At 41.5% G+C, this 461373-nt stretch carries 394 protein-coding genes, 8 pseudogenes, 1 CRISPR repeat array and 1 riboswitch (2 of these 404 cut by a window edge); of the genes and pseudogenes, 38 read left to right on the plus strand and 364 right to left on the minus strand.

Going from position 1 to position 461373, the window contains the following annotated elements; translation table 11 throughout:
* From ACDD58_RS16825 to ACDD58_RS16835, 3 genes are all read right to left on the minus strand, one after another.
* Positions 1 to 735, minus strand: partial view of an HAD-IA family hydrolase gene (locus tag ACDD58_RS16825; protein ID WP_370778478.1) — the start only. The gene continues 3183 nt to the left of window position 1, outside the view; 735 of the gene's 3918 nt are visible here — the first part of the coding sequence; its start codon is at positions 733 to 735; its stop codon lies off the left edge, out of view.
* Between the two features lie 260 nt (positions 736 to 995).
* Positions 996 to 1631: a GDSL-type esterase/lipase family protein gene (locus tag ACDD58_RS16830; RefSeq protein ID WP_370778479.1), complete on the minus strand. Its 636-nt coding sequence runs from the start codon at positions 1629 to 1631 to the stop codon at positions 996 to 998.
* Between the two features lies 1 nt (position 1632).
* A complete protein-coding gene (locus tag ACDD58_RS16835) occupies positions 1633 to 2502 on the minus strand; it encodes a LysR family transcriptional regulator (RefSeq protein WP_370778480.1) in 870 nt (289 codons plus the stop codon).
* A 137-nt stretch (positions 2503 to 2639) separates the two neighbouring features.
* On the opposite strand from ACDD58_RS16835, the gene ACDD58_RS16840 reads away from it, so the two are divergent.
* Positions 2640 to 4004, plus strand: a complete 1365-nt coding sequence (locus ACDD58_RS16840; protein ID WP_118597548.1) for an MATE family efflux transporter — start codon at positions 2640 to 2642, stop codon at positions 4002 to 4004.
* Here ACDD58_RS16840 and ACDD58_RS16845 read toward each other — a convergent pair.
* Genes ACDD58_RS16845 through ACDD58_RS16855 form a run of 3 tightly spaced genes read right to left on the minus strand, consistent with a single transcriptional unit; the run spans position 3964 to position 8563 of the window.
* A complete protein-coding gene (locus ACDD58_RS16845) occupies positions 3964 to 5952 on the minus strand; it encodes a RecQ family ATP-dependent DNA helicase (protein ID WP_370778481.1) in 1989 nt (662 codons plus the stop codon). The genes ACDD58_RS16840 and ACDD58_RS16845 overlap by 41 nt on opposite strands.
* A 16-nt stretch (positions 5953 to 5968) precedes the next feature.
* Positions 5969 to 7351 carry a sodium-dependent transporter gene (locus ACDD58_RS16850; protein ID WP_370778482.1) on the minus strand — a complete coding sequence of 461 codons (1383 nt, stop codon included), beginning with the start codon at positions 7349 to 7351 and terminating at the stop codon, positions 5969 to 5971.
* Between the two features lie 57 nt (positions 7352 to 7408).
* Positions 7409 to 8563, minus strand: coding sequence for a sugar MFS transporter (locus ACDD58_RS16855; protein WP_199536177.1), 1155 nt, complete (start codon positions 8561 to 8563; stop codon positions 7409 to 7411).
* A gap of 180 nt (positions 8564 to 8743) precedes the next feature.
* Between ACDD58_RS16855 and ACDD58_RS16860 the strand changes: the two genes are divergently transcribed.
* Positions 8744 to 10345: a diguanylate cyclase domain-containing protein gene (locus ACDD58_RS16860; protein ID WP_370778483.1), complete on the plus strand. Its 1602-nt coding sequence runs from the start codon at positions 8744 to 8746 to the stop codon at positions 10343 to 10345.
* Here ACDD58_RS16860 and ACDD58_RS16865 read toward each other — a convergent pair.
* The 4 genes from ACDD58_RS16865 to ACDD58_RS16880 form a co-directional block, all read right to left on the minus strand.
* Positions 10342 to 11253: a hypothetical protein gene (locus ACDD58_RS16865; RefSeq protein WP_370778484.1), complete on the minus strand. Its 912-nt coding sequence runs from the start codon at positions 11251 to 11253 to the stop codon at positions 10342 to 10344. The genes ACDD58_RS16860 and ACDD58_RS16865 overlap by 4 nt on opposite strands.
* A 133-nt stretch (positions 11254 to 11386) precedes the next feature.
* Positions 11387 to 11998, minus strand: a complete 612-nt coding sequence (locus tag ACDD58_RS16870) for an ABC-2 transporter permease (protein WP_015520234.1) — start codon at positions 11996 to 11998, stop codon at positions 11387 to 11389.
* Positions 11995 to 12861, minus strand: coding sequence for an ABC transporter ATP-binding protein (locus tag ACDD58_RS16875; RefSeq protein ID WP_173885109.1), 867 nt, complete (start codon positions 12859 to 12861; stop codon positions 11995 to 11997). Before ACDD58_RS16875 ends, ACDD58_RS16870 begins: the two co-directional genes overlap by 4 nt.
* Positions 12862 to 12863: 2 nt before the next feature.
* Positions 12864 to 13241: a GntR family transcriptional regulator gene (locus tag ACDD58_RS16880; protein ID WP_015520232.1), complete on the minus strand. Its 378-nt coding sequence runs from the start codon at positions 13239 to 13241 to the stop codon at positions 12864 to 12866.
* Positions 13242 to 13418: 177 nt separating this feature from the next.
* Between ACDD58_RS16880 and ACDD58_RS16885 the strand changes: the two genes are divergently transcribed.
* On the plus strand, positions 13419 to 13583 hold the full coding sequence (locus ACDD58_RS16885; RefSeq protein WP_015520231.1) for a TIM-barrel domain-containing protein: 165 nt from the start codon (positions 13419 to 13421) through the stop codon (positions 13581 to 13583).
* Between the two features lie 55 nt (positions 13584 to 13638).
* Here ACDD58_RS16885 and ACDD58_RS16890 read toward each other — a convergent pair whose 3' ends face one another.
* The 13 genes and pseudogenes from ACDD58_RS16890 to ACDD58_RS16950 form a co-directional block, all read right to left on the minus strand.
* A complete protein-coding gene (locus ACDD58_RS16890) occupies positions 13639 to 15669 on the minus strand; it encodes an ABC-F family ATP-binding cassette domain-containing protein (protein ID WP_370778485.1) in 2031 nt (676 codons plus the stop codon).
* Positions 15670 to 15829: 160 nt separating this feature from the next.
* Positions 15830 to 16951: a glycerate kinase gene (locus ACDD58_RS16895; protein ID WP_370778486.1), complete on the minus strand. Its 1122-nt coding sequence runs from the start codon at positions 16949 to 16951 to the stop codon at positions 15830 to 15832.
* A 71-nt stretch (positions 16952 to 17022) separates the two neighbouring features.
* The gene (locus ACDD58_RS16900) at positions 17023 to 17961 is read right to left on the minus strand and encodes a TrmH family RNA methyltransferase (RefSeq protein ID WP_370778487.1); all 939 of its coding nucleotides are present in this window, start codon (positions 17959 to 17961) and stop codon (positions 17023 to 17025) included.
* Positions 17962 to 18047: 86 nt separating this feature from the next.
* Complete coding sequence (locus ACDD58_RS16905) at positions 18048 to 18461, minus strand: GNAT family N-acetyltransferase (RefSeq protein ID WP_370778488.1); 414 nt, start codon at positions 18459 to 18461, stop codon at positions 18048 to 18050.
* A gap of 14 nt (positions 18462 to 18475) precedes the next feature.
* Positions 18476 to 19234 carry an ATP-binding cassette domain-containing protein gene (locus tag ACDD58_RS16910; RefSeq protein ID WP_370778489.1) on the minus strand — a complete coding sequence of 253 codons (759 nt, stop codon included), beginning with the start codon at positions 19232 to 19234 and terminating at the stop codon, positions 18476 to 18478.
* Positions 19224 to 19388 carry an ATP-binding cassette domain-containing protein gene (locus ACDD58_RS16915; RefSeq protein WP_117919480.1) on the minus strand — a complete coding sequence of 55 codons (165 nt, stop codon included), beginning with the start codon at positions 19386 to 19388 and terminating at the stop codon, positions 19224 to 19226. Before ACDD58_RS16915 ends, ACDD58_RS16910 begins: the two co-directional genes overlap by 11 nt.
* Positions 19389 to 19918: 530 nt before the next feature.
* On the minus strand, positions 19919 to 22720 hold the full coding sequence (locus tag ACDD58_RS16920) for an ABC transporter permease (RefSeq protein ID WP_370778490.1): 2802 nt from the start codon (positions 22718 to 22720) through the stop codon (positions 19919 to 19921).
* Between the two features lie 62 nt (positions 22721 to 22782).
* Positions 22783 to 23499 (minus strand): ABC transporter ATP-binding protein, encoded by a 717-nt coding sequence (locus ACDD58_RS16925; protein WP_006857030.1) that lies wholly within the window; start codon positions 23497 to 23499, stop codon positions 22783 to 22785.
* A gap of 203 nt (positions 23500 to 23702) precedes the next feature.
* Positions 23703 to 24449 (minus strand): annotated as a pseudogene (locus ACDD58_RS16930) (hypothetical protein).
* A gap of 13 nt (positions 24450 to 24462) precedes the next feature.
* The gene (locus ACDD58_RS16935; RefSeq protein ID WP_370778491.1) at positions 24463 to 24888 is read right to left on the minus strand and encodes a transglycosylase; all 426 of its coding nucleotides are present in this window, start codon (positions 24886 to 24888) and stop codon (positions 24463 to 24465) included.
* A gap of 32 nt (positions 24889 to 24920) precedes the next feature.
* Positions 24921 to 25430 (minus strand): DNA-deoxyinosine glycosylase, encoded by a 510-nt coding sequence (locus ACDD58_RS16940; protein WP_186899126.1) that lies wholly within the window; start codon positions 25428 to 25430, stop codon positions 24921 to 24923.
* A 15-nt stretch (positions 25431 to 25445) separates the two neighbouring features.
* Positions 25446 to 26420 carry a sugar ABC transporter substrate-binding protein gene (locus ACDD58_RS16945; protein WP_186899125.1) on the minus strand — a complete coding sequence of 325 codons (975 nt, stop codon included), beginning with the start codon at positions 26418 to 26420 and terminating at the stop codon, positions 25446 to 25448.
* A 15-nt stretch (positions 26421 to 26435) separates the two neighbouring features.
* The gene (locus tag ACDD58_RS16950; RefSeq protein ID WP_370778492.1) at positions 26436 to 28418 is read right to left on the minus strand and encodes a methyl-accepting chemotaxis protein; all 1983 of its coding nucleotides are present in this window, start codon (positions 28416 to 28418) and stop codon (positions 26436 to 26438) included.
* A gap of 266 nt (positions 28419 to 28684) precedes the next feature.
* On the opposite strand from ACDD58_RS16950, the gene asnA reads away from it, so the two are divergent.
* The gene (asnA, locus tag ACDD58_RS16955; protein WP_117922609.1) at positions 28685 to 29695 is read left to right on the plus strand and encodes an aspartate--ammonia ligase; all 1011 of its coding nucleotides are present in this window, start codon (positions 28685 to 28687) and stop codon (positions 29693 to 29695) included.
* A gap of 1156 nt (positions 29696 to 30851) precedes the next feature.
* On the opposite strand, the gene ACDD58_RS16960 is transcribed toward asnA, so the two are convergent.
* The 17 genes and pseudogenes from ACDD58_RS16960 to ACDD58_RS17040 all read right to left on the minus strand — a co-directional run bounded on the left by ACDD58_RS16960 (position 30852) and on the right by ACDD58_RS17040 (position 47370).
* The gene (locus ACDD58_RS16960) at positions 30852 to 31115 is read right to left on the minus strand and encodes a hypothetical protein (RefSeq protein ID WP_330418458.1); all 264 of its coding nucleotides are present in this window, start codon (positions 31113 to 31115) and stop codon (positions 30852 to 30854) included.
* Between the two features lie 47 nt (positions 31116 to 31162).
* Entirely contained in the window at positions 31163 to 31549 is a 387-nt protein-coding gene (locus ACDD58_RS16965; protein WP_370778493.1) for a hypothetical protein, read from the minus strand.
* A gap of 29 nt (positions 31550 to 31578) precedes the next feature.
* Positions 31579 to 32457: an N-carbamoylputrescine amidase gene (gene aguB / locus ACDD58_RS16970; protein ID WP_117922614.1), complete on the minus strand. Its 879-nt coding sequence runs from the start codon at positions 32455 to 32457 to the stop codon at positions 31579 to 31581.
* Positions 32458 to 32753: 296 nt separating this feature from the next.
* Positions 32754 to 32963: a hypothetical protein gene (locus ACDD58_RS16975; protein ID WP_370778494.1), complete on the minus strand. Its 210-nt coding sequence runs from the start codon at positions 32961 to 32963 to the stop codon at positions 32754 to 32756.
* 999 nt (positions 32964 to 33962) lie between these two features.
* Positions 33963 to 35297: an agmatine deiminase family protein gene (locus ACDD58_RS16980; RefSeq protein ID WP_370778496.1), complete on the minus strand. Its 1335-nt coding sequence runs from the start codon at positions 35295 to 35297 to the stop codon at positions 33963 to 33965.
* A complete protein-coding gene (nspC, locus tag ACDD58_RS16985; RefSeq protein ID WP_370778764.1) occupies positions 35269 to 36402 on the minus strand; it encodes a carboxynorspermidine decarboxylase in 1134 nt (377 codons plus the stop codon). Before nspC ends, ACDD58_RS16980 begins: the two co-directional genes overlap by 29 nt.
* 82 nt (positions 36403 to 36484) lie before the next feature.
* On the minus strand, positions 36485 to 37744 hold the full coding sequence (locus ACDD58_RS16990; protein ID WP_370778497.1) for a saccharopine dehydrogenase family protein: 1260 nt from the start codon (positions 37742 to 37744) through the stop codon (positions 36485 to 36487).
* Positions 37745 to 37878: 134 nt separating this feature from the next.
* Complete coding sequence (gene speE, locus ACDD58_RS16995; RefSeq protein ID WP_117919687.1) at positions 37879 to 38742, minus strand: polyamine aminopropyltransferase; 864 nt, start codon at positions 38740 to 38742, stop codon at positions 37879 to 37881.
* Between the two features lie 29 nt (positions 38743 to 38771).
* Positions 38772 to 40238 (minus strand): aminotransferase class I/II-fold pyridoxal phosphate-dependent enzyme, encoded by a 1467-nt coding sequence (locus tag ACDD58_RS17000; RefSeq protein ID WP_370778499.1) that lies wholly within the window; start codon positions 40236 to 40238, stop codon positions 38772 to 38774.
* A gap of 677 nt (positions 40239 to 40915) precedes the next feature.
* Positions 40916 to 41194 (minus strand): hypothetical protein, encoded by a 279-nt coding sequence (locus ACDD58_RS17005; protein ID WP_370778500.1) that lies wholly within the window; start codon positions 41192 to 41194, stop codon positions 40916 to 40918.
* 63 nt (positions 41195 to 41257) lie between these two features.
* A complete protein-coding gene (locus tag ACDD58_RS17010; protein ID WP_370778777.1) occupies positions 41258 to 41422 on the minus strand; it encodes a hypothetical protein in 165 nt (54 codons plus the stop codon).
* 37 nt (positions 41423 to 41459) lie between these two features.
* Positions 41460 to 41507 (minus strand): annotated as a pseudogene (locus ACDD58_RS17015) (hypothetical protein); the annotation flags it as partial.
* 100 nt (positions 41508 to 41607) lie between these two features.
* Positions 41608 to 42435 (minus strand): deoxyribonuclease IV, encoded by an 828-nt coding sequence (locus ACDD58_RS17020; RefSeq protein WP_241070709.1) that lies wholly within the window; start codon positions 42433 to 42435, stop codon positions 41608 to 41610.
* A gap of 83 nt (positions 42436 to 42518) precedes the next feature.
* A complete protein-coding gene (locus ACDD58_RS17025; protein WP_370778501.1) occupies positions 42519 to 44483 on the minus strand; it encodes a fructose-1,6-bisphosphatase in 1965 nt (654 codons plus the stop codon).
* Positions 44484 to 44579: 96 nt separating this feature from the next.
* The gene (gene dapB / locus ACDD58_RS17030) at positions 44580 to 45347 is read right to left on the minus strand and encodes a 4-hydroxy-tetrahydrodipicolinate reductase (protein ID WP_370778766.1); all 768 of its coding nucleotides are present in this window, start codon (positions 45345 to 45347) and stop codon (positions 44580 to 44582) included.
* A gap of 102 nt (positions 45348 to 45449) precedes the next feature.
* Positions 45450 to 46340, minus strand: a complete 891-nt coding sequence (dapA, locus tag ACDD58_RS17035) for a 4-hydroxy-tetrahydrodipicolinate synthase (RefSeq protein WP_370778502.1) — start codon at positions 46338 to 46340, stop codon at positions 45450 to 45452.
* Positions 46341 to 46505: 165 nt separating this feature from the next.
* Positions 46506 to 46693, minus strand: a riboswitch (Lysine riboswitch).
* 41 nt (positions 46694 to 46734) lie between these two features.
* Positions 46735 to 47370: a single-stranded DNA-binding protein gene (locus ACDD58_RS17040; protein ID WP_117919679.1), complete on the minus strand. Its 636-nt coding sequence runs from the start codon at positions 47368 to 47370 to the stop codon at positions 46735 to 46737.
* A 279-nt stretch (positions 47371 to 47649) separates the two neighbouring features.
* On the opposite strand from ACDD58_RS17040, the gene typA reads away from it, so the two are divergent.
* Positions 47650 to 49488: a translational GTPase TypA gene (typA, locus tag ACDD58_RS17045; RefSeq protein ID WP_117919706.1), complete on the plus strand. Its 1839-nt coding sequence runs from the start codon at positions 47650 to 47652 to the stop codon at positions 49486 to 49488.
* A gap of 48 nt (positions 49489 to 49536) precedes the next feature.
* On the opposite strand, the gene ACDD58_RS17050 is transcribed toward typA, so the two are convergent.
* The 32 genes from ACDD58_RS17050 to aroA form a co-directional block, all read right to left on the minus strand.
* Complete coding sequence (locus ACDD58_RS17050) at positions 49537 to 51213, minus strand: ABC transporter substrate binding protein (protein ID WP_370778503.1); 1677 nt, start codon at positions 51211 to 51213, stop codon at positions 49537 to 49539.
* 161 nt (positions 51214 to 51374) lie between these two features.
* On the minus strand, positions 51375 to 52457 hold the full coding sequence (locus ACDD58_RS17055) for a M23 family metallopeptidase (RefSeq protein ID WP_370778504.1): 1083 nt from the start codon (positions 52455 to 52457) through the stop codon (positions 51375 to 51377).
* Positions 52458 to 52577: 120 nt separating this feature from the next.
* On the minus strand, positions 52578 to 52994 hold the full coding sequence (locus tag ACDD58_RS17060; protein WP_117919673.1) for a Fur family transcriptional regulator: 417 nt from the start codon (positions 52992 to 52994) through the stop codon (positions 52578 to 52580).
* 85 nt (positions 52995 to 53079) lie between these two features.
* Positions 53080 to 53934: a putative manganese transporter gene (locus ACDD58_RS17065; RefSeq protein ID WP_241070710.1), complete on the minus strand. Its 855-nt coding sequence runs from the start codon at positions 53932 to 53934 to the stop codon at positions 53080 to 53082.
* Between the two features lie 132 nt (positions 53935 to 54066).
* Positions 54067 to 55398 carry an MATE family efflux transporter gene (locus tag ACDD58_RS17070; protein ID WP_370778505.1) on the minus strand — a complete coding sequence of 444 codons (1332 nt, stop codon included), beginning with the start codon at positions 55396 to 55398 and terminating at the stop codon, positions 54067 to 54069.
* A gap of 22 nt (positions 55399 to 55420) precedes the next feature.
* A complete protein-coding gene (gene dnaJ / locus ACDD58_RS17075) occupies positions 55421 to 56599 on the minus strand; it encodes a molecular chaperone DnaJ (RefSeq protein WP_118591350.1) in 1179 nt (392 codons plus the stop codon).
* Between the two features lie 82 nt (positions 56600 to 56681).
* Positions 56682 to 58565, minus strand: a complete 1884-nt coding sequence (dnaK, locus tag ACDD58_RS17080; RefSeq protein WP_117919667.1) for a molecular chaperone DnaK — start codon at positions 58563 to 58565, stop codon at positions 56682 to 56684.
* Between the two features lie 35 nt (positions 58566 to 58600).
* A complete protein-coding gene (gene grpE / locus ACDD58_RS17085; RefSeq protein WP_117919665.1) occupies positions 58601 to 59236 on the minus strand; it encodes a nucleotide exchange factor GrpE in 636 nt (211 codons plus the stop codon).
* A 15-nt stretch (positions 59237 to 59251) separates the two neighbouring features.
* Positions 59252 to 60352, minus strand: a complete 1101-nt coding sequence (hrcA, locus tag ACDD58_RS17090) for a heat-inducible transcriptional repressor HrcA (RefSeq protein WP_117919663.1) — start codon at positions 60350 to 60352, stop codon at positions 59252 to 59254.
* Positions 60353 to 60490: 138 nt separating this feature from the next.
* On the minus strand, positions 60491 to 61537 hold the full coding sequence (locus tag ACDD58_RS17095) for an acyltransferase family protein (protein ID WP_370778506.1): 1047 nt from the start codon (positions 61535 to 61537) through the stop codon (positions 60491 to 60493).
* A gap of 24 nt (positions 61538 to 61561) precedes the next feature.
* Positions 61562 to 64297: a YfhO family protein gene (locus tag ACDD58_RS17100; RefSeq protein WP_370778507.1), complete on the minus strand. Its 2736-nt coding sequence runs from the start codon at positions 64295 to 64297 to the stop codon at positions 61562 to 61564.
* A gap of 72 nt (positions 64298 to 64369) precedes the next feature.
* Positions 64370 to 65767: a glycine--tRNA ligase gene (locus tag ACDD58_RS17105; RefSeq protein ID WP_006857002.1), complete on the minus strand. Its 1398-nt coding sequence runs from the start codon at positions 65765 to 65767 to the stop codon at positions 64370 to 64372.
* Positions 65768 to 65820: 53 nt separating this feature from the next.
* Positions 65821 to 66558 (minus strand): hypothetical protein, encoded by a 738-nt coding sequence (locus ACDD58_RS17110; RefSeq protein WP_118209167.1) that lies wholly within the window; start codon positions 66556 to 66558, stop codon positions 65821 to 65823.
* 66 nt (positions 66559 to 66624) lie between these two features.
* Positions 66625 to 67389 (minus strand): DNA repair protein RecO, encoded by a 765-nt coding sequence (recO, locus tag ACDD58_RS17115; RefSeq protein ID WP_370778509.1) that lies wholly within the window; start codon positions 67387 to 67389, stop codon positions 66625 to 66627.
* Positions 67328 to 67507, minus strand: coding sequence for a hypothetical protein (locus ACDD58_RS17120; RefSeq protein ID WP_147345377.1), 180 nt, complete (start codon positions 67505 to 67507; stop codon positions 67328 to 67330). The genes recO and ACDD58_RS17120 overlap by 62 nt, the downstream gene beginning before the upstream one ends.
* A gap of 84 nt (positions 67508 to 67591) precedes the next feature.
* Positions 67592 to 68500 (minus strand): GTPase Era, encoded by a 909-nt coding sequence (era, locus tag ACDD58_RS17125; RefSeq protein WP_006856999.1) that lies wholly within the window; start codon positions 68498 to 68500, stop codon positions 67592 to 67594.
* Positions 68501 to 68518: 18 nt separating this feature from the next.
* Positions 68519 to 71449, minus strand: coding sequence for an insulinase family protein (locus tag ACDD58_RS17130; RefSeq protein WP_370778510.1), 2931 nt, complete (start codon positions 71447 to 71449; stop codon positions 68519 to 68521).
* Between the two features lie 253 nt (positions 71450 to 71702).
* Entirely contained in the window at positions 71703 to 71906 is a 204-nt protein-coding gene (locus ACDD58_RS17135; protein ID WP_006856998.1) for a cold-shock protein, read from the minus strand.
* A 181-nt stretch (positions 71907 to 72087) separates the two neighbouring features.
* Positions 72088 to 73002 carry a mechanosensitive ion channel family protein gene (locus ACDD58_RS17140; RefSeq protein ID WP_370778511.1) on the minus strand — a complete coding sequence of 305 codons (915 nt, stop codon included), beginning with the start codon at positions 73000 to 73002 and terminating at the stop codon, positions 72088 to 72090.
* A gap of 156 nt (positions 73003 to 73158) precedes the next feature.
* Entirely contained in the window at positions 73159 to 74409 is a 1251-nt protein-coding gene (locus tag ACDD58_RS17145; RefSeq protein WP_117919649.1) for a DUF1015 domain-containing protein, read from the minus strand.
* 132 nt (positions 74410 to 74541) lie between these two features.
* Positions 74542 to 75705: a phosphoglycerate dehydrogenase gene (locus ACDD58_RS17150; RefSeq protein WP_370778512.1), complete on the minus strand. Its 1164-nt coding sequence runs from the start codon at positions 75703 to 75705 to the stop codon at positions 74542 to 74544.
* On the minus strand, positions 75705 to 76787 hold the full coding sequence (gene serC, locus ACDD58_RS17155) for a 3-phosphoserine/phosphohydroxythreonine transaminase (RefSeq protein ID WP_006856993.1): 1083 nt from the start codon (positions 76785 to 76787) through the stop codon (positions 75705 to 75707). The genes ACDD58_RS17150 and serC overlap by 1 nt, the downstream gene beginning before the upstream one ends.
* Positions 76788 to 76807: 20 nt before the next feature.
* Positions 76808 to 78496, minus strand: coding sequence for a biosynthetic-type acetolactate synthase large subunit (gene ilvB, locus ACDD58_RS17160; RefSeq protein WP_370778513.1), 1689 nt, complete (start codon positions 78494 to 78496; stop codon positions 76808 to 76810).
* A 108-nt stretch (positions 78497 to 78604) separates the two neighbouring features.
* Entirely contained in the window at positions 78605 to 80281 is a 1677-nt protein-coding gene (gene ilvD, locus ACDD58_RS17165) for a dihydroxy-acid dehydratase (protein ID WP_015520186.1), read from the minus strand.
* 79 nt (positions 80282 to 80360) lie between these two features.
* Positions 80361 to 81461 (minus strand): 3-isopropylmalate dehydrogenase, encoded by a 1101-nt coding sequence (gene leuB, locus ACDD58_RS17170; RefSeq protein WP_117919643.1) that lies wholly within the window; start codon positions 81459 to 81461, stop codon positions 80361 to 80363.
* Positions 81462 to 81778: 317 nt separating this feature from the next.
* A complete protein-coding gene (locus ACDD58_RS17175; protein WP_117919641.1) occupies positions 81779 to 83455 on the minus strand; it encodes an ABC transporter ATP-binding protein in 1677 nt (558 codons plus the stop codon).
* Positions 83448 to 84512 carry a radical SAM protein gene (locus ACDD58_RS17180; RefSeq protein WP_370778514.1) on the minus strand — a complete coding sequence of 355 codons (1065 nt, stop codon included), beginning with the start codon at positions 84510 to 84512 and terminating at the stop codon, positions 83448 to 83450. Before ACDD58_RS17180 ends, ACDD58_RS17175 begins: the two co-directional genes overlap by 8 nt.
* Before the next feature lie 343 nt (positions 84513 to 84855).
* Positions 84856 to 85791, minus strand: a complete 936-nt coding sequence (locus tag ACDD58_RS17185) for a helix-turn-helix domain-containing protein (RefSeq protein WP_370778515.1) — start codon at positions 85789 to 85791, stop codon at positions 84856 to 84858.
* 13 nt (positions 85792 to 85804) lie between these two features.
* The gene (locus ACDD58_RS17190) at positions 85805 to 86713 is read right to left on the minus strand and encodes a hypothetical protein (RefSeq protein ID WP_370778516.1); all 909 of its coding nucleotides are present in this window, start codon (positions 86711 to 86713) and stop codon (positions 85805 to 85807) included.
* Between the two features lie 124 nt (positions 86714 to 86837).
* Positions 86838 to 87161, minus strand: a complete 324-nt coding sequence (gene yajC / locus ACDD58_RS17195) for a preprotein translocase subunit YajC (protein WP_015520178.1) — start codon at positions 87159 to 87161, stop codon at positions 86838 to 86840.
* A 100-nt stretch (positions 87162 to 87261) separates the two neighbouring features.
* A complete protein-coding gene (tgt, locus tag ACDD58_RS17200; RefSeq protein ID WP_118597471.1) occupies positions 87262 to 88416 on the minus strand; it encodes a tRNA guanosine(34) transglycosylase Tgt in 1155 nt (384 codons plus the stop codon).
* Between the two features lie 137 nt (positions 88417 to 88553).
* Positions 88554 to 89882, minus strand: coding sequence for a 3-phosphoshikimate 1-carboxyvinyltransferase (gene aroA, locus ACDD58_RS17205; protein WP_370778518.1), 1329 nt, complete (start codon positions 89880 to 89882; stop codon positions 88554 to 88556).
* Between the two features lie 142 nt (positions 89883 to 90024).
* On the opposite strand from aroA, the gene aroC reads away from it, so the two are divergent.
* Positions 90025 to 91128 carry a chorismate synthase gene (aroC, locus tag ACDD58_RS17210; protein ID WP_006856981.1) on the plus strand — a complete coding sequence of 368 codons (1104 nt, stop codon included), beginning with the start codon at positions 90025 to 90027 and terminating at the stop codon, positions 91126 to 91128.
* A gap of 409 nt (positions 91129 to 91537) precedes the next feature.
* On the opposite strand, the gene ACDD58_RS17215 is transcribed toward aroC, so the two are convergent.
* The 3 genes from ACDD58_RS17215 to hisA are packed head-to-tail and all read right to left on the minus strand — an operon-like array spanning position 91538 to position 94224.
* Complete coding sequence (locus tag ACDD58_RS17215; RefSeq protein ID WP_006856980.1) at positions 91538 to 92083, minus strand: ANTAR domain-containing response regulator; 546 nt, start codon at positions 92081 to 92083, stop codon at positions 91538 to 91540.
* Positions 92084 to 92106: 23 nt separating this feature from the next.
* The gene (glnA, locus tag ACDD58_RS17220) at positions 92107 to 93438 is read right to left on the minus strand and encodes a type I glutamate--ammonia ligase (protein ID WP_015560053.1); all 1332 of its coding nucleotides are present in this window, start codon (positions 93436 to 93438) and stop codon (positions 92107 to 92109) included.
* A gap of 6 nt (positions 93439 to 93444) precedes the next feature.
* Entirely contained in the window at positions 93445 to 94224 is a 780-nt protein-coding gene (gene hisA / locus ACDD58_RS17225; protein ID WP_015520172.1) for a phosphoribosylformimino-5-aminoimidazole carboxamide ribotide isomerase, read from the minus strand.
* Positions 94225 to 94549: 325 nt separating this feature from the next.
* Here hisA and guaB point away from each other — a divergent pair, with 325 nt between their 5' ends.
* Positions 94550 to 96004: an IMP dehydrogenase gene (gene guaB / locus ACDD58_RS17230; RefSeq protein WP_118412650.1), complete on the plus strand. Its 1455-nt coding sequence runs from the start codon at positions 94550 to 94552 to the stop codon at positions 96002 to 96004.
* Between the two features lie 97 nt (positions 96005 to 96101).
* Positions 96102 to 97382, plus strand: a complete 1281-nt coding sequence (locus ACDD58_RS17235) for an HlyC/CorC family transporter (protein WP_055193035.1) — start codon at positions 96102 to 96104, stop codon at positions 97380 to 97382.
* Positions 97383 to 97464: 82 nt separating this feature from the next.
* On the opposite strand, the gene ACDD58_RS17240 is transcribed toward ACDD58_RS17235, so the two are convergent.
* The 9 genes from ACDD58_RS17240 to ACDD58_RS17280 all read right to left on the minus strand — a co-directional run bounded on the left by ACDD58_RS17240 (position 97465) and on the right by ACDD58_RS17280 (position 107702).
* A complete protein-coding gene (locus tag ACDD58_RS17240) occupies positions 97465 to 97857 on the minus strand; it encodes a hypothetical protein (RefSeq protein WP_055193034.1) in 393 nt (130 codons plus the stop codon).
* A 67-nt stretch (positions 97858 to 97924) separates the two neighbouring features.
* On the minus strand, positions 97925 to 100321 hold the full coding sequence (locus ACDD58_RS17245; protein ID WP_370778519.1) for an FN3 associated domain-containing protein: 2397 nt from the start codon (positions 100319 to 100321) through the stop codon (positions 97925 to 97927).
* 185 nt (positions 100322 to 100506) lie between these two features.
* A complete protein-coding gene (locus tag ACDD58_RS17250) occupies positions 100507 to 101331 on the minus strand; it encodes a polysaccharide deacetylase family protein (RefSeq protein WP_055193032.1) in 825 nt (274 codons plus the stop codon).
* 352 nt (positions 101332 to 101683) lie between these two features.
* A complete protein-coding gene (locus ACDD58_RS17255) occupies positions 101684 to 101968 on the minus strand; it encodes a hypothetical protein (protein ID WP_117919614.1) in 285 nt (94 codons plus the stop codon).
* Positions 101969 to 102157: 189 nt separating this feature from the next.
* On the minus strand, positions 102158 to 103486 hold the full coding sequence (locus ACDD58_RS17260; RefSeq protein ID WP_117919612.1) for an ABC transporter permease: 1329 nt from the start codon (positions 103484 to 103486) through the stop codon (positions 102158 to 102160).
* Positions 103486 to 104163, minus strand: a complete 678-nt coding sequence (locus ACDD58_RS17265) for an ABC transporter ATP-binding protein (RefSeq protein WP_006857048.1) — start codon at positions 104161 to 104163, stop codon at positions 103486 to 103488. The genes ACDD58_RS17260 and ACDD58_RS17265 overlap by 1 nt, the downstream gene beginning before the upstream one ends.
* Positions 104164 to 104183: 20 nt before the next feature.
* Positions 104184 to 105602, minus strand: a complete 1419-nt coding sequence (locus ACDD58_RS17270; RefSeq protein ID WP_015560046.1) for an efflux RND transporter periplasmic adaptor subunit — start codon at positions 105600 to 105602, stop codon at positions 104184 to 104186.
* A gap of 210 nt (positions 105603 to 105812) precedes the next feature.
* Positions 105813 to 106676, minus strand: a complete 864-nt coding sequence (gene nudC, locus ACDD58_RS17275; RefSeq protein ID WP_117919610.1) for an NAD(+) diphosphatase — start codon at positions 106674 to 106676, stop codon at positions 105813 to 105815.
* A 144-nt stretch (positions 106677 to 106820) separates the two neighbouring features.
* Positions 106821 to 107702, minus strand: coding sequence for a rhomboid family intramembrane serine protease (locus tag ACDD58_RS17280; RefSeq protein ID WP_117919608.1), 882 nt, complete (start codon positions 107700 to 107702; stop codon positions 106821 to 106823).
* Between the two features lie 255 nt (positions 107703 to 107957).
* Between ACDD58_RS17280 and ACDD58_RS17285 the strand changes: the two genes are divergently transcribed.
* Positions 107958 to 112214, plus strand: coding sequence for a 2-hydroxyacyl-CoA dehydratase (locus ACDD58_RS17285; protein ID WP_186899109.1), 4257 nt, complete (start codon positions 107958 to 107960; stop codon positions 112212 to 112214).
* A 79-nt stretch (positions 112215 to 112293) separates the two neighbouring features.
* Here ACDD58_RS17285 and ACDD58_RS17290 read toward each other — a convergent pair whose 3' ends face one another.
* The 8 genes from ACDD58_RS17290 to ACDD58_RS17325 all read right to left on the minus strand — a co-directional run bounded on the left by ACDD58_RS17290 (position 112294) and on the right by ACDD58_RS17325 (position 117637).
* Positions 112294 to 112881 carry a hypothetical protein gene (locus ACDD58_RS17290; protein WP_117919700.1) on the minus strand — a complete coding sequence of 196 codons (588 nt, stop codon included), beginning with the start codon at positions 112879 to 112881 and terminating at the stop codon, positions 112294 to 112296.
* Between the two features lie 30 nt (positions 112882 to 112911).
* Positions 112912 to 113367: a hypothetical protein gene (locus tag ACDD58_RS17295; RefSeq protein ID WP_117919604.1), complete on the minus strand. Its 456-nt coding sequence runs from the start codon at positions 113365 to 113367 to the stop codon at positions 112912 to 112914.
* 11 nt (positions 113368 to 113378) lie between these two features.
* Positions 113379 to 113528 (minus strand): hypothetical protein, encoded by a 150-nt coding sequence (locus ACDD58_RS17300; RefSeq protein ID WP_186899108.1) that lies wholly within the window; start codon positions 113526 to 113528, stop codon positions 113379 to 113381.
* Positions 113529 to 113667: 139 nt separating this feature from the next.
* The gene (locus tag ACDD58_RS17305; protein WP_117919602.1) at positions 113668 to 114003 is read right to left on the minus strand and encodes a hypothetical protein; all 336 of its coding nucleotides are present in this window, start codon (positions 114001 to 114003) and stop codon (positions 113668 to 113670) included.
* Positions 114000 to 115610, minus strand: a complete 1611-nt coding sequence (locus tag ACDD58_RS17310) for a hypothetical protein (protein ID WP_241070713.1) — start codon at positions 115608 to 115610, stop codon at positions 114000 to 114002. Before ACDD58_RS17310 ends, ACDD58_RS17305 begins: the two co-directional genes overlap by 4 nt.
* Positions 115543 to 116607, minus strand: coding sequence for an ATPase, T2SS/T4P/T4SS family (locus ACDD58_RS17315; RefSeq protein WP_186899107.1), 1065 nt, complete (start codon positions 116605 to 116607; stop codon positions 115543 to 115545). The genes ACDD58_RS17310 and ACDD58_RS17315 overlap by 68 nt, the downstream gene beginning before the upstream one ends.
* A gap of 140 nt (positions 116608 to 116747) precedes the next feature.
* Positions 116748 to 117446, minus strand: coding sequence for a hypothetical protein (locus tag ACDD58_RS17320; protein ID WP_241070714.1), 699 nt, complete (start codon positions 117444 to 117446; stop codon positions 116748 to 116750).
* A complete protein-coding gene (locus ACDD58_RS17325) occupies positions 117437 to 117637 on the minus strand; it encodes a hypothetical protein (RefSeq protein WP_147345376.1) in 201 nt (66 codons plus the stop codon). The genes ACDD58_RS17320 and ACDD58_RS17325 overlap by 10 nt, the downstream gene beginning before the upstream one ends.
* A 234-nt stretch (positions 117638 to 117871) precedes the next feature.
* Here ACDD58_RS17325 and ACDD58_RS17330 point away from each other — a divergent pair, with 234 nt between their 5' ends.
* On the plus strand, positions 117872 to 118744 hold the full coding sequence (locus ACDD58_RS17330; protein ID WP_186899105.1) for a DegV family protein: 873 nt from the start codon (positions 117872 to 117874) through the stop codon (positions 118742 to 118744).
* A gap of 249 nt (positions 118745 to 118993) precedes the next feature.
* Here the strand turns inward: ACDD58_RS17330 and ACDD58_RS17335 are convergent, their stop codons facing one another.
* The 4 genes from ACDD58_RS17335 to ACDD58_RS17350 form a co-directional block, all read right to left on the minus strand.
* Positions 118994 to 119392 carry a PAS domain-containing protein gene (locus ACDD58_RS17335; protein WP_117919593.1) on the minus strand — a complete coding sequence of 133 codons (399 nt, stop codon included), beginning with the start codon at positions 119390 to 119392 and terminating at the stop codon, positions 118994 to 118996.
* 1 nt (position 119393) lies between these two features.
* Positions 119394 to 120125, minus strand: a complete 732-nt coding sequence (locus ACDD58_RS17340; RefSeq protein ID WP_186899104.1) for a hypothetical protein — start codon at positions 120123 to 120125, stop codon at positions 119394 to 119396.
* A 67-nt stretch (positions 120126 to 120192) separates the two neighbouring features.
* Complete coding sequence (locus tag ACDD58_RS17345) at positions 120193 to 120354, minus strand: hypothetical protein (RefSeq protein WP_241070715.1); 162 nt, start codon at positions 120352 to 120354, stop codon at positions 120193 to 120195.
* Positions 120355 to 120572: 218 nt separating this feature from the next.
* Positions 120573 to 121178, minus strand: a complete 606-nt coding sequence (locus ACDD58_RS17350) for a flavodoxin family protein (protein WP_370778768.1) — start codon at positions 121176 to 121178, stop codon at positions 120573 to 120575.
* 211 nt (positions 121179 to 121389) lie between these two features.
* Here ACDD58_RS17350 and ACDD58_RS17355 point away from each other — a divergent pair, with 211 nt between their 5' ends.
* The 4 genes from ACDD58_RS17355 (at position 121390) to ACDD58_RS17370 (ending at position 124726) form a co-directional block, all read left to right on the plus strand.
* Positions 121390 to 122535 carry an NADP-dependent malic enzyme gene (locus tag ACDD58_RS17355; RefSeq protein WP_118209194.1) on the plus strand — a complete coding sequence of 382 codons (1146 nt, stop codon included), beginning with the start codon at positions 121390 to 121392 and terminating at the stop codon, positions 122533 to 122535.
* On the plus strand, positions 122532 to 123452 hold the full coding sequence (locus ACDD58_RS17360) for a TIGR01212 family radical SAM protein (protein ID WP_370778520.1): 921 nt from the start codon (positions 122532 to 122534) through the stop codon (positions 123450 to 123452). The genes ACDD58_RS17355 and ACDD58_RS17360 overlap by 4 nt, the downstream gene beginning before the upstream one ends.
* A 27-nt stretch (positions 123453 to 123479) precedes the next feature.
* The gene (locus ACDD58_RS17365) at positions 123480 to 123995 is read left to right on the plus strand and encodes a DUF4364 family protein (protein WP_117919588.1); all 516 of its coding nucleotides are present in this window, start codon (positions 123480 to 123482) and stop codon (positions 123993 to 123995) included.
* Positions 123996 to 124105: 110 nt separating this feature from the next.
* Positions 124106 to 124726, plus strand: coding sequence for a flavin reductase family protein (locus ACDD58_RS17370; RefSeq protein WP_117919586.1), 621 nt, complete (start codon positions 124106 to 124108; stop codon positions 124724 to 124726).
* A gap of 65 nt (positions 124727 to 124791) precedes the next feature.
* On the opposite strand, the gene ACDD58_RS17375 is transcribed toward ACDD58_RS17370, so the two are convergent.
* The 42 genes and pseudogenes from ACDD58_RS17375 to ACDD58_RS17580 all read right to left on the minus strand — a co-directional run bounded on the left by ACDD58_RS17375 (position 124792) and on the right by ACDD58_RS17580 (position 173637).
* Entirely contained in the window at positions 124792 to 126492 is a 1701-nt protein-coding gene (locus ACDD58_RS17375) for a M3 family oligoendopeptidase (protein WP_370778521.1), read from the minus strand.
* A gap of 63 nt (positions 126493 to 126555) precedes the next feature.
* Entirely contained in the window at positions 126556 to 127737 is a 1182-nt protein-coding gene (locus ACDD58_RS17380; RefSeq protein WP_370778522.1) for a hypothetical protein, read from the minus strand.
* A gap of 101 nt (positions 127738 to 127838) precedes the next feature.
* On the minus strand, positions 127839 to 128900 hold the full coding sequence (locus ACDD58_RS17385; RefSeq protein WP_006856930.1) for an ABC transporter substrate-binding protein: 1062 nt from the start codon (positions 128898 to 128900) through the stop codon (positions 127839 to 127841).
* A 71-nt stretch (positions 128901 to 128971) separates the two neighbouring features.
* Positions 128972 to 129988, minus strand: a complete 1017-nt coding sequence (locus tag ACDD58_RS17390) for an ABC transporter permease (protein ID WP_006856929.1) — start codon at positions 129986 to 129988, stop codon at positions 128972 to 128974.
* A complete protein-coding gene (locus tag ACDD58_RS17395) occupies positions 129988 to 131052 on the minus strand; it encodes an ABC transporter permease (RefSeq protein WP_015521339.1) in 1065 nt (354 codons plus the stop codon). Before ACDD58_RS17395 ends, ACDD58_RS17390 begins: the two co-directional genes overlap by 1 nt.
* Positions 131045 to 132565: a sugar ABC transporter ATP-binding protein gene (locus ACDD58_RS17400; protein ID WP_015559982.1), complete on the minus strand. Its 1521-nt coding sequence runs from the start codon at positions 132563 to 132565 to the stop codon at positions 131045 to 131047. Before ACDD58_RS17400 ends, ACDD58_RS17395 begins: the two co-directional genes overlap by 8 nt.
* A 71-nt stretch (positions 132566 to 132636) precedes the next feature.
* Positions 132637 to 133773, minus strand: a complete 1137-nt coding sequence (locus ACDD58_RS17405; RefSeq protein ID WP_015521336.1) for an ABC transporter substrate-binding protein — start codon at positions 133771 to 133773, stop codon at positions 132637 to 132639.
* A 185-nt stretch (positions 133774 to 133958) separates the two neighbouring features.
* A complete protein-coding gene (locus ACDD58_RS17410; protein WP_006859060.1) occupies positions 133959 to 135416 on the minus strand; it encodes a sensor histidine kinase in 1458 nt (485 codons plus the stop codon).
* Positions 135413 to 137065, minus strand: a complete 1653-nt coding sequence (locus ACDD58_RS17415) for a response regulator (RefSeq protein ID WP_370778523.1) — start codon at positions 137063 to 137065, stop codon at positions 135413 to 135415. The genes ACDD58_RS17410 and ACDD58_RS17415 overlap by 4 nt, the downstream gene beginning before the upstream one ends.
* Positions 137066 to 137249: 184 nt before the next feature.
* Positions 137250 to 138743 (minus strand): glutamate synthase subunit beta, encoded by a 1494-nt coding sequence (locus ACDD58_RS17420; RefSeq protein ID WP_006859062.1) that lies wholly within the window; start codon positions 138741 to 138743, stop codon positions 137250 to 137252.
* A 59-nt stretch (positions 138744 to 138802) separates the two neighbouring features.
* Complete coding sequence (gene gltB, locus ACDD58_RS17425; protein WP_370778524.1) at positions 138803 to 143377, minus strand: glutamate synthase large subunit; 4575 nt, start codon at positions 143375 to 143377, stop codon at positions 138803 to 138805.
* Positions 143378 to 143732: 355 nt separating this feature from the next.
* Positions 143733 to 143936, minus strand: coding sequence for a DUF6198 family protein (locus tag ACDD58_RS17430; protein WP_370778525.1), 204 nt, complete (start codon positions 143934 to 143936; stop codon positions 143733 to 143735).
* Complete coding sequence (locus tag ACDD58_RS17435; protein ID WP_370778526.1) at positions 143908 to 144189, minus strand: hypothetical protein; 282 nt, start codon at positions 144187 to 144189, stop codon at positions 143908 to 143910. The genes ACDD58_RS17430 and ACDD58_RS17435 overlap by 29 nt, the downstream gene beginning before the upstream one ends.
* A 62-nt stretch (positions 144190 to 144251) precedes the next feature.
* Entirely contained in the window at positions 144252 to 145244 is a 993-nt protein-coding gene (locus ACDD58_RS17440; protein WP_370778527.1) for a hypothetical protein, read from the minus strand.
* Positions 145241 to 145669 carry a GNAT family N-acetyltransferase gene (locus ACDD58_RS17445; protein WP_006859066.1) on the minus strand — a complete coding sequence of 143 codons (429 nt, stop codon included), beginning with the start codon at positions 145667 to 145669 and terminating at the stop codon, positions 145241 to 145243. Before ACDD58_RS17445 ends, ACDD58_RS17440 begins: the two co-directional genes overlap by 4 nt.
* A gap of 196 nt (positions 145670 to 145865) precedes the next feature.
* Positions 145866 to 146666 carry a CPBP family intramembrane glutamic endopeptidase gene (locus ACDD58_RS17450; RefSeq protein WP_006859067.1) on the minus strand — a complete coding sequence of 267 codons (801 nt, stop codon included), beginning with the start codon at positions 146664 to 146666 and terminating at the stop codon, positions 145866 to 145868.
* A complete protein-coding gene (locus tag ACDD58_RS17455) occupies positions 146663 to 148912 on the minus strand; it encodes a DNA topoisomerase (ATP-hydrolyzing) subunit A (RefSeq protein WP_370778528.1) in 2250 nt (749 codons plus the stop codon). Before ACDD58_RS17455 ends, ACDD58_RS17450 begins: the two co-directional genes overlap by 4 nt.
* A 107-nt stretch (positions 148913 to 149019) precedes the next feature.
* Complete coding sequence (locus ACDD58_RS17460; protein ID WP_006859068.1) at positions 149020 to 150942, minus strand: type IIA DNA topoisomerase subunit B; 1923 nt, start codon at positions 150940 to 150942, stop codon at positions 149020 to 149022.
* Positions 150943 to 150990: 48 nt separating this feature from the next.
* A complete protein-coding gene (locus ACDD58_RS17465; RefSeq protein ID WP_370778529.1) occupies positions 150991 to 152085 on the minus strand; it encodes a PucR family transcriptional regulator in 1095 nt (364 codons plus the stop codon).
* A gap of 144 nt (positions 152086 to 152229) precedes the next feature.
* Entirely contained in the window at positions 152230 to 153342 is a 1113-nt protein-coding gene (locus ACDD58_RS17470) for an ABC transporter ATP-binding protein (protein ID WP_015521323.1), read from the minus strand.
* Between the two features lie 246 nt (positions 153343 to 153588).
* Positions 153589 to 154293, minus strand: coding sequence for an SDR family oxidoreductase (locus ACDD58_RS17475; RefSeq protein WP_370778530.1), 705 nt, complete (start codon positions 154291 to 154293; stop codon positions 153589 to 153591).
* A 12-nt stretch (positions 154294 to 154305) separates the two neighbouring features.
* Entirely contained in the window at positions 154306 to 155340 is a 1035-nt protein-coding gene (locus ACDD58_RS17480; protein WP_370778531.1) for a radical SAM protein, read from the minus strand.
* Complete coding sequence (locus ACDD58_RS17485; protein ID WP_370778532.1) at positions 155312 to 156238, minus strand: hypothetical protein; 927 nt, start codon at positions 156236 to 156238, stop codon at positions 155312 to 155314. Before ACDD58_RS17485 ends, ACDD58_RS17480 begins: the two co-directional genes overlap by 29 nt.
* Before the next feature lie 3 nt (positions 156239 to 156241).
* Positions 156242 to 156682 (minus strand): dUTP diphosphatase, encoded by a 441-nt coding sequence (locus ACDD58_RS17490; RefSeq protein ID WP_117919546.1) that lies wholly within the window; start codon positions 156680 to 156682, stop codon positions 156242 to 156244.
* Between the two features lie 12 nt (positions 156683 to 156694).
* Positions 156695 to 157708, minus strand: coding sequence for an NAD(P)H-dependent glycerol-3-phosphate dehydrogenase (locus tag ACDD58_RS17495; protein ID WP_117919544.1), 1014 nt, complete (start codon positions 157706 to 157708; stop codon positions 156695 to 156697).
* Positions 157709 to 157719: 11 nt separating this feature from the next.
* Positions 157720 to 158364: a glycerol-3-phosphate 1-O-acyltransferase PlsY gene (plsY, locus tag ACDD58_RS17500; RefSeq protein WP_117919542.1), complete on the minus strand. Its 645-nt coding sequence runs from the start codon at positions 158362 to 158364 to the stop codon at positions 157720 to 157722.
* Positions 158364 to 159689 (minus strand): ribosome biogenesis GTPase Der, encoded by a 1326-nt coding sequence (der, locus tag ACDD58_RS17505; protein ID WP_186899090.1) that lies wholly within the window; start codon positions 159687 to 159689, stop codon positions 158364 to 158366. The genes plsY and der overlap by 1 nt, the downstream gene beginning before the upstream one ends.
* A gap of 145 nt (positions 159690 to 159834) precedes the next feature.
* The gene (locus ACDD58_RS17510; protein ID WP_370778533.1) at positions 159835 to 161766 is read right to left on the minus strand and encodes an ABC transporter permease; all 1932 of its coding nucleotides are present in this window, start codon (positions 161764 to 161766) and stop codon (positions 159835 to 159837) included.
* The gene (locus tag ACDD58_RS17515) at positions 161741 to 162640 is read right to left on the minus strand and encodes an ABC transporter ATP-binding protein (protein WP_117919537.1); all 900 of its coding nucleotides are present in this window, start codon (positions 162638 to 162640) and stop codon (positions 161741 to 161743) included. The genes ACDD58_RS17510 and ACDD58_RS17515 overlap by 26 nt, the downstream gene beginning before the upstream one ends.
* On the minus strand, positions 162637 to 163011 hold the full coding sequence (locus tag ACDD58_RS17520) for a GntR family transcriptional regulator (protein ID WP_370778534.1): 375 nt from the start codon (positions 163009 to 163011) through the stop codon (positions 162637 to 162639). The genes ACDD58_RS17515 and ACDD58_RS17520 overlap by 4 nt, the downstream gene beginning before the upstream one ends.
* 178 nt (positions 163012 to 163189) lie before the next feature.
* On the minus strand, positions 163190 to 164227 hold the full coding sequence (locus tag ACDD58_RS17525; protein WP_186899088.1) for a M42 family metallopeptidase: 1038 nt from the start codon (positions 164225 to 164227) through the stop codon (positions 163190 to 163192).
* Between the two features lie 89 nt (positions 164228 to 164316).
* The gene (gene pgeF / locus ACDD58_RS17530; RefSeq protein WP_370778535.1) at positions 164317 to 165189 is read right to left on the minus strand and encodes a peptidoglycan editing factor PgeF; all 873 of its coding nucleotides are present in this window, start codon (positions 165187 to 165189) and stop codon (positions 164317 to 164319) included.
* A gap of 18 nt (positions 165190 to 165207) precedes the next feature.
* Positions 165208 to 165564, minus strand: a pseudogene (locus ACDD58_RS17535) (YraN family protein); the annotation flags it as partial.
* Between the two features lie 76 nt (positions 165565 to 165640).
* Positions 165641 to 165955: an EscU/YscU/HrcU family type III secretion system export apparatus switch protein gene (locus tag ACDD58_RS17540; RefSeq protein WP_117919529.1), complete on the minus strand. Its 315-nt coding sequence runs from the start codon at positions 165953 to 165955 to the stop codon at positions 165641 to 165643.
* 22 nt (positions 165956 to 165977) lie between these two features.
* Complete coding sequence (locus tag ACDD58_RS17545; RefSeq protein WP_370778536.1) at positions 165978 to 167957, minus strand: flagellar hook-length control protein FliK; 1980 nt, start codon at positions 167955 to 167957, stop codon at positions 165978 to 165980.
* A gap of 60 nt (positions 167958 to 168017) precedes the next feature.
* Positions 168018 to 168782, minus strand: a complete 765-nt coding sequence (locus tag ACDD58_RS17550) for a ribonuclease HII (protein WP_370778537.1) — start codon at positions 168780 to 168782, stop codon at positions 168018 to 168020.
* A gap of 69 nt (positions 168783 to 168851) precedes the next feature.
* Positions 168852 to 169391, minus strand: coding sequence for a signal peptidase I (gene lepB / locus ACDD58_RS17555; RefSeq protein ID WP_118209213.1), 540 nt, complete (start codon positions 169389 to 169391; stop codon positions 168852 to 168854).
* Complete coding sequence (gene ylqF / locus ACDD58_RS17560) at positions 169388 to 170251, minus strand: ribosome biogenesis GTPase YlqF (protein WP_117919523.1); 864 nt, start codon at positions 170249 to 170251, stop codon at positions 169388 to 169390. The genes lepB (ACDD58_RS17555) and ylqF overlap by 4 nt, the downstream gene beginning before the upstream one ends.
* A gap of 42 nt (positions 170252 to 170293) precedes the next feature.
* Positions 170294 to 170878, minus strand: coding sequence for a signal peptidase I (lepB, locus tag ACDD58_RS17565; protein WP_117919521.1), 585 nt, complete (start codon positions 170876 to 170878; stop codon positions 170294 to 170296).
* A gap of 277 nt (positions 170879 to 171155) precedes the next feature.
* Entirely contained in the window at positions 171156 to 172241 is a 1086-nt protein-coding gene (trpS, locus tag ACDD58_RS17570; protein ID WP_118209215.1) for a tryptophan--tRNA ligase, read from the minus strand.
* A gap of 94 nt (positions 172242 to 172335) precedes the next feature.
* Positions 172336 to 172707 carry a response regulator gene (locus tag ACDD58_RS17575; RefSeq protein WP_370778538.1) on the minus strand — a complete coding sequence of 124 codons (372 nt, stop codon included), beginning with the start codon at positions 172705 to 172707 and terminating at the stop codon, positions 172336 to 172338.
* A gap of 99 nt (positions 172708 to 172806) precedes the next feature.
* Positions 172807 to 173637 (minus strand): DUF6033 family protein, encoded by an 831-nt coding sequence (locus tag ACDD58_RS17580; RefSeq protein WP_186899083.1) that lies wholly within the window; start codon positions 173635 to 173637, stop codon positions 172807 to 172809.
* A gap of 192 nt (positions 173638 to 173829) precedes the next feature.
* On the opposite strand from ACDD58_RS17580, the gene ACDD58_RS17585 reads away from it, so the two are divergent.
* Positions 173830 to 175158: a threonine/serine exporter ThrE family protein gene (locus tag ACDD58_RS17585; RefSeq protein WP_370778539.1), complete on the plus strand. Its 1329-nt coding sequence runs from the start codon at positions 173830 to 173832 to the stop codon at positions 175156 to 175158.
* 1144 nt (positions 175159 to 176302) lie between these two features.
* Here the strand turns inward: ACDD58_RS17585 and ACDD58_RS17590 are convergent.
* From ACDD58_RS17590 to ACDD58_RS17600, 3 genes are read right to left on the minus strand one after another with little or no spacing between them, the layout of a single operon-like run.
* A complete protein-coding gene (locus ACDD58_RS17590) occupies positions 176303 to 177595 on the minus strand; it encodes an adenylosuccinate synthase (protein WP_370778540.1) in 1293 nt (430 codons plus the stop codon).
* 17 nt (positions 177596 to 177612) lie between these two features.
* Positions 177613 to 178368, minus strand: coding sequence for a DUF4866 domain-containing protein (locus ACDD58_RS17595; RefSeq protein WP_199536212.1), 756 nt, complete (start codon positions 178366 to 178368; stop codon positions 177613 to 177615).
* Between the two features lie 14 nt (positions 178369 to 178382).
* The gene (locus ACDD58_RS17600) at positions 178383 to 179027 is read right to left on the minus strand and encodes a YoaK family protein (RefSeq protein WP_006859108.1); all 645 of its coding nucleotides are present in this window, start codon (positions 179025 to 179027) and stop codon (positions 178383 to 178385) included.
* A 191-nt stretch (positions 179028 to 179218) separates the two neighbouring features.
* On the opposite strand from ACDD58_RS17600, the gene ACDD58_RS17605 reads away from it, so the two are divergent.
* Positions 179219 to 180100, plus strand: coding sequence for a LysR family transcriptional regulator (locus ACDD58_RS17605; RefSeq protein ID WP_370778541.1), 882 nt, complete (start codon positions 179219 to 179221; stop codon positions 180098 to 180100).
* A gap of 40 nt (positions 180101 to 180140) precedes the next feature.
* Here ACDD58_RS17605 and ACDD58_RS17610 read toward each other — a convergent pair whose 3' ends face one another.
* From ACDD58_RS17610 to mtaB, 16 genes are all read right to left on the minus strand, one after another.
* Positions 180141 to 181121: an ABC transporter permease gene (locus ACDD58_RS17610; protein WP_117921221.1), complete on the minus strand. Its 981-nt coding sequence runs from the start codon at positions 181119 to 181121 to the stop codon at positions 180141 to 180143.
* The gene (locus tag ACDD58_RS17615; protein WP_117921222.1) at positions 181122 to 182222 is read right to left on the minus strand and encodes an ABC transporter permease; all 1101 of its coding nucleotides are present in this window, start codon (positions 182220 to 182222) and stop codon (positions 181122 to 181124) included.
* Positions 182215 to 183753: an ABC transporter ATP-binding protein gene (locus tag ACDD58_RS17620; protein WP_117921223.1), complete on the minus strand. Its 1539-nt coding sequence runs from the start codon at positions 183751 to 183753 to the stop codon at positions 182215 to 182217. Before ACDD58_RS17620 ends, ACDD58_RS17615 begins: the two co-directional genes overlap by 8 nt.
* 170 nt (positions 183754 to 183923) lie before the next feature.
* Entirely contained in the window at positions 183924 to 185204 is a 1281-nt protein-coding gene (locus ACDD58_RS17625) for a BMP family ABC transporter substrate-binding protein (protein ID WP_117921224.1), read from the minus strand.
* A 178-nt stretch (positions 185205 to 185382) separates the two neighbouring features.
* Positions 185383 to 186489 carry a sporulation integral membrane protein YtvI gene (gene ytvI, locus ACDD58_RS17630; RefSeq protein ID WP_117921225.1) on the minus strand — a complete coding sequence of 369 codons (1107 nt, stop codon included), beginning with the start codon at positions 186487 to 186489 and terminating at the stop codon, positions 185383 to 185385.
* Positions 186490 to 186572: 83 nt separating this feature from the next.
* Positions 186573 to 187235, minus strand: coding sequence for a hypothetical protein (locus ACDD58_RS17635; RefSeq protein ID WP_117921226.1), 663 nt, complete (start codon positions 187233 to 187235; stop codon positions 186573 to 186575).
* A gap of 191 nt (positions 187236 to 187426) precedes the next feature.
* Positions 187427 to 188479 carry a beta-propeller fold lactonase family protein gene (locus ACDD58_RS17640; protein WP_117921227.1) on the minus strand — a complete coding sequence of 351 codons (1053 nt, stop codon included), beginning with the start codon at positions 188477 to 188479 and terminating at the stop codon, positions 187427 to 187429.
* Between the two features lie 64 nt (positions 188480 to 188543).
* The gene (locus ACDD58_RS17645) at positions 188544 to 189779 is read right to left on the minus strand and encodes a U32 family peptidase (protein WP_117921228.1); all 1236 of its coding nucleotides are present in this window, start codon (positions 189777 to 189779) and stop codon (positions 188544 to 188546) included.
* Positions 189780 to 189818: 39 nt separating this feature from the next.
* Positions 189819 to 190463: an O-methyltransferase gene (locus ACDD58_RS17650; RefSeq protein WP_117921229.1), complete on the minus strand. Its 645-nt coding sequence runs from the start codon at positions 190461 to 190463 to the stop codon at positions 189819 to 189821.
* The gene (locus ACDD58_RS17655; RefSeq protein WP_117921230.1) at positions 190460 to 190981 is read right to left on the minus strand and encodes an endolytic transglycosylase MltG; all 522 of its coding nucleotides are present in this window, start codon (positions 190979 to 190981) and stop codon (positions 190460 to 190462) included. Before ACDD58_RS17655 ends, ACDD58_RS17650 begins: the two co-directional genes overlap by 4 nt.
* A gap of 15 nt (positions 190982 to 190996) precedes the next feature.
* Complete coding sequence (locus ACDD58_RS17660; protein WP_117921231.1) at positions 190997 to 191338, minus strand: YlbF family regulator; 342 nt, start codon at positions 191336 to 191338, stop codon at positions 190997 to 190999.
* Positions 191339 to 191354: 16 nt separating this feature from the next.
* On the minus strand, positions 191355 to 193109 hold the full coding sequence (locus ACDD58_RS17665; RefSeq protein ID WP_117921232.1) for a ribonuclease J: 1755 nt from the start codon (positions 193107 to 193109) through the stop codon (positions 191355 to 191357).
* Positions 193096 to 193362: a DUF1292 domain-containing protein gene (locus tag ACDD58_RS17670; RefSeq protein WP_186899381.1), complete on the minus strand. Its 267-nt coding sequence runs from the start codon at positions 193360 to 193362 to the stop codon at positions 193096 to 193098. Before ACDD58_RS17670 ends, ACDD58_RS17665 begins: the two co-directional genes overlap by 14 nt.
* A 64-nt stretch (positions 193363 to 193426) precedes the next feature.
* Entirely contained in the window at positions 193427 to 193861 is a 435-nt protein-coding gene (gene ruvX / locus ACDD58_RS17675) for a Holliday junction resolvase RuvX (protein ID WP_117921233.1), read from the minus strand.
* Positions 193862 to 193868: 7 nt separating this feature from the next.
* Positions 193869 to 194132, minus strand: a complete 264-nt coding sequence (locus ACDD58_RS17680) for an IreB family regulatory phosphoprotein (protein ID WP_117921278.1) — start codon at positions 194130 to 194132, stop codon at positions 193869 to 193871.
* A 64-nt stretch (positions 194133 to 194196) separates the two neighbouring features.
* Positions 194197 to 195504, minus strand: a complete 1308-nt coding sequence (mtaB, locus tag ACDD58_RS17685; protein WP_370778542.1) for a tRNA (N(6)-L-threonylcarbamoyladenosine(37)-C(2))-methylthiotransferase MtaB — start codon at positions 195502 to 195504, stop codon at positions 194197 to 194199.
* A gap of 99 nt (positions 195505 to 195603) precedes the next feature.
* Between mtaB and ACDD58_RS17690 the strand changes: the two genes are divergently transcribed.
* Positions 195604 to 195834, plus strand: coding sequence for an HPr family phosphocarrier protein (locus tag ACDD58_RS17690; protein WP_006857923.1), 231 nt, complete (start codon positions 195604 to 195606; stop codon positions 195832 to 195834).
* 181 nt (positions 195835 to 196015) lie between these two features.
* Here ACDD58_RS17690 and thiI read toward each other — a convergent pair whose 3' ends face one another.
* From thiI to prmA, 4 genes are all read right to left on the minus strand, one after another.
* A complete protein-coding gene (thiI, locus tag ACDD58_RS17695) occupies positions 196016 to 197197 on the minus strand; it encodes a tRNA uracil 4-sulfurtransferase ThiI (protein WP_117921235.1) in 1182 nt (393 codons plus the stop codon).
* Positions 197198 to 197285: 88 nt separating this feature from the next.
* On the minus strand, positions 197286 to 198440 hold the full coding sequence (locus ACDD58_RS17700) for a cysteine desulfurase family protein (protein WP_370778543.1): 1155 nt from the start codon (positions 198438 to 198440) through the stop codon (positions 197286 to 197288).
* A 167-nt stretch (positions 198441 to 198607) separates the two neighbouring features.
* Positions 198608 to 199363 (minus strand): 16S rRNA (uracil(1498)-N(3))-methyltransferase, encoded by a 756-nt coding sequence (locus ACDD58_RS17705; protein WP_118210312.1) that lies wholly within the window; start codon positions 199361 to 199363, stop codon positions 198608 to 198610.
* Between the two features lie 19 nt (positions 199364 to 199382).
* Entirely contained in the window at positions 199383 to 200366 is a 984-nt protein-coding gene (gene prmA / locus ACDD58_RS17710; RefSeq protein WP_117921238.1) for a 50S ribosomal protein L11 methyltransferase, read from the minus strand.
* A gap of 157 nt (positions 200367 to 200523) precedes the next feature.
* Here prmA and ACDD58_RS17715 point away from each other — a divergent pair, with 157 nt between their 5' ends.
* Complete coding sequence (locus ACDD58_RS17715; protein WP_186899385.1) at positions 200524 to 200703, plus strand: hypothetical protein; 180 nt, start codon at positions 200524 to 200526, stop codon at positions 200701 to 200703.
* A 53-nt stretch (positions 200704 to 200756) separates the two neighbouring features.
* Here ACDD58_RS17715 and ACDD58_RS17720 read toward each other — a convergent pair whose 3' ends face one another.
* The 3 genes from ACDD58_RS17720 to ACDD58_RS17730 form a co-directional block, all read right to left on the minus strand.
* A complete protein-coding gene (locus ACDD58_RS17720; RefSeq protein WP_370778544.1) occupies positions 200757 to 201497 on the minus strand; it encodes an amino acid ABC transporter ATP-binding protein in 741 nt (246 codons plus the stop codon).
* Positions 201487 to 203028 (minus strand): ABC transporter substrate-binding protein/permease, encoded by a 1542-nt coding sequence (locus tag ACDD58_RS17725; protein WP_118210309.1) that lies wholly within the window; start codon positions 203026 to 203028, stop codon positions 201487 to 201489. Before ACDD58_RS17725 ends, ACDD58_RS17720 begins: the two co-directional genes overlap by 11 nt.
* A 102-nt stretch (positions 203029 to 203130) precedes the next feature.
* Positions 203131 to 203898: a 5'-methylthioadenosine/S-adenosylhomocysteine nucleosidase gene (locus tag ACDD58_RS17730; RefSeq protein WP_370778545.1), complete on the minus strand. Its 768-nt coding sequence runs from the start codon at positions 203896 to 203898 to the stop codon at positions 203131 to 203133.
* Between the two features lie 156 nt (positions 203899 to 204054).
* On the opposite strand from ACDD58_RS17730, the gene ACDD58_RS17735 reads away from it, so the two are divergent.
* Positions 204055 to 204534, plus strand: a complete 480-nt coding sequence (locus ACDD58_RS17735; protein WP_117921243.1) for an S-ribosylhomocysteine lyase — start codon at positions 204055 to 204057, stop codon at positions 204532 to 204534.
* Between the two features lie 103 nt (positions 204535 to 204637).
* On the opposite strand, the gene ACDD58_RS17740 is transcribed toward ACDD58_RS17735, so the two are convergent.
* The 32 genes and pseudogenes from ACDD58_RS17740 to ACDD58_RS17895 all read right to left on the minus strand — a co-directional run bounded on the left by ACDD58_RS17740 (position 204638) and on the right by ACDD58_RS17895 (position 252466).
* Positions 204638 to 205480, minus strand: a complete 843-nt coding sequence (locus tag ACDD58_RS17740) for an alpha/beta hydrolase fold domain-containing protein (protein WP_370778546.1) — start codon at positions 205478 to 205480, stop codon at positions 204638 to 204640.
* Positions 205481 to 205517: 37 nt separating this feature from the next.
* The gene (gene thrH, locus ACDD58_RS17745) at positions 205518 to 206123 is read right to left on the minus strand and encodes a bifunctional phosphoserine phosphatase/homoserine phosphotransferase ThrH (protein ID WP_118210307.1); all 606 of its coding nucleotides are present in this window, start codon (positions 206121 to 206123) and stop codon (positions 205518 to 205520) included.
* Positions 206124 to 206331: 208 nt separating this feature from the next.
* Complete coding sequence (locus ACDD58_RS17750; RefSeq protein WP_370778547.1) at positions 206332 to 206865, minus strand: molecular chaperone DnaJ; 534 nt, start codon at positions 206863 to 206865, stop codon at positions 206332 to 206334.
* 146 nt (positions 206866 to 207011) lie between these two features.
* Positions 207012 to 208226, minus strand: coding sequence for an LL-diaminopimelate aminotransferase (locus ACDD58_RS17755; RefSeq protein WP_117921247.1), 1215 nt, complete (start codon positions 208224 to 208226; stop codon positions 207012 to 207014).
* A 125-nt stretch (positions 208227 to 208351) separates the two neighbouring features.
* The gene (locus ACDD58_RS17760; protein WP_370778548.1) at positions 208352 to 209833 is read right to left on the minus strand and encodes a response regulator; all 1482 of its coding nucleotides are present in this window, start codon (positions 209831 to 209833) and stop codon (positions 208352 to 208354) included.
* Positions 209830 to 211647 carry a sensor histidine kinase gene (locus tag ACDD58_RS17765; RefSeq protein WP_370778549.1) on the minus strand — a complete coding sequence of 606 codons (1818 nt, stop codon included), beginning with the start codon at positions 211645 to 211647 and terminating at the stop codon, positions 209830 to 209832. Before ACDD58_RS17765 ends, ACDD58_RS17760 begins: the two co-directional genes overlap by 4 nt.
* 18 nt (positions 211648 to 211665) lie before the next feature.
* A complete protein-coding gene (locus tag ACDD58_RS17770; RefSeq protein WP_370778550.1) occupies positions 211666 to 213321 on the minus strand; it encodes an extracellular solute-binding protein in 1656 nt (551 codons plus the stop codon).
* 200 nt (positions 213322 to 213521) lie between these two features.
* Entirely contained in the window at positions 213522 to 214355 is an 834-nt protein-coding gene (locus ACDD58_RS17775) for a carbohydrate ABC transporter permease (RefSeq protein WP_370778551.1), read from the minus strand.
* Between the two features lie 2 nt (positions 214356 to 214357).
* Positions 214358 to 215293, minus strand: coding sequence for a carbohydrate ABC transporter permease (locus ACDD58_RS17780; protein ID WP_117921280.1), 936 nt, complete (start codon positions 215291 to 215293; stop codon positions 214358 to 214360).
* Positions 215294 to 215417: 124 nt separating this feature from the next.
* On the minus strand, positions 215418 to 216845 hold the full coding sequence (locus ACDD58_RS17785; RefSeq protein WP_370778553.1) for an extracellular solute-binding protein: 1428 nt from the start codon (positions 216843 to 216845) through the stop codon (positions 215418 to 215420).
* Positions 216846 to 216976: 131 nt separating this feature from the next.
* Entirely contained in the window at positions 216977 to 217276 is a 300-nt protein-coding gene (locus ACDD58_RS17790) for a glycoside hydrolase family 30 beta sandwich domain-containing protein (protein ID WP_370778555.1), read from the minus strand.
* Positions 217230 to 220367: a hypothetical protein gene (locus ACDD58_RS17795; RefSeq protein WP_370778556.1), complete on the minus strand. Its 3138-nt coding sequence runs from the start codon at positions 220365 to 220367 to the stop codon at positions 217230 to 217232. The genes ACDD58_RS17790 and ACDD58_RS17795 overlap by 47 nt, the downstream gene beginning before the upstream one ends.
* Before the next feature lie 13 nt (positions 220368 to 220380).
* Entirely contained in the window at positions 220381 to 223179 is a 2799-nt protein-coding gene (locus ACDD58_RS17800; protein WP_370778557.1) for a GH36-type glycosyl hydrolase domain-containing protein, read from the minus strand.
* Positions 223180 to 223395: 216 nt separating this feature from the next.
* Positions 223396 to 223638: a hypothetical protein gene (locus ACDD58_RS17805; RefSeq protein ID WP_370778558.1), complete on the minus strand. Its 243-nt coding sequence runs from the start codon at positions 223636 to 223638 to the stop codon at positions 223396 to 223398.
* A gap of 132 nt (positions 223639 to 223770) precedes the next feature.
* On the minus strand, positions 223771 to 224358 hold the full coding sequence (locus tag ACDD58_RS17810; RefSeq protein ID WP_117921255.1) for an AAA family ATPase: 588 nt from the start codon (positions 224356 to 224358) through the stop codon (positions 223771 to 223773).
* Positions 224359 to 224371: 13 nt separating this feature from the next.
* Complete coding sequence (locus tag ACDD58_RS17815; RefSeq protein ID WP_370778559.1) at positions 224372 to 225739, minus strand: MATE family efflux transporter; 1368 nt, start codon at positions 225737 to 225739, stop codon at positions 224372 to 224374.
* A gap of 244 nt (positions 225740 to 225983) precedes the next feature.
* Positions 225984 to 226496 carry a flavodoxin gene (locus ACDD58_RS17820; RefSeq protein WP_118210298.1) on the minus strand — a complete coding sequence of 171 codons (513 nt, stop codon included), beginning with the start codon at positions 226494 to 226496 and terminating at the stop codon, positions 225984 to 225986.
* Positions 226497 to 226557: 61 nt separating this feature from the next.
* Positions 226558 to 226722, minus strand: a pseudogene (locus tag ACDD58_RS17825) (arsenate reductase ArsC); the annotation flags it as partial.
* Between the two features lie 193 nt (positions 226723 to 226915).
* Positions 226916 to 228478 carry a UDP-glucose--hexose-1-phosphate uridylyltransferase gene (gene galT, locus ACDD58_RS17830; protein WP_370778561.1) on the minus strand — a complete coding sequence of 521 codons (1563 nt, stop codon included), beginning with the start codon at positions 228476 to 228478 and terminating at the stop codon, positions 226916 to 226918.
* 104 nt (positions 228479 to 228582) lie between these two features.
* Positions 228583 to 229752 carry a galactokinase gene (locus ACDD58_RS17835; protein WP_370778562.1) on the minus strand — a complete coding sequence of 390 codons (1170 nt, stop codon included), beginning with the start codon at positions 229750 to 229752 and terminating at the stop codon, positions 228583 to 228585.
* 247 nt (positions 229753 to 229999) lie between these two features.
* Complete coding sequence (locus tag ACDD58_RS17840) at positions 230000 to 231160, minus strand: arabinogalactan endo-beta-1,4-galactanase (protein ID WP_370778563.1); 1161 nt, start codon at positions 231158 to 231160, stop codon at positions 230000 to 230002.
* A gap of 94 nt (positions 231161 to 231254) precedes the next feature.
* The gene (locus ACDD58_RS17845) at positions 231255 to 234344 is read right to left on the minus strand and encodes a glycoside hydrolase family 2 TIM barrel-domain containing protein (protein WP_370778564.1); all 3090 of its coding nucleotides are present in this window, start codon (positions 234342 to 234344) and stop codon (positions 231255 to 231257) included.
* Between the two features lie 102 nt (positions 234345 to 234446).
* On the minus strand, positions 234447 to 235385 hold the full coding sequence (locus tag ACDD58_RS17850; protein WP_370778565.1) for a helix-turn-helix domain-containing protein: 939 nt from the start codon (positions 235383 to 235385) through the stop codon (positions 234447 to 234449).
* A gap of 72 nt (positions 235386 to 235457) precedes the next feature.
* Entirely contained in the window at positions 235458 to 235676 is a 219-nt protein-coding gene (locus ACDD58_RS17855) for a hypothetical protein (protein WP_006858267.1), read from the minus strand.
* The gene (locus ACDD58_RS17860; protein ID WP_186899402.1) at positions 235649 to 237499 is read right to left on the minus strand and encodes a hypothetical protein; all 1851 of its coding nucleotides are present in this window, start codon (positions 237497 to 237499) and stop codon (positions 235649 to 235651) included. The genes ACDD58_RS17855 and ACDD58_RS17860 overlap by 28 nt, the downstream gene beginning before the upstream one ends.
* A 163-nt stretch (positions 237500 to 237662) precedes the next feature.
* Positions 237663 to 238508: a sugar ABC transporter permease gene (locus tag ACDD58_RS17865; protein ID WP_370778566.1), complete on the minus strand. Its 846-nt coding sequence runs from the start codon at positions 238506 to 238508 to the stop codon at positions 237663 to 237665.
* The gene (locus tag ACDD58_RS17870) at positions 238508 to 239926 is read right to left on the minus strand and encodes a carbohydrate ABC transporter permease (RefSeq protein WP_370778568.1); all 1419 of its coding nucleotides are present in this window, start codon (positions 239924 to 239926) and stop codon (positions 238508 to 238510) included. The genes ACDD58_RS17865 and ACDD58_RS17870 overlap by 1 nt, the downstream gene beginning before the upstream one ends.
* A 127-nt stretch (positions 239927 to 240053) precedes the next feature.
* Entirely contained in the window at positions 240054 to 241400 is a 1347-nt protein-coding gene (locus ACDD58_RS17875; RefSeq protein WP_370778569.1) for an extracellular solute-binding protein, read from the minus strand.
* 270 nt (positions 241401 to 241670) lie between these two features.
* Complete coding sequence (locus ACDD58_RS17880; RefSeq protein ID WP_370778570.1) at positions 241671 to 241832, minus strand: hypothetical protein; 162 nt, start codon at positions 241830 to 241832, stop codon at positions 241671 to 241673.
* Between the two features lie 46 nt (positions 241833 to 241878).
* Positions 241879 to 242892, minus strand: coding sequence for a LacI family DNA-binding transcriptional regulator (locus ACDD58_RS17885; RefSeq protein WP_370778571.1), 1014 nt, complete (start codon positions 242890 to 242892; stop codon positions 241879 to 241881).
* A 106-nt stretch (positions 242893 to 242998) separates the two neighbouring features.
* Positions 242999 to 245134, minus strand: coding sequence for a glycoside hydrolase family 3 C-terminal domain-containing protein (locus ACDD58_RS17890; protein ID WP_370778573.1), 2136 nt, complete (start codon positions 245132 to 245134; stop codon positions 242999 to 243001).
* A 201-nt stretch (positions 245135 to 245335) separates the two neighbouring features.
* Positions 245336 to 252466: an Ig-like domain-containing protein gene (locus ACDD58_RS17895; protein WP_370778574.1), complete on the minus strand. Its 7131-nt coding sequence runs from the start codon at positions 252464 to 252466 to the stop codon at positions 245336 to 245338.
* A 476-nt stretch (positions 252467 to 252942) separates the two neighbouring features.
* Here ACDD58_RS17895 and ACDD58_RS17900 point away from each other — a divergent pair, with 476 nt between their 5' ends.
* On the plus strand, positions 252943 to 255009 hold the full coding sequence (locus ACDD58_RS17900) for a beta-galactosidase (RefSeq protein WP_370778575.1): 2067 nt from the start codon (positions 252943 to 252945) through the stop codon (positions 255007 to 255009).
* Positions 255010 to 255078: 69 nt separating this feature from the next.
* Here the strand turns inward: ACDD58_RS17900 and ACDD58_RS17905 are convergent, their stop codons facing one another.
* The 8 genes and pseudogenes from ACDD58_RS17905 to ACDD58_RS17940 form a co-directional block, all read right to left on the minus strand.
* Positions 255079 to 255492 (minus strand): hypothetical protein, encoded by a 414-nt coding sequence (locus tag ACDD58_RS17905; RefSeq protein WP_243102977.1) that lies wholly within the window; start codon positions 255490 to 255492, stop codon positions 255079 to 255081.
* Positions 255493 to 255601: 109 nt separating this feature from the next.
* The gene (locus tag ACDD58_RS17910; RefSeq protein ID WP_117921274.1) at positions 255602 to 256372 is read right to left on the minus strand and encodes an inositol monophosphatase; all 771 of its coding nucleotides are present in this window, start codon (positions 256370 to 256372) and stop codon (positions 255602 to 255604) included.
* A 46-nt stretch (positions 256373 to 256418) separates the two neighbouring features.
* Positions 256419 to 257513, minus strand: coding sequence for an Rpn family recombination-promoting nuclease/putative transposase (locus ACDD58_RS17915; RefSeq protein ID WP_118210288.1), 1095 nt, complete (start codon positions 257511 to 257513; stop codon positions 256419 to 256421).
* A 360-nt stretch (positions 257514 to 257873) separates the two neighbouring features.
* The gene (locus ACDD58_RS17920) at positions 257874 to 258563 is read right to left on the minus strand and encodes a DNA alkylation repair protein (protein WP_118210287.1); all 690 of its coding nucleotides are present in this window, start codon (positions 258561 to 258563) and stop codon (positions 257874 to 257876) included.
* A 1107-nt stretch (positions 258564 to 259670) separates the two neighbouring features.
* Positions 259671 to 260363 carry an ABC transporter ATP-binding protein gene (locus ACDD58_RS17925; protein WP_118209396.1) on the minus strand — a complete coding sequence of 231 codons (693 nt, stop codon included), beginning with the start codon at positions 260361 to 260363 and terminating at the stop codon, positions 259671 to 259673.
* Positions 260364 to 260437: 74 nt separating this feature from the next.
* Entirely contained in the window at positions 260438 to 260905 is a 468-nt protein-coding gene (locus tag ACDD58_RS17930) for a hypothetical protein (RefSeq protein WP_243102873.1), read from the minus strand.
* A 256-nt stretch (positions 260906 to 261161) separates the two neighbouring features.
* Positions 261162 to 262613, minus strand: coding sequence for an ABC transporter permease (locus ACDD58_RS17935; protein ID WP_370778576.1), 1452 nt, complete (start codon positions 262611 to 262613; stop codon positions 261162 to 261164).
* Positions 262610 to 263347, minus strand: a pseudogene (locus ACDD58_RS17940) (efflux RND transporter periplasmic adaptor subunit); the annotation flags it as partial. The gene ACDD58_RS17935 and the pseudogene ACDD58_RS17940, both read right to left, overlap by 4 nt.
* Positions 263348 to 263539: 192 nt before the next feature.
* On the opposite strand from ACDD58_RS17940, the gene ACDD58_RS17945 reads away from it, so the two are divergent.
* On the plus strand, positions 263540 to 264865 hold the full coding sequence (locus ACDD58_RS17945; RefSeq protein ID WP_241070783.1) for an IS1380 family transposase: 1326 nt from the start codon (positions 263540 to 263542) through the stop codon (positions 264863 to 264865).
* 131 nt (positions 264866 to 264996) lie between these two features.
* Here the strand turns inward: ACDD58_RS17945 and ACDD58_RS17950 are convergent, their stop codons facing one another.
* The 4 genes from ACDD58_RS17950 to ACDD58_RS17965 form a co-directional block, all read right to left on the minus strand.
* Complete coding sequence (locus tag ACDD58_RS17950; RefSeq protein WP_370778577.1) at positions 264997 to 265716, minus strand: biotin/lipoyl-binding protein; 720 nt, start codon at positions 265714 to 265716, stop codon at positions 264997 to 264999.
* Positions 265713 to 267272 carry an HlyD family efflux transporter periplasmic adaptor subunit gene (locus ACDD58_RS17955; RefSeq protein ID WP_370778578.1) on the minus strand — a complete coding sequence of 520 codons (1560 nt, stop codon included), beginning with the start codon at positions 267270 to 267272 and terminating at the stop codon, positions 265713 to 265715. The genes ACDD58_RS17950 and ACDD58_RS17955 overlap by 4 nt, the downstream gene beginning before the upstream one ends.
* Before the next feature lie 240 nt (positions 267273 to 267512).
* Positions 267513 to 268157, minus strand: a complete 645-nt coding sequence (pcp, locus tag ACDD58_RS17960; RefSeq protein ID WP_186899413.1) for a pyroglutamyl-peptidase I — start codon at positions 268155 to 268157, stop codon at positions 267513 to 267515.
* A 22-nt stretch (positions 268158 to 268179) separates the two neighbouring features.
* Positions 268180 to 268626 carry a subtilin biosynthesis sensor protein SpaK gene (locus ACDD58_RS17965; protein ID WP_117922368.1) on the minus strand — a complete coding sequence of 149 codons (447 nt, stop codon included), beginning with the start codon at positions 268624 to 268626 and terminating at the stop codon, positions 268180 to 268182.
* 274 nt (positions 268627 to 268900) lie between these two features.
* On the opposite strand from ACDD58_RS17965, the gene ACDD58_RS17970 reads away from it, so the two are divergent.
* Positions 268901 to 269701: an HAD-IIB family hydrolase gene (locus ACDD58_RS17970; protein WP_370778579.1), complete on the plus strand. Its 801-nt coding sequence runs from the start codon at positions 268901 to 268903 to the stop codon at positions 269699 to 269701.
* Positions 269702 to 269713: 12 nt separating this feature from the next.
* Here ACDD58_RS17970 and hcp read toward each other — a convergent pair whose 3' ends face one another.
* The 11 genes from hcp to ACDD58_RS18025 all read right to left on the minus strand — a co-directional run bounded on the left by hcp (position 269714) and on the right by ACDD58_RS18025 (position 282408).
* Positions 269714 to 271390, minus strand: a complete 1677-nt coding sequence (gene hcp, locus ACDD58_RS17975; RefSeq protein WP_117922366.1) for a hydroxylamine reductase — start codon at positions 271388 to 271390, stop codon at positions 269714 to 269716.
* Positions 271391 to 271409: 19 nt separating this feature from the next.
* Complete coding sequence (locus tag ACDD58_RS17980; protein ID WP_117922365.1) at positions 271410 to 271598, minus strand: hypothetical protein; 189 nt, start codon at positions 271596 to 271598, stop codon at positions 271410 to 271412.
* Between the two features lie 110 nt (positions 271599 to 271708).
* A complete protein-coding gene (locus ACDD58_RS17985; RefSeq protein ID WP_370778580.1) occupies positions 271709 to 272767 on the minus strand; it encodes an iron-containing alcohol dehydrogenase family protein in 1059 nt (352 codons plus the stop codon).
* Positions 272768 to 272822: 55 nt separating this feature from the next.
* The gene (locus ACDD58_RS17990) at positions 272823 to 276740 is read right to left on the minus strand and encodes a response regulator (RefSeq protein ID WP_370778582.1); all 3918 of its coding nucleotides are present in this window, start codon (positions 276738 to 276740) and stop codon (positions 272823 to 272825) included.
* Between the two features lie 20 nt (positions 276741 to 276760).
* Complete coding sequence (locus ACDD58_RS17995; protein ID WP_370778584.1) at positions 276761 to 278224, minus strand: extracellular solute-binding protein; 1464 nt, start codon at positions 278222 to 278224, stop codon at positions 276761 to 276763.
* A 56-nt stretch (positions 278225 to 278280) separates the two neighbouring features.
* The gene (locus tag ACDD58_RS18000; RefSeq protein WP_370778586.1) at positions 278281 to 278580 is read right to left on the minus strand and encodes a hypothetical protein; all 300 of its coding nucleotides are present in this window, start codon (positions 278578 to 278580) and stop codon (positions 278281 to 278283) included.
* A 501-nt stretch (positions 278581 to 279081) separates the two neighbouring features.
* Positions 279082 to 279579: a SpoVA/SpoVAEb family sporulation membrane protein gene (locus ACDD58_RS18005; protein ID WP_117922360.1), complete on the minus strand. Its 498-nt coding sequence runs from the start codon at positions 279577 to 279579 to the stop codon at positions 279082 to 279084.
* Positions 279580 to 279708: 129 nt separating this feature from the next.
* A complete protein-coding gene (locus tag ACDD58_RS18010; RefSeq protein WP_370778587.1) occupies positions 279709 to 280044 on the minus strand; it encodes a DUF3837 domain-containing protein in 336 nt (111 codons plus the stop codon).
* Positions 280045 to 281160: 1116 nt separating this feature from the next.
* The gene (locus tag ACDD58_RS18015) at positions 281161 to 281607 is read right to left on the minus strand and encodes a stage V sporulation protein AB (RefSeq protein WP_370778588.1); all 447 of its coding nucleotides are present in this window, start codon (positions 281605 to 281607) and stop codon (positions 281161 to 281163) included.
* Positions 281597 to 282250 carry a stage V sporulation protein AA gene (locus ACDD58_RS18020; protein WP_370778589.1) on the minus strand — a complete coding sequence of 218 codons (654 nt, stop codon included), beginning with the start codon at positions 282248 to 282250 and terminating at the stop codon, positions 281597 to 281599. The genes ACDD58_RS18015 and ACDD58_RS18020 overlap by 11 nt, the downstream gene beginning before the upstream one ends.
* Complete coding sequence (locus tag ACDD58_RS18025) at positions 282241 to 282408, minus strand: membrane-spanning protein (RefSeq protein ID WP_117921989.1); 168 nt, start codon at positions 282406 to 282408, stop codon at positions 282241 to 282243. Before ACDD58_RS18025 ends, ACDD58_RS18020 begins: the two co-directional genes overlap by 10 nt.
* A 1040-nt stretch (positions 282409 to 283448) precedes the next feature.
* Between ACDD58_RS18025 and ACDD58_RS18030 the strand changes: the two genes are divergently transcribed.
* The 3 genes from ACDD58_RS18030 (at position 283449) to ACDD58_RS18040 (ending at position 286509) form a co-directional block, all read left to right on the plus strand.
* The gene (locus tag ACDD58_RS18030) at positions 283449 to 284222 is read left to right on the plus strand and encodes a threonine/serine exporter ThrE family protein (RefSeq protein WP_117921988.1); all 774 of its coding nucleotides are present in this window, start codon (positions 283449 to 283451) and stop codon (positions 284220 to 284222) included.
* A 5-nt stretch (positions 284223 to 284227) separates the two neighbouring features.
* Positions 284228 to 284677: a threonine/serine exporter family protein gene (locus ACDD58_RS18035; RefSeq protein WP_186899452.1), complete on the plus strand. Its 450-nt coding sequence runs from the start codon at positions 284228 to 284230 to the stop codon at positions 284675 to 284677.
* A gap of 188 nt (positions 284678 to 284865) precedes the next feature.
* Positions 284866 to 286509 (plus strand): diguanylate cyclase, encoded by a 1644-nt coding sequence (locus ACDD58_RS18040; RefSeq protein ID WP_370778590.1) that lies wholly within the window; start codon positions 284866 to 284868, stop codon positions 286507 to 286509.
* 41 nt (positions 286510 to 286550) lie between these two features.
* Here the strand turns inward: ACDD58_RS18040 and ACDD58_RS18045 are convergent, their stop codons facing one another.
* The 33 genes and pseudogenes from ACDD58_RS18045 to ACDD58_RS18205 form a co-directional block, all read right to left on the minus strand.
* Positions 286551 to 288455 (minus strand): ABC-F family ATP-binding cassette domain-containing protein, encoded by a 1905-nt coding sequence (locus tag ACDD58_RS18045; protein WP_370778591.1) that lies wholly within the window; start codon positions 288453 to 288455, stop codon positions 286551 to 286553.
* 49 nt (positions 288456 to 288504) lie between these two features.
* The gene (locus ACDD58_RS18050; RefSeq protein WP_117921985.1) at positions 288505 to 289983 is read right to left on the minus strand and encodes a DUF1846 domain-containing protein; all 1479 of its coding nucleotides are present in this window, start codon (positions 289981 to 289983) and stop codon (positions 288505 to 288507) included.
* A 222-nt stretch (positions 289984 to 290205) separates the two neighbouring features.
* Positions 290206 to 292041 (minus strand): InlB B-repeat-containing protein, encoded by a 1836-nt coding sequence (locus ACDD58_RS18055; protein ID WP_370778592.1) that lies wholly within the window; start codon positions 292039 to 292041, stop codon positions 290206 to 290208.
* A gap of 20 nt (positions 292042 to 292061) precedes the next feature.
* The gene (locus ACDD58_RS18060) at positions 292062 to 292583 is read right to left on the minus strand and encodes a LemA family protein (RefSeq protein ID WP_015521477.1); all 522 of its coding nucleotides are present in this window, start codon (positions 292581 to 292583) and stop codon (positions 292062 to 292064) included.
* A 12-nt stretch (positions 292584 to 292595) separates the two neighbouring features.
* Positions 292596 to 293207: an isomerase gene (locus ACDD58_RS18065; protein WP_243006896.1), complete on the minus strand. Its 612-nt coding sequence runs from the start codon at positions 293205 to 293207 to the stop codon at positions 292596 to 292598.
* Positions 293208 to 293386: 179 nt separating this feature from the next.
* Entirely contained in the window at positions 293387 to 294646 is a 1260-nt protein-coding gene (locus ACDD58_RS18070) for a sensor histidine kinase (RefSeq protein ID WP_370778594.1), read from the minus strand.
* Positions 294643 to 295404, minus strand: a complete 762-nt coding sequence (locus ACDD58_RS18075) for a LytR/AlgR family response regulator transcription factor (RefSeq protein WP_370778595.1) — start codon at positions 295402 to 295404, stop codon at positions 294643 to 294645. Before ACDD58_RS18075 ends, ACDD58_RS18070 begins: the two co-directional genes overlap by 4 nt.
* Entirely contained in the window at positions 295391 to 297331 is a 1941-nt protein-coding gene (locus tag ACDD58_RS18080) for an EAL domain-containing protein (RefSeq protein WP_370778596.1), read from the minus strand. The genes ACDD58_RS18075 and ACDD58_RS18080 overlap by 14 nt, the downstream gene beginning before the upstream one ends.
* Positions 297321 to 297980, minus strand: coding sequence for a GTP pyrophosphokinase family protein (locus tag ACDD58_RS18085; protein ID WP_117921982.1), 660 nt, complete (start codon positions 297978 to 297980; stop codon positions 297321 to 297323). Before ACDD58_RS18085 ends, ACDD58_RS18080 begins: the two co-directional genes overlap by 11 nt.
* Positions 297981 to 298104: 124 nt before the next feature.
* Positions 298105 to 299166 carry a PTS transporter subunit IIC gene (locus ACDD58_RS18090; RefSeq protein ID WP_118209458.1) on the minus strand — a complete coding sequence of 354 codons (1062 nt, stop codon included), beginning with the start codon at positions 299164 to 299166 and terminating at the stop codon, positions 298105 to 298107.
* A gap of 145 nt (positions 299167 to 299311) precedes the next feature.
* Positions 299312 to 300010 (minus strand): HEPN domain-containing protein, encoded by a 699-nt coding sequence (locus ACDD58_RS18095; RefSeq protein ID WP_242655460.1) that lies wholly within the window; start codon positions 300008 to 300010, stop codon positions 299312 to 299314.
* A 2-nt stretch (positions 300011 to 300012) separates the two neighbouring features.
* Positions 300013 to 301251 carry an ATP/GTP-binding protein gene (locus ACDD58_RS18100; protein ID WP_118209459.1) on the minus strand — a complete coding sequence of 413 codons (1239 nt, stop codon included), beginning with the start codon at positions 301249 to 301251 and terminating at the stop codon, positions 300013 to 300015.
* Between the two features lie 105 nt (positions 301252 to 301356).
* Positions 301357 to 302700 carry a CRISPR-associated protein Csm6 gene (locus tag ACDD58_RS18105; protein WP_370778597.1) on the minus strand — a complete coding sequence of 448 codons (1344 nt, stop codon included), beginning with the start codon at positions 302698 to 302700 and terminating at the stop codon, positions 301357 to 301359.
* Positions 302701 to 303036: 336 nt separating this feature from the next.
* Positions 303037 to 303237, minus strand: a complete 201-nt coding sequence (locus tag ACDD58_RS18110) for a hypothetical protein (protein ID WP_370778598.1) — start codon at positions 303235 to 303237, stop codon at positions 303037 to 303039.
* 151 nt (positions 303238 to 303388) lie between these two features.
* Complete coding sequence (cas2, locus tag ACDD58_RS18115; protein WP_243102882.1) at positions 303389 to 303709, minus strand: CRISPR-associated endonuclease Cas2; 321 nt, start codon at positions 303707 to 303709, stop codon at positions 303389 to 303391.
* A gap of 30 nt (positions 303710 to 303739) precedes the next feature.
* The gene (gene cas1, locus ACDD58_RS18120) at positions 303740 to 304744 is read right to left on the minus strand and encodes a CRISPR-associated endonuclease Cas1 (protein WP_118209463.1); all 1005 of its coding nucleotides are present in this window, start codon (positions 304742 to 304744) and stop codon (positions 303740 to 303742) included.
* Positions 304745 to 304830: 86 nt separating this feature from the next.
* A CRISPR array of direct repeats spans positions 304831 to 305227; the repeat unit is 36 nt; unit sequence GTTCTCGTCCCCTCCACGGGGTTCTTATATTTCAAT.
* Between the two features lie 8 nt (positions 305228 to 305235).
* Entirely contained in the window at positions 305236 to 305379 is a 144-nt protein-coding gene (locus tag ACDD58_RS18125; protein ID WP_006855563.1) for a hypothetical protein, read from the minus strand.
* Positions 305366 to 306487, minus strand: coding sequence for a type III-A CRISPR-associated RAMP protein Csm5 (csm5, locus tag ACDD58_RS18130; protein ID WP_118209464.1), 1122 nt, complete (start codon positions 306485 to 306487; stop codon positions 305366 to 305368). The genes ACDD58_RS18125 and csm5 overlap by 14 nt, the downstream gene beginning before the upstream one ends.
* Positions 306484 to 307398 carry a type III-A CRISPR-associated RAMP protein Csm4 gene (gene csm4 / locus ACDD58_RS18135; protein ID WP_243102883.1) on the minus strand — a complete coding sequence of 305 codons (915 nt, stop codon included), beginning with the start codon at positions 307396 to 307398 and terminating at the stop codon, positions 306484 to 306486. The genes csm5 and csm4 overlap by 4 nt, the downstream gene beginning before the upstream one ends.
* A gap of 55 nt (positions 307399 to 307453) precedes the next feature.
* Entirely contained in the window at positions 307454 to 308116 is a 663-nt protein-coding gene (csm3, locus tag ACDD58_RS18140) for a type III-A CRISPR-associated RAMP protein Csm3 (RefSeq protein ID WP_118209466.1), read from the minus strand.
* A gap of 15 nt (positions 308117 to 308131) precedes the next feature.
* Positions 308132 to 308524, minus strand: coding sequence for a type III-A CRISPR-associated protein Csm2 (csm2, locus tag ACDD58_RS18145; RefSeq protein WP_006855567.1), 393 nt, complete (start codon positions 308522 to 308524; stop codon positions 308132 to 308134).
* The gene (gene cas10 / locus ACDD58_RS18150; RefSeq protein ID WP_118209467.1) at positions 308525 to 310834 is read right to left on the minus strand and encodes a type III-A CRISPR-associated protein Cas10/Csm1; all 2310 of its coding nucleotides are present in this window, start codon (positions 310832 to 310834) and stop codon (positions 308525 to 308527) included. It abuts the gene before it with no gap.
* On the minus strand, positions 310831 to 311577 hold the full coding sequence (gene cas6, locus ACDD58_RS18155; RefSeq protein WP_118209468.1) for a CRISPR-associated endoribonuclease Cas6: 747 nt from the start codon (positions 311575 to 311577) through the stop codon (positions 310831 to 310833). The genes cas10 and cas6 overlap by 4 nt, the downstream gene beginning before the upstream one ends.
* A 175-nt stretch (positions 311578 to 311752) precedes the next feature.
* Complete coding sequence (gene fic / locus ACDD58_RS18160; protein WP_370778599.1) at positions 311753 to 312358, minus strand: protein adenylyltransferase Fic; 606 nt, start codon at positions 312356 to 312358, stop codon at positions 311753 to 311755.
* Between the two features lie 33 nt (positions 312359 to 312391).
* Positions 312392 to 312655 (minus strand): hypothetical protein, encoded by a 264-nt coding sequence (locus ACDD58_RS18165; protein WP_006855571.1) that lies wholly within the window; start codon positions 312653 to 312655, stop codon positions 312392 to 312394.
* A 30-nt stretch (positions 312656 to 312685) separates the two neighbouring features.
* Positions 312686 to 313531: a TrmH family RNA methyltransferase gene (locus tag ACDD58_RS18170; RefSeq protein WP_370778600.1), complete on the minus strand. Its 846-nt coding sequence runs from the start codon at positions 313529 to 313531 to the stop codon at positions 312686 to 312688.
* A 156-nt stretch (positions 313532 to 313687) separates the two neighbouring features.
* Positions 313688 to 314662, minus strand: a complete 975-nt coding sequence (pfkA, locus tag ACDD58_RS18175) for a 6-phosphofructokinase (RefSeq protein WP_117921978.1) — start codon at positions 314660 to 314662, stop codon at positions 313688 to 313690.
* Between the two features lie 62 nt (positions 314663 to 314724).
* Complete coding sequence (locus ACDD58_RS18180; RefSeq protein ID WP_370778601.1) at positions 314725 to 318195, minus strand: DNA polymerase III subunit alpha; 3471 nt, start codon at positions 318193 to 318195, stop codon at positions 314725 to 314727.
* Positions 318196 to 318455: 260 nt separating this feature from the next.
* Positions 318456 to 320447, minus strand: coding sequence for a type I pullulanase (gene pulA / locus ACDD58_RS18185; RefSeq protein ID WP_370778602.1), 1992 nt, complete (start codon positions 320445 to 320447; stop codon positions 318456 to 318458).
* 119 nt (positions 320448 to 320566) lie between these two features.
* A complete protein-coding gene (locus ACDD58_RS18190) occupies positions 320567 to 322240 on the minus strand; it encodes an alpha-glucosidase (RefSeq protein ID WP_370778603.1) in 1674 nt (557 codons plus the stop codon).
* An 11-nt stretch (positions 322241 to 322251) separates the two neighbouring features.
* The gene (locus tag ACDD58_RS18195; protein ID WP_370778604.1) at positions 322252 to 324675 is read right to left on the minus strand and encodes a TIM-barrel domain-containing protein; all 2424 of its coding nucleotides are present in this window, start codon (positions 324673 to 324675) and stop codon (positions 322252 to 322254) included.
* A 216-nt stretch (positions 324676 to 324891) separates the two neighbouring features.
* Positions 324892 to 325932 carry a LacI family DNA-binding transcriptional regulator gene (locus tag ACDD58_RS18200; protein ID WP_370778605.1) on the minus strand — a complete coding sequence of 347 codons (1041 nt, stop codon included), beginning with the start codon at positions 325930 to 325932 and terminating at the stop codon, positions 324892 to 324894.
* Positions 325933 to 326057: 125 nt separating this feature from the next.
* Positions 326058 to 326530: pseudogene (locus ACDD58_RS18205) on the minus strand (HAD-IA family hydrolase).
* 350 nt (positions 326531 to 326880) lie between these two features.
* Here ACDD58_RS18205 and ACDD58_RS18210 point away from each other — a divergent pair.
* Complete coding sequence (locus ACDD58_RS18210; RefSeq protein WP_370778606.1) at positions 326881 to 327732, plus strand: patatin family protein; 852 nt, start codon at positions 326881 to 326883, stop codon at positions 327730 to 327732.
* A 32-nt stretch (positions 327733 to 327764) separates the two neighbouring features.
* On the plus strand, positions 327765 to 329087 hold the full coding sequence (locus ACDD58_RS18215) for an MATE family efflux transporter (protein WP_370778607.1): 1323 nt from the start codon (positions 327765 to 327767) through the stop codon (positions 329085 to 329087).
* A 116-nt stretch (positions 329088 to 329203) separates the two neighbouring features.
* Here ACDD58_RS18215 and clpB read toward each other — a convergent pair whose 3' ends face one another.
* The 3 genes from clpB to ACDD58_RS18230 form a co-directional block, all read right to left on the minus strand.
* A complete protein-coding gene (clpB, locus tag ACDD58_RS18220) occupies positions 329204 to 331786 on the minus strand; it encodes an ATP-dependent chaperone ClpB (RefSeq protein WP_022112541.1) in 2583 nt (860 codons plus the stop codon).
* Positions 331787 to 332029: 243 nt separating this feature from the next.
* On the minus strand, positions 332030 to 333220 hold the full coding sequence (locus tag ACDD58_RS18225; protein ID WP_370778608.1) for a BMP family ABC transporter substrate-binding protein: 1191 nt from the start codon (positions 333218 to 333220) through the stop codon (positions 332030 to 332032).
* A 1-nt stretch (position 333221) separates the two neighbouring features.
* A complete protein-coding gene (locus ACDD58_RS18230) occupies positions 333222 to 336770 on the minus strand; it encodes an HD domain-containing phosphohydrolase (protein ID WP_370778609.1) in 3549 nt (1182 codons plus the stop codon).
* 274 nt (positions 336771 to 337044) lie between these two features.
* On the opposite strand from ACDD58_RS18230, the gene ACDD58_RS18235 reads away from it, so the two are divergent.
* Both ACDD58_RS18235 and ACDD58_RS18240 read left to right on the plus strand, forming a co-directional pair.
* On the plus strand, positions 337045 to 337692 hold the full coding sequence (locus tag ACDD58_RS18235) for a cyclodeaminase/cyclohydrolase family protein (RefSeq protein ID WP_055195428.1): 648 nt from the start codon (positions 337045 to 337047) through the stop codon (positions 337690 to 337692).
* Between the two features lie 80 nt (positions 337693 to 337772).
* Positions 337773 to 338636: a bifunctional 5,10-methylenetetrahydrofolate dehydrogenase/5,10-methenyltetrahydrofolate cyclohydrolase gene (locus ACDD58_RS18240; protein ID WP_370778610.1), complete on the plus strand. Its 864-nt coding sequence runs from the start codon at positions 337773 to 337775 to the stop codon at positions 338634 to 338636.
* Between the two features lie 256 nt (positions 338637 to 338892).
* Here the strand turns inward: ACDD58_RS18240 and ACDD58_RS18245 are convergent, their stop codons facing one another.
* The 19 genes from ACDD58_RS18245 to ACDD58_RS18335 all read right to left on the minus strand — a co-directional run bounded on the left by ACDD58_RS18245 (position 338893) and on the right by ACDD58_RS18335 (position 365362).
* Positions 338893 to 339831 (minus strand): family 43 glycosylhydrolase, encoded by a 939-nt coding sequence (locus ACDD58_RS18245; RefSeq protein ID WP_370778611.1) that lies wholly within the window; start codon positions 339829 to 339831, stop codon positions 338893 to 338895.
* 53 nt (positions 339832 to 339884) lie between these two features.
* Positions 339885 to 341066 (minus strand): sialidase family protein, encoded by a 1182-nt coding sequence (locus tag ACDD58_RS18250; RefSeq protein WP_370778612.1) that lies wholly within the window; start codon positions 341064 to 341066, stop codon positions 339885 to 339887.
* A 4-nt stretch (positions 341067 to 341070) separates the two neighbouring features.
* Positions 341071 to 341913, minus strand: coding sequence for a carbohydrate ABC transporter permease (locus ACDD58_RS18255; RefSeq protein WP_370778613.1), 843 nt, complete (start codon positions 341911 to 341913; stop codon positions 341071 to 341073).
* A 19-nt stretch (positions 341914 to 341932) separates the two neighbouring features.
* On the minus strand, positions 341933 to 342847 hold the full coding sequence (locus ACDD58_RS18260; protein ID WP_370778614.1) for a carbohydrate ABC transporter permease: 915 nt from the start codon (positions 342845 to 342847) through the stop codon (positions 341933 to 341935).
* Positions 342848 to 342931: 84 nt separating this feature from the next.
* Positions 342932 to 344272, minus strand: coding sequence for an extracellular solute-binding protein (locus tag ACDD58_RS18265; RefSeq protein WP_370778615.1), 1341 nt, complete (start codon positions 344270 to 344272; stop codon positions 342932 to 342934).
* A 161-nt stretch (positions 344273 to 344433) separates the two neighbouring features.
* Positions 344434 to 345423: a LacI family DNA-binding transcriptional regulator gene (locus ACDD58_RS18270; RefSeq protein ID WP_370778616.1), complete on the minus strand. Its 990-nt coding sequence runs from the start codon at positions 345421 to 345423 to the stop codon at positions 344434 to 344436.
* A gap of 629 nt (positions 345424 to 346052) precedes the next feature.
* Complete coding sequence (locus ACDD58_RS18275) at positions 346053 to 348359, minus strand: GH1 family beta-glucosidase (protein WP_370778617.1); 2307 nt, start codon at positions 348357 to 348359, stop codon at positions 346053 to 346055.
* 24 nt (positions 348360 to 348383) lie between these two features.
* Entirely contained in the window at positions 348384 to 349502 is a 1119-nt protein-coding gene (locus ACDD58_RS18280) for an SGNH/GDSL hydrolase family protein (RefSeq protein WP_370778618.1), read from the minus strand.
* Between the two features lie 146 nt (positions 349503 to 349648).
* The gene (locus ACDD58_RS18285) at positions 349649 to 350698 is read right to left on the minus strand and encodes an electron transporter RnfD (protein ID WP_370778620.1); all 1050 of its coding nucleotides are present in this window, start codon (positions 350696 to 350698) and stop codon (positions 349649 to 349651) included.
* A 200-nt stretch (positions 350699 to 350898) separates the two neighbouring features.
* On the minus strand, positions 350899 to 351921 hold the full coding sequence (locus tag ACDD58_RS18290; RefSeq protein WP_370778621.1) for a glycosylase: 1023 nt from the start codon (positions 351919 to 351921) through the stop codon (positions 350899 to 350901).
* Positions 351922 to 352003: 82 nt separating this feature from the next.
* Positions 352004 to 353182: a glycosidase gene (locus tag ACDD58_RS18295; RefSeq protein WP_370778622.1), complete on the minus strand. Its 1179-nt coding sequence runs from the start codon at positions 353180 to 353182 to the stop codon at positions 352004 to 352006.
* A 43-nt stretch (positions 353183 to 353225) separates the two neighbouring features.
* Positions 353226 to 354455: an AGE family epimerase/isomerase gene (locus ACDD58_RS18300; protein ID WP_370778623.1), complete on the minus strand. Its 1230-nt coding sequence runs from the start codon at positions 354453 to 354455 to the stop codon at positions 353226 to 353228.
* A gap of 21 nt (positions 354456 to 354476) precedes the next feature.
* Complete coding sequence (locus ACDD58_RS18305) at positions 354477 to 355352, minus strand: carbohydrate ABC transporter permease (protein WP_015520959.1); 876 nt, start codon at positions 355350 to 355352, stop codon at positions 354477 to 354479.
* Between the two features lie 4 nt (positions 355353 to 355356).
* Positions 355357 to 356382, minus strand: a complete 1026-nt coding sequence (locus ACDD58_RS18310) for a carbohydrate ABC transporter permease (protein WP_015520958.1) — start codon at positions 356380 to 356382, stop codon at positions 355357 to 355359.
* Between the two features lie 50 nt (positions 356383 to 356432).
* The gene (locus tag ACDD58_RS18315; protein ID WP_186899441.1) at positions 356433 to 357896 is read right to left on the minus strand and encodes an ABC transporter substrate-binding protein; all 1464 of its coding nucleotides are present in this window, start codon (positions 357894 to 357896) and stop codon (positions 356433 to 356435) included.
* 1425 nt (positions 357897 to 359321) lie between these two features.
* Positions 359322 to 360347 (minus strand): LacI family DNA-binding transcriptional regulator, encoded by a 1026-nt coding sequence (locus ACDD58_RS18320; protein WP_117922597.1) that lies wholly within the window; start codon positions 360345 to 360347, stop codon positions 359322 to 359324.
* Positions 360348 to 360389: 42 nt separating this feature from the next.
* Positions 360390 to 362579, minus strand: a complete 2190-nt coding sequence (locus ACDD58_RS18325) for an alpha-galactosidase (RefSeq protein WP_370778624.1) — start codon at positions 362577 to 362579, stop codon at positions 360390 to 360392.
* Positions 362580 to 362595: 16 nt separating this feature from the next.
* Positions 362596 to 364314, minus strand: a complete 1719-nt coding sequence (locus ACDD58_RS18330) for a phospho-sugar mutase (protein ID WP_370778625.1) — start codon at positions 364312 to 364314, stop codon at positions 362596 to 362598.
* Positions 364315 to 364423: 109 nt separating this feature from the next.
* Positions 364424 to 365362: a 1,4-beta-xylanase gene (locus ACDD58_RS18335; protein WP_370778626.1), complete on the minus strand. Its 939-nt coding sequence runs from the start codon at positions 365360 to 365362 to the stop codon at positions 364424 to 364426.
* Between the two features lie 189 nt (positions 365363 to 365551).
* Between ACDD58_RS18335 and ACDD58_RS18340 the strand changes: the two genes are divergently transcribed.
* Positions 365552 to 366448 carry an AraC family transcriptional regulator gene (locus ACDD58_RS18340; RefSeq protein WP_370778627.1) on the plus strand — a complete coding sequence of 299 codons (897 nt, stop codon included), beginning with the start codon at positions 365552 to 365554 and terminating at the stop codon, positions 366446 to 366448.
* On the opposite strand, the gene ACDD58_RS18345 is transcribed toward ACDD58_RS18340, so the two are convergent.
* The 12 genes from ACDD58_RS18345 to ACDD58_RS18400 all read right to left on the minus strand — a co-directional run bounded on the left by ACDD58_RS18345 (position 366442) and on the right by ACDD58_RS18400 (position 380028).
* Positions 366442 to 367560, minus strand: a complete 1119-nt coding sequence (locus tag ACDD58_RS18345) for a CPBP family intramembrane glutamic endopeptidase (protein ID WP_370778628.1) — start codon at positions 367558 to 367560, stop codon at positions 366442 to 366444. The genes ACDD58_RS18340 and ACDD58_RS18345 overlap by 7 nt on opposite strands.
* A 63-nt stretch (positions 367561 to 367623) precedes the next feature.
* Positions 367624 to 368868, minus strand: coding sequence for a CapA family protein (locus ACDD58_RS18350; RefSeq protein WP_370778629.1), 1245 nt, complete (start codon positions 368866 to 368868; stop codon positions 367624 to 367626).
* Positions 368869 to 369014: 146 nt separating this feature from the next.
* Positions 369015 to 370073 (minus strand): hypothetical protein, encoded by a 1059-nt coding sequence (locus ACDD58_RS18355; protein WP_370778630.1) that lies wholly within the window; start codon positions 370071 to 370073, stop codon positions 369015 to 369017.
* Positions 370070 to 370747 carry a DUF1700 domain-containing protein gene (locus ACDD58_RS18360; protein ID WP_186899448.1) on the minus strand — a complete coding sequence of 226 codons (678 nt, stop codon included), beginning with the start codon at positions 370745 to 370747 and terminating at the stop codon, positions 370070 to 370072. Before ACDD58_RS18360 ends, ACDD58_RS18355 begins: the two co-directional genes overlap by 4 nt.
* Before the next feature lie 5 nt (positions 370748 to 370752).
* Positions 370753 to 371073 (minus strand): PadR family transcriptional regulator, encoded by a 321-nt coding sequence (locus ACDD58_RS18365; RefSeq protein WP_117922606.1) that lies wholly within the window; start codon positions 371071 to 371073, stop codon positions 370753 to 370755.
* Between the two features lie 1266 nt (positions 371074 to 372339).
* The gene (gene ade, locus ACDD58_RS18370; protein ID WP_370778631.1) at positions 372340 to 374028 is read right to left on the minus strand and encodes an adenine deaminase; all 1689 of its coding nucleotides are present in this window, start codon (positions 374026 to 374028) and stop codon (positions 372340 to 372342) included.
* Between the two features lie 33 nt (positions 374029 to 374061).
* Positions 374062 to 375246: a DUF1002 domain-containing protein gene (locus ACDD58_RS18375; RefSeq protein WP_370778632.1), complete on the minus strand. Its 1185-nt coding sequence runs from the start codon at positions 375244 to 375246 to the stop codon at positions 374062 to 374064.
* A 42-nt stretch (positions 375247 to 375288) separates the two neighbouring features.
* Positions 375289 to 376227 carry an alpha/beta fold hydrolase gene (locus ACDD58_RS18380; protein ID WP_117922032.1) on the minus strand — a complete coding sequence of 313 codons (939 nt, stop codon included), beginning with the start codon at positions 376225 to 376227 and terminating at the stop codon, positions 375289 to 375291.
* A gap of 23 nt (positions 376228 to 376250) precedes the next feature.
* On the minus strand, positions 376251 to 377171 hold the full coding sequence (locus tag ACDD58_RS18385) for a methyl-accepting chemotaxis protein (RefSeq protein WP_118210497.1): 921 nt from the start codon (positions 377169 to 377171) through the stop codon (positions 376251 to 376253).
* A gap of 13 nt (positions 377172 to 377184) precedes the next feature.
* Complete coding sequence (recJ, locus tag ACDD58_RS18390) at positions 377185 to 378942, minus strand: single-stranded-DNA-specific exonuclease RecJ (protein WP_370778633.1); 1758 nt, start codon at positions 378940 to 378942, stop codon at positions 377185 to 377187.
* A gap of 16 nt (positions 378943 to 378958) precedes the next feature.
* The gene (gene truA, locus ACDD58_RS18395; protein WP_370778634.1) at positions 378959 to 379720 is read right to left on the minus strand and encodes a tRNA pseudouridine(38-40) synthase TruA; all 762 of its coding nucleotides are present in this window, start codon (positions 379718 to 379720) and stop codon (positions 378959 to 378961) included.
* 89 nt (positions 379721 to 379809) lie between these two features.
* Positions 379810 to 380028, minus strand: coding sequence for a hypothetical protein (locus ACDD58_RS18400; RefSeq protein WP_117922028.1), 219 nt, complete (start codon positions 380026 to 380028; stop codon positions 379810 to 379812).
* A gap of 177 nt (positions 380029 to 380205) precedes the next feature.
* On the opposite strand from ACDD58_RS18400, the gene ACDD58_RS18405 reads away from it, so the two are divergent.
* The gene (locus ACDD58_RS18405; RefSeq protein WP_117922027.1) at positions 380206 to 381465 is read left to right on the plus strand and encodes a peptidoglycan-binding protein; all 1260 of its coding nucleotides are present in this window, start codon (positions 380206 to 380208) and stop codon (positions 381463 to 381465) included.
* 122 nt (positions 381466 to 381587) lie between these two features.
* Here ACDD58_RS18405 and glmS read toward each other — a convergent pair whose 3' ends face one another.
* From glmS to ACDD58_RS18495, 18 genes are all read right to left on the minus strand, one after another.
* On the minus strand, positions 381588 to 383408 hold the full coding sequence (gene glmS / locus ACDD58_RS18410) for a glutamine--fructose-6-phosphate transaminase (isomerizing) (protein WP_370778635.1): 1821 nt from the start codon (positions 383406 to 383408) through the stop codon (positions 381588 to 381590).
* Between the two features lie 426 nt (positions 383409 to 383834).
* Positions 383835 to 384476: a DUF6553 family protein gene (locus ACDD58_RS18415; protein WP_118210492.1), complete on the minus strand. Its 642-nt coding sequence runs from the start codon at positions 384474 to 384476 to the stop codon at positions 383835 to 383837.
* On the minus strand, positions 384477 to 385532 hold the full coding sequence (locus tag ACDD58_RS18420) for a galactose ABC transporter substrate-binding protein (protein WP_330418434.1): 1056 nt from the start codon (positions 385530 to 385532) through the stop codon (positions 384477 to 384479).
* Between the two features lie 68 nt (positions 385533 to 385600).
* Positions 385601 to 386581: a substrate-binding domain-containing protein gene (locus tag ACDD58_RS18425; protein ID WP_370778636.1), complete on the minus strand. Its 981-nt coding sequence runs from the start codon at positions 386579 to 386581 to the stop codon at positions 385601 to 385603.
* Positions 386578 to 388419 carry a sensor histidine kinase gene (locus ACDD58_RS18430; RefSeq protein WP_370778771.1) on the minus strand — a complete coding sequence of 614 codons (1842 nt, stop codon included), beginning with the start codon at positions 388417 to 388419 and terminating at the stop codon, positions 386578 to 386580. Before ACDD58_RS18430 ends, ACDD58_RS18425 begins: the two co-directional genes overlap by 4 nt.
* Positions 388416 to 390017 (minus strand): response regulator, encoded by a 1602-nt coding sequence (locus tag ACDD58_RS18435; RefSeq protein WP_117922021.1) that lies wholly within the window; start codon positions 390015 to 390017, stop codon positions 388416 to 388418. Before ACDD58_RS18435 ends, ACDD58_RS18430 begins: the two co-directional genes overlap by 4 nt.
* A gap of 15 nt (positions 390018 to 390032) precedes the next feature.
* Positions 390033 to 390344, minus strand: coding sequence for a hypothetical protein (locus ACDD58_RS18440; protein ID WP_117922020.1), 312 nt, complete (start codon positions 390342 to 390344; stop codon positions 390033 to 390035).
* A gap of 103 nt (positions 390345 to 390447) precedes the next feature.
* Entirely contained in the window at positions 390448 to 391437 is a 990-nt protein-coding gene (locus tag ACDD58_RS18445; RefSeq protein WP_117922019.1) for a beta-methylgalactoside transporter, read from the minus strand.
* A gap of 20 nt (positions 391438 to 391457) precedes the next feature.
* Positions 391458 to 392966 (minus strand): sugar ABC transporter ATP-binding protein, encoded by a 1509-nt coding sequence (locus tag ACDD58_RS18450; protein ID WP_117922018.1) that lies wholly within the window; start codon positions 392964 to 392966, stop codon positions 391458 to 391460.
* Positions 392967 to 393190: 224 nt separating this feature from the next.
* Positions 393191 to 394345 carry a galactose ABC transporter substrate-binding protein gene (locus tag ACDD58_RS18455; protein WP_117922017.1) on the minus strand — a complete coding sequence of 385 codons (1155 nt, stop codon included), beginning with the start codon at positions 394343 to 394345 and terminating at the stop codon, positions 393191 to 393193.
* Between the two features lie 325 nt (positions 394346 to 394670).
* The gene (locus tag ACDD58_RS18460) at positions 394671 to 395075 is read right to left on the minus strand and encodes a C-GCAxxG-C-C family protein (protein WP_118210489.1); all 405 of its coding nucleotides are present in this window, start codon (positions 395073 to 395075) and stop codon (positions 394671 to 394673) included.
* Between the two features lie 18 nt (positions 395076 to 395093).
* On the minus strand, positions 395094 to 396371 hold the full coding sequence (gene purD / locus ACDD58_RS18465; RefSeq protein WP_370778637.1) for a phosphoribosylamine--glycine ligase: 1278 nt from the start codon (positions 396369 to 396371) through the stop codon (positions 395094 to 395096).
* Between the two features lie 94 nt (positions 396372 to 396465).
* A complete protein-coding gene (gene purN, locus ACDD58_RS18470) occupies positions 396466 to 397092 on the minus strand; it encodes a phosphoribosylglycinamide formyltransferase (protein ID WP_117922014.1) in 627 nt (208 codons plus the stop codon).
* Positions 397086 to 398111 carry a phosphoribosylformylglycinamidine cyclo-ligase gene (gene purM, locus ACDD58_RS18475; protein ID WP_117922013.1) on the minus strand — a complete coding sequence of 342 codons (1026 nt, stop codon included), beginning with the start codon at positions 398109 to 398111 and terminating at the stop codon, positions 397086 to 397088. The genes purN and purM overlap by 7 nt, the downstream gene beginning before the upstream one ends.
* Positions 398112 to 398222: 111 nt before the next feature.
* The gene (gene purE / locus ACDD58_RS18480; protein ID WP_006855648.1) at positions 398223 to 398723 is read right to left on the minus strand and encodes a 5-(carboxyamino)imidazole ribonucleotide mutase; all 501 of its coding nucleotides are present in this window, start codon (positions 398721 to 398723) and stop codon (positions 398223 to 398225) included.
* Between the two features lie 178 nt (positions 398724 to 398901).
* Positions 398902 to 400935: an aminopeptidase gene (locus tag ACDD58_RS18485; protein ID WP_370778638.1), complete on the minus strand. Its 2034-nt coding sequence runs from the start codon at positions 400933 to 400935 to the stop codon at positions 398902 to 398904.
* A gap of 29 nt (positions 400936 to 400964) precedes the next feature.
* A complete protein-coding gene (locus tag ACDD58_RS18490) occupies positions 400965 to 401552 on the minus strand; it encodes an HD domain-containing protein (protein ID WP_117922011.1) in 588 nt (195 codons plus the stop codon).
* A gap of 93 nt (positions 401553 to 401645) precedes the next feature.
* Positions 401646 to 401972, minus strand: a complete 327-nt coding sequence (locus ACDD58_RS18495) for a DUF6142 family protein (RefSeq protein WP_241070731.1) — start codon at positions 401970 to 401972, stop codon at positions 401646 to 401648.
* A gap of 243 nt (positions 401973 to 402215) precedes the next feature.
* Between ACDD58_RS18495 and ACDD58_RS18500 the strand changes: the two genes are divergently transcribed.
* Positions 402216 to 403028: a polysaccharide deacetylase family protein gene (locus ACDD58_RS18500; protein WP_117922009.1), complete on the plus strand. Its 813-nt coding sequence runs from the start codon at positions 402216 to 402218 to the stop codon at positions 403026 to 403028.
* On the opposite strand, the gene ACDD58_RS18505 is transcribed toward ACDD58_RS18500, so the two are convergent.
* From ACDD58_RS18505 to ACDD58_RS18530, 6 genes are all read right to left on the minus strand, one after another.
* Positions 403025 to 403528 carry a VanZ family protein gene (locus ACDD58_RS18505; protein ID WP_117922008.1) on the minus strand — a complete coding sequence of 168 codons (504 nt, stop codon included), beginning with the start codon at positions 403526 to 403528 and terminating at the stop codon, positions 403025 to 403027. The genes ACDD58_RS18500 and ACDD58_RS18505 overlap by 4 nt on opposite strands.
* Positions 403506 to 404186 carry an orotate phosphoribosyltransferase gene (gene pyrE, locus ACDD58_RS18510; RefSeq protein WP_015559808.1) on the minus strand — a complete coding sequence of 227 codons (681 nt, stop codon included), beginning with the start codon at positions 404184 to 404186 and terminating at the stop codon, positions 403506 to 403508. The genes ACDD58_RS18505 and pyrE overlap by 23 nt, the downstream gene beginning before the upstream one ends.
* A 204-nt stretch (positions 404187 to 404390) precedes the next feature.
* Entirely contained in the window at positions 404391 to 405230 is an 840-nt protein-coding gene (locus tag ACDD58_RS18515; protein ID WP_173886288.1) for a hypothetical protein, read from the minus strand.
* A gap of 3 nt (positions 405231 to 405233) precedes the next feature.
* A complete protein-coding gene (locus ACDD58_RS18520) occupies positions 405234 to 405803 on the minus strand; it encodes an RNA polymerase sigma factor (protein WP_022111972.1) in 570 nt (189 codons plus the stop codon).
* Positions 405804 to 405851: 48 nt separating this feature from the next.
* Entirely contained in the window at positions 405852 to 407156 is a 1305-nt protein-coding gene (locus ACDD58_RS18525) for a serpin family protein (RefSeq protein ID WP_370778639.1), read from the minus strand.
* 355 nt (positions 407157 to 407511) lie between these two features.
* Positions 407512 to 407949 carry a hypothetical protein gene (locus ACDD58_RS18530; protein WP_022111970.1) on the minus strand — a complete coding sequence of 146 codons (438 nt, stop codon included), beginning with the start codon at positions 407947 to 407949 and terminating at the stop codon, positions 407512 to 407514.
* 226 nt (positions 407950 to 408175) lie between these two features.
* On the opposite strand from ACDD58_RS18530, the gene ACDD58_RS18535 reads away from it, so the two are divergent.
* Positions 408176 to 408532: a helix-turn-helix domain-containing protein gene (locus ACDD58_RS18535; protein WP_370778640.1), complete on the plus strand. Its 357-nt coding sequence runs from the start codon at positions 408176 to 408178 to the stop codon at positions 408530 to 408532.
* A gap of 3 nt (positions 408533 to 408535) precedes the next feature.
* Here ACDD58_RS18535 and ACDD58_RS18540 read toward each other — a convergent pair whose 3' ends face one another.
* From ACDD58_RS18540 to ACDD58_RS18595, 12 genes are all read right to left on the minus strand, one after another.
* Positions 408536 to 410716, minus strand: a complete 2181-nt coding sequence (locus ACDD58_RS18540; RefSeq protein WP_370778641.1) for an SEC-C metal-binding domain-containing protein — start codon at positions 410714 to 410716, stop codon at positions 408536 to 408538.
* Between the two features lie 160 nt (positions 410717 to 410876).
* Positions 410877 to 411419: a polysaccharide deacetylase family protein gene (locus tag ACDD58_RS18545; protein ID WP_243006900.1), complete on the minus strand. Its 543-nt coding sequence runs from the start codon at positions 411417 to 411419 to the stop codon at positions 410877 to 410879.
* Between the two features lie 243 nt (positions 411420 to 411662).
* Entirely contained in the window at positions 411663 to 411887 is a 225-nt protein-coding gene (locus ACDD58_RS18550) for a hypothetical protein (RefSeq protein ID WP_370778642.1), read from the minus strand.
* Positions 411888 to 411913: 26 nt separating this feature from the next.
* Entirely contained in the window at positions 411914 to 412075 is a 162-nt protein-coding gene (locus ACDD58_RS18555) for a hypothetical protein (RefSeq protein WP_158570882.1), read from the minus strand.
* Between the two features lie 137 nt (positions 412076 to 412212).
* On the minus strand, positions 412213 to 413835 hold the full coding sequence (locus ACDD58_RS18560) for a recombinase family protein (protein ID WP_370778643.1): 1623 nt from the start codon (positions 413833 to 413835) through the stop codon (positions 412213 to 412215).
* Positions 413832 to 415565 carry a recombinase family protein gene (locus ACDD58_RS18565; protein ID WP_370778644.1) on the minus strand — a complete coding sequence of 578 codons (1734 nt, stop codon included), beginning with the start codon at positions 415563 to 415565 and terminating at the stop codon, positions 413832 to 413834. Before ACDD58_RS18565 ends, ACDD58_RS18560 begins: the two co-directional genes overlap by 4 nt.
* Positions 415565 to 417226 (minus strand): recombinase family protein, encoded by a 1662-nt coding sequence (locus ACDD58_RS18570; protein WP_370778645.1) that lies wholly within the window; start codon positions 417224 to 417226, stop codon positions 415565 to 415567. The genes ACDD58_RS18565 and ACDD58_RS18570 overlap by 1 nt, the downstream gene beginning before the upstream one ends.
* Positions 417227 to 417360: 134 nt before the next feature.
* Positions 417361 to 417606: a DUF6870 family protein gene (locus tag ACDD58_RS18575; RefSeq protein WP_117921999.1), complete on the minus strand. Its 246-nt coding sequence runs from the start codon at positions 417604 to 417606 to the stop codon at positions 417361 to 417363.
* A gap of 68 nt (positions 417607 to 417674) precedes the next feature.
* A complete protein-coding gene (locus tag ACDD58_RS18580; RefSeq protein ID WP_370778646.1) occupies positions 417675 to 417812 on the minus strand; it encodes a hypothetical protein in 138 nt (45 codons plus the stop codon).
* A complete protein-coding gene (locus ACDD58_RS18585) occupies positions 417809 to 418381 on the minus strand; it encodes a helicase C-terminal domain-containing protein (protein WP_370778647.1) in 573 nt (190 codons plus the stop codon). The genes ACDD58_RS18580 and ACDD58_RS18585 overlap by 4 nt, the downstream gene beginning before the upstream one ends.
* 69 nt (positions 418382 to 418450) lie before the next feature.
* A complete protein-coding gene (locus ACDD58_RS18590; protein ID WP_370778648.1) occupies positions 418451 to 419113 on the minus strand; it encodes a hypothetical protein in 663 nt (220 codons plus the stop codon).
* Positions 419086 to 419724: a hypothetical protein gene (locus tag ACDD58_RS18595; RefSeq protein ID WP_370778649.1), complete on the minus strand. Its 639-nt coding sequence runs from the start codon at positions 419722 to 419724 to the stop codon at positions 419086 to 419088. The genes ACDD58_RS18590 and ACDD58_RS18595 overlap by 28 nt, the downstream gene beginning before the upstream one ends.
* Before the next feature lie 590 nt (positions 419725 to 420314).
* Between ACDD58_RS18595 and ACDD58_RS18600 the strand changes: the two genes are divergently transcribed.
* Positions 420315 to 421676, plus strand: a complete 1362-nt coding sequence (locus ACDD58_RS18600) for an aspartate aminotransferase family protein (RefSeq protein WP_370778650.1) — start codon at positions 420315 to 420317, stop codon at positions 421674 to 421676.
* 42 nt (positions 421677 to 421718) lie between these two features.
* On the opposite strand, the gene ACDD58_RS18605 is transcribed toward ACDD58_RS18600, so the two are convergent.
* From ACDD58_RS18605 to ACDD58_RS18725, 25 genes are all read right to left on the minus strand, one after another.
* Positions 421719 to 424280 (minus strand): hypothetical protein, encoded by a 2562-nt coding sequence (locus ACDD58_RS18605; RefSeq protein WP_370778651.1) that lies wholly within the window; start codon positions 424278 to 424280, stop codon positions 421719 to 421721.
* A gap of 150 nt (positions 424281 to 424430) precedes the next feature.
* Complete coding sequence (locus ACDD58_RS18610; RefSeq protein WP_241070783.1) at positions 424431 to 425756, minus strand: IS1380 family transposase; 1326 nt, start codon at positions 425754 to 425756, stop codon at positions 424431 to 424433.
* A gap of 101 nt (positions 425757 to 425857) precedes the next feature.
* The gene (locus tag ACDD58_RS18615) at positions 425858 to 426847 is read right to left on the minus strand and encodes an SIR2 family protein (protein WP_370778652.1); all 990 of its coding nucleotides are present in this window, start codon (positions 426845 to 426847) and stop codon (positions 425858 to 425860) included.
* 113 nt (positions 426848 to 426960) lie between these two features.
* Positions 426961 to 427899 carry a tyrosine-type recombinase/integrase gene (locus ACDD58_RS18620; protein ID WP_370778653.1) on the minus strand — a complete coding sequence of 313 codons (939 nt, stop codon included), beginning with the start codon at positions 427897 to 427899 and terminating at the stop codon, positions 426961 to 426963.
* Between the two features lie 251 nt (positions 427900 to 428150).
* Positions 428151 to 428279 carry a hypothetical protein gene (locus ACDD58_RS18625; protein ID WP_370778654.1) on the minus strand — a complete coding sequence of 43 codons (129 nt, stop codon included), beginning with the start codon at positions 428277 to 428279 and terminating at the stop codon, positions 428151 to 428153.
* Complete coding sequence (locus ACDD58_RS18630) at positions 428280 to 428558, minus strand: hypothetical protein (RefSeq protein WP_241070739.1); 279 nt, start codon at positions 428556 to 428558, stop codon at positions 428280 to 428282.
* 466 nt (positions 428559 to 429024) lie between these two features.
* Entirely contained in the window at positions 429025 to 430314 is a 1290-nt protein-coding gene (locus ACDD58_RS18635; protein WP_370778655.1) for a GHKL domain-containing protein, read from the minus strand.
* A gap of 239 nt (positions 430315 to 430553) precedes the next feature.
* Positions 430554 to 431042 (minus strand): LytR/AlgR family response regulator transcription factor, encoded by a 489-nt coding sequence (locus ACDD58_RS18640; RefSeq protein ID WP_370778656.1) that lies wholly within the window; start codon positions 431040 to 431042, stop codon positions 430554 to 430556.
* A 63-nt stretch (positions 431043 to 431105) separates the two neighbouring features.
* Positions 431106 to 431408 carry a helix-turn-helix transcriptional regulator gene (locus tag ACDD58_RS18645; protein ID WP_242655597.1) on the minus strand — a complete coding sequence of 101 codons (303 nt, stop codon included), beginning with the start codon at positions 431406 to 431408 and terminating at the stop codon, positions 431106 to 431108.
* 209 nt (positions 431409 to 431617) lie between these two features.
* Positions 431618 to 431986: a resolvase gene (locus ACDD58_RS18650; RefSeq protein ID WP_118592110.1), complete on the minus strand. Its 369-nt coding sequence runs from the start codon at positions 431984 to 431986 to the stop codon at positions 431618 to 431620.
* 16 nt (positions 431987 to 432002) lie between these two features.
* Entirely contained in the window at positions 432003 to 434279 is a 2277-nt protein-coding gene (locus ACDD58_RS18655; RefSeq protein WP_370778657.1) for a hypothetical protein, read from the minus strand.
* 62 nt (positions 434280 to 434341) lie between these two features.
* A complete protein-coding gene (locus tag ACDD58_RS18660; RefSeq protein WP_006859444.1) occupies positions 434342 to 434674 on the minus strand; it encodes a DUF2185 domain-containing protein in 333 nt (110 codons plus the stop codon).
* Positions 434667 to 435176, minus strand: a complete 510-nt coding sequence (locus ACDD58_RS18665) for an ankyrin repeat domain-containing protein (RefSeq protein ID WP_006859443.1) — start codon at positions 435174 to 435176, stop codon at positions 434667 to 434669. Before ACDD58_RS18665 ends, ACDD58_RS18660 begins: the two co-directional genes overlap by 8 nt.
* Before the next feature lie 50 nt (positions 435177 to 435226).
* The gene (locus ACDD58_RS18670; protein ID WP_370778658.1) at positions 435227 to 435778 is read right to left on the minus strand and encodes a hypothetical protein; all 552 of its coding nucleotides are present in this window, start codon (positions 435776 to 435778) and stop codon (positions 435227 to 435229) included.
* Positions 435779 to 435790: 12 nt separating this feature from the next.
* On the minus strand, positions 435791 to 435961 hold the full coding sequence (locus ACDD58_RS18675) for a GH-E family nuclease (protein ID WP_370778659.1): 171 nt from the start codon (positions 435959 to 435961) through the stop codon (positions 435791 to 435793).
* 104 nt (positions 435962 to 436065) lie between these two features.
* On the minus strand, positions 436066 to 436641 hold the full coding sequence (locus ACDD58_RS18680) for a hypothetical protein (RefSeq protein ID WP_370778660.1): 576 nt from the start codon (positions 436639 to 436641) through the stop codon (positions 436066 to 436068).
* Positions 436628 to 436972, minus strand: coding sequence for a DUF6572 domain-containing protein (locus ACDD58_RS18685; RefSeq protein WP_370778662.1), 345 nt, complete (start codon positions 436970 to 436972; stop codon positions 436628 to 436630). Before ACDD58_RS18685 ends, ACDD58_RS18680 begins: the two co-directional genes overlap by 14 nt.
* 606 nt (positions 436973 to 437578) lie before the next feature.
* On the minus strand, positions 437579 to 438286 hold the full coding sequence (locus ACDD58_RS18690) for a PoNi-like cognate immunity protein (RefSeq protein WP_118093319.1): 708 nt from the start codon (positions 438284 to 438286) through the stop codon (positions 437579 to 437581).
* Between the two features lie 11 nt (positions 438287 to 438297).
* Positions 438298 to 438666 carry a hypothetical protein gene (locus tag ACDD58_RS18695; RefSeq protein WP_370778663.1) on the minus strand — a complete coding sequence of 123 codons (369 nt, stop codon included), beginning with the start codon at positions 438664 to 438666 and terminating at the stop codon, positions 438298 to 438300.
* Between the two features lie 74 nt (positions 438667 to 438740).
* Positions 438741 to 439754: an RHS repeat domain-containing protein gene (locus ACDD58_RS18700; protein WP_370778664.1), complete on the minus strand. Its 1014-nt coding sequence runs from the start codon at positions 439752 to 439754 to the stop codon at positions 438741 to 438743.
* 282 nt (positions 439755 to 440036) lie between these two features.
* A complete protein-coding gene (locus ACDD58_RS18705) occupies positions 440037 to 440294 on the minus strand; it encodes a hypothetical protein (RefSeq protein ID WP_118599588.1) in 258 nt (85 codons plus the stop codon).
* Positions 440285 to 440755 (minus strand): hypothetical protein, encoded by a 471-nt coding sequence (locus tag ACDD58_RS18710; RefSeq protein ID WP_370778666.1) that lies wholly within the window; start codon positions 440753 to 440755, stop codon positions 440285 to 440287. Before ACDD58_RS18710 ends, ACDD58_RS18705 begins: the two co-directional genes overlap by 10 nt.
* Positions 440756 to 441181: 426 nt before the next feature.
* Complete coding sequence (locus tag ACDD58_RS18715) at positions 441182 to 442375, minus strand: transposase (RefSeq protein ID WP_370778667.1); 1194 nt, start codon at positions 442373 to 442375, stop codon at positions 441182 to 441184.
* Positions 442376 to 442481: 106 nt separating this feature from the next.
* Positions 442482 to 443147: an RHS repeat-associated core domain-containing protein gene (locus ACDD58_RS18720; RefSeq protein WP_370778669.1), complete on the minus strand. Its 666-nt coding sequence runs from the start codon at positions 443145 to 443147 to the stop codon at positions 442482 to 442484.
* A gap of 68 nt (positions 443148 to 443215) precedes the next feature.
* A complete protein-coding gene (locus ACDD58_RS18725) occupies positions 443216 to 443524 on the minus strand; it encodes a hypothetical protein (protein WP_173886466.1) in 309 nt (102 codons plus the stop codon).
* Positions 443525 to 443801: 277 nt separating this feature from the next.
* On the opposite strand from ACDD58_RS18725, the gene ACDD58_RS18730 reads away from it, so the two are divergent.
* A complete protein-coding gene (locus tag ACDD58_RS18730) occupies positions 443802 to 444971 on the plus strand; it encodes an IS110 family transposase (RefSeq protein WP_370778670.1) in 1170 nt (389 codons plus the stop codon).
* 101 nt (positions 444972 to 445072) lie between these two features.
* Here the strand turns inward: ACDD58_RS18730 and ACDD58_RS18735 are convergent, their stop codons facing one another.
* From ACDD58_RS18735 to ACDD58_RS18760, 6 genes are all read right to left on the minus strand, one after another.
* Entirely contained in the window at positions 445073 to 447244 is a 2172-nt protein-coding gene (locus ACDD58_RS18735) for a hypothetical protein (RefSeq protein WP_370778671.1), read from the minus strand.
* 170 nt (positions 447245 to 447414) lie between these two features.
* On the minus strand, positions 447415 to 447981 hold the full coding sequence (locus ACDD58_RS18740; RefSeq protein WP_015560331.1) for an imm11 family protein: 567 nt from the start codon (positions 447979 to 447981) through the stop codon (positions 447415 to 447417).
* A 10-nt stretch (positions 447982 to 447991) separates the two neighbouring features.
* Positions 447992 to 449782 carry an AHH domain-containing protein gene (locus tag ACDD58_RS18745; protein ID WP_370778672.1) on the minus strand — a complete coding sequence of 597 codons (1791 nt, stop codon included), beginning with the start codon at positions 449780 to 449782 and terminating at the stop codon, positions 447992 to 447994.
* A gap of 38 nt (positions 449783 to 449820) precedes the next feature.
* Positions 449821 to 450078, minus strand: coding sequence for a hypothetical protein (locus ACDD58_RS18750; protein ID WP_147350184.1), 258 nt, complete (start codon positions 450076 to 450078; stop codon positions 449821 to 449823).
* A gap of 122 nt (positions 450079 to 450200) precedes the next feature.
* The gene (locus ACDD58_RS18755) at positions 450201 to 450692 is read right to left on the minus strand and encodes a hypothetical protein (protein WP_370778674.1); all 492 of its coding nucleotides are present in this window, start codon (positions 450690 to 450692) and stop codon (positions 450201 to 450203) included.
* Entirely contained in the window at positions 450656 to 450808 is a 153-nt protein-coding gene (locus ACDD58_RS18760) for a hypothetical protein (RefSeq protein WP_208913558.1), read from the minus strand. Before ACDD58_RS18760 ends, ACDD58_RS18755 begins: the two co-directional genes overlap by 37 nt.
* A 128-nt stretch (positions 450809 to 450936) precedes the next feature.
* Between ACDD58_RS18760 and ACDD58_RS18765 the strand changes: the two are divergent.
* A pseudogene (locus tag ACDD58_RS18765) lies at positions 450937 to 451158 on the plus strand (transposase); the annotation flags it as partial.
* Positions 451159 to 451224: 66 nt separating this feature from the next.
* On the opposite strand, the gene ACDD58_RS18770 reads toward ACDD58_RS18765, so the two are convergent.
* On the minus strand, positions 451225 to 451497 hold the full coding sequence (locus tag ACDD58_RS18770; protein WP_370778676.1) for a hypothetical protein: 273 nt from the start codon (positions 451495 to 451497) through the stop codon (positions 451225 to 451227).
* Here ACDD58_RS18770 and ACDD58_RS18775 point away from each other — a divergent pair.
* Positions 451497 to 451739, plus strand: a complete 243-nt coding sequence (locus ACDD58_RS18775; RefSeq protein WP_370778677.1) for a hypothetical protein — start codon at positions 451497 to 451499, stop codon at positions 451737 to 451739. The genes ACDD58_RS18770 and ACDD58_RS18775 overlap by 1 nt on opposite strands.
* An 89-nt stretch (positions 451740 to 451828) precedes the next feature.
* On the opposite strand, the gene ACDD58_RS18780 is transcribed toward ACDD58_RS18775, so the two are convergent.
* The 9 genes from ACDD58_RS18780 to ACDD58_RS18820 all read right to left on the minus strand — a co-directional run bounded on the left by ACDD58_RS18780 (position 451829) and on the right by ACDD58_RS18820 (position 459889).
* Positions 451829 to 452404, minus strand: a complete 576-nt coding sequence (locus tag ACDD58_RS18780) for a hypothetical protein (protein WP_118091994.1) — start codon at positions 452402 to 452404, stop codon at positions 451829 to 451831.
* A gap of 18 nt (positions 452405 to 452422) precedes the next feature.
* Positions 452423 to 452986 (minus strand): RHS repeat-associated core domain-containing protein, encoded by a 564-nt coding sequence (locus ACDD58_RS18785; RefSeq protein ID WP_243094382.1) that lies wholly within the window; start codon positions 452984 to 452986, stop codon positions 452423 to 452425.
* A 119-nt stretch (positions 452987 to 453105) separates the two neighbouring features.
* Positions 453106 to 453735 carry a hypothetical protein gene (locus tag ACDD58_RS18790; RefSeq protein WP_006859662.1) on the minus strand — a complete coding sequence of 210 codons (630 nt, stop codon included), beginning with the start codon at positions 453733 to 453735 and terminating at the stop codon, positions 453106 to 453108.
* Between the two features lie 998 nt (positions 453736 to 454733).
* The gene (locus ACDD58_RS18795; protein WP_015520303.1) at positions 454734 to 455039 is read right to left on the minus strand and encodes a hypothetical protein; all 306 of its coding nucleotides are present in this window, start codon (positions 455037 to 455039) and stop codon (positions 454734 to 454736) included.
* Between the two features lie 229 nt (positions 455040 to 455268).
* Complete coding sequence (locus ACDD58_RS18800) at positions 455269 to 457311, minus strand: RHS repeat domain-containing protein (protein ID WP_370778678.1); 2043 nt, start codon at positions 457309 to 457311, stop codon at positions 455269 to 455271.
* Between the two features lie 37 nt (positions 457312 to 457348).
* A complete protein-coding gene (locus ACDD58_RS18805) occupies positions 457349 to 458209 on the minus strand; it encodes a hypothetical protein (protein ID WP_015520302.1) in 861 nt (286 codons plus the stop codon).
* Between the two features lie 315 nt (positions 458210 to 458524).
* The gene (locus ACDD58_RS18810; protein WP_370778679.1) at positions 458525 to 459073 is read right to left on the minus strand and encodes a hypothetical protein; all 549 of its coding nucleotides are present in this window, start codon (positions 459071 to 459073) and stop codon (positions 458525 to 458527) included.
* Positions 459064 to 459240 carry an AHH domain-containing protein gene (locus tag ACDD58_RS18815; RefSeq protein WP_117922698.1) on the minus strand — a complete coding sequence of 59 codons (177 nt, stop codon included), beginning with the start codon at positions 459238 to 459240 and terminating at the stop codon, positions 459064 to 459066. The genes ACDD58_RS18810 and ACDD58_RS18815 overlap by 10 nt, the downstream gene beginning before the upstream one ends.
* 40 nt (positions 459241 to 459280) lie before the next feature.
* A complete protein-coding gene (locus ACDD58_RS18820; protein WP_007885004.1) occupies positions 459281 to 459889 on the minus strand; it encodes a DUF1963 domain-containing protein in 609 nt (202 codons plus the stop codon).
* Between the two features lie 128 nt (positions 459890 to 460017).
* On the opposite strand from ACDD58_RS18820, the pseudogene ACDD58_RS18825 reads away from it, so the two are divergent.
* Positions 460018 to 460239, plus strand: a pseudogene (locus ACDD58_RS18825) (transposase); the annotation flags it as partial.
* 544 nt (positions 460240 to 460783) lie between these two features.
* On the opposite strand, the gene ACDD58_RS18830 reads toward ACDD58_RS18825, so the two are convergent.
* Positions 460784 to 461373 carry the 3' portion of a hypothetical protein gene (locus ACDD58_RS18830; RefSeq protein ID WP_015520298.1) on the minus strand. It continues 25 nt past the right edge of the window, so the window shows 590 of its 615 coding nt (coding positions 26-615); its start codon lies off the right edge, out of view — the gene reads right to left on this strand; the stop codon is at positions 460784 to 460786.

Raw genomic sequence — 461373 nt, forward strand, 5'->3', positions numbered from 1 at the left:
ATCTAAATTATCCTGCGCGATCTCTATGATTTTACTGAGCTGATGCTCCTCGTCTTCCTTTGTCAGACCGGGGAATTTCTCAAACAGCTTTATGATCTCATCTAACGAATCCACCCTCGCTGCCAGTTTCCCACGCAGTGTCTCATCCGGTTCGGTCTGATCCGGTACCATCACAACATTACAGCCTGCACCATAAGCACTGCATACACCGTTTGGGGAATCCTCAACCGCCATACATTCATTCGGCAAAAGTGCAAGCTGTCTGCATGCATACTGATAGATATCCGGTGAAGGCTTTCCATGTTCCACCATCGTTGCACAGATGATCTGATCAAAATAACCGTAAAGACCAAGCTGCTTTAAATACTGTTCCGTACGCACCTGATCTGTCGCCGTCGCGATTGCACGGCGAATACCCTGTGCCTTTAAATAATCAAGAAGTTCGATTGCACCTTTTTTGATCTCAATTCCATTTTTTTTCAGACACTCTCCCATGATCTGCTTGCGATAATTTCGTATCGCCGTATAATCCAGATCCGGATCATGAAACATTTCTTTTAAATGCTGTGGTGCATACGGCTGCCCAAGCGACCGCATGGTAAGTGCCTGTTCATCCGTCATTTCATACCCAAAATGCGCCAGTGCCTTTGGCCAGAACATGCGGTAATATTTTTCCGTATCGATCAGTGTGCCGTCCATATCAAAAATTACGGCTTTTATGTTTTTTGTATTCATGCTTTTCCTCTTCTATCCCGAACCATTACCTCAATTGTGCAACAACCGGCTGCATAAATCCCTGCCAGAACTATTGTCGTGAATTAGAATATTTTAACACATTTATTTTCACACGACAACGCTATTTCGAATGGCTGATACATTCTGACGGATGGCAGAGCCAAAATCTTTTGAAAATGATTCTTTTCGCATACGAAACTGTCACAGAGGAAGCAAAAGACTATGCATCTTTATGACCTGCATACAAGACAAACTATATTTCAGACGTTCCATCGTGGCTCTTTTGCATACCCCATAAACAGATCAAAGATCGCACGGTAGCCTTCTTCCTTGATATGCATTCCCTCAATCGTATACTCTGCTTTGAGATTTCCATCCCGGTCTTTTAACGGATCATTGATATCTATATATTTTGCATGATGTCTTTCCGCAAGCTCCTGCACTGCCTTATTTGCCATCGCAATTTTCCCGTTCGTGCGGACACGCAGACATGGTTTCATCTCCTCGGCTGCTGCCTCATAATTAATCGGATAATATGCCATCATATAGATCTCAATGTCAGGCAGTTTCTCTTCCACGATAGCGAGAATCCTGTCATAGTTTGCGATCATCCGGTCTATGGATATCGCAGGATCACTCAGATCATTTGTCCCGATATTGATAAAAAGACGGGACGGTTTCAGATCCAGAATGCAGACATCTACATTTTCAAGCAGTTCGTCTGTGATAAAACCGCCGATTCCACGGTTATAGACCGTGATATCCAGATGGTCTTCGTCAATAAATTTTTCGACCGGAAACATCTCCATCAGTGAGGAACCTGCGCATACAATTTCCCCCGGTACCACTTTCTGATTCAATTTTCTGTAACGTACAATTTTTTCTTCCTTCGTCATGTTAATCCTCCTCGAATTCCATTTCCTTAATAAATGCTTCCACTTCTGCCGGCAAACGTTCCTCGCGCCATGCTAACAATATCTCGGTTGTAAGATCAGCGTCCGTAATGCCATAAACACACATCGAGTCAGACACACGCATGGACTCTGGCAAAATTGCCACTCCAATCCCTTTTTCTGCAATTGTCATCGCTGTTCTTGCATCCTCACATTCATAATAGATATCGCAGGTCAGTCCAACAGCCTCAAACGCTGAAATAATATAATTCCGATACCGGTGTGATAATATCAGATGTTCCTTTGACAATTCTCTCAAACTAATCTGTGATCCATCCTTTTTCCTGAATCCCTCTATTCCCTCATATCCATCTGCTGCCACGGCAGCCAGTTTTTCCCGAATCAGCCTCTTTGTCTTACAACCGTTCAGCGTGATCGGCGTACGCAGTGTTGTGATATCTATCATGTGCTTTTCTAATTGTTCTTTTAAATTGAATGTCGATCCCTCATGAATATCAAAATGAATCCCCGGATATTGTTTTGAAAACCTCTCAATATATTCTGACATCATCAGAACCGTAGATGGTGTAATACCAATATGTATCGTTGCAGACTGACTTACCTTGACCACCTCACGCTTTGTAACATCTAACATTTTTAAAATACTGCCAGACCTTGCATACAACACCTTTCCAGCTTCTGTCAATGTGATTTTCTTTGTTCCACGAAAAAAAAGCTGTACATTAAGTTCTTCTTCAAGCATTTTCATCTGATAACTGACCGGTGGCTGTGTCATTTTAAGAACTTTCGCAGCACCACTCACCGTTCCCTCTTCCACCACTGCACGAAAATATTCCAACTGTCTGATTTCCATGTTTCCCTCCTCTCCTGTTTTTGTCAGTATATATAAAAAATATTGTTTTATGATATAAAATAAATATTTTTTATATATTATAATTTATGCTATACTGGTTTTCAAGAATTAAATTTTTCACAAAAATGAGGATTACCATGAAACGCATTGATTTTGAAAACGGAACCGTCACAGAAAATATATTAAGCGCTGCACTGCCTATGCTGGCAGCCCAGATTTTAAGTCTGCTCTATAACATTGTAGACCGCATTTATATCGGGCGAATCCCGGATATCGGAACCACGGCTCTTGGCGCAGTCGGACTTTGTTTTCCGCTTATTATGATCATCACGGCATGCAGCAATCTGTTCGGGAGCGGCGGCGCACCGCTTTTTTCGATCAACCGTGGGAAAGGTGATAAAGAACAGGCAAACAGGATCTTAAATACCTCTTTTTCCATGGTATGTGCCAGTGCACTCCTCCTGATGGGAACCGGTCTTCTCTTTGCAAAACCGCTTCTCATTCTTTTTGGTGCCTCAAAAAATGCTCTGACTTTTGCCAGACCTTATATGATGCTGTATCTGCTCGGTACACTTCCATCCATGATTGCTACCGGCATGAACCCTTTTATCAATGCACAGGGGTATTCCACAACCGGGATGTTTTCCGTGGCAATCGGTGCAATCGCAAACATTCTCCTGGATCCGCTCTTTATTTTTACCTTCCATCTGGGCGTAAACGGTGCAGCGGCCGCCACTGTATTGTCACAGATTTTATCTGCACTGTTTGTGTTTCATTTTCTGCGCCGCAAAGCGGAGATCAAAGTCCGCCTGCTTCGAAAAAATGAACTTTCCTCCTGCATTCCTCTCGCGAAAAGTATCATCAGCCTCGGTACATCCGGTTTTATCATGCAGCTCACCAACAGTCTCGTCTCCATCTGCTGCAATCATGTACTCTCCGTCACCGGTGGCGATGTGTACGTCTCTGTCATGACAATTGTCTCAAGTGTCCGCCAGATGGTGGAAACTCCGATCTATGCGATCACGGAAGGTTCCTCCCCAATCATAAGCTACAACTATGGTGCCCTCCGCCCCACGCGCGTCAAAAAAGCCGGCATCACGATGGCTCTTATGGCGCTCGTCTATACCGGCCTCATGTGGAGCGTGATCATTCTCGCCCCGGAATATTTAATTAGTGTTTTCAGTTCGGATACAGCACTGTCAGCAGATGCCGTTCCCGCATTAAAACTGTATTTTGCTGCATTTATCTTTATGGATCTGCAGTATATCGGTCAGACTGTTTTCAAATCTTTAAACAAACGGAAACAGGCGATCTTCTTTTCCCTGCTGCGCAAGGTGTTTATCGTTGTACCGCTGACCTATCTTCTGCCATACACTTTCCACATGGGAACGGACGGCGTATTTCTTGCAGAACCCGTATCAAATGTGATCGGTGGCAGTCTGTGTTTTATCACAATGCTGTTTACGGTTCTGCCGGAGCTGAACCGGATGGAAAATCAGTAAAATATGCTTTCAGCTCCGCCACGATCATTTCCTGACTCTCCCTCGTGTGGATCAGTGCATAATAATGCCCGCCGCCAAATTTTGACCGTCTTTCCTCTTCGCATATTCCCGCTGCAATGCCTTTTTCGGTCACACGTCTGATGCGGGTTTCGTCCTGTTCCTCTTCCTTCAAATAGCCTTTTTGTACGAGCAGATCATTGACAAAAGCAGCCGTCAGCTTTTTGCGGTCTTTTTCCTCACAGAGCGCATTGATCCGGTCGGTCAGTTCCGATACCATGCAGGCGTCAGAAAACGTTACCTGATCTAATTTTTCCGGTGCAATATAAAACGGCTGTTTCTTTTTTCCCGCCGGGGGCTTCGACACAATTTCTACTACCGCAGCTCCTTCTGTCTTTCCTGTCGTCATATTTCCGGATTCATGTGTCTGCAAAAACATCCGGATGATCTCTGCAAAACTTTCCCCGTAGCTTGCAATCTTCTGTGCACCCATTCCGTATACATCCGCCATCTGTGTTTTATCTGCCGGACATCTGGCACACATATCTTTCAACGTCTTATCAGAACAGATGATAAACGGCGGCACACCCTGTTTTGCAGCAAGTTCTGACCGGCATTTGCGCAGTTTCTCAAACAGCTCCTGCCCTTCTTCCGTTAAATCTGCAAGTTCTGCTGTCTTTTTCTTTGCACGTCCGGTCTCGATATAATTTTCCTCCACCTCGTCCTCTGTCACAACACAGTTACTGCATTTTTCACAGATGCACGGACTGTGATCCCCAAAATAGTTCAGGATATACTGGCGCAGACACTCATCTGTCTCACAGTAGTGAATCATCTGATTCAGTTTCCGCTGTTCATTTGCCCGGACTGCCGGATCTCCTGCCGTATAACCGCCCTCTGTCGCCTTATAGTCAAGCAGCCGTTTGTTGATCATGATATCCTGTTTGGAAAAGAAAAGCACACACTCCGCTTCCTCCCCGTCGCGCCCGGCTCTTCCAGCCTCCTGGTAATAATATTCAAGGCTTTGCGGCATATTATAATGGAGCACATAACGCACATTGGATTTGTCGATCCCCATTCCAAATGCGTTGGTCGCAACCATCACACGGATCCTGTCATAGGTAAAATCATCCTGACTCTCTTTCCGTTCTTCCAAAGAAAGCCCCGCATGGTACCGCCCTGCCAGAATGCCGTGCTGCAATAAAAGTTCACAGACACTGTCCACATTCTTTTTTGTCGCACAGTAGATGATTCCACTCTCATCCTCATGCCTTTTGACATAATTTAAAATACTGTTGTCCGTCTCTTTTCCACCTTTTCGCTTTACGACACGGAAGAAAAGATTCGGCCGGTCAAACCCGGTCACGACAGTCACCGGATTCTGCAGGTGCAGACTTCCCGTGATATCCTGTTTGACGCGCTCGGTCGCTGTCGCCGTAAATGCGCTGACCACAGGGCGTCTCGGCAGTCTTGCAAGAAAATCTGCAATCTCTAAATAGCTTGGCCTGAAATCCTGTCCCCACTGGGAAATACAGTGTGCCTCATCCACTGTCACCATCGAAATGTCTGCCCGGCATGCAAAATCTAAAAAACGCATGGTATTTAACCGCTCCGGCGCGACGTAGATGATCTTGTACTGTCCCTGTGCCGCATACAAAAGCGCCGCCCGGATCTGATTTTCCGTCAGTGAGCTGTTGATGTATGCCGCATGTACGCCTGCCTGGTTCAGTGCCTTGACCTGGTCAGACATCAAGGAGATGAGCGGTGAGATCACGATCGTGATACCGGGCAGCATCAGCGCCGGAACCTGATAACAGAGTGATTTTCCGGCGCCGGTCGGCATGATGCCGAGGACGTCGCTGCCATTTAAGATGCCTTCCATCAAGTCCTGCTGACCAGGCCGGAGGGTGTCGTATCCAAAATAGTGTTTGAGTGTCTGATATAAATTCAAAATTTGTTTCTCCTTTTTACATTGCAATCCAGCCAAATGCATTTGCCACGGAACTGATCAGTATGATCAGTGCAAAGACCGGGCACAGATATTTGATCATCACAATAAAAATCTTTTTCCTGCGGAATGTGCTCTCTCCGTGCATGATCTCATCTTCCATCCGCTTCATTCCGACGATTCTCGATACAAACAGGCTTGTGAGCATTGCCGCAATCGGCATCATCACAGAGTTCGTCAGAAAATCAAAGAAATCCAAAAACTGCATGCCGATAATTTTAATGCCTACTAACGGTCCATATCCCAGTGAAGATAAACTTCCAAGCGCGATCATGATCACTCCGACTAAAACCGTTGCTCTTCTTCTGCTCCATCCCAGCTCATCCTCAAAGGTAGAAACCGCGCTCTCAGTCAATGCGATAGAACTTGTTACTGCTGCAAACAGTACTAGCAGGAAAAATAAGATTCCAACTACTGTCCCAAATCCCATATTCTCAAACACTTTTGGAATTGTAATAAACATCAATGCCGGTCCCGCCTGCAGAGTATCCGGGTCGCCGCCCGAAAATGCGAACACCGCCGGAATGATCATCAGTCCCGCCATAATAGCGATCGCCGTGTCAAACACTTCCACATTTCTTGTGGAATCTTCCAGTGATGTTTCTTTTTTCATATAGGATCCAAAGGTAATGAGGATTCCCATTGCAATCGACAGCGAATAAAACATCTGTCCCATCGCCGCTACCACCGTCATCCAGGAAAAGTTTTTCACATTTGGCACAAGAAAATATTTTACTCCCTCCATGGCGCCCGGTCTTGTCACGGAATACACCGCAATCAGGACGGATAACACGATCAGTATCGGCATCATAAATTTCGATACACGTTCGATTCCGTTTCGCACCCCTGCGTAAATGATCGTCAGGGTGAACAGACAGAACAGGATAAAACAGAGTTCCGTGGATACTCCATCTGAGATAAACTCCGAAAAATATCCGTCTGCCGCCAGCATTTTTCCATTTCCCCTGATATACTCGATCAGGTATTTGATCACCCAGCCGCCGATCACGGAATAATACGGCACGATCAATACCGGGATGATCGCATTGATCCATCCACCGGCTGACAGCCATCCGGCTTTTCCAAATGCCTGAAACGCTCCCACCGGACTTTTCCTTGTCATGCGTCCAAGTGCCGACTCAGCCATGATCATCGTATATCCAAACGTCAGTGCCAGTAAAATATAGATCAGAAGAAAAATCCCTCCACCGTATTTTGCCGCCAGATATGGAAATCTCCAGATATTTCCAAGTCCTACGGACGCACCTGCGGCGGACAGTACATAACCCAGTTTCCCAGAAAAAGAACTTCTTTTGTTGTCGTGTGTGTGTAAATTGCTCATATCTTTTTGTTCACAGTTTGTGAAACAGTCTCCCTTCATTTTTTGTTTTCTTCTCTATTACCGCACCAGCCGGAATGTCTTTTCCACCATGAAAAACATTAACACAATGAAAATCAGCACATAGACCGGCAGCAGTGTGATGGAAATATGATTTGCGATCAGTCCAAAAACCGGCGGCATAAATGTAGAGCCGACATAAGCACTCGCCATCTGGATACCGATGATTGCCTGGGAATTTTTCTCTCCAAAATTTGCCGGTGTTGCGTGAATGATCGATGGGTAGACCGGTGCACATCCAATCCCCATCACGACAAGTCCTGCCAGAGCTGCCGTGTCAGACGGAATCGGCAGAAGTACTGCAGCACAGCCAGCCAGTAAAATAGTTGTGCCAAGCCTGATCATCTTATGATCACCTAATTTTTCCGTCACAAATCCTGCCAAAAATCTTCCGAGCGTGATACCGCTGCAGAACAATGCCGCATATGCCGCCGCACGCTCCGCAGAGATACCTTTTGCACCGACCAGATAACTGCTTGACCAGAGGATCAGTGTAGATTCCAATGCACAGTAAGAGAAAAATCCAAGCAAGAGCTGTGGTACGCCTTTGATCTTCACTGCACCGCGTATTCCAATCACCTCGTGCTGCTCTTCCTGCTGTTCTGCCGTTTTGTTGACTTTCCAGACCGGAAGTGTCACAAACAGAATCATTGTGATCCCCATCTGAAGAAAAGATACCATGCGGTAACCGTTCTGCCAGGATGAGGTGGTCAGTGCATAGCTCATTATGTACGGGCTGATGATTGTTCCCACGCCCCAGAAACAATGCAGCCAGCTCATATGTTTTGATGAATAATGCAGTGCAACATAGTTATTGAGTGCCGCATCGATAGCTCCTGCGCCAAGTCCATACGGAATCGCCCACAGGCACAACATGTAAAATGCGCTCGACGTCGAAAAACCAAACAAGGCAGCTGCCGTTAACAGGACACTGCATACCGTAACGATCTGTGTTCCAAATTTCTTTGTCAGGCGTTCCGACATTAAACTTGAACAGATCGTCCCTGCAGAGATGATCATTGTGACCAGTCCCGCATAGGACAGCGGCACCGAAAATGCCTCATGCATGATCGGCCATGCCGAACCAAGCAGAGAGTCCGGTAAGCCAAGACTTATAAATGCCATGTAAATTAATAGTAATAATAGTGTGTACATTTTTTGCTCCTTTATTTATCCAATTCGCCGTTTGCCACTTATACAAGTATCTTGACTCGCTTCGCCCGGCAGTCTTATTATATCTTGAACGCCACCAAAAATCCACGCAATATTATAGAATATTATCCCATAACATGGTAAAATAAAGTAAAAGTATTATTTGTGGAGATCTGATCATAGATGAACTTAAGACAAAATAAAGAAAAAAACGCACAGCAAATGTTGACAGGCGTAATTTTGACATTATTTATCATGCTCCTGCTTTGTACCATATTTACAAATCAGGATGCAGCCTCTGTAAGCAAACTCAAAGCACGTCAGCCTGACAAAATACAATACCTGGATGATGGAATGGTACTGCTTAGTTTTAACATTAACCGCAATGAAAGCAACAACGGTTCCCTTGTATTTTTTACCTCACATCAGCATGTGACCGTTTCTACGAAAAACAATGAAATATACAGATTAGATGACTCCGGTGGAATATGGGGGCATACAACAGGAAATGTATGGAATTTTGTCAAACTGCCGACACATGCAGAAACAGTCATAGTCAGGCTGGAACCCTGTTATCCGGAAACAGCCGGTCAAATTGAACAATATTATATAGGAACCGGAAATGAAATCTATACAGGCATATTGCGTCAGTCTATGCCCACTTTTATAGCGAGTGTATTTATTCTGTTAGCCGGTTTTTTTATCACGTGTTACTGGGTGTTTATTCACAACAGCAGCCATATAGACGGAACCCTTTTTTATCTGGGGATCTTCTCCATATTGCTTGGACTTTGGACCGCCAACGAGACAGATGTTTGTTCTCTGATACTCCTAAACAGAAGATCATCTGCTTTTGCTGCTTTTATGTTTCTGATGATAATGCCTATCCCATTTTTGATGTTTGTAAAGAGCTTCCTTGAGATCAATGATGATAAAATCTGGAAAATCATCTGCGATCTTTGTATACTTCAGACAGTTGTCTGCAGTTTGCTGCACTTTACCGGATTCTATGAGTTTCGAAGAAGCATCTGGATCACTCACATTTCCATTTGTATGGTGCTCGTTTATCTCATTGCAGTTATCATATATAAGATTGTAAAAAAACAGACAGACCAGAAACTGAAAGCCTGCATGATGGCTCTTACGCTTGTCATCATTGCAACTATCGTGGATATGGTCGGTTATTACAAAACAGGAAATAATTCCGGAATGTTTGGAAGATCATCCTTCCTTGTATTTATCATAATTCTCGGTTTAGAATCCGCAAGACAGGCTGTTACCAGTTTGAAAAAAAGACGCAGGATGGAGGAACTCGAACAATTTGCACTGAATGATTCCATGACAGGACTCTACAACAGAAATGCCTATGATTACTTTATAAATAATGAATCGGATATTAAAAATCATATGGTGGTTACATTTGATCTTAATAATCTCAAGATGTGTAACGACAACTATGGACACAGTGCCGGGGATGCCTATATCATCAATTCGGCACATATCATAGAGACTGCGTTTGATCGTTTTGGCAAATGTTACCGTATCGGCGGCGATGAATTCTGCTGCATCATACCGGATGCAACAGAATTTCAGATAGAACATTTTATTCAAAAAATGCATCAGGACGTAGCGATACTCAATAATAAGAATATCATTCCGACTGAAGTGGAAATCGCATGCGGATATGCGCTGGTCACACCGGATGATACCGATATAGAAAAAGTGCGTGAACGTGCAGATGAGATGATGTACCATAACAAGAAAGTGTTAAAGGGACTTATTTAAAAAAGATCCAGCATATTATCCAGATATATCTCCTCTCTGACCTGCAGCTGATACTCAGGTTTTGTCATATAATAGAGCAGAAACTCCAGAATCAGGGCGCTGCCAAGTCCCCTGCCTTCGATTTTAAAATTGGAAAATCCCATCGGCAGATAGCTGTTTTTCATATCATCCACACCAATAAATCCGGGATTTTCCATTGCCTTCGAAAAACGATAGCCATTCCCTGCATCCGGAGCTGCACAGCGGTGATCCGGACCATTTTCGCCAAGGTTTTTGCGGCTGACAGCTTCATAGCAGATTTTCCTGTCCCCACAGCCAAACCAGCAGCATTCATTACATAAGAATTCCACTTTGGCTTTCTGTGCCCCTGTCAATGTATTTAATTTATCAAAAACCTTATTCAACCGGAAATCCGGTACGACGTAAAGAAACTCATCTCTGTTTACTTCCCTTACGAACTGCTCAAAATCCGTCAGGACCTTGGTGGTGGAAGAAACAAAATAAAATCCCGGATAATTTTTTTTCAGATATTCCAGTAACAGGTCCGAATAGATAATGACACCATTTCTGACACCCTCACTTTTCTCAAATAAAATGCAGAGATGATTGCATTTCTTATCCCAAAGATGTTCCTGCCCAAGCAGGGAATTGCTGAATGTAAGCCGCGCTGAGATTCCGTATTCCTGCATCAACGCAAAAACCTCCTGCGGATCGTGATCCCCGAACGAAGTACGGCCTCCACCCCAGATACAATCTGACGGAGCACCATAGACAGAGCCTATCTCACACCAGTCGTAAAAGTATTCTCTGTGTTCCCGGAATAATGGCAGAAACACACGATATAATTCATAAAACTCAAACAAACCCGGAAGATGGTAGTATGCTGTGTTCTTTTTTAATTGATTCATTTCTGTATTCTCACCCCTATTAAATACTAGCTATACATGCTGTAAATCTTATCATTCATACAGCATTTCAATCAGCACTGAAAAATTCTAGCATCATGACCGTTGACTGGCTCGTCTGGTTTTGCTTTATCACCTAATATTCCTTTTTCTTGAAAATACCTACAGTCAAAGGAAAGGACACGATAAATAACAATATAGAACAACCAATTAAAATAAACGGCCCGAACAACGGTATATTAAAAAGCATTGTGGCAATACCCAATGCACAAATCAAAGATATGATAAGAAACACAATGGTTTTATCTTCCCCCGCTAAATAAACCATAGGAATAAATATTGCTCCCATTGTAAGACTTATACTAATTCCTATTACAAGTACACCTGAGATACCCTCAAATTGTTCAAAAGTAATTCCATGTAACAGATAGGATAGGGCTATTATAATGCCAACGAAAAGCACTCCTATCATAATCCATAATAATTGATTTATATATAAACTTTTTACAATATCAATCCGCTTTACTGGCAAAGTAAGTTTATATTTTCCCCATTTTGAGGAAAATTCATTTCCAATAACGGTAGCTGCATTTACTGCTAATCCGACAATTCCAATAATTATGAAATACATTTGCCATGTCTGGTCTGGAATAATGATAACGGCAATCCCCATTGCAAACATAAAAAGCAAAAAAATTTTTGCATTTGTCCATACAGCAAGAAAATTGCTTTTAAAAAGACCTTTCATACATGATCCCCCCTTACTAAAAGCAAAAAAATTTCATCAACAGAAACGTGGTCTATCACGATTTCTTTGTACTTTCTCTGCATTGCTTTACAATCTGAAACCAGAACATCAATTTGAAAATCACGTTTCCGATAAACAATAATATCTGCCGGATCTAATGCAAGGAATTGATTTTCCTTGCAGCGCATAACCGCATAATTATAAACCAAATCATTTTTCGATACGGTCATAATCAGTTTTCCGTTATGAATGAATGTAATATAGTCTGCCACTTTTTCTAAATCACTTGTAATATGGGAAGAAAGTAAAATAGAGTGGTCTTCTTCCTGTACGAAATCAAGGAATGTATCTAACATCTCGTCGCGTACAACAGGGTCAAGTCCGCCAGTAGCTTCATCCAGAATTAACAGTTGTGGATGGTGTGATAAAGCAACCGCAATCGCTAATTTCATTGTCATCCCTCTGGAATATTGCTTAATTTTTTGATTTGCAGGTAATTTGTATTCTTTTAAAAATTTCTGAAACAAAATATTGTCCCATTGCTTATAAAATCCTGACATAACTTTCGCTAATTGTGCTGCTGTCCAATAAGCTGGAAAATTATCTCCGTCATAAACAACACCTATTCTTTCCCGCATATCTGTATCTGCGTCTGTCATTTCTTTTCCAAACAACTTTACCATTCCGCTGTCTTTGGCGATTGTATTTAGAATACAGCCAATCGTTGTAGTTTTTCCGGCTCCGTTTTCCCCGACAAAACCCAAAATAGAACCATACGGCAGAGAAAAAGTCACATTTTCTAACGCAAAATTTGACTTAGAAAATGTTTTGGAAACCTGTTGTAATTCTAAAATATTTTCCATGCTCATTCGTCCTCCTGATAGAATAAAGCCAACAACTCCGTCAATTTTTCAAGGGAAATATTACTTGTCCGTCCAATCTCTGCGGCGGCTTGTAAATGTTCCTCTGCAATACGTTGTTGTTCTTCTTGATAAAATTCTTTGTTTTGTGCCGATACAAAACTCCCCCTGCCGACAGTTGTTTCAATAAAACCGTCCCTTTGCAGATCCTCATATGCTTTTTGGACGGTAATCACACTAACATGAATAGATTTTGCCAGTGAACGCATTGAGGGAATAGCGTCTCCGGCTTGCAGTTCTCCACTCATTATCATTGCTTTTATCTGCGATGTGATTTGCTCATATATCGGCTTGTTGGCGTTATTACTGATAATGATTTCCATAACTCACCGCCTTCGTTTTTTTGATTGTACTTAATGTACAGTTACATTATAGCATCTATAAACTCATAGTCAACCCTCAAAATAAAATTGCCAGATACAGTTATCAAAAATAGTTGTATCTGACACTCAGAATAGGGGGCTGCTGTCTGTCAAGCTCTGTGTGTTACTTTACCGCACATGAGCATTGTAGCACCGGTTCTCTCCGCAGATATAAATAAACGCGATGTATATCTTCCTGCAGGAAAATGGGTAAACATAACAGACGGCACAACCTATGAGGGTTGTCAGACTATTATAGCAGATGCACCGATCGAACATATTCCAGTGTTTGAACGGATATAGATATAAACAAGGACCAAAAGTTCATCCAAGAACTTTGGGTCCAATTATTTCATACTCACTCCTCCTCAAATTCCGCAAGTTCGGTCTCCGTCTCAAGCATCCGCTCTAACAGACTCTCCTGGTTCTTTTCCTCTGCGTCAAGTGCATTCTGCAGTTCCATCAGCTTCGGATAGTCACTGGCAAGCTCCGGATCCATGAACTGCATTTTTATTTCAGCGAGTTTTTCTTCGCTCTCCTCTAACATATTTTCATATTTTTCTAACTGGTGATGCAGTCTTGAACGGATTTTGCCCGGATTGTAATAAGTTTTTTTGTCAAACACATCCGTTAAAGTAGGAACATCTGCGTCTGTTTTTATGCCACTCTGATGCTGATTGTGTTTCTCATTCCCCACAGAATTTTGTGTATCATTTCCTGACACATACCTCGCACTCTGTGACATTCCTCGCCCTTTTCCGGAAATCTCCATCTCTTTTTGTTTTTCTGCAAGATACTCCTCATAGCTCATGGCATATTGTTTCACACCACTCTCTGAAAACTCCAAAATCCCGGTTGCGATCCTGCTGATAAAATAACGGTCATGTGAGACGAAAAGTACTGTTCCCTCGTACTCTCTTAACATCTGTTCTAACGCCTCTTTTCCAACGATATCCATATGGTTCGTCGGCTCATCTAAGATCAGAAGATTCGGTCTGGTCTGCAGCATTTTACAGAGTGCGAGACGGACTTTTTCTCCGCCGGAAAGCTGTCCCATCTTCTTTTCTACATCTTCTCTGGAAAATAAAAATCCCCCCAGTGCACTGCGGACTTCCTCCCTCATATAGGAAGGATATTCCTCCCAGAAATTTTCAAGCACGGTCTGATCTTCCCGGAAATGCTCCTGCACTGCTTTCTGCTGGTCAAAATAACTCCATTCTACATTTTGTCCAAATGAAAATTCACCACCTAACGCAGGCAGTTCGCCGACTAAGGTTTTCAAAAGTGTGGATTTTCCTTTACCGTTCTCCCCAATGATTGCAAGTCTGTCTTTCTTTTGAAGCAGAAATGAGACTTTACTTAAGACGGTATCGTAACCGATCTCAAGATTTTTGGCATGAATCACATTCGTGTAGCTTTCCATGCGCGGTACATATCTCGCATGAAATGCTTTCGTATCAAAATGTCTCGGCTTTTCGATTTTTACCATGTGTTCGATCGCCATGCGCTTTGAACGTGTCGCCGCCACTTTCGTCGGCGTATTTTTCCATTTTTCGATCCAGTCCGTCAGACGTTTGATCTCCTTTTGCTGCTCCTCATAGTCTTTTTCCTGTTTGATCAGTGCCTCTTCTTTTTGCTTCATAAATGCCGTGTAATTGCCGGTATAACGCTTGATCTCATGATATTCGATCTCGTAGGTCACATCGATCACTTTGTCTAAAAACATACGGTCATGTGAAACAATGATGACCGCCTTATCATAAGTCTTTAAATATCCTTCTAACCACTCGATTGTCGGAAGATCCAGATGGTTGGTCGGCTCATCGAGCAGCATGATATCCGGACGTTTTAACAGCAGTTTGATAAATGCCACTTTCGTCTGCTGTCCACCGGAAAAACTTCCGATCGGGCGTTTCAGATCTTCTAACGCAAACCCGAACCGCTGAAACATAGTCTCCATATCCTGCTGCCACGAATATCCCCTCATTGCCTCCATACGGCTTTGTAAGTTGTCATATTCGCGCAAAAGCTGTTTGTCCGCGGAAGTTTTCATCTCATTTTCAAGTTCCCTCATCCGCTTTTCACACGCAAACACCGGCTCAAATACTTTCTTGATTTCCTCTTCCACGGTCACATCTTTTTCCGTAAAATTAACCTGACGCAGGAAACCAATCTCCTGTTTTCCTGCCATCGTAATACCACATTCTTCATCGCTGTCTAAATTATTCATCGAAATATCGCCCGCGATCAGACGCAGCAGCGTGGTCTTTCCACAGCCGTTTCGTCCTACAATGGCGATTTTTTCTTTATCATGCACCTCAAAATTGACATCACGTAAAATCACATCTCCGCCAAACTGCACGAGGGCATGACTGATCTTATATCTCATGTTTATCTCCATTCCTGCGTAAAATCTTACTTTTACACTAACTCCTCTATCTTTGATAGACTACCTACCTTCTAACACCAGCCGAAGTAAACGAATCATATTAACCCCCTTTCTTGCGTGTGAAAAAATGTATTTTCACACAAATCTCCGTTCTTTTCCCTCACAGCAGCCGAAATACCTGCTCTGCCGTGGCGGCTATATTTTCCATTGCATTTTCTTTTTTCATTGCTTCTTCTAATGTTGTCACGCCTCTTACGATCGGGAAAAATGCATCGATTCCCGCCCGGTTACAGACTTTCGCTTCCGGTGCAACGCTCCCTGCAAATGCAATGACTTTCGCATTATATTTTTTTGCCAGAGCAGCAACACCGGCCGGTGCTTTCCCCATGACCGTCTGCGCATCCAGACGTCCTTCTCCGGTCACCACAACATCCGCATTTTTCATTTTTTCTTCCAGGCCGGTTGCCTGCAAAATCAGTTCCACACCCGGTATTAATTCTCCCGCAAGATACGAAAGGAATGCATATCCGAGTCCTCCCGCTGCACCGGCGCCCTCACAGTCCGCAAAGTCACAATCCAAACTTTCTTTGGTCACATCCGCATAATGTCTCATTGCTTCATCGACCTGCTCTTTCTGCTCTTCCGTCACACCTTTTTGTGGTCCAAATATGTAAGTTGCACCCTGTTTGCCGCAAAGCGGATTTTTCACATCACAGGCAATCTGAAATTTTGTACCGGAAAGCAGCGGATTTTTATTTTCAGTCCGGATCACCTCAATCTTTGCAAGCGCAGCCGCGCCCTCTCCCACATCATTTCCATCTTCATCAAAAAATTCAAATCCAAGCGCCTTTAACATTCCGATGCCGCCATCGTTGGTTGCACTTCCACCAATTCCAATCATGAAATTTTTACAGCCGCGTTTCAGGGCATCTGCAATCATCTCCCCCACTCCATAGGTAGATGCACGCAATGGATCTTTCTTTGTCACAAGCGTGATTCCTGCGGCAGATGCCATTTCCATGACAGCCGTTTTTGTCTCTTCTAAAAAACCGTAATAACACGACACTTTTTCTCCAAGCGGTCCTGCCACGGTAACCGGTATTTTTTCTGCTCCCAAACCTTCGATCAGTGCATCCACCGTTCCTTCACCGCCATCTGCGAGCGGTTTTACCACTACTTCTGCATCCGGTTTTGCTGCCAGAATTCCTTTCTTTACAGCATTTCCAGCCTCCATGGACGTCATGCTTCCCTTAAATGAATCGATTGCTGCTACTACTTTCATATAAATCTCCATTCTTGCGTGTGAAAAATCTTATTTTTCACACTTCCATCTTTCTCTAAGAAGTTAGTTTGTTACTGTTCGCACTTCATCCCAAGCTGCCAGAATGCCACCGCACTTGCAGCCGCCACGTTCAGTGAATCCACACCATGTGTCATCGGAATTTTCACCGTATAGTCACAGTCTGCGATCGTGTGATCTGCCAGCCCGTCACCTTCCGTTCCGAGAACGATTGCTAACTTTTCCTCCGCCATCATTTTTTCATCATCTATACTCACGGAGTCATCCCGAAGTGCCATTGCCGCCGTTTTATATCCCAGCTTATGCAGCACATCCATCGCACCGTCCGGCCAGGATACATTTTTATCAAAATATGTCCACGGTATCTGAAATACCGTTCCCATGCTGACACGGCTTGCTCTCCGGTACAGCGGATCTGCACAGGCTGGTGTCAAAAGAACTGCATCCATTCCAAGTGCCGCCGCAGAACGGAAAATTGCTCCGACATTTGTTGGATTTACCACATTTTCCAAAATTGCAACCCGCCTTGCATTCTTGCAGAGCTGCTCCACGGAAGGCAGTGTGGGACGGTACATGGCACAGAGCATGCCGCGTGTCAGCTGATAACCTGTGATTTTTGCAAGCACCTCGATTTCTGCCATGTAGACTGGAATTTCATGCTCTGCTGCGCAGACTGGAATTTCATGCTCCGCCGCCATGCTTGAATTTCCATTCTCTGCTTCCATCTTGTCAGTCTGTTTGATGTCCTGACTTTGTAATTTTTCGCAGCGCGCAAGGATTTCTTTTGCCTGCGTCTTTACATGCTTTTTTTCCATCAGAAATGACATCGGCACACAGCCGGCATCTAAGGCACGCTCGATCACCTTCGGACTTTCCGCAATGAAAATCCCCGGCTTCGGCTCAAAATAGTGAAAAAGCTGTGCTTCATTTAAATTGTAATAAATCTGCAGCTCCGGGACATCCAGATTTTTGATTTCTATAATATTTATCATTGTGTTCCTCTTTTCTCTCCTGTATCAGCGATTGAGCATATGGCAGATAAATTCATTGATTATACCATGTGCAAAATGGCTTATGATTAAATTTCAAGCTGGAAAAGAATTCTTCCCTCCTCAAGCTCTCCCCAGCAGTTTACCGGAGGCTCCTTCGTCTCTTTAAATCCACAATCCGAATGCATTTTTATTGATGATAAATTACTTTTTCCTATAATGCAATCTATCTTTTTTGCGCCTGTGCCTTTCAAAAACTCCGTCACATGACGTATCAATTTTTTACCATATCCTCTGTTTCTCTTCCTCGGCATCGTTTCAACTGCCTCAAGGAACCATTTTCCCGGCTCTGACTCAACTGCCCTGAGTCCGCTTACCCACTGTTTTTCGTCAGTTTCAATGAACACCATCTGCTTGGGATTCTGGATAAACTCCTTTAAAAACGCCGCATATGATGCCTCCATTTCATCACGATCTTTAAATTCCCCCTCCATATCCACCATGGATTCTGCATATACTAAAAACATTTTTTTATTACCTGTTCATTTACATTTTCAATCCGTTCTAACATTTTTATCCTCCTCTTCTGACCCTCCGAAAACTCTTCGAGTCTTTTCGCAAATTGTACACACTCCATATCAAGCTGGCGCAATAATGTAAAAAATAAACTTTCTTCTAAATTTCTTTCCCTGCAAAACGCTCTGATGTCCCCCTGCAAAAAGCTGGTATCCTGATTAATATATGACACCACCAGATTAGACGCTGTTCGAATTTCTCCGTCTGTCACGAACAATTTTTCATATCTGCTGCCTGATTTCTGCAAAATTGTCTTGATCAGCGTCGATTTTTCACATCCGTTTTCTCCATGTAAAAAGACTCTCTCCCCATGCATCAGTTCGAATGTGAGATTTTTCAATGTATCACTTTCTGCACCTTCATACCGCACCGAAAGTTCCCTGCATGAAATCAGACGTTCCTTATGATAGGAAAGCGGCATAAGTTTTAAACTGACAGGCTGTTCAACATCCTGCAAAAGCCCCTCTTTCTCCTGTATTTTCCTCTCCATCCGGCGTTCATACTGTGTCACACGGCTCTGCACCTCGATCGTCTTTCGGTTTAAAACCAGCACATGATCAATGCAGGCATCTAAAATATCCCTGTCATGCGATACCAGAATAAACCCTTTTTTGCCGCACAGATATTCTTTCACACATTCCCTTGCATGCATATCTAAATGATTTGTCGGCTCATCGATCAGCAGAAAATCATTTTCCACGCAGCAAATTTAAAAAAGTTGTTTTTCCTTTTCCATTTCTCCCGATCAGACCTAACTTCCAGTCCGTATCAATCCCAAAAGATACGTTTTCAAAAACCGTATCAAAACTTCCCTCATAACCATATGTGAGATCTGTTACCTGAATCTGTGACATAAAAATCTCCCCATTTCCCTTCCATACAAAAAATCCCATGCTGCCATGGGATTTTTCTTACACCTCACATATTTTATGATCACATCTGGCAGACAATAGATTGCACATTGTAAGATAAAATCGATTGTCCCGGACAACAAAATGTCCGTTTCCGCCATTTTTTAACACAAAAAAGAGAGGATACAAGAATCAAATCCACTTTTGGCAACATGATATGCAGTACTGCACCTCTGCAATACTGCTGTAACTTCAGATTTACACAACATATCATGCACTTTATTCCTTATACCGGTGCAATATATGCCATGTATCATCCCGAATCAGCAGACAAACGTATGGCATATATGACACACATTCTCTTGCTGACTCTGTTTTCTTTCATGTTTCAAAAGTAAATTATCTCCGCATTGGTTCCTCTCCTTTAAATTTCTATTGCAATAGTAGCACAATGCCATTTTTAATGCAACCAAAAATTTTTACGAAAAATCTTTCGTTACCGGTCACACAATAAATATGCACAGCAGCAATCTCTACTCCACATTTTTGATTGCCTGATCCATCGGGATCTTTTTGATACGCATAAAGTCCAGTATCATTACAAACAGATATCCGATCAGCACAAATGCAAACATTTTCACATATCCGGCTGGCTGGATCACAAATGCAAACCATCCACTGTAACTAAACAAGATCGCCTTCCATGCCAGATTCATAACAAATGCTCCAAGTACAACACTGACCGCATCTTCGATCACAACCACGATCGTTGTGGAAAGCAGATACAGGCTGGCGATTTCTTTATTCTCATATCCAAGAATCTTTGTCATTGAAATTGCATTCTCATTTTTCTCAATGATCAGTTTTGTCAGAAGATAGATCAAAACTGCGGAAAGCAGGATACAAAGTATCTGGAAATAATCCATATAAGATCCCATGGAATGATCTAACTGGTCACACATCTTTGTGATATCACGCTCGGTGATCACCGTTGCAATATCATCTTCCGACAGATCTGCAAGCTCTTCATTTGAAAAATATCCACTAAATGCCTCTTCATCCAGCTCAAATACCATGCGGTAATTTTCAATCGGCATAAATACTGCAATGTTTACGCACTGGTCATAAATTCCGGCTATCGTAAACGTATACTGTTTGTTTTCATATTTTTCATCCAGTGAAACGGTATCCCCGACATTAAGTTCATATTTTTCTGAAAATGATCTGGAAATATAAACTTCATCTTCCTGCAGGGACTGCATACCTTTTATTTCTACATACTTACTATTGTCTGAAATACCGTAAACAGAGACTTCCTCATCTATTACATCGCTTTTTTTCTGCAAAGAACACATACTGAATTTTTCTGCGTCTTTATTGTCCGTCGTCAGTACATTTCCATCTTCATCCTCAAAAGATTTCAGAACATACTGATACTTTGCAAACATCATATTTTTTGCATTTTCTTTGTAATAAGAAAGCGTATCCGGCATTCCCACTGCCATTGCAAGCATCACCATGATAAAGAAAATTCCCACAAACAGAATCAGATAATTTGCCACATTCTGAAACATGATGCGCAGACGGAATCTGTTAAAAAATTTAAAATGTGGCAGCCGCATTGCTTTTTTGCGTTTTGTTTTTTTCAGATCATGCCTCAGAAACTGTAACGGTGTATGCTGCATCATTTTAATAATGACGATCAGATTGACCATAAACATCAGCACGACCGGTATCAGGGTTGTCTTAAAAAATGCATCCGGATTCCAGATCGTCTCATAGGTCGGAAGGCTGTAACTGTTATAATACATGGATACCACAACATCTTTAAATACCGTATAGCCAAGCACATTTCCGACTAATGCGGAAATCAGGGTAACGATAACCGGCATAGACAGATAATGGCGTACCAGCTCCCCTTTCGTATAGCCGGACGCACGCAATGTTCCGATTGTAGATGACTCTTTTGTGATCGTATTGCTGATCGTAACTGCAAAAATAAATGCGATGATGACAATCAGAATATCAAGCAGCACACCTCCCATTGCCTCATCAGAGCCCATGTCGTCGGTTGCAAAATGAATCGCCGGATTCGCATATTTTGGCACATAATCTTCAATCTCATTGTCATTTACCACGGTCTGTGTGAGCAACGCCCGCATAAAATCATCCGACTGGTTTTTCTCTTCTTTTTCATCTGACGGCTCATTTTCATACTTCCATGCATAATCGTAATGAATCGTCTTATGTAACTTTGCAAATCCCTCATCTGTTACCATTGCAACATTAAACTTTAAGGCATCAAACATCAGATCCGTGCTTTTTTCGTGCAGTGTGGAATAGTTGACATATGCGATCAGACCAACGACCTGATATTTTTCTTCTCCGACTGTGATCTCATCGCCGACTTTTATCCCGACATTGTCAGCATGCATACGGTCAATGGCAATTTCATCCTCTTTTTCCGGGAAACTTCCGTCCATCAGGCATGCAAGATTGATATCATCTGTCTTTGCAAAAACACGGACTGTTCCATCCGAAGTTCCGTCGTTGTCATGATCTTCCTCTTCATCCCTGTAAAAATTTTCATACAGATGAACCGGAGTTTCCTTAAAATCAGGATCGTTCAATTCATATTTTTCTTCTGCATCCGCATATTTCTCATTGATCTCATCTAAAACCTTGTTCCAGGCTTCGTCGTATGCTTTCTCATATGCCTCGTCATGTGCCTCATCAAACGCTTTCTCATACGCCTCGTCATGTGCCTTAGGATATGCTTTTTCATACGCTGTATCATAGGCTTTGTTGTACTGCCTGGACTGTTTTGCCTGTGCTACTGCTGTATCAAGCATAACTCCCGCAGTTGTTTCATCAAGTCCCTGCGCCATCAGCATCTGCTTTATCTGTGCATTAAAAGAAACATCAAATTCTGACTGGAACTCTGCATCAAATTTTTCCTTAAATTCTGTTTCAAACTTCTCATCAAATTCTTTTTTGAACTTTTCTTCAAATTCACTATCGAACTTTTTATCCAGCTTCTTTTTTGCCTCGTCGATGTAATACTGTTTAACATCCGCTTTATCGCCTGTCTTAATTGCATCAAGCAGTGTTTCGTCTGCTTTCTTTTTTAATTCAAAGTGTCCGTCTTCCAGCTTGTATCTGCCAACACCCTCATCAGCCGCTGTCATCATGCTCTCGTTTGCAACATACATACCGGACACAAAGCCGATCATCAGAATCAGGAACAGACTTACCACAAGATACTTTTTCCAGTCTCCTGTCAGTTCCCTCGGTATTCGTCTGATAAGCGGATTTTTGATTTTTTTCTTTTTCATACTAATCTCCATTCTTGCGCTGTTTTTAAGCGCATCACAAGATTGTGCGCCAGTACAGCTTCCTACCACTCCAGATCTGCCGCTGAAATTTTATGTTCATTGATATCGTTATGACGCACTGCCCCGTCACGGAGTTTGATGACATGGTCTGCCATATGCCGGATTGCCTCGTTATGTGTAACCATGATAACTGTATTACCATATTTGACATTGACATCCTCAATCAGCTTTAATATTTCCTTGGAGGTATTGTAATCGAGTGCTCCGGTCGGCTCATCACAAAGCAGGATATCCGGATTTTTCACAATGGCTCGCCCGATGGAAACCCTCTGCTGCTGACCACCGGAAAGCTGGTTCGGCAGTTTATGCCTGTGTTCATAAAGTCCCAGCGTATGTAACAGATCGTCAATATCGAGCGGACTGTCTGATAAATATGCACCAACCTCAATATTTTCCTTGACATTTAAATTTGCGATCAGGTTATACATCTGAAATACATAACCTAAATGTTTTCTGCGGTACTGTGTCAGCTTCTTCTCTCCGAGTTCTTCTAACTTATCGCCGTTGATGGAAATATAACCGGAGTCCGCACTATCGATTCCACCGATAATATTGAGAAGCGTCGACTTTCCGGAACCGGATGGTCCAAGCAGCACACAAAATTCTCCTTTTGCCACGGAAAAATTCATTCCCCGAAGTACTTCCTGTCGGGTTTCCCCGCTTCCAAACCCTTTTTTCAGATCAACAATTTCCAAAAATTTTCTTTCTTCTTCTGACATATGCTCCCCTTTCCCATTACAGAATTGTTCTTATATCCTTATCTATTCTGAACGGCATTAAAGTCTTTCCTTACTTTTATTAGTGTTATCTAACTTTTGTTTGTATTATATCACAGCTTTTCCAGATTACAAGCAAAAAGACGATTCCTTTGGTCAGAATCGTCTTTTTGCCTTATATAATGTCTTTACTTACTATTATGTCTTTACTGTCTCTTTGACTGTAAATATTGTTCTATTTCTGAAACTGGCTTTCCTGTCACTTCTATGATTTTCTCTATTGGGAAACCGGACTTGATCATATTGTGAATCATTCTCGCTTCTGCGATCTCAATCCCATCACTTTTACCAGCTTCATATTCTGCCTTTCGGAGTTTCTTTTCTTCCCACTCTTTATCATACTCTAATATACTCACCATCTTTACCTCCGAGCGATTCTTCCGAAGAAATTCCACTAAAATTCCTTCTTTGATGCATTCCGTGATTGCCCTTTCAACTGCATCATTCAGATTCAGCTCTGATGCATATTTTCGGACTCTCGCAACATAAATGGCATATTCCTTCAATGTCTGGCACTGTTCCATCAGTTCTTTGTTGTGTCCTTCGTTCACATTTAACATCAGAACTTTTAACTCTAAATCCGGCTCTCCAGCCAGATGCTCATATGCTGATGAAAGTTTCAGTTCCATACGGTCTTCTACGTCATCGGTTCCATTGTAAAACACCATAAACTTCGGTGCCGGAATCTTCTACAGTTTGGACGAATACAGTGACTTATCGTTCACAAACTGCTGATACTCGATTCCAATATAGATCAGATCCCGCAATGGTATATTGGGATTGATCGTCGACTGATGTCCTGTCACTGCGTTGTACAGGGATAAGAGATTTTCTTTCTCTGAAAACAGCATGCGGAATACAGTGTCTTTGTACTGACGGTTGGCTGCCTGCATTATAGAAATATGCTTATTTCTTTCTCCGCAGCAGCTTAATGATCTTCCCCTCATACACCACTGTCACAATAACGATCAATGCAACCGTCACCAGACTATACCCTTTATTGATCTGTACCCCGGCAGCATCACAGATACTGGTAAATAAAAGGCTGAGCACAAAGATCAGCTTGACCGCACGCACCATATGGATCGTATATTTTCTTATTTTCCCACTACATATTTCTTTCGGCAGGTTATTTACCCTTTCCGGATAACGTGCAAGCAGTGTCAGACCAATATATACAAGGAGCAGGATTGCCGCATTTAAAATAATTCCGGTAAATGCCACTCCATATACGATTCCATAATAAATCTGCAGTCCCAGATAAATCATTGCAGCTACGATTCCCACTGCCTCAAGCAGGAAATCCATATTTGTCATTTCTTCTTTTTTCAAATTTATCCCCTTCCTGTGCTGTTCTTCATCTTCTATTCTGTTATTTCTAAATACATTCCAAATGCCGCTTTCCATTCCGCCGTCAGGCGTTCAAAATTCCATGCTGCATTTGCAGGGCTTGTGGATGGCAGTTTGCCAAGCGGCGGCATTCCCTCTTTATTACAGTATTTTACAAAAAGCTGATGTGCTTTTCCACCATTTGCAAAGATTCCCTGAATATCTGCCCCCGATAAGATTACATTCATGTCGTTCGGCACAACATTTTTGATAGAACTGTCAGAAGAACCCACAATATCACAGGAGTCGATCACATCCCACACAGCAATCTGATGCGTTAAAAGCAAATCTTTCTTTTTCTCAATCGTCTGTGGCACCGGTTCATTAAAAATTTCCGCTATCAGCTTCCAGAAACGGTTTTGCGGATGTCCATAATAAAACTGGTTCTCCCGCGACTTTACAGACGGAAAGGAACCCAGAATTAATATTCTGGATTCCTCATTATATACTGGCGAAAACGTGTGTTTTACATGTGTATATTCCATTTTTATGTACGCTTTCTATTCATAATTTTTAACATTAGAACTGTCTACTTTTTCAAATGGTACCCATACATATAAGCCATCTGCGGTAGCTCCCTCTAAAGTCGTCACATCTTTTCCGGTTGCAAGTGCGATTGCTGCATAAACAGCACTCTCACCCTGTCCAACTGCGGACTGGTATACGGTAAAGTCCATCTTTCCATCTTCAATCGCTTTGCATCCGTCTGCAGTCGCATCGATTCCAAGTACCGTCACATCACTGATTCCTGCTGCATCACAGGCATCAATGATACCAAGTGCCATAGAGTCGTTGTTGCAGACAGCAACGTCACACTTCTGTCCTGTCTTTAAAAATATATTGAACATCTCTTCCGCACGGTCCTGCTCCCAGTCGGCGTTATCTTCAAAGACATAATTGATCTTTTTCCCTGATGCATTTAAAGTATCCTTTAATGACTCAGATCTTCCTTTTGTCGCGGAATGTTTTTTCGGTCCTTCTAACAACACCACATTGATCTCATCCGCAGAAGCAAATTTATCTAGAATATACTCTGCCTGATACTGTCCTGCCACATATTCATCCGATCCAACATAAATATATTTCCCAGCCTGAAGTCTCGACTCATCCGGGCAGCTGTTAAAAAATACGATTGGTATATCACCTGCAAGCGCTTCTAATTCGAATGCCGTATCAGCATCAACCGGTCCGCATAAAATCACATCATAATTCTCACTGACCGCCTTTTTGATATGTTCCACCTGGTTTTCAATGGAATTTTCTGCATCAAATACATCCAGCTGAGCCCCACACTCTTCCGCCGTCTGCTGTGCCTGTGCCACAAGTACATTTCGGAAAGTATCTGCCTGTGATAATGACAGAAGAATCTTTAATCCTTTACCATCTATTGAACCTGTCTGTGTATTTCCACCACATCCGGCAAGGCATCCTACGAGCAATGCCAGACACATGATAGTACTTATTAATTTCTTCATCGCACGATCTCCTCTCTATATCCGGAACTGTTTTACCTGATCTGCAAGCTGATCTGCAGAAACGGCAAGGTTATCTGCTTCCTGTTCTACCTGGTCACTGTTCTTTGAAATATTCTTTGCCTGCTGTAACATGGATTCTGATGTTGCAAGAATCTCATCGGAACTTGCCGCCTGCTCTTCAGAAATAGCCGCAACATTCGTAGCAACCTGGTCTACCTGATTGATCTTATCTACCACGTTGCCGATCAGCGTGCTCGTTTCCTGAATATTTTTAAAGATCGTATCAAATGTATCGACTGCTGTGTGGATCAATTCTGCACTGCCTGAAATATCCTGTGCACTGTTTCCTGCCTGTCTGACAGCATCTTCTACTAATGTATTGATCTCTGTGATCAGCTCTGTAATATGTGCTACGGAATCTGCGCTGTTCTTTGCAAGCGTGCCGATTTCAGTTGCGACAACAGCAAATCCTCTTCCTGCCTCACCTGCCCGTGCAGCCTCAATCGAAGCATTTAAAGATAACAGGTTCGTCTCGTCAGCAATATCACCGATCAGTTTAATGATCTGCACGATCTCGCCTGAAGCGGTTCCTACCTTATTAACAGCCTCTTCCAGATTGTGAATGGAAACTTCGATATTTGAGAGTGCCTCACCAACGCGCTCCATATCCTTACGTCCTTTTTCAGAAACAGCAACTGTCTCCTGCATCTTGCTTTCAACCATATCACTGTCGCTCTTGGTATCTGCTGCCACACCTGCAAGCTGTGTTGCATTTTCTGCGATCTCATTTACAGATACAGACAACTGATCAACCGTCGCGTTCAACTCACTCATGGACTGTGACTGGATTCCCGCTGCCGAACTCATCTCACCGGAAACACCCTTGCTGGAATCTGCCTGATTCTTCAACTTGCCGGAAACATTACCCATTTCTGAGATCATCTGCTTCATGGAAACGATAAATTTCTCCACACTATGACTCATGACAGCAATTTCATCATTTCCTTTTGTCTTGATGGAAACTGTGAAGTCACCGGAAGTCATTGCCGCAATAACTCTTGTCATTTCCTTGACCGGTTTAATTACAACATGTGTCACACGTTCGATTAGAACACAGAGCAGTGCGATACAGATCACACTGATCACGATCATAATATTACGAAGCTGTGTCAGATCAGAAAGTACAATGCTGGTAGGAATGTAAGATACTAAAAGCCAGTTTGTTCCTTCTACTTCCTGAAATACCGTCATATTTCCATCGAGTGTTACAAAATTATAATCTTTATCCGCAACTTTTTCTGCTGTAAGCTGGTAAAAATGACTCTGTCCCTCTGCGCCAAGCGTCTGGGAAATCAAAGAAGAATCACGATTTGCCAGAATCACTCCACTGGTTTTGTCAACCAGAAATGCTTCCGCGTCATTCATCTCAATAAAAGAGTTTACAATAATTGCAATTCGGTCTAATGTCATGTCTGCTGAAATGACACGTACTTTATCAGATCCGTCATTTAAAATGCCAGAAGCACTGATCACGTCCACACCATCTGCATTCTGATAGGCAGAACCGACTGCCATATTGACTCTGGAAAGACCTTCTTTATACCATGTACTGTTTGTTACATCGGATTCCTTTTTTGTCGATTCGGATGCCGTTATAAGCTGTCCTGCGGAATCTGCCACATAAAGTCCATCCGGATAATTGCTGTTATATCCATAGTAACTGTCCAATATGGTCTTTAGTTCCTCATCATCCGGTTTTAAATTCTCGATCGTAGTCTTCGCCATCTGAAAAGAAGCAAGATTCTCATTCAGCCACGCTTCAATCTGGGACGCCTGATTCTCTACCGAAGACTGCAGTAAATTCTGTGAATATTTCTTGATAATTCCTGCAGATATCTGATAAGCAACCACAACAAGTACCACAACGATTGCAATCACGACCGGTATAATGACACCAAGTAACTTTGCCTTAATCGACACCGTCTTTTGCTTTTTCATAAACTGCCCTCTCTTTTTACATAAATTTTACAATATAAATTATAAAATCATTGCTTTTTTTCGTCAATATGTATCATATATCGTTTCCGCTAATTTTTACATTGTATACATGTATTTTTCAAGAAATTACATGATCTTTTCTTGAAAATGAGGTCTGCTGTGCTATAATAACTTAGTGTGTCAATTTCATTTTCATACATATACAAGGCACATGGGATTGGTATTATGCCGCAATATGTGGTTTATACCAGAGAGGAGAACCTTAGATGGAACATTTAATTATTCCAAAAGATTATCATTCAGAACTAAATCTGCACGATACGCAGATTGCAATCAAAACAGTAAAAGATTTTTTCCAGAACCTGCTTGCACTTCGCCTGAATTTATCCCGCGTTTCTGCTCCGCTTTTCGTTGATCCGTTATCCGGTCTCAACGACAACTTAAACGGTATTGAACGCCCTGTTACTTTTGATATCAAAGAACAGAATGGAAAAGAGGCAGAAGTCGTACAGTCTCTCGCTAAATGGAAACGTTACGCATTAAAAAAATACGGTTTCGATTACGGTGAAGGACTGTATACCGATATGAATGCTATCCGCAGAGATGAGGATACCGACAACATCCACTCTATTTTTGTAGATCAGTGGGACTGGGAAAAGATCATCCATAAAGAAGAACGTAATATTGAGACATTAAAAGAAACCGTCACCACTGTATACAACTGCCTGCGCAAGACGGAAAAATACATGGCGATCCAGTATGATTATATAGAAGAGATCCTTCCACATGATATCTTCTTTATCACAACCCAGGAATTAGAGGAGATGTTCCCGGACAATACACCGAAGGAACGTGAATATTACATCACCAAAACCAAGGGTGCCGTATGTATCATGAAGATCGGTGATACCTTAGAAAACGGAGAGCCTCATGACGGACGTGCCCCGGACTATGATGACTGGTCTTTAAATGCAGATATCGTTGTCTACTATCCGGTACTTGACATTGCACTTGAGATTTCCTCCATGGGTATCCGTGTTGACAAGAAAGCACTTCTCTCCCAGCTCAAAAAAGCAGGCTGTGAGGATCGTGCAAAACTTCCTTTCCAGAAAGCAATCATCAACGAAGAACTTCCTTATACCATTGGTGGTGGAATCGGACAGTCCCGTATCTGTATGTTTTTCCTTCGTAAAGCACATATCGGAGAAGTACAGTCTTCTCTGTGGCCGGATGCAGTCGCAAAAGAGTGTGAGAAAAACGGGATTCAGCTTTTATAATTCAGCATACAGTTTTTATAGGTGTTCTGCTATCTTAAATGATCCATAAAAACACAGGTACATTTTTAATCTCTGCTGTGAGATTTTAAAATGTACCTGTGTTTTTTACGAATAAGTTTTCCCTACAAATACTGGTTTGTTGGGCTATGAGTTCCCCGGCGAAGGATGATATCGCAGTTTTGTGATTGGCAAATTGCATCAAGCAGGGACTGCTTTGTTCCGTTGTCCGAAAATAAGAAACTCTAAGCATGCCTGATTCAGGTTGGGGCGGAGTGACGTGTGCGTCCTAAATGCGCCATCCGGGCACATTAGGACTTGTGCTGCCGTCCGTGGCAGCACAACACTGTGTTACGGACAGGCATCCTAAGAGTTTCTAATTTTCTCCCAAAGTCACAAAACAGGTCCCGGCTTGATGCGATTTGCCAGCCGCATGGCTGTGAACCACCCTTCGCCGGGGAACTCATTTTACAACCTTGGGTGCGTAAATTTTTAGTGTTTTGTGTCTGAATCTGATTAAAAAAAGATTTCCAAATAACTATATTCAATGGTTTATTATTTGTTTGACAACACTGGCAAAAACCTCGATATATACCACTATGCCCATATTTATTGCCATACACATTTGAAAAAATATTCTGCGTTATTAATCTGGCAATTTACGAAAAATTTCATGTAATACAATGCAGCAGCTGAAAATTTTGGAAAGTCATCAGGCTAAATATTAATGATACAGCACATTAGAATTTTAAGCATATTTTTATTCGTGCGAATATCAAAAATCCACACCCGCGCCCCCATTTTGAGATGAACCGCCCACCCAAATGGTGTTCACAACCTGAATACTGGCATCTTGCGCAAAGCCGAAGCTAATTTTGTGACTTTGGGAGAAAATTAGAAAATCTTAGTGCGTCTGTAGATACACAGTGATGTTCTGCCACGGATGGCAGAACAAGGCTTCACGAGCCACGGATGGCTCGTTGAACGCCGGTCACGTCACTCCGAGAAAATCTAACTCAGACACACTTAGACTTTTCTTATTTTCGTACAATGGAACCAAAATTAACTCCGGCTTTGCGCAAGATGCCACTCACAAGCCTACGATACACCATTTAGGGAGATGATTTATTTCATAAACAAACCATCATTTATCGTTTCTTCATTTGAATCGATATTTTCCTTTTCCCTGCCCTCTAACAGGCTCTATGACATCATTTTCTAACATTAATTTTATGATTTCTGATGCCCTTGTAGATTTCAAACCTGTTATTCTCTCAACACCAGAACGTCCAAATACATTATTCCTTCCGCACTCTTCATATAAAGCAGTCACATGCATAACTGTTTTATTTTCGATAACATCATCAATATTCGTCAAAATTTTTTCAATGTCCGCTTTTGTATTTTCAATGTCCGCTTTCAATGAGCCACTTATATGCATTGAACGATTGTGGAGTTCATTCTTCTCCTCTAAAAGCAATAATCACATATTTTGCCTGCATGCTTATAAATCCCAACAAACAATTTCTTGTGGATTGATATATATTCATTCGGAGTAAAGCTAAATGCTTTTTCAGATAAAATTTTGGCAATTCTAAGTGCAACCTTATCCGCTTCCTCCGTTCTGTCATCATTTTCCGTCTTAGGATTTTCCTCATAATAACTGTTTAATAATTCACTGGCTTCATCTATTGAAATATCACCTTCAATATTTCTAATTGCAGTATCAACTAAATATTGCGAAGTTTTTAATCCATCCACAGCCTGCAGACCAATTGCAGTATGCCATGCATATCCTTTATCTCTCTTTTCAGGCTCTGATTCTTTTATATATTCTTTGAATGGATCTTTGTTCATATTGCAGCCTCCATCATATACTCAATAAATTACATACCTGCGATAATTCCATAACATTCCGGTCTTCTGTCCCGGAAAAGTCCCCACTCCAGTCTTTTTTCCCGAAGTTCATCCAATTCATAAGTCTGACTTAAGATTTCTTCTTTATCTCTTGAGGCACTGACCAGTAACTCACCTGTTTCATCTGTCAGAAACGATGATCCATAAAATTCCAATGCTGACTTCTGTCCGCCATTTTCATCACAAGACTCTACTTCTTCCCTGCCAATACGGTTTGCCGCAATCACCGGCATCAGATTTGTTGCCGCATGTCCCTGCATGCAGCGTCTCCAGTGCGGCATACTGTCACACTCTAAGATCGGTTCAGAGCCGATCGCCGTCGGATAAAATAATAATTCTGCACCAAGCAGTGCCATCGCACGCGCCGTCTCCGGGAACCACTGATCCCAGCAGATTCCGATACCAATGCAGCCATATTTCGTATCAAATACTTTAAATCCGGTATCTCCTGGTGTAAAATAAAACTTTTCCTGATAATAATGATCATCAGGAATATGTGTTTTCCGATACACACCAAGGATTGTTCCATCCGCATCAATACAGGCAATCGAATTATAAAGATTATTGACATCACGCTCATAAAAGCTGACCGGCAGCACCACGCCTAATTCTTTTGCAAGGCGTACTCCCATTGCTACAGCCTCGCTCTCTTTCACGGGTTTTGCATAGCTGTAAAAATCATATCTGCGTTGCTGGCAGAAATATTCTCTTTCAAAAAGTTCCGGCAGTAAAATGATATTTGCACCTTCCGCTGCAGCCTTGCGGATCATTTCTTCTGCCTTCTTCAAATTTTTTTCCTGCTCTGGTTCACATTTCATCTGAACTGCGGCTACTTTTACCTGTCTCATGTGTATGTCCTTTCTGTTCTTATTTTTTACTGTAAATTTTCTTTTTGGTGGAAGTGGCATAAAAATCTTTTCGTTTCACAATCAGATTTTTTCTTCATCACATATATTCATGAGCACATAATACTCCCAAACAATTTTTATCTTTGCTTTTTTCTTTTATCCACTCCAGACATTTCAACATAGTGTCCGGATTATATAAAGATCCCGGCAAAATTCCTTTCGGAAGTTTCATACAGTGCAATCTGATTGCCATTCTTCGATATTGTCCGGTAACAAAGCTATCTTAAAATTGAAAGTTATGAATACATATTTAAAATTCTTTTGTATTTTTTGTACATAACATAAATTCCAAGCGTACAGTCAAGACATATCAGTATTATTCCCACAATGGGCATCACCATAAATCCAGCCCCGGTAATGAGAAATGCAATGGAACATTGTTTATACAATAAAAAAGGGATTGCACACATAACACATGATATAAGGCCTATTATTCTTTCCGCCATAGTAATACCTCCATATATTCTGATATTCACTGGTTACGCAATAAATACTGGTTTGTTTATGAAATAAATCGCCCGCTCAAATGGTGTGTCGTGGGCTTGTGAGTGGCGTCTTGCGCAAAGCCAGAGTAATTTTTGTTCCGTTGTACGAAAATAAGAAAAGTCTAGGTATGCCTGAATTAGATTTTCTTGGAGTGACGTGAACGGCAACAACGAGTCATCCATGACTCGATGCTGCCTTGTTCTGCCATCCGTGGCAGAACATCACTGTGTGTAGACAGGCATACCAAGATTTTCTAATTTTCTCCCAAAGTCACAAAATTAGCTCCGGCTTTGCGCAAGATGCCAGACTTCAGGTTATGAACACCATTTGGGCGGGCGATTCATCTCAAAACTGGGGGCGCGGGTGTGAATTTTTGATATTCGCACGAATGGAAATATGCTTAAAATCCTAATGTGCTGTATCATTAATATTCAGCCTGATGACTTGTCTGAAGTTTCATCTGCTATGTTGCATTACATTAATCATTTCGTAAATTACCAGACTAATAATGCAGATTATTATTCCAAGTATGTATGTTTAAAAGCATAGATATAACAGATTGCGTCGAGATTTTTCAACCTTTTTGAAATGAATGTCACAAAAATTTACGCACCCCCAAGGTTGTAAAATGAGTTCCCCGACGAAGGGTGGTTCACAACCTTGCGGCTGGCAAATCGCATCAAGCCGGGACTCGTTTTGTGACTTTGGAAGAAAATTAGGCAATCTTAGTCTGCCTGTTCGTAACACAGTGTTGTGCTGCCACGGACGGCAGCACAAGTCCTAATGTGCCCGGACGGCACATTTAGGACGCACACGTCACTCCACCACAACCTAAGCGGGCAGACCTAGATTGCCTTATTTTCGGACAACGGAACAAAACAGTCCCGGCTTGATGCAATTTGCCAATCGAAAACCCCGGAACCACCCTTCACCGGGGAACTCAAGCTAACCACAAACCATCATTTATCGGAGGAACTCACGATATATGCAGGGATCTGCTGTGTAATGCAGTGAATGTTTCCTCCACCTGTCAGTATATCCCTTGCATACACCGGTATGATTTTTCTCTCCGGGCATAATTCTGCCATAATCTGCTGTGCCCGCCTGTCACTTTGTTCATTTTCTCCGCCAAACGCCGGCATGACCACGGCATTATTGGAAAAATAAAAGTTCACATAGGAAGCTGCAAGCCGCTCTCCCACTTCCCTTTTATCCTCGCCTTCCTCAAATTCATATCCTTCGAGCTCCTCTTTTGTGATACAAACCGGGGTATCCGGAATCGGAAGTTTGTGAATGATCAGTTTTCTGCCCTTTGCATCATACTCCGAACTTAAATAATCAAAACTCGCTTTTGACAATGCATACTGCGGATCGTTCTTATCGTCTGTCCATGCAAGGACAACCTCTCCCGGTCTTAGAAATGCACAGACATTGTCCACATGTTCATTTGTTTCATCCTGATAAATACCACGAGGCAGCCATAAAACTTTTTCGGCACCCAGATAACTTTTCAGTTTTTCCTCAATCTGTCCTTTTGTGAGTGATGGATTTCTTCCTTCACTGAGCAGACAGGACTCCGTAACGAGCAGTGTTCCCTCACCGTCACTGTGAATCGAGCCACCCTCTAACACAAACGGTCTGGCATCATAACAGGTAAATCCAAATTTTTTACAGAAATTCCATGCAAACGCATTATCTTTTTCATAAGAGGCATACAATCCATCCACCGTACCGCCCCATGCATTAAAGTTCCAGTTTACGCCACGTATACACAGATTTTTCCCCGTATGAATCTCCATTCCTGTGCTGTCTTTTTCGCATCTTATGTTGGTACCAGAACACAAATCCTGTATATAAACCTTCTTATTTTTCACACAATCTGCCTGCACAGACATCTGATTGTCTGCCGTCAATGCAATAGAATTTTTATTTACATTTTTTACCAGAAAAGTCGGTGCAACATCTCTTGCCCAGGAATCATCCGTTTCCATCTCAAAAACGATCACCGGATACAAGTTTTCTTCTTCTTTTAAACTTTGTGCAAATGCCTTTGCGTGACCGATCCCTTTTTTTCCTGCAGCAACATACACCGTTTCACTCTCTGCAATCGCGCAGATCACAGCAGAAAATGCTGCTTCTGCTTCTCTTGCACCATTTCGCCAGGAGCCTGGGCGCTCCGGCCAGATCATGATACACCCCTGATGTCTTTCAAATTCTCCCGGCATATAAAAACCATCCTGCGCGGGATTTGTCTCTTTTATCATTTCAGGACAATCTGCCTTTGAAATCCTCATAACCAAACTCCTTTATCATATCCACATTTCCATCTTCTCTTAAGACGGCAATTCCAGGCAGCGGCATACCATTAAACGTGTTGTTTTTCACCATGGAATAAATTGCCATATCCTCAAAGACAAGACGATCTCCCACCTGTTTTTTCTGTGCAAAGCTGTAATCACCGATCACATCCCCTGCAAGACAGGTCATGGAAGAAAGACGATATGTATACGGCTTTTCGCCCGGCAGGTAACCGTCTTTTAACGGAGGTCTATAAGGCATTTCTAGCACATCCGGCATATGACATGCCGCCGATGCATCCAGGATCAGAATGTCCATTCCATTATGCACGATATCCATAACTTCCGTAACCAGATATCCCGCATTAAGTGCAATCGCTTCACCCGGTTCTAGGTAAACTTCCACACCATATTTTTCTTTGATTTCGTGTATCAGGTTCTTTAAGTCATCCAGCTTATAATCTGCTCTTGTGATATGATGTCCGCCGCCTAAATTCAGCCACTTTACCTGTTTTAAATATCTTCCAAACTTCTCTTCAAATGCATGCCATGTCGTGATCAGATCATCCACATTCTGCTCACAGAGCGTATGAAAATGCAGTCCCTCGATCCCATCCGGCAGTTGTCCCGGAAAATCGCCATAAATCACGCCAAGTCTTGAACCCGGTCCACACGGATCGTAGATCTCATGCCCCTCCTGTGTGGAACACTCCGGATTCACGCGGATTCCTGCGCTTGCCATACATTCCGGCTGCAAAAAGTAATTCTGGTACTTTTCATACTGTGCAAAGGAATTAAAGATAATATGATCACAGATTTTAATCAGCTCCTCCATATCTTTTTCCTTATAAGCCGGCGCAAACACATGATTTTCTTTTCCCATCTCTTCTTTTCCGAGACGTGCTTCAAAAATCCCACTCGCTGTCGTTCCGCTGATATACTGCCCGATCAGCGGATACAGTGAAAACATTGAAAACGCCTTCTGCGCCAAAAGCACATGGCAGCCAGTTTCCTGTTCCAGGTTTTGTAATATTTTTAAATTCTGTTTTAATTTCTTTTCATCTACCACATAACATGGGGTAGGAATCTCCTGCCATTTCATCATAATCCCCTTCTTGCACTGCTTTTCCAATGAATTTTTTCATTTACATCTTAAGCCTGTGTGTCAGCACAAATCCCATTTTTTATTCTACTGTCTGCGGATTTTCATCCACGATCCACGGCAGACCATACTGGTTTAACATATCCATAAACGGGTCCGGATCAAATTCCTCAATGTTAAATACACCATCTTTATCCCAGACTTTATCAACAACCAAAGCTGCACCGACCATAGCCGGTACACCAGTCGTATAAGAGATTGCCTGGGAACCTACTTCTTTATAACACTCCTGATGATCACAGACATTATAGATATAGATTGTCTTTTCTTTTCCATCTTTCTTTCCTGTAAAAATACAGCCGATATTCGTTTTACCGACAGTGCGCGGTCCTAATGATGCCGGGTCCGGAAGCAGTGCTTTCAAAAACTGGATCGGTACGATCTCCCTGCCCTCATATTCAATCGGTGAAGTAGAAAGCATTCCAACATTCTCTAAACATTTCATATGTGTCAGATAGCTCTGTCCAAATGTCATAAAGAAACGGATTCTCTTTACTCCCGGCACATTTTGGGCGAGAGACTCAATCTCTTCATGATGCAGCAGGTACATATCTTTCTCACCGACCTGCGGGAAATTATATTCTCTTTTAATTTCCATCGGTTTTGTTTCCACCCAGTGACCATTCTCCCAGTAGGAACCATTTGCAGAAACCTCACGCAGATTGATCTCAGGATTGAAATTCGTTGCGAACGGATAACCATGGTCGCCGCCGTTGCAGTCTAAAATATCGATTGTCTCGATCTCATCAAAATAATGCTTCAATGCATAAGCTGTAAATACGCTTGTTACACCCGGATCAAACCCACTTCCAAGAAGTGCAGTGATTCCTGCCTCCTTAAATTTTTCACGATATGCCCACTGCCAGGAATAATCAAAATATGCGGTAAATCCTTCTTCTTCGCAGCGTTTTTCATAGATAGCACGCCATTTTTTATCATCGGTATCTTCCGGTTCGTAGTTTGCAGTATCAATATAGTCTACCTTACAGGCAAGACAGGCATCCATAATCGTTAAATCCTGATATGGCAATGCTACATTTAATACAGCATCCGGCTGATACTCTTTGATCAGGGCGATCAGCTCCTCTGTGTTGTCCGCATTTACCTGCGCTGTTGTGATGACGGTATCTGTTGTTTTCTCCAGTTTTTCTTTTAATGCATCACATTTTGATTTTGTTCTGCTCGCAATACAGATCTCTGTAAAAGTTTTGCTGTTCTGACAACATTTGTGAATCGCAACTCCTGCTACTCCGCCACATCCGATAATTAATAATCTTCCCATTTTGATCTCCTTTCTTATATGTGAAAATCCTTATTTTCACTCTGACCGCAATTTCCATGCCTTTTATATCTTTAATTTTCTTATCGTCTGAATCTAACTAACATACTTTACGTTATTGGCAATTTTTGTATATTTTATTTCTTACGGCCTTCCTCTTCCTCTAACATATCCTCCACATACCGTGGCAGCATAAACGCTCCCTTGTGCAGGTTGGTCGTATAATACCATGTCTTTATCTTCCGCTCTTTCCAGCGCTTCACATCCAGATCATCGAGCGGATGATATTTCTTTGAAGCAAATCCAAACAGCCAGTAACCGGAGGAACACGTTGGTATGTGTGCCTGATAAACACGGCTGATCGGGAAACTGTGACTTGCCTTTCTGTGCATTCCACGGCAAGATTCCTCATCTTCATCGTAAAAAGGACTTCCATGCTGATAGACCATGATTCCGTCATCCTTTAAGGCACGGAAACAGTTTCCGTAAAATTCCTTGGTAAACAACCCTGCTGTATGCCCAAGCGGATCGATTGCATCATTGATGATCAGATCATACTCGTCATGTTTCATCCGCAAAAACTTAAGTCCATCCTCATAGTAAACTGTCACACGCTCATCCGATAAACCACATGCGTTATCCGGGAAAAATTCTTTACATACCTCCACGAACACACGATCTGGTTCCACCACATCGATCTGTTCTATTTCATCGTAGTATCCAAGCTCACGCGCCACACCACCGTCACCGCCACCGATGACTAACACTTTTTTTACATGCGGATGTACTGCCATCGGAACATGTACGATCATCTCATCATAGACAAACTCATCTTTTTCTGAAAAAACAATACTTCCATCCGAACTTAAAAATCTTCCAAACTCGTCCGAATCAAACACATCGATCCGCTGAAACTCTGTCTGAAGTCCGAATAACTGTTTCTGCACCTTAATAGATACCTTTACTTTTTCTGTATGGTAATCTGAAAACCAAAGCTCCATGATTACTTCTCCCTTCTTCTGTCCGATTTCTAACACATCTTTGGTTCATGTGCAAGCACCTTCAGATTTTCAACTTCGGGATCTTCCGTTCCCTGCATGGAACATCCTTTTTCTTTCGCATAAACAATGTACTCAATGATCTCCGGCGTGATCATCTCGCCCGGCGCTAAAATCGGGATTCCCGGTGGATAGCACATGACAAATTCACCACAAATTCTTCCGGCCGTCTGTCGTACCGGCAGAGATTCCTTTTGGGAATAAAATGCCACCTGCGGCGACACCAGAACTTTCGGGTTGATATATTCTGTGTTTAACATCTTTGCCGGATCTTTTGAATACAGCCGCTTGATATCTGCAAGCGCCCCGACAAGCCGCTCGATGTCCTGTATCCGGTCACCAATGGAAATATAGGCAAGAATATTCGCAATATCCCCCAGCTCGATCTGGATATCATATTCATCCCGCAGCAGATCATAGACTTCGATGCCTGCAAGTCCGATATCTCGCGTATAGACTGACAGTTTCGTCACATCAAAATCATAGACACTGCCGCCATTAATCATATCTTTACCATACGCATAAAATCCACCGATGGAATTGATCTCATCTCTGGCGTATTCTGCCATCTGTGCTACTTTTGCAAATGATTCCTTTCCTCGCAGTGCAAGATTTCTTCTCGAAATATCAAGACTTGACATCAAAAGATAAGACGCACTCGTCGTCTGTGTCAGATTGATGATCTGGCTGACATATTCCCAGTTCACGCCCCGTCCGGTCAGAAGAAGCGAACTCTGTGTCAGACTTCCTCCCGACTTGTGCATGGAAACAGATGCCATATCTGCACCGGCATCCATGGCACACACCGGAAGATTCTCCCCAAAATACAGGTGTGTTCCATGCGCTTCATCCACCAGCACCAGCATATTGTGTTCATGTGCCACTTTTACAATGGAACGCAGATCAGAGCAAATTCCATAATAAGTTGGATTGTTGACCAGTACTGCCACTGCATCCGGGTTCTCCAGAATCGCACGTTCCACTTCTGATACCTGCATGCCAAGCGAAATGCCAAGTTTCACATCCACCTCCGGATTGACATAAACCGGAATCGCTCCACAGAGTACCAGTGCATTGATCACACTCTTATGCACATTGCGCGGCAAAATGATCTTATCCCCTGCCTTGCAGCAGGAAAGCACCATCCCCTGAACAGATGAAGTGGTTCCTCCTACCATAAAAAATGCATGTTCTGCCCGGAATGCCTCCGCTGCAAGTTCCTCCGCCTCCTTGATCACAGAGACCGGATGGCAGAGATTATCAAGCGGCTTCATGGAATTGACATCTAAGCTGACACACTTTTCTCCCAACAGCTCCACTAACTCCGGATTTCCCCTTCCTCTCTTATGTCCCGGCACATCAAACGGTACCACTCTTCGTTTTTTTAACTTTTCTAATGCTTCATAAACCGGCGCATGCATCTGCTGCTCTTTGTCCATGACTTCTAAAAACCCCCTCATCTTCCATAAAAATACGGTATGTCTGCCTTTATATGCTTGCGCCTTTCTGATAAATTCATTAATATCCAAAAGTACAAAAAAGAACAGGCATCCATCACCTGTTCTTCTATCGTCGTTATCATCATAGTCATACTTTATGTAATCTGTCTACATTCTGCAAAAACTATTTTCTCCAGAGTCCGCGTTGGGTTACTGTTCAGTCGTAAGCTTGACACTTGCTGTCAAGCTGTGCGCCAGAAACTAGATAATGCCAAATTACAACCCCATGCATCGAAGATGCATTTAAAATGGACTGTAATAGTTGCTGCTCACACAGTATGTGTGAACAGCAACTGCGTTGGCACCATCGCCAGCAAATATTTGCGTATACTACTCTTATTGACCGTTTCACAAGTGATATTGGATTCCGGGATATCCCCGTAATCAACTTATAAAATTTGAGCTTCTAACTCAATCAATAACGCGGCTTACACCGCAATCGGCAGTTGCCCCGCCTGTCCGTATGAGCTTAACCAATCTCTTGGTGGGCAAACAATAGATCTGTTTCTTCTCTATTGTAACGAATATTTGCATGAAAACAATTTTCGCATTCATGTGATTTGAAGTATAACACACACATCTGGCAAATGCAATAAATATCTGCTTTTCTTCATATTTTATTTTGTTTTAAATGAAATCTTTTTATTGCCACCCTTTTTGGAATCGAGCCATCCACCATAGTAGCAGTCCTGTAACACATATGTTTTACCCTTTGTCAGTTTCTTTGTTTTGATTGTAATCTTATTGCTTCCAACTTTGGCAGTTGCGGTTGCACTTATAGTCTTTCCATTTCCTTTCAGTTTGATCTTAAACTGGCAGGTATTCCCCTTTTTGATGGTGGACTTATAATCTTTTCTTGTAGTGCAGGCAAGACCAAACAACTGATCTGCGGTCACTTTTGATTTTAATGTGATCGTTGCTGTTGTTCCTTTTCAGGTAACTGAATTAATTTTGAACATCTAGCTGCTGCGTGTTGACAGCGGATTTGCATCACTGATGGCAGCAGAAGATGAACTGGAATATCCACTAGTTGACAGATAACCATAATAGGCATATGTCTTTCCTGTCTTGGATGCTGATACATAATCTCCAATATAGAGATCCTCCAGTCTCCACCTGGACATCTCCGATATTCTTATCGTCGATCATTTTCATGAATGTTCCATAGTCAACTTCTGTTACCTGCCTCTTGATCAGAAGTGGTGTCACAAAAAGGTTAAATACAAACAGAACGATCAGTACGATACCGTAGTAATAAAATAACGATTTCTTTCAATATACAATCACATTCTTTTGTATATACATATATTTATTTGGTCCACTCCCGGACTAAATGTATCTCTCTTTTATATCCCTCATCATCATTCGGTGTCTCTAAAATAAACGGTCTTCCCTCTAAAAGCGGGTGCACTGCCACATGACGCATTGCCTCTGCGCCGATCTTTCCCTCTCCGATCCTCGCATGGCGGTCCTTGTGGGAACCACAGTCATTCATGCTGTCGTTAAAATGAACCGCCTTTAAACGGTCAAGCCCGATCACCCGGTCAAACTCCTTTAATACACCCTCTAAATCATTCACGATGTCGTAGCCGCCATCCCATACATGGCAGGTATCAAGGCAGACTCCCATTTTTTCTTTTAATTCCACACGGTCTAAGATCTCTCTTAATTCCTCAAAATTTCTGCCAACCTCAGTTCCTTTTCCTGCCATCGTCTCAAGCAGAACTGTCGTTGTCTGATCCGGTTTTAATGCCTCATTTAACGCTTCTGCGATCAGTTCAATTCCGGTATCTGCCCCCTGTCCCACATGGGAACCCGGATGAAAATTATAATAATTGCCCGGCGTATACTCCATGCGTCTTAAATCATCGAATAACATTTCCTTTGAAAAAGAACGGACATCCTCTTTCGCTGCACAAAGGTTCATCGTATACGGCGCATGTGCAACGATCTTGCCAAATTCATGCTCCTTAGCAAAATTTAAAAACTTTTCCACGTCTTTTTCATCAATTTCTTTTGCCTTTCCACCACGTGGATTTCTGGTAAAAAAAGCAAATGTATTGGCATCTAACGCTAACGCTGCCTTTCCCATTGCCGCATAACCTTTCGATGCGGATAAATGATTTCCTATTAACATATCAATCCTCATTTCTGCACTGCGCTTCGCGCATCTTAAGTTTACACACAATGATACTCCTGTCTGTATGCGCGCATGCTCTTTTATTCTGCCCGGTTCTTCTCCACGATCGTACCTGCCCTGTATGCTGCGAGCAGTTCTTCAAGATCATGGATCGACTCTTTTAGGCCTTTTCCGATATCCGTATCCGCAACTGTTTTTCTCCGTACAACCTGCTGCACGAGTACGGTGTGGGAGACAATATCGCTTCCATCCTGCACCGCTTTTTCCACCGACTCAAACGGCTCATGCGCCGCAAGCACCAGACCATAAGAATTATAGATCAACGTATAGCCTGCAATTCCGGTCTTTGGCTGGTATGCTTTAGAAAAACCGCCGTCAATGATCAGAAGTTTTCCATTACATTTAACCGGTGACTCTCCTTTTTTTGCCTCCACCGGAATATGACCGTTGATAATGTGTGCCTCCGCACCTTCAAGTCCGAATTCCTCTAATATACGGTTGACCACTTCCTCTTTTTCAAGCAGCCTGTAGTATGGATTTTTCGGTTCCTGATGTGTCGTTTTATCCGCGATAAAATAACGTTCAAACGTTGTCATCTTTGCCTTGCCAAACACCGGGGAATTCTGGTTTTCCCAGATAAACCATAAAATATCCTGTCCCTTTTTCTTTTCCTTCGGGTCGATCGCATAATAACCTTTTCTCGCATAGCCTTCTAGCACATCATAAAGCTCTTTTCCGGTATATTCTTTTCCGAAAACATTGACTTTCGTGAACGTGCCATCCTCATTTAACGGCACACAGCCATGATAGAGAAGATTGCCATTGTATACTTTGTAGAGGCTTCCCTGCGTATACAAAAAACGTACATGACGCTGCAGTTTTTCACAATTTGTAAATGCCGCCACCAGACGCTCTATCACATCTGCTTCATCCTCCGAAAGGCGATATGGATCTTTCCAGTCGATTGTCGGAAAGTTGACATCCTTGAGCGGATATTCTTTTCCTTCCACACACACCGTTCCCTTTTTAATATCAATCTTGTCAAGCAGAAGCCTTTTTTCCATCTCAAATTCCGGGTGTTCTTTGATTATCTGTCCTTCCAGCTTAAACTGCATGATTGTGATCGCCTTGTGCATTTTTTCATCTAAAAATGCGTCATGTACATCATACTCATCTTCCCTGTAATCCAGTTTAAAACAATCACAGGAATCCTTGTCATACCATTTCATCGCAAATCTTGCCAGCGGTACAAGATTAATTCCATAACCATCCTCTAACAGATCGAGGTTGCCGTATTTTGCGGAAATGCGGATCACATTGCAGATGCATGCAGCACTTCCAGACGCTGCTCCCATCCAGTATACGTCGTGATTACCCCACTGGATATCCACAGAATGATGCTCCATCAGCGTATCCATGATCAGATTCGGATATGGTCCCCTGTCAAAAATATCCCCGACTACATGCAGATGATCCACGACAAGCCGGCGGATCAGATTACAGAACGCAGTCACAAGCTCCGCAGCCCTTCCTGTACGGATGACTGACCGGATGATCTCATTATAATATGCCTCCTGATCGGATATCTCCTGTCTGCCGGTCAGAAGTTCCTCGATCACATAGGCAAAGTCTCTCGGCAGTGCTTTGCGCACCTTTGATCTTGTATATTTGGAAGATGCATTTTTGCAGATGCGGATCAGACGGTACAAAGTCACCTTGTACCAGTCCTCTAAATTATCTTCCGTCTTTAAAACCTGTTCTAATTTCTGTTCCGGATAATAAATCAGTGTGGCGATTGCTTTTTTCTCCGCCGCACTGATTGCATTGCCAAATTCATCTTCTATTTTCCGCTTAATAGCACCGGAACCGTTTTTTAACACATGTAAAAACTGGTCATACTCCCCATGCACATCTGTGATAAAATGCTCCGTTGCCTTTGGCAGGCTTAAAATCGCCTGTAAATTAATGATCTCCGTTGCCGCTGTGGCAATGGTTGGATACTGGTTTGATAAACTTTTTAAATAACGCAGGTCGGTCTGCCCCATAGTATTCCTCATTTCTTTCTGCACGTTCATTTGCTGCTTTTTATCTTAGCACAGGAAATGCACCGGGGCAACCAACGTTAATTTATTGTCAATACACTACGCGATCGTAGCCTTTATCACATCCCCCATATCATAGAAACCAGCCGGTTTACCGGATAAGAATTTTGCTGCCTGAACAGCTCCTTTTGCAAATACACTTCTGGAATATGCAGTATGCTTAAACTCGATCACCTCATCAAGTCCTGCAAAGATCACTTCATGCTCTCCTACGATGCTGCCACCACGCACTGCTGAAATACCGATCTCTGTTTTTTCTCTCTTTTTACGCTCTTTGCTGCGGTCATAAGTATAAGTATATGCATTGTCAAGTGCTTCATTCATGGAATCAGCAAGTGCAAGTGCCGTACCGCTCGGTGCATCTAATTTCTGATTATGGTGTTTTTCAACAATCTCCATATCAAAACCTGCCGGTGCTAAAATGGTTGCTGCCTGTTTTAATAATTCCATTAACATGTTGATTCCAAGGGACATGTTGGCAGATTTTAATACGGCAACTTTTTTCGATGCCTCGTCCACCTTTTTTAACTGCTCCTCAGACAATCCTGTTGTACAGAGTACTACCGGGATCTGCTTGTCCACACTGTATACTAAAAGATCATCCACTGCCTTTGCGTTGGAAAAATCAATGATCACATCCGCTGCCACATCGCACACAGAAATATTCGGGAATACCGGATAATCGTTCTTAATGCCATCGTAAAGGTCGATTCCTGCCACGATTTCAATATCTGCATCTTCCTTACAGATTCCAGTAATCACCAGTCCCATTTTTCCGTTACATCCACTCATAATTGCTCTTATCATATTGTTTTTTCCTCTCTTTTCTATGTTTAAAGCAACACCGGAAACGCTGCCCCCAACATTTCCGGTGTTTTTATCAATCTGGCTGTCTGATGTTTTTATCACTTACGCCAGCTTAATCCCATAATTCTTCATTGCTTCCGCAAGTTTTGCTGCATTTGCATCTGTCATCTCTGTGAGCGGGGAACGAAGCGGTCCTGCTTCCATACCCATCAGATTCAGTGCTTTCTTGACCGGTATCGGGTTAACCTCTGAAAACAGTGCCTCAATGAGCGGCTGTGCCTTTAACTGGATCTCCATTGCTTTTTTCGTATCGCCATCAAAGAATGCCATACACATATCATGTACATCTTTCGGTGCAACATTTGACCATACGGAGATCACTCCGATCGCTCCGATGGACATAAGCGGTACCACGATTCCATCCTCACCGGAATACAAATCAAGTTTTCCGTCCGTTAAATACATTGCTTTTGCTGCCTGTGCAACGTTTCCGGTTGCTTCTTTGATCGCAACGATGTTCTCCACATCACGATACAATGTTGCGGCTGTCTCTGGAAGAATATTGCATCCGGTACGGCTTGGCACATTGTACATAATAATAGGAAGTTTTACAGAATTTGCAATCTCTGTGTAGTAGCGGATCAGACCGCCCTGTGTTGCCTTATTATAATATGGAGTTACACAGAGCAGTCCGTCCACGCCGGCTTTTTCCGCTTCTTCCGAAAGGTGGATTGCCTCTCTTGTACAGTTTGAACCGGTTCCTGCAACGACTGGGATACGGTGTTTTACAAATTTAACAGCAGCTTTGATCACCTCTGCATGCTCTTCTGTTGTCAGCGTAGAACTCTCACCTGTTGTACCTGCGATGATGATACAGTCCGTTCCCTGATTGATCTGATACTCGATCATCTGCTCTAATCTGTCATAATTTACTTCCTCATTGTTTTTCATTGGTGTTACGATCGCCACACCGGCTCCTTTAAAAATAGACATACTAACAATCCTCCTGCTTCCTGTATTATAATACGTTAGGATACACTGCTTTGTGCACACGGTATTTTATTTATTCATAGGACATAATTTCCCTTTGAATTAAAAAAACCGACTCTGATGAGCCGGTTCGTAAATTCTAATCATATGTATTACTCAGTATATGTCGAATCCGATAGCGCCCCATCTTTCTGCTTTACAGCTTAAGATGACAGTCATAAGGCTCTTTACCTTATGCCCAGGAACATATCTGCAGCAAATATACTCCTTCGGCGTCCTTTCCTTTCATTTTCCATCCACTGTCTCTGCCACATCCGTAAAAACTACTCTTAAAGCACGCAACCTCTATCAAGCAATATGTATCTTTTAGCAATCATAGCACCATCTATTTCTACTGTCAATCCAATTCCTCTAAAAAATCAATTTTGCTGACGGACACCTCATAGGCGACTCTCTTTTCCGTCTGCGTCTCCGACAGTTTTTTAACATATTCCCTGCTCTGTATCCTGCCCCAGATCTGCACATGTCCGCCTACATCAAATCCGGATGCAAATCTCGCATTTCTGCCCCAGCAGATACATGGAATATAATCTGATTTTCCGTAGGAGCGGTTGACTGCGATCAAAAGATCTGCGATCTCTCTTCCAAGCGGCGTTTTCCGGTAAATCGGTTCCTTACATACATAACCATCCAGAAAGATCTGGTTGCTTTTCACGTCATCATCGATCTCATCTAAAAATTCCAGTTCTCTCACGAACACAGAAAGCACCAGCCTGTTTTTCTTTTCCTCGTGCCTGTTAAATGAACGGAACTGCCCTGTCACATAAATATTCTGTCCGACCATATCTTCATTGACATCGATCAGCCGCTCTGAAACCATAAGTGGTATATAATCCATATAATTGCTGAGACGGTTGACTGCCACATCGACCATATAAAATCCCTCTCCGTACACTTCGTGACTGAACCGGAAATCTGATACGATCTCCCCCACGATTGACACCTGGTTGTTTTCAAACATTTTATCTGCCATGAATTTTCTCCCTTCCTTACGGCCATACACCTGTATTTTTTGTACTTTTTTTACCGTTTCTTTCTCGTATGACCTGCCTGACATATTATTTTTACCATGTATCACATTCAAATTTTCATGGAACATGTCGATAAGAAAACGAATGTAATGACAACTTTTGTCAGGTTTTTGTTGAAAAAAATCTTGCAGAATCCCATAAATATGATAAAATGTATAGGTTGGTTTTTTAACCTTATGTTACAGTTAATTCATTTCACACAGGAAAGAGAGATTTTGTATATGAAAATGAAACGTGAAGATGTCCGTAATATTGCCATTATCGCACACGTTGACCATGGTAAGACAACACTGGTCGATGAGCTGTTAAAGCAGAGCGGCGTATTCCGCGCGAATCAGGAAGTTCAGGAACGTGTCATGGACTCTAATGATATCGAGAGAGAACGTGGTATCACGATCCTTTCAAAAAACACTGCCATTACCTATAAAGGCGTAAAGATCAATGTCATTGATACTCCTGGTCATGCAGACTTCGGTGGTGAGGTTGAGCGTGTCCTTAAAATGGTAAACGGTGTTATTCTTGTCGTTGACGCATTCGAGGGTGTTATGCCTCAGACGAAATTCGTACTGATGAAAGCGTTAGAGCTTTCTCTTCCGGTTATCGTATGTTTAAATAAAGTAGACCGTCCGGAAGCCCGCCCGAACGAAGTTGTCGATGAAGTGCTTGAATTATTCATGGACTTAGATGCTTCCGACGAACAGTTAGACTGTCCATTCCTTTTTGCATCCGCAAGAGACGGTTACGCAGTACGCGAGATCGGTGATCTTGTAAATAACAAAAAAGATATGACACCTCTGTTTGAGACGATCATTGATTATATTCCTGCTCCGGAGGGTGACCCGGATGCAAACACACAGGTACTCATCAGTACGATCGATTACAATGAGTACGTTGGACGTATCGGTATCGGTAAAGTCGACAACGGCTGCTTAAAGGTAAATCAGGAAGCTGTTGTAGTAAACCATCATGAACCGGACAAACAGAAAAAAGTCCGCATCAGCAAATTATATGAATTTGACGGTTTAAATAAAGTAGATGTTGCAGAGGCAAAGATCGGATCGATCGTTGCGATTTCCGGTATCGCTGATATCCATATCGGAGATACGATCTGTGCTCCGGAAAATCCGGTTGCGATCCCGTTCCAGAAAATTTCCGAGCCGACACTTTCCATGAACTTTATGGTAAATGACAGTCCGCTCGCCGGACAGGAAGGAAAATTCATCACTTCCCGTCATTTAAGAGACCGTCTGTTCAAAGAGTTAAATACCGATGTTTCTCTGCGGGTAGAGGAAACAGAGAGCCCGGACTGCTACAAAGTATCCGGCCGTGGTGAGCTTCACTTATCCGTATTAGTTGAGAACATGCGCCGTGAAGGATATGAATTTGCAGTCAGCAAGGCTGAGGTTTTATATCACACAGACGAAAATGGTAAAAAGACAGAGCCTATGGAGATCGCTTATGTCGATGTTCCGGATGAATTTACCGGTACAGTTATCGATAAGTTAAGCCAGCGTAAAGGTGAGCTTGTCAACATGAAACCGATCACCGGTGGTTATACCCGTCTTGAGTTTAACATTCCATCCCGCGGTCTCATCGGTTACCGTGGAGATTTCATGACTGATACAAAGGGAAATGGTATCATCAATACTATTTTCAATGGCTATGCTCCATACCGTGGAGAGATCGCTTACCGTAAACTTGGTTCCCTGATCGCATTTGAGTCCGGTGAATCTGTAACCTATGGTCTTTTCTCCGCCCAGGATCGTGGTACCTTATTTATCGGACCGGGTGAAAAAGTTTATGCCGGAATGGTAATTGGTTCCTGTGCAAGAGCCGAGGATATCGAACTTAACGTTTGTAAAAAGAAACATCTTACAAACACACGTTCTTCTTCCGCTGACGAGGCTCTGACATTGGTTCCTCCAAAAGTTTTAAGTTTAGAGCAGGCACTTGATTTTATTGATGTCGATGAGCTTCTCGAAGTAACACCGGAGAGTCTTCGTATCCGTAAACGTATCTTAGACCCGACACTTCGTAAACGTGCTAATATGAAAAAATAGTCATTCTACTATCATGAATAACAAAAAAGATGATCCGCACTGTCACAGTTACGGATCATCTTTTTTCATTCCGGCATCATAAAATGCCCTGCTGTTCTTTCCGTTTTTCTTTACCTCATACATAGCATGATCTGCCGCCGCGATCACTTCTGTACTGTTCTTTCCATCTTTCGGATAAATTGCAATCCCGATACTGGATGCCAGATACTGCTCACCACCGGCAATCTGATATGGTATTTTAAATGTATCTAAAATCTTCATCGCATAGGTATCTATGACTTCTGTCTGACCGCTTGCCACAATCGCGACAAATTCATCCCCCGCCAGCCTGTAAACCTCGAATATGTCATCCACCAGTGCTCCGGCACGCGCAGCCATTTCCTTAAGCACCGCATCTCCTTCGTTGTGTCCATAGACATCATTGATCCGCTTAAAATTATCCATATCGAACATGATCAGCCCAAACGGTTCTTTCTCCCTAATCCGGTACTGTAAATCTTCCATAAACACGCGCCGGTTCAAAAGCGCGGTCAGCGCATCATAGCGCGCCATAAAATTCAGCTTTTTATTGAGTGAACTGATTGTTTCATTTACCTTTCTTTTATGCATATTATCCCGCACAAGCCAGATAATGGATAAAAGCAGTATCACACCAATCACAGATGTAACACGGATTACTTTTCCATATTGTTCCATAAATGTCTCTTTATGATTGATAATTTTTGCATTATCCGGCAGCATACTGCGTGATATATCAAAGCGCTTCATAACATTTTCATCAAAACAGTATATCATCGGTGAGTCCTGCACCACAGCCATACTTTCGCAGACTCCGCCATCCAGAATTTTTGATGCCATCTGCCCGGCAATCTCCCCCATCTTTTCATGTGAGACGATCTTTCCGCCAAGCAATCCCTGTCCCATACCGATTGCAATTCCGGAAAACACCGGAATACGGGCACGGCTGCTTAACATCTGCACAGATTCTGCTGATGCATATACATTTCCATCCTTATCATTACTGCACAAAATATATAACAGAATCGAGCTTTGATCCAAAGACTCTACACGCCCGATCAGATCTTTTTGTGAAAGTTCTGATGCATTAATATCATGAAATTCCAGATCAGGAAAAGATTCCTGACAGGAATAAAATTCTTTTCTTGCACTGAGTCCTGTTACTGTATTATCAACAATTGCCACGATACGCGTAGCCTGGGGACATATCTTTTTTGCAAGGTTTATGGTATCTTCATAGGTCTGGTTTTCTATCACACCTGTAACATCCGGTTCCTGATTCAGCTCCAATGCTTTTTCTGAATTATTGACACCCTCAAAAACAATCGGCGTATCTCCAAATAATTTTTTCCGGTACGCAAGTGCAAAATTAAACGCGGCATCATCTCCCACTATAACCACATCATAAGCCGGAACCTGACTCAGATAATAACTCAGGCTTTTGTAAAACAGATGTACATTTTCCGCTGTATCAACGTTTTTTGTATCCATAAACTTATAGTCAATCGTCACTTCATCCCCAAGTGCCCGCTTGATTCCCTCAATCTGTTGCGGAATCGTCTCCCATGCATAGGAATAAGAACTGATAAACAACACACGTCCCCGCTCTTTTTCTTTTGCATGAACCGGAGAACTTATGCCTGAACACAGCAGCACAAAAAGAATCGCTGCTATCATGCAGCTTTTTTTTATTTTATTTTTTTTCATTTGTATCCCCCATTTTGTGCAGCATCTCTTTATTTTTATAATTTTATGTTCCGCCCGGCAATACTCCGCAATCCCGTAATGCCTGCTTTCTTTAAGTTTACTCTAAATTTTCCACCCAATTATGAAAAAAGTCAATACAATATGTCATTTTCATCAAAAAATTACCTATTTTTATTATTTTTTCTTTCACTTTGCACATTTTCACCCTGTGTAATTTCTTTCATATCAAAAGTCCGTTTCCATTCCTTTGTGCCTTCCACTTTATGTACCTCGGAACGGTTTTTATACAAAAAACGCGTCAGATTATAACAGTCCACCCATATCTCATGACCGTTCTCTCTCCACTCCTCATCAAAGATCAGTTCTAATCCATAATGAAGATGCACGGTATCGATATTGTTAACATTTTCCTTTGTACTGTAGCCGGTGTGCCCCATATAACCGATCACATCCCCTGCTGTCACAAAATCTCCTTCTTTCAGCTTTGCCTGATATGGATAATCCTGCCGCAGATGTGCATAGTAATAGTAACGTTTTTTATCCAGGCTGCGGATTCCCACCCTCCAGCCTCCGTACTGGTTCCAGCCGAGTGCCTCCACATATCCCGACTCAATACAGATCACCGGCGTTCCGATCTGTCCCATCATGTCATGCCCTAAATGCTGTCTTTTATATCCATAGCTTCTCGATACACCAAAATCGTCATAATCACTGTATGGAAATCCTTTCGCGATCGGTGAAAATGCCTTCAGTCCATATTTTTTTACATAAGGGCCGCCTTCGCTCTCCTGTATCTCATACTCACCGATTAGTCCGCCTAATACCGCCGAATACGCCTCTTTATAATAGGAAAAATACTTAAGCTGCCCTGCCGCCTCATCAAATGTCAGTTCTTTTTTCTTCACCTTTTCTGCTGCCTGATTCAGTTCCGACACTGCTGATGTACCAAACTCCCCTCCATTTTTAGCCGCCACATAGGAAAGCAGGTCGATCCAGTCAATATGTATCTCTTTTCCATATGTTTCCACATCATATTCATATGCCTTGCACAATGCCTCGTAGGATACATTAAAATCTACCCAGCGGATCGTCCCATCCGATGTTGCAGCGACCGCATTTTCTCCTGCTCCGGCTGTATTTTTCCATAAAATAAAAGCAGCCACAAGAAGGATGGCTCCCTCTAAAATAATGGCTGCGCTTACTCTCTGACACCAGGTTTTCTTTCCGATCGACGTCATATGCATGATGATCATCCTCCCCCGCCATTCTTTTTCATTATATGAATACAGCAGGAGGAATATCATATTTTTCGTTATAACATATCTTTATTTTTACGACAGATTCCAAAAATCATTCCTGATATTTCATTCTTCTTTTTCCTGGCACGCACTGCACATTCCATACAAAATTGAATTCTTACACTGCAGCCGGAATCCATGATCTTTTAAAATATGTTCCGAGATTTCGTCCATAAATTCACACTCCAGATGAATGATCTTTCCGCATTTTACACACTGTAAATGAAGATGTTCCTCACAGTGATGCCCCAGTTCTACGTACTGGTATACTGCCTGATTCCCTTTTTCAGCAACATATTTGATCACCGTGCCGTCCTTTGCCAGTTTATCTAAATAGCGGTAAATGGTGGTGATGTTTACCTCACAGTCCTGCGTCCTCAGATAATGGTCGATATCTGCTACCGCCACTGTCCGGTCACTGTTTTTCTTTAAAAATTCCAATATTTTTTTACGGCTGATCGTCGCATAACCACTTCCCGGCATTCTTCCTCGTACCTTCCTGTTTTCTCAATTTTATAATGTTACGGTGCAAACGCATAACATACTTTGATTGCTCACTGACTTATCATTAAAACACAATCCCGCATGCTCTTATGACAATGCCCCAGAATACACCAAGTGCATACAACGCTGCGACGATTCCAAGGTTCTGCTTCCAGTCACGGTTTAAACGGAATAATACCAGAAGTCCGACACCGGCATTGACTAACAGTCCAGACATCATAGCACCCGCTCCGATAATGCCGCTTAAATAAAGTTCTGTAATCACAACCGAAGATGCACAGTTCGGGATCAGTCCAACTAACGCTGCGACAGCTTCACCCGCGAGCGGCATCACTGTAAAAAATCCTGCCAGTGTATCTTCCCCGATAATTCCTATCACAACATTCAAAAGGAAAGAAATGATCAAAATATACAAAAAAATCTTTAATGTGTGCTTCAGTGCAGAAAGTAAAATTCCATCCTCACAGCTGCAGTGTTCTTCCTCACAGACCACATGGATGTCCATTTCTTTTTCATGCTTTTTCATCACACCTACATATAAAAATTCCACCACAAGACCGGAAATCATAGCGATCACTACTTTGGCAGCAAGGATCTTAACGATCACTGCCGGCGCTACTGCCTCTGAAATCATGATCGGGAGCATCTCATCGGAGGTCGACAGAAAAATCGCAAGCAGTGTTCCAACTGTGATCACACGCCCTGCATAAAGGCTTGATGCTGCGGCAGAAAAACCACACTGCGGTATCACTCCAAGCAACGCGCCCCATACTGGTCCGCTTTTTCCGGCATTTCTGATCCGGTTTTTTGCCTTTCCTCCGGTTTTATGCTCTAATGTCTCCATCAGAAGATATGTTACAAACAAAAAAGGCAGTAATTTTACACTGTCTAATAAAGTATCTAAAATAATATCTAACATATGGCACTCCATTCCTGCAATTATTTTGCAATTGTTTTGCATTTGCAACTTGTTTGCATTTTTATTATACGCAGAAATATCTGAATGTCAAGAAAATTTTCGTATTAACATTTGAATATTGTTATTTAGAAATTAATTGTGCTGTGAACCAAAATAATGCCGGTAAAAAAGAATTGCAAACACCGCCGTCAGAAAATCTGAAACTGCCTGCGCTGCCAATACTCCGGTATAGCCTGCCAGATGGGATGCAGTCAATATCACAACAGCAAAGATAAGTCCCTGTCTGCTGACCGACAGCCAGAACGCTCCCCATGCCTTTCCGGCAGACTGGAATGTACAGGTCGTCACAAGAACGATCGCTACAAATAACATTCCCATCTGCTGGTATTTAAGCATTTCCACTCCGGAATTTACAATCTGTGCATCATCCATAAATACCCGTATCAGCGGTTTTGCTGCAAGTGACAGGGCTGCGGCAAGGATCACGGCAAGACTGCACTCAAATTTATAACAGAATGCCAGAATTTCTTTTAACCGTTTCTTATTATCTGCTCCATAATTGTACCCAATGAGCGGCTGCGCACCAAATGCAAATCCAACTAATACCAGCACAGCGATCATATTTACTTTCATAACGATTCCCATTGCAGCCACTTTTTCATTGCCGTAAGGCAGTAAAAAACGGTTTGTCAGTGCCATTCCAAAACTCTGCATCAGATTTGTGATCGATGCAGGGATTCCGATGGCAAAAATCGGCTTCAGTTCATCAGCCGAAATATGAAATCCCACAGGGTTTACAGACAATTTCTGGCTTCGTTTCAGTAAAAACCACAGAAAATAAAGATCTGCACATATATATCCGATGACCGTTGCTATTGCAGCTCCTGCTGCCCCAAATCCAAGCAGAGAAATAAATACCGGGTCTAACACCATATTCACAACTGCACCCAATATCGTTCCTACCATAGACGACTTCGCAAAGCCTTCCGTACGGAGCAGGTTTGATGGTGTAAAGGATAAAATAATAAACGGTGCTCCGATCACAATACCCGTATAATATGCAGACGCATAACACAATGTATCTTCATCTGCTCCCAGCATATGGAGAATTGGCATGCGAAAAGCCAGCATTATGATAATCACCAGAATACCACATAAAATTGCAGCATAAAAAAAGAATACGCTCATCCTTCTTCCGTCGTCATCCTGTTTTTTCCCAAACATTCTTGAAATAACAGAGCTTCCTCCAAGTCCAAAGATATCTCCCAGTGCGATCATCAGCGTAAAAACCGGTGCTCCAAGTGATACACCCGCCACAAGATCAGTATTTCCTGTCCCTGCAATAAAATAAGTATCCACCATATTATAGATCAGCGATACCACCATGCTGAGCACTACCGGAAGTGCCATTGTAAAATAAGCCTTAGATACCGGTGCTTTTTCAAAAATTTCGTTTTCTTTCATTTTTCTGTTATCTGCCCTATTTTTAGATATCATCTAAGGATTCTTTGATCTTATCCATGAATCCCTTTTTCTTTTTCGGCTTTTCTGCTGTTCCTGCGCTCTCTGCCGACTTTTTTAAAGTATTACCTGTCGCCTCATCAAATTTACGCAGTGCCTCTTTTGCTTCTGCATTTAAAGATGTCGGAACCTGTACCACCAAAGTTACGTAATGATCACCACGCACAGCTTTATTGCGAAGAGAAGGCACACCTTTTCCTTTCAGACGTATTCTCGTATCTGTCTGAGTACCTGCTTTCACTTCGTATAAAACATCACCATCCACCGTATTAATGCGAACCTCTCCGCCTAATGCCGCCTGTGCAAAGGAAATCGGTACCGTAGAATAGATATTCATATCCTGGCGCTGGAAGATCGGATGACGAGATACTACTACCTCTACTAACAGATCTCCACGCGGTCCGCCATTGATGCCAGGTTCACCTTTTTCACGGATTCTGACACTCTGTCCATTGTCAATTCCGGCAGGAATCGATACCTGAATTTTCTTTTTACTTGAAATGTATCCTGTTCCACGGCAATCAGGACATTTATCCTTGATCATCTTTCCGGAGCCGCCACAGTCCGGACAGGTCTGTACATTTTGTACTGTCCCAAAGAAAGACTGCTGGGTAAATACCACTTTACCTTTACCACCGCATTTTGTACAGGTCTCCGGTGTTGTTCCCGGTTTTGCACCTGTACCATGGCATTTCTGGCACTCATCCTTTAAGACCATCTCGATCTCTTTCTCACAGCCAAATACAGCTTCCTCAAATGTAATGCGGACGCTGGTACGCAGATTCTGACCTTTCATCGGTCCATCATTGCCACGTCTTCTTGATCCACCGCCGAAGAAATCTCCGAAAATATCCCCAAAGATATCTCCCATATCCATACCGGAAAAATCAAATCCGCCTGCTCCACCGGCACTGCCATCAAATGCCGCATGACCAAACTGATCATACTGTTTTCTCTTCTCTGCATCACTAAGCACTGCATATGCTTCCTGTGCCTCTTTAAACTTTGCCTCCGCTTCCTTATCTCCAGGATTCATATCCGGATGATACTTTTTGGCAAGTACACGGAACGCTTTCTTGATCTCAGCATCTGTTGCCGTTTTACTCACGCCTAAGACTTCATAATAATCTCTCTTATCTGCCATAACGTTTTCCTCTCTCAAACTGCATACAGGGCTTCCGGGAAAACCCCCGGAAACCCCGTTGTATTTTTATTATTTCTGATGATTAAACTTCTTTGAAGTCTGCGTCTACGACATCATCATCTGCAGAAGATCCGCCAGCCTGTGCGTTACCGCCCATGCCGCTCATGTCAGGACCTGCACCTGCTGCTCCCTGTGCTGCCTGTGTCTGCTCATACATCTTTGCAAATACCTTCTGAGCACTCTCTGTCAGTTTTTCCTGAAGGGATTTCAGCTCTGTTACATCAGCTTCTGTCATTTCTTCCGGATTCTGATGTGCATCTAAGAATGATTTTACTGCATTCATATCAGCTTCTACTGCAGATTTATCAGCCGGATCAAGGTTTGCCCCAACCTGATCTAATGCCTGCTGTGTCTGGAATACGAAGGAATCAGCATCGTTTCTTGCATCGATTGCTTCTTTTCTCTTCTTATCCTGTGCTTCGAACTCTGCAGCTTCTTTTACTGCCTTATCGATCTCATCATCAGACATGTTAGAACCTGCTGTGATCGTAATATGCTGTTCTTTTCCAGTTCCTAAATCTTTTGCAGATACATTTACGATACCGTTTGCATCGATATCAAATGTAACTTCGATCTGCGGAACACCACGACGTGCTGGTGGGATACCATCCAGACGGAACTGTCCAAGGGATTTGTTATCTCTTGCAAACTGTCTCTCACCCTGTACAACGTTGATATCTACTGCTGTCTGGTTATCTGCTGCAGTTGAGAAGATCTGGCTCTTCTTTGTAGGAATTGTTGTATTTCTCTCGATCAGTCTTGTTGCGATACCACCCATTGTCTCGATGGAAAGTGAAAGTGGTGTTACATCAAGAAGTAAGATCTCACCTGCACCTGCATCTCCTGCAAGTTTACCACCCTGGATAGATGCACCGATGGCAACACACTCATCCGGATTCAATGTCTTACTTGGCTCTTTGCCTGTTAACTGTTTTACTTTATCCTGTACTGCCGGGATACGTGTAGAACCACCAACTAATAATACCTGACCAAGATCAGCATTAGTAAGTCCTGCATCTCTCATAGCATTCTGAACCGGGATAGCTGTCTTTTCAACGAGATCATGTGTCAACTCATCGAATTTTGCTCTTGTTAAGTTCATATCAAAGTGTTTCGGTCCCTCAGCAGTTGCTGTGATGAACGGAAGGTTGATATTTGTGGTTGTTGCAGAAGAAAGCTCTTTCTTTGCTTTCTCAGCAGCTTCTTTTAATCTCTGAAGAGCCATCTTATCAGTAGAAAGATCAACACCTTCTGCTTTCTTGAACTCATCGATCATCCACTGTGTGATTCTGTTATCAAAATCATCACCACCAAGATGTGTATCACCGTTTGTAGATAATACTTCGATAACACCATCGCCAATCTCAATGATAGAAACATCAAATGTACCACCACCAAGGTCGTATACCATGATCTTCTGCTCTTTCTCATTGTCAAGACCATAAGCTAAAGCTGCTGCTGTCGGCTCGTTGATGATACGTTTTACATCAAGACCTGCGATCTTACCTGCATCTTTGGTTGCCTGACGCTGGGCATCGTTGAAGTAAGCCGGAACTGTGATAACAGCCTCTGTTACTTTTTCTCCTAAGTATCCTTCTGCATCAGCTTTTAATTTCTGTAAGATCATTGCAGAAATCTGCTGTGGAGAATACTGTTTGTCATCAATTGCTACTTTATAATCAGTACCCATATGTCTCTTGATAGAAGATATGGTCTTTTCTGCGTTTGTAACAGCCTGACGTTTTGCAGGCTCACCTACTAATCTCTCGCCTGTTTTTGTGAATGCAACGATAGATGGTGTTGTTCTTGCACCTTCCTGATTTGCGATAACGGTAGGTTTTCCACCTTCCATAACAGCTACACAACTGTTTGTTGTACCTAAGTCAATACCAATGATTTTACTCATAATGATTTCCTCCTCATCTAATATCTATGAAATACTTAGTTTGCTACTTTTACCATACTGTGTCTTACTACAGTATCTCTGTACATATATCCCTTCTGGAGTTCTTCTGCTACTACATTTTCTCCTAAGGTTTCATCCTCCACATGCATTACTGCGTTGTGGAAATTCGGATCAAATTCTGCACCGACTGCTTCGATCGGTGTTACACCTGCTTCCTCTAATACGGTAAGCATCTGGCGGTAGATCTTATCCATTCCGACAACAAAAGCATCTTCTTTGCTTTCTTCCGGAACAGCTGCAAGACCACGCTCGAAGTTATCAATTACCGGCAGGATCTTTTCTACGATCGTTTTGGCTCCCATATCGTACATCTGTGATTTTTCCTTTTCTGTACGCTTACGGAAATTATCGAACTCTGCCATCTGTCTTTTGACTTTGTCAGTAAGCTCTTCGATCTGCTCATCCTTTTTATCTTTTTTCTTTTTGAAAAAAGATTTCTTTTTATCTGAATCTTCAGAATCCGTATCAGCATTTTCTGCTTCTTCTGTATCTGCTGTCTCAGTTGTCTCTTCCGTGGATGTCACATTTTCATCCGTCTGGGTTTCAGAAGCATTTTCCTCTGTGGAATTCTCCATTGCTTCGTCTAATACCTCTTCATTCATCTCTGACATCTATGAACCACCTTTCTATGTCTGTTCCTTATCCTTGTTTAAAATTCCATCTAAGGAATTTTTCAAGGTTTTCAGGTTATCCATTACTTTCTCATAATCCATTCGCTTCGGTCCGACAATTCCTATCGTTCCACGAACGCCTTCGCCCAATTCATAAGTTGCTGTCACAACACTGCAGTCCTTCATGGTCTGGATCGGGCTTTCATTTCCTATATAAACCTGAATCCCTGTATTATCATCATCTAACAGGTTTTCAGTTACAAGGCTCGCTAACTGCTGTTTCTCCTCAAATGTGGAGATCAGCTCACTCGCTTTCTCCGAATCACTTAACTCCGGATATTTAAAGAAGTTGGTTGTTCCGCTTGTATAAATGCGGATGTCCTCATCCTGTCCCATCGTCTCTGCCACAGTATCAAGCACATCACTGATGATGTCACTGTGAATGCCTGCCTGCTCTTTCAGCTTTGCAATGGTTCCAAGATTGATCTCCTGCAATGCAAGACCATTTAAATTCGCATTTAACAGGAAATTCAGTTTTAACATCGTCTCATTATCGATTGGTTCACTGACCGGAATAATTTTATTCTTGACCAGATTTCCTTCGGTAACGATCGTTGCTAAGATCTGTTCTTCATTCATATTGGATAACTGGATGAACTTTACTTTATTCTTATGGAACGTCGGTGCTGTTACCATCGTTGCATAATTGGTATTGTTCGCCAGTATCTTTGCCACTTGCTGCAACACCTGATCCATCTTCTCCGTGTGTTCGATGACGAAACTCTTCATCTCATCGACCTCACGTTTTTTCTCTTCCATCAGATGATCCACATAAAAGCGGTATCCTTTGTCAGAAGGAATCCTGCCGGCTGAAGTATGCGGCTGTAAAATGTATCCAAGTTCTTCCAGATCTGCCATCTCATTACGGATCGTTGCAGAGCTTAAATTCAAATCGGTATACTTGGATATCGTTCGTGATCCAACCGGTTCGCCTGTCTCTAAATAGTTGCGGATGATTGCATCAAGAATTTTCGTTTTTCGTTCGTCTAACTCGAATTCCTCGTCCATTCTCTTCTCCATCTCCATACTCTGTAACTCTCTGTAAGAATCTGGCATCTGCCTTAGTTCCCAGTTACTTTTTATATCTGTTAGCACTCGTTATTGTGGAGTGCTAACATCTATGTACTTAAAATAGCACCATCATATTCTTTTGTCAACACTAATTTTTATAATTTCTGCGGTTTTATATTTTTTTTATAATTTTACGGTTTTATTCCTTTTTCTTCCTATATATATGAGGATCAATCCGATCAGAACACTGCCACTAACAACCACCAGATAACGCACCAGATGATTTCCTGCATCCAGTCCCAGACTCTCCATGATCTTTTTATACCAGAAATATACCAGCATGTGTAAAAGAAAAATCTCAGTCGAGAGTTCACGCATAATCTTTGCCATTGCTCCCCGCTTATCGCTTACCGGACAAAAAGCGGCTGCCAGAAAAAGATTTGCCGTGACAAGAGGTGTCATTAGATACATATCATGGGATGATTCGCCGATTTTCTGAGTGACGATCCACTCTTCTAACATCATGAGTGCCAGAAAAACTATCGTATGCCATCCATAATCATTTTTTCTGATCCGGTCTGCCTTTACCCGGAACAAATATCCCATCGTCACAAACGGGAATCCAAAAAACAGGCCATTTCTTGCGGTAGCAAATACAGAAAGATACCATCTGATCTCATTTGCAGCCGGCGAAAGATCATCAAAAGCATGATGATAAGTGTTATGGCAGACTCCAGCCAGATATAATAGTACGGCAGCCACTACAATGCTTTTTACGCTCCATTGAAAGTGCGTTGCAAGAAGATACAATAACAGTACCGCCACAACCGTTGCAAGAAGATACCATAGCTGTATATAAGAACCGATCAGAAAAAATCTTCTCGCCAGTTCTGACAAATTTTCGGCAGCACTTCTTTTTTTCTCCCAGAACCGGTCAATGATCGGAATCAGATATAACAGACTCCACCATACATACATCTTTATAATATGGAAAAGATATTTTTTTACCCTGCCTTTGTCCGCTATTTTTTCTCCCATAAAATAACCGGTACATACAAAAAAGAACGGCACTGCCATCCGGCAGATTACCTGCTGAAATTCGTGTGAAAATACCGGAGCAGCCTCTTCAAATGGTGGAATGTGAATGGCAACAACTAGAAATGCTGCTGCAAATTTCAGAAAATCAAGTGCCCTGTATTCATTTTTTTCCGATAGATATATCGTAGACATCTAAAATTCCTTCCCTGTCCTGCTTTATTCCTTTTCTTTTTGTCCCTTATTTCTTCTATGCCTGAATACAGCGATCCCGATCACCGACAGGATTCCAAGACCGCTCAAAACAGCACCCGTTTTTAAATACGGTGTACAGTAATAAAATTCGATCTGATGTATTCCCTCCGGCACATCAACTGCCATATACATCGTATCCGCCTTTAAGATCTCTGTTTCCACACCATCTATGTACGCCCGCCAGCCGCTGCTGTATGGGATCGTCATACAGAGCAGTCTCTCCTGAGCGTTTTCTAATGTTCCCGAAATACGATTTGTATCCATGACAACATTTTTTAAAACATCCTGTTTTAAATTTTTCGTCCAGCCATCGATCTGTTCCATCGGCTGACAGACGATCTGCATGTCATCAAACTGATACGTTCCTTTTTCATGAAAAGTAAGGATGATCTCATCTGCTTTTTCATCACGATATCCGGCGTTGATCAGATAGTCATCCACACCACTGTAAAAATTATTCTTTCTGGTAAGGAATGTAATCATCTTTGTAATCTTTCCACAGGTCACATCAATGTGCAGACGGCTCTTCGACTGTGTTAAGGTTTTTCCTTCCTCCGAAAACCCAAGTCCCTTTAATATAAAGTATGTTTCGCTCTCCGGCATCCCCTCAAAGGAAAGTGTGACCGACGCTTTCTTTTCTGTCGCTGTAAATCCCTGGTCTGTCAGTTCCACGTTATGCATATCCGTGATCGTGTAGGAAATATCCTGATCCGTAAACTCCGGTTTTGTTTCCGTGCTGGCTAACGCAGATGGGATCTTATCATCTTCCACGACGATCCCCTGTAACAGTGCCTGCTGTTTTTTCGTCACATCCAGCTTTTCATAGATACTCCGTGGAATTACTGCACTGCCTGCGAATCCGACCGGCAGTACGGAATCATTCTCATAGGCATCGCATTTCACTTCATACTGTCCCCCCGCGCCAAGTGTTCCGCGGTTGAAGCAGACATTATAACCATATGGACGCAGTCCTTTGTTTCCGGATGGCACCACATAATAACGCACGCCGGAAAGTACTTCTAACATCGTGCGCGCATCAAAACCGGAATAACAGAAATCTCTTGTCTGATTGATGTACATTTCTCTCTGAAACTGGTTGATATCCGGGTTTGCAAGACTGAAATAATAGGAAGTACCATTAATTCCAAGCTGCATTGCTGTGTTTTTCCACTCCTCAGACTGCAGGGACTCATAGCGGTATGTCGTATCTTTCGCATGATTTTTCACAAGGTTTCCAGCCGCATCCTTTGTCAGCATGGAAAGTGCCTCCCCCTGTGTGGCAAATTCCTCCACATAACCGCCCGCCTGTGGCGCATATTCTGCCCATCCCTGATAGATCAGTTCCAGCATCACGACCACTAACAATGCCGCCTTAAAAACAAATTTTTCTTTCGTCTTTTTCCCGGTTCCGACAATGAGAACTAACAGCACGGAAAATAATAATAATGCCACTAATACATACTGTTTCTGATGCTTTCCAAGCACCTCCAAGCACAGGCAGATATAGGTGATTCCCGCCCAGAACAGTGCAATTTTTTTCTTAAAATGCATCTCCATCATCTGAGGATACATTTTTACCGCGATAAAAGACACAAGCATGGAGTATGCCCACATGTAACGGTTTACCACATAACTTCCACCATTCAACATTTTTCCCGCAAATGGGAACAACAGTAACAGCGTCATAAGTACAAATCCGGCACGCAGTCCCCTGTTTTTTCTTCGCCCAAGAAGAAGCAGCAACACTGCCAAAAGAACGATTCCCGTATATCCCAGTTCACTCCAGTAAGTGGAACCTCCGATCAGGAATCCATAAAATAATTTCCGATAATAAGATAACGGATAAAGCAATGAAAACGTATGCTGTGCTCCTGCCCTTCCTGTAGATAATGTCATAGCAACAACCGGAAGCAGAATAATAGAAACAGATGACAGCGTTACAAACGAGTATGCCGCAAAACGCCATACCCAGTACCATACCGTCTTAAAAACCGGTTTTCCAAACAGCATCAGGTAACGAAGCAGTGCATAAATGACAACAAAGACACAGATCATGTATGTAAAATAAAAGCTGCTGACTGTTGCCACCGCAAGCATACCCATATACAACCAGGGCTTTTGTTTTTTATAAATTTTATCCACACCAATCAGGATCAACGGCAGATAAATCATCGGATTTAAAAAATACGGATGACGCACCGCAATGATAACCCAGAAGCAGAAATCATATACCATTGCCCCAAGCAGCGTAGAATAAGGTTTCTGTCCGTGATACCTGCAATATGCAGAAAATGCCAGTCCGGCAAAATAAATCCTTACCAGAACCATCGCATTGTAAAAAAGTTCCATATACTTTTCATCCGGCACAAACACCGATAAAAGATTGAGTGGATCACCGATCACATAATAATGAAGCGTCGTCAGCACATCTGAGCCAAGTCCGATATGCATGTCCCACAGCGGAACCGAAAGCCTGTGTTCTGTAATAAGCGTATCTATGATCGATAAAAGCCACGAACGATAATAAAGCAGCGCATTGAAATGCTGTTGCAGGCCATCCGGAACCCATATAAAACTTTTTTTATTTATGATAAATACGGAGAATACCGCCCCCGCAATGATTGTAAAACATATGGTATATGCCAGAGCAAACCAGACTTTTTTACTGACATTACCATCTTTATTCCGTAAGAATCTCATTTTTTAATTTCTCCCATAGAAAAAGACCAAAGCACATTGTCTCTGGTCTTTCTCCTGATCATATCTTTTCTTTTACCAGTTGAACTTCTCTGCGAAATAAGCATCCAGATCCTCGATCTTAATACGCTCCTGCTCCATGGTATCACGGTCACGAACCGTTACGGCACCGTCATTTTCAGACTCGAAATCGTAGGTTACACAGAACGGAGTACCGATCTCATCCTGTCTTCTGTAACGCTTTCCGATATTTCCTCTGTCATCAAATTCACAGTTATATTTGTGTGAAAGCTGCGCGAATACTTTCTCAGCACCTTCATTTAACTTCTTGGATAATGGAAGTACACCGATCTTAACAGGTGCTAAAGCCGGATGGAAATGAAGAACCGTTCTCATATCCGGTTTTTCCTCTGTTCCGATATTTTCCTCGTCATAAGCAGCACATAAAAATGCTAAAACAACACGGTCTGCTCCAAGTGAAGGCTCAATAACATATGGAAGATATCTCTCATTCTTCTCATCATCAAAGTAAGTAAGATCCTGACCGGAAGTCTCCTGATGACGTCCAAGGTCATAATCGGTTCTGTCAGCAATACCCCAGAGTTCGCCCCATCCGAATGGGAATAAGAACTCGATATCCGTTGTTCCCTTGCTGTAGAATGCAAGCTCAGCCGGATCATGGTCACGCAGACGCATCTCATCCTCTTTGATTCCAAGGGAGATCAGCCAGTCACGGCAGAAACCTCTCCAGTACTGGAACCACTCTAAATCAGTACCCGGCTCACAGAAGAACTCAAGCTCCATCTGCTCAAACTCTCTGGTACGGAATGTAAAGTTACCCGGTGTGATCTCATTACGGAAAGATTTTCCGACCTGTCCGATACCAAACGGAATCTTTTTACGGGATGTTCTCTGTACATTCTTAAAGTTTACGAAAATACCCTGTGCTGTCTCAGGTCTTAAGTATACGGTATTCTTTGCATCCTCAGTAACACCCTGGAATGTCTTAAACATCAGGTTAAACTGACGGATATCTGTGAAGTTGTGTTTGCCGCAGGTTGGACATGGAACCTGATTTTCCTCGATGAAATCACGCATCTCTTCCTGTGTCCATCCGTCTACGGAGCTCTTTAACTCGATTTTTTTCTCCTCTGCAAAATCCTCGATGATCTTATCTGCACGGAAACGCTCATGACATTCTTTACAATCCATCAGAGGATCTGAAAATCCGCCAAGATGTCCGGATGCAACCCAGGTCTGCGGGTTCATTAAAATGGCACAGTCCACACCTACATTGTATGGATTCTCCTGAATAAATTTCTGCCACCATGCTCTTTTTACGTTGTTCTTTAACTCAACGCCGAGATTACCATAATCCCATGTATTTGCAAGACCACCGTAAATCTCAGATCCCGGATATACGAAACCTCTTGATTTTGCCAGTGCTACGATTTTGTCCATTGATTTTTCCATAAATAATTCCTCACCTTTCTATAAAATGGCAGTGGACTGCCTCTTTTGTATGTTTACTTATAAATAATGTATGTGTAGACATCTGTTTCAAATGCCCCATCATCTTTTACATAGGCTGTGTCATCATTGACATCCGTGTCAGATATCTCTGTTGAACCGCCAACATTCTCTGTTCCGCCAGAAGCATTTTCATCTGAAACATTATCACTGTTTAAACTGTAACCATCCCGTATGGAAACACTGTCTGCCCCGGTCAGCTTTACATTTTCTGTGGAAACATAACAGATCGTTCCATCTACTTTGACATCTCTGTTTGCCTTGATGATGACTGCTTTTAAATCATCCCCGGAATAAATTTCTTCCTTCGTCGCTGTTCCGGTCACCTTTCCATCTTCTACACTGACAAAATCTGTGTTGAAATCATATCCTGCTGCCAGTGCCTTAACAACCTTGCCCTCATAGAGTTCAATGCCATTAAATCCTGTATAATCTTCCGGTGTTTTATATTTCATCTTAAGTGTTGCCGTACTATCTTTCACAGAAAGTCCTTCCAGTTTTACCGTATTCTTTCCATGTTCTTCCGTATAAGCAGAAACAGCATCTGTCACATAATCCTTTAGTTCTGTCTCATCATAATAATCTTTATCCAGTGTCTCAACATCTACTGTGAGTACGGTTCCGTTTTTCTGTACATATACCGTATCCGTATCTGCATTCAGAGATTTTCCACATCCAGCCAGCATCGAAATGCCAATCAGTACGCCAATACCTGCCATACATGCTTTTCTCATTTTTACAAGTCTCCATTCGTCTTACATATCCAATGTTTTACATTATACTATTTCCGATTCCCGATTTCAACCAGTAAATAGTCCCTCTAACATTTTAAGAGACTGAAATGTATGATCCAGATAAACTGCACGATAACTTTTCATAATTGCAAGCAGCTGCCTTAACACACTGTCACTGACAGAAAAAGTATATAATTTTTCCACCCTTGCTGAAATGATATACTGCATCGTATAAAGAGTTGATTCATTCAGGAAAAACCTGCCGCTTTCCTCCGTGGACGCTTCTTTTTTTTCACAGGGATCACAGACACAGCCACCCCATTTTGTTACAAACCAGTTCAGTTCTTCTTTTTTTCCACATTTCAGACAGGCAAATACATTCGGTGCTTCACCGTTTACCGACATTGCCTTTAACTCAAAAATAAAACGGACCAGTCTCTTATCATATGCACTGCTTGTCAATGCCCGAAGTGACTGATAAAGCAGCTTTAACATCTCGCGTTCATCATTGTTTTCCTGACAGTAATAATCGGCAAATTCCAGAAAATAACATCCATAATATGTAGCTTCAAGTTCTTCCTGAACTTCCCTGAAATAGTTCTGAATGGAAGCCCTCACCACCGTATAGGAGCTTCGCCCCTCAAACATTTCAAATTCACCAAAGGAAAAGGGGGTTGCCGCAGCAACAAGTGCACTGTTTGGTCTTCTTGCACCTTTTGCAAATGCGGTGATCTTGCCCCTTTCCTTCGTCAGCAGTGTGATTCTTCTGTCATAATCGCCAATCGGCATTACCTTTAAGACCATCCCGGTCACTACGATATTCTGTCCCATCCGGTCTATTTTCCCATCCTCTCCCTGTGGTATCAAAGCTGCCTTTATGCGACTCTTTGTATTTTAAATAATCGGTTACTCTTCCTGTTGTCATAAAATTGCTCCAGGCTTCATCCATAATCTCATCCTCCCATCATCCATCACTTGATAATGTTAGGATTTCCTCAGACAGCTTCCCTTATACCAGCAAAAAAATGGTAAGTCAGATCTCGTCCTTATTATAGCCAAAGTTCTTCATCATGGAATCGCTGTCACGCCAATCTTTTTTGACCTTTACCCAGAGTTTTAAATTGACCTGCTCCTCTAACAGACGTTCAATCTCATAGCGCGCGTTTGAACCGATCTTTTTTAACATGGCTCCGCCTTTTCCGATCACAATACCCTTATGGGAATCTCTCTCACAGACAATCGTTGCCTCAATGTCCATGATATTTTGTCCTTTCCGCTGTTTCATGCGGTCAATGCAGACTGCGATTCCATGCGGTATCTCATCATCTAATGCATGAAGTGCTTTTTCACGGATGATCTCCGCAACGATCGCACGCTCCGGCTGGTCTGTGATCGTATCTTCATCATAAAACTGCGGTCCATACGGCAGATATTTAAAGATCATATCCAATACGGTATCAAGATTCTGTGCACGCAGTGCGGATGCCGGAACGATCTCGGCAAAATCGTATACCTTGCGGTAAGTATCGATAAATTCCAATATCTTATCCCGGCTCACCGTATCTACCTTATTAATAACAAGGATCACCGGTGTTTTTGTCTTCTTTAACTGCTCGATGATATGCTGCTCGCCTGCTCCGATAAAGTTTGAAGGTTCCACTAACCAGAGGATCACATCTACTTCATTTAATGTGTGCTCCGCGGTGTTTACCATATATTCGCCCAGCTTATTTTTTGCCTTGTGGATTCCCGGTGTATCCAAAAATACGATCTGTCCACGCTCCATATCCGTATAGACTGTCTGGATACGGTTTCTGGTTGTCTGCGGTTTATTTGATGTGATTGCGATCTTCTGTCCGATCAGATGGTTCATCAACGTTGATTTTCCAACATTTGGTCTGCCGATAATTGTGACAAATCCTGATTTAAAATTTTCTTTCATTTGTACTCCATTCCAAAATCATTCATATAAATTTTTCAACTGCATAAACATATCACTCTGACTCTTTAAGTTTTCTTCATTTCCGATGACACAGATATTTTTCTCATCCAATACGGATGCGATCAGATCCTTTAAGGCACGGATATCATCTTCTGTTGCACCGATCACCTGATCACGCTCTTTCTGGATATCCGCAAAATCCAGTCCCTGTAAATATGCGGTCATGGAACGCGCTCCCTTCGCACTCGGATTCATCGGCGTATCCATATCGCTGATCGTACCGATAATGTATTTTGTCATCTCACGCTCGTCCGCCTTAAAATCAGCCAGATACTGTGGAATGCCATCATAGATCTCATCTGTTTTCTTTAAGTTCGGATCACGGTAAGATACAAAATAAGTATCTCCATTTCGCATATAGCTGTTCATGCATCCATAGGCACCGCCTTTGACACGGACGTTGATCCAGAGATAATCATATCCCATAATGACTTTCAAAATACGCAGTGCCCCGTGATATGAAAATCCGTGACGCGCATAGTTGCCGGCTCTTGCCACATACTGTACCTGCGATGCATCCATAAATCCCTCATTTTTCTTTTCCAGATGAACCTTTGGCAGCATCCGCTCTTTTACAGTCTCTTTTGACACATACAGATTCTTTAACAGAAAGGCAATCTGTTCTTCCACCGCCTGATAATCAGCCTCTTCACAGACAACACTGACTAACATACGTTCCGGCACAAATATCATCTGTACCAGCCGCATAAGCCTTGCGATCAGTTCGTCCTTTTTCTCATCGAAATGTTCATCTAAATCGGAAACCAGCTCATAGAACGAAATACCTGCTGTTGCTTCCTGATAATATGCCGCTCTTGAAAAATAAGACAATGCACGCATGGATGCCACCGAGTGACCGGAACCGTCAAATGCCGCCTCCACCCTTGAACGAAGCTGCGCAATGATCTCACGCAGGCGCTTTTCATCAGAAATCTTTGTCGTCATTATGATCTCACGCAAAAGATCCATCGCCTGGGGCAGCTCCGATGCAAGCGTTTTTACACGCAGTTCAAACATAAACTGCATATCCTCCGGCTTCTTCACATGCGGATAAACACCACAGCTTGCGGATATTCCACCGGTGTGGATGTTGATCTCATTTGCCAGTTCTGAAAATCCGTACCGCTCTGTATCCATATAGCCAAGGATATATTTTAAAATTCCAACATACGGCAGATCTTTGCTCTCCATATCACGGATATCAAAGAGGATGCGCAGATAATCAATACCATTTGAAAACATCTCATGGTGTACGACCGTCGTGTCACCGCATTTTTTTATCGTATTGTAAAGCGGTGCCGCCTCACGTTTCATATCCTCACGTTTTAACATCGGGATCTTTTCTAAATCTTCTTTTGGTGATGATTCTTCCTGATACTGTTTTAAATGCTTTGTATCTTCGATGAGCTGTTTTATCTCATCTTTATTCAAGCTTTCCTTATATGCAGCAAGTTTCTCTGCCAGTGCCTCATCACGTTTTGCATTTAATCCTCGTTCCGGTTCGATTACAACGACCGATGCATGTGGATTATGAATCAGATACTTGTCGATCAGTGCCTCAAAATATCCTGTTTCAACCTGCTCCCGTAGAAAACGGTAGGTATCTAATGCTTCCACATGCATAAACGGCTGCCTGTCATCATAAAGCCAGCTGTCTAAACACTGGATACCGTATAAAAGTCCCTTCGGGAACTGCCCAAAATCAGCCTCGCGATAACGGAACTCCGATGCACTGATTCCTGCAAGCAGCGCTTTCCTATCCACTCCGTCTTTTACCTGATGTTTTAAAACGTTCTGTATCGTCTCAAGGAATTTTTCTTTATCTGTGCTGTTTGCATTTTTGGCAATAATGGAAAATACCGGCTGCATGGTACTGCTGTCATAACCACCAACGATATCTTTTCCGATCCCCGCATCGATCAGTGCCTGTTTTAACGGTGCCCCCGGTGCACCAAGCAATGCATAATCCAGAACATCAAATGCCAGATAAAGTTTCTTATCTAAAATATCTCCTACGACCAGATTATAGGAAAGATACGTGTTATCTTCCTCTGGTTCTGCAGAAGAAATCGGGTATTTCTTTGTGATCTCCACCGGTTTTTCGAATGTTTTCTGTGCCTTTACGGCAGAATCAAGTTCAATCTCTTCATAATGGCTTAAATATTCCTCATCCATCCAGCGAAGTTTTTCTGCCACATCCATATTTCCATACAGATAAATATATGAATTGCACGGATGATAATATCTTCTGTGAAAATCAAGGTAATCCTCATATGTCAGATCCGGGATGTGTTCCGGATCTCCACCGGACTCATTGCTGTATGTGGTATCCGGGAACAGGGAATTTAAAATTTCCCGCTGCAGCACATCATCTGCAGACGAAAAAGCTCCCTTCATCTCATTATATACAACACCATTGATGGTGACCGGTGCATCTTCGCTCTCAAGCTCATAATGCCAGCCTTCCTGTTTGAAAATCTCCTGATGTTTATAGATATTTGGATGAAATACGGCATCCATGTAAACACTCATCAGGTTCTGAAAATCTATGTCATTGCAGCTTGCCACAGGATAGATCGTTTTCTCAGGATACGTGATCGCATTTAAAAATGTATTCAAAGATCCCTTGACCAGCTCCACAAAAGGATCTTTGACCGGGTATTTATCAGACCCACACAATACTGTGTGTTCTATGATATGTGGTACACCTGTAGAATCCTCTGCCGGCGTACGGAACCCGATATAAAATACCTTGTTATCATCATCATTTGAAATTACCGCAACTCTTGCACCGCTTTTTTTATGGCGTAAAATAAACCCTTCGGATTTCAAATCACGCAAAGGGCACTGTTCTAAAATCTCGTATGCTTCCAAATCAGTCAGTTTCATCATCATCCTCCAAAATATGATCTTATGTCTAGTATATTATGTGCAAAAAACAGCACATAATCCAATTCGCCGTTCGTCAATCAAGCAAGCATGTTGACTCACTTGCGCTCATTATATCATGCGCAAAAGCAGCACATGATCGTGATCTACACTCGCTTCGCTCGGCAGTCTTATTATACCATATTTTACACAACTTAAAAAGGGAATGTATTATTTACACTCCCTTTTTTGGTACTTATGGAATAATCCGCTATTATGCGATACGGCTTACATTGGCAGCCTGAGGTCCCTTTTCTCCCTCAGTAACCTCGAACTCTACACGCTCGCCGTCTTTTAACTCCTTAAATCCATCCATGTTCAGTGCGGAAAAATGTACGAATACATCATTCCCCTGCTCGTCCGAAATAAATCCGTAACCCTTTTTGGCATTAAACCACTTTACAGTTCCCTGCTGCATAACTCTTTCAAGACCTCCTAATACATGCAAAACTTTTGTTTCTTCCACATCGGAATATTCCGTGTGTACTGTGCTGTCCAAACGATGAAATTTATAACAACACCATGAGTCGAATTTAGCATATATTACTTATTTTGTCAATCTTATTTTATAATTATTGTGAAATATGCACATTTTGCAGTTACTGTTTTATCTGCACATCCATCTGCGGATATGGAATGGAAATATTATGATCATCAAGTGCATATTTGATGTTCTCAGTCAGGCGCCACTTTGCAGTCCAGTAGTCTTCTGTCTTTACCCAGATACGCACACCCATATTTACTGACGAATCTCCAAGTTCATCCACAAATATAAGAATCTCTTCTTCCGGCAGTCTTGCCTCCTCCGCTTCTGCAACAGAATACAACACTTCTTTTGCAGTTCTGATATCCGCTTCATATGCAATACCTACTACCAGATCCACACGGCGTTTTTCCATGGTGGAAACATTTGTGATGCTGCTGTTAGAGAGTGTACCATTTGGTACCATGACCACTTTGTTATCAATGGTGAGCAGTTTTGTATAGAAAATGGAGATCTCTGTTACCGTACCCTCTTTCCCGCCGGAATGTTCTATAATGTAATCTCCGACACGGAAAGGTTTTAACAGTAAGATCAGCACACCACCCGCAAAATTTGAAAGGCTGCCCTGCAGTGCCAGACCGACTGCCACGCCAGCAGAACCAAGCACTGCCACTGCCGAGGTGGTTGCAATTCCAAACAGTCCCATGATAATAAAGATCAGTACCAGATATAGTGCGTATTTGATCAATGGCAGTACAAACTGTCTGACACCGGTATCGACATCTCTGCGTTCCATGGATTTGCGGAACATTTTTAAGATCAGACCAATGATCTTGCTTCCAACAATATAAATGATAATCGCAACTACGACCTGAAACGCAAAGTTCAAAAGATCCGGTATCAGTCCCTGCAGCCATGTGCCTACGATTCCCGGGTTCTTCGCAACCTCCTGTAAGTTTTCCTGCGCCTGGTTTAACATTTCGACGGTCTCGGTTGCATTAGCGATTCCTTCTACATTTTCTGCCAGCATATATGGCTCCCTTCGTTTTTATTCGAATTTGAATTTAAAAAAAACTCATCTTTAGGCTATGAATGTTGTGAACCTGGCACAGTTTCACAACTTCCTCAGTTCTTTATAAGTTTTCAAAATTCCATTTCTCATTTTGTCCTGCTCTAAGGAATTTCCTTATTCTAAGGAATGAATGAACAGACCGCTGCGGAGTTTTGGTTCAAACCAGGTAGATTTTGGCGGCATGAGTTTTCCGGCATCTGCGACGGAGAAGAGCTCTGTGATCGAGGTCGGATACATGGCAAATGCAACGGAACAGTCTTCCTCACAGCGTCTGACCAGTTCGTCCATGCCGCGGATTCCTCCTACAAAGTCGATTCTTCCATCTGTTTTCGGATCTCCGATGCCGAGTACCGGATGAAGCAGAAGGTCTTGTAACATTGATACATCCAAACTTTTTACCGGATCATCTGCCACTGCGGCAAGATCGTCCTCCCGGAACTTACAAAGGAACCAGTGTCCTTCCATATACATGGTAAAGCTGCCTTTTTCCTGTGGTCTTTTTTCTTCCTGATCTGTGATCTCTGTCACGTCAAAACGTTTTTTTATTTCCTTGTAAAAGCTCTGAAAAGAATATCCGTTTAAATCTTTCACTACACGGTTATAATCCATGATCATAAGCTGGTCATCCGGGAATAATACAGACAGGAAATAATTAAATTCTTCCGTTCCATCGTAACCCGGATGTTCTTCTCTTCGTTTTAAACCAACCTTTACAGCCGAGGCTGCACGGTGATGACCATCTGCGATATAGATATCTGCCATGTTTTCAAATGCCTGTGAGATTGCTGCAATTTTATCATCGTCACTGATCACAAACACACGGTGTCTGATTCCATCCTCCGATGTAAAGTCATACTCTGCCTCTCCTGCTTTGACTTTCTCCACGATCTCATTGATCACCGGATTCGAGCGGTATGCTAAAAAGATAGGTCCGGTCTGCGCATTACAGGCATCCACATGCTGAATACGGTCTGCTTCCTTTTCTGCTCTGGTGTTCTCATGCTTTTTGATGACGCCATTTAAATAATCATCGATCGATGCACACGCCGTAATCCCTGTCTGTGTGCGTCCATTCATCGTAAGTTCATAAATATAGTAACATTTTTTCTGATCGCGGATAAAAGAACCATCCTCTACCATCCCCCACAACAGATCATGTGCTCTCTGATACACCTTTTCATCATACATATCCACAGAAAGCGGATAGCCTGTCTCCGCACGATCAATCTTTAAAAAAGATTCCGGATTTTTCTCCACTTCCACAGTTGCTTCTTTTCTGTTATAAACATCATAAGGGAGGGCAGCGATCTTAGCTGCCTTCCCTTTTTCTGGTCTGATGCTCATAAACGGTCTGATATCTGCCATTTTTGCTGCACCTCATCTTATTCTTCTGAATTAAGTTACCATTTTCCTTAAAGTTCTTTCCTATGCCGATCTAGGAAACAATAGAATGTACCTTTCTTAAACACTCTATTGTCACAAATCACCGTCAGATTTCTAGCAGATCTTGCGAACTTTTAAGACACCCTCTGTATTCTTTAATTTTTCAAGTACATCCTCCGGAACAGAAGTGTCTAAATCCAAAAGTGCATATGCATAATCGCCTTTTGATTTGTTTGCCATTCCGTCAATATTGATTCCTGCATCACCAAGGATCGTTGTATATAAACTTAACATACCTTTGACATTGCGGTGTAAGATTCCGATACGTCCTGCAGTTGTGCATGCTCCCATGCTGCAGTCCGGGAAATTTACAGAATGGACAATATTACCATTTTCTAAGTAATCACGGATCTCACGCACTGCCATAATCGCACAGTTATCTTCTGACTCTGCTGTGGAAGCTCCAAGGTGAGGTGTTACGATACAGCCCTTTGCACCAACAGTCGTTGTGTTCGGGAAATCAGATACATATTTGTGTACTTTTCCTGCTGCAAGTGCATCCACCATTGCTTCTTCATCCACAAGCAGATCTCTTGCAAAATTTAATACGATCGCAGTTGGTTTCATCATAGCAATTGCGTCTGCACTGATCATTTTTTTCGTAGAATCCAGAAGCGGCACATGGATCGTGATGTAGTCACACTCACGGTAGATATCTTCTACGTTGCTGATGTGCTTAACACTTCTTGATAAGTTCCATGCTGCTGCAACAGAGATATACGGATCATATCCATATACTTCCATTCCCATATGGATTGCTGCATTGGCAACTAACACACCGATCGCACCAAGACCGATGACACCTAATTTCTTTCCGGAAATTTCGGTTCCTGCAAAGTTCTTTTTCTGCTTCTCAGCTGTCTTTGCGATATTTTCATCGTTCTGGTTCTCTAAACACCATTCGATACCGCCTACGATATCACGGGATGCGTAAAGCATACCTGCAAATACAAGCTCTTTTACACCATTGGCATTTGCACCAGGTGTATTGAATACGACGATACCCTTTTCTGCACATTTATCAAGTGGAATATTGTTAACTCCGGCTCCTGCTCTTGCAACTGCCTCTAAAGTATCCGGCAGTTCCAAATCATGCATTGCAGCACTTCTGACTAAAGCAGCCTGTGCATCTTTTAATTCATCTACTTTCTCATACTGATCTGAAAACAGATCCAGACCGACTGATGCGATCGGATTTAAGCAGTTATACTTAAACATTATGCATTCTCCTCCTCAAACTTCTTCATGAACTCTACTAATTTTTCAACGCCCTCTTTTGGCATCGCATTGTAGATAGATGCTCTCATACCGCCAACAGTACGATGTCCTTTTAAATTTACAAATCCGGCTTCGGTTGCTTCTTTTACGAATTTGGCATCCAGATCGGCATCTCCGGTTACGAATGGAACGTTCATCAGGGAACGGTCCTCCGGTACAACAGTTCCTTTGAATAATTTGCTCTGATCTAAGAAATCGTAAAGGATCTTTGCTTTTTCTTCATTGCGCTCTTTCATGACAGAAAGTCCGCCCATCTTCTTTAACCATTTGAATACTTTTCCGCAGATATAAATGCCGTAGCATGGCGGTGTATTGTAAAGAGAATCTGCATCTGCATGTGTTTTGTATTTTAACATGGTAGGTGTTCCCGGTAAGGTATCCTCTGTGATCAGATCCTCACGGATAATTACGATAACAACACCGGCAGGTCCGACATTCTTCTGAACACCGCCATAGATCACACCATATTTGGTAACATCTACAGGCTCTGATAAGAAGCAGGAAGATACATCCGCTACTAATGTATGTCCTTTTGTATTCGGGAGTTTTTTGTATTTGGTTCCATAAATTGTGTTGTTCTCACAAATATATACATAATCAAGATCATCCGGAATATCAAGATCGGAGCAGTCCGGTATGTAAGAAAATGTCTTATCCTCGGAAGATGCAAGTTTTACTGCCTCACCGTAAATGGATGCTTCCTGATATGCTTTCTTTGCCCACTGACCTGTTACGATATAACCTGCTTTTTTATTTTTCATCAGGTTCATCGGGATCATGGCAAACTGCTGGGATGCTCCACCCTGTAAAAACAGGACTTTGTAATTATCCGGAATATTCATCAGGTCTCTTAAATCCTGCTCTGCCTCTTTGATGATATTGTCATATACTTTGGAACGGTGGCTCATCTCCATAACGGACATTCCGCTTCCTTTGTAATCTAACATTTCATCTGCTGCCTCTTTTAATACTTCCTCCGGTAATACAGCCGGTCCTGCAGAAAAATTATACACTCTGCTCATCTTAAACTTCCTCCTCTGATTTATGATTGTTGTTTTTTTGCTAAGTCTTCACCGGTAAATGAAGAACTGATTGCCTCTCCCGGTGCAACCATCGGCCACACCTTGTCATCACAGTTGATGATACAATCGATCAAAACCGGTATTTTCGATTCAAGTGCTTCCTTAAAAGCCTCGTTGAATTCTTCCTGACTGGTCACGCGGTATCCTTTTGCGCCCATCGCCTCTGCTAATTTTACAAAATCCACACCGTCATCAAGGACAGTTGCGGAATAACGTTTTTCATAGAAAAGATCCTGCCACTGGCGAACCATTCCAAGTACATGATTGTTGACGATCACTTCGATCAACGGCAGCTTTTCGCGTGCTGCAGTTGCGATTTCATTCATGTTCATACGGAAACAGCCGTCACCTGCAATATTGATCACCTGTTTATCCGGATTGCCGATCTGTGCACCGATCGCAGCTCCAAGTCCATAACCCATCGTTCCGAGTCCGCCGGATGATAAAAAGGTACGCGGGTTTTTGTATTTGTAATACTGTGCTGCCCACATCTGATGCTGTCCGACTTCTGTCACGATAACTGCATCTCCCTTTGTCGCACGGTAGATCTCCTCCATCAGATATGGACCACTGAGTCCCTCTTTCGGATAAGTGAGCGGATATTTTTTTTTCAAATCCATGATCTCCCCGATCCATTCCGGATGACTCTGTGCATCTAATTTTTCATTGACACGGATCAGAATTTCTTTTAAATCCCCGATCACACTGGCATCCACCTGGATATTTTTATTGATTTCTGCCGCATCCACATCAAACTGTAAAATTTTTGCCTGTGATGCAAATTTCTTAGCATTTCCAAGAACACGGTCTGAGAAACGGACACCAACTGCGATCAGAAGATCACACTCACTGACACCAAGGTTGGATGTCTTTGTTCCATGCATGCCGAGCATTCCGGTATAAAGATCATCTGTTCCGTCAAATGCTCCTTTTCCCATCAATGTATCACAGACCGGAGCATTTACTTTCCCTGCAAACTCTTTTAATTCTTCCGATGCACCGGAGATCACTGCACCGCCGCCGACAAAGATATACGGTTTCTTTGCCGCCTTTATCATGGAAACCGCTGTATCAACATCTTTTTCGCAGATTGTATCTGTGACCCTTGCGATCGGTTTCGGCTCCACCGAAGTGTATTCCGTCTTTGCCGCTGTGATATCTTTTGGGATATCCACTAAAACCGGTCCCGGACGTCCTGTCTGTGCGATCTTAAATGCACGCCGGATCGTATCTGCAAGTTTTGTAACATCCTTTACAATAAAGTTATGCTTTGTAATCGGCATTGTGATTCCCGCAATGTCGATCTCCTGAAAACTGTCTTTTCCAAGAAGCGGTACGGTAACGTTGCAGGTAATTGCAACGACCGGAACCGAGTCCATATAAGCGGTTGCGATTCCAGTTACAAGGTTCGTTGCACCCGGGCCTGACGTTGCAAAGCACACACCGACTTTTCCAGTACTTCGCGCATATCCGTCCGCTGCATGGGATGCTCCCTGCTCATGTGATGTCAGCACATGCCGGATTTCTCCCTGATGTTTATATAATTCATCATATACATTTAAAATGGCACCGCCCGGATAACCAAAAACTGTATCAACACCCTGTTCTTTCAGGCATTCGATCACGATCTGGGCACCTGTTAACTGCATATTATTCCTCCATTCCACTGCCATTCTCATCTGTTTTTAATTTCTACATCATCAGATGCTTCTTTTACAACATATGACTTTTCGAATGACAACTTTTGTATTTCTTTTTTATTTCTGTTCTTCCGGCAATGCTAAAATAGCACCTCTGTTGCCGGAAGTTACTAACGATGCGTAGCGTTTCAGATAACCTGTCGTTACCTTTGGCTCTCTCGGCTGCCATTTTGCTTTTCTTGCTGCCATTTCTTCGTCTGAAACTGCAATCTCTAATTTCATCTCCGGAATATTGATACGGATGATATCGCCCTCTTCCACAAGTGCGATCGGTCCGCCGACTGCTGCCTCCGGTGACACATGTCCGATGGAAGCTCCACGGCTTGCGCCGGAAAAACGTCCGTCTGTGATCAATGCTACGGATGAGCCAAGTCCCATACCTGCGATCGCTGAAGTTGGATTTAACATTTCACGCATACCAGGTCCGCCTTTTGGTCCCTCGTAACGGATCACAACCACGTCACCGGCAACGATCTTACCGCCTTTGATCGCAGCAATCGCATCTTCCTCACAGTCAAATACTCTCGCCGGTCCCTCATGCACCATCATCTCATCACAGACTGCGGAACGTTTTACAACGCTTCCGTCCGGTGCAAGATTTCCTTTTAATACAGCAAGACCACCTGTTTTACTATATGGATTATCGACTGGTCTGATGACTTCCGGATTCTTATTTACCGCATTGGCAATATTTTCGCCCACTGTCTTTCCTGTCACAGTCATGCAGTCTGTATTCAGTAAACCAATGTCTGCAAGTTCTTTCATAACGGCATAGACACCGCCTGCCTCGTTTAAGTCTTCCATATAAGTAGGACCTGCCGGAGCAAGATGGCAGAGGTTCGGTGTTTTTTCACTGATCGGGTTTGCAAATGCGATATCAAAATCGAATCCGATCTCATGTGCGATCGCCGGAAGATGCAACATACTGTTCGTAGAACAGCCTAATGCCATATCTACCGTCAATGCATTTAAAATGGCATCTTTTGTCATGATATCCCTTGGACGGATATTCTTGCGGTACATATCCATAACTGCCATACCTGCATGTTTTGCAAGTTTGATTCTCTCAGAGTAGACAGCCGGGATCGTTCCGTTTCCACGAAGTCCCATGCCGAGTGCCTCTGTCAGACAGTTCATGGAATTTGCTGTGTACATACCGGAGCAGGAGCCACAGGTCGGACATACTTTTTCTTCGTATTCTCTTACATCATCCTCCGTCATGGTTCCTGCTGCATAGGAGCCTACTGCCTCGAACATAGAAGATAAACTTCTCTTTTTGCCCTGAACGTGTCCGGCAAGCATCGGTCCGCCGGATACAAATACGGTCGGAACATTGATACGCGCTGCCGCCATCAGAAGTCCCGGAACGTTTTTATCACAGTTTGGCACCATGACAAGTGCATCAAACTGATGTGCAAGTGCCATGCACTCGGTGGAATCCGCGATCAGATCTCTGGTTACAAGGGAATACTTCATTCCGATATGCCCCATCGCGATTCCGTCACAGACTGCGATCGCCGGAAATACAACCGGTACTCCGCCCGCTTCTGCAACGCCTAATTTTACTGCATTTACGATTTTATCAAGATTCATATGGCCCGGTACAATCTCATTGTAGGAGCTTACGATACCGACCATCGGTTTGTTCATTTCTTCTTCCGTGAAGCCTAATGCATTAAAAAGACTTCTGTGAGGTGCCTGCTGCATCCCTTTTTTTACATTATCGCTTTTCATGTAATCCTCCTTGTTTTGCGGAGCAAAATGCGAACCCTCTGGTGAGCAGAGGATTTTACTCCTTGTTTTGCTCCCTATATTAAATACGTTCGCAGATCAGATCACCCATCTGTGCGGTACCGACCTGTGTGACATTTTTCTTTTTATCTTCTTCCTGCGGCATGATATCAATCGTGCGATAACCGTCTTTTAATACCTGTTTTACGGCTGCCTCGATGGCCTCTGCCTCTTTATCAAGGTCAAAGGTATAGCGGAGCATCATTGCTGCACTTAAGATTGTTGCGATCGGGTTTGCGATACCTTTTCCTGCAATATCCGGTGCAGAACCGCCGCTCGGCTCATAGAGTCCGAACTTCGTGTCGTTTAAGCTGGCGCTTGACAACATTCCGATGGAACCTGTCACCATGCTCGCCTCGTCGGATAAGATATCTCCGAACATGTTTTCTGTTAAAATGACATCAAACTGTTTCGGATCTTTGACTAACTGCATCGCACAGTTGTCAACTAACATATGCTCATAGGTGACTTCCGGATAGTCCTTTGCTACTTCCTCGACCACTTTTCGCCAGAGTCTTGAGGAATCCAGCACATTTGCCTTGTCCACGCTCGTCACTTTTTTGCGGCGTTTCATGGCAATGTCAAATCCTCTCTTTGTGATCCTGCGGATCTCTGTCTCGCTGTAAGTCAGTGTATCTGTTGCAGTCAGCACACCGTCAACTTCCTCGGTCCCTCGTGCACCGAAATATAATCCTCCAGTCAGTTCACGCATGATCATCATATCAAATCCGTCCCCGATGATGTCGTCGCGGAGTGGACATGCCTCTTTTAATTCTTCATATAAGTAAGCCGGTCTTAAATTTGCAAATAAATTCAGAGACTTTCTTAATTTTAATAATCCTGCCTCCGGTCTCAATTCCGGTGCCAGTTTATACCACGGAGAGGTTGCTGTATTACCGCCGATGGAACCCATAAGCACTGCATCGGACGCTTTTGCTGCTGCGATCGCCTCATCGGTTAACGGCACGCCTGTTGCATCAATCGAACAGCCGCCCATCAAAATCGCTTCATATAGAAAACTGTGACCATACTTTGTTCCGATCTTGTCTAATACTTTTTTTGCCTCTGCCACGATCTCCGGTCCGATTCCGTCACCGGAAATCACGCCAATCTTACATTCCATGCTCTGATCCCTCTTTCTTTTCCTCTGTCAGATATGTGTAACTGATTTTTCGCCTGTCAGAAAGTATCCTGCCTTTCTGCACCATAGAATGCATACTCTGCGAACATCCTGCTTTATTATGAATAAAAAGAAAATCAGCGGCTGCTGTGCGCCCACACTTTATCACATTACTAACAGACAGTATGTATAATGTCTATAATAATGTAATTTGTGAAACATTGCAACCTCTGATTCTATTTTTCTTTTTTATAATATTTATAACCTGGTATTATGAAAGTGCTTTCTTTTCATTACCTGGTTGTATACCATGGTATAGCTTAAGCGCTCATTACGGATAACAGACTGCGGAAGATTCCATCTTTCTGGATCAGTTCATCATAATTGCCGCGTTCGATGATGGCGCCTTTGGAAAATACCAGAATTTCATCATATTGTTTTAAGCTGTCTGCTTTTAACTGGTGTACGATATTTAAGATGGTCGTGTCTGACTGCAGGACGGTCTGTTCGATTTTTGCTGCCATGAGGCTGTCAAGACTGGATGTCGCTTCGTCTAAGATCATGACAGGAGTATTGCGGAGGAATGCCCTGGCTATGGCAATGCGCTGTTTTTCTCCGCCGGAGAGATTGGAACCGGATTCCTGTATGGTAAAATCAAGTCCCTTTTCGTTCAGGTAGTCTCCCATACCGGCACGGATTAATGCCTGTTTGATGTTCTCATCCGAATAGCTTTCATAAAGGGAAACATTGTCCCGCAGTGTGCCATCTAACACGACGACATTCTGATGAATGAGTGCAATGCTGCGGTAGAGTTCTTTCTTCTGAATATCGCTGATGCTCTGGCTGCCAAAACGGATCTCTCCTTCAAAATGGTTATAATAATGCATCAGCACATACATAAAGGTACTCTTTCCACTTCCGCTGTTTCCGACGATCGCATATTTTTTGCCAGGTTCAAAAGTTACGCTTAAATTATGTAAGACCTCTTCGCCCTCCTCGTAGGAAAAACGTAGATTTTCCACTGAGATTGGCAGTGCTGTTTTTAACTTTTCCCCATGGTCTGCATCTTTCGGCAGGTTTAAGATATCCGTCACCCGCTTTAAAACCGGCTGGCTTGTCTTATAGTCTGCAAGCAGTTTTGAGATCCACTGGATCGGTGTCTGGATATAGTTCATAAGCTGTATGGTTGCGATCAGGATACCGACCGTAACGTAACCTTTTAAAACTAAAATCCCGGCAATTCCCATCATGCACACATCGATCAGGAAACCGATCCCGCCGGAGATGCTTCTTGACATGTTCTGCGTATTGCGAACGGAAAAATGCGTCCTTTCCACTTCCCAGTTACATTTTTCATAATCGGTAAGGATCTCCCGCTCCACATGATAGCTCTTGATGACCTCATAGCCGTTCCAGATGTTTTTCAGTTTTCCGTTGTACCAGTCAAGCACATGGATGTATGATTTCTGGCGCGCTGAAATCTGTTTTCCAAACAAAAACGGCACGATTAACGGCACCGCACAGAGCAGAATCGCCGAAAATGCCAGCCACGGTTCCATCTGGTACAACGTGACCGTCGCGATCAGAAATGTGAGGATCTGGATCACAATGTTTGGCAGACACAGAAAATATTTTTCATCGAGCATACCGATATCATTGTTTAAGATCGATGTATACTCCGCGCTCTTGTGCAGACGGTAACTGTCGAGATCCGTGCTCACAATACTTTTACAGATGTCTTGTCTCACATCCACTAAGACTTTCTGTGAAAACTTCATCTCAAAATAGGAGCCGACATAGCCGAATGCTGCATAACAGACAACGATCACCACCCCTGCAATGCTCGTATGTAACATTTTTTGTGCATCCATGGCGGACACTGCGTCGATCATTTTCTGCATATAGAGTGCAAATAAAACTGCGGCTATGGTTTTTAGGACAGCGAAAAATACCCACGCCATAAGGTGTACTTTGTGCTTTTTGAAATATTCATTCATTGTTATTCTCCTTGCAGTCCGTATTTACTTGCAAATATTTTTCGCACATCTCTATAACATGATTTCCATTAATATTTTTTATTCTATCATAGACCATTTTTGCTATTTGGTATTCATTTTTTTCAATTAATATTGTAAATAATTGAAGAAGCTGCTCCTCATCCAATTTATTAATGTATTTTCTTGCTTGTACTAACTTATAGTTATATGAACATAAAATATTCTCAGACTCTATCGTTCCATTTAATGTGAACCGCGAATTTGAGCATCCACCCAAACACATATCCCCATACTTGCACTCACGACACAGCCCTTTCAAATCATCTCTTTTAAAATTTCTATTCCACAAAAATGAATCCTTAGAAAACCATATATCTCGCAATGATCCATCTCTGATATTTCCCTCTATCATTTTCTCATTTCTAATAGAAGTACATCCAACAATATCTCCATTTTGTAAAATACCAACTGATTTTTTTCCTGCCGAACATCCTGCCCAACAAGTATTCTGTTGCATACAAATTTGTTTTTTGTTGTAATAGCCTATTCCATCTGTCAGATGTATCTCTAATTGTCCTTCTTTCTTTTTATACGCAAAATCAATTATTTGTTCAATCATCCCTGGTTCAACAAATAATGTTTGTTGTTTAAGGAAATTACCCATTGGAAGTGTGATCTGTAGCTGCCAGAAATCAACCCCTATCTCCGAAAAGATATCATACATTTCGTCTAATTCTTCAATATTTTCATTGTTGATAGTAGTGGCTACCATTGTCTGTACACCATGATATTTTAATTTTTTTAACGCCAATAAATCTTTTTCAAAAGATCCCTCTTTTCTTATTCTATCATGAGTCTCTTTTACACCATCAATACTTATTGCACAAATTGCAATTCCAGCCTGTTTTATTTTTTCTACTAAATCATCCTCCACAAACCACCCATTAGAAATTATGTTTGTGTAAATTCCAGCTTTACTTAATTTTTCCGCAATCACATACCAATCTTTTTTTGTAGTTGGTTCTCCTCCTGTAAGTGTAACAAATTTTACTCCCATATTCTAAATCTCTCATGGCATTCCTTCCTTTCATATTTTATATATCAACACTTAATAAGTGCTAATAACTTTTTTACTGTAAATCACCTGTTGCAAAAAGACCATGTCAAAACCGGAAAAAAATTTTTTCTGGTTTTGACATGGTCTTTTTATAATATCTATAACATAATATATTTAAAATCTCAGATATGAGGTACATACATATGAAAAAAATATTACATTCCTTTCTCTTAATATTATGTCTCTTCACAATAAATACCAATCATTCTTTTTCTTTGATTGTTAATTCCTACACGCTTATCGCTGACAAGAGCTACCCTATCATCGATACCTATAGCTTGGATTATTCTATCTTCTCCCCAAACATTGTTTCATAAAGATCAGAAAACACCTTTTTATCTAATTCACCACTTGCTGCGGCGCTTACAAAATATGCCTGCTTATACTTTTTACGGCAATATTCTGCCTTTTCTTCTCCCTCCATTCCACTTTCAATCATCTCATTCATATTCCATGCCATTTCCCCTAAAACAAATGTCATTATCGGTGCATTTGCATATTTTCTCGCTTTCGGTAAAATATATTCACATAATTCCATGGAATACCGATAGTTTCCAACTGCCCCATAATACTTTGAAAGATTTGCAGCAATACTAAGTTCTTCGATCTCCCATTCTGCCATATATCCTTCCCGCAGGCTGCGCAGCAGCATTTCACAGATTTTTATACTTTTAGGATACTCATCTATTCTGCCATATGCCACAGCCAGCCGCTTTAAAAGTGTAATCTCCTGTTCCCGGAAAGGATATATCACATCACTTTCAAGAAATTTTTTATACTGTGGTACAACTTCTTCTGCAAGCTCTTCTAATGCTTCCACAAGCTGTTTTGCTGTAATGCGCTGCATATAATAATCCAAAAAAGTACTTTCCCGGCGGATATATCTTTGTGTAGATGCGTCTTTTCCAACAAGTTTTTTCATCTGTTCCATATAAAAGTCTGCTTTTTCAAAATCATGCTTTGCCATAGCATCCTCAAAATATTCCCGCTCCTCTATCAGTTCCATATCCCTGCTGACGCACACAGCATAATTTTTTTCTGTGATCTGATACATTTTCTCCATAAGTTGCCGATATGTATCACTTTTCACTTTATGTTTTCCGTTTTCGATTCTGGAAAGTGTCTCCACAGAACAGACTCCCTCACTCAGTTCTTCCTGTGTCATTCCGTTTGCAATTCTTGAAAGCCGTATCATATCACCAACATTATAATTTCCCATATGGCACCTCTTTCTACACTCTGTCACCCGTCGTTTTTATTTTTTGCACCAGTTCCACATTGTCCATGACAAGTGCCGTATAATAAGCCATCGTAAGTTCCACCTGACATTGTTTTTGATATTTCTGCTGCATGTCCTTGTTTCTCTGCATCAGCTCTTTTAACAGTCCTGCCTTCTTAAAATGCAATTCTGCCAGTCCACGCATCGTTCTGCTTTCTTTTACCAGTGTTAATGCCTGTTCAATATATTCCAGTTCCTTTTGTGCATCTCCTTTTTCTTCCTGTATGCTGGCAAGTTCTTTCAGAATGGACATTTCAGCCTGTTCCTTGATTTTTTTCGAATCATACTTTCTTATAAAAAGCAGCATTCTTTTCAATTCTGCCTCTTTCCATGAAATATCTTCCGAAAACTGAATCAGCCCCAAAAAAAGTTTTATCTCCATTTCACTGTATAAATCAGAAGTATTTTTCCTCTTTCCAAAAAAAGATTTTGTCAAAAGTATCGCCTCATTTAATACAGCCTTGATTTCTTCTTTTGATGCACCACGTTTCTGTAACAGTTCTGCCTTTCCCCAGAGATAATATTGTTCATGAAGCACTTGTTTTTTTGGCATTACACTTTGATAACTCTGTAACAGTTTCTCCGCTGTATCCAGATTTTTCTCTTCTAAATTCCGATGGATATCTTTTCGTAACCGGAACAAGTTGTAATCTTTCTCATTCAATAACAATTCAAATTCAAGAACCTGCTTTCCTATTCTTGACAACAATGTCGCACTGACTAATGAATCCACCTCACGATATCCCTCTTCAATCCGGAACATCGTTGCTGGTGAACAAATTCCTTCACAAACCTGTGTCATGGACAATCCATACTTCTCCCGATAATACGACAATGCAATCCCTACCGTATTTAATTTCATCTTCTGCCCCTCTAAAACTTTTCTGTCAGGCAGCAGAATATAAATTCCATAAATATTCTACTCCTATAAAGAAAAACCTGTTATGTTTTCTCATCCACACATAACAGGCTTTCTGGTACTACACTTATTTCTCCATTGCTTCTTCCGGTTTCTCCACTGCGGAGATTGCAGCTTTCTGCATCGGGATACGGCAGTTCTTGTTATTACCGAACTCAACGATCACGGTATCATCTGCGATATCGATCACAGTACCGTAAAATCCGCTTGTTGTCAGTACGGTATCACCGACTGCAAGCTCTGACAGCATTGCATTTTTCTTCTTTGCTTCTTTCTGCTGCGGACGGATCATGAAAAAGTACATGAAACCAAATAAAACGACTAACCAGATAATCATACCGCCCCAGCCTGCTGCTGTAGATGCGGATGAAGTGGATGCTAAAATTGACATCTTCTCAGTTCCTCCTAAATTTAATAGACATTACAATACATAATACACAAAATAGGCTTTTTAGACAAGCACTTTGCCAAATTTTATGATTAATTTATTTTTAGCCATTCTGTTTTTCTTTCTCGCGGTTGATCTGTCCCATACCGTACAGCTTTTCTTCCTTATAAGAATGGAATCTGCCTTCATCGATGGCATCGCGGATCTCTTCCATCATTGTATTGTAAAAATACAGATTGTGGAGCACGCAGAGTCTCATACCAAGCATTTCTTTTGCTTTTAACAGGTGGCGCACATATGCCCTGCTGTAACGGCGGCAGGTCGGACAGCCGCAGCCTTCCTCGATCGGGCGCATGTCTTTTTCATATTTCTGATTAAAAAGATTGATCTTTCCCTGATTGGTGTATACATGACCGTGACGTCCGTTTCTGGTCGGATATACGCAGTCAAAGAAATCAACGCCGCGCTCTACGCCTTCTAAGATATTTGCCGGAGTACCGACGCCCATCAGATAGGTCGGTTTGTGAAGCGGCAGATAAGGCACCGTCTCATCCAAAATATGGTACATCTCCTCATGCGTCTCGCCGACTGCAAGTCCGCCGACTGCATAGCCGTCTAAATCCAATTCTGAAATACGTTTTGCATGATCGATACGGATATCCGAATAGATAGCGCCCTGATTGATTCCAAATAACATCTGATGACAGTTGACCGTTCCCTCCTCGGAGTTTAGCTGCTGCATTTTTGTTTTACAGCGCTCTAACCATCTGGTTGTACGCGCCACGGAAGCCTCCACATAACTTCTGTCTGCAAGTGCGGGAGCACATTCATCAAACGCCATTGCGATCGTAGAACCAAGGTTCGATTGGATCTGCATGCTCTCTTCCGGTCCCATGAAAATTTTTGCACCGTCAATGTGGGAATGGAAATAAACTCCCTCCTCCTTGATCTTGCGCAGCCCGGCAAGGGAAAATACCTGAAATCCGCCGGAGTCCGTAAGAATCGGACGGTTCCAGGACATGAATTTGTGAAGTCCGCCAACTTCGCGGATCAGCTTGTCTCCTGTGCGGACGTGCAGGTGGTAGGTGTTTGACAGTTCTACCTGACATTTGATCTGCTCTAAGTCCTCGGTGGATACAGCTCCTTTGATGGCAGCAACAGTGCCGACATTCATGAATACCGGGGTTTGTATATCACCGTGGACGGTGTGAAGGATGCCGCGTTTGGCACGGCCTTCCTGTTTTAGTAGTTCGTACATTGTTTATAATCTCCTTTTTTCTTTATATGAAATGGGGGCGAAACTCTGGTAAAGGCTGTGAGCGCATGGAAAGCTTTCCATGCGAATTTACTGTTTTGGAGAGCTTCGCTTTGGCTGTTTTTACATGTATGAAAATATCATCTGTCTTTACCGGATAATTGATCCAATAAATCAAAATAGTTCTCGAAGGTTTTGCGGCAGCAGGATGGGTTGTCTATCACGATTCCATCCACTTTCAAACCTAGGAGGGCAAATGACATGGCAACGCGGTGGTCTTCATAGGTTGACACAATGCCAGCGGACGGGATTCCTGGTTTTATTGTGATGGCATCCGGTTCTTCGGTACATGTGATTCCGTGTTTGGTCAGTTCCTCTGACATGGCATGGAGGCGGTCGCATTCCTGTCCACGGATATGTCCGATGTGGGTGATATGCACATCGGATTTGCAGAACGGTGCCATTGCAGCGAGAGTCAATGCCTGATCTGAAAAATCGTTCATATCGATCTCAATTCCTTTTAGTGTATCTTCAGCGGGTCCGGTCACTTCAATCCCGTCTGCTTTTTCTGTGACGGTACTGCCCATCTGTGCAAGCACATCCAAAAACTTCATATCGCCCTGGCTGTTGTCCTTATGCACATGTTTTACAAGTGTCCTGCCGCCTGTGATCGCAGCTGCCGCATAAAAATAACACGCTGCCGAAACATCCGGTTCGATCTGATAATGTTTTTTCTGATAGACGGCATTCGGATCGATCCGATAATTTTTTCCGTCATATTTTACTTCCACACCCGCGTCCGCTAACATTTTTCTTGTGATGCGGATATAGGAACCGTCTGTTTTCTCACTTGTAATGTGGATGTCTAATCCCTGCGGTATCATCGGTGAGATAAGCAAAAGTGCACTTAAAAACTGAGTGCTCTTGCTGATGTCAAGTGACAACTGCAGTGGGGTTCCATCTGCCTTTGTCTGATCTGTGTCAGCTTTTGGATTTCTCCGTCCACAAATCTTCACCGGCAAATGTCCTTCTGTTTCCAGATAAGTAATCTTTGCACCAACTCCGGTGAGCAGTGAAAATAACTCCTGCATCGGTCTTTTTTTCATCTGCTCTGAAGCTTCGATCGTATATTCCCCATCGGAAAAACCAAGCATTGCCGTCAGAAAACGGGCGGCTGTCCCGGCACTTCCGACATTGATCACTGCCTGTTTCTTGGGAATATTTCCACCACAACCTAAAACAGTAACCGCCTTTTCCGACTCATTGATATCTACCATAAAGCCCAAAGATACCAGACTCTCCAGAAAATGCCTTGAGTCATCAGAAAACAGCACTCCTTCTAACTTCACTTCACCATCCGATAAAGCTGCCATCAAAAGTGCACGGTTTGTCATGCTCTTAGATCCCGGCACATCCACCGTCCAGTCGACCGGTCTATCTAATCTTTTTACCTCATATTGTTCCTTCATATATATTCATCCCTGTTATCAGTTTTCCTGCCTTTAAGCGCTTTTCCCATTTTAACATATTCCTGTTGTCACGAAAAGAGAAATCTTTTATAATGATTAAGATATATAATCTTATAATACATATTTTCAGGAGGAATATTTCATGGCTGGTTCATCATTCGGTACAATTTTTAAAATTACAACATGGGGCGAATCCCACGGGAAGGGACTCGGCGTTGTGGTGGATGGATGTCCTGCCGGACTGCCTCTTGATGAAAATGATATCCAGAAATTTTTAAACCGCAGGAAACCGGGTCAGTCAAAGTTTACCACCCCGCGGAAAGAAGATGACGCAGTCGAGATTTTATCCGGCGTGTTTGAGGGAAAAACAACCGGTACGCCGATCTCTCTTGTCGTGTACAATCAGAACCAGAAATCCAAAGATTACAGTGAGATTGCGTCCTATTACCGTCCGGGACATGCGGACTATACTTTCGACCAGAAATACGGTTTCCGCGATTACCGCGGCGGCGGACGTTCCTCCGGGCGCGAGACGATCGGACGTGTTGCAGCCGGTGCGATCGCTGTCAAAATATTAAACCAGCTCGGCATCACATTTTTGACTTACACCCGTTCCATCGGGCCGATCAGTATTTCATCACAGAATTTTGATGCCGCACAGATCAATGAAAATCCGCTCTACATGCCGGATGCCGACGCTGCGGAAAACGCAGAAAATTATTTAAATGCCTGCATCGCCGAACAGAATTCCTCCGGTGGTGTTGTGGAATGTATCATCCAGGGTGTTCCCGCCGGACTTGGCGATCCTGTCTTTGAAAAATTAAATGCGAATCTCGCAAAAGCAGTCATGTCGATCGGTGCAGTAAAAGGTTTTGAGATCGGTGACGGATTTGACGTTGCGAAAGCAACCGGAAAAAACAATAACGACGCCTTCCGCATCGGTGCTGACGGCAGGCCGGTCAAAACAACCAACCATGCCGGAGGTATTTTAGGCGGAATGAGCGACGGAAGTGACATTATCCTGCGCGCCGCGATCAAACCTACACCATCCATCGCTGCCCCCCAGCAGACTGTCAATAAAGATGGGGAAGAAATTGATGTGAGCATCAAAGGACGCCATGATCCGATCATCGTTCCACGCGCCGTGGTCGTTGTGGAGTCCATGGCTGCCGTAACTCTTGTGGATGCCCTTTTTACAAATATGAGCGCAAGGATGGATTCTCTTGAAATGTTTTATCAACACTAATACTTTATAATTCATAGGACGTAATTTCCTATGAAGATTCGGGGTGTCAAAAGGTGGCTCACAACTTAGCTGCTGGCAAATTGCACAAAGCCGGGACTGTTTTTGTGACTTTAGTAGAAAATTAGTAAATCTTAGTATGCCTGTCTATTTACAGTAATGTTCTGCCACGGACGGCAGAACAAGGCTTCGCGAGCCATGGAAGGCTCGTTGAATGCCGTTTACGTCACTCTGTGAAAAACTGATTCAGGCATACTTAGTTTTTCTTATTTTCGGACAACGGAACAAAACAAGTTCGGTTTTGTGCAATTTGACAGACCCAAAATTGAAAACCACCTTTTGACACCCGAATCCTATGAATCTTATGAATTATAAAATGCCGTCCATTCCTGGTCGGCATTTTTTGTTATTCTTATGTAAGTAAACTAAGTATCATCTGGGCAGTCTCTGTCAGTCCCGTCCCGTTATCCATACTTCTCTTTTGCATATAGCGATGAGCTTCCTCCTCTGTCAGGTTGTTACGTTCCATCAAGAGTGCTTTTGCTTCACTGATCAGATTCATCTCTTTCTCCGACCGCTCCTTCGGTTTTTGTCTTGCCTTTTTCCGTCTGCGTGTAATCGTGTATTCCATCATTTCAACGGTCTGGAGCAGTTCATTGATCTTTAGCGGTGTCGATAAACAGACCAGATTTTCCACATCACGCTCACCACAGTTTCCCGGTGATGCCACGAGCAGCATTTCAAACTGAGGGGGGAGATATTCATGTAATTCCGTATACATCATATCCACAAAACGGTAACCACATACCATGATCCCTCCGTCCAGTTCATTTGCATTCTGTAAAGCCTGGGCGCCTGTCGTGCAGACGGCATCCACATGATGACCGTTCTGCATCAGGATCTTTTTGATATTACGCGCAGTATCCTGTTTCGGAAATGCAACGATAATGTTTGTCAAATCTTTTCCCCTTCATTCCTATATCAGATTTTATACAGGTAATTATTGATCTCCCAATCGGAAACCTGCGCACGATAATCTGCCCATTCCGATTTTTTGGCCTCAATATATTTTTCCGTCGCGTGTCTGCCCAGCACGTTCTGTAAATATTCGTCTTTTTCAAATTCTGCAAGTGCCTCTCCAAGGTCAGCCGGAAGTTCCTCGATACCGAGTTTATTTTTCTGTGACATACGCATCTCAAAAACATTTTCCGTCACTGCTGCCGGCGGCTCAATCTGATTCCGGATACCATCAAGTCCTGCCTGTAAGCACACCGCAAGTGTCAGATACGGATTGGCTGCGGAATCCGGACATCTGAGTTCCACCCTTGTACCCTCGCCTCTTGTAACCGGAATACGGATGAGTGGGCTGCGGTTTGTCACAGACCATGCAATATAGATTGGTGCCTCATATCCCGGAACCAGACGCTTATAGGAATTGACAAGCGGATTGGTAATCGCCGCCATTCCTTTCATATGTTTCATCAGACCGCCGATAAACCAGTATGCTTCTTTGCTGAGTCCTAACTCGCCGTCCGGATCGTCAAAAATATTTTTTCCGTCCTTGCAGAGTGACATATTCACATGCATACCGGAACCGTTGATTCCAAATTTCGGCTTTGGCATAAAACTTGCAAACATTCCATGACGTTTTGCGATCGTTTTGACAGCCAGTTTAAATGTCATGATATTGTCTGCTGTTTTGACCGCCTCATCATAACGGAAATCGATCTCATGCTGTGCCGGTGCAACCTCATGATGGGAAGCTTCAATCTCATATCCCATATCCTCTAACGTCAGCACCATATCACGTCTCGCATTTTCACCCAGATCGATCGGTCCAAGATCAAAATATCCGGCACGCTCCGTGCTGATCGTGGTCGGCTGCCCATCCTCATCCTGATTAAACAGGAAAAATTCACATTCCGGTCCGACATCAAAACGATATCCCATCTGCGTTGCATCTTCCACTGCCTTCTTTAAGATATAACGTGGATCACCCTCAAAAGGTTTTCTGTCCGATGTATAAACATCACAGATGATCCTTGCAACCTTTCCCTGCTGCGGACGCCACGGGAAAATTACAAACGTGTCAAGATCCGGATACAGATACATATCCGACTCCTCGATACGGACAAATCCCTCAATGGACGAACCGTCAAACATACATTCATTACTTAATGCTTTCTCTAACTGACTGGACGTGATCGCCACATTCTTTAAAGTTCCAAACATATCCGTAAACTGCAGACGGATAAATTCCACATCCTCTTCCTCTACCATATTAAAAATATCCTGTTTCGTATACCTGCTCATCAAAAATCACTCCTTCTTCATATACTGCAACACTTTATCGTAAGCCATCGGCCCTCCAAATAAATCGAGTGCGCTTCCAATGGTCACATTCAATCTGTTATTCCCCAGTTTCTTCAGTTCCAAAAGGTCTTCAAAACTGCCAACGCCCCCGGCATAAGTGACCGGTATCTTTCCCCATTCGCCGAGCATCTTTACCAGTTCCTTTTCAATCCCTTTTGCTTTTCCTTCGACATCCACAGCATGGATCAAGAATTCATCACAATAGGATGAAAGTTCGTCCAATAGTACGGTGCTGACCTCTTCATCTGTAAACTCCTGCCATCGGTCTGTCACTATATAATAGGTATCTTCTTTTTTTCTGCAGCTTAAATCAAGCACTAAACGCTCCCGTCCCACTGCAGCATTTAAGCGTTTTAAATTATCATAATTGATCTTTCCATCCCGGAACACATACGAAGTAACGATCACATGACTCGCTCCGGCATCCAGAAACTCTTTTGCATTTTCCGCTGTAACTCCACCACCGATCTGAAGTCCGCCGGGATATGCCCGCAGTGCATGTTCTGCCTGTTCACGCGTCGCTTTGTAATACTCACTGCTCACCGGATTCAAAAGAATAATATGCCCTCCTTTGATTCCTTCTTTCTGATACAGCTTTGCAAAATAAGCGGCATCCTGCTCCGCCACAAAATTCTCCGCTGCCTGGTCTCCGGCATCCTTTAAACTTCCACCAACGATCTGTTTAACTTTTCCGTTATGGATGTCGATACAGGGACGAAACTCCATAATTTTCCCCCTTTTTCTTCTCTTCTTTTTTCACAGAATAACATATTTTATCTGTGATGTTCTCTTTTATTTAGGTAAAAAATGGGCGACGTATGCCCGTGCTCTGGCCCCGTCGCCTAAAGCCATCATATCACACATCAAATCATTTGTGAACCATAATTTCTATAAGGTTTTTTCACACGTTTTATTATTACTTCTAATATATATCTATTTTTTATAAATTCACACTTATATTACATTGACAGAGTATTTTTTTTTTGCTATGATACAGAAACTAATATATCTTTTTCATACAATTCAATACGAAGAAAGTGAGGAAAATAAAATGGGAACAATTATTGGTGAAGGTATTACTTTTGATGATGTGTTATTAGTTCCACAGTATTCAGAAGTTACACCAAACATGATTGATCTGACAACGCATCTTACCAAAAAGGTCGTTTTAAATATTCCTATGATGAGCGCTGCCATGGATACCGTTACAGAACACAGAATGGCCATTGCAATGGCAAGACAGGGCGGTATCGGTATTATCCACAAAAACATGTCGATCCAGGCACAGGCCGATGAGGTAGATAAGGTAAAGCGTTCTGAAAATGGCGTTATCACGGATCCATTTTACCTTTCCCCGGATCATACATTACAGGATGCCGAAGATCTGATGCGCAAATTCCGCATCTCCGGTGTGCCGATCTGCGAAGGTGGCAAATTAGTCGGTATCATCACAAACCGTGATTTAAAATTCGAGACAGATTTTACCAAAAAGATCAGTGAAAGCATGACTTCCGAGAATCTGATCACAGCTCCGGAGGGCATCACTTTAGAGGAAGCAAAAAAGATCCTCGCAAAAGCAAGAAAAGAAAAACTTCCGATCGTAGATAAGGATTTCCACTTAAAAGGACTGATCACGATCAAAGATATTGAAAAACAGATCAAATATCCGCTCTCTGCCAAAGACGAGTTAGGCCGTCTGCTCTGCGGTGCCGGTGTCGGTATCACAGGAAACATGATGGAACGTGTAGAAGCTTTAGTAAAAGCGCACGTCGATGTGATCGTTGTTGACTCTGCACATGGACATTCCAAAAATATATTAGAGGCAGTCAACAAGATCAAAACTGCCTACCCGGATCTGCAGGTCATCGCAGGAAATGTTGCTACCGGTGATGCAACACGCGATCTGATCAAAGCAGGTGCTGACGCAGTCAAAGTCGGTATCGGACCTGGTTCTATCTGTACCACCCGTATCGTTGCAGGTATCGGTGTTCCTCAGGTTTCCGCTATCATGGACTGCTACAACGCTGCAAAAGAGTTCGGTGTTCCGATCATTGCAGATGGTGGTATCAAATATTCCGGAGACATGACAAAAGCTCTCGCTGCCGGTGCCAATGTATGTATGATGGGCAGCATGTTTGCAGGATGTGACGAAGCTCCGGGTACTTTTGAACTGTATCAGGGAAGAAAATACAAAGTATACCGCGGTATGGGATCTCTTGCAGCCATGGAAAACGGCAGTAAAGACCGTTACTTCCAGGAAGGAGCAAAGAAACTTGTTCCGGAAGGCGTTGAAGGACGTGTTGCATACAAAGGTTCCGTGGAAGACACTGTATTCCAGTTAGTCGGCGGTATCCGTTCCGGTATGGGTTACTGTGGCTGCCCGACCATCGAGGACTTAAAAGAGAAGAGCAAATTCGTTAAGATCTCCGCAGCAGCTCTCCGTGAGAGTCATCCACATGACATTCACATCACCAAAGAGGCTCCGAATTACAGTATTGACGAATAATCCTCTTTCCGATATAATATATGGTAAATTTTAAACATTCCGGTGCTATTTTTGTTATAGTGCCGGAAAATTTTATATTTTAATGAGGTGAAATTTCGTGGACGCAAGTGCCATATCACAGATTATTTTTCTAATTATTTTATTAATTTTCTCTGCTTTTTTTTCATCCGCAGAGACGGCTCTTACGACCGTAAATAAAATCCGGATGCGTACACTCGCAGATGACGGAAACAAACGCGCCGAACGGGTACTTCGTATTACAGACGACTCCCACAAGATGCTCAGTGCGATCTTAATCGGCAACAACATCGTTAATCTCTCCGCCTCCTCACTGGCAACCACGCTTGCAATCAAGCTCTGGGGCAGCGTCGGCGCAGGTATTGCAACCGGTATCCTTACGTTTCTGATCCTCGTCTTTGGTGAGATTTCTCCAAAAACTTTTGCGACACTTTATGCGGATCAGATTTCGATCGCCTATTCCGGTATTATCGGTTTTCTTATGAAAATACTGACTCCTGTGATTTTTCTGGTAAATCAGTTTTCCATGGGCTTTTTATTTTTACTGCATATGGATCCAAAGGCAAACAACAATCAGATGACAGAGGAAGAACTCCGTACCATCGTGGATGTCAGCAAAGAAAACGGTGTCATCGAATCAGAAGAACATGAGATGATCAACAATCTGTTTGATTTTGGTGATGCGCAGGCAAAGGAAGTTATGATTCCAAGACCTGATATGACTTTTGCAAATGTAAATAATACTTATGACGAACTGATTGATATTTTTCAGGAAGACAAATTTACCAGACTTCCTGTCTATGAGGATACGACCGATAACGTCATCGGTATCCTGAACATGAAAGATCTTCTCCTCTGCAAGGACAAGGAGCATTTTTCCGTGCGGGATATCATGCGTGAACCTTATTTTACTTTTGAGCACAAAAATACCGCAGAACTTTTTATTGAGATGCGTAAGTCATCTATCTCCCTTGCAATCGTACTCGACGAGTACGGTGCAACTGCCGGTCTTATCACGCTTGAGGATCTCTTAGAGGAGATCGTGGGTGAGATCCGTGATGAATACGACACGGATGAAGAAGATCCGATCCTGCCGCTTAATGACCGCGAATTTATCGTTTCCGGTTCCACCAATCTGCAGGATCTCTGCGATGAGTTAGATCTTAATTTCAGTTCCGAAGATTATGATACGATCGGCGGATATCTGCTCGGTCTCTTAGATCATCTGCCGGAAAAAAATGAGATCATCATCACAGATGACAATGTGCTTCTCCGCGTCGAACAGATGGATAAAAACCGGATTGAGAAAGTCTACATAAAAAAACCCGATTTTCCACCGGATGAATCAGACAAACAATAAATCTTATAAACGGTTATAAAAATACCGGATTTCAGCCTCAGATTTTATCTGATTTTGAAATCCGGTATTTTTATATTCTTTCTTATTCAATATTGCACAGATCACTTCCTGCTTCGGAACGGAACCGGAATGCATCCTCTACTCCATGATAAGAAATTGAAAAACTTCCCTCCATATCCAGATAGGAATGCGCTGCTGCGATCGCGTCTAAAAATTCTGCAATATTTTCCAGAAAACCTTCTGCACATTCCGGTGAACTGCACGCTTCTTCCTCTACCTTTTCGTCAATATACAGACGAAGCGTAAAATCATCCATGTCGCTCTCATTGTCCACTTCCGCTTTCTGTAAATAGGAATTGGTGCAATTCTTAAACAGATTGCTTACATAAGATGCCGTAGAAGAAATCCGTGACTGCGAAATATCCTCCGCCTCTAAATATATCTTGTAACTGATTTTTAAACTGTTGTCTGCCATTTTCTCTTTCTCCCGTTTTTTATTTATACTTATATCACATTTTGTAAAATGGATCGGTATATCTTTGTTATTTCTTTGTAGTGACTGCTTTTACCTTAGACCAGCCCGAATAGATCTTTTTGGATTTTCCATTCACTTTTACAGTCTTATAGGTGCGGATGCGTATGTAATATTTCTTTTTTGCTTTTAATTTTGAAACGTCCAGTTTTACCTTTTTGGTATTATTGACGTTCTTTGTCACAACCGATTTTTTGAATTTCGCATCCACTGCATACTGGATCTGGTAACTGCTTGTCTGTTTTGCCTGCTTCTTCCATGACACAGTAAATGCCTTTTTCTTTGCTTTCACCCCGGAAATCACAGTGCCTTTAGGAACGATCTGGAATGTCTTTTGATATTTTCCACTATACTTCCCTTTCATCACAATGGTGACGGTATAAATACCGGCATTTTTTCGTCCAGACGGTTTCTTTACCTTATAATCCGTTCCTTCTTTTAATTTCTTGCCAGCAGTATTTGTCACTTTTATAGTCGGCATATGTGCCTTTCCATCATAAGCATATGTGGTTTTTGAAAGCTGGATTTTCTTTACGTCCAAATAAGTGCCCACCGTTTCCGTCTTTCCACAGACACTGCACTTACGTTTTATTTTTCCACTTTCTTTGTACTCGTTCCATTGATGCCCGGTTGCGGGGATCACATTCTGTGCCGTCAGCACTTTTCCACAAACACTACAGTGATTTCCCTCTGTCAGTCCGGTTGTCTCACAAGCTGCCTCCACTGCAGCATCCGTAACCGGTACATGTCCTGCAGCCGGGATGACAGTCTGTTCTGTCAGTACTTTTTCACAGACACTGCAATGACTTCCTTCTGTCAGTCCGGTTGTCTCACAAGCTGCCGCTACCGCGTCATCTGTAACCGGTGTATGTCCTGTGGCTGGGATGACAGTCTGCTCAACCAGTACTTTTCCGCAGACACGGCAATGGCTTCCTTCCGTAATACCGGCGGTTTCACAAGCAGCTGCCACCTCAGGATCTATCTCAACTGTATGTCCTGTGGCTAGGATTTCTTCCATATAACCATTTCCGCAGATCGTACAGGTATACTCTCTTGTTCCGGCTTTTTCACAGGCTGCATCTGCAAGTATACTTGCATTGTAATTATGCAGACATTTTGTGACCACAGCACTGTTGTGTTTGCCATCTTCCATGGCAGCTGCTTTTATCACCGGATATTCGGAGCTGTTCCATAAAAAATCCGATTGATATAACATCCGCGTACCGGATGTCACCGGATTACTTTTATCTGTGGTATAATAGATTTCTGCCTCCTTATTATAACAGGACATTCCTATCTTTGATCCACTTGCATTTTCGTTCACAGATATCCATGGGCTGCCAACACTATCCATTTCTGTTGCAGGCAGATATCCTTCCCAATAGCTTTCCTCCGCATGATGTTTTTTAGAATAACTGCTGGATGTGTCATAATAATCATCATTCCGCAGAAAATAGATATATCCAACGTTATCGCTTCCGTTATCATCCCAGGTACAGTCGACATTATACCAGTTATTTTCCAACTTTATCTTATTCCACTCATGATCAAAACTAGTCACTGCCACGGTATCAATACCGGTTCCATTGCACATCATCTCAAATGTCTGGGCATATCCTGCACATACCGTCTTATTCGTACATAAAACACTGTATACGGACTGTGAATATTCTGTATTTTCTGTTGCAAAATCGCTATTTACAAGATCATGATTATATTCAACCTTTTGAATGATCAGATCATGTATGGTTTGTACTTTTTCGTCCTCTGTGCTGCATTCATCAATCTGTTTCTGCCAGGTGTCAACCTGCGCTTTTACTTTTTCAGTTTCCTCCATCCGGTCTGCACCCTTGCCAAACGCAGGATAAATACCAAATATCATAGAAACTTTTTTGTTTGAGTATGTAATTGTATAAATCGTCGCATTTAAAAAATAATATTGTGGTTTTGAATACCGAAACATCCGCAATACCTTTTTTTGCTTTTCCTTTTCAAGAGTGCTTCCCGATATCGCCTTCATCCGGTACGTTCCCGTATTCGTTGTCACTGCATCCGTTTCTGTCGTCAGATATTTTTCACATATGGCATCCAGATCATCCCAGTATTTTTTTTCCTCATCCGATAACTGTTCATAAAAATAATCACTTCCATACTTTTCCCAGTCATCGGCAGATATACCTGTCATCCGAAGCAATGACTGTTCCGCAACGTCATCTTCCTCTACAGACTCATAATCCTCATCATCTGCTTCTTCTGTTTTTTCTTCAAACGAAAAACGACCGACCGGTAATTCTGTATCTGTCAGAATTTCATCCGCATAAATGCTGTTACCATCCCCGGAAAACAAAAATGTCAGACTGCAAAAAACCACCGCCAATATTCCTGTTTTAAATTTTGTTCTTTTCATATGCATCCCTATTCTTACTCGTATCAAATATTGTTTTCATACCGTCCCAGTTTATCATGCAGCATTTTACCCAGACTAAAAACCGCTTCTTTCTCACTGGCACTCCACGTTCATTATACCTTCCTCTCCGTCATCAAACAAGTCTTATCCCTTGTATCTTTTGTATTTTTCCACAATCTTTTCTGTCAGGATTCTTCGATCAACTCCGAAAGCGGCGCAAATGTGTATCCCATTTCTTCCCATTTTGTCAGCAGCTCATCTAAAATCTCTCCATTCGTCTTTGAAGTGCTGTGCAATAAAACGATTGCTCCCGGATGGATTCTCGTCAGCAATTTATCAAATGCCTCTTCCTTCGTCGGCTGATCATCAACATTCCAGTCCACATAGGCAAGGCTCCAGAAAAATGTATGGTATCCAAGTTCTTTTGCCATCTCAAGGTTTTTTGTACTGTATTTTCCCTGTGGCGGGCGGTAATATTTTATCATTTCTTTGCCTGTGACTGTCTGGTACAATGACGCGACATCATCCATCTCTTTCTGAAACGAGGTCATGTCTGATATTGATGACATATCTGGATGATGATAAGTATGATTGCCGACAGCATGCCCTTCTGCCTCCATACGTTTTACAATATCCGGTGCACTCTCAAGAAAATGTCCCACAACAAAAAATGTCGCTTTTGCATTATGCTTTTTTAAAGCATCCAAAATCGGCTCTGTATTTCCATTTTCATAGCCGCAGTCAAATGTCAGATAAATAACATTTTTACTTTTATCTCCCACATACCACGCGTTGTATTTTTTTAATTCATCTGCCGTCACATTGCCGGTCGGCTGGGTTCCCTCCGCTCCAAAGCCCAGTCCCCAGTTATCTGCCTGATTCTGGACAGACACTGTCTCCACTGTTTTTTTCATCTGCTGTTTCTGCAGCGAACCTGCGCCCCAGCCTAAAAAGAACATAAAAACAAACAGTGCCGTCACTTTTAAAATTTTCTTTTTGTTATGGTTCATGTTTTTCCCTTCCATCCCGATTATTGATATTGCATAACATCTACGCATCGCTATCATGCATGAATGCTATACTTTACAATATTTCTTTTTGTATTCTATGTGGGAAGGCGCATGTACCATGCCCGGAAATATTGATCCCTGTATAAAAAACAAAGAGCCTGACATTTCTGTCAGACCCTCCGGGTAAATCCATCTTAAAAATAAATGGTTGGATAACGCTTTTTCTCCGGTTTCCATTATTGTAACCTGATATTTTTTTTCCTGTTCAGGCTGATTAATCCATATATCGAATTGTTCCTGATATTCCTGCAAATTTTCTGCTACATAATCAGGACATAAATATCCACCGTTTTTACACCTTTTTTAACATTGTATACAACGATAAATAAGAATTTCCTTTGTAATAAGCTAATCCATTATTCCAAACTATAATCCTGTTACTTTTATACATATTATCAATTGCCTTATTCAATTCACCTTTTGCATATCCACAACCTATTACATTCTGATACATAGCCGGATAATCAATAGAATTTTTTAAATTTGAATAACTTGCATATATTTGCCCATTATATCCGCAATCTCTTAAAAATTCAATTAATAAATCTCCATGTTTTATTTTCTTACCATGTACCACAGCATTTTTTTCAATTACATTATCATATTTTCCACTTACATATGTATCTATTATACCAACGCTATCATCACATAAACAAAAAAGTACTGTATACTGACATTTTTATTTTTGTCACATACAGTACTTTTCTTATCTGTATTCTTTTAAAAATTCTCTGCTCAGACTGCAATGCAAATCTTTTCTTTGCCCTTACTCATAGCGCAATGCATCGATGACTTCCATCTTTGAAGCCTTGTTCGCCGGATAATATCCGAAAAATACACCGGTCAGCATAGAGAAGAACAGTGAAAGCATGATCGCCGTTACAGAAGGATGCACCGTCATAATAATATAATTTGCATACTGAGAGTACATATTCTGAATGACAAATCCTGCCACTTTTCCAAGCAGTGCCCCGATTCCTATACCAATCAGTATACCGATGATACCTCCGATCAGACAAAGCATGATCGCCTCTATGACAAACTGCATACGGATGGTACGTCTTTTGGCACCAAGCGCCATACGGACACCGATCTCTCTTGTACGCTCCGTGATGGACACCAGCATGATATTCATAACGCCGACACCACCCACGATCAGTGAAATCGCTGCAATACCGGAAACCGCGATCGTGATCACGTTGAGTACCGTATTGATCATGCCAAGATCAGATGCCATATTGTATGCACTGACGTGGAAATTTTTGTTGTTTGCATACATCTCATCAAAATAAGATAAAACATCCGTTGTTGCCTGATTGACATCTGCAAGAGGATCGATCATAAGATTAAAATAATCATAACCAGTCCTGTCAGTCCCCTGCAGTTTAAAACAGGTCTGAAGAGGGATCATCAATTCTGTTACACGGTCTTTTTCCGGTATGGACGTGTCCACTTTTCCAAATAATGCTTGGTTATATACATAAACGCCAACTACAACAAAATCAAAAATTCCGCCATCCGATGTTGCAACAGAAAGTGTTTCACCGATCGGATCTTTACCTGCAAAGTATCTCTCTGCCATCGTATCTGCAATCAGGCATACTCTCTTTTTCCCCTGATTATCTGCCTTTGTCAGATTTCTTCCGGCATGCATTTCCAGTTTCATATACTCTAAATATTCCGGTGTGATACCATCAATATTGACATTTGCATAATTCTTGGAATCAGCATCATCTTTAATGGTTCCTGAACCAAGATAGTTCTGTGCTGCAACACCTGTTACCTCATCCGGATATTTTTCAATCAATCCATCGATCATATCCTGTGTAACATAATCACTGTCTGTCATCTCCGGCTGTTCCCAGGTAGCCCAGTCCTCATCATTTTCCGGATAACGTGCTTCCACATACGCCTGTACCATATTTCCGCCAAGGGAATTCATGGTTGCCGTCAGTGTACTCTGGATAGAACCACCGATCGTTGTGATAATGATCACTGAGCTGATACCGATGATGATTCCGAGCATTGTTAACAGGGAACGCATCTTATTGCTGGAAATACTCGTGACCGCCTCTTTGATATTTTCCCAAAACATTAATGCTCACCTCCATTATCTGCCACGATCTGTCCATCTAACAGAGTAACGATACGCTCTGTCTCCTGCGCAAGTTCCTGGGAGTGTGTGATCAGAACAATTGTTTTTCCCTGCTCCTCATGAAGCTTATGGAATAAGTCCATGACCATATGACCTGTCTTCGAATCGAGTGCTCCGGTCGGCTCATCTGCAAGAATGATCGCCGGATCATTGATCATGGCACGGGCGATCGCAACACGCTGTTTCTGACCACCGGAAAGTTCGTTTGGTCTGTGATCCGCACGGTCTTCCATTCCTACCATTTTGAGCATTTCCATGGCATGTTCTTTTCCGTTTTTGGAATGTTCCTCTCCATATAGTAATGGAACCATAACATTTTTTAATGCATTGGCTCTCGGAAGGAGATTAAAGTTCTGAAATACAAAACCAATCCTGCGGTTTCTGATCGCACTCCGTACTTCATCCGACATTCCATTGACATCCTGTCCCTCCAGATAATAATCTCCCTGTGTCTGGCGGTCGAGGACTCCTATAATATTCATAAGTGTACTCTTACCGGAACCGGATTCACCGACAATGGAAACAAATTCCCCTTTATTTACGGTAAGGTTGATTCCATGTAAAATTTCAAGTTCATTTGGTTTTCCCAAATAATATGTCTTAACGATATTTTCCATTCGGATTACTGGTTCACTCACTACTCATTTCCCTCCACGCTGGTGCTCATACCTTCTGCATCTGAGGTTTCATCTGTAGATGCGCCTGTTCCCATATCCTGCTCGGAATACATCTGTTCCGGTGTAAACTGCTGTCCTTCTGTCACCGTTCCGGAGTAATCATAAATTAATTTATCTCCTTCTGCCAGATCTCCACCGGTTACTTCCGTATAGTAATCTACTTCTTCACCAACTGTGATATTCTTCTTCACCGCTGTAGCAGAACCGTCTGCATTTGCCTCTGCAACAAGTACGTATGTATTTCCGTCATCATCCGTCTTGACAAGATCATAAGGAATCGCTAATACTTCACCTTTTTCCTTGATCATGACTTTTGCTTTTACTTCCATACCGACAAGTAATTCTTTGTTATCTAAAGATATCTCTACGGAATATCCTCCGGATGTTGTCTGTCCGTCAGATCCCGTGGACTGTCCTTTGACACGTACCACTCTGGTCACAGTTCCATTAATGGTCTCATCTCCCATGGCATCCGCTGTTACAGTTGCTTTCATTCCCTCTTCAATCTTTAAAATATCAGCTTCTTCCACAGTTGCCACCATTTTTAAAGAACTGGTATCTTCGATCGTTACAAGTGGTGTTTTTGAATCTGCATTAACATCTCCGACAGAAACATTGACTGCTGTCACAACTCCACCGCAAGGTGCTGTAATATTGCAATCTTCTAACTGTTCTTTTAAATCTGTCAGTTTATCTTTGGAAGATGAATCCGATCCTTTATACTTGTCAAGTTCTACCGCACGCTGTGCATCCTCGATCGTACGGTTCGTGGTCTCTAATACTTTCTGGTAATCTTCCTCAGCAGTAGTAACTGCTTTCTGTGCAGCTAACAAAGACTGAAATTCTGCATCCGATTTATCTTCACTCTTATCCCACATAATACTCTGTGCGTTATAAGCATCCTTTGCATCATCAATTGCTTTCTGTGCAGCTGCAAGCTGTGTCTGCTGATCTTCTTTTGCACGACTGACTGTTTCTGCTGTCTGCTGTGAATTAATACTGTCTGTCGCATTTGTATCAGACATATTTTTTTCGAGATCCGCAATCTGATCCTGAATCGTAGAGGAATCTAATGTACATAATACATCTCCCTCTTTTACAATATCTCCGACCTGAACATTAACTGCTGTGATTTCTGCTAACGCTTTTGAAGTTGCATTATTCTTCGTGATACCCGATACAGTACCTTTTAATGAAATCGTATCAGATAAATCTCTCTTCTGTACCGGCTCCACCTCTACTGTATTGACTGCTGTTGCTACCTGGCTTGTCATTTTCTTTACTGAACTTCCAATGATCGCAGCTACAACGACCAGAACCACAAGCACAATAATAACTACTTTTTTCTTTCCCTTTTTCGGTTTTGTCTTGTCACCCATTTTTATTTCTCCCTTTTCTTAAATCGATTTACGGTGATTGTATCATTATCCTTTCGCCAAAAAAAGGCACTTAAGCAAATATTAAGAAATCTTAAGTTTTCCATCCGTAAATCTTTCATTTTTGTATTACTGTAATAATACAGTAATCTCATTTGAGTGTCAAGACATTTTATTATTTTGGTATATTTTTATATACCAGAAATCTGGTATTTATTGAAATTTTCCATTTTCCCTCATCTTATCCCGAAAGTAAATCATCATTTCCCTCGTCAGACTAAGACCCTCCGGATCGTCCGGGACATCCTGGAAATCAACCCATTCTGCACATGCAAGTTCTTCCTCATCCAGTCTTATCGCATCTCCCGCATCATCCAGTTCACAAAAATAGCCAAGAAGCAGATTACTGTCAAATCCCCACGGCTGACTTTTGTAATAGCGTATATTTTTTACGGAAAGACCTACTTCTTCCTTCACTTCTCTTGCTACTGTCTCCTCGGCAGTTTCACCAATTTCCGTAAATCCTGCGATCAGTGCATACCGTTTATATTCACGGTTTGCATATTTTGTCATGAGGATCTTTCTGCCGTTTGTCACACCGACGATCACAGCCGGCGCAATTTTCGGGAAAACCATATTGTTACATTCCGGGCAGGAAAGCATTCTGAGCTTTTCGCTATGTACCAGTCTGTGTCCACACCTTCCACAATAGACATTATCGCGGTACCAGACATACAGATGCCATGCGGTCGCTGCAGCAAGTACCTGCTCTTTTGGCTGCATGGTACGCGTTTCAAACATTTTATAATATGCAAATCCCGGCACTTCTATCCCCTCTCCCGGATCTGTCAGAAAATAATCATCCTCCCCGATGGAAAAAAGATAAACACATGCCGGAATTTTCTTTTTCATTTCACAGCAGATTTCCGAAAGTTCTCCATATGTCAGATAACACATTTCTTCTCCATTTTTTACAAAAATACGGTTTTCTTTAAAAATCATAAGAAAACTTTTATCCTGCGGTACTTTTTTTTGATATTCATTACTAAGATGCATTGGGAAAATATCCTGAATCATGTCTGTTCTCCTTTATTTATATTTATTTTAATATCTGTACAAACCTGCATTGCTGCACTATCCATGCAGCCTGTTTCTCAAGACTGGCGGACAAAAAACGGATGATATTTCGCGTTGGAAATACCATCCGGTCTGTCATATTATTTATCCTTTTTTAATATGTTTATGTGTAAACAGATGCTCCTGACAATATTCGTAATTGCCATCACACTTTGAGCAGAAACGGAACTCTAAATTCGGATCATCAAGCTCTGTCCTGCCGCAGATGGCACACTTATGCTTGGTAATACCGGAACCCGGTCTTGGCTCTCTCATCTGGGACTTGAACTGCTGTCTCCTGTGTATTTCATGCGGCGAATACCGTTTGAAATTACGTGTTGAGAAGAAGAAAATGATAAAGTTGAGCAGTGACATAAAAATAGCCACACGCCCTGCCCAGCCACTGACAACAAACTCATAAAGTGTCAGTACCGCATATACAATTGCCATCCATTTCATCTTGATCGGGATAATAAAGTAAAGCATCACCTGCATATCCGGATACATCACTGCGAATGCAAGGAAAATGGACATATTGATATAATTTGTGGAAAATCCCGATGCAATCGAATAAGATATCTGCGCTGCTAACGCCGGCATCTGTGAAATTACAGAAGCATTCATTGAATAATAAATACCGTACAGGACAAATGCACCGATCACAGTAAATATCATACCGCCGAAAATGTAAACATTAAACCGGAAAGTTCCCCAGGTACGTTCAAGTGCCATACCAAGCTGATAATAAAATAATGCCATGATCAATAAGAAGATCAGGTTTGACTCTGTTGGCATAAATACCCATGTTACCAGTCTCCAGATCTGTCCATGTAAAATATGATATGGACTGAGTGTCAGATAGCTTAAAATACCTGGTGATACAGTTCCAAACACATAACCGACCGTATATGCCCCGATCAGCCAGATGATAAGGTTTGGAACTGCATAACGGCCAATTTTTCGTTCTAATTTATTTAACCAGTTCATCGGATAAACCCTAACCTTTCTTTGAAAACACTACTTTTTTCAGTATATCCGTATGCCTGTGCTTTGTCAATCCGGGCGGATTTTATTCATAAAAAGTTTATATTTTTCCCTGATTTGCACATTGTGTTTTGTAATATCATGTCGTATAATGTACTTTGCTTGGCGTTTGCCGGCATTCTTTTTAATAAGAAGAAACAGCTGATTTTTATATATTTTATCCGGAATTTTTCCCGGAATTACTGACTGGAGGAAATTATGGAAAATAATACGCTTCACAAACTCGGAATTGATATCGGTTCTACTACCGTAAAGGTTGCCGTACTCGATGAGCATGACAACCTGCTTTTTTCCGATTATGAAAGACACTTTGCCAATATCAGAGAAACTCTTTCTGCCCTGATCCAGAAAGCATTTGACCAGCTTGGTGACAGGAAGGTTGCTCCAATGATCACCGGTTCGGGTGGACTTACACTTGCAAAACATTTAGATGTTCCTTTCGTACAGGAAGTTATCTCTGTATCTACTGCCTTACAGCACTATGCTCCGCAGACAGATGTTGCGATCGAGCTTGGTGGTGAGGATGCAAAGATCATCTATTTTGAAGGCGGTAATGTAGAACAGCGTATGAACGGTATCTGTGCCGGCGGTACAGGTTCTTTTATTGACCAGATGGCTTCCCTGATCCAGACAGATGCCTCCGGTTTGAATGAATATGCGAAAAATTACAAGGCGATCTATCCAATTGCAGCCCGCTGCGGTGTTTTTGCCAAAACAGACATCCAGCCTCTGATCAATGAAGGTGCCACAAGAGAAGATCTTTCTGCCTCTATTTTCCAGGCAGTCGTCAACCAGACGATCAGTGGTCTTGCCTGCGGTAAACCGATCCGTGGCCACGTTGCATTCCTTGGTGGTCCGCTCCACTTTTTATCTGAGTTAAAAGCTGCATTTATCCGCACTTTAAACTTAGATGATGAGCATGCGATCACCCCGGACAATTCACACCTTTATGCGGCGATCGGTTCTGCCTTAAACTGTAAACCGGAACAGAACACCACACTTTCTTCCATGCTTGGGAAATTAAACTCTGATATACATATGGAATTCGAAGTGGCACGTCTTGATCCGTTATTCAAGGATCAGGCAGAATATGATACCTTCCGTGCCCGCCATGACGGACACAATGTTAAAACAGGTGACCTTTCCACCTATGAGGGTAACTGTTATCTCGGTATCGACGCCGGTTCCACCACAACTAAAATTGCTCTCGTCGGTGAGGACGGCTCTTTACTGTATTCATTTTACAGCAACAACAACGGAAGTCCTCTTTCCACTGCGATCCGTTCCATTAAAGAGATCTACGAAAAACTCCCGGCAAATGCACATATCGTACACTCCTGTTCTACCGGCTACGGCGAAGCTCTCTTAAAAGCTGCGCTGATGTTAGACGACGGTGAAGTAGAAACAGTAGCCCATTACTATGCAGCAGCATTTTTTGATCCTGAGGTAGACTGTATCTTAGACATCGGTGGTCAGGATATGAAATGTATCAAGATCAAAAATCAGACCGTAGACAGTGTACAGTTAAATGAGGCATGTTCTTCCGGCTGTGGTTCTTTCATCGAGACATTTGCAAAATCCCTGAACTATTCCGTACAGGATTTCGCAAAAGAAGCTCTGTTTGCCAAAAATCCGATTGATCTTGGAACCCGCTGTACCGTATTTATGAATTCAAAAGTAAAACAGGCACAGAAAGAAGGTGCTTCCGTAGCAGATATCTCTGCCGGACTTGCTTACTCAGTCATTAAAAATGCATTATTCAAGGTTATCAAACTCTCCGACGCAAGTGAGCTCGGAAAAAACATCGTCGTACAGGGCGGTACCTTTTATAATGATGCAGTACTCCGCAGTTTTGAAAAGATTTCCGGCTGCGAATGCGTCCGCCCGGATATCGCAGGTATCATGGGTGCTTTCGGTGCTGCTCTCATCGCAAGAGAGCGCCATGAAGCGGACTATCAGACAACAATGCTCTCCATCGACGAGATCAATGCACTGACTTTCGATACCAAACTTGCAAGATGTCAGGGCTGTACCAACCACTGTCTGCTGACGATCAACCGTTTCTCCGGAAACCGTCAGTATATCACCGGAAACCGCTGTGAGCGTGGTGTCGGAGGCGTAAAAAACAAAGAAAATATTCCGAACTTATTTGAATACAAGAATAAACGCTTATTCGACTATCCTTCCCTGAAACCGGAAGAAGCCCCTCGCGGTACGGTAGGTATTCCGAGAGTTTTAAATATGTATGAGAATTTCCCATTCTGGGCTACATTTTTCAAAAAACTTGGTTTTTCTGTTGTGCTGTCCCCACAGTCAACAAGAAAAATTTATGAACTCGGCATCGACTCGATTCCAAGTGAATCTGAGTGTTATCCGGCAAAACTTGCACATGGACATGTGACCTGGCTGATCCATCAGAATGTAGACTTTATTTTCTACCCATGTGTACCTTATGAGCGCAATGAATTTCCGGATTCCAACAACCATTATAACTGCCCGATCGTAACTTCCTACGCAGAGAATATCAAAAACAACGTAGAAGATATCACTTCCGGCAAGGTACGTTTTTATAATCCATTCATGGCATTTACCAGCGAAGAAACTTTATCTTCCCAGCTTGTAAAAACCTTTGGTGCACCGGAATTTGCAATCCCGGAATCTGAGATCCGTGACGCTGTTTCTGAAGGATACAAAGAACTTGCTGTTGTTCGCATGGAAATGCAGAAAAAGGGTGAAGAAGTCTTAGATTATATGGAAAAGACCGGAAAACGCGGTATCGTGTTAGCCGGCCGTCCATACCATGTTGACCCTGAGATCAATCATGGTATACCGGAACTGATCAATTCCTACGGCATTGCAGTGCTGACGGAAGATTCCGTTTCCCATCTGCATCAGGTAGAGCGCCCACTGATCGTTATGGATCAGTGGATGTATCATTCCCGTCTGTATGCAGCCGCAAACTTTGTAAAAACCAGGGATGATCTTGATCTGATCCAGTTGAACTCTTTCGGCTGTGGCTTAGATGCCGTTACCACCGATGCAGTCAATGATATTCTTACAAAATCGGGGAAGATCTACACCTGCTTAAAGATCGATGAAGTTAATAACTTAGGTGCTGCGAGAATCCGTATCCGTTCTCTGCTCTCTGCCATTCGTGTCCGTGAGAAGAAACAGACCAAACGGACGATCGTTCTTTCCAACTATAACAGAGTTGTATTTACGGAAGAGATGCGCAAAAATTATACGATCCTCTGTCCGCAGATGTCACCGATCCATTTTGAACTTTTAGAGCCTGCCTTCTGTGCAGCCGGTTATAACCTTGTCGTACCGGATGTTCCAAGCCGTACCTGCGTGGATGTCGGATTAAAATATGTAAACAATGATGCCTGTTATCCGTCGCTGATCGTTGTAGGACAGCTTATGAGTGCCGTCATGTCCGGCAATTATGATATGAATAAAACTGCCATCCTGATCTCACAGACCGGTGGTGGCTGCCGCGCCAGCAATTATATCGGTTTCATCCGCCGGGCACTTGAAAAAGCAGGATATCCGAATGTACCGGTTATCTCTATCAACTTAAGCGGTCTTGAGAGCAATCCTGGATTTAAGCTGACCCCTTCACTGATCCAGCATGGACTGTATGCGTTAGAGTTTGGCGATATTTTCCTTCGCTGCCTGTACCGCACACGCCCTTACGAAGCAGTAAAAGGCTCTGCAGATGCTCTGCACGAAAAATGGAAAAAAGAAGTTATTTCCTTTGTCACACAGGATAAACTGTTATCCCACCGCAAGTTTAAGCAGATGTGCCGTCAGATCATCCGTGATTTTGACAACCTTGACCGCTTAGACATCAAAAAACCCCGTGTCGGAGTTGTCGGTGAGATCCTTGTAAAATTCCATCCTGCCGCAAATAACGATCTGGTCGGACTGTTAGAGTCCGAAGGTGCAGAAGCTGTCGTACCGGATCTGACTGATTTCCTGCTTTACTGTTTCTATAACACCGGATTTAAAACTGACAACCTTGGCTTCAGCAAAAAATCCAAGAGAATCGGACGTCTTGGCATCAACTTCTTTGAATGGCTCAGAAGTGCCGCCAGAGACGAATTTGAAAAAAGTAAACACTTTGATCCACCTGCCCACATCGATGATCTTGCAAAATATGCAAGAGATATCGTATCGGAAGGTAATCAGACCGGCGAAGGCTGGTTCTTAACCGGTGAGATGATGGAACTGATCCACAGCGGTACGCCAAACATCGTCTGCACACAGCCATTTGCCTGCCTGCCGAACCATGTCGTTGGAAAAGGTGTTATCAAAGAACTCCGTCACCGCTTCCCGGAATCAAATATCGTCGCCATCGACTACGATCCGGGTGCAAGTGAAGTAAACCAGTTGAACCGTATCAAACTGATGCTTTCCACTGCAAATAAAAACCTTGCAAAACAGTCTTTGTAAGCTAAAATAACCTTTCAACTGTTGTTTCTGACAGCCGCCCTTCTGGTGCGGCTGTTTTTCTTTCTAAATGACACGAACATTATTTCCACACAGCATAATATATCCGGTTCTGCTCCACCGGTTGTGAAAAATCTGCCTCATATCCATTGTCATCCTGCCAGCCGGCAAAATCTCTTGTTTCCTCTACCGGGACTGCCGGTGCGGTGATCGTATCTCCTTCCATAATACAATACTGCTTATAACAGGTATCACTATCTGCATCCTTGTAAAACTGTACATAATATTTCTGCACAGCTACAGACTGCAGCCTGTCTGCCAATACAGTCCGACTGCATGTAACCGTTCCTTTTTTTCCATTTGGGTGTATAAACTCTCTATCTGCTTCAATGGAAAATAGTCCTTTTTCCTTATCAGCTCCCATGATTCGCATTACAATACCCGTCTGGGCATCCATTCCCTTTACGAGCTGTTCCGTTACATCTGCTGTAAATTCTCTGTTATCTGCTACATCATACGTCTGTTTTATCTTTGCATTACAAAGCGTACCCTCTATAGCTGCAGGCAGCTGGTTTTCCAATTCTGCCGCATAATTCATACGGCCAGTTACTGTTAATATTATCAGAATCGTTATTGCTCCAATTGTGATCCCAATTATCATCATTATCATATTTTTCACTTTTCCCACCCTTCATCTGAGTCATGATCTATTTACCGGTATACTTACTGCTGCATATCGGACTCTGTTTTCATGATCTGCAGCCATCACATTTAATTCATACACACCGGACTCCTGAAAATCCAGTTCATTTTCCAGTATTGTTCCATCCGGTGAAATAACTTTTAGCAGGCAGACCTGCAGCTCATTTCCAGCATAATCCCATGCCTTTACAATATCTGTCAATTCATATTGTCCAGTTTCCAGATATCCTGTCTCGACTGTCACAAAATAAGGCGGTGATTTCTGTGATTCCTCACAAAATGTTTCAAAATCTGCCGGACTTTCTGTCTGCATCTCCGTATGATCAGATACGATCTTCAAAATCCCCCTGTTACCGTTTTCATCCATCACATCTTGAAAAATAAGACACAATAATCCAACCAGAATTACTGCCTGAAAAATTGTTTTTCCATACACTTTGATCACTTCATACATATCCATCTCCTCTAACTGCCACAGGTACAAATCAAAAACTGCCGCACAAATTCGTAAATAACTCCACCATGCCCCATATTTTCATACCAGAATCCAATAAGAAAAAATGTCCCGGCAATTGCCAGAAATCCGCTTCCAAATTCCTCTATGATGTCTTCCATAGTCTTTTCCTTTCCTTCTTTCAGAAAGATGATACATAATTTAAAACTTCATAAAACATCCGTATCACTGCACTTCCTGCCAATATTCCCAAAAAAGCTCCACCAAATTTTTCCACGATTATCATCATACTAAAATCCATCACCTCGCGATCGCATATGTAATATTTTCTTCAGAAATTCCCAGTATCGGTATGCGGTAATGATATGTTAACGCAACCTGTGATGCATTCATATTCTGCCATGCATCATAGATACATTCTGAAATTGTTAGTTCGTATCCGTCCTGCGCCGCCTTTTTTTTACAGGCATCAATAACAACCGGGTTAAAATTGCTGTTCTCCAGTTCTGCAACCACCTGCGACTTATACTCTTTTGCAGCCGCAATCTGCCCGCCCGCTCCGATCAGACCTGTGCACACAAAAATATTTATCATCAATATAAATAAAATACCAAATGCCCCAATTACCTGCTTCATTTCATCACACCTCCCATACTTCCAAGCATTTGAAACATCATTGTCATTCCGATTGTCAGATCGATCAGCAATTTTACAGTTGCCGCTATAACCGGATATGAAAATATCATTTTCTGACCAAATGCAATTTTCCCATTTCGGATTTCTTCTGCCCTGTTCTGCATCTCATTTACATGTAAGATCAGATGATTTATCTGCGTCACTGCATCCCCGGTTCCCATTTCCGCAACAGCATGTAACATTTTCATGCAATTTTGGGCTTCCGGTACGTCAAATTCTCTACAAAAATCTGTATATGCACTTAGTTTTTCCGGTGTTTTTTCTAACCGTTCTTCCAGACATTCAATCTCATATTTTAATACCTGTGGTGCGCTGTTTTTTGATTTTTCAATAGAAATCTGTACATTATTATTCTGCAGCAGCAACGCAAGTTCCATAAACCATCCTGGAAGTGCCAGATAAACAGCCTCCGTCACATCTCTTTTTGCAATCTTAAAACCCACTTTGTGCTGCATAGCCAAAAAAAGTGTAACTGGAAATAACAGTCCGGCAAGCAATATTTTTCCATGCAAAAAAGCTGTAAACATGACACCTGCTACCGGCAATGTCCATAATACGCTTTTTCTTTTTTCCTTTTTTTCATCATAATGATACACAAGCTCGCAGCTTGAGCTGATATCATTTCTCTGCTCCTTTTCCTCTGCTGCCAGCCAGTCATTTGTCAGATTCCTTGAGCTTTTTACAAATACCCATAATAAGAAAAGAAGAAATACAAGTGACGAAACCTGAATGATTTTTACATCAAATATATTAAAACATGTTTTCACCGCAAAAAGATCTTTCATGGAATCTAATACATATAATGCTGTCGCACAGAGAATGACCGATACGATCACAGAAATAATGTTGTCCGTATGGCTTTTTTTCTTTTCTGCCTGAAGCTGATATCCTCTGCGTTTCCACAATTCAATATCCTCTAAAAGAATCAGTGCAGATTCGTTCATTTCTCCCCCATGTTCCTCTGCATTGATAAGAAGTTCGTGGACCATTTTTATCTTTGGACACTGATACTGACTCTCAAGCGGTTCTAATGCCTCTTTAAAAATGTTTTCACCTATGGCAAATTCTCCAAATTCCAGTTTCAGAATCACCTGCTCGATACAGGAACGCATCTTCCCTTCTTCAAATATTTCTCTGGTTTCCTTTAGTGCACTCAATATTTTTCCACTTTTCTGAAATGCATATAACATCTGCTCCATATATTCCGCAGCATCCGCAAACCGCTTCTGCTCATACATTTTACGGTACATATCAAGCACCAGTATCGGAAGCATTGCTAAAACAGCTGCCAACGCAGCCACAACACCGCCCGTCTTAAGTTGAAAAACGACTCCGACGCCAAATACTCCCGCCAATGCCATAAAAATCATCATCGTATGCTCTTTCCACGAAAAATGATATCCATACATATCTACCTTTTTCTGTAGATTTTTCGGATTCCAAAAAGTAAACATCCCCATCATACGTCCTCCTCTCTCTTTATCTTCCCTCTCTAAGATACCTGTCAAAGTGTCTGCATACAAAAGGTTCGTCCACACCCGCTTCATTAAATCTTTTCTGAATATCTAACGGTATTTTTCCGGATACCAGCGCTCCATCTTCAACGATCATATAAATCTTATTTTCCGCATTTTCTCTCGAAAAAAAACAAAGCTGGTCAATATAACGCCTTACCTTTCCATCTGAAGATTCGGTTTTGCGGATCAGAACTGCTACATTCACATAACGGTAGATGCGGTTCTCCATGCGCTGTGCATCATTAACATTATTCATCATGTTCAATATCCTGTCCGGCAATTTTCTTACATCATCCAGATGTATCGTCGTAAATCCATGAACACCGGTACTCCACTGTTCTAACAGTGAAGTTACTTCCACAGAACGCGCCTCGGAAAGCATCAGCCAGCTTGGGTTCTGACGCAGGGAAGCCTTGATCGCATCTGTATAATCAAATCCCTTTCCAACACGAAGCTCCACCGCATCTGCCCCTGGATTGATATTCGTATAATGAATTTCTAATGAATCTTCTATGGTAATAACACGTTCTTCCTTTCTGATAAACTGCATAAAAAATTTTGCACTTTCTGTCTTACCTGCACCCGGTTCTCCACCAAAAACAAAATTCATCCCCGCTTGCACACAATTCAGCAGTAAATGTAATACCTTCTGTTCACAATATTTTTGATCGAGCAGTTCTTTTAAAGTGTTTCTTACAAAACACGGGGATTTACGGATACAGATGCTGATCCCTGATATCGCGGCAGACTCATGAATAATACTGATTCTAAGTTCTTTGGTATCCGCTTCTAATATTTTATTTGCATTATTAAACTGTTTATTGATACAGTTTGAGATACTGTGTGTAAACGTACTGATAAATGCTTCCGGTATCTCCTCATCTGCACAATATCTTCCCTGTTCCAAATCTGTGATCCATAATTTTTTCCCGTTATAATCCACATCCGTCACTTCCGGTCTGCTCAAATACTTCCAGAATATTCCGAACTGTTCCGGTGTAGGTTCAACAATAACTTTTTCACTCATTGTTCTCTCCATTTTTCAGAGGACTTTCCCGCATAAAAGAAAAGTCCTCTTTTTCTTTCATTGCACCAGTAACTTCTCCCCTATAAAATTTTTATGGGCGAAGCGCATTCATATTATTAAAAAAGCCTGTGAGTGTATTCTTAAATTCTGTCGCAACATACCCATCCGACGAAAGTGCTGCCACAATGATCGCCCCCAATGCCAGTAATACGATTACTGCAAGAATTGCATTTCCGTAGTGTTTCATTACCTGTTCCATAATAGAATCCTCCATTTTCAATTTTTTCGATCTGTTTTCTGAGAAGAAACAGATTTGATCCCATTTCTTCAAAAAAAATTTTATTACGTTCTGTTTCTGATTTCTGTTTCCACAGCCTGATAAAGTTATCCATTTTTCCCTGCTGTGACACCCATTCCAGTTCTCCGTTTTGCGGAATATATCCTATCTGCTCCGGTGCAATGCGATATGTATGTACCATGTCATTTTTCATCTGCCTTGCATAAAACGCATACCCTTCTATCAGATAAAGAACTTTCTTTTGCTTTCTCGCAAAATCACGTATCATATCCTCCCATTCACTCGGATATGACTGCATACCAGCTACTATAATATCCGCTTTTTTTAAACTGTTCTGTGTCTTTTTGTCTCTTCCATATCCACAATCCGCCAAAAGAATCTTTTCTTTTCCGCCGGAAAAGATACACTGCCAGCCATTTTCCCGCTGTACTAAAACGTTACATGCCGGCCTGCTCTTTGCCAAAAGGCATGCCATTACAGCCATGATTTCTGTTGTATGGAATGACTTGTCCATTCCCCAGAATGCTATTTTTACTGACATACTGCCTCCATTTTCTGATTCGAAAAAAAGTGCAGAATATCCTTCCAACAGCCTCCGTTACGAAATATTGCTCTGTGAAATAAACTGATAACTTTTGATTGTAAAAAGATGGAAATATCTGTCTGATTTCCAATGATACGGCTGGTCATACCGCCGCAAAAATGTCTGACGCTTCGTTCATCCTGTTTCAAAACCGCTCCAATCTCCTCAATGAATAGAACGATCTCAGATGCTTCACGCAAACCCGATAAAAAGATAGTGATATCATACTTCATTTTATTATATTTGTAAATACCTGATTTCAATTTTTTCTTTTCTTTTAACAATATATCATTTATAATTGTGCATGGGTAATACCCATGGAGATCGGATAATATCCGATTGATGCTATCTTTAAATATTTACAATATGATCTGGAGGAGTTCATGAAAGAGTTTGTAATTGTTACCGATACAACCACTGATTTACCAAGAGACTACGTTGAAAAACATCACTTATACATGATGTCCCTTCCTTACACACTAGAGGGTACATCCTACACCTGGGAAAAACCAATGCCTGTCAAAGATTTTTATGATAAAATGCGTGCCGGCTCCCTGCCGACCACCTCACAGGCAAATCCCGAAGAAGCTGCCCTGCTGTATGAATCCATCCTGAAAGATAATGATGTGGATATTCTCCATATTGCATTTTCTTCCGGTCTCAGCGGAAGTTTCAACAGCTGCCGTATCGCGGCAGCAGATGTCTGTGAAAAATATCCGGATCACCGGATCGTAGTTGTTGATTCGCTTGCCGCAACCTTAGGTCAGGGTCTGCTTGTCTATAAAGCAGTCCAGTTAAAAGAAGCAGGAAAAAGTTTAGATGAGGTTGCTGCCTGGGTAGAAGAAAATAAATATCATCTCGTACATAATTTTACCGTCGATGATCTTTTCCATCTGCATCGCGGCGGACGGCTTTCTAAAACAGCCGCGATCGTCGGTACGATGATCAATTTAAAACCAGTACTTCATGTCGATGATGAAGGACACCTTGTCATGTTGAGCAAAGTACGCGGACGTAAAAAATCACTGATCGGACTTGTCGACTGCATGGAAAAACAACTCGGTGACTGGAAAGATAAAAATGATATCATCTTCATCAGCCATGGAGACTGCCCGGAAGACGCACAGTTTGTCGCTGATCTGATCAAAGAACGTTTCGGATATGAGAATTTTATGATCGACTATATCGGTGCTACGATCGGTGCACATTCCGGTCCTGGCACGGTTGCACTTTTTTATCTGGGAGATCACCGTTAATCACACTGATCATATATATAAACTTTACAAACATATGTTTCAGGCAAAAAAGGAGCTGTAAAAAAACTCCCCTAACAAAAAAATCTCCCAGACAGCGAGGTCAATGGCATTAAGTTAAGAGAATCTCACATCACATGAAATGTGGTGTGGGATTTTTTATGAGAAAAAGTATTGACAACACTAAGATTCTGGTCAGGAATCCTTTTCCCTTCACGCTCTTTCTCCTCCGTTTTCATAAACTTATTCTGTTTAAAATAAATCATAATATTTCATGGTTTCTGCATTCCGATACTCATGTTTTTCATAATATCCGATTAATTTTCCTTCATCTCTAAGCGCCACCATATATACATCTTTATTCTGCTTCTCATTATGAAAAGTATATACAATATTATGGCTTTCATCCGCTGCAAACCAGTCGATCACCTGCTGTATCTTTTCTCCGGATTCCGGATTGTGACAACACAACAGACTTTTTCCTATCAGCTTATCTCCACCATGTTTTGAATAATTCTGTACTGCTGCCGGATTCATATATATGATCTCATGACTGAGATTACATATAACAACCGAAGCCCTGTCCTGATCCACAATGCTTTTAAAATAACTGATATCTATTTTGTCATAATTTTTTGTTTTATCGCTCATTTTATTTCAACACCTTCCTTATCTGTTTGTCTGATGCAACCGGATAAATTTCATGCATATGATCTGCAATCTGCCTCCACGAATCTCCCGGATCATCCTTGTAGCATGATGTCACATAATCGTATCCATATATATGTTCAATCGAAGAATACACAGCAACATCCCATCCATACTCCACACCTTTCTTATTTACCCGCTTTCTGAAATCACAGTTGCAAAGATAAGTCTGCATCATAAGATTTGTGATGGCGCCATCAAATCCCTTTTCCCCATCCTTACCAAAGCCAGCCTGTTTTTTCAGTATATTAGAATATATTTCTGCATCTTCCTTATCCTCAATAAAATTATCCATTATCTTCTTATACTTGTTTGGTGCTTTGCCATCCTCATATAGTGCATCAAAATCATATCCATCACGACGATAATTTGCAAATACAGGCAGCCATTTTTTTGATATAAAACCAGCTTTTCTGTCAAAAAACTTGCCATAAACTATGTCATGTTTTCTTGCAATGACTGCTCTCCACATCCATGGATCTTTTTCGGATACATCACTCCACCAATATTCTGGCACAGTTCTTTCTTCCAGAGAAAAACCTGGAATATCATTTTTGAATAAAGGAAGAAAACCGACCTCATTGATATATTCCATTGCTTCATCTACCGTATGTATACACTCCGGATCATCCCAGTCTACACCGTACATGATCCATTCACCTGATTCATTTCCCATCTTATCTCCATTCTTGTACTGTCCTGTATTTCTCTTTCACAACTTTACAAACCAATTCAAAAATCAGCTACAGGTAAAATTCCTTACGTCTTAAAGATGTATATGGCTTTTTATTGCGGATTCTCTGTGATTCTCTTATGTCAATATCAGTATAAATGATCTGCTCAGTATCATCCGCTTTTTCAATAACTGTTCCTTCCGGTGAGACAACTATGGATTTCCTGTTCAAACATCTCCATTGGTTCCTGTCCGGTATTTACCGTCGGAATCAGGATCAGTTCAGATATTTGAATAACCTTTACCACTCCTGAAATCCGCATACTTTCGCCGACTCATACACTGGTTTTAATATATTACGCAGTCAACGGTTCATCATACGCTTCCCACCTTGGAAGTTTGTTCCCCCCTATAACCGATCATGCGATCCGCTTTCTCTTTGGATTTCTTCTACCGGATAAAATGAGTCCACACATGTTCTTCCGTTTTTGGAAGTCCAAACTGTTCTTTTCCAAGTGCAATGCTCTTCATAAGAAATGTCATATTTCTTGCAAGCACACGCATCGTCTGTTTCCCCTCTTCATCTGCTTCTGCTTCTCCCTGCCCTCTTCCATGGATGGAATTCCAGTACTGACTTGATGCGATCGGCATATTTGTTATCGTAAAATATTTATTTAATTCATCAAACGTAGCGGAACATCCACCACGTCTGGCACATACGACACTTGCTCCCACCTTCATGGTTTTATCAAAAGATGTACTGTAAAAAAGTCTGTCTAAAACTGCAATTAAAGTTGCATTTGCTGATGCATAATAAACAGGACTTGCGATTACAAGACCATCCGCCTCTTCAAATTTAGGTGCCAGCTCATTTACCACATCATCAAAAACACATTTTCCAAGTTCCGCACAACGATTGCAGGCAATACAGCCTCTTACAGCTTTGTTGCCAACCTGCACGATTTCCGCATTTATGTCCTCTTCCTCAAAAACCTTTTTCATTTCACCAAGTGCTATCGATGTATTTCCATTTGTTCTCGGACTTCCGTTAATCATTAATACTTTCACTTCAAATCTTCCCTTCTTTTCGGATTTTCTGCCGGATAATTTCTAAAATAACTTTATCACTTACCTATTATATATGTCAAATTCCCTTAAAATGAAATCAGCAGTTACAATCAGCAGAATTCTCCATCAACTTTTCTTGATTTGTGAAATTGTTAATGTTATCATAAATGAAAACAATGATAACAGGAGATATATTATTATGGAGAATAAAGCATTAGAGATGCACAGACAGTGGAACGGTAAATTAGAGACCGTTGCCAAATCTAAAGTAAAGAGCCGCGAAGATCTCGCGATTGCGTACACACCGGGCGTTGCAGAGCCTTGCAAGGTCATTGCCAAAGATCCTGAGGCAGCTTATACATATACCATGAAAGCCAACACCGTTGCCGTTGTTTCCGACGGAAGTGCCGTGTTAGGCCTCGGCAATATCGGTGCATACGCAGCTATGCCGGTTATGGAGGGCAAATGCGTATTATTCAAGGAATTCGGCAATGTCAACGCTGTTCCGATCTGTCTTGACACACAGGATACCGAAGAGATCATCGCTACCGTTAAGAACATTGCACCGGCATTCGGCGGTATCAACTTGGAGGATATCTCCGCACCACGCTGCTTTGAGATTGAGGAACGTTTAAAAGAAATGCTCGACATTCCGGTATTTCATGACGACCAGCACGGTACTGCCATCGTAGTACTTGCAGGTATCATCAATGCATTAAAGGTGACCGGCAAGAAAAAAGAGGACTGCCGCGTCGTTGTAAACGGTGCTGGATCTGCTGGCGTTGCCATCACAAAATTACTTTTAACATACGGTTTTAAAAATGTGATCATGTGTGACCGTGAGGGCATCATCGGAAAAGATTATCCAAACTTAAACTGGATGCAGCAGAAAATGACCGAAGTAACAAACCTTGCAAATGAGCATGGAACACTTGCCGATGCATTAAAAGGTGCTGATATTTTTGTTGGTGTTTCCGCACCAAACATTGTAACACCGGAGATGGTATCTTCCATGAATCACGATTCCATCCTGTTTGCAATGGCAAACCCGGTACCGGAGATCATGCCGGACGTTGCAAAAGCAGCCGGTGCACGCGTGGTCGGAACCGGAAGAAGTGACTTCCCGAATCAGGTCAACAACGTTGTCGCATTCCCTGGTATCTTCAAAGGCGCCTTAGAGGGACGTGCCACACAGATCACGGAAGAAATGAAACTTGCCGCCGCAGAAGCGATCGCAGGTCTTGTTTCCGAGGATCAGTTATGTGACGAATTTATCATGCCGGAGGCTTTTGACCCGCGTGTCGCAGAAGTTGTAAGCGAAGCTGTCAAATCCCATATCAAATGATGATCTGGGGCGATAAACGATATCATTCTTTAGATTATGAATTAAAACAGACTTTCGGGGAAAAGGTCTACCGTCTTTCCTTAAATGGCGGTATGACCTGTCCAAACCGTGACGGCACCTTAGATAACCGCGGCTGCATCTTCTGCAGTGCCGGTGGTTCCGGGGATTTTGCCGCCGCGCCTGACTTGTCTGTTCATGCGCAGATTCTTTCCGCCAAAAAACGGATTCAGGCAAAAACAGGCTGTAAAAAGTTCATCGCTTATTTTCAGGCATATACCAATACCTATGCACCGGTAGAATATTTAAGACGGATCTTTACGGAAGCCATTGAAGAACCGGATGTGGTGGCATTGTCCATCGCGACCCGCTGTGACTGTCTTCCACCGGATGTCTTAAATCTCCTCGACGAGTTAAACCGCAAAAAACCGGTCTGGATTGAACTTGGACTTCAGACTATCCACGACAAAACACTTCACGCGATCCGAAGCGGTTTTACCCTCTCCCAGTTTGAGCAGGCAGTATCTGATCTGCATAAAAGAAACATTCCGGTCATTACTCATCTGATCCTTGGACTTCCGGGTGAGACAAAAGAAGATATGCTCTCCTCCGTCCGTTATGTTGGCAGCCTTCCGGTCACCGGAATAAAACTCCAGCTCCTTCATATATTGAAAGGAACCGATCTTGGGACTGCCTATATGGCAGATCCGTTTCCACTTTTTACACTGGAGGAATACTGTGACCTGATTGCAGACTGCATCGCACTGCTGCCGCCGGAGATCGTCATCCACCGGCTCACAGGGGACGGGCCGAGGAATCTTTTACTTGCACCCTTATGGAGTACAGATAAAAAGAGAGTTTTAAACACGATACAGAAATGTCTGCGTGAGCGTGATCTCTGGCAGGGGAAAAATATCTGATTATAAAGAAAGAGGGCATCTAATATTATGGCAGAACCATTCACGATCTATAAACTGACAATTTTAAATATGCTGGATAAAGTGGATTTTCCATTGACAAACACACAGATATCTAATTTCTTTTTAGAGCAGGATTATACGGATTATTTTCGTGTCCAACAGGTATTAAGTGACCTTGAGGATGCCAGCCTGATACATGCAGAATCCACTCACAGCAATACGCAGTATACCATTACTGCTGCCGGAAAAGAAACGCTTGGTTTTTTCAAAGATAAGATCACACCGGCAATCGAACGTGATACCACCACATTCTTAGAAAAAAATAAATTAGAGCTGCGCAGCGTCAACTCCATACTTGCGGACTATTACAAAACACCAAATCAGGATTATGCTGCACGCTGCCAGTTTCGTGTACACGATACCAATCTGATCGACCTGACTCTCACCGTAAAAACAAGGGAACAGGCGCAGGCGATCTGTGATAACTGGAAAAAACAAAATGAAGACGTCTACGCTTATCTGATGGATCTTCTTTTAAAATAATAGATCGGACGCCTGGCAGACTTTCTATTATTACAAATAACAGAACATGATACGCTGACAGCAATGTTATCATCTCTTCTTAACAAATTACTCAGAAATGGAGTTTTTCTATGGCAAAACAATATTTTAAACCCGGCAACATGCTCTACCCGCTGCCTGCCGTCATGGTAAGCTGCCAGTATCCTGCCGGAAAAGAAGATGTACTCTGTACCAATCCAGATCTTGCCGGAAAACCAAATATCATCACCGTAGCATGGGCAGGAACCATATGTACCAATCCACCGATGTTGTCGATCTCTGTACGCCCGGAGCGCTACTCTTACCATATGATCGAAACTTCCGGCGAGTTTGTTGTAAATCTGACAACGGAGCAGTTAGTCCGCGCAACTGATTTTTGCGGTGTCCGCTCCGGAAAAGACATTGATAAATTCAAAGAAATGCATTTGACACCGCTCCCTTCGAAGGAGATTTCTGCACCGGGCATCGCAGAAAGTCCTGTCAATATCGAATGTAAGGTTCGGGAGATAAAACCGCTCGGAAGCCACACCATGTTTCTTGCTGATGTGGTGAATGTCACCGTAGATGATGCATTTTTTGATGAGAAAAATACATTTCACCTCAATGACACCGGACTTGTTACCTACTCCCATGGTGCCTACTTTTTACTCGGCAAAAAACTTGGCACTTTTGGATACAGTGTCGCAAAAAAGAAAGCAAAGAAACGGAAATAACCTCCGTTTCTTTGCTTTTTTTATTCTGTCAAGATACTGATACATCTATTGCATTTTATTTTCTCTTACATATATCTGCTGTTTAACAGATCATTTTTTGCAAGCTCAATGGCTTTTTCCACCGTTCCCTGCTCAAATGGATTCATCAGATGTGCGTAGCGCAGTGTCTCTAAATAGCTCATGCTGCCACCACATTTACAGAGATTTAAATAATCTTTCCATGCATCCTCATGATCTTTTCTGTCCTTGGTTTTAAACTCCATCGCTCCCATTGTCGTCAAAGTATAGTTGATATAATAGAATGGATAGAGATAAATATGCAGTTTATGATACCAGTAACCGCCACGGTCAAAGAAATCATCTGCCTCATATTTTCTCCAAGGCATATAAGTTTCTTCCAACTTCTTCCATGCAAGCGTGCGCTCCTTCGGTGTCATATCCGGGTTGCTGTAACAGATATGCTGGAATTCATCTACGGCTACGCCAAACGGTACAAATGTCAGGGCATCCTGCAAGTGTGCAAAACGATATTTATCTGCCTGCTCTCCGAAGAATTTTTCTGCATATGGATAAGCAAATTGTTCCATTGCCATGGAATGAATTTCTGCAATATCCGTTGACTCACTGTAATATGCAGCGATCGGCTGGCTGCGCATTGCCATATATCCTGCAAACGCATGACCTAACTCGTGTGACAGTACCTGCATATCAAAGATCGTCTGATTGAAACAGGAAAATACAAACGGTGCTTTGTAGCGGTCAAGGGATGTCATATATCCGGTGGATGCCTTGCCCGGTTTGTTTTTTAAGTCCATCAGCTCATGGTCGATCATAAAGTCAATGAATTCTCCTGTCTCAGGGCTTAATTCATGATACATTTTTCTCGCCTGATCCACCATGAAATCATCATCCCCTGCCGGAACTGCATTGCCATCCGGGAATACACGTTTTTCATCATAAAACATCAATGTATCCACGCCGAGACGTTTTCTCTGTGCCTCATATAATTTTTCACACAGAGGTACTAACACGGTACGCACCTGCTCACGGAAAGCAGCTACTTCCTCCATGCCGTAATCGGTACGTCCCTGCTGCATATATCCAACCGGGATAAAGTTCTCATAACCAAGATTTTTTCCCATCTGTGTACGGATTTTGATCAGTTCATCCCAGATTTCTTCGAGACGTTTTTCATTGCCATGATAAAAATCGGAGTATGCCTTCACAGCAGCCTTTCGTACTTCACGATCCTCATGTTCAAAATACTTCTGTACCCCGTACAGGTTTAACGTTTTTCCGTCAAACGGGATTGCTGCGGTTGCCATCATTTTTTCATATTCCTTGCACAGTCTTGACTCCTGCTGCATCAGTGGGATGTTTTCCTCACAGAATGTCTTTTTCTGCAGATCCATCTGTGCAAAATACTGCTTTCCGTACTCCTTTTCAATATCCCCGCGGAACTTTGATTCCATCAGTGCATCATTCATCGCCAGAAGTTTTGGCATAACTGTCGGCACCATATCATTGATATACGCATCTTCTTTTTCATAAAATTCGTCTGTCGTATCTAAGGTATGGCGGATAGATGCGATCGTGCAGTCCGTCGAAAAATTTTTCGACATCTCCTCCATCTGCTCCATATATCCTTTTAATTCTTCATAGGATGCTGCATTTTTGATTTTTTGTGTGATCTCCTCTGCAAATGCACCTACTTTTTCAAAATCTGGTCTTTTATATTCCAGTGTGCTGAATTTAAAATCTTCCATGTTTCATTTTGTCCTTTCTTCCTGCATTTCTATATGTTATTGGTCTTTGACCATAACAGACTTTTATTCTGCGCTCTCATTTTTGTCTTTCGCAATGTTTTCTGTCATCTGCTCTTTCACTTCACTTTCAGTTTTCTTCTCATTCTTATGACGGATTTTTTCCCACCATCCAATGATTTTTTCTACCGGCTGTTCCTGTTCTGATTTCTGCCGTGCTGCTTCACGTTCTGCCTTGCGTGCTTCCCGTTTCTTACGCCTTTCTTCTTCCTTTTCTTTGCGCGCTTTTTCTCTCTGTGCCTTCTTCTCGTTTTTCCGCTGCAGTTTTTCAAACGCTTTTTCTTTCAGACGCACTTCCTTTAAAGCCGCCTTCTCCATTTCTTTTATGTAACTGTTTGCCTTTTTGCGGTTGCGCTTATCCACGCGGTATGGATCGTAAGCAAAATAAGATATAGCCCCAAGCATCAGAACAACCACACCAGCGATCACAAAGATTGGAACTAACATATCATATTCCTTAAATTTCAGTTCGTAGCACACAAACACCGTCAGCATCACAGGGTAAAGTAACAGATATAAAATCTTGATCAGTACCTCAAAAAACGCTGCCTGTTTTCTGCCATTTGAAAGAAGCGTACCCTCAATTGCCGTATAAAATGCCATAAAAATACACAGTTCCGAACCAAACCCATGTAAAACACCACACACTGCCACTAAGATCAGCGACAGAAAAAACAGTGCAAACGCCGCTCCCTGATACCATGCATTGCGGCGTTCCTCCATGCCCTGAAGTTTATCCTCACTGATGCCATGCATCCGGTAAACTTCCGTTCTGATATGGCGTTCAAATTCTTCATTTAACTTCTGTTCTTCTTTTGTATTTTTCAGATTTGCTTCCACGGAGTCGATCATCTGATTGATATATTCCTGCTGCTGTCTGATCCGCTTGCTGCGAAGCTGCTCTAATTCATTCTGCCGCTTTGCTTCCTCTTCAAGCTTTAAAACTTTCCCGATGCGCGGATTTTTGACTTCCATCTGCGTATAATCCGGTTCCGTTTCCATCTTCACATCTTCGCTCTCTATGATAACCGGATCTTCTACCTGTTCCTGTTCCATAACATTCTCTACATTTACCTTTTCCTTTTCTGTGGCACTCTGTTCTTTTGCTTTTTTCTTTTCCACGGCACTCTGTTCTTTTTCAGTTTCAGTTTTCACGGAACTTTGTTCCTGAAATTCCTCTTCTGCCATACTGCTCTTCTCCTCTGTTTTATTTGATTTCCCAGTATAATTTATTTCAATATTATACAAAAATAAAACCAAAGAAGCAATATACACACTTTCCCTATTGTCTAATAGGATCTGTCTTTCAGGATTGATTTCAGATCCATCGTGTAATCAAAATATCCTTCCTCCACATACTGGACTTTATCGACCTCTTCCCCGTTTTCCATATGCCGGATCGTCTGTTCGACCAAAGGGGCTGTCAGCGGATTGCACTCAAAATCAGCCATGATCTTCTCATCCTGCATCACCGTAAGCGCATCTTTTACTGCATCAAATGAGATCACGATCACATCACCATCTGTTCCCATTTTCTTTCCTGCCGCCTCAAGCGCATCGATCACGCCAAACGTCATATTGTCGTTTTCACTGATCACAACATCGATATCATCGTACTTCTCTAAAAAATCTTCCATGACTTCCTGACCTTTTGCCTGTGTAAAATCGCCCGACTGTTTTTCAAGCATCACCCAGTCTGAGTGTTTTTTTAATATTTTTTCAAAACCGTCCGACCGCCCGATCTGTGCGGAGGAACCTGACGTCCCCTGCAGTGTGACTAAATGGATCGTCTCATCTTCTCTTCCCTGTTCTTTTAAATAATTTTCAAGCCACTCCCCCGCCTTTATTCCCTCTTCACAAAAATTACTTCCTACCCAGCAGCTGTAAAGGCTTTCATCGCCGACTTCCACGGTACGGTCAGAGAGAATGACAGGGATTCCTGCCTCCTTTGCCTCCTCAAGCACCGCTTCCCATCCCGTTTCCACAACCGGATCTAAAATAATATAGTCCACATCCTGTAGGATAAAGTTGCGGATCGCCTTGACCTGATTTTCCTGTTTCTGCTGTCCATCCTCAAAAATCAGATAATAACCGTTTTCTTCCGTAAAAATATTTTTAAATGACTGCGTATTCGTTGTTCTCCAGTCTGACTCTGAACCGACCTGTGCATAGCCTACCACAATACACCCATCATGACCTGCCATCTCCTCCGTGTCCAGTCCATTCGTGCGCTGCCCTCTTTTTTCTCCACATCCTGCCAGCAAAAATATTGCCCCAAGTACCGTGATTCCTGCTGATACCCACCTTTTGTTTAACATATCTCCTCCGAACCCATAACCTCTGCTTTTCATTATATACCAAAAAGCCGCCGCACATAAATAGAGAATTTTCTCTGTGCGACAGCTTTTTCTTATTCACTTTATTATTTACTGCTCTCTTTCATCTTTGCAAAAATACTCTGTAACACAATAAAGAAACAAAGTAATGCTGCAACTGCGATGCTCGACCAGGAACTTAAGAGCTTACCATTGGTCTTTACCAGAGTTGAGATTGTACCGTTGATCAGTACACCGAAGAAGGAACCGATCACATTTCCAACTCCTCCGGTCAGGAGCGTTCCACCGATAACGGATGATGCAATGGCATCCATCTCTAATCCAAGTGCCTGCTGCACGTTGCCGGACATGGTATTCAAGCAATAGCAGATACCGCCGATCGAACAGAGGAAAGAAGATAACACATAAGCTTTTAATTTTGTCTTTTTCACATCAAGTCCCATCATGGTCGCTGACTGCTCACTGCCGCCAACTGCATAAAGACTTCTTCCGAATTTGGTGTAGCGGAGCATCAGAAATACCACGACTAACACTACCAGTGCCACAACCACGGAAATACGGATAAACGGTACCTGTACCACGCCTTTACCATTGACATAAGATCCAAACGGAAGTTTGATCTTGGCATTTGCAAGTTTTACAAAAAATTCATTGCTGCTGATCGATACCTGATCCGTACAGATCACAGCCGTCATACCTCTTGCGAAGAACATTCCCGCCATCGTCACAATAAATGGCTGGATATTTAAATATCCGACACAGAAACCCTGTACAATTCCAAATACAACGCCGATCAAAAGGACCAGAATACAAAGAACCACTGCGTTCATGTTCCATCTCTCCATTCCGACCGCAAGAAACATACAGTCCATAGCTACAAGAGAACCAACCGAGATGTCGATTCCGCCTGTCAGCATAACACATGTCATTCCACAGGTAATGCATAAGAGTCCCGCATTATTGATCAGTACATTTAAAAATGTCTGCAGGTGTGTAAATCCCTTATTTGCATAAATCGCACATCCGACTGCATACATGACGAAGAATAAAACGATTGTGATGATCAAAAGTACCGTGTTTCCATTCATTTTCTTTTTCTTCATTATGCGACACCTCCTTTTGCCAGCTGTCTTTTTGCAGACATCTTTTTCATATAATCCTTAAACGGAGGCGCCTGGATCGCAACGATGATGATAACAATGACCGCCTTGTATACCGGTGCCTGTTCGGTGGAAACACCCAGCGCATACAGTGTTGTCGTGATCGCCTGGATCGTATATGCACCGATAATAGAACCGGTAAGACGGAACTTTCCGCCGCCAAGACTGTTACCGCCAAGTGCAACTGCAAGAATTGCATCCAGCTCAAAGTTTAATCCGATATTGTTAGAATCTGCAGAACTGATACGGGAAGATGCCACAATTCCGGCAATTCCGGCGCAAAGTCCACAGACAATGTAGCACAGGAAAATAATTCTTTCTGATTTGATACCTGCAATACGGGAAGCCTTTTTGTTGATACCAACACTCTGTACATATAACCCCAGCGCCGTCTTTTTTAGTATCAGGGAAGTGATTATGATACATACGGCTGCCACAACAATCGGTGTCGGGATAAATCCAAGATATCCACCAAAAATTTTAAAGGAATCCTCTCTTACATACACAATCATATTATTACATAATAACAGACCGATCGCTCTTGCTGCCGAGAATAAAATAAGCGTTGCGACCATCGGCTGTACATTCAGATACGATACTAAAAATCCGTTAAATGCACCGCAGACACATCCGATCAGGATACCGCCAAGCACTCCGATGATAAGCGGTCTCGCCAGTTCATTCGTGGAGGAAACTCCATAGCCTGCAAGCAGCATACAGCAGAACGACGCTGCCAGTGACATGACCGAACCAACGGAAATATCAGTACCTGCAGAACAGGATACAACCAGAGTCATTCCGATCGCAAGGATCGCGATCTCACTTCCACGGTTTAAGATATCGATAATACGTCCATACAATACTCCGTTTCGAATGGAGATCGTAAAGAAATTAAATGCAAAATTTCCCGATGCAACATCGTAAATGATATTTACCGCCATTACCAATAACATACAAAAGATAGGCAGAAACAGCGGTTTGCTGATCAGTTTCTTTATATTATTCATTTGTGCCACCTCCTGCGATCGCCTGCATTACATGTTCCTGTGTCAGATTATCCGTGATCTCACCGACTTTTTCCCCATCTCTTAATACGACAAGTTTCGAACAGGTTCGAAGCATCTCTTCGATCTCAGAAGAAATAAAGATCAGGCTCTTTCCCTCCTCCGCTAACTGGATCACAAGTTTCTGGATCTCTGTCTTTGTTCCGACATCGATACCACGCGTCGGTTCATCTAAAATTAAAAATTCCGGATCGGTCGCAAGCCAGCGTGCTAAGATCACCTTCTGCTGGTTACCACCGGAGAGCTGTTTAATCAGTGTCTCCCTGTTTGCGGTCTTGATCTGAAGAAGTTCTATGTATTTGTCCGCGATCTCGATCTGCTTACTCATCGGCAGCAGTTTGAATATTCCACGTTTTGCCTGCAGTGCAAGAATAATATTTTCCCTTACCGACAGGTCACCTATGATACCTTCTGCCTTTCTGTCATCCGGCAATAGTCCCATTCCAAGGTTCATGGCATCGATCGGAGCATTGATCTTTACTTCTTTTCCCGCCACTTTCAGCTCTCCGGTCTGATTTTTGTCCGCGCCGTAAATAACACGTGCTAACTCACTTCTACCGGAACCTAAAAGTCCGGTCAATCCGACTACCTCTCCCTTATGGATCTGTAAGTCAAACGGTTTGATTTTCCCTTTATGGCTCAATCCCTTTGCATCGATAAACAGCGGTTCCTTTGAAAAGTCTTTCGCCTGCTCTGTTTTTACGGCCGCAAGATCATCAAAATCTTTTCCCATCATTGCCGCAACCAGACGCACCCTCGGCAGTTCTTCGATTGGATATTCCCCGACTAATTTACCGTTTCTGAGTACTGTGATACGGTCACAGACCGCATAGACCTGCTCTAAAAAATGGGTTACAAACACGATTGCAACTCCCTTTTCTTTCAGCTGACGCATCAGGGTAAATAATTTTTCTACTTCATGGTCATCCAACGATGACGTCGGCTCATCTAAGATAAGTACTTTACATTCCATATCCACCGCTCTCGCGATTGCGATCATCTGCTGCAGGGCAAGTGAATATTCTTCCAGATTCTGCGTTACATCAATTTTTATATCCAGACTGTCCATGATCTTTTCCGATTTTGCGACCATGGTCTTCCAGTCGATCGTTCCAAGTTTTGTTTTCGGTTCCCTTCCAATAAATAAATTCTCTGCAACACTAAGATTCGGGCAAAGATTTACCTCCTGATACACAGTGGAAATGCCCTTTTTCTGTGCATCCAGCGTCGAATGATTGACAACCGGACCATCGATGCCCTCCACATGTATTTCTCCTGCCTCAAATGCATTGATTCCTGTCAGACATTTGATCAGCGTAGATTTTCCGGCACCATTTTCCCCCATCAGTGCCATGATCTCACCTTTGCGTAATGTAAGATCCACATGATCCAATGCTTTTACTCCCGGAAATGTCATGGTTATTCCGCGCATGGTCAATACAACATTACTCTCCATCTTCCTTCACCCTTTCTTTAAAATGGGAGAGACCAGATGGTCTCCCCCGCATTTTATGCCATCAGGTTTGATTAGTACTGGGCATCTACGATTTCTTTTGTGACAACGGTCAGATCCTGATCTTCTCCATTTACATTGATCGTAGAAAGGACATCCTCATTTACGAACCAGTGTTCTGTCATGTATACTTCTTTCTCCGGAGTCTCACCAGCCTGAAGCTGTTTGATAACTTCCTCTACGAACGGAGCTGCAAGCGGGTTACACTCAAAGTCTGCATTGATGTCACCGGACATTACATACTCAAGTCCTGCGGTACATGCATCAAAGGAAACAAGGATCACATCACCATCTACACCGTAGGAGATACCAGCTGCCTTCATTGCATCCATTGCACCGAATGCTTCGTTATCGTTCTGGCATACAACAACATTAAATTTACCTTCATAACTCTTGATGTAGGACTCCATGACTTCCTGTCCGCCTGCCTGTGTGAAATCACCTGTCTGGGAATCTAAGATATTCCATCCATTTGCATCTGCAATCTCTTTAAATCCGTCGGTACGTCCGATCGTTGCGGAAGCTCCGGTAGATCCCTCGATCACAAGTACATTGACATCACTGATGCCCTTTGCATCTGTATATGCTTTTAACCACTCTCCTGCTGCAAGACCTTCTGTCTTGAAGTTAGAACCTACCCATGAAACATATTTATCTGAGTCATCGATCGTACGGTCAATGACAATAACCGGAATTCCTGCTTCCTCGCACTCTGTCAGTACAGTGTCCCATCCGGTTGATACGATCGGATCGATGATGATATAATCAACATCCTGCTCGATAAATCCTCTGACTGCCTCTAACTGTACTGCAGAATCATTATCACAGTCTACAAACTGAAGATCGTATCCATTGTCTGCGGAAAAAACACTTAAACAGGAATCTGTGGAAGCGGTACGCCAGTCAGATTCGTGTCCAACCTGTGCAAAACCAATTGTAACCGTATCACCGCTTGCTGCGGAGCTCTCTGTTCCGGCTGCCTCTGCGCTGTCTTCTGTCTGATCTGCAGCAGCTGCATCATCTGTTTTTGCTGCGGCATCATTGGATGCACCCGCATTACCTGTTGACGTGTTTGCGCTGTTTCCGCATCCTGCTAACATTGTTGCCCCTAATGCCATACACATTACCATACTCACCAATTTTCTTTTCATTTCAAAAACCTCCCATAGTTTTTTTAGATTTGGTTTCGTTGCTAACCATGGTCTAATTATAACTGTGAGAGGTTTTTATGAATACCGAATTAAATTTGAATTAAGTATAATTTTTTACTAAATTGTGAACAGCTTTCATATATTTCGGTAAAAAAGTGTATTTTTTTTGGAAAAATGTGTATTTTTTATGAACTGCTTTCTGTTCTTACCGGAATTCTTACCCAGACTTCCGTTTCTTCCCCGTAGGTACTCTGCACTTTCAGTCCATATTCCGTGCCATAATGCAACTGGATGCGTTGATTGACATTAAACAGTCCAAAGCCGTCATTTTCTTTTTTCGTATTGCCATCCTCTTTTAACATCGCGCATACTTCTGCAAGTCTCTGTTTATCCATCCCGATCCCGTTATCTTTTACCTTAAAGATCAAGACATCCGCACAACGCTCCGCCGAGACCGTGATATGTCCCTTTCCACGCTTGTTTTTTATGCCATGGTAAAGTGCATTTTCCACTAACGGCTGAAGTGTCAGTTTGATGACCTCATAACCGTAATATTCCTCCGGGATCGCAATCTCATAATCTAAAATGTCCCGGTAGCGGAACTGCTGGATCTCTAAATAGCTGCGGATATGCTCTGTCTCTTCTTTCACGGAGACAAACTCCCTTCCCTTACTCAAAGAAGTCCTGAAAAATGTGGACAGGGAGGACACCATCATTACGACCTCGTCTGTCTTTTTTGACTCGGCAAGCCAGATGATATTATCGAGCGTGTTATATAAGAAATGAGGATTGATCTGCTCCTGCAGCACCCGAAGCTCTGCTGCCCTTAAATTCAACTCCTCCGTATGGATATCTTCCACAAGGTTGCCGATTTTTTCCACCATCTGGTTAAAACTCTTATTTAGCACCTCAATCTCTTCCGGTCCGGTTTTCACCGCCCGGATTCTGAAATCGCCACCCCCGGCAGCCACTGCGGCATCGCACAGCTCCCCGATTGGTTCTGTGATGCCCGTCACGATTTTTCTGCTGACTGCAAATGCACCCACTAAGATCACCAGTAAAATACCGCTCGTGATCGCAATCGCCTGCTCCACATCATTACGGATCCCACCCCGCAGATCCTCCATGTTCATGCTCTCGTAATAAATATAATACTGGATCTGTTCCTGGATCAGCTCCGTCAGCACCCTGATATTTAAGTCCAAACTCTCCATATTTGTCTCATAAGATCCACTGACTAACGCATCTTCCTCAATCTCCTGCACCCTTTTTTCAAGGGTGTCAAGACTCTTTAAAATTCGCGAGAGACGCTGTTTCGCATATGCGGAATCGGCATCCTCTGCCAATTCCCCAAACACCTCTCTCGCCTCTTTGATCATCTTTTGCGGCTTTTGTGTATCGACTAACTCCTCCGCACGTTCCGAATTAACCACGATAATGTACATCACATAGTCGATATCTTCCTTGAATCCGATGTTATATGCATTTGCCTTTGTGATCTTCTCCACAATATGGTCATATTTTGACGATACATTGTTGATCATAAAAAGCAAATATGTGATCATAACCGTTAGTGGGATCACACAGATAAGAAGCAGCAGATACAACCTGTTTTTTAATGAAAATTTTTTTCTTACGTTCATAATTTTTCCTGTTCCTGCTCTGGTCTGTCACTCCTGTTTCTGTATTCCCGCGGCGTACACCCCTGTGTCTTTTTAAACAGGTTACTGAAATAATGTGCATCCCGGAAACCGACTTCAAATGCAATCTCCGTGGTCTTAGTCCCGGTCGTCCGCAATAACTGTTTTGCCTTATCCATGCGCACCTTTGTCAGATACTCAACAAACGTCACTCCCGTCTCCTGTCCGAATACAGTGCTGAAATGGCTCGAACTTAAATTTACCTCCGAAGCGACCATATTTAAGGAGATATCCTCATGATTATAGTTATCTTCTATGTAGGCTTTTGCATGTTGGATCAGATTGTCATATCTGCGTTCCATGCCCTGCTCCCGCAGTTCGATCACTGCCCCGAACAGATTTTTGATGTACTCCCTCGCCTGTCCTGCAGTGCCAAGAAAAATTTCCATCTTCTGCGCATCTTTGTACTGTTCCAACAGATTTTCACTGGTATATCCGCTTTTTTCCAACACGGAGACCGCGCTCACATACAGATCCATCAGCACATACTGACGCAGCAGAACCGACTGTAAGCTACCGTTTGAGATTTTCCGGAAATAATCATCCACAAACCCGGATACTTCCTCTTTTCTTCCTGTATACAAAAACTGTTCCACCTGTCTGCGGTCGATCCCGGACACATTGAGTTCCCCAAGATCTAATGTCTCTTTTGTTTCCATCTCATTTTCTATCTTCTTTACCTGTTCCGTGATCTTATTTTTCTCTAAGGAATACCGCTTTGCAAAAAGAAGATTCGCTTCCTCGTAACATTTTTTGATCTCGCTGAACCGTGTGACCGGTATCCCGTATACCGCGGCATAATCGATCTTATTTTCCCCGCAGAGATATATTTCAAGTTCCTGTTCAATGGCATTTTTCAGCTGTTCAAGCGTCACACCATTTTCCTCTTTCAGTACCAGATGATATTCCCCACAGCTTAGTTTTGCGCAGATCACACTCGAACCGTATGCAAAAAACTGTTCCATATGATCTTCAAATGCTTCATCTTTTTCATAAAACGTCTCCGTCCCGTCCTCGAAAAAGAGCTGTAACATAAGAACATTGTAGCGCTCCGCTGCCAGTTCGATCTCCTGTTCTCTGGCCTCTTTTAACACCTCCGAAAAGGAGTGCTCACCGGATACGATATGTCGGAACAGTCTTCTTTTTGTAAGCGTTCTCTGTTCTTTTTCGTTTTTTGTCTCTTCCTGTCTGCCTCTCCTGCCGTAAATTTTTTCTGCGATCCGCCTGATTGCTTCTAAAAGCTGTGCACTGGTCACCGGTTTCAGCAGATAGTCTTCCACACCGATCGAGATAGCTTCTTTTGCATAATCAAACTCACCATATCCGCTCAGAATCAGGATACTCGTATCCGGAAGTTCCTGTTTTACGATCCGGCTAAGTTCCAGTCCATCCATAAAAGGCATCCTGATGTCCGTGATCAGGATGTCCGGTTTTAGTTTCTGAATCATCGGATACGCGAGTTCTCCATCACTCGCCTCACCAACAAATTCAAATCCTTCCTCCTGCCATGCAATATTATTTCGTATCCCCTCCCGCATTACAATCTCATCTTCTGCCAGAAAAATTTTCAACATCGTTTCTGTTTCCCCCATCATATCTTCTTCCCGGACTCCCCATCCGCCGGAAAATCTATATGATGAAAATAGCACATTCCATAAAATGTTTCAATAAACAACTTTTGAAAAAGACCGGAGCCGCATGATTTCATATAGTGTCCCAAATCATGTCACTCCGGTCTTTTATTATATTATTTCCATCAACAATTTTTATTTTTCCCTATTGTACCGACAGGTAAGAATATCCCATCAGGCTCTCATCCACCGCATGTGCAACCTCACGTCCCTCACGGATCGCCCACACGACAAGAGACTGTCCTCTGTGCACATCGCCTGCTGCAAATACATTTTTCACGCTTGTCGCATATGCGCCCTCTGCCGTCGACACGTTCGTCCTTGCATTCAGCTCGACGCCAAACGCATCTGCAACATATTTTTCTGTTCCAAGGAATCCTGCTGCGATCAGAACCAGATCTGCATCAAGTTTCGTCTCGGAACCCGGCACTTCTGACATTACCATGCGTCCGGTCTTTTCATCCTTTTTGCTCTCTAATTTTACGGTGATAATGCCGTTTAAGTTGCCATTTTTATCTTTTAAGAACTCTTTGACTGTCGTCTGGTAGATACGTGGATCATGTCCAAATACAGCGATCGCTTCCTCCTGACCGTAGTCTGTCTTGCAGACTTTCGGCCACTCCGGCCACGGGTTGTTCTCTGCTCTGGTATCCGGTGCTTTCGGCATCATCTCAAGCTGTGTCACGCTCGCGCAGCCATGGCGGATGGATGTTCCGACACAGTCGTTTCCGGTATCACCGCCACCGATGATGACCACTTTTTTGCCCTTTGCAGAAATATAATTGTTATCTTTCAGGTCGGAATCTAAAAGACTCTTTGTGGTTGCCTTTAAGAAATCCACTGCAAAGTAAATGCCCTTTGCATCACGTCCTGGTGCCTTAATGTCTCGCGGATTTTTTGCACCGCAGGCTAAGATGACGCGGTCATAATCCTTTAATAACTTCGCTGCCTTTACATCTTTTCCGACATTGACGCTGGTTACAAATTCCACGCCTTCTTCTTTCATGATATCCACTTTACGGTCGATCACCCATTTTTCCAGTTTCATGTTCGGGATACCATACATCAAAAGTCCGCCGACACGGTCGTCACGTTCAAACACCGTCACCTGATGCCCACGCTTGTTTAACTGGTCTGCTGCCGCAAGTCCTGCAGGACCGGAACCGATGATTGCAACTTTCTTTCCGGTACGCACTCTCGGCGGTTTTGCTGCTGCATATCCTTTTGCGTAAGCATTTTCGATAATTCCGTGCTCATTTGCCTTGCAGGTAACAGGATCTTCCCAGTGACCGCAGGTGCAGGCTGCTTCACAGAGAGCCGGGCAGACACGTGATGTAAATTCCGGGAAGTTATTGGTTTTCTTTAAACGGTTATATGCCTGCTCCCAGTTGCCCGTGTAGACAAGATCGTTCCATTCAGGCACCAGATTGTGCAGTGGACATCCACTTGTCATTCCCATGATTGTCATACCTGACTGGCAGAACGGCACACCGCAATTCATACATCTTGCACCCTGAATCTGCTGTTTTTCCATGGAAAGCGGTATATGAAATTCTTTAAAGTTTTTGATGCGCTCTTTTGGCTCGATCGCTTTGGCATCTTCTCTCTCATAATCTATAAATCCAGTTGGTTTTCCCATTATTAATATCCTCCATCATGATGCCATGCGGCATGCCGCCGCACGAACATCTTTCTCATTTAACCTCTTGTGTTTGCATAGAATGCTTCGATCTGCGCCTGTTCTGAGGATAAACCTTTCTCCTCCATCTGAACGATTGCCATCAGCATCCGGTTATAATCGTATGGAATGACCTTTTTGAATTTCGGCAGGTATTCGCTGAAATTATCAAGGATCTCTTTTCCTTTTTCGGAATTGGTCAATGCCACATGCTCTTTGATCATGTCTTTTAATTCCATAACGTCATATTTATTGGATATTTCTTCGGAAAATACCATTTCTTTATTCATTCTTGTATACAGATCGTTGTCTTCGTCGAGTACATATGCGATACCGCCGCTCATACCTGCTGCAAAGTTCTTTCCAGTCTTACCAAGGACTACAACACGTCCGCCGGTCATATACTCACATCCATGATCGCCGACTCCCTCAACAACTGCGGATGCACCGGAGTTACGGACACAGAAACGCTCGCCTGCAACACCACTGATAAATGCTTTTCCACTGGTTGCCCCGTAAAGAGCCACGTTACCGATGATGATATTCTCATCTTTTTTGTATTTTACGCCTGCCGGTGCATAAACAACCAGTTTTCCACCGGAAAGACCCTTTCCAAAGTAATCGTTGGAATCCCCGACTAACTCTAAGGTCAGCCCTTTCGGGATAAATGCACCAAAACTCTGTCCGCCTGCGCCACTGCATTTTACAATAAATGTATCTTCCGGAAGTCCCTCACCACCATATTTCTTTGTGATCTCAGAACCAAAGATCGTACCGAAGGAGCGGTCGGTGTTTGTCACTTCCACATCAATACTTCTGCGCTGCTGTTTTTCAAGTGCTGGTCCTAACTGTTTTAAGAGCACCGTGATATCTTTTGATTTTTCCAGTTCGAAATCATAAACCTGTTTCGGATCAAAGATGACTTTCTTTTTCTGGTCTGCAAACGGGTTGTTTAAGATCTTGGAAAGATCAATTTCTTTCTCCCTGCCGCTTAAGTCCTCACGAACCTTTAACAGATCACTTCTGCCGACCATCTCATCAATCGTCTTACAGCCGAGTTTTGCCATGTATTCTCTTAGCTCTGCTGCAATGAAACGCATGAAATTCTCAACATATTCCGGTTTTCCTGCAAAACGTTTGCGCAGTTCCGGGTTCTGTGTTGCAATACCTGCCGGACAGGTATCTAAGTTACAAACACGCATCATGACACAGCCTAACGTTACAAGCGGAGCGGTTGCAAAACCATATTCTTCCGCACCGAGCAGTGCTGCGATTGCAACGTCACGGCCACTCATTAACTTACCATCTGTCTCAATGCGGACTTTATTTCTAAGTCCGTTCATGATCAGAGTCTGGTGTGTCTCGGAAAGTCCAAGCTCCCAAGGAAGACCTGCATTGTGGATAGAGCTTGCCGGAGCTGCACCGGTACCACCGTCATAACCAGAGATCAGTACAACCTGTGCACCAGCTTTTGCAACACCAGCTGCAACGGTACCCACACCTGCCTCAGATACCAGTTTTACTGTGATTCTCGCATCACGGTTCGAGTTCTTTAAGTCAAAGATCAACTGTTCAAGATCCTCGATGGAGTAGATATCGTGATGTGGCGGCGGGGAAATAAGAGCCACACCCGGTGTGGAAAGTCTTGTTTTTGCGATCCACGGATAAACTTTTTTGCCCGGAAGATGTCCGCCTTCACCAGGTTTAGCGCCCTGTGCCATTTTGATCTGGATTTCCTGTGCACTGACTAAGTACTGGCTGGTAACACCAAAACGTCCGGATGCGACCTGTTTGATCGCAGAACAACGGTTCACACTGCTGTTTTTACTTGCGATACGTTCTGCATCCTCACCACCTTCACCAGAGTTGGATTTACCGTGCAGACGGTTCATTGCGATCGCAAGTGTCTCATGCGCCTCCTGTGAAATAGAACCATAGGACATAGCACCTGTTTTAAATCTCTGAACAATAGATTCCACACTCTCGACTTCTTCAAGCGGCACGCCTTTTTTCGGATAATTGAAATCCATCAGTCCACGCAGTGTGATCTCTCTTTCTTCCTTATTAACCAGATCCGTGTACTGTTTGAACAGTTCATAGTCACCGCGTCTGGTTGCCTCCTGTAACAGATGAATCGTTGCCGGGTTATAAAGATGCGGGTCTGCTCCACTTCTCATCTTATGGCGTCCGCGGCTCTCTAAGGTAAGATCTGATTCAAGGCCAAGCGGATCATAAGCTGCAGAATGAAGTTCATTGACATCATTTTCAATATCTTTTAATGTGATACCACCAATACGGCTGACCGTATTAGTAAAATATTTATCAATGACATTTTTATCAATACCGATTGCCTCAAAGATTTTTGATCCCTCGTAGGACTGGATCGTGGAAATACCCATCTTGGATGCAATCTTTACGATACCGTTTAAAATTGCATTGTTGTAATCCTGTACTGCTGCATAGTAATCTTTGTCAAGCATATGCTCGTCCACAAGCTGTTTTACTGTGTCCTGTACCAGATATGGGTTGATCGCACAGGCTCCATAACCGAGTAACGTTGCAAAATGATGTACCTCTCTCGGTTCTCCGGACTCTAAGATCATCGCAACCGAAGTTCTCTTTTTCGTTCTTACCAAATGCTGCTGTAAGGCAGATACTGCAAGCAGCGAAGGGATTGGAACATGATTCTCATCAATTCCACGGTCAGAGAGAATCAGAATATTTGCACCGTCTCTATATGCACGGTCTGCTTCCACAAACAGACGATCGATTGCTTTTTCAAGGCTTGTATTCTTATAGTAAATAATCGGGATCACTTCTACTTTAAATCCCGGTACTTTCATGGATTTGATCTTCATCAGATCCGTGTTCGTTAAAATCGGGTTATTTACTTTCAATACCTGACAGTTTTCTGCCTTTTCCTCTAAAAGGTTACCGTCCTCACCGATATATACCGTCGTGGATGTTACAACTTTCTCACGGATCGAATCGATTGGCGGGTTCGTTACCTGGGCGAACAGCTGTTTGAAATAATTGAATAACGGCTGATGATCACTTGCAAGTGCAGCAAGTGGTGTATCAATACCCATGGCAGATGTACCCTCACCACCGTTCTTTGCCATTGGAAGAATTGCTTCACGCAGGGACTCGAATGTATAACCGAAAGCTTTCTGCATTCTCTGGCGCTCTTCCTTGGTGTATTCCGGCACACGCTCGTTCGGGATTTTTAGATCTTCCAGTTTTAAGAGGTTGCGGTCAAGCCATTCACCGTATGGCTGTTTGTTTGCATAAGTTTCTTTCAACTCATCATCGTCGATCACGCGTCCTGCAACGGTATCAACCAGAAGCATTTTACCAGGACGCAGACGCTCTTTTACGAGAATCTTTGTCGGATCGATATCAAGTACACCGACCTCGGAGGAGAGAATCAGATAATCATCATCTGTAATGTAATAACGGGAAGGACGCAGACCGTTGCGGTCAAGCACTGCTCCCATCATATCACCGTCGGAGAACAGAATAGATGCAGGTCCGTCCCACGGCTCCATCATCGTCGCATAATACTGATAGAAATCTTTTTTCTTCTGTGACATGATGCGGTTGTTTGCCCATGGCTCCGGGATCATGATCATAACTGCAAGTGGAAGTTCCATGCCGCTCATAACCAGAAATTCCAAGGTATTATCAAGCATTGCGGAGTCGGAACCCTCGGAATTGATAACCGGAAGTACCTTCTGCAGTTCTCCTTTTAAGTGCTCAGACTCCATCGTCTCCTCGCGGGCAAGCATCTTGTCCGCATTACCCTTGATGGTGTTGATCTCACCGTTATGTACGATAAAACGGTTCGGATGCGCTCTCTCCCAGCTTGGATTCGTGTTCGTGGAGAAACGGGAGTGCACGGTTGCGATCGCTGATTCGTAATCTTTATCCTGTAAGTCAGCAAAGAATAAGCGAAGCTGCTCTACTAAGAACATACCTTTGTATACGATGGTTCTGCTGGATAAAGAAACCACATAAGTATCATCGTTGGACTGTTCAAAAACACGTCTTGCCACATACAGTTTGCGGTCAAAATCAAGTCCCTTTGCCACTTCTGCCGGACGTTTGACAAAGCCCTGCATAATATACGGCATACAGTCAACTGCTTTCTGTCCGAGTTTGGTCGGATCGGTTGGAACTTCTCTCCATCCTAAGAACTCCATTCCTTCCTTGTTCACGATGACCTCAAACATTTTCTTCGCCTGGTTGCGTTTTAATTCATCCTGCGGGAAGAAAAACATGCCGACACCGTAGTCTCTCTCCTCTCCAAGCTCGATTCCAAGTGGTTTTGTCACTTTGGAGAAAAACTTGTGTGATACCTGAAGCAGAATACCAACACCGTCACCTGTCTTGCCCTCTGCATCTTTACCTGCTCTGTGTTTCAAGTTTTCTACGATCTTTAATGCATTCTCTACCGTTGCATGTGTCTTGATACCTTTGATATTGACAACAGCACCGATACCGCAGTTATCATGTTCAAATCTCGGATCATACATTCCGGTTTCTGTCTTACAGCTGCCCGCTACAGAAAAACGGTCTAATTTCTGCTCTTTCATCTTCAACTTCCTTTCTCCATCCACTCATCTGTCTTTGCCTGAAAAACAGTTGTCTTTTGTCGGATTTGTTATGTATTAATATACAACTTTCATATTCGTTTGTCTACCAGTTTTTTCTTTATATTATCTGATAATATGATAATTGCATGAAATATATGTATATTATCTGTCTTTTTTATTTATTTTCTCTCAAAATAATATCTATACAAACAATTCAGCAGAAAAAAGATGCAAAAAAAATTCATTAATTTTTCTGCATCTTCGCATTTTTATTATTTCTATTAAATTGTGTTTAAATTGTATCTGTGTCTTTCCGCTCTTTTACCTGCAGATCTATGCTTCCATGCCTGCCAGCTCATCCATTTTTTTTAAATCCATGGTTAAAAATTGTGATTACACGTCCGACTCCGATCACTGCCACCACCGTTCCAAGCCCGATTCCGATCAGATGTCCCTGACAGACCAGTCCGACTGTGATCGTGATACAGATGTTGAAGAGGTCAAAACAGTTTTTGGTAAATCCCACACTCTTATGTACCGTGTCTGCGATCGCCTGCATAGCTTCCGGCAAGTTGATTTGGGTATGTCTCCCCAAATACCAGAATCACTGCCGAAAACAGATTCAGAAACCTTGTGAAAATAAGACTTAACGGCAACTGCAGCAGATCCATAAGCAGTGTCAGACGGATGTCCATTTTCTGTGCGTGCATCAAAGTTTCTCCCTCTGCCTTCTGATACCGGAAATGCCGGATCAGATGCAGGATCATCTCCACAAGCACAAACAGTGTGTAGATCACCAGTGTCATATTCATTGTTCTTTCCCTGATTTCTTTCGCTCATCTGTTACAATGTGTTTCAATTCCATTGTCATGGACTAATAGTTTCTTTCCCATATTTGGTCAAAGAAGTCATTTCCCTCCAGTGTTTTCTCCTCACAACTATACAAAGCACCATTATCAATGTCAAGTGACAGAAGAAGCGTGGAATCATCTAAGTATGGCGTCATTTTTTCCTGCAAAAGCGGGACGACATCTTCCCTGTGTGTACATTCGTTCCAGTCCTGGTGTTCATCCTTGTCAACTGCAAATTCAACGCCATAGGTGTCTTCTATCACGATTCCCTTTTCATCATCCACATAAAAGGCTGCAAAGTCATATTGGGCAGTTCCCTGCATTTCGTAGGTCATGCTTATAAGCAGATAGTCCAGACCATCTTTTTTTGAAAGACATATTGTTCCATTGCCTGCATGTGACAGGTGAAAGTTTCGGCTGATAAACCGCGGATGACTCTCATATTCTCCGTCTTTTGTTCCACGATATACTTTCACATAACATCCATACGAACTGTTGCTTACAACATCGTCTACCGATGCATCCGGCTCACTGCCATATCCAACTACGGAAATGAGGTCTGCAATCCCATCGTGTGTGAGATCTGCCGTTGTCTCAAATATAGGCACTTCATATGCATCCTTCCCCGGATAATCTGAATTATAATAGTTTCCCTCTTCCCCTAACTGACCGATATCGCTGTATGTGGAATATACATACTCCTGATTCTCCACGACATATTTTTGTGTCTGTGCATCAGAAGTATTTTCTGTAGTTTCAGAGATTTCTGTACCTGATTCTTTTTCTGTGTCTTCTGATATGTTTTCTAACATTTCTTCCGTATTTCCTGTTTTCAGTTTTTCCGACATCTCTTCTGCATTTTTTGTTTTCTTCGCGTTTTCTGCTTCTTTCTCATTTTCTTCCAATACTGACGCGTTTGAAGCAGCAGAATTTTCTATTGTTTTTTTACTGCATCCAGCAAAACACTCACTTGCAAGTATAACAGTAATCATCGCCATGACTAATTTATTTTTCATTTTCCCCACCTCATAACATACTCTTTTTCGTTTGTATCTTCATCTGTTTCTTCCGCCTGAATCAAGAAATTCTCCCTCTGATAAAAGTAAATTGCATGCACATTCTTTTCGTATACACATAAACACAATTCGGTTTTTCTGCTTTTTACATAATCCAGCAGACATTTTCCAATTCCCATCGATTGTGCAGATTCTTTCACAAACAATCCCTCGATATAGCAATCATTTATTCCGATAAAACCATCTATCTGACCATTTTTTTCCTCTTCATATACGTATACTTCTGCTTCCGGCAGAATCTGTTTCACCATTTCATAATTGCCGGTCCAATATTCCTTGTCTATAAAACTATGTGCCTTAATGTTTGTCTCAAGCCATATCTGCAAAACATCAGATATATCCTTTTCTTCCATTTTTCTTATCATACATTTACCCCATCTCTATTTTCGTCTTAGTGCACTGCAAAGATATCTTTTTATCCACTCCTTATCGCTCATAAAAAATTCATTTTTCCGTATTGATAAAAGCCGGAAAATCCGCAATTTATACGCATTTCCGGCTCTCTGCTTACATATGCTGTCTATCATTCTTTTTTTTTCATAAACTATAGTTCATGCAGCTTCAGGCTCTCTCGTCAAATTCCACATTCTTCTTCCACTTCCAGAACCCCCATATCACAGCGCCAGCCACCACAAGCATCACTGCCGTAAATCCAATTCCTTTCGCATCCGTCGTATAGCCAAAGGACAGCCATCCCGTTTCCTCACGCACGACCGACACAGTGTTTGCTGCGATGTGTCCCAGTACCGGCACATAGAAAAATCCTGTTTTTTCATACAAAAATGCAAGCAGACATCCCAAAACCGCCGCATACAGAAACTGCACCAGGTTCGCATGCACCAGTCCAAAGATCAATGCGGAACAAATAATTGCAGGGGCGACACCCAACATCAATTTTAGTCTCTGATAAACCACGCCCCTGAATAATAATTCTTCCGCGATTGGGATCAGAAAACAGGATCCAAGGAACTCATAGACTGCTGCGCCTGCAAAAAATGCCTGATTTGCAGTCTGGAACCCTTCTGATGCCTGAATTAATGATGTCATCGCAATGATATTGTTGACTGCAATTCCAAGTGCCGCTACGGACACAACGGTCACGGCAATATTGATTGCCTGCTCACTGCTAAAGCGAAACTTCTTTTTTCCGTAAACAGTATCCCGGATGTTTTGATCTGCCATATAAAATTTTAATATGACCGGAATCGTAACTGCATCACCCACAAGCTGGCGCAGCATGTAAGTCTCATCTGCACTGCCGAGAAGTATCTCCAATGCAAAATAACAGAGACTTGATACCACATAGTAAAGCCCGACCGGATAAATAATCTGCCAGATCTGGAAGCCCTTTGTCTGTTTCATCGTTTGGTTCCCTTCGTATCACGTCCCGCGGTGCGCAGACGGTTTAATGCCACTTCTGTGCCTTTTACTTCAATATTTACTACATCTTCCGCATTCAGAAGATAGATCGCCGCAAGCGCGTCCCCGGCACCTAATTTCATGCCGCGCACACCGACTGCTCCCTTTTTCTTTTCCGGGATACTGGAAATGTCGATCCGTAGGAAAAAGTCTTTTTCGGACTGCATCACGAGCGTCTCCTCAAGTGCAAGTGCCTGTACAAAGATCAGCTCATCGCCCTCATTTAATTTTGTCGCAGCCGTGGTTCGTTTTGCAACGTCAAACTCACTTCCATCCACGACTTTAAGCATAGCAGATTTTGTTCCAAACAACACCTGGGAATGGCTGATTGCCGCAAGGTTCGTGATGTAGACAAAATTTTCCTCGCTGCTGTTATAATTACTCAGGTTATCGATCGGCGTTCCCTTGTCTCGGAATTTACCGTAAGGAAGATCTAACACCTTTAACAGATGCATCTGTCCCTTATTGGTAAAAATGCAGATCTTGTCCGTATTTTTGCAGGTCAGGATATAGCGGTTTTCTGTGTTTGCCGCCTCCTTATTTCTCTCATACGTTGCGACATCCACGGTTTTTGCGTATCCAAAACGATCCATTAAGAATACAACATCCATCTCCTCGATCTTCTTCTCCTCAACGACCGCTTCCTCTAAGTTATCGATCACCGTTTTTCTCGGTTTTGCGTACTCTTTCTTAAAACTCTCCAATTCTTTGATGATGACTTTCGCCATAGCCGCGCGGCTTCCCAAAATATCCTCATATTTTGCGATATTTTTCAAGGTCTCATCATGATCTTTTAAGAGTGCTTCGAGTTCGAGTCCGATTAATTTCTGCAGACGCATCTCAAGAATCGCCGTAGTCTGTCTCTCCGTAAAACGAAGTTTTGCAGCGTCTCGTTTTGACTGTTCCGATTTAAAATTGATGTTATCTGTGGTACCGTCGGTTAAGCAGGCTCTCGCATCCTTCACATTTTTACTTCCGCGCAGGATCTCAATGATCAGGTCAATGACATCCGTTGCCTTGATCAGACCTTCCTGAATTTCCTTTTTGTCGCGCTCTTTTGCAAGAAGTGTCTGATATTTGCGTGTTGCAAGCTCATACTGGAAATTCACATGATGGCGGATGATCGGCACGATTCCCATAGTTTCCGGTTTTCCGTCCGCTACCGCTAACATGTTAACGCCAAAGGTATCTTCCAGTTTTGTTTTCTTGTAGAGAAGATTTTTTAAATTTTCGACATCTGCACCCTTTTTCAGCTCCAGAACGATGCGTATTCCCTCTTTTGAGGACTGGTTTGTGATATCAACGATATCGGAAGTTTTCTTTGTCTCAACAAGGCTGTAGATATCGTTTAAGAATTTTCCGATATTGGCACCGATCATGGTGTACGGGATCTCTGTGATCACAAGACGGTCTTTTCCGCCTTTTCCCTTTTCAACTTCAACTTTACCGCGGATCTTGATTTTTCCCATACCGGTTGAATAAACGGCTAACAGTTCATCCTTATTTGCAACGATACCACCAGTCGGAAAATCAGGTCCCGGAATATACTGCATCATCTGCTCGGTATTGATGTCCGGGTCTTTCATATATGCGATCACACCGTCAATGACCTCGCCAAAATTGTGCGGCGGGATACTGGTCGTCATACCGACGGCGATTCCCTCTGCACCGTTTAAAAGCAGATTTGGAACTTTGACAGGGAGCACCTCCGGCTCTTTTTCCGTCTCATCAAAGTTCGGGACAAAGTTTACGACATCTTTATCTAAGTCCGCCAAATAGGCTTCCTGTGTAATCTTCTGTAAACGCGCCTCAGTATAACGCATTGCTGCGGCGCCATCTCCCTCGATGGAACCAAAATTACCGTGTCCATCCACAAGCGGCAGTCCTTTTTTGAAATCCTGCGCCATCACGACGAGCGCATCATAGATGGAACTGTCACCGTGCGGATGATATTTACCCATCGTATCACCGACAATACGCGCACACTTACGGTACGGCTTGTCATAGCGGATGCCAAGTTCATACATATCATAAAGCGTTCTTCGCTGCACCGGTTTTAAACCGTCCCTCACGTCCGGAAGTGCACGCGCGATGATAACGCTCATGGCATAATCAATATAAGATTTCTGCATCAGTTCCGAATACTCGGTGCGGATAATCTGTTCTTCCTGATTCATATCATACTCCATTTCTGTCCGTTTTTCAGGGCATCACAAGTCAGCTGGCACTGCTCACTTCCCGCCCACATGTTACTGTCTGCTCCCTGCCAGTCGTTCCAGTAACACCCACATCTCTATCAGATATCAAGTGCTGCGTCTTTTGCATGTTCATAAATAAACATCTTGCGCGGCGGCACATCATTTCCCATCAAAAGTTCCGTGATATCGGACGCCATACGTCCATCTTCGATCTCGATGCGTTTTAAGATCCTCGTTTCCGGGTTCAAGGTCGTCTCCCAGAGCTGCTCCGCATCCATCTCACCGAGACCTTTATATCGCTGCAGAGTAAAATTGCTCTTATGGTTCCTGCGGTAACGTTCCAATGCCGCATCGTCGTAAAGGTACTCTTCCTCGCCCTTAGACGGGATGGCTTTGTATAACGGCGGCATTGCCACATAGACATGTCCCTCATAGATCAATTCCGGCATGAAACGATAAAACAGTGTCAGAAGCAGTGTGGAAATATGTGCTCCATCGACGTCGGCATCTGCCATGATGATGATCTTGTCATAGCGCAGTTTGGTAATGTCAAAATCATTGCCGTATCCTTCGGAAAAACCACATCCAAATGCATTGATCATCGTCTTGATCTCTGCATTTGCAAGCACCTTGTCAATACTTGCTTTCTCAACATTTAAAATCTTACCACGGATCGGCAGGATTGCCTGAAAATTACGGTCACGCGCCGTCTTTGCAGAACCTCCCGCGGAATCTCCCTCGACGATAAATATCTCACAGATCGACGCGTCCCTGCTCTCACAGTTGGCAAGCTTTCCGTTGGAATCAAAAGAGAATTTCTGTTTTGTCAGAAGATTCGTCTTCGCGCGCTCCTCGGTCTTGCGGATCTTTGCCGCTTTCTCCGCGCAGGAGATCACGGTCTTTAATACCTCTAAATTTTTGTCAAAATAAAGCTGTATCTCATCCCCGGTCACTTTTGCCGTGACACGCGCTGCATCCTGATTGTCCAGTTTCGTCTTGGTCTGTCCCTCAAAACGTGGATCCGGGTGTTTGATGGAAACGATCGCCGTCATACCATTACGGACATCCGCTCCCGTAAAATTAGAATCCTTTTCCTTTAAAATGCCAAGTTCTCTCGCATAGGAATTGATGACTGTGGTAAACACCGTCTTAAATCCCGTGATATGCGTACCACCCTCCGCATTAAAAATATTGTTGCAGAATCCTAAAATATTCTCATGGAACTCATTGGTATACTGGAATGCTGCCTCAACCGTGATTCCGTCCTGCTCGCCCTTAAAATACACCACATCGTGAAGCACCTCGTTCTTTTTGTTCAGATCCTTGACAAAACCAATGATACCCTCTTCCTCATGATATACAATATGTTCCACTTCCGGTCCACGTTTATCCTCATAAATAATCGTCAGTGCCGGGTTCAAGTATGCCGTCTCATGCATACGGCTTTTTACTTCGTCCTCTTTGAATCTGGTCTTTTCAAAAATCTCAGGATCCGGAAGAAAATTGACCTTCGTACCGGTTTTTTTCGTTTTTCCAATGGTCGGAAGAAGCCCGTTTTCCAGTTCCACCACCGGAATACCACGCTCATAACCATCGTGATGAATGTAACCATCCCTGCTGATCCATACATCCATATGTGTCGACAATGCATTTACAACAGACGAACCTACTCCATGCAGTCCTCCACTGGTCTTATAAGCGGAATCATCAAACTTTCCTCCTGCATGAAGCGTCGTATAAACAATACGCGCAGCTGAAACTCCCTTTGCATGCATGCCGACCGGAACGCCTCGTCCGTTATCCTCAACGGTACAGGAACCATCCGCTTCTAATGTTACACAGATCGTATCGCAGGCTCCCGCAAGATGTTCATCCACTGCATTGTCCACAATCTCGTAGATCAGGTGATTCAATCCTTTGCGCGAAACACTTCCGATATACATTCCCGGTCTTTTTCTTACCGCCTCAAGCCCTTCGAGAACGGAAATACTGCTCTCGTCATAGCCGCCTGTCTTTGCCATTTCTTTTTTCCCTTTCCTGCTAAATCTATTACTTTTTATAATGAATTTCTATTTCTGATCCGTATCCTGACGTCTCGCATACTGCATATGCGAAATAACCATCAGCGCAAGTTTAAATGTCATCGCATCGTCAAATTTACGGATATCAAGCCCGATGATCTTTTCCAAACGCTCCAGACGGTACACCAGGGTATTTCTGTGCACATAAAGCTGTCTGGCAGTCTCTGAAATGTTCAGATTGTTTTCAAAAAACTTCTGAATCGTCGTCGTTGTCTCTTCATTAAAAATATCCGGGATCTCATCCCCAAACACCTCATGAATAAACATCTCACAGAGACTCATCGGAAGCTGGTAGATCAGACGCCCGATACCAAGATAACGATATGCGATCGTCTCTTTTTCCGCATAGAAAATCTTTCCAACCTCAAGCGCCATCTTTGCCTCCTGATAGGATTTTGCAATATCCGGCAGATTATTCACCTGATTGCCGTAGCCGACCCTCACGCGCACCATTGCCTCGGTATGCATATTGTCCACAATCATATCGGCCAATTTCTGTAATTCATCTTCATTCTTCACGTCGCGAACATCCTTGATCAGGACGATGCTCTGCTCGTCCACTTCTGTCACATAATCACGCATCTTGGTTGCAAAGAGATTTTTCACAAGCTCCACTGCGGTGGAATCTTTCTTATCTTCTAAATCGATCACATAAACCACACGCTCCGCCTGCTCGATATGAAGTTTCTGTGCCTTATTGTACATATCTACGACCAACATATTTCCAAGCAGAATATTCTGCATGAAATTGTTGCGGTCGAACTGCTCCATGTAGGCAGCCGCAAGGTTTCTGATCTGGCAGACTGCAAGGCGTCCCACCATATAAGCATCCTCTGCCTGTGATTTGGTCAGCAGAATATATTCTATCTCTCCATCAGCGATCACCTTAAAAAAATGATATCCTGAGAGCATCTGGCTCTCAGCCATGGAATCTGCAAAAGATGTGATTGCACCTTCTAAATCTCCCTCCGGCTCAAATGTTGCTGCAACCGGCTTTCCTTTTTCCGTGTAAAGTGCAAGATCAATTCTCGATATATCCTTTATCTCATCAAGTGCTGTCTGTATTTTATGGTTTGAAATCATAATCTATTTCCTTTCCGATATCTCCCCTTCGTCTAGTTCCACCCATCATCCGATCTATAATTTCATCCTTACTGACGAACAAAAACTGGGTACATCACTGTACCCAGTTTTATTTTAAATGATGTTCTGTTTAATTTTACCGAATTAGTTGGTAATTGTCAATTCTGTTTCTTTGTCGAAAACATGAATCTTCTCAGGATCAATAGCAAGTTTGATGTGATCTCCCATACGTGCTGTTGTTCTGGAATCAACTTTTGCAGTCATGCTTGTGCCTGCTACTTTGAAGTATAATAATACCTCAGAACCTAATAACTCGTATCCTGTTACATCAGCCTCGAATGCGCAATCTTGGTGTGCTTCGATCTCAATCTCGGAATCTCCAATATCCTCTGGTCTGATACCCATAACAACTGTCTTTCCGTTGCATCCTGCATCTGCAAGTTTCTTTGCTTTTGCTGGTGGTAATACGATTGTTGTGTTATCGAATGTAAGAGAAACTTTGTCTCCCTCAACTTTACATTTTGTATCGATGAAGTTCATCTGCGGAGAACCAATGAATCCTGCAACGAATAAGTTGTTCGGCTCATTGTATAATTTCTGCGGAGAATCAACCTGCATGATAACACCATCTTTTAATACAACGATTCTGGTACCAAGTGTCATAGCCTCGGTCTGATCATGTGTTACATAGATGATAGTTGCTTTTAATCTGTTATGTAAAGAAGCGATCTCAGAACGCATCTGTACACGAAGTTTTGCATCCAGGTTGGATAACGGCTCATCCATAAGGAATACCTTAGGATTACGAACGATGGCACGTCCCATAGCAACACGCTGTCTCTGTCCACCGGATAAAGCCTTTGGTTTACGGTCTAATAATTTCTCAAGGTCAAGAATCTTAGCTGCTTCTTCAACTTTTCTCTTGATTTCATCCTTAGGAACTTTTCTTAATTTTAATCCGAATGCCATGTTATCGAAAACGGTCATATGAGGATACAGAGCGTAGTTCTGGAATACCATTGCGATATCTCTGTCTTTTGGCTCAACATCGTTCATGAGCTTTCCGTCGATATAGAACTCACCAGAGGAAATCTCCTCAAGTCCGGCGATCATACGAAGTGTAGTAGATTTACCACATCCGGATGGTCCTACGAAAATGATGAACTCCTGATCTTCTACTTCAAGGTTGAAATCCTTAACAGCCTCAAAACCGTTTGGATAAACTTTGCAAATGTTTTTTAATGATAAACTTGCCATTGGTCTAAATACCTCCTGATATTTGTGTTTCGTTATTTGATAACTATACTATACAAAAAAGATGCAAAAAGCGCCATATGTCTCCTACACAAAGAATTTTTGTTTTTCTTGTAGGATGTCACAGTGCTCTGTGCATCTTTTTCCTTTTTTCGTCAAACTGACGGCTTTTTTATCAAAAACTGTACAGATTGACGGATACAGATGTTCTTCTTTTTTATAAAAAGCTTATTTTAAGATCAGGCATAATCATTTTTTACGGATTCGGTGAAGCTGCGGCCTTAATACAAGTTCCGGAATTACGATTCCCTCCCGCTGCTTTAGCACATATTCCACTGCCTCTGCCACTTCTTCCGGGGTGAGATAAGATGCTTTTTCTTCTCCAACTGTAAAATCCGCATTCCGGTACAGATTTGTTTCAGTCATATCCGGGTATATCGCAGTCACTTTAACCCCATATTTTCTTGCCTCTTCAAATAAACTTGCAGAAAATGCTGCAAGTCCTGCCTTAGTTGCAGCATAAGCACATCCATGCGGACTTGGCTGTTTTGCCGTAACAGACGATATATTGATGATATAACCGTTATTTTTCTTCAGTGTCCGTAAAAGCTGCTGTGTAAGGATCAATGGTACTTCTAAGTTCACGCGGACCATTTCCTGTATCTTCTTTGGATTCAGTTCTTCATGAAGTCCATAGTAAGCTGCCCCTGCATTATTGACAAGGATTTTTACTGTGTGTTCCGATGTGATCTGTTTTACGATGGCACACAGTTTGTCCGTGTCAGTCAGATCACAGATGATTGGATGGAATACACCCACATTTTGTTCTGTTTCCACTTTTGAATCAAACCTGCGCCCGATACCAAATACATCATATCCCAGCGCACATAATTTTTCACTGACAGCGCGTCCGATACCGGATGAAGCGCCTGTTACAATAGCTGTCTGTATCATACTATTCCTTTCTCACAACTCCCACCGGAAAATCTTATCTTCCGGCACATATTGCAGAAGTTTACCGGTCAGATAGTGTTCCATCTGTTCTGTCAGCTCTTTTCCATAATGATACACACCGCTATCATTCTGAAATGGAAACTGTACCACCGCAGAATAAGGTTCGCTTTTTCTCATTTTTTTCAAATAATCCTGTGATACACGGAAAGAACCGACACTGACATCAAAGATCTGATCCATCGGTACTTCTTTTGCAACAAGTTTTATCATTTCATCATACTCCTGCTGCCAGTCTGGACAGTATATCATCGGATCAAAACACAGACGCACCGGAAAGCCTTTCTGAACCGCCCCTGTTACACAGGAAATACGCTGTTTTAACGATGGCGTATTATGCTCATACTGTTCTGTAACACGCTGTGGTGATAATGTAAACGCATAAATAATATTTTCATCCGGAATAAGGCTTTCAAAAGATTTTTCATTCGCTGATTTCGTGCGGATTTCAATTTTAAGCGGATTCGGTGATCTTTTGTTTTCTTCCAGTACAAAATGTTCCCATTCCCTGACGTAACCGGTCACGGAATCGAACGCTAAAAGATCCGTATCATAGGACACACACAGATATACCGGATGCTCTGACAGCATCTGATGTAGTTCTTTAAAAATATCTTCTATGTTAACAAAAATTACAATATTAGCCGAAGGGTACATTCCTTTTAAGTAGCAGTATTCACAATCGTAAATACAGTTCATCATGCAGGAAGTATAATAAAACCAGGTATTTCCAAAATTCTGGCACACCGGGGCGCCCTGATAGATCAGACTGCCTGTCTTTTTCGCCAGGATCAGGTTCTGCGCATGGTGCTGTTCCTCATAATCCTGTCTGCGTCTGCAGAATATATCTTTATAATGTCTGATATATACAACTTCTGCATTTTCAAACCGTGTGAGGATCTTCTTTACCCGCGGATGATCTGCTATTTCTTCTTCCACATAAATATGAGAAAAAAACGGATTATAATAATTTTCGTCCAAGCTCTTCAAAACAGCGTTTCCCCTCTCTTTTATCCCTGCAGGGCAATTTCCCGCTCTGATACATTTCGCTGATAACCCCCTGATAGTCAATCCCCGCAAGTGAAGCATATTTTAACTGCTGTTCCACCGAAGCACGCATCACTGCCGAGCAGTGCATATCGGTGCTTAACCGCTGCGCAAATTCTGATACTTCGCTGGCTTTTTTTTCATACTGTGATCTTTTCATTTCGCCAATCTTTACCAGTTCATCCAGATAATGACTGATTTTTGCAACTACACCTTCAACACTTTGTCTTAGCACTTCTGCTGACATATTCTGTACATTTCCATCATCTGTCACAATTTTCAGGAATGACATCTGATGCGGTCCAAAAAAATATGCCCCGGACTGATACACGGCTGATGCTTCCATATCATACAAAAAACTGTCTGATACGCTGTTTTTTGCAGATTTTTCATATTTTTTTATGAATTTCATCCTGTCTTTGACGCAGTAAGCCACTGCTCCTGTTATAATCTCTGCTTCTGTAAAAGGATGTCTGTACAAAATATCCGGATAAAACGTTCGTCCCGTCACATGTTCTGTAATCTTTTTACACAGATATATCTTTTTTTTAGATTGATATCCACTATCATCGGGTACATATACTCCATGTTCTCCACAGGATATCCACGCACAGGTTCCGATATTTACCAGAAAATCCTCCGGTTGTGGAGTTCTCTTTGTGAAGATTCGCATTACCGCAGCTGCTGCCGCATTCATTCCACATCCTGTTACTGTGAGCAGAATATTTTCTTCCTCATCAAAAAAGACAGGGAAACAAGTTTCATCTGTCTTTTTTTTCAGTCCATATTCACGAATCAATGGTTCTGCCTCATGGTACAAGGCACAAAATATATATATCATCTTTTACGCTCTTCCGGTACTGCCGATACCACCACGATTTTCATTGCCTAATGTATCCGTCTCTTCAAAATGAATAACCGGCTGGTGTTTCTGGATACGGAACTGGCAGATGCGGTCATTGACATTGATCTCTGTATCACGCATTGCAAGTGCCGGCATCATCCACACATCATCATCTCCGCAATAACTTTCATCCACGACACCCATATGATTCGTCTGAATGATTCCAAAATTCTTATAGGTAGAACTTCTCGGTACGATGACCGCCTCATATCCTGCCGGAAGCTGCATGGATACTCCAAGTTTTATCAGCTTAAATTCGCCTTTTTTTAATACAACATGCTCTGCTGACCGAAGATCGATCCAGTCACTTTTTCCGTCAATATAAGTAAGTTTTTCTATCTCATCTGAATGATATTTAATCCTGATTGTCTGCTGTTCCATTTTTACTCCTGTCTATTCTGCCCACTCTAAACTGCTGTGTTCTTCCCTGCGGTCACGCAGCATCAGCTCGCGCACTGCATCTTTTGCCGTTTTATCGTCAAACAGAACATGATTGATCTCCTCAATGATCGGCATATCTACTTCGTATTTTCTTGCAAGCGCAATGGCTGCTTTCGCAGAGTAAACACCCTCAACAACCATCTTTACTTCATCCATCGCCTGCTTCATCGTGTAACCCTGTCCCATCAGCATACCGGCTTTACGGTTTCTTGAATGTTTACTCTCACAGGTTACAATCAGATCACCGATGCCGGTAAGTCCGTTTAACGTCTCAGCATTTGCCCCCATCTTAATTGCAAGTCTGCTGATTTCAAAAATACCGCGTGTGATCAAAGCTGCCTTGGTATTGTCTCCATATCCAAGTCCATCTGCCATTCCTGCTGCAAGCGCGATCACATTTTTCAAAGATCCGCCAAGCTCCATTCCAAGGACATCCGGGCTTGTGTATACACGGAATACTTCGTTCATAAAGATATCCTGCACACCCTCAGCCACAGATTTTTTTCTTGCACCGGCAACTACCGTGGTAGGGAGTCCGATTCCGACCTCCTCAGCATGGCTTGGTCCACACATTACTGCTACATCTGCGGCAGGAATCTCCTGCTCTACAATATCAGAAAGTGTCATAAGCGTGTCTTCCTCAATCCCTTTTGCCACACAGACGATCACCTGTCCCTTTTTCACGAAAGGAGTCATAGATTTCGCTGTGCTTCTTGTAAAAACAGAAGGTACTGCAAGGATCAGATAATCTTTTCCTTCGATCGCTTCTTTTAAATCTGTTGTAAACGTAATATCTTCCGGCAATTTTACTCCCGGAAGTTTATCCACATGCTCATGTTTTTCACGGAGCATCTGTATCTCCTGCTCCACGATTGACCAGACTGTCACATCATTGCCATTTGTATGTAATACCAGAGAAAGTGCTGTACCCCAGCTTCCTGCACCAATAACCGCTGTCTTTGACATGCCGATTCCTCCTAATTTTTTTTCATTCCAAATTTGTTTTCTGTTCCAGTAAGCAGACGCTTAATATTGGCTTTGTGTCTCCATAATGCCATCGCTGTAAAACATGCGCTGACTATGTAAAACTCCGGCAGATATACAGCATCCACATGCAGATATCCCATATGTCCAAAAATAAGCACCTGGATCAGATAACTTGTAACCACAAGAATCGAACCTAACGATACATATCTTGTAATTGCGATCGATCCGATAAAAAGGATCAGACAGATTGGTGCTGCAAGCGGGCATACGGCAAGTATCATACCGGATGTGCACGCGATTCCCTTTCCGCCCTTAAACTTCAGATAAAACGGAAAGTTATGTCCTAAAACTGCTCCAAATCCTGCATAAAGTTCTAATATTTTGACCGCATCCGGATATTTTCCAATAAAAATGAACCGGATCAAGAGCACAGCAAAAATAGCTTTGAACAGATCTCCCAGAAACGTGATAAGACCCGCTTTCCAGCCTAACACACGAAGCGTATTCGTCGTTCCGGCATTGCCGCTTCCCTGTGTCCGAATATCAACGCCATGCTTTTCTCCATAAATATATCCTGTCTGGAATAATCCAAAACAATACCCCACTGCCACTGCTATGATTCTTGCCCCAAGCATTACTGTTCTTCCTTCCTCTCACGAATGATAAATTTTAACGCTGTTCCACGGAATCCAAACGTATCACGGATACGGTTTTCTAAATAACGTGTATAGGAAAAATGCATCAGTTCTTTGTCATTGACAAAAATAACAAACGTAGGCGGTTTTACTGCAACCTGTGTGGTATAGTAGATCTTTAAACGTTTTCCCTTGTCTGAAGGCGGCTGCTGCATTGCCACTGCCTCTGCAACAATTTCATTTAATACACCGGTTGCTATACGCATGCTGTTATTCTCGATGACAAGATCGATCATATCAAACAGTTTATTTAAACGCTGTCCTGATTTTGCAGAGATAAATAAGATCTCCGCATATGGCATAAAACTTAAGATCTGACGGATCTTCTCTGTGTGGCGGTAGATCGTCTTATCGTCTTTTTCAATGGCATCCCATTTATTGACTGCAATGATAATGCCTTTTCCTCTTTCATGGGCAATACCTGCGATCTTCGCATCCTGCTCTGTCACACCCTCAGTCGCATCGATCACAATGATGCATACATCAGCACGTTCCACTGCAGTCACTGCACGGATGATACTGTATCGCTCTATTTCTTCTTTAATCTTATTCTTGCGTCTGAGTCCTGCCGTGTCAATAAACACATATTCTTTTCCATTGTAACGGATATCCGTATCGATCGCATCACGTGTCGTTCCTGCGATATCGGATACGATCACACGATCCTCCTGTGCAAGTTTATTGATCAGGGATGACTTTCCTACATTCGGTTTTCCGATGATTGCAACTTTCGGTCTCTCATCCTCAGCCTCGTCCTTATTATATTCCGGGAAATTTTTAACCACCTCATCAAGCATATCTCCAAGACCTAACATGGAGGATGCTGAGATTGGATATGGATCCCCGATACCCAGATTATAAAACTCATACACATCCGGCATGAATTTTTCAAAGCTGTCCACTTTATTGACAACTAAAACGACCGGCTTTCCCGAACGGCGCAGCATATCTGCCACCTTGGCATCTGAATCCTGAAGCCCCTGTCTTACATCTGTCAGGAAGATGATCACATCCGCAGTTGCGATTGCAATCTCTGCCTGCTCACGCATCTGGGATAAAATAATATCTTTACTGTCCGGCTCAATACCACCGGTATCGATCATGGTAAAATGATAATCCAGCCAGGTCACATCTGCATAAATCCTGTCTCTGGTCACTCCCGGCGTATCTTTTACGATGGAAATCCGCTCGCCTGCAAGCACGTTAAACAACGTTGATTTTCCAACATTCGGGCGACCTACGATTGCCACTACAGGTTTACTCATAATTTTCTGTACTCCTTTTATCTTCAAATCTCATACACTCATGAGCGGTTAAAACCATGCTCTGAACATTATTTTGATTTTACAATATCCTGTGGTTCTTGTAAAGATATTTTCCTCATCGGACTTTTCAGCATGACCCATTCACTTATTCTGCCACACCTGTATTTTTCTGAATCTCCTCAAGCTCATTATAATTGTACAGATGCCAGGTATCATTTATCACACCCATCTTTTTTAACACTCTTATCGTATTCACACACTTTGGGCCAACCTGAATATAACAGCTGCCGGATGCATCACCAACCATAACATTATTATTTCTCATATTCCTGTAATCCATATAATTATAATAATAATCCCATGTCTGGTAACCATTCCCTTTTCCATAATAGGAAAGTGAAAGCGAATTGGTATAGATGCTTTCCTGTTCATCTTTATAAACCGCAGGAAGCTGATAAGCATCAAAATTGCCCTCTTTTACATCCTGTTCAATGGCTTCTTTGAGAATGTTGCTCTCGTCCCTTGAAAACGTATATACATCAGACTCACCCCTGCCATTATAAACAGTCAGATAACCGGAATAATAATCATTTTCCTTATATCCATCGCCCAGAACCTGTTTCATCAGATTATCCTGATCTGCCTCTAAAGCAGCCAGCTTATATGCAACGGATTTTTTATCTTTTAATGCCGTATCGGTAACAGAAACCGGATATCTCCGCTCAAACATAGAGCCATCCTTCATATAATAACGGAATGTTGTATAATAATAATTTTTTTCTTTTTTATATACAGATAAATATTCATCCTTACTGTCAACGCACTGTTGTTGTAACTTCAATATCTCAGGTATCTGTTCTTTTGAAATGTAGATCGGATAATCCATATTCACAAATGCCGCCTCAATCTCAGATGCATCCGGAATACGGCGCTCAATGCCAAATACATCGATACGGAAACATCCTAACAGGATCAGGACTGCTGCTGCAAAGCCAACCCATTCCATAATTCTTTTTTTGCACAATACCCGAAAACTTTTCTGCAGAACCATTTCCGCTGCCAGAAAACAGATACTGCCAAAAACAAGCATAAGAATGAAAAGACAGATAAACTCATTCATTTTAATATACTCTAATAACAATGCCGATACTGCAAGTGCGATCAGTCCGCCGCCACATATACCGGACAACCAGCGGAATACCGGTTTTAGAATGGAAATGCTGACCACATCTCCCGCCGTCTCAACCTTATGTCTTTTATATAAAACATATGCAAGAACCGTAATCACAACTGCAGCCACCGCATAAGCCGCTACAATTTTCCCACCACTGATCGTAACACCGACTGCCTGTACATAATCTTTATCATACTCTATGCCCATCGACAGATTATGGAACAGATAGTCAAGCGGAGATAAAATACTCGACGGATTATATGACCATGTATCTGATACCCCATAACAGATCAGACTTGAAATATTCTGTATCATCTTTGTACCGCCGATCCACAGATAATTGACCGCAAGGTAATAAAATGGCATGGCAAAAATATTTCCGGTGAGCATGGCAACAAATACTGCAAGCGAATATGCAAAAAATGATACTCCTGCGATATCTATAAACCAGTAAAATATATATTGTATACAGTTAATCTGATTCGCCAGACATACTAACACGCCTGCAATAAAAGCGATCAGCTCCGGGACAAACAGAAACACAAATCCTGACACATAATTTGTGATATAAAGTTCCCGTCTGTCCACCGGCAATGAATGTATCATATTTGCATTGCGTGGATTATATAAATAGGAAAATACTGCAAGTGCAGCCACCGCTGCCGCAACAAAAACAGGTATCACCGATCCCGCATCTGACAGCATGGAACCAACAACATAGTACTGTTTATGTTCAAACGGCATATTTCCAATATAATTATTTTCAACATTCGCATAAATCAATCCGATGCTGACCGGCACCACCATGATCAGATAGCAAAGATATACCACCCAGATCGGCCAGTAATGTGTAAGATTCTTTCGAAATATCGTCATATTAAAAGAGGATGTCTTTGACTTCATAATCAGCACCTCCCATCTCGTAAATAAAGATTTCTTCCAATGTCAGTGGAAGCACATCCACGATCAGCGGATTTGTTTCGGCCAGTGCTCTTTTGGCATCTTCCGGATTTCCCTTTACGATCAATGTATATACACGTCCTGTATTAGACATATGAAGGACTTCAAATTCTTCCGGTAGTTTCGGCACACCGCTCTGACATGCGACCTGGATCTTTGACACATTTCCCTGCAGATCACTTAAGGAACGTTCGATCATGATTTTTCCCTGATGCATGATACCAACATGGTCACAGACATCCTCCAGCTCTCTTAAATTGTGGGATGATACCAGTACTGTCATCTGATTTTCTGCAACTTCTGACATGATAATGCTCCAGATCTGTCTGCGCATGACCGGATCAAGTCCGTCCACAGGTTCATCTAAGATCATAAACTCCGGTTTTGCACAGATTGCAAGCCAAAAAGCAACCTGTTTCTGCATTCCTTTCGACAGTCGTCTGATACTTCTTTTTACGTCGATATTCGGGAAAAACTCCTGCATACGGTAAAAAAGTTTTTCATCAAATGCAGGATAAATTCCCTGATAAAAACGTTTCATTTCCATCGTGTCTGCCTGCATAAAATAAAATATTTCATCCGGAATATAGGAAAATTTTGCTTTTACTTTTTTATTTTCATATACAGGTTCTCCTGCAATTAAAACTTCACCCGCATCCGGTTTATATACCCCTGTAATATGGCGGATCAATGTTGATTTACCCGCTCCGTTTGGTCCGACCAGTCCGTATATCGCACCTTTTTCCACATGCATATCCACACCTTTCAATGCACGAAATCCCTCAAAGGACTTTTCCAAATGACTTACCTGTATCATTGGTCCACCTTCCCTTCTGCCAGATTATCCATACGTTCGACCAATTCCTTTTCCTTTACAGACAAAAAAAATAGTTCTTCCACAATCTCATCAAATTCCGTCAATAACTCTTTCGCTCTCGCATCATATACTTCTTTTCGTTCTGCAACAAAAGTTCCTTTTCCAGCGACCGTATAGATATAACCTTCACTTTCCAGATCCCGATAGGCTTTCTGTATCGTGTTCGGGTTAATGGCAAGCTTTGCCGCAAGTTCCCGGACTGATGGCAGTTTTTCATCTGCAGAAAGAGAATTTGATATTACAAGTTTTCTGAGTCCATCCTTGATCTGTTCATAGATCGGTTTGGAATCACGATAATTTAACTGTATCAATCAGATACCCCCTGTCCGTACTAACCGTACTATTTTCTATCATACGGTCACTATAACACGGGGCATCTGCTGATACAATAAAGATAATCCTATGATATTATGAAGATATTATGAAGATTTTATGAAGCCTGCAGCCTGTTATCCTAAAAAAATACAACCTTTTGTCATCTGTGCCTGACTAACCCAGATATGCACGCAGTAACTCAAATGTGTTTTTCACACCATCCTTATGGCTTCTCTCATATCCATGGGATGCGTATACACCCGCACCGATCAGACCATGGCGCACATCATAGCCTGCTGTCAGTGCCACATCTGCATCTGAGCCATAGTATGGGTAAACATCCACGGCAAAATCAATATCGTTGTCTTTCGCTGCTTTGATCAGTCCTGTAACAACATCATAATTGTAAGGTCCCCTGCTGTCTTTTGCACAGATAGATACCTGTGTTTCCCTGCAGGAGAGTCCATCTCCCACACAGCCCATATCCACGGAGATCACTTCTGTCACACCCTCCGGGATAGATGCTGCACCGCCATGTCCGACTTCCTCATAGACTGTGATATGCTGGTATATCATGCGCTCTGTCGTGATATTTTCTTCTTTTAAATATTTTGCATATCCAAGTAAAATACCGACGCTTAATTTGTCATCCAGAAAACGGCTCTTGATATAACCTGTCTTTGTGACCGTAGTGCGCGGATCAAAGCATACAAAATCACCTGCCATGATACCTAATTTCTCTGTTTCTTCTTTAGACGCTGTTTTCTCGTCAAGCACGATCTCCATCTCATCCCAGCTTCGTTTGGTATCACTGTAATCCCCGTTCACATGGACAGAAGCGTTAGAAAGCTGGCAGGTTCCCTCAAAAATACCGGCAAATCTGCTTGCCACACGACAGTTTTCTGCCTCCGCATTGTTTGCATTCATGCCACCGATCGGAGATACCTTTAGTCTTCCGTTTGACTTGATCTCTGTTACGATCGCACCGAGTGTATCAATATGTGCCTCTAACATCACTGCATTGTCTTTCTCTTTACCTCCTAATGCGACAAGAACGCCGCCTTTTACGGTAAGTTCCGGCTCATATCCTAACGCACGGTATTCGTCTAAGACAAAATCTGCCACCTCTTTGGTGTAGCCTGACGGACTGTCGATCGCAAGGATCTTTTTTGTTTCTTCCACGATATAATCAACGTAATTTTTCTTTTCCATTTTTAATCTCCATTTCTGCGCTGTCCTCCAGCGCATCTTAAGTTTGTGCGCCAGCACAAATCTTACGTGTGAAAAATATATTTTTCACACTAATCTCCATTCTTTTCCTTCAGATAAATAAATCCTCCAAGATTTCCCCTTTTTCCATGGCTGGCACGGTGGGAAAATAACAGATCCGGATTACAGCAGGTACAGATATTTGTAACTGCAATCTTTTCCTTTAAAACACCTGCCTCTGTCAGGACGATCTCATTCGCCTTCCAAAGATCAAGCTGATACTTGCCATTTTTCTTATCCAGAAGGATTTCATCCGTATGACCGGGGAATGCTTCCTTAAAAGCATCTGCAACATCCTCACTGACCTCATAGCAATCCTGACATATAGACGGACCGATGGCACAGACTAAATCTTCTGCCTCAGTGCCAAATTCACGCTTCATTGCTGTGATCGTGGCTGCCCCCATTCTTCCAACGGTTCCCTTCCAGCCGGAATGGCTCATTCCGATTGCCCGGTGCACCGTATCCACAAAATATAACGGCACACAGTCCGCATAAAAAGTTGAGAGCACAAGTCCCGGCTCATCTGTGATCAGACCATCGATATCCTTATAATCTCTCTCTTTTACAATACCTTTTCCGGCATCCTCAGCCGTCACTCTTTTTATATTTGTCGTGTGTGTCTGGTCTGTAAAAACAAACTTTGAAATATCTGTTTTCATCGCACCGGCAAGTCTTTTAAAATTTTCCCGTACAGCCGCTTCCTCGTCTCCGCGCGTAAAACTTAAATTCAGGGATTCATAAATTCCTTTACTTACACCACCACATCTTGTGGTAAAACAGTGCTCTACGATTCCGGTCTGCTCAAGCAGAGGATATTTAAGGAGCGGTAGTCCTGCCCCCGCTCCACTTTCACACCATACTTCTTCTAATACAACGTCATTATTTTTCTTTTTAAAACTCACACTGTCATCCTTCCCATTCTAAAGATATCCCTGATACTCAAATGCATTCTTTATGAGTTCCACCTCATCACCAGATACAGCTGCAACATCAAAGCGGCACGGCGTATCCATTCCACAGCCATGTGTCAGCAGATAATAGGATGCGACCTTGCTGATCGTGCGCTGTTTTTTTGGTGTTACTGCCTCTGCCGGACGTCCACACCTGTTGTTCCTACGATATTTCACTTCAATAAACACAAGGTATCCCTGATCTTTTGCAATGATGTCGATTTCTCCCATGCGACAGCGAAAATTATACTGCAGGATCTCATATCCTTTTGTTTGTAAATATTCTCCCGCTGTTTTCTCATATGCAGCCCCCACTGCACGTTTATTTACTTTCTCCGTAGTTTATCCCCCATTGTTCCGCTATTTTATTTTACATTTTCTATCCTGTAAAAACAAGACCTGATCACAGTAATCCTGCCCTGCTTAATTTTGCTTTCATTTTATCCATATCATCTACAAACACCAGAATTTCTGCCACAACATCATAAAGTTCCGGCGGTATCGTATCACCGATCTGAAGTTTTGAGAGAGTTTCTGCCAATTTATTATCCTGATAAAACGGCACATCATTTTCTTTCGCTTTTTCAATGATACGCTCTGCAACTTCTCCTTTTCCCGCTGCTAATATCTTCGGTGCCGCATCACCCGGCTCATATGCTACCGCCACTGCAGTTTTCTGTTTTTTCCCCTGTTCTTTATTTTTTCCATCAAACCACATAACTAACTGCCTCCTGCGCTGCTTATGCACGTACATCAAACGAATATCTGTGAACCGTCCCCATCTGTGGCATATCTTTCTGCAGAAAATCTTCTACAAATTCAACCTTTTTTTCTTCTTTTGACATCGTAATGCTGCAATGATACCCTTTCTGTGCCAGTCTCTTTTCTAACACCGGAAGATGCTTTTCGATCAGATCATAGGACGTATCATCAGCAATATAAAAATTTGTCTTTACATTTTTGTCCTTCATGCGGATAGAAACATCCGTGGAACCTAAATTATCAAGATCTAAATGCAAAAAAGCGGTCAGTTCTGCTTCCGGATCATTCAGATTCTTTTTATTGGTGTACACATACAAATCCCCGGATGCATTCTGTCCCGACAATTTTAGTGGAAGCTGTACATAAGTATACACCTGATTGATCTGATTCATAAATTCCACATTGCTGCGGATGTCTGCTGCCGTCTGTACAAAAGAGTTCTGTGTGACTCCTGCAGCTTTCATTACATTTTCCATCTGTTTCATCTGGTGATCTAAACGTTCATAAAGTTCACTGACCTTAGATGTTTCTTTTAACTGTTCCGGTTCAAGCAGCCACTGTTTTTGGGCACGGTTCTTTAAGATCGCAGCAAATTCCTTACTTCCGAACAGTTTGGTCATTCCTACAAATCCATACTCCCGGTTCTGTCCTAACGCATCCCGGAGTGTATTTAAAAAATCTTCTGCCGTCATGGACTGTTTTAAATTTACTTCCGGTTCTGTCACTGTCTGCGCTAATTCTAATGTCTTCTTCCCCGCATCCTCTCCTGACATTGTATCCACAAACACATCTTCCTCTGCATTCATCTCAAAAAGATCTGTATTGCCGGTCAGCGTCGGGATATTCTGCAGTAAACGTTTTAAATGATCCAGACCATTCTGATCTAAGATCTGCTCTAACGTGTCCGTCTGCATCTGCGTATTTTTTAATGATGCATTTTCTGCTCCTGACTCTGCAGTTCCCATTGAAAGCAGATCTTTTGCAGTCTGCTGCATCTGCGCTTCTCCAGCTGCTGTTTGATTCTGAATCTGATCTGCAGCGGTCTCTGTATTTATGTTGCCACCGGCATTTACTGTTGCGCCTGCTTGTATATTTCCATCTGCATTTATGGCTGTGCCTGCCTGTAGATTTCCATCTGCATTTATAGCTGTGCCTGCCTGTAGATTGCCGTCTGCATTTATGGCTGTGCCTGCCTGTATGTTTTCTCCGGCATTTATGGCTGCTCCTGTCTGATCCTGCTGTAATCCATCCGCAGCCTGTGTGAAACTTTCTCCCTCTCCGTTTAAAATATCTAATACTTTCCCATATAATTCAAAGGACTGCTGCTCTCCTAAATCCGCATCTCCTAAAAGACGTCCGAGCTGATTCATTGCAAGATCCATTTCATCTACGATCGCATGCTGGTCAGCCATATAATTTTCAAACTGTGATGCCATCTCTGTACTGACCGGAAGCCCGATCTTTGTCATCAGAACCGCTGTATTTACATTGACATTTGGATTGCTTCCTATAACTCTTCCCATATCAAGAATACTCTGTTTACTGATCGACATCTGTTCTTTCATCATGGAATCCACCATCGTGATATTCCGCTCTGTCGCCGGAACTCCTGCGGCAGTCAGAGCATTTAACAGGATCGGATTATTGATATTGCCTGCCTGAACATAAGGACGAAGTGCGATCGTTGTCCCATCATTGGAACGAACCTGAAAAAACATAGACTCACCCGGCTGAATGGATACTTTTCCATCGAGTCTTGCTGTTATAGTCTGTCCGTTTCCGAGTGCCAGAATAACTTTGCCATTTTTGACACTGTTAACCGTTCCTTCAAACGTGCTGCCCGGCTCTAGTTCCTGCATGGATGACACAAGTTTCTGTGTTCCCTGTGCACTCATAAGTTCCTCTGTTCCGTTTTTGACATTCTGACTGTACTGCCCCAACATATCTCTGATCTGCATAACAAACCTCATTCCCATGTGCGAAAAATATATTTTCACACTACACCCGATTTCAAACGTTTACTCTATAAAATTATGGATAAAACTCCTGCGGTGGATCGGGGATGCGCCGTATTTCTTTAATGCCGCAATATGCTCCGCCGAACCATATCCTTTGTTTGACGCAAAACCATACTCCGGAAGGATCTGGTCATATTCAACCATCAGTCTGTCCCTCGTCACCTTTGCGATAATACTCGCTGCACCGATGGAAATACTCTTTGCATCTCCTTTTATGATCGGTACCTGCGGAATTGTAACTTCCGGTATCGTCACCGCATCATTTAATAATATATCGGGTGAAGGATTTAATTTACTTATAGCTTCACGCATTGCTTCATAAGTTGCCTGTAAAATATTAATCTCATCGATCCTTTGCGGCGGCACCATACCGATCCCTGTTGCGACCGCCTTCTCCATGATCTCATCATAAAGTTCCTCACGTTTTGCCGCTGTAAGTTTTTTAGAATCATTGATATATAGTATATCGCAGTCTTTTGGCAGGATCACCGCACCGGCAACGACCGGACCGGCAAGAGGTCCTCTTCCTACCTCATCTATTCCGCAGATATATGCATACTCACTGTATTTTCGCTCATATTCCTGCAGATTCCAGATTCTTTTTCGCTCTTCCTCTAATTTTTGCAGGCGCTTTTTTGCCTGCTCCACAAGTTTTTTAACGCCGCTTCTCTCATCCGGCTCATAAGAAGCAATAAAAGAAGGCAGCATTGCTTCCGTTGCCGCCTTTAATTCATCTTTGATCTGTCCTATTTTTCGTTCTTCCATCTCTGACACTTCCATTTCTGCTGTCTGTATTTTGTACAATAGCTCACATATTTTACGGGTATCCCTGTGTCAGGAACCATGTTTTAGAAAACCGATTTCTGAAAACGGATAAATACGAAGCCATGCACGTCCTATGATCCTGTTTTTCGCGATCAGTCCGACTTCTTCCATACGGCTGTCCATGCTGTTATTCCGGTTATCCCCAAGCACAAAATATTCATCCGCTCCGAGATCTATCCCATCTTTTGCCAGTCCCGGATCACGCATCACTTCTTTTCCGTAAGACTCCATCAGCTTTTCGCCATTGATGTAAATAAATCCATCCTCATCGATCTGTACGTTTTCCCCCGGAAGTCCAATGATCCGCTTGATAAAATATCTGCCGTCTTCCTGTGGAAAAACAATAATATCAAACCTGTCCGGATCATGAAAACGATAGGACAGCTTATCTACGATAAGATTATCCCCATCGGAAAGCGTCGGCTGCATGGAAACACCATTTACAACTGTACGCTGTCCCACAAAGTGAATGATCAGAAACGTGATTCCTGCCACAAGTGCAAAATACAGGATCAGTTCTAACACTGCCCTGATATCCGTCTGTCTCACCCGGCACTGTCCTCCTGCATTTTCGGACGTTCCAGTGTGATCTGTCCTAATTTTCCACTCCGGAATTCATCGATCAGAAGTGCTGCTGCTTTACTGTAGTCTAATTCGTTGCCTTTTGAGATGCACTTTCTGTTTTCTGCGATCTGTCCTAAAATTACCGGTGGTTCTGCATCCTCCTCCACACCATAACGTTCATGAAGTACGGACGGATAATCACTTAACAGTATTTTTATCAGCTCTAACGACAGCTCATCAATATTTAATATTTCATCTTTGATTGCACCGATGAGTGCTAAATAAAGTCCGACTCTCTGATCTTCGAATTTAGGCCAGAGAATCCCCGGTGTATCTAACAGTTCCACGTTTTTGTTGAGTCTGATCCACTGTTTTCCCTTTGTAACACCCGGTTTATTTCCAGTCTTTGCACACGCCTTTCCGGCATAAGAATTGATAAATGTCGATTTACCGACATTAGGAATACCAACAACCATCGCACGTACCGGACGGTTTTTGATTCCTCTTTTCCGGTCACGCTCGATTTTCTCCCTGCAGGCTTCCATCACAACATTTGTAACATCCTTCATCCCTGCCTTGCTTCTTGCATCTAAGCAGACCACAAAATAACCTTTTTCACGGAAAAAATCCGACCACTCGCGGTTTCTTCTCGTATCTGACAGATCTGATTTGTTCATCAGGATCAGTCTTGCCTTATTTTTTCCAAGTTCATCTATATCCGGGTTACGGCTTGCGAGCGGTATTCTTGCATCCACCAGCTCAATAACCAGATCGATCAGTTTTATATCTTCCTGCATCTGACGTTTTGCTTTTGTCATATGCCCTGGATACCATTGAAATTGCATATTTTCCTCCATTTCTCTGCATGAAATCTTATATTCTTATTTTTATAGAAATCCAAGTTCCGAGAACGGCGCGATCCGAAACCAGGCTTTTCCTATGATATAGTCTTTTTTTATATTTCCAATATTTGCATAACGGCTGTCCTCACTGTTATTACGGTTATCTCCCAGAACAAAATATTCATCCGGTCCAAGTGTGATCTCATCCGCCGCAAGTCCTGCATCTTCAATAGATGCAACATCCGTTTCCTCATCAAATGCTTTTCCGTTGACGTATACCGTTCCATTTTTAACCTGTACGGTATCTCCCGGAACACCTATGACACGCTTTACATAGTAATGGGATTTTTCATTTCCATTTGGAAGAAATACGATTATATCATTTGTTTTCGGATCTGTCACTTTATAAACAAAACGGTTTACTAAAATCTGGTCTCCGCCATTTAATGTCTTAGACATTGACTGTCCTACAACACTTGTCCGGAGTCCGATAAAATAAACAAAGGTAAATGCAATAAGTAATGTGAGTGCTATTTCTACTGTCCATGACAAAACTTCTTTTACTACTGTAAAATTGATCTTTTTCTTTCGTTTTCCAAAGTTTAAACCACTTTTTCTTCGTCTTACCACGTCTGTTTTCCTTTCCCCAAAATGTACTTCTATACTTTATCACAAAATGCCACACTTCGTAAACCTTATCCGTGGATAAAATCCCGTTACAGAACAAAGAGTCGCTTGCGACTCTTTCGCACTCGAGCGATGCTGTTTACAGCTAACTTCTTCTCCGCGAGATGCGCATCCCGCCCGGAGAGCTTTTTGATTCTTAGGACGTAATTTCCTATGAATTAAAAAGCTGCCCCGCTGTGTTTCCACCTGCAGGGCAGTCTTTTTATATTTTACTTGAATTTTACTTGAATTTTTCTCTCTGTTCTTCTAAAAACTCCGGTGTATCAAAATAGTCGATCTTCATCGCATGTTTTACTTCGGCAAGCGTTTTTTCTGCCTCAGCTTTTGCAGTCTCACTGCCTTTCTTTAAGATATCATACACATCATCGATACGGTTTTCGTATTCTTTTCTGCGTGCACGGATCGGAGAAAGCTCTTCCTGCATGACATTATTTAAGAACTTCTTCACTTTGACATCGCCAAGACCACCGCGTGTATAATGATCTTTTAACTCCTGTAAACAGGAATATTCCGGAAGATATTCTGCAAAATGTCCATCATTGCAGAACGCATCCAGATAAGTAAATACTGTATTGCCCTCAAGATTACCCGGATCTTCAATGCGGATATGATTCGGATCAGTATACATGGACATGATCTTTTTCTTTACGTCAGCTTCCGGCTCGGAGAGATAAATACAGTTGCCGAGTGATTTACTCATCTTTGCCTTTCCATCAATACCCGGAAGTCTTAAACATGCCTTGTTTTCCGGCAGTAAGATCTGCGGATCTGTCAGTGTCTCACCGTATACGGCATTAAATTTGTGTACGATCTCCTTTGTCTGCTCAAGCATCGGCATCTGATCTTCGCCAACCGGAACTGTCGTTGCATGGAATGCAGTGATATCAGCAGCCTGACTGATCGGATAACAGAAAAATCCAACCGGAATGCTTGTCTCAAAGTTACGCATTTGAATCTCTGATTTTACGGTCGGATTGCGCTGCAGTCTCGATACCGTAACAAGGTTCATATAATAAAATGTCAGCTCTGTCAGCTCTGTCACATAAGACTGGATAAAGATATTCGACTTCGCCGGATCAATTCCTACAGAAAGATAATCGAGTGCTACTTCCATGATATTGCTGCGCACTTTTGCAGGATTATCTGCATTATCTGTAAGTGCCTGTGCATCTGCGATCATAATAAAGATCTTGTCATATTCTCCGGAATTCTGAAGTTCAACTCTTCGCTTTAAAGAGCCTACATAATGTCCCACATGTAATTTGCCCGTCGGGCGGTCACCTGTTAAAATAATTTTCTGTGCCATAATTTTTCCCCTGTCAAACATATTTCTATATCCATTATACACGTTTTGTTTCCGTGATTCAATTTTTTCTTTTACATATAGGCAATCTTTTCTTTTATTCCCCTAAAACCTGACGAATCCGAAAGTGAGCATCTTTCGGATTCACCGGTTTTAACAGAAATCCATCGGCACCTAACTGTTCTGCGAGTTCCTGATCTTCTTTCATATCACTCATGGTAAGTACGATCACAGGTATATTTTTAAAGATTTCGGATCTTTGTCTTTTCCTCAGCACCTCAAATCCATCCATTCCCGGCATCACAATATCCAAAAGAACGACATCGATCTTTCCTTCGCTGTTCTCTACCAGATCAAGACATTCCTGCCCGCATGATGCTTCTGCCACATCATAGATATCTTTTAAATTTTCTTTTAAAATTACTCTCTGAAGTTTTGAATCATCCGTAATCAATACTGTATATTTCACAATGTCACCCTATACATCTTTTCTACTGTATTTTCTTTTATTCTGCCATAGAATGCGCTGTGATTCAACTGTCCTTTTTCCCCACTAAAACCAGTATTTTTATATGGAATAATCAAAAGACTGTCCGACTGCTTTTTCTTCTTTCGTCAGGACAGAATCTGCCCTGCTCTCATAAATGACATTATCTATCTTTTTGAGCAATTCTTCCCAGGAGGAAGCGGAAACCGTCACTTTGTCCGCATCTGATGACTTTTCCTTCGAATTCGTCTTATCGGCAGAATCCATTTTCTTATTTTTATCTGCCCTGTCTGCTTTTCTCTCTTCCGCGCGTTTTTCCTGTGTTTTTTTCTGCGCTTTCTTTTTTTCTTCTGCTGCAGCCTCCTTTTTATCAGCGATACGCTCTTTCTGTGCCGCAAGAGATTTATCGACAACTGCAAAAAATGATGCATTTCCGTTGTCATCAAAGGTCATCCCAAAAGAACTGACAGAATCTGCTTTCGATCCTAAACTGTCTTTCATCTGGCTTAACTGGGATGTTGCATTACTTAAAATTCCCTCATATTTTGCGCGATACTCCTCATCCTCTGCCATCTTCTCAATCTTGTCTGAATCGATCAGGACAATAAGTTCTTTCGAGCTCTGGTACATCCCCTTTTTACTCTCGGCTTCCTCCTTCTGCTCCGGTGAAACAAGGATAAAATCCATATTGGAATATTTTGCTTTTAACTGTTCATAATATTTTTTTGCTTTATCACTCAGAACCGGATCTCCGATCGTTCTTCCACTTACCCTGCTTTTCTTTGCCGTCTTATCCATCTCTTTTGTGCCATCGGTCTTTTTGTTATTATCCGTTTTCCTGTTGTATTCTGTGCGGTAAGAATAGTCCGCTGCATAAGAATTTAATGCACTGTTGTTACTGATCTCACTCATAATAATCCCCTTTCTTCCGTGAAAAATCTGACTTTTGCCTTCTAATTCCATTTATGGGTTTTTCTCGTTTCTATTATGGTTATCGGCTCATTTACAGATAAATTTATACGAATACTGACTTGACTTTTTGCTAAGAGCAGATACACTTTATATCAGCCAAAACATTATTTATTATAGAAGGAAGTGTTTTAAATGACACAGAATCGGATCATCAAAAATCATATGGATATTCCCTGGCATCAGTTCACAGGAAATGATAAAGAACTGCCGATCACCCAGGCAGGTCTTACCGAAAAAGCATCCGTGATCGGGCGTACCGGTCTGATGATGCTCTCCTGTGGTACAGGTGCATGGCGGGTACGCAGTTCTATGAATACGCTTGCCTCTCTGCTCGGCATCACCTGTACCGCAGACATTGGTTTAATGTCGATCGAATATACCTGTTTTGACGGAAACGATTGTTTTTCACAGTCTCTCTGTCTGACAAACACCGGTGTCAACACTTCAAAATTAAACAGGTTAGAACGTTTCGTCAATGACTTTGCAGGTGAATGCTGCACAATGTCAGGGGAGCAGATTCATGCTTATTTAGACCAGATCGAACAGATCCATGGTCTTTATTTGCCCTTTGCACTTGGATGTGCTGCTGCTTTTGCATGCAGCGCGTTTACATTTTTGTTAGGCGGCGGACCTGTTGAAATGCTCTGTGCTTTCTTCGGCGCAGGCATCGGAAATTATCTCCGGTGCAAACTCACAAAGCATCATTTTACACTGTTTTTGTGCATCGCTGCTTCCGTCTCAGGTGCCTGTCTGGTTTATGCCGGACTTTTAAAAATCGCAGAGCTTCTGTGGGGGATTTCCATTCAGCATGAAGCAGGCTATATCTGTGCAATGCTTTTTATCATCCCAGGCTTTCCATTTATCACAAGCGGTATCGACCTTGCAAAACTGGATATGCGTTCCGGTTTGGAACGTCTTGCTTATGCGCTGATCATTATTGCCGTCGCCACAATGTTTGCATGGATGGTAGCACTTTTACTGCATTTACAGCCGGTAGATTTTCTTCCGTTAAATCTTAATCTGCCTGAAAAAATTGTATTCCGTCTGCTCGCAAGTTTCTGTGGCGTATTTGGATTTTCCGTCATGTTCAACAGTCCGGCAAAGCTTGCCGCATCTGCCGCGATCATTGGTGCTATTGCAAACACTTTCCGTCTGGAACTTGTAGATCTTTTCGGAATGCCTTCTGCAGCCGCTGCTTTTTTAGGTGCACTGACCGCCGGACTTCTTGCATCGCTCTTAAAAAATCATGTCGGTTATCCAAGAATCGCGATCACTGTTCCATCCATTGTCATTATGGTGCCTGGATTGTATCTGTACCGCGCGATCTATAATCTTGGCATTATGTCACTGGATGTGTCAGCTTCCTGGTTTGCCTCTGCGATCCTTATCATTGTATGCCTGCCACTTGGACTGATCTTTGCAAGAATACTGACAGATAAAATGTTCCGGTACTGCAACTGATTATTTCTCAAAATACTTCCAACTGAATTTTGTTGAGACAAATGCTGGTTTGTTGAGACATGCGTCGCCCATCCAAATGGTGTTTCGTAGGCTTGTGAGTGGCGTCTTGCGCAAAGCCGGAGTAATTTTGGTTCCGTTGTACGAAAATAAGAAAAGTCTAGGTATGCCTGAATTAGATTTTCTCGGAGTGACGTGAACGGCAACAACGAGTCATCCATGACTCGATGCCGCCTTGTTCTGCCATCCGTGGCAGAACATCACTGTGTGTAGACAGGCATACCAAGATTTTCTAATTTTCTCCCAAAGTCACAAAATTAGCTTCGGCTTTGCGCAAGATGCCAGTATTCAGGTTGTGAACACCATTTGGGTGGGCGGTTCATCTCAAAATGGGGGCGCGGGTGTGAATTTTTGATATTCGCACGAATGGAAATATGCTTAAAATCCTAATGTGCTGTATCATTAATATTCAGCCTAATGACTTCCCAGAATTTCCATCTACTGCATTGTATTACATGAATTATTTCGTAAATTGCCAGATTAATAACGCAGAATATTTTTTCAAATGTGTATGGCAATAAATATGGGCATAGTGGTATATATCGAGGTTTTTGCCAGTGTTGTCAAACAAATAATAAACCATTGAATATAGTTATTTGGAAATCTTTTTTTAATCAGATTCAGACACAAAACACTAATAATTTACGCACCCCCAAGGTTGTAAAATGAGTTCCCCGGCGAAGGGTGGTTCACAACCTTGCGGCTGGCAAATCGCATCAAGCCGAGACCTGTTTTGTGACTTTGGGAGAAAATTAGGCAATCTTAGTCTGCCTGTCCGTAACACAGTGTTGTGCTGCCACGGACGGCAGCACAAGTCTTAATGCCCCCGGACGGGGCGTTTAAGACGCACACGTCACTCCGAGAAACATTAAATCAGGCTGACTTAGACCTGCCTTATTTTCGTACAACGGAACAAAACAGTCCCGGCTTGATGCAATTTGCCAATCGTAACCCCCCCCGGAACCACCCTACACAGGGAAACTCATGTCACCCACAAACCAGCATTTGGCGAATAACATATTCTATAGAAAAAAGACTGACAGATGCAGATTCACCTACCGAATCCTTTCTGTCAGCCTTTTCTTTTTTACTCTTTCAGCAAATATGCATCTCTCTTTGCCCCGGTGGAAACAAGATAAATGGAATGTCCGATCAGCTCTTCGATCCTTTCAATATACTTCTTTGCATTTTCCGGAAGATCATTCCAGTTCTGGCAGGATGAAATGTCACAATTCCATCCGTCTAACATCTCAATCTCCGGCATTGCATCATCAAGCAGGATATTGGTTGGAAAATCCGTGATGAACTTTCCGTTTACACGGTATCCAGTGATAACAGGGATCTTTTCAAAGCTGCTTAATACATCGAGCTTTGTCAATGCAATGTCCCCTGCATTCTGGCATTGTAATCCATATCGGCTCGCAACTGCATCAAATGGTCCGACCCTTCTCGGACGTCCGGTTGCTGCCCCAAATTCATTTCCTGCTTTTCTTAATTTTTCATTCCATTCTTCGCCTGCTGCCTTTTCTGCCACAAACGGTCCTTCACCGACACAGGTTGAGTATGCTTTCATGACTCCCACAACCCGATCCGGCTGTCTCTTTGGAATGCCTGCACCAATCGTCGCATAGGCTGCGATAGTACTGGAGCTGGATGTGTATGGATAAATTCCGTAATCAATGTCACGCAATGCGCCAAGCTGTGCCTCGAAGAGGATGTCTTTTCCTTCTGCAGCTGCCTTTTCCAAAAGTGCCCCCGTATCGATAATATATGGTTTTAAAAATTCTGCCTGTCCCCGGCACCAGTCCATGACTTCTTCTACCGAGAGCGTTTTCTGACCATATACCTTTTCAAGGATCAGGTTTTTACTCTCCACGATCATTGCGATCCGTTTTTTGATCACTTCCGAATCCAGATATAAAAGGTCTCCCATCCGAAGCGTTTTCTTCATATATTTATCGCCATAGGCATAGGCGATTCCTCTTTTTGTGGAGCCAAATGCCTCCCCAGTCTTAGAGAGTCTCTCCTCCTCTAAAACGTCCTGTCTGACATGGAATGGCATGCAGACGGTTGCTTTTTCCGATATCTTTAAATTTTCCGGACTGATTTTTACATTCATGTAACGCATCATCTCGATCTCATGTCTTAAGTGATCCGGATCAATGACCATTCCGTTTCCAAGTACACAGACAACCTCCGGATGCAGAATACCGGACGGCAGCAGATTCAAAACAAATTTACCTTTATCTGTCACTACGGTATGTCCTGCATTGTTTCCTCCCTGATAACGAACCACATAATCGGCGTGATCACTTAATAAATCTACGACACGTCCTTTTCCTTCATCGCCCCAGTTAATACCAGTTACTGCTGTTAACATAAATATTCACACTCCTTTTATACTTGTGCATGTACAATCTTATCTACTGTATCAATACTCTTTTCCAACCGTTCCGAAAAACGGTGGATCGGTAAAAATACGCCCAGTTCATCAAACCTCTGACCTTCATCTTCCAAAGAATCCTGTCCGTAATAAACAAAGGAACGCGGCAGGTCCTTTTGCAGTTTCATCATGATATCCCACACTGCTGCATAAGCCTGTGCTTCCGTCCTCTGCTGTTTTACCGTATCCGGCAGTTCATAGACAAGCAAAAGACCGATGTGCTCACCCATCTTATATTCCATCACATCCATCGTATCCGCATCATAGCTGTGACGCTTGCGGTATCCGTATGCAAGATACATCTTTACACCTTTCTCTTTCCGGAATACCTTTTTAAACCGGTTATAATCTTTTTCACTCACATGGATCTCCTTTGTCTGGATCAGATTTCCATCCTCGTCCGTGAGCAGATACGGATTGACCTGTCCGTCCGCATTAAAGCGGAACGGTGCCAAAAATGAGTTGCGCAGTAAGTCAAACATGCTGTTTTTACAGACTGCCATCAAAAATGCTGTCAGATCCCGGTTTTTATAGGCATCAAACAATGCCTTAGCAAACTGTTCCGGTGGAAGATATCCTCCCACCAGTTCAAGATCCGAATCAATTTCTCCATAAAAAGTCTGCATCAGACGCTCACAGGCTTCCGGATCTTTCAAGATTTTATCAAACAACAGATCTGCTTTTTCTTCTCTTGGAAATATTGTCTCCATCCTTTTTCCCTCCATTATCTAATCTTTTCTAAGAACATCAGCAGAAAACTGATCAACAGAAGTCCACCGGATATCCAGATCACATGAAACCCGTACCTCACAGACAGATTTCCTCCGATTCCCGCACCAACCGCAAAGAATAAAATGATTCCAAAATAGTAAAGTGCCTGTCTGATCTGTTCCGGTCTTTTTTCCCTGAGATACAGTGAAAACGCTGCCGTCCCACTCCGCAGATTTCCGATGCACATTGTGCTCGCGTAGGAATATCCGCCGACTTTCCGGAATGTCTGCACCTGCATGGCACAGGAAAAAGAAACTAACACGGTTGCTGCCATATTAAGATTCTCTGGAAGAAATCCCACAAACACCAGGATTGCCATCTCACAGAGTAATACTGACTGTCTCCAGTGCAGCTTTCTCGCATACTTAAAACTTCCCTGTATCCTCTCTGCCACAAACACACCGACTGCAAATGCGAGCAATGGGAACAGATAACGCAATCCCTCACTCCACTCTCCCATCATAAAATGCTGACTCATGAGTACCACGTTTCCGGTCTGTGCATTCGAGAACACGCCATCTCTCGTAAAATATGTGTACGCATCCTGAAATCCACCGGACAGTGCCAGAAACACACTCGTGATAAACGCCTCCGACATCTGCACTTTGGTACTCCTTGGCTCATTTTGATTCAAAGCCAATGTTCTCACCTCTTATTCCTTTTTTCTCATTGATTTCTCACATCGTCTGTATTATAGTATCCCTGTTATCAGATGCAAAAAGTATTATTGATATATCTGTCATATAATTTTTATATGGAAAAATAAAAATCACAGGAGACAAACATCGCATGATCACTTACGACTATTACCGTATTTTCTACTATGTTGTACAATATAAAAGTTTTACCAGAGCTGCCGAGGCACTGCACAATAACCAGCCAAATATCACAAGGTGCATGAATAACCTGGAAGCAGAATTACACTGTACGCTTTTTTTACGTTCCAACAAGGGTATCACACTGACTCCCGAAGGGAAAAGATTATATGAACATGTTGCGATCGCCTATGAGCAGCTTTCGCTTGGGGAAGATGAGATCCGTCAGAACATGGAACTCGAAAATGGACTGGTTTCCATCGGAGCCAGCGAAAATGCGTTACGCCTGCGGCTGCTTCCGGTGTTAGAACGTTTTCATGAACAATATCCTCATGTACGCATCCGTATTTTCAATCACTCCACACCACAGGCAATTTTAGCATTAGAGAGCAAAGTTGTCGATTTTGCAGCCGTCACCTCACCGCTCGCCATCCAAAAGCCACTGCACAAAACGCACCTTGCCTCCTACCGTGAAATTCTGATTGGGGGAACAAAATATAAAGAATTGGCTTCGCAGATCCGAAGCTTAAACGATCTTTCCGGGATACCATTCATAGGGCTTGCCGACGGCACCGGATCAAGAGAATTGTATCACCGTTATTTTTTAAGTCACGGTCTGATGTTCGCACCGGATATGGAGGCTGCTACCACCGACCAGATCCTGCCGATGATCACACACAACCTCGGTATCGGTTTTTATCCGGAAGAGCTCGCTGCGGAAGCGATCGCACGCGGCAATGCCTACGCGATCCGCCTTGTGGAGCCTATCCCGGAACGTGAAATATGTTTAGTCACAAACAGCAGCACCCAGATAAGTGCTGCTGTCCGCAAAGTGATTTCTTTTCTTTCTGTCTGATTTTATGCAGAACGTATATCCCGCACCTCTCCCGGAACTATTACCGGTCTTCCCTGAAATATGCCTCTCCAAGGCTTGCCGGCGGCTGGTTTTCCAGTTTATTCCGTTTACTTGTGATAACAAGCACAATGATCGTTACTACATAAGGAAGCATTTTGCAAAGTTCCTGTGTTGCACGTGTCAGTCCCGGCAGATAAATATATAAAATATAAAGTCCGCCAAAAAGGAATGATCCCCAGATCGCATGATCCGGATTCCAGAGTGCTAAGATAACAAGTGCGATCGCTAACCATCCGCGGTCACCGAAACCGTTGTTTGACCAGGTTCCTCCTAGATATTCCATGACAAAATAAAGTCCGCCAAGACCTGCTATTGCTGCCCCTGTCACGGTTGCAATATATTTATATTTCGATACATTGATACCTGCAGCATCTGCGGTTGCCGGGCTCTCTCCGACTGCACGTAAGTTTAATCCGCGTCTGGTCTTTTTCAGAAAATAAGTCATGCATACCGCAAGGATCACGGACAAATAGGTCAGAAATCCATAGGAAAATAATAAATCTCCGATAAATGGAATCGCAGATAATCCCGGAATCTTTGCACGGAACGCTGCCGCAGTTGTCTGTACGGAAATCTGTCCGACACCTCCTGCAAGTTTTGAGATAGATCCACCAAAGAAGTTACCAAAACCTACACCAAATGTTGTAAGCGCAAGACCGACAACATTCTGGTTTGCACGCAGTGTGATCGTTAAAAAACTATAGATCAGTCCGCCTAACGCAGCTACGATCAGTGTTGCAAAAAAGGCGATCAAAAGACCAATAAATCCATTTGGATTTTCATTGCCATTCTCATAGAAAAAAGCACCCATCAGACCGGCAATACCACCCATGTACATGATACCCGGTATTCCAAGATTTAAGTTACCGGACTTTTCTGTCACGATCTCTCCGGTCGCACCGAATAATATCGCAACGCCCTGTCCGATTGCTTTTTGTATAAATGTCATAAGCAGATTCATTTATTTTCCCTCCTTATGGTTCTTTTTCCATTCCAGTCTGTAATTAATAAAAAACTCACATCCGATCAGGAAAAACAGCAAAATACCTGTAATGATATCTGATGCATTCTCATTTAAACCAAACTGGGAAGCGATCTGGATCGATCCCTGCTGCATAAATACTAAAAATGCAGATACTAAGATCATGGCAAATGGATTAAATTTAGACATCCATGCTACGATGATCGCGGTAAATCCACGTCCACCTGCTGTACTTGTAGAAATCGTATGGCTTGCACCGCTGACGATCAGACAGCCGGAAAGACCACAGATTGCACCGGAAATCATCATGGTACGGATGATTACTTTTTTTACATTGATGCCGGCATAACGCGCGGTATTCTGGCTTTCTCCGACAACAGCGATCTCATATCCCTGTTTACTGTATTTCATGTATACATACATACCGAGTGTGATGACAAGAACCACGATCACATTCAGTCCATACATATTTCCAAACACAGATGGGAACCATCCTTTCTGTCCTGCTGCATTGATAATACCGACCGTATTCGAACCAGATGGATTCTCCCAGAATACAATGGCAAATGTTACAAGCTGCATTGCCACATAATTAAGCATCAGCGTAAACAATGTCTCATTTGTGTTAAAATATGCCTTAAACACTGCCGGGATCAATCCCCAGATCAGACCTGCTGTGGCACTTGCAATAAAGATCAGGATCAGAAGAAGCCAGTTTGGCATTGCATCCCCCGCATAGATCATCAGTGCGGCGGTTGCCATACCTCCCATTAAGATCTGTCCCTCAGCTCCGATATTCCAGAACTTCATTTTAAATGCAGGCGTCAGTCCGATCGCAATACATAAAAGTACTAATGTCTCGCGGATCGTCACCCACACACGACGGCTGCTTCCAACCGCACCATCTACGATACCAAGATATACCTGAAGCGGATTCTGTTTTGTGATCGCAACGATCACAAGTCCTGCAACGATCAGCGATAATACAACAGCTATAAGACGGATTCCCCATGCTTTAGCAGTGCTTATCGTATCCCGTTTTATCATACGAACTGCCGGTTCTTTTACTTCTTTACTCATTTGCCTGTTTCTCCTCTCCCGAACCTGTCATCAAAAGTCCGAGTTTTTCTTTTGTGGTACTTCTCGCATCCACAATACCGGAAACTCTTCCGCCATTTAACACAAGTATCCTGTCGCACAGCTCTAAGAGCACATCTAAGTCCTCGCCGACACAGATGACAGCAACTCCCTTTTTCTTCTGGTCATTTAAGAGATTATAGATCGTATAGGAAGAATTGATATCAAGTCCGCGCACCGGATATGCTACCATCAGCACATTCGGATTGCTTGCGATCTCCCGTCCTACCAGAATTTTCTGGACATTTCCACCGGAAAGACGTCTGACCGGAGTTTCAACACCCGGCGTTACGACTTCAAGTTTGTCAACGATCTCCTGTGCCAGTTTCTTCGGTGCCTTACGGTCTGCAAAGAAATGTTTTCCTTCCTTGTAGCTGCGGATCATCATGTTATCAGTCAGATCCATGGAACCGACTAATCCCATTCCGAGACGGTCCTCCGGGACAAACGATAATGCAATACCAAGTTTTTTGATATCCTCCGCTTTCATGTCGGAAATTTTTTCGACCTTTCCTTCCGGGGAATCGTAAAGGATCTCTCCGCTCTCGATCGGCTGTAAACCTGCAACAGATTCAAGAAGCTCTTTCTGTCCGCTTCCGGAAATACCGGCGATTCCAAGGATTTCCCCACTGTATGCAGTAAAAGAAGCCTCTTTTAATACTTTTAATCCTTCCTTGTTCCGGCAGGTAACGCCGCGCATCTCGATTCGTTTTTTTGCATTTTCCGGCTCGGTACGGTTGATATCAAGTGTTACTTTTTCACCGACCATCATCTCGGTCAAAGACTCCACTGTCGCGCCTTTTGTCTCCACGGTATCTATGTATTTTCCTTTTCGAAGCACAGCCACACGATCAGAAAGCTCTAACACTTCGTTTAACTTATGTGTGATGATGATAATGGATTTTCCTGCAGAACGCATGTTACGCAGCACAGCAAACAGCTTTTCCGTCTCCTGCGGTGTCAAAACGGCAGTCGGCTCATCTAAGATCAGAATATCTGCACCACGATACAATACTTTTACGATCTCAACAGTCTGTTTCTGTGAAACGGACATATCGTAGATCTTCTGGGATGGATTTAAATCAAATCCGTAACGGTCAGTCAGTTCCCTGACTTCTTTTTCCACCTGTTTTAAATTCAGCCGTTCTTTTCCCGGCAGTCCTAAAATAATATTCTCGGCGGCTGTCAAAATATTGATCAGCTTGAAATGCTGATGAATCATTCCAATTCCGAGTTCAAAGGAATCTTTCGGAGACCGGATTGTAACGGTTTTTCCATTCACACGGATTTCTCCCTCATCAGGGAAATAAATACCGGAGAGCATGTTCATCAGCGTAGTCTTTCCACTACCATTCTCTCCTAATATAGAAAGGATCTCTCCCTTTCTCACTGTCAGATTTACATTGTCATTTGCGACAACCTCTCCAAAACGTTTGGTGACTCCCAAAAGTTCAATCGCATTTACCGGTTCCACAAACAGTCCTCCTTTAACGTAAACTGCGGAACTGTGATAAAAGGTCTGTCCTTTCACAGTTCCGCTTATTTATGATACAAAAAGCATTCATTCAGACATGCTCTTTTGCATTATGGCAGAATTATATTCTGCTAAAAATCTTAATCAATCATTCTGCACCGCAGATGCTCTTAGTTTGTCACAGAAGTGATACCATCAATAATAATATCAAAAGATGGAGCAGATGCAAGCTCTGACTCATGATAGTATCCGTCAGATACATAATCTGCATATTTTGCATAATCACCGCCCTCTGCGATCAGATCTTCTAAAGAAGAACCATTTACAGTAAATGCGGATGTATCAAATACATGGATAGAACCATCTTTAATTGCATTTTCAACTTCTGTTACTTTTGCATCGGTTCCTTCTGCTGCAACTGCCTCATTGATCGGTGTGATATCAACTGCGCCCTCTGAAAATCCCTGGCACCAGTCAGTTTCGATCGGTGTACCGTCTAATACACACTGTACTGCATGTGTATAATAAACGCCCCAGTTATTTGTCGGAGAAGTAAGTGCTGCATCCGGAGCAACAGTTGTCATGTCAACGTTGTAACCAACACATGGTACTTTCTTATCCTCACAGGTGCTTGGAGCTCCTGTCGTATCTGCATGCTGGCTGATTAAAACGCATCCGTCATCGATCAGTTTTGCTGCAACTTCTGCTTCACCGGACATGTCTGCCCAACTGTTTGTATACTGTACTTCCATGGTTACGGATGGGCACTGGCTCTTTGCTCCTAAATAGAAAGAAGTAAATCCGGAAATAACCTCCGCATATGGGAATGCACCAACATAACCGATCTTTGCTGTATCTTCTGTGATTGTTCCGTCTGCGATCATCTCATTTAATTTCATACCTGCAACAACACCGGAAACATAACGTGCCTCATAGATAGAATCAAAATAGTTGTGCATGTTTGAAAGTCCGGAAGACGCTGCCTGATATCCGGTTGCATGACAGAACTGAACATCCGGGTACTCTGCTGCTGCCTGAAGCAGGTAGCTCTCATGTCCGAAGCTTGTACCAAAAATAATGTTGCATCCTTGATCTGCTAAATCAACTGCTGCATCATAAGCAGACTCATCTTCCGGGATCAGAGTTTTCTCTACGACCTGATCCTCAGATAATCCAAGATTGCTCATCATCTGATCGATACCAGCCATATGTGCTGCTGTATATCCTTCGTTCTCATCACCAATGTACATGACACCTACCTTGATATCCGATGCCGATTTTGCCTCGCCAGTGGCTGCCCCGCTCTCTGTTGCAGCTACAGTACTGTCTGCTGCATTACTATCTGATGCATTGCCTGCTGATGTGTTGTCAGCAGTTCCATTTGAGCCACATCCTGCCAGCATGGAAACGGTAAGTCCCATGGTCAATAATACACTTAATGCTTTTTTCATTTTTTCATCCTCCTGTATCGCTACTAAATAGAAATACATGAGTAAATTTAGCATAGAGAATTTTTTCCGTCAATGCAATTTTCGCCGTATTTCGCTGAAAATTCAATTTTTAACGCAAAATTTTTTCATTTATAAGCGGAGGTTATTTTTATCATTCCACAAACTTATGGTTCCCAGCTTAACGAAACATTTTTATAATCCCTCTGTCATTCAACTGTTTCAGAAATGAAACCAGAAGCGGTACTACAAACAGACCGATGATTCCAAAGAATTTTAAACCGATCAGCATACATGGCAGCATGATCACCGGCGATAACCCCATCTGTTTTCCCACCAGTTTCGGCTCGATCAGATTCCGCACGACTGTTATTACAAGGTAAAGCGCGAACACACCGACTCCGGTAGAGATCCTTCCCGATGCGAAGGCGAGTACCGCCCACGGGATCAGCACTGTACCGGTTCCAAGCACCGGAAGGATATCAAGTACCGCAATAATAAATGCAATGGCAAATGCATTTTTGATTCCAAGCAAAAACAGACCTGCCACAAGTTCCGCAAACGTGATCCCGAAGATCAGACAATAAGAGATAATGCATTTTCCCATCGTCCCTGTCACATAATTTTTTCCATCCCGGAACGCACGCTGGTATTCCGCCGGAATCTGCCGCTTTAAAAATGCTCTGATCTGTGGAAATTCCAGTTCCATAAATACCGTTGCGATCACTGTGATCAGAAGTTTCATAAAAAATCCCGGTATTCCTGCTGCCATCCCGGATACCCCGTCAATAACACCATCTGAAATGCCCGACATCAGCTTGCCTGCATTCTTTATCGTCTGTGCTGACTCCGCACCGACATCCTGCAATCCTTGCGTTTTTTCAGTCTGCCCTACCGGATAAAACACAACTGACAAACGTTCCACCCACTGATAAAAACGCTGCATAACAGGCACAACTGTATCCGAAAAAAAGACAGACAGCTCCCGCGTCAGATCATAGATCAGCCTCACCAGATAACTGCCTGCAAAATAAAGGACGGCTGCCAGAAGTATATAAAAGAAAAGAACCGTTGTAACCGCCACGATTCCTCTTTTGATATGTGTTCTCTCCGTAATGAACTTTACTGCTCCAGCCAATAGCGCCGCCACTGCAAAGGCTGCCAGAAACGGGAAAAGCACAGATCCCGCCGCTTTTAATACTACCCATAAGATCACAAGCCACACTGCTCCAAATGCAAAGCTGATCAGAAATTCCTTCTGACGTCTCAACCGTTCTTCCCTGTTCATCGCCCACCCTTTTCCTTTACTGCTGCCTTATTGATCTTTTATTACTATATCCGTTTTGGATGGGATCTATGCCATGTGTACTTTTAATTTGTATTTTCCTGTGCCGCAAAAATCTTACTGCAGAATGCGTCATATTCGTCATTCGAAACTTCTTTTCCATTCCAGAAATATTTCATTCCAGAATCCGGATCATTTTCATCTATGAGTTCTTCACCAAAGTTCATTTCTGCAGCCAGGTTATCCGCTCCTTCATACTTTTCCATATGATAGGTTTCATATCCTGCATTCATGTCATTGCTGTACATAATCCATACATCTCCATTGTAATAAGTATAGGAAAGTACAATCGCACTGCCGTCTCCTCTGGCAAATTCGTATACCTTATCATCACGGCAATCTAAATATATTCCGCCATAAGGACCACAGATAACCAGTTCATTTTCTCCGTCATTATCAAGATCGACTCTCTCCCCTATCGAATACAACTCCTCTCCCTGTGAATCCTTATTTAGATCAGAAATATTCCATGCAGATGACGGATCTGCGGTATCAACTGCGTCTACTGAACCATCGATAAATGCATCTAATAGTTCTTCTGCGGTCATTTTGTTTTTATAAGCGTTATATACCATATCTGTCTGTACATCATTCTGCGTTGTCTCCTCTGAAATTTCTGTTTTATTACCACAAGCAGTTAATGACATAACAATTAAGATACCTATTAAACCAACAACATTCTTCTTCAAATTTTTTCCCCCTAAAATCAAACTAAAAACTTCTTTTCCGAAAACATTTTATATTCTTCATTTTTTTAGAAGTTTCGTGTAAAAAATACCCACAGCACACCATTTATGGTATTCTGTGGGTATTTTGCTATCTTTTGCTGTGCTATTCATGCCATATGGTAGCCCATATGGCATGCCATATGGAACTCTTTTTATTCTTCTAATTTTAAGATATAAATACAGTTTGGCTTATCAACCTTGACCGGCGCACCGTTCTGCAGAGAGAAACCTTTCTCATAATTGATCGTATAAGATACGATATCATTGGATGTATTATTTACAGTAAGATAATGTTTCTCATCCGGATAAATTGCAAGCATTTTCGGATAATCACTGTCTACTTTAGTGCGGAATGCCTGTGTCAGCATACCTGTTGCAGGATCGATCTCATATGCAACCACTGTGTTCACACCGGCATTGGAAACAAAGAGATATTTTCCGCTCTTAGTGATCTCCATACCGGATGCGGCACAGATATCTTCCTCTTTCTTTCCCTGTGTTGTGATCGTCTGGATCTTATCAAACTGTGGCTGTTCATTTTCAACGGAGTATTTGTACACTTCGATCTCATGTGTCAGTTCATACAGGATATAAGCATATTTTCCATCTCTGGAAAAACGGATCATTCTCGGCGCAGACTCAAGCGGTCCACGAATGATATCCACCAGTTTTAATTTACCATAAGTATAATCCACACGATAGATCTTAACCTGATCTAATCCGTTATCAACTGCACACAAAAACTTCTGATCCGGTGTCAGTTTTACACAGTCAACGTGCGGTGTATTGGTACGCCTGTCACTGCCGCGTGCCATTCCTTTATGGAAAATACCATCTGCAATCGTTCCAATGCTGCCATCTTTCTCCAGATGCATCATTGTCACACGTCCGTCATGATGTCCGCCTACAAACAGATAACGTTTTTCATCATCTACTTCCACATAGCATCCTCTCATACCGCCGATCCACTGCTTGTTTACAGCCTCAAGATCTCCATCCGGAAGCACTTTAAATGCTTCTACACCTTCATCTGCGATCGAATAAAGGAACTTTCTGTCCTTTGATACAACAAGATCCGACGGGTTATTGATCGGCACTACTTTACGTTCTTTCATGCTGCCATTTGCCACATCCACATCATAAATATGGATTCCGACACTGTTTTCATGCGTATAGGTTCCCACATATGCCACATATTTTTCCATACATTTATCCTCCTTATGCCTTTTGCAGGAGCAATGCCCAGCAAGCCGGGCACGCTTTTCCTCCCTACTCTTTTCTTCGTAAAATATCATACTTCTCGAGCGGATGTCCCAGATCAATATACAAAACCTGTTTTGGATGCGGTGCTGATTCCATATCCACTCCATCCTCATCCATGATCCGTTTCACTGTCACCGTCAGATTTTCACCATCCGGCTTCATAATCTCGATCTCTTCACCGACCGAAAACTTATTGCGCTGTTCGATCCGGTAAAGCCCATCTTCGTTCTGCTCCCCAACAATTCCTAAATATGTGTATTCTTTTAAATAAGTGTTATTGTCGTAGATCTGCGCCTCGTCGGAAGGCTTTCCAAAGAAAAATCCGGTCGTAAACTGGCGGTAAGTACAGTTGGATATCTGATCTAAATACCATGGCAGATTCTTTTTGTAAAGCTCCGGTGACTCTTTGTAATCATCGATTGCCTTGCGGTAGGTTCTTGCCACAGTCGCAACATATAGTGCTGTTTTCATTCTACCCTCAATTTTAAAACTGTCAATACCCGCTTCCATTAATTCCGGTATGTGTTCGATCATGCAGAGATCCTTGGAGTTAAATATATAAGTGCCACGTTCATTCTCATAAACCGGCATATATTCATTCGGTCTTGTCTCCTCAACGATGGAATATTTCCAGCGGCATGGATGTGTGCATGCCCCCTGATTGGCATCACGTCCGGTAAAATAATTGGATAAAAGACATCTTCCGGAATAGGAAATGCACATCGCACCGTGAATAAATGTCTCGATTTCAAGATCGTCCGGTATATTTGCACGAAGTTCTTTTATTTCATTTAACGAAAGTTCACGCGCCGATACCACACGTTTTGCACCGAGTCTATACCAGAAACGGTATGTTTCATAGTTGGTATTGTTCGCCTGCGTACTGACATGACGTTCAATATCCGGGCATACTTCCTTTGCGATCATAAATATGCCGGGATCTGCGATGATAAGTGCGTCCGGTTTTTCCTCTTTTGGAAAAGAATCCAGTTCTTTGAAATACTCCCTTACACCCTCTAAATCATCATTATGTGCAAGAATATTTGCAGTCACATATACTTTTACCTCATGTTCATGTGCAAAACGGATTCCCTCTCTCATTTCCTCCATGGAAAAATTCTTGGCTTTTGCACGGAGTCCAAAAGCCTCGCCACCGATGTACACGGCATCCGCACCATAGATTACTGCAATTTTTAACACCTCAAGGCTGCTTGCCGGTATCAAAAGCTCCGGTCTTCTCATAACTTACCTGTCCTTTCGCATCTTTTCGATGCACCCTTTCTATTTCTTCCATGTGCTCACAGTCACTCCATCACCGATCGGCAACACTGCCGTGACAAGGCGTTCATCATGCGTCAGTTCATACAGATATTCACGCATTCTCTTATGGATCGTGCGGTTTCTCCTCGTGACTGCAAAACGGGATTCTATGATATCTCCATCCTGCAGCACATTATCCGAAACCAATGTTCCTTCGGAGCCAAGCAGTCTTAAAATATCCGGCATAAAATGAATATACTGACCCTTAGCAGCATCCATAAAAATAAAATCGTAGGTTTCCGTCAATGTCGGAAGAATCTGCGCAGCATCTCCCTCCAGCAGTGTAATCTGTTTTTCTTTTCCCGCACGGATAAAGTTCTCTTTTGCGATCGGGATTCTCTTTTCATAATTCTCGATCGTTGTGATCTCACATGGCACCGGATCATATTCTGCCATCAAGATGGCAGAATATCCGACTGCAGTTCCCACTTCGAGAATCCGCATCGGACATTTCATTGCAAGCAGCAGTTTTAAAAACTGCTGCATCTCTTTCCGTATGATCGGCACATAACTATCCAGTGCTTCCTTTTCTATCTGATCTAAAATACTGGTATTCCCTGTATCAAGTGAATTGATATAAGTGACCAGACGTTCATCTACTATCACTCGTCTGCTCCTGCCTGTTCATTTTCATCTGTGTTCTGGTTTTCTTCACCGGCACCATCTGTCTTAGTTCCATCCGAAGATGACTGTCCAGCTGAACCAGAATCTGTTTCATACTCTGTATTTTCTGTATTTTCTGTACTCTCAGTGCTCTCCTCAGCCTCTGCCGCCATGACTGCCATCATATCTTTTGCCGTCATGGATGTATTTAATGTATAGGTTCCTGCCTTTAACTTACCGTGATATGCTGACATACGAAGCTGTACATAAAACAGATTTGCATCGCGGATCAGCCCCTCTTTTTTTAACAGCTTTCCAATCTGATATTCTGACAGATCATCCGTTACATCTACGGACACATCTGTACCGGGTTCTTCTTCCACCGGTCCTTCCGTAAAGACACGATAACCGAAATCATAACAAAAACTTCCAAGTTTTATCAGACCGATCACGACAAGCAGCATGACCAGAATAGAAAAACTGATACTGACAAATTTTAATACCAGTTTATTCAGCTTCATATGAAATCCTCCAGACTATTCCTCAAATCCAACCTCAAAATCCAATTCTTCTATCAGCGTCCAGTTAATCTTCTGTACTACACGGCAAATGGCATTTTCTGCCGCAAGGTATTCTGCAACAAGCGGATTTTTCCGGAACTCACGGTATTCCTGTTCCATCTTATCCGTTGCATCATAAAGATCCACATTGCCATCACTGTTCTGCAGCAGATAATTTTTCTGACGGAATGCATGGATCTGCTCCTCTAACTGCGGCTGATTGTGCACTCTGTTTTTGATATCCTGATATCTGATATATTCCTCGCTGAATTTGACTGCCTCGACTAATTCCTGCATGGCTTCATCCATTCTGCTCATGATACATCTGTCCTTCCTACACTTCCATAATAATCGGCATGATCATAGGTCTGCGCTTTGTCTCTTTCCATACAAAATCACCTAAGGAATCCTTGATCTCATTTTTGATCTTGCCCCAGTCGGTAATTCCTCTGTCCATACAATACTGCATCTTATCCTCAAGCAGATGCTTTGCATCCTCCATCAGACTCTCTGCACCCCTGACATAAACAAAACCGCGTGATACGATATCCGGTCCTGCAAGTACCTGCCCGGAACCGCTCTCTAATGTCAGCACGACAATGATGATTCCATCCTCTGCAAGATGCTGTCTGTCGCGAAGTACGATATTTCCGACATCACCGACACCAAGTCCGTCGACCATGATGTCGCCGACGTGGACTCTTCCTGTAACCTCCGCTTTTTCATCATCTAACTCAAGCACGTCACCGGACATCAGAATAAAGATATTATCTTTGTTGATTCCAAGTTCCTCAGCTACTCTCGCCTGTGCTAAAAGATGACGGTACTCTCCATGAACCGGAACAGCATATTTCGGTTTTACCAGAGAATAGATCAGTTTGATCTCTTCCTGACAGGCATGACCGGATACGTGCACATCCTGGAAAATAACATTCGCACCCTTCATGGAAAGCTCATTGATGATTCCGGAAACTGCTTTTTCATTTCCAGGGATCGGGTTGGAGCTTAATACGATCGTATCATTTGGTTTGATCGTAACTTTTTTATGCATACCGCTTGCCATACGGGATAATGCCGCCATGGATTCTCCCTGGCTTCCGGTCGTGATCAGTACTGTTTTTTCGTCCGGATAATTTTTCAGTTCTTCAATATCGATTAGTGTATTATCCGGGATGTTAATATAGCCAAGTTCTGACGCAATACCGATGATATTTACCATACTGCGTCCTTCCACAACTACTTTTCTACCGTATTTATACGCTGTATTAATGATCTGCTGCACACGGTCTACGTTAGACGCAAATGTTGCAATAATAATCCTCGTATTTTTGTGATCTGCAAAGATCTCATCAAAGGTCTTACCGACTGTCTTTTCAGACATTGTAAATCCCTTGCGTTCCGCATTGGTACTGTCGCATAACAGTGCAAGTACACCTTTTTTACCGATCTCACCAAAACGCTGTAAGTCGATGGCATCACCAAATACCGGTGTATAGTCTACCTTAAAGTCACCGGTGTGCACCACGATACCTGCCGGTGAATAAATAGCAAGCGCTGCTGCATCCTGGATACTGTGGTTCGTACGGATGAACTCCACACGGAAACATCCTAAATTGATGTGCTGTCCGTATTTTACGACCTTGCGTTTTACCTTAGTCAGCATATTGTGTTCTTTTAACTTATGTTCAATGATACCGATGGTAAGCTTTGTCGCATAAATCGGAACATTGATGTCCCTTAAGACATACGGAATCGCTCCGATATGATCCTCATGTCCGTGTGTAATGAAAAATCCCTTAACTTTATCAATATTATCTTTCAGATAAGTCACATCCGGGATGACAAGATCGATTCCATACATGTCATCTTCCGGGAAAGACAGCCCACAGTCTACTACAATGATACTGTCCTCGTACTCAAATGCTGTAATGTTCATTCCGATCTGCTCTAAGCCGCCAAGCGGAATGATCTTAAGTTTTGAAGTTTTTTCTTTCTTTGTCTCTTTTACGCTGGTTCTCTTTTTCCGTTCCGGTCTCTCTGCTCTTCTTGAATCATTCTGGCTGATTCCTGCCTCCTTATTCTCTTTCATATTCAATGTCCGCATCCTCTATCAATTCTGAAAATATTTTACCTACTGCCGCAAGTTCCATGTCGTCATCCACCATCTCGCACACAACGTCATCGTCCTCTGTGGCTACTTCTTTTAAAATGTACGCATCACAGTCGCCATCTTCCTCTTCCGTGACAAAAAAATAACGCGTACCATTTACCTGTGTCTCCTCCACAACAAAGAAATCAATGCTCTCTTTTGTCTGCGGGTCCACAAATGTTACTTTTTCCATGTGCATCCTCCATGCATAACACAAAAACCGCATTCTGTAACCTGCGGCTTTTGTCATTACCTTTTTACTTCTCTGCGTGCATACTCCGATAATCCAGATATCCCTGCAAAATAAAGACTGCCGCGATCTCATCGACATACTTCTTGCGGTCTTCCCTGCGGATACCGGATTCCATCATGTGTTTATCTGCGGAAACAGTCGTCAGTCTCTCATCCCACAATATGACCTCTAAACCTGTCCGTCTCTCTAACATCTCTTTAAACTCTTTTGTCTTCTCGCAACGCTCTCCTTCTGTGTTATTCATATTCTTCGGATAACCCAGAACAATACACTCCACCTGATATTCTGCGATAATCGCTTCGATCCTCGCCAAAGTCTGGCGCAGTTTATTAGGGGACTGGCGTCTTATGATCTCCAGTCCCTGCGCAGTTAATAAAAGCTCATCACTGACTGCCACACCGACAGTTTTTGAGCCAAAATCCAAACCTAAAATCCGCATAAACTTCCTATTCCCAATGATTATTTTTGATATAAGCCTTTAAAATTTCTTCGACCAGTTCGTCACGTTCCACTTTCATGATCAGGCTTCTTGCATTATTATGACTGGTAATGTATGTGGGATCTCCAGACATAATATATCCAACAATCTGATTCACAGGATTATAGCCTTTCTCGCTCAATGCACGATATACGATCGTGAGCACATCGCCAACTTTAAGCTCCGGCTCTTTCTCCACTCTGAAATATTGTGTATTATTGATATTCTGCATATTTTTCACGCCCTTATACCTGCTATAAAAAGCATTGCTAGTTTTTATTTTAATATAGTTTGTCCTAAAATTCAACCAAAAGATAAATATCGTCTTTTAATTTTCCTTTTATCTTTCCGGTCACAAACTGATTTGTCCTGTTTTTTTCTGTTTCAAATGCCACTTTGACATACTCTTTTGTGTATCCGGTAAAATATGTTTTCCCATCCACCACAAGTTTTTCCTCTAACAGTGCAGTCTTTTCTTTCCCGACATAATATTCCCGGAATTCTTCAGACATTTTCTTTTCTAAAGCAAGAAGGATATTGCTTCTCTCTGTCTTTATCTGCTCCGGCACCTGATCCGGCATCACTGCTGCCTTTGTACCTTCACGCACCGAATACTTAAAAATGTGCATCTCGTAAAAATGTATCTTTTTCAGGTACTCTTCTGTAATTTTAAACTCATCCTCAGTCTCTCCGGGGAAACCGACGATCACATCCGTTGTGATCGCAGGATGATCAAAATATTTCCGCAGCAGATCACAGCCCATCTCATATTCTGCCGTGTCATATCTGCGGTTCATCCGCTTTAAGACGCTGTCACAGCCACTCTGCAGAGACAGGTGAAAATGCGGACAGATCTTTGTAAGTTCTGATAACCTTTTTGCAAAATCTTCTGTCACGATACGCGGTTCTAAACTTCCAAGACGGATACGCTCGATCCCCTCGATCTCATGTACATGCTCGATCAGTGAAAGTAATGTCTCCCCGGTATCGACTCCGTAGGAACTTAGATGGATTCCGGTCAGCACTACTTCCTTATAACCGCTTTCTGCAAGTCCTGTTATCTCATTTAACACATCTTCCATTTTACGGCTTCTCACACGTCCTCTTGCAAACGGAATGATACAGTAACTGCAGAACTGGTTACAGCCGTCCTGCACCTTGATAAATGCGCGTGTATGCTCTGCCGTTTTCTTTAAATGCAGTTCTTCATACTCCTGCTTTTCATGGTTGATATCAACGATCTGTGCCTGTTTTGCATGTTCTTTTTCATACTCATTTAATAATGTTACCAGCTCGTGTTTCTGGTTATTTCCGATCACGATATCAATACTTTCATCCAGTATGGCCTGTGCCTCTTTTGTCTGCACATAACAGCCGGCTCCGACTACAATGGCATCCGGGTTCATCTTTTTTGCACGGTGAAACATCTGTCTTGACTTGCGGTCTGCCATGTTTGTCACGGAACAGGTATTTATCACATATACATCTGCAATTTCTGTAAAGGGAACGATCTCATATCCTGCATTTTCAAGGATCTGCTGCATAGCTTCTGTCTCATATGCATTAACTTTACACCCCAGATTGTGCAGTGCTGCTTTTTTCATTTTTTACCTCCATAATATCTATTTACTTGTTGACTTTTCCATGAAAAACCATTACTATAAAGATAACTTTAACAGCTAATTTTAAGGAGGTTTTTCATCATGAAAACAGTACAGATTTCTTTAAATTCTATCGACAAAGTGAAATCATTTGTCAATGCGATTACACAGTATGAGTATGATTTCGATTTAATCTCCGGTAGATATGTTATCGACGCAAAATCCATCATGGGTATCTTCAGCTTAGACTTATCCAAACCGATTGATTTAGCAATCCATGCTGAAGCTAATGTTGATGAGATTATGGAAACATTAAAACCATACTTAATCTAATCACAGATCAGATGTCATACCGTTTGCGGTGTCACATAGATGGAACATAAACCACAGGTCATGTACCTGTGGTTTTTTGCTGCATCCAGACTTTTTACATTTTTTTGCATATCCGCTGCTGATTATCTATGTTGTGTAATCAGCAGCCAGTACACCAGACCTCTTGTTTTAAATGACACTTCTATGCTTCAATGTGAATCACTTCGACTGTATCAATCGCTTTCTGCATCAGCTCATCAATCTTTTCTGAAAGTTTCTTCTCATCATTATGAATAACATTTAAGCTCGGCTTTGTGACCGGATGTTTTGCAACGAAAATGGTACAGCAGTCCTCAAACGGAAGAATGGATGTCTCATATGCATCGATCTTCTCAGAGATCTCAACGATCTCCTGCTTGTCAAAACCGATAAGCGGACGATAAACCGGCATCGTGCAGACCTCATTTGTAGCTGCAAGCGACTGCATAGTCTGACTTGCCACCTGTCCGATGCTTTCTCCCGTGATCAGCCCTAAACATTTATTTTCTTTGGCAAAATGCTCTGCTAATTTCATCATATAACGGCGCATGATGATTGTTAATTCCTCATGCGGACACTGCTCATAAATATAGAGCTGGATATCCGTAAAATTAACAACATGTAAGTTGATCGGTCCGGAATATTTTGCAACGATCTTTGCAAGATCCACAACTTTTTGTTTTGCACGCTCCGATGTATAAGGCGGTGCATGGAAATAAGTTGCATCGATCGTTACACCACGTTTTGCGATCATATAACCTGCAACCGGACTGTCGATACCACCGGAGAGAAGCAGCATTGCTTTTCCGTTTGTGCCAACCGGCATACCGCCCGGTCCCGGAATGACCGTGGAATAAACGTTGATCTGGTTACGGATCTCCACATTGATCACAACTTCCGGTTTATGCACATCCACGTGAGTCTCCGGGAATGCAGCTAAAATACGTTCTCCAAGCTGTGCATTGATCTCCATGGACTCAAGCGGATAGTTTTTGCGCGCTCTTCTCGCATTTACCTTAAATGTAAAATGCTTGTCCGGATAAGCCTCATCAATGTGATGGATGACTTCTTCTGCTAATTTGTCAAATCCCTCATCCTCTAAGATGACAACCGGACAGATTCCAACGATACCGAATACACATTTTAATGCTTCTACTGCCTCATCATAATCATATTCGCCATCCATTTCAATGTAGATTCTTCCCTGCTCCTTGCGGATGCGGAAAGTTCCATCTACTTTTTTTAAGGCATGGTTCATCTGGCTGACTAACGCATCCTCAAACAGATAACGGTTTTTTCCTTTGATAGCGATCTCTGCATATTTTATCAAAAATGCTTTGTACATATTTTTTCCTTTCTATCTTTTTTTCAATCGTTTCTTAATTACTTTATTAGTTGTATTTCCGCCCTTTCTTTTTGTCTTTTCTGAGCGGTCAGTGTCTGGTAAATTTTCTGCGGAACGGAATGATCTCTTTTAACTGTTCTACTGCGTAATCAATTTCTTCTTCTGTCGTATTGACACAGAAGCTGAAACGGATTGTTCCCTCTAAATCTGCTTTGTTAAGTCCGATTCCCTGCAATGTCTTACTCGGTGCCGGTTTATTTGACGAACAGGCACTTCCCGCGGAGACGTAAATCTCTTTTTCCTCAAGAGAGTGCAGCATAACTTCACTTCTTACTCCCTGGATCGTGACGCTGACGATCTGCGGTGCGGAATCCTCTCCCGTCTTTCCATTGATGGTAACACCTTCAATTTTGGTTACTTCCTCGATAAAATGCTTTTTGAGCGTATACATATGGGCAATTTTTGTATCAAAATCCTCATAGATCTCCATTGCTGCCTCGCCAAGCGCAGCCACTCCCGGAACATTTTCCGTACCGGAACGCATGCCTTTCTGCTGACCGCCGCCGTAAATGATCGGCTTGATCTTTGTCTTGTCTTTGATAAATAAAAATCCGGTTCCCTTTGGAGCATGAATCTTGTGACCGCTGACAGAGAGCAGGTCAATTCCAAGTTTTTTCGGGCAGATACGGTATTTTCCGTATGCCTGGATCGCATCTACATGAATGATCGTATTTGGATTTTTTTCTTTTATAATCTTTGCTGCCTCTGCGATCGGCTCAACGGCACCAATTTCGTTATTGACCATCATCATGGAAACAAGGATCGTATCCTCACAGACCGCATCACGAAGTTCATCCAGTGAAATCTGACCGTTTTCATCTACCGGTAAATAGGTCACACGAAAACCCTGTTCCTCCAGATATGCAAGGGGTGAAAGTACTGACGCATGCTCGATCGATGTCGTGATAATGTGATTTCCCGCACGTTTATTTGCAAGTGCTGTTCCGATCAGAGCCATATTATTTGACTCTGTACCTCCTGATGTAAAAAGGATCTCTTTTTCATCTGCCTTCAGTGTTTTTGCGATCCGTTCTTTTGCCTCTTTAATATAACGTTCTGCAACAACTCCCATCGTATGAAGGGAAGAAGGATTGCCATAATCCTCCACCAAAACTTTTACCATCAGATCTTTCGCACGTTCACTGCAGCGTGTTGTTGCTGAATTATCCAGATATGCCTGCATTTTTGTTACTCCTGTTCCGCACATTTTCATCTGTGTGCACAAAACTTTATATATATTGCATTTTAATCTTCATTTCTGCGCCATCTCATCGCACTGTTTTCATTCTGTGTATGTCCGCGCCCATCAATTTTGAAACAAATTCATCCGCCCGCCAAATCACAGTCCGGCTAATTTGATTTTTCAGTGCACGACGTTTCGATATGATACATCAAAATCGCTAATGTGGCAAATCCTGCCGTCTCAGTGCGTAAAATGCGGCTGCCAAGTGAGATCAGCTTCATCTCATCTTTTACCATCGCGATCTCTTCCGGTGCAAAGCCGCCCTCCGGTCCGATAAAAATACCGATGGACTCTCCCGGTCTGACCGCCTCTACCGCCTCTTTCGTCGCTGCCATACCACGCTCATTTTCATAAGGAACCAGCTTTTGGTCTAGTTTCATTGCATATGCTACTGCTTCTTTATAGCTCATCGGCTCTGTAACTTTTGGGATCAGGCTGCGCTTTGACTGTTTCGCTGCACTTTCTGCAATTCCCTGCCAGCGGACCGTCTTTGCCGCAGCTTTTTTGGCATCCAGTTTTACCACACAATTTTTCATTGCAACCGGAATAATCTCATACACACCAAGTTCTACTGCCTTTTGAATGATCAGTTCCATCTTGTCATTTTTCGGCAGTCCCTGAAACAGATAGATCCGGTTCGGCAGCTCTGTCCCCGCCTCATCTTTTTCTAAGATTGCCGCACGTACAAAGGAATCCTCGATTTCTGCAATTTCACAGAAATAATTTTCCCCTGCCGGTCCGCTGATGCGGATCTTTTCTCCCGGCTTCATGCGCAGTACATTTTTGATATGATTGACATCACTGCCCTCGACCATCACAGAATCTTTCCCGATCTGTCCGCTCTCCACAAAAAACTGATACATTTTTCTAATGCCTTTCTGCTTATCTCTTCTGCGCAGTGATATTGACCCATTCACCCTGATGATTGATCTCAACCACCGTAAGACCAGCTTTCTCGATCGCTTCTTTTACCTGTTCTTCCTTAAAATCAATAATACCGGAAGTGATGAAATATCCACCTTTTTTGAGGCGTGCCGGAATGACCGGAGCCATCGGAATGATAACATCTGCAAGGATATTTGCAACCACAATATCATATTCTTCTGTTCCTACTTTTTCCTGCAGTTGTTCATCATCGATCAGGTTACCTACATAAAATGTTCCAAGTCTGCCATCTAAATGATTGACCTCAAAATTCTCATGCGTTGATGTCATACAATCCGGATCAAGGTCCGTTCCAACCACTTCAGATGCACCAAGTTTTAATGCCACGATGGAAAGGATTCCACTTCCGCAGCCAACATCCAGCACTTTCGGTGCTTTATTTTCCGGTGTATACTCTGCATTGCCACGGATATATTTTAATAGCTGACGGATACAAAGCTGCGTTGTCTCATGCTTTCCGGTTCCAAAGGAAACACCAGGATCGATCTCGATCAAAAATTTGTCTTTATCCTCTTCTTTTAATTCTTCCCAGGTTGGTTTTATTAAAATATCCTCAATATAAAATGAGCTGAAAAACTTTTTCCAGTTATTGATCCAGTCAAGATCCTCTGTCTGGTCGGAAGTAATGACACCACTTCCAACATCCACGGTCTTACGGAGATCTTCGAGTGCGATCTTTACCTGTTTTAATAATTCCGTATAATCGCTTCCATTATCCTCTAAATAAAAGCTGACATGGCTCACGCCATCATCCGGTGGAAGTTCCGGCAGGAAATCAATGAACATGTCCGCCTGATCTTCCTTAGAGAGAGGGATATTGTCCTCGATTTCGACTCCCTCGATTCCAAGATCCGCTAACATGGCACTCATGTAATCTTCCGCTGCAGTCGTTGTCTCTATTGTATATTTATTCCACTTCATACAAATTCTCCATTTCTGTATCGCTCTTCCGTTTACATTTACACATAGCTATTTGGTATGATAACACATATTCGGAAATTTGGCAAAATAAACGTATTTTTTCTTTTGGAGGTGGGGATACTGTTGGTTGTTGGCAAAAAAAAGGAGGAAATTTGCAATGCACTTTGAAAAAGATGATATCCCACCAGGATTTGGAATGATGTTAGGACAGGATGTAAATGCAATGAAATGTTTTTCCGGTATGACGGACACAGAAAAAGAAGATGTAATAAAGCAGGCTCAGGCTGCAAAATCAAATGACGATATCGCTCAGATCATAGAATGCAGACTCCGCTAATACCCTGTAAAAATAAAACAACCGGCTGGAATACCCCAGCCGGTCTATACTACTTACAATACTTTTGATAAAAATTCCCGCAGTCGTGGACTCTTCGGATTTGAGAAGATCTCCTGTGGCGTGTTCTCCTCCTGAATGATGCCATCATTAATGAACATAACGCGGTTTGCAACTTCGCGCGCAAATCCCATCTCATGTGTAACGACTACCATAGTCATTCCATCTGCTGCAAGTTCTTTCATAACACTGAGTACCTCACCGACCATTTCCGGATCGAGTGCAGATGTCGGCTCATCAAATAAGATGATATCCGGGTTCATGGCAAGGGAACGCACGATCGCAATACGCTGTTTCTGTCCACCGGAAAGCTGCGTTGGATAGGCATCTGCCTTATCAGCAAGTCCGATACGTGTCAACAGTTCCTCTGCCTTTTTCGCAGCTTCCTCTTTTGACATTTTTCCCAGTTTGACCGGTGCTAACATGATGTTTTCACGGATGGTCATATTCGGGAACAGATTAAACTGTTGAAAAACCATTCCGATTTTTTCACGGACATGATTGATATCCACAGATGTATCTGTCATGTCTGTGCCCTCAAACAGTACGTGTCCGCTGGTTGGAACTTCAAGTAAATTTAAGGAACGAAGGAATGTTGATTTTCCACAGCCAGACGGGCCGATCAATGCCAGTACATCTCCTTTTTTTATAGTTGTAGAGATACCTTTTAATACTTCGTGATCTCCATAGGATTTGTGCAGATCATTTACTTCAAGAATCACTGTATTATCGCTCATTGCTTCTTAACTTCCTTTCTAACAGATTTACCACTTTGCTAAGTCCCATTACCATAATAAGGTAGATCAGGGCAACTGCGATCAGCGGCATAAATGCCTCATAAGTTACACTTCGTATGATATCTCCGCCTTTCGTCAGATCCATAAGTCCGATATAACCACTGATAGATGTCTCTTTTAAGAGACTGATAAACTCATTACACAGTGCCGGAAGTATATTTTTTACCGCCTGCGGCAGAATGATCGACATCATTGTCTGCTTGTAATTAAGTCCAAGGCTTCGTCCTGCTTCAAACTGTCCGATATCTACTGCCATGATTCCGGAACGGACGATCTCAGCAACGTATGCCGCAGAGTTTAAACCGAATGCAATGACTGCCACAACAACTTTTCCGGTATCAATACTCTGGAAAATAACATAATAGATAATCAGTAACTGGATCATTACAGGTGTTCCACGCACAATAGTAAGATAAAGTTTACACAATGCGTTTAAAATTGTCAGTCCACCGTTTCTGTCATGATTGGTACGCACGATCGCGATCAGGAAACCAAATACAACTCCGACCAATAATGCAAGTACCGTGATAAGCAGTGTATTTCCAAGACCTTTTAACAAATACACATAGCGGCTGTCCTTTACGAAGTTATCATAAAATTTCTCACTCAGTCCTGCTTTTTCTGCCGAAACCGTATCATCTTTTACAATGATAACCTGTTTTGATGTCGTATAAGTATCCGTAAAATTAACATTCTTTTTCCGCTCTTCTGTCACGGTAAAGCCGGCAGCTCCGATATCAACTTTGCCTGTTGAGATTGCCGGAATGATCGAATCAAATGCCATATCCTCGATCTTTAATTCCATGCCAAGTTCATCACTGACAGCGCGCATGATATCCATATCGATTCCCACGATCTGTCCTTCTTCATAGCTCTCATATGGCGGAAACTCTGCATTGGTTCCAACTGTCAGTGTTCCATTTTCACGGCTGATATCTTTGACTTCATACGGAAATTTTCCAATCTCGTCCTCTGTGCCAATATAATTTTTCTGAATATCTGCGATCGTACCGTCTGTTTCCAGTTTTTCTAATGCACTGTTGACCTTGTCTAAAAGCTCCGTATTATCCTTTGCAATAACAAATGCATACTCTTCAAGGGTAAATTCTTCATCTAAAATGCGGATTCCTGTATTCTGCTCTACAAATTTCAGTGCAGGCTGTTCATCAATAACAACACAGTCAATCTTCCCCTGTTTTAATGCCTGGATCGCATCTGCGCCCTTATTATAACGTTCCACAACGGTACCTGAGCCATCACTCTCATAGTCACTGACATAAATATCGCCTGTTGTTCCAAGCTGCACACCGATTCTCTTTCCCGGCAGATCATCTGCTGAATTTACAGTACCTGATGTGTTTTCCGTACTTTGTGTCTCATCAGCAGCCAGCACTTCGTATCCTGCTGCACCGATCAGTACTGTACAGAATAACAGCAAAGCTGCAATGAAACGTTTCCCTGTTCTCTTCATTGTTTTCTCCTCAATTTTGTGTATAAATATTCATTTTTCCAAATAGGCAGTATAACACATTTTTTTATCAAAAGATAGTACTGCTGTATTTTTACAATATATCTACATATATTCTCTCATCTGCTCCACCAATGATAATATAAATTTCTGTCCGTCAATTCCGACTGCTTCATCAAATTTCTCCGCATTTACAATAGAATTAGACAGGATCCTTACGCCAAGGAAAGGAACACCATAGGAAAGGCAAAGCTGTGCCGTTGCGGCAGATTCCATATCTTCGACTACTGTATGATATCGCTCTCTTAGAAGTGCGATCCTGTCAATCTGGCTGTTCCATTCATCCCCGGAACCGATCACGCCGCGGCCGGTATGATATTTTGTCTCTACCTGCTCTGCCACCTGAAGCAGCCGTATGTCACACGGATACTCTGTTACCTTTTTGGTTTTCCCTGTTTCCCTGCAAAAGATTTCCACTGGAAGCGGCGAAAAACCTTTTGCATCGATTCCCTCTCCCTCTTTTGAAAATGCATATGCGACTGCTCCCATAGGCACAATTTTTTCTCCAAGCACAATATCCCCTCTGTGGAACTTTTTATCATGACCTCCTCCGATTCCCTGGTTGATCACTGCCCACGGTTTAAAATATGCGAGCGCAAGGCTCGTCGCTGCTGCTGCATTGACAATCCCCTGGAATGTCTTTGAAATGATGACAGGCTCTCTTTTCGTGCCAAGAAATCCCGTATGGAACTTCCAGTTTCCAATCGTTATACACGCATGCTCCTCTAAATGTTCTATCAGATATGCCGTTTCTGTATCCATGGCTCCCTGTATCAGAAGTGACGGCTGTTTCGTAAAATCATAATTATCCATCTTATTTATTTCTCCTTTTTCAATCATTTTTCTTGACGAACTGTGATATCTGTTTTATCGTTATACAGTAGATTACACACTCTGCGGGCAAAGCTATTGTTACGAATAATAATACATTGTCCCAAGGTTAAAATGCAATAGATATGGAGGAATCTTATGGAAAAAATAGCAAGTTTTACGATTGATCATATCAAATTAGAGCCGGGTATCTATGTTTCAAGAAAAGACAACGTAGGTTCTGAAGTTATTACCACATTTGACCTGCGCATGACTTCCCCGAATGATGAGCCTGTCATGAACACTGCAGAAGTACACACGATCGAACATCTCGGTGCTACCTTTTTAAGAAATCATCCTCTTTATAAGGATAAAACGATTTATTTCGGACCAATGGGATGCCGCACCGGATTTTATCTGCTGCTTGCAGGCAATTATACCTCAAGAGATATTGTTGGACTGATCACAGAAATGTTTGAGTTTATCCGCGATTTTCATGACGAAGTACCGGGTGCCTCTCCAAAAGACTGCGGTAACTACCTGGATATGAATCTTGGCATGGCAAATTATCTTGCTAACCGTTATTTAGAAAATACACTGTATAACATTGATGATGCACACCTTGTTTATCCGGCTTAAATTATTTGAAAGCCGGCTCTGCTATGCCAGATAATGAAATGTAAAAAAAAGCAGTAAACTTCTCCATTTTTTATTTTTGAAGAATTTACTGCTATTTTTCTGTCTATAATTTTGTTTTAAAAAATGTTATGATCTCCTGCCAGATTTCTTCCTGAAAGAAACGGATATCCGCATGATCCGCATTCTCAATCTCTAAGAGTGTGACATCACAGCCCTCTTTTTCAAGCTCATCATGTAGTTCCACTCCCTGTGTAAATGGTACCGTCTTATCACATTTTCCATGGATAATAAAAAATGGCGGAGCATCTTTGGTCACAAAGCTGACCGGGCAGCATGCAAGCGCCTCCTTGGGATTGCGCATCACATTTTTTCCCATCAGCAATGACTCTGGGGATACTGCACACTGTTCCCTGTTTTCGTATAGAAAACCTCTGAAGTCTGTCGGAGGATACCATGGGCACGCTGCCTGCACTTTGCTGGAATAAGAAAGATATTCTCCCACCTCATATGCCGGATCATCGCATAATGCCGCCATACAGGTTAAATATCCCCCCGCTGATTCTCCCATCACACCAATATGTGCTTCGTCGATGTGATACCTTGCAGCGTGCGCACGCAGATAGCGGATCGCCGCTTTTACATCACAGAGCTGTGCCGGAAATTTTGCTTCATTGCTGGTCCGGTACTGTACGGATGCCACTACAAAACCTGCTCTCGCAAGTTTACTCAGATATACCAGATGGGCAGACTTGTCAATGCTCTGCCATGCACCGCCACAGATCCAGACAATACAGGGATAATCGTGCGCCGTATCTTCCGGATAAATCAAATCCATCCGAAGATCCTGCGTGGTATGTCCGAACCACGCATCTGTCTGTGCAAATGTGATGTTTGTGATTACAGAATACTGTGGTGCGACCGGTTCCACATGAATTATTCTTTTCATACTGTTCCTCCATTCCGACGCTTTTTTGATCTCTCCGCTAGTCCGCCATCGCTTTTTTGATCGCGCCAAGCAGTTCCTCATATGTCTCATATGCCGGAATATCCGGATAATCTGCCTTGATCTTGTCGGTGGAGCGGAATAAAAATCCTGCCTTGCTCGCCTGGATCATTCCAAGATCGTTGTAGGAATCCCCACTTGCGATCGTATCAAATCCGATTGACTGCAATGCCTTTACCGTTGTTAATTTTGACTGTTCCACACGCATCTTAAATCCTGTGATCTCGCCGTTTTCTGCAACTTCCAGGGAATTACAAAATAATGTCGGCCAGCCTAATTTTTTCATCAGAGGTGATGCAAACTGTGTAAATGTATCACTAATCAGGATCACCTGTGTAAAAGAACGGAGTTCATCTAAAAACTCCTTTGCACCCGGCAGCGGATCGATCGTTTCGATCACATCCTGAATCTCTTTTAATCCAAGTCCGTGCTCTTTTAAAACACCAAGTCTCCATTTCATCAGTTTATCATAATCCGGCTCATCGCGGGTTGTTTTCTTTAACTCCGGGATACCGCTTGCCTCTGCAAATGCGATCCAGATCTCCGGTACTAATACTCCCTCAACATCCAAACATGTAATATACATAAAACTCCTTTCCTGCGCCCCATTACGCATATCAGGTCTTTGTAAATGCAAATCCTGATTTTTTATTCTTTCGCTCCCGCTTTCGTTTTGTAGCACTTTACCTCGTTATACTATCATACTATTTTGTTTGTTTCAATTCCAGTTCTCATTTTTGACATTCACAACTGCCATATTTTATTATACGATTTTTTCAACTGACTCTTTAAACTTACTCTTTCTTCTGCTCATACTGCTTTAACAGTCTGTCATACTCATGATTTATTTCCTGAAGTGTCTCCGTATCCCCGCAGAGATTATCCGGATGATAAATTTTTAACAGTTGTTTATATCTTTTCTTCAGAGCCGTCTTACTTTCCACACCGATAAAAAACAATTCCCCGCGAACCACATTTTCTGTACCCACAGTCAGCATATCACGTGCCTCCTGTTCTCTGACATACTTATAAAAATCGCGCTGTTTCTTCATCTGGATCTTTTCATCCGCAAGCTGTGAAAGTTCCTCCTCTAATATTTTCCACTTTGTTTCAAACAGCTGTTTTTCCCGCTTCATGCTGTCTTTTTCAAGCTGGGCACGTGCAGAAAACTCTTTTTTCTCACGTTCAAACCTGCGTCGTTCTTCTTCTAATTTTCTCTTTTCTTCTAAAAAATCCTGCCTCTGCTGCTCTAATTCAGCAGTCTTTTTATATTTCCACTCCTGATGCAGGGTCTTTGTTCTTTTGATCCTGAAAACTGACCGATCCATTTTCCGCAAAAACCCCCTTTTAGTTACAAATTTTCTCATACCTCTGCTGTCAATATGCTAAAACAGACAGAAACCCCAAACCGGTTCTGTCCGTTTTATTCATGATCGTAATCTACACGAGGTTCACCCGGCAGTCTTATTAAATCTTATAATTTCTGTATTCTCTCCATAGCTGCAAGTGTATTCTCATAAGTTCCAAATGCTGTCAGTCTGAAATATCCCTCACCGCTCGGTCCGAATCCGGATCCCGGTGTACCAACCACATTGGCATTTTCAAGCAGATAATCAAAGAAATCCCAGGAAGACATCTGATCCGGCGTCTTTAACCAGATATATGGTGCATTTACACCTCCAAATACGGTGTAACCGGCTTTGGTAAGTCCTTCCTTGATCGCTTTTGCATTCTTCATGTAATAGCCAACCTGTTCTTTTAACTGCGCTTTTCCGGCATCGGAATATACTGCCTCGCCGGCACGCTGTACGATATATGGAGCGCCGTTGAACTTTGTTCCATGGCGTCTTGCCCACATTGCGTTTAAGGAGACATCTCCACATTTTAATTCTTTTGGAACAACCGTAAATCCAAGACGTACTCCGGTAAATCCTGCATTTTTAGAAAAACTGCGAAGCTCGATGGCACAGGTCTTTGCTCCCTCACACTCATAGATGGAATGTGCCACATCATCCTCACTGATATATGCCTCATAAGCTGCATCGTAGATGATCACTGCACCGACTTTGTTTGCATAATCTACCCATTCCTGTAACTGTGATTTCGTGATCGTTGTTCCGGTAGGGTTATTCGGCAGACACAGATAAATAACATCCGGTGTCTCTTTCGGAAGCTCCGGTACAAAATTATTGTCACTGGTACAAGGCATATAGATCACATCACTCCACATCTGTGTATCTGCATCATATGTACCGGTTCTTCCAGCCATAACATTAGAATCTACATAAACCGGATATACAGGATCACAGACAGCGATCTTATTATCCTGTGCAAAAATTTCCTGGATATTTCCGGAATCACTCTTTGCTCCGTCAGATACAAAAACTTCGTCAGCAGAGATATCGCATCCTCTTGCTTTGTAATCATTTGCCACAATGGCATTTCTTAAAAAGTCATATCCAAGATCCGGTGCATAACCGTGGAATGTTTCTGCATGTCCCATCTCATCAACTGCTTTGTGCATTGCATCGATAATAGCCGGCGCGATCGGCTGTGTCACATCACCGATACCAAGACGGATGATCTGTTTGTCCGGATTTGCTGCAGAATATGCGCTTACTTTCTTTGCAATGGTAGAAAATAAATAACTTCCCGGAAGTTTCTGATAATTGTCATTAATTTTAAACATGTCATACTCCTCACTTTGCCTTCAAAATACAAGTTAACGTTATCTAACTGTCATACAGTATAGCATTGTGTGATAGGTCGTGCAAGTATTTTTTGTTTACCTGGAATCAAAAATTATCATTCCTTTTATTCGCAATTCATGTTTTTCCGGTACTCACTTGGAGATACACCGCAGGAATTTTTAAAAGTCTTCATAAAATGCTTTTCATTCTCATATCCGACTGCCCTGCTGATATCCACGATCCGCATATCCGTTCCCCCCAACAGGCGTTTTGCCTCTTTCATGCGGATATCTTTCAGATAATTGACAAAATTGCTTCCTGTGTACTGTTTAAATGAATAGGAAAACAGCGAATAATTCATGGATAAGTAATTCGATACAACTGCCATATTTAAGTCACTTGCATAATTTTTTGCTATGTACGCAACCGCCTGCTGCATCTTGTGACTGTTCTTGTTTGCATCAAACTGCCCGATAATACTCTCCTGTACTTCACCCAGATAATGCAGCATTTTCTCCTCATATATCCCGATGCAGTCATCTGCAAAGATATTTTCCATCTCCTCCCAGATCTTTTCCCCACTTTCAAGAATGCTGCGGTATATCTTTTTTTCTTCTGTGAAAAAATCCTTCATACATTCCTCATAGGTATCCTCACTGATGCGTCCTTTCTCCACTTCAAAGAAAAACTGTTTCCAGATTTTTTGTGTTTCTTCCTTCCGCTCAGTTCCAAGCACCTGTACACGCTGCATCCGTGCCTCTTCTCCGGTCAGCTTTTTTGCTTCCTCCATCAGTTTTTCCGGGATATGTTCTGTCTCTTCACCAGATCTGACCCATGCAAGATTGCGGCAAAAAGCCTTTTTCCGCATCTGCACAGACTCTAAATATGCAGTCCTAAGTTCCCTGATTCCCTGATGTGGACTGCTTATTCCCACATATCCCTGACTAAATTCATTTCTTAATAATATGTCTGTTTTTCCCTCTTCGATAATAAAAATATCATTGCCTTCGATATCACTCAAAAACGTATACTTCTCTTCCGGAATCATTCTGTCCTCTTTGTGATTCTGGCAGCAGACTACATAATTTTCTCCGCCTAACTCCCATACAAACTGATCTGCATACTGGGATTCTATCATGGCAATTTCTTCTTCTGTTGTTCCAGGAAACAGCATCAGATGTTTGATCTGCTGATAGCCAAATTTCTGTTTTGTCTTTTCCTGTTCCCTTGCACTCTCAATCTCCTCATTTAACTTTTTTAGGATTTCTGTAATTTTATCACGTTCAACCGGTTTTAAAAGATATTCCCGGACACCATTTCGCATCATATCAACTGCATAGGAAAAATCGTCATAACCACTGATCGCCACTGTGAGCGGCACGTGTTCGCAGGTCTGCATTTTCCGGACCAGCTCGATTCCATCCATCTTCGGCATACGGATATCCGTAAACATTACATCGATCTGCTGTTCTTTTATTACCTCAAGTGCTGCTTCTCCATTGTTACATTCAATGATCATCTCCACCGGAACCCCGCTCCGTCTGATCATGGTTTTAATTCCCTGCCGTATTAATTTTTCATCTTCTACAACCAAAACTGTTTTCATCGCCCATTCTCCATTTCCAGTTGTTTTTCTTTCTCCATATGAGTCATCGGTATCCGCACGATCACTTTCGTATAGCATCCGATCTTTGATGCCACCTCAATGCCATACTTTTCCCCAAATGCAATGTGGATACGATCCTGCACATTCTTAAGTCCGATGCCATTTCCGGCGCCTCCGCCCGAATCGATTTTTCCTGCAATCTTTAATTTGAGGCGTTCCACCTCTTCCTCCGTCATACCCCGTCCGGCATCTGTGATCTCGATCACACAATCGTTTTCTTCCACGATTCCTTTCACATAGATATTGGTATCCTCAGCCATCTGTTCTATCCCATGGCAGATCGCATTTTCCACGATTGGCTGTAAGGACATTTTCGGTATCTCCTGTTTTAATATAATATCAGGAATATTCAAAGAAAGGAATATCTCATAGTCAAACCGCAGATTGATAAGTGCCATATAATTTTTGATGTAATCTAATTCCTGTTCCACTAAGACATTGCCGGATACCCATTTCATACTGTAGCGAAGCAGCTTTCCAAGCGCAGTCACCGCATCTGAGATCTCATATTCCTCATCAATTTCCGCCATCATTTTGATGGACTCTAACACATTATAAATAAAATGTGCGTTGATCTGATTCTGCAATGCACGGATCTCTGAATTTTTTGCAAGCATCTCGCGGCTTAAGTTGTCTTCCATCAGCTCTTTGATCCTTGAAAGCATCTTATTGATCTGTGTTCCGAGTTCGCCCATCTCATCATTTCCGCAATCTTCGATCACCACATCAAGATCACCACCCTGCACACGTCTGATCCCCCTTAATATCTCATAGAGTTTCTTTAACATGTGCTTTACGATCGCATTGATAAAGAATGCTAAAACAATAAGGAAAACCACCATAATAAATACAAACATATTTCTCTGATAGTAAACACCATGGACATTTTTCGTAATATCCCTGACGCAGACTAACATTCCGTCAAGTTCCCTGACATAAAATGAGGAAACCACCAGATTTTTCCCTTTTATTTTTACATAGGAAGTCTGTATGTTATCATCCTTGTCCACAATGTGCATCACATCTTCTAACAGCTCCGGTTTTTCCTGCGTTTCATCTCCAAAATAATAACTGCCATCTGCATCCGCAAAGCAGCTCCATTCATTTTCGATCACTTCGTACAGACTTGGAAACATATTTTCCATCGTCATCGCAGCCTCGATCGTACCAATGGTTTCATAATTTCTGTCATCAATCTGTGTTACAAGTGACACAATCTTTCGATTCTGATCCATCGTATAGGAGCTGAACAGATTATCCGTATAATTAAAATGCCAGCCGGACGGATCATCTGCTTTCGCCCACACCTGTTTTTTCATACGCGAGGAATTATATAAGACCGGCATCACTTCCTGTATATTGTCATTTGTGGCATAAACACGGACACCATATAGCAGCGGGTTATTGTTTACAAGCCGCTCTAAAGATGTAATATCGCCGCTTTTTAACGCGTACCATTCCTCTGCAGAATATTTTTTCCCCTCCTGCGTATTTTTCAAAATATCAAGCAATGCACTGTCACTTAAAAACAACTGCGTTGACATATTAATGGAATCCATCTTGGTGGAAAGTGCATCCTTATTGCGCTCCATGGTATACTGCATATAATTTACATTTTCATCGATCACGTTCTGTTCCATATTATAAAATAATACACTTGCTAAAACACCGATCGGTATTACCATAAACAGGATGATCACCAACGTAAATTTGATATTCAGTTTCAGGCTGCCAAACTGTCTCATCCAATTCATTTAAAAACTCCATTCTGTTTATTCGATTCCTAATTTTTTCTTTGACTCCTGTATATGCGCTGTTTTCTTTTCCATCAGATCAGCAAATCCCATTTCATCGCGCTTTTGTCTAAAAGATTCTAAAATCTTATCAAATTCCTCATCGGAACCCACAAGCAAAAGTGCCGGGAGTGTCTCACTCCACAATTTTGTAATACGGTCGTCTGTTTCCGCATCTTTTGACCCTGCCGGAAATACCACATCATACTGGCCATTATAAACAATATATTTTTTTGCCCAGTCTAAAAGCTGTGCTGTGGCAGGCGATGGTTCCTGTTCCCACTGAAGCTGCATGACATTATCCTGAAGCATCCAGTAGGCGTCATCTGCTCCATATAATCTGTCATACGTTTCCCGATCCGAATCCAATAGTTTTTTTACATTGTCCTTCAACACCGGTTTCCCATCCTGCATCTCATAAGTCTCCCCTTCCACGCCAAGGAATGTTACCTTCTGACCGTGTTCACTCATAAGATAATCCATAAATGCGATCGCACGCTCCGGGTTTCTGCAGTTTTTCGAGATCAGCGTCACCGTCCACCCATTGACTGTTGTGGTAGGACGCAAAGGATCGTCACCAGCCGCATTTTTCGGTCCCTCTACTGCTATATAAATACTGTCCGGATCATTTTCATATAAAATATTCTGCTGGGAAAGCATGTCCGAGTACTGATACATCATGCAAAAATATCTGCCCTGTGCCAGTTTTTCCTCCATCTGGGTCCGGCTGTCCACAAAAATATCATTTGCAAGATAACCTTCCTCCCCTAACTGCCGAAATACTTTCAGCCATCTGATATATTCCGGATCCGTATATCTGTCATAATACTGCCCGTTTTTCTCCCATGGAACAGCCAGTGAGTTCATCAGATACTTATCAAAAGAAACATTTCCCTTGTCATCAAATACATGTGCACCAACCGGGATCAACGGTTCCCCATCTATCTCCGGAAACATTTCTGCTGCTTTCTTTACTGCATCATAAAAACCTTCCGGTGTTGTCATATCCGGGTTTCCGATCGCCTCATAGATATCTTTGCGTACAAGGAACTCCTGATTGCTGCGGATATTTTCATTTTCCGCAACATCTTTTGGCGTGATCGAAGAATTCGGATACTCATAAATATTCCCATCATCCATGGTAAACCAGTTCACTGCCGTTTCATCTGTCACTTTCCAGAAATACGGATCATATTCATCTGCAAGTTCATTTAATGCATATACCATGTCTTTTGAGATCATCTCCGTAACCTGCGGTTCCCACCAGCCAAGAGTGATCAGATCCGGCAGCGAATCTGCTGCGATCAGAGCATTCAGTTTCTCTGTCTCCGTTCCGATCGGCGTAATAAAATTGATATCCACACCGGTTTCTTCCGTGATTGTTTTGGATACGAGATTTTCCCCCCATGGTGTTGCAAACCATGAAAAATTAATATACCAGTCCAAAGTAACCGGATCTTCTTTTGCATACTGCTGCCATGCCGGCAGCTCCTCAGCTTCCTTTATCTCTGTCGTCTTCCCTATATCTGTTCCGGCTGTCTGCCCTTCCCCTGCGCAGGCACACAGACCGGCAAGCATCCCCAGTACCATACAGGCAGACATTACCCTTTTTTGTTTTCCATGTTTTCTTCCCATACAATAACTTCTCCTGTCAGTTCTACGCTATGGATTTCCGTAACTTTTCTATCCGATACCGCCACGGTTTTTCTTTTAATTTTACCATATTTTATGCCTCCGGGCAAATCTCTGTTGATGCCAAAAGAGACCCTTTCCGTTTCCGAAAAGTGCCTCTCTCCTGAGGAAAAGTATAAAATTCAAATAAGAACTTATTGCCTTTATTCTTTTACGCTTCCAGCAGAAATACTGCTGATGATGTATTTTGAGCAGAAGCAGAATACGCTCAGGATCGGGATGACTGAGATTGCTACTGCTAAATAAATCGCTCCCTGATTTCTCTGGATATCGGTCGATGCTTTTAAGGTTGCCATCATAACCGGAAGTGTAAACTTCTCATTTTTGTTTAATATGATCATCGGAAGCAGATAGTTATTCCAGTTTCCGATAAATGCCATGATAGACATTGTTGCAATACCCGGAGACATGATCGGAAGTGCGATCCTGTGGAACGAATAAAGTTCGCTTGCCCCGTCGATCCTTGCTGCCTCCACTAAGGATGGAGACATAACCGATAAAATATACTGTCTTAAGAAGAATACGGTTCCCGGCGCCGCTATCGCCGGTATGATCAGCGGGATGTAGGAATTGACCAGTTTTAATTTTGTACATAAGTTGTAAAAACCGATCAGGCTTAACTGTCCCGGGATCATCATAAATACAAGGATTGCTGTAAAAATCAGTTTATTTCCACGGAACTTGTACATTGCAAGTCCGTATGCTGTCATTGCTGAAAAATAAGCAGTTAAAAGTGTTGCCGGTACTGCTACCTTTAAACTGTTCCACATACCTTTAAACAGATTGAAGAAACTAAATACTGTCTCCCAGTTTTCCTTAATATGTGTACTTGGAATCAGGGTAAAGGAACGTGTGATCTCCACACCATCTCTGGTTGCGTTTACCATCATAAGGAGAAACGGAAACATACACGCTGCTGCAAGCAGAGTCAACAGTATGTATATAATTGTCTTTTTAATCTTATCACCTGTTGTCATGACTAATCCTCCTTATTCACTAATTTAAGCTGTAAAACAGAAACAATAAGTATGATAAGGAATAATGCATATGCGATTGCGGATGCATATCCTGTCTGTGTCGTGCCTGTTGCAAATCCGAATTTATACAAATACATTACAACCGTTTCTACGGAATTGTAAGATGCGGAAGCCTTTTCTGCCATAAGGAACGGCAGGTCAAACATCTGTAAACCTCCGATCAGGGATGTGATTGCCACATATAACAGAATCGGTTTTAACAGTGGTAATGTAATTTTTCCAAAAGTTGTCCATCTTCCGGCGCCGTCAATAGCTGCCGCTTCAAAGTAATCTTTGTTGATTCCCTGTACACCTGCCATCAACATGATGAACGAGTTACCAAACCACATCCATGCACTGATGATTGCAATCGTGTTTCCTGCTGTTGCCGGGGAACCGAGCCAGTCAACCGGTGTCTTATTCACACCGAAAAACTGATAGATCGAATTTAAAATCTGGTTGAATGATCCATAACGCCAGTCTAATAATGTTTTGAATAAGAATGCTACAGAAGTTGCCGCAATTAAGTTCGGCAGATAATAGAGTGCTCGAAATACCGGGAGTCCTTTAAATTTATATTTGATATCACTGAACACAATGGTCAGTAAAAATGCAAGTCCGAGCTGTAATACAATGTTAACGCCCCAGATTCTTACCGTGTTCCAGAGTGCTCTCCAGAAAAATTTGTCTGTAAATACACGGGCATAGTTTTCTATACCTGTAAATTTGTAAGGTGTTCCGGCTAATTTACAATTCGTAAAACTTAAAAGTAAGGTCCGAAGTACCGGATAAACACTGAAAATCAAAAATACGATCACAAACGGAGCGACAAAGAAATATCCGGCTCTGTTATATTTTGTGAGATTTGATGTCTTCTTTTTTTGAGTTGTTTTCGCCATATTGTTTTCCCTCTGCCAAGAATCCGGCTGTCCGTCCCTTTTCTGTGTGATCCTGGTGTCTTTCATCCGCCAGAACCACACAGTTTCTAAAGGAACACACAATCCATTTACTGTTTATCAGTCATTATCTGTTTACTGTAATTTCCGGATAAGTAGACTCAATCGTGTCATAGAACTCATTAATCGCATCCTCTTTTGACATCTGACCTGTCTTAACTGCAGAGATCGCATTGCCCCATGCATCACCGATTGCCTGATCATATCTTGTTACTTTGGAAGTATCAATGTTCTTTGCCTGATCTAACCAGAACTGATACAGTTTCTCACCGCCGTAAATCTGGTTCTCATCGTCTTTGTGTTTCTCTAATGCAGATTTTAAGGAAACTGTATCACCCTGTGAATAATCGATCCACCAGTCAGAGGTATCTTCGTTTAAGGTACAGAATTTTACAAATTCCCATGCAGTATCTTTTCTTTCCGACTGGGAAGAAATACCGATATATGTACCGCCGTCAAACCCTGCTGCAGGTCCTGCACATACGCCCCATAATCCGGATGTCTCACCTACGTTATCTCTCATGGTAAGAACACCCCAGGAAGGAAGACCATATGCAAATACTGTTGTTTTCTCCATGCCCTCGGTTGCTTCTGCAAACTCTGTAGCATCCCATACGTTAACGGAATCATCTGCGTAGTTCTGGATATCAGCACTTAAGATCGGAACCTCTCCTGACATAGCCTGATACCATGGAGTTGACCACTGGTTTGCGTATGCTGTTAAGTCGTTCTGATATAAGTCTGTACAAAGATCCATGTAATCAAGTCTTGCCTGATCTACATTTAACACACCATCTACAACCCATGCGGAGTCTCCGGAGAATACGTTCATCTCGGCATCTGAGGAGAAGATTCTGTATCCTGCATCTTTTAATTTCTCTGCTGTATCAAGAATGGTTGCATAATCTTTAAATAACTTTCCAACCTCGTCCGGATCATCTGTTCCGAATACTTCTTTTGCGATATCTCTTCTGTAATAGATACCTGCCGGTGTGATCTGATAGGAGATTGCTCTCTGGATGCCTTCAGAATCCTGTCCGACTTTCCATACATAATCAACGATCTGGTCTGCATAATCCTGTGCATTATATGGTGCCTGATTTAAATCTTCGAAGAACCCTGCATCATAGAAATCCTCTAACATCTTTGGCTCACCAACGATGATATCCGGCTCTGTCTCACCACCAAGTAATGCGGTCTGTACTTTTGTCGGGTAGTTTGCAGGTTCGATAACAACGGTATCAACTGCAACGCCTGTCTGCTCTTCAAATCTCTTGCCATAATCGATCAGGTCGTTTGAAAGTGTCCAGACAACTAATTTGTCATCACTGTTTGCAGCTGCTGCTCCACTCTCTGTAGAGGAAGCACTTTCATTGCTTCCGCTGTTTCCATTGGAAGAAGTATTTGCTGCACTGTTTCCGGAGTTACCACATGCCCCCATGGATAATGCCATTGCACTGACCAGCATTACGGATACTAACTTTTTCAGATTCATAAAAAATCCTCCCTTTTTCATCTTGATTATTGTTTTTCCCTTTCAACATGTCTGTTCTCTGTTGATGATTGAATTATAACAGCCACCATTTCTATAAAAAATGCACCTTATTTTAAAAAGGTATCATTTTTTTAGTAGCAGATCGTCTGGATGGAATGAGGTGCAAGTGTACCCATGCAGCCCTCGCCATTTTCACGCAGGGTGTATTCTGCCGGTGCATCTGTCTTATTCAAAAGCACGATCGCACGGCTTCCATCCGGATTCAAAAATCCTGTTACTTCGATGCGGTCTGTGTAACGTGTCGTTCCAATACGGACTGCACTTTTTTTGATATAGCGGCTGAACTGCCCGATATAATAGTAAGTAAGCCGTTTCTCAAAGGTGTCATTTTTCAGTATCCGGTATTTTCTCTGCTTCCATATAAATCTCAACTACTTTACCGGATCTGATATCTTCTGCAATTTTTCCTGCCACATGATCTTTTTCCACATAAATATCGCTTCCATTTGCATAAGTAAACGTCATATTCTTAATCTGATAATTTCCCGGAATGAAATCAGCTTTCTCCGAAAAACAATATGTTACTTTTATATTTCCAAGCAGTGTGGCACTGACTTCCCCATTTTCCCTGATCAGGTAAGACGGCACTGCAGGGCATGGTGTAAATGCAAGTTCTTCATTTTCCACAGAAAACGGGTGTGAACCGAACATCATTAATTTCCACATGCTGATAAACTCGATCGTAGAACCGCTTAATCTTGCCACAAAACCTTTTCCATGGCAGGATTTGTTCGGATTTTTACTGCTTGCAATAAAGGAAGAATTTTCATAGGTACTTCTTCCATACACCTGTGGATCTAAAAACGGCACTGCCGCTTTGTGAAAATCTTCGAAAAATTCCTGATACAGCCCGCTTCTCAGCAGTTCTAACAGATATTTATATTCCATATGCAGCCAGATCGACTCATTCTCCAGCCATCCCGGTGTAAACGCACGTGCACGTCCGAGTTCAAAAGACGCCTCCTGCAAAGATGCGTTGACCTTGTACATGGATAACTTTCTGTCGTAAAGATCACTCTCTTTGATATTCTGATACAGCTTCCTTTTTTCTTCCCTGCTCTTTTGCAGTTTTAAATATCTCACCGGTCCTTCTAAGAAGTAAGGCACTGTATTTACCTGAAACGCCAGCGGGCGGATTCCGCCGTCTTTTAATTTCTCATATTCTGTCACCTCATAAGTGAAGTAGGTCGGACAGATTCCTCCGGAAAGCCTGCACGCTTTTTTGATGCCAAGGCAGATCGTTCCCCGGAATCCTTCTAACATCTCTGCCAGATTCTCTGTGCGGTACACGATCTTATTTCCTGAGATACCGGAATACGTTTTGTCACGGTAAATTTCTTTTGCATCATTGATCCGGTTCCAGAATGATAATACCTGACCGTCCCGGTATAGGCTGTCCTGCTCAATCCTGTTGATCAGATTGAGTTCATCCATAAAACAAGCAAGTTCTTCGATCACTTCGACCTGTCCCGGATACCGTTTTAGGGCATCGATGGTATAGGAAAGCATTCTTGCAAGCTCATAAGTTTCTGCCATTGATGATCCAAACATTCCAGGCATTCCGTTTAAGGCATCATACCAGCCGGGTTTTCCGCCCTCCATCTCGATTCCCATTCCATAGGCATCTAATGCTGCAAATTTTGTTACACATAAAAGCAGCAGCTTTTCCATCAGCGTCATTTTTAACACATCGCCATTGCCATACTTTGTGCGTACCAGTTTCTCTCCGGAATCTTTCCGTCTTGAAGATTCATCCAGGGCATGATACTGACGCAGTCCGTTTTTTGTTTCTTCGTAACGCTTAAACCGACGGTTGATATTGATCTGTGACAAAAAAGTCGTATACACATTTTCATAGAGCATTTCCTGTTCTTTCTCAGGAAATACCTCAAGATAATCAAATATCAGATCCAGATTGTAAGTCCAGTGGTCACACCAGTAACCTTCTCCAAAGTTTCCATTTACCATTCCCTCAGCAAAATCAATGATCTGGATAAACAGTGATTCATCCCAGTTATCTTTTAAAACCTCGTCTAATTTCCGGTAAAGTGCTCCCGGTGTAAATGGTTCTGTCACAAATCCGATCAGCATTTCCCCCTGTTCTTCCGGCAGATGTGAGAGAATTTTTTTCGCTTTTTCCAAAGGAACACGGTAGGTCAGTTTTTCAACATTTAATGGATTGTATCCATCTAACTGGATCAGACTGTAAAATTCATGAATATTTTCCCGTTCCACAAACGGAGCAAAAAAAGTATCACATCTGCGGTTCTGGTTTACATCACGGAAGTTTCCATTTCCCTGTGAGTAAAATTCAGGCAGCATGGAAAAATAATTATAATCACGCTCAAGATCCCCGTGCTTTCTGGAATACACATAAAAAATCTTATTGTTTCCAAGACGCATCGGATAACCTCCACGCAGAACATTATCCATATAGGTATACCGGCAGTACGCATCAAATGTTTTTGAAGCGGTCTTCGTATCAATTCCATTCGTCAGATTCTCTGCCAGTTCTTTTGCTTCTCTACGCTTTGCATAAAAATAGGAATCGTCTTTCTTATCTGCAAAGAAATCAGACAGGATATGCTTATTTTCCACCTGACCGATCACTTCATATAAAGTAAACTCCTCTCCCGGTACAAGGCATTTTACTGTTCCATAAAAACTGCACGGAAACTGATTCTGTGTCATCTGCTCCATCCCATAGAGTTCTTTTAAACTGTGTTCCCTGAATCCGATCGGATTCTGCAGGGAAGCATCATATGAAAAAATAACAGAAGTATCCACGATCGGTGCAAGCAATTCACCATCTTTTAAACATCCCGCAGAAAAATTACCACCTTCAATTTTCTGGACAGATGCCGTGTCTGCCATACTTGCACGCACCCTGAAATAAGGTATACACTCTGCGACATCCTCCACCTGCATCCATGCCTTGGCTGTCTGGCACATATTTTTTGTATTTTCCATGGACACACCATATGGTATCACCGCCGGCATTCCATCTAAAATTTCGATCTTTACAGGTTTCTCACTGATATTTTCCACGGTGACCATACGGATCAGCGCCCCAAGATTTTCCTCCGGCAGTGTATAATAATATACATTGGTTCTAAGACCGTTTTTCTGATTCTTTTCCTCAATTTCCAGACCGTTCATTGCGATCTGCATACTGTGTTCTACCGTTTCATCTGAAAAAGGCTCCCAGACAATCCCGTCTTTTTTGATGAAAGTACGGAATCCTGTTGTCTTTACATTCTGATATGCCTGATGTGCCGGATAAAATTCCATAATGGCATGATCTTTATTATCCACACCAAAACTTACCACGCACTGTCCGCGATTGACATAATAACACCAGATCGGAATACCGCGGATGCCGGCGATCCCAGGCAGAAAACTTGCAAAGGTCGTCTTTTTTCCGTAGTTTTCAAGTATAAAATTCTCCTTCTGTCTCATCATAAACAAATCTCCTCTATTTCAGTACAACATACACCTCATGTAACATTTTTCCTGCTTCTTCTAACTTCGTTCTTGGAATGATCGCAGATTTTTCTGCTTCATCTGCTTTCCATTCCTCCTGCTCTAATTTTCTGCCGTCAAACCGTACTTCTTCGATCTGATATATATCGAATGCTTTTTTTTCTTTATTCTCATAAATAACCTGACAATTTACGCCCGCAAAGAAAAGTGACAGTTTTGCCAGACCATTCTTATCAAACTGCTCCGGCATCAGCTTTGGCATCAGTAAAAGATCACCGCATTTTCCTTTGACCCCGAACATTTCTGTGATCACTGTCAGCATATACCAGCTTGCAGCACCGGTCAGATAATGGTACATGCCTCTTCCGCGCCCGTTAAAATATTCCGGGATTCCAGGATAGATCCTGCTGACCGGGAAATTGACCGACTGACGGTAAAGGGCGGATAGTGCCTTATATCCTTCCGCCGCAAATCCTCTCCGGTACAGTGCATTTGCATACATCACCGCCATGTGAGAAAATACAGCTCCGTTTTCCTTCTCGCCATATGCAAAGCCAAACATCCTGCCAAGATCCATCTTTACCTCATCAAAATCCGTATTCAGGCGGTAACCGCCGACCTCTTCCTTATACAGATAGCGGTCTGCACTCTTTATGATCTCTTTTACCTGTTCTTCTTTTGCAGTTCCTGCCATCACAGCGAACACCTGACTGGTAAGCATCATACGGATGCCCTGTTCAAATTCACCCTCCACACGCCTGCCGTGATTATCGTAATAGCCGTTAAACCAGCCATTTCCCTCTGAATCTGTCACCCATTCGGTGCTGCGGATATGATCCATCATCCATTCTGCTTTGTCCGACAGGCTTTCGATCAATTCCTTTACCGGTACTTCTGTTTTTTCTCCGCTGACGTTATGTACACAGCTCTCTGCATAAGATAATAGCAGCTCTTTCTTCTTTTCGACGGAGTCATATAATTTCCCGTCTCCGCCTAACAGCACGCTGATCTCTTTTGCAAGGAAAACGGTACTTTTTCCTGTTTTTTCCTGATATGTCTTTAAAAGTTCCGCAATATCCTTTAAATTTCCGGCATAGGCATTTGTGAACGCAACGCTCTCCCCGCGTTCCGGTGCCATATCCAGTGCATCATTCCAGTCTGCCCCGCGAAGTAAGATATGTCCATGTTCCCCAACCTCATAAAAAGCGGTCAGATTCTGCAGCAGAAGATGTTCTAATACACTTCCTTTATAGATTTCCTGTGTCTTAGTTTTCTGCCAGCAGCCATATGCTTCGTCCCACGCATCATCCTTTTTTGTTCCTCTTACAACCTGTCTGTCCTTAAAATAGGCAGCCTGTTCATCTAAGATCTCTATGTCCCCGGTCTCATCGATATAAAGTTTTGTCGTAAAAAACGGCCACACACCATGATCCATCCATACGCGTGTAATGTTATTGCGGTCTGCGATAAATTCGCCCTGTCTTTCTCCGATAATTGTTGCATTCGTTCCATCCATACGCACACCGGCAAAATTTGATAAAAGCATTTCCCGGACACCATCCGGATTCATGATCAGAAGTGCCAGACAATCCTGCCAGAGATCTCTCCAGCCCCTTCCGCCTTTTCCGTAATCATGGTGTGGCAGGAAAGAACAGCCGTAGATCCGTCGTAAGATCGGCTGAAAACTTACCCAGTGCATGTATTTGTCAAACACCAGATCTCCTGTATGATAAGAAACATTTACTTTTTCTTCCCAATAGGCTTTCACACGGGCAAATTCGTTTTTTACTTTGTCCGCTGTTTTATATTTTGCGGTAAGTTCTGCGATACCATGTTCTACGTCAGCATTTTTCCAATCTGGCACTGTGTCACTGCCTGTATTCTCATAATCTGTCTTTTCTTCTGCAGCTTCCTGCTGCTTTAACGCTCCGATCAGGACTGTGTAGGACACAGTTTCACCTGCCTCTAACACCACCTCTTTAAAATGGAGTCCTCCGACCGCCTCGCATCCTGCAAAGCTGCATCCTGCCTTCACACCTTCAAGATTTTTTACAACTGCCTCCGGTCTCTCGAAATTGCCGCCTTCTCCAATATAATCTTCCACGACCGGATAAAAATCTTTTGGCGGCTCGCCGTTTCCATCAAAACCACAGACAAAGTAGGTCACATCATTTTTACGGTGCCCACGCTCGTCGAATGAAAGTGTCGGTGTCACAAGCACACCGTTTTCCACCGTTTTGATCCGGTGCAGTAAAGATGTCACATGTCGGTGATCCCTGATATTATCTGCACTTCTTCCATATAAAGGGATTGCCGCTGTCGGTGTGAACCGCACCTGCATCTTCCCGATATTTGTGATCTCCACATACATGATCTCTGCGTTCTCATCCACCGGAACGAACGATGTGATTTCTGCAGATAACTGATATTTATCTGAAGTTCTCGTCACGGTATGCCACATCAGTCCTGCTGTCACTTCATTTTTATCTGACAATCCGGTAAACTTCTTCGACTCTTCTTCCGCAGAAATGCCTGTTGCCGACCAGTTACCAGCATTTGCGACATGGCACCAGAAGTTCCTGCTGCTGCGGTTATTATGCAGATTTTCTGCACTGACCGGCTCAAGTATAAAAGTATTCTGATCTATCTTACAGTCACCTGAAAGATTCGGTGTCACTGCACTTTTGATTCCTGCTTCTCCTGCCACAGGGAAATACAGATAACTGTAATTTTCCGCATTTTTTAAGTTAAATGTGGCATCCTCTCCGATAAACTGATATGTATCCTGCATACTGACTACTCCTTTTTCCTTTTCATGTTCTGACATCATTGTAAAGAAAAAAAAGGGCACAAAAAAAGATACCTTTTTTTTGTAAGGTATCTTTTTTTTAGGCTGACAGATATCTGTCACTTATTTTGTTTCTTTCTTATATTTTGCAAAAGACAGGATATTACTGCAGATCACAACGATTTCAAGCAGCCCTGCCCAGTTTTTTATACTGATCTGCTAAAACAGGGACGTAATACTTGTTGCCATTCCGGCAATCCGCATCTTCTGTGGTTTTAACCACCAGATCGAAAGTAGTGAGATCGATGATGTCAGAAATACCAGTATGGAAGATATCCCGGCAAATTTCCAGATCATGATAAAGATTAAAAGCACCTGAAAGAAAACATATACCGGCGTCCATGCCCTTTCCTTCCGTTCCTTGATATTTGCGACGATCAGGATTGTAAATGAAACAAGCATGCTGTACGCACCGCCCCTCCATTTAACATATCCATTTCTTTTGTTTTCTCATTTGCCGTTTTCATCCGGATATGTACTTCCTCTTTCCAATGATTCTATCTTTCGCCGGTGTACTGCATCACTAATATTGTTTTATTTTGCACAATCCAGTATAATCTGTCTGCATCTGTCATATCCAAGTTGTGAACTATTTAACGCTAACGTATAATTCGCTGCCAGCCCCCACTTCTGTTCCGTATAGAAATTATAGTTTGTGCTGCGACGTTTGTCTATATCCATTATCATTTTCTTTGCATCAGCTTCCGTCACATGATATAACCTGCAGATACGCTCCACTTTTTGTGGCATATCCCCATGTATAAAAACATTCAGCACATCATCCCTGTCCTTTAAAATAAAATCGGCGTTCCTTCCAATGATCACACAGTCCTCTTTCTGTGCTATTTCCATGATCACTTTGCTCTGCGTTTCATATACGATATCTTCCACGGATTTTCCCGTGATATCCCTTCCTGTAAATGCATACGCAAACAACCCTTTTTTTGTGGATAATTCTGCTTTTTCCCTGATATATTCCGGTGAAAGTCCTGACTTCTCTGCGATCTGGCTGATAATATCTTTGTCATAATATGCAATTCCAAGCTCTTTTGCCACTTTCTCGCCGATAAAACGTCCTCCGCTTCCAAATTCCCTGCTGATCGTGATAATTCTTTTTGCCATGGTTCATCCCTCCCTAATCTAAACTGTCAACTTTTGTTTTTCTGATTTTCTTTAAAAATACATATCCTACCAGACATGCTATAAACTCTGTGACCGGAAATGCCCACCAGATCAGTGAAACCCCTGCCTGACCATTTCTTACAAACACAGAAAATATTCCTGCTAACGGCAATATGATCACAAGCTGTCTTAAAAGTGAGATCACAAGTGATTCGATTCCACCATCTAGTGCCTGATAAATTCCCTGATATGCCACATTGATCCCTGCAAAAAGAAAGCTGATGGAAATGATCCGCATTGCACCGATAAAATATTCTCTCGACTGTCCGGCATTAAACAAAGTTGCAAATGCTCCAGGGAAAATTTCTGTAATGATAATGCCAAAGATCATCAGTGCAACGGTATATAAAAGGCCATATCTGATTCCATCCTGGATTCTCTTTTTACTGCGCATGCCATATGCAAAAGCTATGATCGGGGTGATCGCATCCCTCAGTCCAAAAGCAAGGAACAATACAAACTGCTGCACTTTGTAAAACAGCCCGTATGCGGTCTGCGCTGCTGGAGCAAATTTTAAGATAAGGTTCATTACATATACCATAACAGACATTAATGCCTGTGCAATGATCGCTGGAAGTCCGATCGCATATATTTCCTTTATAATGCCTGCATCCGGTCTCATATACTTTATTCCATGGTCAAATTCTTTATTTAATCTGATATGAAAAACAAATAACAGTAACGCCGATGCCACCTGACCGATCACCGTTGCATAGGCAGCACCCTTTACCCCCATTTCCGGAACCGGTCCGATACCATAGATCATGATTGGATCAAGAATGATATTGATCACTGCTCCTGTAACCTGACCGATCGTAGAATAAAGTGAACGTCCTGTTGCCTGTAATAATTTTTCAAACAGTGAAAAGAAAATGATTCCAAAAGAAATCACACAGCAGATTCTCAAATAATCCGTTCCCATGGAAAGAACTTCTGCATCCACTGTCTGCGAAGAAATATATGCCTTTACCCCGAAAATTCCAAATAACAGACATACTGCATAAATGATCACACCTAAAAACAGGCTGTTTCCTGCAACTTTCGCCGCCTTTTTGCTGTTTCCCTGCCCGAGCGTCCTTGCAAGCAGCGCATTCGTTCCTACTCCTGTTCCGATCCCGACTGCGACCATAAGCATCTGCACGGGGAATACCAGCGTAAGTGCATTTAATGCCGCCTCGCTTCCCACCTTCATGTTTCCGACAAAGGCACTGTCCACGATATTATAGACCGCCTGTAATGCCATCGATAAGATCATCGGTATCCCCATCTGAACCATGAGCTTACCTACCGGCATCTCCTTCATTTTGTTACTCTCTGCCATTTTAAATCCTCCTTGTTTTACACTTTGTTTTGCATCTTGTTTTCTGCACAAAAAAAGTGTGCACCTATCATATAAGCTGGACTTACGCTGATAAGCTACACACTTTTTTATGGCAATCATTCATAAGATGTAATTTTTTATGAAAAAACGAGCAGCAAAAACTGGATTTACGCAGATTTGCTACTCGTTCTTTTTTGAATTATAATTATTTTATTTTTAAAAGTCAAACGGAATTTTTTGCAGATCAGATATTCTGCTTTACCCATGCTTCAAGTTCTGTCTTTGAACTCTTTGCCTGACCGCCCATAATGGATTTACCTTTTCTGACATCCGCATCCGGGCACAGTGCTTTTATCGTTTCCTCACTTTTGCCCATACCGCTTCCCTCATTCGTGCAAAACGGAAGGATTTTCTTTCCGGAAGTATCAAAGAATTCCAAAAACGTTGCTACTGCCATCGGTATCGTCCCGCAATAATTCGGATATCCGAGAATAATGGTGTCATAATCTCCCATATTTTCCGGATAATTTATGAGTTCCGGTCTGTTATTTTCCGCAAAATCGACTTTTGCCTGTTCAACACACTCCCGGTACTGATCCGAATACGGCTGTTTCATCTCAATTTTAAAAAGATCTGCGTCTAAAAATTCTTTTATGAGTCCGGCACAGATCTCTGTGTTTCCAACCGTTATATTTTTTATGGAACCGCCAAAATAATTTTCTCCCGCTCTTGAAAAATAAGCAATCAATGTACGCATTTTCAGCTTCCTCCTTTACTCAAGAACCATAATACTAAAGTCTGTCATAATGTCAAGGTTATCAGCGAAACATTTCCTTTAATCTTAAAATATTCTTTTCAATCCCTTCTATCACTTCCATAACTACCTTATCATCACATCCTGTCGGATCAGGCAATCCCCAGTTATCATCAAACTCCCTGCCGATATACGGACATCCGACATCACATCCCATGGAAATAGCGATAATGTACACATATAAATGCTACCTTTTTCTTACGCATGAAAACCTCCTTTCAGATGATCCGCAGTCTCTTAGGATCAGACAACGCTTTGAGGATTTTGGCTGTCTCTGTATAGATTTTTTCCAAATCAATCACCTCACATAGAAATATCTCTATGTGTTAGGATAATATACAAATAGAAAAAAGTTAATATGACTATTCATTCACTTTGTCTACAAAACGCATGAAAGCACTTCTTCCTTCTTCCGTGCATTTGTAAACACCGGCATCTTTTAATACTTCCATAAATACCAGACCAATCTCTGTCTGCACGATCTCATGCAGTCTTTCCGGAGTAACTTCGCCCTCTAAACCGGTACCGAATGTAAATCCGTATTTCGGAAGGAACTCTTCTACCCAGTCTGCATGTTTTTCAAGGACTTCATCCTCACGGATAGATGTTCCATCAAGCAATGCCTGCTCTAAATCTGCCATCTCTTTTTTCAGACGTGCCGGAAGCACTGCAAGTCCCATAACCTCGATCAGACCGATATTCTCTTTCTTGATATGGTGCAGTTTTGCATGCGGATGGTAAACACCAAGCGGATGTTCTTCTGTTGTGATATTATTACGCAATACCAGATCCAGTTCGTATAAATCGCCGCGTCTTCTTGCGATCGGAGTGATCGTGTTATGTGGCTCTCCGTCTGTCTCGGCAAAAACAAATGCAGCCTCGTCTGTGTAACCTCTCCATGCCAGTAAAATCTTATCTGCCAGCTCGATCAGGCGGTCTTTTTTCTCTGCGCTGATACGGATAACGGACATCGGCCATTTTACGATACCTGCTTTGACATCCTCAAATCCCTTGAATGATATCTCTTTTTCCACCGGAGCTTTTGCCATGGCAAATTCATAATGACCGCCCTGGAAATGATCATGGCTCAAAATAGAGCCGCCAACGATCGGAAGATCTGCATTTGAACCAACAAAATAATGCGGGAACTGCTCTACGAAATCAAGCAGTTTACCAAAAGTAGCACGCTCGATCTTCATCGGTGTATGCTGTCCGTTAAAGATGATACAGTGCTCATTATAATAAACATAAGGAGAATACTGGAAAAACCAGTCACTGCCATTGATCGTTACCGGAATGATCCTGTGGTTCTGTCTTGCCGGATGGTTCACACGGCCTGCATATCCCTCATTTTCCTTGCAGAGTAAACATTTCGGATAACCGCTCTGTTTTGCAAGTTTCGCTGCTGCGATCGCTTTTGGATCTTTTTCCGGTTTGGATAAATTGATCGTGATATCTAATGTACCAAACTCAGTATCTGCAGTCCATTTCAAATCTTTCTTGATACGGTATCTGCGGATATAGTTTGAATCACAGCTTAATTTATAAAAATAATCGGTTGCTGCCTGGGCAGACTGATGATTATAAAGTCCACGGAATTTTGTAATGACTTCGCTTGGTCTTGGCATAAGCATGCTCATGATCTTTGTATCAAACAGATCGCGGTAGGTGATCGTATCTTCCGGCATCAGTCCCTGCTCTGCCACATAGTCAAGCATCTCTGTAAGAATACCCTCTAATGCTTTCTCTGCAGATTTCTGTGTCATTGGCTCTCTTTTTTCATAAGCTGTAACAATGTTCTCTTCTAACTCATCTAATTTAAAAAGCTCTAACAGACGATTGATGGTAAATCTTTTATCTTCCGGTGCAACCAGTCCTGTCACCAGACCATATTCTGTTAACTCTAAAATCTTTTCCTGTATCATTTTCTTCTTCACCTCTACGCTATTCTACGTATCCGGACTATATTCTGTCGCGCATACACAATTATGCTGTCTATGTCATTTCTGACAATGAAACACTTCTCTTTTTATGCTAATTTCACCGGGCCGTCACCGATCTCAACAACATAGAAATCTGCTGCGTATCCGATCTTCTTCTCATAAGCGGCTCCAACTTCTTTGATAAAAGTATCCACAGCTTCATCTTTTACGATACTGACCGTACATCCGCCAAAACCTGCACCAGTCATTCTTGATCCGATCACACCATCGATCTTCCATGCTTCTTCGACCAAAGTATCAAGCTCGATACCGGTTACCTCATAATCATCACGGAGAGAAACATGTGATTCATTCATCAGTTTTCCAAATAAAGCAACATCATTATTTTTCAGCGCCTCTACTGCTTTGATCGTTCTCTGATTCTCATAGACTGCATGTTTTGCACGTCTTACACACACTTCCTCTTTAATGGCATCTTTGTGTTCCTCAAACTGTGCCTCTGTCAGATCTCCGAGTGCTTCAATGGAAACAACTTTCTGTAACTCTGCTAATGCCTTCTCACATTCACTGCGGCGCTCATTGTATTTGGAATCGCCAAGTCCACGTTTTTTATTGCTGCAGGAAATCACGATCTTTGCATTTTCCAGTTTGATCGGTGCATACTCATATTTTAAAGTTGCCGTGTCAAGGAAGATTGCGTGTCCTGCTTTGCCCATTGCGATAGCAAACTGATCCATGATACCACAATTTACACCGTTAAATTTATTCTCAGAATACTGTCCGATCAGTGCAAGATCCTGATTTGTCACGTCAAATCCGAACATATCGCGTAAGATAAATCCTGTTAAAACCTCTACGGATGCAGAAGAAGAAAGTCCGGAACCATTCGGGATATTTCCGAATAATACAAGATCCATACCCTGCTCTACTTTCATGCCTTTTTCTCCGAATGCCCACATTACACCCTTCGGGTAATTTGTCCAGTCAGCTTCTTTCTCCGGTTTTAAATTCTCTACCGATGACTCTAACACGCCAAGCTGCTCAAAGTTCATGGAATAAAAACGCAGCTTCTTATCATTTCTTTTTCTTGCCACACCATAAGTACCGATCGTCAGTGCACAAGGAAATACATGACCGCCATTGTAATCGGTATGCTCTCCGATCATGTTCACACGTCCCGGTGCAAAATAAACACCAATCTCACCTTCATCTCCAAATAACTCTTTAAACTTTGCCAGTACGTTCTCCCAAACCATCTTGAATCCTCCTTTAATTTCTTCTAATACATCATTTGTTCTTATTTTGCCACACATCATCCTGTTCGTTTTTTTATCCTTGGAAAACAGGATGCATTTGTTTTGTTTTCTTTGATAATCCTATTATACTGCATCCAACTCCCTTTGCAATGGCTGAAATGCAAACTGCAACAAAGTGCAGAAAATCCTGCAACATTTTTACATAAATGTTGCAGGATTTTAAAACCTTTTCTTATCATCAATTATTTTATGCTTCAAAATCGCGGATCAGTTTCAATGTTGGCAGCGTATTTCCCTTATAATCAAACAATGCCTGATTTGCCCACTCGTTGCCACATGGTCCCGGATCCTGAATATATTTTAAAGATGCAGGTGTTGCCCAGCCGGAACCCGGAACCGGGATCCATGCCGGCTCCCAGTAGAAAAAGCCCTTGCCTTTTCCACCATCGATATGGCTGATTCTGTTTAAGAAATCTTCCATAAAATCATACTGTCCCTGTACTGTCATCGGATATTCGATCTTCTCAACCAGCGCCGGTTTTGTTGCATAGCCTTTGCGATCTTCATCAGAGAGTTTCTCGTAGTCTTTGTAATCTTCCATCGTATATCCCATGGAAACCTCTGCCACGATCAGATCTTTGCCATAACGCTTAGCAATATCATTCATGTTGTCATTTAACATCTGAAGAGATCCATGCCAGAATGGATAATAGGACAATCCGATCAGTTCAAAATCCTCACCGCGTTTTGTAAAATTATCAAACCATTCACGGTAAAGTGCATTGTTGCCGCCATTGTCAAGATGGATCATAACCGGAATCTTTGACAGTTCCTTCATCTGCGGGCATACACCTTTGATAGAGCCTGCGAGACGCTCTTCATCTGCTTTGCGGACAGCACGGATACCGGCATTGACAAATGTTGCGATGTTATCATAGTTCGGCACCTTGCCTTCCGGCCAGAGCAGACCATTTGAAAGTTCATTTCCGACCTGTACCATCGTGATATTGACACCGTTTTCCAAATAAAGATGCATCATCTCTAACGTGAAATCATAAACTGCCTGCTCTAACTCTTTGACACCATAATTTTCCCATGCCTTCGGTTTAAACTGTTTTCCCGGATCTGCCCAGAAATCACTGTAATGCAGATTTAAAAGTACACCAAAACCTGCTTTTGTCACCTTTTTGGCGATCTCAAGAGATGTCTTTGGATCATTTTCTCCTGCACCGTAAGATTCTCCTGTTTCTGACCACGGATCATTCCAGACACGGATACGGATCGTATCCACATCATAAGATTTCATGATCTCCAAAATATCCTTTTCTTCTCCGTTGTCATAATATTTCGCACCACACTTCTCCAACTCTGCAAGTGTAGATAAATCCATTCCTTTTACAAAATTCATAGTCATTCCCTTCCTTTTCATAAGCTGTAATATTTGTGCCAAAACATAAATAAATCAGGCAGCCGGGCTTATTTCTTATACTTTATTACTTATACTATATTCCTTTAAAGCGGAACGTAAATTCCAGCGGTTTTGTCACATCAATATGATATTCCGGATGTACCCATGAACCCCAGCTGTCATCGCCGCCGACTCCCATCTGTGCGAATGCCACACGGACGATCGTGTGATGTACCTGCGGTAATTCATAAACATGTGCTGCATTTTCAAGTTCATGCGGTGTATATGGGAGTGCAGAAAAACTTAATTCATCTCCCTCAAACAGAATACCTCTGCCTTTTGCATCCACAAGACGCGCATAGCGCACACCGACTTTGTTGCCGCATTCCTGCGGAACTAAGTATTTTGCCATATTGTCAGCTACTTTATTACTGTAGATTCCAAGTTTCGCACCATGTCTCCGGTCTGCATACGTCTCATTCGGTCCCATACCATACCATGTAAGATTGTCATAATCTGCATCAAACTGAAACATCATACCAAACTCCGGCATATCAGGAAGTCCCTCCACCGGATCATACATCAGTTTTGTCTCGATCGTTCCATCACCAAAAACAGTATAGGACACCTCACATTTACTTGATGGTGTTGTCGGCATAAAATAAGTATAGGTGATCTTTACGGTATTATCTTTTTCTTCCACTTTCGTTGGAACATTGTCAAACATTCCTCCATTTCTGTGGCTGATATACATGCTGGCGATCTTCCACTGCGCATAGCGCGCCGGTGCCATACTTCCGTTATCATTGTCAACCGGTGCCCTCCAGAAATTCGGCATCGGAATCTTTTCGATCATCTCTTTTCCCGCATAACGGTAAGAAACAAGTCCACCATTCAACATGGAGAACAGACAGTCAAAATCTTCACCCTTCACACCGATATTTACCTTTCCGTGAACCACACGGATTGGTTTTTGGGATGCATGGAAAACGGTACTCTTTTTATAAATCTTCTGTCCAAATGCAACTTCATGACCTGCATCTGCCCAACTTCTGTCCTCTTTTAAAAGGAATGAAACCGTAAGTGCATATTCTACGTCCGGTTCTTCTTTTTTCTGATCCTGACCATCTGCCCGCAAAACTGCAAACGGTATCTCATAATCGGAAGAACTAAGCGGTGGTACTGCTGTTTTGATCTCCTGTTTTTTTATCACAACTCCATTTTTCTGTAAAACTGCCACACAGCAGAACTGGTCTGTACCCGCAAACAGATTCTTATTCACTACCGTGAATTTTCCATCCTTTTCAAACAGGACACTGATATTCTGATAATTGAATTTTACTTCCTGCATTTTCGGGGATGGATCTCTGTCACCGCCATAACAGATTCCATTTCCACTGAAATTATAATCCGTCGGCCGCTCTAAGAAATCACCACCATATGCCTGAAACCCTTTTCCATAGCGGTCTTTTTTCAAGATGGACTGGTCAATGTAATCCCAGATAAAACCGCCCTGATATCTCGGCTCTGTATCTGACAGATCGGTGTACTTATGCATGGCACCGCAGGAATTTCCCATCGCATGTGTATATTCGCACATGATAAACGGCTTTTCCTTATGCTCGGCGAGGAATTTTTTTACATTTTCCACGCTGGTATACATCTGGCTTTCCATGTCACTGGTTGCCTCATATCTGCGATCATGAAAAATTCCCTCATAATGAACCAGACGGTATGGATCTAAGGCACGGAATTTTTCGGACATGTCAAAAATTACTTTTCCGCCGTAAGATTCATTTCCGACTGACCAGATCAGAACTGCCGGATGGTTTTTATCTCTCTGATAACAGGAATTGACACGGTCAAGCATCATAGGCTCCCAGTCCATGTTGTCTCCAGGAACGATCATGTCTTTCGGTGCCAGCCCATGCATTGCAGAATCCCAGGAACCGTGTGATTCCAGATTATTTTCTGCAATCATATAAAGTCCGTATTCATCACAGAGATCATATATAATGGATGCATCCGGATAATGGCAGGTACGGATCGCATTGATATTGTTCTGTTTCATTGTTACAATATCCTTTAAAACTTCCTCTTTTGTGATCGCACGTCCTGATATGGAACTGAATTCGTGACGGTTGACACCCTTAAATACGATACGTTTTCCATTTAATGTCATAATACTGTCTTTCATTTCAAAACGGCGGAATCCGATTTTCTGGCGGATAACTTCACTTCTTTCTCCATCTGTATCAAAACATTCTATCGTAAGCGTATATAAATTCGGGATCTCTGCACTCCACAGCTCCGGTTTATTTACCTGTTTTTCAAAATAAACTTCTCCCTCAGAAACCGGTAACTCCTCAAAGAAAATAACCTGCTGCTCTTTTTCTTCCAAAACAGAATAATCTTTACTTCCTGTCAATGTAAATCTTGCCCTTCCAGTGCCGCGCATCTGCATTGTAACAAGAAGATCTGCATTTATAAGTGTCTCGTCTAAAACCGGCTGCACTTTCAGATCATATACATGCACTTTTGGCATTGTATACAGATAAACCGAGCGGAAAATACCGGAAAACCGGTAAAAATCCTGATCCTCACACCAACTTGATGATGTCCACTTAAACACCTGTACTGCCAGCTTGTTTTCACCTTCTTTTACATACGGAGTCAGGTCAAATTCGGACGGTGTAAAACTGTCTTCGCTGTAACCGACATACTGACCGTTTAACCACAATGCAAAACCGCTCTCCACACCCTGAAAGGAAATATAAAGTCCGTTTTTTCTAAAACCTTCCGGCAGTGTAAAATATTTTACATAGCTTGCCACCGGATTAAATTCACTCGGCACTGTGTCGCGCCACACATCTTCCCTTCCATCCCACGGGTACTGAATGTTTACATACTGTGGGATATCATAGCCCTCCATCTGGATATGTGCCGGTACACGGATGTCCTCCCAGCATTTGCAGTCAAACGTTTCTGCCTCAAAACCGTTTACGGTCTGCGCATAATTTCTCGCATAATGGAATTTCCAGATACCATCTAATGATAACCGGAAGATGCTCTTTTTTTCTTCTGCTTCTGTTTCGTCCGCATACGCCACATGATCGGAGTGCGCTGCCATGCAGTTTTCCTTAAAAAACTTCGGATCATGGATCTTTTTTATTTCGAATGACATGTAATGTTCTCCTTTTATCTTTTTCTTATCTCCATTTTAACGAAAAAATGCGCATTTTGCATCTGTATCTCAACACAAAACACGCATTTTCAATCATAAGTTTTACCAGCCTTTCAAAGCGGAAATATTATAATTTAACAGTTTTCTCTCATAATTTTCCGGACTGATCTTCCACTGATACGGAGATGTATTCAGATATTTTTTGAAGTTCCGGTTAAATGTAGATGTCGTGGTAAATCCCACTTTCTGTGCGACCACATCCATCGGATCATTTGTCTTTTTCATGATATCACATGCTTTTTGCACACGCATCAGATTGATATAATCCATAGGTGACATATTCATATAAGATTCAAACACTCTTCTGAAATGCGTCTCACTCATATGACTTGCCTTTGCAAGTTCTTCCACACGAATATTGTTCGCATACTCTAACCTTACATAATCAAGTGCCGCCGTGATCTGAGAAACACCTGTCTTTTTCTTTACCTCATTCTCCGAGATATCACTCTCACACATGCGGAGCAATTCAGTAAAAAAAGCAATCAAAAGACCTCTGACACAATCATTAAAATGGCTTTTTTTCTGTCTCATCTCATCCATGAGCATCTTCACAAGAACGGAAATCCCGCGATTTTCCCATTCATGGAAAAACAAAGCCTTTCGATTGACCATCTGTAATACTTTTTTTTGCATGACAGCATTATCCGGATACAATTCCTGGATCATGACCATCGGATCAAAAAATAGATATTCCCAATAGCTTGGTCCCTCCGCTATATCACTGATCGTCACATGCGGGTAATTCTGCGGAATAATACTGACCATTGCCGGTTCGTAGCTTTTTGTCTCTTCATTTAAGATCAGCCTGCCGGTACCGTTTTTACAATATCCGATTTCCATGAGATTGTGAAAATGAAGATTGCTTTCATCATGTCCGTAATCACGAATCCAGCTGTCTCCTAAAAGTGCCAGAACATATTCACCCTGCGGAACTTCATAAAATCTTAGTTCCATCGTGTCTTTTTTCTTTTTCCCCATGGTTATTACCTCTTTTTAAAACTGCCGTACATTATTTCAGTACGGCAGCCATTTTGTTTCTGATATCAGAATTTAATCAAAATCAAATTTTGTAATTCTATCATGCATTGCTTTATAACGGAAACGGATCATTTCGTTTTTCTCTAATACATCCTCTTCCGTTCCACGGTACTGACAGCGGATACAGCTATAAATACCAGTTTCTTTATTGTAGAACATATCGATGTCAAGATCTCTTAAAAAACAGGATGGGCATCTATAATTTAATTTGCCTTTGCCAAGTTGAGCCATGTTGCAAATACCTCCTTATCTGAGATTGTTTTTCTGTATCCCAATGTGAACATTGGTGAGAATGCATATCCTTCTTTTACATATCCTTCTGCCTTTGCATCGGATGCTGTCATGGATACTCTTGTCTCGATTTCAGGAACGACTGCAGAAACCTCTGTAGCTCCTACGACGCCCTCTTCACGGCATTTGTATTCATAGTTGATCGTCTTCTCTTCCGGTCCGTTGATCTTTAATGTGATATGACTCATATCTTCGGAATATTCAGTTGTACCATAGCATGCAACCATGTATTCATTTAATGTTACTTCTGCAGTCGGATCACTCATCTCTAAGATGTGACGCTCGATCCTGATGTTGGAAGATCCTTCCTCAAAGTATTCTTTTGTCTGAAGTTTTACAGTCAGATCCTTAAACTCGATTGTAACAGGGTCTAATGTAAGGATTCTTGTCTTGCCTTCCTGGGAGAAGTGTGCATGTGTCGGGCAGAGGCAGAGATCAACTTCCTCTCCTTTGTAAGAAAGTTTTGCACTTCTTACAGTTCCCTCTCCTGCGTAATGTGTAAAGTAACCTGCACGGTATTTCTCCTGGATTAAGAATGGGTAGGATGCATCCTGAACATGTTTTGTTCCAATGCCGACCGGCCACTCTAATTTTGCTGCATAAGGACGAAGATCAACGATCGCACCGCCCTGATCCATATTAACACATGCTCTCATGTACGGATCGCAGTACCAGAATAACTGTTTGTCTGAACCATATAAGATATCTCTCCAGAGAGCACATTCCGGTTCATTGTAATTGTTCTGGTTGACACCTTTTTTCTCACGATAATAATCAGCAAACTCTGACATAGTCATGTCAATTAACTGACCTTCTTTTTTCAGCTTTCCATAGTAAGCACATCCATCACTGTAGGATTTGTAAAGAAGTTCATATGGCTGCTCCCAGCGTCCCATCTTGTTCATCCAGCCCGGTCCAACGAACATCATGTTGTATGCATATCCGTTGTTATATTTCTCTAAGGAACGGTACTGGTCGATTAAGTTATAAAGATATGGATATTCCCATGTCTTTGTATCATAAATCATACCACGGAGTACATTCTGCGGATGTGTTCCGAAGTTCGAACCATTTCCATCGTAACATGCGATCAGGTCACGGGAAAGATGAGGGATCGCTACGATACCGCTGTCTTCCTCTTTATTTGCAGCCGGTGCATGTGTGTTCTGTTTCGATGGGATCCATGGTGCCCATGGGCCGCCATCAAATAATGTATACCAGGAGTTGTTGCAGGTGTGATATGCCTTCGGGCCTTCCTCCCAGCAGGTAGCAACTGCACATTTTACAGTCGGATAAGTTGCTTTGATATAGTTTGTCAGATCAGCATCCATATAATAAGATCCTGTTGACTCCGGATAAAAACCGAATCTGTCATGGAATTTCTCGAATACATCATTTACGATGGCTTTCTTATCTTCCATGGAGAACATCCAGATACAAAAGTCTTTTGTCTTATATTTTTCGCGGAACTCCTCGCAAGGAAGTCCTAATAAAGATAATGCGATCTCATCACCATATACTTCATGGTCATGTTTTGCGATCTCTACTGCTTCATCATTGAAGAGTGAAGCATATGTCATCTGAATGGTTACTTTTAATCCATTCTCGTGAGCTAATCTCTGCTGTGTCTTAAAGATATCCAAAGACTCTGTTAAAAGTGCTTTATCTCCGATATCCTCTTCTTTTCCCTGTCCTGTCACTGTCGCAGAATACTCTGGAACCAGCTCCGGACGATGAATAAGATTCAGTACAAATTTATCCATTTTTTTCTTTCTCCTCCAAAATTTTATCTAAAAGAGTTAATACTCTTCTCAAAACTACACTTTCTCAGAAGAACGCTGCTCCTGCGTTCTTCCAACGCGGGTTAGTAACACTTAGGCATTGCAGCCTCTGCTGCAATGTCTACTTAGTGTTACTTCCCGCAATTTAGCCTTTAACAGCTCCGCCGGTAACACCCTCAACATAGAACTTCTGCATCACTACGAAGAGAATGGAAATCGGGATTGCGATCATTACACCTCCGGCACAGAAGATTGCGAAGTAATCTCCGATCAGAGTCTTCTGTAACAGATTATAAAGACCGATCGCAACTGTCCAGTCTGCCGACTCTTTCGACTTGATCATGATCCGTGCCAGAACAAAATCCATCCATGGATTCAGGAAAGAGTTGATGATCGTATATACTATCATCGGTTTTGACAGCGGAATAATGATTTTTCCAAAAATTGTTGCCTCGGAAGCACCCTCTAAGCGGGCAGCCTCTCTCAGTGAAACCGGGATGGTATCAAAGAAACCTTTCAATACTAAAAACCCAAGTCCCGAACCTGCAGAATATACGATAACCAGACCTGCAAGTGAATCGGTAAGTCCGATCATTTTTAAGACAAAATAAACAGCGATCATGGAAAGTACACCTGGGAACATTCCAAGAATGATAGAAAAGCTCATCAGAGGTTTTCTCGCCTTGAATCTCATACAACTGAATGCATAAGAGACCATCAGTACAAAAGCGGATGAAACGATACAGGTAAAAAATGCTACAATAAAGGTATTTTTAAACCATGCAGGGAAGTTTGCTGCTGTATCTGTCTTAAAGAACAGTTGATGATAGTTTGCCAGTGTCCAGTGTTCCGGGAAAAAGTGCTGGTAACTTACACCCTTTGTAGTGGAAAGGGATGTTACAACCAGCCATACAATCGGAATCAGCCAGATGATTGCCAAAAGAGCAAGTACTAAATGTCTTAAAATGATTTTCCATGTTTTCTTTTTCATTATTGGTACACCTCCTCTTTATCACCACTGATCATTCTTGTATAGCTAAGCAATGTAAGAAGCGCACAGATAGCAAATGAAATAATACCAATTACCGATGCCATCTTATAGTTTGAGTTATCGTTGGTCAATGTAAACAGCCATGTAATGAGAAGGTCTGTCTCTTTTGCATTAGAGTTTGCAAATGCCATGTTTGCTGTTGCATTGGAACTTGTCAGCAGATAAATAACGTTAAAGTTATTGATGTTTGCAATGATGCTCTGAATCAGGGATGGTCCACAGATAAATAATACATACGGCATTGTGATCTTCCAGAAGATCTGCCATTTATTTGCACCATCGATACGTGCACTCTCCAACTGATCTGTCGGAATATTCATCAGAATACCGGTAGCGGAAAGCATCTGATATGGAACACCGACCCAGATATTAATAAGAATGATCATTGCATGAGACCAGCCCGGTTTGGAAAGAAATGGAATATAGTTTCCTGAAACAAGTCCGATACTTTGTAACCAGCCTGTCAGGCCGATGTTGGAACATAATGTATTTACAATACCATGGTCGCTGAACATTTTGCTTACAAGAAGCAATGTTACGAACTGTGGAATCGCGATTGTCACAACAAAAAGTGATCTCCACATTTTTTTAAAATGTGTATCTTCATGGTTGATCAGCTTTGCCAAAAGAATACCACCGATGAAAGTTGTAAATGTTGCCGATACTGCCCAGATCATTGTCCATGCAAGAATTCTTACGAATGCATAGGAGAATGTGATCGTGGTACCGCCTGTAAACATATTCTTGAAGTTTCTAAGTCCAACCCATGTAAACAGGTAGTTTGGCGGCATATGATCCATATCATAATTGGTAAATGCCACACAGGACATAAAAATGATCGGTATAATGTTCATCATAATAACACCGATACTCGGCAGGGTAAGTAATGTGATATAAAACTTACCATTGAAAAGAGATTTTATATCTTCCGCAAATGTATTGACATGTTCTCCCTCTTCTTTCATAAGCTGAAGGCGGTATACAGCCTTCATATTGCTTATATATAAAAATATGAATGCTACGATTACGAGGATTCCGACAATACCATATAATAAGATTAGTAACGAGTTATCGTAATCATTAACAGTGTTTTTCAAGGTCAGTGGATCAAATACAGACTCATACTGAACGGTACCAAGTGTATTTAAATCCTTAATATAATTGATAGAGAACATTCCTGTAAACAGGATTACTATCACTTCAAGTGCTGTCATTAAGATACCTTTGACGATCTGTTTACGTCCCCAGTATCCGGCACCCATAACAAGCAGTGAAAGCTTGCACCAGATATCGCCCTTTGCCACTGCTGTTCCGAAATCGACAAAGTATTTTTTGATTGCGTTTAAAAATGTTTTCATAGATTCACTCCCTATGCGCGTGAATGAGAATTTTTGTTTCGGTAACAAAAACTTTTCTCTTTTTAAAAATCCCCACATGACCTGTCTGTCAGGTCATGTGGAAATATGAGTTTTACAGATATTTTGATTATTCAGCTACCGGCTGTGTAATACCAGCTACTGCATCATCAAGTACAGCCTGAAGATCTGTTGCACCGTCAACCAGGTTCTGTCCAAGTGCCTTTGCCGGATCCCAGTAATTATTGCCTACAACCTGCTGATCTGCAAACTCTGACTGCGCTGCAAGTGCTACAAGTGCCGGGGAATCAATCTGAGCTGCTGCTACTGTGTTAGCCGGTCCCTCTGATGTAGCGTTACCAATTGCTAACTGGCTCTCCTCATTTGTGAGATACTCAGCAAGGAGCATTGACCAGCCAACATTTTTAGCATGGGAGTTCACACCTACGAATTTGTATCCTGCATAAGATCCCATCTGTGTAGCTGTTCCATTTACATCGAAAGTAGGTAATTTACATGCTGCATATCCGTCACCGTATTTCGCTTCAAAAGATCCGGTGTTCCATGTACCGGAAACATATGCGCCAAGTGTACCGTCATTTAACATGGTAATTGCATCCTGATCTTGTACGCTTACAAACGCCGGAGAAGAAGTGATATTTTCAATGCTCTGTGCTACTGCAAGACCGGTCTCAGAGTTCCAGTCACAATTATTTGAGTTATCTTCATTCATGGAAAGTTCACAGCCTGCACCAGAGAAGAATCCATACAGATACCATCCATCTGCTACATTCATGCCAACTTTTGTTCCTGCTTCTTCCGCTTTTGCTGTAAGATTTTCCCAGGAAGCCACATCCTCTTCAGAGAAGATGTTTGAATCATAGTATAAGAAATAACCGTTTGATGCTGTTAACGGATAAGCGTAAAGTTTTCCGTCTTTGGTAGCTGCTGCTACAGTTGCCTCTGAGTTTGTTTCTTTCGGATCATATGTATATGTAGCTGCCACTTCCTGAAGCGCACCTGCATTTACAAGATCATTTACCTGATCATCTGCAAATACGAATACATCTGCTGCCGCATCAATATCCTCAAGAATCTTATCTTTGGCATCTGCCTCAGATACAGCACCGATTGTGATGTTGAAATCTACATCTGAGTACTGCTCTTTGAATTTGTCTGTCAGCTCTTTCATAACATTCTGATAAGCTTCAAGTTCTGAGCACCATAACTGGATATCTACGGTTCCATCTGTAGATGCGATCAGATTTGCGATTGCATCATCGGAAGCTGATGCTGCCTCTGTCTCTGCAGCTGCATCGCCTGCTTCTGTTGTTGCAGCTGCATCACTGCTCTCTGCTGCATTGTCTGCTGCGCTGTTGTCAGCTGTGCTGTTGTTTGCTGCTTTGTTTCCACATCCTGCGAACATGGAAGCTACCATTGCTGCACATAATACTGTGCTGATGACTTTTTTCTTCATTTGAAAATCCTCCCTTTTCCTTGATAGAAAAAAATGTTCTTTTAGAACGCTTTTTCGTGTTGCGCTATGCGCAATCGGTTGTTCTATGGTTAGAGTATATCTCTGTTACATCCTTGTGTCAATGTCCACATTTTATAATAAATCCGACCATTTTTTAGCAATTTTGCACAATATTATTTTCTTCTCTTTCTTTTATTTTTTTCATATTCGACTTTTGCGCAACCGTTAACCATTGATTTTCCGTGCATTTTCAATTATGTAACATGCTTTTTATGGATGTTTTAGCTCTTTTTTTGCAATTTTTGAAACAGTGATTTTGGGGGCAGATTTGGTAACGTTTTCAAAAGATATAAACTGGGTATATCTGCCCAGCAAAACAGTTTTCTGTAAAAAAAAAAGCGAAACACATTCATTTTCCTGTGCTTCGCCCATTTCAAATTCATAACTTCAATCTATCCATAGATTTTCCTGTCTGTATTTACTTTGTCGATTCTTTGAGTACCACTTCATATGGAAGTAATGTGCGTTCTTTTACTTCAAGTCCCTCCGTCAGATCAAGCAGTGTTCTGCATGCTACCATTCCAAGTTCTTTCGCATCAAATGACAGCGATGTGATCGACGGTACGTTATTTTCAAGTACCATGCTGTTATAAAACGATGCCACACGAACATCTTCCGGTACTTTGACATGCTGCTGGCGGAGTGTTTTTAAAACACGGCTGCAGACAGCATCATCCATACATAGAATACAGTCTGCCTGCCGGTTCAACGCTTCCTTGACTGCTTTTTCCACCAAAACCTGATTATCCTGGCTTAAAAACATCAGGTCCTCATCTAACTCTTTTCCCATCTTTGCATATGCTTCGCGAAATCCACGCAGACGGCTCTGTGTGACCACATGTTCCTCATTGCCGCCGATCAGCGCAATTTTTTCCATTTGTTTCATCAATATGATCGATGTAAGTTCTTTGCATGCGCTCTTGTGATTGTGGTCTACCTGGATCACACCTTTATAATTGGTACTGGTACTTCCGATCGTGACAAACGGTACATTTTTTGTCTGTAAAAACTCGATCTGCTCATCTTCCACAAAAGTCCGCATCAAAATCACACCATCCACTTTATGGTTAGCAATGATACGCTCTAAAGAAGATATATCATTTGTCATACAGATAGAAAGCAGGATGTCGTATTCCATGCTTCCAGCAATCTCCTGTATGCCAAACAGACATTCCTGAAAGAAAGTAAGATCTACCACATCATACTCTCCCGGCATGGCAACACAGATATTATAAGTCTTAGACTGTGCAAGCCCTTTCGCAATCACATTTGGCTTATAGTCATGCTCCTCTATATATGCTAAAACACGTTCTCTCGTTTCCTTACCGATCCGTCCTTTGCCGGAGATTGCACGCGATACGGTTGTCTTTGATACCCCAAGTGCCTCTGCCACATCCGCAATCGTAATATTTTTTTCTGACCCCTTATCCATAAACTCTTATCCCTCGCTTTTTTGCGCTTAGTTGCGCAACTAAGTTTATTATTGTACAACCAGGGGCAAAAATCAATCCTATTTTTTTCCTATTTTTTTCCTAATTTTATTCCAGTATCAGACTTTTTACCGTTTTTCCGGCAAGCCTCTCGCTGCGCGTATCCGGCTGCATACCTCCGACAAATATCCGGAAGTTTCCAGACGGCAGGATCTTCTTTCCTTTCTCATCATACAGCATAAACGCCTCCGGTTCTAAGCGGATGTGAATTTCTTTTTCTTCTCCTGCGTGGAGTGGAAGTTTTACGATCTTTTTCAACTGTCCATATGGCATATCAGAATGTTCTGCCTTCACGTAAACCTGTACCGTCTCGATACCATCCATTTTTCCGGTATTTTTTACGGACACACCGATCGTTACCCCATCAGAGGTCTTTGGTCTCTGCTCTAAAAACCTGATATTCTGATACGTATACTCCGTATAGGAAAGTCCATAGCCAAACGGATATAATGCCTCCTGTTTCATATAACGGTAAGTTCTTCCCTTCATGGAATAGTTTTCAAACTCCGGCAGTTCTTCCGTGGTACGGTAAAATGTGACCGGCAGTTTTCCTTCCGGATTTGCTTCTCCAAACAAAATATCTGCAATCGCCGCTCCGCCTCTTGCGCCCGGATACCATCCCTGTATGATCGCATTCACATGTTCATCCGCCCAGCTTACCGCAAGCGCGCTTCCTGATAACAGGACTAAAACAACAGGTTTGCCACAGGATACTGCTGCTTCTAAAATTTCCTCCTGTAGTCCCGGAAGATTCAGATCCGGTTTGTCACCACTGCCATACTCATTGCCTGCATCTCCTTCTTCTCCCTCAATACCTGCATCGAGCCCAAGTACTGCAATAACCACATCACTCTCTTTACATACACCAAGCACTTCCGACATGCGGTCATTCTCCTGTGCCAGATTGCTGGTACGATCCTTATAAAGATGACATCCCTCTGAATAGAGCACCCTCACATCATCGCCGACATAATCTTCAATTCCCTCTAACACAGTAATGTAACGTGACGCAGTTCCCTCATAATTGCCAACTAACGCACGTCTGCTGTCTGCATTCGGTCCGATCACACCGATCGTTTTTATTTTATTTTTATCAAGCGGTAATATATGCTCCTTATTTTTTAACAGGACAATCGTGCGTTTTGCTACTGCTTCATTGAAAGTTCTCATTTCTTTGCTGTCTGCGGCAAGATAAGGAATTTTATCATATGGGTTTTCTTCTTTTTTATCGAACACACCCAGTTTCATTCTTGCCGTAAAAAGATTTGTGACAGCCTCATCTAAACGTTCTTCTTTGACCAGTCCCTGTCTTACCGCCTGAACCAGAAAGCCAAACAATGTACCGCAGTTTAAGTCACAGCCATTATTCATTGCCATCGCAACCGATTCGATTGCGGTGCTTGTAACATGATGTCCTTCATGAAAATCCCTGATTGCCCAGCAGTCAGATGTCACATGTCCCAAAAATCCCCATTCTTTTCGCAGAATATCGTTCAGCAGACGTTTGTTTCCACAGCATGGAACTCCATTTGTCCGGTTATACGCCCCCATTACTGCTTCTACTTTTCCTTCTTTTACACATGCTTCAAATGCCGGCAGATATGTTTCCCTTAAATCCTGTTCCGTCACCTTGGCATCAAATTCATGACGCACCACCTCCGGTCCGCTGTGAACTGCAAAATGTTTCGCACAGGCAGCCGCTTTTAAATAATTTTCATCATGTCCCTGTAAGCCTTCAATATACCGTACTCCAAGACGGCTGGTCAGATACGGATCTTCCCCGAAAGTCTCATGTCCCCTGCCCCATCTTGGATCGCGGAAAATATTGACATTCGGCGCCCAGAAAGTCAGACCTTTATAAATATCTGTATCTTTTCCTTCCTGCTGCATATTAAATTTGGCTCTTGCCTCCGTTGACACCGCATCCCCGACCTGTTCTAACAGATCTTCGTCAAAAGTTGCAGCCAGACCGATCGCCTGCGGAAATACTGTTGCTGTGCCGGCTCTTGCCACACCATGCAGTGCCTCGTTCCACCAGTTATATGCCTTTATATTTAACCGTTCCACCGCCGGTGCCTGATACAGGGTCTGTGCCACTTTTTCTTCCAGTGTCATTTTACCGACCAATTCTGCCGCACGTTTTCTATAATTGTCAAGTTTTTCTTTATTATGATTCAGTTCCATATATCCATCCTCCATACTTATACCGGTTTTAATGTCAGGCTTTATTCTCTGGCAGCCTGCAAAAAACATTGCTTATTCATTTATGTTAATGAATAAGAGTATAACTGTCTACACTATATTTTACAGTATTTTTCCCGACAAATCATAGATATTTTTTCAAAAGAAAAACTGCGGCATTTTTCATACCGCAGTCTCTTTGACTTATTTTTTGATCTTGATTTTTATGGTTGCTTTCTTACCACTTCCATCGGTTGCTTTTGCCGTGATCGTAACTGTTTTTCCAATTCCGGCTTTCTTTGCCGTCACAACACCTTTGCTGTTTACTGTCGCATATTTGTTGTTTGAAGAAGTCCATTCAATCTTTGAATTGGCTTTCTTTCCATTTGTTTTTACTCTTGCATACACAGTTATCTTCTTACCGGCTTTCACTGTTTTAGCTTTTGCCTGTAATGTGATCTTTGTAACTGTATGTTTCATGATCCTGATCTTTGCTTTGGCACGAACACCGCTTCCATCCGCTGCTTTTGCCGTGATCGTAACTGTTTTTCCTGCTCCGGCTTTCTTTGCTGTCACAACACCTTTGCTGTTTACCGTCGCATATTTCGTATTCGAAGATGACCATACAACTTTTTTATTTGTCGCTTTCTTCGGACCAACGGTTGCCTTCAGGGTCAGTTTTTTGCCAACTGCCAGAGAATACTGTCCCGGTGTGATCGTAATTTTCTGTACTTTCACGTTTTTCTTTGTATTATCTGGTTTCTCTGTATCCGCCGGTTTCTTTGTATTGTCCGGTTTTTCTGTATCTGCCGGTTTTTCTGTATCACCCGGCTTTTCTGTATCTGCCGGTTTTTCTGTATCACCCGGCTTTTCTGTATCCGCTGGTTTTTCTGTATCACCTGGCTTTTCTGTATCCGCTGGTTTTTCTGTATCCGCTGGTTTTTCTTTCAGATTACCGACTGCTGCAGCTAATCTTTCTGTAACCGCATCAATCTCATCCTGCGTTGCCTTTGCGTTCGCTGCCACCTCTTTTGCTGCTGCAAGTGCCTCAGCAAAAACTTTATAGCTTTCCTCTGTATAATCAGATGCATTTATTTTTTCAGCTTTGGCAATCTGCGCATTTAATGCTGTCTTATCAACCGGAACGACGACCGGTGTCTTATCTTTTACTGTTACTTCACATACAACATCATAATTTACACCGTTAATCTGTACTGTACCGTAAATCTGAAAATTTCCAGCTTCATCAGCTTTTATAACCTTATCTAAGGAAGAATCCTCCCACTCTACTTTTTCCTGTATTACGGTTTCATCTGCCATCGTTACAGAAACTGTCTGCGGCAGAGTATCTTTCGTCAGTTCAGAAACATTCTCCACCGTTACCGGATCACAGGATATCGATTTCACGATCGCTGCATCCGATACATAGGTACCGTTAACCTGTAATACCGTAACACCGATCCAGCTTTTACCACCATCATTTGCAAGTACATTGATCCGCATATGACGTGCCACCGTGTTTTCCGGGAAAACATCTGTATACGGTTCTTTTGCTGTTGTATCAACCCCCGCTGCTTCCTCAGAATGATCAATCACTGTCGTCCAGTTTTCACCATCTTTTGAAACGTCCAGTGTATATTTTAATTTTGACCAGAATCCGGTCTTTACATTTTCAATGTTTACATCAGAACCAAAATCAATGGCGATCGCTCCCTCCTTTGTAGCAGATCCTGTTGTCCATGCACTGTTTCCAGGATTTAAGTTCATGGTACGTGCATTGATAAATGCATTTTTTGCCGGTCTTACAGAATTTGTTTCTGTAACTTTGATCCCGTTCGCATCGTAAGCAGAAGTCAGATCTTTGGTAACCGTAATCTTTTTCTGAGCAGATACACCCCGGCTCTCACTTACCGCAGTGATCGTAGCTGTTCCCTCTCCCACTGCCGTTACTACACCGCTGTTTTTATCCACGACCGCAACGGAAAGATCATCAGAAGTCCACACAACTTTCTCTTCTGCTGTAGATGGCGAGATTGCTGCGGTCAGCGTTGTCTGTTTGTTGACATTTAACGCATCATCACCGCCTGAAATCTTAATTCCGGTAATCATCGTATTCTTCTCTAATCCGGTTACCACATTGTTAAGATTCTCTGCTGCTTCGTTGATCGTACTCTGTTTTGCAGCATCCCATTTTTCTTCTTCAGATTTCTTTAAAATATTTTCTGCCTGCTCTAATGCTTTCTGATATGCCGCAAGGCTCTCTGCCGTATAATAATCATCCGCCTGGTCTTTTGCTGCCTTTGCATCCGAAATCGCATTTTCAAGTATTGTTGTATCTGCAAGTGTCTCTCCTTTGACTTTCACTGTAAAAGTTCCAGTCAGCGGATCACCTGCATACATTGTAACTTTCAGTGTGATATTTGCTGTACCTGCTCCTTTTGCAGTCAGCACGCCGCTCTCAGCATCGATCACTGCCACTTTTGTATTATCAGATGTCCATTCCACACCTGCATAATCACTCTCACCGTCACCGCCTGTCAATACCGGGAAGAATTGTTTCTTATCGCCTGTATCAAGGCTTACTGTCTGACCTCCGGTACCCATCTCATAGACAGCGTTTCCATCCTCATCTTTGATTGAGAAAAACTCTGATGCATTCGGGTTGTTGCTGATCGTAACCGCAATCTCTTTATAAATAGAAGGATCTTTTACGGAAGACACTTTTACCATACAGCTTCCGGTAACGATATCTTCTAATTTTTCATATGTATTTACGGCCTGGATCGTTCCATCCTGCGATACTGTTACAAGATCTGTGTCCGTTGACTCCCATAACATCTCCTGATCTGCCGATGCCGGAGCCACAGAGGCTTCTACTTTTTCACTGACACCACGTGTTCCTGCTACCGGGATCAGTTTTACAGAATCTTTATCTGCCTTTATCTCCACCGGAGCAACTGCTGCAGGATAAATGTTAAAATTATCCACTGCCGGATTCCAGGAAAGTGATCCACCATTTCTTCTTCCATAAAAATGAATTGCTGCAACATCTTTTGTATAAGAAGTTCCTGATACAAAAGCAATTTCTTTTGTAGCTGTCACACTCGCATCTGCCTTCGATGTAAGTGTCAGCGTTGTTTTTCCAGCTTCCATATCAATGATCGCATGCACATGGTACCATGTATTTGTCTTGTTAAATGCAGTTCCAAATTCCTGTGTATCGGAAAGTTCTCCTCCGGTCTCCATTGTTCCTCTGCTGCCATAAGAAAGAACTCCCTTGCTGTTAATCTGCAGTCCAAAATAACAATGATTACTGCTGTCTGTCACAGTCAGATAAGCCGGACCGCTGCTTACTTTGCCGACATTCCAGTCAAAATCCACGATCACTTCATCGCTCTTTACCGCTTTCTGGAATTTTTTCATCAGTGCACGGTCACCGGAACCACCTCCTGTGATCTGTAAGAAAGTATTTTCATCTGAATCCTCTGTAACTGCTGCTGTCAGTGTTCCAAGTGTAACACTCTTTCCCATACTCCAGTTATCACCTGCATCACGATTGTCAAAGCTCTCGCTCACTGCAGGAACGTAAACTTTTGCTGTCGCTGCATGTCCACCGTCTGCTGTTTTTGCCGTGATCGTTGTAACACCTGCTGCCACTGCCGTGACCTGTCCATAAGCATCCACCGTTGCAACACCCGGTGTATCAGATTCCCAGGTTACATCCGTATTGGTTGCAGTATCCGGAAGAACCGTTGCTTCCATTCGGATCACCGGTGCATCTTCAGATGCATTTTTATCTGAGAAGTAATCAGATGAGAAATAATAATTCTCCTGATCTAATGTCACACCACTGACCGGAATTGCATCTTTCTGTACCGTCACCTTACAACTTGCCTGATAACCTCCATTTTTTGTGGTTGCTGTGATAGTAACCGGACCACCCTCTGACACACCGGTAACATTTCCGTTTTCGTCTACTTTTGCGATCGAATCATCAGAACTCTCCCATGTCACTTCTTTATTATCCGCATTTGACGGAGTAATGATCGTATCGATCTTTTTACTCGATCCTGTCTGTAATGTAAGTGTTGTCTTGCTTAACGCAATACCTTCCACCTGTACCGGCAGTACATGTACTGTACAACTTCCATAAATATCCTCGTTGTCATCGGATATCGCCTTGATCACGGCATCACCGACTCCGACTGTACTTACCAGTCCGTTTTCATCCACGGTTGCGACTGAAGTATTTTCAGATTTCCAGTGTAATTTATATTTTGTCGTATTCTTTGGTGTCACAGTTGCCTTTAACTGTAAAGTACGTCCAAATCCGATTTCAGCTTCTGTTTTATCTATTGTTACAGACGTTGCATCCACCTTGCTCACATTTAACGTAAAACTTACTGTCTTTGATCCGTCCGTAGTCTTTGCCGTAATAACGGTAGTTCCAACAGATTTCATATTCAACTGTACCGCAGTATCTGTTTTTTCTGTTTCCTGACGCATGCTTCCTTTTTCTTCCTGCTGCCATGTTTCTCCCAGAAAGGAAGCAACCTCCGGATCTGATGAAGTATAAACAACTGTCTGATCCGTTACATTGCTGCCGGATAAAACCGCATTAAGCTGTATCTTATCCAGAACAACAGCACTCTTTGTACTATTATCCGTTACCTCTTTTCCATCTGCTTTTAAGGTAATTCCTTCTGCTTTTCCTGCCTCTGTCACTTTTACATCTACAGCTGCTCCATGACCGCCTTTTACAGACGCTGTGATCTTTGCATCTCCTGCAGACACTCCGTATACAAAGCCATCCTGTGTTACTTTCGCAACGGAAGGAGCTGATGACGTATAAGTGATATTACTGTCAGAGAGTACTTTATCTGCCGGTGTAACAGTTGGCTGTAAGCGTTCCTGCTCACCAACAGCAAGTGTGATACTGTCTTTTGATAATGTAATACCCGTCGGATCTGTCACATCGACAGAATAGGTTCCTGCATCCTTTAACGGAGTGATCATATCTGCGGATTTGTTTTTCGGGCATCCACGCATCAGGTAAGCATACATGCTGTCCATCATGTCACCGACTTTTCCGTCTTTCGTACTTCCCATTTCCCGGATGCTGGTATCGCCATTATTAAACATGATACGGCAGCTGATATCACCGGAAGCTCCTGCCGAAGAACCGATTCCAGGTGTCGGGATCTCATCGACCTCCCAGTAATAAAAACCTCTGGTCTGCCCGTAAGCATTTGGTGTATCAAGTGCTGCCTGCATATAATCAAGCAGCCAGTTGTACTGACCATTTGCCGATGCATTATAGTATGCCGGCTGTCCCATGGACGAAGTTGCCGTATCCATAGTAGCCTGATATCTGGTGAAAGAAAATGCCGTCTCAACATTGACATAATCCATATAACGCAAGGCTGTATCCGAAGAAATCGCATTTGCCATGGAAATAATATTGCCGGATGATCTTCCTCCGTACAGAGAAAATGCCATACCATCAAATTGAGCTCCATTATTTAATAACCCTTTAAAAAATGTCTTCATCTGATTTGAATCATAGCCATTATTGGTATGCACATAAGCAGCCACACCCGGCATTGCATCTTCCGCTGCTGCATAGGATGCTGCGATCAGTTTTGCATGTCCCTGTGATGTTGATCCTTTTCCAACCGGCCATACAATACCGCCATTCTGCTCATTTCCATGTTTTACACCGCATACATTTACATTGTTATCTTTCAATGATTTCATAAAATCATAAACATAATTGTATACGATCGTCTGCATATGTGCGAGATCGGTATTTTTATAAGTGTTTTCATAGTCAGAATCCAGCCACTCTTCCGGAGTATATGCCTTCGCATTACTCATCCAGGTATCACTGTAATGAAAACTCGGAAGGTAACTCATTCCAAGCGCAGTCGCACGTTTTCCAAGTTCTAAGGAATGTTCCTTATCAAACCACGCTGCAGCTTCATCCTCCGGTGCGATCATCTTAAGTTCCAGCGGATTGCCCTGCTCATCTAACCATAATCCACCCCATGCTTCATTTAAGTATACTGTGTCCAGCGAATCTGTATAGTGTGCAGCTTTTCCAGCATGTACAAACAGCATATTTGTGATGGAGTTTACACCATGGTTTGCTAAAATTCTGAGGCAGTCCTGCTGTACACCATTTGCAAAATATTTTCCATCCAGATCTTCGACTGCCGGAAGGAACGATACATCTGCACCACGCAGATAATTTTCATTCTGGATACGGAATACATCAAAATTATCTACATATGCATAATCAGAACCATTTCCCTGCCAGTCGTCTGCCAGTTTCGTTCCGGCAGATGTATAAAGAGTCACTGAATCTTTATAAGTCTGATCATATTTCGTATTTGCATATATCTCAACTTCTGTCTGATTTTCTCCGGTCTCAAAGGTGATCGTCACAAGCCCATACCCCTCTGTTCCGGATGGTGCCTGTCTTAACACCGTACCATCTGTACTTCTGACACCAAGATTTACACGGTCACCTAATTCTGTGCGTGTTTCATTCTCTCCAATAATTCCCAAATTACCGGAAGCATCCGTACGGTAAGTACTTTTTACTTTCTCCGTCTGGAATGTATCCTGTTTATCTACCTTTGCACGCATCGTTACTGAATATTTTGTATTCGGCTCTACGGAAATCTTCTGTGAAATTTCACTGTCTGCGCCTAAACGCATTGCTTTTTTACCGGTATCTGCATTATTTTTGGAAGCAATCTCTGCACTTCCGGTTGTTGTCCATCCGGACTCGCCTTCTTCAAACCCCCAGTTTGAAAGCGAATTGTCATCTGCAGAATCCATAACCAGTTCCATGGTATCCAGATCAAGTGCTTTATCTCCTGCTTCAACAGTGACGGTCACCTGTCCATTGTATACCAGAACATTCCGGTGTCCCGTTTCAGTCCACGTATCCGCTTTTTTATATGCATCAAGCAATGCAACGGAATCCGGTCCTCCGGTTTCTGATACCGTAATTTTAGCATTTTTCCCTGCTGTTCCTCTGATCCATGCCGAAAGTGTGTAACTTCCCTGCCTGATATCTTTGATCGTCGTTGTGATCGAAGCACCTGCTTCCAGATGCACATATTTGCTTCCTCCCTGTGCACCTGAAGTTTCTTCCGTGACCGTTCCGGTTGTGTCCCATCCGGTCAATCCATCCTCAAAATCAAAATTTGCATTTTCCATACCGGAAACTGTTTCTGCCGACACCTTCACCGGTTCCGGCAATCCGGCAAGCAGTGAAACTGCCATCATACCGGCAAGCAGTCCACTTATAAACCTTCGTTTCATCCTCTTTCTCCCTTCTCCTTTTTACGCAAATATATTTATTCATAAATATCTTCCGCTTGCGCAACCGTTTATTCAATTATAAATATTTCATATTTTATTTACAATTAACACATTTCAACAATATTTTTATCGCCTTTTTATTCATTTATTACAATATATTTTGTTTTTATTTTGGTGTTTTTTACTAATTTTTATCGTTTATTTTTAGTATTTTTCACGTTTTATCATCTTCCTTGTTGCGATCAAACTACATTATTGCGCAGTTTTTTTTATATTTTTTTGAATAAATATGCTTTTATTTTTTTATTTTTCCGCTTTATATACTTTTTTTCATGCATTTACAGCCATTTGCGATTTTTTATCTGTTGCATTACAGCATTATGGTTTACATACAAATTTCTGAATGATATACTATATTTGCGCAAGCGGTTGCTTTGTGTATAACACTTACAGATATCATGAAAAGAAAGGGCAATATGAAAACAGAAAAACTTTATTTTGGAGCTGCATACTATTCCGAATATCTACCATATGACCGTGTGGAAAAAGATATGGAGATGATGGAAAAAGCAGGGATGAATGTCATCCGTATCGCAGAATCGACATGGAGCACTTTAGAGCCAAAAGAAGGGGTGTATGATTTTACACATATTGATAAAATGTTAGACGCTGCTGCACGCCACCATATTTCCGTGATCGTCGGAACACCGACCTATGCCGTACCGACATGGCTGGTAAAAAAATATCCGGATATCCTTGCGATCACACAGAATGGCCGCGAACGATACGGTCACCGTCAGAATATGGATATCACAAACCCTGATTATCTCTCCCATGCCGAACGCGTGATCCGCGTTCTGATGGAGCACGTGAAGGATGTACCACATGTGATCGGCTATCAGCTTGATAATGAGACCAAAAGTTATGGAACTGCCGGTCCCCGTGTTCAGGCAATGTTTGTAGATTATTTAAAAGAAAAGTTTCCGGATATCAATGATTTTAACCATGAGTTCGGACTTGATTACTGGAGCAACCGTGTAAATGACTGGGATGACTTTCCGGATGTCAGAGGTACGATCAACCAGAGTCTTGCCGCAGAATTTTGTAAATTCCAGCGCTCGCTTGTCACAAAATTTCTGGGCTGGCAGGCTGATATTGTCCGCGAATATAAACGTGATGACCAGTTTATCACCCAGAACTTTGATTTTGCATGGACAACCCATTCCATCGGTTATCAGCCTGAAGTGGATCAGTACGATGCCGCCCGCTGCATGACAGTTGCAGGTGCCGATATTTATCATCCATCCAACGAGGAACTGACTGGTGCTGAGATCACCGTATGCGGAAATATCTCACGCAGCCTGAAAAAAGATAATTATCTGATCTTAGAGACCGAAGCCCAGGGAATGACTCCATGGCTTCCTTATCCGGGACAGCTCCGTCTTCAGGCATACAGTCATATCGCAAATGGATCAAACAGTGTAATGTACTGGCACTGGCATTCAATTCACAATGCGATTGAAAGCTACTGGAAAGGCGTACTCTCCCACGATTTTTCAGAAAATGAAACTTACCGCGAGGCTGTTGTTATCGGAAATGAATGGAAAAAGATCGGTTCTCACTTAAAGAACCTGAAAAAAGAAAATAAGGTCGCTATCATGCTTGACAATGCTTCTCTGACCGGATTCGCACAGTTTCCTCTGGAAAATGCAGGTGTAAACGGCTACAACACTGTAATGCGCTGGTTTGCAGATGCCCTCTACCGCTTAAATATTGAGTATGATATGATTTCATCTAAAGAACGTGATTTTTCCGGTTATGAATGTCTGATCGTACCGGCACTCTACAGCGCACCGGAATCACTGCTCTCTGCACTGGATTCCTATGTAGCAGGCGGCGGACACCTGATCACATCCTTCCGCAGCGGTTTCTCGGATGAATATTTAAAAATTTATCCGGATATGCAGCCACATATGCTGCATAAATGTCTTGGACTTCATTATGACCAGTTTACACATCCGCATCATGTGGACATAGCACCGGTTCAGAATAACATCTCTGCGATCGCCAAAGAACACTTTGCACTCTCCGATGACCATTCTGCTTCCCTATGTGCTTCTGCAAGTGAATGGATGGAGCTTATCACCTGTGATACCGCCATACCGGTATTAAAATACAGCCATCCGGCATACGAACTCTATGCTGCTGCAGCAATAAATCAGTATGGTAATGGTTCGACACTTTATTTTGGAACGATGTTTGATAATCATGAACTGTTAGAATCCGTGCTTTTATCTTTCCTGCATGAAGCCGGTTTTTCGGGTGCAGATCTATCATCCAATGCACCGCATTATCCACTGATCGTAAAGAAGGGCGTCAACGATTTTGGCAAAGAATTGTGCTACTACCTGAATTACTCAAAAGATCCGGTTTCTGTGGTTCATCACGAAAAAAACGGTGTGGAATTGATTTCTGAAACGGCTATTGCCTGTGGAGATAAGATCAATCTCGACGGATGGGGTGTTGCCGTAGTTGAGATGTAACATTTCTTTTATTAATTTTATCAAAACAGCTGTAACTCCTTTTATTTATGGGGGTACAGCTGTTTTACCCTACTCTGTTTTTCTCCCATATATCTCAAAATATTCACTTGCCTGCTGCATTGAGATATTAAGTTTATCCTGTAACTTCCTTAAAATATCTTCTTTGGAAAAGTTCATTTCAAGACAGATCTCTATCAGTCCTTTTGCCTCTCCTTTTGCTTCTCCCTCTAAAATAAGATCTTCGATTGCCTTACACATCTCTATCTCCTCCATTTCTTCCGATACCTCGATTGGTGTATTTGTGATTGTCTTTATCACCCTTGCTGCATTCATTTCTATAGTCTTATGGGTATCTGTCCGCAAAAATTCCAACAGCTTTTCTTTATCTTTTGGATACTTGATATATCCCATAACTTCTTTTAAACTTGTAGAAAACTTATCTAATTCTTCTTCTGTCAGCTTTGCCGGATCAATCAGATACAAAGGTGATGACTGGTCTGATATGGTTTTCTTTAAAAAAAACCGGAGAGATATTTGCCATTACTCTTTCCTGAAAAATCCTTTTTGTTCCTGCGATGATCTGCCGCTATATTTATAAATATTTCCGTACCAGGATTTTCCCAATCGTCTGACTGCCTGCTACAATATCAGAATTTCCTGTTATATCCACGGGATTTCCTTTATAATCAGTAACTTTTCCACCCGCTTCTTCCACAAGCAGCATTCCGGCTGCATAATCCCATGGTTTTAAACTGCGTTCAAAATATGCATCAATCCTTCCGGCTGCCACGTACGCAAGTTCTAATGCCGCAGAGCCAAGTCTTCTGATGTCTGCGCAATCTGTAAATACCTTTTCAAAAACTTTAAAATTTTCTTTTGCAAGTTCACGATGATACGGACTTGTTCCGATAGAAATCAGACACTCCGAAAAATTTCCCCTGCTGCTGACCGATATCGGATTTCCATTTAACCAGGCCCCTTTTTGCCGTTCTGCTACAAAGATTTCATCGGAATACGGATGATATATGATTCCAAATGTAAGTATACCATTTCTCGCAAGTGCCAGTGAGAGTGTACTGTTCCGAAAATCATGGATAAGATTTGTTGTCCCATCCACCGGATCTAAGATCCAGACGTCACCCGAAAAATCTATGTCACTGTTATCCTTCTCTTCTCCCATAAACTGTATATCCGGATACAATTCATAAAGTGCCTGCTTCACCTGTTCCTGCACTTTAAAATCAATCTGTGTCACAAAATCTGCTACACCCTTCACCTTGATATTTGATGACCCCTCACGGTCTGAAAATAATGGTTTTACCTTTTTTACGATCTCTATAACCTTTTGTGTATCAATATTCATGCCCATACTCCCATTTTTCACGATGACAGATCACAACCATCCAGCCCTACTTTGTGTTCTTCCCATATATCTCAAAATATTCACTTGCCTGCTGCATTGAGATATTAAGTTTATCCTGTAACTTCCTTAAAATATCCTCTTTGGAAAAGTTCATTTCAAGACAGATCTCTATCATTCCTTTTGCCTCTCCTTTTGCCTCTCCTTTTTTCTCTCCCTCCATCCTTCCACGAGACTCACTCTCTAAGATCAGATCATCAATTGCCTTACACATCTCTATCTCCTCCATTTCTTCCGATACCTCAATTGGTGTATTTGTGATCATCTTTATCACCCTCGCTGCATTCATTTCTATAGTCTTACGGGTATCTGTCCGCAAAAATTCCAACAGCTTTTCCTTATCTTTTGAATATTTGATATATCCCATAACTTCTTTTAAACTTGTAGAAAACTTATCTAATTCTTCTTCTGTCAGCTTTGCCGGATCGATCAGATGGATGCGATAGTTTTCCACAAAACTCAGGATTTCCATATCCCTTGTCGCCATCATTTCATGCAATGACAACGGTCCGTCCCATTCTTCCGCTCCAAAATGAATCACAAGGGTAATGACTGGTCTGATATGATCTTCTTTAAAAAATCCGGAGAGATATTCGCCATTACTTTTTCCTAAAAAATCCTTTTTGTTCCTGCGGTGTTCTGCCGCTATATCCGCCACCTGTCTGCCGTATTGCAGTGCATCATAAATAGCATTTCTGACCGGCATTGCATAATGCACCTCTGTCTGATTTTCGATGCCCAAAAGAACGTAAGACGTTTTTTCGTCCTGTTTTACTACTGCAGATTTTAAAAGATCGCGATATCTCTGCACGGCATCTGTTTTTATGTCCACTCTACTTGCATTTTTCTTCCTTACTGATCCATTTTTTACAGAACTCCATTCTGTTTTCTGCACTTCCCATTTCTTATCTTCACCGACTTTTTCTTCATTTCCAAACGGCAGTACAATCTCTGTTGAATCAATTTCTATCAGTTTTGCAGGATCAATAACCTTTTTCCCATTGTAGATCAGATAATTAAATGCATCTGCAAATACGGTATTTTCCCTCATATACTCTTTTGTTACTATATCCGCTGTTCCCATTCATTTCTCCTCCCTGATGTTATTTGGGAGAAATCTCAGGTTTAAAGAATCCTCCCATACTTTGTGTGGAAGAAATCTCCGGATTTTAAGAATTCTCCCTGCTTAAATGTGTGGATAATAAAAGCATTGAAAATTCTTACAATTTTGATCTGTGGATAGAATGGCATATATGCCTGTATAGATAATTCAGAATGTCATGCTTTGTATGGATTTTAGCATATTGCTTATATTATGTCATTAAAAACACCTTATTTTAATTATATTTGTAAGTATTGCACAAAAAAATAGCATATAATTTCTACATGCTATTTTTAATAAAATATTTTATCTGCATAATCAGTAACTATCCGCTTATAACTTTTACAATTTTCTTTTCATTCTGCGCAAAATCTCTTTGTCATCAGCCGATATACGGTAAGATTCTATCATTTTCTGAATTGCCTTATTGTATGTCTCATCATCCAGGTGATTATTAAGCAAAAACGCATGTGTCTCCTTTGGAAATTTTGCATATGCAGTTGCAATGCCCCACGCGACTCCCATTTTCCGGTAATACCCCGGATGATCAAGACTATCCCACACAGACAGCACACGCGTAATATACTCCTCTGTCAGGAAATGATCCATCAGCATGACGGCAACGACACGCTGCGCAAATTCATGATCAGATTTTGCATAAAGCATCAGAAAATCCCATACTTTTTCACGGTATTTCTGTGCAATTTTAAAAGTAGCACAAAAGCAGTCATTGACTGACCAGTCATGTATCTTCGGGATAAACGTCCGTACATACTCCAAAAGCTCATTGATTTCTCCCTTTGCATATCCAATCACGAGCCCCTGCAGCATGATTTCCTCATAAGTATCACAGACAGCATGATCTAAATATCCCCGCCAGTCCTCTTTTGCAATCTTTTTCGCAAGAGTTCGCAGTTTTGGGATACGCACACCTAAAATCGGGTCTGCTCCGGGAATCAGACCGGATGTAAACTTCTGAAATTTTGATTCTGCTTCCGCATCTAACCATGCACGGATTTCTTCATTTGTCATATGTAATTCTCCTATGTTTATCATGAATTACTCAACAAATGCTAGTTTGTTGAGGCATGCGTCGCCCATCCAAATGGTGTTTCGTAGGCTTGTGAGTGGCGTCTTGCGCAAAGCCGGAGTAATTTTGGTTCCGTTGTACGAAAATAAGAAAAGTCTAAGTGTGTCTGAGTTAGATTTTCTCGGAGTGACGTGACCGGCAACAACGAGTCATCCATGACTCGATGCTGCCTTGTTCTGCCATCCGTGGCAGAACATCACTGTGTACCTACAGACACACTAAGATTTTCTAATTTTCTCCCAAAGTCACAAAATCAGCTCCGGCTTTGCGCAAGATGCCAGACTTCAGGTTATGAACACCATTTGGGTGGGCGGTTCATCTCAAAATCGGGGGGCGTAGGTGTGGATTTTTGATATTCGCACGAATGAAAATATGCTTAAAATCCTAATATGCTGTATCATTAATATTTAGCCTGATGACTTTCCAAAATTTTCAGCTGCTGCATTGTATTACATGAAATTTTTCGTAAATTGCCAGATTAATAACGCAGAATATTTTTTCAAATGTGTATGGCAATAAATATGGGCATAGTGGTATATATCGATGTTTTTACCAGTGTTATCAAACAAATAATAAATTATTGAATCTAGTTATTTGGAAATATTTTTTAATCAGATTCAGACACAAAACACTAAAAATTTACGCACTTCCAAGGTTGTCAAATGAGTCTTCCGGCGAAGGGTGGTTCACAACCTTGCGGCTGGCAAATCGCATCAAGCCGAGACCTGTTTTGTGACTTTGGGAGAAAATTAGGCAATCTTAGTCTGCCTGTCCGTAACACAGTGTTGTGCTGCCACGGACGGCAGCACAAGTCTTAATGCCCCCGGACGGGGCGTTTAAGACGCACACGTCACTCCGCCACAACCTATACCAGGCAGCCTTAGATTGACTTATTTTCGGACAACGGAAACAAAACAGTCCCGGCTTGATGCAATTTGCCACTCACAAAACTGTAAATCCACCCTTCGCCGGGGAACTCACATCACAACCACAAACCAGCATTTGTCAGTTTTCATTATCCTACCACACAAGCCAACCGAATACCACTTTTAATTTTCATAGAGTTCCCCATCCACAATACGCACCACTCTCTTCGCATGTTCAGCAACGCTCAGATCGTGTGTGATCATAACGATCGTATTTCCCATATCACTTAACCGCTGAAACAGTTTTAACACTTCTTTTCCGCTGTTGCGGTCTAAGGCACCGGTCGGCTCATCTGCAAGCAGAATTGCCGGCTGACCGACTAAGGCACGTGCAATCGCAACACGCTGCTGCTGACCACCGGAAAGTTCGTTTGGTTTATGATCGATACGCTCTGCAAGCCCTAACATTGCAATGGTATCCATACTTGCATCCTTTGCTTCTTTTAAATTCATCCCGCGCATTAAAAGTGGCATAACAATATTTTGAAGCACATTATAAGTTGGAATCAGATGATATTTCTGAAAAATAAATCCTATCTTCTGGTTGCGGATATTAGTCAGTTCCTTTTCCTTTGCCATCTCAATCTCAACACCGTCAAGACTATAAGTTCCCCCGTCCATAACATCCATGCAGCCGATAATGTTCATCAGGGTACTTTTACCAGAACCGGATGGTCCTAAGATAGCAAGATATTCCCCTTTTTCAACGGTCAGTGAAATGTCTTTTAACACATGCAGCGAATTAGCTCCCATTTTATAGGATTTGTTAACATTTTGCATGGTGATGATTTCAGGTAAATGCTGTGCTGCGTCCATATATGCTCCTTTCTTTGTGTGTGACTCATTATGTGTATAACCCTTTATATATGACTCTTTGTATGCGGCTTACATTACTGTAACATCCAGATTTCTTCGATCACATCATTGCCGCTTATGTCTGTTTCTACCAAAATCTTAAGCAGATCACCTGCGGCAAGACGTGAAAAGGTAGTTTCCGTATCTGATGCAGTATGTACGGTTACACCAACAGGAATCAGCGTTGTGACTGTCTCACCTGTCATATCTGACATGCCACCCGGTGCGTCTGACGGCATCTTGGTGCTGTCCATATCTGGTGGCACCTGCCCTGCCTGGTCACTGCTGTCCTGTCCAGTTGACGTACCACTCATATCCGCCGGTGCCTGTCTGTTTCCAGCCTGTTCCATACTGTCAGAATCCGCATTTTCTTCTGCCGCTTTCGCCACTGACTCATCCACTTCCATATAAGTTATCTCGTTCCCCTCAATCGACGAAACATACGCATAAACATACTTCTGATTATCCCCTAACGAACTTCCCTCTGCCTCTGTTCTCCTCATCCGCCACATCACACCTGCACCAATGAGAATAATCACTATTAAAATTACAACTATAACTATAACTGTTACTTTCTTCTTCATCAAATACCTTTACCCTTCTAAAGCATTTCGAAAAACCTGCAAAACTCTCTATAACGTAAACTCTTTGTGACAGACCAACAAATGAATACGAAGGTACTGTGGAGCTGTCGGTCTGTCACAAATCCCACAACCTACAGCAAAGTTTTGCAAAATCTTTCAAAATCTTTTTCAACCTTTACTCTGCTCCAAGTGCCTCCACCGGCACCAGTTTCGACGCCTTATATGCCGGATAGAATCCAAACAGTGTTCCCGTGATGAGTGCAAACAATAATGCGATCAGAAATGCCGCCGGCGTCAGTTCGACACGTACTCCAAGATATCTGGCCACCGGGGTGACAAGCAGACTTGCAATGACGCCCAGCACTCCCCCAATCAGGCTGATTGCTGCAGCTTCAGCCAAAAATTCAAACAGAATATTTTTCTGTGAACAGCCGATTGCCTTTAAAATACCGATCTCATTGGTGCGCTCTTTGACTGACACAAACAGCACATTCATAATTCCTATACCGCCGACCACAAATACGATAGCCGCCATTGCGATCAGAAGCATCGTCAGAATTTCATTCGATGCCGACGCAGCTTCCATCTTGCTTCCCGCATCCTCAAAAGTAAACTCTGCATTTGGATAGGAAGTTGCAAGTACTTCTGTGATTTCTTCCGTGACACCGGATACGTTGCTTACATCTTCTGCGATCACAGTGATCGTCGGATTCACATTTGTTCCCACTAAATATTTTACCCCTGTCGCATATGGAATAAAAATGGAATCATCCGGGCTGATGCCGGATGCCACCGTCCCCATGGAAGACAGAACTCCGTTAACCACATAAGAACGGTCGTCTATATAGATCACACTGCCATATGCATCGATCGTACTTCCAAAGATTTCTTCTGCAACAGATACACCAAGCACACAGACTTTCTCTTTATTTTCATCATCAGATTCTGTGATAAAATCCCCGACTGCAAGACTCAGATTACTGATGGATGCATAATTATCTTTTACTCCTGCGATCGAATAGGTCTGTGCCTCATCAAGATCCCCGCCATCCACCGCAGATCTGGTCGTATAGGATATCGTTGCCGCCGAAATTCCGGAAACAAAGGTTTCAATATCATCCACATCATCTTCATCCAATGTGATATTTTCCTGATTCATGCGGTCTTCCATATCACTTCCACCGCCAAAGAAGTCTCCCATGCCCCCCGGCATGCCGCCTCCGTCACCACCAGGTCCGCTGCCATTTCCACCAGACGGACCACCACCAAAGGAATCACCGCCGCCGGAAAATCCTCTCGAAGAACCACCAGAACCTCCCATGGAAGAACTGCTGCCGGATGGTGCCCCGTCACCAGATAGCATCATCATCATACCGGAACCTGATGAATCACCGGAATCCTGATTTCCACCACGATTTTTATCTCCACCGTCATAGGAAATATCGATCGCACCTGCATTTAAGTTTTTAAACTGGTCTGCCACATCCTCCTGGCCACCTTTTCCAATGGCGATCACCATCACGATCGTCGCCGCACCAACAATGATACCGATCGAAGTCATGATCGTTTTAAATTTATTCTGGGTAATATTGATCCAGACCAGTCTTAATAATTCAGATGGTTTCATTCGTTTGTCACCTGACTTTCTATCAGAACCGTTTCTCCCTCGGAAAGTCCTTCCGTGATCTCCACATTGACACCGTCAGAAAATCCGGTCGTAACTTCTTTCTTTTCAATAGTTCCATCACTGTTTTTGACTTTCACATAAGATGCAGTTCCTTCGTTGATGACCGCCTTATTTGAAACATAAACAACATTTGTTACCTGTTTTTCAATAAACGTCACATTTCCGGTCATATCGGTATAAATACCATCCACATCACCGCTTAATTTTACCGTCACATTATAAGAAACCGTGGAAGAACCGCTTGATACAGAAGTATCGATACTTTCAACTTCGCCGGAAAAAGTCTGGTCTTCGTAAGCGTTAAGGTCTATCATGACCTCATCCCCGATCGCAATACCGGAAATATCTTCCTCCGAAACGGATACTGTCATCGTCACTGCATCCGTGTCCGCAAATGTTACAATATCCGTACCTGCGGACAGATCATCTCCTGCCTCATAGCCGACTGACATGATCGTACCGTCATAATCTGAATAGATCGTGCCATCACCCACAAATTCTTCAAACTCAGCTAATGCTTCTTTTGCTTCTGTCAGTGTATCTTCCGCTGTTTCCACAGAAACATCCACACCAGTCACATCTGCAGAGTACTGGCTGTCTGCATTTTCATAGTTTAACATTGCTTCTTTATATTTTTTCTCTGCCTCAACGGATTTTGTGGTATATGCACTCTTTGCTGCTTTTAATTTGTTATATAACTTATCCTATATTATTCACGGCACAGCCGTGAAAGTGGCTGAAAACCACATAGTTTCTATATTTTAACTGAATATTGCTTTTCACCTATCAGATGAATGAAAAAAGAGCATCCATTTGTGGTAAAATTAAGGTGTCGAATCTTAAAAAATAACCCAAAGGAGCCCTTTATGAGTATTGTAAACACCTTAGCCTTAGAAAGCAATAGACAGATAAAAATAAATTTTGATGGAGGAGATCTCTCCTCCGATGCAGGTCTGCTTCTTATCAAAGAATTCATAAGCAAGCTTGGTATTGATAAGCTTTTAGACAAAACTTTCAAGACCAATGATCCTGCATTATTCAGATATCACACGGATCAGAAAAATCTGCTCCAGATGATATATATGATCATTGCCGGTTATTTCGAAGATGATGCTTCCGATGAACTGACCAATGATCCGGTATTCAAGTCTGTACTTGAAAAAGATGCGCTTGCATCACAGCCTACGGTATCGAGATTCTTTAACCGTATGGATGAAGATACCTTAAACCAGTTCCTTGCGATTGCCAGAGTGCTTCGGAAGAAAATTTACAGTATTCAGATGCCATCGGCTGTTATTCTGGATCTGGATTCCACCCTTCTTGATGCATACGGCAGACAGGAAGGCAGAGCCTTTAACTTTCATTATCAAAGCAATGGTTATCATCCGCTTGTCTGTTATGACGGAATGACTGGAGATCTGATAAAAGTACAGCTTCGTGATGGAACACAGTATTCCTGTACAGGAGTGGTTGACTTCCTGCAGCCGATACTGGATGAATACCAGAATGATTATCCTGCAATCCGTATTCTGCTTCGTGGTGATAGTGGTTTTGCGACTCCTGATCTTTATAAGCAGTGCGAAGAAAACGGCACAAGCTATGTGATCCGGCTGAAGGAGAATGGTCTTCTCCGTGAAAAAGCATCCTATTTTGTGGATGAACTTAATGAAATCACCAGAAATAACAAAGTGGATTATGCGGTAGTTTATGGTGAATTCATGTACAAAGCAAAGTCATGGCCTTATGAAAGGCGTGTGGTATGCAAGGTTGAAAAGCCGGAAAACCAGATGGTTTACATGTACACATTTGTTGTCACAAACATGGATTCCGCACCAGAGTATCTTATCAAATTTTACTGCAAGCGAGGTCTGATGGAAAACTTTATCAAAGAAAGCAAATCCGGTTTTGATTTTGCTTCCGTAAGCAGTCATACCAGAATCGTAAATGCAAACAGACTTCAGGTACACGCTCTTGCGTATAACATATTTAATTGGTTTAGACGATTGGCGTTATCAGCAAACATGCGAAAACAACGCATAGATACCGTCCGTTTAAAACTGCTGAAGATTGCTGCAAAAGTAATTCGTTCAGCAAGATATATCACATTCAAGCTGTGTAGCAGCTGCCCTTATAAGAATGAATTCTATGAGACACTTTCAAATATCGGTAAGCTGAATGTACAGCTGGAATAGCAACTATTAACGAACCTTGACAGCTTAATAACCGCTCAGAACTCTGCTACAGGGATTTTATACCCTTTTTGGAGATTGGTTGAGCGATGTTTAGGCTACATGGGTCAATTTGGGGATTCATGGTACAGTTATCAGTTCAGATACTGTTCCGTGAATAATTCAGGCTTATTGTAATTCTCCTGTTCCGTTGCGAGAGATTCACTTAAATCCATGCCACCATCGATCATTTCCTGATAATAATTAAGAAGTGCCTGTGACTCATCCACTGCTTCCTGTGCTTCATCCACTGCATCCTGCAGTTCACTGATCGTTGTCTCATATTCTTCCTGCGCCACACTTCCCTCTGCCACACTTAAGTTATAAGAATAGCTGGCACTTACCTTTTCTTTCGCTGAACTAAGTGCTGCAGAGTTATAATCTGCCGAAGCCTCCGTCACAGCTTCTTTTAATTTTTTCCGATATTTTTCAATACTGTCATCTGTCAATTTCAGCAGTGCATCGCCTGCCTTTACCTGCTGTCCGACTGAAATATACACTTCCTCTACCTCTAACGCCACCGAAGAATTACCTGTTGACGTTCCTGATGCCTGCGTTCCACTTGTCTGTCCACTTCCTGAATCCGAAGATATACTTATATCCTCGTCCATATCCTGTGAGATACTTCCGATCGTCACGCTTCCGCTCTCCGTAATTCCAACTGTAAGAGTTCCATATCCCGCTGTCGTCTCTTTATAGACAGTCTCTGATTCCGCGCTGTCCGAAAACTGGTGTGCATATACACTGATCCCTCCTATCATAAGAATGGCTGCTGCGCCTAACGAAAGAATTACTGCCACCTTTTTCTTTTTCATTCTGTTTTTTCCTCCTGTTCTCCCTGGAATATAACGGTTGCGGAAGAACCGGAACCAAGTTTTCCATCCGGATTGTCAATTGAAATAATCACCGCGTAAGTGACATTAGAAACACTTTCTCCAGTCGTTGCCGAAGATGCGATCGATGAAACAGTTCCTGTTACTGCTCCTTCCCGGTTTCCTGATATCATGACAGATACCTCTTCACCAACATGAACCTGCGCTACCTTCTCCTGTGACACTTCCACTGAGATCATGATCGTCTGTGTATCACAATACAACGCAAATGCAGTACCCGGCTGCAGCGTATTTCCTGCCTCATAAGGCACTGCTGCGATCGTTCCATCCTCATCTGCGGTAACAACACCATTTTCCAACGCAATCAGTGCAGTCTGTTCTTCTTTTAATGTATCAAGTGTATTCTGTGCAGATTCCACTGCACTTTCCAGTTCCGAAACAGTTGCCTCATACGTACTTCCCGCATATTTACCTTCCACTACAGCGGTATCATATTCATTTTTCAGTTCGGCTTTCTGTGTCTTTGCATCACGCGCGGCCTGTTCATAATCAGATTTCAGATTATCTAAACTCTCTGTCAGTTCTGTAATTTTTGTATTGGTTTCTTCTACATTTTTATTGTAAGTCTCGACTGCCGAATCAAATTCCTTCTGTGCCTGTTCGAGTTTGCTCTGCGCCGCATCTGCCGCCTGCTGTGCCGCCGTAAGTATATCAGACTGCTGCTCTCTTGCCGTGTAATCATCCACTGCCTGCTGTACAATGGAAAGCAGCGTATCTGAATCTGCTCCTGCCCCGATCTGCTCCCTGATATTTGACAAATCCGCTGATACCGCCTGACTTGTGCTGTTATCAGACTCCTGCGCCTGTGTCAGCGTATCCTGTGCCTGTGCCAACGCCGTCTCTGCCGCATCAACTGCCGCCTTTTTCTCATCAATCGCACATTCCACATAATAGTCATTGTTATCGATCTTCGTCTGATATTCAGATATCTGTTCTACTACTTCATCATATGCTTCCTTTTTTTCTTCCACTGCAGCATCTAGCGCATCTATCTGCGCCTGATAATTTTCCTCTGCAGTCTGTGCTGTTAAATCGGAATCCTGCTTCGCGCTCTCTGCGGAAAGTTGTCCACTTGCAAGATCTGCCTTTGCTGTTTTCAGCGTATTTTCAGCGTCATGAATGGCATCTTCATAATATGCCTTTGCTGATTCCATGCTTTCATCCGTCAGCTTAAAAAGGGCATCCCCTTTACTCACGGTATCTCCGGATGTGGCATATATCTCTTCTACCGTCATTGTCACTGCATTTACCGTAAATTCCGGCATCTGGCTTGTTGTACCGATCTGTGTTGTACCATCTTCCGAAAAAGAGCCGTCTGAACTCTCCTGCTGATCTGTATCCTGACCTTTCTTATTCTGCTCCGTACTGTTCGTCTGTGCTCCGGATGCTATCGCCTGATACCCGATCCCACCTGTCATCACACAAACAGCTGCAATGCCGGCGATCACACTCATCATTCTTTTTCCTGGTTTTCTCATTATCTTCCTCACTTTCCATACTCACGTGCTCCGTTTTAACGGTATAAAGATAACATCGCAATTTAAAGAACAGCTGATTGTAATGTGATGGTTATGTGAAAGAATCGTTAAATATGTGTGTCAGAAACGTATACCGCAAACTACAAAGAGCCGGAGCAGCGCATATCCGCACTGCTCCGGCTCTATCATTCTATTATTTATAATTTCAACTGTAATATTTCGCATACCACCGTCATCTCATCAGTGAATCTCTCCACCTGTCGTCTTCACATCTTCCTCATTCTCAATGATCGCCCGGATTCCATACTCTAATGCCTCCTCTATCATCTCAGCCGACATACTTGGTGTTCCTTCCGGAAGATCAAGCGTCTGCTCCGGCAGATACGGGACATGTACAAACCCGCCTCTCATATGCGGATATTCTTTGTCGATCATATAAAGGACACGATACATGATGTCATTGCAGACGAAAGTCCCCGCTGTGTAGGAAACCCGCGCCGGTATTTTGGCTTCTTTTATATACTGCACCATGCACTTTACCGGGATAGAAGCAAAGTATGCATTCTCTCCATCCTCTTTGATCGGTTCATCTGACGGCTGCTTTCCCTCATTATCCGGTATGCGTGCTTCCATCAGATTAATGGCAACTTTCTCGACTGTGATCCCTGATCTTCCACCAGCCTGTCCCACACATAGCACAGCATCCGGATGATGTTTTTCCACAGCAGTCCTTATGACTTCCTCATCTTTTCCAAACACAGTCGGGATCTCCATTTTGATCACCTCTGCTCCTTCTATCCTATCCGGGAGCAGTTTTACCGCCTCGTATGCAGGATTGATCGATGCTCCGCCAAACGGATCAAACCCTGTCACTAATATTTTCATCGGAATACTCCTTTATCTCCAGTTATTTGTTCAGAAAACGATCCCACTCTTCCGTATCCCCGGAACCACTGACGCGCAGTAAAAATGTATGATCCTCCGTATCAACAGAAATGATATAACATCCTTTTTCCTGTTCAACAGAATATACTTCACAGCCCTCTAACTCTTTGAATTTATCAGCATAATTTTCCGGCAGGATCACGACATCCTCATTTTTCTTTTTTAAGTTACCGTTCGCATCGTAGACTTTATATCCTTCCTCCACAAATGCCTCAATTACCGGATCACTGATCTTTAAGACAAGCTCATTTGCACGCATCTCCCTGATATCACGGTTACAGGAATTCTCCGGCAGAATCGTCACATTATCAAATACGATCTCAAACATCCCGCTTACAGCACAGATCTGTGCGATATATGCCTCCTTAAAATTAAAGTTCCTCAGTTCATTTATTGTATGGTACTTCATGGTAATCCTCCTCATTCTGCATATATGCTTTCGTCCGAAATGCACGTCCGAAAAATCAGAGATTTTCCGGACTGACGGGCATTCGCCCTATCACATGAGAACAAAACAAAAAAGTGTCTGCGAGCAGCCATTTTTTATTTTACCCTCATGTGGCACTGCTCATTGCTTACGCACATTATACCATCTTCTATTTCGTTTTGACAATTTGAAAAAAATAACGTACAATTCTTTCGGTCAGATTTATTTATCATGATTATTTTACGGAGATGAATCTATGAAAAAAATCGCTTTTTTTGATATTGACGGAACCTTAACTTCGGAGATCGACGGTTCACTGCCTGAAAGTGCAATTCATGCAATAAGACGTGCACGCACCTTCGGTCATCTGATGTTTATCAATACTGGCCGGTGCTTTCAGAATGTAGAACCGCGTTTCAGACGGATCGGCTTTGACGGTTATGTCTGCGGATGCGGCACGAACATTTTCTGCTCCGGCACGGAAGCACTGCACGTTGCCCAGACGCACAGCATTACCATGCAGCTTTTAGAAGCAGCGCGAAAAACAAATGTGGATATCCTTTTCGAATCCAGAAAAGAAGTAGCATTCGATAAAAGCAGACCCCTTACACACCCGGATGCCATACGCCAGTATGAAGCATTCGTAAGCCGCGACTATGATATGCCGGAAAATTTAGAAAACCCGAACTTCTTCTGCGATAAATTTGTGATCTGGTATCAGACTCCCGATCAGTTAGCGGAATTTCGCAAAGTCAGTGATCCTTATTTTACCTGCATCGACCGCGGCGGTACATTCCGCGAATTTGTCCCGACCGGCTACAGTAAGGCAACCGGCATACAGTATGTGCTCGACTATTATCATTTAGATCTTAACGCCGCCTATGCGATCGGCGACAGCAACAACGATCTGCCGATGCTCTCCTATGTACCAAACAGCGTTGCCATGGGAAATGCTTCCCCGGCTTCCCTGTTTGATCAGGTATCATTTGTAACCAAACGCGCAAGCGAAAATGGTATTGCTTACGCCTTAGAGCAGCTTGGATTTTTCGAACAATAGTATGTGTTATTTTTATGCGATATTTTGTTTCAGACAGGTCTTAATGTCATCACTGGCATTACTGATCTGCCTTAAATGGAATGTGTCTGTCAGATACTGCAGTACATTCGGGCTTAAAAATGCTGGCAATGTCGGTCCAAGATAGATATCGTGGACACCAAGACTCAAAAGTGCCAAAAGATCTGCCACCGCTTTCTGTTCATACCACGAAACGATCATGGAAAGTGGAAGACCATTGACATCCGTTTCAAATGCGTCTGCAAGCGCCGTCGCAATTTTAACTGCTGAATATACATCATTGCATTGTCCGACATCTAAAAGTCTCGGCAATCCTGCCACCTCCCCAAAGTCCAGCTTGTTAAACCTGTATTTTCCACAGGCAAGTGTTAAGATCACACAGTCTTTCGGCACCATCTGGGCAAATTCCGTATAATAATTTCTACCCGGTCTGGCACCATCGCAGCCTCCGATCAGGAAAAAGTGCCGGATCTGTCCACTCTTTACCGCTTCCACAATTTTATCTGCCTGACTTAATGTTGCAGCATGCCCAAAACCGACCAATATCTCCTGTTTTTCCTGGTCTTCTTTAAATCCTCCAAGCTCTAACGCCTGCTTTATGATCTCACTGAAATCTTTTTCCCCTTTTTCATTTTTTCCAATATGCTTTACACCTTCCCAGCCGACCACGTTTGTGCTGTAAATACGGTCTTTATAACTTTCTCTTGGACGCATCAGACAGTTTGTAGTCATAAGGATACAGCCCGGAATATTGTCAAACTGCTTCTGCTGATCCTGCCATGCACCTCCAAAATTACCAGCCAGATGCGGATACTTTTTCAACCCTTCATAGCCGTGACATGGCAGCATCTCACCATGTGTATAAATATTGATACCCTTGTCTTTTGTCTGCTCTAACAACATCTCTAAATCCTTTAGATCATGTCCGGAAACGATAATAAATGGACCTTTTTTGATCGTTACATCCACTTTGTGCGGATACGGATTCCCATAAATTTCCGTATTTGCCTCATCAAGTTTTTTCATAACCGCAAGTGCCATTTCCCCGGTACGCATTGTCATACGGATCAATTCTTCCACCGTCAGACTGTCATCTGTGGTCGCCTCAAGCCCTAACAGATAAAAATCATCCACCTCATCGCTGTAATATCCAAGTTCTCTCGCCTGATGTCCGTACGCGCTGATACCTTTTAACCCATAAATGATCGTCTGGCGCAGGGAACGGATATCCGGATCTAACGTGTTATCATACATAATTCCTGCAAGAGGTGCATCGCGCAGCATATCACTTTTACTCTCTGGCAGATCATAGGCTGCATGCGCGGTCGGATTACTGCTTTTTCCTGCCATTTCCCTGACCTGCTCTTTGATTCTCTGTGATTCACGCAATAATTCCAAATGTGCATCCACATCAAAATTCACATTTGTGAGTGTTGTAAACAGCACATTTTCAATAAAACTTACCACCGTTTTATCCATATGTGCACCGTTTTCCATCAGCACTTTTCCATAACAGCTGATCCCCTTTACCTGAAAGATCAAAAGATCCTGCAGATTTGCGATCTCCGGTGTCTTTCCACAAACGCCGAGTTTTGTGCAGCCCTTTCCATTCGCCGTCTGCTCACACTGATAACAGAACATCTCATAGTTCAAATCCATGTTATTTCCCATATTTTATCCTCATATCTTTCTAAAAAAATTCCATATCCGCAATATTTTTTACAATCTTGTCCATCTGCTCTTTTGTCTGTACACTTCTCGCTGCATCAATAACCTGTCTTTTTTCATCTTCCGTCATCATGGAAAACTGTCCTAATGCCTTCTCATTCATCGCCAGTCCAAACCCAAGTCCTACCGGTAAACCATCTTCTTTAATCATATATCCCTGTTTTCCTCCCGATTTTTTTCACAAAAAAAGTAAATGCTCCAAATATGAACATTTACTTTCTCTTTTGTATTTTTATTAAGTTTTCCCGGTTATTGCCGGTTTTATACAAGTACTCTGCTTAAAACTTCATCCTCACGCACCAGTTTCTTTGCCGTCTCCCGGTAACTCTCCTCATGCAGATAAGTGTGACGGAACGGTTTGATGGACGGTACCATATCGATTGCCCGGATGAAATCATCACGTTTCATCTGAAGTGTCGCTGCGTAATCAAAAAATCCGGTTTCCCTAAGAACCGTCTCAACACGCACATAACGGTGATCCTGCACTTTACTCATGATATAGGTCGCAATGCCAACCTGGATTCCATGTAACTGCGGTATCTCTAATATTTTATCTAATGCATGTGAGATCAGATGCTCGCTTCCGCTCGTCGGTGCACTGCTTCCTGCGATCTCATTGGCGATCCCGCTCATGGCAAGTGAATCGACCAGCTCTTTTAAGAACAGTTCATCTTTAATGCTCTCATACGGTGTACGCACAAAACTGTTGACCGCCTTTTTTGCGATCATCACCGCAAAATCATTTACCTCACTGTAACCACACTTTTCCTCATAGATCCAGTCATAAATAGCTGTGATCTTTGAGAGCATATCACCGATCCCGGAATAAATAAACTTCTCCGGTGCAGTCCGTATGATCTGTGTATCCACGATAATGCCATAAGCAAGCCTTGCCGGAACGGAAGTCCGCTTTCCATGGACAAGAAGTGATGCGCTTGCACTGGAAAATCCATCACTTGAACTTGAAGTCGGTACACTGATAAATGGAATATTCCGTAAAAAAGCTGCATACTTTCCGGCATCGATGACCTTTCCTCCGCCGATGGAAATGACTGCCTGTGTCTTGTTTGGCATGGCAAATGCCAGCGTTATTATATCATCAATATCTACCGTATCTAACTCACTATATTCTAAAACCCTGATCTCCTCCTGTTTCAGGGAAGCCATCACGTCTGTACCAAACAGATCGATCAGACCATTTCCAAAAAAGATGACGACCTGTTCGATTCCTTCTTTCTTTAAATAACTTCCAATCCTTGCTAAAGCACCTTTTCCTACTTTTAAAATTGACGGTATTGAAATACCTTTTCCTGCCTGCATTCTGCCTCTCCTTTTTCAATTTCCTGTATCTCTTAATTATTTTAACCAATAAATCTCAGCCCAATACGGATGCAAGTGTTTCCTTTAGCAGACTGACATTGACCGGCTTCGACAGGTGACCATTCATACCACTTGCGATTGAACGTTTTACGTCCTCGTCAAATGCATTTGCACTCATTGCAATGATCGGAAGTGTTTTTAAGTCTTCCCTGTCAATCTGCCTGATCGTGCGTGTTGCCTCTAGTCCATCCATTTCAGGCATCATAATATCCATCAGAATCAGATCATAATATCCTGGCGGTGTAGTGCGCACACCTTCCACTGCCTCTTTACCATTATATGCTTCCTCCACCTCAATGCCAAATGTTTCTAAAAGAGTACGCGCGATTTCCATATTCAGTGCGTTATCCTCCACTACAAGAACCCTTTTTCCGGTGAAATCCATGGATAGATCAGGTGTTTTCTCTTGCAGCCGGCTCTTCTCCACTGGTTTTAACTGCAGTGTAAAATAAAATGTACTGCCTTTTCCCGGTGCACTTTGTAACTGTATCTGTGAATCCATCATATGAATAAGGCGGCTGCTGATCGCAAGTCCTAAACCGGTTCCCTGTATTCTCGCATTTTCAGATGTATCTGCCTGCTCAAAGCTCTGGAAGATCAGATGCTGCTTATCTTCCGCAATGCCGATTCCATCATCGCTGACCTCAAAATAAATCTCCGATAATTCTGCTGTCTTTTGCATTTCACGAACAGTCAGTTTCACATGACCACCCATATTGGAATATTTGACAGCATTTCCAAGCAGATTCACAAGTACCTGGTTGATCCGGAGTTCATCACAGATGAACCAGTCATTCTTTAGCTCAATATTCTGTGAAAACCGGATGTTTTTCTCTGCAATCTTCGATTCAAGCAAAGGCTCAAGTCCCCGTATCATTTTAGCTAAATCTGCCTGTTCTGACACAAGCTTCATTTTTCCGCTTTCGATCTTTGACATATCTAAAATATCATTCAATAATCCAAGCAGATAATTAGAGGAATTTTTAATTTTGTTCAGACAGTCAATACGTCGTTTTTCTTCCTGTCCATCTCTCAGAGCGATCTCTGCCATACCGATAATTCCGTTCATCGGTGTGCGGATCTCATGAGACATTCGTGCCAGGAAATCTGATTTTGCTTTTGCTGCAAGATCATGACGCTGCAGATTGATCTTATTTTGGATAATAGATCCTATTTCATTTAAATTCTTCCGGTCTTCCTCATTATCCAGTATTTTTTGATCAATACCCATAAACAGGATACTTCCTGCATAAGAACCATTGTCAGCCATATGATAGAGTACTCCATCCGTCCGGTCTGCAAATTTTCCCAGTGTCGGATCCCTTAAAACTTCTTCCGTAACCGGCAGTATCTCCTGCACTTTCTTATTTTCAATAAACTGCTGGTATTCTGAACCGGAACAACGACTGACTCCATCCCAGTTCTGAAAGTTTTCTGTATCTTTCCAGTTATATAACAGGCTGTTTACCAGATATTCCCTGTTAAAACTTGCAATGACAAGATTTGCAAGATTATATTTTTCTTTTAACTTCAATGAAAGAATATCAAGTATGACTGCAAGTTCTCCTTCTCTGTCACACAGATTGATCGCTATAGAGGAAAGGTTCATCTGTTTTAACCTGCCAACGGAAGCGATCTCCCGGAATGTGGCATCTGCCTGCATACTTTTTTCATTCTCCGAAAGTTCCTGATAAATCATAATGTCATAACGACTATGCTTTGCAGCTGCTAATGCCTTTCCTGCCTGCTGTTTACTGTCTTCTTCCCGATCATCTGCCATTACACGCGTAATACCGCATTTTAAATTCAATGTAAGCAATTTCTCATCTGTCAGTGCCGTAAAATCCTGCCGGACCTTTTCAATCATTGCTTTTACCTGTGATGTCTGCACATCAGGGAGCCATAGCAGCATCTGATCTGCACCTGCTCTTATATAGATGACATTTTTGAAATTCTGCTTACCACATTCTGTTACGAGCTCTCCGGCAAGCTGTTCTAATAAAATATCTCCAAAAATCAGTCCATACTGCTCATTCACTTTCGTGAAATGACGGATATCAATAATAGCAGTAACACCTTCCGGGCATTTTTCACGCGCTGTTCTCATTGCTTCCAGACCATATTCCAGACGGTAAAATAATGTGACCGGATCTAAAAGCTGTTTCTTTCTCTGTTCTTCTTCAAGAAGTTTTCTCTTTTGTATGTTGTGAATACAGCCAACTACACGCTCTGACTCCCCTGCTTCGTCCAGCATAACACTTCCGGACAGATTTACCCAGGTATAATCGTCTCTCGCCCTGTAACGCATCCGAAAATCAATATTGAGCTCATTTTTTGCATTGAAAACATGATACACAACACGTTCCCTGTCCTCCGGATAAATATATCCGTTATCTACCCACTCCGGATGTTTCACACAATCCCAGATACCATCAAAATTACCGCTGTTTACAACTTCTAATATTTTTTCTTTCTTACGATACGTAAAAAATATATCCTGTGAACTCTCAACTGCGATCCGGTATCTTTCTTTTTCTTCCAGAAGCTGTGTTTCCGTCTGCATCTGTTCATCGGTCAGATTTTCGATCACTCCATGTAATTCGTCAATTTCAAGAATATTTGAATTTTTAAAATCACGAATCCCGGTAACTCCGCCACGTACACTTTCCATCAGACGGTATACCGGCTTTGTGACATAACGGATCAGACAGTATACTAAAACTGCTGCAAACAGTACACCGCTTATGATTGCCGTGATCATTTTAATATAGACTTTTCTTCCGATCCCATAAATAGAATCTTCTGTGACAAATCCACACAATACCCAGTCAGCATCATCATACGGCACATTATTACTGTAAAGTGATAACGGTTTTGTTACCACATAAATATCCTGTTTTCCCATCTGTGCCCCGGTGATTTTGCACAATTCATCTCCTGCATCTGCCTTAAATTCCAATGCATGATTATCTCTATATACAATATCATACAAAGCGCCTTTTCCAACAACACTCTCATATTTTCCTTCTGCATTCTGGATCATAAGCGCATATCCGGCATTTAAATCACCATCCAGATCCCTGACAGAGAAATAATTCGAAAGATAGTTAAGACTGATCTCTACTCCTACCACCCCATAAACCGTTCCCTCATATAATAGCGGTACTGAATAAGTGATCATCTGATGGCTGTCCATATAATGATCTTCCAAAATAAATGTCTTTGCCCAGTATCCTAAATCCCTCATATTCGCTTTGGTATTCCGGACTGCCTGCATATAAGCCCTGTAAAAAAAATTATCCGCATCACGGTTTCCATTTCCTGTAAAATGAAAATCTGTACTCCATGCACTGTCTAAAGAAATGGACAGATTATGGGACAACCTTTTATTTCCACGCTCCAATAAAAGGTCTGCATTAGACTCCGTTTTTGCCTGTGGATCAGAATCCCTCACAAAAAAGCCTCTGTATTCTGCTTCCTCATTCACGGGACTGTCATTTGCAAGGATCAGAAAAATACCGGAAGTCATATTATATTGGAGTTCATCTACCATGTCAGGAAATACTGTTTCTAAATACTGTTCCTGAATCTCTTTTGATTTCAGAAACTGCCCGACATCCGCATGATTATCATCAAGTACCTGTGACAGATCACTGTTTAATTCATCACTTTTCTTATAAACAGAGCGCCACTTCTCCACCATATCATTTTCAAGAACCACCTGTCTGTTCTCTACAATATGGTTTACAACACGTATATTATTCTCCTCCAGATTCGACTTTATCCCGCTGAAAACCAATGTAAGGAACGGCACGATCCCCTCAATCAGAACAATTCCCAGAATCGGTATCAAAAATATTTTTAATAAAGTCTTTTTCTTTTTCCCCATGCAATCCTTACCTGTCCGTCTCATTTGCTCAGTTTATTTCCACACTATTCTGCTGCAGCAGAAAGAGAACTGCAAAAATCATTGTACCAGTTTTCAAATGCCTCATCTGAAAGATATGATTCTAATACTTCATCCCTTGAGGTTCCCTCTGCAATAGCTGCATCGATTGCAGTTTTATCCTCAACTGCCTTATCAGACAAATTATAGTCTAAGATTTTTCTCGCATCATACCCCTTTCTGAAACTTTTCGGTGTATAAAATTTCTTCTGATCAAAATTCTCTAAGATGTATTTCAGACAATCATAAGACTTTTCATTGATCTCTATATTATTATCTTTGATAACCTTATCTAATGTTTCAACTTTATTTGCCTCTTTTAAAACCGGAAGATATGCAGAATCACAGCCAAAACGGAGATTCTGCTCTTTCTCTGTAATCCATTTTAAAAATACACAGGATGCATATTCATGTGCATCATCTGACTTTGTAACAGCCATTCCTGCCCCCTGCTGCACCATATAATTTTCTCCATCCTGCATGATCGGCGCATCCTGAATAATGTAATCGATCGGATAACTCTCCTCTCCATTTTCTACATTATCCGGGAAATATACTGCCGAAGATGTAGCTCCGGTATATGCAAGAATATCTCCTGTTTTCACGTCATCTGAACGAAATTTTCCGTAAGATTCAAAATATCCCTTCACATATGGCACATAATAATCATCCCACAGACGACGCATAGATTCTTTATCTGTATTTAATGTTACCTCTCCATTTTTTACTTCAAAGATTTCTTTTCCCATCTGTTTCATTCCGATAATGAAATAATTAGACATGGAATCCCTGCCGTAAAATGCCTTTCCATCATCCGGAATATCCGGTGTCTTTGCATCTGTCCATTCATAATAGTGCTCAGCTACATCAACGACTCCTTCAATCGTCTTTAATTCATCCAATGAAGATCCTGTCTCTGCTGCAAACGGCTCCCAGTCCGTTTTATTGATCATCATGATTTCTGTTGATTTTGCAACCGGCAAAAGATACAGTGCACCATCGTCCTGAAAATATCCTTCTTCAATATAAGAGTCCACATAAGAAGATAATTCATCTTCACTGAAATACTGTGTCAGATCAACTAATTTACCCTCCTGCTGTGCATAATACGCCGTATCAGCATAGGACGAAAAAATATCCGGCAGATCATCTGCCCCCACTTCTCCTTTGATCGCACTCTGAACCGCCTGTTCTAAATCATAAACAGAACCCTGGCTGTATTCTTCCACATAAATTCCTTTTTCTTTTCCTACCGTTGCATTAAATTCTTCCACAAGCGTATCAAAAGTAGCCTGCTGTGCTCCGTTGTAATAATGCCAGACCGTAAGTGATACCGGATTGTCCGGATCTAACTTTACCTTTGCAGTCCCACTATTCTGCGACGTTCCACATCCTGCAAAAAACGGCATGGACAATGTGATCATCAGTACTGCAACGCTCCATCTTTTCATAACTTTCCTCTTTTCTTTCGTAAAGGCTCCATCTGCCCCTTCATTCATTCTTTTCGTCATTCTGCAGATGATATTACATCCTGTTCCTGCAGCATCTCATAGGATTCAGACCCCTTTTCCTGCTCTACCGTCGACATAAAATATACTTCATCCTTTTGAAAATGATCTATCCATACAGATATAACATCAATTGGCACTTCCTGTAAATTTTCAATCTGTGCAGAAACCCCATCACTGACATATTCATATGTATTTTTTAAAGTTTTTCCATCTGCCGATATTTCAAAAATATAGGTTCTGTCTGCTTGAAAATATGCATTAATAACACCAAGCAGGTTCTGGATTGCTACATCCATATCCAGATCTGATGACAATTCTTTAACGCACTGATTTAACGTTGTAGATATAGGAAAGCATAGACACAAAAATCTTTTTCCAGATATTTTTTCGGAACTGTACCAATAATGACCGATCGATAAGCATGGACACTACCGGAAACAGAAGAGAAATCACAAATCCTGTATTCCTGTGATAAAAATTGTCTGCATCAAAATAACAATACAGAAAAGCATCGCTAAAAAGAAGTACCGCAGTAGACACTTGCATCAAAAGCAGCCACTTTCTCTTTTTCTTATCAAAATTATTACTTAAATACATACATAATGCTGTTATCAGGCAAAAAAAGACAACCGCAGAAAAGCAATTCTACCTGCGTTGACTGACTGTGAAACATTTTTCATACTCCTTATCCTATTGTAAAAAGGAACAATGCACCTTCTTTCAAAGATACCCTGTTCCTATATTTTAGTATCCCATTAAAGGCTGTTATCCGGGTTCATTGTAACATACCTGATATTTCATAGCAATGCCAAACTACAGAGCAGCCAGTAAATAAGTCCCAGAACCCAGCTTGAAAAAATACCATACAAAATAACAGGTCCTGCGATTGTAAATATCTTACAGCCGATTCCAAAAACCTGTCCCTCTTTCTGAAATTCAATCGCCGGTGCTGCAACACCATTTGCAAACCCTGTGATCGGCACAAGTGCTCCTGCTCCTCCCCAGTTTGCAAGTGACGGATACAGATTCAGTCCGGTTAAGATCACAGATAATAAGATCAACAGGATGCTGCACCAGCTCCCTGACATTTCTTTATCAAGTCCTAAATTTTTACAGGTATTTAAGATCAGTTGTCCGATGCAGCAGATAATCCCCCCCATCACAAATGCTTTTGCCATATTCGCAGCAAGATTATGTTTGGGTGTTACTGATTCCACATACTCATTGTATGCCTGATCCCTTACCTTTTTATCTGCACCGGCTGATACTTTAGATAAGTTTTTCTGCTTCTCCATGTTTTTCCCTCCCTCACATTTTCTTCTCTAAATCTTTTTTCCTTCTCTTTTCTACAATTTTATTGGAATAGTATGTCAGATCTTTTCTATATTTATTCACAAAATTTTTCCTTATTTACGCCCATTTTCCTATCCCTGTTCCGGCACTGTCACCGTCCACAGATACTGCTCCCCTTTTCCCCACAGCAGCAGTTCTTTCATCTGTTCATCGTACTCTTCTGTCGGTTTGTAATCCTTCAGCATGGAAAACAGATACTTCTCCTGTTCGTCCTTTGGTTCTGTCTTTTTCATTTCCTCATGTAACAAATTTGCCAGTTCAACCGGTCTGATATCCTCTGAGAATCCGATTCCGGATAACTTTGCGACAAGACCTGCCGCATAGTAAAATTCGTAGTTGCCGGTCAGGATAGATTTCTGCATGTTGCATTTTATGATAACACTCTGGCGTGCGATAGATGTAACCATGATTCATTTCTCCATTTCTTCATTGTAAAAATAAGCATCCTCCAAATGCTGGTTTGTGGGTGACATGAGTTTCCTCGTGTAGGGTGGTTCCGGGGTTTTTCGATTGGCAAATTGCATCAAGCCGGGACTGTTTTGTTCCGTTGTCCGAAAATAAGAAAGTCTAAGTATGCCTGATTCAGGTTGAGGCGGAGTGACGTGTGCGTCCTAAATGTGCCGTCCGGGCACATTAGGACTTGTGCTGTCGTCCATGGCAGCACAACACTGTATTGTGAACAGGCATACAAAGACTTTCTAATTTTCTCCCAAAGTCACAAAACGAATCCCGGCTTGATGCGATTTGCCAGCCGCAAGGTTGTGAACCACCCTTAGCCGGGAAACTCATTTTACAACCTTGGGGGTGCGTAAACTTTTAGTGTTTTGTGTCTGAATCTGATAAAAAATATTTCCAAATAACTATGTTTAATAGATTATTATTGGTTTGATAATACTGGAAAAACCTCAATGTATCCCGTTATGCCTACTTTTATTGCCATACACATTTGAAAAATATTCTGTGTTATTTGGTCTGGCAATTTACGAAATAATTCGTGTAATGCAATGTGGCATATAAAAATTCTGGGAAGCCGTTAGGCTGAATATTAATGACACAGCACATTAGGATTTTAAGCATATTTCCATTCGTGCGAATATCAAAAATTCGCACCTACGCCCCCGATTTTGAGATGAACCGCCCACCCAAATGGTGTTTCATAACCTGGAGGCTGGCATCTTGCGCAAAGCCTGAGCTGATTTTGTGACTTTGGGAGAAAATTAGAAAATCTTAGTGTGTCTGTAGGTACACAGTGATGTTCTGCCACGGATGGCAGAACAAGGCAGCATCGAGTCATGGATGACTCGTTGTTGCCGTTCACGTCACTCAAAGAAAATCTAACTCAGACACACTTAGACTTTTCTTATTTTCGTACAACGGAACCAAAATTACTCCGGCTTTGCGCAAGATGCCACTCACAAGCCTACGAAACACCATTTGGATGGGCGACGCATGTCTCAACAAACCAGCATTTGTCGATCATCCCATAAAAATAGCTCACACCTTATTCTAATCTGAAATCCATCTTACGTCAAACCTTCCCCGATCTTCCTTACAAAGTAATAAAGTGCCCCACAGGTCTTGCCGGCTGCCATTGTCCACATGATCCACCGCAGTCCGACTTTCAGCTTTGCCCGGCGGAACAGGATTGGGAATGTGTTCAGAATCTCAGCTAAGGCAACTGCGATACAGCCGACAAATATTCCCGCAGATAGTCCGTACAATCCAAGAAAAATATGTCCAAACACCTGACCAAACGCCAGATGCATCTGCAAAAATACAGAAACAATATTTCCAAGTATCCCACCAAGGATGATCGCCTGTTCAAAGCAGAGCGTTCCTGCTGCACGGTTACACTTTCCGATCATACGCGGCACCACACCGATGACGATCACAAAAGCAAATGTTCCTGCTGCAACTGCACCGCCAAATGCAAGTCCTAAAAAGCCGAGCAGAATATGTTTAAGAAACATCTATGCTGTGCCCTCCTCTTCCTGCATTTTCAATAAATGTGGTATCCACGTCTTTCTCATATTTACGCATTTCGATCTGAATTGGTGTCGGATCAGGTGTGATCTTCTTCCTGCCCACATGATTAAAAAATAAAATAATGCCAAGTCCGAGCCCGATGCAGTAACAAACTTCTAACTCTGTCACACCGCCTGCTTTTGCTCCCATCACCTGACCATATAATTTATCAAATACGTCCGTTACAGAAATATCATTATTAAATGCCATGATCGTAAATGCCGAACCAAAAAAAATGATAATGCAAAGTAGCACTGTTTTGACCGCGTTTATCACCTTTGGCTTTTTCGGATCCGGTACGTATTCTATGATAAAATCACTTTCACCCTCGTTGGAGATTGTCAATGACGGATAATCCTCATGAATCTGCTCAATGATCTTTAACACCGAAAAAACCTGCATCTGATTTTTCTGTTTTTTTTCATCTTTCCGGTCTGTAAAACTATATATTTTTTTCTGCTTCAGCTGACGAAGGACTGCCTCGTTCGTGCACTCCATTTTTGCAATGTCGTTTAACACAACATGCCGGTCAAAAACGATCGTGTTCTGCTCGATCTTTAAATAAAGTGTCTCGTTATTTACGCCCATGTTTCATCCACATCCCCGTCGTTCAAACTGTCATATACCAATATGCCATCTGTCGGTATCTCATTTTCTTTCCTGTATTTCGTGTAAAAACATACTCCGACCACCAGTGCCATGACAATCACTCCGAGTAATACAGCTCTGTATTTTTTACAATTCATCATAATCCTCCATTTTTCCTGTAAAATTTTTCATACTCTGCGTTCTTTGTGCAAATCTGATATTTCACCGACTATGCGAATTATTATTTCTCTTTTTTGGGATATTATGTATGGACATGAGTCGCCCGTCCAAATGGTGTGTCGTAGGCTTGTGAGTGGCGTCTTGCGCAAAGCCGGAGTAATTTTTGTTCCGTTGTACGAAAATAAGAAAAGTCTAGGTATGCATGGTTTAGGCTTTCTCGGAGTGACGTGACCGGCAACAACAAGTCATCCATGACTCGATGCTGCCTTGTTCTGCCATCCGTGGCAGAACATCACTATGTATAGACAGGCACACCAAGATTTTCTAATTTTCTCCCAAAGTCACAAAATTAGCTTCGGCTTTGCGCAAGATGCCAGTCTCCAGGTTGTGAACACCATTTGGGTGGGCGGTTCATCTCAAAATCGGGGGCGTAAATTGCCAGACCAAATAACACAGAATATTTTTTTAATCAGATTCAGACACAAAACCCTAAAAATTTACGCACCCCCAAGGTTATAAAATGAGTTCCACGGCGAAGGGTGGTTCACAACTTAGTGGCTGGTAAATCGCATCAAGCCGGGACTCGTTTTGTGACTTTGGGAGAAAATTAGACAATCTTAATATGCCTGTTCGTAATACAGTGTTGTGCTGCCACGGATGGCAGCACAAGTCTTAATGCCCCTGGATGGGGCGTTTAAGACGCACACGTCACTCCGAGAAAACCTACATCAGGCATATTTAGATTGTCTTATTTTCGGACAACGGAAACAAAACAGTCCCGGCTTGATGCAATTTGCCACTCACAAAACTGCGACGCCACCCTTCGCCGGGGAACTCATAGCCCAACAAACCATTATTTGGCGGACAGCTCATATATTAATCTGAATATATATTTTTTCACACGACAGATTGCTTTTTACAAAAAAACATGTTATTTTTTCATGAGTGTTATTAAGAAAAAACCTGTTTTAACAGCTATCATTATCAGACCTATCATATAGTAGAAAGGAACTGCAACATGGCAGTCACAAAGGAAATTTTATCTTTAGCGGTGGAGACCGGCGATGCACTTCTTAGAAATGGTGCGGAAGTGTACCGTGTGGAAGATACCGTAATGCATATCTTAGAAGCATATGAAATCGAAGAATATGATGTCTATGTACTTTCAAATGGAATTTTTGCAAGTGCAAATGAAAATAAAGATGACGCGTGCAGTATGATCCGGCACATTCCGCTCGGTCAGACGCATCTTGGACGTATTGCAGCCTTAAACCAACTTTCCAGAGAGATCTGCTCTCATGAATGCTCCTTAAAAGATGCCTGGACGCGTCTGGATGAATGCAAAGCGATTCCTACCTGTAAGAAATGGACAGAAGTATTTTTCTGCGGGCTTGGAAGCGGTGCTTTTGCCTACCTGTTTGGCGGAACTCCGTTAGACGGCGTGATCGCATTTATCGCCGGTGCGCTTTTGAATCTGATATTAAAAAAATTTGCACAGCGGAAAACCTCAAAATTTATCACCAACATTTTCGGCAGTGCTTTTGTGACACTCGTCAGTCTGATTACATTTTCAGTCGGACTGCCTGTTTTATATGACAAGATCATTATCGGTGCAATCATGCCCTTAGTACCTGGAATTGCGCTGACAACCTCGATCCGGGATTTCTTCAACGGTGATTATCTCTCCGGTGCGATCCACATGATTGACGCTGTTCTTACGGCATTTTGTATTGCGGCAGGCGTCGGAACTGTCATGACGATCTACAATCTTGCAATAGGAGGTATTTTATGACAACCATGTTTATCCAGTTTATTGTCAGTATGATCGCAACACTTTCTTTTGCAGTACTGTTTTGTGCGCCAAAACCAGAACTTATTTTCTGCGGACTTACCGGTGCGATCGGATGGATCGTATATCTGATCTGCCTGCAGTTTGATACCGGTACTGTCATTGCAAATATGGTCGCAACACTTGCTCTCACAGTCTTTTCAAGAACTGTCGCTGCCATTCGGAAAAATCCGGTAACTATTTATCTGATCGCTGGTATTTTCCCTCTTGTACCTGGAGCGGGAATTTATTATACTTCCTATTACTTTATCATGAACCAGATGAAAGATTTCTCCCGCTATGGCATGGAAACGATCAAGGTTGCCGGTGCGATCGTACTGGGTATCATTTTCGGATTCTCCCTGCCGCAGACATGGTTTAATGCATTGCAGCACCGGACAAAAAGCAGACACACCTGACAACGCAGGAAGGTTCCGCTTACATCCCACACCCTATGGATCAAAGCATTTGCAATTGTTTCCCGGAATACCTCTATGGTCTTATCATACACATCTAATATCAATATCTTTTCAGGTGTTGTGGACAACAGTTGACGTAAACAACAGTTTCGCTATAAAATAGATAAAAGATGGAGGAAGCTGCAGTCATGAAATTAAAGCATAGTATTTTAGGGTTACTTTTACTTTTTACCCTGATACCGCTTGGTATCTTCGGGATTTTTTCCATTTATGAGACAAACCTCAAGATCGATGAGCTGACGGAGCAGAATGTGCAGGCGATCAGCGAAAATCAGGTGATGAATATCAAAAACTTTACGCAGGACCGCAATAACGAGATGGACATGATCGCGAGTTATCAGCTGACGCAGAACGCGATCCTTTACAGTCTAAGGGAAAATGAAAGCCCTCTGGCACGAAACTATGTAGACAATCTGCTGAAGGAACGCAAAAAATACAGTATCTTTGTAGCGAGCATCTCTGTGGTAAACCGGAATTTTCATGTGGTCAGTTCAAGTGAAGAGTACGAACCGGGCACTGTCAGTGCAATGAAAGATGTCGATCCTAAATATCAGACCGGCGAATTTATGATCGGTGACGTGTATGAGCGTATAACAGATGACGGCAGGAAAAATGTCGTGCCCGCCTATACCGGCGTCTATTATAATAATGAACTGATCGGCTATGTGATGGAGGAGCTGGATACGGCATATTTTGACGACCTGCGGCTGAATATGGACACGCTTGCAGATGGAACTTTCTATCTTCTCGACGGCAATGGGGCGATCATCACGGCAGGTGACACAAAAAACAAGAGAAGCTTAAAGACATTTGTCTCTAAAAGTTCCGACCGCAATGATTTTCAGAAAAAATGGGATGCGATCGACCATGAGAAAAATCCGTCCGGTTATGTGCGCTACCGCTATCACAGACAGGATTATATTACATATTATTCCGATGTGGAAAATACCTGCTGGGGCATCCGTGTGACTGAAAATCTGAGTGCACAGAAGCAGACTGGAAGAACCTATGGCATGCTGATCACGCTCGGTCTTTCTGCACTCATCATCGGCGTGTGCTGTACACAGTATTTTATGACAAAGAAAATTTTCGCACCGATTACCCATATTCTGCAGGTATTTGCGCAAATCAGGGAAAGTGAGGATTATTCCCTGCGCGTTCACATTCAGGAAAAACATGAGACAGGTGAACTGGCTGCGGGTATCAACGAGCTGTTAGACTATGTGGAACAGGCAGACCGGAAAGAAAAAGAGCGTCAGCAGAAACTTTTACAGATGGCAGAGAACGACCCTCTGACCGGTATCAAAAATAAAAAAGCGATTGAAAAAGAGATGCTTTCGATGGTGCAAAGGGCGGTTGAAAGCCATGAACAGATCACATTCGGCTTTGTCGATATCGATGATTTCAGGGATTATAATACCAATTACGGTCATCAGGAGGGCGATGCTGTCATCCAGTTCGTAGCGCAGACACTTAAAGAAAACATACACGGTGCAGTCGGCAGGATCGGAGGGGACGAGTTTGCATTTTGCTATGCCGGTGAGTTAGAACCGGAACGCATCCGGCATAATGCCGGCAAAATTCTTGAGATTCTGCGCACGCAGCATGTCAACGAACAGACCGGCGAGGTGCTGCCGGTGCCGTGCAGTATCGGCATTGTCATGTCCCAGGGCGATACGCTTGACTATACACAGCTAATCCGCAAGGCAGATCTGGCAATGTATCAGGCAAAAGAGAACGGCAAGAATACATTTGTCCTGAACGTGGACTGACAGGCAGGCTTTCCAGTGTACTGTATCAATGATTCAGTACACTAGCTCTGCTGCCCTGCGATCTTTGCCGCCAGCTCTTCTAAATACTCCCACCTGTCCATCTTTTCTTCTAACATTTTCTCTGCGTTTTCTTTCTCCTCAACCAGCTCCCGCAGCTTTGCTGCATTGGTGGCATTCGCTGCCATCTCGTTATCTAAATCTTCTAACTTTTGTTCGAGTGCTGCAATATCATCCTCGATCGTCTCGTATTCTTTCTGCTCTTTATAGCTGAATTTCAGTTTCTTTTCGTGCTTCCAGGTTGCAGTCGAATCGGCTTTCACGGTTCCATTTTCTCCCGATTCCTGATTTTTTGAATTTCCCGGTGTACTACCTGCTGCACCTGCAGACTGATTCAGTCCGGTTTCTCCCGGTGTCCTGCCCTCTTCTGCAAGACGGTTTACATAATCTGTATAACCGCCTTCATATTGTTTCAGTTTTCCGTCTCCCTCAAAGGCAAAGATACGTTTCATTGTCCGGTCGAGGAAATAACGGTCATGCGATACCGTAACAACGATGCCCTCATAACGGTCCAGATAGTCCTCTAAAATCGTCAGCGTAGCTATATCAAGGTTGTTTGTAGGCTCATCCAGCAATATAAAGTTCGGGGATGTTGCCAATACCCGGAGCAGATTTAATCTTTTCTTTTCCCCGCCTGACAGTTTTCCAATCGGACTGTACTGTTTTTCCGGTGGAAATAGGAAACGCTCCAATAAAACGGTTGCGGATATCACTCCATCCACAGTCTGGATATATTCTGCCGTATCTTTTACATAATCGATCACTCTCTGATCCGGGTTCATATATGACAGATCAATTTCATTTTCATCCTCATTTTTTTCTGAGGCTATTTCCTGCGCATAATATCCCATTTTCACAGTCTGTCCGATAATGACCTGTCCGGAGTCCTGCGGAATAATACCTGCAATAATTTTCATCAGAGTAGACTTGCCACAACCGTTTGGTCCGATAAATCCAACTCTGTCTCCCTTCAAAAAGATATAAGAAAAATCCTCGATCAGTTTTCTGTCTCCATAAGCCTTACAGATATTTTCCAGCTCCACGGTCGTTTTTCCCATTCTTGTAGAAATAGAACTTAATTCCATCTGTGAATCCTGCGCCGGATTTTCACGATCTCTCAGCTCTTCATAACGCTGGATGCGTGCTTTCTGTTTTGTAGAACGTGCCCTTGCTCCCCTTTGTATCCATTCCAGTTCCACACGCAGGATCGACTGACGTTTTCGTTCACTGGCTGTTTCCATTTCCTGACGCTGGGTTTTTAGTTCCAGATACCCGGAGTAATTCGCCTGATAACTGTAAATTTTTCCTTTATCAATCTCCACGATCCGGTTACACACACTGTCTAAGAAATACCTGTCATGTGTTACCATGATAAGCGCACCTCTCCATTTTTTCAGATAATCCTCCAGCCAGTCTGCCATATCATTATCTAAATGGTTCGTAGGCTCATCTAACAGAAGAATATCTGCCGGGGAAAGAAGTACCGATATCAATGCCAGACGCTTTCTTTGTCCACCGGATAATTGTCCCGCAGGCTGCATGAAATCTTTAATTCCAAGCCGGGTCATCATTGCCTTGGCATCACTTTCAACAGACCAGCGGTTTTCATCTGTCACATTTCCTTCCAGTACACATTCCAGACTGCTTTTTTCCGGATCAAATTCCGGATGCTGCGGCAGATAACGCATTACCACATGATTAGCCGTCGTGACGGTTCCCTCGTCTGTCTCCTCTTCCCCCATGATCATCCGCAGAAGTGTTGTCTTTCCGGTTCCATTGACGCCAATGATACCGACTTTCTCCCCATCCTGCAGCGAAAATGACGCGCCATCAAATAACTTTCTTTCGGTATAGACCTTTGTCAGATTCTCTATATTAACCAGATTCATGTATTTCCTCTTTCACTTTATTTTATAGCTCATGATACACCATATAAATTTAATATAACTTCAATCCACTGCGTACCGGTTCACTCGTCAGATCCACACCCAGTTTTTTGAAAATCTTAATATCCACCTCGGAAAGCATAACCGACGTATGCACCTGACAGCCACGGAGTGCAGGGATCTGCTCAATGGCGCATTTTGCATTTTCATTGGAAACCGCCGCGAGAGATAACGCAATCAAAACCTCGTCTGTGTGAAGTCTTGGATTCTTTCCTCCTAAGAAACGTACTTTCAGATCCTGAATCGGCTCAATTGCCTCCGGGCGGATCAGCTTCTCGTCATGTTCAATTCCAGCTAAATATTTTAAAGCATTTAAAAGCAATGCTGCTGATGCTCCAAGGAAATCAGACGTTTTTGATGTAATGATCGTTCCATCCGAAAGTTCGATCGCTGCGGTCGGAACACCTGATTCCTCCGCACGCTTCTTTGCGGCAACGGTAACTTTTCTGTCGTCTGTTGTAATCTTCGCCTGTTTCATTAGAAGCTCGATCTTGTAAACTTCATTTTCGGTCGCTTCTTCTCTTACCAGCTTATTCACTGCGGTGTAATAACGTCTGATAATTTCCATTTTAGATGCCACGCAGCAGGCTTCATCATCGATGATGCAGTTTCCTGCCATATTTACTCCCATATCAGTCGGCGATTTGTAATAGGTATTTTCACCGTAAATTCCCTCAAAAATGGCATTTAAAACAGGGAATATTTCTATATCACGATTATAATTTACCGTTGTCTTTCCATATGCTTCCAGATGGAACGGGTCAATCATATTCACATCATTTAAGTCTGCTGTTGCAGCCTCATATGCAAGGTTGACCGGGTGCTTCAACGGAAGATTCCAGATTGGGAATGTCTCGAACTTCGCATAGCCGGCTTTGGTTCCGCGAATGTTTTCATGATAAAGCTGTGAAAGACAGGTTGCCATTTTTCCGCTTCCAGGCCCCGGCGCAGTAATAACCACAAGCGGTCTTGTCGTCTCAATATAATCATTTTTTCCAAAACCATTCTCGCTGACGATCAGTGGAATATTCGACGGATACCCCTCGATCTTATAATGCTGATATACTTTGATTCCACGTTTTTCGAGTTTTTCCCGAAACTGCACTGCACCATTTTGTCCGGCAAACTGTGTGATGACCACACTTCCGACATAGAGTCCTTTTTTCTCAAACTCTCCGATCAGACGGACAACGTCCACATCATAAGTAATGCCAAGGTCTCCACGCACCTTGTTTTTCTCAATATCCGCCGCACTGATCACAATTACGATTTCTGCAACATCCGAAAGCTGCATCAGCATCTGAAGTTTACTGTCCGGTGCAAATCCCGGCAGTACTCTCGACGCATGGTAATCATCAAATAATTTTCCACCAAATTCCAGATACAGCTTATCACCGAACTGGCTGATGCGTTCTTTGATATGCTCCGACTGAATTTTTAAATATTTGTCATTATCAAATCCTATTCTCATCTTAATCCCCATTCTTGCGTGTGAAAAATCTTATTTTTCACACGCACTATCCTCTTATGTTTTATTTCTCTCTCAGACACGGAATATATTATACTATATAATCCAGTCAAAATACACGTTTTCTTTTTCCTTTGTTCATTATAAAAAGCTGCCTAATGATATTATCACTATCATTGGCAGCTTTTCTCCTACACATTCATTTTCACTTTATACCTGTCTCTCTTATTTGACCACAACTTTTATTTTTTGTGCACATCCGTTTGTTGCATATACATATATAGAACAGGATCCTTTTCCTTTCGCGGTGATCTTACCATTTTTAGATACCACTGCCACTTTACTGTCTGATGTAGCATATCGGAATTCCGATATATGATTAATGATCGGACGTTTCTTATTCTTCTTGACAATCGAAGCTTTTACGACAGCTTTTTTCCCTTTTGCCAATACATAAGAAGTCTTTTTCAGTTTAATGCTTTTTGCATCTGTTACTGATTTATTCTTCTTTCCTGCTGCATGTATCGTGATCGATTTCGCAACTGTTACTTTTTTGCCATCAACCATCTTATATGCAAGAACATGACATTTTATATTTTTTTTCTGATTGATTCCTTTCTTTTTCAATTTGCTGATCTCAACAGATAAACTATCCGCTGCCTTTACGGACTTTACAACCTTTTCCTTATCTTTTCCGCAGTATGCCATATAAACATCATAACCATCTGCATCTTTAACTTTTCCCCAAGTTACCTTGACCGTCTTTCCTGCTTTCACATTAAATTTCGAATTTAATGCTGCGTCTTTTGCCTCTGTCCTTTTTACTTTTACCGGTTTACTTTCCGTATTCTTTTTATCTGCTGCCTCAGCTTCTCTTTTTCTTGTTTCACTTACATATTTGCAGACACTACAGGTATATCTTTCCGCACCTGCTGTTCCATAAACATGAGCTGCTTCATCTTTTTTTTCTGTGGTGTGTTCACACGTGGCAGCATGCCAATGGGACGTATCATTGCTGCTCCACTCATTCTTGAATGTGTGCCTGTGTTCTACCCATTTTGCATAAAGAGTCGTGTCGGCAGTAAGTGCCTGTCCCGGCCGCGCAATCGTCGTAAAATCTGCATCTGTATACCAGCCGGCAAACTCATATCCATCTTTCGTCGCAGCCGGCAGCGGATCAGGCAGGCTCGTCTGCTTTTCTTCTGCTATCTGACTGCCACCGTTTGTATTATAGGTAATCGTGTATTTAATGTTTTTATCTGCAGCCTCAGCTTCTTTTTTTCTTGTTTCACTTACATATTTGCAGACGGTACAGGTATATCTTTCCACACCTGCTGTTCCATAAATATGAGCTGCCTCATCCTTTTTCTCTGTGGTGTGTTCACACGTGGCAGCATGCCAATGGGAAGTATCATTGCTGCTCCACTCATCCCTAAATGTGTGCCTGTGTTCTACCCATTTTGCATAAAGAGTCGTGTCGGCAGTAAGTGCCTGTCCCGGCCGCGCAATCGTCGTAAAATCTGCATCTGTATACCAGCCGACAAAATCATATCCATCTTTCGTCGCAGCTGGCAGCGGATCTGGCAGGTTCGTCTGCTTTTCCTCTGCTATCTGACTGCCACCATTTGTATTATACGTAATCGTGTATTTAATGTTAGCATTTTCTACAATCGTATATGGCGTATTTTTTAACAATGGGTTATTACTGTCGCTGTCAAGGCTGAAATACCAGTTAAATTTGCTATACCCCACCTCAGCCGGATGATCCTTATGGGCTTCTGTAGTCACCACCTCAAAGCGTTTCATGTCTCCGGTACCGTAATTCGTGCCCGTCGTAATCCATATCATATTGCACTTTTTACAAACCACAATCTGTCTGTCTACCGTTAACTGAACCCCCCTGTAAACCACATCTCCAGCTTTCAATTCGGCAGGATCAATCGTTCCCGTTGTATATTGTGCTGCATGTACCTGTGTCGTTCCCATTGCAGCAAGCATCAAAAATGCCATCATCATTGATACAACTACATTTATGTACCTGCTTCTGTGTAACTTATTCATCCTTTGCATCTCCTTTTCTGCTAATTTTCTACCAGATAATCCCGTTTTTCAAATCCGAGCATATGTGCAAGTACACTGGTTGGGAAAATGTGAAGCTCTCTGTTTAATTTTGTCACCGAATCATTATAAATCAGCCGGCTGGTCTGCACCATTTTTTCATAACACTCTACCGCGTCCATACATTTGATGTATTCATTTTCATCAGTCGAACCCGGATATTCTTCTAAAACCGTCTGTGTCCGGAAAAGCACCTCGTTTATCACACCTTCCTGGCGCAAAACCTCCTCCGGTGTGGAAGTTTCCATAATGATACACCGTTTTTCATTTACTTCATCTGTAAGTGTCTGTGCCTCGTATCCTGCATATTTTTTTGTAAAATCAAGCAGGGAAAGTAACGCATCAAACCGTGACGAAAGCTGCACTCCGATCTGATTCATGGAATGATTGATATTTTCATCCATGATCGCTAATTTTTTCCGTACAGAAACAATCCATATGGCAAGCAAAATCACAAGCAAACAAACAATTACAGAGATTTCCATTCAAATACTCCTTTACTGTACAAAATATACTGCATTGTATCCGGAAGTATCGGACAATGCTACCATTGTCAGTCCGTCAAAATCTGCAAACACGCAGGCGTATACCAGATCTGTGCCGTTATTGTCAAATGTTAAACGCACACCTTCATCCTCATAATGATATTCACAGACACCGTCTAACGTTCCACCTCCCTGTACCATCTGTACAGTGGAACCATCATCGCTAAACACGATCTCCAATTTTCCGCCATACTGCTCTAATGCAGCATCATAATCGTCCTGTGTCATTTGCACACCGCCAATGTTACCCCCACAGAAACTCCAGGTTGTTCCTGCTAAGTCCGGCATCTCTAAAATCGGCACATCAAGCAGGCAGAATAAGTCCTCGGTAGAATCTGTTTCCACATCTTCGCTTTGTGCATCTGCTGCCTCTGTGTCCACAACAATATCTGCTGCATCGTTCTCTGCCGCATCGGTCTCCACATCAGTGCCAGTATCTGCCACATCTACATCTGCCTCTGCGTTTGTCACTGTGCCATCAGCAGTCTCCTCGGTATTCCCGCAGGCGGTAAAAGAGAATGCCAGCATTGAACTCAACATAATTGCTAAAATTTTTCTTTTCATAATTTTTCTCTCCTTTGTCATTTGTTTTTCATTTCTCTCTGTTGACATTAATGTACCGTATTTTGTGCTGCAGTGGATTAACTTGTTCTGAATCGACTATAATGTGCACTCAATCGACATTTTTTATTTTTCATATGTAGTTTTGTTGTCTCTTTTAAAGTGCAGCATAAAGCTGCACCTTATAAAGAAACGCGTAAAATAAATTTATTATCTTCTACCAGAAAGCTGTACATACCACCATACCGGTCAACAATTGCACAAATACTGCGTACGCCGATTCCATGCCCCGGCCGGTCGGTAACCGGAACACCGTTTTCAAATGCTACTTCTTTTCTGCATGGATTCGTGACCTGAAAAAAGAACCTCCCGTTCTTCTCATACGCTAAAATATCTATCGTTCCCTTCTGCTCCTGTGCGGTACACGCATGGAGTGCATTTTCTAACGCATTTGATAAAAGCACACACAAATCTGTCTCCGAAACCGGAAGAATATATGGCACCACCGCTTTTATGTTCATTGTGGCACCAGCACTTTCCGCCCTTCCTGCAAAAGAGGAAAAAATAAGATTGACCGTCTCATTCTCACAGTAATTTTTTACCCTGCCTGCCTCAATCTGCACACATACTTCATGAATGTAGCCTTCTGCCTGTTCAATTTTTCCATTCTCGATACATGATAACAGATGCTGCATATGATGTCTTAAATCATGCCGATAGGTACTGGCATCTTTCTGCGACTCCCTCAAAGCCTCAATCTCGCGGACCGCCTGGGAAATCTGGAGATTCAGACAGCTCTGCATCTGCTCAAGTTCATTTTTCTTCCGCTCCTCCTCTGAAGTACGAAGCACAAACACCAGATAAGCAATACAGCAGACGAACGGCATAAATTCCACTGCCGCCGGTATGCCTTCTGAAAGTAAATCCGTATAAACTCTCGTCAGGTAATCAAAGCCGTAGCCCAATGCCGGAATCAACCCGAACTGAAGCTGTATTGACACGGGATAATTTGATATTGCCCGCACCGAGGGTGCCACAAAGCGCAGTAAAAGAAATAATAACGGCAGTGTAACAATCAGTTCCGTCACATTTTGCACCGTTTCACTGTTCACAAACACAGCCATTATAAAAAGTGCCACCCACCTGCGAAGCTGACAGCAGAGATAAGCGGTCAGCACGGAAATCACTGTCCACAGACGTTTTTTCGTTAAAATGTAAAGGGCAATACACATCGGGACATGTGTGATCACAGGATAAAGATAACGGATTGTCGCTGCCCCGGCCAACAGATACATCACGCCCTGCATGGCAAGCAGCACAAAAATACTTCCAACAAGAAATTCCCGTTTTTCTTTCGTCCAGTGAATATCACAAAAAGCCCCGGACAAAACCATGCCGAATATCCCGACTGCTGCACCATTTGTTACATAAAGAAGATTCATGATAAAAATACCTGCTTTCTGTTAAACGCATACTCGAGATATTTATTCTTTATCTCCGAGCATTTTCCATGCGGGATTGGTATTTCTGCAAGACTTATCAGTTTAATTGCACGGTAAGAAATATTCTGTATATAATCCATATTTACCAGAAATGACCGATGTGGCCGTAAAAAATTGCCATAAGGCTTTAACTGCAAAAATAAATCGTCTAAACTGCCGACACTCTCAAATACTTTTCCATTTCCGAGATGAAAAAAGAGCGTCCGTCCTATCACTTCACAATATTCTAACTTTTCAAGGTCAATTCTTGTAATTCCTTCTTTGCTCCGCAGAATCAGACTGTTTTCCTGTGTCTTTGTGCACTCTGCAAGCACGGAATCCATCAGCCGGAAAAAGCTTTCCTCCCAGACTGGCTTTAACTGATAAAAATATGCCCCGACCGTATAAGACTGTACTGCAAACTCCGGAGATGAGGTAAGAAAAATAATTTTCATATTATTATCATACTGTCTGATTTCTTTTGCAGTCTCAATTCCGTTTTCCCCCGGCATTAAAATGTCCAAAAATGAAATATCGAAAGAAAACCCTTTCTCAATCGCGGCCAGTAACTCTAAGGGACTCTGAAATACCGTACAGGTAAGGTCTTCGTCTCTTTCTTTTTTATATTTGTCCAATAAGATACCAAGTTCTTTTAATATCTCTAAATCATCATCACAAAATGCTATTTTTAACATAAACTTTCCATCAACTCTTTCCATATTCCTCTTTGGCAAAATGCATTCTTCTGATATAGCGCAGACACTCCGTCTCCGGCATCGGTTTCCCGTAATAATATCCCTGGATCATATCCACACCAAGCGTCTCTAGGGCATCACTCTGTTCTTTCTTTTCCACGCCCTCCATGATCAGCGGGAGACCGAGTTTTTGTATCGTCTTTATTTCATTTTCAATCACGATTTTTGCAGTTGGATTTTCAAAATAGGACCAGGTCATGTCTTTATCAATCTTGATTTCCCGAAATGGAAAACGGATCAGATAAGAACAGTTTGAATTGCCGTTTCCATAGTCATCCATTGCAAACCCCATGCCGATTTTGCCAAACTCCTGCATGTGCCATAACATCAGCTTTGGTGCTTCAATCGCTGTCCGCTCTGTCAGCTCCAGTGTGATCATATGTGTCGGCACATGATAACGCTCTAACACTGGCAGTATGCTTTCTTTCAGATTCCGGTTCAGGCACTGCGCTGCAGCAATATTTACATGAATCGTCCGTATCCCAAGCGATGGATTTGGAAGTACATGTTTTGCCAGAAAACGGCAGCACTCTTCAAGTACGATCTCACTGATCTGTGTGATCGTTCCGTTTTGCTCCGCCAACGGAATAAACTCATCCGGTGGAATGGCTCCAAGTTTTTCATCCTTCAGACGCACCAGCGCCTCTAATGATACAACACATTTTTCTTTCAGGGAATAGATCGGCTGATAATATACTTCAAATCTGTTTTCCGTAATTGCACGATCCACCGCCTGCTCTACCTTATTTCTTCGGTAATAGTCTTTTTTTACGGCTTCATCCACCTCAAAAAAGATCTGTTTCCCTGAATTTTGTGCCGCTTCCAGCAAATATCCATACAGTGCCCTGTACTCTGCCAGAGAACAAAAATCTCTTGGATAATGCAGGGTGATCATGATCTCATTTAAAGAAATCGAATTGCCAGACACATGAAAATCCTGTTCAAATCTTTTTTTGATCTGCCCCTTTATGTGTTCTTCTTTTCCCTCATCCAGCAGAATGGTAAATGTATCCTCCGCATTGCGAAACACACAGAACTTTCCACACAGTGCGGTAAGATAATGTCCCACTTCGGCAAACAGCCGCCTGCTGTTTTCATATCCTAAAAGCATTTCGATATGATGCATCTGTCTGATATGTACCACAAAAAATACTTTTTTGCCGGATTGCTCCGTTACATTTTTCATCTGGATCAGAAATGCCTGCTCATCACTGGTTCTGGTTTCACTGTCAATATAAGCAGACGGATTCTGCATTGCCATATAGATCATCAGAATAAACAGCATATTTGCCGCACTGGTAAGCAGCATTTCTTTTCTCTCATACTGAAGCACCACCATAAGAACTGCCACAATACTGTATAAGATAACGATTACCTTGATCCGCGTCTCAATACGCGCTCTCCCCAAAAACACAAGAAGCAGGTTCATAAAAAAATAGTATCCAATATACACATAGCCAAACCATGCAAAATTTCCCTGATAATAGCTGCCATCTTTAAAATAAAAGAAAAAGCCCATCCACGGTGTCGCTAAAAGCATGATCTCGAAAAAGAAAAACGGGACTTTTCCCATGTATTTTATCATCCGACCTGCTACTCCGGAAAAGCTGCATACCTCTTCCATATAGCGGAACATCAGATAAGAAGCCGCTCCTTCCAACGCAAAAAAAGCAAACGCAAACAATTCGTTCCAGATTAGCGGAACGATTGCTGCATTTGCCAGTCCAATACATGATAAAATATTTGCGATACACTCGCCAAGACACACCCAAAGCAGTCTGCCAAATACTTTCGACTTAACCGTTGGGAACTGTCTGATCAACAGGAAATGACCGCTGATAACCACAAAAATGACGAGTGACATAATCTCGAAGTCGTAATTATACTGCACCCGTCTGCTCCTCCTGTGCTTCTTTCGCCTGTATGATTGCTTCATTTAGCTGGAGCATCTTTGCATCCAGCATAGAAACAATATCGGAACATTCTCTTAGATCCCTGCTGATATAGCCGGGCGCATTTCCCTCAAATTTGTAATAGATCTTATGCTCTAAGCTTGCCCAGAAATCCATCGCCATCGTCCGGATCTGTATCTCCACCTTGGTATCGATCACGCAGTCCGATAAAAATATCGGAACAGTTACAAGCATATGATAACTTTTATAACCGCTCTCCTTCGGATTTTTAATGTAATCCTTGATGGAAATAACGGTCAGATCGTTCTGTTTTCCAATCATCTCTGCAAGCTTATAAATATCAGAAGTAAAAGAGCAGACAATACGGATACCTGCAATGTCATTGACATAATTAACCATATTGTCGATCGACGACTCATATCCGTAACGCTTTAACTTTTTCACAATACTCTCAGGCGTCTTGATCCTTGACTTAATATATTCTATTGGGTTGTACTGATGTACCTGCTGAAACTCATCGTTTAAGATTTCAACTTTGGTACGTACCTCCTTCAATGCGGAATTGTATAAAAAAATAATCGTGTTCCAACTGTCAACGCCCTCACTTAAGGTGAATGGCTTATCCATAAAAATCCTCCTTATTTTGCAGCGCAAAATGTAATTTTATACATAGCGTCCCTGTAATGACTACTATTTACAGTATACCATACTTTCCTTATTATTGGGGATTTATTTCTAAACTTTTACCGATTTATAAGTCCAGCTTCATATCACCTTCTTTGATCCAGCCGATTTTACGGAACAGCACACTAAAAAGCCATGATAAAATGCCCGGCAGAATAAAACTGACTAAGATCAGTCCGATCCAGTCCATTGGTGTGATGGCTGTTTTGCTTCCCGCTTCAATATCTGCAATCCACCCGGTATAGACACCGATCTGTCCGACCAGTCCACAGGTTCCCATACCGGAGGAAACTGCTGCACCATTCATCTGTAAATGGAACAGACACGTTGCGATCGGTCCGGTGATTGCAGACGCCAATGTCGCCGGCAGCCAGATACGTGGATTTTTTACGATATTTCCCATCTGAAGCATCGATGTACCGATTCCCTGTGCAAACAGTCCGCCCCATTTATTTTCGCGGAAACTTGCCACTGCAAATCCAACCATCTGTGCACAGCATCCTGCAAGTGCTGCCCCTCCTGCAAGACCGGTAAGTCCAAGTGCGGCACAGATCGCAGCACTGCTGATCGGCAGTGTCAGTGCGATTCCTACGATCACTGATACAATGATTCCCATGAAAAACGGCTGCAGTTCCGTTGCCCACATGATCGCATTGCCAACTGCACTCGCTGCCGCACCGATCGCCGGAGCCCACCAGATAGAAAGCGCGACCCCGACAAAAATGGTCACAAACGGAGTGACAATAATATCGATTTTTGTCTCTTTGGAAACTGCTTTTCCGAATTCTGCTGCAAAAATTGCAACCACAAGTACCGCAAGCGGCCCACCTGCCCCGCCAAGTTCATTTGCCGCCGCACCGACTGCCGCAAGTGAAAACAGTACTAAGGGCGCTGCCTGCAGTGCATATCCGATTGCGATCGCCATGGCCGGTCCGACTGCCGCTTTCGCGTAAGTTCCGACTGTCACAAGAATCGGAATATGAAGCTGCGTTCCAAGTGTACTGATGATTGTTCCGATCAAAAGCGATGCAAATAATCCCTGTGCCATCGCACCAAGTGCATCAATCAGGTAGCGCTTGACGGATATCTCAATGTTTTTCCGTTTACAAAATGCCTTTACTTTTTCCATAATTTCTCCAATCCGGAGTTTCTTACTCCTCTTTGCTGTTTTTCATGTGGTTAACATGTGTCTTGTCAGCTTGTGACAGTGTAGCACAGAGGGGAGAAAAAAGCAAGGGATGTTGTCCCTTGCTTTTTTATGTCATGCAGTACTCTTATTCCGTTAATAACTTATGAACAGTTGTAACAAATGTTTCAACAACACCTATTGCATTTTCCACATCCTGCCGGTTAATATCATACAAATCTCCCGTCTGGTGATTTCTATCTGCCTGATGTGCTATCTTGTTTCTGCGTTCAAACAAATCTGTCAATGCTCTTGCCAATTTGTCTGCTGGTTTCACTCTGCTCTCCTTGTCATAAAACATTTCATTTGCTATTTTATCAAAAAAATCTTTTCCAACAATTAATGATAACTGCCCCTTAATCTCTTTCGCACTCATATATGTTTTTGATGCATGGTAAGACACAATTACCGCGTCAATCCACCCTGTATTTTCGGGATGCATAACAGCATCCATTACCTTATCAATCGGCACCTTTAAATCGGAATATCCCCGTGTTTTATCCCAGTGATTATTATACATTTGTACCATCGCATAAATTCCAAGACAATGCATATAATAATCCAGTGCACTTTCCAAAAACACAATCTGTGACCGATAAATATCTTTTACTGCTTTTTCTTCATGAACGTTATCTAATTGTTCTGCAATATGAAACTTTTCTTTTACCGTTTCCACATTTTTGCAAAACTGTTCATACATTTCATCAAGTTTTGAAACGTGCATATCCGGCACTAACATATTTCTGGAATTTTCATTTCTGGAACTGAGTCCTAGCTTTCGTTCCAAATTTATTCACCTCCCAAAACTTCGATCAAACTGCTTCCCTTTAACGGAATTGTCGAATATCGACCATTGATATATCCTTTTTTTATATTGTCATCCTTTCTGACATTTTTCAATTCCACTAAAGAATAATACTCTGTCGTGCACAACCCGGGATTTCTTTCTGCAAACCATATTTGATCTCTGCGGAATAAATCCAGATCCAACAAACTTGTATCATGGGAGGAAAAAATTAATTGTGGATTTTTTTCACTTTTCCAGTTTTTAAATGTGTGGATTAATTCATCTACAAGTGCAGGGTGGAGACTAGCTTCAAGTTCATCATAAAATAACACTTTTCCATTGACTAGCACATCTATAAACGGACATAGCAATTTAAAAAGTTTCTGTGTTCCCTGTGACTCCTCATTGATATTCAAAATATAATCTTTATATACAAACTTTACTTCTATTGTCTGCAATGAACCCATACCAGTTAACATCTGGACCTTATTTAATAATTCAAGCGGCATATCCTGTGTTGTCAATTGTCTGTTTTCTATTTTTACCTGGATATCCTTAATTGGAATTCCTATTTTTTGCATGAACACAACTAATATTTGTTTCATACCAGAATTTGTCCGAATCTGTTCTGCAGAGTATTCAAACCAATTATCAGGTCCAATTCCATGAACAATCAATTCTTCTTTAAAAAACCTGAAAGGATGAATGATTTCCTTTAAACTGCACCACGCTTCTGCCGTAGTCAGAAATAATTTATTACTTTTTGTCTTACTCTCCAGTTGAGACAGTTCTTTCTTATACTTTATTCCATATGAAAACTTTGTACCTTCACGTTCAAATATCTTCGCCTGTCTTCCAGATGGAAAATGATACAAATACTCATCCAGAAACTCAACATCATTCATGGAAAATCCATACGCATAACGTATTCCATCCACAACAAACTGAATATCAAACGCTGTCGGTTTCTCTGCTGAAAGTTTATGTGGTGTTCTCGGAATCTTATCTCCTTCCTGAAATTTCACACATTCCCTCACCAAAAAGCCTAGATACCCTACCGCATCAATCAATGTACTTTTTCCAGCACCATTTGCACCATATACAGATGTGATTCTTGACACCCGGTAATCATCAAATTCATACAATTCTTCCTGATGTGATTTATCACTTCCTGCAACCATGGAAAATACTATTTTCTCCTTAATTGCCTTATAATTACTGCATGAAAATTCAAGTAACATATCCCACACCTCCAATCACATTATATGTTTCTAAATATTTCATGTCAATAATTTATACATTGCTTTTGTGAAATATTCACATTTTTTGTGTTTTGTTTGTATATTTTATTCATTTGACATCTGCTCAAGGATTTTCCTGTTCATTTCATCATAAGAATCCCAATACTCTTTTCGTATGGAAATCTCCGTGTATCCAAAAAGCTCCCTGATTTTACTCATGATATCCCTGCCATAAAAACCTGTCAGGTTTTTAATTGTCTCATCTGTCACAGACACAATCTCATGCGCAGCAAGATTCCGGATATTACTTTCCACATTTCTAAGATCTTCCATCAACTGTTTTAAGCGGGTATCACTCGAAAAATGATCGGTGAGTATTTTCAGATGTTCTGAATACACATCTTTTGCTTCAAATCTTTTTCCCATTTTCTGATAATGACTATTCAGTACATCTCCTGCTTCCGTTCCATTTAATTTTTTTGCTGACCACATTCTCTTCCACTGTCCTGCACGTTTATACTGGTCGCAATAATCGTCTACTTTGATACCACACTGTTTTTTTAATATCATCTCAAACAAATCCACCACAATCGGTGTGATCGACCTGATAAAATCCACATACTCACCACGTTTTAATCGAATATCGATCGTAAGTGCATATTCAAAATATTTTCTCTGGGAAGAAGACCGCACCGGCAGACATTGAAAATTTGTTTTCTGGATTGTCTTATCAACATTCACAAAATCTAATAACACTCTCCTTGCCGCCAGATAAATTAAATCCCTATACTGCGCTGTCTGCTCCGCTGGTAATGAATCCGTGACATCAAGCGCAGCCTGATAATCATATACAAAAATATGTTTTTTTATAATTTCCTCTTTTTTTATCTTTGAAAGTGTCGGACACTGTATTTCCTTACATCTGTTTTGTGTACCTTCCTGATTATCCTCATCCAATTCCCATAAAGTTTCTACATCATATCCCTCATGCACCTGCTCATTCAATTTTCCTACTGGTGTCGCCACCTGAATTACTTTTGCAGGAAACTCCCCTAATGTCTGCAATACCAGCAATCCACTTTTCATTGCCAGTGTACCGGATGACACATTTAAAAGCAATGTATCCGATTCATCCATCGTCTCATATATACAGCTGATCACCTTCCTGAAATCCTCGTAAAAGTAATCAAATTCATGTACTCTGGTAAGCTCCCGGCGTTCTATGATCTCATAAACCATGGAACGATTCTGCATCTTTGCCAGACGGTCCAGACAATAACGATACCTGTCATCTTTCTCCTGAAAATCCAACATTTCTTTTGACATGTACAAAATGACTTTATCCGGTTTATAGAATCTGCAAATATGCAATATTGATCCATCATGATAATTATTTAATGAAATCGGGTCGGTTCCTCCCACTGGTGTAAACAATATCGTCTGGTTCATAATAACCTCCATCTTTCGTAATAATGATTTAATTTTCCTGCATGGTTATTTAGTAAAAATTTATTCTAATTTTGTCCCCTTAGCGGGGTTCTTATATCTCAGTAAACCCTAATTTGATTTATCCGGGGCAGGTTTTCAAGTTTTCGTCCCCTCCGCGGGGTCTCTTATCTCAATTCAGGAAGATGCAAGAAAAATCAAACCCATCTGGTTCTCGTCCCCTTCTCGGGGGTCTTATATCTCAATTCTCAAGTACATTGATAATTGAATAAAGGCTTTACGTTCTCGTCCCCTCTACGGGGGTCTCTTATCTCAATGATGAAAACAACAAGTTAAGCATTAATTTAAAGAGTTCTCGTCCCCTCTACGGGGGTCTCTTATCTCAATCCTGTCCCCTACACCTCCTAAAACACAAGGCTTTTTATCCCCCATTTGCGGGGTAAACCCGCAAATGAGAGAAATCTCAATATCAAACTGGTGTATAACATTCTCAAAGCCTGATTTTAAGCCTATCGGAGCAAAATCATTATATTTCCTCAAATTCAATCCTCCCCATCCCCATATGATACAGCTTTCCCTGATACTTTGTACATTTACAGACATGCGGTGCCAGTTTAAGCTACAGGTCTTTGGTATGTTTATGCACAACATAATTTCTGCCCAGTGTATTTATAATATATCTTTTGTCATATTACCCTATAATAATCACTTCTTCATTTTTAATTTCAGGACTTGCCCCAAAAAGATTAACCTCTCCGTATCCTCTTATTTTGTAAACTCTTACGCTGTCCGATCTACGGTCAATCAGCTCTGGAATATCATGTAACAGACGTCGATATAAATTTTCCGTAATCATCGCCTCAAATGCCGATTTCTGAACCCAAAAACCATATCCATTCATTTTCTTCGCAAACCTGACTCTTCGCTTATTATCAACAATATCATAAATCACGAGAATATACAGCTTCTTTATGCTATTTTCTTCCCCAGTATTCCAAAAATAATTTTCCATTTGTCTTTCCCCCCACATTTATCAAACCAATTACCGAATGATCACCGGCATATATTCATTCACATTTTCCGTTTCAATTGCCTTTACAAACTGATTAACCTGAAGATCCATTGCACGCCGGAAGCTGACACTGTAATCAATATACGAAAGGTATCTGTTCTCTGTACGAAATTTTCCCTCCAGTTTCTGAATATATTTCCGGAATCCATCCTTTTCTAAAAAGACTCCAGGCTGATCGATTCCAGTATAGAAATCTTCTTTTACCAATTCATGTCCATTTAACATACTAAGCGCTGTTGTGTCAATTAATACGGCTCTCCATTCTTCCATCAGATCACTTGCTAAGGTAGGATGCTTTTCTCTGTCTTTATGCATCACTCCAAAATATGGATTTAATTCTTTTCCCTCAATCTTTCCATATAATTCATTTAAGATAATCGAGTAGCCAAGACTGATCAGCGAATTAAACGGATCCATCGGAGGACGTCTTGACCTGCCTTCAAAAACAAATTGTTCATCAATTAACTTCCCCAATACTTTAAAATATATTTTTGCTGCCGTTCCCTCATATCCCATAACCTGTTCCACACTCTTCGCATATGGCAGTTTTTTCTGCATATTCTGCATCTCAATGATCATTCTATGAATATCTTCATCTCTGCCTCGCGCATATCTGCGCAAAACAACAACCTGATTGCGGATCTTTGCATCAATGATTCTTTTTGACATTTCCAGTTTAAATGTTTCATTGTGTCCAATTTCCGCCTGAATACGCTGTCTTTGCACATTCACATGGGAAGTTGAGATCAGCCTTCCATAATACGCCCCGCTTGTGGAATAAAACAGGATATTCACCCCCCGTTTTAAACATTCCGTCAGGCAGCGTGTCGTAATCTGGACACTGCCAAATACTTCGATCATCTCTAACGTCTCAGCTGGAATACTTTTTATCATTCCATCCTTGTAATTTACCTGAAAACGATTTGCTTCTATCCCGATACTCGCACCCTGTTCACTGACATAAAGATAACTCATGTGTTTCCTCCCTTGTTTTTATTTGTCCCCTTACTGAAGATTTTTTCAATTATACTTGTGTAAGTATATAACAAAAACAGCTAAAGGTTCTCGTCCCCTCCTCGGGGTTCTTATATTTCAATAATTCTCCGATTTTAACTATACAGATAAGTCAGGCAAGTTCTCGTCCCCTCCTCGGGGTTCTTATATTTCAATTTCAAAAAACAAACCAATGAATACGGACATTATAGTTCTCGTCCCCTCCACGGGGTTCTTATATTTCAATTAGGCTGTCTTTTTTATTGCACAGAAGGGAGAATATGTTCTCGTCCCCTCCACGGGGTTCTTATATTTCAATAAAAATAACCAAAACACAACTATGCAAAGACACAGGAATGTTCTCGTCCCCTCCACGGGGTTCTTATATTTCAATATGTCTATGAAGAAGTTAGCAAAGGTAATTGAATTGTTCTCGTCCCCTCCACGGGGTTCTTATATTTCAATCCTGTCCCTTACACCTCTCCAAACACAAGGCTTTCATCCCCCATTTGCGGGGCAAACCCGCAAATGAGAGAAATCTCAATATCAAACTGGATCATACCGATCACAAAGCCTGATTTTAAGCCTATCGGCGCAAAATTGTTATATTTCCTCAAATTCAATCCTCCCCATCCCCATATGATACAGCTTTCCCTGATACTTTGTACACTTACAGACATGCGGTGCCAGTTTAAGCTGCAGGTCTTTGGTATGTTTATGCACAACATAATTTTTTCCCAGTGTATTTTTAAACACATTATCCACGACTTTTACCGCATTACTGCCAAGCAATGGATATAAAACCGTCTTTGAAAGAAAACCACATCCTCCACCTAACCATACTGTATTTTTTTCCTTTGCCTCCCAGTGGAATCTTGCATAAAAATACCGGTTACAGATATTCTGGAAAATATTCAGTGCTTCTATGATATCTTCCATCTGATACGGGCAGATTGTCGTGTCAATTGATACATCAAAGCAAATCTCTGTTCCGGGGATCAGTGTCTCCCGCAATACATTCAGCGGTTTTTCTGTACCGTCTAGTGTAACATCGATCTTCTGGCTTAATGTCAGCTGATCCACACTGATAGGCTGGCTGTCACCTACATGCAGACCGGAAAGATTATCATTAACAGCATTTGCAGGCTTTTTTTCATCACGGTTTAAAGTATAAAATATCTGTTGTTCTAAACGTTTTGTCTCTCTTGCAAGGCATTGTTTCCTGCTTGCGCGTTCTGCGGAAGCAGACTGTATCTCCCTGCCTGTTCTTTCATATTTTTCCGGACATTTTTGTATCTCATCTGCAATCAGTGCCGTGCGGAACATGCCTTTTAAAGTACTGCCCGGAACATACGGCATACCATATGCATCCTTCACAAAGGCTTCAATCTCTTTTGGTCTGGCTGTCTGTGAAACAAATGCTTCCCCTGCATCCATCTCATACAATTTCCATCTCTCATAATCTTCCCGCTGCATCTTATGCTGTCCAAGCCACTGGGATAGAGAAGGTTCCTTCGGCCGCCCATCCATCATATAGTCTGCAAACTCTTTTCCGAGTCCTTTTTTCTGCAGATCCATGTACATCTTCTCCACATTCGGTATGATCACATGATGATTCCACGGCATATAGATATGCTCTTTTTTTCCTGTTTTTTCACCGGAACCTATATATACTGGGGATAATACACTTATTTTCACCCGGTAATGTTTCAAATAATCCCTCATAATGATACCCCCATAAAAATCGGTTTTGCATATCGGTATACAGGATGTTTTCCTCCTTCCGACACATCATAGATATCTCCGGCAAAACAATTTACAAAACAGGAACCTGCTGTAAATACATAAAGATCCTTCTTTTTTCTCCACTCCTCTGCATAATCTGAAGATGCCACAAATCCAGATCTTTTTTCTAACAAATAGGATGCATTTTCCATCGCATTTTCCAATTCCTCATCTGCAGGAAGTGCAACTGACAATAACATATATCTGTCCGATTTTTTCTGCAGACATTCTAAAAGCTGTTCCGGAATCTGCCCCTCATTGTATCTATATTTTCCAAGTCCACCTGATTTTTTTCCACCAATTCCTGTATAGGACAATGCTGTCAGCAATTTTTCCATAAGACATTTTTCATTTTCGCTTTGATACGCGGCAATGATATACAGGCCACATCCCTCTCCATAATAAAATGTTCCAACCCGGTACGGCAGAGTCTCCTCCCCGGTGCGGACAGCTGCCATCGTCTGCTGAAAATAATGTCCATAATGTTCCATCGGATCATTTGACAGATCCATCTTTCCACTCAAAAAATCACTTAAACATTCTACCGGGATAAACTTCATCTTTTTATATGCTTTTTTCTGCTTCGATTCCCCGCGGTTTACCGGCTCCACATATATCATCGGTTTTGGAATCATGTACTGCTGTCCAATATATGGAAATGCATCTGAAATTAACAGATTTCCTTTTTTCACAGCATCATAAAACTGCTGTTGCAGATTCAATTTTAAAGCTTCTATATAAAGTGCTGAAAATAACTGATCTGCCTTAAACGTGCAGGCACTTTCATTTAACATTCCGGTACCAAAATGAACACCCGTTTTAAATTCTAACTGATAGATCGTATATTCCATGTCCCGCCTCATTTCTTTTCTCTCTGTAGTCAAAAATCAATTCTGCAAATTTATTTTATTCCACTGCACTCATGATTTTCTTACACTGAGACAAAACATCTTCCGACACTTCCCCTATCACAGGTTCCACATGGATATCCATGATTTTGACACGTCCATAACCTCTTGATCCACTGCCGCCTAAATAATCATATTCTAAAAGTTGAAACCCGTCTTTTAATATTTCAAAATCATGAACCATTTCCGATTCATCCGTCACTTCATAAATCAACTGCATCGGAAATTTTGCTCCTCTTACCACACGTTCGATCTGTCTGGGGTTCGCTACTGCCGTTGTTCTTTGGATGCTGTTTTCAAATTTAACCTCTGTTGCACCTGTCAGCCCTGCATATTTTAATTCATCCATATTTTCAAGAAACATATCGTTAAACAGGATTTTACTAGTCTTTACCTGACCTTTTTTCGCACTTCCAAACAGACTTGTCAGACATACCGCATCCTCATCCGGTGTTTTCGCTACTGTCTGATTATATTTTTTTGCCAGAAGTGTCCTTAATTTTCCTTTTAAACTGCTACCCGGAATCATCGGCATATTCGTCCTTGCATCCCGGATGACAGGAGAATCTACTGCACCAATTGCAGAAAAAGCGCTCGATCCGCCAATATGTAAACCCGTTACTGTCTCTAACACCCCACTGATTTTAACCTTTGCAAACATTATTTCATCCTCCCTCTACTCATCACGTCCACCATAAAATTTTCTATATGCAACCAAGGCTTCCATATACCGGCTGAATAAAATATACTGGTCTCTGCTGCCTTTGATCTCTTCTAAGTGCTCTAAAATCTTTGCTTTATCTACCAGTTTCTTTACCTTCGGTTCACGCCCTGCTTCATAGATAAAACGAATCTTCATGTAGTTGATCCGTCCAATTATTTCTGCATTCAGCTTGTCGCTCTGACTATTGACCACATCATTGTAAATATCGGATGTCATGGCAAGCAGATTTCTGATCTTGGATGTTGTTACCGGACCAACCAGTCTCCCTTTCTGGTCTTTTTCACTACACAGTTCCTTGATTGCCTGTTCTGCAATCCCCACATAATTTTCTTCTGTCAATTTCATTTAATCCTGCTCCTCTCTTTTGCGATTCAGATATACATACAGATAGATTGCCATGATCAGTTCTTTTCTATCCTGTTCTTTCCCGCTCCACTCGTACATCTTTTTTGAAAAACTCCGGTAAGCCGCCCGTTTTTCTTTATTTTCATGTTCCTGTGGTTCCATTCTCGACAACAGATAAACATATCTTGCAAAATTGATGTTGTTCCCACTTTCCCTTAACAATTCCATGAGATGATATAAAAATCCCATACCGTGCTCATCATTCTGATCAAAATAATTCTTAAGCACACCTATCTTTTCTGTAACAACATTTTGTATAAATACATTCCATGGATAAGCATATGTTTCATCAAACAGCGTAACTGCATTTTTTCCTTCCACATGTTTTGATCTGTCTTCAAGTCTTTCCACTTCTTTTGCCATAACATTCAGCGGATATTTCGCATCGTAAATACCAACACCTCCTGATATTGTCAGCGTTCCCTGTGTAAATTTTTCAAGCGCATTTCTGATATCCATAAAAGCTGCGATCACATCATTCCACGCTCCGGCTAAAAACACATCATCTCCACCAGAATATACAATTACCGCTTTTCGTTCCCCACTTCCACCAAAATTGTCTGCTGTTCCTTTCCGAAGTATCTCATTGATATAACATTTAAAAAATAAAGACAACTGCCGTGACAATGTAGATGTTCTCGAAAGTGTTACATATTTGTCATCTCCATCCGGTCTCTGCAGTCCATAAACAAAAGTCGTTCCAAGGTTATCCACATCCGCACGAAGGATTCCAATTCTTTCCACACCTTTTGCCTGTTCTGCCAGTTTTTCAAACGTGTCACCTGTCGTATAATCTCCAACCCACAATTTTGTAGTAACATGTTTCCCGGTATAAATTTCATTTTTCGTATAACACCGGACATAATTTTCTGATTCCATCCGTTTTAACAGACTTTCTTTTGTATCTGCTGCTAAGTACCTGTTTTCCGGAAGTGGCAGCGCATCTTTATCCGGTTCACTCATGACAGTAAAATAATTTTCATACAGAATACTTCCTGACATTTTTTCTAATGCCAGACATACCTGACATTTATCATCTGTAAGGCGGGCTATCCTGCGGCACACTTTACATTCCCGCTCTCCTTCATGTTTTCTGCTATTCAGATTCCGGATCATATCTGCATTATACCGATTCGATTTTTTCTCAGAAATCATCTTAGATATCGTAAGATACAGATCGGAATAACTTCCCTTCGGCATATTTCTTAACGCATTGGCATTTGCTTTCGCATATCCGCAGGCAACATATAACGCTGTATCAAAATGTTCCATCATCCAGTGATTCAGACTTTTTTCATAGTGCTCTAAAATATCACGGGTATCATCCGTATTCGCTAAAAGCAAATAACAGTGTCCTCCTCCTGTATAAATTAAATTTGCCCTTGAAAGTGACAACTTCTCTAACAGTTCATCCACAATATGCTCCATCATAATTTCAAGGTAAAAACTTCTCGCACGCAGTCCTTTTAATGCACCTTTTTCTCCTATCGTATAGATAAAACTCTGAATACCGGAAATATCCATGGAATACAGTAAAAACATTTCCTCGTCATAAGATTTCTCTGCATTGATAAACAGGCTCTGCTTATAATTTTTTTCGCCTTTCGCAGTCAGAAACTGCATTACGCATGACGCAACTGCTGCGGTCATCTTCATGTGGTCATACAAAGAAATATCTGCAAGCTCCTTTTTTGAAGTAGAAGATGGAATGTATGTCAGATTTGCCTCAAGCACAGCCAGCAGGGAATTGATGTATTCTTCGTCTAACGTGATGCCCTTTAAATTATCTGTAATATTTTGAATGACGGACTGATAAAAATGTTCATCCATAGATATTTCATCTTCTGTCGGATAATTAATTCCATTCTTCGGATTTAAAACCTGCATGGCATAATGACTTTGTCCGTGATTTCCATTTAAAATATTAAATACACTCTCTAACGGCATCGCTTTATCAAATCCGCCTTCTCCTGCTTCCGCCTCTCTGCGATCCGAAAATGCTGCCACATTGTCTGCATAGTAAACAACATATGCCTTATCGTCTTCTGCTAAGGATGCGTTCTTTAAATACATTCCATGATGATATCTCACACAGTTTAAAATTTCATCATCTGAAATATGTGCTTCATTCTTCAGATACTCATATCCACTCTGACTGTGATTTCTTCCATCCCCACTTCTATACACAACTTTTCCTATGTCATGAAGCAGACTTCCAATCATTAATTTTATCTGATCGTCCGTTATCATTTTCTTCCCCCTTCGTTTATGATTTTCATATATCCCATTCCGAGGGAAGTTTTGATTCCTACCCCGGAATACTCTCCAAACTCGAACAGCATGTTTACAAAATTTGCCATTGTATCTGTGCCATGCAGCTTTATGGTTATTTTTCCGATAAAGGATGGAATCCTGACACCCTCCAAAGAAAAACTTACACTTTTCAGATCATACCTGATCACCTGTGCATGCTCACATATCTGTTCGAGTGTATCTTCATCATGCATTGTATTTTCTGCTGTGGCACTGTCGTACTTATTCATCAGACTCTGAAAAACACAGCGAAGATCCGGATAAAAAAGATACCTTCCATTTTGTTTAAATGCAGTCGGAGATAGAAAATGAATCTGAATATACCTTTTCCCATCATCCTCATAAAAATGATCCATTAATTCTTTATATGTTGTTTCCATATAATTTTTCTTCACTATCAAAACTTTAAGATCATGTTTTTTTATCAGAATGTATTCTATTTTCCACAACGTATCCTGTATAATAATCTTCACTGCTTCTTTATTCAGTCCTGTAATTACCCAGTACCAGTCCCCCTCTCTGCATTCTAAATGCTGTGCATATGGATGAAGGCTTGAAATATGCAGATAATCTGCATATTCCTCTGGCAGCAATTCCATAAGTGCCCCATGAAACAATGATGACATCTGATATGTCAATTCTTTTTCACATTTTAACTTTAATTCTAATTTTGCTAACATTCCCCTTCTCCATCTGTTATTTTATGCCTTTATATTTTATTTACTTACTATTGTAACATGCATCTTCCAAATTTTCATATATTAACGTAAAATATTTATTTTTCTATTTCATAATCTGACATAAATAACCAAAAGGCAAGAGATCTCTCCCTTGCCTTTTCATAAGCCAGCCACCCTACAATTCTTCCGTCTTATACGTGACATATCCCTCATAATAATAACTATGGTCAATGCCTTTCATATAAACTTCCCGGTCATTGATCTGATCGGTAAGTGCTGCCTTTAAAATATATTTAATTTCAATATCTTTGATCGGACTGCGTTCCATCGCCATCAGATAGTCTTCTTTTTCTATCTTACTCCAGTCTACTACCTGTCCGATCTGTTTTTTTAACATCATATCCAGCCAGATGCGCATGCTTCTTCCATTTCCTTCACGGAACGGATGCACAATGTTCATTTCCACATATTTTTCAACAATCTCATCAAATGTGTTCTGTGGCATTTTGTCTACATTTTTAATTGCTGTTTCAAGATACATAAGCGGTGCAAATCTGAAATTGCCTTTTGATATATTTACGGTTCGGATTTTTCCTGCAAAGTCATAGATATCATCAAATAAATATTTATGAATCTCACATAACGTTTGAAACTTTCCCGCCTCAAGTTTCTCGAGCATACCATTTTCAAACAGTTCTACTGCCTTCTTTTTACTGATACGTTCCTCTTCACGCGCGAGTTCCGCGGAACTTTTAATTCCAAGCTTATTTTCCAGCGCCATACAACATGTCCTCCATATTGGGATGTTCTCCCTTTAATCCTCCTCGATCACATGCATCTCCAGAAAATCAAAATCCACATGCTCAATAAAACAATCCTGCGTAAAACGTGTCTTTGCATGCCTCTTAAACTCTTCCACATTCGCATCTAACCAGATCGGTTTTCCAAGGTCAAATGCATAACATACCTCATCTAACGCCTTGAAAATTTTGTGCGTTCTCGTATCATCTGACTCATCTGTCACTGTCATGTCTTTGATCAGGTGCGTACCCTTCATCATTTTAAACCAGATTCTCATGAATTGTTATCTCTCCATTTTTATTGTTGATCAATGTCTTCTCTGCCGTCCCGTCTCATACATCAGAAGTGATGCAGAGATCGCCGCATTTAAGGATTCCACCTGTCCCTGCATTGGAATCTTAATATAAGTATCTGCCAAATCTGCGATCTCATCCGACAATCCATTTCCCTCATTTCCGATCAGAAATGCTGTCTTTTTCTTGTAGTCCGGCTCATCATAGGAAAGCATACCCTTAAGGTGCGCCGCATAGACATTGACCTGCTGCTCTTTGAGTGATGAAATCGTCTCAGGAAGATCTTTCGTGACGAAAAAAGGAACACGATAAATGCTTCCCATCGTGGAACGGATGGTTTTCGGATTAAACAGATCCACGGTCGTCTGGTTCATGATCACACCCGTGATGCCTGCCCCCTCACCGGTGCGCACCATCGTGCCGAGATTTCCCGGATCCTGGATGCTCTCTAAGATCAGAAGATGTGTCTGTTCCCCTTTGAGCATTTCCTCTAATGCATACTCCGGTTTCTTTATCACACAGAGAATTCCCTGCGGTGTCTGTGTGTCGGAAACACTTTTAAACACATTGTCAGAGACGATCTCATAGCCGGTTTCATTCAAACGCTCCAGTACTTTTCTGTTCAGTTTTTCTTCCCCATGTTTTGGTGTGCAGGATTCCATGCAATCCTGCATATTGCCCTGCGTACATGTTTCATAAAAACTCTCGGAAACATAAACCTGTTTCACCCATTCCACCGGGGCCTCTAAAAACATTTTTCTTCCCTCTGCCACAAAAACACCCTGTTCATTTCTGGCTTTTGCTTTTTTCATGAGCAGTGTCAAATTTTTCATCTGCTGGTTTGATGTACTTGTAATCATAATTTCCCTCACTAAAAAATCCGTTATACCTGTCGCTAAGTATAACGGATTTCTCTCTAAAATGCAAAAACTATCAAATTTATGTAATATAACATCAAATTGTATAGTTTATCATCTACTGTCTTGTACAATAGATCAACGATCTATTGTCTTGTATTACAGAGAAAGGTTTCTGCTGATCTCGTACTGATATTCCGGAATCTCCTTTGTCATTGCAAGTGCCTCGTCGATATCATAATCAACGAAATCACCATGACGGTATCCAACTACACGGTTTGTCTTTCCTTCGCAAAGTAAATCTACTGCTAAAGCACCCATGGTTGATGCATATACACGGTCTTTACATGTCGGGCTTCCACCACGCTGCATGTGACCTAAGATAGTTGCACGTGTCTCGATACCGGTTGCAGCTTCGATTCTCTTTGCCATACTGGAAGAATGTCCGATTCCCTCAGCATTTACAATGATATGATGCTGTTTACCACGTTTACGGTTCTCAATGATGTGGTTGACTAATTTCTGCTCGTCATAGTCATATTTTTCCGGAAGCAGGATATCCTCGGCACCGTTTGCAATACCACACCATAATGCGATATAACCTGCACCACGTCCCATAACCTCAATGATACTGCAACGCTCATGGGATGTTGATGTATCACGGACTTTGTCAATTGCTTCCATTGCTGTATTTACTGCTGTATCAAAACCAATCGTGTACTCAGTACATGCGATATCAAGATCGATCGTTCCCGGAAGACCAATCGTATTGATTCCAAGTCCTGCCAGCTTCTGGGCACCTTTAAAAGAACCGTCACCGCCGATAACGATGATTCCGTCAATGCCGTGTTTCTTACAGATCTCTGCACCGCGTTTCTGTCCTTCTGCTGTTGTAAACTCCATACAACGGGCTGTCTGTAAAATCGTACCACCACGCTGGATGATATCGGAAACATCTTTTGCTTCCATATCAATGATCTCTTCCTGAAGAAGTCCTGCATAACCTCTCTTGATTCCTTTTACTTTCTTTCCCTTTGCAATTGCTTCCCTTACAACTGCACGAATGGCTGCGTTCATTCCCGGCGCATCGCCACCACTTGTCAGCACACCGATTGTATTAATCTCTTTTGCCATTTATCGTTCCCTCCTAAAATAATATACCCATTTTTCTAATCTTTATTATTCTAATCTCTTTGTTACTTCTTTTCAATGCTCTTTTCAACAATTTTTACATTTTTTTCGCCCAAAAATTCCGTCAAGTTACCGACAAGCTCCGGATTGATATGAATATTGTAATTTTGGCCTAATCTTTTCATGGCACGCGGCGACGCAATATAGATCACGATCTCATCATTTCCATCCGAACCATAGAGCAGGGAATACAATTCTTTTTCTTTTTCCTCAAACGCTTCTTTTGTCGCAAACTGAAGCCACAGCTCCCGTTTTGTATCATCAAAGGAATAGATTTTTTCACAGATCAGTTTTCCGTTTTTATCTTCCTCGACGTTGGCATGTCCTGCGACAAATACTTTTTCATCTTCGTTTAAATAGCGGCTGTATTTCTCGTAATCACGCGGGAAAATGATAACTTCCACAGTTCCAAACAGATCCTCGATCGTGATAAATGCCATCGCTTTATTCTGCTTTGTGTATTTGATCGTCTTTTCGGTGATGATGCCCCCAATGACAACACTCTGGTTATCTTTGATCTTTACGGCATTTGTTTCTTCATCCAACATAAAATCTGCTGTCACGGCGCTGATATTTTTGCGCCATTTTTCCTCATATTCCTCCAACGGATGTCCGCTTAGGTAAATTCCAAGGACTTCTTTCTCAAAACCAAGTTTGATCTCTTTGCTGTATTCCTCCACATTCGGGAAACGGACTTCATACGCCTTTTTTTCTTCCTCTGAGACAAGGTCAAACAAAGACATCTGCCCGGCAAGCGAATTTTTCTTTTCCTGGTTCAGGTTGTCGATCAGCGTATTATATACTAAGAGCATCTGCTGTCTGTTGCCGTCTAATCCATCGCAGGCTCCAGCTTTGATCAGGTTTTCGACCGCACGCTTATTGACCTCCCGCCCGGCAACACGGCTTAAAAAATCAGAAAGTGTGATATATTTACCGTTTGCCTCTCTTTCTGCTAAAATGATATCAATGACCTGTCTGCCGATACTCTTGATCGCATACATGCCGTAGCGGATCCCATCTTTTGTTGCCAAAAAGCGTCCTTCTCCCTCATTGATATCCGGGGAAAGCACTTTGATCCCCATCTGGCGGCAGGAATAAATGTACTCTGCAACTTTTCTTGTATTGTCGATCACAGACGTCATGAGTGCTGCCATAAACTCAACCGGATAATAGTATTTTAAATATGCCGTCTGATAGGCAACCACTGCATAAGCGGCTGCATGTGATTTATTGAACGCATATTTAGCAAAATCGACCATGGAATCGTAGATCTGGTTTGCCGCCTGCTCGCTGATTCCGTTTGCGATACAGCCTTTGATGCCCTGCTCTTCATTGCCATAGACAAAGTTCTGACGCTCCGCGTCGATGACGTACTGTTTCTTTTTACTCATGGCGCGGCGGATGTTATCAGCCTGTCCCATTGTATAACCGGCGAGGTTCTGCACAATCTGCATAACCTGCTCCTGATAGACGATACAGCCATAGGTCGGCTCTAAGATCGGCTCTAATTCCTTGCAGACATAGGTTACACTCTCCGGTTCATTTTTTCCCTTGATGTATTTTGGGATAAAGTCCATCGGACCCGGACGATAAAGGGAGATACCGGCGATAACGTCCTCTAAACTCTGCGGTTTTAACTCCTTCATGAAGTTTTTCATGCCCGCACTTTCTAACTGGAATACACCGTCGCATCTTCCGGTTCCGATCGAATCTAATACTTTTTTATCGTTATAATCAATGTTATCCACATTAATTTTTATTCCATGATTTTTTTCCACAAGTTTGACCGCATCACTGATGACCGTTAAAGTACGAAGTCCAAGGAAATCCATTTTTAAAAGTCCGAGTTCCTCGATCGTTGTCATGACAAACTGTGTTGTGATCGTACCGTCAGAACTTCGCGACAACGGCACATATTCGTCCATTGCCTTCTGGGAGATTACGACTCCGGCGGCATGCATGGAGGTATGGCGCGGCAGACCTTCTAGTCTTTTCGCCATGTCGATCAGTCTTTTTACCGTCTCATCCGACTCATACATGGAACGCAGTTCCGGGTTCATTATGAGTGCTTTGTCGATCGTGATATTGAGCTCGTTTGGAATATTTTTGGCAATCGTATCGCAGAAATTATAGGGCAGATCCATGACACGTCCGACATCACGGATGACACCACGTGCCGCTAATGTACCGAAGGTCACGATCTGCGTTACACAGTCTTTTCCGTATTTTTCAATAACGTAATCAATGACTTCACTTCGTCTCTCATAGCAGAAGTCAATATCGATATCCGGCATGGTCACACGTTCCGGATTTAAGAACCGCTCAAACAGCAGGTTATAACGGATCGGATCAATATTGGTAATGCCCGTTGTATAAGATACAAGACTTCCCGCAGCACTTCCCCTTCCAGGACCAACCGGAATGCCGTGTGTTCTCGCATAGTTGATAAAATCCCATACAATAAGGAAGTAATCGACATATCCCATTTTCTGGATGACGGAAAGTTCATAGTCAAGTTTTGGTAAAAGTTCCTCATGTTTATCCGGATAACGTCTTACCAGTCCCTCATGGCAGAGTTTGTTCAGATAAGTCCATGAATCATAACCTTCCGGCACATCAAAATGCGGCAGCTTTGTCACGCCAAATTCAATCTCCACCTGACATCGGTCAGCGATTTTCTGTGTATTGTCGATCGCCTGTGCTGCATACGGAAACAGTTCCCGCATTTCTTCTTCTGATTTTACAAAATACTGCCCGCCCTCATAACGCATGCGGTTTTCGTCGGACAGTTTTTTTCCGGTCTGCAGACAGAGTAAAATATCATGCGGCTCGGCATCCTCGGCATAAGTATAATGCACGTCGTTCGTCGCCACCAGTTCAATACCTGTCTCCTGGCTCATCCGCATCAGTCCTGCATTGACTGTCTTTTGTTCCGGTATTCCATGATCCTGCAGTTCTAAAAAGAAGTTGCCTTTTCCAAAACATTTTTCATATTTGTATGCAGTCTCTTTTGCTTCCTCATAAAGCCCACGTACCAGATAGCGCTGCACCTCACCGGCAAGACAGGCACTTAATGCAATGATTCCCTCATGATAAGTTTCTAAAACTTCCATATCCACACGTGGTTTGTAGTAATATCCTTCCACAAATCCTTTGGAAACGATCTTCATCAGGTTCTGGTAACCTTTGTTATTCTCTGCTAAAAGTACCAGATGATAATAACGGTCATCTCCATGGGAAAGCTCCCTGTCAAATCTCGATCCAGGCGCTACATATACCTCACAGCCTAAGATCGGCTTGATTCCGGCTGCCCTTGCTGCCTTATAAAAATCAATCACGCCGTACATCACACCATGATCTGTGATGGCGGCGCTGTTCATTCCAAGTTCTTTGACTCTTGAAACATATTCTTTTATCTTATTTGAACCGTCCAAAAGGCTGTACTCTGTATGGACGTGCAGATGTGTAAATGACATGCTTTGTTTCCTCCGCATTCTATTATATCGTCTCCCTGATAAATATTCAATTTTTTTCGCACATCTCATACAATCTCATACAATTTTCTGTTACTGTTCACTCGTACCTCGTTCCAGTAACGGATTTTGCCGATGCTTCGCATTCCAAATCGGCAAAATCTGCTACCACCACTGTATCATACGGCATTTTCAGTTCAGAAAATGCCTGCCTGTGAGCAGTAACAATTTTCACTCTTTGTCTATCTGACTGCCGTGTCTGCCTATGCATCCTCTGCCGGCACTTTGCTTACGGTATCATCTCCCTGTACCAGAACCAGCGCAGAGATACCTTCGACAGTAACAGAACCTTCCGCCGTTCCAAGAGATCTGCATCCTGCCTTTTTACCATTGACACAGATATCCCATGTCCCGGCAGGTAAGTTTACTGTGACTGCATCAGGATTTCCATTATAGATGACTGCAATATTCTGTGCCGTTTCTCCCTGTACCTCACCCTGAATGGTATAGGCTACGACATTTGCATCAAGTCCAGTCATAAAGGTAAGATTATTCTGAATTGCAGCGGCTGTTGTCATGCGCAGTGCACTGTGTGCCTTACGGAATGCGATCAGACCTTTATAATATTCATAAACATCCATTACGTTACCTTTATTATCCCACTTAATGCTGTTCGTTGCATCAGGGGAAGAATAGCTGTTCTCATCAAATCCGGTCTCAGACTTCTCATTTGGCTTAGAGCGAAGCATCTCTTCACCAGCCTGCATAAATGGTACACCCTGCGAAGTAAAAAGAACCGCGCTTCCCAGCTTATTCATCTTCACTCTGTCAGCCTCACTGTCATCTGCATTGGAAATGGCAAGCTTATCCCAGAATGTCAGATTATCATGGCAGGATATATAATTAATACTCTGTCCCGGCTGTCCCGACCAGTTCGTACACTTATCACCAGCCTTTGTGAGCGTAACCTGCGAATGCGGGGTCGCTGCTACAACACTGAATTTAATGTTTTCTTCCATATTATCTTTGCCGCTTACAAAACCTTTGTCCAGAAAATCAAATACACTGCCTTTGATCCCATCACGGATATCATCACTGAAAGCACCCACACGATCCAGCCGGTAAATATTGTTCTTCGTTGCCAGCTGTGCTGCCGGCAATGCAGATTCTCCTCCAGTCCATCCTTCACCATATACCATAATGTCAGGACTCACCTGATCCAGTGCTTTTCTGACAGCCTTCATGGTATCCAGATCATGTACGCCCATCAAGTCAAACCGGAAACCATCTATATGATATTCCGTTGCCCAGTATACAACAGAATCTACGATATACTTGCGCATCATGGCACGCTCTGAGGCTGTTTCATTCCCACAGCCTGAGCCATCTGAATAATGATTGCCATTCTTTCTGTAGTAATAATCAGGCACTGTCTTCTGAAACCATGAATCTGCCAGATGATAAGTATGATTATATACAACATCCATATTCACGCGGATTCCATTTTCATGAAGTGTCTTAATCATCTGCTTCATTTCATTGACGCGTACTTCCCCATGATATGGATCTGTACTGTAAGAACCTTCCGGCACATTATAATTCTTAGGATCATAGCCCCAGTTGAACTGCGCTGTATCTGGCTTTGTTTCATCTACAGTAGCATAATCACAGCTCGGCAGAATCTGTACGTGAGTCACTCCAAGATCCAGAATATGATCCAGTCCTGTAGCCAGCCCTTCCCTGTTCTTTGTTCCGCGCTCTGTCAATCCAAGAAACTTACCTGTATTCCGAATCCCGGAAGAAGCATCGGAAGACAGATCACGAATATGTACTTCATAAATCACTGCATCTGTAGCATTATTAAATGCCGGTCTGACATCTGCATCAAATCCATCCGGATCGGCAGCTTTCAGATCAAGGATCTCACCTCTGTTGCCATTTACTCCTGCACTTCTTGCATATAAATCAACAACTTCATTTACTTTATTACCAATCTGTACTGAATAAGTATAATATACACCATTCAGGTCTCCTGTCTTTTCACACACCCAGGTTCCTTTGACATCTGCTGTCATTGGAATTGTTTCTATCAAATTGTCACCATCGCCCTGCTCATATAGGTTAAGCGATACTTTCCCGGCAGCAGGTGTCCATATACGAAATGTTGTCTTTTCTTTTGTATATACAGCCCCCAGATCGTTACCGTCATATACCAATTCATCATTAAAATAAGTAGCACCAATCTTTCTTTTCATCGATACCATACATCCTTCATAGCCTTGTCTGTTCAAAGAATCATCCTGTTACCCGCCTAGTATACCGCTCCCTTTTCAGTTCGTCCAGTTAATTTTTTCGTTTTTTTTCGTAAATTATCCTATTTTGTCAGGTATACTACCGCTTCATACGGACGGATTTTTTCTGAAATATCTTTATAGTTTCCTATCAGAATTCCCCGGTTTTCTTTTACCATATCCGCAATAGAAGCCGGAACATCCAGTTCTTTTTCCGTGAAATTGCAGATTACCAGTATTTTTTTATTCTCGGATGATCTTGTATAAATGTAAAGATTTTCATCTGCATCTTCAAGTCCGTCGAACGTTCCATAAACGATCACTTCTTCCTCTTTGCGCAGTTCTATGAGTTTCCTGTAGTAATTGTATATGGAATCCGGATCTTCCACCTGAGCAGCCGCATTGATCGTTTTATAATTCGGATTCACGGCAAACCATGGCGTTCCCGTGGTAAATCCTGCATTTTCTGAATCATCCCACTGCATAGGTGTCCTTGCATTATCCCGTCCTTTCTTACTGATAATGTCCATCATCTGATCATGCGTATATACTTTTGTATCGGTAACAAGATCTATATAAATATTTTTTTCTTCTATATCGTCACATTCAGACACATCCGAAAAATGCATATTGGTCATTCCAAGTTCTTCCCCCTGATATACATACGGTGTTCCCTGCATCATGTGAAGACAGGTTGCAAGCATCTTTGCTGAAAGCTCCCTGTATTCCCCGGAATCATTTCCCCATCTCGAAACAACCCTTGGCTGATCATGATTGTCCCAGTACAGACTGTTCCATGCTACTTCCTCTAACCCTTTCTGCCAGCGGTTTAAAACTTCTTTGAGATCCGGAAGATACAGTTTCTTATCTGTCCACTTTCCATGTTCATCCGAATCCACATCCATATGCTCAAACTGGAATACCATGCTTAACTCTTTTCCATCGCTTCGCGCATATTTTTTTGCCTCTTCGAGCGTAACGCATGATGTTTCACCCACTGTCAGAAGGTTATACCTACTTAATACTTTTTGGTTCATCTCCTGAAGATATTCATGTTCATGAGGTCCATTGGCTGTGACTGCACCACAAAAAGAATATTTTTCCCCTTCTTTTACCGGGCCATCTTTGTATTCTTCCGGCTTGCTGATCAGACTGATCACATCCATCCGGAATCCGTCAATGCCTTTTTCACACCACCATGTCATCATATCAAAAACTTCTTTTCTTACCACAGGATTATCCCAGTTAAGATCAGGCTGTTCCGGCACAAACTGATGCAGATAATACTGTCCGGTTGTCTCATCAAACTGCCATGCAGATCCACTGAAATATGATCCCCAGTTTGTCGGTTCATGACCATCTACCGGATCTTTCCAGATATAATAATCGCGGTATTTATTATCTTTTGATTTTCTGCTTTCCAGAAACCATTTATGCTGGTCAGATGTATGGTTAACAACCAGATCCATTACCAGTTTCATTCCTCTTTGATGAATTTCTTTTAATAATTCATCAAAATCTTCCATTGTCCCGAACTCATCCATTATAGCCTGATAATCGCTGATATCATATCCGTTATCTTTATTTGGAGATTTATAGATCGGGGATACCCAGATAACTGTGATACCGAGATTCTTTATATAGTCTAATTTTTTTATGATCCCCTGAAGGTCTCCGATTCCATCTCCGTTACTATCCATAAAACTCCTTGGATAAATCTGATAAACAACTGCTTCTTTCCACCATGCTTTCTGCATCTTTTTTCTCCTTATAAATCAGCGGTCATGATCTCAATGACTGCCAGTCTGATCTCTTTTTTTAAATTCGTCGTCTCAAGCTCGCCTAAGATATCTGCCAGATTTTTTCCACTACTTAAAAGCCGGTATGCAGACTCTTTTGCAAGATTACTGTCCTGTGCCTGATTCAGCAGATCATACACACGCTCCAGTGTATGGTTGTCATTTAATGTCAGTTTCTGTTCAAAAACAATTTCCACTTTTTCATCCACTGACACTTTCGGAATGTGGATTCTGATACATCCCTTCTTCCACTGATATTCATACGTTATTTTGATTTCTTTTCCACTTATGTATACTTTAGGCACTGCCTCTTTCACTCCACACAGTTCCACTGTATAATCCCGGAATTCCGGGATCAGATCTGTCTGTCCGGCTGCCCCTTCGATTGTGAACGCCCCTCTTTCCCAGTCAAAATGCATGGATGTAAAGCAACAGCTCCTGCCATCTTTATAATCCTCGGTCTCACCGTCATCCTCATAATGTGTATAATTGCCATCCGCTCCGCCATAGACTCTTATGATAAGTTCTTCCGGATTTTTCAGAAAATCTTTTCCGAACAGCTCTTTCTGCATCGGAATGATGCCCCCTGCTTTTACAAGCACCGGAATACTGTTAATGCCGCGGAACATCCACATTACTTTCTCACCTTTATAGATCAATCCGGTAAAGAAATCGTGGTAACAGCCTTCCGGTATCCACGCTTTTACTTTTCCCTGATTTAAACTCGCTATCTGGTCACTTGTAATCGGTGCAACAATCATATCTGTTCCAAAAAGATACTGGTTGTTGCTTACTCCCTCAACAAAAGAATGATCCTGAACCGGATATGCCTGTTCCTTTTCCGGATAATCATAATACATTGGTGCAATGACCGGGCGGTATTCTTTGTATGCCAGATAGTTCATGGTGTAAATATAAGGCAGTAACTGATGCCTTAAGCGCAGGGCTTCTCCCATCGCATGTTCTACTTCCGGTCTGAAATTCCATGGTTCTTTTCCACTGAACGACATTTTAGTGCTGTGCAGCCTGTTGATTGGGGAAAATGTCCCTAACTCATACCAGCGTGCCTCCATAACATCTGACCGGATTCCAAGCATATGTCCGCCTATATCATGACTCCACCATCCATATCCGATATTTGATGCCGTTGCTGTAAAATAAGGCTGGAAATCAAGAGACTCCCACGTTACAACCGTATCCCCGGAAAAACCTACCGGATATCTGTGAGAACCAGGACCTGCATAACGTGAAAATGTCATTTTTCTTTTTCCATCCCGTCCACTGTCAAGATAATGGTAATGATTCAGCATCCAAAGCGGATCTAACTCTTTCACTGCCGTATGTCCCCCCTGCTGCCAGTCCAGCCACCAGAAATCAACCCCCTCTTCCTCAAGCGGATGATGTACGATCTCAAAATAATTTTCCAGAAACTCCGGATCTGTAATATCGAATTCAACCGGTTCTCCGGCTGCCGGATCCATTCCCATTGCCTCTGCCATTTCTTTATACATACTTTCGCATTCCCGGATACCGAGTGCCGGATGCACATTTAAAGTCACTTTCATTCCCCTGTCATGCAGATTATCCATAAAACTCACCGGATCCGGAAACAGATCTCTGTTCCATGTATAACCGGTCCAGCCGGAACCATACTTCTTGTCAATATCTGTGATATGCCAGTCCATGTCAATGACTGCCACCGAAAACGGGATTTTTTCCGCTAAGAAACGATCCATCAGTCTCTGATACTCATCCTGTGAATACTCGTAATATCTGCTCCACCAGTTTCCAAGTGCATATTTTGGAAGCATTGGGACACGGCCGGTAACCCTAAAAAAATCTTTTACCGCGCCCCAGTAATCATGACCATAGGCAAACAGATAGAAATCCTCTCCTCCCTGTTTTCTCTCTTTGATCCAGCCATCCTCGGTAAGTAAAATCGTTTTTGAATCATCTAATACTGCAAATCCATCCCTGGAAAGAATTCCTTTTTCCAGTCTGATCCTGCCGTCTGCTTCATCGAGCGTACGGGCAGTTCCGAAAAGATTACGATCCTCTTTTCTGCCATAATACCATTCCAGATCACATCCATTGTCCGGTTTTTTCAGCTTCACACTCAGGATGCTCTCATCAAATGCTCTCTCATCATAGCGTATCCGTATGCTTTTTGTCTGGATCTCCAGAAAGTTATTTTTCTGCTTTATCTCAAAAGGAACCTCTTCTAAATCCCTGTACCATATTACCTGCGAAGCCTCATCCACAAATGCACCGGATTCATTATATTCAAATCTGACCAGCCTGTCCGTCAGAAATGTAATACGGTAATTTTTTCCAAGAACAATATTCCGCGGATCTGCTTTTGGTCTTCTTTCACATATGAACTGCTGTTTCATCGTCTATTACACATCCTTTCGTATTTTTACATTTTGAAAAATCTTCTTTAAGAAAAAAATGTTTGAAATATTAGTATAAAGTAAAAAACTAAAACGTTTTGGTAACTGATAAATGAATCATATCCCAAAACGTTTTGGTTTTCAAGTCTTTTGTGCATTTTTTTGTCATCATGTTTCACGAATTTTATTGTTTACTTTTATATAATTTTCACAAGCTCATTTCTTTGTTGATGCGCGTTTCATAAGTTTGTATTCCATTGGTATCCAGTCTGGTACACGGTTTCCTTCAATCATGCTGATGACCGTATTCGCACACGCTACGCCCATTTTGTAAGGATACTGCTTAATCGATGTAATCCCTCCGTGAATATACTGTGAAACCGTATAATCATCAAACCCTGCTATTGCTACATCATCCGGCACCCGTACTCCAAGCTGTCCCATGCCTTCAATTGCTCCAATTGCAATGCTGTCACTCACACAAAAAAAAGCATCAATCTCCGGATAACTTTTTTTTAATTCTATTGACTTTTGAACTGCTATTTTCTGCTCAAACAGACAGTCCTCGATCCATTCTTCCCGGATGTGGAGTCCATGTTTCTCTAATGCACGCCTGTATCCACACTCTCTGCGTTCTGACACCTGCGCCATCTTCTTACCGGAAAGCATTGCAATATTACGGCATCCATTCTCAATAAGATGCTCTACTTCTTCAAAAGATGCTTTCTCATTATCAACGGAAACCTCACATACATGGTCGCTTTCCAGCGCAACATCCACAAGGACGCAGGGAATCTCACTGTTTTTAATCTGCTCATAGTACGGCATATCCATAGCAAGCCCGTCAACTATGATTCCAGCCAGTTTCTTTTTCTTGCAGATCTGCCCAAAACTGATTTTTATCTGCTTGTTTGTCGGCATTGTAAGAATCGTAAATTCATACTCCATTTTCTGGGCAATCTTATAAATTCCACTCGTAAGTCCAAACATCATACCGCTCGGATCTTCTTCCGGCAATTCCCCGGCAAGCAGCAGTGCAATTGTCTTCTTCTGTATGCCTCTTAGTGAACGGCCAGCCTCATCCGGTATATAATCCAGTCGTCTTGCCACCTCCATGACTTTCTGTCTGGTCTTTTCACTCACATCTTTATAGCCGTTCAGTGCATGGGATACCGTAGTCAGTGATACTCCTGCCTCCTGTGCAACATCACGTATCGTCGTTCTTTCATTCAGATATAACTTTCTGTCTTTCGCCATATGATCCCCCATTGCATTACATTTTTCAGTGATTTGTAACCATCTTATCACATTTTATCATGATATTCCAACTGCAAAGCAAGCAATTCCATCCATATTTTTCCTGTTTATATTACTTGTAATTCTTATTTTGCAATGTCCAGTAAATCTTTAAATGTAGACAGCTTATAATCTGCTTTGTCATAACCTGCCGCATCGCCGATCGCAATTGCTGTCATATGACCGGAAACTGCTGCATCAATTCCCGCATATGCATCTTCCACAACACCGCACTCTTCCGGCTTCAAGCTAAGAAACTCTGCTGCTTTTAAGAAAACTTCCGGATCTGGTTTGGATTTTTTAATATTTGTTCCATCCGAATATCATTCTTCTCTTCCGCCATCTTCTGTTTCTCCTCATCGCTTAACGGATGTCCCTCATATCTTTCCAGAATAATTTCCGGGCTATCCATACGGCTCACTCCGCGCAGCCGGTTGTTGATCTCCTGATCGAAGTAAATACCTTTCTCATCAGCCATCTGTTTCCATGCTTTATAATGATACTGATCTGTAAACACGATCACCCCGTCCAGATCAAAAATAAGTCCTTTTAATGACATTTCTACACCTCCATACTTTCTCTCGCTCTTAGTTTTCCGATATCATCCTGTGTGTCTTCTCTCTTGTCTATGTTCATGCGTCCAGTTACCAAAACGTTTTGGTAAATTTATATTATCATCCTCTATTTTAAAAAGCAACAACGTTTTGGTAAATTGTCAATAAAATTCATGTACTGAAAAAACTGCGGTTGAATTTTACAGCAGACAAGCCTTTCTTTCCATACTTCCATCCGGTGAAACAGAAACACCGGCAAATCTGTTTATGTTGGTATTGAACGATTTGTAGTAAATAAAGTATAATGTCCATGAGCTCATTTTGACACCTCTCAAAATACAAAGAAAGGAACACCATGAAAACAGGACTTGTAGTAGAAGGCGGCGGTATGAAATGTGCATACAGCGCCGGTATTCTGGACAAATTTTTAGATGACAATATCACATTTTCCTACTGCATCGGCGTATCTGCGGGTGCTGCAAATACGCTGTCTTATCTTGCAGGACAACGGGGACGTAATCTCCGTTTTTATACGGAACATCTAAGGGATCCGCGCTACTTAAGCGTACGAAGTTTAGTACATACTGGAAACTTATTTGGCCTGCAGTATATTTACGGGACACTGACAAATTCCGATGGGGCAGATCCGCTTAATTACTCTGCCGTCATGGAAAATCCGGCTGAATTTTATATGCCTGCAACCGATGCCGCAACCGGGCGGGCAACTTATTTTTCCAAATACGACATTGTCCGTGACGACTACCGTGCTGTTATGGCAAGCTGCGCCCTGCCTGGTTTCTGCCGTCCTGTAAAAGTAGGGGATCGTTACTATTACGACGGCGGTGTTGCCGATTCGATTCCGCTGCACCATGCGATCGAACAAGGCTGTACCAAAATGGTGGTTATCCTCTCAAATCCAAGGAACTTCGTAAAAAAACCGGAGGCACACCGCCCGCTGTATAAACATATGCTGCATAAATATCCGAAAACAATCCAAAGCATCGACAACCGGCATATTAATTATCAGGCATCCATCGACCTTGCCTGCCGGCTAGAAAAAGAAGGCTATGCTTTTATCTTTGCACCAAGCCGCCATATGCCGCTTAGTACTTTTTCCAAGGATGCTGCCTTAGAACAGGATCTTTATGATCTCGGAGTTGCAGATTATGAAGCCCGCGCAGAAGAGTTGAAACATTTTTTGAACTAATTTATCTTACAAATAAAAGGACTTTTACCACTATGACCAAAGATCTTACCACCGGAAAAATCATGCCGATCCTGATCCGCTTTACGATCCCGCTCGTGCTCGGCAACCTGTTCCAGCTTACCTACAATGCCGTAGACAGTATCATTGTCGGGCATTTTGTCGGAAAAGAAGCACTTGCCGCTGTCGGCATCTGCAATCCGATTTCCACTCTGATGATCCTGTTTTTAAACGGACTGTGCATGGGTGCCAGCATTTTAATGGGAATGCAGTATGGGGCAAAAGATTACGACACGCTGCACCGCCAGATCAGTACCACCATGCTCTCCGGCGTTATTTTTTCGTTGATCTTATCCACAGCATGTATCCTGTTTGCAAGACCGATCCTGATCTTAATGCAGGCGGATGCAGGTATTTTATCCCTCACAACAGAATACTTACAGATCATCTTTTTAGGATTGGTCTTTACTTTTCTGTACAACTTTTTTTCGAGCACACTGCGTGCACTCGGTGACAGCAATACCCCTCTTTATTTTCTGATGATCAGTGCCGTTTTAAATATTTTAGGGGATCTGTTTTTTGTTGTCGTGTTGAAAGCCGGCAGCAACGGCTGCGCGGTATCTACCGTGCTGAGTGAAGCCTTATGCTGCGTTTTCTGTGTCATCTACATCCAGAAAAAAGTGCCCTTATTAAGACTTGGGAAAAAATGGCTGGTGTTTGACCGTTCACTTTTACTGCGCACGATTGCATATGGCTGGACATCAGCATTGCAGCAGGCAACTGTACAGCTCGGGAAACTCGGGATCCAGGCGATCGTCAACACCATGGGCGTTTCGGTTGCTGCCGCATTTGCCATCGTAAACAGAATCGATGATTTTGCCTACACGCCGGAACAGAATATTGCGCACGCCATGACTGCCCTGATGGCACAGAATAAAGGTGCCGGAAAAAAAGACCGCATGCGGGAGGGATTCCGCTGCGGTATGATTCTTGAGATCATTTATGGTCTGATCGTGTTTGCGCTCTGCTTTTTATTTGCAAGAGAATTTATGCTCTGCTTCATCAAAGATGAGGAAGTCATTGGACACGGTGTCATCTACCTGCATCTGATCTCCCTGATGTATATACTGCCGGCTGTCACAAACGGAATCCAGGGGTATTTCCGTGGCATCGGAGATTTAAAGATCACACTTATCAGCAGTTTTGTAAACATGGGAATCCGCGTGCTTGCCGCCGCACCTCTCGTCTTTAAAATGCATCTTGGCATTGAGGCGCTGCCGTATTCCTACCTTGCCGGCTGGATTGCCATGCTGATTGTGGAGCTGCCGCTTTTGCTGCGCAAAGTACACAGCAAATAAACAAGAAAAAAGGACTCTATCCGTTTTGGGGATAAAGTCCTTCTTTTTCTATTTTGTATCTATACAATTATCTCTTCAGGCACATTGTCTGATTCTCCCACTGTATCCACAATCTGTCACTTTACGCGCGCAGTCAGATGGTCTCCTTCCACGTCAATCAGGATCGTATCGCCTTCCCTTACCTCATCTGCAAGAATCAGTTTTGCAGAAAGTGTCTCCACATGTTTCTGTAAGAAACGCTTTAACGGTCTTGCACCGTAAACCGGATCGTATCCGTTGTCCACGATATACTGCTTTGCCGCATCTGTCAGCTCTACTGTGATCTCACGGTCAGAGAGACGTTTGTTGAGATCTGTGATCAGAAGGTTGATAATGTTGCCGATATTGCCTTTTGTGAGCGGCTTGAACATGATGATCTCATCGAGACGGTTCAAAAATTCCGGACGGAAATGTCCTCTCAGTTCATTCATGACTGCCTCCTCACACTCCGGATTGATATCTCCGTTGTCATCAATTCCTTCGAGCAGATGCGCCGAACCAAGGTTTGACGTCATAATAATGATCGTATTCTTAAAGTCAACGGTTCTGCCCTGCGAATCTGTGATACGTCCGTCATCAAGTACCTGTAACAGCACATTGAATACATCCGGATGTGCTTTTTCCACCTCATCAAACAGTACAACAGAATATGGTTTTCTGCGGACTGCCTCGGTGAGCTGACCGCCCTCATCGTATCCGACATATCCTGGAGGCGCTCCGATTAAACGGGAGACGGAATATTTCTCCATATACTCACTCATATCAAGACGCACCATGTTAGACTCGTCATCAAACAGACTTGCCGCAAGTGCCTTTGCGAGCTCTGTCTTACCAACACCGGTAGGTCCTAAGAACAGGAACGAACCGATCGGCTTTGTCGGATCTTTGATGCCTGCTTTGGAACGGATAATCGCTTCTGTAACCTTTGTGACACCCTCGTCCTGTCCGATGACACGTTTGTGCAGTTCCTCATCGAGATGAAGTGTCTTGTTTCTCTCACTCTCCGTCAGTTTTGCAACCGGGATACCGGTCCAGCGGGAAATAATACGTGCGATCTCTTCCTCACTGACATTTTCATGTACCAGGGAAAGATCACGGTTCTTTACTTCCTCTTCTTCGGCTTCCAACTGTTTTTCTAACTGCGGCAGCTTGCCATACTGCAGTTCTGCTGCTTTTTCCAGATCATAGTTCTGCTGTGCGGTCTTGATCTCATTTTTGACTGTCTCGATCTCCTCACGCAGTTTCTGGACTTTTTCTACCGATTTCTTTTCATTTTCCCACTGTGCTTTTTTCGTATTAAACGTATCGCGCAGTTCTGCCAATTCTTTCTGCAGGTCAGCGAGACGCTCCTGACTTAACCTGTCTGTTTCTTTCTTTAATGCAGTCTCCTCAATCTCAAGCTGCATGACACGACGGTTTAATTCATCAAGTTCTGTCGGCATGGAATCAAGTTCTGTCTTGATCAGGGCACATGCCTCATCCACAAGATCGATCGCTTTATCCGGCAGGAAACGGTCAGAAATATAACGGTTTGAGAGCACTGCTGCCGATACTAACGCAGAGTCTGTGATCTTTACACCGTGGAACACTTCGTAGCGCTCCTTTAAACCACGCAGAATGGAAATCGTATCCTCAACCGTCGGCTCATCCACCATAACCGGCTGGAATCTTCGCTCTAACGCTGCATCTTTTTCGATATATTCACGGTATTCATCAAGTGTCGTTGCACCGATACAATGCAGTTCACCACGCGCAAGCATAGGTTTTAACAGCTGTCCGGCATCCATCGCACCATCCGTCTTTCCGGCTCCGACGATCGTGTGCAGCTCATCGATAAACAGGATGATCTGTCCGTCAGAATTTTTGATGTCATCCAAAACTGCTTTCAAACGTTCCTCAAATTCACCACGATACTTTGCACCTGCGACCAGAGCACCCATATCCAGTGCAAATAACTTTTTGTCTTTTAAGCCTTCCGGCACATCCCCTTTTACGATACGCTGTGCAAGTCCCTCTACGACTGCAGTCTTACCTACACCAGGCTCACCGATCAGTACCGGGTTATTTTTCGTCTTACGGGAAAGGATGCGGACTACATTACGGATTTCATCATCACGTCCGATGACCGGATCAAGTTTCTGCTCTTTTGCACGTGCTACCATATCGTAACCGTATTTTTCAAGGGTATCGTAGGTAGCTTCCGGATTGTCCGAAACAACACGCTGGTTGCCGCGCACGGTTGAGAGTGCCTGTAAAAACCGGTCTCTCGTGATCCCATACTCTTTGAAGATCTCCTTCATCGCCTTGTTCGGATATTTTAACAATGCAAGAAAAAGATGCTCCACGGAAACATATTCGTCTCCCATCTGCTTTGCCTCGTCCTCTGCATGGATCAGCACTTTATTTAAGTCCTGTCCGACATAGACCTGACCGCCGGATACCTTTACCCTTGCTGCGAGATGTTTTTTGGCGTTATCCAGGAAATGCTCTTTCTGGATATCCATTTTTTCTATCAATTTTAAAATCAGTCCGTCTTCCTGCTGCAGCAATGCAACAAGCAGATGTTCCTGCTCGATTTCCTGATTGCCATATTCATATGCAAGTTTTTCACAATCATTGATCGCTTCTACGGACTTCTGTGTAAATTTCTGAATGTTCATATATCTTCCTCCCTCTTATTCAATTGTGGTCCAAACTGGACATCTATATCAAATGATGGAGAACCATCATGAGTTTTCTTACTTATTTCTTTTATTTCTATTTTTTCTGTTTACAATTTGTGTTATACACCTGATTGTTAGCACTGTCAAGAGGTGAGTGCTAATTATTTTATAAAAAAAATATAAACTGTCCTGCGAATACGATATGCTCTGCATCCGCAGGACTTTTTCCCTCACAATCCCCTATTCTTCTATCCGGATCACATCTTTCAGCACATAATGAAACGAAGGTGCAGACGCAAACTCATTCTCCGTATATCCCTGATTCAGATCATAAGTATCGTCCGGGTCATCCGGATCTGCCCCGACATAATCTCCCCGGAACACATCCAGTTTCCCCTGCTCAAACTGCCGGATCACTTCCTGCATTTTTTCCGCTGTGCCATCAGCAGCCGTGATTTCATTTAATTCTAACATCTGCACCCAGTCTTCTTCAAAACCGGCACCAATATCATTTCCATTGACCGTTCCTTTGATACTTTTCTCAATCACACGGTCGTTTAAAACTGCATCCACAGCTCCCATCATATAGGGTTCCCAGTTGATCTTGCATCCGGTAAGATAAGTGGTCGGCGCCACATCTTCCATACTCTGGTTATAACTTACCAGATAAACCGGGATCCCCGCAGCAGTTTCCTCACACGCGGTAGCCGGGCCTGCGGTATCCGAATGCTGTGATATGATCACACAGCCCTCATCGATCAGGTCTTTGGCATACTTTTTTTCCGTCCGGTAATCATTCCATTTATTGGTATAACGCACTGTCATCACCGCTTCCGGTACAACCGATCTCACTCCGAGCAAAAATGCCGTATATCCGGAGATCACCTCCGCATAAGGATAGGCTGCAACATATCCGATCTTTGCCTGCTGCTCTGTGATCACGCCTTCTTTGATCAGTTCTTTCATTTTCATCCCGGCTGCCACTCCCGCCGTATACCTTCCCTGATAAATTTTCCCCATGAATGTATGATAATTTTTTAAGAGGGGCTCTTCATTTGCATTCGCACATGTTGCCATACAAAACTCAATCCCGGGATATTTTTCTGCAAACTCCTTCGTAACGGTTCCATAATTATAACTGGTCGTAAAAATCAGGTCACATCCGGCATACACAAGCTGCTGTAAGTACTCTGATTCCGTTCCCTCCGCAACATTATTGAGTGCAATGACTTTTACCTGATCCCCGTATTTTGTCTGGATTGCCTCCTGCGCATCAATAAAATTGCTGGTATATGCGGTACTCGCATCTCCAACATACACAAAACCAACAGTGATCTCTTTTTCTTCGTCTCTCAGAAAGTATACAGATGCCGACACAAAAGCAATCACAACCAGACAGGTGCACAATGTCACAAGATATACTTTTTTCACCCTACTCCTCCTCTTTTTCCCTGCTATGATCTGCATGTGCATGTTCTTTGTACAGACTGTATATGTCAATCTTTCCATTGTCAATCAGTCCTAACATAACATCGACAAGTCTTGGATCAAACTGCGTTCCCCTTCCATTTTTCAGTTCCTGTATCACATAGGTCATATCCAACTGTTTCCGGTAAACGCGATTCACCGTCATTGCATCAAATGTATCTGCAATTCCGATAATTCTGGCATTGATCGGGATTTCTTCTCCTTTTAACCCGTGCACATATCCTTTTCCATCATATCTTTCATGATGATATAAGGCACCCTCTTCCACATGGTCTACGATTGTGAAACTTTTTAAGATCTCCGCACCTTTTGTCACATGCGATTTCATAATTCCATATTCCTCGTCCGTTAATTTTCCCGGCTTATTTAAAATCCGATCGGGAATACCGATTTTTCCGATATCATGTAAAAGCGCTGCCCTTTTCAGATCCTCACAGCTTTTCTCATCAAACCCAAGTTCTTTTGCGATCAGTACGGAATATTCTGCCACACGCTCAGAATGCTGACTCGTCCTTACATCTTTAGCGTCTACCGTCTTAGCAATCGTAAGTACCGTCTCATTCCCCATTTCCAGCTGCTTTTTTACCAGTTCAATCTCCTTTTTCTGAAGATTGATCACTCTCTGCACCTGTGTATGAAAAATCATCCAGGTCAGATAAGCTACTGCTAACGTAAACACTGCCACTATATAAACCACAAACCACCAGTGATCGTAGATCTCTGCCTTTTTTTCAATGGTATACACACTTTCCACTACCGGATTCTGTCCCTTATGATCCAGCACCGCAATATGAAATTTATAGGTTCCTACCGGAAGATTTGTATAAATCACACTGGACATCTCACTTTGGGACATCACCTGCGGCTCACTGTCATACCCCTCTAAGTAAACACTTACATAAGGGATATTCACGGAATAATTGATAATTTCCGGAAATATCTCAAGCTTTTCTGCTCCCCTTTCCAGATAGATCACCTCTCCACGTCTGACAAAATGCGATACATCATCTATTTTTACGGATTTCATCTGCATACGGTAGGAACGGACAGAAACCTCATAATTTTTAAGATTCATACAAATCACTCCCGTATCTGTGGAAAAATAGAAATTCATATCTTCATCTACATAATTCCATGCATTTGGTGTCAGCGCCCGGTTAAGCCCGGCATCACTGTTTAACAATTTATACTCTAATTCTTTCCCAGACAAAAGATCCTCTTTATCCACAACATAGATCCCCGCTGACCCTGGTATAAACAAAGTATGGTCGATTCCCTCCACAATATCATAATTATTATAATAAGGAAATTTATCAAGACTCCTGATTTTTCCTTCCGTATCCATGTAACAGATTCCATTACTTGTTACAATAAATACACCTCCATCCTCATTTTTCACCATACGGAGGATCACCTCTGAGCTTAATCCATCCTCTTTGTTGTAAACATCATTCACTTTTCCATTTTTTATCACCGCGATTCCATTTCCATCCGTGCCGGCAAATATGGTTCCGTCTTCCTGTTCTAATACACAAAGAATCTTCGGTATCGTAAGTCCATCTGATTCACCGGTCACTTTTGTAATCTCCCCGTCCCGGATAAACGTAAGTCCCGCATCTCCTGCCGCAAGTATCGTTCCGTTTTTTAGTTCTTCGACGGTACGGTATTTATTACCATTTGCCCCACTGGCATTATCATAGACAAAAGTCTCTCCTTTTGCTGTAATCTCATAAATGCCCTTTCCCGTTGTGCAGATCCACAAGTTTCCACAGCTGTCTGTCCGAAGACATCGTATTCTTGTGCCAGCTAAGGTTTCCGTAATATCATCCGTATATTCTTCTCCGGTTTCTTCATCCATTACCTCTAATCCACTGTCCGTTCCTATATAAAACCTGTTCTGCCATTTCGTAACTGAATTAACAACCTGATTTTCCTGTATAGCTCCTGTCTGTAACAATGTAAATACTGACTTACATAAACGAAGAACGCCAAGCCTTGATGATGTAAACCAGAGATTTCCCTGATAATCCATCAGCATATGATCAATCGAACTGTTAAATGTATCTGTATTTATCATTTTAAAATCTGTCCGTTCCACAAAATATCCCACTCCGTTATCGGCACAGACAAACATGGCTCCGTTATCTAAAAAATACAGCGACTTTATATTGGATAATTCTTCACAGCCTTTCGTTTCCCTGTATTTCCACTCTCCCGTATCACAGCCATAGCAAAGTATCTCATTCTGTGAAGTTCCGGCATACAAAAGTCCGTTTTCATCAAACTTACAGCAGGAAAAATCAGCTCCCTCGGATGGCTCCACAATATCCATGATCTTTCCCTGCCTGATAAAATACAGTTTTCCATCATCGGTTACCGCTGCAACTGTTCCATTTTCATCTGCATCCATACTTTTTACATACACAATATCTTCCATCGTCTTTTTCACATTTAACCCACCTGCTAATGTGACAATGGAAAGTGCCCCGGCTGTTCCAACATAATAATTTCCATCTGCGCACTGTGTAATACAGCGCACCGAATCCGATGCAAGTCCCTGTTTTTCAGTAATAACATTTGCAACCGTATCATTGATAAAGATGGAAAGTCCGCTGTCATTCGTTCCAACCCACAGTCTGCCTTCCTCATCCGTATACAGGCAGTTCACGGTTTTTATCGATTCATATTCATTGATCCATTGAAATTTTGTGCCATTATACCGGTACAGCCCGCCATATGTTCCAATCCATAAAACGCCATCCTTCGTCTGCACAATATCATTGGCACATCCACCCGGTATTCCATTTTCCCTGCCATAAACAGTCTGAAGATAACTACTGTAATCTTCCTGTTCTGTAACTGTTTTTGCCGTTACTGTCTCTCCCCGGATCATGCCAAGCACCAATATACAAAGAAACATCATGAGCAAAGTATGCTGTCTTTTAGATACAATTTTCTTCTGAACCAATTTTATAAGAGAAAATACTAAGACGATCGTTATAACCTTATCAAGAAAATCAAGATAAAACTGTCCCATACAGTGACTGAAAAAGCTGTTGAATCCAACTTTTTCCATAGACTCAATAACACCGTCTCCCCAGATATTCTGCGTAGAACCATCACAATACAGATAATTAAGCGGGACAGAAAGTGTCACCGATAAAACCGCTATTAAAAAACTTGTTGAAAGTACTCCATAAAGATTTTTTAAAAATCCTTTTTTCACACATATGCCGGTCGTTATGCCGACCATAGCACTGACCACTGCGTAAAACATATTTGTCCAGGAATATAAAATCCCATAGGTAAGATTTACCGTCATCCCGACCATAGCTCCACAGAAAGGTCCCAGCACATACGCTGCCGTTACTGTTCCAAAAGAATCAAGCCACAACGGCATCTGCAGTCTGTCAGACAAAATCCTGCCGGCAAAATTTACCACTATACATCCAAGTACAAACGTGCTGATCACATACCATTTTTTATTTTTCATAACCTTTTCCTCATATGTACATCAATAACACAGGTGCTATTGCTTTATCCCAGGGTAACTCTACTAATATTTTAACAAAAACCTGTAAAAAGACAACTGTTTCCGTTGATTTCATACATTAATTTTTTAATGTGCGAAAGTACCGGGCTACAGGATTTCTATTTCATTTAAAATTACAATATGTTAGAATAAAGCAATCACTGTAACTTATCGAATGAAAATGGTAAAAAAATACCGTACAGGTATGGAGAATAATGTGCAATGGAGGAATATCATGGAACATCAGACAAATTCATGCTTTACAGATTATTCCTGTAAAGATTTTATCACCGTTTTATCCGGCAAGTCTCCGGTTCCGGGAGGCGGAGGTGCCGCTGCCCTCGCCGGCGCAATCGGTATCGCTCTTGGAAATATGGTCGGGAGTCTTACCGTTGGAAAAAAGACCTATGCCGCTGTGGAAGAGGATATCATTCAATGTAAGAAAAAAGCAGACGACATCACAGCACGGCTTTTAGATCTCGTGGAAAAAGACGCCGAAGCTTTTGAACCGTTAAGTGCCGCCTACGGCATGCCAAAAAGCACACCGGAAGAAATTGAAAAAAAGGCAGAAGTAATGGAAGCCGCCTTAGTGGGAGCCTGCGAAGTTCCACTTGAGATCATGCGGACCTGCGCAGAGGCGATCGATCTGATTGAAACCTTTGCCGAAAAGGGCAGTAAAATTGCCATCAGCGATGCCGGTGTCGGCGCCACGCTGCTAAAATCTGCTCTTCAGGGGGCATCCTTAAATATCTACATCAACACAAAATCCATGGCTGACAAAGAAGTTGCCGCTTCCTATAATAAGGAAGCTGATGAACTGCGTGAAAAATACGAACAGAAGGCTGACGAGATTTTCAATCGGGTCTGCTCAAAAATCAGATAAACATGGATTGTACATTTTCTCAAACAATCTATGTGCAAAAATAAAAACAGAGATACAAACTTGTAAAAATGGAGGTACCAATGGCTAAATTATTATTAGGAAAAGAAGTTACCGCTTCCTTAAATGAAGAAATCCGAAAAAAAACAGAACTGCTCACTGCACATCACATCACACCAAAACTCGGCATCATCCGCATTGGAGAAAGAGAAGATGACATTTCTTACGAGCGCGGGGCCACCAAACGATGCGAAACACTCGGTGTTGCCTACGAAAAGTTTCTGCTTCCGGAAAATGCCTCAGAGGAAATGGTTTTAAATACGATCGCACAGGTAAACGAAGCAGATGACATTCACGGCGTATTACTCTTCCGCCCTCTGCCTCGTCACTTAAATGAAAATAAGATCATCAATGCACTCGCGGCAGAAAAGGACATCGACGGCATTACTGACCGTTCCATGGCTTCTGTTTTTCTCGGAAAACAGGGTGGTTTCGCACCATGCACACCGAGTGCCTGCATGAAGATTTTAGATCATTATAGCATCGACTGCACCGGTAAAAAAGCGGTTGTAATCGGCAGAAGCCCTGTCGTTGGAAAACCAGCCGCCATGATGCTGCTTCAGAAAAATGCAACCGTAACTATCTGTCACACGAAAACTACAGATATGCCATCCGTTGTAAAAGAAGCAGACATCGTGATCGTTGCTGCCGGGAGAGCCGGTGTCATCGACGCAAAATATCTGCGTGCCGGTCAGACTGTCATTGACGTAGGGATCAACGTAAACGAGGAGGGCAAACTCTGCGGCGATGTAAACTTCGCCGACGCAGAACCTGTTGTGGATGCGATCACTCCTGTTCCGGGCGGTGTCGGAAGTGTCACAACCTCCGTACTGGTTGAGCACGTTGTGGATGCCGCTCTCCTAAAGGCTGGATTAGACATCTTATAATTGTGCTGCACCAGTACATCATTTTTCTAAATAGCAACAGGTCACTGCACTAGAAAAAAGTCTCAACGCAGGCATAGCTTTCTACGTTGAGACTTTAAATCTATTCTCCAATCACAACTTTACAGTCCTTTTTATAGCCTAATGTCGCTCGAAAAAAGTCTGAATATATTACTGCTCTTGCTTGCTAAAAGTGGAATAACTGTTGTCTCAACATTATAAACCGGCAACTTTCGTGTTTTCACATGCTTCCTCTTTTTTAATACATAATTTCCATTCCTTTATCTGTCCATTTTACTTTTCCTAACATTGCGTGTCTGTTAGGATCATACAGCGGATTATCGCACAATAGTTTATCTGTTGTACGTGCATGAAAAACAATGATATCCTCGTTCTTTTCATTTTTTGTAAATGAATTATGCCCCGGTCCGTACAGTTTTCTTTCTGGATTGCTTTTTAATAAAGGTGTTCTTTTTTTCTCCCAGTTATGTGGATCCAATAGATTATCTTTTATATTTGCTTCCAGAAGTCCTACACAATATGCAGGACTGGTATCACTTGCACTATATGTAAGATATATTTTATCTTCATGTGTCACAACTGCCGGTCCTTCGTTTACCCAGAATCCATGACGTTCCCACTCGTAATCCGGTGTGCTTAATAACACCTGTGCGGTTGAAAGTGTATTTGCACTTTCCATTTTTGCTATATAGAGATTTGATATTTGTTCGCCTGCCCCTACTTTTTCAGCCCACACATAATACCACTCTTTATTCACACAAAATACTGTCGCATCAAGAGAAAAAGCTTCAAATGAAAACTTGTCATCAGATGCTCTTTTCATTTTTCCAAGCTCAACCCACTCATCGTTCATTGGATCACTTCCCGTGCATTTTAACACATATGGTCTGAGTTTCCATATGTCATCAACATCACTTGCTGCAAAATAAAGATACCATCCTCCAAACAAATAATGCAATTCCGGTGCCCAGACATGAAAGCTCATTTCTCCTTTTTCATGCTTTTTCCAAATGGTTTTTTCTTCCGCTTCTTTCAATCCGTCAAGCGTATCCGCTTCCCTTAATACAATCCGATCATATTCCGGAACGGAAGCAGTAAAATAATATTTTCCTCCATGCTCATTTGTCACATATGGATCTGCTCGCTGTGCGATCCATGGCTCTACATATTCTCTCATTTATTTCATGCCCTCTCTTTTAAGTTTCCATTCCTGACAAAAATATCCTGTACCTACAATCTTTCATACATATCCGCCACGACTGCTGAAATCATTGCCTTATTTGAGGACATATTAACCGGACAAAGATTCAGTAATTTTCTTTTCCCACAAATCGGAACCAGGCACTGACTATATCCAGTAAATCCATAATGATTGTCTACAGACAGTAATTCATCCATTTCTTCCCAAAATCCTTCTCCACCACAGGAATTTGCAACAATATGCGAAAATCCTCTGCCCGAAATAAGAATCGTTCCTTCTTTTCCACCATATGGAACCCATGTAACATACGGTGTTCCGGAAATATAACTTCCGTTTGCAGCTATAACTGGATTACCTATAAAATCTGATTCCCCCCAGTCGTCTAAAAAATCTGAAATTCTAAAATAAACCGGCACTCTGTCCTGATTCACCATTTCGTAAACCATAATATATTTATTTCCTGCTATCTTTGCGATTACCGGCATACCAGGTCTTAACAAGCCATCTGAAAAAGCAATGTCTACTACTGCCTCACTCCATGTCTGACCGCCATCTGTAGATTTTTTGTGAAATAAAGCCTGATTATAGTTCTCGGAATCCAAATATTGCTCGTCTGAATAAAAACAATACAGCACACCCTTCTCATCAGTAATTAAGAATGGTTCCCACACCGGCCGCTTTTCATCCGTCTTCATATCCACATCTGCCCTGCCGCCAGTTACGATCTCACTTAAATATTCCCATGATTGCCCACAATCATTGCTTTTATATAACCTCAATGACGTAGAAGAAAAGTCATCCGGTATGATATTTCCTGCACATAAGATTGTTCCTTCTGTAAGTTTCCCACTATCACACGGCATTTCATACAAATGTGGCTGATATCTACAACCATATTGATTTTCTTTATCTTCAACCTGTCCTACCTGTTTCCAGTTTCCCGCATTATCATTGCTCTCGTAAATAGGAAATACTGGTGTTTTATATGTATAACATTCAAATGTTGCCAATATTTTCCCATTGTGTTCTCCATTGTGTTCAAGAACAATTGCTCTCGGATACATTGCTCCTGGTTCACGCTCTTCATGATCCGGGCAATATACAACGCTCGTATTTCTTTTTTTTAACTGAATTGCACTAAATGAATCTTCCTTTAATAAAAATCCTCCGAACGGAGCATATAAACTGTCATGATAACTTATATTTTTCATATATTTATTCCTTTAATCCTGCACTTACTTGACCTTCAACAAAATACTTCTGACCGAAAATATATATAATAAGCATCGGTATTAATGATATTGCACCACCTGCAAATGCTGGTCCATATTCTATTGTATGTGAACCGACAAACATCGCCAATCCGTTTGCAATTGTTCTCATATTTGCAGAGCTTGTAATAATTAATGGCCATAACAAATCGTTCCAGTTTCCGTTTATGTTTAAAATAATAAATGTAACTAAAGCCGGTTTGATCTGTGGTGTCATAATTCTTAAAAAGATGCCAAATTCTCCAAGTCCATCAATTCTTGCTGCTTCTTCCAGTTCTTTTGGAAGCTGCTGATACGATGATCTCATAAGAAATATCCAATATGCCGATGCAATTCTTGGAATAATTAATCCAGCATAGTTATCATACATTCCAAGGGAATGTACTTCCAGAAATAATGGGATCATAATAACCTGAAATGGAATCATCATAGTTGCCAGAAATAAAAGAAAAATCACATTTTTCCCTTTAAAATCATACCTTGCAAATGCATATCCTGCCAGGCAGTTTACTATAAGAGAAGGAATTGTTGTCCCAATTGCGTAAATAGCAGAATTCTTTATATATTTCCACATATCAATACGCATAAATAATTTATTAAAATTTTCAATTGTAAAGCTATGTACAAAAAATGTCGGTGGATAACTAATAATTTCTGAATCCTGTTTAAACGCACCGAGAATCATCCATATAATCGGTACCAACATGCAAAACGCCAGAAATACAAGTATACATGTGATAATAATTTTGCCAATGGCTTTATCTATACTCAATTTTTTTAACTTCATTACTGTGCCCTCCCTATGATCAATTCTCTGTTTTTACCATAATTATGTATTGAATAATTGTGATAACCATGATAATAAGGAAAAGGAACTCTGACATTGCTGTAGCATATCCCATTCTGTTACCCATATCAAATGCCCGTTCATATACATAGGTCACCAATGTTTCTGTTGTATGATTTGGTCCACCGTCAGTCAACATGAAAATAAGATCAAATACCTGTAATGATCCTATAACTCTTGTCATAAGAAGAAACCAGAATGATGGCATTATGTTAGGAAGTGTAATGGAAAAGAATTGTCTGATCTTTCCTGCTCCATCTAACTCAGACGCTTCGTAGTAGGAAACCGGGACATTCTGCATTGCTGATATAAGAATTACAGTTGATATGCCAAAGCTTCTCCAGACAGATACGAGCACAACAACAATCAGTGTTAAACCTGGCGTGTTCAACAGATTTACTTTTCCAAAACCTAAAAGTTTTAACCAGTACGATACAATACCTATATTGGAATGTAATATAATCTGGAACATAATACCTATCGCTGTAGATGAACAAACAACAGGAATAAAATAAATGCTTCTGAAAACTTTATTCCAAAAAGTATTTTCCTTTAATATTGCCGACATGATCAATCCAATAATCATCTGAGCCGGTACTTCTGTTGCTGTAAAAAGAAGTGTAACTTTTAAACTATTAAAAAATCTTGCATCTGAAAGAATCGCCTTAAAATTATCCAATCCTACAAATTTAGCTGTATCAAATGAAACTTTCATATCCAATGTACTGATATAAAATGAAGAAATCAGTGGATATATGTTAAACATAATAAGCAAAATAAATGCCGGCAAAATAAACACATAAGGTGCCATTTTTGTTTTATTAGGTAACCGGAATGAATTTTTACTTATTTCTTTTTGCGAATATGTTTTCATTTTTTATCTCCTAAAATCATCATCCTGATAAAAGAATCGCGGAAGACCCCTAATGCTTCTTCCGCGCCTTTTTAAAACAACCGCTTATTTCACAAGAGCATCATCGCCTGCATAATTTTTAACGATTTCTTCACATGTTTCCTGTGCAGTAGCCATTGCTTCGTCAATTGGTGTATCAAAAACAACTGATTCTGTCATTGTTGAAACTACACCGATTGTTTCAGCCCATCCCGGAAACTCAGGATCTGTCACGATCCAGATTGACTCATTCGAATTATCATCTAATGACAATGCTGCCAGTTTTTCATCATTCTTATAAGCATCAGTATCAGCAAGTGGAAGATAAGCTGTAGGGAATCCTAACTCTGTTGACCATACACCTGCACCTGTTTCCTCAATTGGTGTTCCTTCATTTCCTGTGTACCACCATTCAATAAATTTCTCTGCTGCAACTTTTTCTTCTTCTGATGCACTGCTTGTAATAAAGAATCCTGCAACATCTCCTACAGGTTCTTTTCCAAAAATCTTTGTCATACCAAAGTTAATACCGGCATCCTTTGCACCTGCAGCATGCCAAGGACCATTTACCATAAGTCCAATCTGACCTGCATTGAACATTGATTCAATTCCATTATCAGCAGGGTTATCTCCTGAATCAAATTCTCCCTTCATCCATTCGAGATACTGTTTTACACCATCGTTATCTTTAATATTGACTGACCATTTTCCATCATCAGCTTTGGTTACTAATCTTCCTGAAAGCATCTGCATCATACACATTTCATGATTACCAAAACTCATAATAAGACCGGAACCATATACATTTTTACTCTCGTCTGTAATCTTACTTGCCATTTCTGTCCACTCTTCGTAATTCTGTGGAGGAGTTTCCGGATCCAGACCGGCTGCTTCAAATAAATCCTTATTCCAGTATAAATAATACATTGAATTCTGGAATGGAATACTGTATAAATCATCGTCGATCTTCATTGCACTCATTGCATTTTCATTGAAATCAGCTTCTTTGAGGCTTGTATTTTCCCAGATATCATTCATATCTAATAAATATTCCTGGTATCCAAATCTATCCGCTGCACCAAGTAAAACGAGTGGTGCTGCTTCACCTGTTGGTAAAGACGTTGATAATTTTTCTGCAAAAGAAGAAGAAATATCCATATTGACTGTAATTCCGTATGGATTTGTCTTATTAAACTCATCCACTTTTGCGATCAGTGTCTCGCCATCAGATCCTGTCCATGAATTCCAGAAATCAATTGTGATCGGTTTTGCTCCGCTCTCTGTATTTCCGGTATTATTTTCCGGAGTCACGTTATTTGATGCTACATCCCCTTTTGATGATCCGCATCCGGCAAGTGAACCAACTGCCATTATTGTTGCTAATAAAACCGCCCATCTTCTCTTCATTTTAATTCCTCCTCATAAATGAATATTTATTTGCGGATACGTATCCGCTACAATTGGATTATAAATCCATTTATTAAAGATAGTCAATAGAAAAGTGTGCAAATCATTTTTTTTGTATAATTTGCACACTTCTCAATTTCTTATTTTGTTTATATTTTAATTTATAAAGTATCGCCCTCTACAATATGTACGTCTATGCATGTCCTCGATTCAACTTTTTCTCCATTGCACATTTTTACCATAATATCACCTGCTTGTCTGCCTATTTCTTCTACGTTATTATTCACTGAGGTAAGATTAACATTGAATGTTTCCAGTAATTCTGAATGGTCAAACGTCATAATGCCATAATCCTGTCTTGCTTTTTTTCCGATATTCATCAAATCATTGATTACTTTAAATGCAAATACTTCTCCCGAACATAAAATCGCCGGTTTTTCTATTTCTTTATTTTCAAATACAGTTTTAACTTGTTGAACATAATCAGTGCCATGAATAATGATTGGCTGTATATTATGATTTCCAGTCACTTCGAGAATACCCTCTAACCTTTTATGATGACCAAAATTATACTGCCCATCTTTGTCATATAAAGTTGGTACAACAAATACTATGTCTTTATAGCCTTTATTAATGATATATTCAGCAGCAACTTTTCCTGCCTGTCTCTCATCATTTCCTACACACGGAATCGGACAATTTTCCACTTCATCAAGACCTAACAGGCAACCGTTCGTATGTAATTTTTCTATCATGTCAAGTAGACTTTTCCCCTTATTTATTGGATTAAATATTATTCCATCCACGTGGTTGCCCTGAAGCATACTGACAATATTTTTCTCAAGATTTTTGTTATCTTCATGCAGCTGGATGTTCAAAATATATCCTTGTTTTGAAACCTGTTCTGCCAATGCATTACATAATCTCGGATAATATTGATTATCAAAAAATGGCACGATCATTCCAATTGTCATGCTTCTGCCTGATACTAAAGTTCTCGCAACTAAATCCGGCTGATAATTTAATTCCAGTGCTTTATCCAGAATTTTCTTTTTTGTTTCTGCGTTAATCCTTCCATTATTATGCAATGCTCGTTGCACGGTCGATAGCGAAACTCCACATTCCCTTGCCAAATCCTTTGTTGTAATCAAAATGATCTTCCCCCCAATTCATTTTGTTCAGAACGCTTAAATATACTGACCTTTTCTGATTATAACACAAACTTTTTTATTATCTCTATATTTTTAAGTAAAAGTTTCCTATTACATTGAAAAATAGGCTTCGCCTATTCAACTCCCCTGCCCCTCAATCTGTTATTGCCTTATTACGGAGGGGGCTTCTCTGACGATGGGTTTTGGCGTGTCGTTAAGCATTTCAACTATACACTTCTTCGCAAGTCTTTCCAGACCGCTCTTCTGAACGAAATGGAAAAACATATCGGTCCTTCCTTTAAAAAGACAAAAGCTCTCATTTACAAAAAAGACTCTAATGGCTTCTATGTTTATGCCAAACCTAACCTTTCCAATACCCAGACTGTTAAGAACATGTCGGATTCAGACCTTTTGGATATGCACTATTTTCTAACTGAAGATGATGACTGGAATGGTGATGAACCGGAAGAAGGTTTCTATATAGACCTCTTTCAGTAATCGCCTTGTTCTTGTGCCCGCCTTTATGCGGGCATTTTTATTATAGATTCCTCCGGAAGGAGGAATTTCCTATTATCAAAAAAATCCGCAGGTGCGCTCTCACATCCTGCGGATTTTTCATATCAAAATAATTATTTTACAGTAGAAACAATCAGGCTCATTTTTCCCTTCATCTCAACTTTACCATATCCGTTTGGAAGAATAAAGTGATCGCCCTTCTTCACCGGACTGCTTCCTACGATACCATCTCCCTCTAAAACGGATACCAGAAGGAACGGATACTTCTGCTCAAATTCCATCTTTCCATTTACGTCTGCCTTAAAGATCGTATAATATTTGCAGGAATACAGTTCATTCAACTGATTTTCCGGCAGATTCAATGCGGATTTTACACTGTCATCCACGGATTTTGCCGGAACTGTGATAACATCAATACTCTTTTCTACATGCAGTTCCCTCGGCTTTCCGTTAGAGAGACGGTCATAATCGTACACACGGTATGTGATATCACTGTTCTGCTGTGTCTCTAAGATCAAAAGACCACCCTTAATTGCGTGAACAGTGCCCGGATCGATCTGGATAAAATCACCTTTTTTCACCGGAATCTCACGGATAAATTCTTTCCATCTTCCCTGATGGATCATATCGGAAAGTTCTTCTTTCGTCTTTGCATTATGTCCGATGACAAGTGTTGCTCCCTCCGGTGCATCCATGATATACCAGCACTCCGTCTTTCCAAAAGAACCATTTTCATGCACTTTTGCATAATCATCATTTGGATGTACCTGGATACTTAAATCGTCTCTTGCATCAATGATCTTCGTGAGAAGCGGGAAACGGTCACAGTCGTAATTGCCGAACACTTCCGGATGTTCTTTCCATACAGCAGATAACTTCATGCCGGAAAATGCGCCGCTTCGAACGGTTCCGTCTCCGTTTGGATGTGCGGAGATGCCCCAGCACTCGCCGATGTCATCACCCTCTACCGGATAGCCGAACTCCTCTCTTAACTTTGTACCGCCCCAGATATTGTGCGTACATACCGGGTCTAAAAATAAAATATCTTTATTTGCCTGATTCATACTAAGTATTCCTCCATTCATTTCTATTACTTTCTGATACCAGAATGCCGAATCCTTTACAATGCGCTGCTGCGTTGTAAAGTCTACATAAATGATGCCAAAACGCTGTTTGTATCCATCGGACCACTCAAAATTATCAAGAAATGTCCACAGGAAATATCCCCTTACATCTGCACCTTCATCGCTTGCACGCTGCATGGCTCCGATATAGGAATCCAGAAACGTGATACGGTTTGGATCATGCACCCTGCCATCTGCGCTGATATTATCATGACAGGACATGCCGTTTTCCGTGATGTAAAGCGGCAATGGATAACGCTCTGTCAGAAATTTTATACCATAATAAAAAGCTTCCGGCGTTACCGGCCAGTCTGCTCCTGTCTTAGGAAATCCCGGTTCACGGTCCACAAATTCCGGTTCACCGTTCTCTCCTGCACGGACATAGTAACCATTGTATATATTCTGTCCCATAAAATCAAGCGGCTGATGGATCAGCTTCATATCTTCTTCCGTGATCTCTGGCAGATACTGCGCAAATTTCTCCAATCCTTCTTTCGGATAATGCCCTAAAAATACAGGATCCGAAAACCATGCTACATTCCAGGTCCAGTTATCCATCGGATTATAGAAACCAAAATATACTTTTTTCGCAGCTTCAATGTCCTCCGGTTTATCCGTATAAGGATAAGCGACACCTCCGGTCGGTGCGTAGCCGACTTTGATATCCCGGACTGCATATTTACGCAAATTGATAACAGCCTGGCCATGTGCCTTCATCAGATTGTGTGCGATCTGGAAAGTATCTTTGATTGACATTTTTACTCCCGGTGCATGTACACCGCTTAAATGTCCAAGTCCAACCACACACTGCGGCTCATTGATCGTAATGAAATACTCACAGATATCGGAAAAGTTCTCTGCAACGACTTTGGCATATTCCCCGAACCAGTCTATCACCTCTGGATTTAACCAGCCTCCTTTTTCATAAAGAGCCTGCGGAAACTCCCAGTGAAACATGGTAATATATGGCATGATCCCATTTTCTTTCATACATGTGATCATATCACGGTACATCCGGATCGCTTTTTCATTGACACGTCCGGTTCCTTGCGGCAGAATACGTGCCCAGTTTAATGAAAAACGATATGCCTTGATACCAAGATTTTTCATCAGCGCGTAATCTTCCTTATAATGATGCATATGATCGCAGGTCGTATACGCATTCTGATTTTCATATATCCTGCCTGCCTCCGTAAATGCATCCCAGACGTTTTTTCCTCTTCCATCGTTTGCGTCAGTTCCCTCTACCTGATAAGAACTGCTCGCAACACCCCAAACAAAATCATCCCGAAACATATTTTCTTTTCCTTTCCCAGTGAGCTATTTTTCAGAGGAACCAATGACAGAAACCAGATAAAACGGCACCGCATCATCCTCATGTGTCTCTACCAGACGGACTTCCACCTTATGTACTTTATTTTCTACATGTTCTAAGATAGTGTCAAGCTCTAATTTATCGCCCCATGTCTCATCAAAGTTTGCATCCAGACGAACTGCATGATCCGTGTCCCCATCTACGATGATCTCTGCGACCGGTGCCGGAAGTTTTACGGATTTCCGGTACTGCACCGAAACATTACAGCCTTCAATATCAAATGTGATCGAATCACCTTTCTTTGAAGCAGTCCATCCATGTTTGAAACAGTCCGTGATATCTCTCTGCGCAGATGTATCTGCCACAAATCCACTGCAGACTGCCTTTTCATCGTTGTTCTGATGACGGATGGATTTTTCATAAGTATTTTTTGTAAGAGGTGCCGGATAATCCGGTTCACTCAGTTCCTTTACATCTTCTGTTCTTACTTTGTCCAGAAAATAGGTAATAACTGATGCCACAAGTGCATGTCCGGCATCATTCGGATGCAGGTCATCCGGTGTGATATCACGGTTTTCAATATGTCCGCTAACAACCTCCGGATAGATCGTGCTCTGCATGCTGACAGCCGGAAGATCATAATGTCTTGCAATACGTCCGTGCATCAGCTGGGCATTTCCACCATTATTGTAAAATACATTATGCACCAAAAGAACTGCCGGTTTTGTTTTACTGGTATATACCTTGCGCACCAGTCCCTCATATGTTTCCATAAAATGCTCCGTGCTCTCATCATTGACAGAAAACTCAATGATCACAAAATCCGGCTCCCTCGAGAGCAGGTCATCTTCTGCACGTGCCACACCAAATTGTGATGTCGTTCCACCGATTCCTGCATTAATATAAGTAAAATCTGTCTGTGGGAATGTCTTTTTCCACCACTCATAAACATGATATGCATAACAGAGTTCCGGTTTGGTGGAAAGACTTCCCTGGGTGATTGAACCTCCTAAGAATGCAATGTTTAATGGTTCGCCGGCTTTTGCGCGGTCCATAACTTTTTTTAAGCGGTATAAGTTGCCGTGGTTGGCAATGCCGTTTTCGTATTTGATCTGATATTCCATGTTGATGTTCTCCTTTTTGGATATTTTGGGGGCAAAACTTGTTTTAGATTCATGAACGTTTCGAGCTGGGGAGCAATTTGTTAATCACCAAATTTGAATACACTCTATTTGGTTTCAGCATCATATTTTGCAAATGACATGTTTTATTAATCTTCCCAGATTTCATCTCCGAGTGATGTAATATATGCTACAAGTTCGTCCGACATCTGCTCTGCCTCCGGGATACGGATATGTCCAGGTGTGCCGGAGCCATTTTTCGTGTAGAGGAAGTGATGAACTCTGCTGCTTCCAATACGGGTGCAGACTTCATCGATGGAGCGGTCCCAGTTTTTATCATGACACAGGATCGTGGTAGCTAAAATGATCTGTGCTTTTGGATATAGTTCCATCAGTTTTCCGATAAATGCCTGGTAATGTTTTCTCCAGTTTTCGGATTTTTCACTGTCGTAATCTTCTGCCATATAGTCTACCGGATGATTATCGTTTTGTCCGATCGCGACAACGACTACATTCGGGATATATTGGGAAAAATCCCACTGTTTTGTCGGTCCGAGATCCGGGTGGTATTCGATCTTATCATAGCAGGATTCAACACCTTTATAATGAGGTGCGGCAAACCAGCCGGTATCATCTAAAAGTGATATTCCACCCTGTGACGTATCATGGATCTGTGCATTTAATTTGCGCGCCGTCATCCATGCATAGGAATACCAACTGTTTGAGTATTGCCCATCATGCTCCGGGTCCGGTTTTCCGGCATATTCCACAGCCTCTGAAACCTCTCCGCAGGAAACACTGTCACCGAAAATTTCCATTTTACGTTTTGGTTTTTCCGGCAGTGCCAGCACTTTAGCTCCATCATCGATCTCAAATCCGTAAAATGTAAATGTATGACAGGAATCCATCCTCTTAAATAAAAGCAGTTCATGTGTTCCTTCCGGCAGGTTCTCCGCTAAAGTATAAGTCTTTTTCTCCTCATCGGACGATAAGGTAAAACGCTTCTGTTCCCCGTCTATAAAATATCCCAGCTCATTCGTCCAGCAGGAACGGTGGTTTACGATCACTGCCTTTAAGGATGTTCCGGTAAATTTCATTCCGATTGAACTGCACGCATAGACAAGAACCGGTGCAAGTCTGTCATCAAAATCAATTCTTCCACTGTAAGATAACATTTCATTGTCTGGTTTAATTATCATGTTCTGAGTTCCCCTCCAAAAATTAAATATGTAAGCAGACTGCCCGCTCCGCGGACATTCCATTATGATAAAATGCACGTTCTGCGGACACTCCATCACACGTTTCATGAATTACGCAACAAGGCTGCCGCAATTTTCATTGCACCTGGCAGCCTGTGTTACAATAAATTTTATAATATTAAGGATGAGCAGCAGCTCTTTTAGCGTCTTCCGATCTCGGTATCTTCCGGAGTTACAACGCTGTTTTCCTTGATGTAATCAATGATATCATCAAGTTCTGTAAATGCAAGACCAACATAGCTGTCTGCAGCACCGTAGTAAATTGCAATTTTTCCGGATTCGGAATCATGAATTGTTGCACATGGGAAGCATACGTTCGGAACAAATCCGCGCTCCTCATACCATTCTTCCGGTGTGAGTAAGAATGTCTCACAACGATATTTTACGATAGATGGATTGTCAATGTCTAAGATTGCTCCACCGATAGAGTATACATAGCCATTGCAGGTTCCGCTTACTCCGTGGTAGAATAACAGCCATCCTTCGGATGTCTCGATCGGAGCAGCACCGCCGCCGATCTTTAAGGACTCCCACCACTCAGAGCCTTTGCCCATTACATGTCTGTGTTTGCCCCAATAGGTAAGATCCGGGCTCTCACTTACGAAAATATCACCAAACGGTGTATGTCCACTGTCAGATGGACGGGATAATAACATGAAGTTTCCGTTGATCTTTCTTGGGAATAATACTGCATTTCTGTTAAACGGAAGGAACGGATTCTCAATTCTTGTGAATGTCTTGAAATCTGTTGTCTTTGCCATACCGATCGCTGCACCGTAAAAATCCTGACACCAGATAATGTAGTAGGTATCTTCTACTTTTACAAGACGTGGATCATATGCGTAGCGCGGCATAAATGGTTTGCCTTCCTCGTCTACGAAATCGATCTTGTTTTCTTCGAAATTCCAGTGGATCGCATCTTTACTTCTTCCAAGATAAATATAAGGGATGCCATTGGTCTGCTCTCCACGGAACACCCCGATAAATCCATCTTCATATGGCATAACAGCACTGTTGAAAATTCTTGCAACACCTTTTACCGGGTTACGTCCGATGATCGGGTTCTCATTGTATCTCCATACCGGTACTCCTGTTAAGTTTTCCGGTCTTTCCTGCCATGGTACATTTGGTACCGGCTGGCTGATCATTTTATATTTGCTCATTTTCTTCCTCCATTTCTGCGTCTTACATCCACGCACCTGCAGATTCTATCTGCAATTTATTTTCGTCGTTCTTTTTTATTTCTTATTTTTCTTCCCTTGCAAGGAACTCTAAATTCTTCTCGATCAGTCCGCATCTCTGTGCCACACACTCAACACTTCTGCCCGGATCCTGTGGTGTGTTAAATACATAATCAACCAGTTTATCCACGGTAGTTGTTGCTACATGCATTCTTGTATCAGAAGATGCATAGTAGATAAATACTTCGTTGTTCTCATTTACGATCGCGCCGTTGGTAAATACAACATTGCTTACATCACCGACACGCTCATCACCTCTCGGTCCGATCAAAAGTCCGGACGGCTCTGCGATCACTTTTGACGGATCATTTAAGTCTGTTGCAAACGCATAGATGACATAACGGAGTCCTGCTGCGGTATTGCGGACACCATGTGCAATGTGAATCCAGCCTTTGTCTGTCTTGATCGGAGTTGCACCTGCACCGTTCTTTGCCTCAGTGATCGTGTGGTATTTACGGAGACTTGTCATTTTCTCTTCATCGATCACGGCGTGTGTAATGTCATCACAAAGTCCGAATCCGATTCCCCCGCCTGATCCTGTCTCGATAAAGTCATCCATCGGTCTTGTGTAGAATGCATATTTGCCATCTACAAATTCCGGATGAAGTACCACGTTTCTCTGCTGCGGAGAATTTAAAGTAACAAGGTTTGGCAGTCTCTCCCAGTTCTTTAAGTCTTTGGTACGGACGATTCCGGCTGCTGCTACTGCTGCGGAAAGATCGTTTACGGTTGTGTCTTTTGATTCAGAACAGAACACACCATAGATGTAACCATCCTCATGTTTAGTCAGACGCATATCATAGACATTGGTCTCTTCTGGACAGGTATCCGGTAAAAGGATCGGATAATCCCAGAAACGGAAACCATCGATTCCGTTATCACTTTCCGCTACGCCAAAGAAAGATTTTCTGTCGTTTCCTTCGATTCTTGCAACCAGATAATATTTTCCGTTCAGCTCAATCGCACCGGAATTCATCACTGCATTGATGCCAAGGCGCTCCATAAAATATGGATTTGTCTCCGGATTTAAGTCATATCTCCATGTAAGCGGGATGTGCTCTCTTGTCAGTACCGGATATTCGTAACGGTCATATACACCATTGTAAAAGTCTGATTTTACATTTTTACGGGAAAGCAGTTTTTCCTGCTTTTCTTTTTCTACATAATATCTCTCATGTAACATTCGTCGAATCTCCATTCTTTTTCTAAAAATAAATGAATCTGTTTTATGCTCCGATTCTGCGGATGACTTCTATACACATCCTTCCATTATGATACGGACATTTCCACGGCTCTACGATCGGTCTGTCTAATATCGGACTTCCATCCTCATTTACCTCCCAGAACCACTCTGAACCATTTCTCTTATCGACCACATAGGTTTTGATGAACTCCCACTCTGCCAGTGCCGCATCCCGGTACTCAGAATGTTCTGTGTTTCTCTCATAACCGTTTAAGAAACCAACAACGGTCTCTGCCTGCACCCACCAGACGCGGTGTGCATTGACCACTCCGCGGTCACATTCATTTGCAAGGGAATGACCATCAAATGCTGCCTGATAAATTCTTGATGTCAGTGTCTTTGTGATCGCTGTCATTTTCTCGCGGTAATGTTCATCGTTTAATACGTCAACACCACGATCCATCAGCCATGCCGTTTCGATATCATGACCGTAGGAATGAAGGTCTAAGATTGTGTTATAGTCTGCATCAAAAAACACTTCCTGACGCTGTTTTACCGGATTGTATACCTTATCTGCAAAGGTATCCATGATCCACATCAGTCTCTTTCCAACCTTTTCATTTTTTGTCACACGGTACAATTCTGTATACGCTTCAAAAACATGAAGCAGTGTATTCATTGTCTTGTCTGCAAGTACACCGTTCTCAGAAAGTTTTTCGTTTGATTCCGGTTTGAAATCTCTTGTAAAAGCTTCTAAGTAACCAATCTCATCGGTGCAGCGCTTCTCAATGATATCAAACAGGGAAAAAGCAAGTTCTAACGCTTCTTTATCACCGGCTGCATCATAATAAGAAGACAACGCATAAATGCAGAATGCCTGATTGTAAGTATGCTTGGTTGTATCAAGCGGTGTTCCGTCATAATTTAATGACCAGAAGATTCCGCCATATTCTTTATCGATACAATGTTCCCTTAAAAATTCATAACCATGTTTTGCTTCTGCAAGCAGGTCTTCTCCCTTAAAACCTGCCGCCTCGCATTCCTCTTCCGAAATGCCGCCATCTTTATAAAGTAAATACGCATTTGCAAAAAACCAGGTAATACGGCTGTTTAAAATACATCCTTTTTCTGCTTTTTCATCCAATGCAAGATCATAGGAAAGATAGCCGTAATATCCGCCGAACTTATCATCCCGCATACCTCTCCAAAATGGAATGATATGTGTGAGCAGTTCGTGTTTTGCTTCTGCTGCAAGTTCTTTTAACTCACTCATAACCGTTTCCTCTTTCTCTCTTTAGCCTTTTACTGCACCAGCAGCAATTCCACTGTAAATCTGTTTCTGACAGAGGATAAATACGATCAATGCCGGAAGCAGGGAAATGATAACACCTGCACAGATCAGGTTGTACTGACTTCCCATCGGACCAACAAATGTATAAAGTGATGTCGCGATCGTATGTAACTTTTTATCCATCAGATAAAGGTTTGCCATATAGTACTCGTTATAAACACCCACACCCTTTAAAATACAGGATGTAACGATTGCCGGTTTTAATAATGGAAGCATAATCTTCCAGTAAATTGTCCAATAGGATGCGCCATCAATGATTGCCGATTCATCCAGAGATATTGGTATATTTTCCATAAACTGAATGAAAATGTAAATTGAGATAACATCCGTTCCGCACATCAGAATAATATATCCATATAAATGATTGACAAAGTGCAGTGCTGTCATGATATTATATACAGTTACCTGCATTGCAACTGCCGGAAGCAGTGAAGCAAACAAAAACAGGTTTCGGATCAGTCCGTTTCCCGGAAATTTAAAACGGTTTAACACATAAGCAAGCTGTGTTCCGATTATAATGGAAACAACCAGGACAGATACCATAACGATCACGGAATTTAAGAAAGCTCTTCCCATATCCGCTGTCTGAAATGCTTTAATAAAATTATCAAAATTCAGCCAGTTCTCCGGCAATGTCATAACATTGGTCGCCTGATATTCTTCCTGTGTCTTAAATGCTGTAATCACACAGGAGATAACCGGAACAACTGCACAAAGTCCAAAGAAGATCAACGATACATATTCAACGATCAGCCAGAGGATTGCACCAACGGTATAATGTTTTTTTCTTTTCTGCACATTTACATTATGTTTTTTCATCGCCCTATGCCACTCCCTTTCCGACTTTCTTTGCCTGTTTTTCTGCTTTTAATCTTGCACGTTTTGCTTTATAGGACTCATCCTCACTCTCAGCATCACGGAAGATGTATTTAAAGAATAATTTCTGTAAAATCGTACATGCAAAAATGATAAGAAGAAGTACAACTGCCATTGCAGAAGCAAGACCTACCTTCTGGCTTACATGAGCGATCTCATTCATGATTACAAAGTATGTTCCGGTTCCATTTGCACCATCTGTGATAACGTAAGGCTGTTCAAATGCACTTAAGGAACCTGTAATGGAAAGAATTACGTTTAATGTGATAATTGTTTTGATACTCGGCAGAATAATATGTTTAAACTGCTGAAATTTATTTGCACCATCTAACTCTGCTGCTTCGTAAAGGTCTGCATCCACAGACATGATCGCACCGATAAACAATACCATGTTCTGTCCAAAATAACGCCATACCGAAGTAGCCACCAAAGACCAGTTGTTAATTGACTGATCTTTCAGCCAGTATGGAAGATTGTCAAGTTTAAATCCACACCATTGTAAGATCGTATCAAATACAAATCCTCTGGTGTAGAAAAATTTAAAAATAAATCCGATCGCAATACCACTGATCAGATATGGGAAAAACATTAATCCTTTAAAGAAGTTTCCTCCCTTTACCTTAAAACTTAAAATAGTAGCCAGATAAAGTGCAAGTACAAGCTGAATAATCGCACCTACCATATAATAAAGACTGAGTTTTAATGCTCCAAAGCAGTCATCCCTGCGAAATACGTCAATATAATTTTTAAATCCGACAAATTTTCTCTGATCTACCGGAGTTAAATATTTCATCTTATAAAAACTGAATTTTACCATCTCGGCAAAAGGCAGATAAGTAAATACAAACAGCAATAACAGCGGAATTGTCATAAATGCCACACAGATGATCACCTGCTGTCCTTTTCTGCTTTTTGCCCATTTTGTAAAACTGAATGGTTTTTTCCCTTCCATATCCACAATTCCTCCATCCATTGTCTTTTATCCGGGAAGGGGAACCTCCCCTTCCCTTTTGTGGAACTATATTACTCAGTTACTTCAATTCCGTTTGATTCCTGTGCATCAGACCATGCTGTGTTCCATTCGTCCATGATCTCATCAAATGTCTTATCGCCATTGGATGCATGCTCAATGATTGCCTGGATTTTACTGTCTCCACCTGCGTTAATATTTAACTCAGACTCTGCATTCATCTCATTTAAGAAATCTTCCTCGCCAGCTAATGCAGGTTCATCCTCTAAGAATGTTACGCCATCGAAGGAAAGTTTTGTATCTGTGCTGCCGGCTACGATTGGAAGTCCATCCTCGTTGTATGAGAAACCGGATTTTTCTGTCATCCATTTAACAAATACCATAGCTGCTGCTTTTTCATCATCTGTTGCATTTACATTGATACCATAAGAGTAATCAGCACCTGCTGATGCATACTGCTCACCATTTACAGTAATCGGGAATGGCATATAACCGATATCTGCGCCATTTTCACCAGCTGCCTCCATCTGAGGATAAGCCCATGAGCCAAGTACCATACAACCGATCTCACCATTGTTGATCATACCTTTACAGCCCTCCCAGTCAGTTGTTGCAAAGTCATCTTCGATCAGTCCGTCTGCAACTGCATCATAAAGGATCTTGTAAACTGCATATGCATGAGTGTCATCGCCATAATTCTGGAATGGATCTTTTGTATGAACAAACTTCTGATTCATATATGTATTGTCGCCTGTTGCATTATTTCCAATGTAAGCATCCCATGCTCCCATTGTCCAGCCTGCTGCATAGTTTGTATAAAGTGGGATTGCATCTGTGTTATCTTTGATTTTCTGTAATGCATCGATAAATTCTTCCGGAGTCTTTGGAAGTTCTGTAACTCCTGCTTCTTCAAATACTTTTTTATTGTATACGATACCCTGTGTAGTTGCTGTAGAAGGAACACCGTAAACCTGTCCGCCATACTCCCATGTAGTTGCATAATTGATCTGGGTCTTCATGGTATCAAGATCACCATATGAAATAAAGTAATTGCTTAAGTCTGCCTTATCAACCGCCGGGATCATCATGACTGTCTCATAGTCACCAGACTGTAAATGCATCAGAGCATCATCTGCATAGTTGGTATCGGTTGTAAGTTCAACTGTAATATTTGGATACATTTCATTGAATGCTGCTAAATACTCTTTCCATGTTGTTCCGTTATAATCGTCAGATTCAAGATCTGTTCTGTGGTTGAATAACGAAATTGTTGCTGTCAGATCTGTATAATCCTCACCAAGTTTGATGTCTGCATAGGATAAAGATCCGTCTGTGGATGCTGCTGCATCACTGCTCTCGGTAGCTGCTGCATCATTTGTTGCTTCTGCACTGTTATCAGAAGCTGCTCCGTTTGTTGCTCCCCCATTATCTGCTGCATTGTTTGAACCGCCGCATGCTGCCATGCTCATGGTCATAACTGCTACTAATGCAACTGATAAAACCTTTTTTAATTTCATAGAATTTTCCTCCTTTTGATGTTTGTTACTTTGTTTTGTAACTTAATTTAATTATATATAGTTTTATTTTTTAGTCAACACTTTTTTCTTGTTTTTTAACCTTTTTAAGGCTTTCATTGTGCATTTCGGCACTATAAACAATTCTATTTATCGATTTTTGTGCACTTTTTCACATTTGTTTTTCATTTATTTTTGTTATTTAGCTTATTTTAGCCTAATTTGTACAATTAATTAATTTTTTATATTAAGCTGTGTTTTTGATTGTTTAACTAATTACTTATTTCACCACAGCGTTATCTGCAGAACATCCATAACTTAACAATATAAAATGCTCACCAAATGCTGGTTTGTTTATGAAATAAATCGCCCGTCCCAATGGTGTGTCGCAGGTCTGTGAGTGGCATCTTGCGCAAAGCCTGAGTTAATTTTGGTTCCATTGTACGAAAATAAGAAAAGTCTAAGTGTGTCTGAGTTAGATTTTCTCGGAGTGACGTGACCGGCGTTCAACGAGCCATCCGTGGCTCGTGAAGCCTTGTTCTGCCATCCATGGCAGAACATCACTGTGTATCTACAGACACACTAAGATTTTCTAATTTTCTCCCAAAGTCACAAAATTAGCTCCGGCTTTGCGCAAGATGCCAGCCTCCAGGTTGTGAACACCATTTGGGTGGGCGGTTCATCTCAAAACTGGGGGCGCGGGTGTGAATTTTTGATATTCGCACGAATGAGAATATGCTTAAAATCCTAATATGCTGTATCATTAATATTCAGCCTGATGACTTTACAAAATTTTCAGCTGCTGCATTGTATTACATGAAATTTTTCGTAAATTGCCAGATTAATAACGCAGAATATTTTTTCAAATGTGTATGGCAATAAACATAGGCATAATGGGATATATTGAGGTTTTCCAGTATTATCAAACCAATAATAATCTATTAAACATAGTTATTTGGAAATATTTTTTAATCTGATTCAGACACAAAACACTAAAAATTTACGCACCCCCAAGGTTGTAAAATGAGTTCCCCGGCGAAGGGTGGTTCACAACTTAGTGGCTGGCAAATCGCATCAAGCCGGGACTCATTTTGTGACTTTGGGAGAAAATTAGTCAATCTTAGACTGCCTGTCCGTAACACAGTGTTGTGCTGCCACGGACGGCAGCACAAGTCTTAATGTGCCCGGATGGCACATTTAAGACGTACACGTCACTCCGCCACAACCTATACCAGGCAGCCTTAGATTGACTTATTTTCGGACAACGGAAACAAAACAGTCCCGGCTTGATGCAATTTGCCAATCGAAAACCCCCGGAACCACCCTACACGAGGAAACTCATGTCAACCACAAGCCAAAATTTGGTGTGAAATCCATGAAACGAAAAAAAGAGAAAGCGGCAAGCCTTTCACAACTTACCGCTTTCTCTTATTTTACAACCTGCTGCACGCTGGCTTTTTCCACCAGCCTTCCCTCAACAATGGTAATTCCCTGTTTATAACGTTCCCCGCTGACTTTCTTTAACAGCACATGTATTGCTTTATTTGCCATTTCACGGATATCCACCTCATAGGTTGTGATCTCGACATCACACAGTCCCGGAAAAAGATAGTTATCAAATCCAACCACTGAAAAATCTTCCGGAACGCGATACCCCTGCTCTTCTAACTGGTTAATGACCATGCTCGCCGTAAGATCGGAGTTGCATACAAATGCTGTCGGCATATTCTCCATCTGATCCGGATGGATATCAACACCTACCACACCGCATTTCATATCACGATCTGGTATGATCCACTCTTTTGGTACATCAATTCCATGTTCTAACATGGATTTCCGGTAGCCAAAATAACGGTCTGTGATACTTGCCGTAAACAGTAGTGTTCCGACATATGCGATTCTCTCATGTCCATGTTCCAACAGATAATTCGTCAGCATATATGTACCGTAATAACTGTTTGAGATCACGGCATCACTCATCTGATGTTCATCATAGAAATCAAGATATACAATCGGAATCCGTGTGCTCTGCTGCAACGTTCCAAGGTATGCGGTATTCAGTCTTCCTATAAGGATCAGACCATCCACCTTGTTTTCCAAAACGATCTTAGGCAGTTTCGACTCCGCTTCATCTTCGAGCGACACCACCTCAAGCATGGTAAAACATTCTTTCTGCACAGCCCTTGTTGCCACACTCTGATACATTTTCCAGTAAAAGGATGCATACTCTCCTAAGTATTTTTCCGATACCAGCACTCCGATATTATAACTTTTTACTGACTTTTCTTTTTTTACGGCAGATGGCTGCTTGTATCCAAGTTCATCTGCCAATTGTTTGATTTTTTCCCGCATAGCCTCGCTGACACCTTTTTGTCCGGAAAGTGCTTTTGAGACCGTGACCGTACTGACACCAAGCTGCTCTGCAATGTCTGCCAGCTTTACTGCTTTTGCCATAACCGTCCCCTTCTTACTACTTTTTACTTTTTCGATTTAATCTTATTTCTTTTCCACAAAATGTAACAGTTTTGACTGGAAATCACCCCATGGATTCTGGATAAGAATACCTGCATACATTAATGTATCTCCCGCATATACAGTATCTTCGCCTTCCAGGCAGTAATTCTTCTGCGGATCGAGTCCTTTTAATGTGATTCTTCTGCTCTTATAATTCGGACGGTTGATCACCTGCACAAATGTAACCAGTACTTCTGATTTATCTTTTGAAACCACCTCGTAACAGTCAAAATAATGATTTTCCTGATAGGAGGCGATCCTGTAATAATCGCCGCTTCTTACCAGATCATTGTATTTATGATACATGGCAACCTGTTTCGGGATCATCTGTCTGTCTTCTTCCGGAATCTTTGTGATATCCAGCTCATAACCGAAAGTTCCTGCAAGCGCCACATGACCTCTTGTCTCAAACGGTGTAACACGTCCCACCGTATGATTCGGACAGTCTGAAACGTGCGCTCCCATCGTCGATAACGGATAGATCATCGCCGTACTTTCCTGAATCTTTAAGCGTTCTACTGCATCCGTATCATCCGAGCACCAGATCTGTGGACTGTAATAAAGCATACCCGGATCAAAACGTGCACCACCGCCGGAACAGTTTTCCAGTAAAAGATGTGGGAACTCTGTTACCAGACGCTCCTGCATCTCATACACTGCCAGCACATAACGGTGATAAAGTTCACCCTGGCGGTCTGCAGGAAGTCCATAGCTTCCGATGTCAGAAAGCTGACGGTTCATATCCCATTTGACATACTCAATATTTGCACTGCGTAAGATCGACGCCACGCTCTCATATGCATAATCGCGCACTTCTTTTCTGGTAAGATCAAGTACATACTGATTTCTGCAGAGAGATCCCTCTCTTCCCGGGATCTGAATTGCCCAGTCCGGATGTGCCTCGTAAAGTTTTGAATCCGGTGAGATCATTTCCGGCTCAAACCAGATACCGAATTTTAATCCAAGTTTATTTACCTCATCTACCAGATGTTTTAAACCACCGTTTAATTTCTCTTCGTTGACATACCAGTCACCCAGACTTGATGAATCATCATTGCGGTGTCCAAACCAGCCATCATCCATAACCAGCATTTCAATGCCAAGTTCCGATGCTTTTTTTGCAATGGAAAGTAATTTTTCCGTATTGAAATCAAAATAGGTCGCTTCCCAGTTATTGATCAGAATCGGACGTTTCTTATCCTTATATTCACTGCGGATCAGATGATTACGGTAAAGTTCATGGAACTGGTGTGTCATGCCGTCATATCCGGTATCGCTGTATACAAGCACGACCTCCGGTGTCTGGAAGCTCTCACCTTTTTCTAACTTCCAGCAGAAGTTCTCCGGATGGATTCCCATACCAACACGGACGGTATCAAACTGTCCTAGCTCGACCTGTCCGATAAAATTACCGGAATACACAAAATGCATACCATAAACTTCACCCTGTGACTGGTCTGCATTGCCTGCCGCAAGTGCCATAAACGGATGTTCCTGATGGGAAGACTCACCTCTTACTGATTCCACTCCCATAAAGCCTTTTTTCACCTTGCGGTGTTCTAACATACGCTCCCTTGCCCAGGAACCATGCATGGTAAGCAGTGTAAAATCACGGTTATCCATATCCATGGAGAAAGACAGTGCCTTCGTCAGATATAACATTTCGCCGTCATTTTCGATCCGCACGCTTCTTGTGATGACATCCACATCAGAAAATGCCGTGTAAAGCAAAGTTACCTTTAACCCAAGTACCGGGTCCTCGCATAGAAGTTCTAATGTCTCACAGGAATCTTCATCGCCGAACGTTGCAGGAAGTCCGGCAAGTCCCGGTTTTCCTGCATAAATTTTATGTGACACATAAAACAGTGATACTGCTGTATGGCCTCCCTCTGTTCTCACAGAAATACTGCTTCTTCTGTAATCTCCGAGTCCGTTTCCTGCATATTCCATCGGAAACGTATCATAGAATGATACTCTCTCTCTGTTATTTTCAGAAGGCACAAACGGTCCCTCTCCCGTGCGGAGCAGATACGAAATATTAGCATCTCTTAATTTCTTACCATAATATACATGACCGACAAAATTTTCTTTGTCCACGATCCCGATCACATAACTGGAGCCTGGCGTATCCAGTTTGAAAATACGTTCTTTCTCAAAGTATGTAATTGCCACGCTTCTGTTCCTCCTGTTATTTCAGCAAATCTTCTTTTAGTCCGGCAAGTTTCTTTTCTGCATCCTCTAAAGAGCTGCCCTTGACACCAAAGTAATATTTGATCTTCGGCTCTGTTCCGGATGGACGCATACAGCACCATGCATTATCGGAAAGTTCATAATAAAGTACGTTTGACTCCGGCAGACCGGTCTTTGTCACTTCTCCGGTTACTGTATCTTTTCTTGTATCCTCTTTATAGTCACGGACTGCAAGCACATCAAAACCACCAAGTTTTTTCGGAGGATTCTTTCTGGAATTGCTCATCAGTTCCTGAATCTGCGCTGCTCCATCGATTCCTTTTAATGTCTTTGTCTCAAGTCCTTCTCTGTAGTAACCGTATTTTTCATACATTGCAAGCATTTCATCCCACAGTGTCATGTTGTTCTTTTTGCACCAGGATGCTACTTCACATAACATCATGACTGCAACGCAGGCATCTTTATCCCTTGCATAAGTACCGGCAAGACATCCGTAGCTTTCCTCTAAGCCAAACACATAATTATAGGTATTCTGCTGCTCGAAGAATTTGATCTGCTCTCCGATATATTTGAATCCTGTTAAAACTTCGATCAGTTTTACACCGTAAGATTTTGCGATTGCTTTTGCCATATCGGTGGTAACGATCGTCTCAACCAGTGCAGGATTTTTTGGCATAGTTCCCATTGCTGTTTTTTCTCTTAAAATATATTCTGCGATCAGCATACCTGACATATTTCCTGTAAATGTCACATATTCGCCGCTCTTTGTATCTTTACAGTAAACACCGAGACGGTCTGCATCCGGATCTGTTGCAAGAACGATATCAGCATCCACTTCTTTTGCAAGTTTTAATGCAAGTTCAAACGCTTTCGGTGACTCCGGGTTCGGGTATGCAACAGTCGGGAAGTTGCCATCCGGTTTTTCCTGCTCCGGCACTACATATACATGCTCAAAACCAAGTTCTTTTAATACACGGCGTACCGGAAGATTTCCTGTTCCATGAAGTGGTGTATATACGATCTTGATATCTTTTGCCATCTCTTTGATGATCTCCGGGTGAATGGACTGTTTTTTCAGTTCTTCCATGTAACGGTCATCAATCTCTTTACCAATCACATTGTAAAGTCCTGCTGCAACTGCATCTTCTTTTGCCATAGTCTTTACCTGGTCAAAGGAAGTTACTTTTGCAACTTCTGCTAAAATATTTTTGTCATGAGGCGGTGTGATCTGTGCGCCGTCCTCCCAGTATACTTTGTATCCGTTGTATTCTCTCGGATTATGGCTTGCTGTGATGACGATACCGGAAATGCATCCTAACTCACGCACTGCAAAAGATAACTCCGGTGTCGGGCGAAGACTGTCAAATACATATGCCCTGATGCCGTTTGCATTTAAGCAAAGCGCTGCTTCCTCTGTAAATTCTGTGGACATGATTCTTGAATCATGTGCGATCGCAACACCTTTCTCCTGTCCGTTCTGGGAGATGATATAATTTGCAAGTCCCTGTGTTGCCTGACGCACAGTATAAATATTCATACGGTTGGTTCCGGCTCCGATCACACCCCTTAAACCACCTGTTCCAAATTCTAACTGTCTGTAAAAACGATCCTCGATCTCTGCCTGATCCCCCTCGATTTTCTTTAACTCAGCTTTTGTATCTTCATCAAAATACGGATCTGTGCACCACTGTCTGTAAGTATCCATGTAATTGCTCATTCTTCTTCTCCTTTACTTCTCTATAATTCATTTTTTATTGTTTTTTAAATTATAACCTTTTTTTAAGTTGTTGTAAACTAATTTTAATCTTTTTACTGTTTTTATATTTTCATTTACCCAAAAAAGAATCATAATATTTTTTTACAACTTTTTCTGCAGGTTTCGCATAGATCTCATAGTCCATGCGCGACTTTGCACTCCGCTCCTGATAAAGTTTTGCATCCCATGACCAGAGTACCATTCCCTGCACCCAGTCTCTCTTACTGCAGGCTTTAAACATATCTTCATACCACTCAGCCTGACCATCCGGGTCAGCATCACCTTTCACGCCCCAGTCATTCGGTACTTCCATGGAACCCTTTACCGACATACATCCTGTCTCTGCGAAGAAAAACGGTTTTTCAAATCTTTTTACCACTGCTTCAATACGGTCTAACTGATTTTCCCAGTCACCATAAGGATAATAACCGCTTGATGATATCACATCCACAGCATCCCACCATTTCACACGGTGCTCCTGATACTTATCCGTATTATAAGAAAGAAGTCCGTGATAAACCTGCCTGATATCCGAAAGCAGTCTGCGCCATTCCGTTTCACGATGCTCGCTCATCACCATCTCACATCCGGCAATAAACATTTCACAGCCATACTGCTCTGCGATCTTTGCATAATGAAGCTGAAATGCCGTATAAGATGTAAACCAGTTCCCCCATTTTGGTTCGCATGGAACATCTTCATCAAAAAAATTAATGTGTGCACGCCATGTTCCATTTTTGCAGTTTACCGTCGGTTTTAATGCCACACGAAGTCCAATCTCTTTCGCATACCCGATCATATCGATCAGCTCATCATCTTCCATCGTTGCTTTTGATGTGTAACATATCTCCTCAGACTGCGGTGTCTCCTGCAATCCTCCCGGCACAAATATCACAAAATCTGCTCCGGTTCTCTCCTTCATCATAGCAAGACTTTCCTTTGCCCCTGACTTTTTAAATGCCCCTGCACAGGCAAACGGTGCAAATGTCACTCCACAGATATATTCCATTTATTTTCTCCTTGCTTTTTCATTTCATCTAAAAATATAACATTCATTTTATACTGATCCTGTCATTAATATAGCATTCGCCCTGTATATCTGCTATAATTTTTCATGTCAAAAATTGTATAAATCTATTTTTATGACCAAAGATCAGTGTGAAAAATACATTTTTCACACTCAAAAATGGAGTTTAGTATGAAATCATTATTTGAATATATCGACAAATTAAATAAACCCTACGAATGTTTCTTTCTGGATGTGAAAAAAGAATGGCTGCCGGTACAGCCGCACTGGCATTATTTTATGGAGATTCTTTACGTAACAAGGGGCACCGCCCTGATGTATCAGAATGAACAAAGTCATATTGTTACGGAAGGCGATCTGATCGTCTTTCTCCCTTCCGTTGTTCATTCCGTCCATGCAGTGTCCGATGCCCCTCTGCAATATTATGTTTTAAAATTTGATTTAGGCCAGCTTGATTCCTCCACTTCTTTTACCGGTGGAAACTGGAATTTTTCTGCACTGTTTGGCAATGCTATAAACAATGAGCATGCCGATATTTATTTCCCGGAAGAAGTGCTTCGCTCTCTTCCCATACAGTCTTTATTTGATGACTGCGTCCGTGAAATGCAGAATATGCAGTACGGATATCAGATGATCCTGCAGTCAAAAATCAGGGAACTTTTAACCTGGCTTCTCCGAATCTGGCGCGATGACGGTTTTGACACGGACTGTTCTTTTACACCTCTGGTAAAAGAAAATACGATCTATACCATCACGGAATATATTGACCGCCATGCCTGCGAAAATATCCGCGTGGAAGATATCGCTGCACTCTGTCACATGAGTTATTCCCATTTTGCCAAAAATTTCCGCGAAATTTACGGACAGTCCTGTAAAAAATATATCGAATTTATCCGTCTCTGCAAGGTTGAGGATATGCTCCTTTTTACAAACTTCGACTTAAATTACATCAGCCAGGAAACCGGTTATGCTGACTGCAGCCATCTGATCCGTTCATTTAAGGAAAAATATGGAATTTCCCCGCACCAGTACCGCAGACAGCACTCCATATCCGGGCAGGATCACTGATTTGTCATAATTTCCCATGTACTGGCATCACCCAGCAGCGGCATAAGAAACATCATCACAGTGATCATCAATGCAGCGATCACAAGTCCGATGATCGAGGTGACAAGTGCCGCTGTTGCCGTACCATTCTGCTGTGGTTTTATTTTTTTCGAGCAGATTGCACCAAGCAGACCGACTAATCCAAATCCTGCTCCGTATCCGACGAATCCGGTCACGATACCGAAAATGCCAAGGATCAGTGATACCGTTGCAATATTTTCTCCCTCACGCTCCGACGGGATAATGATCTCTCCTTCCCTCATTTCCACGATCTCATCTAACTTGCTTTTTCGCAGTAATACAATACACGGAATTAAAAACAGAGGAACGGTCACTACAAGATTTAATATGGAAAGATTGCCGATCATATCTGTCATATCACCATTTCCAAAAATACCGCTTGCCATTAATCCTCCGAAATCCACAAGTGCATGAATGATAATACAGATCCATAAATTACCGCTGCGCAGATAAATTGCCGCAAACAAAACACCAAGCAATGTTGCCTGCAGTGCCTGGATCAGTGCACTTGATAACGGCACGCCGGAAAGTACATTCGGGATATGCGCTGCACCAAAGATCATACTGGATAAAATAATGGCAGCAAGCACTCCACGTCTGGTGTTTGAAAAACAGTCTGCGAAAAGATTTAACACGATCCCTCGCATGATCACTTCCTCGTTCATGCCGACGAAAAACATTGTCAATATGTAAATGATGATCCCGCCTGCAGGACGCACGCCGTCCGTCCCGGAAACACTCTGTAAAAATAACTGCGCAACTGTCACATACACACAGTATCCAACCATAAATCCACCGATATAAAATCCTCTTAAAAATCCCACACCGGTCTTTTTTAACGACTGCTGATACCCCATAAGAAACAACACGCCGATCGCATAGACAGCCACACCGAGTTCAGCAATAAACTGTAACATATAACTGTCCGTGATGGAAGTCAGATGTGTTGCTGCCACTCCGACCAGATTCATCAGCACTAAAAAAAGTGCCGTGATCACAATACCGATAATGATGACTACTGCCTTCGGCAGCCCTAAGATTTTGTTTTTCATACCAATCTCCTTTTTCTTTTTGTTTTATATTCACACTGCCTTTTGCAATGATCCTTTCATGTACTACTTTTCCCTGATATTTCCTGCTGTATCTACCGATGCATTATCAGAGATACTCTCCATATAAGTAAACAGGCTTTGTGCTGCATTATCATCCATCTGTTTTGTCTGTCCGTCTGACGCATAAACCGGGATCAGGGCATAAGAAACTGCTCCATCTGCTGTCACTGTAACTTTTGCTGCTGCAGATCTGTCAATGCTTTGTCCAAAAATAAAATTCCCCAGACTGTAAAAAACAGGTTTTCCATCCATAAACTGTATTCCTTCCAGACAGTGTGTATGCGCTCCAACGATCAGATCTGCCCCTGCATCCATGCACTGTTTTGCCAGTTCACGCTGCACCGTATTCGGCTGTTCGCTGTACTCGGTTCCCCAATGTGGAAATACCGTCACAAAATCGCAGGTCTGTTTTGCCTCTTTTATCACTTCGATGAGCGCCGCCGCATCATAACAGGTAAACATTCCCGGAGTGCCATTCTCGATTTTCCAGTCGACAGACGGAACTACACGTGATACGGCAATAAATCCATATCTTTTTCCATTCACTTCCACAACCTGCACCTCTTTTGCGCGCGCTGTGGAATCTCCTGCCCCGCCATATAAAATTCCGGCTCCATCTAATGCCTGAAACGTATCGGACAATGCCACTCTTCCATAATCCAAAGTATGGTTGTTTGCGAGTGAAACGATATCCACACCCATCTCATTTAATGCCTTTACATAAGAAGGACTGCACCGGAAGGTAAACTGCTTATCCGCCATCGGTTCCCCACGGTCACTAAACGGGAACTCATTGTTTACCATTAAAATATCCGCTTCCTTTAACTGCTCTAACAGTTCCGGTGAAACAACCTTCTCTATTCCACCTGCATCATAGGCTGCTTTAAATGCATTTGCAAACAGGACATCACCGGTAAGGATGATCGTTGTATTGCCTGAGTCTTTCGGATTATCTGCGTTTGCTGCTGTTTCTGTATCATCTGATGTGCGCTCCGTGCTATCCGCTGCGTCTGCAGTATCCTTTATGTTTTCCGTTTCGCCCGATGTATCGTCATTATCTGCTCCATCTGGTGCTGTTCCATTTTCATCCGTTTTATCTGCCGTGTCAGATTGCTTCTCTTCTGTTACTGCCGTCCCCGATGTTATAACAGGCTGTGTCTGACCACCAGTTAAAATTGCTGCGGCGATCACGCCCACTACAGTCAGTATGGAAAGCACATAAAGTACGATTCTTATTGTTTTATTCATAGATCCTCCCATTTTTGCATTGTTTTCGTTTTTCTTTGGTTCAGGAAACATTACAAAAATGACGCCGATGTACAACGATTGTACGCCGACGCCACTTTTATCATAATGATTTGTTCTCTGATTGTCAACTGACGGAAAATCTCAGTCTACTCAAAATCAACTTCAATGCTTCCCATACCACAGTCAAGTTCCATGTTTTTCTTTGCACCTTCATTTTGGACTTCTTTATCACCACTGATATTTGTATAAGTCTCCCCATCCACTTCAATCGAACCAAGTCCACAGGAAAGTTTGTAATTGTACTCTTTTTCCTCACCATTTAAATCAAGTGTCATATTTCCCATTCCACAGTCTGCTTTGAGATTCCCTTCAACACTTCCATCCATGGAAAAGTTCCCGACTCCGCAGTCGATCGACGCATCACCATTCACTACACCATCTTCGATCTCAACATTACCGACACCGACAGATACATCCATTTTTCCATTTACCTGAAATCTTTTTGCTTCAAAGTTTCCGGCTCCGACTTTTAAGGTCAGATCATTACAGCTTCCGTCAAAATCTTTCCAATTCATATCTGCGGCACCAATATCAAAATTCAGTTCATCAAAAGAACTTCCTTTTGGCAGATACAGTATGATCTGTGGGGATTTCTTATAATAATGTTTTTTCGCATCATATTTAATCTTTAATGTATTTCCATCCGTTTTACAGGAATAATATTTTTCTTTGCCGCGTTTTAATACAACACGCAGCTTTGCACTGTCATCCGATTCCCTGACTGTAATTTCTGCAGCATCAATATCCATATTGATATTCTGAATGGAAGAAGCATCATAACTCTGGTCTGCCTCCCCTGATGGAACCTCTGTCGAGAAATCTGCATCACCGATATCTGACACAAGATCCACAATATCTTTATCATCTGCATCCAGATCATCATCGTCATCATAATCATCGTCGTCATCATAATCATCGTTATCATCATAATCATCGTTATCATCATAATCATCGTCGTCATCATAATCGCTGCCGTTATAATAGAGTCCACCCGGACCAATATGCCAGTTTCCATATCTGAGTTCCCCATTTTTTGCCATACGCCATACAGATGCTCCCATTGCAGTGCTTACACCACAGAAGATCAGTCCCACTCCTAACAATACCGCTGCAACGATCAATGTAATCTTTGTAAATTTTTTCATGCTGTCACCCCACTTTTTTTCTTTTCAAACGGTTTCTTACACAAACAGATGATTCCTTTGACTGCCCATGGAAGAAATACTCCAAATACCCATACAACTAAAAGTACTGCTAAAATACCAAGTCCTAAAACCAGAAATCCTGCTCCGGTCAGTCCAAGTCCAACAGCCACTCCTCCTGTAAATAAAGTACTGAATCCAAAACCGATCAGAAGAAAACCTGCAAATACAAGTGATGCCATAACCGCCACCACTGCAACTGCAATGCCAAATAATGTTGCTACTACTGCAAGAAGAAGTGAGGCTATGACTAAAAGCAATGTCAGCCAGAGTGGTGATGTGATAACTACCAATACGATCGCTGCTGCGCTCCATCCACTTTTCTTCTTTTCTGAAGTCTCCTCATTTTTTACAAACATGTCATCATTCTGATTCCAGTCCGGATTATGGTCTGGCGTGACATCACAGGTTTCACTCTCTTTTTCGATTCCCAAATTCTTTTTAATGCTCTGTGCCACCTTTTCCGGTGATTCAAGCTCCGCTATGACAGATTCTTCGTTTTCTTCCCCGGCATCTTCAAAATAGCTGCGGTAAAATGCCAGTGCATCTGCCTTTTCTTCTTCTGATATTCCATCCAGAAGCTGTTCTAACTGTTTTAAAAATTCTTCTCTTTTCATACCCTCTAAAGCTCCTCTCCTGAAAACAGTGCTGATATTTTCATGGAATAATCTTCCCATTCTCTCCGGTATTCGACCAGCTTATCCAGTCCAGGCTCCGTGATCTTATAATAACGCCTGTTCCTGCCGCCACACTCTCTGTCATACACTTCAAGGCATCCATCCTTCTGCAGTCTTCTTAGCACCGGATATAAGGTGGATTCTGATACATCAATGGCCTTGCGCACATCCTGCGTGATCTTGTAGCCATAGGTGCCTTCTTCTTCTTTCGACACAACAGCTAACACGATTGCGTCTAAGAGAGCAGCTCCTGTATTAAATACCATGCGCTCATCTCCTTTTCTTTATAATATTCTATTTCTTTTAATATTATTTATCTATCAATACTATATTTTATATAATATTATTTGTCAACATTTATTTTACAAAAAATAATATATTAACACACAAAAATGCTGGTTTGTGGGTGATATGATTTTCCCTGTGTAGGGTGGTTCCGGGGGTTTTCGATTGGCAAATTGCATCAAGCCGGGACTGTTTTGTTCCGTTGTACGAAAATAAGGCAAGTCTAAGTCAGCCTGATTTAATGTTTCTCGGAGTGACGTGTGCGTCTTAAACGCCCCGTCCGGGGGCATTAAGACTTGTGCTGCCGTCCGTGGCAGCACAACACTGTGTTACGAACAGGCAGACTAAGATTGCCTAATTTTCTCCCAAAGTCACAAAACGAATCCCGGCTTGATGCAATTTGCCAGCCGCAAGGTTGTGAACCACCCTTCGCTGGGGAACTCATTTTACACCCTTGGAAGTGCGTAAATTTTTAGTGTTTTGTGTCTGAATCTGATTAAAAAATATTTCTAAATAACTATATTCAATAATTTATTATTTGTTTGATAACGCTGGCAAAAACCTCAATATATTCCACTATGCTCATGTTTATTGCCATACACATTTGAAGAATATTTTGTGTTATTGGTCTGACAATTTACGAAACAATTCATGTAGTACAATGTAGCAGATGGAAATTCTGGGAAGTCATTAGGCTGAATATCAATGATACAGCACATTAGGATTTTAAGCATATTTCAGTCGTGCGAATATCAAAAATCCACACCCGCGCCCCCATTTTGAGATGAACCGCCCACCCAAATGGTGTTCACAACCTGGAGGTGGGCATCTTGCGCAAAGCCGGAGCTAATTTTGTGACTTTGGGAGAAAATTAGAAAATCTTAGTGTGTCTGTAGATACACAGTGATGTTCTGCCACGGATGGCAGAACAAGGCTTCACGAGCCACGGATGGCTCGTTGAACGCCGGTCACGTCACTCCGAGAAAATCTAACTCAGACACACTTAGACTTTTCTTATTTTCGTACAATGGAACCAAAATTAACTCCGGCTTTGCGTAAAATGCCACTCACAGACCTGCGACACACCATTGGGACGGGCGATTTATTTCATAAACAAACCAATATTTATCAGGTATTTCATGATATAATTTAAGACAAAAAATGAGCGAAGAAAGAAACAATCTCTTCGCTCATTTTTATTGATAGAACTTAATTTAACTCTTACGCAAAATGGTATACTGAAACCATTATTTTGCACCAAACAGATATACACCGCGCTCTGTCACACGGATTTCCGGGATCACCGTAAGTGCCATAAAAGAAAGCGTAATAAACGGATCGATCTCCTCGGAAATGCCAAGTTTCTTCGCTTCCTCTAACATATCTGCCACTTTTTCGGTAATCTCATCACAGGACTTCTCACTCATCAGACCACAGATTGGAAGCGGAAGCACATCTACTACTTTTCCGCCGGAGGCAATGACATAGCCGCCCTGATTTTCTTCCACACATTTGATGGCTGCAAGGATATCCTCATCATTATCACCTGCAACGATCAGATTGTGGGAATCGTGTGCAACGGATGTTGCCACTGCACCGCCCTTGACGCCAAATCCTTTGAGTGGAGCAACACCGATCTCACCGGTCTTACCGTGACGTTCCACTACACAGATCTTATTGTAAACTCCATCCGGTTTGAAATAACCGTTTTCCGTTGGAACTTCCTCTATAAGATGTGTCGTCACAATCTGATGCGGGTTCATCTGTATCACATCTGTTTTTCCATCACAGGAAAGTCTGATCTTGTCTTTGGTGACTTCTCCCACATGAACCGTATGAAGCAGCTCATCCGGAACAGGCACGGAATAATCTTTTGCATAATCTTCCTCTGTTAAAATACGCCCGTCTTTCATGACATCAAGCGGTCTGACCTGCTCTAAATCATCTAAAAATACGATATCTGCACGATAACCGGCACCGATCGCACCATAGTTTTTCAATCCATAAAACTCTGCTGCCTGGTAACTTCCCATCTTATATGCCTTTGCGACTGGCACTCCAAGTGCGATTGCTTTACGGATGCAGGTACTGATGTGTCCTTCTTTGCGGATTTCCTCAACATGTTTGTCATCCGTACAGAATGCACAACGGTCTAAACATACCCCAGCATCCAGCATTGTTTTTATCAGTGTTTCTAAATTCTTTGCTCCACTTCCCTCGCGCACATAGATATGCAGTCCGGCACGAAGTTTATCAAGTACTTCCTCAGCAGTCGAACATTCATGATCATTTTCCACGCCGGCAAGACGGTATGCCTGAACTTCTTTTCCATGGATTCCAGGCGCATGTCCATCAATATGTTTCTTGGCAAAAAGCTCCAGCTTATCTGCCATTCTCTTTTCGCCTTCACAGCACTCCAAAAAGCGCATTGTCTCGCCAAGTCCGAGCACCCTTGCGTTATCCACATATTTCATCATATCAGAGGCAAGGAATTCACCGCAGCCGTTGGTCTCCACATCCGTTGCTGGAACTGCGGAAGGTACCATGAAAAATACATTTACCAGAAGTTTTGCGGCACATTTCAGGAAATAATCCATTCCCTTTGTTCCGCTGACATTCACAATTTCATGCGGATCAGCAATGATCGTTGTTGTGCCTGCCTTTGCAAGAACCTTTGCAAGTTCTCCCGGCGCTGCCATACAGGATTCAATATGCATATGTGCATCAATAAATCCCGGCACCAGATATCTGCCAGTGCAGTCGATTTCTTTTTCTCCCTCGTATTCACCAACACCTACGATCGTGTCACCACAGATTGCAACATCCGCCTTTAACACTTCCTCCGTAAAAACATTCAGCACATTTCCGTTTTTTAATACGAGATCAGCTTTTTGGCGTCCATTTGCACAGTCCAGCTTTCTTTTTCTCTCTAACATACGCTTCCTCTTTTCGTTATATATTGATAATAATTATGAAAACAACTTTTTAAAGAAATCCCCTACTGAAGAAAATACCGACTTAAAAAATCCACCGACAACCGCTGCTATACCACCAGAAGAACTACTGTCCCCATTTTTAAACGAATTGTACAAGGATTCTGCATAATCCACCAGTCCATTCAGATCGATCCCCAGTGAATTGATCTTCTTTACCAGATCTACGATCTGCTGACGTTCATCATCCGATAAAGTCACACCATATTTTTCACAGGCCTCATCGATTGCTCCATTGATTCCCTCATCATCTGTCAGATCATCTTTAGCGATCAATGCCTTGATATATGCAATAAATTCTTCTACTTCTGCATCCGAAACACCTTTTAAGGACTCTTCTAACTGTCCGGTAAGCACAAGTTCATTGAGTGCTGTATCAACTACCGAATCACTGATCTCTTTTCCTGTCATCTCCTGATATGCTTTTAAGACACCTACTAATGCTGCCGTTCCTGAGATCGGAGTCGGTCCTGCAACAATGATATCTGCATCGGTCACTCCTGCCGTAGTCAGTGCATTTTTATACATACCAACCGTACAATAGTTAATATTTGTCGTAGAAATATTAAGTCCGCTCCCCTTATCTCTCTGCACGATCACAACGGAAGATAACGATCTTGTTCCAATCTGTGAGGATGAGATATAGGAATCTAAGTACTGATGTTCCTCTGCATTTGTCACATAAACCACATCATAATCTGACAGATTTGCCGCATCAATTCCCATAATGGAAAGGATCGTCGCTCTCTGTGAATCATTAAGATCTGCCCCTAATGCAAGGTATGGTTTATCACTGGCTTTGATCGTGACATTATCGCTGTCTTCGTTCTGGACGATCGTTCCGCTGATATTCTGAGAATTATCTGTCTGTGATGCCTGATCCGGTGTACTGTTTCCATCCTGCTGTGGCGCCTGATCCGATGTGCTGTTTCCATCCTGCTTGGCACCTGAATCTGTATCATCATCTACATATTGAATCGTGCCTTCAATATTACTGCTGTCTGTATTTTCCTCCGACGTTTCAGCAGGACTTTCCGTATCACTCTGCTCCGCTGCCACTAAAACTTCTGTCTGTGACGCCTGCACTGCCACACCGGAAGAAACTGGCATTGTTGCTGCAAGTATCATACATAACATTTTAACTGCTTTTTTGTTTCTCATAATAAAAATCTCCATTTCTGCATGTAAAAAATATCCACACTACTACTCAAGTCTGACACTCATCCATGCACAGATATCCGCATAGACCTGATCGCGGTCTGTCTCATTTAATATCTCATGGCGGTCTGTCTCATACAAACGGTATGTCAGGTCATCCACACCTGCCTCTTTAAACATATGGTAAACCTTTTTTACCCCTTCACCGAGATCTCCAACCGGATCATCTGCCCCGGAAACCATGAAAACCGGCAGATCTTTTGGCACTTTTTTTATATTTTCCATCTGATTGTCAAAATATACCGCTTCCATCAGACCCAGATAACCATTTAAAGTAAAGACAAATGTACAGCGCGGATCGCTGTAATATTTTTTTACATGCTCTGTGTCCTTTGTCAGCCAGCTGTTGGTATAATCTTTTCCATAAAGGTCAAATTTGTGGTATGGTTTGCTGTAGGAAAGTTTCTGCATCAGTCTGCTTCTATAATTCCATCCACGGAAACGAGCCATAACCCTGCACAGTGTCATGCCAAACTTCGTTGTGCCATCCGGCACACACCCGGTTCCCATAATGATCGCACCGCTTAAATTTTCACCATGCAGACACAGGTATTTCCGCAGCATATAAGATCCCATACTGTGTCCCATCATAAAATATGGCACACCCGGATTTTCGCCCTGAACTGCCATACGGAGTCTATGCATATCCGCAACTAATGTATCACTCGGATTTTCTGCAAAATATCCCCATTCCGTCTCATCTTTTACCGACGCACCATGCCCTAAATGATCATGACCTACAACCATAAACCCACGTTCTGTCAGATACTCTGCAAACTCATGATATCTTTCAATATATTCGATCATACCGTGTGTGATCTGTAAAATTGCCTTATACTTTCCATCCTCCGGCATCCATTTTACTGCATGGATCTTTGTCGTTCCATTCGCAGATAAATATGTCATCTGTTCTTCTTTTGCCATATAAATTTCCCATCCTTTACAAATTACTTCGTATCCAAAAGTTCCTTGTATTCATCACAGATCTTTTCCAGTTCATCCTCAGCAGATTTCTTTGCATTGATTTCTTCACGCAATGCTGCAATCTGTGTTTTCGCCTCATCCCCAAGTTTTAAGAAATCTTCTCCTGCCTGTTTTATAAAATCCGCTGCCGGCATTACATTGCCTGACATATGTTCCCTTAATGATGTCTGTCCATTTTCGTATATGGAAAGCTTCTGTGCACTGTCACTGTACAGTTTCATTACCATCGACGCAATACTTCCCTGCATCTCATTGATCTGTGCAGCCTGTTCTTTGATCTCTTTCTGTGCCTCAGTTACAGCACTGATCTGTTCCGTTAATGTCTGTAATTCCGTTTCATAGCGCAGTGCCACATTTTTGATCTCCTCTGCCGCATGAAGAAACTTCTCTCCATCTTCTCCCATTCTCGCTGCTTCGATCGCCGCATTTAACGCAAGCACACTCATATTTTTAGCGTCATTCTCCAGTTCTGTCGTCACATCACCAAGTCCATCCTGCGCTTTCTCTGCACGGTAGAGATTTTCTTCTAACTGCGCACACGGTTCTTTTAATGCCTTATGCTGTTCAAATACTTCTTTAATCTTTTCATTCTGCTCTGCAACCTGCCCAAGAAAAATAGAATGATTTGCCTCAAAAGATTCCACCGCATTATGTACTTCAACAAATGTACTGTACAGTTCCTTTCCCATCTTGTGGCTTTCCTGTGCCAGTTCTTCCACACATTCAATCTTTTCCCCAAGGACATCGATATTTTCTTCCATCTGCACGCGGGATGCCGTCATCTGCACAGAATGTTCTTTTAGTTCTTCACTGTATTCTGAGATACCTTTCTTTATGGTATAAAGTTCATCCTGCAGTGCCTTCTCTTTCTTTCCACCAAACATATATGTCCTCCATTTACTGATAATTCTTTATCACGATCTGTATACTTTCATTTCCCTGATACCGGTTTACCTCCGGATAATATACCACAGACATCCGGATCGCATTTGTCCTGCCCGAAAATGCCTGCTGCACTTCGCTTTCTCCATATTTTTTACTATAATATTCCCGGAATCCATCCACATCTCCGAAATAAACAGCAGATATGGAAATTCCCCGTTCCGTTCTGAGTGTAAGTTTTAATACATTCTGATTTTTTCCGACTACCACTGCACAGTCAATGCCAAGATTTTTATCTGCAAACTGTGGTTTTACATTTGCTTTCCCAAATGGCTCTAACAATGAAAGTTCATTGACCAGTGGAATATCAGGATAATCGACGGGCATTGGAATATCTATTTTTATCTTAGGAATAAAATCTTCTTCTGTCAACCCACAGCATGCGTTTATTTTTTCCCGGAAAATCTCTACATTTGCTTCCGGCAGGGAAAGTCCCGCCGCCATCGGATGTCCGCCAAACTTCGTAAATAGTTCCTGGCATTTACACAACTCCTCATACATAGAATACGCTTCGATCGAACGTCCGGAACCTTTGACACCATCTTCACTCTTTGTCAGAACAAAGGTTGGTTTATGGTATGCCTCCCGGATTCTTCCCGCAATGATACCTGCAAGGCTTTCATGCACGTCCGGCAGATAGACAACTAAGACTTTCTTACCTGTATTGCCCTCTTCCACCTGCTGCACGGCAAGTTCTACCCCCTCTGCCGTCATATCTTTTCTCTGTGCATTCAGGTCTACCAGTTCCGCCGCGATCTCAGATGCTTTTTTCGCATCTTCCTGTAAAAAGAGATTTAATGCGATTTTTGCAGTTTCTAATCGTCCACTGGCATTGATGCACGGTCCTAATACAAATCCAAAATGATAAGAACTGATCTGTTCCGGCTCTAGTTTATTCTGTAAGATCAATGCACGCATTCCCGGATTTGTGGTCGTATGGATCCGCTTTAATCCTTCCCTTACCAGAATACGGTTTTCATCCGTCAGATCCATAACATCTCCGACTGTCGCAAATGCCACATTTTCCAGGAAAACATATGCTTCTTCCGCTGCAAGACCACATTTTTCATAGAGAATCTGTATCACTTTCCACGCAACTGCGGCACCACAGAGATTTTTGTACGGATAGTTACATTCTTTCTGCTTGGGATTTACAATGGCATCTGCCTTGCTTCTTTTATAATGGCGTTCTCCATTTTCCTCTGTGTACGGTATTTCATGATGATCTGTGACAAGCACCGTCATTCCAAGACTTTTTGCATGTGCGATCTCATCTATCGCAGCAATCCCATTATCGCAGGTAATGATCGTATCGACCTCTGCATCATATGCCTGCCCGATCAGATGATCATTGATTCCATAACCATCTTTCATCCGGTCCGGTATCTGAAAATCTGCCTTACCTCCACAGTGCGTGATCCCTTTGTACAAAATATAGGTAGACATTACCCCGTCAATATCATAGTCACCTATGATCCTGATCTTTTTTCCTTCCCGGATCTTCTGCATAAGTATATCCGTCAGTCTGTCTGAATCGAAAAGTAAATGCGGATCGTACAGTTCCCCAATCCCGCCTTTTAAATATCTTGCGATTGCCTCATCCCCCATAACCTCACGATTGCGGATCAGTCTCGCTGTGACCGGACTTATCCCAAAACGCTTTGCGATCCCTGCAAAATCAGCGCCTTTATTAATTACAAACCATTTTTCCATATTATTTTACAGCACATTATCTGCACTGCGACAACTCCTTTTCTTGATAGACAACTTCAATCAGTGTCAGTCCGTATGCCGGTACCGTATATCCGGCAGCTTCCCTGTTCTTTGCCTCTAAAATCTCTGATATATCTTCCGGCTCTCTTCTGCCATCCCCGATCTCGATCAGTGTGCCTGTCAAGATACGCACCATATTCTGTAAAAATCCATTTCCGGTATAATAAATCTGTATTTCTCCCGGCAATTCTTTAATCTGTATCTGAAAGATCGTCCGTACCGTTGATTTTTTCATTTTTTTGTTACCGCAGAAAGACTTAAAATCATGTGTTCCACACAGATATTCTGCTGCCTTTCTCATCCGTTTTACATCAAGCGGTTCCTTATAATCATACACATATCTGCGTTCAAATACCTCCGGTATTTTCCCTGTATGAATCCGGTAAAGATACGTCTTTTCCAGTGCCTGGTATCTGCTGTGGAAACGTTCATCCACCCTCTTTACCTCGCAGACTGCAATATCTTCCGGCAGGTACTGATTCAGATATGATAAAATCTTCTCCTCGTCCCATTCTTCTTTCAGATGAAAGTTCGCCGTCTGGCCTTTTGCATGCACACCCGCATCTGTCCTTCCTGAACCGGTAACTTCCACCTGATATCCTGCCATTTTACTTAAAACATCCTGTAGTTTTCCCTGTATCGTAAGCTCTGACGGCAGCACCTGCCACCCACGGTAGCGTGTTCCGTCATACTGTAAGATCATTTTATAATTTGCCATATATTTTTATTACCTTATATTTTTCTTAAGATGTACTCCCGAAAAAAATACTGCCACAGATATTCTTCCTGTGGCAGTTCTTATTATTTTTAAATTTCGAATTGTTCCATCAACTGCACCATGGTCTGTACCTGTGCTGACTGTTCCTCACTGACTGCTGCTGTTTCTTCGGAAGAAGCTGAGTTATTATCTACGATCTGCGCTACCCCTGAAATGCTCTCATCGATCTTTCTCACACTCTCTGCTTCCATCTGAAGCGCCTCTGCCATCTGGATCATCTTGTCTGTTGAAACTTTTGCACCTTCCACAACTTCATTTAAGTTTGCTTCCTAATGAACTTTATTATACATCCGTTTCCGTGAATTGACAAACTATAAAACTGTATTTTCCATATACAATGTTGTTCTATTTATCATACCAGAATTTCAATTCACTTTCAGCCGGCTGTATCATATAATAGAAAGAATGAATCTGTGAGGTTTTTCATGTCAGATATTGCCTATACACAAAATAATATTGATGCAGGTGAATTAAAAATCCATGTTACGGCAAGAGGAAGTAACCGTCCCATCCCGGATGCCCGCGTGTCGATCTCCTATTCCGGTGATCCGGACAGTGTCGTTGAGGAGGTGAATACAGATGCATCCGGTATGTCCGAACAAATTACGCTTCGTACGCCTCCGCTTGAATACTCAATGGAGCCAGGCGAAAACCAGCCATTCTCGCAGTATAGTATTCAGGTCAATGCTGAAGGATTCCGCCCATTTACTGTGTCGGGAATTGAACTGTTTTCGGAGCAGTTATCGCTTCAGGAAGTACGAATGGATGAGGCGGATACACCGGGGAACCCGATAGACACGATCGTGATCCCTGTCAATACTCTCTGGGGCGATTTTCCTCCGAAAATTGCAGAATCCGAGATCAAGCCCATCTCCGAGACTGGCGAGATCGTTCTTAGCAGAGTCGTGGTACCGGAATATGTTGTAGTACATGACGGTCCTCCAAATGATACGACCGCCCGTGATTACTATGTACGTTATAAGGATTACATTAAAAATGTGGCATCCAGTGAAATTTATTCTACCTGGCCGGATGCGACTCTTCGCGCAAATATCCTTGCGATCATGTCCTTTACCTTAAACCGTGTATATACGGAGTGGTACCGAAACAAAGGCTACAGTTTCACGATCACCTCCTCTACCGCCTACGACCAGAAATTCACTTACGGCAGGAACATTTTCCAGAGTATTTCCGATATCGTTGATGAGATGTTCCAGAATTTTTTGTCCAGACCAAATGTCAGACAGCCGATCTTAACGCAGTACTGTGACGGGGAACGTGTAACCTGCAGCAACTGGCTGAGTCAGTGGGGCAGCAAATTCTTAGGTGACCAGAACTATGAAACGATTGAGATACTGCGCTATTATTATGGTAACAACATGTACATCAACACCGCAGAAGAAGTATCCGGTATTCCGGCTTCCTGGCCAAGGGTAGACCTTACGATCGGTTCTACTGGTGAAAAAGTACGCCAGATTCAGGAAGAACTCGCACGGATTTCAAGATCTTATCCGGCTATTCCAACTGTAACACCAGATGGGATCTATGGTCCTGCCACAAGGGAAGCTGTGGAAATTTTTCAGCGTGTCTTTGGTCTGCCTGTCACCGGTGTCATCGACTACCGTACGTGGTATAAGATTTCCGAAATTTACGTGGCAGTATCACGGATTGCAGAACTGGTTTAAATGTAACCGGGGCTGTCACGCAACATATGGTGTGACAGCCCCGGCCTTATTTTTATGCTCAGATACGCGGTCTTTTTCCCTTTCCCGGACACTTTTCCACATATCTTTTTATTTTTCTTCTCTTATTCCACAGTTACTACTTTCGCTAAGTTTCTTGGCTTATCAACATCAAATCCCTTGTCGGAAGAAACATAATAAGCAAGTAACTGCAATGCCACGGATGCAGGCATTACCATAAATTCATCCTGCATATCCGGCAGATGGAAGGTATCATATGCACGATCAATATCTTTTGCAAGACTTTCTTTGATAAAAAGCACGATATCCGCACCTCTTGATCTGACCTCTTTGATATTTGACAATTCCTTTGACATCAGTTTTTCCTGTGTCACTGCTGCAACGACCGGCGTATCCTGCGTGATAAGCGCGATCGGTCCATGTTTCAGCTCGCCGGAAGCATATGCCTCAGAGTGAATATAAGATACCTCTTTTAACTTTAAGGATCCTTCCAGTAAAATAGAGTAATCAAGTCCACGACCGATCATAAACAGATCCTTTGCTTCTAATACTTTATTGGCAAGTTTATGGATATCCTGACGTCCCTCTAATACCTTTTTCATGACATCCGGTGTACGCTGCAGTTCACGTACAAAGCTCTGTGTCTCTTCCTGTGAAAAAACACCGCGAAGCACTGCCATTTTTGCCACGATCAGATAAAATACAGCAAGCTGTGTCGTATATGCTTTCGTACTTGCAACAGCGATCTCCGGTCCTGCATTTGTATAGAGCACATAGTCGCTCTCACGGGCAATGGAAGATCCTTTTACATTAATAATGGATAAACATTTTGCTCCACGTTTTTTTGCATATTTGACTGCCTCTAACGTATCGATCGTCTCACCGGACTGTGAAACTGCGATGACCAATGATTTTTCGTCGATGACAGGATCAGAATACATAAACTCGGAGGCCATATCCACATCAATGTGCATATGAAGAATCGATTTTACAAGTGCCTGAGCCACAAGACCTGCATGCATTGCTGTACCGCACGCAATAATATTAACACGCTCACACTGTGTAAAGATCTCATCCGGCACACCGTCTGCCGTAAAATCCGGCATTCCGCTTGTAATACGGTTTGCGATCGTACGCTCGATCGCATCCGGCTGTTCCATGATCTCTTTTTCCATATAAAACGGATAGCCGTTCTTTCCGGCATTGTTAAGTTCCCAGTCGACTTCAAGATAGTCCGGCTCAACCGGATTTCCATTAAAATCTTTCAGACTGACCGCATCCTTTGTAAGTTTTAAAATATGATACTCTGGAACTACAAAATAACGGTTTGTAAAACGGCAGAGTGCTGTCAGATCAGAAGCAAGCATAGCTCCCTCTTTACAGAATGTTGCAACGATCGGACTGACATTTCTGGTAGAATAAATCTCACCCTGATGATCTTCAAATAAGATAACCAGAGCAAATGTTCCTTTTAACTTGGATACTGTCTTTTTGATTGCTTCGTCCGGATCACCGGTATAAAACTTATTTAAAAGTGCTGCCACAACTTCACTGTCTGTCTCTGATTTTAAAACACTTTCTAACTCATAGTCCGCGATCAGTTCTCTGTAATTTTCAATAATACCATTGTGTACTAAAGTTACTTTTCCAACCTGATGCGGATGTGCATTGGTGTCATTAACACCTCCGTGTGTTGCCCATCTGGTGTGACCGATTCCACACTCTGTGATAATTTTCTCCGACTCACAGATGGCTCTTAAATCTTTCACTCTTCCTGCACATTTATAAACTTTCGTCTGTTTTGCGTCAGTATCTGCCACTGCGATTCCCGCACTGTCATAGCCACGGTACTCAAGGAGCTCTAACGCATCAAGTAATACGCCTTTTACACCTTCACTGCCTGTATAACCAATAATTCCACACATAAATTTTCCTCTTTTCTATTATAAACACATCCGTGTTATTTGTTATTTCCTCCCTTATACCGTATTTGTTTTGCAGTCACCTGCATATTTGCCGGTATATCTCGCACTGGGAATGTACGGGAGAGCATCCGCCGAATCTTCGATCACTCTCCTCCTCGTTAACCTGCCCTTATCAATCTCAGATGTTTTTATCAGATTTCAAACATTTTTCTGCAGGTACATGGCGCTTCTAGGAAAACAACAGTCTACACACTTGCCGTGTAAAATCTGTTGTTCTATTTATGTGTCCGGTATACGGGTGCAAAGACCGCGTATCTGAACATAAAACAATTTTTATTCAATTTTCAAGGTTCAACATGCTTTACTATACTATGATATGAAAAAAATGTCTAGTGTTTCCATCCAAAGACGACACTATCTCCATTTTCATCCGTGCATCGATTTCCAGACCGCTTCTCCATTTGGAACATACTGGCAGAATGAATCCACCATAATACTGCGGAATGGACGCACTGCCTCCTCCAGTCCAAATGCTGCCGGGTAATCTTTCGTCACAAGATCGATATCTTTCGCAATCTTTTCCGCCACTGCAGCATCTTTTATCGGAACGATCCCAAACAAAGTCGAACAATATGCCCTGCTCCCGGTACAGGAAGCAAGATAAGTATATGCAAAATTTTTCCACTCTTCCTCAAGTACATATCCACAGGCATCCTCTCTGTCGGGTTCCTTCTCCACATTTTTTGTTTCCTCCATCTGGATACCCAACTGCGAAAAATACCCGCAGAGTTCTTTTTTCTGTCTTTTTTTCTGAAAAAAGGATACACCTCCTGCCCCCGTCGCCTGGATCATCATCCATGCGTGCAAAAAATGATCCGCACGTTTTTCCGCCTGCTTCTCACCAAAACGTTTTTTTAAAACCAGAAGACGTTTTTCATCTCCGGCAGGATCTAACTTCTGCTCTATTGCAAGTTTTAAGATCCGCTCACGCTCATTAATGTCTTCGATCTCATAATAATGCGCAGGCCACTCCGAAAGATAATCTGTTTTTTCATTCTGCGTCGTCATTTATTCCGTATCTCCTTCCATGTACAGATCCACATCATCATATGTCACTCTCGCATAAGGCAGACGTATATATTTTCCGTCGATCAGATCAAGATCCGACAGATCCCCTCCGGTTGAAAGCCCGTAAGCAAGGTTTAACATCGCACTTGCCTGACCTTCCTTATCATTATAGACTGTTCCGATCATCTCTTTATTTTTGACTGCCTCAAGTCCTACATCTGTTCCATCGATTCCAATAACCGCCGGCCATTCATCCTTTGTAAGATCAGATGCTTTCAGTGCATCGATCGCACCTAACGCCATATCGTCATTATTGGCAATGACAAGTTCTATGCTATCCCCGAACTGTGACATAAGCTGTGCCATCTTTGTCTGCGCCTGTGCACGGTTCCAGTTTGCGATCGCATATCCTAATTTTTCCACTTCCACACCACTGTCAATCATCGTACTGACTGAATACTCCGTACGGACGATCGCATCCTGATGACCTGCTTCCCCCTCTAACACGACATATTGAAAGATTCCGTCTCCATTTTTATCAAATGAATCATCTGTCAGGAATGCCGCTGCCGCAAGTTCTCCCTGTATGATCCCGGATTCAAACGCCTGCGCTCCGACATAATATAGTCTTGACCAGCGTTCTAAGTCCTCCTCTACCAGCTCACGGTTGAAAAAAATGACCGGAATATCATTTTTTTCTGCAAGATCAATGATCGCTGTCGGATCTGTTCTGTCCACCAGGTTGACACATATCACATCACATCCTTCTGTAACCATGTTTTCTACCTGACTGTTTTGTGTTGACTGGCTGGCTGCGGCATTATAAGTATCTATGTTAATCGAGATGCCCGTCTCCTCTTCCTTTTTCGTTGCATAATCATTAAAATCTTTCATCATTTCTGACACAAATGTATCATATTGATCATAAACAGAAATCCCGATCTTAATGCTCTTTTTGGCATCTTCTCTGCCACCACAGCCACAAATGACCATGCTTCCTGCTAAAATTCCACCAATAATAACTGTTATTTTTTTATATCTTTTTATTTTCTTCAAGGATATTTCCCCCATTTGATATGCGGCAGACACTTCGCCCCTCAACCTGATATCTCTGCCCATTTATATCACTGTACAATAGGGAATAAAATCTTTTGATTCTCCTCATCATACAGATTTTCTTTTGTAATTGTAAGAAAACCGATTTCTTCTGTTTTTGCAGAAGATAACGGCTCCCGCAGTTGTCCTGCGATTGCTGCCACACTTAAATACCCGATATTAAATTCATTCGGAACGATCAACGCCCTGATTTCTCCTTTGTCAAGGTAATAGACATTTTTTTCTGAACATCCGATTCCGTAAAGCTGGAATTTTATCTGTTCCTGTGCCTGAAGGTAGTCTACCGCCTGCTCTGTAGTATCATTGTCCAAAGACACCACAATATCCACTTTCTTTTTCTGCAGGCACCATTCAAATGTATTATTTACGTTATCTTCATCGGACAAGTTCCATGCAATGGATGCACCGGCAGTCTGGATTTTATCCATGAAACCTTTCAGACACTGCACTCCGGCAGTCTGTTTCTGATTTCCGGCAAGGATTCCAATATTAACTTCCGCTAAATTTTCACCATAATCCGCAATGACAGCCTCTGCAACTGCTGCCCCCATCTCATAAGACTGAGGCAGTATTGCCGCATACATTCCCTCTGCATCCACATCTGTCTCTGCCAGGATCATCTTATCAGAACCGATTTCCACTGCTGCGTCGTCTGTGTAATTTCTGCTGTCACACATTTCAACGATCACACCCTTTGCCCCATTGTCAAGCTCCCTGTGGATGATCTGGTATTCTTCTTCGAGATTGAGAAAGTTCCCCGTTGATACAACATTCAACCGGATGTGATAATCCTCTGCGCCACGTTCAAGTCCCTCCCGGAAAGAAGTATACCTGTCGCTGCTGCTGTTTTCTACGATCACGGATACCGGATACCATTCCTCATCTTTATTGTCATCAAGCATCCCATATGTCGCAAAAGCAATAAATGCAATAATCACTATAATCACTGCCATTAAATACATTAAATTATTTTTTCCGGCCTGCTTCATAGCTGTTTTCTCCCTGCTTCTAACCGTTCCTGCTCTTCGAGTGTATATATAATATATGGCAGATGAATTCTTACCGTTGTGCCCTCATCCGGCACACTCTCTATTTCAAGACCATATTTTTCACCAAAACGCAGTCTGATCCGGTTATGCACATTTAAAAGTCCTACACCCGATCCACGTTTGTGTACACGATTATTTTCCCTCAGAAGCTGTTCGACCTGATTTTCCGGTATTCCAAGTCCATTATCCGTTACTTCAATATAGACATCATCATTACGCCGGTATCCCCGGACTTCGATCTCACCGTCTCCGTCCATACATTCCACGCCATAATAGATTGCATTTTCAAGCAACGGCTGCACCACCAGTTTTACCGTACAGCACTGCAGGATCTCTTCATCTATGTCAAACCGCACTTCAAAAATATTTTTATATCGGACTTTCTGGATATTCATATAGTTTCTGGCATGCTTTAACTCATCTTCCACACTTATGACCGTCTTTCCCCTGCTTAAACTGATGCGGAAAAGACTCGCTAACTGTGTGATCATAAACACTGCATCCTCATACCGCTCGCCCTCGATCATCCATACGATCGAATCTAATGTATTATACAGGAAATGAGGATTGATCTGTGACTGAAGTGCATCGAGTTCACTTTTCCTCTTTTCTTCCTGTTCAACCACAATATCCTGCATCAGCTGCCTTATCTGTTCCACAGTAGACTTAAGCGTGCGTCCTAAATGTTCGACCTCCATCGTTCCGCCGATATAAATAGACGGATTCAGGTTTCCTGACTCCCATTCCTTGACCGAATTATTCAGCTTCTTCAAAGGCATTGCAATACTTGCTGATACCAGCTGATTTAAAAGAATCACAGCAAGCAGGCACACCGTCACTAACATGATCACAAAATATTTTGTACCGGTCATACCCATATCAAAAGAACTCATCGGTACAACACTGACGATCTTCCATCCGGTATAACTGACTGTCTTTACTGTAACAAGACGTTTTTCACCCAGAAAAGTCTCTTCTGTACTTCCATCCCCATATCCTGCAGCTTCGATGTTATTTTCCTGATAAAGATCCGTATAGATCAGTTTCTGTCTCGGATGATAAATGATCTCACCCTTACCATCGATCAGGTAAACATATTCCGATGAATTTCCAACATTTGCTTTCTTTAAGATCTGTTCAATACTGCTGTAATTCATATCAACCAAAAGGACTCCAAGCGTCGACGTTCCATTGCTTGTCAACTCTACAGCCCTGCTTAAGGAGACGACCCAGTAATAGCGGTAGGTCGGATCATCAAACAGATTCTGCACATGCGGCGTGGAAAAATGCAGATTCTCCATCTGACCGACCGCATCGGTAAACCATTGCTGTGTTATGATATTCACCTGCTCTTTTTCATTTGCAACAGGTACCGCTGCCACAAGCTGCCCATCTCCTGTATAGCAGGCAATACTGATCAGATTATCTTTATTTGCTTCGTACAAAAGATTCATTTCTTCATCCATCGTGTCACTGGCAAGATCTTTATTCTTGATGACACTGTAATACATGGTATCCGAAATACGACGCATATTTCTGAGATAATCCTCCAGATTGATGGCGGTCTGATTTAAAAGCTGCCCTGTGCTCTCGATCGTCATCGTCTCCGCCCTGTTTGAAAACTGCCGGTAGAGCGTGACGCCAAGAAATGACATACTGCAGATGGAAAGGATCGTAAACGAAATAGAGATCGTCACCTGAATACTGTGCGGTTTTACCAAATGTCTTATATATGCAGTTATCTCTTTTATTTTTTCCCTGATGTTTGACAAATTTATTTCCTTTTTTCTGCTTTGTATTTTGAAGGTGACATTCCAAACTGTTTCTTAAATGCATAGCTGAAATAATTTGGGTCTGAGTATCCTACTTTTTCTGCAATAACATATGTTTTCTCATCCTGATTTAATAGCAGATCCAGTGCCTGTTCCATCCGGTACTCCGTCAGATAATTGATAAAAGTTTTTCCGGTTTCTTTTTTAAACACCGTGGAAAAATATGCTGTACTCACAGAAAGATTTTTGCATACACTCTCCACATTAAGACTCGAATCTGCATAATGTTCCCTGACATACTCAATCGCTTTTGTCACAAATGATTTCGTCGTATCCTGTCTGCCATTCTGGATCATCTCCTGCATCTGGCATCCGGTCTTTAACAGCCAGCTTTCCAGTGCTTCTGGTGATTCCATCTGCATAACTTCCCGGTAAATATCACCGGTGCCACCAAAGATTTCATCCAGATTCAGTCCATTGAGCGTACCAAACCGGAAAATCTCAGCAATAAGTTCCGTGATAAATATCTGGTATTTCTGCAGTGATGCCCCCCGTCCGGATAACTGTGTAACGCTCTCTTTCACTGCTTCTTTTAAGGTTCTCTCATCCCCGGTCTTTATCTTTTTTAAGATATTCCCGATCGACTGTTCTTCCCACGGTTCTTCTGCACTGCCCTGTGGATCGATCTCTGCAATATTAATGGCTCTTGTATTTCCATAAATCACACGGTAGGAAACCGCATTGCGCGCTCCCTGATAGGAAGCCGGAAGCTCTGCGATCTCATCACAGATTGCTCCGATTCCAGCGGTGACCTTTGCTCCGCAGACACGCTTCGCCAGTTTACAGAACTTATCCATTGCATTGGTATAAACTGTGATCTCTGCGGTATCTTTCAGCTGCGTGATCACAAGAATGTCTCCCAAATAAAAGAATGTATTAGATCTCCACTTGTCCACAAACTGTTCTTCCGCAAGCTGTTTTACTGACATTCCAAGCAAAAACGGATCGAGTTCAAGCTGTGGATCTTGTGTACTGATATGTAAGATCGTCGCTACATAATATGGACCGCTCCACGGTATCTGGTATTGTTTTAAATATTTGTCAATCTCAGATGCCGGGATACGTCCCTCTATCAGTGATGTATAAAAGTTTTCCTGCAATACCGGAAGACTTTCCATATAATATGCACGCAGTTTTTCGATATTGCGCTTCTCATCAAGTTCTCTGTCTAAGTTTGTCTTGATCCGCTCAAACACTTCCCGCAGTTCGTTTGAATTGATTGGTTTTAAAATATACTCCTCAGCCTCGATCTTTATAGCTTCTTTTGCATACTCAAATTCATCAAATCCGGAAAAAATAATGATTTTAATTTTCTGGTAAAGCTCTTTTAACTTTTTGCTTAAAGTCAGTCCGTCCATGTAAGGCATTTTTATATCTGTCATTACAACATCCGGCTGAATTTCTTCCGCCAGTTCTAATGCTTCCACACCATTTCTTGCATATCCGGCAATACGAAATCCCATCGCTTCCCAGTCAAGTTTTTTCATGATAACAGAATATACTTCTTCCTCATCATCTACCAATAATACCGAATATAAATTCATTGTAACTTTCTCCTGCTAGTCTCCATATTTTGCATTCATATTATGCCATAAAATTCCAAGGATCACAGTGCAGATAATGATCTCTGCAACTGCAATATAGGTGTTCCAGAATAATAAAAACATCATGACAAGCGTTGCAACTGCAAAAAAGAACATCAGCTTTCCTGCAGCCTTTGCATAATTTTCTTCGTCTTTCACTGGCGGCTTATTTTTTCCGCGGATGGCTGAAATATCTTTCATAAACCATAAACGCATTCCATAATAGATCAAAATCACAAATAAAAGTAATGGGATTCCTGCTGTCTCTAAAATCTGTTCTGTAGTCATATAATCCTTGTTTTCCTTTCTTTTTCATAGAGAAAAAATAACGGCTGGTCTGTAACACCCAGCCGTTATTTTACAGTCCGATATAGAAATTATACCGTATCTTTTATTTTCTTGCTATATATTTTCTGATATCCAGAGAAATTGCTACGAAGATTACAACACCGATTGCGATGTACTGTGCGTTCGCATTCATTCCTAAGTACTGGAGTGCAACCTTTAATAACTCGAATACTGCAACACCGATGATAGCGGATGAAACTTTACCACGACCACCTGTTACGGATACACCACCGATCGTACATGCTGCGATTGCTTCCATCTCGTAACCATATCCGGTCTGAACAGATGCACCACCTGCTTTTGCGCCGAGCATGAATCCTGCAAGACCATACATAGCTGCTGCTTTCATGTAGATTAAGATCAATGTTTTCTTTACAGGAACACCTGCAACTTCTGCTGCCTGTGGGTTACCACCGATCGCATACATATATTTTCCATGACGAGTCATGTTGAAAATGAACCATGTGATTGCTGCCACAACAATTGCGATCCAGATCAGGTAGTTAATACCAAGGAATTTACCATTTGCTACATTTGTGTATGCTTCTACGTAACCACCAAGTGGTGTTGCGTTTGTTACGATAAGTCCAATACCATAAACGATTTCCATCATTGCTAAGGTTGCAATGAAAGGTGGTACATTTAAGTATGCAATAAAGATACCGGTTACAGTACCAAATGCTGCACAGATGAGCATTGCGATGATCGCTACTAAAAATACGTTCATAGGTTTCATATCCGGGAAGAATTTACCGGAGTAATCCAGACGCTGTAACAACATACCTGAGACACATGCACCAAAACCGATCATACGTCCTGCGGAAAGGTCACATCCTGCGGTGATAACACATCCTGCAATACCAAGTGCAATGACAAGTCGTGCACTCATATTCATAAGAATATTCATTAAGTTGTTGCTTGTAAAGAAGTTATTGGATGTTAAACCGGTATAGATTACCAGAATGAACATTACAATAATAACCCCGTTGTTGATCAAAAAATCTTTTACTTTCTGCTGTTTTGTCTTTCCCATTTTCGTCTCCTCCTATCGCATCAGAATCTTGTTGCGTATTCCATAATTTTTGCCTGTGTCATATCTTCCGGTTTCTCAACCTCACCGGTCAGTTTACCGTTACACATAACACAAATTCTGTCTGACATTCCAAGAAGCTCTGACATCTCTGAAGAAATCATGATGATTGCTTTTCCCTGTTTTGCTAAGTCACACATAATCTCATAAATCTCATGTTTTGCACCTACATCAATACCACGGGTAGGCTCATCCATGATCAGAACATCCGGATCGTTGGCTAACCATCTTGCAACGATTACTTTCTGCTGGTTACCTCCGGACAGATTGGAAATATGTTCTTTCATGCTCGGAGTCTTAATGCTTAATTTTTTAATACTGCTTGTTACGATCTCATTGATCTTTTTGTGATTTAAAACAAATCCTGCATTGAGATATTTGTTATAAATAGATACACCTACATTATCCTTTATGGACAGGCATCCGAAAATACCGTTTCCTCTTCGATCCTCAGTGATCAGACCAATTCCTGCATTCATCGCATCGATTGGATGTTTGATCTTTACCTTTTTGTCATGCATATAGATCTCACCGGATGCAATACCACGGATACCGAAGATTCCTTCCATAAGCTCTGTTCTCTGTGCACCTACCAGACCGCCAAATCCAAGGATCTCGCCTTTGTGGAGCTGAAAACTTACATTCTGGAATGATTTCGCATGAATGGAGCAAAGATTCTTTACTTCCATAACTACTTCATCACTCGGTTTGTTTTCTCTCGGTGGATATACATTGGTCAGCTCACGTCCAACCATCTTTGTGATGATCTGGTCTGTTGTCATCTCTGCTGCCGGCCAGGTTCCAACATATGTACCATCCCGCATGACCGTGATATCATCAGCGATCCGTTTGATCTCATCCATCTTATGTGAAATGTAAACCATTGCCACACCTTTGTCTCTTAGATCATTCATGATGCGGAACAATGCTTCTACTTCGTTATCGGAAAGAGAAGATGTCGGCTCATCAAAGATGATAACTTTCGCCTGCTGTGAAACAGCCTTTGCAATCTCAACAGACTGCATCTGACCTATGGATAAAGATCCAAGCTGTGCTTTCGGATCAAAATCCATTTTTACTTCTTTTAACCATTTTGCAGTCTCCTCATACATTTTCTTATGATCGATGACTTTTAATGGTCCATACTTTGTCGGGAATCTTCCCAGATACATATTTTCTGCAACGCTTCTTGCCGGTACCGGCTGCAATTCCTGATGTACCATGGCAATTCCTTTTTTCATTGCCTCATCCGGATTATTGATTTCGACTTTTTCTCCGTCCAAAATAATTTCTCCGGCATCCATTTTATAGATACCAAACAAACATTTCATCAGGGTTGATTTTCCTGCACCGTTTTCCCCCATCAGTGCATGGACTGTTCCCGGACGGAGTGATAACTGTACATTGTCAAGTGCTTTGACACCGGGGAAAGATTTGCACACGCCCCTAAGCTCCAGTTTATACTCAGCCATGTTTCTCCTCCTTTATATCATTTGGCTTACTTCTCTGCCAATTATGTTCCTATTTCATATCTGTGCTATTTAGCACACTTCATTTTTCATAGAATATATATCTGCCTGTTTTTATTTCATACATTCATTTCTGCATTTCTGCAGTCTGATCATAATTCTTATGAATAGTGGCAGCGGGTGCCATATGCACCCGCACCACTTTTATACCCTGTTCTATTTACAGATTATTTAACCATGTCAAGAACATCCTGTGCATTGTCTTTTGTTACTTTTACATAATCACATCCGATGTAGTGATCATTGCCAGCGCCTGTGATGTAGTTGATAGCTGCATCTGCTGCACTGTGGGACTGTGAGAAGTGATCGTTAAATACGGTACCTGTCATGGTTCCTGCAAGAACATCCTCTAATGCCTCTGATAATGCATCAACACCTACCAGATAAATATCAGTACCTACGGTACGTCCTGCACTCTGGATTGCCTGTAAAGCACCAAGTGCCATTGCATCGTTGTTACAGAATACAACTTCTACATCGTTACCGTACTGTCCAAGGGCATTTGCTACGATCTGCTGTGCCTGATCCTGCTGCCAGTTACCAACCTGATCAGATAAGCAGTTAACTTCAAGTCCTGCATCCTCAAGAGCTTTTACAGAATACTCTGTACGGTACTGTGCATCAACGTTCTCCGGATCACCTTCTACCATAACGTAGTCGATCTTTCCATTTCCATTTAAATCAACGGTATCAAGGCCAAGATCACTGATCATTTCACCCTGGAAAGTACCGGACTGACGGGCATCACATCCAACGTATGTAACATCCCAGTTGTTATCTGACCATCTCTTCTGCTCTTCTTCATCCGGCTCACGGTTGATGTATACAAGCGGGATTCCTGCTGCAACTACTTTATCTGTGATGGTTGCTGCGGAAGAAGAGTTAACCGGGTTGATAATAAGAACATCTACACCCTCTGTGATGAAGTTATCGATCTGACCTGTCTGTGTAGCCTGATCGTTTGCACCATCAACGATTGTGATATTGTCTTTTGAAAATCCTTTTTCTACCAGATAATTTTCAAGCTCTGTACGGAACAGTGTCATGAAGTTATCGGAGAACTGGTAAATACATACACCAACTTTTTTGTCTGCAAGACTTGCATCTGCGTCTGTTGCTGCATCGGCTGCTGCGTCCCCTGCGTCGGCTGCCTCTGTAGCTGCTGCATCATTTGATGTATCGCTTGCTGCTGCATCGCTTGCTGCTGCATCGGTTGTTGTTCCGGCATTGTTTGTGGATGCATTATTGCTTCCGCCACATCCTGCTACCATAGATGCTACCATTGCTGTTGCTAAGATTACACTAACTACCTTTCTTTTCATAGAAAAATCCTCCCATTTGATTTAATGTATTTGTAACTCTTTGTTTGTTACAAGTGCATTATATCAACAGGAGGATTAGATAAACATACAATATTCTTCTGTCTTTCTTGAAAATTCTTCTTTTTTATTTGTGCACTTTATCAATTTTCTTTATTTTTTGTTTTATTTCGTTGTATATTTTGACATAACGATAAATTATTTCGTATTTTTTTCACGTCATTCTGCCACTTTAAAGTGCAAAAATATGATTCTAGGTAAAGAAAAAAAGATGCAGGATTTTCCCACATCTTCCTTCTGATATAACATAGTATCATTCCATATTTTTTTATAATTCTAAGATCTTCTCGGCGATCTCCACAGCATCACGGATACAATCCGGACAGCTTCTTAGTACCTTTCCAGTTGTAACGCCTTTTAATTCCCCACAGGTCAGTGATCCGTTTTTAGCAAGAAATTCCTTCGTGATCTCCCTGGTCAGTTTGTAAGTATCTGCCTTGCTTGCCGGCTGCTCTAGGTTTTTGCAGCTATTTTTTAATCCTGCAAGCATAACAGCACCGGATACTGCTCCGCAGGTTGCTGCCATGCCACCCATGCCAAGTCCAAATCCCTCACAGGCTGCAAATAACGTTTCCTCCGGTATTCCGGTTTCGTCAGCAAATGCACAGGCAACTGCCTGTGCACAATTAAATCCTTTATTATGTAATTCGATCGCTTTTTCTTTTCTGGTCATCTGATGTGTCCTCCACTTTTATTCTGCCTCATCAATCGCTTTTCCGATATCATGACGCATATATTTATTGGCAAAGCTGACCCACTCGGTTGCCTCATAGGCTTTCTTTCTTGCCTCTTTCAGATCGGCTCCGGTTGCCGTGATACCGAGCACACGTCCGCCGTTTGTGACGATATCGCCATTCTCATCAAATTTCGTTCCGGCATGGAAGCAGAAATAGTCATCTTTTCCATCAAATTTTTCAAGACCACTGATCTTAAATCCTTTTTCATAAGATACCGGGTATCCATCCGATGCTAAAACCACGCAGACTGCTGCATTATCCTCAAACCGCAGGTCAATGGTATCTAACTTACCATCTACACAGGCTTCCATTACATCAATGATATCATTTTTCATACGTGGAAGTACGACCTGTGCTTCCGGATCACCGAATCTCGCATTATACTCTAACACTTTCGGTCCATCCTCTGTCAGCATCAATCCAAAGAAAATAACGCCGGTAAACGGTCTTCCCTCTGCGGCCATGGCATCCACGGTTGCCTGATAAATGTATTTCTGACAGAAATCATCCACTTCTTTCGTGTAAAAAGGACTTGGTGAAAAGTTTCCCATTCCTCCGGTATTTAATCCCTGATCACCGTCTTTTGCGCGTTTGTGATCCTGTGCAGAAGACATGATCTTTATCGTCTTTCCATCCACAAAAGATAAAACAGACACTTCACGTCCTGTCATAAATTCTTCCACGACCATGGTATTTCCGGCAGTTCCGAACTTTTTATCCTCCATGATCTCTTTAACACCAGCTTTTGCTTCCTCTAAGGTATTACAGATCAAAACACCTTTACCAAGCGCCAACCCGTCAGCTTTTAATACGATCGGCATCTTTGCTGTCTCTAAATAAGCAAGTGCCTCCTCTGCTGAAGTAAAGTTTTCATAAGCCGCTGTCGGAATATTATATTTTTTCATGAGATCTTTTGAGAATGCCTTAGAACCCTCTAAAATAGCTGCATTCTTACGAGGTCCAAATACCTTTAATCCCTCTGCTTCAAAAACATCCACGATACCACCAACCAGTGGATCATCCATTCCAACGATCGTAAAATCAATGGCATGCTCTTTTGCAAAAGCCACAAGTTTATCAAACTCCATGGCACCGATCGGTACACACTCTGCAAGGGCCGCAATTCCGGCATTTCCCGGAGCGCAGTAAATTTTATCGACACGCGGGCTTTTTACCACACTTGTCACGATTGCATGTTCACGTCCACCGCTTCCAACTACTAATACTTTCATTCTCCGTCGCTCCTTACTCTTTTATGATACATTTGGTTTCATTTATCTCACTGCCACTTCATGAATACATTTTATCGGTCTGATATTCCATTATTTACTCTGCAATGATCACATGACCATCTTTCACGGATACCTTCCCGTTTGCGATCAGATCGATCGCTTTCGGAAGGATCACCCACTCTGCCTGTTCCATGACACGACGCTGCAATACTTCCGGGGTATCACCCTGCTTTACCTCAACTGCCTTCTGTAAAATGATAGGTCCTGTATCTGTCCCCTCATCCACGAAATGTACCGTTGCACCGGTTACTTTTACGCCACGGGCAAGCACACCTTCATGCACTTTTAATCCATAAAACCCTTTTCCACAAAAAGACGGAATCAGGGATGGATGAATATTCACAATGCGGTTTTCGTATTCTTTTATCATCATTTCCGGCAATACTACAAGAAATCCTGCGAGCACGACGAGATCCACATTGTAAGAATTTAATTTTTCAAGGAATGCCTGATTAAAAGCCTCCCTGCTTTCAAAATCTTTCGGTGAGATACACAATGCTTCGATTCCATGTGCCCTCGCACGTTCTAATGCATAGGCATTTACATTATTGCTGATGACAACCGAAATACATGCATTTGTTATTTTTCCTGCACTGATTGCATCTATGATCGCCTGAAGATTTGTTCCTCCACCGGATACTAAGACTGCCAGTTTTAGCATAAGGTTACTCCTTTTTCACCATCTTTGATCTCGCCAACCACATATGGTGTCTCGCCTGCTGCTTTGATTGCTTCCATAGTCTTATCCACATCAGCAGGATCTACTGCAAGTACCATACCAAGTCCCATATTGTAGGTATTGTACATCATTTTTTCTTCGACCTGTCCTTTTTCTGCCATCAGTTTAAAGATAGCCGGAACCTCATAGCTGTCTTTGCGGATCATGGCATGTTTTCCCTCCGGCAGCATTCTCGGAACATTCTCATAGAAACCGCCACCTGTAATATGGCTGCATGCTTTGACACGTACTCCCGCTTCTTTGACGCTGCGCAGTGCTTTTACATAAATTCTTGTAGGTACAAGCAATGCCTCTCCAAGCGTTTTTCCTAATTCATCATAATATGTATCGAGACTCTCTTTTGTCATTTCAAAGATTTTTCTGACAAGTGAAAAACCGTTAGAATGTACACCGGAGGATGCCATACCGATCAGTACGTCTCCTGCCTTTAAGTCGGCACCTGTGATAATGTCCTTTTCATCTACAACACCAACTGCAAATCCTGCAAGATCATATTCATCTTCAGGCATCAGTCCCGGATGCTCTGCTGTCTCCCCACCGATCAAGGCTGCATCAGACTGTTTGCATCCCTCTGCCACACCACTTACGATAGATGCGATCTTTTCCGGATAGTTCTTTCCACATGCAATATAATCAAGGAAAAATAAAGGTTCGCCGCCTGCACATGCGATATCGTTGACACACATTGCAACACAGTCAATTCCGATCGTATCATGTTTGTCCATAAGAAACGCAAGTTTTATTTTGGTACCTACACCGTCTGTTCCGGATACTAAGGTAGGTTTCTCCATGTTTTTGAATTTTTCCATGGAAAATGCACCGGAAAATCCGCCAAGGCCTGTCAGAACCTCTGGTCTCATGGTTCCCTGTACATATTTTTTCATCAGTTCCACTGATTTGTATCCTGCTTCGATATCAACACCGGAATTTTTGTAATCCATTTACTTTTCCTCCTGAATCTGTTGTTTACATGTTCATTTTTTGTATCGTCTGTCCGTCTCTGCTGTCATGTGTTTTATTCAGAATAATACATTTATCATTATCTGCTTCTTTTAGTAATTCTTATAGCCGACTTCCTGTAATCTGGCATCTTTCGCCTGAACCTGCTCTTTTAACTCTTTCGAATATTCTTTTAATTTCGCAAGCAGTGCCTCATCTGATGTAGCAAGGATCTTTGCTGCAAGCAGACCTGCATTTGCTCCACCGTTGATTGCTACGGTTGCAACCGGAATACCGGACGGCATCTGAACGATCGAGTATAAAGAATCTCTTCCACCAAGCGATGTGGTATGCATTGGGATACCAATGACCGGCATCGGAAAAATCGCTGCACACATACCCGGTAAATGTGCTGCCATTCCTGCACCTGCAATGATCACCTTAAAACCTTTTGCTTCCGCACTTTTTGCATATTCAAAAAATACATCCGGCTCTCTGTGCGCAGAGATGATCGTCATCTCATAATCAATTCCAAGCTTATCTAAAATATCTGCAGCTTTTGCCATAACCGGCATATCTGAATCGCTGCCCATTACAATACCAACTTTTGCCATAATCGTGCTCCTTCCAGATTCCTACAGTATCAAATCTCCACTGTTATCTATGTGTATTGTAACTGTCATTCTTTTAGAAGTCCAATTAATATTTATTATTTTATTTATTAAATAATCTTATATATCATCTTATTTATTTCTGAAGCAGGACTCCAGCTTATTTTTAACAATCCTGTTTTTATAAAAGCGGCCCATTCAGCTGCTCTGTTCCGGCTAAGACAAATTTGCCATCTGCAATGATATCTTCTGTACTGCCATCTTTTCTTATCACTGTGATCTTGTCAAGCTCATCATATGGGATCGTAATATCTGTATGACAATTTAAATACGCTTTTTCTACGGACTCTTTTCTCTGTGCAGATACACTATTTTCCCTTGCAACGATTGCTTTTCCATCCGGGTTATAGGAAATGTTGTCCTCCTCATGACTGTAACAGGTATCTCCCACTGCAAAATGTGGTCCTGTTTTCTCCGCGATCAGAATCGGCAGCTTATCTGCGATCTGATAATCTCTCGCCATTCGGTATGCTGTCGTATTCGTCCCAATCGCAAATTCCCCCATCGGCAATGTATCATGATGTTTCAGGACATTATCACGGATATATTTTTTATTTTCCGCCTCATCCTTAAAATTCGTGCAGGTATAGGATTCTACCATACCATCCTTAAACCGGATCTCTAAATTCTCATAATTAAGTCCGTTTAAATATACCTGTCCGACAAATAATGTTCCCGTGGTCTTTTCTAGTACCGGTGAAGTAAATACCTCTCCCACCGGAATATTGACATCTGCCACACAGTTTTCAAATGCAGTCTCCTTTGACGGATCTTTTAATTTCCAGATATTTACATATAAATCTGTTTTGTTTTTTCCTTTTCCTGTAATGTGTACCTGATCTGCTGTATCTAAAACATCAATGATCTTCTGCTGAATTGTCTGGTATAATTTGTAATCTAACGTATTTAATTTCACAGTCTCAGCAAAGATTTCTTCGAAACGCTCTCCAATCTCCGGTATCGGGTATGCGATGATCGTAAAACTGCGTTCTTCGCCCTTGATATATTCATTGATCATCTGCCCTGCCATATTCATCTCATAAACGCACAGTTTCTGCTGTTTTTCGTTATATTTCACTGCACACTCTTTATTTTCCGGTGAAAACGGTTCTTCCCCGAATACTTCAATAACTGCCGGGCCTGCATGACCTGCTGCAAGTTTTTTCTCTTCCTCGAAATAATTTTTTCTTGCCTCCAAACAGCGTTCCACATATGCTTTATCCAGATAAAGCGCACGGTCTTCCCTGTGGTCATAGTCAAACTGTTTGTTTGGTGAAGTTGCCGTTGCAAGCATGGTCGGCTTTAAATTCATTTTTTCAAAATTATGCACCGCTGCACGGACCATACGCTCAAAACCGATCGGATAACGCAACTGGACAGTCTGCTTTTTGCCAAGATCTTTGCCTGTCACCTCAAATCCGATCCGGTAACCTTCTGTATAGGTGTCTGCCATCGCCTGGATCTCTTCATCAGTCATTTTATTTAAAAATGCCGCAATCTGTTTTTCATTTTCTCCGATATATACACCGTATCGATACAGATAGCGCAGATCCGTAAGATCTGCATGCATCACAATATCCGTCTCAAAATCTTCCGCCGGATCAATCAGCCTGCGCAGGCTTTTCTCATAAAAGATCTCGCTGTAATCATGGAAAAACCAGTACAGATCCTGCTGCACTGCCGACTTCTCCGGAGCATCTTTTTCTTCTCCATTCTCAAAACGGTTATAAATTTCTACAAACAGCTCCATCTGGATCGTAAGCTGCATCAGATCTCCACGAAACGCTGCACCAATCTCCCTTCTTACGTAAGCAAAATAAGCACAGAGCAACTGCCCAAACTCTTCTCCTAATATTTTCACAGCATAGTCCGGATTCGCATAGCTTGTCTGATATGAAGCTCCAAGTATATCCTCATAGAATCCCAGATTACATTCTTCTGCTTCTTTTAAACTCCGCTTTTGAATCGTATCATCTGCCCACAGATCGTAAACAGCCGCCTGTTTCTGCAGTAACTGTGCTGTCTGTCTGAAATATTCTTTATATTTTTCTTCGGTCTCCGGCTTTTCTTCAATCTCTGCGATCCGCTCACGCACCAGCGCAAAACGCTCCTCTGCAAGTTCGTTGGATTCTTTATATAATTCTTTATACAACATTAAGTCAAAACCTCCACAACAAAATTCTATCACTCATCAATCAGTTTTCCATACTTCGCATTTTTTTCGATCAATGACTTTGCATACTCCCAGATACGCTCAGAGCCCTCATGCACTCTCTCATCTCTTTTAAGTACCTGAGACTTTTTCACACCATGTTCTTCCCATGAGATACCACCCGATGCATCATTTAAAAATAATGGCTGCACCTTATCTAACATATTGGCAAACTTTGATTCCGGTGTCTCCATAGCCTCAAACTCATCCCACAGACCGCGGTATTCCTTCTTCTGTGTTTCCGGGAGTAATCCAAAGATCCTGTCTGCCGCTTTTAATTCGCGCTCCCGCTTTGTCTTATTGCCCTCCGTATCATATGCGTAGGTATCTCCGGCATCGATTTCTATGACATCATGAAGAAGTACCATTTTCATGGTTTTTAATACATCAATCGGCTCATTCGCATAATCAGCAAGCACAAACGCCATCAGTGCCAGATGCCAGGAATGTTCCGCATCATTTTCTTTTCTGCTCCCATCGCTTAAATACGTCTGCCTTGTAATCTTTTTTATTTTATCCAGTTCCATAATAAATGAAATCTGTTTTTCAAAATCTGTCATTTGAATCTCCATTTCTTTTATAAATGAATGTCTCTATTCTGAGTCATTATAAATTATCAAAATATATCACGTTGTACTCTAACACATTGTGATTTACAGCAAAAATCCAACCACATATAATGCCACCCATGCACCAACTGCAAGGAAAGAACATATCGTCGCAAGGTAAGGAAAAAAACGATAAGAATTTTCCTCTCTTAAACTTAAGACAGCATTAAATAATGCGACCACACCGACTAACATGGACGATACTCCTGCACTTCCAAGATACATACTGCCGTTTCCTCTGTTTTGAAAAGAACAGACAATAACAGCAACAAGAACTGCTAAAGAAATAACTGACAGCATCCATGCAATAACTCCCCTTTTTGACTGCTTTTTGTCTGTGAATTTATATCCTCTTTTATGCTTTTTATGCATCCTATTTATCCTCATTTTCACACTTTTTATCCATGTGTCTGACAGGCACATATTTTTACCCTAAATCTTCCATGCCATTCTCAAATATCATTTTCCTGCCGACATTCTTTTATTATACAAAAACATATCTTTTTATGCAACCTGTCCGGCAGTCATATTGTTCTTGCACTCCAAGTAAAAAGCGTTTACTATAACAATAGATTTTAAAGATATTACCATGTAACCTGCAGGAGGATTTTATCAATGAAAGTTTATGTATGTTTCCCTAAAGGAAAGGCGAAAGCACTGACTATGAGCTACGATGACGGCAAAATCCAGGATGAGCGTCTTGTTTCTATTTTTAACCGTTACGGCATACGGGGAACTTTTAATTTAAATTATGGAATGATCGATAAAGAAGGGCTTACTCCACCACGGATTAAAAGTTCACGTATCAACGAACTTTATACCGGACATGAAATTGCAACCCATACCATGACTCACCCGACCATTGCACGCTGTCCGATGACGGAAGTTGCAGAAGAAATTTTAGCTGACCGGAAAGGTTTAGAACAGATCACCGGCCGCATTATCCGCGGACATGCTTATCCAAATGGTTCCTACAATGAAGACATCAAACAATTATTCCGCCAGCTTGGAATTGCCTATGCCCGTGTCGTAGAACCGGCAGCTGATTTTGCACTTCCAACCGATCCGCTTGAATGGCACCCGACCTGTCATCATGACGCCCCGGATCTGATGGAAAAAGCTGAATTTTTTGCAGAATTTAAGAAAAAACAGTATTTAAAATTAATGTATGTATGGGGGCACAGTTATGAATTTGACAATCATGATAACTGGAATGTAATTGAAGATTTCTGCGCATATATGGGTGGCAGGGATGATATCTGGTACGCAACCAACATCGAGATCATTGACTATATGGACGCTGCAAAACGTATCCTCTTTTCTGCAGACTGCAGGAGAGTTTACAATCCAAGTGCCCTCAGTGTATGGCTCGAAGTTGATGGCGATTCTGTGATAGAAGTAAAAAGCGGTACCTATCTGGAACTTTAATTATCATGCATCTTTCGCCCTGTGATCTTTCGCGTCAACTTTTTCACCAGATCATAGATAAGAAATCCAAACAATCCCCCGATCGTATTTAAGATCAGGTCGTCTACATCCAGACTTCCAACCTTAAATACCAGTTGCAGTATTTCCACGACAAGACTTAATTCAAAACTGTAAAGAACCGTATACCACATTTTTCTGCACCGTTCATAATAGATCGGCAAAAATGTTCCAAATGGCATAAACGCAATAATATTGCCGGCAAGGTTCAAAACTACTGCATAAGTGCCAAGAGCTTTACGATAACGGATAAATCGCATAATTTCTTTGAATGGAACAAGGTTATAGTGATATGCTCTTTCACTATAAGTTCGTCCCATTTCTTCTGAAAAAAATAAAAAATAAAATAACACTGCAAAGTAAACAGTGAACAATACGCCGGCAATCAGCCGGCGTCTTTTTTTTCTGTCATCCATCGCATTATTTACATCCATACTGTTCATAGTATGCATCAATTGCTTTTTTTATCTCATCATTAATGACAATTTTGCCCTGACACTCCTTATTGTAAAGATGTTCTACGACCTCTTCCATCGTTACAATCGCATTTGTCGGAAAACCATAAGTCTCTCGGATTTCATCAAGTGCACTCATTTTACCGCCAAGTCCCATTTCCATACGGTTTAAAGAAACCATCAGGCCAACGATCTCAACATTTGCAGCTCCTCTTACTTTCGGAACTGTCTCCTCCATGGATTTACCGGATGTTGTAACATCCTCGATCATGACAACACGGTCACCGTCTTTTAAACTGCTTCCAAGGAAACTTCCCTTATCTGCTCCGTGGTCTTTTTCTTCTTTTCTATCCGAACAGTAACGGACTTCTTTTCCATACAATTTGCTGAATGCAACTGCTGTTACAACACTGATCGGGATTCCCTTGTATGCCGGTCCGAATAATACATCAAAATCATCTCCATACTTCTCATGGATCGCCTTTGCGTAATACTCACCAAGACGCATTAACTGTGAACCTGTCACATAAGCTCCTGCATTCATAAAAAATGGGGATTTACGTCCACTCTTTAATGTAAACTCTCCAAATTTGAGCACATCACTCTCAACCATAAACTCGATAAATTCCTGCTTGTACTGTTCCATTTTATCTACGACCTCCTGTTTAACTTCCTTAATATCGATTGTTTGCACCTGATTCTCTCGTGTCTTCACAATTATTTTTATACTATCATAAGTGTCTTAGAATCTCAATCTCTTTTAACTTCATTTTTTAACCTGTAGAAAAGACATTAGAATTTTTATCAGACAAGACCCTATTTTAAATCTTCTGTTTCATAACATATCTGTCTATTCCGTCAGTTCTCCTATCACTGTGATAAATCTTTGCTCTGTAAGACCGGAACTTTCTATGGTAAATATAACTCCATCTTTTTCAAAAACAGCGACATAACTATACCCGCCAGTCTGCCCGATCGGATAACATCCCGCTGTGACCGTAATCCCATGCACCAGAGACGTGGCTAAATGTGTATCTGTAAATCTTGTCACGATCCCGGATTCCGTTGTACGAACTCCGATTTTCAATGTACGTTCTCCACTTTCATCCGAATAGATCAGACTATTATTATCATCCACTGCTTCTCCTGCTTTATCATATCCAACATGATAAACACCATCCGACAGGATGAATCCATCTGGAATGGAAGTCGGACAGATCTTTGTTCCAAAATATTCTTCCAGCCCCGCTGCGTCATAAGAAACAATCTGGTCCGGTTCTGCTACATCATAGGCTATACTTTCCATTTCGCGAATCTCATTAAAGATCAGACCGGTATCCTCCTCTGCTTTTTCCACCCCTGCCTCATCCGCTGATCCGGCTGCTGTACTTCCATACATACCATCATAATCATTGAAAACCGTGTCCACAGAGTTATTTTTGTTTCCTGAATATCCATTCCTGATCCTTCCATAAAACATTCCTGCACCGATGATCAGCACAAATGCTGTCATACACATCGCCGCCGAAATAGTGATATGCGCAGGCTGTTCCTTCTCTAAAGGGATTTTTTCTCTTATAACATAAAACATCCGCTTCATCCGTGATTTTGATTTTATCTCAACTTCCGCATCTGAAACATACTTTGGATCAATATGCCCGAATGCATCAATCAGATCATCTGCTTTCACTGCTCACACCTCGATTCCTTCCTGAGCAAGACATTTCCGTAAACTTTCCCTTGAACGCATCAGAGACGATTTTACCTTGCTCTCACTGATGGAGAATCTCTTTGCAATTTCAGCTATACTGTCAAAATACCAGTACCTCCGCACAAAGATCCTGCGGTTTTCTGTCTTCATCCCAGCCAGAAAACGGTTAATCATCTCCGCAAGTTCCATATTTTCCACATGTAACTCCATATTTTCACCGGAAATACAGTCCTGCATCTCTTCATATATGTAAGAAATTTCTCCCTCTCCACGCTTTTTCGAATGATTTTTCCGGTAGCGGTCTAAGGATAGATTTCTTGTAATCGCTCCTAAAAACGCCTGCAATATCCCCGGCCGCTCTGTCGGCATGGAATTCCACGCCCGGAACCATGTATCATTCATACACTCTTCACAATCACTTTCATTGTGCAGTACATTCTGTGCTATCTTGTGACAATATGCTCCGTATTTCTGCTGTGAGCATGTAATTGCCCTCTGATCTCTGACCCAGTATAACTCAATAATCTTTTCATCCTCTAAAAACTGCCCCACGATCCGAATTATATCCTCCTGTAATGTTTATCCTGTTCTGTTATGATTTTACAGAGCATCTGCCGCACCAATAAAAACAGGTATCCCATTCTCCCTGTCTATGATTGCATAGACAAATGGCCTGTCCAGCACAACATTTTCCACTGCCTCCAGACACCCCATTGTTTCCACTTCCACAACTGTTGCCGCCCCGGCCTTTGTACCAAGTTCATTCACTTCAATCTTTGTCCGGTGCAATACCCGGCTGATATACAGATTATCCCCATTTTTACAATTCCCCATCTGTGAAAAATCTGCTAATTTCTCATCAAATGCATCATGCATTCCCATTCTGTCTAAAACTTCCGCTAATTCTTTCTGCGTCTCCGCCTTAAACTTTGGCATACCTGTTTCCACTATTGTATCATTTGCCTGAGCAATTGTCTTTAGAAAAGTTTCTCCATTCATCTGACTGATATAATCTCTGATATCCATATTCTCATCCGGAAGCAGTGCAACAAAGTCAAAACCTTCTTTATACGGCTTGATAAATCCAACGGCATGCTCTTCCTTCAGAAAAGAATGTTCCTCCGAATACATCATTGATACTGTTGAATGATTACCATCAATATCATAAAAATCAGCATCATGCACCTGTTCCTTTTCATACGGGTCCTGCCACTCCCCCTCAAATGCCACTGCATTTACAAGATACATAATAGCATATGGCGGTATCTGATCCATGATATCTTTGATCATTCCATCCGTGCGCCGGTCGATCCAGCGATTGATATCCTTTGTCGTTTTTTTATCAAAAGCCGAGGCAAAGATATCTGCCTGATAAAATTCAGCGTTTAACTTCAGAAAATCATCTGCCGGTACAAAGTTCTCATCAGAATCTTTGTACCAGATAGAATTCGCTGTATATAAATGATTATTTTTTTCCTTTGGCATGGAACTTTGCAGACGCTGCAGCTCCCGATTGAGAAGATCAAGCGAGCAGTCTGCCGTACCGCAAAGTACACTCTCCATCTGTTCCAAAGTCTCGCCTGATGCTCCGTTTGCAGTCATGGCAAGCGCATTTATCACGGAATATGGTGATATCATTGTATTTTTTCCAGCTTCATAGCTATTTTGAAAAGCCTTTATTGCAAAATCAGCATAACTGTCCGCAAATATTTTGTCTGATTTTTCATCCGATGGCAGCATCTGAACATTATCTCCGGATTTTCCAGTATCTTCTTTCGTTACATTCAATTCCCTTGTCGATCCTGAAAGATGCATGCCTTCTACATTAGAACACGCAGCTGTCCCTGATAACAGAATACCAGCTGTTAAAAATAATGCTACTATCTTTTTTGCTCTTTTTTTCATCTTCTCTTCCTCCATTGTATCTGTTTCCTGTTGTTTCATTGCTCTTCTATAGAAAAAGACGCAAATGGGTAACTGCCCGTTGCGTCTTTTTCCAATTTTTTTCAGCATAGAATTTGCCTTACTATATTTTCCAGTCCCCATGTAACACATCGCTGTAAGACAATCTAATTCGTCATTTTCTACTGAAATCTTCTTCCTGATCTTTTCCAGCTCTTTCGGTCTCAACATCATTCGCGATAAGTATATCATATTTCACCAGTCGTTTTCCACATAACCGTAAAAAAGTAAAAAACCATACGATACATTTTCTATATATATCGCATGGCTTTACTTATTGCTTTACTTATTGCTTTACTTATTGCTTTTCAACTGAAACAATTGTTCCCGAAAATGCATCCACTTCTGAAAGTTCCCCGGTATATGTTACTTTTACTTTATCTCCAACAGAAACATTTTCCAATCCCTGTGGTTTTGCATCAAAACTTAATTCATAGGAAGCACCACTATCATCTGTCACAATAAACATAAAATCTTTGATCTCGTCCACCGTTCCATTCAGTGTTTTCTCTTCGCCTGTTACCGCTTCAGCTGTATTTTCCGGTACAGCTTCAGTCTGTAACTCTGTTTCAGCGTTACCCTCTGCACCAGCCTGCTGTTCTTTCTGCATATTATCCTCTGCCTGTACTTCCTGCTGCACTTCATTTCCGGCATCAGCACGATTCGTGCTTCCACATGCTGTAAATATGGACATACACATTACCGTTGCTAATACATAAATTGTTTTTTTTCTCATTCTGAATATCCTCCTGCGTGTTTTTATTACTTATCATTTGTAAGTTTCATTTATTTAGATAAAATAATAACAAAAAAAGTTTCATTAAAAAAAAATTTTTTTATTCCCGTTTCCTCATTATTTTTATGAACATGAATTATTCGGCAAATGGATAAAATGCTTTTTCCGGCAGATGTGCGTCAGGAAATGCATAATAAGATAAAAGAAACAGAAACGGAGAACATCTATGAACAGTATCGGGAAACGTATTGTATTTTTACGTGAAGAACGCGACATGAGCCAGAAACATCTTGCTTACACGATCGGTATCGCTCCGACTACCCTATCCCGATATGAAAACAACCTTTATGAACCAAAGGCTGAAATTTTAAACCGGCTCGCAAAAGCCCTTGATACCACTTCTGACTTTCTGATCGGACTTACCGATATTTATGAGAAACCAGCAGATGCCAGAAAGCGCAAATCAGAACTCACTGCCGACGAACAGCGTCTCTTAAGTTATTACCGTAAATTAACCGACCTGAATCAGGCTCGTTTAAAGGAACGAGCCGAGACGCTGCTTGATCTGCAGGAGAAAAAATGATTTTTATTTTCCACAGCACTTTTTATATTTTTTCCCACTTCCACATGGGCACGGATCATTCCGGCCTATTTTCTTACCTTCCCGCTGATATGGCATATCCATTTCAATACCGGCAAACGGATCCCATTCTTCTACCCGATTCATATAATAATCACTGATTCCTGCTACCTGTTCTCCGACCATATCGATCAGTGCTTCTACGCTCTCGTCCTCTGTCCGGTCCGCAATTGCAGCAAACATGGTGTTTGCTTTATTATATTTTCCAGTACCCATATAGGACAAAGCCGTAAGACAATCTAATTCAGCATTTTCTACGGAAAGTCCCTTCCGGATCTTTTCTAATGCTTTTGGTCTGTCCGACTCTCTGTTTTCATAAAAAGCCCTGTATATTTCTTCCTGTATTTTTACAGGCATATCTTTTAATGATGTGTCCTGTGTGATCTCCTCTCGTTCTATATCTGCCGCAAAAACGTCTGTTTCAAATGCATTTTTCCCGGTGATTTTCTCATACTCCATCCTGGAATATCCATGAAGCATTGGGAGTCCAAGTGTCATGATACCTTCAAGTACAACCTGCCAGATATTCATCCGGTCGTATAAAAGAACTGTTTTTCCAGCCTGTTCCTCATGCAGTAAGATTGTATCAAATATTTCATCTGCACTGCATCCACTGACTGTTTCATTAAAAATCAGTTCTATCATATCCGAAACATCATCCTGTGACATATCCAGTGTTTCATCAAGCTCCTGTGCCAAAATCTGCCAGCATTGTCCAAGATCAGCAATATTCGTGGAGACAGAAAGAACTTCTTTTTGTGAAAACTTCTTATAAGGAAGATCTGTGGCAAACTTTTCCAGTCCCTCAATAATCCGTTCATTATCTACATTTATAAGTGCCGCATAACTTTTCCCGGTATCACTTCTTCGTAAAGTCTGAAACTGCTTTCCAAAACTGCCATACCAGTACACATACCGAAGGAAATCCCTCTCTGAAAGGTTCATATTCCATACATTTTCAAAAATTTCATGAAAATCCTTGAGTTCTAACAATATATACGTAAGCAGAAGTTTCATTATTTTTCCGGTAATATCATCAATCTCTTTCCGATACCTTTTCCGGTCTAATGACGTTATCAAACCAAACCTTTCTTTGAAATCAATAGCAGGAAACACATATGCTGCCTCTGTTTTGGGCGGAACCTGCACATGTAAAAGTCCCAATACGATACCTTTCATAATTGTATCATAGTCTGCTGTGTATTTTTTATTTTCCACAAAACCACTTATTTTCTCAAATTCCCGTATATTATTTTCTGTCAGAATATAAAGATAATACTCCGGGTGCTTTGTCAGTTCTTCATTGATGGCATCCGCTAATATACCCGGATCTTCCTTTTCATAATCATATGAAAGCTGGAGATACTTGCTGTAATCCCTTGTTTGCTGCTCACTCAGCCTGTGAATTAATTCCTTACATGTCCGATAAGGCGGCATTTTACAGATATTTCCTTTCGCCTCTTTATTGCAGAATTCTTTCCATGCAGTTACTTCTTTTCGTATGACGGACTGTTTTTTCGCGGCATCGTCCAGATTTTTCAAAAATTTTTCTGCCTGCTCCCTGAAATATTCATAAAATTCTTTTTTGTTCTCTTTAAAGGCTTCGATACCTTTCATCATCTGCTCATAATCGTCCGGCATATCTGTTTCCTTAAAATGCATTTTTTCAAGATTATGATTGACTGCTTCCATATCGTATTTTTCCGGCTGCATATCTTCATCCCAGTCACCACAGAAATCTTCAATAAAATTGTCTCCTTTTACCTTCAAAATTGCGGCATGATCTGCTGTATATTCCGGCATCTTTTTTTCAAATATCACCTTGTGCTGCCAGTCATCGCCAAAATCATAGGTATAACGAACCCATTTTTCATGCTCTAAAACCGGTCCCACCGGTGTTTTTTTCTCGATCATGAACATACTTTTCACTGCATCTTTTTTACTTTTTACAATTTCAAAACTATTTCCGGGGCTTTCGAAAATATGCAGATGCATATCCTCCCACCCGAAAATCTCCTGAATCACACAATGCAGATCTGCAAAAGACATTTTTTCAGGTACTACAACTCTCCGCCATACTGGTGGGTGAGTATCCATGATCATGATTTTTAAAACAATGCCTGACATGTTTTGATACCTTCGCTTTCGTTTGCTATTTTATATCTGTGACAATTATAACATTTGTCATGCATGTTTTGGAATTTTTTGCTTAATCCCACATATTTTTCCAAACATTTCCTTTTTGTATTTTATTAGACTTTTTGTCGTTCGTCAAATATTTCCCCGCTCACTCCATCAAAATCTCCTCCACCGTCACAAACGTATACCCCTCTTTTTCCAGTTCATCAATGATCGCAAATGCCGCTTTCACCGAGGATTCCGACGCATCATGCAGCAGAATGATATCATTCTCCTCTACCTTATCGATCACTCTTTTGGCGATCACTCCGGAATTGTCTGTCGCCCAGTCTTTCGGATCAACGTCCCACAGTACCTCAATCATTTTTGTCTCATAATCCAGATTACATTTCCAGCAGCCATACGGAGGTCTTATGTACTCCGGATATTTTCCGGTGATATCATGGATGGCGGCATTTGTCTTATCCACCTGCTCAATCGCCGCTGCATCGGAAAGATTGCTTAAATTGACATGCTCGTAAGAATGCGTGCCGATCAAGTGCCCGGAATCAGAAATATCTTTGACGATATCAGGATATTTTTCAACCTCTTTTCCCAGCAAAAAAAACGTGGCATTGACACCACGTTCTTTTAACCCCGAAAGAAGTTCTTCTGTATAATCCGGATTTGGTCCATCATCTGCTGATGTCAAGTAAGGACCAAATTTTTTTGAAGAAATCTTGATTTTGGGGTTGACAAACTACAACATGAGCATTTCATAAATCATTGTTTGTATATAATACTTTTTATTTAAAATGCCTAGCTGCTTCATGCTAAAATTATAGTTTGTTTTACACCTTGCCTCTGTTACTAATTCATCACAATTTACTATACATTTCAATAATTCTATTTCTGATGTATGTAGAAGAACACTGCTTTTTTCTCTCAATATAAACTACAGCCACTCCCTTTTTTTTAATTCCCTTTCCGCATCTATATATACACTTTCCATACGATGATCTTCTCCTGCAATCATAACATCAAAACCATACTTGTAATAGGCTACTATTTTATCTAAATCATTTTCAGGAACCACTTCATCAACATAGCGTATTGCTTTTACAATTTCCACTCTCTGTTCATAGCTCAAAATAGACGTTCTATTTTTTCTTCTAATCATAAAATCATCCGTTCCAACCCCCACAATTAAATACTCACACAAATCTTTAGCTTTTTATAAACGTCTATGTTAATGGTATCAGCAACAAACCTTTGATATGTATAGTTTGTAAAGTCTAATACATAGCCCCTCTCCATGTCAAACAGTCTCTCAAAGTAATCTTTCTCGATATATGTCATCTGCGCCATAGATTAATACCTCCATCGTCAAGAAAATATAAATATACAATATTTTCCTACTATTGACATCTAAAATATTAACTATGGCATTTTTAGATGAAAAAAGAAGAAGCCCTTTTGTCACTTTAGACTTCTTCTTTTTAATCTTACAATAGTTCTTCAAATTCCTCCCGATACTTCCAGACAATCTCTATCCGCTTATCTTCATATACTATGACTTTCTCCACCATCTCCCTCATAAAATCTTCTGTCAATGTTTCGCTCGTTCCATACCTTTTCACAAGATCTGCAACACATCGATAGTTTTTTTCCCTTTCCTCCTGCATATCAATCTGTTCAGAGACTTTCTCTATTTCTCTCCGTACTACTTCCTCCTGCCTGCTTAACTGTTCCTTTTCTTTTAAGAATACATCCTGCTTTACCATACCAGAACGGAACCGTTCGTACAGCTTGATTTTTTCAGCAGGAAAACGCTCTAAGCTTTGTTTTAGTCTATTTTCCTGCTGTTTCGACTTCTCCTGCTGTTTTTCAAAGAGCTTGGAAACAGGGATTATCGCAAACAATCTACAATGTTCCTGCCAGATAGTCCATATCGTCTGCTCAATCTGTTCTTTTTCCATACGAATCTCATTGCACTTTGCATTGTCCAGCAAATTTCTGCGTTTACACAGATAATAAGGTATCTTTGTTTTCCGCAGTTCTAACCGATTTCCACAGCATCCGCAAAAGACAATTCCTCGGCGGACAGCAGAACGGTCATAAACCGCTATTTTCCCTTTTCTGATACTGTCATTCGCCTTTTTGAAAAGTTCCCGACTGACAATCGCCTCGTGATGATCCGGTATCACAAGCCATTTTTCTTCCGGCTGTCTTACCTTCTGTTTACAGCCAATTTGGGTACGGACCGCCTTTCGATACACCATATCTCCCTGATATACCCGGTTATGGATAATAGAATGTATCTTGTTACGATTCCATATATCTGCTTTATAATGCCGATTAAGCTGCTCTCCCTTTGCCTGCTTATAAGTCAGCCTGGTCGGCACTCCCTCTGCATTTAGTTCGATTGCCAAAGTTTTTGCATCTTTTCCATCTGCCAACTCCTGAAAAATACGCCGTATGGTAACTGCTGCACCCTCGTCAACTTCCATTCTTTTACCATCTGATGACTTTTGGTAGCCATACACCATGCAACCTGCGTAATATTCACCCCTTTTCATGCAGGTTGTAACTCCGCTTTTTACCTTTTCAGACAAATCTCTGCTATACATCTCATAGATAAAATTCTTAAAAGCGACATCCATTCCACCCATCTGTCCGAAAAAATCTTTACTGTCAAACCCATCATTGATGCTGATAAAACGAACACCCAAAAACGGGAAAATCTGTTCCAAATAATCTCCAACTTCCAGATAATTTCGTCCAAAACGTGACAAATCCTTTACGATAATGCAATCTATTTCTCCCTGCCTGCATGACCGGAGCAGCTCCTTTATCGCCGGTCTGTCAAAATTAGTGCCGGAATATCCGTCATCCACAAATTCCTTGATTTCTGCTCCCTGAAATTCTTCTCCTTGCTCTATAAAGGTATCTATGAAATTTCTCTGGTTACTGATACTTACACTCTCTGCCTTTTCTTCAGAATTGCATAAATCTAAATCTTCCATGGAAAGTCGGATATATTTTGCAACCATATATTTCTTCATCCTTGCTCCCGTCTGTCCGCTACAGCGGACACTCAAATCAGAGAGATTAAAATTCTCTTTCAATTTGCTCCCTCCTGCTCCATATCAGCTCTCTTTTCCAGTAAACTCCGATATTCATCCTCGAATCGAAATATAATATGAATACGCCCTTTTTCAAATACTTCTATTCGTTCTATTAGGGCATCCACCATATCTTTTGTAACCACCATCTGCCCGAAATACTGTTCTGCGGCGTGAGATAGTTCCAGATCCTCTCCATAAGTCTCCTGCATTTTATTCAAAAGCAGTTCTTTCTCTTTACGAGCCACCTCAAGTTCTGCAAGTGCAGCTTGATATTTATTTTTCAACATGAAATATTCCTGAACCGTAAGTAATTTATCTTTATAGTCAAGATAGGTGCTGCTTAATTTCTGCTGATACTGTGTCTCTTTTTGTCTTAAGTCTCTTGTCTCACTTTCAAGCACCATTCGCCTCTTTCCGATTTCAGCACTGCCATTTCTTGACCGAATTTCTTCTCTGCCTTCTAAGAATATTTTCAGATGTATCTGAACCGCTTCTAATACTGCTTTTTCCAGTTTTCTTGCACTGATATGCTTTTTAACGCATCCCATTGCTCCATTTTCTCTGTAATTGGGGCAATAGTAGCTCATAGAATTGTAATTACCAACAGCACCTCCCATCGTGATACCACAATCCCCACAAAATATTTTGCCTTTAAACAAATTGTCACGTTTCGGATTTTCTTTTGCTTTTTCCAGATTATCTTTATACTCCTGCGCTTTCTTTTCATTAACCGCTTGTACTGCTTCAAAGAGTTCTTTGGATACAATAGGCTCATGGGTTCCCGGAACAATCACCCATTCCGACCTTGGAACATAATGTCTCTTTTCTCCCTTGTGCATAGCTGAATGTGTCTTGCCTCTTACCATGTTTCCCAAGTACACTTCATCACGAAGCATATCCTCTATGGCATAGATTTTCCAAAGAACATTACTCCCCTTCTCGTTCCTTACAATCCCTTTTTCATAGCGGTATGCACTGGGTGACTTTATTCCTTTTTCGTTCAAAATCTTTACAATACTGCAATATCCATAGCCCTCAGATCTCAGTCTAAAGATATAACGCACCACCTCGGCGGCTTCCTCATCCACTTCATATTTACCCTTAACTGTATTTGATTTCTTATAACCGTATGGAGCAACTCCACCGCCATATCTTCCTTCTCTTTTCTGAATTTCTATAGCAGAGCCTACTTTTCTGGAAATGTCCTTTGCATACACCTCATTGATAATATTTTTCAGCGGAATTTCTATCCCATTCGCTACTCCCCTGCCATCTTCAGAAGAAATTACGGCAAAAGTATCAAAGTGGTCTGTAACAGAAATGAACCGAATGTTTAAGAAAGGGAATATTTTTTCCAAATAATTTCCTGCTTCTAAGTAACTACGTCCAAAACGAGAAAGATCTTTTACGATAATGCAGTTAATCTTACCTTGTTTCGCATCTTCCATCATTTTCTGAAAAGCAGGGCGTTCAAAATTTGTTCCACTAAATCCATTGTCGATATAAATATCAACCACTTTCATATCCGGCTTATCTTTTACAAAATCTTCCAAAAGCGCCTTTTGATTTTCCACTGTATTTTGATTGTTTTTTCCGCTATCTTCTTTAGACAGCCGAATGTAAAGTGCAACGGAAAAATCATGTGTTTTAACTTTTGGGGTCTGTTCCGATAATTTGTTCTCACTCATCTTATCTCTCGGAACCGGATGATTTCTGACTTTTCGTGCCATCAAATCACCTCCCGAACAGCCGTTTCCTGCTTGATTTCACCTACCAGTCCAGCTAATTGCTCGATTTCATCCTGATAGCGAAAGATAATCTCTATCCGACGATCTTCATACACATATATCTGACTGATAAACCGAACGAATAAGGAACGCTTTAACTCTATATCTTTGCTTGTCAAAAATTTCTCCATGAAACTTTCTTTTTCATATCTGCCATCTAATAGCATTCTTTTTTTCTTGCTCAATTCCGTAGCAGCATTCTTAGTATCTTCTATTCTGTTATCTAATTCCTTCTTAAACAGCAGATACTCGTCCTGAGTAATTAGTTCATTTTTATAGTCCTCATAACATTCCAATTTTAAGCGATTATACTTTTCAATATCTCCCTTTATTTTTTCGAATTGCAGTACCATCATTTTTATCTTGTCTGAATTACAAGATGTTTTCCGTATGTACAGGATACTCTCCTGTAAATCAGCCAAATGCTTCAAATGAAGCTGCAATGTTTTTGTTACGGCAAGATTTAAGGCATTTTCACTGATTCTATGACTGCTACATGTATCTTTGTTCTTCTTATTTCCAGAGCAGACATAATATACATATTCAAAAGAACCGCTATATGCCTTCTTTCTTACCATACTGCATCCACAATCCGCACAAACCAGATAACCGGAATATATGGAGACCGCTCTTTTTCCTGCTATTACCCTTGTATCTTTCTGTATAATATCTGAAATAATTTCAAAATCAGCTCTGCTTATGATTGCCTCATGTGCATTTTCAATCCGGATCCATTCTTCCCGTGGCTTCTTTTCCCGCACTTTGACTTTATAATTAGGGGTACTCTCCTTTCCCTGTATCAGAGTTCCCACATAGATCTCATTTGTCAAAACACGCATAACTGCCATTGCGGTCCACTTCGCCTTACTGTGTGTCTGGAACACCGTCTTATACCCGCTCCCCTGCTCCTTCTTGTATTCTGCCGGAGAAAGAATCCCTAGACTATTCAATTCATCCGCAATCGCCTGCTGGCTCATTCCGTCCATCTTCATACCAAATATCTCTTTTACAATTTCTGCTGCATAAGGATCAACAATCAGTTTATTTTTATCTTTCCCTCGCATATATCCGTAGACCGCAAAGGCACCAATAAATTCTCCACGTTTCCTCTTTACTTCTAAATGGCTTCTGATTTTAATTGAAATATCCCTGCAATACGCATCATTGATTAAATTCTTAAAAGGAATAATGATATTATTGGATACCGCTGTATCATCAGCACTGTCAAAATTATCATTAATTGCGATAAAACGTACACCCAGTAAAGGAAAAAGTCTCTCAATATACTTTCCGACTTCAATATAGTTTCTTCCTAGTCGTGACAGGTCTTTTACAATGACGCAATCTATCTTCTTGTTTTTGATATCTTGTAGCATTCTTTGAAAATCAGGTCTGTCAAAATTCACGCCACTATAACCGTCATCAATATAGAAGTCAACAATCTCTATTTCCGGTTTACTATGTATATAATCTTCAATATATTCTTTTTGATTTTCAATACTGTTGCTTTGCAGCGTTTCACTCCCGGCAAAATTCCCATCCTCTTTGGATAAACGCAGATAACCTCCGCATAGATATGTTTTAGATAAGTTGTTTGATAGCATAAAAAAACACTCCTTATTCATATTAGCCAGAACAATCTGCTATAAAAATAAGAAGTGGTTTCTATTCATTTAGTCCTATGCATATATTAGCACAGAACTTTCCTTTTTTCCAGACCTTTATAGCAATTTTCATTCTATATTCCATCTGCCAACTCCCGTAATCTTTGTTTCAGGCTGACTCCTTCTGTAAAAGAAGATTTTACTATTACATCTCCTACCATAAAGCAATACGGATTTTTAACATTTCTTAAAAAAGTTTTCATCTGCATTTCTTTATCCACATCGTCTGAATCATCTTCCGGGATTCTTGTTACATCTATGAGTCCATCTCGATTAACTGTTCGTATATCAACCGACTTCAGTTTTTCCCATTCTTCCATTTTTTCTCTCCACGAAGCAGCAAGCTGGCTTATCTCACTATATGACAGCCAGCTTGTTCGATATTCCTCTATAATCTTTTCATTTCTTTCATTTCTTCCAACGCTCTCATACATTCCTCAACCCTGACAACTGCAATACAGGCTGCTAGAGCCATAAGAAGCAGAGCACCTGTTACAGTACTCACTACGATTCCTATGATTTTCATTCTTCTTCCCGGTCTTTATCCATAAAATAACTGTCTGTTTTCTTCCTTATAATAAAGTCTGCCACATCCATGAGCCTGTCCGTGACCGGCATGGTCGGCAGGGTATTCAGAATTTCTGCCCGGTATCTGCCACGCAGGGATGCTCTGCTGTCTAAGATAGAAAATACCGCCGTGTCCTGTTCCCTGCGGATGCCACGCCCGAACCACTGTCTGAGTTTAATCAGCATTTCCGGGATAATGATGTCCCTGCGGTATAAATCAAAGTCCTCATACTGGTTTCTCTGGTATTCCATGACCGGATCCGGCACGGGAAACGGCAGTTTTACTACAATTAGGCTGGAAAGGATATCCCCTGCAAGGTCAATTCCCTCTCCGGCACTGTCACTGGCAAACAGCACTCCGTTTCCGCTTCTTCTAAAGCTACTTATTACATCCAGTCTGCCTCTGCCCATGAGAAACAGCGGATAATCAGAAAGCTGCTCCTTCAGACCATAAAACACCCTCTCCATGAGCCAATAGGATGTAAAAAGGATCAGGGTATGCCCATGAGTGGCAGACACTATCTGCACTATTTCCTCCATGATCGCCTGTATGTATCTGTCATCCCGGATATTCGGAAACGGCATGCGCTCTGGTATCTAGAGCAGACCGTTACTCTGAAAATCAAAGGGTGAGGGCTTGCTGGTTTCCATGATTCTTGATAAAGCTGCAAAGGAAAGCCCTGTCATTCTCTTAAAGTGCCCAAAATCCCCCCGGACTGACATTGTGCCGGACGTAATAATAACCGGTATCGGTCTGCTCCAGATGTCACGGAATAAAACCTGTTCCAGTTCCATTAGAACCGCACACAGGGCAAGCCTGCCGTTCTCCCTCTTTTCCATCCAGCAGATTGAATTTCCGCTGTTTAGAAATACGGTCAGCTTGTCCGTCAGCTCCTGACAACGCTTTTTCAGGCCCTGCATCCGCATTTTTTGTCCGCTGTTTTCCTGATAGGATAAGGGAAGCTGCTCTAAAGCCTTTGCCATGTGCCTTATGTAAATTTTTTCCATGGAACCTATCACTATTTCAATCCTGCTTCCCTCTCTGGTGTGGTTTCCTGCTAAATCTCCCGCCAGTCTGTCAAATATCTGTCTGTTATATTCCGCAAGCTGACTCCGCAATACAGTAAGTTCATCCATGCCTGTGGTTCTTCTGTTCACTTCACTCAAACCCACGATAAATTCCGCATCCTGCTCGTCCCAGACTGTGCTGTACATCTGTCTTGCGGCATCTATCAGCTTGTGGGACTCATCAAACACCATTGCCCCATATCCCGAATTTTCTTAAAATTCATAAATCTACATAAAAGCGAATAAGGACATGACTTATTGCAGTGAAACACGTTGATTCTGCCTTTTACATAGGGTGTCAGCACGGCATCATCCAAATCAATCCTGTCAAATTCCTGCTCCCCAAGCCTTGCCAGTTCCAGTATCAGATTGGCATCCACTTCTCTCTGCAAATTTTTTATGGATGTCTCATATATCTTCAATCTGGAGTCACAGACATAATGCCGTTTTCCTTTCCGCACCACAAAAGATAATGGTTTGTCAATTACATGGTGCTCTAAAAGGATGCCGGATATCTGCGGTATGTATTCCTCTGTCAATGCTTTCTGCAGGGCTATGGTGGATGTTGATATGACTGCCGGAATCTTCTTATCTGAATAAATGTTATGTACTGTCAGTGCAAGGATATATGCGTGAGTTTTTCCTGTCCCCACTTCCGCCTCACATAAAGCCAGTTTGTTTTCCTGCAATGCCCGGAGCATTTCAAGAGAAAGTTCTTTCTGTTTTACCCTCAGATTCATTCCATGTTTCGGTAAAATCTCATCAAATAAATAAATTAATAATTCTTCTGCACTCTTTGCCATCGTTACGCCTCCTAAAATTTCTTAGTGCCATAAAGCAGCACAGGAATAGGCTGGAAGGTATCGGTTTGGCTTTTTACTAACAAAAATGAGCTTCCATCCAGCCCATGATTTCTACTGCTTTATAAAAAGGTGCATCAGCCATCCTGCCAGTAAGCAGGCATCATAAAAACCGCCCACATTCTTTCTCAAACGTGGGTGTGCATTTTCCCGTCACTTATGCGGGCCACTGGCGTGGAAGTATCATTATCTCCGACCGGTATCATCGCATCCTGCCCCACCACGGGCAGTAAAGCCACAGATATTTCTCGCTTGGAATAATCCGCATGGCGTACCCTGACTTGTGCTATCCGGCTCTCCGGCCGGTCGGATGTGTGCCTGATACACAGATATGAAGTTGTCAAAGTGCAGTAAAAGGGGACTATTTTGAACAAAAGAAAACCCCTTCACCTAATTCGCCGCTAGGTAAAGGGGGCTGCCGAAAAAATTTTCATTTTATTTTAATATGATAACGATAATTAGGAATTATCGTTGTCAAAAATTGAAACATTATAAAAGTCTATTTTAATAATGCATATTTATGGAGGTGTAAAATGCAGAATCTTTTAGATAAAGATTTACAATTCTGTTCTCAAGGTGATACATCTAGCAAGCACTTTCCAAAAAAAATTTTTCGAGGTGCAAAAGGATCTTTTTTGTATGATACTCAAAATGTTAAATATCTTGATATGCAAATGTTTAATAGTGCTGCAAATTTTGGGTATCAAAACACTCAGTATGATGATTGCATTTCTCAACAATTACATACTATCCCAGCTTTGGCAGCCGAATTTATGAACGAGAGTAGGATTCTACTTTCTGAAAAAATATGTAATTATATGTATTCAAACTATGGAGTAACTGGAAGAGTACATTTTACAGTTGGAGGTGCACAAGCTGTAGATGATGCTTTAAAGCTCGCTTTTAATTATACTCATAAACAAGGTGTTATTTGTTTCGAAGGTGCCTATCACGGGAGAACTATGGCAGCTTCAAGTATTAGCTCCAGTTATCGATATACCCGCCAATTTGGCAATGTTATCGATACTTATACAATACCTTTTCCAAACTGCTCTTTATGTGCATATGATATGCATGACTGTTCTTCAGACAATTTGTACTGTATTAACCGTATTATGCGCTTATTTGAGAGTGAATTTTTAGGTGTATATGACACTAATACAAAAGAGAGTCGCTATTCAACGTTTATATTTGAACCAGTTCTTGGAAGAGGTGGTTACGTATTTCCAAAACAAGATTATTATAAACAACTTTTCGAGATATTACATGCACATAATATTGTCACAATAGCAGATGAAGTACAAATGGGATTTTATAGAACAGGGAAGATGTGGAGTTTCGAAAATTATGATATATGCCCAGATATTATCGTATTTGGAAAAGCGATTTCAAATGGAATTTGGCCACTGTCAGGAGTATGGGCAAATGATAAAATCATATCACCTGACATTTGGAAAACAGGCTCTACACATTGCACTTTTGCAGGACATCCCTTAGGTACAGCTATTGGCTTAGAAACATTTAATATAATTGAAAATCCTGAACAAATAAAAAAAATGCAAAAAAGTAGTCAAATATTTTCTGATATTATAAATCAGTTAGCTGCTGAATATCCTTGCATAACACGTGCGCAAGTATTAGGGCATGCTGCTGGTCTTGATATTAGCGACCCAATGACTCATAAACCAGCTTCTGAAAAAGTTCATTTATTAATAGAAAATGCCTTAAATAACCCTTATATTTATAAAGGTGAAAAATGTGGACTAATTTTAACAGCTGGAGGTTTTCATAACGCAAGCTTAATGCTGTCCCCTTCCGTCTTTATATCTACAGAAGAGTTAACAATGTTTAACGAACTATTTCATTTTTATATGGATAATGTTTTTAAAAAATAACCAGTTAGGGTCTGTCGCAACTAATGCGACAGACCCTAACTTTTAGAAAAAGCTTTTTATAAAATTCCGTAAAAATGCAACACAAGAATGAGTCTGTAATATATTTGATAAAAATGCCTCAGAAACGTCAATTTTTACCATTTGTTCCAAATTATAGAACAATCTTCCCCAATGAAGCTGCTCCATAGTTCTATTCTCTAGTAAAAAATCTGAATTATAAATAATCTCATCTATATCATCTGCATCAAAACGATATAGAGATTTTTCTAATTCTTTTTTGGTTAGCTTACTATATCTTAAATAATTTTCTTTAAAAATACGAATAATTCCTTTTTTGATAATGGGTTGATCAAAGCTTGCTAAATTTTCTAATGCACTGTATCCTTCTTTTGGATATATACTTATCATTTGACCTAATGCATGTACAATTCGAAGCATATCGTCATATTTTCCCAGTTCTTGCATACATTGTGTTAAATCCCAATATATCTTTAAATCACTTTTTCCATTATTCCAATCTGAATGTGAAGATCGACTTTTATATGGAGCAGTATAAAAATAAAATGCTATTGGATTAAACCCATCTTCGAATACCTTGTCAAATTCTTCAGAAAATTTAAGAAGAGATGACTTTCTTTCGGTTGCAGGGAACATAAATAAAATACGTTCATATTTTTCTACTACTTTTTCAAATACTGCAATAAATCTTTCACGATCACATGGCATAACTAAATATAGTGACCAAAAAACACTGCTGAGGAAAAAATCAAGATGCTGTACCTGTACATCAAATTGAATTTTGTCCCAAAAATGGAGGAACATATTATACATTTCATCAGGTTCATTTTTCATTGATTGTACAACGATAATATTTGAAATTATAAAAAGCCAGCTATTATTAATATCCGTATTTAATTTAACAATCTCGAAATATTCATTTGCCGTTAAACATTTTTTGCTCAAAACTTTTTCTATATAGTGCTGTATTGGCATATTAATACATCTTGTAAACTGTTCTTCAAAATCACTTCCTGCATTGAAAAAAATATTATAATCACACTTTATCAAAATATCGACCGCATAATTAACTGCTGATTCATTTGTCTGTATAACAGGAAATATTTTATTAATAATATATTGTTTTAAATAAATATATTCATTTGTGCTTACACTATCCCATCCAAAATATGTTAATATATGGCATAGTTTAATAAGACCGTTTTGATCTTTAAAACTATCTGATATTCTTACATTCGTCTGTAATTGATCTGAATATTCTTTTATTGAATCAAACAATATATCGTTACAAAGTACAAATGATGCATAAGACAGTTTATAATCTTTACTACACTTATTCCATATTGTTAGATTTTGTGGGGCAAGTTCGGCAAATACCTTAAATAAATAATACTGTAATTCAAGGGAATATGTATTAATATCAATATTTTTCAAATAACATTCAAATAATTTCTGATGGCATTTCAAGCATTTTTCTAAAACTTTTATAACTAATTTTTTTGAAAAGTTGGTTGGTTTCTGATTTTTTATAAGAATATCTAACTGTTTTAAAAGGAAATCAAATTTATCAATGTCATTAATTTCAGCCAAAAAAGAAACATAAACATTCATCTGCATCTCAGAAAAATCAGATTTTTTTTGTAAATCAGGTATTATGTTTTCCGATATTTTCAGTTCCCACGAGGAAGAATTTAATATATATTCCTTACACAAATATATTGCCAATTCCGGATAAATAAAATTTCCCTCTAAATTAATAATATTGCACTCGTGCAAAAAAATGTATTCCTGTGATGACGTATTAAGATTTAACGATTCATCAAATATTTGTTTATATGCCAATTTTTTTAGCATGGTATATAATGCATGTTTTGTAAAACTATATTTATTGATTGAAATATCATAAATAGCATCTATATAATGTACAAAAAAATCCGGTTTTTGAGTCAAATTTATTTGATTTTTGTTAATAATTTCCCAAACATATGGAATACGTAACAATTCTTGATGAACTAATTCATTTGTATTAGTTATCTTATTTTTAATTAAAAGATTTACAACCTCATCTTCTGAAAACTCACCAATATTTATCTGCTTTGATATAATATTTCCAAATAATGCAAATGTATTTTCTTTTTTCAACTGATTATATATGTTATCTTGAAAACAAATAATAAATTGTATATATTTGAATTCTTGTACGATATATAAAAAATTAAAAAAATCTACAACTTTATCAGTTGAGATCTTATTAAAAGAATTACCATTAAAATAATCGTCTATAATAAAAACAAGCTGTCTTTTAGTTTCATTCCACCATTTTAAAAAGCTATACATAATTGGAAACGGAACTTCTGTATCATATCCTAATACTTGAGCCATATTTTCTAAAATATTATATTTTTCATTATACATTATAGGGAAGAAAGTAATGTCTGATATGGCAGTCATTGCGGTATAAACGGCACACGATTTTCCATATTTATATTTTCCTATTATGGCAATGCATTTATTATCATATGTTGCTAAAAAATTTTCTAAACTTTCTTGTATGTCTTTTCGAATAATTAATCCTGAATTATTCACGGAACAGTATCTGAACTGATAACTGTACCATGAATCCCCAAATTGACCCATGTAGCCTAAACATCGCTCAACCAATCTCCAAAAAGGGTATAAAATCCCTGTAGCAGAGTTCTGAGCGGTTATTAAGCTGTCAAGGTTCGTTAATAGTTGCTATTCCAGCTGTACATTCAGCTTACCGATATTTGAAAGTGTCTCATAGAATTCATTCTTATAAGGGCAGCTGCTACACAGCTTGAATGTGATATATCTTGCTGAACGAATTACTTTTGCAGCAATCTTCAGCAGTTTTAAACGGACGGTATCTATGCGTTGTTTTCGCATGTTTGCTGATAACGCCAATCGTCTAAACCAATTAAATATGTTATACGCAAGAGCGTGTACCTGAAGTCTGTTTGCATTTACGATTCTGGTATGACTGCTTACGGAAGCAAAATCAAAACCGGATTTGCTTTCTTTGATAAAGTTTTCCATCAGACCTCGCTTGCAGTAAAATTTGATAAGATACTCTGGTGCGGAATCCATGTTTGTGACAACAAATGTGTACATGTAAACCATCTGGTTTTCCGGCTTTTCAACCTTGCATACCACACGCCTTTCATAAGGCCATGACTTTGCTTTGTACATGAATTCACCATAAACTACCGCATAATCCACTTTGTTATTTCTGGTGATTTCATTAAGTTCATCCACAAAATAGGATGCTTTTTCACGGAGAAGACCATTCTCCTTCAGCCGGATCACATAGCTTGTGCCGTTTTCTTCGCACTGCTTATAAAGATCAGGAGTCGCAAAACCACTATCACCACGAAGCAGAATACGGATTGCAGGATAATCATTCTGGTATTCATCCAGTATCGGCTGCAGGAAGTCAACCACTCCTGTACAGGAATACTGTGTTCCATCACGAAGCTGTACTTTTATCAGATCTCCAGTCATTCCGTCATAACAGACAAGCGGATGATAACCATTGCTTTGATAATGAAAGTTAAAGGCTCTGCCTTCCTGTCTGCCGTATGCATCAAGAAGGGTGGAATCCAGATCCAGAATAACAGCCGATGGCATCTGAATACTGTAAATTTTCTTCCGAAGCACTCTGGCAATCGCAAGGAACTGGTTTAAGGTATCTTCATCCATACGGTTAAAGAATCTCGATACCGTAGGCTGTGATGCAAGCGCATCTTTTTCAAGTACAGACTTGAATACCGGATCATTGGTCAGTTCATCGGAAGCATCATCTTCGAAATAACCGGCAATGATCATATATATCATCTGGAGCAGATTTTTCTGATCCGTGTGATATCTGAATAATGCAGGATCATTGGTCTTGAAAGTTTTGTCTAAAAGCTTATCAATACCAAGCTTGCTTATGAATTCTTTGATAAGAAGCAGACCTGCATCGGAGGAGAGATCTCCTCCATCAAAATTTATTTTTATCTGTCTATTGCTTTCTAAGGCTAAGGTGTTTACAATACTCATAAAGGGCTCCTTTGGGTTATTTTTTAAGATTCGACACCTTAATTTTACCACAAATGGATGCTCTTTTTTCATTCATCTGATAGGTGAAAAGCAATATTCAGTTAAAATATAGAAACTATGTGGTTTTCAGCCACTTTCACGGCTGTGCCGTGAATAATATAGGTTAATTTATCTCTATATTCAAATTTTTCATTAAATGCTGCCAATTGGTTAGTGATTTTTGTTTCAACCACTGTTGGTAAAAAGACAGGACTAGTATTTTTCATTTTAGCATCTTTTAAAAGAGTCTTTGATAATTCTTGAAACAAATTGTCAAAAGTTGTGTTTACATAATAAAGCAAATCTTTTTGTTCCAATAACTTTACTAAATCTGAATCATCATTAGGTTCAGATATGTTGCACCAATATACTTCGTTAATATCATTTATTTCTTTAAATATCGTTGTAATTAAACTATCATATCCACCATAACCAACAATTATAAGACTGTCATTATGAATAATATGTTTAAATAATTTTATAAATTTTTCTCCATACTGTTTATTCTGTATTTCGTTCTGCGTTAAATGAGTAACAAGTCTCGTTGATAAATCACCATGCATTTTTAGATATATCGGACTTGTTTTACTACATCGCTGGTAATATTCTTCAGGTACTGCACTACCGGGAGTAAAAATAGTAAATGGACTTAAATTTAAAGACTGCTGTGTCTGTTCTAAAAGATAATCGAAGTTCGTAGTAATTACTGCATCAATATATCCCAACTCTGCAAGCATTACGAGCAAAGAATATCCTTCAGAAGGCGCTTTATACCTCTTCATAACTTTATCAAGTGTTTCACACCGACCATTCTGAGACATTTTATCTATTTGTTTTTCAAATTGTTCATCTAATATCTTATCAGACACATTACTCGGAACTATACAACCATTTTCTTTTAAAAAACGTATTTTTAATTCACGAAACAAAATCCCACCGCTAGAAATATCTGCTCCAGCACCAATCAAAAAACAAATTCCCCGTTTTTCATCAGTTCCATTTTTTACACTGGTTATATGATTTAGTATGTTATTGATATTTTTAATATTCATTAATATTGTACCCCATTTACATATATACAGATAATGTTTCAATTTTTGACAACGATAATTCCTAATTATCGTTACTATATTAATTATACAAATTTTCCCAATATTTAGCAATCTTAATATACCAAATTATCGAAATTTTCTCCTATATTTATCTTATTTCTCGGATGTCTTGTCTGCAGTATCTCTTTTTCCTTCTCAGTCGTTACATATGTATATATCTGCGTTGTGGTAATCGAAGCATGTCCCAGCATTTTTTGTATGTATCTGATATTCACGTCCTCCTCCATCAGATAGGTCGCAAAGGAATGCCGGAACATATGCGGTGTAATATTTATATCTGCCTGAATTTCACCGGCATATTTATGTATCATGCTCCTGGCTGATTGCTCAGACAGCGCATTTCCATAACGATTGACAAAAAAATATCCCTGCTTCTTTATCTCATCTTCAAAGTACTTTTTGTAGGCATTCAGTATAGACAGTACGTCATTATTTCCTATTTGAAGATATCGCTCCTTTCCTCCCTTGCCCTGAATACATAACACACCGTTTTTTAAGTCTACATATTTATTTTGCAAATGGCACAATTCCGAGATGCGCAGCCCTGTAGAAAAAAGCGTCTCCACTACTGCGATATCTCTTAAAATGATTTTTTTACGCCACTCTGAATATTCTTTAATACTTCTTTCCTTATAAAGATGATTCAGCAACTGCTCTATAATATCTCTCGGAATAATTTTGGGTAAAATCACTTCCTCCCGAAACTTTGTCTTTACTTTATGGAATGGATTTATCTCTATCAGTTCTTCTTCCTCTAAATAATGAAACAATGCCTTCACGCTGGCAATTTTTCTCTTGACTGTTTTTTGCTTATACATACGGTGAAGGTATACAAGATATGCATTCAGCATTTCTTTATCTGGATTATTTTCTCCTATTACTATAATAAACTGTTCCAAATCCGCCTTATATGCCTTTATTGTCTTATCATCAAGTTCCTTTTGAAATTTACAATAATTCAAATATTTATTGATTTCTTCTTTTAAAAGCATTGCAAAAACCTCCTGGTTTATTTTGTAGATAAGACATATAATAATATTTAGCATATATATCTGCAATCATACATTTTTAGTTGCCATATTCTTTATATTTTCAGCATGGTAATTGTCTTTATAATTGAATTACCATCAAGAATCTGCTGATTTATTATATAACTGATTATTGCCCCTTCATCTACTTAGCCAATAAATGAAGAGGCAATAGTTTACAATAATTTTCTCAATTTCTCTAAAATCTTATATTTTCATGACTGTAAGGTTGTTCTGTCTATTCCTAATTTTTTCGCCAGTTCCACCTCACTGATCTCCTGGTAGAACAGGGCATGAATGATAGCTGTCTCCTCGTCTGTAAGTGTACGTAAGGCTTCGTTCAATTACTCCAGCATGACCGCCCGAACTGCCACATCCTCTACTTTCTCCGTTTCCTCTGCAAACTGCTTCTCTGCTTCCAGAAGCCGCTCATAAGAATCTTCCCTGCTGGGAATGACAATCATCTCTCCGGTTTCCTTATCCACCTTTGTATGTTCCTGCTTCAGATCATGGGTAAAGTATTTCTCCTTGCGCTGCCCTTTGTAATATGTCTCGTAAAGTTCCTTACTGACTTCAAAGATTTGTCCGTTCAATCCGATATAATATTTTTCTCTTTCTGCCATCTTTGACTTGCTCCTTTCCGATTTTGTAAATTTTCAAAATCGAAAAGGGCAGCGCCCGGATATTACACTTCATGAACTTCATGAAAAACAACGAGTGACACGCTTCGCGAGCCACTCTTATGTCAAACAAAAAAAGCAGTGTATGATGAAATTAACAAGCATTTTGGCATTTGCCTTTTTACTTGTTTCTTCCATATCTCATACACCGCTTTTTGAGCAGTACTTTTTATCAGTCTTCTCATGTTTACTGGGATATGCTGCATTTTCCTCCATTTTTCTTCTGTAGGTTACTGCGTATATCCCAAAGTATATGGCTTTCTTTTTTTTCTCCCTATTTTTGTAAAAAACTTCATTGTTACTTGTAACTTTTTGTTTTCAGGCAAAAAAACAGGTGCCAAAATCTGCTTGATTTCAACACCTGGGTTCCGCAACACACATATTACGACAGTCGCTCTTATTTCTAATACTATTTTCCAATATTATAAAGAAGCACTTTTATTCTAAAATAATTCTCTTTATCATCTATAATCATTTGACCGCTATGACGGTTGATAATATTTTCTACAATTCTAAGCCCTAATCCATGTTCATTCTTATCCCCTTTTGTTGTAAGATAATTCCGCCCCTGTTTTCTCAGATTGCCAGTATAGGGATTCTCCATTTCCAAATACAAATTATTTCCAGACATTTTTGCCAGCAGTTTTATCTCTCTCTCTTCTATGTCTACTTTACTAGCTGCTTCAATCGCATTATCAAACAGATTTCCCAACAGACTGTATAAATCGACGTCCTCTAATTTCATATCATACGGAATCATGGTATCCAATTTTACGTTTATATGGTTCTTCTGCGCAACTGCCGCCTTGTAATTGACTATTGTGTCAAAAGTTACATTTCCTGTCTTTGAAAGATTATCCTCTTCTGTTAAAGTCTCTACACTTTGCTGATATAGTTCCCGTATCTTTTCATATTCATTTCGATTTAAATAGGATTCAATCAAAAGATACCTTTGCTTCATATCATGACGGTACTCCCGTGCCTGCTGCCATGTTTTACTCATTTCCTGAAGCTGAACCGCATAATTTTCCACCTGCTGCGTCAAGAACTGCCTTTCCGCCTGATACAATGCTTTTTCCTGTAATTCATTATAATTATAAAATGTAAAAAGATTTACAATCAATATCAATATGGATGCAATCAATTTCGCCCATACATACTCATCTGTCAATGGTACAAATATCGCCATAACAATAAAAATACTGCTCACCGGCACAATAAACACCTCTAGCCAGTCCATATTTCTGATTACTATATTTTTATTCTTTTTCAAAAACAGCAGCGCAATCTTGATTTCAACAAACCAGACTAATTTTGATAAAATCGTATACATGATTGCGACCTCTGTATTTCCCATCATATGTATAATATCTATGCCGCACAAAATTCCGATGAAGCAAACCATCACCTCTGACAGCATTCCTATCAGACACAAAAACAGAACCAGCACAAGTTTGATTCTAATAGAACCTTCATATAACCAGGTTAAAACGCCAAAAAAGGTCACTGAAAAAATTACCATATTTAGCCATGACGGCAATTCAAAAAAATATGTAGTCACATTTGAAATAATATAAAAGGCTGCCCATACCATGACCTGTACCGCTGTTCCTGCCGGTTTTCGGTCAAATGCTTTTTCACATACATTTCTCTGCATAATCACTGTAAATATTTCTACCAATATTAATGCGATTGTCATTTTCCTTCCTCTCTCTCTCCCTATTTTCCAAGTTTCCTCATGTACATCAAACGTGTATTCTCCCTCTTTGCCCTGCTGATTTCCAATGATATGCCATTCTGCAGAACAACTTTGTCGTAATGGTGCTCTTCTATATACCTCGGATTAACCAAAACGAATGATGTATCCTCCAGAAGTCCACCTGCTTCTTCCTCAAATTTATTTCTACATCATTCATTTTACCATAAAATGTACAAATTTTATCTATACAATATACACTTGTAATTTTTTTCACTCATAAAATACATAATTTTATTCAGACTAATATTATAGTATGTTTTGTTAGATTTAAAGGCAAATTTATCATCAATCTGTAATTTTTCGTAAACATCACTGATAAGCTTTTCCATTTGTGCATATGTAATGGGTTTATCAACAAATGCAAAGGGGTGTACGCTGATTGCTTCCTTACTGTATTGTTCAAAGGACGTGATGAAAATAATATTACAATTTACATCGCTCTCCCTGATCTGGCGTGCCGTCTCAATGCCATTCATCCCACCAAGTTCAATATCCAGCAGGATAATATCGAATTGTCCGCTCAGTTCTATTTCCATCAAAAGATCCATACCTGAATAACATTTTCTGATGTCTGCCCGGATTCCTATCTGATATGTAATTTGCCGTACCTGTTTTTCCTGTTTTTCAACCTCTTCTCTTATGTCATCACAAATACCTATCCTCAACATATTTCCTCACCACTTTAATCTTTGATACAACAAAAAAAGCCTAACACTCACACCGTGCAGGCTTTATATTACACCCATCAATTCCAATAACACTTTCCTCTGTTCTGCGCTCAACTGTTTCCATCTTGAAATCAGTTCTTTCTCTTCGTCTGTTAATTCAATTAGATTTCCATCTTCGCAGAAAAATTGAGATAACGTCATTTGAAATGCGTTGCATATTGCTTCTAATGTTGGAAAAGTCGGCGCATTGTTCCGGTTAAACATATTTGCCACTGTGGAATGCGACAAATTCGCTTCTTTAGCTAAGCGGTATTCCGTCCAACTGCGCTCTTCCATTAATTCACGTATTCTACCTTGTATATCCACCCTAACACCTACCCATCTGTGTCTATTATACTGCCCAATTTGAGAGTATGATATGAGGAATAAGTAGATGCGTTGTTACCATTTGGGGTTATATATCAAAGATTGCAAAGTAGCTTGTTCTAATCTTCTAGTTCAACCTAATAATTTAAAAGTCAGAATAACCAACATATTCATTTTTTCCCACTCTTTCGTCCTTTTGCCAGTTTTTTCTATAACCTTCCTAATTCTCTATCAACTTTCATTTGGAGCAATGCAGTTTTTTCCCCCATATATCGTTTAGCCACCTCTAGAATCGCCTTATCATTTCCTAAAATTTCTAACACAGTAACAGAAAAAATATTAATCAAATGCGAATCATCCTTATTTATTATTTCTTCAAAATAATTAAACATATTACTTAATAATTCAGAATCTTCATTTTTAACTAATAACGCTAAGACCTCGGGCATAAAAATATCTTCTATTACAACCGTTTCTAATACTTCTCCATATTCTTCTACACTTTCAAGGAATGACTTCTTCGTTGATGGAAAAAATTCTTGCATTTTCTCAAAAAACTCTTTTACATTTTTATTCACATTTATATCCTCCAAATCAATTAAATAAACTTATGGCATATTCTAAATCATCTATCAAGGCCTCCACTACATCTAAATCATTAAGTCCTAATTTACCTGATCTCGCCAAATTTTTTAGCTGTTTTAATCTTTCTATTGCTTTTATTAAATGTGTTGATGAACCATTGTTAAACTCCTCTACGAGCATGGCTGCCGTCCCTCCATCTCCTACAGTTGCCCCTGGTCTATAAAGTTCATTAACTATTTTTCTTAATTCAGAATTTTGCACCGTAGTCAGTAATTTATCTCTCGTAGTTCCTGATAATTCAGGTCTTCCATCCAAAAGACTATCAACTTTATAGGGGCTTCCATAATTACCATTTTTATGCGGATTCCCTGCCACATTACTTGCAACGTTTCTTCCCACCGTCTCTGGTACAATTATTCCGAGAAGCGCTCCTATAGAGAAGTCTACTGCCATTTGTTCCATATCAAGAATATACGCCATCTTTTTCTCATTAGCCATGGAACCATCTCCAAGTGCCCACGCTACACGACCAGTCAGACTAATCCCTGCATAAATCTCTCCACTAAAAAAAACTGTTACTGGAAAAGCAACTACGCAGGCTCCAGTAAATCCACCTGCCGCTGCGGAAATTACAACATCCCTTAATGCCCCTTCTGCACTTCTGACATTTCCGCTTTCCAACTCTCCGCTTGCCTTATATACAGTTTGACATATTGCCCCCATTCCTGCACCGAATAGTGCTCCTGCAGCAACAGTTCCTATTCCCGGCAAAAATACAGCCAAAGCTATGCAGGCGGCTCCTACCGCAAGACCCATTACAAGATTTCTTGCAAATCCTCCCCAGTCAAACTCACCCTTCTGAGGTACATCCTCAAATGGATCATACCCCTGATATACCGTTCCCGCCAGACTTGTCCTCCTGCCAAACATATCCACACTGCCATTTACGCAAAAACTGGATGCCCCTTCTGAATACAGTGCCATGATGTCCGACATTCCCTGCATGGCAATCCTGGTCATACTCTCAAACCGGATTCCCTCTTTTGCCATCAGAACCAGTCCGCCATTACTTTCTATGGTGGTTCCTGTTTCATCCTCAAATGTAATCTTTCCCGTTTCACCGCCATCCAATCCCATTCGCTGCGGATACAGATCCATTCCTTTTCCGTGCTCTGACCGGAAACTTTTTTTCTCGGGACTTCCCGTCCCCTCACAGGTGCTTCCATTAGTACGGATGCACCCTGTCGCTATTCCCTGTGCCTCATCTCCATTTCCTATGTATAATGCTGTTTTTGTTCCCTTCTGCGGCATACAGTACATCAGGTTTCCTGTCGCTGGGGCAAATCCGTAGCGGTTTCCGCCTGCCGCAGCCTTATCAATGTCAAACGCTACTTCTACCTGCTCCCCCTGCGTTCCGACAATGGATCCGACAAATGACATTCCCGTATAGTCCGGGTTATCCTCCCATGGAACCCTCGTATAGTTGCTTCCTGCAAGGCGGTATGTAAATATGACCTCCCCTCTTACCAGTTCTGTTTTTTTCCGGGAAACAAGCAGCTCCCTGCCTTCATATGTTACCCTGTCACCTAAAGACAGACTTGTCCTCGTAACAACATCATAGCAAATGAAATCCTCCCTATCAACCAGACATTTTCCACTGACAGCATAATAACGTCCATCGAAGCACATATCGCAGGACAGGATTTCCCCCAGTTCCTTTTTCTCCCCTTCCGGCAGACCAAGGTAAAAACGGGGATAATAATAGCTGATGTCTGGCACTAACGGAAGTCCAAGCTGGGATGCCATTCTTTTCAGGAAGTTCCAGTCCGTTTCCTGATACTGTATCAGCGTCCCTCCGGTCCGCATATCACTCCCCGGCAGTATACAGGCACTGTGCTCGGTGTCTGCTGTTACGGTATTGGCAATTCCCATATAGGTCTGTGCTCTTTTCTGGAACACCCGGTTGCATTTTTTCTGATCTAACAGGATTGTTCCGGATACTGCCTGTATGTCTGCAACCCTGTATCCACTTTCTTCTTTAATTTCCACTTTTTCCGGATATCCGCTGAACAATGCTCCAGCAGCATTTTCCTTCCTGCAAAGCTGGATGGGTGTATTCATCCCGTTTATGCCAGTCTCATTTTCTGCCAGCAGAAGCCGGAAGCTTCCCCTGGCATGTTCCCCCGGTATTTCCCATGTCTGAAAATCAAGAATTTTTTCCATGGCAAAGGAACTGATCAATTTTAAATCGGCATATTCAATTTTCCTTTGTAATCCTTCTGCCATAAGCCGCTCCAATAGACATATATATAATTTTGAATTTATTAATAGTTATTCAAAAGTAAATACTATGATTTAATTCTTTCTCCCGTATTACTATCTAAAAAAACTTTCTTTCCATTCTCCTCTATCAATTCTATATCAGTTCCAACTTTGCAATCATATATTGCCAAAATTGCTGGTTCTATATTTGCTACAGTATTAAAATCACATATACACATATTATCAGCTTTACTCAAATATTCTTCTGTATCAATATCCGCAAAAAACCTCCATCCATTATCTACATCATTTATAGCTTCTTCTCTAACACACCATCTCAACTTTCCCTTATGGGATAATATATTTTTTGAAACAATACTTCCACCAGCATTAGAAATAAAAGTTACTAATTCACTCATACTTTTTCATCCTTTCTAGTAAACTTGCTCTATAAGGCATTTTCTCCGCAATTTCCAATGGTGTTTTTCCCCACGCATTCTTGTGATTAACTAAAACATTATTTTGTGAAAACCAAATTTGATATAATGGCTCGAGTTCCTCATCAGTATATTTCATATTAACCACATATTGTAATGGCAATCTATCCTTTTTATCTAATTGATTAATATCTACTCCATTTTTAATTAATCTTTGGCACAACTCTGCAGTTTGTTTTATATTGTGATTTGTCCTTGACAACAGAATATGTAATAAATTTTCGCCACATTCATTTATCACATTAGTTTCAGCACCTTTATTAAGTAAAAAATCTGTTATTAAATAACGGCTTTCTGCATCATTATTAGATAATGAATAAAATAATAATGATTTTCCTTTATATAATTTTTTCTCATCTCCTTCGTTATAACAAGAAATAAACTCATCATATTTTTTCATTTTAGCTACTAAACTTATATCCATTGATTTCTTTACAGAATTCTACCCCTTTAACTGGTAATTTATTTTCTTACCTATACTTCTTTAAAATCAATTAACAAACCATTTTTCTTGCATATATCTACAAACAATTCACTTACAACAAAATCTGTAGTACTTTCTTTATCTTTCGCAATAAAAAATTCCTCTTCAATATCTCTTCTAAACTTTATAAATTTTAACATTCTCTCACCATCACTTAATGTACGATATGTTGATGCTTCTTTATCTATTATAGGTATACTTAGTATGATTTTAGCGGCATACCATTCTAAACTAACGTCTTGACAAACTAATCTACAAGAAAAAAACTTCATTTCTTCTCTCAATAAATTTCCAATTTTTTCAACAAATCGCTTAGAAAACAACAATGCAGATGGACAAAAAATATAATCTGTTTTCTCAATATTTTCCAGTGTATAACCAGTGCCCGCAACAAACTCCAATCTTCTTCTTTTTATTTTTTCTTCATTTCCTATGTCCAATATAAAAAATGAAAAAATTTCATCATCCATCATTTTTTTTAATCCTGCCATACAATCAGGATGATTTAGAGTTGTATTTATTTGATATAATTTTAATGACATTTTATCACTCCTTTATTCATACTTATGACTACAATTATTACTTAGCAATTCTGGTCTATAGTTGGCAGGATAATTATACCAATCCACAAATTCTTTTGTTGTCAATTCCCCATTCATATATGCTTCACGCATTTCTAAATATTTTGATTCTGGAATGTGTCCCATATCCCATACTGTACCCATTTTCTAGATTCTCCTGGTGTCCAATTAATAACCTCACCAGTATTTGGATCTCTAACCAATCCATCAGGGTCTTTAGCATTCTCCATTCTCCCATGTATCTTATTTCACTCTGCCATTATAGCCCATTCAAAAAAGGATTTTCCTCCATTCTTGAAACTCCCAACCTTACCACTCTTTATTGCTTCTTCTGCTATAACTTGTGCCTCATTAACTCTATTCATGTGGATGTATGCTAAATATTTTAAAATATCAATATTCATCCCCTCAGCATTATTAATAACATATCCATCAATATCATAATTTTTCATAAAATCATGGCTACATTCCATTATTAATTCAACAAGATTTTCTGCGAGTTCCTCATAATTTTCTGTTAATTCTACCTCACCTTTTTCTATTAAAATTGACGGAGCTTTAAATGCCCCAACTGCTCTTAGTGAATCAGCTTGTTTACTATTACTTGGCATTTGTAATACTTTCCAAAAAATGTCATCATATTCATAATTTTTAATATATATTCTATAAAACATTTTTTGTGAATCAACAAAATAATCACAGTGAATAAAGGCATTGCCTTCTAAAACATATATAGAACAGCCCTTTACTTTAAATCCTTTCTTCTTAGAAGCATTACGTATTGCTTCAGCAAAATGCTTTTGTTGTTCTTTATCTAACTTCATCATCTTCTCCTTGCGAAACAGAATATTGTATTTTTATACCCAATTCGTTTAATTGATTATTAACTGAATGCAAAAACTTTTCCGCATTTTTAGTTAAACAATGTAGAAAATGTATTTCTATAATTCCATACATAATACTCATGTCTTGGTATATATCTTTATATTGTTTTTCCTCTAAAAATGAAATATATGCATTAATTTTTGCTTGTAGCATTATCAAATGTTGATATTCATCTTTCCACTCTAAATGGTCTGTTATTAATAAAATAATACCTTTCTTATCATCCGTTAATGCTACTCCATCTACCGTTTTATTATCTACTACTGACATAATGCCTCCTAATTAGGTCGAACTATTTTAACTTCAGTACCTGCTGGTATTTGATATCCTCCAGTGAATATACCTTTCCCATTTCCAACAACTACACCTCCATTTTCAAATATTTCTGGAAACGCTCTGGCTTGATTATTGGTTAATGGCGCAGTTAATGACGACTTATATTCTTGTATTACAACATTTCCATTCCGTGCTCTGACCGGAAACTTTTTTTCTCGGGACTTCCCGTCCCCTCACAGGTGCTTCCATTAGTACGGATACACCCTGTCGCTATTCCCTGCGCCTCATCTCCATTTCCTATATATAATGCTGTTTTTGTTCCCTTTCTGCGGCATACAGTACATCAGGTTTCCTGTCGCCGGAGCAAATCCATAACGGTTTCCACCTGCCGCACTTTTATCAATATCAATTCTTGAACCAGCCGAGCACTTTTTCTATGTAAGATAACAAAAAGGCAAACTTCGGGCACGATATTCGCAAAAAGCAGACCGATATCAGCAGTCTGGAAAAGAATTTGATAATTACCAAAGAAAACCGCATTGTCTCCACAGCACAAAGTGCTATGAAAACAAAGGGTATCCCATACAACCATAATAAATTTTATTTTTTATAGTGAACTAAGTCATAGGGATAATATGCTACATCCTTTAAACTACTATCATCCAGATTTAGTATTTTAGCAATAGCGCCTGCTTCAAAACTCCAATACCCATAATAATCATTTTTGCTTGATTTATGACTATCATACCAAGCACATTCCCTATGTATTTCGTACCATTTTTCCTGTAAATACTCTTTCAACGCTTCACAAGCTATTATTTCATCATTATCCAAAATTTGTTTTAAACATTCGTATACTTTAAATTCAAACTCAACTCCTTCTCTCTCCCAAGTAGAATCGATTTCTTTAATTAAGAAATTTACTAAATAGTCATCAAACTTTTCAGATATAAGTCTCTGCTCTAATTCAAATATGTCACTCTTACTAACTTTGAACAGTACTCCCAATGAAAGCACTTTTACCAACTCAATATAGCCATATTTTCTGTCCCACATTTTGCTATAATAAAACAACAATTTTTTGTAACATTCTTCAATCGTTTCCAAATTTTCTCCTAAAGAATATAATAAATTAATTTCTTTTTCATAGGAATTAATTAAAATACTATATCCATTACGAGTACCTCTATCTAATTCTCCCTTTTCAAGAGTTGTTTTTTTTACGGCATCTTCAAACATTATTATATTTTTTCTTTCCTTTTGGCTTAAAATGATAAAATAATGTTCATCTTTCATTCTATCTCTCATTTTTCATTCTCCTATTGTTTGATTCCATCAATTAATTTTGTTATATCAATTTCACCATTTGATGAGACATGAACCAATATAGAACCTACATTATCTGGATTTAGAATCATTTCCATTTTAATATCATTGGCAACCCCTTCACCAACAGCATTTTCTAATCTATCAATTATCCATTTATCACTCATCTGTGGAGTTCCATCAGCCAGTATTGCCAACCTTGAGCTACCATACTTTGCCTCTCCAATTATGTATGGTGGATGACCGTCTAGATTATAATATACTCCATCAATTCCCTGATGCGTTGGAGCATTCAAATCGGTCACTCTATCGAGACTTATTCTCTCATATCCTTGACTTTTAAAATACACATCCATCTTCATCTCGCCATAATTACCTTTTTGAATGTTATTGCTTAATAGAATATCTCCATTCTCTACCCCTTTTACAATATCGTCTACAGAGTCTTCACCACTCTGGTCTCTACCGCTTCGCAGGCAGTCCCCTTCCCTTTCAGCAGGGCCCCGCCTATCGTCATTAGCAGATAATTAAATGTACCAGCACCTATTTTTCTTCCAATCGCTGAATCATAGGTCCCATTCCAGGCATCCTGTAAGCCTGCTTTTGCTGCATCTATAGTCTGAGTCAGCGAAAAATCCTTTATAAACAATAGATATGATAAAGGATTATTAATTGAATTAACCCCTTTCGCTGATGTAATAATCATGCTCAGCTGGTAGTCCGCATTACTTATGATCTGGGTATATTCAATTCCCTGTCCCACAAAACCCGCATAAAATCCTGCGGTTGCAGTCCTCTGCATCTCTTTACTGTCAGAATTTCCCTTTACCGTTTCCCTTATGACTATGATATCTGCCGGGGTCTTCACCGCCGGTCCCATAACAATATCTCCATAATCCAGGAATATCTGACCCGCCCTGTTGTTTAACAGTCCGCTTTCTATGGCATCTTCTATGCTAAGGCGCTGGTTTTCATAGTTTTCAATGGTCTTTTGTGCCTGTGTATCTGGATCAATTATCCAGCCTTTCAGGCTTTCAAGCACCTCAACCTCATTTCCGCTGGGATCCGTATAATTCAGATAGCTGCTCACGCAGTAATTATACCTGTTGAGCGTCAGCGGTTCTGTCTGGTTGCCGAGGTAGCTGTCTTCGGTGAGGAAGGTCGCTGTTACCACGCAGTAGTACCTTGCTCTCAGGTACTGGCTCTGGATATTCGGATTGTAGGATTCTCCGTTGTAGGTGTATTCGTTCTCATACTGCGGAGCACCGAAAGTGATCTCTCCGGTGACACTGTAACGGTAGGACTGATAGACCTGTCCCTCTTCATTGGTGATGCCGGAGACACTTCCTCTGGCATCGTAGAGGTAGTAGCCGGTGCTGCCATCGAAGCGGTCAAGGGAGATCTGTAACAGAAAAATCGAGATGTTCCATGGCGGTCGCCAATAGAACATTCTCGATTCTGTTTTTTGTTTAGGTATTACGAGAACTTTTCATCCCCCTTATCCCCCCTGGTGAGTGCCATTGTAACATGGATGTTTTGGGGCGTTAAGGAAAATGTTACAAAATTGTTACATTTGTTTCAGATGCCCTTTTGTGTTCCCAGTTCTGAGGTCTCTAAATTAATCCATGTATAATATCACCTTCAATGAAAGCCTTTTCGATTAATTTAAAGACCGTGGTTTGTTTTTTAGGTGGTGGGTGTCCTTAAGTGGAGACATAAACAAGAATAACAGTTATATTTTTTTATATAATTCTGCCAACTCCACCAACTCCACACCTAACTGGTCTGAATAATCCCATGAATCAATTATAATTCGAGGATAGCTCAAAGTAACATTTCTCTGTCTACTACTAGCTTGAAGTTCAATCAATATAGTTTGCAACTGAACCATATTTCTCTTACTTTGTCCCTCTTTTACTTTTACTATTTCCACCTCTATTTTCTGTTGCAATTCGCTATTTTTTTTATTAAACCTCTCTTCTAACGACATTTTATCAAATCCTCCAAATTGTTAATATACCATTGATTCGCACCACCAATGTATTGACTACCAAAACTCTTCTGAGCATCGGCCTTTCCTGTAATCATTGTAGTTCCGTTTCTAACCTGGAACTGCTGAATTCCCGTCATGCTATTCCACTCATATGGCAAAGCTAAATTCTGTCGATTTGTTAAAGGTGAAAATGTTTCAAATAAATATCTTCCCTCTGCATTTGCATTTCCTCCGTAAAATCTTAAACCATATGTACTTTCTCCAGCAGTTTGAAGTTTTATTGTTTCTACATCAAAAGACTCCAATATCTGCTTTCTATATGCTCTTGGAACACCCTGACTCTGTAAATATTCTGATACTTGCTTTACACCATCATAAGAATATACTGTATTACTACCACTCTTACTGCCGCTTTCATCCCCTTTTGCCGCAAAGAACTGCAAATTCATTGGCATCAATTGGGAATTACTTGCTTTCTTCTGCGCATTAAGCCTTTCCTGGGTTCTCCAGTCGGTGTTGACATTATCTCTTGGGGAAGTCGCTGTGTAATCAGGACCGCTCTTCTTTACATTGTTGGCAGCATAGTTCTTTGCCCTCTCCTCACCATGGACAATCTCATAGTTTGCCAGCTTCTTCGCATCTGTTGCATTATATCCCTGACTCTTGTACTTATTGTATAAGTCCTGTTTCGAGTTTGCATCAGGATAGCACTGCGTTGCAAGCTTTGCTGTATCCGGGTAGGGATTTCGCTTTTAACTTTTTTATCTATGCATTTTTATAAATAATCCAGTTATCAGCATTCCATCTGCGGTCACCCTTCGTTCCTGGTCAATACGCGCAAAATTCCCCCTGCTTTTTCCCTATATATTTTTTCTGCTGATTTTCTATCCGCCTTTTTCACATAAAATCTGTTTCACTTTTTCTGTTAGCAGATCATCGCAAAAAATCCGGTTTATGCTCTTTCGGCTTATACCACTTCCTGCAAAGTTCCGGCTTCTTCGGTACAAATATAACTCTCTTACATTAAAACCTATGATTATCAGATTAAATATGGTTTCAACCGCATCTCGACAGTAACAGTGCTTTGCGTGATAATACGTTTTCAATTGATGGAAACCATTCTCCTCAATGTCCCTCCTGCGGTGCATCATTTCCCATAAGACCCGGTAGTCTGCCGCTTCCAGAGTCGTTACAAGCCACATGAAACGCTCTGTTTCTTTTCCATTTTCTTCCCACTGCTCATGATACCGCACCACACGCAGTTTATATGGACACCCTTCCATCTTAAAACCAGAAAGATCCCATACTTCAATCTTCTTTTTCCCTTTCCAGAAAGATGCCTTTTTTCCCTCATCCTGTTTGAACAGACGCTCTGCATTCTGAAAAATCATTCTTCTTTCGTCTTTCAGGCGTATCACCCCTTCCAGACCATTTTCCTTCAGAGTGTTGATAAATGGAGCATTCAGATATAACGCATCCGCCACAATCACATCCGCAAAATGTCCATGCCGTTTCTTCAGCTGCTCAATCAACCTTTTTCCGCCTGTCAGTTCTCCTTCGTCTTTCCCAGAACCATCCCTTGGTTTTAACATTTCCTGCCCCAGAATTACGTGTGGCGATTTACCTGTAATCATGCACACCACACTCCGGTAAAAGTATTCGGTTTCCCCTGTGTGTTTTTTTCGGCTCAGACAGTTCGGACAGGATTTTTTTGTACTGCTGAATAATTCCACACCATCGAGACCTGCCACAACATATCCGCCTATCGTTCCTTCCCGGAATACCCGGTTGCGTTTTATGATATCAATCATTTCTTCATGTATGCTGCGTATTTCATCCGGGTTTATTCTGGAGAGAAGGTCGCGGACTGCATCAACTTTTGGAATCCTTCCACTGATACAGTTTTTCAGTCTTTTCGACATGCTTTCAGGGGCTGAAAAAATGGTATGGAAACTTTCATACTGCAGCATCAGAAAAAGCAGTACCGGCATGACAATGTTAAACAATGGAATAGATTTTCTTTTTCTTTCGTCCGTTAAACACTTGATTTTTTGCGGGATTTTATATACACTCTTCATATAAGTTAGCAGTTTCTTCAATGCTAATTTTTCATTCAGGACACCTTCTTTCGTATGTTTTGTTCCATAACATAATTATACAATAAAAGGTGTCCTTTTTGAGTGATTATACAGAAAAAAACAGTAATTTGATACCCAAAATTGATATCCCCTGCTTTGCCTGGAATTCACAGGCAGAACAGGGGCTTTTATTTTTTAAAGCGAAATCTCTGGTATCCGGGTCTGCCCCTGCATCAATGTACTGCTGTTCTTTCCTGCTGTATGGGCTGTTCTCCTTCGTTCCATGTCCTGTCGGGTCATGGTTAAGGATCGGGTTATTCCGGCAGTAGGTATACAGGTTCAGTCCGTCACCATAGTAGGTATCTTCCTGTGTGAATCTGGCAATGACAGGGTTATAATATCTTGCCCTCAGGTAATACTGTCCCGTCAGAGGATCGTACTGCTCTCCCATATAACGGAAGCGGTTCTCTACCTGCTCCTTGCAGCTTATGGTATTCCCAAAGGCATCATACTCATATTGATTGAGTATTCTGTCCTGCTCTCTTCCCTGTACTGATACTCCGCTCTCCTTATCCTCATCTCTGATGATATGGCTCACACTGCCCTGTTCATCGGATACATAATAGTAATACGTCTTCGCCTTCTCACTGTCAGAACTAATCAGTCCCAGTCCACGTATATAACGGATAATGTTGCCGCTGCAGTCTTTCTCTGCGACTACTTCCCTATCCTCATTATAGAGGAACTGCACTAATCTGCCGTTCTCTTCCATCTCTGCACGAAGACCCTCGGCATCATAACAGTTCTTCTGAATGTCCGAAAGTATAACCCTGATTATAACTATTTTAAATATTCATTTGATTTAAATATATACTTTTTCATAAGTTCCGCTCTTTTATTATCTAGTTCTGATGTTCCAATTTGAACATCAAACTTAAAGAAAAACCTATCTGATATTTCATTTTCTAAAGATTTCAATTCATCTTTATCTGTATGATTCTTTAAAAAATCCATCCAATCTCTGGCTTCATTTTCATTCTGAATCAATAAATAATCTTTTTCCTCCTTCTTCATCAATTCAATAGTTTCTATTAACTCACTCAATATTATTATTAATTCGTTATGCTTTTCGTCGTCAATCTTGTTCATAATTTTCTTGTATGATAATTAGGAAGTTAATTATCACATATTTCCTTTCTTTTAATATCGTGGTTCAATACAATTCAGATACTATGGACTTTTGATTTGTTTTCTGTAGCTTGACTACTCAACTGGAGTGTATTGCCACTACCTTTATCTGAATTGTTTATTAGCTGGATGTTGCCGGAGTGTTTTTCACTCAGAGTACTTATTTCTATCAAGTCTACGATGATAATCGTTGGTGGACATCATGGTATCAGACTTTAGGAAAGGGAGGTACAACCTCATGAAAATTTACGTAGGCATTGATATTGCCAAACTTAATCATTTCGCCGCTGCGATTTCTTCCGACGGTGAAATAATCATTGAGCCGTTCAAATTCTCAAATGACGCTGATGGCTTCCAACTGCTGGTCTCTAAACTCGAATCATTCGATAAGAACAGCCTCATCATCGGTCTTGAGTCAACGGCACACTACGGTGACAACCTTGTTCGATTCCTTGTTACTGAGCTTTACCAAGTGTGTGTGTTGAACCCCATCAAAACCTGTCAAATGCGAAAAAATAACGTTCGCAAAACTAAGACAGATAAGGTCGACACTTACGTGATTGCTAAAACTCTTATGATGCAGGACAACCTCAGATTCGTCAGCTTCTTCGATCTCGATATGATGGATCTTAAGGCATTGGGACGTTTCCGTCAGAAAACCATAAAGCAACGTACCCGATTGAAAATTCAACTGACAACCTATGTTGATCAGGTCTTTCCGGAGATTCAATACTTTTTCAAATCCGGTCTGCATCAACACGCTGTCTATGCTTTATTAAAAGAAGCACCTTCTCCAAAAGAGATTGCTTCCATGCATATGACTCATCTGGCTAATCTGCTCAAAGTGAACTCACACGGACACTTTACCAAAGAACAGGCCAAAGAATTAAGAGTTCTCGCACAGAAGTCTGTCGGTGCTAACGACAGCGCTATATCTATTCAGATAACTCAAACCATTCAACAAATCGAGTTACTGGATAGCCAATTAGAAAAGATTGAAGCTGAGATGACGGATATCATGAAATTCAACGATTCTGTCATCATGACCATTCCTGGTATCGGTTATATCAATGGTGGAATGATTCTTGGTGAAATAGGTGATATTCACCGTTTCTCCAATCCAAACAAGCTGCTTGCTTTTGCTGGTCTGGATCCTTCTGTTTATCAGTCTGGTAACTTTCAGGCTAAGACAACAAGGATGTCCAAACGTGGCTCTCGTGTATTACGATATGCCCTTGTAAATGCAGCTTGGAACGTTGTCAGAAACAACACAACCTTCAAGGCTTATTATGATGCCAAGAGGGCTGAAGGCCGGTCTCATTACAATGCACTTGGGCATTGTTCCGGCAAACTTGTCAGAGTCATCTGGAAGATGCTCACCGACAATGTCGAATTTAACCTCAAATAAGAGGTCTGTATACCAATATCGATAGATTTTGAAAAAGCACCCTAAGGGAGCTCTATTAAAGTTACCCTTTTTTACCACCGATATGAAAAAGAAATTTTTTACTAATTTATGGTTGACTTTTCATAGCTGGTCTCCTCTACGAGTATGGCTGCTGTCCCTCCATCTCCTACAGATGCCCCTGGTCTATAAAGTTCATTCACTATTTTTCTTAATTCTGAATTTTGCACTGTAGTCAATAATTTATCTCTCGAAGATCCTGATAATTCAGGTCTTCCACTCAAAAGATTATCAACTTTATCGGGACTTCCATAATTACCATTTATATGCGAATTTCTTGTCTCATCAAGGACTGGATTTTTTGCCTCATTACTTGCAACTTTTCTTGCCACAGCTCCAGGTACAATTATTCCGATAAGTGCTCCTATAGAGAAGTCTACTGCCATCTGTTTCGTATCAAAAATATAAGCCATCTTTTTCTCATTATTCATGGAACTATCTCCAAGAGCCCACGCTGCACGACCAGTCAGACTAACTCCTGCATAAATCTCTCCACTAAAAAGCACCGTTACTGGAAAAGCAACTACACATGCTCCAGTAAATCCACCTGCTGCTGCTGAAATTACAACATCCCTCACAGTTTCTATCGTACTTCTAACATTGCCACTCTGCCACTCTTCATTTGCTTTATATACTGTTTGGCAGAATGTTCCTATCGCCGCCCCTATCAATGCTCCCGTTACGATGGGACCAATTCCTGGAATTAAAGCCAGTCCCACACAAGCAATCGCAACTCCCAATCCAATAGCAAGATTTCTTGCAAATCCACCCCAGTCAAACTCACCCTTCTGAGGTACATCCTCAAATGGATCATACCCCTGATATACCGTTCCCGCCAGACTTGTCCTCCTGCCAAGCATGTCCACACTGCCGTTCACGCAAAGACTGGATGCCCCTTCTGAATACAGTGCCATGATATCCGACATTCCCTGCATGACAATCCCGGTCATACTCTCCAGCCGGATTCCTTCTTTTGCCATCAGAACAAGCCCGCCATTGCTTTCTATGGTAGTCCCCGTTTCATCCTCAAATGTAATCTTTCCCGTTTCACCGCCATCCAATCCCATTCGCTGCGGATACAGATCCATTCCTTTTCCGTGCTCTGACCGGAAACTTTTTTTCTCGGGACTTCCCGTCCCCTCACAGGTACTTCCATTGGTACGGATACACCCTGTTGCTATTCCCTGCGCCTCATCTCCATTTCCTATATATAATGCTGTTTTTGTTCCCTTCTGCGGCATACAGTACATCAGGTTTCCCGTCGCCGGGGCAAATCCATAACGGTTCCCGCCCGCCGCAGTCTTGTCAATGTCAAATGCTACTTCTACCTGCTCCCCCTGCGTTCCGACAATGGATCCGACAAATGACATTCCCGTATAGTCCGGGTTATCCTCCCATGGAACCCACGTATAACCGTTTCCCGCAAGGCGGTATGTAAAGATGACCTCCCCTCCTGCCAGTTCTGTTTTTTTCCGAGAAACAAGCAGCTCCCTGCCTTCATATGTGACCCTGTCCCCCAGCGACAGGCTTGTCCTCGTAACAACATCATAGCAAATGAAATCTTCCCTATCAACAAGGCATTTTCCACTGACAGCATAATAACGCCCATCGAAGCACATATCGCAGGACAGGATTTCTCCCAGCTCCTTTTTCTCCCCTTCCGGCAGACCAAGGTAAAAACGGGGATAATAATAGCTGATGTCTGGCACTAACGGAAGTCCAAGCTGGGATGCCATTCTTTTCAGGAAGTTCCAGTCCGTTTCCTGATACTGTATCAGCGTCCCTCCCGTCTGCATATCACTCCCCGGCAGTATACAGGCACTGTGCTCGGTGTCTGCTGTTACGGTATTGGCAATTCCCATATAGGTCTGTGCTCTTTTCTGGAACACCCGGTTGCATTTTTTCTGATCTAACAGGATTGTTCCGGATACTGCCTGTATGTCTGCAACCCTGTATCCACTTTCTTCTTTAATTTCCACTTTTTCCGGATATCCGCTGAACAATGCTCCAGCAGCATTTTCCTTCCTGCAAAGCTGGATGGGTGTATTCATACCGTTTATGCCTGTCTCATTTTCCGACAGCAGAAGCCGGAAGCTTCCCCTGGCATGTTCCCCCGGTATTTCCCATGTCTGAAAATCAAGAATTTTTTCCATGGCAAAGGAACTGATGAATTTTAAATCGGCATATTCAATTTTCCTTTGCAATACTTCCGCCATAAGCCTCTCCTATTCTTCTTCCTGACCTGACGAAATAGGTTCTATCAGCCCTCCATAAGCACAGACAAGAAGTGCCCTCTGTGTCAATACAGACAGTTTATCCCCTACATTCTTTTACTTGACATTGGATATCAGGTTTATAAAAAAATAATATAATAAAATCATTACATTTATACAACCTTAATTTCTTGCAAACAAATACCTGTAATCTTTTCTTCTTCTATTATTTTCTTAAATCTTTCTGATACAAAAATGGGGATTTCCTGCCTATTTGCTAATTTAAATATGTCCGAATTTTCAGTCCTTTCATCATATATACAATATTTACTTACTGTATATATTGTACCTATACTTGGAATTTCTGTTTCGAAATAAAGCGATTTTTCCAAACACAGTGCATCAACTACCCTTGTAATATTTGCAATATAATATTCTTCTAAATTTTCATTACTATTCTCTTCAACTATTCTCACTGGCAAATATTGTATTTCTGTATTTAATTTCTGTAGTATACTTTGTAATCTATTTGATACAACAAACCACCCTTTATCATTTGCAAGATAATCTGTCAACACATGTCCTTCCATTTTATTGTAATAGAACTCAAATTTTCCGTCCCAATTTTCATAAAATCTTCCTACATTAAATACATTCTGCTGAATACCATAATCATTTTGATAATGACAAACTATATCATTTTCTCTCTCCATATCCATAGATAATTTATAATACTTCATTTACATCCTCCTACTGTAACCAATACGCTTTATAAAGCATATCTGGATTAGCTTTTATATATGCTTTCATTTTTTCATATAGTTGAAGAAAAATGTCTACATTTCCTTGAGCAACCTCATCAAACTGCTTCATACTATTTAATACGTATTCGTGATACTCATTTGGATGTCGACCTTGATGCAGTAACAAATCCTTATTCCATTTTCCATTCAAATCCAATCCGTATTTTTTAGCTATTTCTTCCATTTGGTGAGTATATGTCTTACTTTTATTAGTTGCATAATGGTGTATCTGGTTTGGTTTAGTACTATTTTTCTGACTCAAATTCCTTGCAGCTTCAAAATCAGCATTCTTCCACATCTCTCTTTCTGCGTCTCTTACAAGTTTTCTTGCCACAGCTCCAGGTACAATTATTCCGATAAGTGCTCCTATAGAGAAGTCTACTGCCATCTGTTTCGTATCAAAGATATAAGCCATCTTTTTCTCATTATTCATGGAACTATCTCCAAGAGCCCACGCTGCACGACCAGTCAGACTAACTCCTGCATAAATCTCTCCACTAAAAAGCACCGTTACTGGAAAAGCAACTACACATGCTCCAGTAAATCCACCTGCTGCTGCTGAAATTACAACATCCCTCACAGTTTCTATCGTACTTCTAACATTGCCACTCTGCCACTCTTCATTTGCTTTATATACTGTTTGGCAGAATGTTCCTATCGCCGCCCCTATCAATGCTCCCGTTACGATGGGGCCAATTCCTGGAATTAAAGCCAGTCCCACACAAGCAATCGCAACTCCCAATCCAATAGCAAGATTTCTTGCAAATCCACCCCAGTCAAGCTCACCCTTCTGGGGTGCATCTTCAAACGGATCATACCCCTGATATACAATTCCTGCCAGACTGGTTCTCCTGCCCAGCATATCCACACTGCCATTCACACAAAGACTGGATGCCCCTTCTGAATGCAGTGCCATGATATCTGACATTCCCTGCATGGCAATCCCTGTCATGCTCTCCAGCCGGATTCCTTCTTTTGCCATCAGGACCAGTCCGCCATTACTTTCTATGGTAGTCCCTGTTTCATCCTCAAAGGTAATCTTTCCTGTCTCCCCGCCATCTAATCCCATGCTCTGCGGATACAGGTCCATTCCTTTCCCATGCTCTGACCGGAAACTTTTCTTCTCTGGACTTCCCGTCCCCTCACAGATGCTTCCATTGGTACGGATACACCCTGTCGCTATTCCCTGCGCCTCATCTCCATTTCCTATATATAATGATGTTTTTGTTCCCTTCTGCGGCATACAGTACATCAGGTTTCCCGTCGCCGGGGCAAATCCATAACGGTTCCCGCCCGCCGCAGTCTTGTCAATGTCAAATGCTACTTCTACCTGCTCTCCCTGCGTTCCGACAATGGATCCGACAAATGACATTCCCGTATAGTCCGGGTTATCCTCCCATGGAACCCATGTATAACTGTTTCCCGCAAGGCGGTATGTAAAGATGACCTCCCCTCCTGCCAGTTCTGTTTTTTTCCGAGAAACAAGCAGCTCCCTTCCTTCATATGTTACTCTGTCCCCCAGCGACAGGCTTGTCCTCGTAACAACATCATAACAAATGAAATCTTCCCTATCAACAAGGCATTTTCCACTGACTGCATAATATCTCCCATCAAAACAGAGATCACAGGAAATGATTTCTCCCAATTCCCTTTTTTCACCTTCCGGCAATCCAAGGTAAAAGCGGGGATAATAATAGCTGGTATCCGGCACTAATGAAAGCCCAAGCTGGGACGCCATTCTTTTCAGAAATCTCCAGTCCGTTTCCTAATACTGTATCAGTATTCCCAGCTACTGTAAACACCGCCGGAAACTATGCGGCTCGTCTCCCGCCCCAGCGCATTGTACTCCATCGCAGCTTCCCACGGTCGTTCCTTATCCATGTACGCTATAACCTGTGCTGCCTGTCCCATTTCATTTCGGCGGGTAAGAATGCTCGCACCAAAACTGCTCGTTGTCTCAATTCTTTCTCCCATTTCGTCATACCGGCTGGAAATCCAATGCGCATCCTGCCACTCTTTTACCACTCTGCCCAAAGAATCCCATTCCAGCTTTATCCTTGTATCAGAATTTTCCGCCCCGATATTTGATAAATTCCACAAACCCTTGATTATATGAAGAGATTCCATTTCTTTATAAATCGCACCCCACTACCATTTCAGGTGCATTGTACAAAAAATACTCCAACATCATTTGCTTTTTCCTCTTTACTTAAAAATAGATAACCTATTGCATCATCTAAATAGAAGATATCTTGAAATTCTTCTGGAAAATCTCCTCCATATATCTGCATGCAAAATTGATAGGAGGCAAGTTCTAACTTTTCTTCTTGTAAAAATACAGGATTTGCACCAAAAAGAGAGCCATAATAACCATCAAATTCATTCATTTCTTTATCAATTACTATTTCTCTTGCTGAAATCAAAAAATCCGCATCATTTCTTGGAGAAGCAACAGAATGTAAAATTACTTTTGTATATCCGTTTTTTATATTCTGAAGTTCTTCTATATCACCGTTATAAACGATCGAGTCCAAAAAATAATCTTCTCTATTATAAGTAGTAAATACAGAAATAACCTGATCCTTCGGATAATTAAATTGAAGAGTTGAATTTAAAAAATTTGTAGGTATATTAAAAATAAAAACCATTTTTCTCCATTAGGATTAGTAGGCCACTCTACATCAGGAGGTAAAAAACTTTTTCCTCCAATACGCAAAATATTCAATTCATTATCTACCTTTTCAAATCTTACTAAGTTTGACATTGCATTTATTCTCCTTTCATTATCCTAGACACTTTAATTTAGTCTGTCTTTTATAGAATTTTTCAGCTTCTTTCCGAAGCTTTCTTGCCTGACTAGCTGGATATCCTGCTTTTCTCAATCCCCCTTCAAAGCTTGGGAGACCAAGTCTTGAAAAACAGCCAGCAAAAGAGAAAAAACATGAATATCAGGATAACACGGATCGAATAGAGGTGGAAAGAGCCTTCAGCTTAAGCAAGCGCTGCTATGGAATGGGCTTGATCAGAACCAAACTTTATGACACAACCCTAACTTCAATCGCGTTATCCGTATTTGTGACGAATCTGTTCAAGATACAGTCACGGATACTGTTTACATTTTTATGGCTGCTGGAACTATTAACACATCAATCTGCTGATTTTGAGCTGGAAGCGGTTTAATCAGCAGACACTATTTAGTGAATCCCCCCATACTTTTAAATCTTCGTTCAATAATTGTTTTCCTGAAACACCATTATACTCGCTCAGTAATGTTCCATCTGGTCCTCCATGCATACCAGAAACTATTGAAATATCTCCAGAAGATTGATTTACAATTTCCGCAAATTGACTTTGCCTTATATTCCCTGTCGAAACATATACACTTTGATTACCACCAACTTCTACCTTATAAAATGTAGGTTCATTATAAAATCTTGCATATGTTACTTGCAATGGAGCAACGTCAAAATGAAGATCAGAGAACGCTTAGGAAGTTGTTCTTCCTTCTTGTCGATGAAATGGCAGATATTACTTTCAACAGATCACTTGGTATTCTGATGGTTGCCTTAATGGCAAGCCTTCAGGAAATCTTAAAGCTCAGTGACGAACAACTGACTGCTTTTACTGCTGATTTTGAAGCAAGATTACCAGAATATCTGCGCAATGCACTCCACCCAGAGATTGCAATGGCATAAATTACTATTTTGTTAGCTGAAATATTGAATTTTCAAGGTACGAACCCCATTTTAGGTATGGGAAGTCTTAGTATCTAATTTATAAGGTGTTACATATTAGTCACATTGAAATTGTAAATGTCCTCTCTTGGATTTTTAAATCCGCTAAACTCATCAACTTTTACAAGAGAAAATAAAAATCCTGAATTTGGATTAGGAAATCCTTTTTTTTCCTTTCTCAAAAAACCTTTTACTGATAATAAGTATTTTCCGGCAGGAACATCATATTTAAAATCTGAATATTGTATGTCACCATCCCCCGTCTTAAACGATATTGCTTCCCCACAAAATTCACCTTCATTGAATGTATAGAAGGAACCTATATCTGAAATCCAAAGTCCACCTTCTATTTTTAAATTAAATCCTTCAATCTCAAACTTTTGTTCCCACTCATCATTAAATGTATTATCATATCCTTCCAGTTTAATAAGATGTTGTCCCGAATTTATTTTCGAAATAGGAAACCAAATCCCTTCTTTTTGCATAGCTAAATATAATTTTTTATCCTTTTGAAATTTATGTAATAATTTTTTTGATCTAATTTTTTCTTTTTTCAAAAAATCTTGTAGAACTTCCATTGAAAATAAACAAATACCATAACTATATGTACTTAAAATCCTATCCATAGAACTTCTCCTTTTATATTAATAATTTACTTTTACAGAAGCTTTTTGTGCTTTTTGTGCTTCCTGTAATTCTCTTATTTTCCTCAATGCTTCCTGTGGTGTCAAGTCGTTATAAATCTTAGAATTCTTGCTAAATGGAACCTTTAGATACCCCTTAACATCAATACTCTCATAAGCTTTGTCTCCTAGCTCCCAAAAATCTTCCAGTGTTCCCATAAATTTGCTTCCGTGGAAAGGTACTCCTTGCTCAATAAGAAGACGATGAAGTTTTTGATGAAGCGCCCCCGATCCAGCTGTCTCATATGGATACCATGAATATGCCGTCAGTTTAGCCCACTCCTCAATTCCTAATTTTTTCGCAACAGACCTTGGGAAAAGGTGATGCCCTAATCCAGTCTCTAAAAGATCTTTCCAATCCAATCCAAACGGATCAAGTTCCCACATTGTATTAAAAACATACCCATACAATGTTGGATTTCCACCTGCCAGCCCTATCGGATCCTGTTGCGTATACTGACCAAGACTTGGATCATAGTAGCGGAAACGATTATAATACAGACCGATTTTCTTTCTTATCCTCATACTGCCCTTGGAAACGAGATGGAATAAAATTCTTTTTCACCTGTTTTTGCACCCCCCATAGAATATCTAGAACCAAAATACAATTACATAAATAATTTTTACTTTAGTCCAATAAGAACCTAACCTTTTACATGTCTCTCATGGAAAGTAATCCAACTATCCTTGCTTTTTAATGAATTAAATAAAGCTGTTTTCTGTAATGCTACATATATTGCCACTGCTCTCGCTTGACAATTAATTGACTTTTGTGGATTAAATTCTATGTCTGTAAACCACTGATATTCAGATATATTCAAGTCATAGCCAAAATTTTTTATTAAAGCAGAAATATATATATAATCATAAAATGCTGTTTTGGGCTCTAACGTCCATATTTCATCATTTCTCACAAATCCCACCAACTTTCCAGAATTACAGTGTCGTTCATCTCTCTTTGCCTGTTTCGGAGACACGTTTAACAAATCTAAATATGGTCCCCCATTCTCATATTGCTTTGCTGCTTGAAAAACATTTTCCAAAAAAATACCATCTAATTCCAAAGAAAATGCTCCTATCTCTTTTCCAACCCGTACCTCACTCTTGCTTGACACTTCCAATGCCTTTTCATGTTTCATTTCATAGATAGACTGATGTAACGCTCTAATATTTTTTTGTTTTTGTGTTATCGAAAATCCTCCACTCCACATAAAATCAAAATTTTCACATATAACAACATCATCTTGAACACTCCATGCAGGGCGTTTTGCCATATTGATAACCTCCTTTTTTCATAAATAATCTCTCGGTATCTCCAAGCCACTAAACATAAGGCTTTCAGATTCCATTTTTATTAAAATCCCCCACTTTTTATCAAAAAACACTTGATAAACAGCCTCAAAAATGCGGCGCATTGCGCCTGTTTAATCAGAAAGCATATTTGTTCTAGCACAGCCGGTAAATTTTTGATTGAAGGCGATTTTTATTGCCAGATAATTACATCTGTCATTTTAACTATCAAAACTTTCTTTTTGAAAATCTCTGTAAATATTATCCTGATCCAGATGCCATTTCCAGCGACACCTAAGACCTCATTGACCGTTTTAGGAACTTGGATTTTTCATACACAGATGAACTGATACTGAATAAATATTCCAAGTATGGTCCTGCCCTAAGAACTCCTTCCTGTATGCAGCATTCTTATCTTCTTTCCATTGATTTTAAAATTACATCTTTGACTGACTGGATTGTACAGCTTAAAATCTATCCGTTATCCCTGTCTGCAAAACTGGAAGAAAAATGAATCATGATGGTGTTGAAATTTCGAAAACAAGAATCAAGTTATGATGACCGTTGGCAAGCTACAAATATGGTTGTTCCTGTGAATCCCCATGTTCTGATTCAAAGTACGAAAGAACCGTCCATCTGGCTATGAAAGCCAATCCACGTCTTATAAATATACCGCCGCGTGGCAACGTAAAAGAAAAAAATACAATGCAAGACCTTCTGCTGAACGCTCGAATAAGCGTGAGAAAATAGACTTCAAATTAGAAAGCGGCAGACACCGCTCTACTAAGATGTGGTACTATGTCTATTTCTTGTACTCTTATTTTCAATTTCGGATAATATTTACTTGTCAAACTTCAATGCCAGAGTTTCGCTGGCATAATCAATCAGAATTCGGAGACATCATATAATGTATTTTTTATCAGTTTTACTTTTTTAAAATAGTTTCTACATTCACTCAAGTCCAACTATAAGATTAGCTATTTTATTCATCAAAAAGCTCTAATGCTTGTTCCTGTAATTTCATTCCAATATCCTCAAGCTCTCTCAGCTCTTTTTCACTAAAACCACTATTAAAGCAAAACGCACCAAAAATATCGACCATTGCCATCGCTAATTTTTTAGGTACTAATGACTTTCCTTTGTAATACTCTATTGCAAAGGAAAGTGCTTCTTGCACTTGTCCTAGCATTTCCCTGTCCAATTCTCGAAATGCTCTTAATTTCACTGGAACAGATTCCTCACTTACCAATCCAGTATATATAGTCTCTATAGCCTGCTCTATATCCATAAAAATACTCCTTTAGAAATCTCTATAATCACACTCTTCAATAACTTCAACCATTTTATATACTTATAAAATATAGTAACTCACTCTTCTATTTCTTATAAATTCATAAAACAATTACCTCTTTTTATAAGAATTTAACCATAATCAAATTTCCACATACTCTTCTTTTTTACTTTGTAAACTTCTCTAATATTTCATACTAAAAATACATTCAATAATATATTTTCAGTTAACCTGGACACGTTATTGTCAACTTATTTGCAGGTACTCTTCCTTCAACTAATACCTCTTTAGACGAAACAGCATTTGAATATGGTCTTCCTCTCTTCAATCCCGCTGCACGTGCCTTTTCTGGAGTAGAAACATCTATAATGTTTTTATTCCCTAAAACATCTGGAATAACATCATCCGTATCAAACATAACTATCCTTTGCCCTGGTTCATTCCATTTTTCAATTACCTTAGGATCTGTTGTCGTTGATATAAATTGTGCGCCATTATGTCTGCTTCCATTCATAAGATGTCCCGCAATACTCATATTTCTTCCTGGTAATTTAGCTGATAAACCATCAGATACAACTTCGTCAGGACGTAAATTTCTCCAAACTTTAAAAAGTCCCAATAAATCCAGTTCAATATTTGTATCATAAACATATCCATACAGAGTTGGATTACCACCTGCCAATCTAATCGGATCCTGCTGCGTATACTGTCCCTGCTGCGAATCATAGTACCTGAATCGGTTATAGTACAGCTCGGTTTCTTCATCCTCATACTGCCCCTGGAAACGAAATGGAATAAAATTCTTTTCACCTAATGCTTCCTCCGTTTTTACACGCCCATAGATATTCAGATTTCTTTCCCAAACTTTCTTTCCCTCTTCATCATAGGCTTCCACTGGAGTTCCCAGATAGTCACTTATAATACTGTAATTCCCATCCTTAGTGATTTTTCCTCTGGGAATAAAGTCATCCTGAAATACCCATGTAATCAGATTATCCGGTATATTTTCTCCCTGCCCTGCTTCTTTTTTTGCTTTTTCCTCCTCTCGTTTTTCCAGCTTCAAAATATAATCCGCTTTGAAATCTACTTTATTTTCAGTTTTCCTTCTGCCCACTGTGCATTTCTCTTCCCATTCATGAAACAAGTTGTTTCCATTCCACAGGAATCTTATTACTTTTTGCTGCCTTCCCTCTGATACTCCTTTACTATGTATACTGGTTACTGACTTTTCAATCCTCCTGCCAAAAGTATCATATTGGAAGCTGACACAGCTTTTGTCCGGTCTGGTTACTTCCCGGAGCATGCCGTTTCCAAAATAACGGTACGTCCATGTACCTCCATCCGGTTCTATTTTCTTCGCCAGATTTCCCTCTTCATCATAGAAAAATTGCCTGCCCTTGGTTATAAGCTTCCCATATCCTCCCTGATATTTGTTCCGCTTTTCCTTCAAGTTAATACAGGATTTCTCTAAGCGGCTGCCCGCTCCGTAAATACGATCACTGCAATCTTTTGTTTCATACAGATTTCCTACAATATCTGCACTTCTAAAAATTGTCTCAAAACCAGATTCTTTTGCACTTACTAAGTTACTAAACTGATCATAAGAATACACTGTTGTTCCTTTTGTCAGTCCATTCGTAACCTCCTTTAACTGATAATTCACATCCCATTCATATCTGTGCCTGCGCAATGTATCCGACCAGCCGACAACATTTCCAAAAATTCCCTGATGAGCAGCGTCTGCCTTACTTCGCTGATTACTTACTTCGTGAAAAATCGGTCTGCCAGCTTTATCATAATCCCATGCACTACAGATATTATTAGAGAACAGACGCTGAGTCTCCTGCCCCAAAGCATTATATTCCATCCTGGACACCCACGGCTTTTCTTTATCCAAATATGCCGCCACTTGTGTCGCCTGTCCCATTTCATTCCGACTGGTAAGTATATTTGCTCCAAAACTGCTTACTGTCTGAATACAGTTTCCCAATTCATCATACTGATTAGATATCCAGTGCCTGCCCTGCCACTCTTTCGTAATCCTGCCCAACGAATCTCGTTCAAACTTTACCTTGCCATATTGGTTTTCCACCTCTATTAGAGCGCCATTCTTATTATAAGTAAAGTTCTCATAAGTTTTGTCATAATAATCAGTTCTTATCACACGTCCCAGTTTATCATAACAATACCTTGTATATCTGCCTCCCGGACGATTAATTTTTGTAACAAGACCAGAATAATCTCGTTCATATGTGCGGGTTAAAATCAAAAAAATTTACACGCTTTATTTTACCCTTCTGGGTTTCCTAAAAACACTCCGTCCAATACTTATATTTTTCACTTCTACAATTTATCTTCTGTAAATACTCCTTTTTTCTCTTTTCAAAAGTTCCTGTAGCAAAGCTCTTTTCCATTTCACTTGAAAAAAGGTTCATTAACTCCTTTCCTAAACTATTATATAAAATTGGTGTTATATCCTTAAATACCTCCTCAATCTCTTGTCTTGTCACATGCCTTTCATAATATTGAACAATGTCCTGATTCCAAAAAAACGCGTCAGAAAACTGTGCATCAAAATCCCATATTTCACTCGTCCAAAATGGCCTTTCTTCATTTATTGCAAGCAAATTATCGCTTTCCTTAAAAAGCAAAACTGAAATATACTTAAAGAATGAATATTTTATCGCTAAAGATCCTCCATAAATTTTATCAAATAACTTTACAATATTATTTCTATCAAATGCAATTGTTGTGTTAAACAAAGAAATGTCACCGAGTATTGTTTTATTTCCCATTTCCATCCGTTTCACTGTCTGTTCAACATAATATTCCATTACATATGGATATTTTTCTCCTACAGAATTTTTAAAATTTTGTTGATTAAAAAAAATCATAGAATTAAACTGACTATAAATATCTTCTGCCATTTTATTCTGATGCATGATTGCCTCTTCAATTATTCTCAAATAAAATGGCAATAAATATTCCATTAATTCCGGCTGAATATCTGATGAAAATCTACAATCATCCGCAAAATTTTGTAGAATTAAGTATTTTTCCGTAAATACCCCATCTATTTTTTCATTTGTAATAAAGCTTTTCAACACATCTTTATCTGTTTCATAAAGATTCATTTTTACCTCTGGCTTCTTAACTTTTATTGACATATTTTCGGCACCTTTGCATCTGTCGATTTTGGAGGTTGCAGTTCTGATACTTTATTAATATTGGGATACTTATTATTAACAACATCTGACATTCCCCTACTTCTTGCCTCATTTAACGCTTTTCTCAAATTATCAAGTTCTGCTCGTATCTGTTCATCATATGTATACCATCCTTTACTTGGCGGTCTCATTTTTCCCAGTATTTGTTCTCTTATTCGATGCACAACTCCATGCGTTCCACCTGTTCATAACCAAGAGGGCAACTTAACTCCTTTACAGAATTCTCCCCCTTTAACTGGTAATTTATTTTCTTACCTATACTTCTTTAAAATCAATTAACAAACCATTTTTCTTGCATATATCTACGAACAATTCACTTACAACAAAATCTGTAATACTTTCTTTATCTTTCGCAATAAAAAATTCCTCTTCAATATCTCTTCTAAACTTTATAAAATTTAACACTCTCTCACCATCACTTAATGTACGATATGTTGATGCTTCTTTATCTATTATAGGTATACGTAGTATGATTTTAGCGGCATACCATTCTAAACTAACGTCTTGACAAACTAATCTACAAGAAAAAAACTTCATTTCTTCTCTCAATAAATTTCCAATTTTTTCAACAAATCGCTTAGAAAACAACAATGCAGATGGACAAAAAATATAATCTGTTTTCTCAATATTTTCCAGTGTATAACCAGTGCCCGCAACAAACTCCAATCTTCTTCTTTTTATTTTTTCTTCATTTCCTATGTCCAATCTAAAAAATGAAAAAATTTCATCATCATTTTTTTTAAATCCTGCCATACAATCAGGATGATTTAGAGTTGTATTTATTTTATATAATTTTAATGACATTTTATCACTCCTTTTTTTAAATTTTTTTTAACTTCGCTTTGTAACATTCTAATTTCTTTTTGAATTTTCCTCTTTCCCCAATTGTTTTCTTTAGCAAGCATGCTAATTGTATCCAATTCTTGACTAATATATTGATTGTACTCACTATGAACATTGTTCCATCCCACATGGATTCCATTTCTTTATAAATCGCACCCCACTACCATTTCAGGTGCATTGTACAAAAAATACTCCAACATCATTTGCCTTTTCCTCTTTACTTAAAAATAGATAACCTATTGCATCATCTAAATAGAAGATATCTTGAAATTCTTCTGGAAAATCTCCTCCATATATCTGCATGCAAAATTGATAGGAGGCAAGTTCTAACTTTTCTTCTTGTAAAAATACAGGATTTGCACCAAAAAGAGAGCCATTATAATCATCAAATTCATTCATTTCTTTATCAATTACTATTTCTCTTGCTGAAATCAAAAAATCCGCATCATTTCTTGGAGAAGCAACAGAATGTAAAATTACTTTTGTATATCCGTTTTTTATATTCTGAAGTTCTTCTATATCACCGTTATAAACGATCGAGTCCAAAAAATAATCTTCTCTATTATAAGTAGTAAATACAGAAATAACCTGATCCTTCGGATAATTAAATTGAAGAGTTGAATTTAAAAAATTTGTAGGTATATTAAAAATAAAAACCATTTTTTCTCCATTAGGATTAGTAGGCCACTCTACATCAGGAGGTAAAAAACTTTTTCCTCCAATACGCAAAATATTCAATTCATTATCTACCTTTTCAAATCTTACTAAGTTTGACATTGCATTTATTCTCCTTTCATTATCCTAGACACTTTAATTTAGTCTGTCTTTTATAGAATTTTTCAGCTTCTTTCCGAAGCTTTCTTGCTTGACTAGCTGGATATCCTGCTTTTCTCAATCCCCCTTCAAAGCTTGGGAGACCAAGTCTTGAAAAACAGCCAGCAAAAGAGAAAAAACATGAATATCAGGATAACACGGATCGAATAGAGGTGGAAAGAGCCTTCAGCTTAAGCAAGCGCTGCTATGGAATGGGCTTGATCAGAACCAAACTTTATGACACAACCCTAACTTCAATCGCGTTATCCGTATTTGTGACGAATCTGTTCAAGATACAGTCACGGATACTGTTTACATTTTTATGGCTGCTGGAACTATTAACACATCAATCTGCTGATTTTGAGCTGGAAGCGGTTTAATCAGCAGACACTATTTAGTGAATCCCCCCATACTTTTAAATCTTCGTTCAATAATTGTTTTCCCGAAACACCATTATACTCGCTCAGTAATGTTCCATCTGGTCCTCCATGCATACCAGAAACTATTGAAATATCTCCAGAAAATTGATTTACAATTTCCGCAAATTGACTTTACCTTATATTCCCTGTCGAAACATATACACTTTGATTACCACCAACTTCGACCTTATAAAATGTAGGTTCATTATAAAATCTTGTATCCTCTATAGCTGCCAAATTTTCAATGTCATAAAAATCAGATATGCAAGAAACCTCATTTCCGTTCATATCAAATGAATACTGACCACGATATGCCGTTTTTTACCAGTCCTGAGTTCATCCATGCCTTTAAATACAAAGTGTATTGCCACACCAGTAAGAAAATCTGCCCCATCTGTTTCCAGTCAAACGCATGTATTTCTTTTTTCTCCTTAGTTTCCTATGATGAAATAATATCAATATATTCTTTATACTCTATAGGAATCGGTCTATTAAAAACTAAATCTTTCATAGGATCCACATTTTTACCAAATTTATAACAAAGATATAATCGTTCATTAAATTCTGCATAAATTCGAACATTAGTTAATTCATATTTATCTATTGTCTCATTATCTGTAAACGGAATTTCAGGCATGATATAAATACAATTTCCTATATCTCCTTCTATTAACGCTCCTCCACCATCTCCGAGAAACATTATCTCCCGTTCATCTGCCGTACCTTCCCATAGAGTTATCTTTCTAGCGCGTATACCCAACATATGGATCTGATATACAGGCGGCTTATACTCCTTAAGCGGCTCCACTTTTTGCTTATAAATATTGCTGCATGAGATAAATTGTTTTGTAACGTAGGTACAGAATAAAATAGGCGCTTTATTTAAATCAATATTTTCCCAATTATTATCTGTATTAAATAAATTAAATACTAATAGCTGAGCTCTATTTATCATTTGTGCCAACACATAAACATTTTCTTTTCTATTTTCATCTCTACGTCTGGTTTCTATGCTAATTACCTGATTAG

This window comes from Roseburia sp., assembly GCF_041325975.1.
In the GTDB taxonomy this organism is placed as follows: Bacteria; Bacillota; Clostridia; order Lachnospirales; family Lachnospiraceae; genus Roseburia; species Roseburia rectibacter.

Coding starts and splice junctions, on each gene's coding strand:
- ACDD58_RS16830 (WP_370778479.1), bottom strand. CDS start 1,631: ATGACGAAGGAAGAAAAAATTGTACGTTACAGAAAATTGAATCAGAAA.
- ACDD58_RS16835 (WP_370778480.1), bottom strand. CDS start 2,502: ATGGAAATCAGACAGTTGGAATATTTTCGTGCAGTGGTGGAAGAGGGA.
- ACDD58_RS16840 (WP_118597548.1), top strand. CDS start 2,640: ATGAAACGCATTGATTTTGAAAACGGAACCGTCACAGAAAATATATTA.
- ACDD58_RS16850 (WP_370778482.1), bottom strand. CDS start 7,351: ATGAGCAATTTACACACACACGACAACAAAAGAAGTTCTTTTTCTGGG.
- ACDD58_RS16855 (WP_199536177.1), bottom strand. CDS start 8,563: ATGTACACACTATTATTACTATTAATTTACATGGCATTTATAAGTCTT.
- ACDD58_RS16860 (WP_370778483.1), top strand. CDS start 8,744: ATGAACTTAAGACAAAATAAAGAAAAAAACGCACAGCAAATGTTGACA.
- ACDD58_RS16865 (WP_370778484.1), bottom strand. CDS start 11,253: ATGAATCAATTAAAAAAGAACACAGCATACTACCATCTTCCGGGTTTG.
- ACDD58_RS16870 (WP_015520234.1), bottom strand. CDS start 11,998: ATGAAAGGTCTTTTTAAAAGCAATTTTCTTGCTGTATGGACAAATGCA.
- ACDD58_RS16875 (WP_173885109.1), bottom strand. CDS start 12,861: ATGGAAAATATTTTAGAATTACAACAGGTTTCCAAAACATTTTCTAAG.
- ACDD58_RS16880 (WP_015520232.1), bottom strand. CDS start 13,241: ATGGAAATCATTATCAGTAATAACGCCAACAAGCCGATATATGAGCAA.
- ACDD58_RS16885 (WP_015520231.1), top strand. CDS start 13,419: ATGAGCATTGTAGCACCGGTTCTCTCCGCAGATATAAATAAACGCGAT.
- ACDD58_RS16890 (WP_370778485.1), bottom strand. CDS start 15,669: ATGAGATATAAGATCAGTCATGCCCTCGTGCAGTTTGGCGGAGATGTG.
- ACDD58_RS16895 (WP_370778486.1), bottom strand. CDS start 16,951: ATGAAAGTAGTAGCAGCAATCGATTCATTTAAGGGAAGCATGACGTCC.
- ACDD58_RS16900 (WP_370778487.1), bottom strand. CDS start 17,961: ATGATAAATATTATAGAAATCAAAAATCTGGATGTCCCGGAGCTGCAG.
- ACDD58_RS16905 (WP_370778488.1), bottom strand. CDS start 18,461: ATGGTGGATATGGAGGGGGAATTTAAAGATCGTGATGAAATGGAGGCA.
- ACDD58_RS16915 (WP_117919480.1), bottom strand. CDS start 19,388: ATGTCACAGATTCAGGTAACAGATCTCACATATGGTTATGAGGGAAGT.
- ACDD58_RS16920 (WP_370778490.1), bottom strand. CDS start 22,720: ATGAAAAAGAAAAAAATCAAAAATCCGCTTATCAGACGAATACCGAGG.
- ACDD58_RS16925 (WP_006857030.1), bottom strand. CDS start 23,499: ATGTCAGAAGAAGAAAGAAAATTTTTGGAAATTGTTGATCTGAAAAAA.
- ACDD58_RS16940 (WP_186899126.1), bottom strand. CDS start 25,430: ATGGAATATACACATGTAAAACACACGTTTTCGCCAGTATATAATGAG.
- ACDD58_RS16945 (WP_186899125.1), bottom strand. CDS start 26,420: ATGAAGAAATTAATAAGTACTATCATGTGTCTGGCATTGCTCGTAGGA.
- ACDD58_RS16950 (WP_370778492.1), bottom strand. CDS start 28,418: ATGAAAAAGCAAAAGACGGTGTCGATTAAGGCAAAGTTACTTGGTGTC.
- asnA (WP_117922609.1), top strand. CDS start 28,685: ATGGAACATTTAATTATTCCAAAAGATTATCATTCAGAACTAAATCTG.
- ACDD58_RS16965 (WP_370778493.1), bottom strand. CDS start 31,549: ATGAACAAAGATCCATTCAAAGAATATATAAAAGAATCAGAGCCTGAA.
- aguB (WP_117922614.1), bottom strand. CDS start 32,457: ATGAGACAGGTAAAAGTAGCCGCAGTTCAGATGAAATGTGAACCAGAG.
- ACDD58_RS16975 (WP_370778494.1), bottom strand. CDS start 32,963: ATGGCGGAAAGAATAATAGGCCTTATATCATGTGTTATGTGTGCAATC.
- ACDD58_RS16980 (WP_370778496.1), bottom strand. CDS start 35,297: ATGAGGATTTCAAAGGCAGATTGTCCTGAAATGATAAAAGAGACAAAT.
- nspC (WP_370778764.1), bottom strand. CDS start 36,402: ATGAAATGGCAGGAGATTCCTACCCCATGTTATGTGGTAGATGAAAAG.
- ACDD58_RS16990 (WP_370778497.1), bottom strand. CDS start 37,744: ATGGGAAGATTATTAATTATCGGATGTGGCGGAGTAGCAGGAGTTGCG.
- speE (WP_117919687.1), bottom strand. CDS start 38,742: ATGGAGCTTTGGTTTTCAGATTACCATACAGAAAAAGTAAAGGTATCT.
- ACDD58_RS17000 (WP_370778499.1), bottom strand. CDS start 40,238: ATGGACAAAGAGCAGCAGATGCATGCGCCGGTTTATGAAGCATTAGAA.
- ACDD58_RS17010 (WP_370778777.1), bottom strand. CDS start 41,422: ATGTCCAGGTGGAGACTGGAGGATCTCTATATTGGAGATTATGTATCA.
- ACDD58_RS17020 (WP_241070709.1), bottom strand. CDS start 42,435: ATGTTAATAGGAAATCATTTATCCGCATCGAAAGGTTATGCGGCAATG.
- ACDD58_RS17025 (WP_370778501.1), bottom strand. CDS start 44,483: ATGGGGCAGACCGACCTGCGTTATTTAAAAAGTTTATCAAACCAGTAT.
- dapB (WP_370778766.1), bottom strand. CDS start 45,347: ATGATAAGAGCAATTATGAGTGGATGTAACGGAAAAATGGGACTGGTG.
- dapA (WP_370778502.1), bottom strand. CDS start 46,340: ATGTCTATTTTTAAAGGAGCCGGTGTGGCGATCGTAACACCAATGAAA.
- ACDD58_RS17040 (WP_117919679.1), bottom strand. CDS start 47,370: ATGGCAGATAAAATGTTTGAAAACAACCAGGTGTCAATCGTGGGGGAG.
- typA (WP_117919706.1), top strand. CDS start 47,650: ATGAAAATGAAACGTGAAGATGTCCGTAATATTGCCATTATCGCACAC.
- ACDD58_RS17050 (WP_370778503.1), bottom strand. CDS start 51,213: ATGAAAAAAAATAAAATAAAAAAAAGCTGCATGATAGCAGCGATTCTT.
- ACDD58_RS17055 (WP_370778504.1), bottom strand. CDS start 52,457: ATGCATATGACGTCGATCGGAAAGAAAACCTGGTGTCAGAGAGTAAGC.
- ACDD58_RS17060 (WP_117919673.1), bottom strand. CDS start 52,994: ATGCCGGGAAGTGGTTATGCGACGATCAGCCGTAAAAAAATATTGGAA.
- ACDD58_RS17065 (WP_241070710.1), bottom strand. CDS start 53,934: ATGTTAGATATTATTTTAGATACTTTATTAGACAGTGTAAAATTACTG.
- ACDD58_RS17070 (WP_370778505.1), bottom strand. CDS start 55,398: ATGAAAGAAAACGAAATTTTTGAAAAAGCACCGGTATCTAAGGCTTAT.
- dnaJ (WP_118591350.1), bottom strand. CDS start 56,599: ATGGCAGATAAGAGAGATTATTATGAAGTCTTAGGCGTGAGTAAAACG.
- dnaK (WP_117919667.1), bottom strand. CDS start 58,565: ATGAGTAAAATCATTGGTATTGACTTAGGTACAACAAACAGTTGTGTA.
- grpE (WP_117919665.1), bottom strand. CDS start 59,236: ATGTCAGAGATGAATGAAGAGGTATTAGACGAAGCAATGGAGAATTCC.
- hrcA (WP_117919663.1), bottom strand. CDS start 60,352: ATGCCAGATTCTTACAGAGAGTTACAGAGTATGGAGATGGAGAAGAGA.
- ACDD58_RS17095 (WP_370778506.1), bottom strand. CDS start 61,537: ATGTCTACGATATATCTATCGGAAAAAAATGAATACAGGGCACTTGAT.
- ACDD58_RS17100 (WP_370778507.1), bottom strand. CDS start 64,297: ATGAGATTCTTACGGAATAAAGATGGTAATGTCAGTAAAAAAGTCTGG.
- ACDD58_RS17105 (WP_006857002.1), bottom strand. CDS start 65,767: ATGGAAAAATCAATGGACAAAATCGTAGCACTGGCAAAATCAAGAGGT.
- ACDD58_RS17110 (WP_118209167.1), bottom strand. CDS start 66,558: ATGAGAAAAGCATGTATGGCAGGTATTGGCGTACTGATTGGCATTTCG.
- recO (WP_370778509.1), bottom strand. CDS start 67,389: ATGGGACAGAATATCGTAGTGACCGGGATGGTCTTAAAGGTAATGCCG.
- ACDD58_RS17120 (WP_147345377.1), bottom strand. CDS start 67,507: ATGGATGAAGCCTGGAGCAATTTTATGACAACAGGAAGAGTAACCGAT.
- era (WP_006856999.1), bottom strand. CDS start 68,500: ATGAAAGAAAATTTTAAATCAGGATTTGTCACAATTATCGGCAGACCA.
- ACDD58_RS17130 (WP_370778510.1), bottom strand. CDS start 71,449: ATGAAACTGACTGATTTGGAAGCATACGAGATTTTAGAACAGTGCCCT.
- ACDD58_RS17135 (WP_006856998.1), bottom strand. CDS start 71,906: ATGCAGCAGGGAACTGTAAAGTGGTTTAATGCCAAAAAGGGTTACGGA.
- ACDD58_RS17140 (WP_370778511.1), bottom strand. CDS start 73,002: ATGCTGGCAGAAAATGTAGAAGGAATCGCTAATGCAACCGAGACCGTC.
- ACDD58_RS17145 (WP_117919649.1), bottom strand. CDS start 74,409: ATGGCAGATATCAGACCGTTTATGAGCATCAGACCAGAAAAAGGGAAG.
- ACDD58_RS17150 (WP_370778512.1), bottom strand. CDS start 75,705: ATGTTTAAGTATAACTGCTTAAATCCGATCGCATCAGTCGGTCTGGAT.
- serC (WP_006856993.1), bottom strand. CDS start 76,787: ATGAGCAGAGTGTATAATTTTTCTGCAGGACCGGCTGTATTACCGGAG.
- ilvB (WP_370778513.1), bottom strand. CDS start 78,496: ATGCAGTTAACAGGTGCCCAGATCGTGATCGAATGCCTGAAAGAACAG.
- ilvD (WP_015520186.1), bottom strand. CDS start 80,281: ATGAAAAGCGATAATGTAAAAAAAGGGATGCAGCAGGCACCTCACAGA.
- leuB (WP_117919643.1), bottom strand. CDS start 81,461: ATGGAATGTAAGATTGGCGTGATTTCCGGTGACGGAATCGGACCGGAG.
- ACDD58_RS17175 (WP_117919641.1), bottom strand. CDS start 83,455: ATGAATGAATATTTCAAAAAGCACAAAGTACACCTTATGGCGTGGGTA.
- ACDD58_RS17180 (WP_370778514.1), bottom strand. CDS start 84,512: ATGGGAGTAAAATTTGTTACACTTACAGGAGGAGAACCAACTACAAAA.
- ACDD58_RS17185 (WP_370778515.1), bottom strand. CDS start 85,791: ATGGGAAATTATAATGTTGGTGATATGATACGGCTTTCAAGAATTGCA.
- ACDD58_RS17190 (WP_370778516.1), bottom strand. CDS start 86,713: ATGAAATTAAATACGGTAGGGATTGCATTGTCGTATTATCGGGAGAAG.
- yajC (WP_015520178.1), bottom strand. CDS start 87,161: ATGTCAATTTTAGCATCCACTTCATCCGCATCTACAGCAGCAGGCTGG.
- tgt (WP_118597471.1), bottom strand. CDS start 88,416: ATGTACGAACTACTAAAACAGGAAGGCCGTGCCAAACGCGGCATCCTT.
- aroA (WP_370778518.1), bottom strand. CDS start 89,882: ATGAAGGAACAATATGAGGTAAAAAGATTAGATAGACCGGTCGACTGG.
- aroC (WP_006856981.1), top strand. CDS start 90,025: ATGGCTGGTTCATCATTCGGTACAATTTTTAAAATTACAACATGGGGC.
- glnA (WP_015560053.1), bottom strand. CDS start 93,438: ATGAGCAGGTATACGAAACAGGATATTTTTAATATGGTAGAGGAAGAG.
- hisA (WP_015520172.1), bottom strand. CDS start 94,224: ATGGAGTTTCGTCCCTGTATCGACATCCATAACGGAAAAGTTAAACAG.
- guaB (WP_118412650.1), top strand. CDS start 94,550: ATGGGAACAATTATTGGTGAAGGTATTACTTTTGATGATGTGTTATTA.
- ACDD58_RS17240 (WP_055193034.1), bottom strand. CDS start 97,857: ATGGCAGACAACAGTTTAAAAATCAGTTACAAGATATATTTAGAGGCG.
- ACDD58_RS17245 (WP_370778519.1), bottom strand. CDS start 100,321: ATGAAAAGAACAAAATTTAAAACAGGAATATTGGCGGTGGTTTTTTGC.
- ACDD58_RS17250 (WP_055193032.1), bottom strand. CDS start 101,331: ATGAACCATAACAAAAAGAAAATTTTAAAAGTGACGGCACTGTTTGTT.
- ACDD58_RS17260 (WP_117919612.1), bottom strand. CDS start 103,486: ATGTTTTGGGAAAATATCAAAGAGGCGGTCACGAGTATTTCCAGCAAT.
- ACDD58_RS17265 (WP_006857048.1), bottom strand. CDS start 104,163: ATGGAAAATATCGTTAAGACATATTATTTGGGAAAACCAAATGAACTT.
- ACDD58_RS17270 (WP_015560046.1), bottom strand. CDS start 105,602: ATGGGTGACAAGACAAAACCGAAAAAGGGAAAGAAAAAAGTAGTTATT.
- nudC (WP_117919610.1), bottom strand. CDS start 106,676: ATGATTCAGGATATTTTCCCAATGCATCTTAGTAATGAATATCAAAAA.
- ACDD58_RS17280 (WP_117919608.1), bottom strand. CDS start 107,702: ATGAACTGGTTAAATAAATTAGAACGAAAAATTGGCCGTTATGCAGTT.
- ACDD58_RS17285 (WP_186899109.1), top strand. CDS start 107,958: ATGGAAAATAATACGCTTCACAAACTCGGAATTGATATCGGTTCTACT.
- ACDD58_RS17290 (WP_117919700.1), bottom strand. CDS start 112,881: ATGATAATGATGATAATTGGGATCACAATTGGAGCAATAACGATTCTG.
- ACDD58_RS17295 (WP_117919604.1), bottom strand. CDS start 113,367: ATGTATGAAGTGATCAAAGTGTATGGAAAAACAATTTTTCAGGCAGTA.
- ACDD58_RS17300 (WP_186899108.1), bottom strand. CDS start 113,528: ATGGAAGACATCATAGAGGAATTTGGAAGCGGATTTCTGGCAATTGCC.
- ACDD58_RS17305 (WP_117919602.1), bottom strand. CDS start 114,003: ATGAAGCAGGTAATTGGGGCATTTGGTATTTTATTTATATTGATGATA.
- ACDD58_RS17310 (WP_241070713.1), bottom strand. CDS start 115,610: ATGAAGCGGGTGTGGACGAACCTTTTGTATGCAGACACTTTGACAGGT.
- ACDD58_RS17315 (WP_186899107.1), bottom strand. CDS start 116,607: ATGAGTGAAAAAGTTATTGTTGAACCTACACCGGAACAGTTCGGAATA.
- ACDD58_RS17320 (WP_241070714.1), bottom strand. CDS start 117,446: ATGTCAGTAAAAATAGCATTCTGGGGAATGGACAAGTCATTCCATACA.
- ACDD58_RS17330 (WP_186899105.1), top strand. CDS start 117,872: ATGAAAGAGTTTGTAATTGTTACCGATACAACCACTGATTTACCAAGA.
- ACDD58_RS17335 (WP_117919593.1), bottom strand. CDS start 119,392: ATGAGCGATAAAACAAAAAATTATGACAAAATAGATATCAGTTATTTT.
- ACDD58_RS17340 (WP_186899104.1), bottom strand. CDS start 120,125: ATGGGAAATGAATCAGGTGAATGGATCATGTACGGTGTAGACTGGGAT.
- ACDD58_RS17350 (WP_370778768.1), bottom strand. CDS start 121,178: ATGATTAACGGAAGTCCGAGAACAAATGGAAATACATCGATAGCACTT.
- ACDD58_RS17355 (WP_118209194.1), top strand. CDS start 121,390: ATGGAGAATAAAGCATTAGAGATGCACAGACAGTGGAACGGTAAATTA.
- ACDD58_RS17360 (WP_370778520.1), top strand. CDS start 122,532: ATGATGATCTGGGGCGATAAACGATATCATTCTTTAGATTATGAATTA.
- ACDD58_RS17365 (WP_117919588.1), top strand. CDS start 123,480: ATGGCAGAACCATTCACGATCTATAAACTGACAATTTTAAATATGCTG.
- ACDD58_RS17370 (WP_117919586.1), top strand. CDS start 124,106: ATGGCAAAACAATATTTTAAACCCGGCAACATGCTCTACCCGCTGCCT.
- ACDD58_RS17375 (WP_370778521.1), bottom strand. CDS start 126,492: ATGGAAGATTTTAAATTCAGCACACTGGAATATAAAAGACCAGATTTT.
- ACDD58_RS17380 (WP_370778522.1), bottom strand. CDS start 127,737: ATGGCAGAAGAGGAATTTCAGGAACAAAGTTCCGTGAAAACTGAAACT.
- ACDD58_RS17385 (WP_006856930.1), bottom strand. CDS start 128,900: ATGAAAAGCAGAGGTTATGGGTTCGGAGGAGATATGTTAAACAAAAGG.
- ACDD58_RS17390 (WP_006856929.1), bottom strand. CDS start 129,988: ATGAAGAAAAAGAAAATGAATGGAAACACGGTACTTTTGATCATCACA.
- ACDD58_RS17395 (WP_015521339.1), bottom strand. CDS start 131,052: ATGAATAATATAAAGAAACTGATCAGCAAACCGCTGTTTCTGCCTATC.
- ACDD58_RS17400 (WP_015559982.1), bottom strand. CDS start 132,565: ATGGAGAGTAATGTTGTATTGACCATGCGCGGAATAACCATGACATTT.
- ACDD58_RS17405 (WP_015521336.1), bottom strand. CDS start 133,773: ATGAAAAGAAAATTGGTGAGTATGGTAATGTGTATGGCATTAGGGGCA.
- ACDD58_RS17410 (WP_006859060.1), bottom strand. CDS start 135,416: ATGAACGTAAGAAAAAAATTTTCATTAAAAAACAGGTTGTATCTGCTG.
- ACDD58_RS17415 (WP_370778523.1), bottom strand. CDS start 137,065: ATGGGGGAAACAGAAACGATGTTGAAAATTTTTCTGGCAGAAGATGAG.
- ACDD58_RS17420 (WP_006859062.1), bottom strand. CDS start 138,743: ATGGGAAAACCAACTGGATTTATAGATTATGAGAGAGAAGATGCCAAA.
- gltB (WP_370778524.1), bottom strand. CDS start 143,377: ATGAAAGAGCAGAAATTAGACCGTTTTTCTGTAGCGGGCAGCTGTAAG.
- ACDD58_RS17430 (WP_370778525.1), bottom strand. CDS start 143,936: ATGCAGGCGATCGCAGACACGGTACATAAGAGTGTGGGATTTACCAAA.
- ACDD58_RS17435 (WP_370778526.1), bottom strand. CDS start 144,189: ATGAATATGACACTGGTGATCTACACACTGTTTGTGCTTGTGGAGATG.
- ACDD58_RS17440 (WP_370778527.1), bottom strand. CDS start 145,244: ATGAAAAATAAATTAGTCATGGCGATGATTACTGTTATACTTGCAAGT.
- ACDD58_RS17445 (WP_006859066.1), bottom strand. CDS start 145,669: ATGATAAGAAAAATGGAAGAAAAGGATATATCTGATGTTTTGCAGATA.
- ACDD58_RS17450 (WP_006859067.1), bottom strand. CDS start 146,666: ATGAAACAGACAAAGGGCTTCCAGATCTGGCAGATTATTTATCCGGTC.
- ACDD58_RS17455 (WP_370778528.1), bottom strand. CDS start 148,912: ATGGAGTATGATATGAATCAGGAAGAACAGATTATCCGCACCGAGTAT.
- ACDD58_RS17460 (WP_006859068.1), bottom strand. CDS start 150,942: ATGGCAAAGACAGGCGGCTATGACGAGAGCAGTATTTCCGTTCTCGAA.
- ACDD58_RS17465 (WP_370778529.1), bottom strand. CDS start 152,085: ATGATTTCAAACCATAAAATACAGACAGCACTTGATGAGATAAAGGAT.
- ACDD58_RS17470 (WP_015521323.1), bottom strand. CDS start 153,342: ATGGCAAGTTTATCATTAAAAAACATTTGCAAAGTTTATCCAAACGGT.
- ACDD58_RS17475 (WP_370778530.1), bottom strand. CDS start 154,293: ATGATACAGACAGCTATTGTAACAGGCGCTTCATCCGGTATCGGACGC.
- ACDD58_RS17485 (WP_370778532.1), bottom strand. CDS start 156,238: ATGATATATATATTTTGTGCCTTGTACCATGAGGCAGAACCATTGATT.
- ACDD58_RS17490 (WP_117919546.1), bottom strand. CDS start 156,682: ATGGAACAGCAGACAATCAGGATTAAATATCATTCAGATGAGATAGAA.
- ACDD58_RS17495 (WP_117919544.1), bottom strand. CDS start 157,708: ATGTCAAAGACAGCGGTTATTGGTGCAGGAAGCTGGGGTACAGCACTT.
- plsY (WP_117919542.1), bottom strand. CDS start 158,364: ATGCTTGGGGCAAGAATCATAGCAGTGGCAGTGGGGTATTGTTTTGGA.
- der (WP_186899090.1), bottom strand. CDS start 159,689: ATGAGTAAACCTGTAGTGGCAATCGTAGGTCGCCCGAATGTTGGAAAA.
- ACDD58_RS17510 (WP_370778533.1), bottom strand. CDS start 161,766: ATGAAGTCAAAGACATCCTCTTTTAATATGACGATATTTCGAAAGAAT.
- ACDD58_RS17515 (WP_117919537.1), bottom strand. CDS start 162,640: ATGATACAGGTAAGTCATTTGGAAAAGTCCTTTGAGGGATTTCGTGCA.
- ACDD58_RS17525 (WP_186899088.1), bottom strand. CDS start 164,227: ATGGAAAAGAAAAATTACGTTGATTATATCGTGGAAGAAACAAAAAAG.
- ACDD58_RS17540 (WP_117919529.1), bottom strand. CDS start 165,955: ATGTGGTTTGATGGAAAAAATAAAGAACAGGGGAAAAAACAGAAAACT.
- ACDD58_RS17545 (WP_370778536.1), bottom strand. CDS start 167,957: ATGCAGATCAGAGATATGTTGGGGCAGTACAGTCAGAATGTCAAAAAC.
- ACDD58_RS17550 (WP_370778537.1), bottom strand. CDS start 168,782: ATGGAAGAACGAAAAATAGGACAGATCAAAGATGAATTAAAGGCGGCA.
- ylqF (WP_117919523.1), bottom strand. CDS start 170,251: ATGCAATTTCAATGGTATCCAGGGCATATGACAAAAGCAAAACGTCAG.
- trpS (WP_118209215.1), bottom strand. CDS start 172,241: ATGGCACAGAAAATTATTTTAACAGGTGACCGCCCGACGGGCAAATTA.
- ACDD58_RS17580 (WP_186899083.1), bottom strand. CDS start 173,637: ATGAGTGAGATCAGTAACAACAGTGCATTAAATTCTTATGCAGCGGAC.
- ACDD58_RS17585 (WP_370778539.1), top strand. CDS start 173,830: ATGACACAGAATCGGATCATCAAAAATCATATGGATATTCCCTGGCAT.
- ACDD58_RS17590 (WP_370778540.1), bottom strand. CDS start 177,595: ATGTTAACAGCAGTAACTGGTATTAACTGGGGCGATGAAGGAAAAGGA.
- ACDD58_RS17595 (WP_199536212.1), bottom strand. CDS start 178,368: ATGGAGACAATATTTCCAAGAGAAGAAAAAGCAGATCTGTTGTTTGAT.
- ACDD58_RS17600 (WP_006859108.1), bottom strand. CDS start 179,027: ATGTCGGAGGCGTTTATCACGAGTGTGTTTCTGGCACTGTCCGGTGGA.
- ACDD58_RS17605 (WP_370778541.1), top strand. CDS start 179,219: ATGATCACTTACGACTATTACCGTATTTTCTACTATGTTGTACAATAT.
- ACDD58_RS17610 (WP_117921221.1), bottom strand. CDS start 181,121: ATGAATCTGCTTATGACATTTATACAAAAAGCAATCGGACAGGGCGTT.
- ACDD58_RS17615 (WP_117921222.1), bottom strand. CDS start 182,222: ATGAGTAAAGAAGTAAAAGAACCGGCAGTTCGTATGATAAAACGGGAT.
- ACDD58_RS17625 (WP_117921224.1), bottom strand. CDS start 185,204: ATGAAAAAAGCATTAAGTGTATTATTGACCATGGGACTTACCGTTTCC.
- ytvI (WP_117921225.1), bottom strand. CDS start 186,489: ATGAACAGGGAAGAACGGTTGAGACGTCAGAAGGAATTTCTGATCAGC.
- ACDD58_RS17640 (WP_117921227.1), bottom strand. CDS start 188,479: ATGGAAAAATATGTGGCATATGTGGGAACCTATACGCATGAAAACAGT.
- ACDD58_RS17645 (WP_117921228.1), bottom strand. CDS start 189,779: ATGAGAAGACCGGAGCTTTTGATACCGGCAAGCAGCCTTGAGGTGTTA.
- ACDD58_RS17655 (WP_117921230.1), bottom strand. CDS start 190,981: ATGAAGCTGAATAAACTGGTATTAAAATTTGTCAGTATCAGTTTTTCT.
- ACDD58_RS17660 (WP_117921231.1), bottom strand. CDS start 191,338: ATGAGCAGAATGGATGAAGCCATGCAGGAATTAGTCGAGGCAGTCAAA.
- ACDD58_RS17665 (WP_117921232.1), bottom strand. CDS start 193,109: ATGAAAGAGAATAAGGAGGCAGGAATCAGCCAGAATGATTCAAGAAGA.
- ACDD58_RS17670 (WP_186899381.1), bottom strand. CDS start 193,362: ATGGAAAAAGTAACATTTGTGGACCCGCAGACAAAAGAGAGCATTGAT.
- ruvX (WP_117921233.1), bottom strand. CDS start 193,861: ATGCGGATTTTAGGTTTGGATTTTGGCTCAAAAACTGTCGGTGTGGCA.
- ACDD58_RS17680 (WP_117921278.1), bottom strand. CDS start 194,132: ATGCAGAATATCAATAATACACAATATTTCAGAGTGGAGAAAGAGCCG.
- mtaB (WP_370778542.1), bottom strand. CDS start 195,504: ATGAAAAAAGCAGCACTGCACAATCTGGGGTGTAAAGTTAATGCATAT.
- ACDD58_RS17690 (WP_006857923.1), top strand. CDS start 195,604: ATGAAAACAGTACAGATTTCTTTAAATTCTATCGACAAAGTGAAATCA.
- thiI (WP_117921235.1), bottom strand. CDS start 197,197: ATGTACAAAGCATTTTTGATAAAATATGCAGAGATCGCTATCAAAGGA.
- ACDD58_RS17700 (WP_370778543.1), bottom strand. CDS start 198,440: ATGCAGGCATATCTGGATAATTCAGCAACAACACGCTGCAGTGAACGT.
- ACDD58_RS17705 (WP_118210312.1), bottom strand. CDS start 199,363: ATGTATCAGTTTTTTGTGGAGAGCGGACAGATCGGGAAAGATTCTGTG.
- prmA (WP_117921238.1), bottom strand. CDS start 200,366: ATGAAGTGGAATAAATATACAATAGAGACAACGACTGCAGCGGAAGAT.
- ACDD58_RS17715 (WP_186899385.1), top strand. CDS start 200,524: ATGCACTTTGAAAAAGATGATATCCCACCAGGATTTGGAATGATGTTA.
- ACDD58_RS17720 (WP_370778544.1), bottom strand. CDS start 201,497: ATGAGCGATAATACAGTGATTCTTGAAGTAAATGATCTGCACAAATCC.
- ACDD58_RS17725 (WP_118210309.1), bottom strand. CDS start 203,028: ATGAAGAGAACAGGGAAACGTTTCATTGCAGCTTTGCTGTTATTCTGT.
- ACDD58_RS17730 (WP_370778545.1), bottom strand. CDS start 203,898: ATGGATAATTATGATTTTACGAAACAGCCGTCACTTCTGATACAGGGA.
- ACDD58_RS17735 (WP_117921243.1), top strand. CDS start 204,055: ATGGAAAAAATAGCAAGTTTTACGATTGATCATATCAAATTAGAGCCG.
- ACDD58_RS17740 (WP_370778546.1), bottom strand. CDS start 205,480: ATGAAAAGAATAATTCATGTGGAACCGGTCGCACCACAGTATTCTGTA.
- thrH (WP_118210307.1), bottom strand. CDS start 206,123: ATGTATATTACATGTTTGGATGTTGAGGGAGTATTAGTACCGGAGATC.
- ACDD58_RS17750 (WP_370778547.1), bottom strand. CDS start 206,865: ATGGATCGGTCAGTTTTCAGGATCAAAAGAACAAAGACCCTGCATCAG.
- ACDD58_RS17755 (WP_117921247.1), bottom strand. CDS start 208,226: ATGTTTAAAATTAATGACAATTATCAGAAACTTCCGGGAAGTTATTTA.
- ACDD58_RS17760 (WP_370778548.1), bottom strand. CDS start 209,833: ATGAAAACAGTTTTGGTTGTAGAAGATGAAAAATTAATACGGCAGGGA.
- ACDD58_RS17765 (WP_370778549.1), bottom strand. CDS start 211,647: ATGAATTGGATGAGACAGTTTGGCAGCCTGAAACTGAATATCAAATTT.
- ACDD58_RS17770 (WP_370778550.1), bottom strand. CDS start 213,321: ATGGGAAGAAAACATGGAAAACAAAAAAGGGTAATGTCTGCCTGTATG.
- ACDD58_RS17775 (WP_370778551.1), bottom strand. CDS start 214,355: ATGACAACAGGTGATAAGATTAAAAAGACAATTATATACATACTGTTG.
- ACDD58_RS17780 (WP_117921280.1), bottom strand. CDS start 215,293: ATGGCGAAAACAACTCAAAAAAAGAAGACATCAAATCTCACAAAATAT.
- ACDD58_RS17785 (WP_370778553.1), bottom strand. CDS start 216,845: ATGAATCTGAAAAAGTTAGTATCCGTAATGCTGGTCAGTGCAATGGCA.
- ACDD58_RS17795 (WP_370778556.1), bottom strand. CDS start 220,367: ATGATGAGACAGAAGGAGAATTTTATACTTGAAAACTACGGAAAAAAG.
- ACDD58_RS17800 (WP_370778557.1), bottom strand. CDS start 223,179: ATGCAGGATACATATCAGTTTATCGGAGAGGATGCCACATTTAACTTA.
- ACDD58_RS17805 (WP_370778558.1), bottom strand. CDS start 223,638: ATGCTTGTTTCATTTACAATCCTGATCGTCGCAAATATCAAGGAACGG.
- ACDD58_RS17810 (WP_117921255.1), bottom strand. CDS start 224,358: ATGGCAAAAAGAATTATCACGATCAGCAGGGAATTTGGAAGCGGAGGA.
- ACDD58_RS17815 (WP_370778559.1), bottom strand. CDS start 225,739: ATGGCAGAGAGTAACAAAATGAAGGAGATGCCGGTAGGTAAGCTCATG.
- ACDD58_RS17820 (WP_118210298.1), bottom strand. CDS start 226,496: ATGCGTACATTGATTGCTTATTTTTCAAGAGCGGGAGAAAATTATTTT.
- galT (WP_370778561.1), bottom strand. CDS start 228,478: ATGATACAGGAAAAGATTTTAGAGTTAACAGAATATGGTCTGGTGACA.
- ACDD58_RS17835 (WP_370778562.1), bottom strand. CDS start 229,752: ATGGTTTGGGAGAACGTACTGGCAAAGTTTAAAGAGTTATTTGGAGAT.
- ACDD58_RS17840 (WP_370778563.1), bottom strand. CDS start 231,160: ATGAATTTTGTAAAAGGAATGGATTTATCTACACTTGCAGAGTTGGAG.
- ACDD58_RS17845 (WP_370778564.1), bottom strand. CDS start 234,344: ATGTCATTCGAAATAAAAAAGATCCATGATCCGAAGTTTTTTAAGGAA.
- ACDD58_RS17850 (WP_370778565.1), bottom strand. CDS start 235,385: ATGGGGAAAAAGAAAAAAGACACGATGGAACTAAGATTTTATGAAGTT.
- ACDD58_RS17855 (WP_006858267.1), bottom strand. CDS start 235,676: ATGGCTCAACTTGGCAAAGGCAAATTAAATTATAGATGCCCATCCTGT.
- ACDD58_RS17860 (WP_186899402.1), bottom strand. CDS start 237,499: ATGGATAAATTTGTACTGAATCTTATTCATCGTCCGGAGCTGGTTCCA.
- ACDD58_RS17865 (WP_370778566.1), bottom strand. CDS start 238,508: ATGAAAAAGAAAACATGGAAAATCATTTTAAGACATTTAGTACTTGCT.
- ACDD58_RS17870 (WP_370778568.1), bottom strand. CDS start 239,926: ATGAAAACATTTTTAAACGCAATCAAAAAATACTTTGTCGATTTCGGA.
- ACDD58_RS17875 (WP_370778569.1), bottom strand. CDS start 241,400: ATGAAGAAAAAAGTCATCAGCACAGTATTATGTGCAGCAATGGTAGCT.
- ACDD58_RS17880 (WP_370778570.1), bottom strand. CDS start 241,832: ATGGGCGAAGCACAGGAAAATGAATGTGTTTCGCTTTTTTTTTTACAG.
- ACDD58_RS17885 (WP_370778571.1), bottom strand. CDS start 242,892: ATGGATAAGGGGTCAGAAAAAAATATTACGATTGCGGATGTGGCAGAG.
- ACDD58_RS17890 (WP_370778573.1), bottom strand. CDS start 245,134: ATGGAACTGAATCATAATAAAGAAAAACTTGACAATTATAGAAAACGT.
- ACDD58_RS17895 (WP_370778574.1), bottom strand. CDS start 252,466: ATGAAACGAAGGTTTATAAGTGGACTGCTTGCCGGTATGATGGCAGTT.
- ACDD58_RS17900 (WP_370778575.1), top strand. CDS start 252,943: ATGAAAACAGAAAAACTTTATTTTGGAGCTGCATACTATTCCGAATAT.
- ACDD58_RS17910 (WP_117921274.1), bottom strand. CDS start 256,372: ATGAATATTGATACACAAAAGGTTATAGAGATCGTAAAAAAGGTAAAA.
- ACDD58_RS17915 (WP_118210288.1), bottom strand. CDS start 257,513: ATGGGAACAGCGGATATAGTAACAAAAGAGTATATGAGGGAAAATACC.
- ACDD58_RS17920 (WP_118210287.1), bottom strand. CDS start 258,563: ATGACAAATGAAGAAATCCGTGCATGGTTAGATGCGGAAGCAGAATCA.
- ACDD58_RS17925 (WP_118209396.1), bottom strand. CDS start 260,363: ATGGACGCAGCACAGCATTTACCTGAAATCATCACCATGCAAAATGTT.
- ACDD58_RS17930 (WP_243102873.1), bottom strand. CDS start 260,905: ATGAGGAGAACAGAGGCAGAGGGAAGTTCGTTAGGGGATAATCAGAAG.
- ACDD58_RS17935 (WP_370778576.1), bottom strand. CDS start 262,613: ATGAAACCATCTGAATTATTAAGACTGGTCTGGATCAATATTACCCAG.
- ACDD58_RS17945 (WP_241070783.1), top strand. CDS start 263,540: ATGAGTATTGTAAACACCTTAGCCTTAGAAAGCAATAGACAGATAAAA.
- ACDD58_RS17950 (WP_370778577.1), bottom strand. CDS start 265,716: ATGAAAAAGAAAAAGGTGGCAGTAATTCTTTCGTTAGGCGCAGCAGCC.
- ACDD58_RS17955 (WP_370778578.1), bottom strand. CDS start 267,272: ATGAGAAAACCAGGAAAAAGAATGATGAGTGTGATCGCCGGCATTGCA.
- pcp (WP_186899413.1), bottom strand. CDS start 268,157: ATGAAAATATTAGTGACAGGGTTTGATCCGTTTGGCGGAGCATCGATC.
- ACDD58_RS17965 (WP_117922368.1), bottom strand. CDS start 268,626: ATGAAGTACCATACAATAAATGAACTGAGGAACTTTAATTTTAAGGAG.
- ACDD58_RS17970 (WP_370778579.1), top strand. CDS start 268,901: ATGAAAAAAATCGCTTTTTTTGATATTGACGGAACCTTAACTTCGGAG.
- hcp (WP_117922366.1), bottom strand. CDS start 271,390: ATGGGAAATAACATGGATTTGAACTATGAGATGTTCTGTTATCAGTGT.
- ACDD58_RS17980 (WP_117922365.1), bottom strand. CDS start 271,598: ATGATTAAAGAAGATGGTTTACCGGTAGGACTTGGGTTTGGACTGGCG.
- ACDD58_RS17985 (WP_370778580.1), bottom strand. CDS start 272,767: ATGCAGGCAGGAAAAGGTATTTCAATACCGTCAATTTTAAAAGTAGGA.
- ACDD58_RS17990 (WP_370778582.1), bottom strand. CDS start 276,740: ATGAGACGGACAGGTAAGGATTGCATGGGGAAAAAGAAAAAGACTTTA.
- ACDD58_RS17995 (WP_370778584.1), bottom strand. CDS start 278,224: ATGAAAAGATGGAGCGTTGCAGTACTGATGATCACATTGTCCATGCCG.
- ACDD58_RS18000 (WP_370778586.1), bottom strand. CDS start 278,580: ATGGATGTAGCAATCCAGAACCTGCTTGGTGTTATTAATGCATATTTT.
- ACDD58_RS18005 (WP_117922360.1), bottom strand. CDS start 279,579: ATGGAGAAGCAGAAAAACTTATCTAAAGTATCAGCCGGTGCAGATAAA.
- ACDD58_RS18010 (WP_370778587.1), bottom strand. CDS start 280,044: ATGGTTACATCTATCGCACGCCAGAGTGTTATCATAAAATGCAACATG.
- ACDD58_RS18015 (WP_370778588.1), bottom strand. CDS start 281,607: ATGTTTCTTAAACATATTCTGCTCGGCTTTTTAGGACTTGCATTTGGC.
- ACDD58_RS18020 (WP_370778589.1), bottom strand. CDS start 282,250: ATGGGCGTAAATAACGAGACACTTTATTTAAAGATCGAGCAGAACACG.
- ACDD58_RS18025 (WP_117921989.1), bottom strand. CDS start 282,408: ATGAATTGTAAAAAATACAGAGCTGTATTACTCGGAGTGATTGTCATG.
- ACDD58_RS18030 (WP_117921988.1), top strand. CDS start 283,449: ATGGCAGTCACAAAGGAAATTTTATCTTTAGCGGTGGAGACCGGCGAT.
- ACDD58_RS18035 (WP_186899452.1), top strand. CDS start 284,228: ATGTTTATCCAGTTTATTGTCAGTATGATCGCAACACTTTCTTTTGCA.
- ACDD58_RS18040 (WP_370778590.1), top strand. CDS start 284,866: ATGAAATTAAAGCATAGTATTTTAGGGTTACTTTTACTTTTTACCCTG.
- ACDD58_RS18045 (WP_370778591.1), bottom strand. CDS start 288,455: ATGAATCTGGTTAATATAGAGAATCTGACAAAGGTCTATACCGAAAGA.
- ACDD58_RS18050 (WP_117921985.1), bottom strand. CDS start 289,983: ATGAGAATAGGATTTGATAATGACAAATATTTAAAAATTCAGTCGGAG.
- ACDD58_RS18055 (WP_370778592.1), bottom strand. CDS start 292,041: ATGAATAAGTTACACAGAAGCAGGTACATAAATGTAGTTGTATCAATG.
- ACDD58_RS18060 (WP_015521477.1), bottom strand. CDS start 292,583: ATGGAAATCTCTGTAATTGTTTGTTTGCTTGTGATTTTGCTTGCCATA.
- ACDD58_RS18065 (WP_243006896.1), bottom strand. CDS start 293,207: ATGAAAAGAAAAATTTTAGCAATTATGTTGAGTTCAATGCTGGCATTC.
- ACDD58_RS18070 (WP_370778594.1), bottom strand. CDS start 294,646: ATGAATCTTCTTTATGTAACAAATGGTGCAGCAGTCGGGATATTCGGC.
- ACDD58_RS18075 (WP_370778595.1), bottom strand. CDS start 295,404: ATGGAAAGAGTTGATGGAAAGTTTATGTTAAAAATAGCATTTTGTGAT.
- ACDD58_RS18085 (WP_117921982.1), bottom strand. CDS start 297,980: ATGGATAAGCCATTCACCTTAAGTGAGGGCGTTGACAGTTGGAACACG.
- ACDD58_RS18090 (WP_118209458.1), bottom strand. CDS start 299,166: ATGGAAAAAGTAAAGGCATTTTGTAAACGGAAAAACATTGAGATATCC.
- ACDD58_RS18100 (WP_118209459.1), bottom strand. CDS start 301,251: ATGTTACTTGAATTTTCATGCAGTAATTATAAGGCAATTAAGGAGAAA.
- ACDD58_RS18105 (WP_370778597.1), bottom strand. CDS start 302,700: ATGAACCAGACGATATTGTTTACACCAGTGGGAGGAACCGACCCGATT.
- cas2 (WP_243102882.1), bottom strand. CDS start 303,709: ATGGAAAATTATTTTTGGAATACTGGGGAAGAAAATAGCATAAAGAAG.
- cas1 (WP_118209463.1), bottom strand. CDS start 304,744: ATGAGTTATCTTTATGTCAGTGAACAGGGTGCGAGTATCGGGATAGAA.
- csm5 (WP_118209464.1), bottom strand. CDS start 306,487: ATGAGGGATTATTTGAAACATTACCGGGTGAAAATAAGTGTATTATCC.
- csm4 (WP_243102883.1), bottom strand. CDS start 307,398: ATGGAATATACGATCTATCAGTTAGAATTTAAAACGGGTGTTCATTTT.
- csm3 (WP_118209466.1), bottom strand. CDS start 308,116: ATGTTTGCAAAGGTTAAAATCAGTGGGGTGTTAGAGACAGTAACGGGT.
- csm2 (WP_006855567.1), bottom strand. CDS start 308,524: ATGAAATTGACAGAAGAAAATTATGTGGGGATTGCAGAACAGGCAATC.
- cas10 (WP_118209467.1), bottom strand. CDS start 310,834: ATGATAACGGACGATCAGATAAAATTAATGATTGGAAGTCTGCTTCAT.
- cas6 (WP_118209468.1), bottom strand. CDS start 311,577: ATGTTAGCAAAATTAGAATTAAAGTTAAAATGTGAAAAAGAATTGACA.
- fic (WP_370778599.1), bottom strand. CDS start 312,358: ATGGCGCTGGAAAATAAGCTTGGAATTAAAAGTTCCGCGGAACTCGCG.
- ACDD58_RS18165 (WP_006855571.1), bottom strand. CDS start 312,655: ATGAGAATCTGGTTTAAAATGATGAAGGGTACGCACCTGATCAAAGAC.
- ACDD58_RS18170 (WP_370778600.1), bottom strand. CDS start 313,531: ATGATTACAAGTACATCAAACCAGCAGATGAAAAATTTGACACTGCTC.
- pfkA (WP_117921978.1), bottom strand. CDS start 314,662: ATGGCAAAAGAGATTAATACAATCGGTGTGCTGACAAGTGGTGGCGAT.
- ACDD58_RS18180 (WP_370778601.1), bottom strand. CDS start 318,195: ATGTCATTTACACATCTGCACGTCCATACAGAGTACAGCCTTTTGGAC.
- pulA (WP_370778602.1), bottom strand. CDS start 320,447: ATGAAAAGAAAGATTGGTGCTACTTATTTTAATGATGAATTGGTATAT.
- ACDD58_RS18190 (WP_370778603.1), bottom strand. CDS start 322,240: ATGCAGAAAGCATGGTGGAAAGAAGCAGTTGTTTATCAGATTTATCCA.
- ACDD58_RS18195 (WP_370778604.1), bottom strand. CDS start 324,675: ATGAAACAGCAGTTCATATGTGAAAGAAGACCAAAAGCAGATCCGCGG.
- ACDD58_RS18200 (WP_370778605.1), bottom strand. CDS start 325,932: ATGGCGAAAGACAGAAAGTTATATCTGAATGAAAGAACGACGATACGT.
- ACDD58_RS18210 (WP_370778606.1), top strand. CDS start 326,881: ATGAAAACAGGACTTGTAGTAGAAGGCGGCGGTATGAAATGTGCATAC.
- ACDD58_RS18215 (WP_370778607.1), top strand. CDS start 327,765: ATGACCAAAGATCTTACCACCGGAAAAATCATGCCGATCCTGATCCGC.
- clpB (WP_022112541.1), bottom strand. CDS start 331,786: ATGAACATTCAGAAATTTACACAGAAGTCCGTAGAAGCGATCAATGAT.
- ACDD58_RS18230 (WP_370778609.1), bottom strand. CDS start 336,770: ATGAAAAATAAAAAATGGTATGTGATCAGCACGTTTGTACTTGGATGT.
- ACDD58_RS18235 (WP_055195428.1), top strand. CDS start 337,045: ATGGAACATCAGACAAATTCATGCTTTACAGATTATTCCTGTAAAGAT.
- ACDD58_RS18240 (WP_370778610.1), top strand. CDS start 337,773: ATGGCTAAATTATTATTAGGAAAAGAAGTTACCGCTTCCTTAAATGAA.
- ACDD58_RS18245 (WP_370778611.1), bottom strand. CDS start 339,831: ATGAGAGAATATGTAGAGCCATGGATCGCACAGCGAGCAGATCCATAT.
- ACDD58_RS18250 (WP_370778612.1), bottom strand. CDS start 341,066: ATGAAAAATATAAGTTATCATGACAGTTTATATGCTCCGTTCGGAGGA.
- ACDD58_RS18255 (WP_370778613.1), bottom strand. CDS start 341,913: ATGAAGTTAAAAAAATTGAGTATAGATAAAGCCATTGGCAAAATTATT.
- ACDD58_RS18260 (WP_370778614.1), bottom strand. CDS start 342,847: ATGAAAACATATTCGCAAAAAGAAATAAGTAAAAATTCATTCCGGTTA.
- ACDD58_RS18265 (WP_370778615.1), bottom strand. CDS start 344,272: ATGAAGAGAAGATGGGCGGTTTTATTAGCAACAATAATGGCAGTTGGT.
- ACDD58_RS18275 (WP_370778617.1), bottom strand. CDS start 348,359: ATGTTTCGGGATGATTTTGTTTGGGGTGTTGCGAGCAGTTCTTATCAG.
- ACDD58_RS18280 (WP_370778618.1), bottom strand. CDS start 349,502: ATGGAATATCAGATCAAATACGAAAACGGCATTGCCAACCACGGCAAC.
- ACDD58_RS18285 (WP_370778620.1), bottom strand. CDS start 350,698: ATGATAATTAAACCAGACAATGAAATGTTATCTTACAGTGGAAGAATT.
- ACDD58_RS18290 (WP_370778621.1), bottom strand. CDS start 351,921: ATGAGCAAATATAAAATGATCAGCCAGCCGGTACCAAATGTACCATGG.
- ACDD58_RS18295 (WP_370778622.1), bottom strand. CDS start 353,182: ATGTTACATGAGAGATATTATGTAGAAAAAGAAAAGCAGGAAAAACTG.
- ACDD58_RS18300 (WP_370778623.1), bottom strand. CDS start 354,455: ATGAGTGAGTTAAAAGAACTTGCAGCAGAAGCAAAACACGAACTGCTC.
- ACDD58_RS18305 (WP_015520959.1), bottom strand. CDS start 355,352: ATGAAAAAACATAATGTAAATGTGCAGAAAAGAAAAAAACATTATACC.
- ACDD58_RS18310 (WP_015520958.1), bottom strand. CDS start 356,382: ATGGATGGAGGAATTGTGGATATGGAAGGGAAAAAACCATTCAGTTTT.
- ACDD58_RS18315 (WP_186899441.1), bottom strand. CDS start 357,896: ATGAAATTAAAAAAGGTTTTATCAGTTGCATTAGTAGCAGTTATGACC.
- ACDD58_RS18320 (WP_117922597.1), bottom strand. CDS start 360,347: ATGGCAAAAGCAGTAAAGCTGGCAGACATTGCAGAGCAGCTTGGTGTC.
- ACDD58_RS18330 (WP_370778625.1), bottom strand. CDS start 364,314: ATGAGCAATTACATGGATACTTACAGACAGTGGTGCACAGATCCGTAT.
- ACDD58_RS18335 (WP_370778626.1), bottom strand. CDS start 365,362: ATGGAATATATCTGTGGAGTGACATTTGCACCGTTTGCCTGTGCAGGG.
- ACDD58_RS18340 (WP_370778627.1), top strand. CDS start 365,552: ATGAAATCATTATTTGAATATATCGACAAATTAAATAAACCCTACGAA.
- ACDD58_RS18345 (WP_370778628.1), bottom strand. CDS start 367,560: ATGAAAAACAAAATCTTAGGGCTGCCGAAGGCAGTAGTCATCATTATC.
- ACDD58_RS18350 (WP_370778629.1), bottom strand. CDS start 368,868: ATGAATAAAACAATAAGAATCGTACTTTATGTGCTTTCCATACTGACT.
- ACDD58_RS18355 (WP_370778630.1), bottom strand. CDS start 370,073: ATGAAAAAATTTACAAAGATTACATTGATCGTTGCAGCGGTATTGTTA.
- ACDD58_RS18360 (WP_186899448.1), bottom strand. CDS start 370,747: ATGAAAAGAGAAGAATTTTTAAAACAGTTAGAACAGCTTCTGGATGGA.
- ACDD58_RS18365 (WP_117922606.1), bottom strand. CDS start 371,073: ATGGTATTTAATACAGGAGCTGCTCTCTTAGACGCAATCGTGTTAGCT.
- ade (WP_370778631.1), bottom strand. CDS start 374,028: ATGTTAGAGAGAAAAAGAAAGCTGGACTGTGCAAATGGACGCCAAAAA.
- ACDD58_RS18375 (WP_370778632.1), bottom strand. CDS start 375,246: ATGAGAAACAAAAAAGCAGTTAAAATGTTATGTATGATACTTGCAGCA.
- ACDD58_RS18380 (WP_117922032.1), bottom strand. CDS start 376,227: ATGGCAAAAGAAGAACAGATGACATATTTATCTGCGAATGGAACGACA.
- ACDD58_RS18385 (WP_118210497.1), bottom strand. CDS start 377,171: ATGTTTGGTGGAAAGAAAGAGAAGGCACTGCAGGATGAACTTTATACC.
- recJ (WP_370778633.1), bottom strand. CDS start 378,942: ATGGAAAAATGGTTTGTAATTAATAAAGGCGCTGATTTTGCAGGGATC.
- truA (WP_370778634.1), bottom strand. CDS start 379,720: ATGGCAAATTATAAAATGATCTTACAGTATGACGGAACACGCTACCGT.
- ACDD58_RS18405 (WP_117922027.1), top strand. CDS start 380,206: ATGTCAGATATTGCCTATACACAAAATAATATTGATGCAGGTGAATTA.
- glmS (WP_370778635.1), bottom strand. CDS start 383,408: ATGTGTGGAATTATTGGTTATACAGGCAGTGAAGGTGTAAAAGGCGTA.
- ACDD58_RS18415 (WP_118210492.1), bottom strand. CDS start 384,476: ATGACGACGCAGAATGAAAAAACAGATTATCTTTCGGAGTGGCCTGCG.
- ACDD58_RS18425 (WP_370778636.1), bottom strand. CDS start 386,581: ATGAAGCAGGCCGGAAAAAATAATTTAATGTATTTAATGGCAGTGATT.
- ACDD58_RS18435 (WP_117922021.1), bottom strand. CDS start 390,017: ATGAATTTATATTCGGTATTATTGGTAGATGATGAGGAAGAAGTATAT.
- ACDD58_RS18440 (WP_117922020.1), bottom strand. CDS start 390,344: ATGACTACAGAACAGATTTTAGAGACAGCAGGAATCCCATTACTTTTA.
- ACDD58_RS18445 (WP_117922019.1), bottom strand. CDS start 391,437: ATGGGAAAGACAAAACAGCAGAAAGTAAAAGATTTTTTGATCAACAAC.
- ACDD58_RS18450 (WP_117922018.1), bottom strand. CDS start 392,966: ATGGCTGAGTATAAACTGGAGCTTAGGGGCGTGTGCAAATCTTTCCCC.
- ACDD58_RS18455 (WP_117922017.1), bottom strand. CDS start 394,345: ATGAAAAGAAAGGTAGTTAGTGTAATCTTAGCAACAGCAATGGTAGCA.
- ACDD58_RS18460 (WP_118210489.1), bottom strand. CDS start 395,075: ATGACCAGAAAAGAAAAAGCGATCGAATTACATAATAAAGGATTTAAT.
- purD (WP_370778637.1), bottom strand. CDS start 396,371: ATGAAAGTATTAGTAGTTGGAAGCGGTGGACGTGAACATGCAATCGTG.
- purN (WP_117922014.1), bottom strand. CDS start 397,092: ATGCTAAAACTGGCAGTCTTAGTATCCGGTGGAGGAACAAATCTTCAG.
- purM (WP_117922013.1), bottom strand. CDS start 398,111: ATGGATTACAAAAATTCCGGTGTTGATATCGAAGCAGGATACAAATCA.
- purE (WP_006855648.1), bottom strand. CDS start 398,723: ATGGCAAAAGTTGGTATTGTAATGGGCAGCGATTCAGATATGCCGGTT.
- ACDD58_RS18485 (WP_370778638.1), bottom strand. CDS start 400,935: ATGTTGTATAAAGAATTATATAAAGAATCCAACGAACTTGCAGAGGAG.
- ACDD58_RS18490 (WP_117922011.1), bottom strand. CDS start 401,552: ATGACAGATTTTGAAAAACAGATTTCATTTATTATGGAACTGGATAAA.
- ACDD58_RS18495 (WP_241070731.1), bottom strand. CDS start 401,972: ATGCATAAAAAGCATAAAAGAGGATATAAATTCACAGACAAAAAGCAG.
- ACDD58_RS18500 (WP_117922009.1), top strand. CDS start 402,216: ATGAAAGTTTATGTATGTTTCCCTAAAGGAAAGGCGAAAGCACTGACT.
- ACDD58_RS18505 (WP_117922008.1), bottom strand. CDS start 403,528: ATGAACAGTATGGATGTAAATAATGCGATGGATGACAGAAAAAAAAGA.
- pyrE (WP_015559808.1), bottom strand. CDS start 404,186: ATGGAACAGTACAAGCAGGAATTTATCGAGTTTATGGTTGAGAGTGAT.
- ACDD58_RS18525 (WP_370778639.1), bottom strand. CDS start 407,156: ATGAAAAAAAGAGCAAAAAAGATAGTAGCATTATTTTTAACAGCTGGT.
- ACDD58_RS18530 (WP_022111970.1), bottom strand. CDS start 407,949: ATGAGAAAAAAAACAATTTATGTATTAGCAACGGTAATGTGTATGTCC.
- ACDD58_RS18535 (WP_370778640.1), top strand. CDS start 408,176: ATGAACAGTATCGGGAAACGTATTGTATTTTTACGTGAAGAACGCGAC.
- ACDD58_RS18540 (WP_370778641.1), bottom strand. CDS start 410,716: ATGTCAGGCATTGTTTTAAAAATCATGATCATGGATACTCACCCACCA.
- ACDD58_RS18550 (WP_370778642.1), bottom strand. CDS start 411,887: ATGATTAGAAGAAAAAATAGAACGTCTATTTTGAGCTATGAACAGAGA.
- ACDD58_RS18555 (WP_158570882.1), bottom strand. CDS start 412,075: ATGGCGCAGATGACATATATCGAGAAAGATTACTTTGAGAGACTGTTT.
- ACDD58_RS18565 (WP_370778644.1), bottom strand. CDS start 415,565: ATGGCACGAAAAGTCAGAAATCATCCGGTTCCGAGAGATAAGATGAGT.
- ACDD58_RS18570 (WP_370778645.1), bottom strand. CDS start 417,226: ATGCTATCAAACAACTTATCTAAAACATATCTATGCGGAGGTTATCTG.
- ACDD58_RS18575 (WP_117921999.1), bottom strand. CDS start 417,606: ATGGAAGAATGGGAAAAACTGAAGTCGGTTGATATACGAACAGTTAAT.
- ACDD58_RS18580 (WP_370778646.1), bottom strand. CDS start 417,812: ATGAAAATCATAGGAATCGTAGTGAGTACTGTAACAGGTGCTCTGCTT.
- ACDD58_RS18590 (WP_370778648.1), bottom strand. CDS start 419,113: ATGGTGTTTGATGAGTCCCACAAGCTGATAGATGCCGCAAGACAGATG.
- ACDD58_RS18595 (WP_370778649.1), bottom strand. CDS start 419,724: ATGGCAAAGAGTGCAGAAGAATTATTAATTTATTTATTTGATGAGATT.
- ACDD58_RS18600 (WP_370778650.1), top strand. CDS start 420,315: ATGCAGAATCTTTTAGATAAAGATTTACAATTCTGTTCTCAAGGTGAT.
- ACDD58_RS18610 (WP_241070783.1), bottom strand. CDS start 425,756: ATGAGTATTGTAAACACCTTAGCCTTAGAAAGCAATAGACAGATAAAA.
- ACDD58_RS18615 (WP_370778652.1), bottom strand. CDS start 426,847: ATGAATATTAAAAATATCAATAACATACTAAATCATATAACCAGTGTA.
- ACDD58_RS18620 (WP_370778653.1), bottom strand. CDS start 427,899: ATGCTTTTAAAAGAAGAAATCAATAAATATTTGAATTATTGTAAATTT.
- ACDD58_RS18630 (WP_241070739.1), bottom strand. CDS start 428,558: ATGGCAGAAAGAGAAAAATATTATATCGGATTGAACGGACAAATCTTT.
- ACDD58_RS18635 (WP_370778655.1), bottom strand. CDS start 430,314: ATGACAATCGCATTAATATTGGTAGAAATATTTACAGTGATTATGCAG.
- ACDD58_RS18640 (WP_370778656.1), bottom strand. CDS start 431,042: ATGTTGAGGATAGGTATTTGTGATGACATAAGAGAAGAGGTTGAAAAA.
- ACDD58_RS18655 (WP_370778657.1), bottom strand. CDS start 434,279: ATGGCAGAAGGATTACAAAGGAAAATTGAATATGCCGATTTAAAATTG.
- ACDD58_RS18660 (WP_006859444.1), bottom strand. CDS start 434,674: ATGAGTGAATTAGTAACTTTTATTTCTAATGCTGGTGGAAGTATTGTT.
- ACDD58_RS18665 (WP_006859443.1), bottom strand. CDS start 435,176: ATGGATATAAGTTTAGTAGCTAAAATGAAAAAATATGATGAGTTTATT.
- ACDD58_RS18670 (WP_370778658.1), bottom strand. CDS start 435,778: ATGTCATTAAAATTATATCAAATAAATACAACTCTAAATCATCCTGAT.
- ACDD58_RS18675 (WP_370778659.1), bottom strand. CDS start 435,961: ATGGGTACAGTATGGGATATGGGACACATTCCAGAATCAAAATATTTA.
- ACDD58_RS18680 (WP_370778660.1), bottom strand. CDS start 436,641: ATGAAGTTAGATAAAGAACAACAAAAGCATTTTGCTGAAGCAATACGT.
- ACDD58_RS18685 (WP_370778662.1), bottom strand. CDS start 436,972: ATGTCAGTAGTAGATAATAAAACGGTAGATGGAGTAGCATTAACGGAT.
- ACDD58_RS18690 (WP_118093319.1), bottom strand. CDS start 438,286: ATGAGAGATAGAATGAAAGATGAACATTATTTTATCATTTTAAGCCAA.
- ACDD58_RS18695 (WP_370778663.1), bottom strand. CDS start 438,666: ATGAAGATGGATGTGTATTTTAAAAGTCAAGGATATGAGAGAATAAGT.
- ACDD58_RS18700 (WP_370778664.1), bottom strand. CDS start 439,754: ATGTTCTATTGGCGACCGCCATGGAACATCTCGATTTTTCTGTTACAG.
- ACDD58_RS18705 (WP_118599588.1), bottom strand. CDS start 440,294: ATGTCGTTAGAAGAGAGGTTTAATAAAAAAAATAGCGAATTGCAACAG.
- ACDD58_RS18715 (WP_370778667.1), bottom strand. CDS start 442,375: ATGAAGAGTGTATATAAAATCCCGCAAAAAATCAAGTGTTTAACGGAC.
- ACDD58_RS18720 (WP_370778669.1), bottom strand. CDS start 443,147: ATGGAAGAGAACGGCAGATTAGTGCAGTTCCTCTATAATGAGGATAGG.
- ACDD58_RS18725 (WP_173886466.1), bottom strand. CDS start 443,524: ATGAACAAGATTGACGACGAAAAGCATAACGAATTAATAATAATATTG.
- ACDD58_RS18730 (WP_370778670.1), top strand. CDS start 443,802: ATGAAAATTTACGTAGGCATTGATATTGCCAAACTTAATCATTTCGCC.
- ACDD58_RS18735 (WP_370778671.1), bottom strand. CDS start 447,244: ATGGCGGAAGTATTGCAAAGGAAAATTGAATATGCCGATTTAAAATTC.
- ACDD58_RS18740 (WP_015560331.1), bottom strand. CDS start 447,981: ATGAAGTATTATAAATTATCTATGGATATGGAGAGAGAAAATGATATA.
- ACDD58_RS18745 (WP_370778672.1), bottom strand. CDS start 449,782: ATGGCGTCCCAGCTTGGGCTTTCATTAGTGCCGGATACCAGCTATTAT.
- ACDD58_RS18755 (WP_370778674.1), bottom strand. CDS start 450,692: ATGGTTTTTATTTTTAATATACCTACAAATTTTTTAAATTCAACTCTT.
- ACDD58_RS18760 (WP_208913558.1), bottom strand. CDS start 450,808: ATGTCAAACTTAGTAAGATTTGAAAAGGTAGATAATGAATTGAATATT.
- ACDD58_RS18775 (WP_370778677.1), top strand. CDS start 451,497: ATGGAGCAACGTCAAAATGAAGATCAGAGAACGCTTAGGAAGTTGTTC.
- ACDD58_RS18780 (WP_118091994.1), bottom strand. CDS start 452,404: ATGGATAGGATTTTAAGTACATATAGTTATGGTATTTGTTTATTTTCA.
- ACDD58_RS18785 (WP_243094382.1), bottom strand. CDS start 452,986: ATGAGGATAAGAAAGAAAATCGGTCTGTATTATAATCGTTTCCGCTAC.
- ACDD58_RS18790 (WP_006859662.1), bottom strand. CDS start 453,735: ATGGCAAAACGCCCTGCATGGAGTGTTCAAGATGATGTTGTTATATGT.
- ACDD58_RS18795 (WP_015520303.1), bottom strand. CDS start 455,039: ATGGATATAGAGCAGGCTATAGAGACTATATATACTGGATTGGTAAGT.
- ACDD58_RS18805 (WP_015520302.1), bottom strand. CDS start 458,209: ATGTCAATAAAAGTTAAGAAGCCAGAGGTAAAAATGAATCTTTATGAA.
- ACDD58_RS18810 (WP_370778679.1), bottom strand. CDS start 459,073: ATGTCATTAAAATTATATAAAATAAATACAACTCTAAATCATCCTGAT.
- ACDD58_RS18820 (WP_007885004.1), bottom strand. CDS start 459,889: ATGTCAAACTTAGTAAGATTTGAAAAGGTAGATAATGAATTGAATATT.